465 protein-coding genes, 19 tRNA genes, 4 pseudogenes, 2 riboswitches and 1 other annotated feature (2 of these 491 cut by a window edge) are annotated in these 461,373 nt (G+C 36.7%); of the genes and pseudogenes, 83 read left to right on the top strand and 405 right to left on the bottom strand.

Annotation, left to right across the window (positions count from 1 at the left end; translation table 11 throughout):
* Positions 1–411, bottom strand: the 5' portion of a protein-coding gene (locus U5921_RS13420) for a class I SAM-dependent methyltransferase (RefSeq protein WP_324823967.1). Its footprint begins 339 nt before the window's first position; the window shows 411 of its 750 coding nt (coding positions 1–411); the start codon lies at positions 409–411; its stop codon lies beyond the left edge, outside the window.
* 129 nt (positions 412–540) lie between these two features.
* Positions 541–720, bottom strand: a riboswitch (cobalamin riboswitch).
* A 72-nt stretch (positions 721–792) separates the two neighbouring features.
* Between U5921_RS13420 and U5921_RS13415 the strand changes: the two genes are divergently transcribed.
* Entirely contained in the window at positions 793–1,599 is an 807-nt protein-coding gene (locus U5921_RS13415) for a MerR family transcriptional regulator (protein WP_324823966.1), read from the top strand.
* A 98-nt stretch (positions 1,600–1,697) separates the two neighbouring features.
* On the opposite strand, the gene U5921_RS13410 is transcribed toward U5921_RS13415, so the two are convergent.
* Both U5921_RS13410 and U5921_RS13405 read right to left on the bottom strand, forming a co-directional pair.
* Complete coding sequence (locus U5921_RS13410) at positions 1,698–1,961, bottom strand: hypothetical protein (protein ID WP_324823965.1); 264 nt, start codon at positions 1,959–1,961, stop codon at positions 1,698–1,700.
* Positions 1,962–2,093: 132 nt separating this feature from the next.
* Entirely contained in the window at positions 2,094–2,861 is a 768-nt protein-coding gene (locus tag U5921_RS13405; RefSeq protein ID WP_324823964.1) for a hypothetical protein, read from the bottom strand.
* A 277-nt stretch (positions 2,862–3,138) separates the two neighbouring features.
* Here U5921_RS13405 and U5921_RS13400 point away from each other — a divergent pair, with 277 nt between their 5' ends.
* Positions 3,139–3,321, top strand: coding sequence for a hypothetical protein (locus U5921_RS13400; RefSeq protein WP_324823963.1), 183 nt, complete (start codon positions 3,139–3,141; stop codon positions 3,319–3,321).
* Between the two features lie 220 nt (positions 3,322–3,541).
* Here U5921_RS13400 and U5921_RS13395 read toward each other — a convergent pair whose 3' ends face one another.
* The 11 genes from U5921_RS13395 to U5921_RS13345 form a co-directional block, all read right to left on the bottom strand.
* Positions 3,542–4,009: a hypothetical protein gene (locus U5921_RS13395; RefSeq protein ID WP_324823962.1), complete on the bottom strand. Its 468-nt coding sequence runs from the start codon at positions 4,007–4,009 to the stop codon at positions 3,542–3,544.
* 17 nt (positions 4,010–4,026) lie between these two features.
* Positions 4,027–4,227 (bottom strand): hypothetical protein, encoded by a 201-nt coding sequence (locus tag U5921_RS13390; protein ID WP_324823961.1) that lies wholly within the window; start codon positions 4,225–4,227, stop codon positions 4,027–4,029.
* Positions 4,228–4,630: 403 nt separating this feature from the next.
* Entirely contained in the window at positions 4,631–5,086 is a 456-nt protein-coding gene (locus tag U5921_RS13385; protein ID WP_324823960.1) for a chemotaxis protein CheX, read from the bottom strand.
* Positions 5,076–5,504, bottom strand: coding sequence for a hemerythrin family protein (locus U5921_RS13380; protein ID WP_324823959.1), 429 nt, complete (start codon positions 5,502–5,504; stop codon positions 5,076–5,078). Before U5921_RS13380 ends, U5921_RS13385 begins: the two co-directional genes overlap by 11 nt.
* Positions 5,505–5,599: 95 nt before the next feature.
* Entirely contained in the window at positions 5,600–6,550 is a 951-nt protein-coding gene (msrB, locus tag U5921_RS13375; protein ID WP_324823958.1) for a peptide-methionine (R)-S-oxide reductase MsrB, read from the bottom strand.
* A gap of 167 nt (positions 6,551–6,717) precedes the next feature.
* The gene (locus U5921_RS13370) at positions 6,718–7,686 is read right to left on the bottom strand and encodes a Gfo/Idh/MocA family oxidoreductase (protein ID WP_324823957.1); all 969 of its coding nucleotides are present in this window, start codon (positions 7,684–7,686) and stop codon (positions 6,718–6,720) included.
* Positions 7,687–7,812: 126 nt separating this feature from the next.
* Positions 7,813–8,097, bottom strand: coding sequence for a hypothetical protein (locus U5921_RS13365; RefSeq protein ID WP_324823956.1), 285 nt, complete (start codon positions 8,095–8,097; stop codon positions 7,813–7,815).
* Positions 8,098–8,355: 258 nt separating this feature from the next.
* Positions 8,356–9,648, bottom strand: a complete 1,293-nt coding sequence (locus tag U5921_RS13360) for a nucleotide sugar dehydrogenase (RefSeq protein ID WP_324826003.1) — start codon at positions 9,646–9,648, stop codon at positions 8,356–8,358.
* A gap of 151 nt (positions 9,649–9,799) precedes the next feature.
* The gene (locus U5921_RS13355; RefSeq protein ID WP_324823955.1) at positions 9,800–10,933 is read right to left on the bottom strand and encodes a DegT/DnrJ/EryC1/StrS family aminotransferase; all 1,134 of its coding nucleotides are present in this window, start codon (positions 10,931–10,933) and stop codon (positions 9,800–9,802) included.
* On the bottom strand, positions 10,930–11,622 hold the full coding sequence (locus tag U5921_RS13350; RefSeq protein WP_417765016.1) for an acyltransferase: 693 nt from the start codon (positions 11,620–11,622) through the stop codon (positions 10,930–10,932). The genes U5921_RS13355 and U5921_RS13350 overlap by 4 nt, the downstream gene beginning before the upstream one ends.
* Positions 11,623–11,873: 251 nt before the next feature.
* Positions 11,874–12,155: a hypothetical protein gene (locus tag U5921_RS13345; RefSeq protein ID WP_324823954.1), complete on the bottom strand. Its 282-nt coding sequence runs from the start codon at positions 12,153–12,155 to the stop codon at positions 11,874–11,876.
* A gap of 174 nt (positions 12,156–12,329) precedes the next feature.
* Between U5921_RS13345 and U5921_RS13340 the strand changes: the two genes are divergently transcribed.
* Positions 12,330–16,730 (top strand): glycosyltransferase, encoded by a 4,401-nt coding sequence (locus U5921_RS13340; protein ID WP_324823953.1) that lies wholly within the window; start codon positions 12,330–12,332, stop codon positions 16,728–16,730.
* Positions 16,731–16,826: 96 nt separating this feature from the next.
* Here U5921_RS13340 and U5921_RS13335 read toward each other — a convergent pair whose 3' ends face one another.
* On the bottom strand, positions 16,827–20,066 hold the full coding sequence (locus U5921_RS13335) for a glycosyltransferase (RefSeq protein ID WP_324823952.1): 3,240 nt from the start codon (positions 20,064–20,066) through the stop codon (positions 16,827–16,829).
* A 287-nt stretch (positions 20,067–20,353) separates the two neighbouring features.
* On the opposite strand from U5921_RS13335, the gene U5921_RS13330 reads away from it, so the two are divergent.
* The 5 genes from U5921_RS13330 (at position 20,354) to U5921_RS13310 (ending at position 23,820) form a co-directional block, all read left to right on the top strand.
* The gene (locus tag U5921_RS13330) at positions 20,354–21,472 is read left to right on the top strand and encodes a hypothetical protein (RefSeq protein ID WP_324823951.1); all 1,119 of its coding nucleotides are present in this window, start codon (positions 20,354–20,356) and stop codon (positions 21,470–21,472) included.
* 154 nt (positions 21,473–21,626) lie between these two features.
* Entirely contained in the window at positions 21,627–21,938 is a 312-nt protein-coding gene (locus U5921_RS13325; RefSeq protein WP_417765015.1) for an ArsR/SmtB family transcription factor, read from the top strand.
* 89 nt (positions 21,939–22,027) lie between these two features.
* Complete coding sequence (locus U5921_RS13320) at positions 22,028–23,041, top strand: permease (protein ID WP_324823949.1); 1,014 nt, start codon at positions 22,028–22,030, stop codon at positions 23,039–23,041.
* 18 nt (positions 23,042–23,059) lie between these two features.
* Positions 23,060–23,413 carry a thioredoxin family protein gene (locus U5921_RS13315; RefSeq protein WP_324823948.1) on the top strand — a complete coding sequence of 118 codons (354 nt, stop codon included), beginning with the start codon at positions 23,060–23,062 and terminating at the stop codon, positions 23,411–23,413.
* On the top strand, positions 23,413–23,820 hold the full coding sequence (locus U5921_RS13310) for an arsenate reductase ArsC (protein WP_324823947.1): 408 nt from the start codon (positions 23,413–23,415) through the stop codon (positions 23,818–23,820). Before U5921_RS13315 ends, U5921_RS13310 begins: the two co-directional genes overlap by 1 nt.
* A 353-nt stretch (positions 23,821–24,173) precedes the next feature.
* On the opposite strand, the gene U5921_RS13305 is transcribed toward U5921_RS13310, so the two are convergent.
* From U5921_RS13305 to U5921_RS13220, 18 genes are all read right to left on the bottom strand, one after another.
* Positions 24,174–25,655: an NAD(P)/FAD-dependent oxidoreductase gene (locus tag U5921_RS13305; RefSeq protein ID WP_324823946.1), complete on the bottom strand. Its 1,482-nt coding sequence runs from the start codon at positions 25,653–25,655 to the stop codon at positions 24,174–24,176.
* A gap of 73 nt (positions 25,656–25,728) precedes the next feature.
* Complete coding sequence (locus U5921_RS13300; RefSeq protein WP_324823945.1) at positions 25,729–26,943, bottom strand: MalY/PatB family protein; 1,215 nt, start codon at positions 26,941–26,943, stop codon at positions 25,729–25,731.
* Between the two features lie 115 nt (positions 26,944–27,058).
* A complete protein-coding gene (locus U5921_RS13295; protein WP_324823944.1) occupies positions 27,059–27,511 on the bottom strand; it encodes a hypothetical protein in 453 nt (150 codons plus the stop codon).
* A gap of 90 nt (positions 27,512–27,601) precedes the next feature.
* Positions 27,602–28,855 (bottom strand): mechanosensitive ion channel family protein, encoded by a 1,254-nt coding sequence (locus tag U5921_RS13290; RefSeq protein ID WP_324823943.1) that lies wholly within the window; start codon positions 28,853–28,855, stop codon positions 27,602–27,604.
* A gap of 143 nt (positions 28,856–28,998) precedes the next feature.
* On the bottom strand, positions 28,999–30,147 hold the full coding sequence (locus U5921_RS13285; protein WP_324823942.1) for a GGDEF domain-containing protein: 1,149 nt from the start codon (positions 30,145–30,147) through the stop codon (positions 28,999–29,001).
* A 178-nt stretch (positions 30,148–30,325) separates the two neighbouring features.
* A complete protein-coding gene (locus tag U5921_RS13280) occupies positions 30,326–31,681 on the bottom strand; it encodes an SMI1/KNR4 family protein (RefSeq protein WP_324823941.1) in 1,356 nt (451 codons plus the stop codon).
* A 235-nt stretch (positions 31,682–31,916) separates the two neighbouring features.
* On the bottom strand, positions 31,917–32,366 hold the full coding sequence (locus U5921_RS13275) for a MarR family winged helix-turn-helix transcriptional regulator (RefSeq protein WP_324823940.1): 450 nt from the start codon (positions 32,364–32,366) through the stop codon (positions 31,917–31,919).
* 63 nt (positions 32,367–32,429) lie between these two features.
* A complete protein-coding gene (locus U5921_RS13270) occupies positions 32,430–33,083 on the bottom strand; it encodes a class I SAM-dependent methyltransferase (RefSeq protein ID WP_324823939.1) in 654 nt (217 codons plus the stop codon).
* Between the two features lie 16 nt (positions 33,084–33,099).
* Positions 33,100–33,870: an ABC transporter ATP-binding protein gene (locus U5921_RS13265; protein ID WP_324823938.1), complete on the bottom strand. Its 771-nt coding sequence runs from the start codon at positions 33,868–33,870 to the stop codon at positions 33,100–33,102.
* Between the two features lies 1 nt (position 33,871).
* Positions 33,872–34,879 carry an iron ABC transporter permease gene (locus U5921_RS13260; protein ID WP_324823937.1) on the bottom strand — a complete coding sequence of 336 codons (1,008 nt, stop codon included), beginning with the start codon at positions 34,877–34,879 and terminating at the stop codon, positions 33,872–33,874.
* The gene (locus U5921_RS13255; RefSeq protein WP_324823936.1) at positions 34,876–35,988 is read right to left on the bottom strand and encodes an ABC transporter substrate-binding protein; all 1,113 of its coding nucleotides are present in this window, start codon (positions 35,986–35,988) and stop codon (positions 34,876–34,878) included. Before U5921_RS13255 ends, U5921_RS13260 begins: the two co-directional genes overlap by 4 nt.
* A gap of 60 nt (positions 35,989–36,048) precedes the next feature.
* Positions 36,049–37,230, bottom strand: coding sequence for a nitrogenase component 1 (locus tag U5921_RS13250; RefSeq protein ID WP_324823935.1), 1,182 nt, complete (start codon positions 37,228–37,230; stop codon positions 36,049–36,051).
* Complete coding sequence (locus U5921_RS13245) at positions 37,227–38,504, bottom strand: nitrogenase component 1 (RefSeq protein WP_324823934.1); 1,278 nt, start codon at positions 38,502–38,504, stop codon at positions 37,227–37,229. Before U5921_RS13245 ends, U5921_RS13250 begins: the two co-directional genes overlap by 4 nt.
* A gap of 10 nt (positions 38,505–38,514) precedes the next feature.
* Positions 38,515–39,261 carry a nitrogenase iron protein NifH gene (locus tag U5921_RS13240; RefSeq protein WP_324823933.1) on the bottom strand — a complete coding sequence of 249 codons (747 nt, stop codon included), beginning with the start codon at positions 39,259–39,261 and terminating at the stop codon, positions 38,515–38,517.
* A 165-nt stretch (positions 39,262–39,426) separates the two neighbouring features.
* Positions 39,427–39,614, bottom strand: a riboswitch (cobalamin riboswitch).
* 111 nt (positions 39,615–39,725) lie between these two features.
* Complete coding sequence (locus U5921_RS13235) at positions 39,726–40,148, bottom strand: GNAT family N-acetyltransferase (RefSeq protein ID WP_324823932.1); 423 nt, start codon at positions 40,146–40,148, stop codon at positions 39,726–39,728.
* 29 nt (positions 40,149–40,177) lie between these two features.
* Entirely contained in the window at positions 40,178–40,717 is a 540-nt protein-coding gene (locus U5921_RS13230) for a nitroreductase family protein (protein ID WP_324823931.1), read from the bottom strand.
* Between the two features lie 163 nt (positions 40,718–40,880).
* A complete protein-coding gene (locus U5921_RS13225) occupies positions 40,881–41,492 on the bottom strand; it encodes a hypothetical protein (RefSeq protein ID WP_324823930.1) in 612 nt (203 codons plus the stop codon).
* A gap of 211 nt (positions 41,493–41,703) precedes the next feature.
* Positions 41,704–41,874, bottom strand: coding sequence for a hypothetical protein (locus U5921_RS13220; RefSeq protein ID WP_324823929.1), 171 nt, complete (start codon positions 41,872–41,874; stop codon positions 41,704–41,706).
* A 208-nt stretch (positions 41,875–42,082) separates the two neighbouring features.
* Between U5921_RS13220 and U5921_RS13215 the strand changes: the two genes are divergently transcribed.
* From U5921_RS13215 to U5921_RS13195, 5 genes are read left to right on the top strand one after another with little or no spacing between them, the layout of a single operon-like run.
* Positions 42,083–42,787 (top strand): lantibiotic protection ABC transporter ATP-binding protein, encoded by a 705-nt coding sequence (locus tag U5921_RS13215; protein WP_324823928.1) that lies wholly within the window; start codon positions 42,083–42,085, stop codon positions 42,785–42,787.
* Positions 42,780–43,505, top strand: coding sequence for a lantibiotic immunity ABC transporter MutE/EpiE family permease subunit (locus tag U5921_RS13210; protein ID WP_324823927.1), 726 nt, complete (start codon positions 42,780–42,782; stop codon positions 43,503–43,505). The genes U5921_RS13215 and U5921_RS13210 overlap by 8 nt, the downstream gene beginning before the upstream one ends.
* The gene (locus U5921_RS13205; protein ID WP_324823926.1) at positions 43,505–44,260 is read left to right on the top strand and encodes a lantibiotic immunity ABC transporter MutG family permease subunit; all 756 of its coding nucleotides are present in this window, start codon (positions 43,505–43,507) and stop codon (positions 44,258–44,260) included. The genes U5921_RS13210 and U5921_RS13205 overlap by 1 nt, the downstream gene beginning before the upstream one ends.
* A 15-nt stretch (positions 44,261–44,275) precedes the next feature.
* The gene (locus U5921_RS13200; RefSeq protein WP_324823925.1) at positions 44,276–44,935 is read left to right on the top strand and encodes a response regulator transcription factor; all 660 of its coding nucleotides are present in this window, start codon (positions 44,276–44,278) and stop codon (positions 44,933–44,935) included.
* Positions 44,926–46,284, top strand: coding sequence for a HAMP domain-containing sensor histidine kinase (locus U5921_RS13195; RefSeq protein WP_324823924.1), 1,359 nt, complete (start codon positions 44,926–44,928; stop codon positions 46,282–46,284). The genes U5921_RS13200 and U5921_RS13195 overlap by 10 nt, the downstream gene beginning before the upstream one ends.
* Before the next feature lie 88 nt (positions 46,285–46,372).
* Here U5921_RS13195 and U5921_RS13190 read toward each other — a convergent pair whose 3' ends face one another.
* The 5 genes from U5921_RS13190 to U5921_RS13170 all read right to left on the bottom strand — a co-directional run bounded on the left by U5921_RS13190 (position 46,373) and on the right by U5921_RS13170 (position 50,588).
* Positions 46,373–47,128 carry an ABC transporter permease gene (locus U5921_RS13190; protein WP_324823923.1) on the bottom strand — a complete coding sequence of 252 codons (756 nt, stop codon included), beginning with the start codon at positions 47,126–47,128 and terminating at the stop codon, positions 46,373–46,375.
* Between the two features lie 8 nt (positions 47,129–47,136).
* Positions 47,137–47,898, bottom strand: coding sequence for an ABC transporter permease (locus U5921_RS13185; protein WP_417765014.1), 762 nt, complete (start codon positions 47,896–47,898; stop codon positions 47,137–47,139).
* Positions 47,891–48,814: an ABC transporter ATP-binding protein gene (locus U5921_RS13180; protein ID WP_324823922.1), complete on the bottom strand. Its 924-nt coding sequence runs from the start codon at positions 48,812–48,814 to the stop codon at positions 47,891–47,893. Before U5921_RS13180 ends, U5921_RS13185 begins: the two co-directional genes overlap by 8 nt.
* 117 nt (positions 48,815–48,931) lie before the next feature.
* Entirely contained in the window at positions 48,932–49,888 is a 957-nt protein-coding gene (locus U5921_RS13175; protein ID WP_417765013.1) for a sensor histidine kinase, read from the bottom strand.
* 1 nt (position 49,889) lies between these two features.
* Positions 49,890–50,588, bottom strand: coding sequence for a response regulator transcription factor (locus tag U5921_RS13170; protein ID WP_324823921.1), 699 nt, complete (start codon positions 50,586–50,588; stop codon positions 49,890–49,892).
* Between the two features lie 426 nt (positions 50,589–51,014).
* On the opposite strand from U5921_RS13170, the gene U5921_RS13165 reads away from it, so the two are divergent.
* Positions 51,015–51,497 (top strand): RNA polymerase sigma factor, encoded by a 483-nt coding sequence (locus U5921_RS13165; protein ID WP_324823920.1) that lies wholly within the window; start codon positions 51,015–51,017, stop codon positions 51,495–51,497.
* A complete protein-coding gene (locus tag U5921_RS13160) occupies positions 51,487–52,074 on the top strand; it encodes a hypothetical protein (protein WP_324823919.1) in 588 nt (195 codons plus the stop codon). Before U5921_RS13165 ends, U5921_RS13160 begins: the two co-directional genes overlap by 11 nt.
* A gap of 462 nt (positions 52,075–52,536) precedes the next feature.
* On the opposite strand, the gene bla is transcribed toward U5921_RS13160, so the two are convergent.
* The 4 genes and pseudogenes from bla to U5921_RS13140 form a co-directional block, all read right to left on the bottom strand.
* Positions 52,537–53,430 (bottom strand): subclass B1 metallo-beta-lactamase, encoded by an 894-nt coding sequence (gene bla / locus U5921_RS13155; RefSeq protein WP_324823918.1) that lies wholly within the window; start codon positions 53,428–53,430, stop codon positions 52,537–52,539.
* A 229-nt stretch (positions 53,431–53,659) separates the two neighbouring features.
* Complete coding sequence (locus U5921_RS13150; protein WP_324823917.1) at positions 53,660–55,456, bottom strand: BlaR1 family beta-lactam sensor/signal transducer; 1,797 nt, start codon at positions 55,454–55,456, stop codon at positions 53,660–53,662.
* Positions 55,457–55,462: 6 nt separating this feature from the next.
* Positions 55,463–55,846: a BlaI/MecI/CopY family transcriptional regulator gene (locus U5921_RS13145; protein ID WP_324823916.1), complete on the bottom strand. Its 384-nt coding sequence runs from the start codon at positions 55,844–55,846 to the stop codon at positions 55,463–55,465.
* A gap of 121 nt (positions 55,847–55,967) precedes the next feature.
* A pseudogene (locus U5921_RS13140) lies at positions 55,968–56,159 on the bottom strand (PadR family transcriptional regulator); the annotation flags it as partial.
* A 155-nt stretch (positions 56,160–56,314) separates the two neighbouring features.
* On the opposite strand from U5921_RS13140, the gene U5921_RS13135 reads away from it, so the two are divergent.
* Entirely contained in the window at positions 56,315–57,310 is a 996-nt protein-coding gene (locus U5921_RS13135; protein ID WP_324823915.1) for a DUF4003 family protein, read from the top strand.
* Positions 57,311–57,391: 81 nt separating this feature from the next.
* Here the strand turns inward: U5921_RS13135 and U5921_RS13130 are convergent, their stop codons facing one another.
* From U5921_RS13130 to U5921_RS13095, 8 genes are all read right to left on the bottom strand, one after another.
* On the bottom strand, positions 57,392–58,273 hold the full coding sequence (locus U5921_RS13130) for an AraC family transcriptional regulator (protein ID WP_324823914.1): 882 nt from the start codon (positions 58,271–58,273) through the stop codon (positions 57,392–57,394).
* Positions 58,274–58,486: 213 nt separating this feature from the next.
* Positions 58,487–58,984, bottom strand: coding sequence for a preQ(1) synthase (gene queF / locus U5921_RS13125; protein WP_324823913.1), 498 nt, complete (start codon positions 58,982–58,984; stop codon positions 58,487–58,489).
* A 46-nt stretch (positions 58,985–59,030) separates the two neighbouring features.
* Positions 59,031–59,714 (bottom strand): 7-cyano-7-deazaguanine synthase QueC, encoded by a 684-nt coding sequence (gene queC / locus U5921_RS13120; protein WP_324823912.1) that lies wholly within the window; start codon positions 59,712–59,714, stop codon positions 59,031–59,033.
* Between the two features lie 21 nt (positions 59,715–59,735).
* Positions 59,736–60,311 (bottom strand): GTP cyclohydrolase I FolE, encoded by a 576-nt coding sequence (gene folE, locus U5921_RS13115; protein WP_324823911.1) that lies wholly within the window; start codon positions 60,309–60,311, stop codon positions 59,736–59,738.
* A 33-nt stretch (positions 60,312–60,344) separates the two neighbouring features.
* The gene (gene queE, locus U5921_RS13110) at positions 60,345–61,013 is read right to left on the bottom strand and encodes a putative 7-carboxy-7-deazaguanine synthase QueE (RefSeq protein ID WP_324823910.1); all 669 of its coding nucleotides are present in this window, start codon (positions 61,011–61,013) and stop codon (positions 60,345–60,347) included.
* Complete coding sequence (gene queD / locus U5921_RS13105; RefSeq protein ID WP_324823909.1) at positions 61,000–61,437, bottom strand: 6-carboxytetrahydropterin synthase QueD; 438 nt, start codon at positions 61,435–61,437, stop codon at positions 61,000–61,002. The genes queE and queD overlap by 14 nt, the downstream gene beginning before the upstream one ends.
* A 311-nt stretch (positions 61,438–61,748) precedes the next feature.
* Positions 61,749–62,069 (bottom strand): zf-HC2 domain-containing protein, encoded by a 321-nt coding sequence (locus U5921_RS13100; RefSeq protein ID WP_324823908.1) that lies wholly within the window; start codon positions 62,067–62,069, stop codon positions 61,749–61,751.
* The gene (locus U5921_RS13095; RefSeq protein WP_324823907.1) at positions 62,066–62,548 is read right to left on the bottom strand and encodes an RNA polymerase sigma factor; all 483 of its coding nucleotides are present in this window, start codon (positions 62,546–62,548) and stop codon (positions 62,066–62,068) included. Before U5921_RS13095 ends, U5921_RS13100 begins: the two co-directional genes overlap by 4 nt.
* A 382-nt stretch (positions 62,549–62,930) precedes the next feature.
* On the opposite strand from U5921_RS13095, the gene U5921_RS13090 reads away from it, so the two are divergent.
* The 5 genes from U5921_RS13090 (at position 62,931) to U5921_RS13070 (ending at position 67,577) form a co-directional block, all read left to right on the top strand.
* Positions 62,931–64,229, top strand: coding sequence for an amidohydrolase family protein (locus U5921_RS13090; protein ID WP_324823906.1), 1,299 nt, complete (start codon positions 62,931–62,933; stop codon positions 64,227–64,229).
* Positions 64,230–64,248: 19 nt separating this feature from the next.
* A complete protein-coding gene (locus U5921_RS13085; protein WP_324823905.1) occupies positions 64,249–64,812 on the top strand; it encodes a TetR/AcrR family transcriptional regulator in 564 nt (187 codons plus the stop codon).
* 244 nt (positions 64,813–65,056) lie between these two features.
* Positions 65,057–65,980, top strand: a complete 924-nt coding sequence (locus U5921_RS13080) for an ABC transporter ATP-binding protein (protein ID WP_324823904.1) — start codon at positions 65,057–65,059, stop codon at positions 65,978–65,980.
* The gene (locus U5921_RS13075; RefSeq protein WP_324823903.1) at positions 65,973–66,746 is read left to right on the top strand and encodes an ABC transporter permease; all 774 of its coding nucleotides are present in this window, start codon (positions 65,973–65,975) and stop codon (positions 66,744–66,746) included. The genes U5921_RS13080 and U5921_RS13075 overlap by 8 nt, the downstream gene beginning before the upstream one ends.
* 18 nt (positions 66,747–66,764) lie before the next feature.
* Positions 66,765–67,577 carry an ABC transporter permease gene (locus tag U5921_RS13070; protein ID WP_324823902.1) on the top strand — a complete coding sequence of 271 codons (813 nt, stop codon included), beginning with the start codon at positions 66,765–66,767 and terminating at the stop codon, positions 67,575–67,577.
* A 122-nt stretch (positions 67,578–67,699) separates the two neighbouring features.
* Here U5921_RS13070 and U5921_RS13065 read toward each other — a convergent pair whose 3' ends face one another.
* The 3 genes from U5921_RS13065 to U5921_RS13055 all read right to left on the bottom strand — a co-directional run bounded on the left by U5921_RS13065 (position 67,700) and on the right by U5921_RS13055 (position 71,419).
* The gene (locus tag U5921_RS13065; RefSeq protein ID WP_324823901.1) at positions 67,700–70,267 is read right to left on the bottom strand and encodes a PEP/pyruvate-binding domain-containing protein; all 2,568 of its coding nucleotides are present in this window, start codon (positions 70,265–70,267) and stop codon (positions 67,700–67,702) included.
* Between the two features lie 11 nt (positions 70,268–70,278).
* Positions 70,279–70,890, bottom strand: a complete 612-nt coding sequence (locus U5921_RS13060) for a TetR/AcrR family transcriptional regulator (protein ID WP_324823900.1) — start codon at positions 70,888–70,890, stop codon at positions 70,279–70,281.
* Between the two features lie 328 nt (positions 70,891–71,218).
* Positions 71,219–71,419, bottom strand: a complete 201-nt coding sequence (locus U5921_RS13055) for a hypothetical protein (protein ID WP_324823899.1) — start codon at positions 71,417–71,419, stop codon at positions 71,219–71,221.
* A gap of 194 nt (positions 71,420–71,613) precedes the next feature.
* Between U5921_RS13055 and U5921_RS13050 the strand changes: the two genes are divergently transcribed.
* Positions 71,614–71,853, top strand: a complete 240-nt coding sequence (locus tag U5921_RS13050; RefSeq protein ID WP_324823898.1) for a hypothetical protein — start codon at positions 71,614–71,616, stop codon at positions 71,851–71,853.
* A gap of 295 nt (positions 71,854–72,148) precedes the next feature.
* Here U5921_RS13050 and U5921_RS13045 read toward each other — a convergent pair whose 3' ends face one another.
* The 3 genes from U5921_RS13045 to U5921_RS13035 all read right to left on the bottom strand — a co-directional run bounded on the left by U5921_RS13045 (position 72,149) and on the right by U5921_RS13035 (position 75,755).
* On the bottom strand, positions 72,149–73,486 hold the full coding sequence (locus U5921_RS13045; protein WP_324823897.1) for a sodium-dependent transporter: 1,338 nt from the start codon (positions 73,484–73,486) through the stop codon (positions 72,149–72,151).
* 140 nt (positions 73,487–73,626) lie between these two features.
* The gene (locus tag U5921_RS13040; protein ID WP_324823896.1) at positions 73,627–75,258 is read right to left on the bottom strand and encodes a tryptophanase; all 1,632 of its coding nucleotides are present in this window, start codon (positions 75,256–75,258) and stop codon (positions 73,627–73,629) included.
* Between the two features lie 119 nt (positions 75,259–75,377).
* Positions 75,378–75,755, bottom strand: coding sequence for a RidA family protein (locus U5921_RS13035; protein ID WP_324823895.1), 378 nt, complete (start codon positions 75,753–75,755; stop codon positions 75,378–75,380).
* A 159-nt stretch (positions 75,756–75,914) separates the two neighbouring features.
* Here U5921_RS13035 and U5921_RS13030 point away from each other — a divergent pair, with 159 nt between their 5' ends.
* The 4 genes from U5921_RS13030 (at position 75,915) to U5921_RS13015 (ending at position 79,470) form a co-directional block, all read left to right on the top strand.
* On the top strand, positions 75,915–76,655 hold the full coding sequence (locus tag U5921_RS13030) for a helix-turn-helix transcriptional regulator (protein WP_324823894.1): 741 nt from the start codon (positions 75,915–75,917) through the stop codon (positions 76,653–76,655).
* A 178-nt stretch (positions 76,656–76,833) separates the two neighbouring features.
* On the top strand, positions 76,834–77,403 hold the full coding sequence (locus tag U5921_RS13025) for a TetR/AcrR family transcriptional regulator (RefSeq protein ID WP_324823893.1): 570 nt from the start codon (positions 76,834–76,836) through the stop codon (positions 77,401–77,403).
* 83 nt (positions 77,404–77,486) lie between these two features.
* The gene (locus tag U5921_RS13020; RefSeq protein ID WP_324823892.1) at positions 77,487–78,821 is read left to right on the top strand and encodes an MATE family efflux transporter; all 1,335 of its coding nucleotides are present in this window, start codon (positions 77,487–77,489) and stop codon (positions 78,819–78,821) included.
* A 211-nt stretch (positions 78,822–79,032) separates the two neighbouring features.
* Entirely contained in the window at positions 79,033–79,470 is a 438-nt protein-coding gene (locus U5921_RS13015) for a hypothetical protein (RefSeq protein ID WP_324823891.1), read from the top strand.
* 456 nt (positions 79,471–79,926) lie between these two features.
* Here U5921_RS13015 and U5921_RS13010 read toward each other — a convergent pair whose 3' ends face one another.
* The 3 genes from U5921_RS13010 to U5921_RS13000 form a co-directional block, all read right to left on the bottom strand.
* Complete coding sequence (locus tag U5921_RS13010; RefSeq protein ID WP_324823890.1) at positions 79,927–80,433, bottom strand: hypothetical protein; 507 nt, start codon at positions 80,431–80,433, stop codon at positions 79,927–79,929.
* A gap of 241 nt (positions 80,434–80,674) precedes the next feature.
* The gene (locus U5921_RS13005) at positions 80,675–81,475 is read right to left on the bottom strand and encodes a hypothetical protein (RefSeq protein WP_324823889.1); all 801 of its coding nucleotides are present in this window, start codon (positions 81,473–81,475) and stop codon (positions 80,675–80,677) included.
* Between the two features lie 293 nt (positions 81,476–81,768).
* The gene (locus U5921_RS13000; protein WP_324823888.1) at positions 81,769–82,659 is read right to left on the bottom strand and encodes a LysR family transcriptional regulator; all 891 of its coding nucleotides are present in this window, start codon (positions 82,657–82,659) and stop codon (positions 81,769–81,771) included.
* A gap of 131 nt (positions 82,660–82,790) precedes the next feature.
* On the opposite strand from U5921_RS13000, the gene U5921_RS12995 reads away from it, so the two are divergent.
* On the top strand, positions 82,791–83,570 hold the full coding sequence (locus U5921_RS12995; RefSeq protein ID WP_324823887.1) for a dimethylarginine dimethylaminohydrolase family protein: 780 nt from the start codon (positions 82,791–82,793) through the stop codon (positions 83,568–83,570).
* A gap of 77 nt (positions 83,571–83,647) precedes the next feature.
* Here the strand turns inward: U5921_RS12995 and U5921_RS12990 are convergent, their stop codons facing one another.
* From U5921_RS12990 to U5921_RS12970, 5 genes are all read right to left on the bottom strand, one after another.
* Positions 83,648–84,289, bottom strand: coding sequence for a Vat family streptogramin A O-acetyltransferase (locus tag U5921_RS12990; RefSeq protein ID WP_324823886.1), 642 nt, complete (start codon positions 84,287–84,289; stop codon positions 83,648–83,650).
* Positions 84,290–84,426: 137 nt separating this feature from the next.
* The gene (locus U5921_RS12985; protein WP_324823885.1) at positions 84,427–84,996 is read right to left on the bottom strand and encodes a cyclase family protein; all 570 of its coding nucleotides are present in this window, start codon (positions 84,994–84,996) and stop codon (positions 84,427–84,429) included.
* The gene (locus U5921_RS12980; RefSeq protein WP_324823884.1) at positions 84,993–85,445 is read right to left on the bottom strand and encodes a MarR family transcriptional regulator; all 453 of its coding nucleotides are present in this window, start codon (positions 85,443–85,445) and stop codon (positions 84,993–84,995) included. Before U5921_RS12980 ends, U5921_RS12985 begins: the two co-directional genes overlap by 4 nt.
* Before the next feature lie 302 nt (positions 85,446–85,747).
* A complete protein-coding gene (locus tag U5921_RS12975) occupies positions 85,748–88,795 on the bottom strand; it encodes an efflux RND transporter permease subunit (protein WP_324823883.1) in 3,048 nt (1,015 codons plus the stop codon).
* 19 nt (positions 88,796–88,814) lie between these two features.
* Positions 88,815–89,885 (bottom strand): efflux RND transporter periplasmic adaptor subunit, encoded by a 1,071-nt coding sequence (locus U5921_RS12970; protein ID WP_324823882.1) that lies wholly within the window; start codon positions 89,883–89,885, stop codon positions 88,815–88,817.
* A gap of 493 nt (positions 89,886–90,378) precedes the next feature.
* Here U5921_RS12970 and U5921_RS12965 point away from each other — a divergent pair, with 493 nt between their 5' ends.
* Complete coding sequence (locus U5921_RS12965) at positions 90,379–90,960, top strand: TetR/AcrR family transcriptional regulator (RefSeq protein ID WP_324823881.1); 582 nt, start codon at positions 90,379–90,381, stop codon at positions 90,958–90,960.
* Positions 90,961–91,119: 159 nt separating this feature from the next.
* Here U5921_RS12965 and U5921_RS12960 read toward each other — a convergent pair whose 3' ends face one another.
* The 7 genes from U5921_RS12960 to U5921_RS12930 form a co-directional block, all read right to left on the bottom strand.
* Positions 91,120–96,093 (bottom strand): GLUG motif-containing protein, encoded by a 4,974-nt coding sequence (locus U5921_RS12960; RefSeq protein ID WP_324823880.1) that lies wholly within the window; start codon positions 96,091–96,093, stop codon positions 91,120–91,122.
* A gap of 233 nt (positions 96,094–96,326) precedes the next feature.
* Positions 96,327–97,505, bottom strand: a complete 1,179-nt coding sequence (locus tag U5921_RS12955) for a GHKL domain-containing protein (RefSeq protein ID WP_324823879.1) — start codon at positions 97,503–97,505, stop codon at positions 96,327–96,329.
* Between the two features lie 224 nt (positions 97,506–97,729).
* The gene (locus U5921_RS12950) at positions 97,730–98,491 is read right to left on the bottom strand and encodes a LytTR family DNA-binding domain-containing protein (protein ID WP_324823878.1); all 762 of its coding nucleotides are present in this window, start codon (positions 98,489–98,491) and stop codon (positions 97,730–97,732) included.
* Positions 98,491–98,982: a GyrI-like domain-containing protein gene (locus tag U5921_RS12945; RefSeq protein WP_324823877.1), complete on the bottom strand. Its 492-nt coding sequence runs from the start codon at positions 98,980–98,982 to the stop codon at positions 98,491–98,493. Before U5921_RS12945 ends, U5921_RS12950 begins: the two co-directional genes overlap by 1 nt.
* Before the next feature lie 231 nt (positions 98,983–99,213).
* Positions 99,214–100,047: an arginase family protein gene (locus tag U5921_RS12940; protein WP_324823876.1), complete on the bottom strand. Its 834-nt coding sequence runs from the start codon at positions 100,045–100,047 to the stop codon at positions 99,214–99,216.
* A 597-nt stretch (positions 100,048–100,644) separates the two neighbouring features.
* Positions 100,645–101,640: an ornithine cyclodeaminase family protein gene (locus tag U5921_RS12935; protein ID WP_324823875.1), complete on the bottom strand. Its 996-nt coding sequence runs from the start codon at positions 101,638–101,640 to the stop codon at positions 100,645–100,647.
* Positions 101,640–102,608, bottom strand: coding sequence for a threonine/serine dehydratase (locus U5921_RS12930; protein ID WP_324823874.1), 969 nt, complete (start codon positions 102,606–102,608; stop codon positions 101,640–101,642). The genes U5921_RS12935 and U5921_RS12930 overlap by 1 nt, the downstream gene beginning before the upstream one ends.
* 156 nt (positions 102,609–102,764) lie before the next feature.
* Between U5921_RS12930 and U5921_RS12925 the strand changes: the two genes are divergently transcribed.
* The gene (locus tag U5921_RS12925) at positions 102,765–104,219 is read left to right on the top strand and encodes a PLP-dependent aminotransferase family protein (protein ID WP_324823873.1); all 1,455 of its coding nucleotides are present in this window, start codon (positions 102,765–102,767) and stop codon (positions 104,217–104,219) included.
* A 304-nt stretch (positions 104,220–104,523) separates the two neighbouring features.
* On the opposite strand, the gene rlmD is transcribed toward U5921_RS12925, so the two are convergent.
* The 8 genes from rlmD to ruvC form a co-directional block, all read right to left on the bottom strand.
* The gene (rlmD, locus tag U5921_RS12920; protein ID WP_324823872.1) at positions 104,524–105,729 is read right to left on the bottom strand and encodes a 23S rRNA (uracil(1939)-C(5))-methyltransferase RlmD; all 1,206 of its coding nucleotides are present in this window, start codon (positions 105,727–105,729) and stop codon (positions 104,524–104,526) included.
* 38 nt (positions 105,730–105,767) lie between these two features.
* Entirely contained in the window at positions 105,768–106,691 is a 924-nt protein-coding gene (metA, locus tag U5921_RS12915) for a homoserine O-acetyltransferase MetA (RefSeq protein ID WP_324823871.1), read from the bottom strand.
* A 159-nt stretch (positions 106,692–106,850) separates the two neighbouring features.
* Entirely contained in the window at positions 106,851–107,972 is a 1,122-nt protein-coding gene (gene tgt / locus U5921_RS12910; protein WP_324823870.1) for a tRNA guanosine(34) transglycosylase Tgt, read from the bottom strand.
* Positions 107,973–108,106: 134 nt separating this feature from the next.
* Positions 108,107–109,147: a tRNA preQ1(34) S-adenosylmethionine ribosyltransferase-isomerase QueA gene (queA, locus tag U5921_RS12905; protein ID WP_324823869.1), complete on the bottom strand. Its 1,041-nt coding sequence runs from the start codon at positions 109,145–109,147 to the stop codon at positions 108,107–108,109.
* A 29-nt stretch (positions 109,148–109,176) separates the two neighbouring features.
* Positions 109,177–110,556 carry a SpoIID/LytB domain-containing protein gene (locus tag U5921_RS12900; RefSeq protein ID WP_324823868.1) on the bottom strand — a complete coding sequence of 460 codons (1,380 nt, stop codon included), beginning with the start codon at positions 110,554–110,556 and terminating at the stop codon, positions 109,177–109,179.
* A gap of 7 nt (positions 110,557–110,563) precedes the next feature.
* The gene (gene ruvB / locus U5921_RS12895) at positions 110,564–111,574 is read right to left on the bottom strand and encodes a Holliday junction branch migration DNA helicase RuvB (protein ID WP_324823867.1); all 1,011 of its coding nucleotides are present in this window, start codon (positions 111,572–111,574) and stop codon (positions 110,564–110,566) included.
* Between the two features lie 16 nt (positions 111,575–111,590).
* The gene (gene ruvA, locus U5921_RS12890; protein WP_324823866.1) at positions 111,591–112,175 is read right to left on the bottom strand and encodes a Holliday junction branch migration protein RuvA; all 585 of its coding nucleotides are present in this window, start codon (positions 112,173–112,175) and stop codon (positions 111,591–111,593) included.
* A gap of 95 nt (positions 112,176–112,270) precedes the next feature.
* Complete coding sequence (ruvC, locus tag U5921_RS12885) at positions 112,271–112,768, bottom strand: crossover junction endodeoxyribonuclease RuvC (RefSeq protein ID WP_324823865.1); 498 nt, start codon at positions 112,766–112,768, stop codon at positions 112,271–112,273.
* Positions 112,769–112,964: 196 nt separating this feature from the next.
* Here ruvC and argR point away from each other — a divergent pair, with 196 nt between their 5' ends.
* A complete protein-coding gene (argR, locus tag U5921_RS12880; protein WP_324823864.1) occupies positions 112,965–113,414 on the top strand; it encodes an arginine repressor in 450 nt (149 codons plus the stop codon).
* Between the two features lie 11 nt (positions 113,415–113,425).
* The gene (recN, locus tag U5921_RS12875; protein WP_324823863.1) at positions 113,426–115,108 is read left to right on the top strand and encodes a DNA repair protein RecN; all 1,683 of its coding nucleotides are present in this window, start codon (positions 113,426–113,428) and stop codon (positions 115,106–115,108) included.
* Positions 115,109–115,382: 274 nt separating this feature from the next.
* On the opposite strand, the gene U5921_RS12870 is transcribed toward recN, so the two are convergent.
* From U5921_RS12870 to U5921_RS12850, 5 genes are all read right to left on the bottom strand, one after another.
* Positions 115,383–116,144, bottom strand: a complete 762-nt coding sequence (locus U5921_RS12870) for a sulfite exporter TauE/SafE family protein (RefSeq protein ID WP_324823862.1) — start codon at positions 116,142–116,144, stop codon at positions 115,383–115,385.
* 14 nt (positions 116,145–116,158) lie between these two features.
* On the bottom strand, positions 116,159–116,650 hold the full coding sequence (locus tag U5921_RS12865; protein WP_324823861.1) for a shikimate kinase: 492 nt from the start codon (positions 116,648–116,650) through the stop codon (positions 116,159–116,161).
* 217 nt (positions 116,651–116,867) lie between these two features.
* Positions 116,868–118,859: a bifunctional 4-hydroxy-3-methylbut-2-enyl diphosphate reductase/30S ribosomal protein S1 gene (locus U5921_RS12860; RefSeq protein WP_324823860.1), complete on the bottom strand. Its 1,992-nt coding sequence runs from the start codon at positions 118,857–118,859 to the stop codon at positions 116,868–116,870.
* Positions 118,856–120,133 (bottom strand): replication-associated recombination protein A, encoded by a 1,278-nt coding sequence (locus U5921_RS12855; RefSeq protein ID WP_324823859.1) that lies wholly within the window; start codon positions 120,131–120,133, stop codon positions 118,856–118,858. Before U5921_RS12855 ends, U5921_RS12860 begins: the two co-directional genes overlap by 4 nt.
* 93 nt (positions 120,134–120,226) lie before the next feature.
* Positions 120,227–120,805: an SPOR domain-containing protein gene (locus U5921_RS12850; protein ID WP_324823858.1), complete on the bottom strand. Its 579-nt coding sequence runs from the start codon at positions 120,803–120,805 to the stop codon at positions 120,227–120,229.
* Between the two features lie 160 nt (positions 120,806–120,965).
* Here U5921_RS12850 and U5921_RS12845 point away from each other — a divergent pair, with 160 nt between their 5' ends.
* Genes U5921_RS12845 through U5921_RS12835 form a run of 3 tightly spaced genes read left to right on the top strand, consistent with a single transcriptional unit; the run spans position 120,966 to position 124,531 of the window.
* Positions 120,966–122,513, top strand: coding sequence for a spore germination protein (locus U5921_RS12845; RefSeq protein WP_324823857.1), 1,548 nt, complete (start codon positions 120,966–120,968; stop codon positions 122,511–122,513).
* Complete coding sequence (locus U5921_RS12840) at positions 122,510–123,616, top strand: Ger(x)C family spore germination protein (protein WP_324823856.1); 1,107 nt, start codon at positions 122,510–122,512, stop codon at positions 123,614–123,616. The genes U5921_RS12845 and U5921_RS12840 overlap by 4 nt, the downstream gene beginning before the upstream one ends.
* Positions 123,617–124,531, top strand: coding sequence for a GerAB/ArcD/ProY family transporter (locus U5921_RS12835; RefSeq protein ID WP_324823855.1), 915 nt, complete (start codon positions 123,617–123,619; stop codon positions 124,529–124,531).
* Here U5921_RS12835 and U5921_RS12830 read toward each other — a convergent pair.
* From U5921_RS12830 to U5921_RS12815, 4 genes are read right to left on the bottom strand one after another with little or no spacing between them, the layout of a single operon-like run.
* On the bottom strand, positions 124,473–124,733 hold the full coding sequence (locus U5921_RS12830) for a hypothetical protein (protein ID WP_324823854.1): 261 nt from the start codon (positions 124,731–124,733) through the stop codon (positions 124,473–124,475). The two genes, U5921_RS12835 and U5921_RS12830, sit on opposite strands and share 59 nt — an antisense overlap.
* A 39-nt stretch (positions 124,734–124,772) precedes the next feature.
* Entirely contained in the window at positions 124,773–125,600 is an 828-nt protein-coding gene (locus tag U5921_RS12825; RefSeq protein ID WP_324823853.1) for a MetQ/NlpA family ABC transporter substrate-binding protein, read from the bottom strand.
* Between the two features lie 45 nt (positions 125,601–125,645).
* A complete protein-coding gene (locus tag U5921_RS12820) occupies positions 125,646–126,308 on the bottom strand; it encodes a methionine ABC transporter permease (protein WP_324825999.1) in 663 nt (220 codons plus the stop codon).
* 16 nt (positions 126,309–126,324) lie between these two features.
* Positions 126,325–127,344 (bottom strand): methionine ABC transporter ATP-binding protein, encoded by a 1,020-nt coding sequence (locus U5921_RS12815; RefSeq protein ID WP_324823852.1) that lies wholly within the window; start codon positions 127,342–127,344, stop codon positions 126,325–126,327.
* Positions 127,345–127,649: 305 nt separating this feature from the next.
* Between U5921_RS12815 and U5921_RS12810 the strand changes: the two genes are divergently transcribed.
* Complete coding sequence (locus U5921_RS12810) at positions 127,650–127,817, top strand: zinc-ribbon domain-containing protein (RefSeq protein WP_324823851.1); 168 nt, start codon at positions 127,650–127,652, stop codon at positions 127,815–127,817.
* A gap of 61 nt (positions 127,818–127,878) precedes the next feature.
* Here the strand turns inward: U5921_RS12810 and U5921_RS12805 are convergent, their stop codons facing one another.
* From U5921_RS12805 to U5921_RS12760, 10 genes are all read right to left on the bottom strand, one after another.
* Positions 127,879–128,466, bottom strand: a complete 588-nt coding sequence (locus U5921_RS12805; RefSeq protein ID WP_324823850.1) for a DUF6382 domain-containing protein — start codon at positions 128,464–128,466, stop codon at positions 127,879–127,881.
* Between the two features lie 2 nt (positions 128,467–128,468).
* The gene (locus U5921_RS12800; protein WP_324823849.1) at positions 128,469–129,314 is read right to left on the bottom strand and encodes a hypothetical protein; all 846 of its coding nucleotides are present in this window, start codon (positions 129,312–129,314) and stop codon (positions 128,469–128,471) included.
* A complete protein-coding gene (locus U5921_RS12795) occupies positions 129,304–131,073 on the bottom strand; it encodes a DUF5702 domain-containing protein (protein ID WP_324823848.1) in 1,770 nt (589 codons plus the stop codon). Before U5921_RS12795 ends, U5921_RS12800 begins: the two co-directional genes overlap by 11 nt.
* Positions 131,060–131,578 (bottom strand): hypothetical protein, encoded by a 519-nt coding sequence (locus tag U5921_RS12790; RefSeq protein ID WP_324823847.1) that lies wholly within the window; start codon positions 131,576–131,578, stop codon positions 131,060–131,062. The genes U5921_RS12795 and U5921_RS12790 overlap by 14 nt, the downstream gene beginning before the upstream one ends.
* A complete protein-coding gene (locus U5921_RS12785) occupies positions 131,568–131,756 on the bottom strand; it encodes a Flp1 family type IVb pilin (protein WP_324823846.1) in 189 nt (62 codons plus the stop codon). Before U5921_RS12785 ends, U5921_RS12790 begins: the two co-directional genes overlap by 11 nt.
* Positions 131,757–131,775: 19 nt before the next feature.
* A complete protein-coding gene (locus U5921_RS12780) occupies positions 131,776–133,119 on the bottom strand; it encodes an immunoglobulin-like domain-containing protein (RefSeq protein WP_324823845.1) in 1,344 nt (447 codons plus the stop codon).
* Complete coding sequence (locus U5921_RS12775; RefSeq protein WP_324823844.1) at positions 133,106–133,861, bottom strand: hypothetical protein; 756 nt, start codon at positions 133,859–133,861, stop codon at positions 133,106–133,108. The genes U5921_RS12780 and U5921_RS12775 overlap by 14 nt, the downstream gene beginning before the upstream one ends.
* Positions 133,858–135,084: a CpaF family protein gene (locus U5921_RS12770; RefSeq protein WP_324823843.1), complete on the bottom strand. Its 1,227-nt coding sequence runs from the start codon at positions 135,082–135,084 to the stop codon at positions 133,858–133,860. Before U5921_RS12770 ends, U5921_RS12775 begins: the two co-directional genes overlap by 4 nt.
* Entirely contained in the window at positions 135,005–136,081 is a 1,077-nt protein-coding gene (locus tag U5921_RS12765) for a hypothetical protein (protein ID WP_324823842.1), read from the bottom strand. Before U5921_RS12765 ends, U5921_RS12770 begins: the two co-directional genes overlap by 80 nt.
* 179 nt (positions 136,082–136,260) lie before the next feature.
* Positions 136,261–137,022: a ClpP family protease gene (locus U5921_RS12760; RefSeq protein WP_324823841.1), complete on the bottom strand. Its 762-nt coding sequence runs from the start codon at positions 137,020–137,022 to the stop codon at positions 136,261–136,263.
* Positions 137,023–137,124: 102 nt separating this feature from the next.
* On the opposite strand from U5921_RS12760, the gene U5921_RS12755 reads away from it, so the two are divergent.
* Positions 137,125–137,364, top strand: coding sequence for a YlmC/YmxH family sporulation protein (locus U5921_RS12755; RefSeq protein ID WP_324823840.1), 240 nt, complete (start codon positions 137,125–137,127; stop codon positions 137,362–137,364).
* A 98-nt stretch (positions 137,365–137,462) separates the two neighbouring features.
* Here the strand turns inward: U5921_RS12755 and U5921_RS12750 are convergent, their stop codons facing one another.
* The 18 genes from U5921_RS12750 to mtaB form a co-directional block, all read right to left on the bottom strand.
* Positions 137,463–137,819 carry a hypothetical protein gene (locus U5921_RS12750; protein WP_324823839.1) on the bottom strand — a complete coding sequence of 119 codons (357 nt, stop codon included), beginning with the start codon at positions 137,817–137,819 and terminating at the stop codon, positions 137,463–137,465.
* Entirely contained in the window at positions 137,812–138,171 is a 360-nt protein-coding gene (locus U5921_RS12745; RefSeq protein WP_324823838.1) for a PqqD family protein, read from the bottom strand. The genes U5921_RS12750 and U5921_RS12745 overlap by 8 nt, the downstream gene beginning before the upstream one ends.
* Before the next feature lie 99 nt (positions 138,172–138,270).
* On the bottom strand, positions 138,271–140,184 hold the full coding sequence (locus U5921_RS12740; RefSeq protein WP_324823837.1) for an OPT family oligopeptide transporter: 1,914 nt from the start codon (positions 140,182–140,184) through the stop codon (positions 138,271–138,273).
* A 138-nt stretch (positions 140,185–140,322) separates the two neighbouring features.
* Positions 140,323–141,786: an aminoacyl-histidine dipeptidase gene (locus U5921_RS12735; RefSeq protein ID WP_324823836.1), complete on the bottom strand. Its 1,464-nt coding sequence runs from the start codon at positions 141,784–141,786 to the stop codon at positions 140,323–140,325.
* A 210-nt stretch (positions 141,787–141,996) separates the two neighbouring features.
* Positions 141,997–144,627, bottom strand: a complete 2,631-nt coding sequence (gene ppdK / locus U5921_RS12730; RefSeq protein ID WP_324823835.1) for a pyruvate, phosphate dikinase — start codon at positions 144,625–144,627, stop codon at positions 141,997–141,999.
* Between the two features lie 146 nt (positions 144,628–144,773).
* Positions 144,774–146,177 (bottom strand): glycine--tRNA ligase, encoded by a 1,404-nt coding sequence (locus U5921_RS12725; protein WP_324823834.1) that lies wholly within the window; start codon positions 146,175–146,177, stop codon positions 144,774–144,776.
* A 34-nt stretch (positions 146,178–146,211) separates the two neighbouring features.
* Positions 146,212–146,850, bottom strand: a complete 639-nt coding sequence (locus tag U5921_RS12720; protein WP_324823833.1) for a DUF4342 domain-containing protein — start codon at positions 146,848–146,850, stop codon at positions 146,212–146,214.
* A 37-nt stretch (positions 146,851–146,887) separates the two neighbouring features.
* Complete coding sequence (gene recO, locus U5921_RS12715) at positions 146,888–147,646, bottom strand: DNA repair protein RecO (protein ID WP_324823832.1); 759 nt, start codon at positions 147,644–147,646, stop codon at positions 146,888–146,890.
* Between the two features lie 2 nt (positions 147,647–147,648).
* Complete coding sequence (gene era, locus U5921_RS12710) at positions 147,649–148,542, bottom strand: GTPase Era (RefSeq protein WP_324823831.1); 894 nt, start codon at positions 148,540–148,542, stop codon at positions 147,649–147,651.
* Between the two features lie 55 nt (positions 148,543–148,597).
* Positions 148,598–148,975 carry a cytidine deaminase gene (cdd, locus tag U5921_RS12705; RefSeq protein ID WP_324823830.1) on the bottom strand — a complete coding sequence of 126 codons (378 nt, stop codon included), beginning with the start codon at positions 148,973–148,975 and terminating at the stop codon, positions 148,598–148,600.
* A 40-nt stretch (positions 148,976–149,015) separates the two neighbouring features.
* Positions 149,016–149,468 (bottom strand): rRNA maturation RNase YbeY, encoded by a 453-nt coding sequence (ybeY, locus tag U5921_RS12700; protein WP_324823829.1) that lies wholly within the window; start codon positions 149,466–149,468, stop codon positions 149,016–149,018.
* Positions 149,452–150,465, bottom strand: coding sequence for a PhoH family protein (locus U5921_RS12695; RefSeq protein ID WP_324823828.1), 1,014 nt, complete (start codon positions 150,463–150,465; stop codon positions 149,452–149,454). The genes ybeY and U5921_RS12695 overlap by 17 nt, the downstream gene beginning before the upstream one ends.
* The gene (locus U5921_RS12690; protein WP_324823827.1) at positions 150,449–151,702 is read right to left on the bottom strand and encodes a sporulation protein YqfD; all 1,254 of its coding nucleotides are present in this window, start codon (positions 151,700–151,702) and stop codon (positions 150,449–150,451) included. The genes U5921_RS12695 and U5921_RS12690 overlap by 17 nt, the downstream gene beginning before the upstream one ends.
* Positions 151,699–151,953, bottom strand: coding sequence for a YabP/YqfC family sporulation protein (locus tag U5921_RS12685; RefSeq protein WP_324823826.1), 255 nt, complete (start codon positions 151,951–151,953; stop codon positions 151,699–151,701). Before U5921_RS12685 ends, U5921_RS12690 begins: the two co-directional genes overlap by 4 nt.
* Before the next feature lie 103 nt (positions 151,954–152,056).
* The gene (locus U5921_RS12680; RefSeq protein WP_324823825.1) at positions 152,057–152,503 is read right to left on the bottom strand and encodes a GatB/YqeY domain-containing protein; all 447 of its coding nucleotides are present in this window, start codon (positions 152,501–152,503) and stop codon (positions 152,057–152,059) included.
* 19 nt (positions 152,504–152,522) lie between these two features.
* Positions 152,523–152,702 (bottom strand): 30S ribosomal protein S21, encoded by a 180-nt coding sequence (gene rpsU, locus U5921_RS12675; protein ID WP_027399339.1) that lies wholly within the window; start codon positions 152,700–152,702, stop codon positions 152,523–152,525.
* A 157-nt stretch (positions 152,703–152,859) separates the two neighbouring features.
* On the bottom strand, positions 152,860–153,201 hold the full coding sequence (locus tag U5921_RS12670) for a histidine triad nucleotide-binding protein (protein WP_324825998.1): 342 nt from the start codon (positions 153,199–153,201) through the stop codon (positions 152,860–152,862).
* Positions 153,202–153,284: 83 nt separating this feature from the next.
* Positions 153,285–154,766 carry a tRNA (N(6)-L-threonylcarbamoyladenosine(37)-C(2))-methylthiotransferase MtaB gene (mtaB, locus tag U5921_RS12665; RefSeq protein ID WP_324823824.1) on the bottom strand — a complete coding sequence of 494 codons (1,482 nt, stop codon included), beginning with the start codon at positions 154,764–154,766 and terminating at the stop codon, positions 153,285–153,287.
* A 249-nt stretch (positions 154,767–155,015) separates the two neighbouring features.
* Between mtaB and U5921_RS12660 the strand changes: the two genes are divergently transcribed.
* Entirely contained in the window at positions 155,016–156,407 is a 1,392-nt protein-coding gene (locus U5921_RS12660; RefSeq protein ID WP_324823823.1) for a kelch repeat-containing protein, read from the top strand.
* A 309-nt stretch (positions 156,408–156,716) separates the two neighbouring features.
* Positions 156,717–158,099 (top strand): kelch repeat-containing protein, encoded by a 1,383-nt coding sequence (locus tag U5921_RS12655; protein ID WP_324823822.1) that lies wholly within the window; start codon positions 156,717–156,719, stop codon positions 158,097–158,099.
* Positions 158,100–158,224: 125 nt separating this feature from the next.
* On the opposite strand, the gene U5921_RS12650 is transcribed toward U5921_RS12655, so the two are convergent.
* Entirely contained in the window at positions 158,225–158,491 is a 267-nt protein-coding gene (locus U5921_RS12650; protein WP_324823821.1) for a hypothetical protein, read from the bottom strand.
* 91 nt (positions 158,492–158,582) lie between these two features.
* Between U5921_RS12650 and U5921_RS12645 the strand changes: the two genes are divergently transcribed.
* On the top strand, positions 158,583–160,481 hold the full coding sequence (locus U5921_RS12645; protein WP_324823820.1) for a polysaccharide deacetylase family protein: 1,899 nt from the start codon (positions 158,583–158,585) through the stop codon (positions 160,479–160,481).
* 12 nt (positions 160,482–160,493) lie between these two features.
* Here U5921_RS12645 and U5921_RS12640 read toward each other — a convergent pair whose 3' ends face one another.
* The 6 genes from U5921_RS12640 to hrcA form a co-directional block, all read right to left on the bottom strand.
* Entirely contained in the window at positions 160,494–161,252 is a 759-nt protein-coding gene (locus U5921_RS12640; protein WP_324823819.1) for a 16S rRNA (uracil(1498)-N(3))-methyltransferase, read from the bottom strand.
* A gap of 34 nt (positions 161,253–161,286) precedes the next feature.
* Positions 161,287–162,249: a 50S ribosomal protein L11 methyltransferase gene (gene prmA / locus U5921_RS12635; RefSeq protein ID WP_324823818.1), complete on the bottom strand. Its 963-nt coding sequence runs from the start codon at positions 162,247–162,249 to the stop codon at positions 161,287–161,289.
* Positions 162,250–162,444: 195 nt separating this feature from the next.
* The gene (dnaJ, locus tag U5921_RS12630; protein ID WP_324823817.1) at positions 162,445–163,587 is read right to left on the bottom strand and encodes a molecular chaperone DnaJ; all 1,143 of its coding nucleotides are present in this window, start codon (positions 163,585–163,587) and stop codon (positions 162,445–162,447) included.
* 95 nt (positions 163,588–163,682) lie between these two features.
* On the bottom strand, positions 163,683–165,557 hold the full coding sequence (dnaK, locus tag U5921_RS12625) for a molecular chaperone DnaK (RefSeq protein ID WP_324823816.1): 1,875 nt from the start codon (positions 165,555–165,557) through the stop codon (positions 163,683–163,685).
* Between the two features lie 75 nt (positions 165,558–165,632).
* The gene (gene grpE, locus U5921_RS12620; RefSeq protein WP_324823815.1) at positions 165,633–166,223 is read right to left on the bottom strand and encodes a nucleotide exchange factor GrpE; all 591 of its coding nucleotides are present in this window, start codon (positions 166,221–166,223) and stop codon (positions 165,633–165,635) included.
* On the bottom strand, positions 166,213–167,262 hold the full coding sequence (gene hrcA / locus U5921_RS12615) for a heat-inducible transcriptional repressor HrcA (protein ID WP_324823814.1): 1,050 nt from the start codon (positions 167,260–167,262) through the stop codon (positions 166,213–166,215). The genes grpE and hrcA overlap by 11 nt, the downstream gene beginning before the upstream one ends.
* 408 nt (positions 167,263–167,670) lie before the next feature.
* Between hrcA and U5921_RS12610 the strand changes: the two genes are divergently transcribed.
* Positions 167,671–168,294 carry a cytidylate kinase-like family protein gene (locus U5921_RS12610; protein ID WP_324823813.1) on the top strand — a complete coding sequence of 208 codons (624 nt, stop codon included), beginning with the start codon at positions 167,671–167,673 and terminating at the stop codon, positions 168,292–168,294.
* Positions 168,295–168,449: 155 nt separating this feature from the next.
* On the opposite strand, the gene U5921_RS12605 is transcribed toward U5921_RS12610, so the two are convergent.
* From U5921_RS12605 to gpr, 8 genes are all read right to left on the bottom strand, one after another.
* Positions 168,450–169,364: a cation transporter gene (locus tag U5921_RS12605; protein ID WP_324823812.1), complete on the bottom strand. Its 915-nt coding sequence runs from the start codon at positions 169,362–169,364 to the stop codon at positions 168,450–168,452.
* A 65-nt stretch (positions 169,365–169,429) separates the two neighbouring features.
* Positions 169,430–169,843, bottom strand: a complete 414-nt coding sequence (locus U5921_RS12600; protein WP_324823811.1) for a hypothetical protein — start codon at positions 169,841–169,843, stop codon at positions 169,430–169,432.
* Positions 169,844–169,905: 62 nt separating this feature from the next.
* Complete coding sequence (gene glpK / locus U5921_RS12595) at positions 169,906–171,414, bottom strand: glycerol kinase GlpK (RefSeq protein ID WP_324823810.1); 1,509 nt, start codon at positions 171,412–171,414, stop codon at positions 169,906–169,908.
* Between the two features lie 11 nt (positions 171,415–171,425).
* A complete protein-coding gene (hemW, locus tag U5921_RS12590) occupies positions 171,426–172,559 on the bottom strand; it encodes a radical SAM family heme chaperone HemW (RefSeq protein WP_324823809.1) in 1,134 nt (377 codons plus the stop codon).
* 134 nt (positions 172,560–172,693) lie between these two features.
* A complete protein-coding gene (lepA, locus tag U5921_RS12585) occupies positions 172,694–174,505 on the bottom strand; it encodes a translation elongation factor 4 (protein WP_324823808.1) in 1,812 nt (603 codons plus the stop codon).
* 86 nt (positions 174,506–174,591) lie between these two features.
* On the bottom strand, positions 174,592–174,978 hold the full coding sequence (locus tag U5921_RS12580) for a hypothetical protein (RefSeq protein ID WP_324823807.1): 387 nt from the start codon (positions 174,976–174,978) through the stop codon (positions 174,592–174,594).
* Between the two features lie 20 nt (positions 174,979–174,998).
* Positions 174,999–176,027: a stage II sporulation protein P gene (spoIIP, locus tag U5921_RS12575; RefSeq protein WP_324823806.1), complete on the bottom strand. Its 1,029-nt coding sequence runs from the start codon at positions 176,025–176,027 to the stop codon at positions 174,999–175,001.
* Between the two features lie 56 nt (positions 176,028–176,083).
* Positions 176,084–176,971, bottom strand: coding sequence for a GPR endopeptidase (gene gpr, locus U5921_RS12570; protein WP_324823805.1), 888 nt, complete (start codon positions 176,969–176,971; stop codon positions 176,084–176,086).
* A 103-nt stretch (positions 176,972–177,074) separates the two neighbouring features.
* On the opposite strand from gpr, the gene rpsT reads away from it, so the two are divergent.
* Entirely contained in the window at positions 177,075–177,344 is a 270-nt protein-coding gene (rpsT, locus tag U5921_RS12565; RefSeq protein WP_324823804.1) for a 30S ribosomal protein S20, read from the top strand.
* A 234-nt stretch (positions 177,345–177,578) separates the two neighbouring features.
* On the opposite strand, the gene U5921_RS12560 is transcribed toward rpsT, so the two are convergent.
* From U5921_RS12560 to U5921_RS12550, 3 genes are all read right to left on the bottom strand, one after another.
* Entirely contained in the window at positions 177,579–177,992 is a 414-nt protein-coding gene (locus tag U5921_RS12560; RefSeq protein WP_324823803.1) for a hypothetical protein, read from the bottom strand.
* A 397-nt stretch (positions 177,993–178,389) separates the two neighbouring features.
* Complete coding sequence (locus U5921_RS12555; RefSeq protein ID WP_324823802.1) at positions 178,390–179,604, bottom strand: M20 family metallopeptidase; 1,215 nt, start codon at positions 179,602–179,604, stop codon at positions 178,390–178,392.
* A gap of 220 nt (positions 179,605–179,824) precedes the next feature.
* On the bottom strand, positions 179,825–181,567 hold the full coding sequence (locus U5921_RS12550; protein ID WP_324823801.1) for an AMP-dependent synthetase/ligase: 1,743 nt from the start codon (positions 181,565–181,567) through the stop codon (positions 179,825–179,827).
* A 228-nt stretch (positions 181,568–181,795) separates the two neighbouring features.
* On the opposite strand from U5921_RS12550, the gene deoD reads away from it, so the two are divergent.
* Positions 181,796–182,494, top strand: coding sequence for a purine-nucleoside phosphorylase (gene deoD, locus U5921_RS12545; RefSeq protein ID WP_324823800.1), 699 nt, complete (start codon positions 181,796–181,798; stop codon positions 182,492–182,494).
* Positions 182,495–182,542: 48 nt separating this feature from the next.
* Here the strand turns inward: deoD and U5921_RS12540 are convergent, their stop codons facing one another.
* The 6 genes and pseudogenes from U5921_RS12540 to U5921_RS12515 form a co-directional block, all read right to left on the bottom strand.
* Positions 182,543–182,968, bottom strand: a complete 426-nt coding sequence (locus tag U5921_RS12540) for a C-GCAxxG-C-C family protein (protein ID WP_324823799.1) — start codon at positions 182,966–182,968, stop codon at positions 182,543–182,545.
* Between the two features lie 69 nt (positions 182,969–183,037).
* Positions 183,038–184,861 (bottom strand): methyl-accepting chemotaxis protein, encoded by a 1,824-nt coding sequence (locus U5921_RS12535; protein ID WP_324823798.1) that lies wholly within the window; start codon positions 184,859–184,861, stop codon positions 183,038–183,040.
* 484 nt (positions 184,862–185,345) lie between these two features.
* Positions 185,346–185,498: pseudogene (locus U5921_RS12530) on the bottom strand (ACT domain-containing protein); the annotation flags it as partial.
* A 52-nt stretch (positions 185,499–185,550) separates the two neighbouring features.
* Entirely contained in the window at positions 185,551–185,976 is a 426-nt protein-coding gene (locus U5921_RS12525) for a hypothetical protein (protein WP_324823797.1), read from the bottom strand.
* A 25-nt stretch (positions 185,977–186,001) separates the two neighbouring features.
* Positions 186,002–186,148, bottom strand: coding sequence for a GNAT family N-acetyltransferase (locus tag U5921_RS12520; RefSeq protein WP_324823796.1), 147 nt, complete (start codon positions 186,146–186,148; stop codon positions 186,002–186,004).
* Between the two features lie 148 nt (positions 186,149–186,296).
* Positions 186,297–186,371 (bottom strand) — tRNA-Gly (locus U5921_RS12515).
* A gap of 189 nt (positions 186,372–186,560) precedes the next feature.
* Between U5921_RS12515 and U5921_RS12510 the strand changes: the two genes are divergently transcribed.
* Positions 186,561–187,169, top strand: coding sequence for a hypothetical protein (locus U5921_RS12510; RefSeq protein WP_324823795.1), 609 nt, complete (start codon positions 186,561–186,563; stop codon positions 187,167–187,169).
* A 177-nt stretch (positions 187,170–187,346) separates the two neighbouring features.
* On the opposite strand, the gene tsf is transcribed toward U5921_RS12510, so the two are convergent.
* The 9 genes from tsf to U5921_RS12465 all read right to left on the bottom strand — a co-directional run bounded on the left by tsf (position 187,347) and on the right by U5921_RS12465 (position 193,999).
* Positions 187,347–188,261 carry a translation elongation factor Ts gene (gene tsf / locus U5921_RS12505; RefSeq protein ID WP_324823794.1) on the bottom strand — a complete coding sequence of 305 codons (915 nt, stop codon included), beginning with the start codon at positions 188,259–188,261 and terminating at the stop codon, positions 187,347–187,349.
* A gap of 50 nt (positions 188,262–188,311) precedes the next feature.
* A complete protein-coding gene (gene rpsB, locus U5921_RS12500) occupies positions 188,312–189,058 on the bottom strand; it encodes a 30S ribosomal protein S2 (RefSeq protein ID WP_324823793.1) in 747 nt (248 codons plus the stop codon).
* Between the two features lie 164 nt (positions 189,059–189,222).
* Entirely contained in the window at positions 189,223–189,564 is a 342-nt protein-coding gene (locus U5921_RS12495) for a LytR/AlgR family response regulator transcription factor (RefSeq protein ID WP_324823792.1), read from the bottom strand.
* A gap of 115 nt (positions 189,565–189,679) precedes the next feature.
* Positions 189,680–190,441, bottom strand: a complete 762-nt coding sequence (locus U5921_RS12490; protein WP_324823791.1) for an amino acid ABC transporter ATP-binding protein — start codon at positions 190,439–190,441, stop codon at positions 189,680–189,682.
* A 9-nt stretch (positions 190,442–190,450) separates the two neighbouring features.
* Positions 190,451–191,098 (bottom strand): amino acid ABC transporter permease, encoded by a 648-nt coding sequence (locus tag U5921_RS12485; protein WP_324823790.1) that lies wholly within the window; start codon positions 191,096–191,098, stop codon positions 190,451–190,453.
* 77 nt (positions 191,099–191,175) lie between these two features.
* Positions 191,176–192,027 carry an amino acid ABC transporter substrate-binding protein gene (locus tag U5921_RS12480; RefSeq protein WP_324823789.1) on the bottom strand — a complete coding sequence of 284 codons (852 nt, stop codon included), beginning with the start codon at positions 192,025–192,027 and terminating at the stop codon, positions 191,176–191,178.
* A 193-nt stretch (positions 192,028–192,220) separates the two neighbouring features.
* A complete protein-coding gene (gene rpoZ, locus U5921_RS12475) occupies positions 192,221–192,415 on the bottom strand; it encodes a DNA-directed RNA polymerase subunit omega (RefSeq protein ID WP_324823788.1) in 195 nt (64 codons plus the stop codon).
* Positions 192,416–193,024 carry a guanylate kinase gene (gene gmk, locus U5921_RS12470; protein WP_324823787.1) on the bottom strand — a complete coding sequence of 203 codons (609 nt, stop codon included), beginning with the start codon at positions 193,022–193,024 and terminating at the stop codon, positions 192,416–192,418.
* Positions 193,025–193,114: 90 nt separating this feature from the next.
* A complete protein-coding gene (locus tag U5921_RS12465) occupies positions 193,115–193,999 on the bottom strand; it encodes a YicC/YloC family endoribonuclease (protein ID WP_324823786.1) in 885 nt (294 codons plus the stop codon).
* A 139-nt stretch (positions 194,000–194,138) separates the two neighbouring features.
* Between U5921_RS12465 and U5921_RS12460 the strand changes: the two genes are divergently transcribed.
* Entirely contained in the window at positions 194,139–195,863 is a 1,725-nt protein-coding gene (locus U5921_RS12460) for an Rqc2 family fibronectin-binding protein (RefSeq protein ID WP_324823785.1), read from the top strand.
* A 48-nt stretch (positions 195,864–195,911) separates the two neighbouring features.
* Here the strand turns inward: U5921_RS12460 and U5921_RS12455 are convergent, their stop codons facing one another.
* From U5921_RS12455 to U5921_RS12345, 23 genes are all read right to left on the bottom strand, one after another.
* Positions 195,912–197,729 (bottom strand): LTA synthase family protein, encoded by a 1,818-nt coding sequence (locus tag U5921_RS12455; RefSeq protein WP_324823784.1) that lies wholly within the window; start codon positions 197,727–197,729, stop codon positions 195,912–195,914.
* 617 nt (positions 197,730–198,346) lie between these two features.
* Positions 198,347–199,144, bottom strand: coding sequence for a M55 family metallopeptidase (locus U5921_RS12450; RefSeq protein WP_324823783.1), 798 nt, complete (start codon positions 199,142–199,144; stop codon positions 198,347–198,349).
* Positions 199,145–199,381: 237 nt separating this feature from the next.
* A complete protein-coding gene (locus U5921_RS12445) occupies positions 199,382–201,346 on the bottom strand; it encodes an FtsX-like permease family protein (RefSeq protein ID WP_417765012.1) in 1,965 nt (654 codons plus the stop codon).
* Positions 201,339–202,106 carry an ABC transporter ATP-binding protein gene (locus U5921_RS12440; RefSeq protein ID WP_324823781.1) on the bottom strand — a complete coding sequence of 256 codons (768 nt, stop codon included), beginning with the start codon at positions 202,104–202,106 and terminating at the stop codon, positions 201,339–201,341. Before U5921_RS12440 ends, U5921_RS12445 begins: the two co-directional genes overlap by 8 nt.
* 118 nt (positions 202,107–202,224) lie before the next feature.
* Entirely contained in the window at positions 202,225–203,241 is a 1,017-nt protein-coding gene (locus U5921_RS12435) for a sensor histidine kinase (RefSeq protein WP_324823780.1), read from the bottom strand.
* Positions 203,238–203,909 (bottom strand): response regulator transcription factor, encoded by a 672-nt coding sequence (locus tag U5921_RS12430; protein ID WP_324823779.1) that lies wholly within the window; start codon positions 203,907–203,909, stop codon positions 203,238–203,240. The genes U5921_RS12435 and U5921_RS12430 overlap by 4 nt, the downstream gene beginning before the upstream one ends.
* A gap of 64 nt (positions 203,910–203,973) precedes the next feature.
* Positions 203,974–204,594, bottom strand: a complete 621-nt coding sequence (locus tag U5921_RS12425; RefSeq protein WP_324823778.1) for a flavin reductase family protein — start codon at positions 204,592–204,594, stop codon at positions 203,974–203,976.
* Positions 204,595–204,603: 9 nt separating this feature from the next.
* Entirely contained in the window at positions 204,604–205,539 is a 936-nt protein-coding gene (locus tag U5921_RS12420; protein WP_324823777.1) for an RluA family pseudouridine synthase, read from the bottom strand.
* Complete coding sequence (gene lspA, locus U5921_RS12415; RefSeq protein WP_324823776.1) at positions 205,539–206,018, bottom strand: signal peptidase II; 480 nt, start codon at positions 206,016–206,018, stop codon at positions 205,539–205,541. Before lspA ends, U5921_RS12420 begins: the two co-directional genes overlap by 1 nt.
* A complete protein-coding gene (locus tag U5921_RS12410) occupies positions 206,019–206,585 on the bottom strand; it encodes a DivIVA domain-containing protein (protein ID WP_324823775.1) in 567 nt (188 codons plus the stop codon).
* A gap of 15 nt (positions 206,586–206,600) precedes the next feature.
* On the bottom strand, positions 206,601–206,879 hold the full coding sequence (locus U5921_RS12405; protein WP_324823774.1) for a YggT family protein: 279 nt from the start codon (positions 206,877–206,879) through the stop codon (positions 206,601–206,603).
* A gap of 15 nt (positions 206,880–206,894) precedes the next feature.
* A complete protein-coding gene (locus tag U5921_RS12400) occupies positions 206,895–207,389 on the bottom strand; it encodes a cell division protein SepF (protein WP_324823773.1) in 495 nt (164 codons plus the stop codon).
* Positions 207,390–207,405: 16 nt separating this feature from the next.
* Complete coding sequence (locus U5921_RS12395; protein WP_324823772.1) at positions 207,406–208,110, bottom strand: YggS family pyridoxal phosphate-dependent enzyme; 705 nt, start codon at positions 208,108–208,110, stop codon at positions 207,406–207,408.
* A gap of 24 nt (positions 208,111–208,134) precedes the next feature.
* Positions 208,135–209,127: an HlyD family efflux transporter periplasmic adaptor subunit gene (locus U5921_RS12390; protein ID WP_324823771.1), complete on the bottom strand. Its 993-nt coding sequence runs from the start codon at positions 209,125–209,127 to the stop codon at positions 208,135–208,137.
* A gap of 56 nt (positions 209,128–209,183) precedes the next feature.
* Positions 209,184–209,930, bottom strand: coding sequence for a tRNA (guanosine(37)-N1)-methyltransferase TrmD (trmD, locus tag U5921_RS12385; protein ID WP_324823770.1), 747 nt, complete (start codon positions 209,928–209,930; stop codon positions 209,184–209,186).
* Positions 209,927–210,427 carry a ribosome maturation factor RimM gene (rimM, locus tag U5921_RS12380; RefSeq protein WP_324823769.1) on the bottom strand — a complete coding sequence of 167 codons (501 nt, stop codon included), beginning with the start codon at positions 210,425–210,427 and terminating at the stop codon, positions 209,927–209,929. The genes trmD and rimM overlap by 4 nt, the downstream gene beginning before the upstream one ends.
* 124 nt (positions 210,428–210,551) lie before the next feature.
* Positions 210,552–210,782, bottom strand: coding sequence for a KH domain-containing protein (locus U5921_RS12375; RefSeq protein WP_324823768.1), 231 nt, complete (start codon positions 210,780–210,782; stop codon positions 210,552–210,554).
* Positions 210,783–210,799: 17 nt separating this feature from the next.
* Positions 210,800–211,045 (bottom strand): 30S ribosomal protein S16, encoded by a 246-nt coding sequence (gene rpsP, locus U5921_RS12370; RefSeq protein ID WP_324823767.1) that lies wholly within the window; start codon positions 211,043–211,045, stop codon positions 210,800–210,802.
* 76 nt (positions 211,046–211,121) lie between these two features.
* The gene (gene ffh, locus U5921_RS12365; protein ID WP_324823766.1) at positions 211,122–212,453 is read right to left on the bottom strand and encodes a signal recognition particle protein; all 1,332 of its coding nucleotides are present in this window, start codon (positions 212,451–212,453) and stop codon (positions 211,122–211,124) included.
* 42 nt (positions 212,454–212,495) lie between these two features.
* The gene (ylxM, locus tag U5921_RS12360) at positions 212,496–212,852 is read right to left on the bottom strand and encodes a YlxM family DNA-binding protein (protein WP_324823765.1); all 357 of its coding nucleotides are present in this window, start codon (positions 212,850–212,852) and stop codon (positions 212,496–212,498) included.
* A gap of 139 nt (positions 212,853–212,991) precedes the next feature.
* Positions 212,992–214,470, bottom strand: coding sequence for an aminotransferase class I/II-fold pyridoxal phosphate-dependent enzyme (locus U5921_RS12355; protein ID WP_324823764.1), 1,479 nt, complete (start codon positions 214,468–214,470; stop codon positions 212,992–212,994).
* A 10-nt stretch (positions 214,471–214,480) separates the two neighbouring features.
* Positions 214,481–215,530 (bottom strand): signal peptide peptidase SppA, encoded by a 1,050-nt coding sequence (gene sppA / locus U5921_RS12350; protein WP_324823763.1) that lies wholly within the window; start codon positions 215,528–215,530, stop codon positions 214,481–214,483.
* Between the two features lie 110 nt (positions 215,531–215,640).
* Positions 215,641–216,138 (bottom strand): YaiI/YqxD family protein, encoded by a 498-nt coding sequence (locus tag U5921_RS12345; RefSeq protein WP_324823762.1) that lies wholly within the window; start codon positions 216,136–216,138, stop codon positions 215,641–215,643.
* A gap of 505 nt (positions 216,139–216,643) precedes the next feature.
* Between U5921_RS12345 and U5921_RS12340 the strand changes: the two genes are divergently transcribed.
* Positions 216,644–217,387 carry a LytTR family DNA-binding domain-containing protein gene (locus U5921_RS12340; protein ID WP_324823761.1) on the top strand — a complete coding sequence of 248 codons (744 nt, stop codon included), beginning with the start codon at positions 216,644–216,646 and terminating at the stop codon, positions 217,385–217,387.
* An 80-nt stretch (positions 217,388–217,467) separates the two neighbouring features.
* On the opposite strand, the gene U5921_RS12335 is transcribed toward U5921_RS12340, so the two are convergent.
* The 5 genes from U5921_RS12335 to U5921_RS12315 form a co-directional block, all read right to left on the bottom strand.
* Positions 217,468–218,892: a PLP-dependent aminotransferase family protein gene (locus tag U5921_RS12335; protein ID WP_324823760.1), complete on the bottom strand. Its 1,425-nt coding sequence runs from the start codon at positions 218,890–218,892 to the stop codon at positions 217,468–217,470.
* A gap of 11 nt (positions 218,893–218,903) precedes the next feature.
* Positions 218,904–219,314: a CGGC domain-containing protein gene (locus U5921_RS12330; protein WP_324823759.1), complete on the bottom strand. Its 411-nt coding sequence runs from the start codon at positions 219,312–219,314 to the stop codon at positions 218,904–218,906.
* A gap of 147 nt (positions 219,315–219,461) precedes the next feature.
* Positions 219,462–220,424 carry a D-2-hydroxyacid dehydrogenase gene (locus U5921_RS12325; protein WP_324823758.1) on the bottom strand — a complete coding sequence of 321 codons (963 nt, stop codon included), beginning with the start codon at positions 220,422–220,424 and terminating at the stop codon, positions 219,462–219,464.
* A gap of 211 nt (positions 220,425–220,635) precedes the next feature.
* Positions 220,636–222,363, bottom strand: a complete 1,728-nt coding sequence (locus U5921_RS12320) for an NADH-dependent [FeFe] hydrogenase, group A6 (RefSeq protein WP_324823757.1) — start codon at positions 222,361–222,363, stop codon at positions 220,636–220,638.
* Positions 222,357–224,207: an NAD(P)-binding protein gene (locus tag U5921_RS12315; protein ID WP_324823756.1), complete on the bottom strand. Its 1,851-nt coding sequence runs from the start codon at positions 224,205–224,207 to the stop codon at positions 222,357–222,359. Before U5921_RS12315 ends, U5921_RS12320 begins: the two co-directional genes overlap by 7 nt.
* A 304-nt stretch (positions 224,208–224,511) precedes the next feature.
* On the opposite strand from U5921_RS12315, the gene U5921_RS12310 reads away from it, so the two are divergent.
* The 7 genes from U5921_RS12310 (at position 224,512) to U5921_RS12280 (ending at position 231,205) form a co-directional block, all read left to right on the top strand.
* On the top strand, positions 224,512–224,898 hold the full coding sequence (locus tag U5921_RS12310; RefSeq protein WP_324823755.1) for a GntR family transcriptional regulator: 387 nt from the start codon (positions 224,512–224,514) through the stop codon (positions 224,896–224,898).
* Positions 224,891–225,787: an ABC transporter ATP-binding protein gene (locus tag U5921_RS12305; protein WP_324823754.1), complete on the top strand. Its 897-nt coding sequence runs from the start codon at positions 224,891–224,893 to the stop codon at positions 225,785–225,787. The genes U5921_RS12310 and U5921_RS12305 overlap by 8 nt, the downstream gene beginning before the upstream one ends.
* The gene (locus U5921_RS12300) at positions 225,762–227,861 is read left to right on the top strand and encodes a hypothetical protein (protein WP_324823753.1); all 2,100 of its coding nucleotides are present in this window, start codon (positions 225,762–225,764) and stop codon (positions 227,859–227,861) included. The genes U5921_RS12305 and U5921_RS12300 overlap by 26 nt, the downstream gene beginning before the upstream one ends.
* Positions 227,862–227,994: 133 nt before the next feature.
* Positions 227,995–229,212 carry an NAD(P)/FAD-dependent oxidoreductase gene (locus U5921_RS12295; RefSeq protein WP_324823752.1) on the top strand — a complete coding sequence of 406 codons (1,218 nt, stop codon included), beginning with the start codon at positions 227,995–227,997 and terminating at the stop codon, positions 229,210–229,212.
* A gap of 83 nt (positions 229,213–229,295) precedes the next feature.
* Complete coding sequence (locus U5921_RS12290) at positions 229,296–229,667, top strand: GntR family transcriptional regulator (RefSeq protein ID WP_324823751.1); 372 nt, start codon at positions 229,296–229,298, stop codon at positions 229,665–229,667.
* A gap of 21 nt (positions 229,668–229,688) precedes the next feature.
* Positions 229,689–230,561, top strand: coding sequence for an ABC transporter ATP-binding protein (locus U5921_RS12285; RefSeq protein ID WP_324823750.1), 873 nt, complete (start codon positions 229,689–229,691; stop codon positions 230,559–230,561).
* Entirely contained in the window at positions 230,561–231,205 is a 645-nt protein-coding gene (locus tag U5921_RS12280) for an ABC-2 transporter permease (protein ID WP_324823749.1), read from the top strand. Before U5921_RS12285 ends, U5921_RS12280 begins: the two co-directional genes overlap by 1 nt.
* A gap of 201 nt (positions 231,206–231,406) precedes the next feature.
* Here U5921_RS12280 and U5921_RS12275 read toward each other — a convergent pair whose 3' ends face one another.
* Together U5921_RS12275 and U5921_RS12270 are read right to left on the bottom strand one after the other, a co-directional pair.
* Complete coding sequence (locus U5921_RS12275) at positions 231,407–231,553, bottom strand: hypothetical protein (protein WP_324823748.1); 147 nt, start codon at positions 231,551–231,553, stop codon at positions 231,407–231,409.
* 432 nt (positions 231,554–231,985) lie between these two features.
* Positions 231,986–232,276: a hypothetical protein gene (locus U5921_RS12270; RefSeq protein WP_324823747.1), complete on the bottom strand. Its 291-nt coding sequence runs from the start codon at positions 232,274–232,276 to the stop codon at positions 231,986–231,988.
* Positions 232,277–232,376: 100 nt separating this feature from the next.
* On the opposite strand from U5921_RS12270, the gene U5921_RS12265 reads away from it, so the two are divergent.
* The gene (locus U5921_RS12265; protein ID WP_324823746.1) at positions 232,377–232,694 is read left to right on the top strand and encodes a hypothetical protein; all 318 of its coding nucleotides are present in this window, start codon (positions 232,377–232,379) and stop codon (positions 232,692–232,694) included.
* 163 nt (positions 232,695–232,857) lie between these two features.
* Here the strand turns inward: U5921_RS12265 and thrS are convergent, their stop codons facing one another.
* The 10 genes from thrS to U5921_RS12215 form a co-directional block, all read right to left on the bottom strand.
* Positions 232,858–234,765: a threonine--tRNA ligase gene (thrS, locus tag U5921_RS12260; RefSeq protein ID WP_324823745.1), complete on the bottom strand. Its 1,908-nt coding sequence runs from the start codon at positions 234,763–234,765 to the stop codon at positions 232,858–232,860.
* Positions 234,766–235,205: 440 nt separating this feature from the next.
* The gene (locus tag U5921_RS12255) at positions 235,206–235,610 is read right to left on the bottom strand and encodes a hypothetical protein (protein WP_324823744.1); all 405 of its coding nucleotides are present in this window, start codon (positions 235,608–235,610) and stop codon (positions 235,206–235,208) included.
* Positions 235,611–235,612: 2 nt separating this feature from the next.
* Positions 235,613–236,053: a hypothetical protein gene (locus U5921_RS12250; RefSeq protein WP_324823743.1), complete on the bottom strand. Its 441-nt coding sequence runs from the start codon at positions 236,051–236,053 to the stop codon at positions 235,613–235,615.
* Between the two features lie 83 nt (positions 236,054–236,136).
* A complete protein-coding gene (locus U5921_RS12245) occupies positions 236,137–236,283 on the bottom strand; it encodes a hypothetical protein (RefSeq protein WP_324823742.1) in 147 nt (48 codons plus the stop codon).
* Positions 236,284–236,296: 13 nt separating this feature from the next.
* Positions 236,297–236,440, bottom strand: coding sequence for a hypothetical protein (locus U5921_RS12240; protein ID WP_324823741.1), 144 nt, complete (start codon positions 236,438–236,440; stop codon positions 236,297–236,299).
* A 17-nt stretch (positions 236,441–236,457) separates the two neighbouring features.
* Positions 236,458–236,964, bottom strand: coding sequence for a hypothetical protein (locus tag U5921_RS12235; protein ID WP_324823740.1), 507 nt, complete (start codon positions 236,962–236,964; stop codon positions 236,458–236,460).
* Positions 236,965–237,152: 188 nt separating this feature from the next.
* On the bottom strand, positions 237,153–238,100 hold the full coding sequence (locus tag U5921_RS12230; protein WP_324823738.1) for a hypothetical protein: 948 nt from the start codon (positions 238,098–238,100) through the stop codon (positions 237,153–237,155).
* Positions 238,097–239,461, bottom strand: a complete 1,365-nt coding sequence (locus U5921_RS12225) for an ATPase, T2SS/T4P/T4SS family (RefSeq protein WP_324823736.1) — start codon at positions 239,459–239,461, stop codon at positions 238,097–238,099. Before U5921_RS12225 ends, U5921_RS12230 begins: the two co-directional genes overlap by 4 nt.
* Positions 239,443–240,228, bottom strand: coding sequence for a hypothetical protein (locus tag U5921_RS12220; protein ID WP_324823734.1), 786 nt, complete (start codon positions 240,226–240,228; stop codon positions 239,443–239,445). Before U5921_RS12220 ends, U5921_RS12225 begins: the two co-directional genes overlap by 19 nt.
* Position 240,229: 1 nt before the next feature.
* The gene (locus U5921_RS12215; RefSeq protein WP_324823732.1) at positions 240,230–240,862 is read right to left on the bottom strand and encodes a hypothetical protein; all 633 of its coding nucleotides are present in this window, start codon (positions 240,860–240,862) and stop codon (positions 240,230–240,232) included.
* Between the two features lie 743 nt (positions 240,863–241,605).
* On the opposite strand from U5921_RS12215, the gene U5921_RS12210 reads away from it, so the two are divergent.
* The 3 genes from U5921_RS12210 (at position 241,606) to U5921_RS12200 (ending at position 243,293) form a co-directional block, all read left to right on the top strand.
* On the top strand, positions 241,606–242,334 hold the full coding sequence (locus tag U5921_RS12210; protein WP_324823730.1) for a protein kinase domain-containing protein: 729 nt from the start codon (positions 241,606–241,608) through the stop codon (positions 242,332–242,334).
* 74 nt (positions 242,335–242,408) lie between these two features.
* Positions 242,409–242,975: a hypothetical protein gene (locus U5921_RS12205; RefSeq protein WP_324823728.1), complete on the top strand. Its 567-nt coding sequence runs from the start codon at positions 242,409–242,411 to the stop codon at positions 242,973–242,975.
* 36 nt (positions 242,976–243,011) lie between these two features.
* The gene (locus U5921_RS12200) at positions 243,012–243,293 is read left to right on the top strand and encodes a transposase (protein ID WP_324823726.1); all 282 of its coding nucleotides are present in this window, start codon (positions 243,012–243,014) and stop codon (positions 243,291–243,293) included.
* Positions 243,294–243,458: 165 nt separating this feature from the next.
* Here the strand turns inward: U5921_RS12200 and rpe are convergent, their stop codons facing one another.
* From rpe to U5921_RS12145, 11 genes are read right to left on the bottom strand one after another with little or no spacing between them, the layout of a single operon-like run.
* Positions 243,459–244,112 carry a ribulose-phosphate 3-epimerase gene (gene rpe / locus U5921_RS12195; RefSeq protein ID WP_324823723.1) on the bottom strand — a complete coding sequence of 218 codons (654 nt, stop codon included), beginning with the start codon at positions 244,110–244,112 and terminating at the stop codon, positions 243,459–243,461.
* The gene (gene rsgA, locus U5921_RS12190; protein ID WP_324823720.1) at positions 244,113–244,979 is read right to left on the bottom strand and encodes a ribosome small subunit-dependent GTPase A; all 867 of its coding nucleotides are present in this window, start codon (positions 244,977–244,979) and stop codon (positions 244,113–244,115) included.
* Positions 244,979–246,949, bottom strand: coding sequence for a Stk1 family PASTA domain-containing Ser/Thr kinase (gene pknB / locus U5921_RS12185; RefSeq protein WP_324823718.1), 1,971 nt, complete (start codon positions 246,947–246,949; stop codon positions 244,979–244,981). The genes rsgA and pknB overlap by 1 nt, the downstream gene beginning before the upstream one ends.
* Positions 246,950–246,994: 45 nt before the next feature.
* Positions 246,995–247,723 (bottom strand): Stp1/IreP family PP2C-type Ser/Thr phosphatase, encoded by a 729-nt coding sequence (locus U5921_RS12180; RefSeq protein WP_324823716.1) that lies wholly within the window; start codon positions 247,721–247,723, stop codon positions 246,995–246,997.
* A gap of 45 nt (positions 247,724–247,768) precedes the next feature.
* Positions 247,769–249,049: a 16S rRNA (cytosine(967)-C(5))-methyltransferase RsmB gene (gene rsmB, locus U5921_RS12175; protein WP_324823715.1), complete on the bottom strand. Its 1,281-nt coding sequence runs from the start codon at positions 249,047–249,049 to the stop codon at positions 247,769–247,771.
* Between the two features lies 1 nt (position 249,050).
* Positions 249,051–249,740 (bottom strand): zinc metallopeptidase, encoded by a 690-nt coding sequence (locus U5921_RS12170; RefSeq protein ID WP_324823713.1) that lies wholly within the window; start codon positions 249,738–249,740, stop codon positions 249,051–249,053.
* Positions 249,741–249,798: 58 nt separating this feature from the next.
* Positions 249,799–250,728: a methionyl-tRNA formyltransferase gene (fmt, locus tag U5921_RS12165; protein WP_324823711.1), complete on the bottom strand. Its 930-nt coding sequence runs from the start codon at positions 250,726–250,728 to the stop codon at positions 249,799–249,801.
* A gap of 1 nt (position 250,729) precedes the next feature.
* Entirely contained in the window at positions 250,730–251,200 is a 471-nt protein-coding gene (def, locus tag U5921_RS12160; protein WP_324823709.1) for a peptide deformylase, read from the bottom strand.
* Positions 251,201–251,228: 28 nt separating this feature from the next.
* Positions 251,229–253,241 (bottom strand): replication restart helicase PriA, encoded by a 2,013-nt coding sequence (priA, locus tag U5921_RS12155; protein WP_324823707.1) that lies wholly within the window; start codon positions 253,239–253,241, stop codon positions 251,229–251,231.
* 20 nt (positions 253,242–253,261) lie between these two features.
* Positions 253,262–254,275, bottom strand: a complete 1,014-nt coding sequence (gene asnA / locus U5921_RS12150) for an aspartate--ammonia ligase (RefSeq protein WP_324823705.1) — start codon at positions 254,273–254,275, stop codon at positions 253,262–253,264.
* A gap of 59 nt (positions 254,276–254,334) precedes the next feature.
* A complete protein-coding gene (locus U5921_RS12145) occupies positions 254,335–254,898 on the bottom strand; it encodes an epoxyqueuosine reductase QueH (protein ID WP_324823704.1) in 564 nt (187 codons plus the stop codon).
* Between the two features lie 160 nt (positions 254,899–255,058).
* Between U5921_RS12145 and U5921_RS12140 the strand changes: the two genes are divergently transcribed.
* Positions 255,059–255,961: a TIGR01212 family radical SAM protein gene (locus U5921_RS12140; RefSeq protein WP_324823702.1), complete on the top strand. Its 903-nt coding sequence runs from the start codon at positions 255,059–255,061 to the stop codon at positions 255,959–255,961.
* A gap of 119 nt (positions 255,962–256,080) precedes the next feature.
* Here U5921_RS12140 and U5921_RS12135 read toward each other — a convergent pair whose 3' ends face one another.
* The 81 genes from U5921_RS12135 to U5921_RS11735 all read right to left on the bottom strand — a co-directional run bounded on the left by U5921_RS12135 (position 256,081) and on the right by U5921_RS11735 (position 318,414).
* On the bottom strand, positions 256,081–256,665 hold the full coding sequence (locus U5921_RS12135; protein ID WP_324823699.1) for a thymidine kinase: 585 nt from the start codon (positions 256,663–256,665) through the stop codon (positions 256,081–256,083).
* Between the two features lie 76 nt (positions 256,666–256,741).
* Positions 256,742–256,817 (bottom strand) — tRNA-Phe (locus U5921_RS12130).
* Between the two features lie 18 nt (positions 256,818–256,835).
* Positions 256,836–256,912 (bottom strand) — tRNA-Ile (locus U5921_RS12125).
* Positions 256,913–256,924: 12 nt separating this feature from the next.
* Positions 256,925–257,001: transfer RNA gene (locus U5921_RS12120), tRNA-Pro, on the bottom strand.
* Between the two features lie 20 nt (positions 257,002–257,021).
* Positions 257,022–257,097 (bottom strand) — tRNA-Trp (locus U5921_RS12115).
* Positions 257,098–257,121: 24 nt separating this feature from the next.
* A tRNA-Ser gene (locus U5921_RS12110) sits at positions 257,122–257,213 on the bottom strand.
* Between the two features lie 26 nt (positions 257,214–257,239).
* Positions 257,240–257,328 (bottom strand) — tRNA-Ser (locus U5921_RS12105).
* Between the two features lie 28 nt (positions 257,329–257,356).
* Positions 257,357–257,432: transfer RNA gene (locus U5921_RS12100), tRNA-Lys, on the bottom strand.
* Between the two features lie 3 nt (positions 257,433–257,435).
* Positions 257,436–257,511 (bottom strand) — tRNA-Gln (locus U5921_RS12095).
* A gap of 15 nt (positions 257,512–257,526) precedes the next feature.
* Positions 257,527–257,603: transfer RNA gene (locus tag U5921_RS12090), tRNA-Arg, on the bottom strand.
* A 24-nt stretch (positions 257,604–257,627) separates the two neighbouring features.
* Positions 257,628–257,701, bottom strand: a tRNA-Gly gene (locus U5921_RS12085).
* Positions 257,702–257,706: 5 nt separating this feature from the next.
* Positions 257,707–257,781: transfer RNA gene (locus U5921_RS12080), tRNA-Gly, on the bottom strand.
* 5 nt (positions 257,782–257,786) lie between these two features.
* A tRNA-Tyr gene (locus U5921_RS12075) sits at positions 257,787–257,871 on the bottom strand.
* A 20-nt stretch (positions 257,872–257,891) separates the two neighbouring features.
* Positions 257,892–257,966, bottom strand: a tRNA-Thr gene (locus U5921_RS12070).
* Positions 257,967–257,983: 17 nt separating this feature from the next.
* A tRNA-Asp gene (locus U5921_RS12065) sits at positions 257,984–258,060 on the bottom strand.
* 4 nt (positions 258,061–258,064) lie between these two features.
* Positions 258,065–258,140, bottom strand: a tRNA-Val gene (locus U5921_RS12060).
* Positions 258,141–258,266: 126 nt separating this feature from the next.
* A tRNA-Asn gene (locus U5921_RS12055) sits at positions 258,267–258,341 on the bottom strand.
* Positions 258,342–258,480: 139 nt separating this feature from the next.
* Positions 258,481–259,110, bottom strand: a complete 630-nt coding sequence (locus U5921_RS12050; protein WP_324823697.1) for a YigZ family protein — start codon at positions 259,108–259,110, stop codon at positions 258,481–258,483.
* 5 nt (positions 259,111–259,115) lie between these two features.
* Positions 259,116–260,405 (bottom strand): GTPase HflX, encoded by a 1,290-nt coding sequence (gene hflX, locus U5921_RS12045; protein WP_324823695.1) that lies wholly within the window; start codon positions 260,403–260,405, stop codon positions 259,116–259,118.
* A gap of 57 nt (positions 260,406–260,462) precedes the next feature.
* Positions 260,463–261,134: a sporulation protein YunB gene (yunB, locus tag U5921_RS12040; protein WP_324823693.1), complete on the bottom strand. Its 672-nt coding sequence runs from the start codon at positions 261,132–261,134 to the stop codon at positions 260,463–260,465.
* 65 nt (positions 261,135–261,199) lie between these two features.
* Entirely contained in the window at positions 261,200–261,979 is a 780-nt protein-coding gene (codY, locus tag U5921_RS12035) for a GTP-sensing pleiotropic transcriptional regulator CodY (protein ID WP_324823691.1), read from the bottom strand.
* A 167-nt stretch (positions 261,980–262,146) separates the two neighbouring features.
* A complete protein-coding gene (gene hslU, locus U5921_RS12030) occupies positions 262,147–263,580 on the bottom strand; it encodes an ATP-dependent protease ATPase subunit HslU (protein WP_324823689.1) in 1,434 nt (477 codons plus the stop codon).
* A 19-nt stretch (positions 263,581–263,599) separates the two neighbouring features.
* On the bottom strand, positions 263,600–264,139 hold the full coding sequence (hslV, locus tag U5921_RS12025; RefSeq protein WP_324823687.1) for an ATP-dependent protease subunit HslV: 540 nt from the start codon (positions 264,137–264,139) through the stop codon (positions 263,600–263,602).
* A 15-nt stretch (positions 264,140–264,154) separates the two neighbouring features.
* The gene (topA, locus tag U5921_RS12020; RefSeq protein ID WP_324823685.1) at positions 264,155–266,221 is read right to left on the bottom strand and encodes a type I DNA topoisomerase; all 2,067 of its coding nucleotides are present in this window, start codon (positions 266,219–266,221) and stop codon (positions 264,155–264,157) included.
* Between the two features lie 104 nt (positions 266,222–266,325).
* A complete protein-coding gene (gene dprA, locus U5921_RS12015; RefSeq protein ID WP_324823683.1) occupies positions 266,326–267,378 on the bottom strand; it encodes a DNA-processing protein DprA in 1,053 nt (350 codons plus the stop codon).
* Positions 267,379–267,395: 17 nt separating this feature from the next.
* The gene (locus U5921_RS12010; protein ID WP_324823681.1) at positions 267,396–268,301 is read right to left on the bottom strand and encodes a YifB family Mg chelatase-like AAA ATPase; all 906 of its coding nucleotides are present in this window, start codon (positions 268,299–268,301) and stop codon (positions 267,396–267,398) included.
* A gap of 279 nt (positions 268,302–268,580) precedes the next feature.
* The gene (locus U5921_RS12005) at positions 268,581–269,102 is read right to left on the bottom strand and encodes a hypothetical protein (protein ID WP_324823679.1); all 522 of its coding nucleotides are present in this window, start codon (positions 269,100–269,102) and stop codon (positions 268,581–268,583) included.
* Between the two features lie 61 nt (positions 269,103–269,163).
* Positions 269,164–269,769 carry a hypothetical protein gene (locus U5921_RS12000; protein ID WP_324823677.1) on the bottom strand — a complete coding sequence of 202 codons (606 nt, stop codon included), beginning with the start codon at positions 269,767–269,769 and terminating at the stop codon, positions 269,164–269,166.
* Between the two features lie 91 nt (positions 269,770–269,860).
* Entirely contained in the window at positions 269,861–270,448 is a 588-nt protein-coding gene (locus tag U5921_RS11995) for a TIR domain-containing protein (RefSeq protein WP_324823675.1), read from the bottom strand.
* Positions 270,449–270,469: 21 nt separating this feature from the next.
* A complete protein-coding gene (locus U5921_RS11990; RefSeq protein WP_324823673.1) occupies positions 270,470–271,684 on the bottom strand; it encodes a TRAFs-binding domain-containing protein in 1,215 nt (404 codons plus the stop codon).
* A gap of 19 nt (positions 271,685–271,703) precedes the next feature.
* Positions 271,704–273,227 carry an RNA-binding domain-containing protein gene (locus U5921_RS11985; RefSeq protein ID WP_324825997.1) on the bottom strand — a complete coding sequence of 508 codons (1,524 nt, stop codon included), beginning with the start codon at positions 273,225–273,227 and terminating at the stop codon, positions 271,704–271,706.
* A gap of 82 nt (positions 273,228–273,309) precedes the next feature.
* On the bottom strand, positions 273,310–274,557 hold the full coding sequence (locus U5921_RS11980; RefSeq protein ID WP_323410819.1) for a restriction endonuclease subunit S: 1,248 nt from the start codon (positions 274,555–274,557) through the stop codon (positions 273,310–273,312).
* Positions 274,547–276,130: a class I SAM-dependent DNA methyltransferase gene (locus U5921_RS11975; protein WP_324823664.1), complete on the bottom strand. Its 1,584-nt coding sequence runs from the start codon at positions 276,128–276,130 to the stop codon at positions 274,547–274,549. The genes U5921_RS11980 and U5921_RS11975 overlap by 11 nt, the downstream gene beginning before the upstream one ends.
* Positions 276,131–276,148: 18 nt before the next feature.
* Positions 276,149–279,187, bottom strand: coding sequence for a type I restriction endonuclease (locus U5921_RS11970; RefSeq protein WP_324823662.1), 3,039 nt, complete (start codon positions 279,185–279,187; stop codon positions 276,149–276,151).
* 10 nt (positions 279,188–279,197) lie between these two features.
* Positions 279,198–279,404, bottom strand: a complete 207-nt coding sequence (locus U5921_RS11965) for a helix-turn-helix domain-containing protein (protein ID WP_323411830.1) — start codon at positions 279,402–279,404, stop codon at positions 279,198–279,200.
* Positions 279,405–279,733: 329 nt separating this feature from the next.
* Complete coding sequence (locus U5921_RS11960) at positions 279,734–279,934, bottom strand: DUF3006 domain-containing protein (protein WP_324823657.1); 201 nt, start codon at positions 279,932–279,934, stop codon at positions 279,734–279,736.
* A 14-nt stretch (positions 279,935–279,948) separates the two neighbouring features.
* Positions 279,949–281,145 (bottom strand): ComEC/Rec2 family competence protein, encoded by a 1,197-nt coding sequence (locus U5921_RS11955; protein WP_324823655.1) that lies wholly within the window; start codon positions 281,143–281,145, stop codon positions 279,949–279,951.
* Between the two features lie 28 nt (positions 281,146–281,173).
* Positions 281,174–282,952: a DUF262 domain-containing protein gene (locus tag U5921_RS11950; protein WP_324823653.1), complete on the bottom strand. Its 1,779-nt coding sequence runs from the start codon at positions 282,950–282,952 to the stop codon at positions 281,174–281,176.
* Positions 282,949–283,341, bottom strand: a complete 393-nt coding sequence (locus U5921_RS11945) for a hypothetical protein (protein ID WP_324823652.1) — start codon at positions 283,339–283,341, stop codon at positions 282,949–282,951. The genes U5921_RS11950 and U5921_RS11945 overlap by 4 nt, the downstream gene beginning before the upstream one ends.
* Positions 283,342–283,359: 18 nt before the next feature.
* Complete coding sequence (locus tag U5921_RS11940) at positions 283,360–283,566, bottom strand: helix-turn-helix transcriptional regulator (protein WP_324823650.1); 207 nt, start codon at positions 283,564–283,566, stop codon at positions 283,360–283,362.
* Positions 283,567–283,730: 164 nt separating this feature from the next.
* Positions 283,731–284,324 carry a hypothetical protein gene (locus tag U5921_RS11935; protein ID WP_324823649.1) on the bottom strand — a complete coding sequence of 198 codons (594 nt, stop codon included), beginning with the start codon at positions 284,322–284,324 and terminating at the stop codon, positions 283,731–283,733.
* The gene (locus U5921_RS11930) at positions 284,314–285,045 is read right to left on the bottom strand and encodes a hypothetical protein (RefSeq protein ID WP_324823647.1); all 732 of its coding nucleotides are present in this window, start codon (positions 285,043–285,045) and stop codon (positions 284,314–284,316) included. The genes U5921_RS11935 and U5921_RS11930 overlap by 11 nt, the downstream gene beginning before the upstream one ends.
* Positions 285,036–285,458, bottom strand: coding sequence for a hypothetical protein (locus tag U5921_RS11925; protein WP_324823645.1), 423 nt, complete (start codon positions 285,456–285,458; stop codon positions 285,036–285,038). Before U5921_RS11925 ends, U5921_RS11930 begins: the two co-directional genes overlap by 10 nt.
* Entirely contained in the window at positions 285,455–285,979 is a 525-nt protein-coding gene (locus U5921_RS11920; protein WP_324823643.1) for a hypothetical protein, read from the bottom strand. The genes U5921_RS11925 and U5921_RS11920 overlap by 4 nt, the downstream gene beginning before the upstream one ends.
* Before the next feature lie 19 nt (positions 285,980–285,998).
* Positions 285,999–286,649 (bottom strand): recombinase family protein, encoded by a 651-nt coding sequence (locus tag U5921_RS11915; protein WP_324823642.1) that lies wholly within the window; start codon positions 286,647–286,649, stop codon positions 285,999–286,001.
* A gap of 16 nt (positions 286,650–286,665) precedes the next feature.
* The gene (locus tag U5921_RS11910) at positions 286,666–286,905 is read right to left on the bottom strand and encodes a hypothetical protein (protein ID WP_324823641.1); all 240 of its coding nucleotides are present in this window, start codon (positions 286,903–286,905) and stop codon (positions 286,666–286,668) included.
* A gap of 9 nt (positions 286,906–286,914) precedes the next feature.
* Positions 286,915–287,346, bottom strand: a complete 432-nt coding sequence (locus U5921_RS11905) for a hypothetical protein (protein WP_324823640.1) — start codon at positions 287,344–287,346, stop codon at positions 286,915–286,917.
* Between the two features lies 1 nt (position 287,347).
* Entirely contained in the window at positions 287,348–288,073 is a 726-nt protein-coding gene (locus U5921_RS11900) for a hypothetical protein (RefSeq protein ID WP_324823639.1), read from the bottom strand.
* Between the two features lie 309 nt (positions 288,074–288,382).
* Complete coding sequence (locus tag U5921_RS11895; protein WP_324823638.1) at positions 288,383–289,882, bottom strand: hypothetical protein; 1,500 nt, start codon at positions 289,880–289,882, stop codon at positions 288,383–288,385.
* A gap of 312 nt (positions 289,883–290,194) precedes the next feature.
* Positions 290,195–291,037: a hypothetical protein gene (locus tag U5921_RS11890; protein ID WP_324823637.1), complete on the bottom strand. Its 843-nt coding sequence runs from the start codon at positions 291,035–291,037 to the stop codon at positions 290,195–290,197.
* 336 nt (positions 291,038–291,373) lie between these two features.
* Complete coding sequence (locus U5921_RS11885) at positions 291,374–291,661, bottom strand: hypothetical protein (protein ID WP_324823622.1); 288 nt, start codon at positions 291,659–291,661, stop codon at positions 291,374–291,376.
* A gap of 6 nt (positions 291,662–291,667) precedes the next feature.
* On the bottom strand, positions 291,668–292,705 hold the full coding sequence (locus U5921_RS11880) for a hypothetical protein (RefSeq protein ID WP_324823618.1): 1,038 nt from the start codon (positions 292,703–292,705) through the stop codon (positions 291,668–291,670).
* Positions 292,706–292,770: 65 nt separating this feature from the next.
* The gene (locus U5921_RS11875) at positions 292,771–293,454 is read right to left on the bottom strand and encodes a hypothetical protein (protein ID WP_324823616.1); all 684 of its coding nucleotides are present in this window, start codon (positions 293,452–293,454) and stop codon (positions 292,771–292,773) included.
* A gap of 30 nt (positions 293,455–293,484) precedes the next feature.
* Positions 293,485–294,165, bottom strand: coding sequence for a hypothetical protein (locus U5921_RS11870; RefSeq protein WP_324823615.1), 681 nt, complete (start codon positions 294,163–294,165; stop codon positions 293,485–293,487).
* 21 nt (positions 294,166–294,186) lie between these two features.
* Positions 294,187–294,723 carry a hypothetical protein gene (locus U5921_RS11865; protein ID WP_324823613.1) on the bottom strand — a complete coding sequence of 179 codons (537 nt, stop codon included), beginning with the start codon at positions 294,721–294,723 and terminating at the stop codon, positions 294,187–294,189.
* A 16-nt stretch (positions 294,724–294,739) separates the two neighbouring features.
* Positions 294,740–295,054 carry a hypothetical protein gene (locus tag U5921_RS11860; protein WP_324823611.1) on the bottom strand — a complete coding sequence of 105 codons (315 nt, stop codon included), beginning with the start codon at positions 295,052–295,054 and terminating at the stop codon, positions 294,740–294,742.
* Between the two features lie 27 nt (positions 295,055–295,081).
* Positions 295,082–295,738 carry a hypothetical protein gene (locus U5921_RS11855; protein WP_324823609.1) on the bottom strand — a complete coding sequence of 219 codons (657 nt, stop codon included), beginning with the start codon at positions 295,736–295,738 and terminating at the stop codon, positions 295,082–295,084.
* A gap of 46 nt (positions 295,739–295,784) precedes the next feature.
* Positions 295,785–296,222 carry a hypothetical protein gene (locus tag U5921_RS11850; protein WP_324823607.1) on the bottom strand — a complete coding sequence of 146 codons (438 nt, stop codon included), beginning with the start codon at positions 296,220–296,222 and terminating at the stop codon, positions 295,785–295,787.
* A gap of 30 nt (positions 296,223–296,252) precedes the next feature.
* Positions 296,253–296,477, bottom strand: coding sequence for a hypothetical protein (locus U5921_RS11845; protein ID WP_324823604.1), 225 nt, complete (start codon positions 296,475–296,477; stop codon positions 296,253–296,255).
* Between the two features lie 42 nt (positions 296,478–296,519).
* Positions 296,520–296,708, bottom strand: a complete 189-nt coding sequence (locus U5921_RS11840; protein WP_324823602.1) for a hypothetical protein — start codon at positions 296,706–296,708, stop codon at positions 296,520–296,522.
* A gap of 374 nt (positions 296,709–297,082) precedes the next feature.
* Positions 297,083–297,454: a hypothetical protein gene (locus U5921_RS11835; RefSeq protein WP_324823600.1), complete on the bottom strand. Its 372-nt coding sequence runs from the start codon at positions 297,452–297,454 to the stop codon at positions 297,083–297,085.
* A gap of 90 nt (positions 297,455–297,544) precedes the next feature.
* Positions 297,545–298,891 (bottom strand): hypothetical protein, encoded by a 1,347-nt coding sequence (locus tag U5921_RS11830; RefSeq protein WP_324823598.1) that lies wholly within the window; start codon positions 298,889–298,891, stop codon positions 297,545–297,547.
* 102 nt (positions 298,892–298,993) lie between these two features.
* The gene (locus U5921_RS11825) at positions 298,994–299,428 is read right to left on the bottom strand and encodes a hypothetical protein (RefSeq protein ID WP_324823596.1); all 435 of its coding nucleotides are present in this window, start codon (positions 299,426–299,428) and stop codon (positions 298,994–298,996) included.
* Positions 299,429–299,646: 218 nt separating this feature from the next.
* Entirely contained in the window at positions 299,647–300,792 is a 1,146-nt protein-coding gene (locus tag U5921_RS11820; protein WP_324823594.1) for a hypothetical protein, read from the bottom strand.
* Positions 300,793–302,160: 1,368 nt separating this feature from the next.
* A complete protein-coding gene (locus U5921_RS11815) occupies positions 302,161–302,916 on the bottom strand; it encodes a hypothetical protein (RefSeq protein ID WP_324823592.1) in 756 nt (251 codons plus the stop codon).
* A gap of 29 nt (positions 302,917–302,945) precedes the next feature.
* Positions 302,946–305,189 (bottom strand): leucine-rich repeat protein, encoded by a 2,244-nt coding sequence (locus tag U5921_RS11810; protein WP_324823590.1) that lies wholly within the window; start codon positions 305,187–305,189, stop codon positions 302,946–302,948.
* A 179-nt stretch (positions 305,190–305,368) separates the two neighbouring features.
* Entirely contained in the window at positions 305,369–309,361 is a 3,993-nt protein-coding gene (locus U5921_RS11805) for a hypothetical protein (RefSeq protein ID WP_324823588.1), read from the bottom strand.
* 129 nt (positions 309,362–309,490) lie between these two features.
* Positions 309,491–311,032, bottom strand: a complete 1,542-nt coding sequence (locus U5921_RS11800; RefSeq protein WP_324823586.1) for an S-layer homology domain-containing protein — start codon at positions 311,030–311,032, stop codon at positions 309,491–309,493.
* Positions 311,019–311,540 (bottom strand): signal peptidase I, encoded by a 522-nt coding sequence (locus tag U5921_RS11795; RefSeq protein WP_324823584.1) that lies wholly within the window; start codon positions 311,538–311,540, stop codon positions 311,019–311,021. The genes U5921_RS11800 and U5921_RS11795 overlap by 14 nt, the downstream gene beginning before the upstream one ends.
* Before the next feature lie 29 nt (positions 311,541–311,569).
* Positions 311,570–311,884 (bottom strand): hypothetical protein, encoded by a 315-nt coding sequence (locus U5921_RS11790; protein WP_324823582.1) that lies wholly within the window; start codon positions 311,882–311,884, stop codon positions 311,570–311,572.
* 169 nt (positions 311,885–312,053) lie between these two features.
* Positions 312,054–312,269: a DUF4314 domain-containing protein gene (locus U5921_RS11785; RefSeq protein WP_324823579.1), complete on the bottom strand. Its 216-nt coding sequence runs from the start codon at positions 312,267–312,269 to the stop codon at positions 312,054–312,056.
* A gap of 51 nt (positions 312,270–312,320) precedes the next feature.
* Complete coding sequence (locus tag U5921_RS11780; protein WP_324823577.1) at positions 312,321–312,860, bottom strand: hypothetical protein; 540 nt, start codon at positions 312,858–312,860, stop codon at positions 312,321–312,323.
* Positions 312,861–312,889: 29 nt separating this feature from the next.
* Positions 312,890–314,014 carry a hypothetical protein gene (locus tag U5921_RS11775; protein ID WP_324823575.1) on the bottom strand — a complete coding sequence of 375 codons (1,125 nt, stop codon included), beginning with the start codon at positions 314,012–314,014 and terminating at the stop codon, positions 312,890–312,892.
* Between the two features lie 91 nt (positions 314,015–314,105).
* Entirely contained in the window at positions 314,106–314,387 is a 282-nt protein-coding gene (locus tag U5921_RS11770; protein WP_324823573.1) for a hypothetical protein, read from the bottom strand.
* 164 nt (positions 314,388–314,551) lie between these two features.
* Entirely contained in the window at positions 314,552–315,352 is an 801-nt protein-coding gene (locus U5921_RS11765) for a hypothetical protein (RefSeq protein ID WP_324823571.1), read from the bottom strand.
* Positions 315,353–315,401: 49 nt separating this feature from the next.
* Positions 315,402–315,899 (bottom strand): hypothetical protein, encoded by a 498-nt coding sequence (locus U5921_RS11760; RefSeq protein WP_324823568.1) that lies wholly within the window; start codon positions 315,897–315,899, stop codon positions 315,402–315,404.
* Positions 315,900–315,916: 17 nt separating this feature from the next.
* Positions 315,917–316,687, bottom strand: a complete 771-nt coding sequence (locus U5921_RS11755; RefSeq protein WP_324823566.1) for a hypothetical protein — start codon at positions 316,685–316,687, stop codon at positions 315,917–315,919.
* A gap of 31 nt (positions 316,688–316,718) precedes the next feature.
* A complete protein-coding gene (locus U5921_RS11750) occupies positions 316,719–316,994 on the bottom strand; it encodes a hypothetical protein (RefSeq protein ID WP_324823564.1) in 276 nt (91 codons plus the stop codon).
* A 31-nt stretch (positions 316,995–317,025) separates the two neighbouring features.
* On the bottom strand, positions 317,026–317,217 hold the full coding sequence (locus tag U5921_RS11745) for a hypothetical protein (RefSeq protein ID WP_324823563.1): 192 nt from the start codon (positions 317,215–317,217) through the stop codon (positions 317,026–317,028).
* 1 nt (position 317,218) lies between these two features.
* Positions 317,219–317,431, bottom strand: coding sequence for a hypothetical protein (locus U5921_RS11740; protein WP_324823561.1), 213 nt, complete (start codon positions 317,429–317,431; stop codon positions 317,219–317,221).
* A gap of 179 nt (positions 317,432–317,610) precedes the next feature.
* On the bottom strand, positions 317,611–318,414 hold the full coding sequence (locus U5921_RS11735; protein ID WP_324823558.1) for a hypothetical protein: 804 nt from the start codon (positions 318,412–318,414) through the stop codon (positions 317,611–317,613).
* Positions 318,415–318,698: 284 nt separating this feature from the next.
* Here U5921_RS11735 and U5921_RS11730 point away from each other — a divergent pair, with 284 nt between their 5' ends.
* On the top strand, positions 318,699–318,941 hold the full coding sequence (locus U5921_RS11730; protein ID WP_324823556.1) for a hypothetical protein: 243 nt from the start codon (positions 318,699–318,701) through the stop codon (positions 318,939–318,941).
* Positions 318,942–319,011: 70 nt separating this feature from the next.
* On the opposite strand, the gene U5921_RS11725 is transcribed toward U5921_RS11730, so the two are convergent.
* The 3 genes from U5921_RS11725 to U5921_RS11715 all read right to left on the bottom strand — a co-directional run bounded on the left by U5921_RS11725 (position 319,012) and on the right by U5921_RS11715 (position 321,200).
* On the bottom strand, positions 319,012–319,746 hold the full coding sequence (locus U5921_RS11725; protein ID WP_324823554.1) for a YkvA family protein: 735 nt from the start codon (positions 319,744–319,746) through the stop codon (positions 319,012–319,014).
* A 28-nt stretch (positions 319,747–319,774) separates the two neighbouring features.
* Positions 319,775–320,326 (bottom strand): 5' nucleotidase, NT5C type, encoded by a 552-nt coding sequence (locus tag U5921_RS11720; RefSeq protein WP_324823552.1) that lies wholly within the window; start codon positions 320,324–320,326, stop codon positions 319,775–319,777.
* A 187-nt stretch (positions 320,327–320,513) separates the two neighbouring features.
* Positions 320,514–321,200, bottom strand: a complete 687-nt coding sequence (locus U5921_RS11715; protein ID WP_324823550.1) for a hypothetical protein — start codon at positions 321,198–321,200, stop codon at positions 320,514–320,516.
* Between the two features lie 209 nt (positions 321,201–321,409).
* On the opposite strand from U5921_RS11715, the gene U5921_RS11710 reads away from it, so the two are divergent.
* The 3 genes from U5921_RS11710 to U5921_RS11700 all read left to right on the top strand — a co-directional run bounded on the left by U5921_RS11710 (position 321,410) and on the right by U5921_RS11700 (position 325,446).
* A complete protein-coding gene (locus U5921_RS11710) occupies positions 321,410–321,637 on the top strand; it encodes a helix-turn-helix transcriptional regulator (RefSeq protein WP_324823548.1) in 228 nt (75 codons plus the stop codon).
* A gap of 152 nt (positions 321,638–321,789) precedes the next feature.
* Positions 321,790–323,574, top strand: a complete 1,785-nt coding sequence (locus tag U5921_RS11705; protein ID WP_324823546.1) for an S-layer homology domain-containing protein — start codon at positions 321,790–321,792, stop codon at positions 323,572–323,574.
* A 30-nt stretch (positions 323,575–323,604) separates the two neighbouring features.
* Complete coding sequence (locus U5921_RS11700) at positions 323,605–325,446, top strand: leucine-rich repeat protein (protein WP_324823544.1); 1,842 nt, start codon at positions 323,605–323,607, stop codon at positions 325,444–325,446.
* A 74-nt stretch (positions 325,447–325,520) separates the two neighbouring features.
* Here U5921_RS11700 and U5921_RS11695 read toward each other — a convergent pair whose 3' ends face one another.
* The 40 genes from U5921_RS11695 to U5921_RS11500 all read right to left on the bottom strand — a co-directional run bounded on the left by U5921_RS11695 (position 325,521) and on the right by U5921_RS11500 (position 357,673).
* Complete coding sequence (locus tag U5921_RS11695; RefSeq protein ID WP_324823542.1) at positions 325,521–325,988, bottom strand: hypothetical protein; 468 nt, start codon at positions 325,986–325,988, stop codon at positions 325,521–325,523.
* Positions 325,989–328,086: 2,098 nt separating this feature from the next.
* Positions 328,087–328,749: a YkgJ family cysteine cluster protein gene (locus tag U5921_RS11690; RefSeq protein WP_324823540.1), complete on the bottom strand. Its 663-nt coding sequence runs from the start codon at positions 328,747–328,749 to the stop codon at positions 328,087–328,089.
* Between the two features lie 3 nt (positions 328,750–328,752).
* Complete coding sequence (locus U5921_RS11685; protein WP_324823538.1) at positions 328,753–329,244, bottom strand: hypothetical protein; 492 nt, start codon at positions 329,242–329,244, stop codon at positions 328,753–328,755.
* Positions 329,241–329,564 (bottom strand): hypothetical protein, encoded by a 324-nt coding sequence (locus U5921_RS11680; protein WP_324823536.1) that lies wholly within the window; start codon positions 329,562–329,564, stop codon positions 329,241–329,243. The genes U5921_RS11685 and U5921_RS11680 overlap by 4 nt, the downstream gene beginning before the upstream one ends.
* A 3-nt stretch (positions 329,565–329,567) precedes the next feature.
* Positions 329,568–330,326 (bottom strand): ParA family protein, encoded by a 759-nt coding sequence (locus U5921_RS11675; protein WP_324823534.1) that lies wholly within the window; start codon positions 330,324–330,326, stop codon positions 329,568–329,570.
* 1 nt (position 330,327) lies between these two features.
* Entirely contained in the window at positions 330,328–330,624 is a 297-nt protein-coding gene (locus U5921_RS11670; RefSeq protein WP_324823533.1) for a hypothetical protein, read from the bottom strand.
* Positions 330,625–331,349: 725 nt separating this feature from the next.
* Complete coding sequence (locus U5921_RS11665) at positions 331,350–335,222, bottom strand: hypothetical protein (protein WP_324823532.1); 3,873 nt, start codon at positions 335,220–335,222, stop codon at positions 331,350–331,352.
* A 62-nt stretch (positions 335,223–335,284) separates the two neighbouring features.
* Positions 335,285–335,992, bottom strand: coding sequence for a hypothetical protein (locus U5921_RS11660; protein ID WP_324823531.1), 708 nt, complete (start codon positions 335,990–335,992; stop codon positions 335,285–335,287).
* Between the two features lie 5 nt (positions 335,993–335,997).
* Positions 335,998–336,516, bottom strand: a complete 519-nt coding sequence (locus tag U5921_RS11655; protein ID WP_324823530.1) for a hypothetical protein — start codon at positions 336,514–336,516, stop codon at positions 335,998–336,000.
* Between the two features lie 15 nt (positions 336,517–336,531).
* Positions 336,532–337,161, bottom strand: a complete 630-nt coding sequence (locus tag U5921_RS11650) for a hypothetical protein (RefSeq protein ID WP_324823529.1) — start codon at positions 337,159–337,161, stop codon at positions 336,532–336,534.
* Positions 337,118–337,441: a hypothetical protein gene (locus U5921_RS11645; protein ID WP_324823528.1), complete on the bottom strand. Its 324-nt coding sequence runs from the start codon at positions 337,439–337,441 to the stop codon at positions 337,118–337,120. Before U5921_RS11645 ends, U5921_RS11650 begins: the two co-directional genes overlap by 44 nt.
* A gap of 477 nt (positions 337,442–337,918) precedes the next feature.
* Entirely contained in the window at positions 337,919–338,308 is a 390-nt protein-coding gene (locus U5921_RS11640) for a hypothetical protein (protein ID WP_324823527.1), read from the bottom strand.
* 106 nt (positions 338,309–338,414) lie between these two features.
* Positions 338,415–339,083: a hypothetical protein gene (locus tag U5921_RS11635; RefSeq protein WP_324823526.1), complete on the bottom strand. Its 669-nt coding sequence runs from the start codon at positions 339,081–339,083 to the stop codon at positions 338,415–338,417.
* 179 nt (positions 339,084–339,262) lie between these two features.
* Complete coding sequence (locus tag U5921_RS11630; RefSeq protein ID WP_324823525.1) at positions 339,263–340,024, bottom strand: DNA-methyltransferase; 762 nt, start codon at positions 340,022–340,024, stop codon at positions 339,263–339,265.
* Between the two features lie 105 nt (positions 340,025–340,129).
* Positions 340,130–340,801 (bottom strand): hypothetical protein, encoded by a 672-nt coding sequence (locus U5921_RS11625; protein ID WP_324823524.1) that lies wholly within the window; start codon positions 340,799–340,801, stop codon positions 340,130–340,132.
* A 78-nt stretch (positions 340,802–340,879) separates the two neighbouring features.
* Positions 340,880–341,719, bottom strand: coding sequence for a hypothetical protein (locus tag U5921_RS11620; RefSeq protein WP_324823523.1), 840 nt, complete (start codon positions 341,717–341,719; stop codon positions 340,880–340,882).
* 45 nt (positions 341,720–341,764) lie between these two features.
* Positions 341,765–341,983 carry a hypothetical protein gene (locus U5921_RS11615; RefSeq protein ID WP_324823522.1) on the bottom strand — a complete coding sequence of 73 codons (219 nt, stop codon included), beginning with the start codon at positions 341,981–341,983 and terminating at the stop codon, positions 341,765–341,767.
* Between the two features lie 55 nt (positions 341,984–342,038).
* Complete coding sequence (locus U5921_RS11610) at positions 342,039–342,572, bottom strand: hypothetical protein (RefSeq protein ID WP_324823521.1); 534 nt, start codon at positions 342,570–342,572, stop codon at positions 342,039–342,041.
* A 25-nt stretch (positions 342,573–342,597) separates the two neighbouring features.
* A complete protein-coding gene (locus tag U5921_RS11605; protein WP_324823519.1) occupies positions 342,598–343,470 on the bottom strand; it encodes a hypothetical protein in 873 nt (290 codons plus the stop codon).
* Between the two features lie 173 nt (positions 343,471–343,643).
* On the bottom strand, positions 343,644–344,999 hold the full coding sequence (locus tag U5921_RS11600; RefSeq protein WP_324823517.1) for a hypothetical protein: 1,356 nt from the start codon (positions 344,997–344,999) through the stop codon (positions 343,644–343,646).
* Positions 345,000–345,011: 12 nt separating this feature from the next.
* Entirely contained in the window at positions 345,012–345,599 is a 588-nt protein-coding gene (locus U5921_RS11595; RefSeq protein ID WP_324823515.1) for a hypothetical protein, read from the bottom strand.
* A gap of 52 nt (positions 345,600–345,651) precedes the next feature.
* Positions 345,652–346,113, bottom strand: coding sequence for a hypothetical protein (locus tag U5921_RS11590; RefSeq protein WP_324823513.1), 462 nt, complete (start codon positions 346,111–346,113; stop codon positions 345,652–345,654).
* A gap of 20 nt (positions 346,114–346,133) precedes the next feature.
* Complete coding sequence (locus U5921_RS11585; protein ID WP_324823511.1) at positions 346,134–346,718, bottom strand: hypothetical protein; 585 nt, start codon at positions 346,716–346,718, stop codon at positions 346,134–346,136.
* Positions 346,715–347,167 (bottom strand): hypothetical protein, encoded by a 453-nt coding sequence (locus U5921_RS11580; protein ID WP_324823509.1) that lies wholly within the window; start codon positions 347,165–347,167, stop codon positions 346,715–346,717. The genes U5921_RS11585 and U5921_RS11580 overlap by 4 nt, the downstream gene beginning before the upstream one ends.
* 12 nt (positions 347,168–347,179) lie before the next feature.
* Positions 347,180–347,500: a hypothetical protein gene (locus tag U5921_RS11575; protein ID WP_324823507.1), complete on the bottom strand. Its 321-nt coding sequence runs from the start codon at positions 347,498–347,500 to the stop codon at positions 347,180–347,182.
* A 30-nt stretch (positions 347,501–347,530) separates the two neighbouring features.
* Positions 347,531–347,779, bottom strand: a complete 249-nt coding sequence (locus U5921_RS11570; RefSeq protein ID WP_324823506.1) for a hypothetical protein — start codon at positions 347,777–347,779, stop codon at positions 347,531–347,533.
* Between the two features lie 413 nt (positions 347,780–348,192).
* Entirely contained in the window at positions 348,193–349,551 is a 1,359-nt protein-coding gene (locus tag U5921_RS11565) for a hypothetical protein (protein WP_324823504.1), read from the bottom strand.
* 541 nt (positions 349,552–350,092) lie between these two features.
* Positions 350,093–350,689: a hypothetical protein gene (locus U5921_RS11560; RefSeq protein WP_324823502.1), complete on the bottom strand. Its 597-nt coding sequence runs from the start codon at positions 350,687–350,689 to the stop codon at positions 350,093–350,095.
* An 18-nt stretch (positions 350,690–350,707) separates the two neighbouring features.
* Entirely contained in the window at positions 350,708–351,112 is a 405-nt protein-coding gene (locus tag U5921_RS11555) for a hypothetical protein (RefSeq protein ID WP_324823500.1), read from the bottom strand.
* 388 nt (positions 351,113–351,500) lie between these two features.
* Positions 351,501–351,887 (bottom strand): hypothetical protein, encoded by a 387-nt coding sequence (locus tag U5921_RS11550; RefSeq protein ID WP_324823498.1) that lies wholly within the window; start codon positions 351,885–351,887, stop codon positions 351,501–351,503.
* An 82-nt stretch (positions 351,888–351,969) separates the two neighbouring features.
* Complete coding sequence (locus U5921_RS11545) at positions 351,970–352,611, bottom strand: hypothetical protein (protein ID WP_324823496.1); 642 nt, start codon at positions 352,609–352,611, stop codon at positions 351,970–351,972.
* A 208-nt stretch (positions 352,612–352,819) separates the two neighbouring features.
* Entirely contained in the window at positions 352,820–353,275 is a 456-nt protein-coding gene (locus U5921_RS11540; RefSeq protein WP_324823493.1) for a hypothetical protein, read from the bottom strand.
* Between the two features lie 258 nt (positions 353,276–353,533).
* Complete coding sequence (locus tag U5921_RS11535; RefSeq protein ID WP_324823491.1) at positions 353,534–353,818, bottom strand: hypothetical protein; 285 nt, start codon at positions 353,816–353,818, stop codon at positions 353,534–353,536.
* Positions 353,808–354,155 carry a hypothetical protein gene (locus tag U5921_RS11530; protein ID WP_324823489.1) on the bottom strand — a complete coding sequence of 116 codons (348 nt, stop codon included), beginning with the start codon at positions 354,153–354,155 and terminating at the stop codon, positions 353,808–353,810. The genes U5921_RS11535 and U5921_RS11530 overlap by 11 nt, the downstream gene beginning before the upstream one ends.
* Positions 354,156–354,175: 20 nt before the next feature.
* The gene (locus U5921_RS11525; RefSeq protein WP_324823487.1) at positions 354,176–354,733 is read right to left on the bottom strand and encodes a hypothetical protein; all 558 of its coding nucleotides are present in this window, start codon (positions 354,731–354,733) and stop codon (positions 354,176–354,178) included.
* A gap of 50 nt (positions 354,734–354,783) precedes the next feature.
* Positions 354,784–355,581, bottom strand: coding sequence for a hypothetical protein (locus tag U5921_RS11520; protein ID WP_324823485.1), 798 nt, complete (start codon positions 355,579–355,581; stop codon positions 354,784–354,786).
* On the bottom strand, positions 355,571–356,008 hold the full coding sequence (locus U5921_RS11515) for a hypothetical protein (RefSeq protein ID WP_324823483.1): 438 nt from the start codon (positions 356,006–356,008) through the stop codon (positions 355,571–355,573). The genes U5921_RS11520 and U5921_RS11515 overlap by 11 nt, the downstream gene beginning before the upstream one ends.
* A gap of 188 nt (positions 356,009–356,196) precedes the next feature.
* The gene (locus U5921_RS11510) at positions 356,197–356,568 is read right to left on the bottom strand and encodes a hypothetical protein (RefSeq protein WP_324823481.1); all 372 of its coding nucleotides are present in this window, start codon (positions 356,566–356,568) and stop codon (positions 356,197–356,199) included.
* A gap of 285 nt (positions 356,569–356,853) precedes the next feature.
* A complete protein-coding gene (locus U5921_RS11505) occupies positions 356,854–357,069 on the bottom strand; it encodes a hypothetical protein (RefSeq protein WP_324823479.1) in 216 nt (71 codons plus the stop codon).
* Positions 357,070–357,079: 10 nt separating this feature from the next.
* Positions 357,080–357,673, bottom strand: a complete 594-nt coding sequence (locus U5921_RS11500; RefSeq protein ID WP_324823478.1) for a hypothetical protein — start codon at positions 357,671–357,673, stop codon at positions 357,080–357,082.
* 417 nt (positions 357,674–358,090) lie between these two features.
* Here U5921_RS11500 and U5921_RS11495 point away from each other — a divergent pair, with 417 nt between their 5' ends.
* Both U5921_RS11495 and U5921_RS11490 read left to right on the top strand, forming a co-directional pair.
* Positions 358,091–359,491 (top strand): helix-turn-helix transcriptional regulator, encoded by a 1,401-nt coding sequence (locus U5921_RS11495; RefSeq protein WP_324823476.1) that lies wholly within the window; start codon positions 358,091–358,093, stop codon positions 359,489–359,491.
* Positions 359,492–359,653: 162 nt separating this feature from the next.
* Positions 359,654–361,744: a recombinase family protein gene (locus U5921_RS11490; protein ID WP_324823474.1), complete on the top strand. Its 2,091-nt coding sequence runs from the start codon at positions 359,654–359,656 to the stop codon at positions 361,742–361,744.
* Positions 361,745–361,966: 222 nt separating this feature from the next.
* On the opposite strand, the gene U5921_RS11485 is transcribed toward U5921_RS11490, so the two are convergent.
* The 5 genes from U5921_RS11485 to spoVAC form a co-directional block, all read right to left on the bottom strand.
* Positions 361,967–362,647, bottom strand: coding sequence for a magnesium chelatase domain-containing protein (locus tag U5921_RS11485; RefSeq protein WP_324823472.1), 681 nt, complete (start codon positions 362,645–362,647; stop codon positions 361,967–361,969).
* An 11-nt stretch (positions 362,648–362,658) separates the two neighbouring features.
* Positions 362,659–363,000 carry a YraN family protein gene (locus tag U5921_RS11480; RefSeq protein ID WP_324823470.1) on the bottom strand — a complete coding sequence of 114 codons (342 nt, stop codon included), beginning with the start codon at positions 362,998–363,000 and terminating at the stop codon, positions 362,659–362,661.
* 127 nt (positions 363,001–363,127) lie between these two features.
* Positions 363,128–363,484 carry a stage V sporulation protein AE gene (spoVAE, locus tag U5921_RS11475; RefSeq protein ID WP_324823468.1) on the bottom strand — a complete coding sequence of 119 codons (357 nt, stop codon included), beginning with the start codon at positions 363,482–363,484 and terminating at the stop codon, positions 363,128–363,130.
* Positions 363,485–363,496: 12 nt separating this feature from the next.
* Positions 363,497–364,543, bottom strand: coding sequence for a stage V sporulation protein AD (gene spoVAD / locus U5921_RS11470; protein WP_324823466.1), 1,047 nt, complete (start codon positions 364,541–364,543; stop codon positions 363,497–363,499).
* An 18-nt stretch (positions 364,544–364,561) separates the two neighbouring features.
* Entirely contained in the window at positions 364,562–365,038 is a 477-nt protein-coding gene (gene spoVAC / locus U5921_RS11465) for a stage V sporulation protein AC (RefSeq protein WP_324823464.1), read from the bottom strand.
* 172 nt (positions 365,039–365,210) lie between these two features.
* On the opposite strand from spoVAC, the gene U5921_RS11460 reads away from it, so the two are divergent.
* Positions 365,211–366,110 (top strand): phosphate acyltransferase, encoded by a 900-nt coding sequence (locus tag U5921_RS11460; RefSeq protein WP_324823462.1) that lies wholly within the window; start codon positions 365,211–365,213, stop codon positions 366,108–366,110.
* Between the two features lie 17 nt (positions 366,111–366,127).
* Positions 366,128–367,207, top strand: a complete 1,080-nt coding sequence (buk, locus tag U5921_RS11455) for a butyrate kinase (RefSeq protein ID WP_324823460.1) — start codon at positions 366,128–366,130, stop codon at positions 367,205–367,207.
* Between the two features lie 80 nt (positions 367,208–367,287).
* Here the strand turns inward: buk and U5921_RS11450 are convergent, their stop codons facing one another.
* The 9 genes from U5921_RS11450 to U5921_RS11410 form a co-directional block, all read right to left on the bottom strand.
* Entirely contained in the window at positions 367,288–368,550 is a 1,263-nt protein-coding gene (locus U5921_RS11450; RefSeq protein WP_324823457.1) for an FAD-binding protein, read from the bottom strand.
* Positions 368,551–368,572: 22 nt separating this feature from the next.
* Positions 368,573–369,373 carry an electron transfer flavoprotein subunit beta gene (gene etfB / locus U5921_RS11445; RefSeq protein ID WP_324823455.1) on the bottom strand — a complete coding sequence of 267 codons (801 nt, stop codon included), beginning with the start codon at positions 369,371–369,373 and terminating at the stop codon, positions 368,573–368,575.
* A gap of 25 nt (positions 369,374–369,398) precedes the next feature.
* A complete protein-coding gene (locus tag U5921_RS11440; RefSeq protein WP_324823453.1) occupies positions 369,399–370,541 on the bottom strand; it encodes an acyl-CoA dehydrogenase in 1,143 nt (380 codons plus the stop codon).
* A gap of 197 nt (positions 370,542–370,738) precedes the next feature.
* Positions 370,739–371,473: a sigma-70 family RNA polymerase sigma factor gene (locus U5921_RS11435; protein ID WP_324823451.1), complete on the bottom strand. Its 735-nt coding sequence runs from the start codon at positions 371,471–371,473 to the stop codon at positions 370,739–370,741.
* Positions 371,470–371,907 (bottom strand): anti-sigma F factor, encoded by a 438-nt coding sequence (gene spoIIAB / locus U5921_RS11430; protein WP_324823449.1) that lies wholly within the window; start codon positions 371,905–371,907, stop codon positions 371,470–371,472. The genes U5921_RS11435 and spoIIAB overlap by 4 nt, the downstream gene beginning before the upstream one ends.
* 17 nt (positions 371,908–371,924) lie before the next feature.
* Positions 371,925–372,284 (bottom strand): anti-sigma F factor antagonist, encoded by a 360-nt coding sequence (spoIIAA, locus tag U5921_RS11425; RefSeq protein ID WP_324823446.1) that lies wholly within the window; start codon positions 372,282–372,284, stop codon positions 371,925–371,927.
* 90 nt (positions 372,285–372,374) lie between these two features.
* Complete coding sequence (locus tag U5921_RS11420; RefSeq protein ID WP_324823445.1) at positions 372,375–374,465, bottom strand: DNA topoisomerase 3; 2,091 nt, start codon at positions 374,463–374,465, stop codon at positions 372,375–372,377.
* A 33-nt stretch (positions 374,466–374,498) separates the two neighbouring features.
* On the bottom strand, positions 374,499–375,710 hold the full coding sequence (gene thiI, locus U5921_RS11415; protein WP_324823443.1) for a tRNA uracil 4-sulfurtransferase ThiI: 1,212 nt from the start codon (positions 375,708–375,710) through the stop codon (positions 374,499–374,501).
* Between the two features lie 19 nt (positions 375,711–375,729).
* Complete coding sequence (locus tag U5921_RS11410) at positions 375,730–376,896, bottom strand: cysteine desulfurase family protein (protein WP_324823441.1); 1,167 nt, start codon at positions 376,894–376,896, stop codon at positions 375,730–375,732.
* A 314-nt stretch (positions 376,897–377,210) separates the two neighbouring features.
* Here U5921_RS11410 and U5921_RS11405 point away from each other — a divergent pair, with 314 nt between their 5' ends.
* From U5921_RS11405 to U5921_RS11380, 6 genes are all read left to right on the top strand, one after another.
* Positions 377,211–378,596, top strand: coding sequence for a sigma-54 interaction domain-containing protein (locus U5921_RS11405; RefSeq protein WP_324823439.1), 1,386 nt, complete (start codon positions 377,211–377,213; stop codon positions 378,594–378,596).
* 321 nt (positions 378,597–378,917) lie between these two features.
* The gene (locus U5921_RS11400) at positions 378,918–379,679 is read left to right on the top strand and encodes a 3-hydroxybutyrate dehydrogenase (protein WP_324823437.1); all 762 of its coding nucleotides are present in this window, start codon (positions 378,918–378,920) and stop codon (positions 379,677–379,679) included.
* A 70-nt stretch (positions 379,680–379,749) separates the two neighbouring features.
* Complete coding sequence (locus tag U5921_RS11395; RefSeq protein ID WP_324823435.1) at positions 379,750–381,141, top strand: GntP family permease; 1,392 nt, start codon at positions 379,750–379,752, stop codon at positions 381,139–381,141.
* Positions 381,142–381,159: 18 nt separating this feature from the next.
* Positions 381,160–381,828 (top strand): CoA transferase subunit A, encoded by a 669-nt coding sequence (locus U5921_RS11390; RefSeq protein ID WP_324823433.1) that lies wholly within the window; start codon positions 381,160–381,162, stop codon positions 381,826–381,828.
* Positions 381,816–382,469 carry a 3-oxoacid CoA-transferase subunit B gene (locus U5921_RS11385; RefSeq protein WP_324823431.1) on the top strand — a complete coding sequence of 218 codons (654 nt, stop codon included), beginning with the start codon at positions 381,816–381,818 and terminating at the stop codon, positions 382,467–382,469. Before U5921_RS11390 ends, U5921_RS11385 begins: the two co-directional genes overlap by 13 nt.
* Positions 382,470–382,492: 23 nt before the next feature.
* A complete protein-coding gene (locus U5921_RS11380; protein WP_324823428.1) occupies positions 382,493–383,428 on the top strand; it encodes a 3-hydroxyacyl-CoA dehydrogenase family protein in 936 nt (311 codons plus the stop codon).
* Positions 383,429–383,657: 229 nt separating this feature from the next.
* On the opposite strand, the gene rny is transcribed toward U5921_RS11380, so the two are convergent.
* Positions 383,658–385,214: a ribonuclease Y gene (gene rny, locus U5921_RS11375; protein WP_417765059.1), complete on the bottom strand. Its 1,557-nt coding sequence runs from the start codon at positions 385,212–385,214 to the stop codon at positions 383,658–383,660.
* A gap of 177 nt (positions 385,215–385,391) precedes the next feature.
* Here rny and rodA point away from each other — a divergent pair, with 177 nt between their 5' ends.
* Complete coding sequence (gene rodA, locus U5921_RS11370) at positions 385,392–386,501, top strand: rod shape-determining protein RodA (RefSeq protein WP_324823424.1); 1,110 nt, start codon at positions 385,392–385,394, stop codon at positions 386,499–386,501.
* Positions 386,502–386,592: 91 nt separating this feature from the next.
* On the opposite strand, the gene U5921_RS11365 is transcribed toward rodA, so the two are convergent.
* The 19 genes from U5921_RS11365 to U5921_RS11275 all read right to left on the bottom strand — a co-directional run bounded on the left by U5921_RS11365 (position 386,593) and on the right by U5921_RS11275 (position 404,123).
* Positions 386,593–387,141, bottom strand: coding sequence for a BMC domain-containing protein (locus U5921_RS11365; protein ID WP_324823422.1), 549 nt, complete (start codon positions 387,139–387,141; stop codon positions 386,593–386,595).
* A 24-nt stretch (positions 387,142–387,165) separates the two neighbouring features.
* Positions 387,166–388,038, bottom strand: coding sequence for a hypothetical protein (locus tag U5921_RS11360; RefSeq protein WP_324823420.1), 873 nt, complete (start codon positions 388,036–388,038; stop codon positions 387,166–387,168).
* Between the two features lie 33 nt (positions 388,039–388,071).
* Positions 388,072–389,397, bottom strand: a complete 1,326-nt coding sequence (locus U5921_RS11355; protein ID WP_324823419.1) for an SLBB domain-containing protein — start codon at positions 389,395–389,397, stop codon at positions 388,072–388,074.
* Between the two features lie 13 nt (positions 389,398–389,410).
* A complete protein-coding gene (locus U5921_RS11350; protein WP_324823416.1) occupies positions 389,411–390,817 on the bottom strand; it encodes an aldehyde dehydrogenase family protein in 1,407 nt (468 codons plus the stop codon).
* Entirely contained in the window at positions 390,814–391,833 is a 1,020-nt protein-coding gene (locus tag U5921_RS11345; protein ID WP_324823414.1) for a cob(I)yrinic acid a,c-diamide adenosyltransferase, read from the bottom strand. Before U5921_RS11345 ends, U5921_RS11350 begins: the two co-directional genes overlap by 4 nt.
* 11 nt (positions 391,834–391,844) lie before the next feature.
* Positions 391,845–392,114: a EutN/CcmL family microcompartment protein gene (locus tag U5921_RS11340; RefSeq protein WP_324823412.1), complete on the bottom strand. Its 270-nt coding sequence runs from the start codon at positions 392,112–392,114 to the stop codon at positions 391,845–391,847.
* A 13-nt stretch (positions 392,115–392,127) separates the two neighbouring features.
* The gene (locus tag U5921_RS11335; protein WP_324823410.1) at positions 392,128–392,934 is read right to left on the bottom strand and encodes a flavoprotein; all 807 of its coding nucleotides are present in this window, start codon (positions 392,932–392,934) and stop codon (positions 392,128–392,130) included.
* Between the two features lie 11 nt (positions 392,935–392,945).
* Complete coding sequence (eutJ, locus tag U5921_RS11330; protein ID WP_417765011.1) at positions 392,946–393,773, bottom strand: ethanolamine utilization protein EutJ; 828 nt, start codon at positions 393,771–393,773, stop codon at positions 392,946–392,948.
* 8 nt (positions 393,774–393,781) lie between these two features.
* Entirely contained in the window at positions 393,782–394,432 is a 651-nt protein-coding gene (locus U5921_RS11325) for a phosphate propanoyltransferase (RefSeq protein WP_324823408.1), read from the bottom strand.
* A 16-nt stretch (positions 394,433–394,448) separates the two neighbouring features.
* A complete protein-coding gene (locus tag U5921_RS11320; RefSeq protein WP_324825995.1) occupies positions 394,449–394,727 on the bottom strand; it encodes a BMC domain-containing protein in 279 nt (92 codons plus the stop codon).
* 46 nt (positions 394,728–394,773) lie between these two features.
* Entirely contained in the window at positions 394,774–395,388 is a 615-nt protein-coding gene (locus tag U5921_RS11315; protein WP_324823406.1) for a BMC domain-containing protein, read from the bottom strand.
* Positions 395,389–395,424: 36 nt separating this feature from the next.
* Positions 395,425–395,787 carry a glycerol dehydratase reactivase beta/small subunit family protein gene (locus tag U5921_RS11310; RefSeq protein ID WP_324823404.1) on the bottom strand — a complete coding sequence of 121 codons (363 nt, stop codon included), beginning with the start codon at positions 395,785–395,787 and terminating at the stop codon, positions 395,425–395,427.
* A gap of 2 nt (positions 395,788–395,789) precedes the next feature.
* Positions 395,790–397,607, bottom strand: coding sequence for a diol dehydratase reactivase subunit alpha (locus tag U5921_RS11305; RefSeq protein WP_324823402.1), 1,818 nt, complete (start codon positions 397,605–397,607; stop codon positions 395,790–395,792).
* Between the two features lie 23 nt (positions 397,608–397,630).
* Positions 397,631–398,140, bottom strand: a complete 510-nt coding sequence (locus U5921_RS11300; RefSeq protein ID WP_324823400.1) for a diol dehydratase small subunit — start codon at positions 398,138–398,140, stop codon at positions 397,631–397,633.
* 11 nt (positions 398,141–398,151) lie between these two features.
* Positions 398,152–398,820: a propanediol/glycerol family dehydratase medium subunit gene (locus U5921_RS11295; protein ID WP_324823398.1), complete on the bottom strand. Its 669-nt coding sequence runs from the start codon at positions 398,818–398,820 to the stop codon at positions 398,152–398,154.
* 11 nt (positions 398,821–398,831) lie between these two features.
* Positions 398,832–400,499: a propanediol/glycerol family dehydratase large subunit gene (locus U5921_RS11290; RefSeq protein WP_324823396.1), complete on the bottom strand. Its 1,668-nt coding sequence runs from the start codon at positions 400,497–400,499 to the stop codon at positions 398,832–398,834.
* A 20-nt stretch (positions 400,500–400,519) separates the two neighbouring features.
* Complete coding sequence (gene pduB, locus U5921_RS11285) at positions 400,520–401,323, bottom strand: propanediol utilization microcompartment protein PduB (protein WP_324823394.1); 804 nt, start codon at positions 401,321–401,323, stop codon at positions 400,520–400,522.
* 470 nt (positions 401,324–401,793) lie between these two features.
* Positions 401,794–402,846, bottom strand: a complete 1,053-nt coding sequence (locus U5921_RS11280) for a helix-turn-helix domain-containing protein (protein ID WP_324823392.1) — start codon at positions 402,844–402,846, stop codon at positions 401,794–401,796.
* A gap of 38 nt (positions 402,847–402,884) precedes the next feature.
* The gene (locus U5921_RS11275; protein WP_324823390.1) at positions 402,885–404,123 is read right to left on the bottom strand and encodes a PocR ligand-binding domain-containing protein; all 1,239 of its coding nucleotides are present in this window, start codon (positions 404,121–404,123) and stop codon (positions 402,885–402,887) included.
* A gap of 221 nt (positions 404,124–404,344) precedes the next feature.
* On the opposite strand from U5921_RS11275, the gene U5921_RS11270 reads away from it, so the two are divergent.
* Positions 404,345–404,983 (top strand): FtsW/RodA/SpoVE family cell cycle protein, encoded by a 639-nt coding sequence (locus U5921_RS11270; RefSeq protein WP_324823388.1) that lies wholly within the window; start codon positions 404,345–404,347, stop codon positions 404,981–404,983.
* Between the two features lie 644 nt (positions 404,984–405,627).
* On the opposite strand, the gene U5921_RS11265 is transcribed toward U5921_RS11270, so the two are convergent.
* On the bottom strand, positions 405,628–406,251 hold the full coding sequence (locus tag U5921_RS11265; protein ID WP_324823386.1) for a hypothetical protein: 624 nt from the start codon (positions 406,249–406,251) through the stop codon (positions 405,628–405,630).
* 464 nt (positions 406,252–406,715) lie between these two features.
* Between U5921_RS11265 and U5921_RS11255 the strand changes: the two genes are divergently transcribed.
* Positions 406,716–408,082, top strand: a protein-coding gene (locus U5921_RS11255; RefSeq protein ID WP_417765010.1) for an IS3 family transposase whose coding sequence is annotated in 2 segments (ribosomal slippage) — positions 406,716–407,193 and positions 407,193–408,082 — 1,368 coding nt in all. Because the reading frame shifts where the segments join, the coding sequence is not laid out codon by codon here.
* 113 nt (positions 408,083–408,195) lie between these two features.
* Here U5921_RS11255 and minD read toward each other — a convergent pair.
* The 7 genes from minD to U5921_RS11220 are packed head-to-tail and all read right to left on the bottom strand — an operon-like array spanning position 408,196 to position 415,447.
* On the bottom strand, positions 408,196–408,915 hold the full coding sequence (gene minD / locus U5921_RS11250) for a septum site-determining protein MinD (RefSeq protein ID WP_324823381.1): 720 nt from the start codon (positions 408,913–408,915) through the stop codon (positions 408,196–408,198).
* Positions 408,916–408,929: 14 nt separating this feature from the next.
* Complete coding sequence (locus U5921_RS11245) at positions 408,930–411,686, bottom strand: penicillin-binding transpeptidase domain-containing protein (protein WP_324823379.1); 2,757 nt, start codon at positions 411,684–411,686, stop codon at positions 408,930–408,932.
* A gap of 12 nt (positions 411,687–411,698) precedes the next feature.
* The gene (mreD, locus tag U5921_RS11240) at positions 411,699–412,193 is read right to left on the bottom strand and encodes a rod shape-determining protein MreD (protein ID WP_324823377.1); all 495 of its coding nucleotides are present in this window, start codon (positions 412,191–412,193) and stop codon (positions 411,699–411,701) included.
* A gap of 21 nt (positions 412,194–412,214) precedes the next feature.
* Positions 412,215–413,039, bottom strand: coding sequence for a rod shape-determining protein MreC (gene mreC, locus U5921_RS11235; protein WP_324823375.1), 825 nt, complete (start codon positions 413,037–413,039; stop codon positions 412,215–412,217).
* 14 nt (positions 413,040–413,053) lie between these two features.
* Positions 413,054–414,088: a rod shape-determining protein gene (locus U5921_RS11230; RefSeq protein ID WP_417765009.1), complete on the bottom strand. Its 1,035-nt coding sequence runs from the start codon at positions 414,086–414,088 to the stop codon at positions 413,054–413,056.
* 40 nt (positions 414,089–414,128) lie between these two features.
* Positions 414,129–414,833 carry a RadC family protein gene (radC, locus tag U5921_RS11225; protein ID WP_324823372.1) on the bottom strand — a complete coding sequence of 235 codons (705 nt, stop codon included), beginning with the start codon at positions 414,831–414,833 and terminating at the stop codon, positions 414,129–414,131.
* Positions 414,834–414,871: 38 nt separating this feature from the next.
* Positions 414,872–415,447: a Maf family protein gene (locus U5921_RS11220; protein ID WP_324823371.1), complete on the bottom strand. Its 576-nt coding sequence runs from the start codon at positions 415,445–415,447 to the stop codon at positions 414,872–414,874.
* A 481-nt stretch (positions 415,448–415,928) separates the two neighbouring features.
* On the opposite strand from U5921_RS11220, the gene sigK reads away from it, so the two are divergent.
* Positions 415,929–416,639: an RNA polymerase sporulation sigma factor SigK gene (gene sigK / locus U5921_RS11215; protein WP_324823369.1), complete on the top strand. Its 711-nt coding sequence runs from the start codon at positions 415,929–415,931 to the stop codon at positions 416,637–416,639.
* Positions 416,640–416,676: 37 nt separating this feature from the next.
* On the opposite strand, the gene U5921_RS11210 is transcribed toward sigK, so the two are convergent.
* Positions 416,677–418,362, bottom strand: a complete 1,686-nt coding sequence (locus U5921_RS11210; protein WP_324823367.1) for a penicillin-binding protein 2 — start codon at positions 418,360–418,362, stop codon at positions 416,677–416,679.
* Between the two features lie 163 nt (positions 418,363–418,525).
* Here U5921_RS11210 and U5921_RS11205 point away from each other — a divergent pair, with 163 nt between their 5' ends.
* Positions 418,526–419,764, top strand: a complete 1,239-nt coding sequence (locus U5921_RS11205; protein ID WP_324823365.1) for a DUF1015 domain-containing protein — start codon at positions 418,526–418,528, stop codon at positions 419,762–419,764.
* Between the two features lie 64 nt (positions 419,765–419,828).
* Here the strand turns inward: U5921_RS11205 and cmk are convergent, their stop codons facing one another.
* The 3 genes from cmk to U5921_RS11190 form a co-directional block, all read right to left on the bottom strand.
* Entirely contained in the window at positions 419,829–420,494 is a 666-nt protein-coding gene (gene cmk, locus U5921_RS11200) for a (d)CMP kinase (protein WP_324823363.1), read from the bottom strand.
* A complete protein-coding gene (gene nrdR, locus U5921_RS11195) occupies positions 420,463–420,960 on the bottom strand; it encodes a transcriptional regulator NrdR (RefSeq protein ID WP_324823361.1) in 498 nt (165 codons plus the stop codon). Before nrdR ends, cmk begins: the two co-directional genes overlap by 32 nt.
* A 102-nt stretch (positions 420,961–421,062) precedes the next feature.
* The gene (locus U5921_RS11190) at positions 421,063–421,395 is read right to left on the bottom strand and encodes a YlmC/YmxH family sporulation protein (protein WP_324823359.1); all 333 of its coding nucleotides are present in this window, start codon (positions 421,393–421,395) and stop codon (positions 421,063–421,065) included.
* 188 nt (positions 421,396–421,583) lie between these two features.
* On the opposite strand from U5921_RS11190, the gene U5921_RS11185 reads away from it, so the two are divergent.
* Complete coding sequence (locus U5921_RS11185) at positions 421,584–423,176, top strand: peptide chain release factor 3 (RefSeq protein WP_324823357.1); 1,593 nt, start codon at positions 421,584–421,586, stop codon at positions 423,174–423,176.
* A 17-nt stretch (positions 423,177–423,193) separates the two neighbouring features.
* On the top strand, positions 423,194–424,510 hold the full coding sequence (locus U5921_RS11180) for a Na+/H+ antiporter NhaC family protein (protein ID WP_324823355.1): 1,317 nt from the start codon (positions 423,194–423,196) through the stop codon (positions 424,508–424,510).
* Here U5921_RS11180 and U5921_RS11175 read toward each other — a convergent pair whose 3' ends face one another.
* The 7 genes from U5921_RS11175 to infC all read right to left on the bottom strand — a co-directional run bounded on the left by U5921_RS11175 (position 424,511) and on the right by infC (position 429,805).
* Positions 424,511–425,890 carry an MATE family efflux transporter gene (locus U5921_RS11175; protein ID WP_324823353.1) on the bottom strand — a complete coding sequence of 460 codons (1,380 nt, stop codon included), beginning with the start codon at positions 425,888–425,890 and terminating at the stop codon, positions 424,511–424,513.
* Between the two features lie 210 nt (positions 425,891–426,100).
* Positions 426,101–426,871 carry an RNA polymerase sporulation sigma factor SigG gene (gene sigG / locus U5921_RS11170; protein WP_324823351.1) on the bottom strand — a complete coding sequence of 257 codons (771 nt, stop codon included), beginning with the start codon at positions 426,869–426,871 and terminating at the stop codon, positions 426,101–426,103.
* 89 nt (positions 426,872–426,960) lie between these two features.
* On the bottom strand, positions 426,961–427,641 hold the full coding sequence (sigE, locus tag U5921_RS11165; RefSeq protein WP_324825993.1) for an RNA polymerase sporulation sigma factor SigE: 681 nt from the start codon (positions 427,639–427,641) through the stop codon (positions 426,961–426,963).
* 37 nt (positions 427,642–427,678) lie between these two features.
* Positions 427,679–428,599: a sigma-E processing peptidase SpoIIGA gene (locus U5921_RS11160; protein ID WP_324823349.1), complete on the bottom strand. Its 921-nt coding sequence runs from the start codon at positions 428,597–428,599 to the stop codon at positions 427,679–427,681.
* A 99-nt stretch (positions 428,600–428,698) separates the two neighbouring features.
* The gene (rplT, locus tag U5921_RS11155; protein WP_324823348.1) at positions 428,699–429,055 is read right to left on the bottom strand and encodes a 50S ribosomal protein L20; all 357 of its coding nucleotides are present in this window, start codon (positions 429,053–429,055) and stop codon (positions 428,699–428,701) included.
* A 19-nt stretch (positions 429,056–429,074) separates the two neighbouring features.
* Complete coding sequence (rpmI, locus tag U5921_RS11150) at positions 429,075–429,269, bottom strand: 50S ribosomal protein L35 (RefSeq protein ID WP_324823346.1); 195 nt, start codon at positions 429,267–429,269, stop codon at positions 429,075–429,077.
* Positions 429,270–429,286: 17 nt separating this feature from the next.
* Complete coding sequence (gene infC / locus U5921_RS11145) at positions 429,287–429,805, bottom strand: translation initiation factor IF-3 (RefSeq protein ID WP_324825992.1); 519 nt, start codon at positions 429,803–429,805, stop codon at positions 429,287–429,289.
* Between the two features lie 15 nt (positions 429,806–429,820).
* Positions 429,821–429,954: a sequence feature (ribosomal protein L20 leader region), on the bottom strand.
* 214 nt (positions 429,955–430,168) lie between these two features.
* On the opposite strand from infC, the gene lexA reads away from it, so the two are divergent.
* Positions 430,169–430,855: a transcriptional repressor LexA gene (gene lexA / locus U5921_RS11140; protein ID WP_324823344.1), complete on the top strand. Its 687-nt coding sequence runs from the start codon at positions 430,169–430,171 to the stop codon at positions 430,853–430,855.
* Between the two features lie 154 nt (positions 430,856–431,009).
* On the opposite strand, the gene U5921_RS11135 is transcribed toward lexA, so the two are convergent.
* The 19 genes and pseudogenes from U5921_RS11135 to U5921_RS11045 all read right to left on the bottom strand — a co-directional run bounded on the left by U5921_RS11135 (position 431,010) and on the right by U5921_RS11045 (position 451,104).
* Positions 431,010–431,603: a lysine exporter LysO family protein gene (locus U5921_RS11135; protein WP_324823342.1), complete on the bottom strand. Its 594-nt coding sequence runs from the start codon at positions 431,601–431,603 to the stop codon at positions 431,010–431,012.
* A complete protein-coding gene (locus U5921_RS11130) occupies positions 431,596–431,901 on the bottom strand; it encodes a LysO family transporter (RefSeq protein WP_324823340.1) in 306 nt (101 codons plus the stop codon). Before U5921_RS11130 ends, U5921_RS11135 begins: the two co-directional genes overlap by 8 nt.
* A 186-nt stretch (positions 431,902–432,087) precedes the next feature.
* The gene (locus U5921_RS11125; RefSeq protein ID WP_324823338.1) at positions 432,088–433,389 is read right to left on the bottom strand and encodes an amidohydrolase; all 1,302 of its coding nucleotides are present in this window, start codon (positions 433,387–433,389) and stop codon (positions 432,088–432,090) included.
* Complete coding sequence (locus U5921_RS11120; RefSeq protein WP_324823335.1) at positions 433,386–434,300, bottom strand: methyltransferase domain-containing protein; 915 nt, start codon at positions 434,298–434,300, stop codon at positions 433,386–433,388. The genes U5921_RS11125 and U5921_RS11120 overlap by 4 nt, the downstream gene beginning before the upstream one ends.
* Positions 434,297–434,992: a hypothetical protein gene (locus tag U5921_RS11115; protein WP_324823333.1), complete on the bottom strand. Its 696-nt coding sequence runs from the start codon at positions 434,990–434,992 to the stop codon at positions 434,297–434,299. Before U5921_RS11115 ends, U5921_RS11120 begins: the two co-directional genes overlap by 4 nt.
* Entirely contained in the window at positions 434,989–436,131 is a 1,143-nt protein-coding gene (gene pylC, locus U5921_RS11110) for a 3-methylornithine--L-lysine ligase PylC (RefSeq protein ID WP_324823332.1), read from the bottom strand. The genes U5921_RS11115 and pylC overlap by 4 nt, the downstream gene beginning before the upstream one ends.
* Before the next feature lie 17 nt (positions 436,132–436,148).
* Entirely contained in the window at positions 436,149–437,195 is a 1,047-nt protein-coding gene (pylB, locus tag U5921_RS11105) for a methylornithine synthase PylB (RefSeq protein WP_324823330.1), read from the bottom strand.
* 155 nt (positions 437,196–437,350) lie between these two features.
* The gene (pylD, locus tag U5921_RS11100) at positions 437,351–438,160 is read right to left on the bottom strand and encodes a 3-methylornithyl-N6-L-lysine dehydrogenase PylD (protein ID WP_324823328.1); all 810 of its coding nucleotides are present in this window, start codon (positions 438,158–438,160) and stop codon (positions 437,351–437,353) included.
* Between the two features lie 14 nt (positions 438,161–438,174).
* Positions 438,175–438,519 (bottom strand): pyrrolysine--tRNA(Pyl) ligase small subunit, encoded by a 345-nt coding sequence (gene pylSn / locus U5921_RS11095; RefSeq protein WP_324823325.1) that lies wholly within the window; start codon positions 438,517–438,519, stop codon positions 438,175–438,177.
* Positions 438,516–439,166 (bottom strand): cobalamin B12-binding domain-containing protein, encoded by a 651-nt coding sequence (locus U5921_RS11090; protein WP_324823323.1) that lies wholly within the window; start codon positions 439,164–439,166, stop codon positions 438,516–438,518. The genes pylSn and U5921_RS11090 overlap by 4 nt, the downstream gene beginning before the upstream one ends.
* 17 nt (positions 439,167–439,183) lie before the next feature.
* Positions 439,184–440,023: a pyrrolysine--tRNA(Pyl) ligase large subunit gene (pylSc, locus tag U5921_RS11085; RefSeq protein ID WP_324823321.1), complete on the bottom strand. Its 840-nt coding sequence runs from the start codon at positions 440,021–440,023 to the stop codon at positions 439,184–439,186.
* A gap of 47 nt (positions 440,024–440,070) precedes the next feature.
* Positions 440,071–441,918 carry an ASKHA domain-containing protein gene (locus U5921_RS11080; protein ID WP_324823319.1) on the bottom strand — a complete coding sequence of 616 codons (1,848 nt, stop codon included), beginning with the start codon at positions 441,916–441,918 and terminating at the stop codon, positions 440,071–440,073.
* Between the two features lie 34 nt (positions 441,919–441,952).
* Complete coding sequence (locus U5921_RS11075) at positions 441,953–442,876, bottom strand: CobW family GTP-binding protein (RefSeq protein ID WP_324823317.1); 924 nt, start codon at positions 442,874–442,876, stop codon at positions 441,953–441,955.
* Between the two features lie 101 nt (positions 442,877–442,977).
* Positions 442,978–444,075, bottom strand: coding sequence for an alanine/ornithine racemase family PLP-dependent enzyme (locus U5921_RS11070; protein WP_324823315.1), 1,098 nt, complete (start codon positions 444,073–444,075; stop codon positions 442,978–442,980).
* 131 nt (positions 444,076–444,206) lie between these two features.
* A complete protein-coding gene (gene nhaC / locus U5921_RS11065) occupies positions 444,207–445,643 on the bottom strand; it encodes a Na+/H+ antiporter NhaC (protein ID WP_324823313.1) in 1,437 nt (478 codons plus the stop codon).
* 344 nt (positions 445,644–445,987) lie between these two features.
* A pseudogene (mtbB, locus tag U5921_RS11060) lies at positions 445,988–447,397 on the bottom strand ([dimethylamine--corrinoid protein] Co-methyltransferase).
* 71 nt (positions 447,398–447,468) lie between these two features.
* Positions 447,469–448,953 (bottom strand): annotated as a pseudogene (gene mttB / locus U5921_RS11055) ([trimethylamine--corrinoid protein] Co-methyltransferase).
* Positions 448,954–448,995: 42 nt separating this feature from the next.
* On the bottom strand, positions 448,996–449,643 hold the full coding sequence (locus U5921_RS11050) for a corrinoid protein (protein WP_324823311.1): 648 nt from the start codon (positions 449,641–449,643) through the stop codon (positions 448,996–448,998).
* 102 nt (positions 449,644–449,745) lie between these two features.
* Complete coding sequence (locus U5921_RS11045; protein WP_324823309.1) at positions 449,746–451,104, bottom strand: uroporphyrinogen decarboxylase family protein; 1,359 nt, start codon at positions 451,102–451,104, stop codon at positions 449,746–449,748.
* 234 nt (positions 451,105–451,338) lie between these two features.
* Here U5921_RS11045 and U5921_RS11040 point away from each other — a divergent pair, with 234 nt between their 5' ends.
* Positions 451,339–452,616 (top strand): AraC family transcriptional regulator, encoded by a 1,278-nt coding sequence (locus tag U5921_RS11040; protein ID WP_324823308.1) that lies wholly within the window; start codon positions 451,339–451,341, stop codon positions 452,614–452,616.
* Between the two features lie 69 nt (positions 452,617–452,685).
* Here U5921_RS11040 and U5921_RS11035 read toward each other — a convergent pair whose 3' ends face one another.
* Positions 452,686–453,393: a hypothetical protein gene (locus U5921_RS11035; protein WP_324823306.1), complete on the bottom strand. Its 708-nt coding sequence runs from the start codon at positions 453,391–453,393 to the stop codon at positions 452,686–452,688.
* Positions 453,394–453,643: 250 nt separating this feature from the next.
* Between U5921_RS11035 and U5921_RS11030 the strand changes: the two genes are divergently transcribed.
* The 3 genes from U5921_RS11030 (at position 453,644) to U5921_RS11020 (ending at position 454,907) form a co-directional block, all read left to right on the top strand.
* Positions 453,644–453,720, top strand: a tRNA-Val gene (locus U5921_RS11030).
* 13 nt (positions 453,721–453,733) lie between these two features.
* A tRNA-Arg gene (locus tag U5921_RS11025) sits at positions 453,734–453,809 on the top strand.
* A gap of 519 nt (positions 453,810–454,328) precedes the next feature.
* Complete coding sequence (locus tag U5921_RS11020; RefSeq protein WP_324823304.1) at positions 454,329–454,907, top strand: carboxypeptidase-like regulatory domain-containing protein; 579 nt, start codon at positions 454,329–454,331, stop codon at positions 454,905–454,907.
* A gap of 61 nt (positions 454,908–454,968) precedes the next feature.
* On the opposite strand, the gene U5921_RS11015 is transcribed toward U5921_RS11020, so the two are convergent.
* The 8 genes from U5921_RS11015 to U5921_RS10980 form a co-directional block, all read right to left on the bottom strand.
* The gene (locus U5921_RS11015; RefSeq protein ID WP_324823302.1) at positions 454,969–455,118 is read right to left on the bottom strand and encodes a hypothetical protein; all 150 of its coding nucleotides are present in this window, start codon (positions 455,116–455,118) and stop codon (positions 454,969–454,971) included.
* Between the two features lie 59 nt (positions 455,119–455,177).
* Positions 455,178–456,839 carry an ABC transporter permease gene (locus U5921_RS11010; protein WP_324823300.1) on the bottom strand — a complete coding sequence of 554 codons (1,662 nt, stop codon included), beginning with the start codon at positions 456,837–456,839 and terminating at the stop codon, positions 455,178–455,180.
* Positions 456,784–457,830, bottom strand: coding sequence for a hypothetical protein (locus U5921_RS11005; RefSeq protein WP_324823298.1), 1,047 nt, complete (start codon positions 457,828–457,830; stop codon positions 456,784–456,786). The genes U5921_RS11010 and U5921_RS11005 overlap by 56 nt, the downstream gene beginning before the upstream one ends.
* Before the next feature lie 12 nt (positions 457,831–457,842).
* Positions 457,843–458,508, bottom strand: coding sequence for an ABC transporter ATP-binding protein (locus U5921_RS11000; RefSeq protein ID WP_324823296.1), 666 nt, complete (start codon positions 458,506–458,508; stop codon positions 457,843–457,845).
* A 116-nt stretch (positions 458,509–458,624) separates the two neighbouring features.
* Positions 458,625–459,542, bottom strand: a complete 918-nt coding sequence (locus tag U5921_RS10995; protein WP_324823294.1) for a HAMP domain-containing sensor histidine kinase — start codon at positions 459,540–459,542, stop codon at positions 458,625–458,627.
* Positions 459,535–460,212, bottom strand: coding sequence for a response regulator transcription factor (locus U5921_RS10990; protein WP_324823292.1), 678 nt, complete (start codon positions 460,210–460,212; stop codon positions 459,535–459,537). Before U5921_RS10990 ends, U5921_RS10995 begins: the two co-directional genes overlap by 8 nt.
* Before the next feature lie 147 nt (positions 460,213–460,359).
* Entirely contained in the window at positions 460,360–461,046 is a 687-nt protein-coding gene (locus U5921_RS10985) for a response regulator transcription factor (protein ID WP_324823290.1), read from the bottom strand.
* Positions 461,043–461,373, bottom strand: partial view of a HAMP domain-containing sensor histidine kinase gene (locus U5921_RS10980; protein ID WP_324823288.1) — the 3' portion only. 812 nt of this gene lie beyond the right edge of the window; 331 of the gene's 1,143 nt are visible here — the last part of the coding sequence; its start codon lies beyond the right edge, outside the window; it ends in the stop codon at positions 461,043–461,045. The genes U5921_RS10985 and U5921_RS10980 overlap by 4 nt, the downstream gene beginning before the upstream one ends.

The raw sequence follows: 461,373 nt of genomic DNA, 5'->3' as shown, positions 1-461,373 counted from the left end.
AACCCGATACCATTCCGCATAAGATTTTTCCGGAAACTCCAAGGTCCATAACAAGTTATCACCAATTAAAATATCAAACGAATTGTCTTCAAACAATAAAGATTCTGCATCCATTTGAATAATTCTTGCTGTTCCTCCTGATTTTTGAACGCGATTTTTAGATATGTCCACCATGTTTTTCGAGATATCCACGCCCAGAACATTATGATTTGTTTTTGATAAACCCTGTAATAAAAAGCCGGTTCCGCTTCCCAGCTCTAAAATATCTAATTGGCAGTCAAAGGAATTGTACTCACTTAAAATCACTTGTACCAATTGGCTTATTATTTTTTCATAAGCTTTATCTTCAGGCAGTGTTCCACAATAAAAATAGGCTTCGTTTTCCCAGTAGTTTCTGATCCGCTTTCTCATAATACACCCTCTAATAGCTACAAATAAGGGAATGTCCCATCAAGTAATTTCCGTAAAATAAAAAAAAGACACCTTAATCGAGAGATGTCTAAATTTACGCATTAAAGCAGAAGGCTTTCCATCTCTCGTAAAAAACCTATTATTATAAGCAGGTATTCCGACTTAAACTCCAACGCTCCATGCGGCCTTCCCAAATTTCTTCAGTGGCTAAATCGCATGTCACTCGTTTCCACGGCAGCGAGACTGTTCAGGCTTATCCTGATTCCCTGTGAGAATGCTTTGATTCTCTCTTATAACTCTTATAATTCTTATTTATTTGACAATTTTCATTATAAACTATATAGTTGCTATATAGTCAAGGCTTTTTTGAAAGGATTTCTCATGAGTATTTATTTTTCTACCGGACAAATTTGTGAAATATTCAGCATTCCAAAGCAAACACTGCTCTATTACGATAAAATCGGCTTAATAAAGCCCGATCATATTAATGAAAAAAATTTATACCGCTATTATTCTATTGAACAATTTTCTTATTTATATCTGATTCTCGCTTTAAAAACCAGCGGTATTGAATTGCAGCAAATCAAATCCTATTTAAACAAACATTCGACTGAGCAGACGTTTCAGTTACTAAGTTCACAAATACAGACTTTAGATACGCAGATAAAAAAACTTCAATCTGCACAAAATACATTCGATCAAATTCTGAATCAAATAAAATATGGCTTTTCTTACAATGAAGAAAAACCATATAAATATTGCTATTTTGAAGAAATTTATCTCTATGCTCTAACGATTGATGATTCAGATGTAACAAATGATTTTTCGCTCACTTTTTCAAAATTGATGCATCCGTTTACCGATGATCCAGCTTCGAGAAAATGGCAGTATGGATGGATTGTTTCTTTGAAACCTTCCGGTGAATTTAAAAATAGAGAGCTTTTTTTGGAGCTGGATAAACCAATTGATTCTCCAAACCTCATTATACGCCCCGCCGGAGAATATTTGTCTACCTTCCATAAAGGCTCATACGATACGCTTGCTGATACAAGAGAAAAACTTTTAGAATATGCTTCGGAACATTCTATGACCATCCTTGGCTATCTGTATGAACGACAGCTGATTAATAAATTTATTACAGATGATGAGCATGAGTTTATTACTGAGATTTCCATTGCTGTGGAGTGAATGATTTTCATGTGTTTGGTTCAAGCTCTACTTTCATATTTCCAGACGCATTAAAGGAAATCTCAATCTGATAGTTTTTCATTTTACCATCTAAGAATTCAATTGTATGTAAATGCTAGGCTAATAAAAGTAAACCGTGTGATGAATTTCCTGATTTTTAAATCTTTCATAATCGATAATAACGTACTCGAGGCAATCGTAATAAATAATAAAATTATTGCACTCATTTTCATAATAGTAATGTTTTCTATTATGTAATCCTTTGTAACTAATTTAGGTGATATCAAAACAACATATCCAATAAGTACCCATGATGCTATATATAAAATAGCGCTAAATATTGTGTAAACTGTTTTCTGCATTTATAACCTCCTCCATTCTCCTACACAGGCATATTCTTCTGTTTTATACCTTTATTTATATTATCAAACACAACGTTTCTTATTCTGTCTTCTCGGACTTTTTTTCTAACTTTCCAGCTTGTTTTCACAAATCTATATTGATACCGATGGTACTGAAGTTGGCGAATAAGAACCATCAACATTTAAACGTAAAGTAGGCATTATCATATAATAATATCCAGCCCCATAATAGCCATTTCTATTTATTTCTCTGAAAGTTGCCTTCTTTCCCGTCAATGTTGCATAGCTTTCTTTCACTACCGGATCTTGAGTTGTTGTAGCATAGTGCACCCAATACCAGACGTATGAATAGCTAAAAGAATTAGTATCACAATAAGTGATTTTATTATTATTGCTTTGCCAATCCATCTCAACTTCAAATTCAAGTATTGTCAAATATCCACTCTTAGCTTTTTTTCTGAAAGTAGCTTCATATGAGTTTGCTGCTGATTTTAATTCTGAGAATTTCTTGATTTTGTTTACTTCTTCGTCATTCAAGGGATTTAAAATTTCTTTCATAACTTTTTCACCCTTTAATTCAATTGATGCAACTTCCATTTCTAATTCATCAACAGGTATATCAAGCAACACGCCTATTTTATCTAACAAAAAAGAAGCTTCCTCCGCATTTTGCTCCATAACACAATTATTAAACTCAGTATTACTAAAGCTGCTAAAAGAAATAGGTTCCGATGAAGTAATTTCTGTTTCAATATTAGTCGGTGTAAATAGATATTTTACAATCAAGTCTTTCTTGAGCGGATCATCAATTGACTCTATCGTCTTTGTCACCTCAGGAATAGTATCTAAATTTATTGATACACATAAATCTTCGTCAAAAACAGAATCTATCGGATCCACCTCCTTTTACCAATTATCTCTTTTATTCATATTGTCAGTTCTTCTATAATAACTTTATTACATTCGAATATATTTGTCAATGATAAGTATATATTATTAAAATTCCTCTCAATATTTTAGATGAGAATAAATTTATTACTAAGGCTTCTATTACAATACAGTAACGATTCCAATAAACTCAATGTGTCGATACTGTTTATATATCCTTCTTTATTCTGGAAATATAAGATATACCATTCAATTAAAAGATCATAAAAAGTATTTAAGGGAGTAAACGATGACAAACAGAAAGGTACAAGGATATTTTGCAGGAAGTACACTAAAATGGATAGCTATTATTGCAATGTTTATTAATCACTTTGGAGACATAATACTCAAAGGCATCATTATGAATGCACCATACTCTGCTTTTTCAAATTTATTTAAGCTTTACTTGAATCAACTTTTCAGCTTTCAATAATATTCTTTAATTGTTTTCTCTCCAAATAGATGCTTTTTAACAATACAGTTAGAAAATAACCGAAACAAACACTTCCACATATCTCTAACTTTTTATCTGAAACCAAGCTAAAGTAAGGTAAGCTAGGAAATCTACGACGCAGAATGGTACAAATAGGAATCCTAGATTCCATCATTTTGATTTTTTTACATTTAGTTTATCTCCTGTTCCATACGGATAGTTAGTTTACAAAAATCTCTTTGATAGTTACTGCAATGCCATCCTTCATCTTAACTTCAAACGGAACCTTCATAGGAACCTCTTCTCCTCTATACAGAAATTGATAAAACTCTTCTTTATCTGTTGTGTTATATTCTTTATCCTGCGCATTTTCGTCAACAAACAAATTAGATGTATCAAAGAATATATACTCTGTATTATCATCAATAACAAATGATTTCATTTCATTTAATGCGTTAAAATAATATCCGTCAGGCATATCCGTTTCTTCCAAATCAAGTTCCTGCATCCGGCTCTTATCTTCAAGTGTTATAATCTCAAACGTATCCAAATTTAGCGTATCACCATTTAATGAGATATATCCTGTATAAACTTCACCATCTGCCGGCAGATTATTTTGAGCTTCATCGCAGGCTGCCAGCGATATGCATAAAATTAAAGTGAAAATAACTATTATTATTTTTTTCATTCAAATTAACCATCCTTTCACGGTACAGAATCCACGCAAACGTCTTCCCAAACGGAACGCCCTTCTTCATCATATCCGACCTGCTCGGCCGCAGAAACGATTTCTCCTGTCTCAGGATCAAAAAATGCATTCATCCTTAAGCTATCGTTTTCACGGTTCGGTGAATATGGTGAAATCCCAGTTACCCGCATCATCTGTTGAGGATACTTTCTGTTCATTCAATTTATCCAATTCTTTTTCTGTAAGCCCATTATTTAAAGGGGTCAATTTAGAAAACGGAGAAAACCTTCCATCTTGATCAGCCCCATTTTCAATTTCTTTCTTTAACTGTTCCTTATCTACATTATTTAGTTCCGCAGCTCTTTTAATCTCTGAATCGGAAAATTCATATGTTTTTCCATCTAAGCTTACTGAAACATTAGAATCATTATCATTTTCCCTTCTTTATTTCATTAAACAAGCTTATATCTTATTTATAAACACAACTTATCATTTTCACATATATTTGTCAATGATAAATATATGTGATTGTATATTTCACTTGTATATTTATATCTGTTCATAAAAAAGGCGCATCTTTCTCAAATGCACCTTTTTTATCAAATCTTGTTTCTTGTTTTTCTAAACGGATTCAGCAGGGTTTAGTCTTATGTCTAAGCAAACATCACCTACTGAACTGGAAATGCAGCAATCTGTATGTAAAGAGTATTGCTTGCTGTCATCCGGCTTCGCAAACACCGGAGGTAATATGTCGCATTTCACATCCTGTGCAGCAAGCATTGTCAGAACATTACCACTGATAATATTCGCAATTTCAGAAATTGCAGAAGTTACGAAATCATCTACCGTGTCCAACTCCATGCTTGTCATAATATTTACCATACCCAGTGAAGTCTTATTCGGGAAACGGTAAACGACCTCTCCCTGTAATTCTCCGACTACACCAATCGAAATATCCAGCACATCCTCATAGTTGAAAGATTCCATAGGCTGCTCAGATAGTTCAGAAAGGTCTAGCATCAACTCAAATACATTGCGGGTTGCCTCTAAAAAGGAGTCCTGAAGATTATTCAGCATTGTTTTCTACCCCCTTTTCAATTGCATACGCAGCAATTCTCTGATCCTCCGCTGCCACATGATTAATCAGCCATGCTAGAAGTTTGCCTGCAAATTGCTGCATCAATTGTTCATTAAATCCGCTGTTCTCATACTCAGAAGTAACCTTCATCACATAGTTGACCATATCGGCATGAATCTTCTTATGTGCTTCATAGCCAGGATAACCAATGTGTTTTTGATACGCTTCTTCGTCTCGAAAATGCTCCACAACGTATCCATTCATAAATTCAAGGGTTTCGTTCACACGCTGCACTTTCTCTTCCCAAGATGCGGAAGAACGTAATGTCGTCACGAAATTTTCGACACGTTGAAACAATTCTTTATGCTGCTCATCCACAAGGGAAACTCCTAATTCATATTTATCTTTCCAAAGCATTGTATTTCATCCTTTCTTATCCATTTTTTAACCGAATCTTATATATTATATCAATCTATATTTGCCTCTTTCAAGTAAATCCATTTTTTTGACCATCATAATCGATTTAAATAGTCACCATAACCTTCGATCTCCATTTTTTCCTTTGGAATGAACCGAAGCGACGCACTGTTAATACAATAACGAAGTCCTCCTTTATCGACAGGTCCATCTTTAAATACATGTCCCAAATGTGCATCGCTGTTTTTACTTCTTACCTCAGTACGTACCATCCCATAGCTTTTATCAGTCACATCAATCAACTTCTCTGCATCAATTGGCTTTGAAAAACTAGGCCATCCACATCCGGATTCAAACTTATCACTTGATAGAAAGAGAGGTTCTCCTGTGGTAATATCCACATAAATTCCTTCACGAAATTCATTAAAAAATTCATTTTGAAACGGAGGTTCTGTGTTTCCATTCTGCGTCACCGTAAACTGCAGGTCTGATAAGCTTTTTTTCAATTCATCCTGTTCTCTTTTCGGGTATATGCGACTTACATCAGCAGCATGTTTTGCTTTTTCAAATTGATCGGTATCAATATGACAATACCCGCCTGGATTTTTATCTAAATAATTTTGATGATATTCTTCTGCTCTATAATAATTCAATAGCGGTTTTACTTCGATTGCAATTTTTTCCCTATGTTTTTCTTGGAGCTTTTTAATAGAATCATGAATTACCGGTTCGTCTGCTCCATTAGTAAAATAAATTCCGGTCCTATACTGTTGTCCGATATCTCCACCCTGACGGTTTACGCTCACCGGATTGATTGCATCATAGTACAGCTCTAACAAATATGGCAATCCAATCTTACTCTCTTCATATTCTACTTTTACCGTCTCTGCATGCCCGGTATCGTTATAGCACACTTCTTCATACGTTGGATTTTCTGTTCCGCCATTTGCATATCCGACTTCCGTAGACAAAACTCCCGGAATGCTCTCAAAGTATTTTTCAGTCCCCCAAAAGCAGCCTCCCGCCAGATATATTTCTTTTTTCATTGAACCACCTCTTTCATAAACTCTTCATAGCATAATATCTTACATATTTATTTTCATACCTATAAATTTTGTTAATCAAAAATCTCATATGTATTACATATTTCCCAATCATCCCCTTTACCATTCCATTTCCCAGGAAATTTCCTCTTCTTATCTTATTGCCACATCTAACTTTTTATTATATTGAGATCGTGTGTTATTTTTTCAAGCAGCTTAACTACCTCATGGCCGTTTTGCCCATACTCCCTCTTCTCGGAAGAACGAATCAGTTCAATAAAATAATTCAGTTCATTTTTTAACGGTGGAGAATAAACATAATCGATCTTTTCAATTCCTCCATCCACACTCACAGGACATTCTCCTGTCATATCAATCTTTTTTTTGTGTAAATACAGTTCCTTGTTTCGAGAAGAGTCATCAAAAGTTAACATCGCTTGGTCACCGACTACAGTAATTTTCTGCTCCTTTACAGGGTGCAGCCAAGAAACAGAAATGAATCCCTTGACATGATTTGAATATGTCAACTCGATATTTGCCATATCAAAGATCCCAGCCTGCAAAAATGAAGAAGCAAAGGCGTCCGTTTTAATCGGAACCTGCCCAGTTAGATAATTTATTACAGACAGATCGTGTGGTGCAAATGACCAAATTACATTCTCTGTTTGACGAACCGTTCCTAATTTTACTCTTGATGTGCTTATATACCTAAGCTTCCCAATTACCCCTGTATCAATTATCTGTTTTATCTTCATGACAGCAGGATGAAATAATAATTGGTGTCCAGCCAGCAAGGTTCCTCCGTATTGTTTTGACATCGATACTAATTCTTCTGAATCTTTTGATGATAATGCAAGTGGTTTTTCAACTAAAACATTTTGACCGGCTTTTAATAACTTTTTTGCTAATTTATAATGAGTCTTTGCTGAAGTCGCCACTATAAATCCTTCAAACTTACCACTCAAAGCATCTTCCAAATTATTGAAGGTTTTTACATCTACATATTGCTCAGAAAGTACAGCAAGCCGCTTCGCATCAAGATCAACAATGCCCGCAAGACTTCCCATTTCATATAGGGTTTTGATATGATTTTCTCCCCAGCGCCCGCCTCCTACTACACACAATTGGCATTCTGACATGTATCATTCCCTCATTTCTTATATACTTTAAAACTCTATCAATATATGCTTTTAATATGTTTATTTTCATTATTAATGATATATACAAGCAACATGCACTGCTGCTATTATTTTACTATCTTCTTTTTAAAAAGGAGCCCTATACCGAATCGGATCAGGCTGTTTTTGCTTTCGTATTTCAATACCATCTTCAATCTCGTTAACAATTGACTTTTCAAGAAATTTTATACTGGAAATCATTTGGCAAATTTGTTCATTTGCTTCCATTAAAATTCTCGTTGATTCATTTCTTCTAAGCAATGTATCCAAATAATCAGCCTGTGTACACAAGATGCTTGCGACTGCAGTTTGAAATATCGATGTAGATTCTATTACATTTGCGCCCAAAAATATGTTGTTATATTGATTCACCTTGATATCCCTCCATGCTCTTCTCCGTAACAAACTACTTCCTATATAGTTCAAAGAAATATTCATACTTAACTAAAATCCACATGCTGTGTTTCAGATATACCAGGATATTTCTGTCCATTCTTTATTCAAGCACCTATTTCTTATCCATATCATTTATCTACTGTAATTTACGTAAAGCGAAAAAAATCAAATAATGACCGGTCTCCTCCAATATTTTTTCTTTCATCTATTTCAATTAAACTAGATCATACTTATTCAAATGCATTCTATATTACATCTGTTTTTGATCTGCTTCATTGCATTTTTTGTATCAAAGACTATCTTTGCATTGCTTTGTATGAATGCATAATCATAACAGCTGTGATCCGTTAAAATAATAACCATATCGGCTCGTTCTATTTCGTCTGCGGTAAGCTCTACACTATTTAAAAAAATCTCTTTCCATTGAAAGTTGGCGACATACGGATCGGAATATCTGACAGTCGCTCCATGCCGAATCAATTCTTCAATAATCTTTAAAGCCGGACTTTCTCTAATATCGTGAATATCTGGTTTATATGCAATTCCCAGTATGAGAATTGCAGCTCCGTTTAATGTCTTTTTATACTTATTTAATATCCTCATGGCTCGTTCTGACACATACTGAGGCATGTATGAATTAATTTCTCCTGCTGCCTCTATCAAACGAGAATCATAATCGTATTCCTTCGCCTTCCAAGTTAAATAATAAGGATCAAGAGGAATGCAATGTCCACCGATTCCAGGCCCTGGATAAAACGGCTGAAAGCCATATGGCTTTGTCTTTGCAGCCTCTATTACCTCCCATACATTAATACCCATCTTTTCGCAGATAATGCACATTTCATTTGCTAATGCGATATTCACATTTCGATATGTGTTTTCAAGGAGCTTTTCCATCTCTGCAACTTCAGGGCTGGAAACTTCAAAAATTTCCCCAAAAAGTACATTTCGGTACAATGCTGCTGCTAATTCTGTACTTTTCTTGCCAACACCGCCCACCACTTTAGGTGTATTTTGCGTTTTATAAATTAAATTGCCAGGATCAACTCTTTCCGGTGAAAAAGCTAAAAAGAAATCTTCTTCACATTTCAGTCCCGAATCTTCTAATAACGGCTTTACAAGTTCGTCAGTTGTGCCTGGATACGTTGTGCTTTCAAGTACAATCAGCATCCCTTTGTGAAGCCCTTGCGTAATATTCTTTACCGATTCTTTGATATAACTTAAATCTGGCTGTTTGTGTTTATCCAGAGGTGTCGGTACACAAATTGCCACACAATCTACTTCTTTAATAAAGCTCCAGTCATTTGTAGCACTTAGCTGACCAGATGCAGTCATCTTAATGAGATCTTCACTTTGTATGTCTCCAATGTAACTGACTCCGCTATTAACCATATCGACCTTTTTCTTCTGGATATCAAAGCCTATTGTTTTATAACCGGCTTTAGCCTTTTCCATTGCCAACGGTAGACCTACATAACCCAGTCCTATGATTCCGATGACCGCTGTTTTATTCATAATTTTATTCATTAAACTCGAATAAATTTCTTCCTGTTTTATGCTTGATTGTTCTTTTATTTTTTCTTGATTTTTTACATGCATGGATACCACCTCAGTTTTTATAAATTTATCAATTCCATATTCAGCATCAATTCTTATTAAGTTTTACTTCTTCAACAGCTCACATTGCCTCTATTGTTTTAGAAAACACGTTGACAACAGCATTGATTTCATCTTCTGTCAAATAAGGGTGCATTGGTAAGCTTAAAATCCGTTTGCTTATATCCTCTGCAACAGGGAAGTCACCCTCTTCATATCCCAAAGTTTTAAATACCGGCTGTAAATGCAATGGAGTTTTATAATAAATTGCAGAAGAAATTCCAGCTTCTGTCAGCTTACTCTTAAATAAGTCCCTTTCTTTTTCGTTTTGGCTTAGAACAGAGTACTGAGCCCAACTGGATTCATCTGTTTTATTTACATGAGGTGTTTGAACCATTCCTTGTAATTTATTATGATATAGTGATGCGATACGATTCTTAAGAAAAAGCTCGTGATCAAAAACCTCCAATTTTGCAAGAAGAACAGCAGCCTGCATGGTATCCAATCGGCTATTTAAGCCAATTCTCACATTATGGTACTTATCTTCTCCTTTTCCATGCACACGAATCGATTTAAGGATTTCATACATTTCGTCATCGTCTGTAAATACAGCCCCTCCATCTCCATAGCAGCCTAACGGCTTTGCCGGAAAAAAAGAAGTCGCTCCCACATGAGCCAGACTTCCGGTTTTTTTCCCTTTTAGACTACTTCCAAAGCTCTGTGCTCCATCTTCAAGAATTTTAAGATCGTATTTATCTGCTGTCTTCCAAATTTCTTCATAATCAGCAGGCAGGCCAAATAAATCGACAGGTATGATAACACTTGCCTTAAGTTCACCAATCTCTAGGACTTTTTTTACGCTCTTTTCCAGCTCGGACGGATTCATGTTAAAACTATTTTGGTCAATATCAACAAAAACAGGAGTCGCTCCCAAATTTGCAATTACTTCTGCAGTTGCCACAAATGTAAACGGCGTGGTAAAGACAGCGTCCCCAGGCCCAATTCCCCACGCAAGTAATGCCATTAGCAGCGCATCTGTACCACTGGAACAAGTTACGGCATGCTTTACTCCTACATAATCCTGAAGCTTATTCTCCAGCTCCTCTATCTCAGGCCCCATGATAAACTTTCCATGTCTGACCACTTTGGCTATGCGTCTTTCTACGTCATCCCGAATCCCATCATATTGTTTTACAAGGTCATTCATTTGTATCATTTAAGTACCTCGCTTAATTTCCCATCCTGCTCTGCATATTTTCTGCCGCAGTGACTGCACGTCAGTCCATTCTCCAACTTTGTTCCACATTCGCAGACCCATCCTTTGCGTTTCGCTGGAACGCCTACCATAAACCCATAGTCTGGAACATCTGAAGCAACAACTGCTCCTGCTGCGATAAAAGCATGTTTACCTATCATATTTCCGCACACGACTGTAGAGTTGGCACCTAATGTTGCCCCTTCTTTTACAAGCGTTTTTTTATAGAACTCCGTCCCTTTTTGCGGATATTTACTGCGTGGAAAAGTGATATTGGTAAAAACCGAAGACGGACCGCAAAATACGTAATCCTCCAATTCCACACCCTCGTAAACCGATACATTATTTTGAATTTTGACATGATTGCCTATCGTTACATTTGGTGCAATGTTTACATTTTGACCTATACTGCAGTTTGTTCCTATCACTGCATTCTTTTGAATGTGTGAAAAATGCCAAATTTTGGTTCCATTCCCAATCTTCACATTCTCATCAATATAGGAGCTTCCATGTGCATAATAGGATTCTTCACTCAATCTATTTGTCTCTGATTTGTGTTCTTGTTCTTGGCTCTTTCTCTTTCTATCTGTATTGATCGTTTTTTCACTAATAGGATTATCCTTAATCAGTAATAATTTTTCAGCTTTCATGCATTTCCCCCATAATCACAGTGTATTTTTTATCGTTTACTAAAAATGCCGGCAATGCCGGCATTTTTTTATAACATAGGAAATATTCTGCTGATAGTTCCATATGTTTCAAAGAAAGCACCTTAACCGTCGCTGCCTTTGAGGCAACATGCAAAAATAGGAATCTTTGATTCCATCATTTCTACTTTTTTATAACATAGGAAATATCGTTGCAGAGCTGATAGTTCCGCATGTTTTAAAGATTTCTGTTTTTATAACCCTGAGCTATAAATGCTCGTTCCTGCTGCAATTTTCCTCATGATAGAGGTTTCAAGAGTCGATAACGCACTCATCATAGTTGATATTTGACTATTAACAGTAGTCAGTGCATCTATACTTAAGCTGCCCGCAGAATATGCAGCAATAATTGTCTGAAGCTTATGACCTTCTGCGCCGATGATTTCAGCTGCGCTGGCATCAAAGTACGCTGACGATAAAACTAATTTTGCACCTAACGTAGTCTGAGCCGTGATGTTTAGTGCTGGTATTCCCATATTTATTTTCCTTTCTTCATTTAATACTCTATATTATGTACTCATCTTTCATTTGGTTCATTATAAATAACCTCAAGAATACACCGAACACCAATCTTATTAATATACTATGAAAGGCAGTTTACATCTGCCGAATCAATTACACAAGAATTTTTTATCTGTAGGAGGAAACCTGTGAAAGATTTAAGTATTGTTATCTTATATCAAAAGAGCGATCTACTTCCATGTATAGAGCTTCTTAAACCAATAATAAAAAAATTTGATACTGAACTCATTGTTATCAATAACAATGAGATTGAAGAATCGATTCCCTATAAATATGACTTAGTAAAGTTTGATCAAAACTATAAATATTTTAAAGAATTTTGTATCTCTTCCTGCTTAGGGAAAAGAATTATGCTCATTGACAGTGGTATTCTGCTCAGTGAAGCTTTTATAAATTTTATAACAAAACAGCTTGAAACGAATACTTATTTCAATATATCCTGTACCGTTAAAAGCTTTCTCTCGCCCAATAAAAAAGACGTATTTTTGCACGATGAAGTAATACTGTATAACCGTGGAATCACCGGATTTAATCATCACTATACCGAGGCCTCTATTTTGGATATCGGCTTTATAAATCCAGAACTTCCAATTATCGATCTATATATCAATAAATTCATTGAAAATAAAGCTTTTCAAGAGCTTTTTATCTGGTTCTCAAACTATATTGTAAATTTAACTCAGGAAGAACAAGCATACTGCTATAGTAAACTTGAAAAAATCAAAGCAGAAATTCAGGAAATTGACTGGCATGCCCTTGAATCCCTTTTCACTGATTCCGATTCAACAAACAACTACAGTAGATTCCTCTCATGCAAAAATGCTTATTTGACAAAGAGCATGAGTACTTCCAAGATTTTAAAAAAAATAAAAGAAATCAAGGTATCGCCTGATGAAACATATTTCAGCTGGCTATTAAAAGATTTTATTCTGCAAAAAAGGGATTCATTAAGCCTGCTTCGCAATCTGCCAGAAGCAGTAATGAAAAATTTAATTTTTTATTTACTTGAAAATGACGCGAATGCTTGGAACTATCTAAATACCTTTATTTCCGATATGACGCTTTACCTTACTGAAATTCAGAAGAAATCCGCTTCAACGAAAAGCATAAATAAAGTCTCCAAAAAAGAAATAGCTGCTTATACCAAGCTGATTTTGATATGCCTTGAGTATATGGATCAGCATGCAGATAATCAAAATGAAAAAGATCTGCGAATGAATATTTTTACATTTTATACCGCATTCGGTGAAAACCTTGTTCAACTAAATCAATTTCCAAAGGATTCGGAAATCATCGATTTAAAAATGGAAAAAAAACTAATTACAACGATAACCGAAATCCGTCATACCGACACTGCGCATGTAATTGAGAAACTCTCTGCTCTATGTGAAAAAATAGTGAACAAAAATAATATATTGAGACATTATATCCAAATACTCAGATTCACTCGTCAGCATTATAATAAAATTTTAAGTATCTGCATGATTGTAAAGGACGAAGAGAAAAATCTTTCCAGATGCTTGTCTAGTGTCAGCCCTCTCATTGATTGCGGACTTGCGGAATTGATTATCATCGATACAGGCTCTGTTGATCGTACCATTGAAATTGCACGCGAATACACCGATAAAGTATACCTGCAAAAATGGGAAGGCAACTTTTCTAAAGCAAGAAATCAAAGCTTGATCCATAGTGATGCGGAATATGTTTTTATTATGGATGCTGATGAAGAGTTCCGTCCTTCTGATCTTTCGGCATTGCAAACCATGTTTTCCACGCCGGATTACAAGCAATTCAGCACCTTTACTTTAAACATTATCAGCTATACAGACACAAAATTGCAAAATTATGCAGTAATGGCACAGCCTCGTATATTTAAAAATGATTCCACATTCCATTATTCGAGTGCCGTGCACAATCAGCCGGTTTTTAAAGGCCCCATCAAAAACTCGGATGTCAGTATCCTGCATTATGGCTATATTATGACGCCAGATATCAAAGAAAAAAAATACCAGCGTACATCGACACTTCTAAAAAAAGAATTACAGCGTGATCCACGAAGTATTTATTTTCGCTTTCAATTGTGTAACAGCTACGCGATGTACGGAGATTTGAAGAATGCACTGCATCAAGTTGAAATATATATGCGCTTAATCTCAGAAGAAGCTGAACTGCATGATAATGTTCTTATGTATTACAATAACGCTGCCGCAATTTATATCAACTGCTATCTATATGAAAAATCTGAAGAAGTATGTAATACCGCCCTTTCTATCGAACCCGATTTCATCGACTTTGTTTACTATAAAGGATTTATTCGATTTGAACAGGAAGATTACGAAACTGCATTGACTTATTTTAGTCGCTATCTTACACTGATTACGCATTATAACCAAATGAAAACAAAAGATGATGGAAGATTTGCCTTTTACACAGTTTGCAATTCTGAAGATGTAAAAAAGATGCTGCTTCAAACACATTACCGTCTACATGAATACGATGCATGCATTAAAGATATGGAGCAAATTCTTTCAGAAACGGTAAGAATAAACTGTATCTACGAGTTCATGAATGCTTGTTTGATTACAAATAACACTTCAGCATTAACAGACTTTTATGCAAGCAATGCAAATGGAACAACAAAAGAATTATTTGAAAAGACCTTCCGCTATTTTGAAGATGTACTTCAAAATGAAGCACCGAAAAATAATTTCTATACGCTTTCAGAATATACATGGGATGCTTTAGACTTTGAGAGTTTTTGGCCGTTTTTATATGAAGTGCTTCTAGAACTGTTAAAATTGGATGCAAAGAAAATAGAAGAAGACAGTGCACTTATTTTATATAAGAAGCTGTTGCAGCTTGTACTTCATAGAACAGAAAAGCTATTGTATGACTACCTTTCTGAAGAAGAGCTTGTTGATTTATATAATAAATATATGATTATCTGCTCGAAGCTGGCTTCTGGCGGAAAAGTTCATTTACTTGAAGCGAGAGAACGAATTTTTATTAAAAGAATCGTAGATGCTTATCAAGCAACAGATGCTTCCGAAATGTTATCACTTTTACAGAATTCCTTTTTAGAATATCATAAAATGAAAGGCATCGTAGATTTGTCAATACACATTCTCTTTCCTTCTTCCTCTGCTGAAACAACTGACACATCACCACACACTGAAGAGCAATCCAGCACAAATCGAATTGAAAATAAAGTAAATGAGTTGCTTGTCAAAATTAACAAAGACATTTCTCAGTTAGAAAATAGGTCAGCAGATACTTCTGAAAATATAGCCCAGAATATGTCTGCTGTTAAACTTATGATAAAAGAGCTGGAAAACTACCGTACCTTGATTCCTGTACAAATTTATCTATGCAGATTGTACAGTTTAACAAAACAATACCAGAAGGTCACGGAATCCTATTGCCGCCTTAAACTCAATTATCCATTAGAAGCGTCCATTCAAATCAAAGATTTGATCCCGCAAAGCTTATTGAAATCAAATCAAGAGGATTTGAAAATTCTTCATGGAACAATGGATGATACCAACAATACGATGCAAATCGTCCGTATGCTGAAAAACAATGGAGTCGATGCTAAGGCATTAAACTATATCCCTAAGCATTCTGAATGCACTTCTGATTATGAAATGGATATAAATTCCCTTGAAAATGGGGCTATGATCTTAGAACGTACGATTGATACTGCCGCAAAATTGATTCCTCAATATGACATCTTTCATTTTCATCATTCAAGTTCACTTCATTTCAAACAGCATGATCTTGCAATTATTAAAGACTTAAATAAAAAGCTAGTTGTAGAATATTGCGCTGAAAACGTGCGCACCAGCGAAAAAGCAGCACAACTCAGTCCCTATGTTCAGCTGTCTTCTGAGAAAGATTTAGAAATATTTAGAAAACTAGAGGTTTTCTCTAAATACGCATCATGCTGCATTGCACAGGATTATGAAGTTTATGAATATGTAAAAGATTTCTTTGATGATATTCATATTATTTCACCATTTGTAAGGATGCCGACTCTTTCTGAAATAAGCCGTCCAAGCAAAACGAGTCATAAATTCATCATTTCCCATTGTGCAGAAAACAGCCATACCGCTGGAACATCACATATCCTAAAGGTTATGGAAGAACTAAAATATCAATATCAATTTGATTTTAAACTGATTAAAAAAGCGCCTCTGGAACAAGTTCAAACTGTTTATCAATCCTCTGATCTCATTATCGGTGAGCTTTATGGAGGTACCTATAGCAGATATGTCATAGGTGCGATGGCATCGGGCAAACCCGTTATGGGATATATTAGTGATTTTATGAAGGAAAAATACCCAAAAGAACTTCCTTTGATTCCAACCTCTCCTGAAAGTTTCAAATCCGACCTTGAAAAAATTCTAAAAAACAAGGATATGCTAAATGAAATAGGCAAAGCAGGTCCAGCTTTTGTCCATAAATATCACAATGCAGATATAGAAATCGCAAAATTAATTAAACTTTATCATCACTTATCCGCAAAGTAAAAATTTCGGTATTCCAATGAAAGAAGAAAGTCCCCTGCAGTGAGCAGGGGACTTTCTTCTTTCATTGGAATGATATTCTGTAACCTGTTCTATTGATTAGAAAAGCAGTTTTTTACCTTCCACCAGGTTCATATATTTTTTTGCATGGCCTTTATAACCATACTGCCTTTCTACATCAAGTCTTGCTTGCTTTCCTATCTTATTGTAGCGCACATCATCCATCTTTAAAACAGCAACAATCTGATCTGCCAGTGCTTCAGCGTCTCCTGCCTTGACTAAAAATCCATTTTTACCATTTTCAATGATTTCCTTCATTCCACCAATTTCCGAAGCAATTACAACCTTGCCGCAGGCCATTCCTTCTAATAAAGCAATAGACGTGGCTTCCTCCACATTGTTTGATCTAATAGATGGAATCAATATTACTTTAGCCTTCTTATATATTTTCTGTATCTCATTATGGGGAACATTGCCGAGCAAAGTTACAAAATCATTCAGATTTTTTTTATTTTTACATTCATCCGTTTGCTCCTTTGGGTTTTCTGTGATCACCTCATGACGATCCACGTACTCTTGAATCACGGTACGCTCAATTCCATCTCCGGCAATCACCAACTTGAAGTCCGTAATTCCTCTTTTTATTAGCTCCCCAGCAGCCTTTACTGCATATATTACGCCATTTTTGGGAACCAATCTTCTCGGAATCAAAATGATATTATTCGCGATATCATAAGAATTTATTTTCAAATCATCACCTATGATGTTTTCATCCGATTGACCCTTTTCTGCGTTGAATAATACATCATCTGCTGCATTTTTCAATACAGCAATGTCTATTGAAGGATTTAGCTTTAAATTAGTCACATATTCTTTAATTCTAGTGTCAACTGTAATGATTCTATCTGAAATCTCATAGGATATCTTTTCATATTGAAGAAAGTAATGATAGATAGGCGTTCCCTTTTTCAATCCTCCATAATCCACATTTTCATCCGTAAAATAACCATGCAAAGTAGTAACAATCGGCAGAGTAAAGTGAAGTCTTTTTATGACTCTATGTGCAGCCATAGCAGCAATTACATCCTGACAGCTGATAAAGCTATAGTAATTTCCTACTAAGGCTTTTTCAATCTTATCTTCCAGCTGTTTTTGAATAGAGTAAATCAAATAGATAAAGGAATGATCTGAGGATTTTTCCAGCTTCTCGGGTGAAATTCCCTCCGAAAGATTATCACCAAGCTGCGCTACCAGATAATCAATGGCTTTTGTTTTATCAATCAATGTATTTGTATTATGCTGATAGGTAACCAGCTTACATGGAATATTTTGCTCATGGATGCCTTTTACCAACAGATGAATATGCGTATGCTTACCCCCAACTGCACTTCCCTCTCTTGGATCATCGGTCGATACCAGCAGTACTCTCTGATTTCTGTTATCCTCCAGCAATTCAGTCGCCGAATTGCTGCTTTCTGTCTGCTCTATTCGGTTCTTCCAATATAAAGATGCCTCTTGAAACATTTGAAATGCATCAGCTGCTTTCTCAGAATTCACCGTACTCTGCGCTGCCTCAATTTGTTGGTAATTCTGACTAATCTGAGTGAAATATTCTGAAAAGAGTTTGTAATAGGCTTTTCGATTCTCTAAAAAGTCTTTATTCAGATTCATCTGAATAAAATATCTTCGAAATAAAAGATCTTCAAACTTAATTTTCCCCTCTACAACCTGCATAAAATTATCATGATTTGATGCAAAATTAGATTCATGATGACGATAAAAATACATTGGTTTCTTTATGTGCATAAATTTGCAAGTAAGAATATTATCAATATAAAAAGGAACATTTTGCTCGGCATAATTTAAAATTACATTTGAAATGTAATCTTCTCTAAAAAAAGATACATCTGGTATCACTGACGAAAATCCGGAAACCACATCCATTAAAAGCAAAGTAGAACTTTCATAATCCTTAAATCTTGTTTCTCCACTGATCCTACCTTCGCTATCTATTGTAGCCATATCTGTATATACAAATTTTAGATTTGAGTCTTTAAGCATCACATCAAGGCAAGTTCTTATATATTCCTTATCTATCAGGTCATCGCTGTCTACACGAGTTAAAAATTTACCTTTTGCTTTTTCCAATCCGTATTTTAATGTGCTCAGCTGTCCGGTATTTTCCTTATAAAAATATTGAATTCGATCGTCACTAAAACCTTTTGCAATTTTTTCTGAATCGTCTGTTGATCCATCATTGACGATAATAAGTTCGATATGCTGATAGCTTTGCTTTAAAACACTTTCTATCGCTTCTTTCAGGTATTTTTCACGATTATAGACAGTCATGACAATGCTCACAATCGGTTCCTTTAAATTTTCCTTACAGACTCTGTCCATTTCATTTAAAAGCATGTCGTTAATATAGTCAGAACTATATTTTTCTTGTACATAATTTTTATAACTAATTGAATTATAACTTTGTGAAAGCATATCAACCGCTTCCTTTATCGTATTAAAAATGAGATGCTTGGGATAGATTCCACGAGCACCTACAAAATTGTGAATAATCGGCTTGATCCCTTTGGACATTGCCTGCATAACACTCATATTCTGAGATTCAAGTATACTGGTACATAAAATATAATCCTTATCCTCCAGCCAGCTATCTAAATTATCTTGCCAGCCCTCGTAGATAATATTTTTCTCAAGTCTCCACTCCTGTATCATCTGTTTAAAATATAGTACGTCTCTATCATCTTGAAAACGTCCTGCAATATACAATTTATACCGTGAATCTGTATCATAAATCGCTTTAAATGTTTGAAGTAAAAGCATCGGGCCCTTCTTATAATTTATATATCCTACATAAGCAATATGAAATCCCGGTCTTCTTTCATTAAATGTATATTGACTCATAGTGACACCATTTGGAATCACTGTTGTTTTTTCAATAGCAATACCAAATTTTTCAACTGCCTGATCCCTGATATGCTTGGCAACGAAAATAACTCTATCTACCATACCCCAATTTACTTTCAATGGATAATCGGTAAAAATTTCATAGCTGTGAATCCTACACACAATTTTCTTGTTTATCGCTGCTGGGTGTCTGCTTCCGTAAGCAATGAGCTCATCACACCATTCAAACCAGCATATATCCGCCCATGTAATTTGTTGGTCCATTTCACCAAATGTTTCACCTGAAATAACAACTTTTTTTGTATCGTAGATACCGGAAAGCTTATCTGCGATTTCCTCTATAAAATGATCCATACCTTTTTTAACAAAAATGGCCAATTTCATTTTTTCTTTTTCCAGTAAAATATTTTCTTTCATTTTGCATCTACCTTACCCCTTCATATCTCTCACAGCAAATATATGTAAATGCATGATTTAAAATGCTATCTTACTGTCTCAGCTAATCCGTTTCATTCTCTCTTTTCAAATCTAATTGTATCAGTCATTTCATTCTGTTATAATTAAGCAACAATAAGCCTAAACGCCTATCGTCTGATAGGAAGTATAAGCCCTGCATCCTATCTCTACTTGGTTTATCACTTGCAGTCACAATAATGGCAGCTTAGACGAGTTGAATTGTTTACATACTGTAAAGGAGAAATTGTATGAGACGGATACTGTTTCCAATAATCATTCTCATTATTTTATTTACTTCATCGTGTACCATTCAAACTTCAAACAGCAACGCATCCAATTCGCCAACAGAATCTTCGCAGCTGATCTTTGCTTTTGACAATAATAATTTTAAAGGTCATTCTGATTTGAAAGAAACGGATGAAAAACTCCAAGGTACCATTTGTCTATCCCCCACTTTAGAAGAAAAACAAAAAAAATCACTTATTAATGAATATCTTCAAAGATTGGGAACATATAAAGAAACTCCTGATTCTGTAACCTATGATAACGGAAGGCTCCTTGTGGAACACTATTTGAATGAAACAAAAGAGAAAACGAGTTTTATTTTTCATCTTTATGGTAAAAAATCTGAAAGCGAAAATGCAATTGCTTCACAAGATGCGATAATCTGCACAACAATAAATTTAAGTGATTTTCAGAAAGTAGGATACCTTTCTTACACTTTTGATGAACAGCAGCGTACAAATCATGAAAGTTTATTAGATACAAAGAAAAATCCGATTGCAGCTATCAACTATCAATATTTGAATGGTGTTCCCTTTCCTTTTATTACAAAATATGAAGCTTCGGATACTTCCCGCAATATTGCTGATCATGTACTAAACATAAACCAAAAGTTCTGGATTTATAAAGATAATGCCGAATTTGATAACGCTGGGAAATGGACTGGTTATTCTGCTGATATGTACAAGAATCATAATTCTGGGTACACCTTTACCTGCTCTTATGACACAAAAGGAAATCTTGTAAAAATTATAGGTGAAACGGATAAATCGGATCTTCTAAACGAGATTAACTTAGTCTATCAAAAAGCTGGTTTACTTAGTACAGTAGACTATACACGTCCGGATACGGTATATGGAACTGCTGACTCCTCTGGGCAAATACATTATGATGAGAACGGCCGAATGATATATAAAGAAAATTATATTACTCATGGGACGCAATATGTGTTCTATCTTTACAATGATGAAGATAAAAGACCTTGGATCTGCATTCAACTTGACAGTGCAATTCAGGGTCACATTACAGATGAGGTTGATTACGGTAATCAAGTAACCGCCTATCTATTCCAATCGTTCAATTAAAACTGTTTGAACTTCGTTAATTTTTATAATGCATACGCAAGGGGCACAGTGATTTGCAGATCACTGTGCCCTTTACAGATAGTAATCTTTTTTGCTTGACAAAGCTGTGAAGAATATATATAATATTCACATCAAAATAATTTGATATGAGGTGATGGGATTGGAAAAGAATCATGAAAAAAATGCAAAGGTTTTTAAAGCGTTTTGTGACGCAAAGCGCCTGTCGATTTTGGAATTATTACAAAGCGGTGAAAAATGCGCATGTGTTTTAATTGACTATATGGAAATTGGTCAATCTTCTTTATCTTATCATATGAAGATTTTATGTGAATCTGGTGTTGTAGAAAGCAGGCAGGAAGGAAAATGGACACATTACCGCCTTAGCGAATCCGGCAGTCAATATGCTGCAGACCTTTTAGTCACACTCACAACGCCTCATCCCGTACAATCATCCGGTCAATGCTGAATAAAAGGAACCATCTGTGAGATGGTTTTTCTTTCGACGAATATATCAAATTTTTTTGATGTGATTTTATTAGAATGGTGAGGTTCCTTATGCAAATACTACACACTATATGGCTCTTTTTTCAAGATCAGGTTCTTGGCATGAAATGGCTAAACAGCCTAATTGGCAATTTGCTTTCCAGCTTTGGGCTGGATATTGAAAGCCGAGCAGGAGGAAGCATCCAATTTTTTCTCTATGATGTAATAAAGATTACGCTGCTTCTTTGCTTTTTGATTTTTATTATCTCATACATTCAAAGCTACTTCCCGCCGGAACGGAGTAAAAAAATACTAGGAAAATTTCATGGTATATGGGCAAATATTGTTTCTGCTCTGCTTGGAACAGTTACACCTTTTTGCTCCTGTTCATCGATTCCGCTGTTTATCGGCTTTACAAGCGCCGGGCTGCCACTTGGAGTAACCTTTTCTTTTCTTATTTCTTCGCCTATGGTAGATCTTGGAAGCCTCGTGCTTCTCATGAGTATCTTTGGGGCAAAAGTTGCAGTTGTTTATGTTGTGATTGGATTAGTCATTGCTGTGCTCGGTGGTACAATCATTGAAAAAATGCATATGGAACCATATGTAGAAGAATTTATTCGAACTGCAAGCAGCGTAGATATTGAATCCGCTTCACTTACAAGAGAAGAACGAATCGTTTACGCCAAAGATCAGGTTGTTTCTACCTTTAAAAAGGTATTTCCTTACATTTTAATTGGAGTCGGAATCGGAGCCGTCATTCACAACTGGATTCCTGAATCCTGGATTGAAGCAGCTCTTGGCACCAGCAACCACTTTGGAGTACTATTGGCCACTTTAATTGGCATACCAATGTATGCCGATATTTTCGGAACGATTCCGGTTGCCGAAGCATTGCTTTATAAAGGCGCACAATTGGGAACGATTCTCTCCTTTATGATGGCAGTAACCACACTGAGTCTGCCCTCCATGATTATGCTGCGTAAAGCTGTAAAACCAAAACTGTTAGGCGTATTTATTGCTGTCTGCAGCATCGGTATCATCTTAGTCGGTTATTGCTTTAATGCTTTTCAGTTTTTATTTATTTAGTTTTAGGAGGAACTTATTATGGCTCTATTTGGAAGAAAAAAGAAGGAAACGAAAACCTGCTCTTGCAACGGTAACTGCAACTCAGAAGCTAGTGTACAAAAAAACAATGCCTCAACATCAGCAGATTCACCCATTAAGGTGCTTGGCTCAGGTTGCGCAAAATGCAATCAATTAGAGGCTGCTGTCAAGGAAGCTCTTTCTGATCTGGGTTTGAATGCTCCAATTGAACATGTTACCGATTTTGCAAAGATAGCAGCTTATGGTGTAATGTCTACACCTGCGCTTGTCGTGAATGGTAAAGTCACTTCCTATGGAAAGGTTCTAAAAAAAGATGAGGCAATCGATATCTTAAAAAAGGAGCTTCTTTCGTAATGGATAAACCTAAAGTTGCTTTTGTCTGTGTTCATAATTCCTGTCGAAGTCAGATAGCAGAAGCATTAGGCAAACATCTTGCCGCAGATATTTTTGAGAGCTATTCCGCAGGAACAAACACAAGCATGCACATCAATCAAGATGCTGTCCGATTGGTAAAAGAGATCTACCATATTGACATGGAAAAAACGCAATATAGTAAACTCATTCCTGCGATTCCACCCGTAGATATCTTAATAACAATGGGATGTAACGTCCAGTGCCCTTTGCTTCCTTGTAAGCACAAAGAAGATTGGGGTCTTGATGATCCCAGCGGTAAATCCGATGCATCTTTTAAAACCTGCATCACCACAATAGAAAAGAACATTCTAGATTTACGTAATCGGATTAAAAATAATACCTTATAACCAAGGTAACTGAATCAGCCGGATAAAAAATAGCCTTTTACGGTAACTTGATTTTGATATGCTCCCTGTCAAGTAGACAGGGAGCATATCATTTTACCATAAGAAGGCTATTTGATTTTGTTATTCACAAGCTTTTTACCCTCTCGGTTATTGTCTTTGATAATTTATATGCTATTCATACACGCTATCTTAAAGATTATCTTTTAAATATTGAACTGCACTTACAAACCGCCTACATTAGATTTTATCAAAATAAAGAATAGCACGATAACGAACAGCACCAATAATTTTTTATTCATCTCTAAACCCCTTTTATACACCTTATTGTAAATTAACTTGAAACATTCTAAAATCTAAGCTAATTTTTCGAATACCCAAGCAGTTAATTCATTCAACGAAGGATGAATGACCATAGAATCACGAATCGGTGTATAGGTGCCTAGATGAGGGCACAGCGTCCGAAGCCCTTCAATTCCTTTCTTATCTGCAAACGCTTCCGCCTTTTTTCCGCATTCATAGCCTTCGTTCATTAAATACACAAAAGGCTGTAATAAAACCGCTGCTTGCGGTCCGACAATATGCACTCCCAATATCTTTTTATCCTCACCGACAATTATTTTAATAAACCCATTATCTTCATCTTTCTTGCTGTAACCCATCGCAATTCCGCCAACAACCTCAGAATAGTAATTTTTCGCTGTTTTATACGGAATTTCTTTCTCCTGTGCTTCCTTTTCTGTCAATCCCACATGTGCGATTTGAGGATGTGTAAAAATAGTCCAAGGAACCGCATTGTAACCAGCCTCTTTTTTCTCACTTCCAAATAAATTTTGACTCAAAATCATTGCTTCATAATTTGCTTTATGTCGAAACTGATATTTTCCATTTACATCGCCCAATGCCCAAATATTTTTCTGAGATGTTTCTAAATAAGAATTCGTACGAATCCACCCTCTCTCATCAAGTTGCACATCTGTATGTTCCAAAGATAAGGTATCTGCATTGGATTGAACGCCGGAAGCAACAAAGATTTCTTCGCACTCCACGACTGTCCTCTCTTTTGTAAGCCGATTCTCCACCGTTACGCACTTTCCATCCTGATCCTTTGAAACTGACAGAACCGAAGAATCCGTAAGAATGTCCACTCCATTTGTCGCAAATTGCTTTGCTGTAAATGCAGAAATCTCCTCTTCTTCTTTGCTCAAGATCCGACCTGAACGTACTATAATCGTTACTTTTGTTCCGAAGGAAGAAAAAATATGTGCAAACTCCATACTGATCGCACCACCGCCAATAATAACTAAGCTTTTCCACGGTTTTTTCGGAAATTTTTCTCCAAAAAAGGTTTCTGAAGTGATGTATCCACTTCTTTCTAATCCCTCAAATGGAGGAACAAAACTTCTTGCCCCTACGGCAACAATGAATTTATCTCCGCAAATCACATCATCAGGAGACCCGTCCTCATATCGGACTGCCATACTGTCGTGCCCTGTAAAAGTACCGTTCCCCTTATATACGGTGAGATTGGGCATGCTTAATAAATTGCTTTCTATTTTTTTATGAAAATCAATTTGCCCCCACATTCTTTTAGAAATGGTATTCCATTCAATTTGAGGGGGGTATGAAGTGATTCCAATTCGGCTCGATCGTTCCATTTCCCGAATAAAATCGGCAGGATACACTAGCATTTTAGATGGAATGCAACCCTTGGTCAGGCAAGTTCCGCCAAATTTTGCTTTCTCAATGATTGCACATTCCAATCCCTGATTCAAAGCTTCTTCTAAAACCATCAAACCTGCGCCGCTTCCTACAACAACCATATCATATCGTTTCAAAATTATACCTCCTTAAATCCCGTAAAGACTTTATTAAAAGATAGAAACATTTTCAATATACGTAAGCAAATTGTTATTGATTTTTATAATTTTTAATTGCATCAGCTATTCTTCCGACACCCTCTTTAAGTATAGAGCGTGGCATAGCCAAATTCAATCTCACAAAGCCTTTGGCGTTGTCCACAAACAGCTTATTTCCCCCTTCAAGAAGCACACCGGCTTCCTTCGCAAAAAACAATGGCAGATTCTCTACATCTGGCAGACATTGATTAAAATCCACCCATGCAAGGTAAGTAGATTCCGGAATCTTAAAAACAGCCCCAGGGACATTTTCTCTAAGAAACGCTTTAAGGAATTCAAAATTTCCGTCCAGATAAAATTTTAACTGCTCCAGCCATTCCCCTCCTTTTTCATAAGCTGCTTGATTTGCTGCTAAAGAGAGTGGATTGATATTTCCTGCTGTTCTATCATGCCGGCGAAATGTTTTTCTCAATTCTTCATCTCTTATTATGATATTGGAAAACATCATTCCGGCCATATTAAACGTCTTGCTTGCTGCCATGCAGGTCACTAGCTTTTTGTAGTCTTTCATGACTTTACCAAGAGGGATATGTTTCTTTCCTGTACGGAGTAAATCACAATGAATCTCATCAGAAATCACCCACAAATCATTTTTTTCTATGATCTCAGCAAGTCTCTTTAACTCTTCTTCACTCCATACTCTCCCGGTTGGATTATGTGGATTGCACCATAGTAACAATTTTACATTCGGATCGGAAGCTTTCTTTTCAAAATTATCGAAATCAATAGAAAAATAGCCATCTTCATTTTTTAGTGGCGAGAACACCAATCCTCTATTATTGAATTTAGCCGCATGTTGAAAAAAGCCATATGCAGGAGTTGTAATGAGTACGCTCTCATCCTCTCCAACCAAATCTCCGATTAATTCATATAGTGCTGGTATAATTCCTTGTGAAAAAATCAATTCTTCTTTTGGAAAGCTCCAGTCATATAATTTTTGGCACCATTCACGGAAGGCCTCGTAATAGGCAGAGTCATAGACCATGGTATATCCAAAAATCTTTTTGTCCACTCTATCTTTAATCGCTTGGCAAATTTCTGGAGGCGTAGCGAATTCCATGTCCGCAACCCACATTCGGACAAATTCATCATCTTTAAATGGAAAATCGATTTCCGGATATTCACCGAATATATATCCTCGAAAGCCTTCAACATTTACAGCATTTGTATTTCTTCTTTCTATAATTTCATCAAAATTATATCTCATTTTATTCCTCCTTTAACAAGCTAATCCAATACGCAGATTATATAATACCAACTTAAATAATTCAATCACGATGCGTCGATTACGCCTGTTATTGAAAGGGGAAATTCACACTCAATCACAATTCATCCTCTTTTGTGTTCCATAAAAATAAGCCTTCTGCCGCTGCTAATTTTCCTAATAATGATTTCATTTTTTCGTTGAGGTTATAACAACTCAAATACAAATCATCACCATTTACAACAATCATAGTGCTTTCATCTTCAATAAGAATATTCATGTAATCCTTTTTTCCAAACGTACATTCTTTGATCCAGTCCGCTAATTCTTCAGGAAGTGGATTTTTTGTCCAACTCCCACGGTAACTCACATCAAAATCATAATAACAATTTATCTTTAATAAAATATCAGCAAATTTTTGATATAATTTAGCCATTTCACCATTCTTACGAAAATATTCTTCTATCTTAAAATACTGTCCTTCACTATTCTTTGGCACTCGCTGAGGAAGAAAATCGACGATATAGCAAGTTTCTTCCAGCAGCTCATCTATTTTATCGTACTTGTCCATTTTTCGTTTCTCCTAACTTCCAACTCATCGACGATAAATTGGAAAGAATCATTTATTTTTAAATTTCAACTAAAACAGCTCGATTTCTATCTATTGACTTTCTGTCCGTATATCTGTAATATAAAGTTTCGCTAAATCATGTCCAGTCGGATTCTGGAAAATCCGAAGATCAAATTCAGGAATAACTGCAAGTATGTGATCGAATATATCCGCTTGAATCGCTTCATAGGCATTCCAGTCTGTCGTATTAGTAAAAACATATAATTCAATCGGGATACCATGTTCCGTGGGTTCTAACTGCCTTACCAGCCTCGTCATTTTCTGATGAATGTGAGGATGATTCCTTAGGTACTTTTCCAAATAAATGCGGAAGATTCCCAGATTGGTCAGATGGCGTCCGTTTACTCTGTTGGATGACTTCACATGCTTTTGATTATATTCTTGAAGTTCCTCTGTTTTTTGTGACAAGTATTCAGAAATATATTGAATTTCACGGTATTTTTCTAATTTCTCTTTCGTACAAAATTGAACACTCGTTATGTCTATGTTCACAGCACGTTTAATTCGGCGGCCGCCCATTTCCTGCATACTTCTCCAATTTTTAAATGATTCAGAAACCATAGCATACGTCGGAATGGTCGTCACGCTTTTATCCCAGTTTTCCACTTTTACAGTGTGAAGAGAGATGTCAGTCACCGCACCATCCGCGCCATGCACAGGCATTTCAATCCAGTCATCCAATCTGACCATATCATTTTCTGTCAACTGAATGCTTGCAACGAATCCTAAAAGAGTATCCTTAAAAATCAATAGAAGCACTGCACTTGCAGCTCCAACTCCCCCTAATATAATTGTAGGGGAACGATCCATAATCAAACTTACAATGATTATCAAACCAATTGCATAGGCCGTAATTTTCAGCACCTGTAAAAGTCCTTTCAGCGGACGAGTTTTCGCAGCTTCACTCTTCTTATACATTTCGTTTGCCGCATTAAGAAATTTATCAAACGTTTGAAGCAATGCAAATACTAAAAAACACACGGCAAGCTTATGAAGCCACGCCTGCCCGTAAACTGACATCGGTGCAAAAACATAAATGACAAGAGCAGGAATAATCAGCACCATACGTTCAAAAACATGATGCTCAAGTAAAATATCATCCCATTTTGTTTTGCTCTGCACAACAATTACTTTCAATGCTTTTAAAAGTAAGCGTTCTGCAATAAGATAAGCCAAAAATGCCGTCAAAAATATTAAAATAAATATGACTGCACCAGCAATCGACACACTTGTTTTTTCATTCAGTTTCCAACCAATTAAAATTGCCGTAATCCAAGCTGTCATTTTATCTCTCCCCTTCAACATCAAATTATTCCAGCTATATATTATATTCCGCTTTCTGCAAAGAAATATAAATTCTTTTTAAAATCCTATCACAAGATTCATTTTAGTCGAGCAGCAAAACGCCAAAAGCTTGATGCCATCTTTTATTGAGCATTCTTATGATCTTGTTTGCAGTGGTACATTTTCTGATCCACCGCTGCCAAAAAAGAATCTTCTGTATCTGTCTCATGAAAGACGGAATAGCCCATACTCAACGATAAAGTATATTCCGACTGGTAACTTTTATTATACTCTGCCACATTTGAGTAAAGTGTGTCTATGAACTGCTCAATTTCATCGAAATTGGAGCGTTCTCCTACAATAATAAATTCGTCACCGCCCAGCCTGGCAATAAAATCTTCACTTCTTTTGCAAGAATATCGAAGAATCTCCGCTGTTTTAACCAGAGCACAATCCCCTTCCATATGTCCATAAATATCATTAATTTTCTTGAATTCGTCTAAATCCAAAATGACAGCAAACAGAAGGCAACCTGTACGTTTTGCCCTAATTTTCCGCCGAAGATGCTGATCGAGACGCCTTCGATTATATAAACCAGTCAAGTAATCGGTTGCAATTTCTGCATTCTGTATTCTAATATAGATGTTTGTACATGCCAGCATCGTACAGACCCATATAATAGAAAGCCCAAAAAATTTAATCTGAATGATTACTGCAGCAATGACTCCAATGGGAAAAATCAACAAAGGAAGGTTCACCTCTTTGCTTGCTTCCCACCCATTTTTTACAATATCTTTCAAAGACATTCCACATGCACATAGTAAATATAACAAGGATATAGATGCCATGACCAGAAACCAAGGTCCCCGCATGTAATTATTATTTTCATCAATAACAAAAAACCATCCTGTTAATGGAGTTACAAGAGTAATCACTGTAGATATGGATATTGGAATCGCGTAAATCCATATACGCTTCAACAAATCAGACTTACTTTCATGAATCTTAAAATCCGTATATAGTATCCATAAAAGGCAGATCAACGGGTTGAATAGATAGTACAATGTCGTCACCACATAATTAATCGATTTCAAAATCGGCAAAGACATTCCATCTGTCAGCCACATCCCCGTATCGAGCAGAAAAATAAGTAAATTTAAAAGCATAACACCGTTAAATATCTTTTGGTCAACAGGCAGGTTTCTGAAGCTGTTTTTATTCCAGTTTGTTATCATAAGAAGTAAAACCATACTTCCTACAATATTTACCTCCGCATATAAAAAGTTTAGCAAATCAGCGACCCCCTCACTTGCTTGCGGTATTTCCCACATTTGTATTTTAATATATTCTGGAAATTTAAAAGACAAGATTGATAATATTATACCAAAATAAAAGAAAAAATAATAAGACTTTCTTCTTATTATTTTTTATAATTCATTACATTTTCTTTTAATGTTCTGTTTAAATTCATTATAGGATGAAGTCGATGTTTTGTATTATCTTTTCAAAAATTCGTTTTTTTATATTTAAGGTTTCTTTCTCTTTCTCTTTTTCTAAAAAATAGAGAATTTCTTTTTTTTCCGGCGGATTGCAGATTTTATAGTTGCTCTTAATATATGTGGAGTTCCATGAGTCTACCATATATTCCAATGCATTTATCGCAATTCTCCGATATTTTCCTCCCAGCAGGAACCATTCTTCAATCTCCTTCCAACTAGGGTTAGAACAGGCAAATAAATCATACCATTGCTCTTTCGTTGTAGCGCTTGATATGTATCCTTTTATCCATTCAAGAATTTTATCATTCCGAAACCAGCAAAGGTGCTTTTTCGCTTCATGACTGTTTATTTTTTCAATGAATAAACTTTCCACATAAGCTGTAACCTTACTTAATCCTTCTTCTTCAGGGAAACATCTAGAAGTAAGATAGGATCGATGTTCTGGTTTTATTTCTGTTTCCTCTTTCCAAAGTAATTTGACCCAGTCCGATGCGAACGAACCTACGCTTTCTCCAATCACTCGGATTAAGATTTCTTTTTGAGATTCGTCCACTCTCTGTAATCTTGCCATTACAGTTTGAAACACGTCATTTTTATCATATGCTTTCAGTGCCTTTAACTCTCGCTTTTCTAATGTCCCATGATACTCGATGTATTGAATCAGGCTTTCTAAATCCCTTTCTCCTTCTTCAATCGACAGCGCTGCGAACGTATCAAACCACTTTTTCCATTTAAATGCATTCTCACCATTACTGTTTAGCCCATTTTCATCTATAAAAGGCTCCATCTGCCATATTTCACTGCCAATTCCATATAAGTCGGTAATCTTGCTCAGATAAGATAAAAACGATTCTGCAAGGAAGAATACACCTTCCCCCTCATGGCTCCAATAAACAACATTTGGTTCTGTCTGAGATGATTCCATGTCAAAAGCCAGTAAATCTCCGTTTCTTACATCAAAAAACTTTAATTTGTTCTTCAACTCTGAATCAATTCCATTATAAGCTTCTATTTGTGAGCCAAATGCAGTTAAATCTTCAATCCAGTTTATATTCCATCCTATCTCACCCGAAAAAATCTCTCTGAATACATGCGGCAGATTTGCACTTTCCGGTAAAGACCACCTAAATTCAGCATGTCTTGAAAAATGCATCAATATTTCTTTAAACGAAGAAGGCAAAGCAAATCCCAGACTTTTTTCTTTCTCCTCAATCTCTTCTTTCGTAGCACAAGGTTCAACGATAAGCTCTTTCGCATTCCCGCCAAAGTCCGTTACTTTCTGTAAGATTTCTTTCCATTTCGTGGGAAAGGATTCATACTTGCACATCTTCATTACCTCTCTATTTTATATGGCATAATTTTCTCTTTATTGAATGGCTCTCTGGCAATGCTTGCTTTTACAGCAGACAATCCTTCATGAATCTGTAAGCAAAAACAGAGCGGCGAAAAATGACAGCTGTATTTCTTACCACTCTGTATTTTAATTCAACTTTTCACCTTGCTGATTTCAATCCGTCAAAAACGTACCGGCTCAAGCCTAAGTTGGATTTTCCAGTCATTCGTTAAAAATGATGGTCTATCTGCTCATTTGCTTTTTCCAAAAACGCTTCCACAATTGCGAGCTGATCTTCTTCCAGCTGGTCCAGATAGTCAAACAGCGGACCGTCAAAATCCTGATGGTATTTTTGATGAGCCAGATAAGCTTCCTCACCTTTTTCTGTCAAATACAGTCGAAGTATCTTTTTATCGGCTGCATCCGTCTCTCTTATAAGAATTCTTTTCTTCTCCAGCTTTAAAACAGTCTTCGCTACGGCAGCACGGGTAATATTAAAATTCCTTGCGATTTCTGATATGTGGATTCCAGGGGCGTCTCCTATCATCTTTATCATGTGAATTTCGCCCCTATAAAACACCAATCCCTCACCAAAATTCAGGATGTTTGTTCTCCCATTCGCAATTTTTTCTATCATTTTTATATATTCACCGATTACCTTATTTACATTTTTTTTCATAAGTGTATTATACATCATCAAGAAAACGATTGCAATTGCACGAGTCTTCTTCCGTCTTGTCGATCACTGCTTTACTCCTTTCAGCAGATACCAACCTCCAAAAATATCATCTTTTCCCAGTTCTTTTAACTCAAGAATCTCCACCTCACTATAGCCGCAATCTGTGAGTGTTTTACAAAGCTGTTCCGGAGACGCATTCTTTAAGGGAAGCTGTTCCTCTATCTCTTTTTCATAATGATCCGGTTGTATCTTCCCCTCTAAGCTGCTTGCCGGACAAAAGCATAAAAGCTTTCCTTGCGGTTTCAGGACTCTTTTCCACTCACTCAGTGTTTTCTGCGGAGTAAAAAGCGTCCATACAATACAACGATTTATGACAGCCTCATAGCTGTCGTCTTGGAAGGGCAGATTGCTCCAGTCTGCGGTCTGAAGTTCTGTTTCAAAACCATTCTTCTTTGCAAAATCTTTTGCTATATTAATCATTTTTGGTGCCAGGTCAACTCCTGTGCAGCGATAGCCAATCTCTTCCGCCGCAAATGCCAAGAACCCTGTTCCCGTACCAATATCGAGTACCCTTTGAGCAATATTCTCTCCGATATAGCGTTTCAGGATGTTCTTCCATTCCTCGCGCTCCGCATCCGCGGAAACATTATGCACGGTATTATATTCCCCTGCATGCTCGTCCCAAACTTCTTGAATCTTTTTGTTGCTGACTTTCATACGATTTCCTCCTGTTCTAATCGATCACCGTAAACACTTTTGTGTTTGCCGACAGCTCCGGCACGGAAAAAATTCTGGCATTTACCTCAAAAAATTTCTTTATATTTTTTTCTGATATGATTTCACTGCTTTCTCCATAAATATAGCTTCTGTGCCCTAATAGCAACGTATCATCGGATATCCGAATAGCATGCTCCGGATAGTGCGTATTTATGATGCAGGAAATTTTTTTTTCTATTTTTAATTTTTGAACTAATTTTAATATAAGCATCTGGTTTTTAAAATCCAGGTGAGATTCCGGTTCATCCATGATAAGAAGCTTTGGTTCATTTGCAAGTGCCCTTGCAATGTAAACCAACTGTAACTGTCCGCCGCTCAGCTGGGAACAGAGACGATCTTTCAGGTGAGAGATACCTACTGTTTCCAGTGCATGCATTACCTTTTCACTGTCTGTTTTAGAAGGTGTTCCAAACACAGAGATGTGCCTTGCTCTTCCGATAGCTGTCATCTCCGACACCGTAAAAGGAAAAACTGTTTTATGCGCCTGCGGTACAAATCCGATTCCTTCACATTCCTTCATGGAATAAAAAGGCTTACCGTCAATTAAAGTTTGTCCGCTTTGCCATTTTAAAAGCCCCATCAAACACTTGAGCAGCGTTGTTTTTCCTGTGCCATTCTGTCCAAGTACTGTCATTATTTTCCCTTGACCCAGCTTAAAGGATATCTTCTCCAGTATCGGATTATCCGCCGTATACCCGAAGCATCCATTCTTAATTTCCAGCTCCATTTTAGATTTCCTCCGTCTTTTTATAAACCAGCGCAAAAAAGGGAGCCCCTATGAGCGCGGTCAAAATGCCGATCGGTATTTCCGACGGTGTCAATACACGTGCTGTAAAGTCAACAAGGGCCAGGAAAACAGCTCCAAGAAGACAGGAAGCAGGTAAAAGGTGTTTATAATCTGCACCGACAAGCATCCTCGATAAATTGGGGATAATCAGTCCCACCCAGCCTACAATGCCCGCTACCATAACAGATGAAGCCGTAATCATTGTAACGGCTGCCACAATGATTAACCTTGCCTTGCCAGGATTGATGCCCAATGCTTCGGCTTCTTCATCTCCGAGTGTCAATACATTGATACGCCAGCGAATCAGCACTAAGATTCCGATTCCGAACGCAATGGGAGCAAATACCTTTCCCAAATCCTCAAAGGTGGTATTTGAAAAGCTCCCCATCAGCCAAAAAGTAATAGCGGGTAGCTGGGAATCTGTATCAGCTACAAATTTTACCAATGAAATCAAAGCATTGAATACGGCTGACACGATAATTCCTGACAACACCAGAGACAAAATCGTCGCCTCGCTTTTCAATTTCGCAAGCGTCCAGCTCAAAACTACACTGAAAAGCCCAAAGCCTAAAGCCATTCCGGCAGTCAATCCATTGACTCCCGATGTAAGCAAAATTCCCAGTGCTGCTCCAAACCCTGCGCCTGCACTTACTCCAAGTATGTCCGGACTTACAAGTGGATTGTGAAAGCAGCCTTGAAAGGCAGCTCCTGATGCAGATAATCCGGAGCCTACCAACATAACTAAAAGCACTCTCGGCAGCCGGATATCCCATACTACCGTTTTATACACACTGTTTTCCGAGTTTCCCCACAAGCTTTCCCATAGAATCTTTAAAACTTGCTCTGGTTCCACATAGTACCTTCCTAAAAACAAAGATAGGAACGCAAAGAGAAAAAGAAGCACCGTCAGTAAGAAAAAAAAGGAGGTTCTATTTTTTGATTTTATCATAATGACGCTGATTTCCCCTCATTTGGATTTAAGATGGAATCTGCAAGCTCATCCGTCATATCGATTCCATAACGACTCTTGTAAAATTCCTTCATAACGGAAGTAAAATCTTTTATACTGAGCTTGTCCGGAAAGTTCTTGCTCACCAGCCATTGAATCATAAGCGGCGAATCGGCACACGGCGTTCCCCAATTGATCATCCCTTTCGGTATATCATAGATTCTTCCGTTTTTGAAAGCCGCTGTCTGCGACCAATCCTGACCTTTGATGGTGCCTGACAAATAGTCATCAGCGGGCAAGCCTCTGAATACATAAATGATATCTGGATTCCATCGATAGATCTGCTCCATCGTCACCTCAATGTTATCTCCTGTAAGTTCGGATGCAACATTGGAAAGTCCGCTTTTCAAAAGCCAGTCATCTCCGTAAGAACCTGCACCTCTCACCATAACCTTATCTTCGGTATTACTCATAATCATCAGCCCTTTTTGCGTTTCCTTCTCCTTTGCTTCTGAAAGGATCTGTGCTACATTTTGGTTGGCTATATCCCATTCCTTTTGCAGAGAATTGTCTCCATCTAATGAAAAGATTTCTCGCATAAGCTCATCGATTTGAACAGACCAATCCTCATTGATCTGATTTTTTATAAAAAAGTCGACCACCGGAATCTGGATGTTTTCCAGCCCTTTCTTCTGCGCCTCACCATATACGAGAACGATATCCGGATCCAGTTTCAAAAGCTCTTCCACATTGGATTCGTAGCCTGTGAGAAAGGTTGTATTAATTTTTTTGTTGTTTGGCACCATGAGATCAAGAAGCTCCTGATTTGCGTCGTTAAAAGCGGTAGGGTGTACCCCGACCAGCTTCTTCGGGTCTTGTGCTGTACTGATATAGGTCGATAACAACGGCGGTGCGATGATAACTACGCGATCTATTTTTTCTGGTACCGGTATCTTTACTGTATTTCCTGCTAAATCGGTGATTGTCCTTTCAGCGTTATTACCGTCTTCCCCTAAAACATCTGTCTTCTTCTGTTGTCCCACACAGCCGGTAGCGGGCATTGCAACTAAAATCACTATGGCCAATAAAATAAGGATTCTTTTTTTCATTTTCTTTTAAACCTCCTGTTTTAATCTTCTACTTTTCCTGAAATGAACACATATATATCTTTATAAATCAATCAGCTTTCTTACAATATACGCGGCTCCTTTGATTCCCATCAATCCGGGCTGAGGAACCGTTATTCCTTCTAAGATCGGATGTGCGGTCTGAATTCTCCTCTTCTCATCTGCGAGCCTGCTGTGCAGTCCGTCTACCAGTACAAAGGTTCCGCTCTCTTCCAGCAGGTGCCGGTATTCTTCTTCTGTCACAGCTGCCTCCTCCTTTGGAGCGCTCCATGCACTTTTCAAATAAAGAACCGGTAAGCCTAGTTCCAAAGAAGCAAATGCAGTTAATCCCTTTACCGTTTCCGAATGCCCGCTTATAACGAGTTTTCTTACAGCTCCGTGTTCTATCTTCTGCTTCAGCTGTAAAATAAGTGATCTTAACGCTTCCATTTCTACGTTCACAGCCTTCCAATTCCCTTCTCTCCCGAGCTTTTCTTCCATTTCTTCAAGCCAGCTCTGTGTTCCGTCTAATCCATAAGGCCTTCCGTACACATACGGTGTTCCAAATTTTTTTTCGAGAGTCTGAGCCGCCGGCAAGGCTTCTTTGCGCAATACGACATTCAATGCGGATTTCCCCATCTTTTTACAGTCTTCTATCGATGCAGAAGCAGATAAGATACAATTTACCTTAAGCGCAAACGCTTTTTCCATCATGGCTGTGATTGCATCTGCTTCCGCTTTATGATTCAGTTCATCGGCACAGCATCCCAGAATATTGTAATTTTCTTTTTCACTTATCTTTTCTTCTGCAATCTCTGCGAGCATACTCAAAGCTTCTTCAACGCCTGTCGTCCAGATTCCGGAAAGTCCGCCCCCCTTGACAGAAAGAAGCTTGGCTTTTACCGACTGCTGAAACTCTCTGCATAAGCCCTCTATATCCATTCCGATGACGGCTCCTACGGAGGACTCCACCACAAATATATACTCAGGGGAATACATTTCATCTACCTCGACCAGTGTCTTTCGAAGCCTTTCGGCATTGCCCATGATGACGACATCTTCATCCATCATCGTGGTAAATATTTTGGCGTTTGCCTCTTCTCCGAAATACTTTAAGGATTCCAACAAGTATCTTGTAGTTCCTTCCGGTCCGAATTCAACCAAAACTAGATCTTTGATTCCGCTTAGTGTCCATAGGAGTCCCATTCGGTCGGACGGGACTGGATAGTTCTTATAAAGCTTCAAATGAATTCCCTCCTTCCAACTCCGGTCAAAGCGGATACTGCGTAAACGATGGCTTCGTAACCGAGCTTTCCGGGAGGAAGCAACATCTCAATTTGCTTGATTCCCCTATCAATCAAGCGTTCTGCATCGCCATGCCCTATGTAAATATCCGGTGCAAGTTCTTCCGTCAACGCAGCAGCCCCTTCTGGGTTTGCCACATAATTTACATATGGGTTCCACCCTCTTTGCAGTATTTTTTCTATCCTTTTGCTGCTGTTTTCACACAGTCTGTATGCATGGATAAGAAGCGGTTTCATTCCCATTTCTGCAAGAAACTCTGCTGCTTCAAAGGCATCCGGCGGTCTACCTCCGTTGATGAAAGACTTCCCTTGAAGAAGACGTCTGCCGTTATGGATTGCAGCTTTTGCCTCACGCTTCCGTCCGCAAAGTTCCTGCTCCATGGAAATGCCGAGGCACTTCTGCAATTTGTCATAACCGGCTCTTATATAATCCAAATCGAAAGAAGGCTCAAAGAGGACATATGGAATTCCAAAATGTTTTTCCATATAGTATGCAAGCTCACGCCCCACTTCGTTTGTCACAATATTGAGAGCCACAGATGGGGCTTTTTTAAGTTCTGAGGTACTGCAACGATCCGGAAGAATTCTTTGTATTGCAATCCCATGCGTTTGGAGCAGCTTTACCAATTCCGTATCTCTCAGAGAGCCATCCACAGCGGAGTGAAAGTTTCTTCCAAGAAGATTTACCGTTTTCGGCTGTTTCGGCTGTGCTTCCATTAAGCTTCCCAATGATTCCAAAGTGCGGGAAACGGCGACTCCGAATTCATTGCATTTATGGTCATAATGTGCAATGCGTACAGGAAGGACTGGGATTCCTGATAGTTTTTCGCCAGCTTTTGCAATGGCTTCCAAATCGTCTCCTATGATTTCCGGAACGCAGGTGCTCGCCAAGAAGATGCAATGGATGTCAGACTCCGCTGCAATGTCGCAAATTGCTTTTATGATAGCGCCATTCTCTCCAAAGGTAATATCCTGCTCTTCCATCGCACAGCAGTAAAACCGATCCCAGCCCGGGTCTATTGCATGGTAAATGCTGCTGTTTTTCGCATACCATGTACATTCGGGAGTTCCTACAATCAGAACGGCTCCATCCTGTATCAAGGGAGCACAGACAGAAACGCCGAAGGTGGGGCAAAAAACGCCGCAGGAGATGGCACTGCAATCGCCAAAGATATCCTTGCTGCTCTGAATTTCTGATAATCGTTTCAGTCGCATCGCTTCACCTCTATTCTTCAAGAAGCTTGAATGCCAAGCTTCGATATGCTTCTGCCTGTCTGCTTTCCGGGAATGCTTCGACGACCGTTTTATGTACCGCTTCTGCCTTTTGCACAGTCTGATCCCGTTCCACCGTAAAAAGCACTGTCGTCTCCATTTCGTCTGCTGCTTTTCTCACGATTTCTTCCTCGCCTTCAATGCCTTTTTTGTTCAAGATCAGACCTCCCATTTCGGCATAGCCTCTCGCACCGTATGAGCGAACCGCACTGGCAATATTACCTGCTGCATATAAGGACATCATCTCACCTGAGGTCACAACACAGACACGATCTGCATAGCCGTTCCGAATCGGCATTGCAAACCCGCCGCAAACCACGTCTCCCAGTACGTCATACAAGATGATATCCGGTCTGTAGATTTCATATGCCCTCAATTCTTCCAGCTTTTCAAATGCTGCAATAATTCCCCTTCCTGCACAACCGGTTCCGGGCATCGGTCCTCCTGCTTCGACGCAGATTACTTGAAAGCTTCCCTCAAAGGTAATATCCTCCAGTTTTGTCTTTTCCCCCTTTTCTCTTATGACATCGAGCACTGTGGGAATCCGTTGTCCTCCTGTCAAATTAACGGTTGAATCAGATTTGGGGTCGCATCCAATCTGCATCACTCGAATTCCTTCTCTGGAGAGTGCTGCGGAAACATTTGCTACCGTCGTTGACTTGCCGATTCCCCCTTTTCCGTATATTGCTATTTTTTTCATTGTAAGACCTCCTGCCTTGATTTTTGGGAACAACAAAGGACTGCCGCTGTCACTCCTGACAACTGCAGTCCCGTATTCTTCTGCTGAAGCTGATTGCTATACCGCTTGTCCGCCGTTTAGCAGTCTGCTGTATATAAACTTTGCGCGTCCCGTAAACACGCAGGACTTGCAAAAACCCATTCAGGCAGGTATTCTGGCTCAAGCATCAGCATTTTTCCAACCTTCCCGAATGACCGGTGGTATCTTTGAAAAAACTCCTCTTATACAGCGGCGGTACCGCGCAGGATTTTAACCTGCTTCCCTATTATGCCGGCTGTTTGCTGCGTCCGGCCACCTGAATTATGTCTATTATTTTATTTGTAAACCTAGTATACAACATATAAAAAAGCCTGTCAACTTGTAATCTGTAATTCAATTTTATAAGCTCCATTATCATAAATAAAAGTAAAATAGTGTGGTATTTCTTATTTACTCCATACCATGAAATATTCAAGCTCTCCCGTATTTTCATCCACTTGTTCTTTTTCAATTACAAAGTTTTCTCTCTGATAAAAATGGACGGCTTTTACATTCTTTTTATAAACGTTTAAACTAAGGGAAGCATAAAGCTCTTTTGCTTTTTCAAGCAATTGTTTGCCGAGTCCCTTCGACTGCATTTCCCCCGATACAAATATTCCGGCTATGTACCCATTATCAATTCCCACAAAAGCCTTAATTTCGTTCTCAATTTCGCAAACATAGAGTTCTGCACACGGAAGCATGCCCTTAACCAATTCAAAATTATTTCTCCAATAATCCTCAGCAATAAAATCGTGCGCGTGTATATTTGTATTTAACCATAGCTCCATTATTATTTCTAAATCTTCGTTTTTAAATTTTCTAATCATAGTAACCCCAATCTAATATAAAGTATCCCTTACTGCCATGTCTCATATCTCACAATTTCTTCTATCTTTTTTCTAGGCCGCTGCTTTGGCTTTTCGTCGCCATATCCCAGCGTAATGATTCCACACACATATTTATCCTCCGGAATATTTAAAATCGGTCGAACAGCCTCCTGCTCAAACCAAGCAGTCCAACAAGTAGATAAGCCCAGATTTTCTGCTTCAAGCAAAATATGTTCCATTGCAATGGCTGTATCTCTGATAATTTGCTTTAACTCCGGTTCAGAGCTGTTCTCATTCAGTGTAATATCGGTATCCATAGAAATTCGACTTCGAATATCTGCTACACATACAATAAAAATCGGTGCCGCCACCATCCATTCTTGTTGATGATCTGCCATAGCCAGCTTTTCCTTTGTCTCCTCTGCTTCAATAATAATAAATCTCCAAGGTTGCGTGTTGCTGCCGGAAGGTGCCAGTCTGGCACCTTCCAGTACTTGCATCAGTTTTTCCTTTTCCACCTTTTTATTTAAATAGTTACGAATGCTTCTTCTCTTTTCTATCTCCCTCATTCTTTTAATTTCCTTTACTTATCTTTATAATTTCATTATTATAACTCAAATTTACTCCAAAATACCAATATACTCTCTAACTTACAAAAAAGACTGCCAATCTTCAGCGTTTCTTTGGAAACATAAATGAATTGGCAGCCTTGTATCTTCTTTATGATCTTTGCTATGCTTTCAGGTCAATAGCTGATTCTGAATCAGATTGGCTTTCAGAAAAAGATACAGGGCAACCGCCTGCTTCCTGACTCTTTTTAGCTGCATTTCCCCATGCCTTATTGTATATTGAACACATCTCAATCCGACGTCCGGTTTCTGCTTTCGTATCAAACATAGTCCACCCATTATTGGAATAGGTTGCAACCATTTCTCCATTGCTATCATAAAATTCAATATAAGGACTGTCTATCCCTGAATCTTGGTATTTCACTTTACCATCCAATAATAATGCTAAGATGTCTAAAGGTTTATCTATATTGATCCTATTTTTATTTATCGCTCTTAAGCCTTGTGTGATAATTCCCTTTCTATCCGGAGATACTTCTGAAACATAACGTTTCAGAAGTTGATTAAACCCCTGTGATTCATTTTGAAACTTTCCTCTCGACTGATCTTTAATCGCTTGCTCAATGATTGCTTTCTTATATTCTGATTCTCTCGTATCTGTTTTCTTCTCTGTATATGCGTTAACATCATTCAAATTCGGTAAGCCTATTTCCGCAGCTTTACCAGACCTGGAAACCCCTCTAAATTGAGTCGCTGTAACTCCATTGATCTCCATTTAATCACCCACATTCTATTGTTCTTTATTAGAGCAGTTTCAATAACCCTTTTATTATACTTAATTAATATATCGGCGGCTGATCTTGTTTCAATAGGTAATTTCCTATTTCTCTGTGTTATCTTGTGAATGAGAACTGCTGTCAAATTTTTATTTATTTCCTCTTAATACCAAAAGGGTTCCATCCGTTCGTCATCCCACCAAAACTAATCTACAGGCCGCTCACCTCTTTTTCTAAGCTCCATCCAACTGCCTCCTTTCTGACTTGTAGGAATTCCTTGTATAATCCTTTTCTTTTTATTAAATCTTCATGTTTCCCAGCCTCTGCAATCTTTCCATCTGCTAATACAACGATTTGATCGGCATTATATAATAAACCCATTATGTTTCATTCCCTTCTAAATAAGCAAGTTCATAAAAATATGAACTAAATGTCTCGCTAATATTTATTAATTAGCCATCGCTAACCTTGATGGCATTCTTTTAAAATTGTGTCAAACACCACTGTAAAGCAAATTTTTAAAATCTTTATACTTTCTTTATAAATGTCTTTTATTCTTAAAGCATCATAAAGAAAAGAGGATATTTATATGGAAAACATATTAACTACAAAAGATTTATGCAAAAACTTCAAAAAACAAAAAGCAAATGATAATATTTCAATTACCGTTAGAAAAAATAGCATTTATGGCTTGCTTGGGCCGAATGGTGCAGGTAAATCTACATTGCTTAAAATGATAACAGGTATGATACAGCCATCATCAGGTGAGATTTATTTTAACGGCAAGCATTGGAAAAGAAAAAATTTATCGAATATTGGTGCTTTAATTGAGTCTCCACCTATTTATGAAAATTTAACAGCATTTGAAAACTTGAAAGTTAGAGCGTTGCTATATAATTTGCCAAATAGCAGAATAAAAGAAGTGCTTGAAATTGTAGAACTTACTAACACAGGTAAGAAAAAATCAGGACAATTTTCAATGGGTATGAAGCAAAGACTGGGTATAGCTATGGCACTTTTAAACAATCCAACGCTGTTAATCCTTGATGAACCAACAAACGGACTTGACCCGATTGGCATACAGGATTTAAGAGAACTTATTTTGTCCTTTCCACAAAAAGGCATAAGCGTTATTTTATCAAGTCATATATTGTCTGAGGTAGAACAAATAGCAGATGATATTGGCATTATAGCGAATGGGAAACTTTGGTATGAGGATTCAATCCATAAAAATGAGGATTTGGAAAGTCTCTTTATGGAAGTTGTAAGAAAGTCAGGTGCTTATAATGGTTAATTATTTAAAATCGGAATTTCTAAAACAAAAGCATCGTTTTAATTTAAAGTTGCTTTGGTTAGGCCCATTGGTTGCAATTGCTCTTGTAATTATTCTAATGGGTGGCCAATTCTTTGTGGAAGGTGCATTTAACTGGTGGTATACCATGATTTTACCGGGTGCTCTTTCAATGATCGTATCCTTTACGGTTTCTGCGGAGAAAAAGCACAATCATCATGGTTTATTTTCTGTTTCTATTGACAAAAAAAAGTTATGGATTTCACAGCTTGTTATGAACACTATCTTGTTACTTTTTACAAATATAATATTTTTTATCGTTCTATCAGCTGTTGGAACGGGCATTGGTGTATCAATCCCCTTCTTAAATAGCTTCATAGCAAGTTTGGTTCTATTTTTAACTTTTGCATGGCAAATACCTTTTTTTATGTTTATTAGTGAAAAGATTGCTTCTTTTTTCTCAATTATGCTAAGTTTGCTTTGTAATATGGGATTTGGTATCTTTTTTGCAGCGACAAGATTGTGGTATGTTCCATTTGCAATTCCAGCAAGGTTAATGGCCCCTATTATTAAAGTTCAACCGAATGGTTTACCGCTTGAAGCAGGAAATCATTTAGGCGACACCTCTGTTGTTTTTACAGGTATTGTAATAACAGTTGCGTTGTATTTACTCTTCTCGGCCATAACTACATTGTGGTTTCATCATAGGGAGGTAAAATAATGTCTTTTTATAGTAGCTTAAAATCTGATTTATATAAATTCCGTCATTCTCCCCTATTGCTGATTCATTTCATTGTACCTGTGATCGGAATTGTTCTGTTTGTATGGTATTATTCCTTTTCACCTTGGAGTGAATTGGATAAACTGTTAGCATATATTCAAATACTATCTGTCACCTTTCCTGTTTTAATTGGAATCATCACTTCAATTTTGGCTGAATCGGAACAAAAGGCAGGAGCTTTCCAAATGCTTTTATCCACTGCAACACCAAAATATGTACCTCATATCACGAAACTGATATGGCTTATTATATTTGGCTTTTGTTCATCTCTGCTTGCGTTAGTTGGTTTTGGGATTGGTTTTAGCCTATTGGGGTTCACAGCTTTTAATATCTTTTTTTATATAAAAACTGCATTGCTCTTATCCATTAGCGTGATCCCTTTATATTTCCTGCATTACATCATGAGCTTTTTTATTGGCGGCAAAGGCTACAGCTTGGGGCTAGGGATTATAGGCAGTCTGCTTTCCGCACTCCTTTTAACAGGATTGGGCGATGGTATTTGGACTTTTCTTCCATGGGGAATCTGCGGAAGATTTTCTGAAATGTTACTTTTATCAAGTTCAAGAAATATTGATTTTTTACAATCTGATGGTATGATACAAAGTATGATATTTATTTTAATTTTCATTTTTCTTTTTCTCATAGCTCTTATTTTCTTATCCAATAAATGGGAAGTCAAAAAATCAGAAGATTAAAAGATAGGAGGTCGTATGGCGAATATTCTTGTTATTGATGATGATACTGCAATTTGTAAATTAATTGAAACCGCACTCACAAGAGATGGACATGTGGTTATAACAAAGAATTCTGCGACGGAAGTTGCAGTAAATGACTTTAAAAAGATTGATTTAATTCTCTTGGATATTATGATGCCGGGGCTTGATGGCATAACCTTTTGTAAGGAATACAGAAGTATGATTGATTGTCCCATTTTATTTTTAACAGCAAAAACAATGGAACAAGATGTTATCGATGGGTTATCTGTGGGCGGCGATGATTATATCAAAAAACCTTTTCACATATCAGAACTCAGAGCCAGAGTCGATGCACATATACGCAGAGAACATCGGGACAGACACCAAAGTTTGATTTTGAATGATTGCGTTTTTGATCTATCAGAAAAAACGGTATCCGTTAAAGACAAGTTGATAAGCTTAACTAAAAGTGAATATGAAATTTGCGAACTATTGGCAAGAAATAAAGGCCAGATTTTTTCGCTTGAAAATATATTGGAGAAAATATTTGGCTTTCATTCTGAAAGTGATATTTCCTCCATCCGTGTACACATAAAAAACATTCGGAGTAAATTTAGTGAAGTCATGGATTGCCCCATTGAAACGGTCTGGGGGGTGGGCTATAAATGGAAATAAAAAAAAGCACCATTTCGATATATAGACTGTTTTTAGAACATTTAATCGGACTTTCCGTTGCCATTATCGCTTTAATCATGGTATTCATCCTCATTGTATCCATTTCTTTTCAATCAGGCATTGTTTTACAAGCCAATTATACCGATGTAAAATTAAGTAAATTAGAAGATACGCTCACTGAGAATTTTGATCGTACTTTATTGCCGCCATATTGCAGTTATATTGTCGTAGACGTTAATGGCGAGATTATTGATAGTGATATGAGCAAAAAAGATTTAGAAAAAATGAAGTCGTATTTGTTAAGCGGAAAAAAATCCTACTATGCTTTTTACAAGGAGATCTCTCAACATAATGGTAATATCCTTATTATTAAATATGATATGCTTGCACATTTCAGTAATCCCCTCCTGCATAAAATGATTCCTTATCCCGAGCTTTTCACATTGATTCTTCTTTTTGGATCGATCATTCTGTTTGCAGTGATTACCGCTTCAAAATTCAGTAAAAAACTAAGAAAAAATTTGAACTCAATTGTGACGGCCACCGAAAAAATAGGCGTTCAAGATTTGAATTTTGATATTACCCCTACTCAAATTCTTGAATTTAATACCGTTTTAAATACCATTGAAAAGTTAAAAGTTGCGTTATCTTCCTCACTCAAAGAACAGTGGGACAAGGAACAGCAAAAGAAATCTCAACTCTCTGCCTTAGCACATGACATTAAAACACCCTTGACTGTGATAAAAGGTAATGCTGAATTATTAGCAGAAAGTGACCCTTCCAAAGAGGATGAAGAGCTTATTGCTTACATTCAATCAAGCTCAGATACCATCGAAAAATATATAGAATTACTGATGAGTGTTGTAAATAACAATTCCATACACATCGATAAAAATGAGATTTCTCTAAAAGATTTCCTTCATAATGTTTTTACTGAGGCAACGGCTCTTTGTAAAATTAAGAATATAGCATTTAACCTAAATAATACTGTAAAATGCCCTACCATATATGTAGACAGGGATCTGTTGAAGCGAGCAATCATCAATATTATTGATAATGCAGTCCGCTACTCCGATAAAAATACTCAAATCTGCTTTACCGTTTCAGAAAATGAATCCTACATTTTATTCAATATAGCTGACTTAGGAAAAGGCTTTTCAGAGGAAAGTTTAAAAAAAGCAACACAAGAATTTTTTACAGAAGATATCTCACGAACAAATCAGCATTATGGTTTAGGGCTGAGTTTTGCAAAAGCGGTTGCACAACTTCACCATGGAACGCTTGAAATAAAAAATCAAATGGATACTAATGGTGCAATTGTATCGTTAAAAATAAAAAATAATATCTAATAAAGCTTAACTTCATTAAAAATCCTCAAAACAGCAATCGTTGCTTCTTTGAGGATTTTCTACATATTTCGTCACCGAGGTCTACTTTTTATACCCGTTTCACTTGTTTTTTATAGGTTCTTTCATTTTCAAGACCTTTCGTACAAAGCAACATAAGAATTGATATCACTGCCATAAGCAGCAATACACCAATTTCCACAGAAAGATTGAAGATCAGAGTACCATCTCCCGTAAATTTAATAATTCCAAGACCAGCAGTTATAGGATAGTAATCAGTTAGAGCTCTGCCCGCTATAAAGATTCCACAGAAACCGTAAACAAATGCCAGACCAGTTCCAGCAAGAAAGCCGTTTTGTTTTCTACTAAAAAATATAATGATAGGCAACACAGCCAGATAGCAACACAGTCCCAATCCAACAAGTTGAAAGAGCGATTTCGTTACAAGAGCCGGATCTATAGCTCCATGACAGATCATCGCACCGAATGCAAATGTACATAAAAAGCTAAAAAAGCCGTACAACACAGCAACAAACCCAACTGTAATCACTTTTGCCGCCAAAAATTTGCGAAATGAAATCGGTACAGTCAACATGTTTTTTAGTGTATGATCCACATACTCACGGTTTATGATATAACCTCCAATCAGAACAATCATAAATGGAAAAGCCATGCTGAAGTTATTCCATATGACGCTGTTTGCATAACTTTCATACTGTATTATTTCATTACCGCTATTTTGCTGAAAAGCTGCTAAAAGTGCTGAAAATAAAACAGCTACAATACCGACCCAAAGAATGCTATAACGCTTCAGCTTTTGAAATTCTGTGATAATTATATTAATCATAGTTCCCCCTAATCTTCCTGCTTTTGAAATACGAATAAAATCAGCAGAACCGATATTGCCGCTATTAAAAATAATATGCCTACACAAACCGGAGTGGAAAGCATATATGGTTTTCTCATTGCAAGATATTCCGCAGGCAGTCCGCTCCAATAGGATGTCCACCAGCGCATAGTGACTGGTGCTGGCAGCATGGTAATGAGCGCATTATTTGGAGCAAAGTTTAGCATGTTAAGGGATATGCCGAAATTTAAGATTGAATAAATAAAGGCAACGATAATGGAAAAAACATAGCTTTTGTTAAAATAGACAATAAGAATAATCACCGGAAGGACTGAAACAAACAGCATCATCCCAAGAATGGCACTTAGCCCTAATTTAAATACAATCCCTTCTACAGCACCCACAACCAGTCCTCCGAGAATTGTAGCTCCTAAACCGGCTATGGAATATAATACGGCAACAATCAAAAGCATAAACAACTTAGCTGCTACAAGCTTATTTTTAGGAACCGGTACGGTCATCAGGTTTTTCAGCATATCACTGTCCCTTTCCATAAAGAACAGGATGCTTGCTACTACACTTACTACACATGGCAAAAGAAGAAAATCTCCAAACGTAACGACCAGCTTAAAAAGCTGTTCAAAATGCAGACTATCCTTTGCTACTAATGCAGTCAGTGGAATAGGAAAGAGGCAGGCTGCTAACATGCAAAATAGAATAAACTTCTGCCGTTTGATCTTGGCAAATTCGCAAATGATTAAATCAAGCAATCCCCTCACCTCCGGTGACACGTTTAAAATAATCCTCCAAAGTATCATTTTGAGTATGCGCTTCTGATATATTGAGACCACTTTCAATCCATTTACGGGTAATAGCGGATACTTCTATTTCCGTATCGTAAAGTCGCAAATTACAATCGTCATCAATATGAAAATTGGATGTATGAAATTCAGTCTCCAAAATTCTGGAAGCCTGAGAAGTGTCCGTAACAATAAAATGAACATACTTGCTGTTCTTCTTCTCTAATTCTTCTAAACTTTCTTCTTCCAATAAAACACCTTGATCAATGATGCCAATATCGTCCGCCAACAGTGCCATTTCAGACAGAATATGGCTGGAAATTAAAATAGTTTTGCCTTGTTCCGTACTAAGCCTCTTTATGAAATCACGAACTTCCACGATACCGATGGGATCAAGTCCGTTAATAGGCTCGTCCAAGATTAAAAGCTCCGGATCATGCAAAATAGCATTTGCGATACCAAGTCGCTGCTTCATGCCAAGGGAATACTGTGAAAATAGTTTTTTATCCTTATAGGGCAAGCCTACCACATCCAATGCGTTTTTAATCGCATTGCTGCCCGGTACTCCTCGGAGTCTCGCCATAATCTTAAGGTTTTCCATACCTGTAAGGTTGGGATAAAAACCCGGCGCCTCAATCAGATTTCCAATTCGAGAAAGAATTTTCTTTTCATTTTTATGCAAATTTTTGCCGAAAATATGCACTTCACCAGCTGTAGGATTTGTCAGCCCCAGCAGCATTTTCATAGTAGTTGTTTTTCCTGCACCATTGCGTCCTAACAGACCATAAATTCTACCTTTCTTCACATGGATGCTTAAATTGGCAACACTCTTTTGTTCACCATACTGCTTTGTCAAATTATTGGTTTCAATTACAAAATCATTCAAGATGTAAACTCCTCCTTTATTTTTATAAATCTGATTTTATCTCCTCAACCTTGTATAAACCTTGCACAAACCTTGAATAAACCTTGCATTTTATGAGAGAAGTAAAAAACCTGCCTTTCAGCAGGTCTCTTCATCAGCCAGTGGAAATTGTACGATAAACTCTGTTTGTTGATATGGTTCGCTTTGGACTGAAATCGAACCGCTCATCTTTTCTACAAGCTGCTGTACAATGGACAGCCCTAGACCACTTCCTTTTTCAGAACGTGCCGTGTCGCATTTATAAAGGCGTTCAAAAACATGCGGTAAATCCTGTTTGGAAATTCCCTTTCCATCGTCTGCAACAATAATCATTACATTAGTAGCAAGGAGCGAAAGTTTGATTTTGAGGTGAGTCGCCCGACTATGAGAGATTACATTCTGGATTAAATTGTTTATAATACGGGCATAGGCATCTGTATCTAGATTGACCTTGATACGCTTTTCTGGAATATCTATGTCAAAATCAAGACAATTGTCCTCAAAGAGTGGAATCCAATTTTTCAATAGATTTCTGGTGAGCTCCGTCACCTCTGTTCTCCGAATGGCAAAGGTTTCTTCATTGGAGTTCAGTTTAAACCATTCAAACAGCACATCTACATAGTCTTTCATATCATGTGCCCTCAGCCGGGCGGTTTCTATATATGCTTCCCGTTCTGCGCCGACTACAATACCTTTCTGTGCTGCATCTAAATATCCAATTAACGTTGTCAACGGAGTGCGCACATCATGGGAGAGGCTCGTCATCAATTGACTGTTGGTTTTCTCTGCTTTTCTCAAGTCAATGATCTGTTTCCGAAATTCATGAACAATATCATTCATTTTATAACAGATTGTAGAAGTCATATTTCTGGGTTTTGCTAATATTTTTCGATTATTGTTGCCTTGTACAATGTCATCCAGTGTTTCCGAAACATCATTTAATTTCAACTTAACATGGTGCATTTTGATAAAGAGAAGCAAGGTGGAAATCACAGCGATAAAGGCAATTACAACTACAACAACAAGCAACGGAAGCTTCACATAGATTCCTTCCATTTTACACCTCCCTGCTAAATCGATAGCCTACGCCCTTCACTGTTTGAATATAAATAGGATTATTCGGGTCAGGCTCTATCTGTTTTCGCAATTTACTAATATATCCCATGATATTGTTATCATCATAGGCATAGGGTTCTTGCCATATTTCTTCATAGATTTGCTGCTTGGTTAAAATTCTACCTTGGTTTTTGGCAAGGTAACAAAGAATGTCAAATTCCTTTGCATGTAGCTCAACCTGCCCATCTTCAATATGAATAACCCGAGTGTCCAAGTCGATTGTAAGATTCTGAAAGGAGAGCCTATGCGGTTCTTCGCAGGCATTGTTATTTAAGGTTGTATATCGGCGAATCAAAGACAAAACGCGAGCAATAAATTCTTCGACATCAAATGGCTTCGTAAGATAGTCATCAGCACCGATACGCAGACCGTTAACTTTGTCGGCACTGGTGGTTTTCGCAGTAAGCATCAACACTGGAACAGCACTCGTTCTTCTTATTTCTTGAAGCACTTGAAACCCATCCATTCCCGGCAGCATGACATCCAAAACAATCAGGTGATAATTATTATGTACTAACCGATTTAGACCATCCGCTCCTGTATGTACAAAATCCGCGATTATATTCTCAGTTTCTACACATTTTTTTAATAATTGACATAACCCTATATCATCATCAATAATCAAAATGTTATTTTGCATACGCTTCCCTCCATCATCTATAAAATCCAATTATAAAAGTTTTAAAACTACTTTATCTTTCTTAGTCTCTTTTATTTCACTAAAAGCATAGATCCTTCCACCAAAATATATCATTATACAGCCAAAAAATTTTCTCTTCACAAACAATGTCTTCTAGTAGCAATATGGGGATACGAATCATTTTACCATCTTCTTCAGTTGAAATAAATAGTTACAAATTTTTGTTTGATTAATCCGAACAAGTCAGATAAAAAGTACAACTTGCTATGGTATACTTTCCTATATTGTTACATGAAAGCACGGATCATTGTGTAGAATCCATGCTTCTTAATCATCACAAGAAATTTTGTGATATATTTTGTAACCTTTTCTTATTCTTATTTGTATTATTAGTGAAAGGCTTTTCAAGGATAAAGGAGTAAGCTCATGAGAAAACCAGTAGAGATACTGATCGAAAGGTACAAGAATAATATATATGCAATTGCATTTAATCTTTGCAAAAATGCTCAAGATGCAGAGGATGTTGTTCAAGATACCTTCATTCAGTACATATCACTAAAAAAAGATTTTGAAACAGAGCAACATATACGCGCATGGCTCATACGGGTAGCGATCAATAAGGCAAAAAATAAGAATACAGCCTTTTTCAGACGAAATACGATGCCTCTGGAAGATTACATGGAAACATTAACTTTCGAATCATCCGAATCATCCGAATTATTTGAGACGGTAATGAATCTGCCGGAAAAGTATCGTCTTGTCATTCATCTGTTTTATTATGAAGACTATTCTGTAAAAGAAATAGCAGATATTCTGAAAATATCTGCAAGTAATGTAAAAGTTCGACTATCGCGCGGAAGAAGTTTACTTAAGAACACATTAAAGGAGGTATGGGAAGATGACGAATAAGGAAAAATATAAACAGGCATTTTCTGCAATTCATATCGCTGACGAATTTTCTTTGGAGGTAAGAAAAATGACTCATATAAATAGAAAGAAAAAATTCATTCAAATGGTTGCAGGTATAGCCTGTGTGCTTTTAGTGGGAGGTTCAACGGTTGCGTATGCTACTGATTTGGGCGGAATTCAGCGCACTGTTCAGCTTTGGATACATGGAGACCAAACAGAAGTAACCATTGATTTTACTGGCAACGGAAGATATGACATGGAATATTCTGACAGTGACGGAAATGCGAGTCACCAAAGTGGCGGAGGCGTTGCTTTTAATCCCGATGGAAGCGAAAGGCCCTTAACAGAAGATGAAATCATGGACTACCTTGACGATCCAGATGTAAGATACGAAGATGACGGTTCGGTTTGGATCTACTATTTTGATCAGAAAATTGATATCACAAATAAATTTAATGACAATGTATGCTATGTGCAAATTTCAAATGGAGACGAAACCTTGTATATGACAATAAAGTATAAAAATGGCTGGTCTTCCAGTCCTAATAAATACCCAACTCCTTCTTCGTTTAACTGATCACACACCAAACACAGAATAAAACTGAGTTTATGAAAGGTTCTCTGATTAGAGGAATAATCGTACCTTAGTAAATCTAAATTAACTCTGCAAAAGCTGATGTCGATTACTGTGAAAAAGAGGGCAACCCTTGCTATTAAGCGCGGATTGCCCTCTTTCTTTTTCATGTAATTATTCATGTATCGTCGAGAGCACCCTTGCAAAAGGACGTTGAGTGGATTGGATAGACTACAATGTGCGCTGCAAAGTTTGCTCTTGTTATTGCCTTGTTCGGCTCAAAAGGCTCTACATTATAGATTACAATTTTTTATGCTATATCGTTGAGTGCATCCCTCGCCCAGTGATTCTCGACAAATTTCACTGTGATCGAATTCCAGGCAACTGAGTAGTTTGAATTTATTAAAGAATTCTTCGATTCCGTTAGTTGTCATAGCGATAACTTTATATCATATTTCCGTAATTCTAAATACCTCCACCTAATTCTATCGTATGTACTAATAAGTCACTATTTCCACATTTTCCATGACCAGGAACAATAATATCTGCTTTATCTTTATATCGCTCCAGCACCCTGTTTACTGATTTTGGCCATTCTTCAAGATCTGCATCAGCTGTATTGCCTAAATCAGTAGATTCTAAGCTTTTAACCATACATCCTCCAAAAAGAATACGTTTTTTTGGAAAATACACGACTAAGTTATCTGACGAATGACTAGCGCCAGGGAAGTAAATTTCTATTTCTTTACTATATACCGCTAATTGCTCTATATCTACCTGCATATCATCCTGTTGTAAATTAAACTTTTCCGTTGGACCCACATAAGGAATGTGTTGATAAGCCTCATAAAAACGCTTTGATTCTGGCTTATTTAACCACTCCAACATAAGTTCTCTTGATGCTTCACCCGCTTCAGATATTAATTCAGTAGTTAAAGACGAACCGTATATAGGTATGTTTTTTTCAACCAAAGCCTGATTCCCTCCAAGATTATCAAAATGAAATCCTGTATTGATTGCTATTATTTTTTGATTTTCAAAATGAGTATTCACCCAATTTAACAAATCTCTTGTAGCCTCTGGTGTATATGGTGTATCTACCAAAATGATATCAGAATTGTCCATTTCTACCACCATAGAATTAGCTGCCCATGGGAATACATGGTTTACGACATATGCCCCTTCAGCAATTTTTTCAATGTATAAATCTTCCCCAATACTTTCTATTGCTGTTTCATCCTGGTTTATACTATCCATATTCTTTTTCTCTTGAGATGCATTTGTTGTACTTTCCGAACATCCTAACAAACCGACTGTCATAGATAGTGCTACTATACAAATTAATACTTTTATTTTCATCATTAACCTCCATTCAATTTATCTTTAAAAATATGTACTATTATTTTTACCTCCTTTTCGCAGACCGAATTACATATGTAGTCCACTCTATGAGAGTACACCTGTAATTCGGTTTTGTCAACCATTTTTTGTAATAAAAAAGGCTAACAGCGAGGGTGCTTAAAAATCACCCTTCCTATTAGCTCATCTTTATATTTTTTGTAAATTTTCTCTTTTATTTATGAATTTATTAATCATAAATTTTTTTATCTTGAAGAATTGATAAAGTTATTTCTCTTGCATTCTTCCCATCTGCATTATCTTGGCCTCTAATATTGGTTGCAAAAATATATACTTGCCCATCTTTTTCCAAATATCCAACAAACCACCCATTTATACTTTTATTATCAATAATGCCTGTGCCCGTTTTTCCTGATAATACAATGTTATCTTGCTCTAAAACTTTCATAATTGATTTTACTGTATCTACGTTACTATCCGTAAATGGTAAATCATATATGTACAGCTTTTTTAATAGCTCCACTTGCTCAATAGGAGATATTTTTAAAGTAGATTCATTCCAAAAATCTTTCTTTCCAGAAATATTTTGATTTCCATACTCCAATTGTGATATATACTTTTCTAATTCTTTAGTTTTTAATTTTAATAAAAGTGTTTCAAAATACCAATCTACAGAATAGGTAAAAGCAGAATCTAAGGATTGATCTTGGTTCCATTGTTCATATGGATAGATCGTACCATCCCATGACATTTTTGTATTTTCGTCCTGTAATATGCCTGCTTCAAGACCTATTAATGAACAAACAATTTTAAAAGTTGAGCAAGGGGACACTCTTTCTTTGCTAAGCATTTCATTGTATATATGATATTGCTCTTTGTTTAAATCAAGTAGTACAAAACTTCCTGTATATTCTTGAAAGTAATCACTTAAGTCTTCATATATTGTATTCTCTGGTATATTAAAAGGCTTCATGTCAGAAGAACTTTCGCCCATTACTTCTGAAGTGTTAAGACCTATAAAGCCCATCACTGCAATAAGAATAATGCTTATTAATTTTTTAGGCAATGACTCTCTTTTGAACTTCGAAATCATATTGATTCGTTCTTTTATACCCCGATTTTTATTCACCACATTTGCCATAGTAAAGCTGTACATAGAAGATCTTGCAATTTTTAAAAGCTTAATAAGCGTCGCACCATAATCATAATGTTCCTCATTATCTATTTTGTTAAGTACGTAAAAATCACATGCCAATTCTTGGTCTTCATGCATACGATAGAACCCATACCATATGATTGGATTAAACCAGTGAAGCACTTGTAAAAAGCTAGATACTACGTTAAAAAATATATCTTTTCTTTTATAATGTGCCATTTCATGCAGCATCACATATCTTATTTCTTTTTCACTGAGGATTGACTTTATATTTGTTGGTAATAAAATCATAGGTTTAAACAACCCATATAGCGCAGGACTTTGTATGTTTTCTGATTCAACTATTCGAAAACTTTTTTTAATTTTCATTTCATCTTTACAGGTTTCTAAAATGCTCCAAAGTTCTTTATCTTCAAGAGGTTTGCTTGCTTTAACCATTTTCCCTATTTTTATATTGTAAATAAAAGCCCGGCTCAACACACATAGCACTACAATTAACCAAATACAAAATAAAATTTGTAATAATGTAATCGTATGATTTCCATTTATAGATAAAGCATACTCATCTGGAAAAGACCATGTATTCATTCCATTTTGATTTTCACCAGATAATTCATTAAACTTGGAGTTGACATCTATGCCGTGGTCAATACTCAATTTGGATACTATAAAATCAAATAAATTATAAGGTGTTGTAAAAAGGTTTGGTATGATAAGTTTTATTATAAGCAAAAACCACATGGCATAATACCATCTGGCACTTATTTTATCCTTAAAAATTGCTTTTACTACCAAAATAATACCTATTAACACACTCGCCATTAAGGATGTAAACAGAAATCTTGAAAAAAGCATTATTATCTCAACCACCGCTTATCATCCCTTCTTTTTTTTCTTCTCAAGTATATGTTTGAGTTCTTCAATCTCTTCTTCTGTTAATTCTTGCTCTTTTAAAAAATTAGTCATTAATACATTAAATCTTCCACCGCAAGCACGTTCTAAAAAAGATCGAGTTTCTTCTTTTATGCACTCTTCCTCATTTAATAATGGATAATAAAGATAGGAATTTCCCGATTCAATATAGCCAATAGCTTTTTTCTTGACTAATCTACCAAGTAAAGTTCTAATGGTTTTAGGATTCCATGCGACAACCTCTTTTAACCGATCAATAACATGATTAGAGGTGACTGGCACATCCTCAGCCCATAGAATTTTCATAACTTGCCATTCAGCATCCGATATATTGGGTAGCTTTTTCATAATATACTCCTTTGGATTACTATTGTAATTTCAAAATTATCATATATCTTAAATCGTTATCTGTCAATAATAGTCCAATAAAAAATTAGCCTGATTAATTGTTTGAGTATGTGAAATCTCCATTTAAAAAAATGCTAATTGGTTGAGAAGAAATTCCTAGCATTAATTTTTCAAATTCTATTTCCCCATCACCTGTTAAAGAATAAACAGCCTTCTCGGCCATTTTTCCTTCTTTCACGATGTTGCTTTTAATGTATCCTTTTTCCTCCAGCTGAAGTACTTTTTTATATATTGATGGTGTACTAATTTTCAATCCCTATATAAAAGTGACAATTCCATAATTTAAATTTGGTTTATAGATTAGTTATGTTATAATTTATAAATTACCACACAAATTAACTGAGTCCTAATTTAACTTGAATTTATCATTTTGACATACAATTCCGAACAACAAAAGGGAGTATAACAATGAGAAATACTTTATCTGCATTATGCGATAACTTCATCGAAAACAGAGATATAATCAAGGCGACATTTGGTTGGGAAAGTACATATCTTTACCCTGTCTGTGCTGCTCTTTTTACAGATAACCAACTAAAATCAGATGCGAATAAAATGAAATATTGTAAAGATCTCTTGAAACGTCAGGTAGGATTGTTCTCTAATTTCAAAGGAACCGGAAAACTGGTTATGATTACCATGCTAGCTATAGATCGCGAGCCAGAGCAAAAACTGAAAAATGCATTAGAAGTCTATTCTGCATTGAAGAAATATTTCTTTACCTCGCAATATTTACCTTTAGTTTCCATGATTATTACCAATTTAGCAAAACCCGAGCACTATGTCGCTATTGCAGAGCGCACAAGGCACATCTACGAATTGATGAAAAAAGATCATCCTTTTCTGACTTCCGCTGAAGACAGTGTTTTTGCCGCATTACTTGCAATTTCCGATTTGACGGACGAGCAGATCGTTAAAGAAACTAAGCGTTGTTATGATTTTTTAAAACCCGAATTTTTCTCCGGTAATGCAGTGCAATCCTTAAGTCATGTACTGACACTCTGTGATGGTACCGCTGAAGATAAGTGTCGAAGGGCTTTGACACTATTCAACGATTTAAAGAAAAAGGGATATCGATACGGCACAAACTATGAACTTGCAACACTTGGTGTTCTTGCTATGATTCCTGCAGATCGTGCCGCTGTTATAAATGACATCATAGAGGTGGACAATTTTCTTTCTGCACAAAAAGGATATAGATTATTCGGCATTAATAGAAAACAACGTTTGATGCATGCCGGTATGTTAGTTACAAGTGATTATATCGATCAATCTAACAATTTAACGACTTCTTCTGCCGTAAGTGCTGCTATGTCATTGATCGCAGCCCAGCAAGCAGCCATGTGCGCTGTTATTGCATCATCAAGTGTTGCTGCATCAAGTGCAAGTTCAGGCGGAAATTGAATGATAAAAATTGCATTCATCTGCAATAATTGATCTGATAAGTCAGATAGCAGCCTGCTACGGTTGTGTTTACAGCAGTAATCATTCTTCCTCAAACGATGGATTTAAAATATGATCTGGAAAAACATCCTCAGAAACAAATTCAGTTGTAGGTATACTATGGTCAACTTCCTGAAAATCAGCATTATCAAACCATACCTGCCCTTTCCCGATCAGTAATACACCTATATTAATAATAGCTCCATTTTCTGGTATATCCAATACACAGGAATAATAGTTCCATTCCGTTGTTCCTGTAATTGGTCTGCTTTGCATATTATCAAGTTTCAACATAACACTCAAATCATTATCTATTCTCATCCATAATCCACACCAGCCCTCCACATCCTGAGTTTTTGCAAAGCCCGAAAAGCGCATCCTCTTCCCAACAAAAGTTTTAGCACTAATTTGTTGCATGATAGTACCAAATTCTCCGGTTGAAAATTCGTCTTCGATCGAGCGGATCGTCGCTGACTTTGAACCCATATGATATATACTATGGTCAATACTGACCTCGTACTTCTCCGGAGCAGTTCCTGTAATAATCCAGTCCTTTATTTTATCTTGCTTATTCATGTTTATTCCTCCAATCATTAAATTCTTAATGGCAGATCTGTATCTGCCTGGCGGTAATTGATATACACTTTTAAAAGCTCTCGTAAACGCTTCTTGCGATTCAAAGTGATAAATCAAGGCAATATCTAATATCGACATATTTGTATTTAGCAGAACGGAAGCAGCGCTGGCAAGCCTTCGTTTTCTAATATAATCATATAATGAAATCCCGACTTCCCTTTGAAAAATCCTATGAAAATAGAACTTTGAAAATCCTACTACCTTAGAAACTTCATCTAAAGTGATTTCTTCACATAAATTCATTTCAATGTAATCTAATGCTATTTGAATTTCTTGAATATGTGTCACCAATTTCACCTCCTTGCAATAATTATAACATGCGCTTTGATTTAATTTTTGATGGTTCTTGCCTTCTTCTATCGTATTACATATATTTGTTCCCATTATAAAAGGCCAAAAACCATCTCTTTTCGTCCGGTTTTTGACCCCATAATTCAACCTGATCACATATCCTGTAACTGTATAATTATAATTTCAGCATATTTTTTGTATACCGATTTCTTACCTATTATCCACCTTTTCAGGATAAAGGTCATGATTTGCCAAGCGATTAAATGCAATCTCTTCCCATCTCGTATTCGCTTGACCATAATTACAATAAGGATCAATGGAAATCCCTCCACGAGGAGTGAATTTCCCCCACACTTCAATATATTTGGGATCCATTAATGCAATTAAATCTTTCATAATAATATTAATACAATCCTCATGAAAATCTCCATGATTTCGAAAACTAAATAAATAAAGCTTTAATGATTTACTTTCTACCATTTTTATATTAGGCACATATGAAACCGTAATCGTTGCAAAATCAGGCTGCCCAGTAATAGGACATAGGCTCGTAAACTCAGGGCAGTTAAATTTTACAAAATAGTCATTTCCCTTGTGCTTATTCTCAAAAGTTTCTAATACAGACGGATTATAATCCATTTCATATTTTGTTCCTTGGTTTCCCAAAAGAGAAATTCCATTTGTTTCTTCTGTAGTTCTTCCTATCATACACACGTTCCTCTCATTATTTCTTTCTACTCCTTTATTTTCAATATCAAACATTCATCGCAGGGTCACTTACCCCATTTTTCTCAAACGCAATAGCTCTGTCTATACAAGTACCACATTTGCCGCATGGCTTCTCAGCCCCTTCATAGCAGCTCCAGGTTAACTCATACGGAACATTTAGTTCCAAACCTTTTTCTACAATCTTTGCCTTATTCAATGAAACAAAGGGAGCCTCTATTTTCAACTGTTTTCCACTACCTATATAGATTGCTTGATTCATTGCTTCATTAAAGGCTTTGCTGCAATCTGGATAAGCGTTTCCTGCTGCATCATCGCTATGTGCACCATAAAATATCCTGCTGCAATCTTTTGATAGGGCAATACTTGCAGCGGAAGACAAAAACAGACCATTTCGAAACGGTACGTAAGTTGATACCGGTTTTTCTCCTTGTTCCTCCATTTGATTCACATAGGATTCTTTAGGAATTTCCTGCTCCGAATGTGTTAAAAGAGAGCAATCGCTATACTCAAATATTTTTGCTAAATCTAAATATATAAATTCCACTTGATAATATGCCGCAATTTTTTTTGCAGCTTCCATCTCTTTTACATGTTTTTGTCCATAGGAAATCGATAGCGTAACCACATTTTCTTTTCCAAATCGATGAATGGCCAATCCAAGGCATGTTGCACTGTCAACCCCACCACTTAGTAATACTAATACTTTCATATTTATTCTCCTATATCTAAATTATTTTAAACGCATTTGCAGTGCTGCATCTGTCTGGAACCGACCACGCAACGTGGAAGTGCGGGTTTTAGCTGAAGTTTTTCTAATTCCTCTACAGCTCATGCAGCTATGGCAAGCATCAATCTGCACTGCAACATCTTGGGATTTTGTAACTTCCTGTATAATTTCAGCAATATCCGAACCAATTCGTTCCTGAAGCTGTAATCGTTTTGACACCATATCAGCAATTCTTGCTATTTTACTAAGGCCAATCACTTTATTGTTTGGTACGTAAGCCACTGTAACCTTCATATCATACATCAATGCCAAATGATGTTCACAATAACTAAACACGTCAATGTCTTTGACAATAATTAAATCATCTGTGCTTTGTCCTATTTCCAAATCTGCTGCAAATGTTTTATCAAACATTCTTGCAATTTCGTCATTACTATAATTCATCCCTTCAAAAACTTCTTCGAACATATGCGCAACCCGTGAAGGTGTATCTTTTAGCCCTTCACGTTCCGGATTATCGCCAAGTGCCGCAAGAATACCTTTAATATGCTTCTTGATCGCTTCTGTATCTATCGCCATCTTCTACCTCACCTTACTTTCATTCTTAATCGATTAAACGCCTCGTCTATTAGGGTCCCATATGACTTTGTGCATTTGCAATTGTAATGTAATTCCATTCATCGTGTTTTTTATCATATACTCTACCACTTCATCCAATCCGATTTTCCCAAATACGGTACTGATGTAAACATGGCATTTTGAAATCAGCTGATTTTTTGTGATGATTTCCCTTGCACAATCTAAGTCCTCAATGTCACCTACTACAAATTTCACCGTGTCTTTTTTCGTAAGTAACCAGAAATTTGAATTTAACATTTTAGACTCCATGAAACTTCCAGGTAGCTTATAGTCCATAGTAAATGTAGGCGGATTGCTTATTTTCATAAAAATTGATAAATCTATGCTTCCATTTGTTTCTATTTCCACATGTAACTCACTATCTCCGGCAAGTACTTGAATTAACTGTATCATTTCAGGGTTTAATAAGGGCTCTCCTCCAGTTAAGGTTACATTTTTTATTCCCGTTTCTTTAATATAATGATATATTTGTGCCTCAGTCATAATGCTAAAGGAAGTATTTTCGTTATTTGCCCAAGCAGTATCACAGTAGGAACAGTCTAGATTACATCCATAAAATCGAATAAAAACAGCTAATTGTCCCGCAAAACTCCCTTCACCATTTATGCTGATGAATTTTTCTACTACCTTATATTGTGACATCCAAATCCCCCTCATAGATAGCAGCGTTATTAGGTGTTTCATAGACTGCAACTGATTTCAATCGATATCCTTTTTCTTCCATTTTATCGTAAAAATATTTTGAAAGTCTCTCCGCGGTTGGACGAAAAGCAAACTCGATGATACGAAACCCTTCTTCTCTTAATGCCGTAAAGGTAGCCGGTTTCAATGAATTTTTCTCTATAAGCAACGCATGATCCAGAAAATCCACTTCTTCTTTTATATCTTTTTTCAGTTGTCCAAAGTCTACAACCATTCCATCTAATTGCTTCTCTGTTTGCAAAGTTAAACTCTTTATTTCAACAACAACACGCCATCTATGACCATGTATATTCCTGCACTTCCCTTCATAATTAGCCAAAAAGTGTGCAGAATCAAAGCTGTGTTCAGATTTTAAATAGTACATACTTCAGTTATATCCTTTCATGAATAAATAAAATTTTTTGAAATAAAAAAATAGGCATAAAACTATGCCTATTTTTATATTAGTTTGCAAGATTAATAAAGTGACTCGTCACTTTTAATCATTTTTAATAATATTAAAATGAGCCCTAGTTTTGTTTAGAGACAGGATGGTACAAATGAACTGTCTTTATTACTCTTGAGAGTATAGCACTTTTATGTTTATTCTGTCAAGCAATCCTACTACTCTTACCCGGAACAAAACAAGACAAAATATCCATTCATTTTCTGTTATAGGGCACATTCGCATTCTATTTATACAATTCTTATATCCGCAAAGCAGAAGAGTATAAGAAGAGCAGAAGTAACAATCAAAAGTGTAAGTAGTGCACCTTTTAGCAAAGATTTCAACATTCCCTTTTTCCATTTCCTAGACAGCTTTTTTACTTCTTCTGCTTCTGAGAGATTTTGTCCCATACTTGTAACAGTCAAAACTTCGTCCATTGTATCTAATTCTGCCTTGCAATTATCACATTCTGCCAAATGTTCTTCTATCATTGCTTTGCTTTCATTACTGCAAACCCCGTCGTGATACAACGGCAGTAAATCTTTTATTATTTCACATGATATCTTCATTCTATTTCCTCCTGTAATTGTTTTTTCGCTCTGTAAAAAATCAGTCTTGCCCAACTATCGGTTTTTCCAAATAACTCACCAATCTGTAAATACGGTAGTTCTCCAAACACTCGCAATGTAAAAACTTCTTTATAAGGCTCACTCAAATTATGAAGCAAAATATGCAGTCGTTTTGCTTCCTCCTTATTCAAGTAAGCCGTTTCGAAATCTATCTTTGTATCTTGATATTGCTCATCAATCTCCGGAATAATTTTTTTTTGCTTTTTCAAAAATGTAAAATAAGTATTTTTAGCAATCTGACAAAGCCAAACATACAATGTGCTGCTTCCGTTGAATTTGTTTATATACCGCATAGCTTTAAAGAAAGTTTCCTGTGTCATTTCTTCTGCGACGGCTTCATTTCGGCATAAATATAGTAGATATTTTTTTACATCAGAAAAGTACTTTATATATATCTCCTCAAAATCCGGTACGCCCACTCTATCACCTCCTACTCATAAGACTAAGCTAGTGTCAAATCGTTTCAAAGTTTTTTTACGTTCATTCTCTTGTAACAAGAATTTGCTTCAAAACTAAAACATATCACGGTCAATCCCACTCTTCACATAAGGTTTTTAATACAATATTTGCTTTATTGTGGAATAAGCAGGTTTTTCTCTCTTTACTCATGATTTTATTATAACTTATTCTTAAAAATTTGTGTCAACCTTATGTGTGCTTCCAATAGTCATACAAATTGTAAATATATCTTGACAGAGTGAGTCATTTGGATTAAAATCAAACCAATCAAACTCAATTGATATTATTGGTTTGATTTTATGGTTAAATAAAAATAACTTTAACAGAAAAGGAGTGGTGAAAATGAATGATTACGTAATTAAATGTGGAACACTAATTGATGGGACTGGGCGACCACCAATTAAAAATGTAAAAATTCTAGTTAGAAATCAAAGAATCGTAAGGATAGAACAAAAAAACGGGACAGATTTAGAGAACTGTCCTCATATTGTTGATGCTTCTGAAAAAACAGTATTACCTGGATTAATCGATTCTCATAAGCATGTTTATAATTGTGGTGGTTCAAATGTTGGAGTGGGTTTAGATACTTCCCAAGTAAAAGAGAATATACATCAAATGTATATGGGAGGAGTAACCTCGGTACTTGACTTGGGTTCTCCATATGATATAAAATCAATAACTGAGTTACCTCAAAAAAAACCAAAAATATTTTACGCAATTTCCATTCTTACTTGTCCCAATGGTTATCCTGGTGAATACATGGATCGTAAATTTTACGAACTGGGTTCAGCAGTAGAGTGTGAAACGGAACAGGATATTAAAACAGCGGTTAAAAAGTTGTATGAAATGGGCGTATCTGTTATAAAAACTGCTGTTGTAACAAGAACCTTTGATGGAAAACCTCAGGTTTGTTGGACAGATAAACAATTGCAGACGCTTACAGATGAAGCACATAGCTATGGACTTCAAGTGTGTGCTCATATAACTTATAAAGATGACTATGCACAAGCGGCACGTTGCGGAATTGATAGTATTCACCACGCCGCATTTGATGGTAAAATGTATGACGAAGACCTCGATGAAATGATTCGCAAAGGGATTATTTTCGTTCCAACGCTGAGCTTAGTTGATTTGATGGTGACGGGGCTTAAAGAGAAGTGGATTGATAATCGAGATTATAATCCACCCGTAAATAAAGTGATTAAAGAAAACATGAAAATTTTTACAAATGCATTTCACAATGGCTCTGATGATAAGCCAGTTGGTGACTTATTTATAAAAGTTGCAAAATCGGAACTTTGCAGCATTCCAAAGATTCAACTTGAAAATGTGAAAGAGTATATAAAACGGGGCGGAACAGTTGCAATGGGTACGGATTCTTCTCTTGGATTCTCACTTCATACAACCCCTGTAAGAGAAATCGAATTACTTGCAGCCGCTGGTTTATCCAATATTGAAGCAATAAAAGCATCTACACTAACAGCAGCCTCTGTTTTCGGGAAAGATCATGAAATCGGCTCAATTGAAACAGGTAAATTGGCTGATATTTTAGTTGTTAACGGGGATGTTGCCAATGAATTATCAGCTCTTGCAAATACTGAAATGGTGTTTATTAACGGAGAAAAAGTATATCAAAAGTAATCTTTAAAGGAGAAGTGTTTTGAAAATAAACAATTATGATATTATTGATAAAATATATGAAGAGACATTAAACTTGATTTTTACTTATGGCGCAAAAGGCTGGACCATGGATACGGTATGCCAAAAAAGTGGTATTGCAAAAGACACTCTTTATAGAATTATTAGTAAAAAAGAGGAACTTATTAAGGATACTCTTTTAAAAGCACTTACTAAACATGATCAAGCAATGCAAGACTTATTAATCCAAGACAGAGATTTCTTTTGCATATTAAGAGATAGTGCAACGCTTTTATCGGAATTTATTGCAAAATTTTCTCTAGATAAATTAAGTCAGATTTTTCTTCAATACCCCAGCGTGGAAAGAGCAATCAATAATGGTATGGATGAATATTTTCAAAGTTTCACAAATTTTCTTAATGAAGGGAAAAAATCAGGACTGTTAAAAGAAAGTGTAGATACAAAACTACTGATTCACTTCATACATTCCTGTGTTATGCAAATTCTTAAACACCCAGAAATATATAATGCGACTAAAGACACAGAAACGTTATTAGATTATTTCATTGATGGAATAAAGAGATAATATTAATTCTAGTATTTTTAAACTATATATTAAAGAAAAGTAGTAAATCACTAATCTTCTATGATAGGAATTGGTCTGAGGGCTTAGGATAAGCCTTCAGACCTCATTTTATATAAAGTAAATTTCATCTGTTAAAAATCCTTATATTTCCTTTATAAAATGCAAGGTTAATGCAATGTTCCGGCAAGGTTAATGCAAGATTGAGATGATAAACTGATCTCAATAAGAAAAGGAGGTTTCAAATTTGAGTGATTACGTGATTGAAACAAAAAATCTTACCAAGCAATATGGCGAACAAAAAAGCGTTGCCGCCTTGAATATTCATATAAAAAGAGGCCGTATTTACGGTCTGCTTGGGCGAAACGGAGCCGGAAAAACCACAACAATGAAAATGCTTCTGAACCTGACACGACCTACCTCCGGAGAAGTTCAAATTTTCGGTAAAAGTATTCAGGGGAATGAAAAGAAAATTTTGCCTCGTATCGGCAGCTTAATTGAAGCACCTGGATTTTATCCGAATCTGACAGGTACAGAAAACCTTAAAATCTTTGCCCAGCTTAGAGGTGTTTCTAAGCGTTCCGCTGTAAAGGATGCATTAGAAGTTGTGGGGCTTCCCTATGGAGATAAAAAGCTTTTTTCACAATATTCTCTTGGTATGAAGCAGCGCTTAGCCATCGCTCTTGCTATTATGCACGATCCCGAACTCTTGATTTTAGATGAGCCGATCAACGGACTTGATCCAATCGGGATAGCCGAAGTACGTTCGTTTATCCGAAGACTTTGCGATGTGAAAGGAAAAACTATTTTGATTTCCAGTCACATTCTCTCCGAAATCTCCTTGTTGGTAGATGACATTGGAATCATTGACCATGGTGTACTGCTGGAGGAAGAAAGCCTTGCCGAACTGGAAGAAAAGAATAGTAAATACATTCATTTTGTTGTTTCCGACACAGCACAGGCAGCCAGAATCTTGGAGAGAGACTTCAAGTTTAAAGACTTTACAGTGGAAAATGATCATAGTTTGCGCTTATATGACAGCAATTTATCTGTGGCGGCATTAAACCGTACCTTTATTGAAAAAGGATTGGAGGTATCAGAAGCTCATACCTGTGAAGATACCTTGGAGGATTACTTCAAGCGTATAACCGGAGGTGAGGGCATTGCTTAATCTGCTTCTAAGTGAATTTAAAAAATTTAAAAGAAAGAAAATATTTTTCTTTGGAATACTGGCAGCTTTCATTTTCCCTCTTTTTTATGCACTATTGTTAGCCGATTCCACTTTTACAAGTCTCCAATCCGGAGTAAGAGAGGATAACGCCTTTTTGCTTTTAATACCTTTGCTGATTATCTTAGCTGCTAATCTGTTTTTTGTCGAGCAGGACAATGATACATTGAAAAATCTGCTTTGTATACCGGTATCAAAAAATCAATTGGTTCTTGTAAAGTTATTGGTTCTGCTAATATTTTCAGTCGCATTTCAGTTAATGGGTTTTGCAGTAAGCACAGCAATCGCTGTTTCTCAAAATATCCCGCCGACTGATTTTGCTTTTCAATTTTCGCTCACAGTCTCATCAGGGCTACTCATGTGGGCTGCTGCGCTTCCCTGCATTGTTCTGGTTGTATGGTTTAATAAAAGCTATATTCTCTCAACGATTATCGTGTTCTTTTACACTCTGCTAAATTATGTGATGCATTTTAGCGATGCGATTATGATGCAGCCTTTAGGAATAAATGCCGGAACCCTTATGCCCGTTCCTATGATTTTTCGGTGGTTGTATCAATTTTACACGCCCACTGGTGAAATCCAAACAGAATTCTACAATCGGTTCAGTCAATACTTTGTGCCAGCTCCTGTATGCTTTGGTGTACTTTTATTGGAAGCGGTCGTTTGTATGTATTTGATGATTCGCATCTATCAACGTAGAGAAATTTGAGGAAAGGAGGTATCTTTCATGCTTCGTATTATAAAAGCTGAATTTCTAAAATTAAAGAGATTTCATATTTTGCTCGTTGGCCTCATCGGTATGGCGCTTCCAGCAATTTTGTCTGTATTCACGCAGGCAGTCGCCACTCCAGAGGTCACAACACAGAATTTTGACTTTTCCGCTCTTTTTAACAGTACCCTATGGAATAGCGCAACAGTTTTTATGCCTGTAATTTTTACATTGATCGGGGGGTATTTAATTAACCGGGAATACACAGATAATACTTTGAAAAACATATTACCTGTTCCGGTAAGTTTTCAGCTCCTGTTGTTCGGAAAACTGCTGGCAATGGGAATCTTAAGTGTACTGTTCGGGTTTTACTGTTATGTAATAACACTGATTGTCGGATTGTTGTCCGGTATTTTAGGGCTGAGTATTACTGTTTTGTTCACAGGTCTTTTACAAATGTTAGGAATATCGATTTTCACATATATTGCGGTTCTGCCAATCATTGCTTTTACAAGCAGGAAACCGGGAATTTTTATGGGTGGTGTTATCGTATCTTTTCTGTTCGGATATTCTGCTATGTTTATCAAGAATGTCACAATGCGAAGTCTGTACCCGATCTTGTCGGGATTAACGGTTATGAGATTTGATACAAGAACATTCATGAATACTTCCGAACCTGGAAATCTCACTTTATCCATGTTATCCCTGGCGGTCATGCTTTTACTCACAATTGTGATTGTGATACTGACAAATCCAATGCAATCGGCTTACAAAAGTAAAAAACACAAAATTGCCGATATCTTTCTCAGACAGGGGCAGAAGGGGCGATGATTTTTCAGCAAAAAATCGGTGCATACAATAATTCAAACAGCTCAAAAGAACATCTCTTTTCGTGCATTATTTATACAGAAAGCATTAACCTATCTTTCGATAAGCTAATGCTTTCTCTAAACTTATTTTTCTTGAATAATCTTCACAAATCCATTTGTACCGTCAACTTCAATTAAATCTCCATCCTTTATCATTTCGGTTGCCTTTTCAATTCCCGTAACACATGGTAACCCGTATTCTCTTGCAATGATTGCACCATGTTGCAATGCCCCACCGATCTCCATTACAACGGCACAAGCATTAATAAAAATCGGCGTCCAACTCGGCTCTGTTGTAATTGTTACAAGGATTTCACCTTTTTCCAACTTTTTCTCAAACGGTTCATGAAGAATCTTAGCTCTGCCCCTTACAACACCGGGTGAAACAGGCTCCCCTAAAAGTTCCCCTTCCTTTGCCTCTCTTTTAGCAATAAAAATCTCGCCTCTGGAATTGAAGATGGTAGGCCAATTTTTCACGTTTTCAGTTAGCTTGCGGATTTTCTTCTCCTCATTTATAAATGGAATAAGGTCTAGGCTTTTATCTTTTTGCGCTTTTGTAATTTCCTCTCTCGTAAGATAAAATACATCCTCAACCTTATTTAGCCTTCCCTCTAAAACAAATTGCTCTGCAATTTTGAGTACATTATGCCTTAAAACATCAATAGCATAGACATACATATATTTGGGGTGTTCACGAAGACCCATCCATTCAATCTGCTTTGCAAGCTTTAAGAATTTTTCCCTTTTGCCGATTTTTATGGCCTCTCTTAAAAGTCTGTCATAAGCAGATTTTTTCTTGTCTCTAACCTTAATCAACGCATTATCGTAAATATTAAGTTGTTTTAGCATGGTATAAAATCCCTCAATATTCTCGCGAGTTCTCACGCTTGCAATATCAATTTCACCGATACCTCGGCAACCGTACAGCTTCATATAATGAGCATAAGCCTCCATAAACTCCGTAGAAAATTCTTTGTCTCTCAGCTTTTTAGAAAACTCGTCAAAACTTTTGACTTCGATAAACTCTGGAAATGAAGCAAGTTCAACTTGTTTATATCCCATTTTACTTGTAGGATTTCCTTTCAAATCCATGCTGAGTGAGATAATATCTCCTTCCCAGGTTTTATCCTTAAACATCTTTTTGAGCGATATTGTAGCATTCATCGCAAGCATTATAGGCATCATTTTAAACACTAAATTATCAAAAACTTCAAAGGCAACATCAATCTGCCTAGCGAAATCATCGCTACTATTACGCAATTTATCCAACTTTTCAATGCTGTAATCGGTAGCTTTGTAATATTCTTGTACCGTTTTTTCAAAATTGATGGCTGCCGAAATTATAGAGGGGCTCATTTTCGCACCTAACTTCAAACCTTTTCCCAAAGTACCTTTTAGTTTTTCAGGTTTATACTTTGGAATATAATCCTCAAATGAAAAACAGGAAAATATTCTTGCAGAAGTTGGATCAACCGATGAAATTATTTTTTTAACTCTTGACTCGCCAAAAGTCTTACCTAAATTCCCAAGAAGTATATATATTCTTCCATGACAATCGTAAACAGCTCCATCCTTTCCCACAGGAAACATACCCTGCTTTGCTTTATTTACAAGCTCACAGAAAATATCACCACCTAGCTCACTCATAGACCATTGGAAACCTTGCGTCATTTTTATAATATCAAGATAAAGCTCTTTGCGTTCATTTGGTTTACTCAAAAGTTCTTCATAAAGGGGAAAGTAGGTTGTAATTGGGCGAGATTGCAAAAGATAAAGCTTGCCATTTTCATAGGCCCATTCTGTATCAATAGGAGACCCGTAATAGCCTTCACATTTTTTAATCATCTTCGCAAGCTCAAGAATCTGTTCATCCGTTAGTGCCTGTTCCTTTGCAGCCTCACAAATTGATTCCTTTATTCCGCCATCTTTATTAAGATAAATTGCAACTTTTTTCTCATTGATTTTCTTATAAGGGATTCTATTCTGAGCAGTATTAACAATATAGCTATCAGGAGAGACCTTACCGGAAACAATATATTCACCCAACCCAAAGGACGCATTTATCATTACTTCATCATAGCTGTTGTTATGTGGATTTACTGAAAAACCAATACCGCTAATTGACGAATAAAGTTGCTTTTGAATAATTATAGCAATCCTTGTGTTTGCAACAGGGATACCATGTTGATCCTTATACTCCATTACACGGAAATCAAACATAGAAGCAAATGCTTTCGCAACATATCTTTCAATCGTTGCTGTAGTTACACCCAAAAACGTTTCATACATACCCGCGAAGCTTATTCCCTGCAAATCCTCCTCTGGCGAAGAAGAACGAACAGCAAAAAAATCTGAGTTAATATTCTTCATTTCTGCAGAAAGCAACATTTTTTGTTCCACGCTAAAAGTTAAGTTCTCCGCCAAAGCTTTTAAAGCATCGCATTTTTCCTTTGTAACTTCTGAAATAAGGGATTTCCATTCCTCGGTCTCTTTCATTTTATCTGTCCATGGTGTAAAAAATGATATTGTCAAAGCCAGACCACCAGGAACAGGAAAACCTGCATTCGTCGTTTCAATCAGTGCCTTTGCCTTGCCACCGACCTCGGAAAGCAGTGGTATTGTTTTTGAGTTAAAATTATAAACTTTATTCATGCGCACCTCCATTACATATAAAATACTGTTCTGAAAAATTCCAAATATCTATCTATTTCCGCTGTTTCACGCAAAACAATATCCGTTTTGCTAAGCCCAGTTCCGTCCTTAAGTATTTTGGTTATAAGTTTACTTAAAGCATTTACAATTGTGCTTTTCATCAGTTCAACATCCACTTCCTTACGAAGCTGTGAAAAATCAAGGTTTTCCTTAAATAGACGACTACTTATGTCAGGCATTAACTTTTGCGCCAGTTCCTCAGCATAGTCTCTTGCATATTTATCACAAAATTCGTAGAGGTACGGGTATTCTGCAAGCGTCTCTATTTTAGAAATCAAAGCCTGCCTTACCCGCAATAAAAAATCAGTATTAGACCAGTCAACAGAATCCACCATGTTGCTTATAATTTTCTTTCCCGAAAAATACAAAAGAAATTCAAAAAGCTCCTTTTTGTTTCTGAAATAATGATATAAAAGACCTCTGGAAATCTCGGCATTTTCTACGATTAGGTTTGTCGAAGCTTTTTCGAAACTATTTTTAGCAAACACCTCAAATCCACAATTTACAATACGAAGCACCTTTTCATTTTGCAAGTCGATATGGTCAAAACGTTCTGTATCCATTCTTAGCTCCTCCTTATGTGTTTTATTCTAATCTCTTTGAGAAATATACAGATAATACCAAGATTCCTACTACAATGACAAAAACCGTTATTTATATTTCTAATAAGGAAATCATCCCTCCAAACATACCGACAGCTCCTGTCTATTTCAAGAATAGCACAACCGACAGAAGTTGTCAATTTTCAAATATCAAGCTCTATCTATTCCAGCCCTTTCTCAATTTTATAACAAAAAAAACAACCTTTACGAATAAAGATTGCTTTAGGGATGTTAGATTTAATTTACTTGTTAGTTTTGTGATGACGGTAGGTGCTATTCATAAGAAACACTACATTTCCAAATATTTGACATAATCTACAGTAGACATCAGTTCCATATCAAGATTATCTTTGGTTTCTTCATGAAGCTCACCCTGCGTTGCCATTTCATAACCGGCTTGTTCCACAACTTTCAAATACTCCTTAACAATTACTTGCACATTTTCCGTTCTGCTTTTTAAAAGCTTACCACAATTTCTGTATATTTCCAAAGTAGGGAAGTACACCTTTTCCCTTTGGGCGAAATGCCCCCACACTCCACTCCTGATCAAGTCAAGTCTAATACAAATCTGAATAAAATTATTTCATCGGCAAATAATACCTCTATTACTATTAAGAAGAGTTCAGCAGTTACCATAAACCTACTGACGACAAAATAAACTTTATATGAAAAGGAGTAAATTTTATGAACCGTGATAAGCTCATAGAGCAAATAAAAGACGAGTATGCACGACTAGCCTCTACTGAATCCCAAGAGGATTTTATCCAATCCACAACCGATTTAACACCTGAAGCATATTACGAAAAACTTTTAAGTAAAGCCATCGACGAAATTAATAAAGGTACCTTTGACGATTTCGAATCCGGGAAGGAAGTAGTATCTGCTATTGCAAATAACAAAACTTTGCTATCCGGTTGGAAATAACTTTAGTACTTACAGTTTACTTCTATACTGAAAGGAGGCAGGATTTGTAGATCTTTTAAGTTGACTACAAACTCTGCCTCTTATTTATTCACTGATTCAATATTCAATTTTATCTTCAGCGCTAGTGTAAAACCATCATTTTTTTGCCCTGTTTTTTCACATAATATATTGTGATTTAATTCTATTTTTCTTTAAAAGACATTTTGTCATTTTTTATCTGCTCAAGGGGCTCCGCTACTCAAGCTATATTAAAGATCATCTCAAGCATCCTATTTTTCAATGTAAGGTATGAAAGTTAGCCAATCCCACCGAACATAACACCTGTAACGAGTGCGATAAATGCAAGTGGAACGAAAAGAAACTTACCAAGAGATATAAACCAAGAACCGATCGGTTTATTTGCACCTTCGTTAACTGAATCAAGTACGAACTTGTCACCTGCAACATAGAAGAACATAATACCTGCCAACATAGCGCCAAGAGGACATACATAAATAGAAACTGCATCCATCCAACCCGATACGATACCCTGTATACACAATGCAACCCCACATCCTACAACAGCAATTGCTCCAACTGCCTGAAGTCTCTTCATGCCAAACATCTCTTGGAGCGTAGCAACAGGCGCTTCATATAAGTTAATGAGTGAGCTTATACCTGCGAAGAGTACACAGACGTAGAAAATGATTCCTACTATAGTTCCCCCAGGCATACCGTTAAATACATTAATAAGGTAGATGAACATAAGTCCGGGACCACCTGATGAGAGTTCTGCACCACCTACTGCCATGGCAGGAATAATAACTAAAGCGGCAAGAAGAGCTGCAATAGTATCAAATATCGCTACATTACGTGCTGCCGTTATAACATTTTCGGACTTACTTAGGTAAGAACCATAGATAACCGTCCCGTTACCTGCGATAGAAAGCGAGAAGAACGCCTGACCAAAAGCGAAAATCCAAACCTTTGGATTAGCCAGACCTGCTGGATTAAGCGTAAAGATATATTTATATCCCTCATGTGATCCATGAAGTGTGAAAATATAGATTCCAAGACCTACAAAAAGTGCAAACAATGTAGGCATCATAATTTTGTTTGCTTTTTCTATACCACCGGCAACACCGAGAGCCATGATGGTAAAACTAGCTATTATTGCAATCATAATCCATAAGTTATTGCCCCAGGATATTGCGGTACTTCCAAACATACTACCAATTTGATCCATATCCTGCCCCATGGAGGCAAGCTTACCACTAAAAGCAAGAAAAGTATATTTAAAGATCCAACCAACCACGACCGTGTAACCAATTGCTAGTGCGAGTGAACCTAGAACCGGGATCGCTCCGATTGATTCACCTAATTTTTTATTGCCGTTATGAATCTGAGTGCATTTTCCAAATGCTCCTATTGGACCTGCGCCCGCTGCACGTCCAAGTGCCATCTCTTCGATAACACCGGTAGAAGCAATCAAAATTACAAATAAGAAGTACGGAAGCAAGAATGTCATGCCTCCCCATGCTGAAACCATATATGGAAAACGCCATATATTACCCATACCTACTGCTGAACCAATACACGCTAAGACAAATCCCCATTTACTTTTAAATCCATCACGTTGTGTTGTTTCGCTCATATTTGCCTCCTAAAAATAAAATGATGGTGTCCAACAAAAAAATATATACATATTCTTTGCGGACACCATCATAGTTGCCCGATGATTTTGCGCATTAGCTATACTATATATTAAAAGCTCCCAATAATAAATAACCTTTCTTATTTATTCGCATATGGCTCAAGAAATGCATGGAAGTGACGCATAGGAAGCTTATGACCTAAGGTAATTTTCATATTAGGAATATTCTCTCTGTCCTCATAAAGAGCCTTAACAGCTGCTATAACATAATCCAGATGTTCCTGACTAAACTGACTGCGGTTTATCGCGAAACGAACTACGTTACAAACTTCAGCCTGCTGTTCCGGTGTCTTAAGATCATACTCCATGGAGTAATCACCAAGCTCAGAAACTCTGATTCCGTATCTTCTGATAAGCTCAAGTGAGAAGCCCTCTCCCGCAAATGATTCATGATCACGTTTACCATCGAAGAATTCGTCCATATTGATATATGCGCCATGTCCGCCAGCAGGAAGTACAACCCCCTTAACTCCAGCTTTGTAGAAGCCTTGTGCAAGATATTCGCACTGCTCTACCCTTTCCTTGAGGTAATTCACATTGCAGCACTCATAAAGACCAACTGCAAGTGCCATAATATCTCTTCCGGACATGCCCCCGTAAGAATCATTCCCGTAGCAAGAGATCTGCTTCACTTTCAGAAGTACGCCAACATCTGTTTTAACGGATCCGTTTTCGTTGAAATCCGAGAAATTTTTCCAGAATAGGCCTTTATCACGAAATGCAAGGATGCCGCCCATGTTAGAATGTCCGTCCTTTTTAAGAGATGCACAGAAGCCATCGCAGTAAGAAAACATTTCTTTTGCAATAACAGAGATAGACTTATCTGCATACCCCTCTTCATTCATTTTGATAAAATATGCATTTTCTGCCCAACGAGCTGCATCCAGTATGTAAGGAATACCATACTTATGCGCTATCGCACTAACCGCACGAAGGTTGGCCATAGAGACTGGCTGACCACATACAGGATTGTTTGTAATGCATGTGAAAACAAGGGGAACGTTCTCAGGACCAACTGCTGTAATGAGCTCCTCTAACTTATCAAGATCCATATTACCCTTAAACGGGTTCTTTTCGTATGATCCACCTTCTGGTACTTCAAAGAGTAATTCTTTGTTGTAAAGGTTACGAGGAATGGAACCCATTTGTTTGATGTTACCTTCTGTTGTATCAAAATGTCCGTTTGAAGGAATCGTGAATACTTTTCCAGGATGGCGAGTATTCAGGATTTTCTTAACGATTTCCATAAGAACTGACTCTGCTGCACGTCCCTGCTGAAGGATAAATGTGTTAGGTCTCTCCATCTGAGCTGCACCACCGTTAAAAAGACCGCCCTGATATTCACAGAGATACATCTCATCCATCATCTTATTTATATCTTGGCAGTCTGTGCGAACAAGATCTATAATCTTTTTCTGATCATCTCCACGCTCAAATACATCTCTTAATGTATCGAGAAGTACATAGTAACCTTTATTACGTCCGTAAGACTCATCACCAAGGAACATAGCTGCCCACTGTACATCGGTCATAGCAGTTGTACCTGAATCAGAAAGCATATCAACTGTAAGCATACCAGCTGGGAATGCAAACTCGTTATAATGTGTTGCTGCGAGAGCTTTTTCTCTCTGCTCAACCGTTACTTGTGGAATGTTTTTTTTAACATATGCGAATGAACTAGGTGTTGCTGTTTTTAATGGATACTCTTTCATTTATGTTTCCTCCTAATATAGCGTCTTGCGCCTTCATGATAGAGGATACTCCGGTCATCGCTATAGAGTGACTAGCGGACAGTATCTTTTTTGGTTCGTTATGCTTGTTTGGCAAGCTCTTATTTTTCTGCAATCGCTTCGATTTCAACTAATGCATCCTTAGGTAGTCTTGCTACCTCAATTGCAGATCTTGATGGATAGCTACCATCTTTAAAGAAAGTAGCATATACCTCATTCATAGCTGCAAAGTTGTTCATGTCACTTAGGAATACTGTAGTCTTAATTACAGCTTCCATAGAAGAGCCGGCTTTTTCAAGAATGGCCTTAACGTTCTCAAGTGATTGTTTTGTTTGCTTTGCGATCCCTTCTGGGAATGTTCCGGTTTCCGGATTGAGTGGCAACTGTCCCGATAAAAGGATCAGATTTCCAGTAATAATTCCCTGTGAATAAGGACCGATTGCTGCTGGTGCCTTATCTGTATTTACAATTCCCTGCATTTTTCCTCCTTTCTATAGAAATAATTTATCTTTGTAGAAATAATTTATCTCTTTAATAATATATTATCTCTATAATAATATATTGTCGCTTTGACATATATTCCAGATTTTCGTTTTATTATTGTAGAATGTAGTTTTGGGCAAATTGGAGGTGCTTTTATGACAAATTCTTTATTAGCTCCATATATTAAGCTAACTGAATTTTTAGGGAACACTTTAGGACCTGATTATGAAGTGGCTCTACATGACTTGACTAATAGAAAGCAATCTATAATAGCAATCGCAAACAGTAATATAAGTGGACGCGATATAGGTGCTCCGCTTACAAATATGGCTTTACAAATGATAAAAGATAAAGTTTACGAGAAAAATAACTTTTGCTCTAACTACAAAGGGGTCGCTGCAAATGGTAAGGCACTTCGCTCTTCAAGTATGTTTATCAAACATAAGGGAAAGTTGATTGGCCTTCTATGTATTAATTTTGATGACAGCCGATATCAGATAATCAGCGAGGAACTTATGCGAGTTTGTCATCCGGATACTTTTATTGGAACCAGTTTTCAATATGACGGTCAACAGGTAGCATCTTCCAGCAACATCAAAAAAATATCATCTGAAAGCTTTCCGAATTCTAAAAATGCTGTGATCGCTGAAGCGATTTCAAATGAACTTGCAACACTCAACGTAAGTGCAGCAAGGCTTACAACTGATGAACGCATATCTATCATTTCTTCTCTAGAAAAAAACGGTATTTTTCTTATAAAAGGATCCGTTCAAAAGGTTGCTGACGATTTACACTGCTCTTCCGCCAGTGTATATAGATACCTGTCTAAACTAAAAAATATTGCATTTAAATCTAATTCTGCTGACATTTCAACGGAAAAAGATGAAAAATTCTAATGATAAATTTTGGATTTATTCTGTTATCTTTAATACTTCTTCATTCGTTAATTGTCATTCTCGAGCGATAGTTTCACCTCTGTGTTTATAACAACTATTTTGAGTGAATATCATTCATTGACATAGTATAACCCATATGATAGAATACGGATAGATTTAACGGAGGGAGATAAAAAATATGACTCGCATAACAAAAGAACCTGAAGTTAGAAAGCAGGAAATCTTGGACGCCGCAATGGAGTTGTTTTATCAAAATGGTTATGACAAAACATCTATCACTGATATTGCTGAAAGAATTGGAATTGCACAAGGTCTATGCTATCGTTATTTTAAGTCTAAGGAAGAGTTGTTCGATACCGCTTTGGACTATTATGCACAGCAGCAAGTAAATCAAATGCAGTCGATATTATGTGACACGAGCAAAACATTAAGGCAAAAGCTATATGAAACTCCAACTTTTATGGATATTGAACAGAATAATCGTGTTTATTATAAAGTATGTCATGGCACAAACAGTAAAAAAATTCATGACCAATTATCTATGAAAATATGCCACAAATTAGTACCTATACTCAAAGAACAGATACAGCGGGAAGTCGATTTAGGCGAACTTCATTTTACAGATTCTGAAACAGCTGCCAGCTTCTGCATATATGGTCAGCTTGGCATTCTACTGCGTGATGATCTCTCTGGAGAAGAAAGGCTTAACCGAATACGAACATTTCTTTTACAACTATTTGAACTATAAAAAAATCCCTGTCCTAAAGGGCAGGGATAAAAAATAACACAATATTGAATGAAATTCATTCATAAATTGAAAGGAAAATTTATATGCACTCACAAATTGATTTTATGAACGAAAAAACTAGGAACGGCTTATTTAAAATGACCATTCCACTCATAGTTGCTATGATGCTGAACATGGCTTATAACTTAGTGGATAGCCTATGGATTGGTAATCTTCTTGGTGAAAATGCAATGGCTGCACTCACTAGTTCTACTCCCATTATTTTACTCTTAACCTCTATCGGTATGGGAGCAACAAATGGTTTGGTTATTCTGTTGTCTCAGGCAATCGGAGCAAAAGACAATGCGAAAACAAAGCGTATTTTATCGACCTCATTGACTAGCACAGTTGTTTTATGTATTACACTTACTATCTTCTGCGAATGTTCTCTGGATGGAATACTAAATCTTCTGTATACCCCCGCCGAAATATTCTCAATGGCAAAAGATTATTTGTCTTTATATTTGTTAGGTTTTCTACCGGTTTTCTTATATTTATATTTTACAGCCGTCTTGCGCAGCTACGGAAATACGATATTTCAAGTAATTGCTATTCTTCTTTGTACCATTTTAAATGTAATACTAGATCCTATTTTTATTCATATCATAGGATTCAGTGGAGCAGCAATTGCAACCATTCTTTCACAGTCGATCGCTTTGCTTCTCATGATAGGGTATATCATGAAAAAGAAGCTATTCCATTTTAATATCGCACTCTTTGCTTGGGCTGAAGCAAAAACATTGCTATGTAAATCATTCCCCTCCATCATACAGCAAAGCATCCCTCCGCTTAGCACCAGCGTTTTAACTTCCATTGTCAGTCGTTTTGGTGTAACTGCAATTGCAGCCTATGGAATTACTGGAAAGCTTGAAACCGTTTTATTCTATCCGGCCATGGCTCTTAATATGGCAGTTACCACAATTGTTGGGCAGTGTATTGGTGCAAAAAGATTGGATCTTGCAAAAGAGTATTTAAAAACATCCTTAATTTACGGTACGGGATTACTACTGGTTCTCTCCACTCTTATCGTCCTATTTTCTGGAAATCTTTCTTACCTATTTTTGAACAGTGAAGATACTGCCACAATTGTAAGAACATATTTTTTGATTGTTAGTATCGGTTACATCCTATATACGGTTACTAGTTGCTTTATGGGGTCTATCAATGGACTCGGCAAACCGGGCATAGGAATGTATTTAATGATATTTTACTACCTTATTATCAGAATGCCTCTTGCCTATCTTTTATCCCATACCTATTTAGCACTTAACGGTGTATGGTGGGCGATTCTAATCAGCCATGTGGTAGCCGCAGTTTCTGCTACAATCCTATTTCATTTTTTATCCCTTAAAATGAAACGAAATGAACAAATTATTTAATACATAGGAGCCTCCTGTTCTTTAACTGAGAGTTCATAATTTCTTGCTCAACACCTTTGATACCACAGCTCCTTTTATTTTGGTTTCAATTGATGTATAATAACTAAAAATCGATTGCCACCTGCAATCGGTTAATGAAAATAATCCGCATGCATTAATGCAAAGTTAAGATGGGGTATATCTGTATAACCTTTTTAAGGGGAGGTGCAATATGTGTCGCGAATGCTATTCATATAATAATAGAATCACTCCATTGCTTAAACCAATTAATTGTTTAGAAAATCATACACAATATATTTGTGGCACTTGCGGTCGTTGTATTTGTATTGAAGCTGACCAAAAAAGAGGTTTACAGCGATGGAATTTCCCATTTAAATCATTAGAAATTGCTAAGCTTTATTTAAGAACTGCTGATTATACCACCAAAAAGCCGTGTGGCATTTATGAGATAAAAAATAATAAAGGTAGATTGTCATACAAAATATTTGCCGAAGCAACAGATTTAGAAATATATCTGCAAAAAAATAAAGATAAAACATGTGTTAAAATGTCTCCCATTTTTTCAATAAAAGAATATATAGAGTTTCCACAAACACAGGTGCGTAAATTAACTGCTGGTGAAATAAAAAAATATATGGCGGAAAAGTAGATTAGGAATAATACACAGTCTGTTGAATCTTATTACTAAAATCGTAAGTGAATAAAAATAGTACTCCTTAAGAGAAAATCTCTAGGGAGTACTATTTTTATTCCATCTTCACAGCCATTTTCGTCTAATCCCACAAAAATTGCATTGTGATATTCTTTATCAGTTTTCAAGCGTTTTTCATTTGTCTGATAGTCGCAAGGTTTGGTTGCAAATGTGTTAATTCCCTAAATCAATATTATATTCCATCCTCTTTGCTGTAGCTTTTGCAATTTCTAAGCCTAATAATTTTTTTACGATATAAAAAGACATATCTATTCCCGCAGATATTCCGCCTGATGTAATGATAGGAAATGCGTCAACAAATTTGACGTCACGTATAACAAACACATTTCGTGTATCTGGTACAACCAAATCCGGTCACATTCTTACAATTATTATAAATAAACGTGAAATATGTTATTTAATTGTAAATGTTGCCCATGCAGACTTCTCTGTATAAGGAGGATTTAGTGAAACCATTTCAATATCAAATCTATGATCACCTAATGTTGGTGCTCCACAATCATAAAGATAATACCAACCATCTACTAATGTTCCATATAATATAAAACCCTCTGAACTAAAATAGTTTACCGGAGATGAATCATATTTTGCATAATCTCTGCCATAACCTATAACTTTTACAAGAACACCGATATTCCCTTCATGACCATCAACGTTCAAAATGCCAACTTGTTCAATACTTACACTCGTAACTTGTTTTGCAGGTCCTTCGCCTGGCCATCCTCTTGTGCTTATACCTGTGTCGTTTACAGCCTCAGACATACTTATTTTTAAATCCCTTGGATCATTTTTAAAATAATTTTGTAAACTATTAGTTGTTGTTGATTCCGCTGCAAACGCTGTTATTGATAGTAAAAATAACATAATAACAGTCATAATTATTATACACATTTTTTTCATAGTTTTACCCCTTTTCTTCATTACAGTATTATTTTTTTATAGGAGAGCTGATTATATAATTTAAAATGTTTCTCCTCTCTTTTATAGATTTCCAGTTCTTCTATATACATATTTTACTATAGAAAAAACCATATATTTTGTCGAAAGTCATCAAAATGCTAAAAAAGACTAAGTCTGTAGGTCTTAATTTGACCTACAGCTTAGCCTACTTTTCTTGATTATTAAATTATTTAAATACTATTTATTGTACTTCAAATTCAACTTGTTCTGTTGCAATCGTATTATTCTCTTCATCATTAAGTACAAATGTTCCCTTTACAGTTTTAAAATCTTTGTCGGCATATAATGTTAATTCTGCATTTGCTTTCTTGCCTGATGCAACACGGTCACAACTCATCATTGATTCGATTTCCTTATCATCAACATAGAATTGATCTGTTAAAATCATAAATGTTTTATCGGTTTTATTTTCAACAGATAATTTTAATGTAGGCCCCATGTTACTTTCTTCAGCAAATCCTAAGTATGTTATTTTAGCATAATCATCATCCACTATTACTACACCAGTTTCTTCTTTTTGATCTTCCTTTTCAATCTTTGCTGTATCATCCAAAGATATTTTAAATGGCTCTTCTTTTAATGTATCATAATTATCATCAATAAGTACAAACGTTCCTTCCACAGAATTAAAACCTTTTTCTACTTCTTCTAACTCTAAATTTGCATCGATTTTTTCACCCGGTGCAGGAGATTCGCTGAAATATGTTGTTACCATACTATCATCAGCAGATACCTTTTCTGTTTGAACTGCAAACGTCTGATCTGTTTTGTTTTCTATAGATAATTTTAATGTTGGTATTGTTTCATTGTTTTCATCAAGTCCTGAATATATTATTTTAACATATTCATCATCAACTAAAACCACATCTTTTTCTTCATTTTGAGCTAAGGTATCTGTTTTATCATCCGCTGCGCTTCCGCATGATATTAACCCAATTGATATAACTCCACAAATTAAAGCAACTACTATTTTTTTTAGCATTTTATCCTCCTAAATAAATGTTCTTCATCATAATCTAATACAGTTTACCATAAAATAGAAAAAAAGACCAGGAATTTAAGGATAATTTGCTATAAATAGGCACTTTATAATAACCCCTTTGTACACGTATAATTTCATTTTACACACTCTATAAGAAGGCAATACTCCAATACCAAGCAAAGTCATTCCATTATGAGCTCCAAAATAATTACCGGATTATGTGCTGTTCAGGAATTATTTTCTTGAAATTTTGTCGATTCTATTTTGTGGATGCATAGCCCCTTAGAAATATGTCATAGTTCGATAGGCTTGTACTCCTCAGCTATCCAGCGACGAGCACACTCGTAAAACCTTGATGCTGCGCTAGACAGAAGGTTATGGTTGCGGCAAGCGATTCCAATGTCACGGTAGCCCTGAGGCTCCAGAGGAATCGCCACAATTCGTCGGTCAAAACCCTGTATCATCATTACAGACATAAGACTAATGCCCAGCCCTTTCTCTACCATAGCGATTACGGCGTGATCATCGCTTTCTACGAAACGTGCATCTAAGGTAATGCTGTTTTTGTCCAAAATAGCTGTAATCTCATCCTCCACTCCCTCGTTGAGCGCAATGTACGGCAAATTTGGCAGCTCGGAAATGTTGAGTTTTTCCATTCTGGAATAGGGATCATCTTCAGAAAAAATGCCTACAATGGGATCACGATACAGGAATTCGGACTCAAGTTCCGATAAAGTTGGGTATGCAACAAAACCCACGTCCACTCGTCCATCAGCGATCCAACTGACAATCTGAGTATCTGTTCCATGCAGCAGCTCGAATCTGATTCCAGGGTAATCATGTTGAAATCTCTTTATCATCCCAGGGAGCCACTGTGCAGAGACACTGTTAAATGTTCCAATTCTAATAAGACCTTCACGAAGGCCATTGATCTCTCCGATTCGCTCGGAAAGTCTACGTTGGTCATGAAGGAGCGTTCTTATATATGGCAACAGCAGTTGCCCTTCTGTAGTAAGTTGTACACCGTTTCGTCCTCTAGTTAATAGTTTTACATTCCATTGCTCCTCTAATGTATTTAATGCTTTAGTAAGCCCTGATTGTGTATAGCCAAGCTCCTCCGCTGCCTGAGTCATTGTTCCAGTCTCGACAGCTTTGATAAATGCCTCGTATTGTGAGAGACTCATGTTTCACCTCCTTGTTCATTATATGATTAATACTCATGGAAGCCATGATATACTTGCTGTTTACGAATCTTTATTTGTATTATATACTCAAAACATAAAAAACATCAATTTAATCTTACGGAGGTATAAATATGTTTACAAAAGCCATTACCAAGAAACCTTGCAAAGCATTAATCGACGGAATATCCACGGCTCAGTTCGTAGAAGCAGGCGAGAAGCCGGAGTACGAATTATCCGCCAGACAGCATGATAAATACGTTGAGACTCTTGAATCTCTTGGATTAGAAGTTCTAGATTTAGAAGCCGATGAGCGTTACCCTGACTCATGTTTTACAGAAGACCCAGCCGTTGTTATGGAGCGTTGTGCAGTGATCACAAACCCTGCAAAGGACTCTCGCAATGGCGAAAAGGAAGAAATCCTTCCAGCTATTCGTAAGTTCTACTCAGATGATCAGATTTTTCACATCGAAGCTCCAGGAACAATGGAAGGCGGTGATGTAATGCGTATAGGCGACCACTTCTACGTCGGTCTGAGCGACAGAACAAACGCAGAAGGCGCCCGCCAGTTCAACGAAATAGTTACAAAGTTTGGCTACACTTCATCCACAGTACCTGTAACAGAAGGCCTTCATCTAAAGGATTTCGCAATCTACCTTGAAAACAACAATATGCTTGTTACAGAAACCGTTGACAAGCTAGAAGCTTTCAAAGACTTTAATCGCTTCGTTGTAGCCCCTGACGAACTTTACGCAATCAACAGTCTGTACATTAACGGTACAGTTCTTGTTCCTGAAGGATATCCTAAAACTCTTAAAATCATCGAGGACCTAGGCTACCCGGTAAGGCTGGTTGATACAAGTGAGTTTAAGAAAATCGACGGCAGCCTCACTTGCTTGTCACTAAGATTCTGATGCTAATTCATATTTCTAACGCAGCTTCGGCTGCGTTATTTTTACGTTCAGGGAAAACTTCAACAAAAATGATATAGTTATTTTAGTCGTTTCATTAATTCTTTTAAGCCTGCTGCAGATGTTATCTGTTCAAGATTGTTAAAGATCATCTCTTCATCCCAATTCCACCATTGGATCTTTAATAAAAAGTCAGTTTCTTCATCAGTAAAACGTTTTTTAATAAATTTAGCTGGATTTCCGCCATAAATAGTATAAGGCTCAACATTTCCTATTACCGTTGAATTAGCTGAAATAATGGATCCGTCACCCAATTTAACTCCTGGCATTATAGTCACATTTTGCCCGATCCACACATCATTACCAATTATAGTATCTCCTTTATAAGGTAACTGTTTTACTGTAGGCGTATCTTTTTCCCAACCACCCCCAAAGATATAAAATGGATATGTGGAAATCCCCTCCATTCTATGGTTTGCACCATTCATGATAAACTTAACACCTTGTGCTATCGCACAGAATTTACCTATTATTAATTTATCTCCTAAAAATTCATAATGATGTTCTATGTTATCATAAAATTTTTCAGGAGAATTTACATTATCACTGTAATAAGTGTATTCCCCAATTTCTACATTGTCTCTTTTGGGCAAATTACTTATATAACAAACCGTCTTTATTTTTTCGTTTGGATAAAGTTTCTTCTTATCTAGTCCAGTCATGAAAAATTCGCTCCCTTCTAATATTCTTAGAAACTAAAAAATAATATTTTCTTTTACTCTAGTCATATCGATGTACCTTTCTTACCTTTGTTCTTTTAGCCAAGCCACCTTTTATCGTTTACCTGATGGTGATTTTTTTATATAATATCCGCCACCACTTTACATCGCAATCCTGTGGCGACAGGATCATCAAACCAAAGAGTATAAACCTGAAAGGCATCAGTGTTTCGTAATTGATTAAGATTACTAAGATTCTCAATAACAAAGATACCATTCTTCTCTAGCATTCTGTCGGCAGGCTCATGCTCTTTTCCGCGCCGTATTCCAGCACAGTCAATTCCCAAAAAACAAAGTGGTTGATTAGAAAGCCACTGTATCAACTCGTTAGATAACTGCGGGTGCTCTCGAAAATAATCAGCTGTACCGTACTTCTCTTTTTCACTTCGACCAGTATGTATTAGAAGAAATGCATTTTCTGGTATGTATAAATTTTCAATATCTGAGAGAGAAATCTCACGGTTTTCTGCAATATTTGAAACATCCCAAAGTATCCCTTGGCATATAATGTAATCTAATGGGATATCACTTTTCTCATAGGTATCTAAATGTGTACCTACATGTCCAGTCGCTAGATGGCGATTCTCTTTGGTGGAGAGCCATTGCTCCATTAAGGCCACATCCACTTGTGTTGTCAAGTCATATTTCATAGAGATTCCTCCTGTATTTTTGCTTGTAGATAGTTATTAAATTTTTGTAGAAATTCGAGTACTACTTGTTGTTCCTTTATTGGAACAGAAGATAAAAAAGCAATATCTCGTTCTTCCCATTTTGTATGAGCAACCTCATGTTCCTTAAACAGAGCCTCGCCTATAGCGGTCAATCGATAGTAGATTTCTTTTTTATTATCAGAAAGAGCATAACGTTCTATAAGACCATCCTGTAGTAAGCGCTTAGCTAGCTTTGTAACTGCACCTCTAGTCATCGATAGAAGCGTAGCGAGTTGCACTCCATTTGGGCGTTCAAGCTTTCCGATAGCTTCAATGCAGTGCAATTCTGAATTACTATATCGTGAATTTAAACCACTATTTATAAGATTGCTAAGTACATCTTGATTGTTATAAAGCTGCATAAACTGCCGAAGCATTTCTCGTTCCATTTTGCACCCCCTTATCGTTTCCTAGTAAACAATAAGATAGTAGCATGTTTAAATATTGTTGTCAAGTAAACAAAAAGGGCGCAAGAAGAAAATTGTTTAAGGTAAATTCCAAGTCAAGTGCGCCACTTCGTGTAGACAATTATATATTTGTTTCATTCATGTTCCTGTATAATCAACAAATGCTTCAATATCTTTTTTCTGATTCCGATCAAAGAACGATTTCTACCACAGCTAAAAATGCTGACTCTTTATTCCGCCTCTATCAATGCCACTAAAGAAATTCTATCTTCCTCCAATCCACTCTAAGTTTGCTTTTCAAACATATCATAAATAATTGGTACCAGTATTAGATTTATAATCATAGCAACAAGTAAACCTATTATCATCAATCTTGCCATAGGAACAAATAGTTCATTTCCGCCAAAACCAAGTGGAATCAATCCAAGTACAGTTGTCATAGTACTCATAAGAATTGGACGGAATCTTTTTCGTCCTGCCTCAAGACAAGCTTCATCCACAGTTGCCCCTAATGCTCTTTCTTCATTAATAAATTCAATTAATACAACAGCATTAGCCAGTACACAGCCAAGGAGGCTTACCGCACCTAGTAATGCAAAAAAGGTCAAACGCTCACCTGTAATAAATAACCCTGCTACCCCAGATAATATTCCAAAAGGAACCGATGTAAAAATAAAAAATGGAATCTTTATAGAATTAAATTTAAACAATAAAATCATAAAGATAACTGCTATGGAAAGAACTGCAACTTCTGCAATTGAAGTCAATACGTCCATAAAATCATGCTTCATTCCTGATCTTTCCAAGGTTACTCCATCTGGAAACTCTGTGTTTTCTAGCATCTTTTCCAATTTTGTCTGAAGTGTAATGTCACTGTACTTTGACCTGTAGTAACACCCTACAGCCCTTCCCCTTCGTCCATCAATTCTTGTTACAGTACTCATTTCTGGATTTAACTGTACATCTGTGAATTGCTGGAGGGCATACTTATTTTGGTTAACAGAAGATTTTATTCGAAAATTCTTTAATGCATTCTGGCTTTCTATATCACTATCCAATACAAGCTCATATTCTTTCCCTTCATTGCGATAGATAGAAACATTTCTTCCCATCAACGCAATACTCAATTCATTTTGAACCTCTGCTTTTGTAAGACTAAAACTATTAAGTTTTTTCGTATCCATATTAACATAATAATTATAAGTAGCAAACTCTTGTCCTGCATCTATGTATTTGGTTCCATCTAACTGTCTCATAAGGCTGGCTACCTTTTCCGCAGACTGATTCAAATCATCCAAATCATCACTATAAATCTTCATTTCAAGTGGTTTTGATGTAAAAGCAATGATACCTAGTTCATCAACTAAAACATTTCCTCCACTAATATTAGAATCTATCTCATTTTGCAAGAAGTCAACCATCTCATTCGTTTCATGAAATCTTCCACCCTTGGATAAATCAACTCTAATAAAAATATCCCCTACATTATTTCCTGTCGCCTTTGGCATTATCGAATAATCATATCTTGGAATTCCTATTCCAATTCCAGACATATAATATTTTGTCTCCGGTTGTTTGTCTAAAATCTTTTCAATTTCATGTATCAGAGCCGCTGTTTTTTCAATATCATTTTCATCATTTCCTTTTACATTAATGGTTACTACATCTTTATATGCTTTTGGGATTACCTGCATATCAATAATTGATAAGGTTAGCCCACATACAACCATGAATACCAATGCTATCAGAATGGTGCGTTTTCTATTCCTAAAAGCCTTTTGAAATATGTAGTCATACATAGAAACTAATTTTCCAGAATTATCTTTTTTTATTTTAGATGGCTTTAAAAATAAATATGAAAAAAGTGGAGTAACCGCAATTGATACAAAAAAAGAAGCAACTAAGCAAGTAATAATTACCACTGGTAAAGTAAATGCCAATTGGCGGTACGCGCCAGACAATGCCAGCAGGGAGGCAAATGCACTCACTGTTGTAAGCATGGATATAAACACTGGCATAATCATTTTTTTCGTTCCTTCAATTACTGCATTTTTTCTTTCCATCCCATTATCTAGATTTGTTTGGATGGCATCACTAATCACAATTGCATTGTCAACCAACATTCCCAACACAATAATCAATGCTGCCAGCGAAACAAACTGGATTTCAGTCCCCATGAGTTTCATCACAATAAAATTAATTAGAATAGACAGTGGAATTGCGACTGAAACAACTAAACCATTTCTAAAGTTCATTCCTAACATAACAACAATAAGAACCAAGATAATAGATTCTAATAAATTCCAAATAAAACTATTTACAGCATCCGATACCACATCCGGTTGAAAATACACCTCATGCACCTGAATATTTGAAGGAATATAATTACGATACTGCCCAATGCACTGACGTATAGAGTCTCCGAAATTAACTACATTTATCCCTGAATCAAAATACAAAGCTATTAAATTAGAATCCTTTTTATTGTATGTATAATGAGCGCTGTCTTCAGGGTTTTGTATCTGAATATCTGCTATATCAGAAAGTCGAGTAATTGTCCCCACCTCTGATTGACCAATAACAATATTTTTGATTTCATCCAAACTTTCAAATTTTCCATTTGAATTTACAGTCATAATACTATCATCAATATTAATATCCCCTATTGGTATAATACTATTTTGTGCTCCAATAATATTTGCTATTTCCGAGAGTGATATATCAAGATTATTTAATTGTGCCGCATGTACATGGACTTTTACTTGTGAATTCCGCTGGCCGTAGACCTCTACCTTACGAACGCCATCTAAAAGTTCCAGTTGATTTTTCAAATCATCCGTTCTCTGTGCTAGTTCGTCACCACTCACATCACTGCCTGTGACAGCCACAATCATACCTGCTGTATCCATGACGTTTGTATCAATTGACACGGATGTCACTCCTGAAGGTAAAGTTTCTTTTAATTCTTCTAAACGATTTCTTAAATCATCAAAACTTTCGTCTACTTCTTTTTGGCTAATATCCATACTTAAAGAAACCATAACTGCACTTACACTATTCATAGTAGTAGATGTACAAGAGTCAAAACCTTCTGTTTGCCGAACTGTCTCTTCCAATTTTTTGGTCACCAGCTCTTCCATGTCTTCTGCCGATGCTCCAGGGTATACAACACTAATAGCGGCTACAGGTAATACAACTTCTGGAAAATGTTGCTTTGGTATCGATATATAGCTAAAAATACCACTTACAATTATAGCAATCACAACGATTAGAACGATATTCTTTTTATTAATAATACTATTTACAAAACTATTTATAAAATTTTCCTTCATATTTATTCCCCTATCTTCCCTAGTTGCTTGCATTCTTACTTTGGTTTATGCTATTTAAGGAGTTAGATAAAATAACAACATCATTTTCTTTTATATTTTTAACTCCGTCACTAATTATAACTGTTCCTTTCTCAATTCCATCAACTTGCACCGTATCGTTACATAACTCTCCTCTAATAATTTGTTTACGGCTTACTATCCCTTCCTTGTTTACAACATAAACATAATCAATACCATCAATATTAAAAATACTCTGCACAGGAACAAAACACCCACTATTTTTTCCAGTAATAATCTGCACCTCTACCATATCACCAATTTCATATTTATCTGATTCAAAAACCACATCTACAGTATAAGCTCTAGTCTTTTCATCAGGATATTGTCCAATGCTATCAATATTGGCAGTAATCGTTCCATCAACTTTAACTACACTTGTCGTTGTAACCTTAGCAATATCATCAGTGGATACTCCTACAGAAATTACTTTCTGACTACCTTTCATAATGACTACAGGATATCCCGCAGCAATTATTTCTCCCGCTTTATATGGAACCTCCATTACATAGCCATCCTCATCTGCATAAATAGTTGAATCTATCAATTGCTTTTCTACCTGTTCTAAATTATTTTGAGCAATCTCATAATTTCCTTCAAGCGTAACATATTGATTTTCTTGAGCTTCCCAATCTTTATCAGCAATAACACCATTATCATGTAAAACTTTCGTTGCATCTAATGCTGATTTTGCAGTCTCCAATGAATTTTTCAAACTATTGACATTTATTCTAGCAGTATTAGCACCAATTTCTAATGAAGAAGTATCCAGTTTTGCAAGAAGATCTCCTGCTTTAATTTTTTCACCTGCCTCAACATATATAGCCTCTAATTTTCCTCCTGATAAAAAAGCATAATTCTTCGTATCTTTCGCTCTTACAATTCCTAAATAATCCAAACCAGTGTCATACTCCTTTGTACTAACTGTTGATGTATTTGCGTTTTTACTTTGTGTTTGTACTGTATTATCATTAGAGCATCCAACTAAAAGAATTATAAAAACAAGTATTGCTATTAAGTTTGTTTTCTTCATTTATGTTTCTCCTTTTTAATGACATATTTTCATATGCTCTCATAATTATTTCTTGTAATTTTATTTTTTGTAAAGGAAGTTGACTCCATTTATAAATAAAAAAATTACTTACTCCAAATAAAAAAGCCCCCACAAACAAATTCTCCTGTGTATTTGAAAGGGCATTTGAGAGTAATCCCATCATTTTACATGAAATAAATTTTCCATAGCATATCCGGTTAGTTACTCAGCTACACTACACAAAATACTATGTACAACTAATCTTTTTTCTCCACATTAGTTAATCTCATCTTTTTCTTTTCGAAAGTCACCCCCAAGAATTAGAAATAGTTCAAATTTGTTATTTTTTACTCATATGTGTATTATACTACAAGTGATACCTATCAACAATGGACACAATATCACTTATGTGATACTAATTGCACATTTATTACAAAAAATGTGCAATATACCACATAAACACATAAAAATGTATAAAATTGGGAGATATTATATGAATACAACTAGACGAACCGACCGCCGAATAATAAGAACAAAAAAAGCAATTCGTAACGCTTTTGCAGAACTTCTTTCAGAAAAAAATATTAATCAAATTGCCATTAAGGATATAGCAGATAAAGCTGATATTAATAGAAAAACATTTTATAATTACTACAGTGGAATCCACCAGATTGTTGATGAAATAGAGAATGAAATTGTTTGCACTTTTGAAGCAACTTTAAAAGATATTAACGTAAACGAAGACATGAGGAACCCGTATATAATATTTTCAAAACTAACAACCATTATAAACAGTGATTTGGATTTTTATGGTTATCTAGTAAAAACAGACAGCAATTCTAATTTGATTTCCAAGATTATAGTTTCACTGAAGGAAAAAATAAAAGAATCTATATTAAACCAAATCGAAACAGATGAGGTTAAAATAAATTTAATTGCAGACTTCATTATTTCAGGGATGTTGGCTGTTTATCAAAACTGGTTTAATTCTAATCGTAGCATAGCAATTGAAAAAATATCTGATGATGTCAGTGTGCTAGTGTTCCATGGGATTAATGGACTTTTGAAACTTTAATAATTTTTATTTGAAGATAATTAGTTTTACCTTCACCAGTAGGCAACTCAATCTCCTGTTCCTAGATTATTGCAACATAAATTAATAAGGACAGTCGCCTTCATTTAAAAAGTTACGACTGTCCTTATAATATCTAAATAAATTGATGTTCGTTTTTCTCTATTCCACAATGGTTTTAATAAACCGTTCAATTACCGCTGCTACTTCGGCTCTTGTAGCGTTTCCCTGCGGAATAAAGCTCCCCCCTTCTCTGCCTGTGATTACTTTTGTTTCCTGGCAGTATTTAGCACCGTCAATCGCCCAACTTGAAATGCTAGTGCTATCCGCATATGTAAGTGAACTGTCCACAACCTTTGTCTTTTTTAGATAGGTTGCAAAATTCAGCATCACGACTGCCATTTGCTCACGGGTTACCTTCTCGTTAGGTGCAAACAGGTTTTCTCCAACGCCTTTAATCAGTCCGTTTTCATTGCCCCAAGCCACATATTTGGCATAGTAGCCGTTTGCATTGACATCATAGAAACTGGTCGTTGCTGAAACACTTCCATTTTCGGAAATGCTTCCGTAAGATCGTTCATATAGCCTCCCAATTGCGGTTACAAACATGGCTCTTGTCATGCTTTCATTTGGGTCAAACTGATCTTGCGCAGTCCCAAGAAATATTTCACGCTCCGTCACAAAGTCAATACTTGGTTTTGCCCACGCTATGGTATTGTCTGTAAAATTTTTTGGATTCTCTTTGAATTCTACGGTGACACCAGTAGGGGCAACATATTTATAGAGATTGCCTGCAATCGCAGAAAATCCAATGTAAATCTTTTGGTTCTCTTGATTGTAATACGGAAGTGCACTTTTCTTTACAAAAACTGCGGTAATTTTGTGCGTGTTGCTATCTGTAAAGGTATATTTTTCTGTCGCTCCTATACTCTTTCCATTCACTATCACATCCGCTATCACATATCCATCATTAGGCGTGATAGTAGCAGTCTTTTTATCATTACTAATTGTAATTTTGCCGTCATTGCTTGTTTCTGCAGTGATAGTTGGTGTTACTACGCTACTACTCGTACCGCTTCCACTTGAATGATGATTTGATGGATTACTTGGCGTGGTATATGCAATGGCATAGGTGGAGAATTTTTTTACAGTAAGCTTGATGGCTGTACCGTTATCGATAAGTTCAACTTTTTCACCGTCCTTTGCAGTAGTAGTAATGGTGTCAACACTTGCACCGTGATAACGGTAAACAACATAACTACTCTTGCCTTGAAGGGAAGAATCAAGAGGAATCAGCACTTCAATTAAATTTGGAAGTTCGGTAAGAATAGCAGATTGTGAAGAAATTTCATCACCATTACTGTCCTTCACCGTCTTTAATACCAATAAGTCAACAAAGATGCCGACTGTTTTTCCGTCTGATGTTGCAGTAACTGAAATATCACTTGCATTTGTTGCCGTGTTATCCTTTTTCTCGGCAATAAACTTAATTTCAACTAATCCACCGTTTGTTACTACATCATGATCGATTGAAGTTACCCCTTTATCGGTTTCAGAAGCCGTTGTCTGAAATTGTTTATCAAGTCCACCTACAACGATTGGTGGTGTGGAAGGTTTCACTTCAACAACACTATTGGTCTTTCCACTAGGAAGTGTGATTGCATTTTCAAGGCTGTTATTCGCATTGTTTACTACAACAAGAGTAGTAACGGTAATACCATTTTTACTCACCACCAGATTATAAATACCATTTACTACGTTCTCAATAGTGAATTTGCCATCTGCATCGGTTTGAACCGATAGCCCCACCTGATTATTGCCACGCATAAGTTTAACTGCCACATCCTGAACATTGCTGCTGCTTCCATCCTGCACAATCCCTATAATTTTATAAGTTGGTATTTCCACATAAGGGGTTGCTACAATAACGATGGTCTTTGTCGAGGTAAATCGTATTTGTGTTCCCTTTGAAACCGTTATTTTGAACACATAACTCCCATTTGTTCCGGCAGGATCTGCGCTCGTCCCGGCAGTTGGCGCCGTGTAGCTTTCTTTGGTTACTGTTACGTTAATTGTATTGTTATTCACTGCACTTTCTGCTATAGCTTTGAGGGCATCTTGAATAACAACTTCATCTGTAGCGACCGCTTGGATCATGTCTACATAACTTGCATTCTCAGCCGCATTTTTAGCATTGTTGACCGTTGCAATGTCCGGGTCGGCATCTTCTGTGATTGTCATTGTAATGATGGTTGAATCCTCAACGCTTCCTTTTTCAATGGAAACATCATAGTTACCAGTTTCGCTATTAAACGTAACAGTAGCCGTTACTCCGGCAGCAGCATCTGTCAGCAATCCATTCACATAACTTTGCACAGCTTCCGTTTTCGCTGTTTGACCTGCATCAAATGCTACAGTTATCGTGCCGTCTTTAATCGCGGTTTTTGCTGCGGCAACCGCATCCATATCACTTACACCGGTAAAAGCTGTTGCTGTAATTGTAGTTGTCCTTTTTTCTGTTATTTGTGTTTGGCTACCCTTGTTTACGGCTATGGTGAACTCATAGCTACCATTTGTGCCGGCAGGATTTGCACTCGTTCCGGCAACTGGTTCCGTGTAGCTTACTTTGTTAATTGTAACGGTTACACCATTATCGTTTATCGCAGTAGTTGCGGTTGATTTAAGTGCGTCTTTGATGGCATCTTCACTTATTGCCGCTGCTTGGTTCATATCTACATAGGTTGCACTTTCTGCCGCATTTTTAGCATTGTTGACCGTTGCAATGTCCGGGTCGGCATCTTCTGTGATTGTCATTGTAATGATGGCTGAATCCTCAACGCTTCCTTTTGAAATCACAACATCATATTCACCGGTTCCGCTATTAAACGTAACAGTAGCCGTTACTCCGGCAGCATCCCCTGTCAGCAATCCGTCCACATAACTTTGCACAGCTGCTGTTTTCGCAATTTGGTCTGCACCAAATGCTACAGTTATCGTGTCGTCTTTTATAGCGGTTTTAGCTGCGGCAACCGCATCCACATCACTTACACCTGTAAAAGCTGTTGCAGTAATTGTAATGGTCTTTTTTTCTGTTATTTGTGTTTGACTACCCTTGCTTACGGTTATGGTGAACTCATAGCTACCATTTGTGCCGACAGGATCTGCGCTCGTTCCGGCAACTGCTTCCGTGTAGTTTACTTTGTTGATTGTAACGGTTACACCATTATCGTTTATCGCTGTAGTTGCGGTTGATTTAAGTGCGTCTTTGATAGCCTCTTCACTTATTGCGTCCGTTTGGTTCATCTCTGCATAACTTGCATTCTCCGCCGCATTTTTAGCATCGTTGACCGTTGCAATATCAGGGTCGGCCGCTATGGTTACTGTTACTGTATACTCTTTTTTTGTTCCGTCTTCGGCTGTTACTGTATATATAACAGGATCTGTAAAGTCTCTTCCTGTACCGCTTATCGGTGAAATCGTTGATTTTTGTGAAATAAAAATGGTCGGAACAAGGTTTGTAATAATGGTACCATATGGAACGATAACAGCAATATTTGTTCCTGTTATTATCCCTGTTACAGTAGGGCTTGCAAAGCTAAACCCCGTAATATCACAAGCATTACTTGCTGTTTCCGGCCAAGTTACTGTTATTGTAAGTGTTTTATTAGCATTAGAAAGCACGACTGCTACTGCGCCCCCATTAGTGACTGTTATATCACTTGCCGCAATTGTGCTATCAAACTCATACCCTGTGCTGGCAGTATACACATATTTTGTTTTGTATTCCGTGCTTGCTGCAAAGCTGCCGCTTGCAGTAGCATAGGATGTACCGTCGTCAGACCAAGTAATTACTGGAGCTATTGCACCTGTTGGAACTGTATTTGTACCGTCTGCAACGGCTACCCCCGTAACAGGGGCAGTTGTACCAATTGAAATTGGCTTTGTGATTATGATCGGAGGAACATAAAATGTTGGATAACCTTCAGAAATCGGTACCCAAGTGCTGGCTCCTGAAATACTGGAACCATTATTGTTTAGCGTTGTAACAAAGGCTGTGTCCTTCATGTCGGCAGATGTCATTTTTGTTGTACTGTCAGTATTAATTCCAATGCCTAGTTTGGCTGCATCCGTTCTAGCAATTCCATTTACGGACTGGTTTGCATTACTATTCCAGTATGCGTTTGTAATCGTGCTACTTCCAACCACCCAACCAAGGAAGCCACCAACAGCGGAACTATATCCGCCAATGACATCACCTGTAGCATAGCAGTTTTTGATTGGGTTGCTTTCCCCATACCCAAGCAAGCCACCGACAGTGGCAGTATGTCCACCGACTACATTTCCTGTGGCATAGCAGTTTGCGATTGAGGTGGTTTTTAGCCACCCAACCAAGCCACCGACATAGGCATCTTTTTTGCCAGTAATCCCGCCTGTGGCATAGCAGTTTTTAATTGTAGCACCACTACTTCCTCCAACCAAGCCGCCAACAAAAGCACTGCCTCCACCGTTAATACTACCTGTAGCATAGCAGTTTGTGATGATGTCACTTTGATTATATCCAAGCAAGCCACCCACATTAGCAGCGCCACCTCCCGTGACAGAACCTGTAGCATAGCAGTTTGTGATTGTTGTACTTATACTGTATCCAATCAAGCCGCCAACATAAGCACTACCATAATCCGAATTAATTGCTATATCAACCCCAAGATTTTTAATTGCCCCACCGTCAACATTGCCAAACAAGCCTATATACTGTAGGGTGCTTTCAGGAGTAGTCGATGAGCCTATTTTAACTTGTGTAATTTTTTTGTTGTTGCCGTCAAACGTGCCCTTAAATGCATAACTTGTTCCTCCAATCGGTGTCCACGCAGCATTGAGAGAGATATCATTCTGAAGCACAAAGGTTGTGTATTGATAGGTAGTTCCACTATTTACCTTCGTTGCTAAAGTAGCGAGCTGCGCCTCGTCACTGATGGTATAAGCCACAGGTGCCGAACTTGTGCCTGCTGAAACTCCTGACGAGTATGCTGTTTCACTTGCAGCGAACACAGGCATCGCCATTTGTGGCAATAACCCGATTGTCATGGCAACGACTAAAATTAAAGATAAAATTTTCTTTGCTTTTGTTTTTTTCATATCTTTCGCTCCTTATACATATGCCGTTTTTAGTGGATGATAAATCCTGCAAGCAAGCTAGAATTACCAACATATAAATGAAACATAACATAAAAAGGGGCGCAAAAGCCGTTTCTGGGGTCATTGCTATCATTTTAGGGATAATTGCCTGATTATGTCAAAATAACTGCTATCAGTGTGGCTGACAGCAGCTATTGGGAAAGTTCCTCATTCTCTTTTCTTATTTGAACGTTTTAAAGTTCATTGAGGACGATTTGAGCAATGAACTTACCATTATTTACCGAAAATCCTGATGTGCCTTCATACCGCTCAGCGGTGTAGATCAAGCTTTTTATCCCTGTTCCGCCGCTTCGCTTTTGCGTTTTTGGCAGCTCCCCTTCAAAGGCAATATCCTCACGGCAAGTATTCTCAACTCGTATACGCAATCTTCCATCTACATATCTTGCGGCCACAGTAATTTCCCGTATCTTTTCATCAGGCAACCGCAAACAGCCCTCAATGGCATTTTCGAGTATATTACCAAAGATACAAGTCAAGTCAACGTTATCAATCCCTATTTGTTCAGGGACAACTATTTGAAAAGTAATCTTAACTTGTGCCTGCTTCGCTTTTTTTGCATAGGCATTGCAAATGCTGTTGATAATTGGATTCTTGCAATAGACTGTGCTTTGGGTCATGTCCAGAGCCGCATCAAAGCTTTGCATATATCCTTCAAGTTCGCTCAGTTTGCCGACCTTAAGCATTTCCATGATAACTGCATTGTGGTGATGCATATCATGTAGCTGCTGGGATGCTAAAACTACTGCCGCCTTTTGTCGTGCAAGCTCCGATTCCCACAGCTTGTCTTGTTGTACCATGAGTAAGTTTCGGTTCTCTAAAGCATATTTTTCTACAATATCACTTGCCTGAATATACAGGAGATAGTATACCGCTAAGAACAACAGATAGACGATAACGATAACAATTTGGTTCCAGTTTTCGCTCTCCCAAAAAAAGTATGGAACCGGATAGTACAGAAGAACGATTTGAAGAATTAAAAACATCAGGGGCACCAGCGTGGCGGTACGCCATTCTTTGTCCAAAGAGTCCACCAATCTACGAAAGTGCGGGCGAACAAATTTAAACAACCACGGGATAATCGCCCCATAGATGAACGTACGAGCGATGTTGTATTCGGTCACATACGCAACACCGCCGCCGTGTATGCTCACGATAGAGCTGATGTAACTGATGGAGATATAGATGTTAATACATGTCAGAAAGTTAAAAACCGAGACGAAAAAGGCATCCGCAGAGCAAATTAGAAACCATGCGAGTATCAGGACCAAAACGATAACAATAGCAACATGATCAGCTGCATGAATACCCTGAGTAAAAAGCACTCCGCAAAGAATGATTATCCCTAAAGTCATCACGAGCAATCCTGCCGTGATGCGTTTTTTGACCGGTTCCCGAAAATGCATGGTAGAAGCCGATGTAAGAGTTGCCCCGATAACTGATTCAACAAATGAAAAAAACAGTAAAATTTCGTACATTGCCCTTGCCTCCTCCTTTCTTTATTTCATCTTATCTCAAAATAAGCATAAAAACTGTTCTTGGGGTAATTGCTATTATTTTAGGGAGAATTGGCATGTTTTCAGCCCTCTATGAACATTTGAAACCGCAAAAACTCCTTCTTTAACTTCTGGTAGGTACGGTAAGGGTAAGGGGTACGTTCACCAGTATCAAAAAAGATGGCATCCTTTGAAATCTGTCGTATGTATTTAAGATTCAGACTCAGAGAAGCACCGCATCGGACAAAATATTTGTCCTGTGCAAGCAACTCAAAAAGTTCTGAGGCTGTCATGCGAACCTCCAGCTTCTTTCCCTGGATCGTATGAATGATCTGATAGTTCTTCCGCCCCGTTTCTGTAAACACCACATCTCGCGGTGTAAGACGAGTGATACCATCTGGCGTCTTCAGGGTGATAATGTTTTGCTGATCCGCATTCATTCGTGATATGATCTTATCCAAAGCAGCAAAGAGCCCATCTTCTGTATAGGGCTTAACCAGATATTGTGCAGCATCCACTTCAAAGGCGTCAAGGGCATGGTCCCGTGATGTGGTGAGGAATATGATTTCAACTCCATCCTCAAGATGACGCAGTTCTCTTGCCGCATCCGTGCCCAGCATCCCGGCCATGTAGACATCTAGCAATAACACGTCAAAGCCTCCCTGCTCAGCCACATACGATAATAGTTCTAACGGTGCAATGAATGAGCAGGTTTTAATATCATATTGTGGGTGCTCATGAGCATACTTTATGAGTAATTCTTGCGCGTTTGTAAGCTCTTGAGGCTCGTCGTCACAGATTGCAATATTGATCATTGGCCTATGCTCCTTTCTGTCATGCCACATCAATTCTTTTTCTTTAGAGTAATCGGAATCCAGATTTCTTCGGTTGCATTCTCATCAAGAGGATTATAGCCTTCTTCTAATATCTCAAAATACTCGCGATTATCAAGCTCGTATCCGGATTCAGGAAGCCAAATTTGATAGATATATTTCATAGATTGTACAAATCTACTGGCTGGACCTACATGGGTGAATACTCCATATGTGCCTCCTTCGATAATATATCCCTCCATTTGATTTGGAATATGATCATGATTAGAGACCTCAACCGCTGCCCATTTTGTAAAGTTAATAGCAGGATTAAAGGAAGCGTAATCAAATAGGCTAGGATAAATCTGCATGGAATAATAGAACGAATCAACTCTGTCTTGTATTTGTTTCCTAGCAGGCATAAAAGATTGCCATAGTTCCATTGTGCTATCATTGATGTAAGACATTTCTGTACGTTTGCCTACCAAGAGCTTTTTCCCGATAATTTCTATACGATTTTTCATATATTTAACCTCTATCTCTTTTTCTATAAACTTAACTCAAGTTAAAAATTGTATCAAGAATTGTTTAACTTGAATTAAGCTTAGATGTATTTGCATTGACTTACTTTTGTATTATTTTTGAAATTAGGTTTTAGCATTTTCCCAGCTTCACGATTGCTTCCGTATGCCGTGATGCTGCAATAACGATGTCATACGAATCTAGTTGTGCCTTATGGAATAGTTTTAACTATTTTATAGGTTCAAGCCTAGTTGTATGATATCCGATAATATTTTTATATTCTTCTCATCTGATGGAATATATTCCAATAAACTCAAGCCCACAATATTGAAATTTTCTTTTAGCTGCGTTAATAACTCAAAGAGCAATTGTGATTCTAACCCATTTGGCTCCGGCACCATAACATATGGGAATTCATTCATATCTAAAACATCCAAATCAATGTGTATGTAGATGTTGTTTGAATTTTTTGTTTTAATTATACTGATAACATGTTCAATATTGTTAACTATCTCTTCTATGCTCATTTGATTAATTTTACGCTCTTCTATATATTTACGTTCAGGTTCATCCAAACTTCTTTGCCCAATTAGGACAATTTGTGAAGGCAATAATTGTGAAAATAATATCTCCGCTATCTTCGAGTCTCCATCCCCCAATAGTGTCCTTAAAGGCATGCCATGAAAATTTTTACTAGGAGATGATTCAGGGGTATTTAAATCACCATGAGCATCAATCCATAAAACAGTCATATCCCCTTTAAATTTTTTATTCAAATATGACACCGGAACTATTTCTACATCACAACCTCCACCAATGGTAAAGATACTTTCCGGCTCTTCCGCTGAAACCATTAAGCTGGCATTTTTTAGTTGCGTAAGAATTTTTGAATAGCCTAAAATGTCATTAACTATCTCATCAATCTCTTCATCATCCACCTCAATCTCAGATAAATGGTAGTTCTCAAGATACTTTTCTTTTATTTCTTGCGCTCCCGTTAAAAGGATTTTGTTTCTTCCTGCTCCCTGCCATTGTGGGAAAAATAAATTCATATGATTTTTTACCATATCCTTTTCCTCTCAATCTTTTAATTCTTTAGAGCTTTCGTTCCATAACAATTTATATAGCATATATCATTCCAACAAATGTTTTGATTGAAAACGTTATTTTTATTTGCATTAGCCCCTTCTACAGAGCAACAATTGATTAATCTCCTCTAAAAATATTAATAGACTAAAATTTCCCGATATTTTCAAAATATAACTTTCAATTACTCGTTCCTTTATGCAGTATACCACAAAGAATAAGACCATTTAAGTTAATTTAACTTTCCGTAGGAATGTGTAATTCACATATTCACTCTATTTAAAAAGGGCAGCAACCGTCCTTTTTCTGTCCAGTTTTTGCCCTAAATTCACTTTCAAATCACATAGTCTTTGATTTCATCTATTTAATTATCTCTTCTCCAACAAACAAACACATTCCGTATGCCTTGAATAGACAATAATGATGACGTCAGAATCCACTGATTTCTTGGCGGAAGGATTTTTCTCGACAATTTACTTTTTATATACTTCTTAAAACTGATTCGTATCTACGCAGGCTGACACAAAAAACGAAGATGGGGATGTAAAGTAAAAACACAGATGTATGTCAAAATGATATTAGATATTTACATCAAAAACCTCAATATTCTTTCCAACGTTATTTTTGATAGCTTTTCGGTATACAAATAGTGACGTATTAATATCCTGCACTGATAAGCCGGTAGCATCAAAAATGGTAATCTCGTTCTCATTTTCTCTACCACACTTTTGGCCAAGCAGTATTTCACCTATCTCAGCATGTATGTTATCGTCAGTAATATGACCTGCCTTGAATGGATGCTGAGTATCACCTCTTTTTTTGCATTCCATTCTACTATCGTTGACAATTTTTGCCCTCATGAAAATACTAGGATCAAGTTCTTGCTTACCCTCCATATCGCATCCTATCGCATTGATATGTGTCCCCGGCTTTACCCATTGATCGTATACAAGTGCATTGTGACTGGCTGTCGCAGTAATAACAATTTCAGCATTCTCAACGGCCTCCTGAGCAGATGTGGCACTGAAATGGATGTCAGGATGTTGACTTTGCATCTCCTCGACATATTTTTCTTGACCCTCAATCCCGTATACTCTAACATTTTTAATGTTGAAATATTTTGATAGAGCCATAACCTGTAATCGCGCTTGCATCCCCGTGCCGATCATAGCAATATTTTCAGCATCCTTTCTTGCCAGACAAAGAGCGCCGATTGTTCCTGCAGCGGCTGTCCTATATCCAGTTATCAATGTCCCATCCAGTATACATATCGGGACACCGTTTGCAGCATCAAACAAACATATCATTGCTAAACCCGATGGGAGATTGTATTTTTTTGGATTGTCCCAATATCCCCCCGCCATCTTTATTCCAATTATATCTTCTTGCTCTGAATACCCCATCTTGAAGTCCATTTCTCCATTAAACTTATGAGCCATTAACGATACAACAGGTGGCATTTGCACTACTCCCCTATTAAACGCCATGTATCCAGCTTTAACTGCTTCAACAGTATCTTCAATTGTAAGTAGTGATTGCACCTCATTCAGATTCAATAGAAGTGTGTTCATCATTAGTCCTCCTTCACATATTTATCAACAATGGTCTTGACACGTTTTGTGTCAAGATTACTTCCGGTTACAACTATTCCGACTTTCTTATCCTTAACTTCGATCTTCTCAGATATTAAAGCTGCTATGCCAGCAACTCCAGAACCTTCTACGATAAGGTGATGCTTGTCAATCATATAAAATATTGCCTGCTGTATCGACTCTTCGTCAATAAGCACCATGTCATCAACAACAGCATTAAAATCATTAATCATGCTAGCACTGATATCACCTGTAAGCCCATCCGCCCAAGAATCACCAAACACTTCTTTAATATATTTTTTTTGATAAAAAGCTTCAAACCACGGCTTCGATACTTGAGGTTGAACACCAATTACTTTAACATTTGGATTTATGCCCTTAACTGCTGTTGCAACACCCGTCATAAGTCCCCCACCGCCGACAGGAACTATTACCATATCAAGATCACTTTCCTCTTGGAGCATTTCTAATCCAACAGTGCCTTGACCGGCCATTATCATCGGATCATCATAAGCAGGGATGTAAGTTCTGCCAGTTTGCTTCTCCATTTCATGAGCTATTCGTTCACTATCATCATAATCCTTTCCCTTGACTACCACAGTAACTCCATATCGTTTTGTGTTTTCAATTTTAGTCTCTGGTGCACTCTCTGGAATGACAATTACAGTATCGACATTGAGTGCTCTTGCGATATATGCCACGCCTTGAGCATGGTTACCCGCCGAAGCAGTGATAATCCCTGCTGATTTTTCTTCTTGTGTCAATTGTAATATTTTGTTCGCAGCGCCACGCAGTTTGAATGATCCTGTGGTTTGACACGACTCAAGTTTTAAATAGATCTCCGCATTAAGTGATTCTGATAATTTAGGTGAATATTCAAATGGCGTTTTCCTGATAAACGAATCAATTCTCTTTTTTGCACCAAGTATGTCTGTAAATTGTATAAACATTTTTTTCCTCCTTAAACTACAGGTATAATTACCAACAATAAATTGCATAATTATGACCAACTGTTATAATTATAGCTATATACTAATTAAAATAAACACGTTCGTCCACATCACTATTTTTTTTAACTACCCAACCGTAAATATAAGGAGTATACCATGTTTGAAGAATGGAGTCTTAATTTTGAAAGTAGCACTCCCTGCTATTTACAAATTTATAGTTATATAAAGAGCTGTATCTTTTCTGGGACCTTACCCATTGGAACAAAGTTACCGACTCAAAAAGAGCTCGCTATCCAATTTGGCGTTAATAGAAGTACAGTAGTTACGGCTACCGAATTACTTGCTGCGGACGATCTTATAAAAAGTAATGGCAAAGGAGGCACAATTGTCAAGAATAATGCTTCTTCTCTTAACGCGCCACCACCACCGAACTGGACTTCCTATATCCATGCAGGAAGTCACTATCCAAATAAAAGTACCGTTCAACTGATTAATAATAACGAACATCGTACCGATATCTACGCCTTGACTCGTCCAGAGCTATCAAAAGAATTGTTCATACCAGAAATGCTGAAGGAAATGCGAATGTATAATGCGCTAGATCCCGATTCTCTCGGATACGATCACCCAAATGGCAATTTTTTGTTACGAGAGAACTTGTGCAGCTATTATGCCGATCTTGGCGTAAAGGTAAACCCTGATCAAATTCTAATAGTATCAGGTGCATTGCAAGCATTATACCTTATCTCGGCTGGCATCTTATTTAGAGGCTCGGCGATTTTGACCGAGGCCCAATCTTATATTTATAGTGTTAATGTTTTTCAATCTGCTGGTATGAGGTTGTTTGGAATTCCAGCCGATGAGAATGGTATTAGTATAGCTAATCTTGAAAAAACTCACTCACAGACGAATGCCTCTATTTTATACAGCATTCCAAATTTCAACAACCCAACTGGAATATTGATGAGTGAGGAAAGAAAGAAAAGGCTCTATCAATTTTGCCAAAACAGAAAACTTCCAGTGATAGAGGATGATACCTATCGTGAATTGTATTTTACAGAGCGCAAACCAATTCCACTTAAGTTTTATGATACGAATGAGCTTATTCTACTTGTTGGAAGCTGCTCAAAGGTTTTGTTTCCAGGATTCAGACTTGGCTGGATAGTAGGAACGAAACCCGTTATCGATAGGCTTGCAGACATCAAAACTCAGATTGATTTGGGAACAAATACACTTTCACAAAGACTAATGAACTTTCTAGTGGAGAGTACTTATTATTCACAGCATCTAGAACACATTAGAGGATGCCTCAGAGAGCGGCGCGACTTTGTACTTGATATCCTCAATCGCAATTTCCATGGACTCTGCAGTTGGAGTATCCCAAAAGGTGGTGTGTACATTTGGCTTAGTATCAACCCCAATATATCCGTTTCTAAACTTTTTCAGAGATGTCTGAAAAACAAAGTTCTGTTTTGTCCAGGAGATATATATTCAAGTCATGCGAATAATTCAATTAGGATTTCCTATTCATATCTCCCGCTAAGAGACCTAGAATGCAGTTTACTGTTGCTTAAGCAGTGTATGCTAGAGGAATTAAATTTGATGTCCTAATTTAGAAATTGAAAGTACTAGACATCATTAATTATTCAAGCTCCCATATCTTGAGCCAAACAATAAAATCTTTATATTCCTCCCTTACTGATTTTTTGAAATAACAAATAGGCAGAATATTTTTGCCTATTTTAAAGGGGCAAAACCGCTATTTTCTACTCGATTTTTGCCCCGCATTTTCTTAAAACCCACAACATATTGCAGTTATATTTCGTTATTTATTATCAGAACCATATTTTGTCATCTTTTTTATCACCTCAAGGGTTTCCCAAATTCCGAATATGTCAAAATCGCCACAAACCCCTTATTTTTCAATGATTTTGCTACGCTCCAACAAACAAACTACCTCTGTATGTTTCGTGTGTGGAAAATTATCAAATACTTTGCCTATCTTTGCCTCATAGCCGCCAAGCCTAGCCATATCCAGATTTTCAGCTAAAGTTTTTGGATTACAAGAGATATAGACAATTTGTTTTACCCCATAGCTCAAAATCTTTTGCATGGCTTTGGGATGAATGCCAACACGTGGAGGATCTACAACGATAACATCTGGCTTTTGCTCTAACTGCTCCAATACCTTAAAAACATCTCCGGCAATAAAACTGCAATTCTCAAGACCGTTTTCCTGTGCATTTTCTCTCGCCGCTTCAACTGCTTCTTCCACAAGTTCTACACCAATCGCTTCTTTCGCACGTAATGCCAACGCTTGTGTGATTGTTCCAGTTCCGCAGTAGAGATCAAAGACTGTTTTTCCTTCGATCGAATCAATCATTGCTATCGCTTCAGAATAAAGTTTTTCAACTGCCAATACATTCGTCTGGAAAAAAGAAAAAGCACTGACTTTAAACTTTAATCCCATAATTTTTTCATTATAATAATTTCGCCCATATAAAACTTCCAGGCGATCACATTTTACTGCATCAGCAATCCCATCGTTATAGGTATGTAATACCCCTACCAGTTGATTCTGCAAAGGTAATGCTTGTAAACAGGCAACAAATGCCTCATCATCAAACGCAAACTGTGAAGTCGTCACAATATTAACTAAAAGCTCATTCGTGTGCTGACCTTTTCTTACAATCAGATTGCGCATCAAACCTTTATGTGATTTTTTATGATAGAACGAATATTCCTTTTCTTTGCAAAAATCCAGACTTGCCTTTAAGACTATATTGAAATCCGGATCGACCAGCTGGCATTCATCTACTGTAATGATAGACATAAAGCGTCCACGCTTATGCATCCCTAAAGTCATCGGTCCATCCTTGACCTCATCTCCAAAGGTATACTCCATTTTATTTCGATAAGCATACTGCAAGGGACTTCCCTCAATACCTAAGAACTTCTGTGGCATTACTTTTTTGTTTTCCAAAAGCCGTATGACCTCTTTACCTTTTAAGTTCAATTGATCTTGATAATCTAATTCTTGATAAATACAACCACCGCAATCGGCATTGTGTCTACATATCTCCACTCTCTTACTCCTTCTATCCGACTCGCTTCTCTTCATGAAAGAACGGAATTCCACCTCAAAAGAAACTAATTTCTTTATTTCATAGAATCCAATTCATTCAAATCATAAGGAGTCTCTTGATATACATAATTCAACCAATTTGCGAAAAACAAATTGGCATGCCCGCTCCATTTCACAACTACTTTCTTTTTCGGATTATCGTCCTTAAAGTAATTCAGCGGTACCTTGACATTCGCTCCTTTTGCAACGTCACGTTCATATTCCAACTTTAAAGTGTCCCAATCATATTCCGCATGCCCCTGCACAAAAATCATTCGCTTATTTTTCGTTGCAGTAATATGCGGTCCGGCAATTTTTGATTCCGCTAGAATCTTTAATTCCGGTATAGTAAGAATATCCTCTTTCTTAACTTGTGTACGTCTAGAATGTGGCGCATAAAATATCTCATCAAACCCTCGAACCAATTCGGATTTTTTGTCTTTCACTACATGCTCAAATACACCGAAAAGCTTTTCAGGCAGCTCATACTTCGGAATGCCGTAATGATGGTAAAGCGCAGCCTGTGCTCCCCAACAGATATGTAATGTGCTAAATACATTATCCTTTGTATAATCCATAATTTCAGAAAGCTCTTTCCAATAATCCACCTTTTCAAATGGCAAAGTTTCAACCGGTGCTCCCGTGATAATCATTCCATCAAAACGCCGATTTTTTATGCCTTCATAAGTTTTATAGAAATTTTCCAGATGTTTAGAATCCGTATTTTTTGATTCGTGACTTCCCATTGTCAGTAAATTCAGATCCACTTGAAGCGGTGTATTCGCAAGCAAACGAATCATTTGAGTCTCCGTAATTTCCTTTGTTGGCATCAAATTCACAATTGCAATGCTCAGAGGACGAATGTCCTGCTTTTGTGCCCGATGCTCATACATGACAAATACATTCTCTTCTCTTAATGTTCTATAAGCAGGCAATCCTTTTGGTACTAATATTGGCATGACAATCCTCCCTTTCCTTTTTCAAATATGTTACAATGTATTCTGACAGATTCCTTACCTTATCATAAATTGTGTTATTTTGAATAGCGTCCTTGTTGTTTCAGATTTTCACTAATTCAATCTACTTTATTGTAATAAATCTTTTCTAAATCCTTTTCTTTAAAATTTGCCATAGGCATCAAAAAATTCTTTCTTGTATGCAAGAAAACGATCTTCTTCAATGGAGGCCCGTATCTTTTCCATTGTATGCACTAAAAAATGAAGATTATGATTCGTTAAGAGCATTCCTGATAAAATTTCATTCGCTTTAAACAGATGGCGTAAATATGCTTTTGAATAATTGCGACAGGTATAGCAGTCACAATTCGGATCAAGTGGTGAAAAATCCCTTTCATAAGCGGCATTCTTAATCACAACACGTCCCATTGACGTCATCGCTGTTCCGTTTCTTGCAATTCTGGTCGGCAGTACACAGTCAAACATATCAATTCCACGTTCAACCCCTTCAAAAAGGCAATCCGGGCTTCCTACGCCCATTAAGTAACGAGGCTTTTCCTTTGGAAGGTAATCCACACAATCATCAAGAACCTCATACATCAATTCTTTCGGCTCTCCAACACTGAGTCCCCCAATGGAATAGCCCGGCAAGTCCATCTCCACAATCTGCATTGCACTCTCATAGCGCAAATCCTTGTACATACCCCCTTGCATGATTCCAAACAAAGATTGCTGCTCGATATTTTCGTGTGCTTTTTTACAGCGTGAAAGCCAGCGTGTCGTTCGCTCCAATGAGTTTTTTACATAGCTCCGATCTGCCGGATAAGGTGCACATTCATCAAAGGCCATTATAATATCCGACCCCAAAGCATTCTGCACCTCCATTGATTTTTCCGGTGTAAAGAAATGTTTGGAACCGTCAATATGTGAACGGAATTCTACGCCTTCTTCCTTAATCTTACGCAAATCACCCAGACTAAATACCTGAAATCCACCGCTGTCTGTTAAAATAGCACGATCCCAGTTCATAAATTTGTGCAAGCCTCCGGCTTCTTTCACAATGCTGTGTCCAGGGCGCAGATAGAGGTGGTATGTGTTCGATAAAATGATCTGTGCACCCAATTCCTTTACCTGCTCGGGCCGCATTGCTTTCACAGTTGCAGCCGTTCCAACCGGCATAAATACCGGTGTTTCTATATCACCGTGTGGCGTATGCACTCTCCCTCTTCTTGCCTTGCTTTTCTCATCTGTTTTCAGCAATTCATAGGTAACCGCATGTTTCATATGTTATTTTCCCTTTCTATTTAACAGTCAGCTTTTTATTAGAATTTGTTTCTTCAGAACGCCCTGCTTACAATCTATTTTTCACAATCTTTTCAATTGCATTCCATCTTTTTAGAAATGAGTTTAAGTCACTGTTATTCAATAAACATCGCATCACCATAGCTAAAAAAACGATATTCTTTCTTTACAGCATCCTCATAAATCTTCATCATCTTATCTTTATCATAAAGTGCGGAAATCAGCATTAAGAGCGTAGATTTCGGCAAGTGAAAATTCGTAATCAAGCAATCAATGACTTGAAATTGATAACCCGGATATATAAAGATATCGGTATTCCCATGCCCTGCTTTTACAAGCCCATTCTCCTGTGCCGCACTCTCCAAAGTTCTGGTTGAAGTTGTCCCAACAGAAACAATCCTGCCTCCATTTTTCTTCGTATCATTTATTAATCGTGCATTTTCTTCATCAATGTGATATTCTTCAAAATGCATTCGATGTTCCTCTACCACATCACATTTTACAGGACGAAATGTGCCAATTCCAACATGAAGTGTAACATAAGCAATCTGTACCCCTTTTTTTCTTGCCTTCTCTAAAAGCTCCTTCGTAAAGTGCAGTCCTGCTGTTGGTGCAGCAACAGAACCTTCTTCCTGACAATAAACCGTCTGATAGCGCTCTTTATCTTCCGCTTCACTTTTTCGATCAATGTAAGGTGGAAGCGGAATGGTTCCGATTTCATCTAACAGAGCTAGAAAATCTCCGGAATAGTGGAACTGTACCATGCGAGTTCCATCCTCTCCATAACTTAAAACCTCTGCTTCCAGTTCTTCTCCGTGTTCGCCTTGAAATAAAACCGAATCACCTGGATGCAGCTTTTTACCTGGTTTCACCAGAGTTTCCCATATATCTCCCGCTTTTCTTTTTATCAATAAAAATTCGATCTTTGCCCCTGTATTTTTCTTCACGCCAAATAATCTGGCCGGAATCACCTTCGAGTTGTTCATAACCAGACAATCTCCGGCATTTAGGTAATCAACCACGTCATAAAAATGTTTATCTTCAACTGTATCATTCTTGCGATGAAGCACCAAAAGCCGCGAAGCATCCCGTTTGTCTGTGGGATGCTGTGCAATTAGTTTCTCCGGCAAATAATATTCAAAATCGCTTACTTGCATACTTTCTAACCTTCCTATTTTACTTGATTTTAATAGATTTCTGCATCCGTATAAAAATATTTTAATATTTCATCATAACGCATGCCTTGATTTGCCATAGCGATTGCACTGTCTTGTGCCATACCGATTCCATGGCCGTACCCTTTTCCCTCAAACGTGACACTTCCATTAGTAACTGTCTCTGTCACCGAAGAACTTTTGCCTGAAATCGTTTGCTTAGAGCCACCGTTTGATACGACTAAGCCATCCACATTATGTACCTGCTTGTTGCCGGAAGAAGAAATAATCACAAGTGACTGATTGACATTTGCCGACTGTGATCCATTGCTTACCGATAATGCATTGCCATTTGATGTATTTTTTGACGAATCGCTCGAAATAGAAAATTGCGTTGACTTTAATGAACTTCCGCCTAAAACAGTACGTACCGATTCCTTCTTCAAAGTAATTGTGTTTTTATTTCCCACAATCGTCAATTCAGAAACTGCGCCGGATTCATTACGGGCACTTATACTTACGGATTGAACCGTTCCGGGATCGTATCCGCAGACTTCCAAGCGAGATTGAATTTGATCAAAGCTCATTGTCGCCGTCCACGAATAATCAGGACAGTACTCATCCTTTACCGCCGCTAAATATGGTAGTTGCGTACTCCACACATCCTTGCTGTTTTGAGTATACCCCCCACTATTTTTATGATAGTAAGCCGCCGCTGGCTTTCCGTCCGAATAAAGAATTTTTCCGCTAGTTTCATCCACTGCCTGGTTCGTTTTTTCTTTTTCCCAAGAATAACCATTATATACCTGACAATGCGTTGTAGCACAAACATGGAATCCATAGCTCTTATGTACATATAAATTTGTCATCGCATAGCTTCTTGCGGCAACTGCCTGTGCTTTTAAAGCTTCCAACGGTGCGGCCTGTCCCATTTCTCCTTGTAAAACACCATAGAGATAATGATCCATTGTGATATAATTAAGCACCATTATTTTATTATTTCCATCTGGGATCAACTGTATTCCATCACGATATGGCTTACCTTCATAATAAATCAAACCATCTTTTTCATAGTCCATCGTCATGATGCAGTCATCTTTTCCTAGACTTGTTGAAATCACAGACCCATCTTCACTGCGAAGTACCACCATCCCATTTTCCACTGAGGCGGTTAAATCTGTATATGCGGAAATAGGAAGCGTCTCTTCAAACGCATCATCCTCAACATTAATAATTTGAAAGCCCGTTTCACTCGTCAGCCGGCAGGATGAAACAGCCGTACTCCCATACTTTAACCCAACTTTTATGTAATCCGGTACCTGCGATGCAAATACAAGCATTGGTGATGAGAAAAAAGCAAAGATAAGCAACAGACATAACGTGCAGTGAAAAACTTTTTTCGTTCGATCCATAATCTACCTACCCTTCCGACGGTTGTACAATGCCAAGATGTTTATAAGCATCTTCCGAAACCATTCTTCCTTTTTGTGTGCGGTGCAGCAATCCTGATTGAATTAGATACGGTTCATAGACATCCTCTATCGTAATCCGTTCTTCACCAATCGACGCTGCAATCGTATCTATTCCTACCGGACCACCTTTAAAGCGTTCGATGATAATCCTTAAAATTTCACGGTCAAGCCCTTCCAGCCCCAATGCGTCAATTCCTAGAGAATGCAGTGTTTTTTCCGTGATTTCACGATCAATTACACCAGTGCCCTTCACCTGACTAAAATCACGAACACGCTTTAATAAACGGTTTGCTACACGAGGAGTTCCTCTTGAGCAGCGTGCCAGTTCAACAAGACAATCTGCTTTGATGGACACATTTAAAATCTCAGCGGAACGCTTTATAATCTCAGCCAGCTCATCATTTTGATACATTTCAAATTTGCAGATTACACCAAAACGGTCTCGAAGCGGTGCAGATAAACTGCCCGCTCTCGTTGTCGCACCAATCAAAGTGAATCTTGATAAATCCAGACGAATCGAACGTGCTGACGGACCTTTCCCGATAATAATATCTAGGGCATAGTCTTCCATAGCAGAATACAAGACCTCTTCAACCGAACGATTCAGACGATGAATTTCATCAATAAACAACACATCCCCATCCTTTAGATTTGTTAAGATTGCAGCCAGATCGCCGGCCCGCTCAATCGCAGGTCCAGAAGTAATCCGTAAATCTACACCAAGTTCATTGGCAATAATTCCTGCCAATGTTGTCTTCCCTAGTCCCGGAGGTCCATAAAACAGAACATGGTCTAACGGCTCTTTTCTTATCTGCGCCGCTTCAATAAAGATTTTAAGATTCTCCGTAACACTTTTTTGTCCGATGTATTCTGAAAGACGTTTTGGACGAAGACTCAATTCCATCTCTTCTTCCTCAAGATTTAAATCGGCGGCCGTAATTCTATCTTCAAATTCCATTTACATCCCTCTTTCATTAAAATAGTTTTTTCAGCGCCATCTTTATATATTCCTCAACGGTCAAATCATTTTCCTCAATAGATGCTACCGCACTGACTGCCTCTCCTTTACTGTAGCCAAGAGCAATTAAACCATTGGTCGCCTCAGCTCTTCCATTGTCCGCATGAATCACTTCCACCGCATCATTCAATTCACCGGCACCGCCTATTTTGTCTTTTAGTTCCAAAACAATTCGCTGCGCTGTCTTTTTTCCGATACCGTTAGCTTTTGTCAAAGTTTTTGCATCTTCAAATGCAATTGCCTTTTTCAACTCCCCTACCGACATCGCTGAAAGCAATGCCATCGCTGCTTTTGCGCCAACCCCGCTCACAGTCATAAATTTACGAAACAAATCGATTGCTTCTTCATCTGAAAAACCATAAAGACTGATGTCGTCCTCACGAACGATCATCGCCGTATAGACAGAGACGGCTTCTCCTGCAGAAGCCAAATAGAGTGCAGAATTATCCGGTACGAAAACTTCATATCCAATTCCGTTATTTTCAATAACAATTCCGCCGGGAAATTTCATAGCAACGGTTCCTTTTATGTAATGCAGCATAGTATGCCTCCACTTCTGTTATTTATAATTGAATTCAATATAGACTGCCTCCTGCGACAAATCCAACCTGTTTTGTAAAGGAGAGCATGCAAATATCATTTCAGCTTTGAAAATCGACTATGAAAATCAGCACAATGGCCATGACAAATTGCAGCAGCCAACGCATCTGCTGTATCATCTAATTTCGGTATCTGCTTTAAGTTTAAGATCGTTTTCACCATATGCTGTATCTGTTTTTTTTCCGCTCTTCCATAGCCAATTAGCCCTTGCTTAATTTGAAGTGGCGTATATTCAAATATTTCAAGACCGGAATTGGCACAAGCTAATATTGCCACACCTCTCGCTTGTCCAACTAAAATCGCCGTAGTTGTATTCGTATTAAAAAACAATTGCTCAATCGAAACCACTTCTGGATTATACTCTGCGATGACTTCCATAAGGCCTGCATATAAATGCTTCAATCGATCCGGCATTGCCATATCTTTATCTGTTGTAACTGCACCGTAAGCAATTGGTTTAAAATGATTTCCTTTCATTTCAACAATCCCATAACCCATGATGGCATAACCGGGATCAATTCCTAAAATTTTCATTTTTTATCCATCCTGTTATATTTCTTTTCTTCTCTTTTGTTCTCATATATTGTAGCATATTTTTATAGACTTGTCTTTGAAAACTTGGCTTCTTTTCCTTGCTACAAGGTAAATATATGGTATAATAAATTAATTAGCTAAATAAATAAAAGGCAGGCTATTTCTTGATTTTAAGCAATGCTTTAAGGAGAATTTTATGCGCTATTCAAGACAAAACAAAATTCTTGATATTATCAATCAGCACGAAGTTGAAACCCAAGACAAACTCGTTGAGTTGTTAAAAGAAGCAGGATATCAAGTTACGCAAGCTACCATTTCCAGAGATATTAAAGAACTGCAATTAGTGAAAACACTATCTTCTAAAGGACACTACAAATATGCGGTCAGTGTGAATCTAGACCCCCCTATTTCAGATCGATTTGTCAAGATTTTTAAAGAAACCATTCAAAACATTTCCGCTTCCGGAAACATAATCTTGGTAAAAACCTTAAGTGGGTGTGCACCAGCCGCAGCAGAAGCAGTCGATACACTAAACCTTCCAAATATAATTGGCTCCATCGCAGGAGATAATACTTTTATGCTTGTTGCTGACGATCCGGAGAATGTTCCGCTTATTATACAAAAATTTAATGACATGATGAAATAAGAGGTCTTTTTATGATTTCTCATATCCATATTCGAGATTTTGCAATTATTAATGAATTAGATGTAGATTTCCACCCTGGCTTTAATGTAATCACAGGTGAAACCGGAGCAGGAAAATCCATTATAATAGAAGCAGTCAGTCTTGCACTTGGAAGCCGTGCGGATACTGCTTTTATTCGTTCTGGAAAAGAACGAGCCACGATCGAACTGGTTCTTGAAGGAAATAATGAAATGGTATCCACACTTCTGAAAGAAAACGGCTTGCAAGAGGATGAACAACTAATCATCCGAAGAGAGATTACTTCAAATGGTAAGAGTACTTGTCGCATCAACGGCTCCTTGGTTTCGGTCTCTTTTCTCAACAAATTATGTAAACACGAAGCAGACATTCACGGACAATATGACCATCAATCCCTATTAAATCCAGATCTTCATATTACCTTGCTTGATCTCTATGATGAAGGAAGTATTTCGCCGATGAAAGAAACCGTTGCTTCACTTTTTAATGAATACCAGAAGGTAAAGCAGACTCTGTCTGCTCTTTCGCGTTCAGAAAAGGATGCAAAAAGAAAACGTGATTTTATGCAATTTGAACTGCAAGAAATTACATCTGCGCAGCTCTCTGTCGGTGAAGACAAAGAATTACAAGAACGAATTGTACTTCTTCAAAATAGCGAACGCATTTACCAAAACTTATCTGCCTCCTATTCACTCTTATATGACAGTACCCCTTCTTCTTTAGATGGGATTGGAAAAAGCATGCAGAATTTAGATGAAGTTTCTTCATTTTCAAAAGATATTTCAGAATATACGGAATTGCTTTCTGATTGCTATTATAAGCTGGAAGATCTTTCTTCACAGATTCGCCGTTATTTGGATTCTATGTCCTTTTCCGAACAGGAATTGGATGAAGCAGTCGTTCGAATCGATCAAATCGACGCATTAAAACGCAAGTATGGAAACTCCATTGAAGAAATCCTAGAATACCAGGAACAACTGAAAGCTGATTTAGAATTCATTGAAGATGTTGATACGAAAAAAGAAGATCTGATGCAGCAGCTTTCTATCTTAGAAGATGAATTGCTGCATGCCAGTCAGAGACTTTCCTCTCTGCGCAAGGCGGCTGCAAAAAAAATGGAAGCTCAAATCAACCAAGAATTAAAAGAGCTCAATTTTAATGATGCAAAGCTGTCCATTGCCTTTAAAAGTGAAGAGCCGCAAACGGAACTCACATTTACTCCTGAAGGGATCGATCAAGTGGAATTTTTAATTTCTGCAAATAAAGGGGAAGAAGAAAAACCGCTGGCAAAGATTGCTTCCGGCGGTGAAATTTCTCGTATTATGCTGGCATTTAAAAGAATTATAGGAAAACTCGATCATATCCCATCCATGATTTTTGATGAAATTGATAGTGGGATCAGCGGAATTACAGCAAGCATTGTCGGTAAAAAGTTGAGTCAAATTGCTCAGGATCATCAAATTATCTGTATCACTCATTTACCTCAAATTGCTGCATTTGGGCAATATCATTATCAAATTCAAAAAACTACAAAAGATAATATTACACAAACCAGAGTTCTGCCCCTGTCTCACAAAGAACGGGTAAAGGAAATTGCCAGACTCTTAGGTGGTATCAATATCACAGACACCACCATAAAAAGTGCAGAAGAGCTTCTTTCTCTATCACAAAAATGATAGTTTGCTTCATTTAGATGATAGATCTACTAAACAGACCTTTCCATTTTGGTCTACATAAAAAAGCCGCTCTTGATCTACAACAATTTGTTGTGCGATGTCCGCAGAGCAATATACTATAAAGCTGCTTGCTCTCCACTCTTTTCCAGCAAAGCAATTTCACTGACAAAAAGACTGTCAAGTGCCAGCTTACCAATACGAACAATATAATCAAAATTAAAAAAAATTGCAATCCAGTTACATTATGGTTGCAATTTCCGTCAAATCGTAAAAATTATAAATACATATCCCAAATTAGTTTTAATACAATTCCAATTAATACAAGAACTAAAACAAGCTTAATAAATGGCGCACCATTCCGAATCGCCATTCCGCTGCCGATCCAGCCTCCAAGTATACTGCATAAAGTAGCAGGAACCGCTAAGGCAAAATAGACTTTTCCTGCAAAAAGGTAAACCATCAGACTGGATACATTAGATGCCAGATTCGCTACCTTCGCATTCCCGCTGGCAGTCACGTAATCAAAACCGATCAAGGAAGTATATGCAAGAATAAAAAACGTCCCGGTGCCCGGACCAATTAATCCATCATACATGCCCACAAAAAAACCAATCAGGCCGCAGGTGACATAAAGCATCGGTCCCTCCAAGAGCTGCTCTCGCAGGTGTAGCTTGTTCCCCCCAAAAAGCACGATAACAGCAACCGCCGGTATAAGGAAAATGCAAATCTGTTTTAAAAGCATTGTTGAAATCAGCAAATTTATCTTTGATCCGATGGCCGCTCCTGCCAAAGAAAGAATCGCCGAAACTGCCGCACTTTTTACATTTATTTTTCCATTTTTATAATAACGCAGCGTCGAAATAAACGTACCAATGCTGGCTGAAAATTTATTGCATCCAAAAGCGGAATGTACCGGGATGCCTGTAATCATATAGGCAGGTAAACTGATTAGACCACCGCCTCCGGCAATGCTGTCTACAAAACTAGATAAAAAAATCAGCGGGCAAACAACTACTATCATTTCAAAATAACTCAATTCCGTTTCTCCTGCTACAACTGCCTAAGAATTTCTTCGACCGTTTCTTCGACCGTCATCCCTTCTGACTCCAAAACCACATCTGCCTCTTTTTCATAGAGAGCAGCCCGTCTTTGGTATAAGCTTTCTAGTGTGTCACCTTTTGCCATGGTAATACCTCTTGTGCCGATATTATCTAATCGACTTTCAATAACGGATAATGGGAGTTTAAGGTAAATAATCTTGCCGCTCTTTCTCAAATGCTCCATCGCTTCTTCATAATACACCGCACTTCCTCCGGTAGAAATCACTGCATTTTGTGCTTGGAGATTTGAAAGAATTGCTTCTTCTAGATTTTTGAAATAATCATTTCCCTTTTCGTTGATGATTTCCTGCAATAATGCACCTTCTTTTTCCTGAATCAACAAATCGGTATCTATAAAGTTTTTTCCTACGGTCTTTGCTAATATGACGCCTACCGTGCTCTTTCCACAAGCCGGCATTCCGACTAAAATAATATTACTCATAACCAAATCCTCTATTAATTCTCATCTTTCCTATGTTAAAAAAAGGGATCTTTCAAAACCAAAATTCTTATTTCCAGCGATTGCCCAAGATGACAACGGTCAAGACCTTTTCCTTGAAACATAAAAAAATTGATTTTACAATAATATTTCCTATTAGATAAAAAAACAGAGCCAAAAAGGCTCTGCTCATCTTACATTTGAAAAATCTAAATGTGAATTATTCTTCTTCAGAAAAGCTTTCCGCTTCTTCTTCTGCTTCTTCTGTATTCTCTTCAAAAATAGGTGGTTCTAATGTCTCTTTGATGCTTAAGCTGATTCTTTTTCTTTCCTTATCAATCTCAAGAATCTTTGCATCCACTTCCTCACCTACAGAAATCTCATCAGCGATGTTTGTCACACGCTTGTAAGCAACTTCGGAAATATGAACCAGTCCATCTAATCCTGGTTCTAACTCTACAAATGCACCGTAATCCTTAATCTGAACTACTTTGCCTTTGATTACCTGTCCAACTTGATATTTTTCATCAATCACAGACCATGGCTCAGGCTGATTTTGCTTTAATCCAAGAGAAATCTTGCCTTTTTCCGTGTTCATAGATAAAATCTTTACATTTACTTTTTGTCCAATTTCCAATGCTTCTTGCGGATGCTTTAACTTGCCCCAAGAAATCTCGGAAATGTGTAGAAGTCCATCCAATCCGCCGATATCTACAAATGCGCCGTAATCAGTGAAACGCATTACAGTACCTTCTACGATATCTCCTACATTCAAACCTTCCCAAATCTCAGCAACTTTCTTAGCCTTCTCCTCTGCCAAATAAGCCTTATGAGAAAAAACAGCCTTATTTCTTCTTTGGTCCACACGACTTACCTTTACCGGTAATACTTTCCCTATAAATTCATCTGCTTTTTCAACAAAATGGTCGGAAAGCTGAGACATCGGAATAAATCCGGATACTTCTTTATAAACAGCAATTACGCCGCCTTTTACTTCCTTTACAATCTTAGCATTTACAACTGATTTATTTTCAAGAGCTTCATTAATCTCATCCCAGTGCTCATTTACCTCAAGCTTTTTCTTGGACAATAAAATATTTCCATCTCCGTCATCAGTTTTGATAACTTTTGCCTGGATTTCGTCACCTTCCTGGAATAAGTCCGTCAGCTCCGCATCTCCATCTAAAGTCAATTCTTCTTTTGGAATAATGCCGTCTTTCTTACAACCTAAATTAACGACAATATACCGATTTGTTACGTGAACGATTTCTCCTGTTACGACCTCTCCTCTTGATGGTAATCGTAAAGATTTTTCGATTTCATCCATCAAAGCGTCCATTCCGTTCATTTCTTCTTCGCGCAGTTCTTTGTTAGCAATAGCATCACTCATAGCAGCAATAACCTCCTTAATTATACGTTCAGGAGACGAGGCTCCTGCCGCAATACCTATTTTATTACATTTTGCGACTTCTTTCAATGGTAAATCTTCTTTATTTTGAACAAAATAGGTTTTTTCACAATTTTTTTTGGCTATCTCATATAATTTCTTTGAATTAGAGCTGTCTTTTCCTCCAATTACAATCATCATATCCGACTTTTGCGCCAATTCCATACAACTCTTTTGTCGATCCTGCGTTGCATTACATATTGTATTCTTAACCAAAATCTCTTTTTTATTTCCTAATTCTTTAATAATCTCTTCAAAGTAGGATTCACGAATCGTCGTCTGTGCCACAATAAAAAGAAATTCACCCTTTACCATACTTGCTTCTTCTACCGTAGAAACCACGATTGCACGATCCTTTGTCCATCCTTTGATCCCTCGCACCTCAGCGTGATCCGGATCACCTACGATAATCACTTGGTATCCTTGTTCTACTGCATCCTTTACAAGTAAATGAATTTTCTTTACAAAAGGACATGTCGCATCTACAACTTTCACCTGACGTTTTTCCGCTTCCTCGTAAAAAGCTTCTCCTTCGCCGTGAGACCGAATAATAACCGTGTCTCCGGGTTTCGTCTCCGAAAAATCGTAAATGACAGCAATTCCTTTTTGCGCCAACTCCTCAATTACATTGTCATTATGAATCAATGGACCGAATGTGAATATCTTCCCTATATTTTCTCGTTTTTCAATCGTTTCTTCTGCTTTACGCATAGCCTCTTTGACTCCAAAGCAGAAACCAGAATGCTCAGCAATTGTAATCGTCATCGTTCTTTCTTTTCTAATGTCTCTAAAAATTTTTTAAAGGCATTTTCCTTTCCATTTTGTGTTGGATGATAATAAGTAACCTGATCCTTATATAAATCATCCGGTAAATACTGCTGTTTGACATATCCTCCAAAGTTATGAGGATATTGATACCCTTGTCCAAGTCCACGTTCCTTCGCACCTTTATAATGGCTGTCTTTTAGATGGCTCGGAACATCTTTGATCTTACGCCGTTTCAAATCTTCCGTTGCCTGCGAGACTGCAAGGATTGAAGAATTAGATTTCGGACAGGATGCAAGCAGAAGTACCGCTTGTGACAATATAATTTGTGCTTCCGGATAACCAACCATCTGACTTGCCTGAATACAAGATGTTACAATTGAGATTGCGCTCGGATAGGCCAGTCCGACATCTTCACTTGCAATCACCATGAGTCTTCTTCCAATCATCAGTATATCCGCATCTGCCTGCATCAGCCTTGCCAAATAATGGATTGCAGCATCTGGATCACTGCCACGTATCGATTTTTGCAATGCGGATAGTAAATTATACTTGTCCTCGCTTTTATCATAAAAGCTTGTTTGCCTCTGCATTGCTTCTCCTACAATTTTCAAGTCGATTTTCGCAGATGCATTTATATTTTCCGCAATAAATCCCAGCGTATCCAATGCGACTCTGGCATCGCCCCCGCTTCGGTCTGCCAACATATAGAGAGCTTCCTCATCCCACTTTAAATTTAGATTTCCCAAGCCTTTCTCTCTTTCCGTCATCGTACGTTTTAAGATTTGAAAAAGGCTTTCTTGATCCAAAGCCTTAAATTCATAAATCAAACGCACGCGGCTCAAGATCGCATTATTTACTGCAAAATATGGATTCTCTGTCGTGCTTCCAATAAATCGGATTACGCCTTCTTCCAAAGCCTGCAGCAAAGAATCTTGCTGCAGCTTGTTCCAGCGGTGAAACTCATCCACATAGACATAGGTTGTCTGTTTTTGCAGTCCAAAGAATTTCAACTTAGATTTCTCTATAATCTCTTTTAATTCCTTTATCCCCGTAGATGAGGCATTTAATTCATAAAATTCAGCATCCATTTCTCTTGCCACAATACGTGCTAACGTTGTTTTCCCCGTACCGGACGGCCCAAAAAATATGGCAGAATCAAATGTTTTATTTTTTATTGCATTATACAACAAGGAGTCCTTATATAAAAAATGCTGCTGTCCAAAAAATTCATCCAAATGTTTTGGGCGCATTCTGGTTGATAACGGAATCATATCCTTATACCCTTTCTACTTTTTATCTTTTGTTCTTGTGATTTCTCTATTTTTCATTTATTTTTGCAACGATATTCTCCATCAATAAACAGATTACATTGAAACAACATAAGTGTCCTCTACAATTGATTGCAGCTGTTCTGCTGCCGCTTTCGCCTTTTCTTTCGTTTCATAAGGAATGCTCAATACCTTAAAGCTTCCATCCTTCTCCATCACAAAAGTTGAAATATTCTTTTGCGTCAATTCCTGTACACAGGTTTCTGCTGCATTCTTGTTTGAAAAGCTTCCAAACTGTAAGCAAAATAGCCCGCTTGTGTTTCCCTGCGCAGAAACGCTCTTTTCGGGTTCCTCAGATGATTTCGAGTCTTTCGGCAGGTCCTTTACCTCCTGCTTCCCAGATACCACATCTTCCCTCTTTTTATTCTCATTACTATCTGCATTTACCCCGTCACCTTTATCCGCCCCATTTTCTGGCGAATCCGCTCCCTGTGTATCAAGCTTTTCCTTATCCTTTTCCTGATCCGTTGCCTGCTGTTCTTCCTGTTCTGAGTAAAGAATCGGCGCAATTACATACTTTGTTCCCATGTACCCAGAAAACACTGATAAAAAAATAATAACAAGTAAAAACAACAATCCATTAATACTCTTTCCATAACGACCGCGTCTTCTCAAAGCAATCCCCCTCTTTTCAAATTCATATTAATAATTTTTATGAGACGAGCTTGAGAAGTATGCCTATATTTTACCATAATCTAAGAATAATAAACAGTGAAAAGTACCATACTAAACCAACAAAGAGGATTATTATATATAAAAAAAGGAAGATTATTATATGAACTTTTTATTCAAAAAAAATTATAATACAAAAGAAAAATCCCGTACAGCTGCTGCTGGACAATCCAGCGCGGCTTTTGATGAAAATGTCAGCCTGTCTCTAGATGACAACATTACAAAATTTCATAAAATATTTGGTGAAGATACGACAATTAAATTTCGTAAATTTCAAAATCAAAAAAATCCAAAAATAAGATGCTGTATTTTATTTGTAGACGGCATGATCGATAATATTTTAATAAACGAACACATCATAGAACCGATAATGTTAAATCAACATCTGCACGATAAAGATAACTTACTGAAAACCTTTGAAGAAAAGGTTCTTTTTAGCAATGAGGTTATCAAAAGTAATCAGATGACTAAACTCATTTCTGAGTTACTCTCAGGGAATACCATTTTGTTAATCGATGGATGCAGCTACGGCTTGTCCCTCTCTACAAAAGGCTGGCCGGTGCGTTCCATCGCTGAGCCGACCGCAGAAAAAGTATTATCCGGTCCACGAGAAGGCTTCACCGAAACAATCATTGTCAATCTATCTATGATACGAAGAAAAATTTGCAGCCCTGATTTAAAGTTTGAATTTATGAGCATAGGGAAACAAACGCAGACAAAGGTGGCTCTTTGCTACATTGACGGTATTGCAAATGAAAATGTTTTAAAAAATATAAGAAAAAGGCTAAAATCTATTTCCATCGACGGTATTTTAGATACGAACTACGTTGAAGAATTAATTAAGGATGCGCCACGCTCTCCTTTTAAAACAACCGGTTCAACCGAACGCCCGGACATTGTCGCAGCTAAGCTTCTAGAAGGACGTGTTGCTCTTGTTGTAGACGGAACGCCTGTCGTCCTCACAGCTCCATTTTTCTTCATTGAATATTTTCAGTCAAATGACGATTATTATACTAATTTTTATGTCGGAACCTTCGGCCGCTGGCTTCGCATGCTCGGTTTTTTTACCACCCTGAGTCTTCCCGCCATTTATTTAGCATTGGTGACGTTTCATCCAGATCTTCTCCCAACCCGATTTTTGCTGAATCTTTCAGAATCCAGGCTAGAGCTTCCATTTCCAACACTGTTTGAAATGATTCTGCTTATTTTCTCATTTGAATTGATCTTAGAAGGCGGTTCAAAAGTTCCTGATAATTTTGGGCAGACACTGTCTATCTTAGGAGGATTGGTTCTCGGTCAGGCAGCAGTAGATGCAAAATTAGTAAGCATACCGGTTGTAATCATTATTGCATTTACCGGAGTTACCGGAATTATGATTCCACACTTAAAAAGCCCTGCTATCCTATTTCGAATTTTATGGCTGATCCTAGCTTCTATATTGGGGTTCCCTGGATATATTTTAGGTATGATCGGTGTTATGATTCACTTATGTTCCATTGAAAGCTTTGGTTTTCCATACATGTCGTCGCTTTCGACCAGCTTTCCTCAAAAATGCCAGGATACCTTTATCCGTTCCCCTTGGTATAAGATGAAATTACGCCCTTCGTATATTTCACCTTATAATCGAAAACGGCAAAGGAGTCAAATATGAAAAGACGTAATTTAGCAGCTGTGCTGCTTTCAGTTTTTCTTTTATTCTCTTGCATGACACTGACCGGCTGCAAAAGCATGAAAGAAATCAATGATATGTCAATTTTATCCGGTGCTGCAATTGATTACGATACAGTGAGTAAGCGCTACCGTGTTACCGGAGAAATCATTAATAAAAGTATTAGCACTGCCTCAGAAGATAATGTTGTGGAAACCATTTATGCCAATGGAAAATCTATGGCAGAAGCCATTGAAAATTGCAATGAAGTGGATAGTCGTGAAACATACTGGAGTCACGCAAAAACATTCGTTATCAGCAATTCCATCGCGAAAGAACAAGGGATTGCCCCTTTTCTGGATTACGTTCTCAGAAATTATAAGATGCGGCTTTCCATCAATCTTCTCATTTCAGATTTGCCAAACGCTTCGCAAGTATTGGATTTAAAAACTTCTTCTACCAATATCAAATTTTTAGATTTGGATAAGATGCTCCTAACCACTGAAGGCGTTGCTACTGCAGCTTCAACAAAAGTATATCAGGCGGTTGATATTTTGAAAAGTGACGGTGTGCAATTGTCGGTACCTATTGTAAGTGCAAGGGAAGATATGGCTATCGTTAACGGTACTGCAATCTTTTCCGATGATAAATTAGTTGGAACCTTAGGGCAAGAAGAGACGATTTATTTTCTCTTTTTACAAAACCGTGTCGATCGTGGAAACCTTTCCACACCAGATGGAAAAATTACGTTTCGAATCGAAGGCAATAAAACAAAATTAAGTGCAAAAACAGAGAATGGGAAAACGACAATTCAAATTAAAATCAAAACAAAAGCTTCCGTTTCACAGCTTTCATCCTCTGAAAAATATACTTCAAAAGAGTTGGAATCAATTCTGGATAAAACAATTTTTGATGGGTGTCAAAAAGTAATTTTAAAATTGCAGCAGGAAATAAAATCGGATGCCTTAGGCTTTGGAAAATGCATTAAAGAAGAAAATTCCGACTTGTGGGAATTGCTGCGAAAGGACTGGGATACGCAACAATTTACGACGCTTCCTTTTGAACTTCAAACACAGGTAAAATTACAGATAGGAGAAACACATTAGATGAATGGATTACGTGAAAAAAAACAAACACGATATATGGGATACCTCGCTTTTCTTTATTATCTGAGTACTTTTTTCTTTATCGGACGGTTGATTCCGTTGCATAGAATGGTGTGGTTTTCTTTCTTACTTGCAGCCATCGCCGCAAGTATACTTCTATATACTTTTTACCAATATTTAAATATCTGTAAAATCGGTAATTGGACACTGATAATTTCCACTCTTATCTCTGTAGTTGCAGGCATTAGTACATTTTATTGCTTTTCTGATTTCTTTCATACCTGTGTACTCAATGATTCACCTACATGGCTCTTTCCATCTGCTTTTATTCTTCTCTGCCTATGGATGGCTAAAAAAGAGATTCATGTTTTGGAGTTATTCTCTAGATTACTCGGCCCCTTTATTTTATTTTTCCTACTCTTAGCCAATTTCTCCAGCATCTCAAAGATTGAACTGCCTTATACTTATGACTTTCTAATGTTTGATGGTCTGCTTCATCCTACTTCCAATAATTTTTGGACCTCAACACTCTTATTTTTTGTTATTTATTTTACAGAGGGTTTCGTCCTTATAACCTTGCTTTCTTTGCATAAAAAAAGCCCTTTTGTATATAAGGATACAACAAAAGGACTTTTTATAAGTGTAGCTTTATTGGCAATCACCTATCTCGTGACGGTTTTAGCTCTTGGACCGGAAGTATTTGAACAATTGACCTATCCGGTATATTACCCTCCTGGCCTTACTCAAACAGCAGAATACTTAGAACGAATTGAAGTCATCCTACTTGCTGTATTTCTATTCTCTGCATTCATAAAATTCAGCTTACTTCTTATGATGTGCAAAGAAGCAATCACCTCTATTTATACTGCTTTTTCCAATAGCTCAGTAGAAAAAACGAAAGCGTCATGTCAATAGAATAAAAAAATGTCAAAATCCCATTAAAGATATGCTGTTTATTCGTCATCTGCTTACAAACAGTAATCGGGCTCATTGATTTTTCGTCAGAAGGAACCTTTTTTCCAAAAAAAGCATTCCCTAAAACTGCCAATCCCAGATAAAAGCCACTGACTGCTGTTGCATGTTTTCTATAATTCCAATTCATAAGAAAATTTCTCATACTAAACCTCCCAAGCTTCGTGTTTCATGTCGTTCAATATTAAAATACAGGAACGACTGCTCCCTCATAGGTATCTTCAATAAACTTTCTTGCGGTATCAGACTGTAAAGCTTTTACCAAAGCCTGAATTTCCGGAGAATTTTCACTTCCGCTTCGAACCGCCAGAACATTTGCAAACGTATCCGCCGCTAAAGAATCTTTTGCCTCCATTGCAATCGCATCTTTTGAGGCATTTAATCCTGCAAGTAATGCATTGTTTCCGTTAATCACGCCAAAAGCAACATCCGGAAGCGCCTTCGCAACCTGCGCTGCATCCAACTCTTCAATTTTCAAATTTTTCGGATTTTCAACAATATCATATGGTGTTGCAAGCATGCCTGCATCTTTTTTTAGTTTTAATAATCCTAAATCCTGCAAAAGGAGAAGTGCTCTTGCTTCATTCGTTGCATCATTTGGTATCGCAATGGAGTCGCCTTCTTCTAATTTATCTAAAGAATCTTTCCTTCCGGAGTATATCCCCAATGGCTCATAATGAATTTTTGCAGCAGCTACAAGGTCCATATCTCTTTCTTTATTGAAATCATCTAAGTAAGGCTGATGCTGAAAGTAGTTTGCATCCAATGATCCGTCATTTAAGGACAAGTTTGGTAATACGTAATCAGTAAATTCCTTCACTTGCAAATCATAGCCCTCTGCCTTCAAATCATCTTTTATTGCGCCTAAGATTTCTGCATGAGGCGTTGTAGAAGCCCCTACCTTAATCACAGTTAATTTTTCATCGGAAGCTTCTTTTTTTTCTCCGCAGCCTGCAAGCAACCCAACAACCAGCAACAGTACCGCAAGAGTAATTCCTACTATTTTTTTCATCTAAATTCCTCCATTTCTATTTTAATATATATGAAGAGACCATGGTCATCCAATGGTTCTCCTATCGACTTTTTGGGCCATATACATTCCGATTCCCTGCAACACCTGGACAATAATTACCAGAAGTGCTACGGTTACCAGCATGATATCCTTTTGGTAGCGAATAAATCCAAACCTCGTCGCAATATCACCTAGGCCTCCCCCTCCAGCTACACCAGCCATTGCAGAATAGCCTAAAATGGTAGTTACAGCGATTGCAGAACCCACTAACAAAGAAGGTCTTGCTTCCATAAGAAGCACTTTGCAGATAATGGTCATCGGAGAAGCTCCCATGCTTTGGGCAGCTTCAATCACACCTGCATCCACTTCCTTAATAGACTGCTCTACCACTCTTGCAATAAAAGGTGCTGCTGACACAACCAGGGGCACCAGCGTTGCCGTTGGTCCGATTGACGTACCCACAACCGCTCTCGTAAATGGGATCAATGCGAAGAGTAATATAAGAAACGGTATTGAGCGCAGAATGTTCACAATTGCATTTAATACTGTATTTAACCATCTGATTGGATAAAATCCATCTTTGTCAGTAATAACCAGAACAACACCAACAGGTAGTCCGATTATATATGCAATGAGGGTGGAACCCAGTGTCATATATAGTGTTTCCAAAATGCCTATTTGTATCATATGGATTGTTGTTTCGTTCATATTTATGAAAAAATCGCTAAACAAAGTCCTGTACCTCCTCTACCGAAACATTCTGTGTAGATAAAAATTGGATCATTTTATCTGCGGCAGCTTCATCATCCGGCAATTGAATGACCATCTGTCCGAACGCTTTGCCATCAATGTTTTTCGTATCTGCAAACATAATATTAACAGGGCATTTACAGCTCATCACCATTGTTCCAATTACCGGTTCAAACGAAGAATTTCCATTAAATACGATTCGCAGATGCTTTCCTCCTTTTTCCGATCCAAAGTCAACACATTGATTTGTTGGATGAACAAGTCTTTGCGCAGATACCGTTTTGGGATGTGAAAAGATATCCTGCACGGTTCCAGTCTCTGCAATCTTACTTTCGTCAATAATTGCAACATGACTGCATATTTCTTCTATCACACTCATTTCATGCGTAATTATTATAATCGTAATACCTAATCTATGATTGATATCTCTGAGTAAAGATAAAATAGCTCGTGTCGTTTTCGGGTCCAATGCACTCGTAGCCTCATCACACAACAGGACTTCTGGATTTGTTGCCAGTGCCCTTGCAATCGCAACTCTTTGTTTTTGTCCCCCTGAAAGCTGGGCAGGGTAAGTATTTTTTTTATCCGTTAAATCAACGATCTCTAACAGCTCATCTACACGTTTTTTCGCAGTTTCCCGATCCATTCCTGCGATTTCCATAGGAAATAAAATATTTTTCTCTACGGTTCTCTGCATCAGTAAATTAAATTGCTGAAATATCATCCCTATTTTCTGTCTCACCATACGAAGCTTTCGATCATTTAAAGCCGCCAAATTCATCTCATTAAAGAGTACCTCACCAGAAGTAGGCCGTTCTAATAAATTCATACAGCGGACCAAAGTACTCTTTCCTGCTCCGCTCATTCCTATAATTCCAAAAATATCGCCACGGTGAATCGTCAGGTCAATTCCATCCAATGCTTTTATTTCGGAAGTTCCATTTTTATATATCTTTGTTAAATTATTTATTTGAATGATTGCGTTGTTTTCCATAAAATTACAATCCTCCTTCCTTATTTTAAGAATCATGAGTATATAATCTTATATATTATATAGCTTGTATGTCTTTCAGTCAAAGAATTACATGCAAAAAAATAGGAATAATAAAAAATTTTATATTACAAATTGTAATTTAAAGATTTTTCAAAAAATTTATAGACAGCTTATATTAAATAGGTTATACTACCAATAAGATATTTAAATGCCAATGGTTCGATCATCTTTTTGGAAAATCGCCCCCATGAGTTTATTTAAATATTGTAGGTATATTCTTTTTTTATTATTCTGGAGGGAAATCAATGGAAGACAAAACAATCGTATGTCAAGACTGTGGCAAAGAATTTATTTTTACTGCGGGTGAACAGGAATTTTACAAAGAAAAGGGTTTTGACAACGAACCAAAAAGATGTAAAGAATGCAGAGACGCAAAGAAAAACGAACGTAGACAATTCAGAAACGACAGATAGTATTATTGTTTACAGCAAAAACTAGCCGGGCTTAAAGCCCGGCTTTTTATGTTCACAGTATCTAGCTTGAATAAAAAATTTCTCCTTTCAGCTCTCTAATATAAGAAAGAATTGCTTCTGTTCCCCAATTTTGATCCTTTGAAAGTTGAATCAGTTTTTGACTGTAGACGCTCCATTGTTTGTCATTCACTTCTGCATCAATTGCATTTAAGAGATCTTCCCATTCTTCTAAGAAATCAACTTTATCTTCTTTGGGCAAAAACAACAATTCCACTCTCTTTTCGCTTTCATAAACAAAAAGTAAATCAAAAGACAGTGTATAGTCTTCTAGAAACAATAAATGGTCTTCTCCCTGTTGGATCTGTTCAATCAAGTGTTCAAGCAGGTGAATCCCTTCTTCAACAAAGGAATGTATTCCAACCTCTTTTTTTTGTTGCAAATACTCTTTCAAAGATGTTCTCTGAGAGCATTCATAATAAATCTCACACATTATTTCTGAAAATACAAATCGCATCGGAAGAAAGAAACCTGTGGAGGACAAACTCAGTATTTGTTTTTGATACCAAGGAATCTGCTCTTTCGGTAGTTCTCTCTTTATTGCCTGTTTTCCATTTATCGTTTCATTTAGTATCTTTACGTTTTCAATCAATTTTATTTACCTCCGCAAATGTGGCAAGGAGTATATCCCTTGTCCTCTGCTTCCTCCTTTTCCATGCTCACAAAAAAACGTTCTATAGAAGCACAGCTTTTTTTATGATAGGCTTCTCCGCTGCCCTCAAAAATATAGACGAAACTTCCAGTAGATAGCAATTCAGGATGACACAGTTTACAAGGTCCATATTTTTTCTTTATCTTCGAATTCAGAATTACTTTTTTAGCTCCGTCACGTAGAACTCTGCAATTTTTATTATGGTAACGCTCCCCTGCTCTCGGAAACACATATACGGTCTGCAAACTCTCCTTTTCTTCCATACTGGAAAAACTTCTTGTCTTCCCATAAGAATTCTTCCCTATAAAAGAGCGTAAAACTAAGGTCTCCTGTAAGTTCAACTCTGAAGCAAAAACAGGCAGTACAGGAATCGGCAAATGATATTCAAATGAAACTTTTGTCAATGCATCTCTATCACCCTGCGTGTAATCTTCTTGATACTCCACTAAATCTAAATCATGAATCTTACTTCCCACTTCTTCCTCTAATTGATGTTGCACACGCCAATAAAATGTTTCTTGAGAGACCCACTCAGCTGCTGCCTTTTTCAAATTTTCTGACTGAGAAGATTCACCTTCTTGTAAGAAAGTATCGTAGCTTTTATCTTTTATATATCCTTCTATAGACAGTTTGCGCCCTTGATTAGAAAGACAGTGCATAACCGTTTCAGTCATCCCAATTCCGCGCAGCACGTATCCAATCGTGATTAGTGCTATGATAAAAATCGGCAGAAAAATAGCTGCCTCTACAATAACATGCCCCTTTTTATTCTGTATTTTAATAGGCATGACGAACAACCACCTTACCTTTACGAACCATTTTCAGTTTCCCCTGTTTGCCTAAAACACGCTTCTTCCAAACTTCCCCATGTAAAAGGAAACCACCTTTGCAACTGCAGAGAAGAAATCCTTTGTTGCAGCGTCCCTGTAAATTAATCTGAATCAAATCCATCATTCGAACTAATATAACCTGTTTCGATGAACAAAAAAGAAACAAACTCAGATACTGACTATAATTTAACCCATTTGAAACCTCTTTCTTTTTTGTACTTCCATATTTACCGGATAAAATGGAATCCAAGCTGAGCATCCATGAATCATCGTCTTTAAAAAACGGAACGCTACCCGAGTCAAGCAAAATTTTCAAATCATTTTTGGCCTCTGCACTGCTCCATAAAGCGGCCAGCACAAATTGTGTAATCACGGCTTCCGGTCCTGGGGTCAAACTTGCCGCAGCCGCTGCTAACTCTTTTTGTTTTTTAGGATTGCTGTATAGATAAATTAAATTTGAAGATGCACGTACTGTAAAGATACGTGACTCAGCTTTTTTACGGTTAGTCGCATCTTTAAAGTTACCGAATAGAAGATATTCCACCTCATTTTCAAAAAAAGTATCTCTTCCTTGTTCTGTTAATTGCGTCTTAAAGACATCGAAAATATATTGATTTATTAAAAATTTATTTTTCGCTTCCGTTAAAAAATTCTCTTTGTTATCCGATTGAAATCCATTAAATTCCCAAATACTTTGTTCCATTTGTTGTGATGGCAGGTAAGCAATGACGCTTTTATTTTGAAGTATTCTGTTACCTTGCTCTTTGTCATCACTTTCAAATGCAGAATGTTTCTTTATTTGTTTCCAAAACGAAGAACGTTTTGATTTTCCCTCTTTTTCTTTAAGAAGCATAAAAACATCTTCTAAATCATCGACCGCGACTGATAAAAAATAAAAGATTTTTTCTTCGATCGCATAGACCTGCTTCATCATATTTTCTCCGTTTTCTCCAAATGATTCCCCCTTCCCATAATACTGTTTGATCTCATCAACCTGCTTTTTTATTGAATAAAATGTCTTTTGTATACTTGACCACTCTCTGAATAGACGCTGCTTTAATTTATCAGCCTCCTCTGCTGCATTTTCGGAATCAGAATCTTTCAACTCCATCCAACTTTGATAAACTTTCTCTAATTTCTTTGTTTTATCCAAAGCATCTTCATACAAGAGGAGAACCGGCTTTATCTTTTCCATAAGTTGTCCTGCTTTTTCTAATTCTTCTGCGCCCTGTGCCATATCAGAAATCTGCTTTTGACCTTGTGTAATAATATCATCCGCTTGTTTTTCACTCCAATCTATTAAAATATCACCTAACACTCGATATTTCATATAGTCCACAATCTGATTTTCAAAAACATCACAATTGGTTAACGCATATTCATCCGATTCCACTTCAAAATTTTTCAGCTGCAAATTAATGAGTTTCATTACACTTTCTGACTCTTGGGTTGGATGTATTGTCTGTTCGCAATAATATAAAAGTTCCTCTTTAATTTTCTCATCCTCCATCGATATACCAAATAGCCCATAGTCTTCTTTTAAACTCTGATTATAATTGGATAATGTCGACCTGCCAGCCAATTCTATGACTGCCATCGCATAACTACGCGCTGCGGAAGATGATATGGCTTCTGTTAACAGTACAATTACAAGTAATATGCTTACAAAAGCCATCATTAAAAAAACAGATGCTCCTCCTTTCTTATTTATTCTCATTCCTTTTTACCTCTTCTGCGATCTCTATTATGTAATCTAAGTTACGAACTAATTGCGCTTCGTCAATACTTTGATAGGAACAATTCATTTCTCTTTGAATTTTCTGCTCCAATAAACCATATCCCCCATAGCTCTTTTCTATCCGCAATAACAGGTTCGGGTACAAGCAATGAAATGTAAAGCTTCCCTCTACCGCTTCTCTCGGTATCGGAATTCCGCTTTTACTCATTCGACTTTTTTCTTCCAGCTGTAATCGTTCGGATATATTTTTTGAAGCAAGCTTGCTCTCAAACGGTGTTCCATCTATATCAAAAGATACCGTTTTCGACCATTGTCCCGCAATCTCTCTTAGGCTCATATGTGCACAGGATAAAATAACCCCTTCTGAAAATAAACTCATGAGCATCGTAAGAACAGCCAGGACAGCTAGAATTAAAAATGGCCAAACAAGCGCAGCTTCTACAAAGGTACTTCCCTTTTTGTTTTTCCCTGCATTAAAATCCACTGTTCATCAGTCCATCGAATGTATTCGTTACAAATTCACCGATTCGTTCTTTAAAAATAAGCCCCAAGCCGACTGCAATCGCTACGAGAATTGCTACTTGTACCATTTCCATCCCCTTTTTATTGGGACACATCATTCTGCTTTGCACCCTGCACCATTTTTTAATCAATTGACTCATATTTTTTTCCTCCTATTTCTTAAATCTCTATCAATACTGGTGAAATCGTAATCAGAACCAATATCAAAAGCAATATCATTAATGGTAAAATCAGCTTTGTCTCTACCTTTCTTCCTTCTTCTTCTACTTGTTTCTTTCTTGTCATCCAAAGCAGATCTCCTTCCGCCTCCAGTTTTTCTGCTAAAGAACTTCCTTTCTCCAGATTCTCACATACAATCGCAGCAAACCGCATCAACTCTCTTATACCACTTCTCCTTGCAAATAATTTTAGCTCCTTCGAAAAGGAAGCATTCGATTCTCTCACATTATCAGAAATCTCTCCAATTGCCTCCATTAATGGATGGTCCTTTTTTTCCTTGGCATCTAAAGCAATGCGTTCCAATGCACTTGTAATAACAAGTCCTGCATTAAGCAGCAAAACTACCTTATTAATAAAGTCCGGATATTCTTTTTTCATGGATTCTCTATAATTTTGAATTTCTCTTTCCATCCGGTAATATCTTTTTTTATAAATTAGAAACAACAATAAACAGGCCATTATCACCAATGGAAAAAACGGAATGGTATTTTGCACATACCATTTTAATGTAATATTTTGAGTGAGATTTTTAGGCAGCACTAATTTATCCCCATATGTATTACTGCTTAACTGCCCTCTCAGATCTTCAATCACGGCACTGAATTCCCCTTCCAGTTTTTCCTCCGCTTTGGGAAGAAGCGTCACTTGATACGTGTGTGCTTCTTCATAATCATATAAAGTAAATTTTGCAGTTAAATCAACTTCTAAAGAAGATTCCAGTTCTAGCCTGTGAACAGTACCATCCTCTTCTATAAATTGCGGCTCACTGGAAATCCAATCGATCTGGATCGGATTGACGCTGTCCTGTCGCTGTAAATTTAATTTATATAAAATATGTTTGGCGTCTTTATTTTTACCGAGCATTTCTTCCTCAATCTTATCCTCGCACTCTTTTATAAGAGATTTCTTTTCAGGAATTGTAAGACTTTGAGGCTGAATCTTTATTGTTATTTTTTTCTGATGTGTTACTTCTCCATGTCTGATTTCTGCTTTAAGCGGAATAAGATTGGCATTTTCTCCGTAATTCGGTCGTTCCAAGCTGCTTAATGCATTATTTTGAAGCAAGAGAGTTTTAACGGCAAATCCAGTTAATAATAGAACTAAAAATAATAGCGTCACCAGATAGCATTTAAGCAGATAGATTTTTTCTTCTTGAATTTTAGGTGAGCAATCTCTGTTTCCGTATTTCGGTCGAAAGCCGTTATCAAATACTTCTCTTTTCCCAGTACACCAATCTGGTAATTTGTCTAATAATAATAAAATTTTTTTATTAATGTAATTCAATTCTAGTAAGCTTCATGCCCCATGCATAGGCGCCTCCAATGCCAAACAACGCTACCGTCATTAGCAGCCTTCCTTCAATCGTTGTATAAAGTACTTTTAAGTATCCCGGAGATACTACATTTAAGAAAGCAATCACAGTTAATGGAATTGCAGTTAAAATATTAGCCTCCAAACGTTTTTGAACCGTAAGGACACGTATTTCACGGTTAATGTTCATTTTATCAAGCATGATGCTCACTGTTTTTTCTATGACACGCTGAAAATTACCTCCGGTAGTTTTACAGATGCAATAGACTTCGACAAATTGACAAATATCCGGAAGCTCCGTACGCTCTGCAAAATCCTTAAGCAGCGTTTCAGCCGATTCTTTACTTTCAAAAATACCCCTTACAATGTAATCCAATTCTCTGCATAGGATCGCATCGTTTGAATAAATCAATAGAAGGTTTTCTTTTGCTTCCTGCAAAGCTTCCGGCATCTGTCGTCCAGCTGATACGGATGCAGAAATTGAATATAGAAAATCGCGAAACTGTTCCGTAAGTTCAATGCGCCTTTTCTCTGCCAGGTAATGACTGAAAACACTTTCACCTTTAATGGCCAATGCACAAAAAATTAATCCCATGATAAGGCTTTCATAAAACAAATATCCTAGAAAAAAGCAGGCGAAACCGCTGCATATGTAATAAGTTTTCCTTTCTTTTGGGTTTAATTTGTATTCACGGTATGTCTTAGGAATATTCATAACTCACCTCCTCGCATCTCTAACTTTATTTGATTGTTTAAAGGATTTCCTGTTGCAATGAGTCCGCGACTAATTTGATACTGAAACAGAGGGTTTATGATATATTTTTCATTTTTATATCCTGCAATCTCTACAATTTGCAGAATTTTTCTGGACTTGTTCGGCAGCCTCCCCAAGTGTACAATAATATCAATTGCTTCTAGAATTTGACTCCGTATTGCCTCCATAGGAAAATCTGCTGCCGATAAAAACATCGCTTCCAAACGGCGAAGCATCCCTTCCGGTGAATTCCCGTGTCCGGTCGATAAAGAACCATCATGCCCCGTGTTCATAGCTTGTATCATATCTACAACTTCACCTCCCCTTACTTCTCCTACAATAATTCGATCCGGTCTCATACGTAATGATGCTTTAATCAGATCCCGTACGGTTACTTCCCCCTTCCCTTGCACATTGGCATTTTTCGTTTCCATACGAACCACATTATCAATTTTTGTGATTTGAAGTTCCGCCGAATCTTCAATCACAATTACACGCTCCTCTCTTGGGATGCAATCGGACAATACATTCAAAAAGGTGGTCTTTCCCGAACTTGTTCCCCCGGAAATAAAAATATTATAACCACTCCTTACAAGCTTCTTTAAAAACGCAGAAGCTTCCTCTGATATAGAGTCTTTAAGAATTAATTCTTCCATCGTAATTTTTTTCTTGGGAAATTTTCTTATTGTGAGAATGGGTCCATTTAACGCTACATTACGGTAAACAGCGTTAATTCTCGATCCATCTTCTAATCGTGCATCTACAATTGGGGTTAACTCATTGATCTCTCTATGTACCTTCGCTGCCAGACGCCGAATGATTTCCTCCAAATCTTCTCTGTCTTCAAATAAGATCGGCAGCTTCTCAATCTTCCCGTTTCGCTCTACAAATATCTTTTTTGCACCATTTACCATTATCTCACTTACTTCATTGTCATCGGCATAAGGCTGCAAAATATCCAGTTCTCGACGTGTTATGTTAAATACCGTCTCAGTCAATTTTATTTTTTTTGCATACGGATACCACTTCGTCCTGCTATCATGCAGAACAAAATCCTCAATTATGGATAGAACCTCCTCATCTGTAATTTCTTCCGTTCTAGTATTAATCACAGCTCGTACAGCATTCGTGATTTCTTTTATGGTCACTTTCCTTTGGGTTTGCACTTCTGATTCTATTAGCAAGGCTTTTTACCTCCGATCCTAATGTGTAATTACTACGAATCTCTATTTTTCTATCTTTTTCAATAAAGCTTTCCTCATCTTTTGAGATGCAATAATCAAAAAGCAACGAACCATCAAAATAATGCTGCTTATATAAGCACTCCAATCTCTTTTTATTTTTTTCCGCTGATAAAAGAGTATGGTTTCTTAAAAGAACACATTGGCTACAATGCTCTAACCATAGAACCATTTTATCTGAAAAATGATTTCCACAGTCTAAGACAATATAATCATAATGCCCTATTTTAGAGATGCTCTCAATAAAGACCTGTGTTTCTTTTATTGATAACTCACATAACTCATTTCTGCCAAGAGAGGGATAAAAAAGTTCCACGCCATAAGAATCTTGATATTGAAAACTGCTGTAAAACGTGGCTGTTTTTCTCTTTGCATCATCAGAAAAAAGGTAAAATAAATAATCCCCCATAAAAGGATGTCCTTGTGGAAAACGAAAGTAAAAGGAAGTGGATTCCATTTCCTCTAAAGAAAGAAACAAAACTTTCTTCTTCTTTTTCTGTGTTAATTCCCGCGCAAGTAAAATTGCTGTCGAAGTGCATCCAATGCCTCCGCTCCCGCTGAATATTCCCACCACAAATGGCTGGCTTCCAAAGGATGAAAATGGGTTGATGCATTGATAAATCTTTGAATAATAATATTGCAAAGCAGAAGTCATAATCGAAACTCGTTCATATTTATATATCTGCAATGGCTCGCTGGAATCTCCGCTCCACGATACACTGCACTTTTGCTCTGTCAAAATAACAGTCTGTTTCTTTAACTCTTCTGGCAGACAACTAATATTTTCTTCATTCATTAAAAGTAAGTCATACTGCTTCCAGTCTGATGAGGGTGGTGAAACATATACTTCAAACTGTCCCTTCGTCAACGCAATGGCCTTCGACAAAGCCCTCCCATAAGCAGCGTCTTCTTCTATAATTGCTATGGTTATTCTCTTCATACCATTATATCCTTTTATTGTATAATTTTTACTTTTTTATAATATAATACTACCTTATCTTACAATTTTTTACAACACAAAAGTGTCGACTTTTTTCGACAAAAATAAATTCTATCTATAAGCCTGTATCCGCATAAAAAACAGCATGTTTCATTCAGACATGCTGTTTTCTTATTTCATTATTTTTCCTGCTTCTCTTCCTTTTCTTCCTTTTCTTTTTCTTCAATCATTGATTTTAACTTAGACAAGGCCATATTTAGACCTCCGATTTCATCCATTAAACCAATTTCTACTGCATCTTTCCCATAAAGTATGGTTCCCACATCGTTAGCCATATCGTCTGTTGCATTCATAAGCCTCGTTACCGTTTCTCTTTCAGAATGAGAGGTACGTACTATAAAATCAACGATACGGTCCTGCATTTTTCGAAAATATTCATAGGTTTGTTCTGCGCCGATGATTAAACCTGCCATCCGAATTGGGTGTAGTGTCATCGTTGCACTCTCTGCAACAAAAGAATAATCACTGGCAGTGGCAAGTGGAATTCCAATGCTATGTCCCCCTCCTAGCACCAAGGATACGGTCGGTTTCGATAAGGTTGAAATCAATTCTGCAATAGCCAGGCCTGCTTCTACATCACCACCTACGGTATTAAGTATTGTCAAAAGCCCTTTGATATTTTTATTTTCTTCAACAGCCACCAATTGCGGAATTATATTTTCGTATTTCGTCGTTTTATTTTGTGGAGGAAGAACCGTATGTCCTTCTACACTCCCAATAATGGTTAGATACTGAATGTTGCTCGGAAAATTAAATGCATTATTGATGACTCCAAAGTCATCAATGGAATTTTTAACTTCAGATTTTTCATCCATCTTTTCTCTTTCCTTATTATCCTCACGATCTTTATCTGTTTCTACATCATTTTTTGTTTCATTCATTCTTTTTTATCTCCTTTCGGTCATTGGTCATAAAAATAGTTTAACCAAAATATACTTTTTTATATAACCAGTATCACTATTTTCATAAAGGAGTTGTTTTGATTGCGTTTAAGTGAATTAGGCGATAAGGAAATTATTAATCTTTATAATGGAAGTCGTCACGGTCAGCTTGCTGATGCAGAATTGCTTTTTGATCCAAAGCAGGGAAAAATAAAGGGACTCATGGTTCCTGAAATTACAGAACGCCTAAATTTTATGGGAAGCCGGGACTATATACAGCTTCCGTGGAGCTCCATAAAAAAAATCGGAGAAGATATCATTATTTTCGAAGCAGAATTATAACATGTAGATAGATATTATAAAAGGCAAGGATATCAAATGATTCCTTGCCTGATCTGTCCATTTTTAAATTTTCTAATTTTTTCCACTGCTAGATACACCTACTTTGTTTTCTCAGCCAAGCTGTAAGTACGCTTGCCTTTCTCATAGTTTTCTGTAAGCATTCCGTTTTCTTTCATATGAGAAAGCATTGATTTTGCAAATGTTTTCTCATCAGTAACACCTAATCTCTGTTTGCTGTAAAAAAAACTCACTTGCGTACCTTTTATTAATCCTTCAATTTCCTTGAGAGTCATTTTCCCCTTTTTCTGCAGCTGTTTTCTAACCTTTCGCTCACACTTTGAATAAAGCATTGACAGCAAATCCCGGGTTTGGCGCTGCATTTTTATCAGACCCCATCCGTAAATAAACATGGTAGCCAGAGCAGTGAGTAAAACATAAGGTAAATATTTAAGCATGCAAATGATTCTCCTTTAATGTAACAAATTTATGTTCCTTCAGAATCTCAAAAAATTGAATCATTCTCTCAATCAATGGATATATTTTTTCTCCAAATTTTTCTTCTGCAATCTGAGAAATATCAAATATTGTTTTTTTTCCATCAATTTGAAGCCAAATAAAACTACCGAATTCATCTAATTCTATATGGCTGGATTCCGGTTTCTTAAAAACTTTCTGTGCAAATCGATGATAAAATCCTGTCCATGTTACACTTACTACTACCTTGTCATTTTCATTGATTTTCCATACATAATCATCGTTTCGCTTCGGAATGTAATCCAAATAATTTATTTCTGATCGTCTTCCCATATATCATCTCCAACATCATAAAAAAAATTTCATGGAGCAGATGCTTCATATCTAACGCTCCACTCCATGAAATTATAGCATAAAAATCACCTTACTTTGTTAGCTATTTCTCTTCTTACCTACAATAACATAGACTAAAGAAAGCGTTAATAACGCAAAGATTATGATTCCGCCGATCTGCCCGATATTAAATGAATTACCTACCACTCCAATTTTATCTGCCAAAGTCTCTTTGTCTGCAAACTTTATAACAGCGAAAATTGCAAGCAATACACCGACTAAACCTTCTCCCGCAATCAATCCGGAAGTATATAAGATTCCGCGTTCGGTACTATCCTTACGTTCCTCTTCAGAAATGTTCTTTTTCTTATCGATATATAATCTCACAAGACCACCTACCATAATGCCAGTCGATAATCCCAATGGAAGGTAAAGGCCGACTGCGAAAGGCAGAACCGGAACCCCAAGAACCTCGATTAAAATTGCAATCCCTACTCCAGCAAAAATTAAAGTCCAAGGAAGCTCTGCATTCATAACGCCCTCGACGATCATCTTCATCATACTAGCCTGCGGTGCAAGTATCTCTTTTGATCCAAAGCCCCACGCCTCATTTAATAAATAAAGTACGCCTCCGATTGTTACTGCTGATACAAAAACACCTATAATTTCACCAATTTGCTGCTTTTTCGGAGTTGCCCCTAACAGGAAACCTGTTTTCAAGTCTTGGGAAGTGTCCCCTGCAATTGCAGCAACAATACAAATGATTGAACCAATTGCGATTGCACCAACCATGCCATCTGCTCCATTTATTCCAGTTACCTTCAGCAAAGTGGTAGCAATCAGCAAAGTCGCAATTGCCATGCCGGAAACCGGGTTATTACTGCTTCCGACAAGACCAACCATTCTCGAAGAAACGGTTGCAAAGAAGAATCCAAAGAGTACGATAATAATAGCGCCGAGCAATGTAACAGGGAATACCGGCAGCAGCCAAATAGCGACCGCAATAATAGCAATGCACCCTAAAATCGTAGGCATATGTAAATCTTGCTCTGTTCTAATATCAGAATTTCCACCAGCCTTAGAAAAACTTTTCATCGCATGTGAAAATGTCTTTATAATAAGAGGCAGTGACTTAATCAAGCTTAAAATACCACCTGCGGCTACTGCACCTGCACCGATGTATCTTACATAGGAGCCCCATAGTCCCCATGGATCTAATATACTGATCGGATCTTCTGCCGGGAATATAACCACATCTCCGCCAAATAAGCTGATCAACGGCATTAATACAAACCATCCTAAAATACCACCGCTTAACATATAGCCTGAAATTTTAGGACCGCAAATATAACCTACCCCAAGCAGTGCCGGTAAGATATCCATTCCAATCATAGAGCCCTTATATCCAGAAATTTCAGACTCTACAGAGCTTGGAAAAACATTCAGACCGTCCGAAACAAATTTGTAGCCAGCAGCGACACCAAGTCCTGCAAATACGGTAGAAGCCTTTGCACCGCCTTCTTCTCCTGCTAAAAGCACTTCTGCACACGCAGTTCCTTCCGGATAAGGCAGTACACCGTGCTCCTCAACAATCAAAGCTTTACGCAACGGAATCATGAAAAGAACTCCCAGTAAACCGCCGACTAAAGAAATTAGGAAAATTTCTATCAATGTAGGCGTCTCTACAAGCCCCTCCCCAGCCCATAAGAAGATAGCCGGCAATGTAAAAATAGCTCCTGCCGCTACCGACTCACCGGCAGAACCGATTGTCTGTACTAGATTATTCTCCAATATGGATTCTTTTTTTAGAATCAAACGAATGATTCCCATGGAAATAACAGCAGCCGGAATAGACGCAGATACAGTCATTCCAACTCTTAAGCCTAAATATGCATTTGCTGCACCAAATACGATGGCTAAAATAATACCTAGAAAAATTGATGTGAAAGTGAATTCAGGTACTATCTTGTCCGCTGCAATGAAAGGCTTAAAATCTTTTTTGTTCGTTGCCATACTTTTTTCTTCCTTTCGTTAAATAATAGTAAAATAACAAAGCTATTGTACCATAAAATTTTAAAATATTCCAGTATTATCTATATTTTGATAATATATGATAAACTAGAAAATATTATGGTGACCACCTATTCTATTTTATGCAGCATATAGCTTTTCTAGCACAGCAGTCAGCAGCAACCATGTCCGTTCGCAGGAAGCCAAGTCCATAATTTCGTCCGGTGTATGGCAATTATTTATCGTAGGGCCTACTGCGATAGCATCTAAGTCAGGTAGCTTTCCAGCAAAAATGCCGCATTCCAATCCAGCATGAATCGCTTCAATGCGTAACTCTTTCTGAAACAAGCGATGAAAACAAGTTATAAATTCATCCCGAATTTTAGATTTTTCTGCAAAACTCCACCCCGGATAAGCTCCGGCTATTTCGTAAGTGAACCCGAATTCGCCTGCAAGCAGCATCAGTCGTTCTACAATTTCATCTTGTAAAGATGCAACCGAGCTTCTAGGCGCAAATACAATTGCAATTTCTTTTTGACTGCTTTCAATTACACCCATATTTAAAGATGCAACAATAAATCCGCCCTGCCGCACATTTCGTTTTTGTGCGCCGTCCGGTGCAAGAAAGATCAGTTTTACAATATTTTCTGTCTCCTTTTGAGTCCATACCTGCATACGCTCTTTCTCAAATGTTTTCAGACCGATTGTGAAAGAAGGTTCATCTGTATGAATTTCCTTTAAAATCTCTTCTTTTATTCTATTTAAGATATTTACACCATGCGCTCTTTCTCTCTCATTAGAAAAACAAAGCTCAAAATTACCTTCTCTTGGTATCGCATTATCTTTATTGCCACCTTTAATAAAAACTAACTGTGCTTTCACTTCTTTTAAAACCGCTTGAAGCAGACGCCCCATGATCTTATTTGCATTTCCTCGCTCTAGCTGAATGTCAGACCCGGAATGCCCGCCTAGCAGTCCTTTGACTTCAACTGAAAGAAGATATGGCTTTTCTATCGTTTCAAAATCGGAAGTCTTTTTCATTGTGAATCGCATTCCACCAGCACAGCTCACCGTTGCAATTCCCTCTTCTTCCGAATCTAGATTAATCATAATTCTAGCATCGAGCACTGATGGATCCAATGCAGCCGCACCGTTTAAACCAATCTCCTCTTCAACCGTAAAAACACATTCCAATGGTGGGTGCTTCAAATTTTCTGCATCAAGGACCGCTAACATCATTGCTACTGCAATGCCATTATCTGCACCCAAAGTCGTCCCATTTGCTGTTACAAAGCCATCCTTCACAATAAGGTCAATGCCGTCTTTCTCAAAATCATGAATCACATCGTTGTTTTTTTCGCATACCATGTCCATGTGTCCCTGCAACATAACAGCAGGGCTTTTTTCATAGCCTTCTGACGCAGGTTTTTTTATAACTACATTATGTATTTCATCATGATAACATTGTAAATTCCGTTTTTTTGCAAAGCTAATCAAGTATTCGCTAATCCCCTTTTCGTTTCCAGAGCCTCTTGGGATTGCACTAACTTCTTCAAAGTACTGAAACAATGCCTTTGGTTCATAACCTGTAATTTTATATTCCATATTTTCCACTTCTCCAATCCTTTCATCTGTTAAAAATAAGATTCATATTTATTCTATTCCTATTATTCTAAATTTTCAATGCTTTCATTTAAAAGAATAAAGTCTAAGAAATATATCTTTCCTCATTCAACAGTAAATTTATAAAAACCATCATAAATTAAGAAAAAAGCCGTTTGTTGTACAACAAACGGCTAAAGTCTGATTTATCAATTAAGAAAATTTAATTGCTGCCTGGGCGGCTGCCAGTCGTGCAATCGGCACACGGAACGGAGAACAAGATACATAATTTAATCCAATCTTATGACAGAATTCAACGGAGGAAGGATCACCACCATGCTCACCGCAAATTCCAAGCTTTAAATCTGATCTTGTTTTTCGGCCTAATTCTACTGCCATTTCTACCAATTTACCGACTCCGACCTGATCCAATTTTGCAAACGGGTCGTTTTCATAAATTTTCTTTTCATAATAGGAACCTAAAAATGCACCCGCATCATCTCTGCTGAATCCAAATGTCATCTGTGTCAAATCATTTGTACCAAAAGAGAAAAATTCTGCTTCTTTTGCAATTTCATCCGCAGTCAAAGCTGCACGCGGAATTTCAATCATCGTTCCAACCATATATTTCATATCAACATCAGATTTTGCAATGATTGCATCTGCTGTTTCCGTTACTATATTTTTAACATACTGTAATTCTTTGATCTCTCCAACCAATGGAATCATAATTTCCGGAACCATCTTCCAATCCGGATGCTTTTTCTGTACCGCAAGCGCTGCTTCAATTACGGCAGTTGTCTGCATTTCTGCAATCTCCGGATAAGAAACCGCCAAACGACAGCCTCTATGCCCCATCATCGGATTCGTTTCATGCAAAGAAGTAATCACCGCATGCAATTCGCTGACTTCCATCTTCATGTCTTTTGCAAGTTCCTCAATATCATCCTGATCGGTTGGCAGAAATTCATGAAGCGGAGGATCTAAGAAACGAATCGTAACCGGGAATCCTTCCATCGCCTCATATATGCCTTCAAAGTCACTTCGCTGCATTGGCAAAAGCTTTGCTAATGCTTCTCTTCTCTGCTCTTCGTTATTGGACACAATCATCTCCCGCATAGCAGAAATTCTTGCGGAATCGAAGAACATGTGCTCTGTACGGCACAAACCAATACCTTCTGCACCAAAGCTCTTTGCTTGTTTTGCATCTTTTGGTGTATCCGCATTAGTACGAACCTTCAAGACACGATATTTATCTGCCCATTTCATTAAGCGGTCAAAGTTACCGGATATAGAAGCATCTACTGTCTTAACTGCTTCTCCGTAAATCTTACCGGTAGAACCATCTAAGGATATAAAATCTCCTTCATGAAATTCTTTTCCGCCAAGTGTGAAAACTTTTTTCTCTTCATTGATCTTAATTTCTCCACAACCGGATACACAGCAAGTGCCCATACCTCTTGCAACTACAGCAGCGTGTGAAGTCATACCTCCGCGAACAGTTAAAATGCCCTGTGAATAATGCATTCCTTCAATATCTTCCGGAGATGTTTCCAAACGAACCAAAATAACCTTTGCACCTTTCTTGGTCGCCCATTCCGTTGCATCTTCTGCCGTAAATACAACCTGACCGCATGCAGCGCCCGGAGAAGCTGGTAATGCTTCGCCAACCGGCACGGCCTTCTTTAATGCATCTGCATCAAATTGCGGATGAAGCAAAGCGTCGAGCTGCTTTGGATCAATCATGCTCACTGCTTCTTTTTCATTAATCATTCCCTCATCTACCAGATCACATGCGATTTGAAGTGCCGCTGCTGCAGTACGTTTTCCATTTCTCGTTTGAAGCATATAAAGTTTTCCCTCTTCAATGGTAAACTCCATATCCTGCATATCTCTATAGTGTTTCTCTAAAGTATATACGATTTTATAAAACTCTTCATAAACAGCCGGATTCTGCTCTTTCAGCTGATCGATCGTCTGCGGAGTTCTTACTCCTGCAACTACATCTTCACCCTGCGCATTCATCAAGAATTCTCCATACAGTTTCTTTTCCCCAGTCGCTGGGTTTCTTGAAAAAGCAACACCTGTTCCGGAGGTATCTCCCATGTTACCAAATACCATCGTCTGAACATTAACTGCGGTTCCCCAAGAAGAAGGGATGTCATTCATTCTGCGATAATAGATCGCTCTAGGATTATCCCAAGAACGGAAAACAGCCTTGACAGCTCCCATCAACTGTTCTATCGGATCAGAAGGGAATTCTTCTCCAACTTTGTTCTTATACTCTGACTTAAATTGTTTCGCAAGCTCTTTTAAATCTCCTGCTTCCAACTCTGTATCTAGAGTCACACCCTTCTTTTCTTTCATTTCATCAATCAATTTTTCAAAATAGGATTTTCCAACTTCCATTACTACATCAGAGTACATTTGGATAAATCGGCGATAAGAATCATATGCAAATCGGGGATTTCCTGTCTTTTCCGCAAAGCTTTCCACAACTTCATCATTCAATCCCAGGTTCAAAATTGTATCCATCATACCAGGCATAGAAGCTCTGGCACCAGAGCGAACAGAAACCAGTAGCGGATTTGCTAAATCACCAAATTTTTTACCTGAATTTTTTTCAAGCTCTGTTATGTAATTTAAAATTTCTTTTTGAATATCTTCATTAATCTTTTTCCCATCCGCATAGTATTGCGTACAAGCTTCAGTCGTAATTGTAAATCCTTGCGGAACTGGCATACCCAAATTTGTCATTTCCGCTAAATTTGCACCTTTACCTCCTAATAATTCGCGCATGTTTCCATTACCCTCTTTAAAAAGGTAAACGTACTTCTTTCCCATCTTTCATCTCTCCTTTTCATTTTTTAATATTGTAGTTTTTTGTTCAATTAAATGATTATTTAAATCATAAAATGATAGATTTGATCACGAAATAAAAAAATAACCTAGTAACAAGGACAAGCTCTTATAAGCTTGCCCTATAAAATTTAAAAAATCAATTGTTCTTCAATATAGCTTTTCAATTCACTGATCGGCAGACGAATCTGCTGCATCGTATCACGGTTTCGTATAGTAACCGATTGGTCACTCTCTGTGTCAAAGTCAACAGTAATGCAAAAAGGAGTTCCTATTTCATCCTGTCTGCGGTATCGTTTCCCGATACTTCCCGGTAAGTCATAATCAATCATAAAATACTTGGAAAGTTCAGCATGGAGTTCTTCAGCAGCAGCAGCCTGTTTCTTCGTTAAAGGAAGAACTGCAGCTTTAAACGGTGCTAACGCTGGATGGAATTTCATAACTACTCGAGTATCTTCTTGTCCTTTTCCATCAACGATCGTCTCTTCATGGTAAGCATCTACTAAGAATGCTAAAGTCACACGATCTGCACCTAACGACGGCTCAATACAATACGGAACATATTTTTCATTGGTAACTGCATCCATATAACTCATGTCTTGACCGGAGTGTTCCTGATGCTGTTTCAAGTCAAAATCAGTCCGATCTGCAATTCCCCATAGTTCTCCCCATCCAAATGGGAATAAAAATTCAATGTCCGTGGTTGCATTGCTGTAATGAGAAAGTTCTTCTTTTTCATGATCTCGAAGACGAATGTGCTCCATATTCATCTGCAAAGACTTCAACCACTCTACACATGTATTTTTCCAATAATCAAACCATTCCAGATCAGTTCCCGGTGTACAGAAGAATTCCAACTCCATCTGTTCAAATTCCCGTGTGCGGAAAGTGAAATTACCCGGTGTAATCTCGTTTCGGAAAGATTTACCAATCTGTGCAATGCCAAATGGCATTTTTTTGCGAGTTGTTCTTGCTACATTTTTAAAGTTTACAAAGATGCCCTGTGCCGTTTCAGGACGCAAGAAAATTTCTGACTTTGAATCTTCCGTGACGCCTTGAAAGGTTTTAAACATCAAGTTAAATTTACGAATTCCTGTAAAATCGTTTTTACCACATTCCGGGCAAGCAATTTCTTTTTCTTTTATATACGCTTCTAACTTTTCGTTGGACCAACCGTCAACTGCAAGTGCTTCCCCATCCTTCTTAACCATATAAGCTTCAATCAGCTTATCTGCACGAAATCTTGCTTTACAGCTTTTACAATCAATCAGAGGATCCGCAAAGCCACCAACATGACCGGAAGCAACCCAAGTTTTCGGATTCATTAATATAGCGGCATCCAAGCCTACATTATACTTAGATTCCTGCACAAATTTTTTCCACCATGCTTTTTTTACATTGTTTTTTAATTCGACTCCTACCGGACCATAATCCCAAGTATTCGCAAGTCCTCCATAGATATCTGATCCTGGATACACAAAGCCGCGCGATTTTGCTAATGCTACAATTTTGTCCATTGAAAATTCTTTCTTCATCTCACCCTACCATTTCTGTTTCTTCTATTCTGTATTACTCTTCTTCGTCATTACAGCTGCTCTCACAACCGCAGGTTTCAACTGGCTCACCGCATCCGCAGGTACAATTGGAATCGTCTTCCTCTCCTGTCTTTTCAAAGTCTTCTGTCTCAGTATTTTTTCGTAAAGCTTCGTTTGCTTTTTCCTTGACATTATTGAAGACATCTGTGCCTTTTACTTTCATTTCATCTGCAATGACAGAGCTTTTTTCCTTCATATTTTCAAAAGTATCCGTTGCCATTCCGCTTACATTCACAACTTCCCCGTTGTCCTTTACAAGCTCAATACGGCACTTTGTTCCAAATGCTGCAATGGTTGCAAACACAGCAGTCCAAGGGAATATAATCGTGCCGATGATCCCTACATTCAAAGGAAGATTTAACAATACATCATCTTCTTTTTTGATAATAATCTTTGCAATATTTCCTTTGCGAACCATATCCTTAATTAAGTCGATAATCTCGGCACCCTGTTCGCCAAGTTTGCTCTTACTGCTGAGATCAATGGATTCTTCGATATTAATAATCGCATCTACCACACTGCCTTCAGCTGCTTCCAATGCCTCTTTCGCCTCTTTGTAGCTAACCCCAGTTCTGTCTTTTACCAATTCAATCTTTTCTAATGTAATTTCCATAAAAAACACCACCTTTTCTTTTCCTAAATAAATTCTACTATTTTTGTGAAAGATCCATAACAAACCCCTCACTTTTTAATGTTTTAATATCCAAATGATAGGCAAAGTAATCCTTTAAAATCTTCTGTAGCTGCCCCTGAACAGCTTCTTCTAAAGCTAAGTTTTTTAATGCTTTTAAAGAATGCTGCAAAAAATATCTCAATATATCTACTATAGCAAAATTCAATTCATAAATCAATCCATCATTCGCATTCTCTTGCAAAAGACATGCCTTACAAACAACGCCTCCGTCTTTAATACTGAAATTTGTTAAATTTTCTTTGCTGCCGCAACGAACACAAGCGTCGACTCTGGGCATGCTTCCAAATAATTGTAATAATTTTACTTGATAGGCAAGCACCAATGTCTCGAATTTTTTCTTTCTCTCTTCCATAAGAGAAAGAAAATCCAAAAGCAAATAAAATATTTCCGTCGCTTTTGCATCTTCGGCCAAAACTCGTTCCGTTAATTCCAAAATATAAGAACAACACATATATTTTTCGATATCTTCACCAATACGGTAATAGCTTTTTATAACTTCAGCACCATTGATATGGTAAGTATCGCGATTTTTATAAAGTTCATACTTCCCATAGGTAAAGGGGCGCATCGCCAAAGCAGACTTTCCCTTTCCCTTCTCATTAATACTGGTGCCCGCACTGATTTTTCCAAATTTTTTTGAAAATAAAATCACCATTCTGCGTCCAGACACTGTTTTAATTTGCTTGAATATGATTCCTTCCGTATCTGTGTACATATCTATTCCTTATACCCAAAATTACCGATGATAAAGTCGTTATCTCTCCAATTTTCTTTTACTTTTACCCAAAGTTCTAAAAATACCTTCGTTCCGAGAAGTCCTTCTATTTCCAAACGAGCGCTCTTTCCAATTCCTTTAAGCTTCTTCCCTTCTTTCCCGATAATAATTCCCTTATGAGATTTTTTCTCACAATAAATAACTGCCCCAATTTTCGTAATTTTATCCGTTTCCTTATAAGTTTCAATTTCAACTGCTACTCCGTGCGGAACTTCGTCATTTAAATATAAAAGAACTTTTTCGCGAATCAGCTCGCTGACCAAGAAACGTTCTGGATGATCCGTCACCATATCCTCCGGGAAATACATCGGCCCTTCTGATACTAAGGTCTCAATTTTTTGTAAAAGTACCTCTACATTTTTCCCTTCCAATGCACAAACCCCGTAAATGCCATCGAACATACCGGTTTTATCATATTCTTCATAAATGCTTCGAAATACGTCTGGTGAGAGCTTATCTATTTTATTAATCATTAGCAGTTTCGGTGTCTCTGTTTCCTTCAGCATGTCCAGGATATAGGTATCCCCCGGTCCAGAAGACAACGCATCATCTACAATAAAGACAATCACATCCACTTCTTTCAACGTATTTGCTGCCATTTCCGTCATATAGCCGCCAAGCTTATTCCTTGGCTTATGAATGCCCGGCGTGTCAATAAAGATCAACTGGCAGTCATCTGCCTCACCCCTGTTTCGAGTAAAAATACCTCGTATGCTATTTCTCGTCGTCTGTGGTTTATCTGTAGCAATCGCAATTTTTTCTCCTAAAATTGCATTCAAAAGCGTAGACTTTCCAACATTCGGCCTTCCAATAATTCCAACAAATCCTGATTTCATTCCAACTCCTAATCTTCAACTATGCTTTGCCTATAAAAAAATCGCTTTCAAAAAATTATAATCGAAATCCCTTTGGCAATAGCTCCGTAATCTTGGTAACAACCAAATGCTCTTCATCTGCTCCCATTATAATTTTTAAATCATCACCGAATTCATACATAAACTGGCGGCAAATACCGCAAGGGGAAACTTCACCCTCAGAAGAAGTCACTGCTAGAGCGGTAAAATCCCGAAAGCCTTCGGAAATTGCCTTAACAAATGCCGTCCGCTCTGCACAAATCGTCCCTCCAAAGCTTGAATTCTCAACATTAACTCCCGTAAAAACTTCTCCTGAACTCGTAAGCAAGGCGGCACCCACATGAAACTTTGAATACGGAGCATACGAATGCTCTAAGGCTTCTTTCGCCTTTCGATATAAGTCTTTTTCGTTCATTTTATTACTCCAATCAGCCACTATGTCCTATTCTTCAATTTTATCGGCCAAGCCCGATTTGATTCATAATTTTTTCTTCTTGTTTTCTCATTTCTGTTTTTTCTTCTTCGTTCATATGGTCATACCCCAACAGGTGGAACATGCTGTGAACAAAAAGATACACGAGTTCCCGTTCACCGGAATGACCGTATTCATCCGCTTGAAGCAAAGCCTGTTCCGGACAGATGACAACATCGCCTAAACATACTTCCTCTGCCTCTTTCACTTCATTTAAATCCTCAAACTGTGGAAACGATAGAACATCCGTTACAGCATCCTTATTGCGATAAACGCGATTGAGCTCTTTGATTTCTTCAGTACTTACAAAGGTTACGCTCACAGTTATCGTTTGCGGGTCCAAACCTTCTTCTTGAACACAAAGAGCACCCGCTTGATTCATATGGTTTACAACCACTTCACCAGGCATACGTTCTTCACTAAAAATGATATTCATTCGAATCCTCATACTCTTTCTCCGGATTTTTTTCCGGATTCTTTGTGGAATAAACATCGTAGGCATTGATAATACGTCGAACCAATGGATGCCGAACAACGTCAGCATCCTTCAGAAAACAAAATTCAATACCTTCTACCTCTTTCAACACCTCAATAGCATCCAGTAATCCAGACCGCTTCCCTCGAGGCAAATCAATCTGCGTTGCATCTCCGGTAATGACGGCTCTGGAACCAAAGCCAAGACGTGTTAGGAACATTTTCATTTGTTCTTTTGTAGTATTTTGCGCTTCATCCAAAATAATAAAAGAATTATCCAGTGTACGCCCTCTCATATATGCAAGCGGTACCACTTCAATCGTCTCTCTTTCTTTTAAACGAAGCGTACTATCTCTTCCCAGTATATCATATAAAGCGTCATAAAGCGGACGTAAATATGGATCTACTTTTTCTTGTAAGTCTCCCGGAAGAAACCCAAGTCTCTCCCCTGCTTCCACCGCAGGTCTTGCTAAAATAATTTTTTCAACTTCTTTGTTTTTAAATGCATTGATTGCCATAGCAACTGCCATGTATGTTTTTCCGGTTCCTGCCGGTCCGACTCCAAATACAACATCATTTGCTTTCATGCTTTTTGCATAAGCAGTTTGTCCTAAAGTTTTTGGTTTAATCGGCTTTCCTCTATGTGTAAAACAAATCGTGTCCTTATTTACCTTGCTGTCTTGATACGAAATTCCTCTTTCAAGCAAGCTGATAACATAATTCACCTTCTGTTCATCCAGTTTCTCGCCGGATTCTAAAATTGAGATTAAATTTAAAAGAACCTGCTGTGCCTTTGACGCTTCTTTTCCTTTTAATATCAGCTCATCCTGCCTCTGTACGATATCCACCTCATAATTTTCCTGGATAATCTTCAAATTAATATCCAGATTTCCAAACAATTCATTCGTATCTTGTTCATGACCAATCTTTATCTTAAGTTCTTCAATTAGGTTCTCCAATCGGATTCATTCCTCCCTCCGCTTCCTGCTCATCTGTCTGCGGTTCCTTCTTTACAATCGGCGCCTCGCATCCAATCTCTTCCAAGGCATGAAGCATTACAGTTACTTCTATTATATTTTCTTTCTCCTCAAACTTCAAACTATTATTTATAATTTGCGCTTTTTCCGGTATTTTTTCTTTTTGGAATCTACGAACTTGCAAATTTGCATATTCTTTGATCTCTTCATCGGTTCGTTTTTTACGGTACAGCTCAACCTCTGACAATTTAATGACTGAAAGCTTTACAGGAAGTGGGCGAATTGAGTTTATGACATTCTTTTCTTCATAATTTGAGGAATCGTAAGGCCAAAACCATTTTGCAGTATTGAATTCAAAGGTTCCTATCTGAATGCCGAATCCATAAAAATGCTTTCCTGTGTCTTTTCTTATAAGGGAATACTTTTCTTGGTAGCGCTGGAAACGATACAATATGCGAGCTTTTACTTCTCCATTTGCATGAACATACCGAACTAATTCATCTTCTGAACGGTTCGCATATGCCTTATCTTCTATCAACTGTTCCCCGCTGATGATAACATCTCCTTTTTTTACGGATGCTCCCTTCTGAACTTGTACGGTTCCCTCTCTGGCAATCACCTTCTCAATATATCCATCTTTCGAAGCGACGATATTAACCGGTGTACTTGCGTCCACAGGCTCAGTTTCCTTTGTACCCTCCACAATTGTAACCTCTGCCATGCTTCCATTATATTTTATCCCAATCCAAGAGATATTATCTAATTTTTGAAACATTTGTGTTTTAATTTCATTAATATCTACATTTTTTTTGCATCCTTCATAAAATCCGACTTCTTTCAACGCTTGCCTGATTGTCGCTTCTTCAATCCGTTCATAGCCCTGCACACGAATTTCTGAAATAAAGCTTGCCTGATATATTAAAATCAATAGAAATAAAAGAACCCCTACCAGCGTGCTCTTTCTTTTTAAAGCTCTGAAAATAAGGGGTCTATATCCATTTTCCCGCAAAATAGTCACACGATAGCGACGCTTCACAATCCCCAGAAATGCATCCCAGTCCTGATTACGAATTTCCATCGTCATAGATAAATTGTTTTCAAAGCGAATCCTTCGCAATATTATCTTTTTTCTCAAACACTGCGACAGCAATTTCTGCTGCTCAAAACCTTCAACTCGAATTACCTTTGTATATGCAAAAAAGCTCCCCCTGCTTCTCATTCTTTCTTCTCCCCATAAAATTCAACGGACGTGAGATTTCCGTTTACCAGCATTCGTTCTTCCTCCAACTGCTCTACGACTAATTCAGTTCCGTACAACGCCAAATAGCGACTGCCGCAGTCAACAATAATTTCATCATTGCCGACCATCACGATTTTTTTTACATTGTCCACCACCGCCGTCTTTCCGCTAACCAGAATGCGTGGCATATGCAAGCTGAAATCAAATAAAAATTCTTCCTGAAAACTCATAACTGCGGCCTCCTTCCTTCCTAGTATCCTATGAAAAAAAAGAAAAAAAAATAACCTGATGTATCATCAGGTTATTTCTATTTCTTCTATGTCATAACGATTTCTATTTCAGAAAATCTTCAATTTGTTTTTTAACATCGCCGCCATCGGCTCTACCTTTGACTCTACCCATAACTGCTCCGATTAATTTACCAAAGTTTTTTCGGTCAGCTTCGATTTTTAAATCTTCTGCCGTTTGTTTGATAATCTCAAAAATCTCAGCTTGTGTAAGCTGTGCCGGTAAGTATTCCATTAAAATCTTGATTTCTTCGTTATAAGACTCTGACAGATCCGTTCTTCCCGCTTTTTCAAAATCAGAGAGGGCATCTTTTCTCATTTTTACTTGTTTGGTCAAGATTTCAATAATACCTTGATCGTCAAGTTCTTTTCGGTTATCAACCTCATACTGCTTAATGGCAGCACGAGCTAAATTTATGGTATTTTTCCTCACTCCATTATGAGCCTTCATAGACTCTTTGAAGTCGAGCAATAATTGATCTTTTATAGACATAGTCTACACCTCTTTTGTGTTAGAACTTTTTAGCCTTTTTCCTTGCGGCTTCTGACTTTTTCTTTCTTTTTACACTTGGCTTTTCGTAATGCTCTCTCTTACGCAATTCGGACATTACTCCATCTCTTGCGCAAGACCGCTTAAATCTTTTTAATGCGCTTTCCAAGCTTTCGTTTTCTCTTACAACTACTTGTGCCATATATTCATTCCCCTCCCTCCATATCCTGAAATCACATAGATGCTTATCCAAACGGGTCAGTCTATAACATAAATATTATACATTTTTTCACAGAAAGAATCAAGTTCTTTTTATAGAAAGATTTTTTCCCATAAACACTTGAACTCTGCATCATTTATCAACCTGGAGGCCAGGTCATCTTGCGTTTACCTAAAAGGTGAAAATGTAAATGCGGTACCGTCTGCAATCCGTCCTCTCCGCAATTGCAAACCAAACGATATCCATTTTCAAGATTCAAAAGCTTGGCCACATCTTTTACCTTATGCAGCAACCACCCCATCGCTTCCATATCCTCAAACTCTGCGGCATCAAGCGATGCAATATGTTTCTTTGGTACCAGTAAAACATGAACCGGTGCTTGAGGCTCTAAATCGTGAAATACGGCAATCACATCATCCTCATATACCATATTCGACGGAATTTCTTTATTTGCAATCTTGCAAAAAATACAATCCGACATGTCGTTTTCCATCTCCTATTCCTTGCTTATTCGATCAAATTCCTTAAAAAGGATTTGACTATGGTTCCTATCATAACACAGTATTAAAAAAAGTCAACCGGGTTTAAAACAGAATCCTGCTCTAAAATCCCAAGCATGCCAGAACGATAAGGGCGTTCTAGGCTCACCCATGCAAAGGAATCGGAAATGTCCTGTTCACTCTTGCAGAATACTTCTATAAAATTATCGCTATGTCCCCTGTAATACCCTGTTTCCGGATTATATTCCTCAAATAAAACCATCCGTCGGCTGCCGGATAGAGAAGTATAAAATTCCCGTGCTGTAGATTCAGCAATCCGTATCAGCTCTTCACTTCGTTTACTTTTTACTTCCGGCGGTAGATGTCCTTTCATCTGTGCAGCCTTCGTCATCGGACGCTTTGAATATTTAAAAACATGTACCTTACAAAAATGTACTTTCTCAACCATGTCTGCACTATCTCGAAAATCACGCTCCGTCTCTCCCGGAAATCCCACAATGATATCCGTAGAAAATCCAAAGCCCGGATCTGTTTTCCGCAGTTCTTCTACCATTTTATAATAGTCTTCTCTGCTGTAATTGCGATTCATCTTATTAAGCACCTCGTTGCTCCCGCTCTGAATGGACAGATGGAAGTGATGGCAAAGCTTCTTGTAATTCAATAAATGCTTTACGTATTCTGCATTGACCACCGTTGGTTCCAGTGAGCTGAGGCGAATTCGAAAATGACCCGGCAATTCATTTAATGCCTTTATCACAATCTCTACACCGTAAAGCTTTCTTTTGCAGCCCTCATGATCCGTAACAAACTCTTCCTCTGAAACGAATCCCGGCTCGCTTCCGTACAATGCGGTATTGATTCCAGTTAGTACGAGCTCTTTAAATCCCTGGTTCAGTAAGCTTTGTGCCTCTGCAAGGATTTCTTCCTTTGTACGGCTTCGCACCGCACCTCTTGCATAAGGTATGACACAATAAGAACAAAAACGGTTGCACCCTTCCTGAATTTTTATGAATGCCCTTGTGCGTGACTCCATGGAAGTGATGCTTCCGGTTTCATCGTACTCGCAAAGATCATGATAATCCTTGACATGATAAATGGGAGCAGTGCTTTTCTGTTCCATCGCTTCTTCCACATAAAGCGGAAGCTTATTTTTCTCATTAGTACCCGCTACAATATCAACGCCGGAAATGGCTCCGACTTCCTCCGGATTGACTTGCGCATAACAGCCGATCACCGCAGTAATGCAGTGCGGATTGATGCGTTTTACCCGACGAATGTACTGCCGTGACTTTCGGTCTGCAAGGCCCGTTACTGTGCAGGTATTGATTACATACACATCCGCAAATTCGGTATCTTCGACAATCTCATATCCTAGGTCTGTAAATTTTTCTTTTAAAGCCTGCGTTTCATATTGATTCACCTTGCATCCCAAGGTTTTGATACCAATCAGGATCCTTCTGCCATGCTTGCTCGCAAAGTCTTTCGCCATATCCGACCAAGCATCATTTATCTCAATTTCATTTGTTCTCTCTTTATTTTCACTCAAGTAAATTTCCTCCATTGTATGCTTTATTTATCATATCGTATCTCAACTGAATTTTCAACTTCTTCTATGAATCAAGTTGCAAGCGGCGCAGTAATGAAATCCGTTTTAGGCACTTATCAGCAGCAAATACTTTCACTAAATTCCAAACTTTAATTATATAATGGAAAAATATGAAAAAACAGAATTGTAATTCGATTCGTAACATGAAACAATTTAACTAAACTATATAGCAAAGAAAGAAGGAATAACATGAAACGATTGATAGCAATTTTTATGACAGTATGCTTGGTATTTGGACTGGCAAGCATGAGTGCCTGGGCGACAGAAGAACCCACATGGCAGGAAGAAACACCTATGCCTGCAGGGTTACAATTGGGAACTTCCTGCACCATAGGAGATAAAATCTATGTGATTGGTGGAAGAGAAATAGACGAGATAAAAAGAACTGTAAATATCTATGATACCAAAACCGACACGTGGAGCACATGCCAATCAATGCCTACTGCAAGATATGGTTTCACCTCCACTGTAATAGGAAATAAGATTTATGTAATTGGTGGATATAATGGTAAATACCTTAATACTATAGAAATTTATGATATAACTACTGACACGTGGTCTACCGGTCAACCCATGCCTACTGCAAGATTTGGTTTAACTTCTTCTGTAGTAGGAGATAAAATTTGTGTAATCGGTGGATATGACAGTCAACAAGGGACAGTTGATGTCGTAGAAATTTATGATTCCAAGACCGACACGTGGTCCATCGGTCAATCAATGCCTACTGCAAAACAGAATTTAACATCCTCCGTAATAGGAAATAAAATTTATGCAATTGGCGGGTATGATTTAACAACTATATATGATACCGTAGAAATCTATGATCTTCAAAGCGACACGTGGTCTACCAGCGCACCCATGCCTACTGCAAGATTTCACTTAACGTCTTCTGTCTCAGAAAATAAAATTTATGCAATCGGTGGATTAAATGTATCAAATCAAGCGATTGATACTGTAGAAATTTATGATGTACAAACAGACACTTGGTCTACAGGCACACCCCTGACTACTGCAAGAGGTTATTTAATGTCTTCCGTCGTCGGAAATAAAATCTATACAATTGGCGGCAGCAATAAAAGTAATTCTTTAGCAACCGTAGAATCTTTAGAGGTTGGCAGTACCAAAGTCGATTCTCCTTTACTGTCGGTATTGCTCAATATCGGCGAGACAGTACAGCTCAGCACGTCCTACGATTTAGGCAACAACAAAAACTTCACTTGGAGTTCCACAAATGAATCAGTCGCTGTGGTTGACGAAAACGGCAAAGTCACCGCAATAGCGGAAGGTACTGCAAATATCTATGCGCAAAATGCAGATGGAAGCTTTAAGGAATACATTCCGATCAAGGTAGTCGACGGTATCGCGGATGAATTACGGCTGGCGGTTCATTTAAAAACCACAGAGTCCGCTAACTTATATTTAGCAGATGATCCCAACACAGTAACTTGGAGCTCGATGGATGACAGCATTGCTTTTGTCTCCGCAGATGGTAAAGTTACTGCTGTAAAGAAAGGCTTAGCTATTATCAAAGGAGAACTTGACGGAACGTCATATCAGATATATGTCAGAGTGAATAATTGATACAAAATAATATAAATGGAGTGGGACTTTCCTGCTCTATTTTTTTGTCTAATAGTAAATATTATAAAAAATCAGGAAATGATGAAGTTACTTTTCCTCTATCTCCTCTACTATTTTTATTCTTAAAATTATCAAGTCAAGGCTGAAAAAGAAATCATGCCCTCTAACCCTTTATTGGTAATGCGTTATTTCTTTCACTAAATTCCAAACTTTAATTATATAATGGAAAAATATGAAAAAACAGAATTGTAATTCGATTCGCAGCATGTAACAATTTAACTAAACTATAGCAAAGAAAGAAGGAATAACATGAAACGAATTTTAGCAATTTTTATGACAGTATGCCTGGTATTTGGACTAACGAGCATGAGTGCCTGGGCGACAGAAGAACCCACCTGGCAAGAAGAAACACCTATGCCTACTGGAAGAGCTTGGGGAGGAGCTTGTACTGTAGAAAATAAAATTTATGTGTTCGGCGGAAATAATGGTAAATATCTTAATAGTGTGGAAATTTATGATACCAACACCGGCACTTGGTCTACAGGACAATCTATGCCCACTGCGAGACATCGCTTAACTTGTTCTGCAGTAGGAGATAAAATTTATGCAATTGGCGGATTTAATGGTACGTATCTTAATAGTGTGGAAATTTATGATACCAAAACTGACACTTGGTCTACAGGGCAATCCATTCCCACGCCTAGGGCTGTTTTAACCTCCTCCGTAGTGGGAGATAAAATCTATGTAATCGGTGGGCATAACAGCCAACAAGGAATAGTTGATACCGTTGAAATTTATGATACCAAAACTGACACTTGGTCTACAGGACAATCTATGCCCACCACCAGGTATGGTTTAACATCTTCAGCGTTAGGAGATAAAATCTATGCGATTGGTGGACAAAATTCAACAAGTTACATGGATACAGTAGAAATTTACGATACCAAGACTGACACTTGGTCTGTGGCCCAATCCATGATGACTGCAAGATATGAATTAACTTCTTCCCTAATAGGAAATAAAATTTATGCTATTGGCGGATATAATGGTACATATCTTAATAGTGTGGAAATTTATGATACCGAAACTGATACTTGTTCCACTGGTGAATCTATGCTTACTGCAAGAAGTAAATTAACTTCTTCCGTAGTTGGAAATAAAATTTATGCTATTGGCGGAAGAGATAACGATAATAATTTGTTAGCAACCGTGGAATCTTTAGAGGTTGGCAGTACAGAAAATTCTTCCTTGTTGTCGGTTTTACTTAACATTGGAGAGACGGTGCAGCTCAGCACTTCTTATGATTTAGACAACAACAAAAACTTCACTTGGAGTTCCACAAATGAAGCAGTCGCTGTAGTTGACGAAAACGGCAAAGTCACGGGGGTTTCAGAAGGTACTGCAAATATCTATGTACAAAATGCAGATGGCAGTTTCAAAGAGTACATTCCGATCAAAGTAGTTGACGGCATTGCGGATGAATTACGATTGGCGGTTCATTTAAAAAGCACAGAATCCGCTAACTTATATTTAGCAGATGATCCCGGCACAGTAACCTGGAGCTCGATGGATGACAGCATTGCTTCTGTGTCAGCAGATGGCAAAGTTACTGCTGTAAAGAAAGGGTTAGCCATTATCAAAGGAGAACTTGACGGAACATCATATCGGATATACGTCAGAGTCAATGAATAATACAAAATAATACAAATACAACAGCCTTCCAGGATCAGTGAATCATCCCAGAAGGCTGTTATTATTTTAAAGAAAAAATTTCCAAGTAAACAAGTGAAATAAAATCGTTCTATTTTAGTTTTATATTAAACCTTAGATTCAAGAGATTCCTGCAAAGCTTTTATCTCCTCTTCTTCTGCTTTGATTTTCTCACAAAGCAAAGCAAGCTCTCCTTCCAATTCCACTCCATTTTTATATGATGTATAAACCTTTTCCCCTATCTCAATCTGATACTCCTTTATAACGGACTTTTTCTGACTGATTTTTAAATTGATTTTAGCTGTTTCCATTACTTCTTCGGATTTTTTCATTGCGCTTCGGCTGAAATCCGTCATTTTATCTAAAAGTGCCATATAAGTTCCTCCTTCGTCTTGTCTATTATACATGAAACCAAGTTATTTTGCATATGTTTTTACATAAAGTATCAACTATGGAGGTAGCGTCTTGCGACACAATAAAAAACAGATTGTTATAAAAAAGAAATTTTTATTGCCGCTTCTTTTTTTCATACTCTTATTTTTATGCAGTGTATCCATTCTTCCTTTTGGTATCCACGTGTTTTCCCCTGCAAAAAAGGAACCGATTAAGTGGGTGGAATTTAACGTCCCTTATACCGTGATGGAAAAAGCAATGAAGATTGATATTCAGACGTATGAATCAGAAACACATATCGATTGGATTGAAGTTTTATCTTATCTCGCTGCAAAATATGGCGGTAATTTCAAACAATATAAAGCTTCTGATATGGACCAGCTTGTTGAAGAACTTAACAAAGGAGAATACACGGAGCATCTTGCCAAAAAAATGAACGCTGCTCTTTATCAATATTATCACAAAGCGTATTCCGCAATTTTAGGAGAATTTCTCGGTGAATATAAAGTCAAACTTCCAAAAAATAAAGAAAAAGACAGCGATTCCGGGGAATCCGAAATGATTTGGCAAAAAAAATATGGATTGAAAGCATTCTCACCGGTCGCTGCCGGATATTATTACAGTGATTTTGACGACTTTGGAAATGGCAGAACTTACGGATACGCAAGACGTCACTTAGGTCACGACTTAATGATAGGAAGCGGTACACCGATCATCTGCGTCGAGAGCGGCATTGTAGAAGCGCTGGGATGGAATCAATACGGTGGATGGCGCATTGGCATTCGAAGCTTTGACGGCGTTCGGTATTATTACTATGCACACCTGCAAAAAAATCACCCCTACGCATCTAATTTATATATCGGAAAAGCAGTTACCGCAGGAGATGTCATCGGTTATTCCGGTCAAACCGGATACAGCCGCAAAGAAAACACGAATAATATTGATACCCCTCACCTGCACTATGGTATGCAGCTGGTTTTCGATGAAGATAAAAAAGACAGTCCAACTCAAATATGGATCAATCTTTATGATATTACACGTCTTTTATCCAACCATCGAGCTGACGTAGTAAAAGTAGAAGATTCAAAAGAATTTACAAGAAAATATGCGTTCTATGAAATAGATAAAGATGAAAAAAATAAAACAACATCTGATCCAAAGTTAGAAGACGAAACGGCTTTGACAATGAATCAATCCAGCACACCGGAAGATAAAATTGCCGTTCCGATCATCATGTACCATGGGCTTGTCAAAGATAAATCCGTCCAAAATAAATTTATGATTGATCCATCCCTTTTTGAGTCTGATTTGACTTATCTAAAAGAAAAAGGATATACAACTATGTTTGTCTCTGATTTGATTAAATGTGTAAAAAAGGGAAAGGCATTTCCGAAAAAGCCGATCATACTCACCTTTGACGACGGTTATTACAACAATTACTTATATGCTTTTCCTGCTTTGAAAAAAAATAATATGAAAGCCGTAATTTCCATCATTGGACGATATACCGACGAATACAGCGAAAACGGCGTGGAGCAACCAAATTATTCTCATGTGACTTGGGATCAAATCAACGAGATGATCGAATCAGGCTGTGTCGAAATTCAAAATCATACTTACGATATGCACACTTATGATGCCGGTCGAAAGGGTTCACTTCAAAAAGGCGGAGAATCCGTCGAAGCTTACGGTGCTGTATTAGATTCAGATATTGGTTATCTGCAAAAGCATATTGAAGAAAAGACAGGCACAAAGCCAAACACCTTTACTTACCCGTTTGGCTTTTACAATAAAAATTCAGAAGAATTTATGAAAACCTTTGGATTTGACGCTACATTAATCTGCGAAGGAAGAATTAATTACATTTCAAAAAAAGAAAGAAATCCAGATGAATTATACCGTTTGGGACGCTTTTTACGTGAACCAAACTGTTCCAGTGCGGATTTCTTCCAAAAAAACGGCATTCAATAAGAGGCAGAGTTCTCACAGCTCCAACTCGTACATGACCATAGCCAGTGCTGCTATCCCAGCTGTCTCCGTACGTAAAATTGTCTTTCCAAGTGTTGCACAGCTTGCACCGATTTCCTGAAAGGTGCAAGCTTCTTCCTCTGAAAATCCACCTTCCGGCCCAATGAGCAGAGCGATTTTTTTTAAAGGAGCTCTGCTTTCTTTTTTTGCTGCCGCAGAACGAAGAACTTGTTTGATTGTTATCTTTTCTTCATTTTCATAAAGGAAAAGAACCAAATCATGTTCCTTCATTACACGCGCAAAGACATCTTTCGTATAAAGCGGGCTTTCAATTTGAGGAATTCTTCCTCTTTTACACTGTTTCACTGCTTCATCCGCTATTTTCTGCCAGCGCACCAATTTATTTTTGAAGTTTCCCTTTTCCGTAACCACAGTCCGCTGCATAAAGACCGGAATGATACGCCAAATACCGAGTTCTACCGCTTTTTGGATGATCGTCTCCATTTTCCCTTGTTTTGGAATGCCTTGATATAAGCTTACCTGAATTTCCGGTTCCCTGCTGAAGTTTTGTTTATCATGAATCTTTCCTAAAATCTGTTCACTGCTGATTTCATTTAATTCAACTTGATACTCATATTGTTCAGAGTCAGATACCTCAATAAAATCACCTGCTTTCAGCCGAAGTACTTTCATAATATGCCTGATATCGCTTTGATCCGTAATCTCAATGAAATTCTCTTTTACGGCACTCTTCTCTACAAAAAATCGACTCATCCCGTTCTCCTTTTTCCCAGATAAAACTTTCTATCTAACGTTTTTGTGCTACAATGGCACACCATTCTCCCTCTTCTGCGATCTCTAAGATTTCAAATCCGCAATTTTGAATGGAATGAGAAACCTGATTTTTTTTCTCAACTAAAATTCCCGAAGAAATATATATCCCTCTCCCCTTCAAATGCTTGGATACATCCTTTGATAAAAGCATAACTAAATCAGCCATGAGATTTGCCACCACAATATCCGCCTGAACTGCAAGACCCTTCGTCAAATCTCCTTGAAACACTTCAATCTGAGACTCTAAACAGTTCATCTGTACGTTTTCTTTTGCCACATCCACAGCAATCGGGTCAATTTCAACACCTTTTACCGTCTTGACTCCCAGAAGAGCCGCAGCAATCGATAAAATGCCGGAACCACAGCCGACGTCCAAAACAATTTCATCGGAAGAAGCAATATATTTCTCCAGCATACGAATGCAGAGCGTAGTTGTCGGATGCGTTCCCGTTCCAAAAGCCATGCCCGGATCAATCTCAATTACAAGCTCCGAATTTTCTTTTTTTTCGTAATCTTCCCAAGACGGTTTTACAACAAAACGATCTGTAATGTGCGTCGGTTTAAAATATTCTTTCCATTTATCACGCCAGTCTTCATCACAAACCTCCGTTACAGAAAGCTCCAGCCTTCCATAGTCCGTTCCGGCTTCTTCTGCATCTCTTTTTACAGTCTCTAATGCGTGTCGAAAGCATTGCATCGTCTTCTGTCCTTCTTCGGAACACTCTAAATAAAAAGTAAGATTGGGTTCCACATTTGACAAATTCAATACACTTTCATCGACATAGTCCCATTCATAGGAGTTTTTCTTGTCTAAAAAATCCCTTAAATCGTCTGGGTTTTCCGTAACAAAATCGGTAATCCCCATAGATAACAACATGCCGCTTGCCATTTCCAGTCCGATTTGATTTGTATACAGCCTTATTTCAAAATACCTCACTTCAGACTCCTTTCCGGTTGCTTTCCGTTTTATGTATGATTGCAATTGTAACGTTTCCCTATTACAGAAAAGCGATTTCTTTGAAAGCTACAAAAATATCAATTCTTCTGCGATATTTCCTATCAGATAAAAAAGCAGCATTTCTCCGGCTCTGTAGCTCTACAGACGGACAAGAAATGCTGCTTTTTAAGCCTTTTATTTGAATAACTCTTTCATTGTCTCTGAAAAACTTTTTCTTTTTGCATATCCATCATGATTTAAGGATTCTCCGAATTCTTCAATCATCTTTTTCTGCTTTCCACTTAGTTTCGTTGGAACCTCAAGAATGACCTTCACATATAAATCACCGTATTTCCCGGAACGAAGGCTCTTGACACCTTTTCCTTTTAAACGAAATACCGTATCAGGCTGTGTTCCTGCAGGTATCTTATAAGCTACCTTATCCGAAAGAGTCGGAACTGTAATCTCCGCACCCAAAGCTGCCTGTGTAAAGGTGATTGGCATATCCAGCCACAAATCATTGCCCTTTCGTTTAAAGAGCTTATGAGGAGAAACCGCAATGACTAAATACAAATCGCCATTTGGCCCTCCATTTGTACCAGGTTCTCCCTGTCCTCGAATCGGAATGACGCTGTCATTATCCACTCCAGCAGGAATATCAACTGAGATGGTAACCGTCTTTCGAATCTTCCCGCTTCCATTACAAGAATGGCAAGGCTTTTCAGTAATTTGTCCACTGCCGCCACAGCGATCACAGGTATGCGAACTTGCAAATTGTCCAAACGGAGTATTCTGTACGGTACGAACTTGACCGGAACCATTGCAATTCGGGCACGTTACTTTAGATGTACCCTTTTCCGCTCCGCTTCCGCCGCATTCTTCACAAGCTACATACTTATTCAGCTGTACCTGTTTTTTTGTACCAAACGCAGCTTCTTCAAAAGTAATATTCATTTGCTTTTGAAGATCCTGTCCCTTTCTCGGTCCATTTCTTCTTGACTGAGAGAATCCGCCGCCAAAAGCACCGCCGAACAAATCGCCGAATATATCTTCAAAACCGCCAAATCCAGAGAAGCCGCCAGAACCACCGCCGCCAAATCCGGCATTCGGATCCACTCCGGCAAACCCAAACCGATCGTATTTATCCTTCTTTTGAGGGTCGGAAAGTATCCCGTATGCTTCGTTTACTTCTTTAAATTTTTCTTCTGCTATTTTATCTCCTGGATTTCGATCTGGGTGAAATTCCATAGCTTTTTTACGAAAAGCAGATTTAATTTCTGCTTCCGTAGCCCCTTTTTTTATTCCAAGGACTTCGTAGTAGTCTCTTTTGTCTGCCATTATATCATATCCCCCATCTATTAGTTATAACTTACTTAGTTTAAAGGGTAAAGCACTTCTCGTCAAGAGAAGTGCCTCTAATTTCCCTATAAAACTTATTTATTGTCATCTACGACTTCATAATCTGCATCGACAACATTATCTCCGCTCGGGCCTTCCTGCTGACCGCCAGCAGCCGCATTTGGATCAAAACCGCCTGCTGCACCTGCTGCATTCGGATCAGCTCCTGCTGCCTGTGCCTGCTGATATAGTTTAGTTGAAACAGCATGGAATTCATTTGTCAGTGTCTCTGTTTTCGCCTTGATTTCCTCAATGTTGTTTCCCTCTAAAGCCTTACTTAAGGCTTCTTTTGCCTCGTCTATCTTTGCTTTTTCATCAGCAGATAACTTATCTCCTAATTCGTTTACGCTCTTCTCTGTCTCATAAATCAATGTCTCTGCACGATTTCTTGATTCAATTTCTTCTTTCTTCTTTTTGTCTTCTTCCGCATACTGCTCAGCTTCCTTAACCTTCTGCTTGATTTCATCGTCGGAAAGCTTGCTGGAAGAAGAGATGGTGATTCTCTGTTCCTTACCGGTTCCCATATCCTTTGCACTTACATTTACAATACCATTGGCATCAATGTCAAAAGTAACTTCAATCTGAGGCACACCACGAGGTGCAGATGGAATTCCGGAAAGCTGGAAACGTCCTAAAGTGATATTATCACTTGCCATTTCTCTTTCACCCTGTAATACGTGAATATCAACTGCCGTCTGATTATCCGCAGCCGTTGAAAATACCTGGCTCTTCTTCGTCGGAATCGTAGTATTTCTTTCAATGAGCTTAGTAGCCACACCGCCTAATGTTTCAATTGACAAAGAAAGCGGGGTAACATCCAGAAGCAATACGTCTTTCACTTCTCCGGTCAAAACGCCTGCCTGTACGGAAGCACCGATTGCTACACATTCATCCGGATTAATACCCTTAAATGGATCTTTTCCAGTAACCTTTTTAACGGCATCCTGTACTGCCGGAATTCTTGTAGACCCACCTACCAAAATGACTCTCTCTAAGTCAGACATCGTTACGCCGGCATCCTTCATTGCCTTCTGCATTGGCTCAATGGTTCTATTTACAAGATCCGCTGTAAGCTGATCGAATTTTGCTCTGGTAATATCCATGTTCAAATGTAACGGGCCGTCGGCATTGACTGTAATAAATGGCAGATTGACGTTTGTCGTCTGTGAAGAGGATAATTCTTTCTTCGCTTTTTCTGCTGCTTCCTTCAATCTTTGCAGTGCCATCTTATCTTTTCTAAGATCAATACCATTTTCCTTTGCAAAGCTGTCTGCAATGAAATTCATAACTGCATTATCAAAATCATCACCGCCCAGCTTCGTATCTCCATTGGTTGCCAGTACTTCAAATACACCATCACCAAGTTCCAAAATGGAAACGTCGAAGGTACCGCCTCCTAAGTCATATACTAACACCTTATGATGTTCCGTATCCTTATCCAATCCATAAGCAAGAGCTGCTGCAGTTGGTTCGTTAATAATTCTTTTTACATCTAGCCCTGCAATTTTTCCGGCATCCTTTGTTGCCTGCTTCTGGCCGTCTGTAAAATACGCCGGAACTGTGATAACTGCTTCTGTGATCTTTTCGCCTAAATAGCTTTCAGCATCCGCTTTTAATTTAGATAAAATCATAGCGGAAATATCCTGCGGCGTATAGGATTTTCCATCAATATCTACCTTATGTTCCGTACCCATGTGTCGTTTTATGGATGCGATGGTTCGATCCGGATTTGTGATTGCTTGTCTTTTCGCTGTCTCACCAACCAAACGTTCTCCACTTTTTGCAAAGCCAACTACAGATGGTGTTGTTCTATTTCCTTCTGCATTTGTAATGACGGTAGGTTCGCCACCTTCCAATACTGATACACATGAATTTGTTGTACCTAAGTCTATACCGATTACTTTACCCATAATATACATCTCCTTTTTCACATTTTCATTGTTATACTTATTTGTCTTACTATTTTTTGCATTTTTTACTGATTTTTATTCTGCTACTTTAACCATGGAAGGCCTAATCACCTTTCCATTCAGCAGATACCCCTTTTGTAAAACGGCTGTTACTTTGCCGCTTTCGTATTCAACGGAATTCTCAGTCATCACCGCATGGTGATAATTGGGATCAAACGCTTCCCCTTCTGCCTTAATCTCTTCAACATTACTTTTTTCAAGTACCCCCTTAAATTGTTTGAAAATCATTGCCATGCCCTCTAACATCTTTGGATCTTTGCAATCCTCACCGTGTGCAATGGCTCTTTCAAAATTATCTATTACATCAAGCAATTCTGTCACGATTTTCTCGTTGGCATATGCATAAATGTCACTTTTCTCTTTTTCAACTCTTCGTTTATAATTCTGAAAATCTGCTGCTAAACGAAGATAACGAGTCTGAATATCCTCTTCTTCTTTCGTTACCTCTTTCTCTTTTTGGGCAGCTTCTTCTCCATTCTTCACTTTTTCCGTGTCTGTTTCATCTACAGCAGCTTCTTCTGTAGCTTCATGCTTAGCTTCCGCATTCTTAACCCCTTCTTCTACTGTGGAATCCTTCACCTGCGCTTCTTCCTGATTATTTTTCATCCTCATCTTTTCCTCCCTCTAATTGAAATGCTTGGCTTATATTGTCTGTCATGTATTTTATAACAGATGTAACTTCATCATACTTCATTCTCGTAGGTCCAATCACGCCTAACTTACCAATCAGCTTTCCATTTATTCGATAGTCTGCTGTGATTAAACTGCAATCATTTAAAATCTCATCGCTGTTTTCATCGCCGATCGTAATGACGATCCCATTGTCGCGATTTACAAGTACATCGGTAAAGTGCTGTCTTTGATGGAGCATTTGTAAAAACACCTTTGCTTTTTCTATATTGTTATACTCCGGTATTGAAAAAATATTGGTAAGCCCTTCCAAATACAAATCTACATTTAACATATTTTCTAACGTTGCTAAAAAATCCGGCATAATACTTTCTGCTAATTTTGAAAGTGCCTTCAAATCTTTTTCAAACGATTTTATAATATCCAGTGTAAGAATATCACTCAAAGCTCTTCCTTTATAATTATGCGTCATGACCTTCGACAGTAAGACGAGATTTTCTTCCGTATAAGGCACTTTTATTTTTAAAGCTGTATTGGAGACTTTACCATTTTCCGCTACAATCATAAGAACGACTGTCGACTCATCCACCGGTAAAAGATTAATATATTTTAACCGATTTTCATCCTGTTTCGGACTGATCGCAAAGGATGTCAAATTTGTCAATTCTGACAATAGAGCTGCTGCATGTTCAATTGTCCGATCCAGCTCAGTGATATTCGATGTCAATTTTTGTGAGATTGCTCTCTTTTCGTCTTCCGGAAGCTCATAATCCTTCATGAGCTGATTTACATATAATCGATATGCTTTTGCCGACGGAACACGTCCAGCGGAAGTATGCGGATGCGTTAAATAACCCATTTCCTCTAAATCAGACATCTCATTGCGTATCGTTGCAGGACTGATTCCCATGTTATATTTTTTGGAAAGGGTGCGGGAGCCTATCGGTTCTGCGGAACAAATAAAATCTCCAACGATAGCCTGCAATATTTTTAATTTTCTTTCATTTAAATCCATTCGACTCACCGCATTTCAAATATATTTTTAATTTGTTAGCACTCTATTTGGGTGAGTGCTAACTATAATCTAAATTTACCATTGACATATTATATTGTCAATAGATTTCCAAAATATTTTTTAATTTTTTTATTCTTTTCTTTGAGCAAATAAAGTTTATGATATAATAAATAGGTCATTTGGAACAAAATCAATCGATTTTATTTCGGATGTATCGATTATATCCAATTGAAGTAAACAGAAAGCGATTTGCACTTATCATAGAATAAATACGTCTCAAGTAACAAGATCAACGCATTTTATCTGAAATGTATTTATTGATTCGTTATGAAGCAAACCATATAGTAATAGTATTCATTTATTCTTTGGATTTTATAACTTTATTAGACAGATAGGAGATGCGTAAACATGGATCATAAAATTATCATCACCATTGCCCGCGAATATGGCAGCGGCGGCCGAGAAATCGGTAAGCAATTAGCGGAACAGTTAAAGATTCCCTTCTACGATAAAGAATTGATTACCCGAACAGCGGAAGAAAGCGGTATTGATCCGGATCTTTTTGAAAATGCGGATGAAAAACCCTCAAATCCGTTTTGGACCTCTTTAGCGTTTAATATCGGTACCTTTGGAAGTCACATTCCTACCATAAATGACTTGCCTATGAATGACCGCTTGTTCTTACTGCAATCAAAGACGATACGAAAAATCGCCGAGGAAGGCTCCTGTGTGATTGTCGGCAGATGCGCTGACTATATACTGGAAAAAGAAGAAAATATCATTCGTTTCTTCATTCATGCAGATCGGGAGGATAAACTAAACCGCGTCATCCATTCCTACGGAATCCCTGAAGAAGGTGCGCAAGAATTTATGAAAAAAACAGATCGGCGGAGGGCTACTTATTATGACTATTATGTGGGTGAAAAGTGGGGTCAAATAAACCGTTATGACCTATCCATCAATAGCAGCACCCTTGGTATCCAATCTACGGTCGACCTACTCTTAAAATTTGTAAAACAGATAAACGCTTAAAATACAAAGAGGTAAAGTTTTAAAGCTCTACCTCTTTTAGTTTCCATTTTCTCTCCTGCTTCTTTAGCCTTGCTACCAGCTCAAGGCCTCTTCGTCAATCACCATAATCAAATTGGGATGCATTATGCTTTCAGTTCCCATCTTGATCCATTCCCCTATTCAATCTCGGGTAATAACTCTACATATACATCGTGAAATTCTTCCATCAATGCCAGCTCTATTTCTCTCTGTACGGAAGCCCACTCAGAAATACTTATGGTATCTTTGTTCGAAGTTACATAAATCGAGACCCAAAATCTCCGCCCCATCCGCATAATATCATACGTTACCATAGATATTTTTTCTCCAAATGTGTGTTTTTGCAGCACTTCATCAGAAATTTGTTTGATTTGACTTACTACTTCTTGTTCCGGAGCCATTAAAAACAAATCGTTCATCCCATTTAAAACCAGGCGAATCGGTGTTGGCAAAATGAAAAAAGTTAAAACGATTGCAGCAGCGGAGTCCAAGTACGGTGTGAGCGTTTTTACTGCCTCCGTATGGAAAATTGCAGGAATAAAAAACGCACATGCCATTCCCATACTCGCAATGGTGTCAATCCACCATCCGCTGATTTCCACATCCACCATCGGCGACTGTAACCCACAATTCATCCGCTTCAGCCAAATTACAATTAAAATTCCTAAAATCGCAGCAAACAATTCAAAATATGCGACCAGTGTAAAATTGACGTGACTGCCCCCCTGTAAAATAATCTGTATATTATTTACAACCAGTCCGACAGTAACCGCAAGAAGCATGAAACCTTTAATCACAAGAAGCCACGTCTCAACTTGTGCATAACCAAATGGTCTTTTTTCAGTCATTGGCTTATATAATAACGGTACCAGTCTTAAAGAAATTACAATGGTCACCAGTTCTGCTGCATCATATGCTGAATCCATTAATACGGCCTGCGAGTGTGTCCTCAAAGCCATATAAAACTCCAAAAGAACAAAGAGAATCGCTCCCCACATCGAAACTCTTAAGGCTTTTTGCTCGAACCTGATTCTATCCTCGTTCGAATCCATAAAAATACCCCTTTCCCTTTTTTATGATTGCACCTAAGAAGTCCTCCTCTATTTTATATTTCTTCTTATTGATTCGAACATTTCGTTAATTTTTCTAAATTATCAATGACCTTTTTATGAAATTCACACTCAAAGTTGCATACCTTTTTCAGCCGAATCCATCGCATCCATAAGACACTGCAATCTGTTTTTGCAATGATTTTTGCTTCTGATTGAATGGATTTTCCCTCATCAAAGCAAAAATCAAATAATTCTCCTGCGTCAGTGAGTATACTCTTATCTTTATAAATGCTCTGTGCGATTCCGGAAACAACCATTCCCGTAAAATACAGTGCTTCACCTTCCTCTGCGATGGTCTCCCCTGCTCGATATGTCTTCACATTTCCGTCAACGCACTTAAATAGCCATTCCAAATCTTTTGATTCCTTGATTCCATAGAATAAAGGTGTTGTTTTCAATAATTCTAAATACTGCTTCATTTTCATTCTCCTTTGCCCCCCTTTAATAAGGGACGGTACGTAGTCGTAGTTTTATCAAAAATTTATTCTGCTTCTGCCCAAGCCAAGGCTGCGGAGACAGCACGCCTCCAGCCTTTTAAGAGCTGCTTTCGTGTCTCTTCTTTCATAGAGGCTTCAAAACGTCTTTCCATCCTCCAATTTTCTCTGATTTCATTTTTATCTTTCCAATATCCAACAGCCAGACCAGCCAAGTAAGCGGCTCCCAGTGCTGTCGTTTCAGTGCAAATCGGTCTTTCCACGGGGCAATGTATGATGTCCGCCTGAAACTGCATCAACAAATTGTTTGCACAGGCACCTCCATCAACCTTTAAAGTTGTTAAGCTCACACCGGAATCTTGCTCCATCAGTTGCAGTACCTCTTGCGTCTGATACGCTATCGATTCTAAGGTAGCCCGTATAATATGTTCCCGGTTTGCACCTCTGGTCAAGCCAACTAGCATTCCTCTTGCATACGGATTCCAGTAAGGTGCACCAAGCCCGACAAATGCAGGAACCAAGTATACTCCATTCGAATCTTCCACTTTACCTGCCAGCTCCTCTGACTCTGCGGAGGATGCTAACAGTTTGCATTCATCACGCAGCCATTGAATTGCCGCTCCGCCGATAAAAATAGAGCCTTCCAAAGCGTACTCTACTTTTCCGTCTATTCCCCAGGCAATCGTTGTCAAAAGACCATTTTCAGAATACACGGGCTGGCTTCCTGTGTGCATCAGCAGAAAACAACCTGTTCCATAAGTATTTTTTGCCATTCCTTCCGTAAAGCAGGTTTGCCCAAACAAGGCAGCCTGCTGGTCTCCTGCAGCACCGGAAATTGGAATTTCACTCCCAAATACAGAAGGATCCGTGTTCCCGTAAATACCGCTGGAAGGCTTCACCTCAGGAAGCATTTTTTTAGGGATCGAAAAGAAAGATAAAATCTCTTCATCCCATTTCAGTGTCTGAATATTAAAAAGCATCGTTCTTGCTGCATTGGAATAATCAGTTGCGTGAATCTTTCCTTTTGATAAATTCCATATAAGCCAGGTATCTATCGTTCCAAAAAGCAGCTCTCCTTTTTCTGCCCGCTCCCGTGCTCCCTCTACATGGTCTAATATCCATTTTAATTTTGTCGCAGAAAAATATGCATCAATCAGCAACCCTGTTTTCTTGTGAAAAAAATCAGTTAGACCTTGTTCTTTTAAAGTATCACAATACGGTGCTGTTCTTCTGCACTGCCAAACCAAAGCCGGATGAATCGGCAATCCCGATATTTTGTCCCACACCACCGTTGTTTCTCTTTGATTTGTAATGCCGATTGCTGCGATATCTTTGTACGTTGCCTGCACTTTATACATCGCTTCTTGTGCCACTCCAATTTGTGTCGACCAGATTTCCATCGCATCATGCTCAACCCATCCCTGTTTTGGATAATGCTGACGAAATTCCTTCTGCGCCAAAGTAACCATTTCACCCTGCCGATTAAATAGAATGCAGCGTGAGCTTGTAGTTCCCTGATCGAAAGCCATAATGTATTTTCCTGTCTTATGATTCATAGTCTCCCCTCCTAAACCAGTTCTCTCAGTACAGTATTACTTAAGTCCAATCCTTTTTTTGTAAACCGAAGATATGATTTCCCCTGTTCAAGAAGACCTCGTTCCTGAAAGGAGCGAAGTACTTCTCCGAAAAGATTTTCAATCGGTTCACCAAAACTCTTTTCAAATTCCGTCAAATCGATTCCTTCTATTTTACGAAGCCCTGTAAATAGATAATCCGATATAGAATCTTTTCTCGTATTTTTATGAGTAGTCTCCACATAATTTCCTTCCAGATAATCCCTCATACTTCTGGTATTACTGAATCGAACACCTTTTATATAAGAGTGTGCCCCCAAACCCATGCCTAAATAGTCCGCCATAGACCAGTATTTTAAATTATGACGGCATTCATAACCCCGTTTTGCAGCATTTGATATTTCATAATGGATGTATCCATTTTTATCTAGTTCCTCAATTGTCTGATGGTACATCTTTCGGTCATCATTATCCGAAACTTGATTGAACTTTCCTGCCTTATATTGTTCATAAAACGGTGTTCCCTCTTCAATCTGCAAGCTGTAAAAAGATACATGCTTTGGCTGCAAGTTTAATACCTCTTTTACATCCTGTTGAAACATTTGAACCGATTGACCCGGTACGCCAAAGATTAAATCAGCATTAATATTTTCAAACCCACAGCAGCAGGCTGTATCGTACGTTTTAAAAAAATCATCTCGAGTATGTATTCTCCCCATGAATTCCAAAACAGCATCATTTAATGACTGGCATCCAATGCTCAGCCGATTGATTCCCATACGCCAATAGGATTCCAATTTTTGTTTTGTTAAAGTTCCCGGGTTGCATTCGATCGTAACCTCCACATTCTTATCGATACAAAAACAATCATATATCTTTTTCAGAATGGTCTCTGTTAACGATTCTGTAAGCAGAGAAGGTGTTCCTCCGCCGATAAAAATAGTATCTACTGTATAATCACTCTCTTTGAGATTATATGCTTCCATTTCTTTTTGTAGTGCCTGAATATATTGCTCCTGCTCTTTCAAATCATATCCGCTGAACGAAAGGAAGTCACAGTAATTGCACTTTTTTAAACAAAATGGTATGTGAACATACAATCCTAATTTCTGTTTTCCTCTGCGCATTTTTATCCCCTTTAAATAAAAAATATATTTTCTTTGAAATATGCGGAAGTATCGGTCTTTAATGATATTTCCCATCTATAAAAAAGGATGCTTTTTCAATAAAACATCCTTTTTTCTTGCTCAAAATCATTTAACTACTTGTTATCATCGTATTTCAACACAGCAGTAAACGCCTCCTGCGGAACCTCCACTGTTCCAAACTGCCGCATCCTTTTCTTCCCCTCTTTTTGCTTTTCAAGGAGCTTTCTCTTTCTTGAAATGTCTCCACCGTAGCATTTTGCCAATACGTCTTTACGCAAAGCACGCACCGTTTCCCGGGCAATAACCTTCTGCCCGATCGAAGCCTGAATCGGTACTTCAAATTGATGCATCGGAATAATTTCCTTTAACTTCTCACAGACAAATCGCCCTCTTGCATATGCTTTAGATTCATGTACAATCATGGAAAATGCATCCACAAGGTCTTTATTTAACAAGATGTCCATCTTTACAACGTTGGATTTTTCATAGCGCACAAATTCATAATCCAAAGATCCATAACCACGTGTCTTTGACTTCAATGCATCAAAGAAATCATAAATTACTTCATTCAAAGGCATTTCATAGTGAAGCACTACCCGCATTTCCGTGATATACTCCATATGAATCATCTTTCCTCTTCGTTCTTGGCAGATTTCCATAATTGCACCGACATAATCCTTCGGAATCATAATATCTGCTTTAACGATGGGTTCTTCTATGTGGTCAATTTCAATCGAGTTTGGTAAATTCGAAGGGTTTTGAATCATCTCTACATCACCATTTTCCATAATGACTTTATAGATAACACTCGGAGAAGTGGTAATGATTCCCAGATTGAATTCGCGTTCTAATCGTTCTACGATAATTTCCATATGCAGTAAACCTAAAAATCCGCAACGAAATCCAAAACCTAAAGCCGTCGAAGTTTCCGGCTCAAATAAAAATGCTGCATCATTTACTTGGAGCTTTTCCAAAGCGTCTCTGACGTTTTCATATTTTTCACCTTCTGCAGGATAGATTCCGCAATATACCATCGGCTGCACTTTTTTATAGCCGGGCAGAGGTGACTCTGTCGGATTCTCATCCAAGGTAATCGTATCACCTACACGTGCATCTGCAACCTGCTTAATGCTTGCACACACATAGCCAACCGATCCAGCATTCAATTCTTTTACCGCAACCGGTCCCGGCGCATAAACACCAACTTCTGTCACCTCATATTTTTTCTTCGTATTCATCAAGCGGATCATGTCGCCTTTTTTTATCCGTCCGTCAAAAACGCGCGTATAGATGACCACACCCTTATAATTGTCATAATAGGAATCAAAGATCAAAGCTTTCAGCTTTTCATCCGGATTTCCCTTGGGTGCTGGAATCTTTGCAACAACCGCCTCCAAAACATCCCCAATGTTTAAGCCTTCCTTCGCTGAGATCAAAGGGGCATCTTGTGCTTCAATGCCAATCACATCTTCGATCTCTTCCTTGACCGCGTCAGGGCTTGCACTCGGCAAATCTATTTTATTGATGACAGGCAGTATTTCCAAGTTTTCATTCAATGCCAAGTACACATTCGCAAGCGTCTGCGCTTCCACCCCCTGCGTCGCATCCACAACAAGAACCGCACCTTCGCATGCGGCCAAGCTTCGAGATACTTCATAAGTAAAATCGACGTGTCCGGGTGTGTCTATTAAATTGAAAATATATTCATGTCCGTCCTTTGCTTGATAGACCAAACGGGTTGTCTGCAATTTAATGGTAATTCCTCTTTCCCGTTCCAGATCCATATTATCTAAAAATTGCTCCTTCATCTCACGATGGGACACAACGCCGGTCTGTTCCAGCATACGATCTGCCAGTGTTGATTTACCATGGTCTATGTGAGCAATAATGCTAAAATTTCGAATGTACTGCTGATAAGCGTCCATATTTCCTCCAAAAAATAAAGTTAGAGCGATGAAAAAATCAATTATGACTCTTCTGCTCTAAAATTATACCATAATGGGCATTAAAATTACAAGATTTGTGTAGGAAAATCCACCGGAATCTCTCCCTCTCCATCCTCGCTTTCTTCCCCTTTTTTTAAAGAGTTCATTCCACTGTTTGCCAAAAATTCCTGTGTCTTTTCAGCAAATGCTTGTAAAACCTTTTTCCCTTCTTCTTGAAATGTTTCTACTTTCATAAAGAATTCTTTTGAGTTCACAGTCCATTCATTGCCTAAGAAACCGAACATTAAATGCTCTTCATCCACTCGCCTTATCTGCAAACTGAGTTTTCCTTCTTTCATCATCATATCTTCATATGCCGTATCTACCTGTATCAGAGCACAAACAGCCAAAATGATGAGCATAGCAAGAACAAAAGAGCGTCCTCTTTGGTCTTTTTTTTCTTTCGTATACATTATTCTACTCCTTACTCCATTTACTCCATTTCTTGTATGTAAGAAGCCAGCACATCTGCAAAATATTTTCCTGTCAGCTTTGCTTGATCGATTGTATTTTCATTATTTCCTACTTCAAGCAGTAAATAATGATCGCTCACATATTCGTTAAAACGATACTCTTTTTCTATAATTCTACCGGAAAATCCGGGATATAATTGATCTGCTTTTGCATTTATTTGATTCGCAAACCCTTTCAGCTGGTCATAATTGGCATTTCCTTTACCGATTACTAAGCTGTATTTTGCAATTGTACTGCCTTGAACCTGCATTGTCTTTCCGACATTTCCGGCATATGCGGCTGCATCTCGATGCAAATCGATCACGATTTTAATCGATGGATTTTTTGCCAAATACGATTGCAGTGTTTGAAGAGAACGCGCGTAGGACTGGTTATATGAAGGTGAGTCGTGTAATGTCTTATCATGAATGACCGGAATCCCTTTTTGTTCCAGTTCTTTCGTTAAAATATTTCCAACTTCACGAACCGTCCCCGCTTCCTCAAGGCGGTGAAAATTACCCTCACTCATCGGCTGGTAGGATTCTGTTGCATGCGTATGAACAATCAAGACAACTGGATTCTTACTTTCTTCCGTATCTAATACTGCGACTGCCTCCGGTTCTTCTTTGGCTGGTTCCGTTATTTCTTCCTGATTTACTGCTTGATCCTCAGAATCATCCGTATCCTCTTTAATATTTTCATTTTGTGCCACTAGCTTATCGTCCTTGTTATCTCCATCCTCTTTGGAAAGAGACGGAAAGGACAACTGTAAGACACCCTTTAAAGAACGATTGACATTGTCTCCAGAAGTCCGTCTTCCTTTACTTCCCCGATTGACAGAAGAAAACAGATCTTGAACATGAAACGTTTCACTTACCTGTTCAGATCTTCCAGCGTCTTTGTCCATGAAATATAGTTCTGTGGCAGCTGCTAAGAAAAAGCAAAGAAAAGCAACTACCACAATTCCGCCCTTGCTCACAGCTCTGCTTGCATACCGTCTTCTCCTCATATATCTCTTCTCCCCCGATGTTTCCCTCTCTAAAACTTCTTAGAGTTTCTTTTCTCTTAAGAGTATATGCCGGGATGAAGCGCAATATTTATAGCATCTGCAATTATCTCAGAAAAATCATGAATGGATTGATCGATATCGGATGTCGTAACAATCATTTCCAGCCCGGTATCATCTAAATATTTTTCCGCTTCTGCCGCATCGCTTAAATATCCGGATAAGGAATCCAAAACCATAGTTCCTGCATCAATGACCGTAGGAACACCGATTGCAATTACTTTTCTCCCAATACTTTCTTCGGTTAAATTCTTACGCATATTACCGGTACCTGCACCCGGTGAGATTCCGGTATCTGTAATTTGTATCGTTGTTCCGATGCGTTCTACATTCCGTGCTGCCAGTGCATCGATCGCAAGCACCACTTCAGGCTGTGCAATTTGTGCCGCGCCCTGAATCAATTCTGCCGATTCCATCCCGGTCGAAGCCATAACTCCAGGGCATAATGCACTGACGCACCCCTGTTCTTCGTCCCCATCTACGTTATACAAAAGGAACAAATGTCTCGTCACTCGAATTTTAGATACCGTATGCGGTCCCAAAGCGTCTGGCGTAACCTTTTCATTCCCAAGTCCAATTACAAGAACCTTTAGATGATAATGAAACGGAACCAATTTTTTCAATTCATTCCCTACTGCCTTTGCGGCTACTTTTTTTAAATCTTCTGCGCCATTTGCAGCTTTTGGCAATTCAATTGTGATATAACTTCCCATCGGTTTCTGCATGACTGCGCTGCCGTTTTCATCTGCGATTTTAATTCTGGTAACATTGATTCCTTCCTCGTAGCTATCCGTATCCACTTCGACTCCCGGAATTTCAATTTTTTGTCCATTATTTTTTGCATCATACATTTCTTTATTTTCAATTGCTAAGTCTGTTCGAATCATTTTTTGTGCACCTCACTTTCTTTTATTATTTTGACCTTGCAATTTCCTTTCTATTCGTATATACTACAAGTTGCGATATTTTACGAAAGTGGGGTGAAATAATATGGCAAACATTAAATCTGCGAAAAAAAGAATCAGCGTAATCAGCAAGAAGACAGCAGCAAACAGAAGAGTAAAATCTCATCTGAAAACCATTATCAAAAATTTTGATAAGGCAATTGTTGAAAAGAGCTTCGATGTTGCAGCTGAAAAATTAGCTTTAGCTGAAAAAAGATTGATGCAGGCGGCTTCAAAAGGAACCATTCATAAAAAAGCTGCTTTCAGAAAAGTATCTAGATTGACTAAAGCTTTGAACAAAGCAAAGGCAGAATAATCTCACCCGTCCCCACCTGTGCATAAGTTAAATGCGCATACACAAAAACCAGGAGTGTCTCCCTGGTTTTTTTTATTTCTTATTTTTCTATTTTCAGTTCCTAATCTTCTTTCCCCTGTGTTCCCTCCAAAAATATTAATACGCTTTCGGATGATCTACAGCGTCGTCAGTCCACGCAAAATCCTCGTACAAAATGCTGAACTGCACTCCTGCATTAGAAACGTCCTCACTCACCTACAGTTCCAATATTTCATTTAAAATTTTTCTTAAATGAGCAAGGGCTTGTGTATCCTCCTCGTTATTAAACTGGTTTGAAACCACCTTATAATAGTCCAAAAATCCATTTAAAATCATAAGCAGCTCTTCTTTTGGCAGTTCCCTTTCTGCGCACTTGTTTAATTGATTCCGTAACTCCTTCGTAGAAGTCGCAGCCAATCTGGCGGCTTCATATCTAAATTCCAGCTCTTCTTTCATTTCTTCATGATCGTCAAATTCTTGCATAAAATCAACAATCGCTTCTTCTACTTCATTGCTCCATATCGTTGTCTTATTAATTGTTGACTTTATCCGCTGAAATTGTAATTCACTAAAGTGCAGTGACTCTCCAATAGCATGCAATCTTTCCTTTTCTAGTTCAAGTTCATCCATTCGTAAATCTCCTTATTAAAATATTTATTAACAATAAATGTAGTTTGATGAAAACACCTTGGTTTACTATGATTATAGTGCATAATATTGGTAAATACAATGAAAAGGACTTGGGAAATGTTTCTGCGTTGACAGTCACATCATGAAAGAATATGCTGAAAAAGCTTCATGCTCCATTACAAACAGTGAAAGCTTGTGGTGGTTTACCCAAGGTGAAGACAGCGAAGTACTTTGTGAGTTTGAAGATAAAGAACAGCTTGTACGGAACCTTGAAAACTAACAAAAAAGTAGTAAGAGAAAAGCCATAGGGTCTAAAACCCCACGGCTTTTTTAGCTAACCAACCTTTCGCGATAATTTACGGAAATGGAGATGAAATAATATAATTTATATTTTTGTTTACGATTCTCTCCCCTTTCTGATTTCATTTATCTTTTTAGGCTGTAAAAGCTGAAGGACCATACTGGTTTCAATTTCAATCCCCGTATAAATGCAAGCTTCATTCACAAGGAAGGCTTCCGAATGAATCCCACAATTTTCTTTTCCGGGAAAACCACATCCTAAAAAGAAAAAAGCACCTGGTGTATCTTTTAAAAATGCGGAAAAATCATCCACTCCTAAGGTTGCCTCCCGTAGAACAGATACCTTTTCTTCTCCTAATTCATTTTTTGCGATTTTTTCAAGTTTACTTGTTATTCCATCCTCATTAACTAACGCAGCGTAACCCGGCTGATAGATCACTCTCGCCGAGGCTCCATAGCATTTAGCCGTTTGTACAGCAAAACGAGAAAGAGAAGTAAAAATCTTTTGCCTTGTCTCTTTTGAAAAGGTACGTATTGTACCCTTCATCTTGACCTCGTCTGCAATTACATTTTCAGCTGTTCCCCCTTCAATCGTTCCAACTGTAATGATCGCATTCTCCATTGGGCTGATAATGCGGCTTACGATACCCTGTAAATTGCTTATTATGTTAGCAGAAACCAAAATCGCATCAATCCCTCTATTTGGCTCTGCGCCGTGACTTTTCTTTCCGTTCACAATCATTTGAAAAGAATCTGAAGATGCATGAACTGTACCATACGGAATTTCTATTTTCCCTGCTTCCAGTTCTGGTTTTACGTGAAGCCCCAGTATGCAATCGACCTTTGGATTTTCAAGGCATCCCTCTTCCATCATACGTTCTGCACCGCCCACATTTTCTTCCGCAGGCTGGAAAAGGAATTTGACACATCCATTAATTTTCTCTTTCATCTCTGCTAATATTTTTGCGGTTCCAAGGAGTATAGCTATATGAACATCATGTCCGCATGCGTGCATAAGTCCCGGTTTTTTTGAAGCGTAAACACTTCCCGTATTCTCAGTAATTGGTAATGCATCCATGTCTGCTCGAATTGCTACGGTACCCTTATGCGCTTTTTCTTCGTTTAATATTCCTACAACACCCGTATCCAGCATCGTTTGATATGGTATTCCTATTCTTTCCAGCTCTTCTTTAATTTTCTTTGCAGTTTCATATTCTTCATTTCCCAGTTCTGGCCATTGGTGCAGCTCTTTATAAAGTTCCACCGCCAATAAGGATGCTTCTTTAATTTGTTTTTCTATCTTTTTTTCCATACTCCACCTCCCGTTTTTTCATTCTATGATTCATCGGAATCGCTTTAGAACGAAAGTACTTTTTTCCTTTGTGTTTGTTCGCATGATACGCTCCTTTATTGCGTGGAATACTTTCTTGCATTTCTCTTTTGTCGGATCAAATACGAGACGTCTCATTAAATAAAAAAAGAGAAAAAGGGGTTCATTCCTTTTTCTCAGTAAAATTCTAATGTAAATTGATCTAAACGTTCTTGTAACGTTTTATTTTCTTTGTCGTCGTCTTAACAAATTCATCTGTACGAATGGAAAAATCACGTATGCGTTTATAAATCGGAAGACCTTCATTCACTTTTTTAATTTCTTTTTTAATCAAGCTCTGAATATCATCTTCTCTGTAATCTTTTCCAAATTCTTCATAAATCACATCATAAGCCGGACGGATCTGAGCACTTACCAATGTATCTTCCTCATATTCCACTCCATGTACCAAAGATTCTTGGATGTATTTATTACGGTTAATGTATAGCTCCACTTCTTCCGGGTAAATATTTTTTCCGGTCTTTGTAACTATGACATTTTTCTTTCTTCCTGTAATATAAAGCCAGCCGTCTTTATCTAAAAATCCCAAATCCCCTGTATAAAACCAGCCATCTTTTATCACTTCTTCGGTCTTTTTTGGATCATTGTAGTAACCCAGCATAACATTGGGACCTTTAAATATGATTTCTCCAATTCCGTTCTCATCCTTATCAACTATGCGAATCTCTCCGCTTGCCACAGACGGTCCAACCGATCCAGCTTTTTTATAAGTGTTCATATAATCGGGCGGCCCTGAAACCAACGGCGCACACTCCGTCAAACCGTAGCCCTGCAATACTCGGAATCCAAAATCTTCAAAACCTCGACAAACTTTCGGATCCATTCCGGCTGCTCCTGTAATGATAAGGCGAAGCTCTCCGCCAAATCCGTCATGCACACTTTTAAATATTTTTTTCGAGAGATCAATTCCCATCGCTTTCATTGTACGATTGAATTTAATCCCTTTTCGAAGGATTCCGGCTTTGCCGGACTTTTCTGCTTTCTTCCAAATTTTCTCATAGATTGATTCAAAAATTAAAGGCACTCCAATTAGAACCGTAGTTTTTGCTTCTGCTAAATTTTTTATAATATGTTTTAGTCCTTCATAATAGGCTGTAGAAGCTCCACGGTATAAGACCAAAAGCTGTCCCATCGTACACTCAAATGTATGATGAATCGGCAAAATAGAAAGTGTACGGTCCTCAGGGAACACATGCGCAATCCGGCAGGTATCCATGATATTGCTGGCAATATTTTTTTGACTCAGCATCACACCTTTTGCTGTTTCCGTCGTTCCCGAAGTAAAGAGAAGGATACGCATCTCATCCGGGTCTACCTTTGCATCTATAAAGCTTCGGTTCTCTTGCAAAAGCAAGTTTTCTCCTTCTTTTACCAAGCTTTCCCATTCATAAATCCCATGTTTTGGTTCAATTGTTGAGAGCTCTTCTTTGATATCAGTACGATCCCCAAAAAGTTTCATCCTTATTTTAACCGGAATATCATATTTCTTAAAATATTCTTCATATGCTGCTGTAAAGAAAATTCCCTTGCAGCCTGAAATGTCCAAAAGCTGATATATTTCTTCCTGGCTTAATTCTTTATCTAATGGTACTACAATGCCGGTACCATTTGTAACTGCCAAATAGGATACGATCCATTCATAGCAATTTTCTCCAATTACAGCGATTTTTTCACCTTCTAATCCCAAATCGATTAACCTTGTTCCCAAAGAATCTACATCATGCTTTAGCAATGTATAATTGATTTCCTCGTAGGCACCGCCTTTTTTCTTTTTTATAAGAAACGCAGGGTTTTTTGCATACATCTCTGCGCTCGTGTCCAGCATTTCTTTCAATGTAGAAATGGGACGAAGATCTTGACTAGGTCCATTAAATTGCATCGTCATATTGTTTGTCTCCTTTGTCTGCATCTGCATCACATATATTAATCATACTCTAAATTGCCGCACAAGTAAAGATATCACCCGTTATTATTCCACTCCTTGGATTTTATACAACATAAAATTATCTATTTTCTTTGATTTATGATATAATATTTTTGATTCTTTATGAATCAATTATTAAAATTATTTCCAATCATTTTATGCAATCTTGAAGAAAAAAGGAGAGGTTTCATGGGTACATTACATATTAACGGTTCGAAAGGAGATATCGCAGAGACCATTTTGCTTCCAGGCGACCCGCTTCGGGCAAAATTCATTGCGGATACGTATTTAAAGGATGTTACCTGCTATAATGAAATACGCGGTATGCTGGGATTCACAGGTATATATAAGGGAAAACGAATTTCTGTACAAGGCTCCGGTATGGGAATGCCTTCCATGGGCATTTATTCTTATGAGTTGATTACACATTTTGAGGTGAAAAATCTAATACGAATTGGTACAGCAGGTTCATTTCAGGAACAGATTAAAACAAAAGACATCGTTCTTGGACTAAGTGCTTCCACAGACTCTAATTGGGCGCACACTTATGAATTACCAGGGTCTTTCGCACCTTGCGCTGACTTTGATTTATTATTAAAAGCAAAAGCTGCTGCTGATGCACTAAACATTCCTGTCCATGCGGGAAACATTGTTTCTTGTGATGTATTTTATGAAGCTAATCCGCAATGGTGGAAAAAATGGGCAGCTCTCGGTACACTTGCAGTTGAAATGGAAGCGGCTGCTCTCTATATGAACGCAGCTAAGCTTGGCGCAAAAGCCTTAGCTATGGTAACCATCAGTGACAACTTTATTACGGGTGAGAAGGCCTCTGTCGAAGACCGCCAAAAGAATTTTAATCAAATGATGGAAATCGCTTTGGATCTTTAAAAAAACTTGCTGTTTAAAATACCTTGCAGTCTATCTGCAAGGTATTTTTTAATCCTCTAAAAGATTTTCTAAAACAATTTTTTCAGCGATCTCGCAGGCATCTTCAATGCATCCATCACAAGAACGAAGCTTCGGCTGCCCCTTTGCTCCAAGCAAATCCGCACAGATTGTGGAGGTATTTTTTTCTTTAAATGCCGCTGAAATTTCTCTTACCATGCGATACGTGTCTTTTTTAGTGACTGCTTTTTGTACATCTCCGCTGCTTTTTTTCAATCCAGCCAACATATAGGCTCCCGTTACTGCACCACAGGTACCATCGTGCATTCCGCCCATACCTCCTCCAAAACCTTCTGAGATACGAAAAGCCTCTGCTTCATCCATGCCAAATAAATCACAATAAGAACAAACGACCGCCTGCGTACAATTATAACCTTTATGGTGCAACTCCACCGCTTTTTTCTTTCGATCTTCCACTCTATTTTCCTCATTTCCTTAAATCGTTATATTAATTATATCATAAATGAAGCAAAATCATATACCCTTTTAATACTTGCCCCCGTCATCAGATACATACGAATCCGTTCTCTCCGCGCTTCTTAACTCGTCACTTTGGCCTGCAAAATAAGACATCTCTCCGATGAAAGAGTCAGAATCCTTTTCATTCTTCCTCTTGAATTTTTGAATCAATCCTTTTAAGACATTGGACTGTCCCGATAGCTCTTCACTAGCAGCCGCACTTTCCTCAGCCGTTGCTGCATTTGTCTGAACTACGGCAGAAATCTGCTCAACCCCAAGATTGACCTGATCGACCGATACGGCTTGCTGATTGGATGCCTCCGCAATTTTTTCAATCAATTGCACAGTCTCTTTTGTTATTTCTGAACCTGCAGCTAAAGATTTTGCGGTCTTCTCCGCAATCACCGACCCACTACGTACTGCATCTACGGTTTCTTCGATTAGCAAAGTGGTACCTTTCGCTGCTTCCGCAGATTTTCCTGCGAGGTTACGGACTTCATCTGCAACGACAGCAAATCCTTTACCCGCCGCTCCGGCGCGTGCCGCCTCTACCGCTGCATTTAAAGCAAGAATATTTGTCTGAAAAGCAATCTCTTCAATCATTTGGATAATCTTAGAAATTTCAGAAGACTTTAACGTAATATTGTCCATCGCTTCTAACAAATCTGTCATTTCTCTATTGCTTTCGAAGAGCTCCCTTCCTGCGGTTTCCGCTTTTCCACTTGCAAGCATTGCATTTTCTGCATTTTGCTTGATCTGATCCGCAATTTCCGAGATGGATGCAGATAATTCTTCAATGGAGCTTGCCTGCTCGGTCGCTCCCTGCGAAAGAGCCTGTGCACCGTTTGCAACCTGATCGGAGCCGCTTGCCACTTGATCGGCTGATTGATTCATCTGCAAGAAAGTTGTATTTAATTTTAGCAGAAGGACTTCCATATTATCCTTTATTTTTTTAAATTGCCCTGCATAATCTCTCTGCAGCTTTACTTCCAAATTACCGTCTGAAATGTTTTGAAGTGTATCAGAAATTTCATCTATGTATCCTTGGTAGTTCAGAAGCTGCTGTATGGTAAGATGAAATGCATCCGCAAGCTGCCCAACCTCATCTTGCGACTTCACATCCAGTTCTACATCAAAATTCCCGCTCGCAATTTGTTTTGCAGCAACTGTAACCTTGTGAATCGGCTTCGCAATGGAAGATGCAACAAAATAGCTGATAAAACAGACAAAAATCAAAAATACTAAAATCAATAAAATTACGGATTTTAACGTACTCTTCATTCCTTCATCTACGATTAAATGTACCTTTGTCATTGGAACTCCTACAAAGTAGACTCCTATAACCTCTTGATTTTCGTCAAACATTGGTTCATATTTTGCTATGTATTTTTCTCCAAGGATATCTGTCTCACCAGAAAAAACAGCTCCCTTAGAAACTGCTTCATATGCATCTCCTAACGGGTCTAAAACCGTACCAACAACTCTTTGCCCTTTTTCATCTTTAATTGTAGTCAAAATTCTTGTGAAATCATCTCCTGTTTTGGAGAAAACAGTGGCAACCAAACTCATTTTATCGGATACTGCATCTATATTCTCATACCTACCTTCGATCGCTTTACCGGATGCATCTACTAACTTCTCTGTATTAGAAAGATGCAAAACACCGAATTGATCCTCCAAATACATTTTCAAAACATTATTCCCGCCGGTTAACTTGTCTTCAAATTGTGTCCCAATTACATTTTCAGTCAGCTGATAGCTTTTTACTAATCCGATGCTCACAGTTGCTAAAGAGGATACGACCGCTATTAACAAAATTACTGTAATTATTTTTACTTTTAAGCTTCTCATGTTTCTCCTTTCTAACCTTCCCTGCTATTATTGATTTCCTATAAGATCAAGAATCTTATTTTGATTTCTTTTACTGTCTATACCCGTAATCCCATATTTTTTTAACAGAAAGACCATGATCTTCATACTTTTATTACTTTTAAAGTATACCATGCTGCCAAACCAAAAGGAACTGAGAATATCCCACAATCATTTTGCTTGGAAGATATATTCATTCTAATCTTTTTCTGCAAAGAAAGAGATTGGACATTATTTATCATTACCTGACAAGACGTTCATTTCAAACTGTCCCCGGATCATAGATACTTTTTGGAAGCTTCAAATAGATACTTGATTCTTCTTCACATATGAAAAACGAGGATTCTGAATTTTCCCATTCAAAACCCCCACAAAAAGAAGATGCATGGCGTTTATATCGTATCCCATTCATCAAAATCATTTATGCATATCTATAATGCTGATATTTAAAATCCTATCCTACTCTTTAATCAATTTGATAATCGGCTTGTTTTAAGACCTCTAATGCCTTCGTGTAATTTTCAGATTTTGTAAGTATATAGTCCGTATTATAGGTTGATATGGCAAAAATTCCAATTCCGTTGTCCGCTAATAAGGTTGAAAGCTTAGCCAATATTCCGAAGCATCTTCGGTTCTAAGATAGAGCTTGCGAACGCTTTTTTAGCATTTGCTTATCCATTTTCGCTTAATACCCCTTCCTCATAATAAATTGTTAGCCCACGGAAGAAAACATTCATTTCAATGGTTTTCCACTCTGAACCTTGAATCAAAATCCCCTCAAAATGAGCAACGGATTCATTATACATTTCATGAATCATGTCAATATATCCGCTTTCCAAATCTTTTTGCAATGTTTCCATGTTGATGCATTCCCTATGATTATCTCGAAGGTATTGAATTTCGCATTCTGGATTGGAAAACTTGGTAAAAACCAATTTTGCAGGCCCTGTTTGGATATAATCTTTATTCTTTAAAATATACATTCCGTGCTCTAATTCAAAAATCAAAGATTGTTCGGATAATAACACATTGGTTACATAACAATCGTGCATATGGAACTCTGGTTTTTGAATTGAAAAAATGTGCGTCTGGCTCATTCTTACTTCTCCCTCACATGTGCTTTTAAAAACCTCGCTTCTTTGTTAAAAAACAATATAATTTTTTTCCCGTGTTCGCTATATCAATAGCCTTGTCCATAAGAACACTGCCTAATCCTTCGCCTTGAAATTCCTTTGCTACATACATTCTTTCTATTTCTAGCGATTGCATATCGTTTATGTCAGTTTATGATGGGGGTTCGTTCAACTTTAGGTAACCTGCCGGGGTCAACATCAAGTTTGTTTTATTATCCATCATACTATATTTAACCACATAAAAAAAGACACAGTTTCCCTTGGCGGAAAACCATATCTTTTTCTGGAGCGGAAGACGAGATTCGAACTCGCGACCCTCGCCTTGGCAAGGCGATGCTCTACCCCTGAGCCACTTCCGCAAATCACTCTTACTATTATAACGGAAAACGAAAAAATTGCAATACTTAATGTGAAAATTTGTCATTTTACTATGTCATCAATCGCATGATACATCGGTGATATTTTAATAAGATTTTCTTAATCTTTGTTTCATTCTTTACACGAAAAACATATACTGAAATACTAAGATATAACAGGAGGAATCGAAAATGATCAATCAGATAGGCTGGATCAATCAAACAGAGGACATGAATCAAACAACACAAAATGAAAATTACCTTACCTATGATCAAGTGAATATTATCATTGCTTTTCAGAAATTGTGGCTGGACCTGGCAAGCTGGATGCGTTCCTATATCAAAGCAGAAATCTACGATACTAAAAATTTGCAGTCTGTTAAAAATTATTTACTAACCTTGCCATCCGAGTTTTACGATACTTTCAGTATTTTTTATGGTACAATTCCGGCACAAAGGATAATGGATCTTATGTCAGAATTTATTAAATCTGGAATGAAAGTGGTCGAATCATTAAAGTACGGAGATTCATTGTTAGCCGATTCAAGAACAATAGAATGGTATAAAATTGCCGATGATTTATCTTCTTTCTTAGCTAGAACCAACATCTATTGGGATGAAAACCAGTGGAAGTACTTATTGTATCAATACATAAAATTAAAAATCGAAGAAATCAATGCGATCATAAATGACAATTATGAGGAAGAAATTAAGCTTTATAATTCTATTGAAGATATCGTTTTCTTAATGGCAAGCTATATGGCAAGAGGGATTATTTCTTCTAATTTAAAGAACATTTAGATAAAGATTGATTTAAAAAGTGATTTAAGATAATATTTTTATTGAATTTGGATCATATCCAATCCTTAGATACGCTCTATTAATCAAATCTATATATAAAAAACGCAAGCAATATAACCATGCATCCAGTTATAGAACTTGCGTTTCATTTATTGTATTTATAAAATTAAAATTTAATTAGTTACCCATCTGCTTTGCAACTTCTTCCGCAAAGTTTTCTTCTTTCTTTTCCAAACCATCACCAACTTCAAAACGAACCATTTCAGCGACACGAATAGATTTCCCGATTTCCTTTGCTACAGAATCAACATATTGTTTTACGCTCATTTCGCCATTTTTTACGAATTTCTGCTCTACGAGACAAGTTTCCTTTAGTTCCTTCTTTAGACGGCCAACTACCATTTTTTCTACGATGTCTGCCGGTTTTCCTTCATTAATTGCTTGCTGAATCAAGATTTTCTTTTCATGCTCGATAAAATTCGGATCAACGCCGCTTTCATCAACAAATTGAGGATTCATGGATGCAACCTGCATTGCTACATCTCTACCGACTGTAGAAACTTCTTCTGCAGTAGCCTCTGTTTCCAATCCAACAATAACGCCAATCTTTCCAGCTCCATGAATGTATCCAACATAGACAGTACCAGGTGTATTGCATATTGCAATACGGCGTACATTCATGTTCTCTCCGATCTTAGCAATCTTTGTCTTTAAAACGTCAGAAACAGCCCCTTCTCCGTGATAATCTGCATCCATAAGACTATCCACATTATCAAACTCATTTTCCAAAGCAATCTCAGAAAGTGCCTCAACAAATTCAACAAATTCATCGTTTTTAGCTACAAAATCAGTTTCGGAGTTTACCTCAACAGCAGCAGCCTTTTTCCCATCCGCAGAAAAAGCCAGCTTTACCAAGCCTTCTGAAGCGATTCTTCCAGCTTTTTTTGCAGCAGAAGCCAATCCTTTTTCTCTTAACAGTTCCACTGCTTTTTCCATATCACCGTCAGCTTCAACCAAAACTTTTTTACAGTCCATCATGCCTGCGCCAGTCATTTCGCGCAGCTCTTTCACCATACTTGCACTAATTGCCATATCGTTTCTCTCCTTTGTACTATTTCAATCTATTCCAAAGCATAATAGAATTATGCTTCTACAGGAGCTTCTTCTACAGTCGGCTCTGCTACTGCTTCGCCATCGTCCATGGATTCTCCCTGCATTCCTTCAATAACAGCATCAGCCATCTTAGAAGAAATCAATTTTACTGCTCGAATCGCATCATCATTTGCCGGAATAATGTAATCAACATCATCTGGATCACAGTTTGTATCGCAAATACCTACGATCGGAATACCCAAAATTCTCGCTTCCTTAATCGCAATTTTTTCTTTCTTAGGGTCAACAACAAACATTGCTCCCGGCATATTTTTCATTTCTTTAATGCCGCCTAAATATTTTTCAAGCTTTTCTAATTCGCCTCTCAGCTTCGTTACTTCTTTCTTTGTTAAAGCAGCGAAGGTACCATCTGTTTCCATCGCTTTGATTTCATTCAATCTCTTAATTCTCATAGAGATGGTTTTATAGTTTGTGAGCATACCGCCCAGCCATCTTTCATTTACATAAAACATACCGCATTTTGTTGCTTCATCTGCAATCGCAGCTTGTGCCTGTTTCTTTGTTCCTACAAACAATACAGACTTTCCGGATTCAGCCACTTCTTTTACAAATGCATATGCTTCATCAATCTTCTTTACTGTCTTCTGTAAGTCAATGATATAAATACCATTTCTCTCTGTAAAGATGTAAGGAGCCATTTTAGGGTTCCATCTTCTTGTCTGGTGTCCAAAATGTACACCTGCCTCTAATAACTGTTTCATTGAAATAACTGCCATAATTTTACCTCCTGGTTTTTCCTCCACCCAGCTAATCCTTGAAAAAACAACCTTTTCAGGCACCAGTATTCAAGTAACTGCATGTGTGTGTTTTAATTATTTTTTGATGTTTTTTAGACATCCTTAAACACTATACACTAATTCTGTTTAAAAATCAATAAAAATCACAAGTTTCCCCGCAAATAATTCTGATAATATTCTCGGCTTTTCTTCCTGCGTTTTTGACTAATCGGGAGATTTTCTCCATTTTCTAACCAAAACCAAGCTGCCTGTAATGCAATTACCCTGTCCAAGTTTACAATATAGCTTTTATGGCATTGTAAAAAACTTTCATTTAAAAACGGCTGAATTTCTTCGAACTTCGCATAAAAGGTATGCTGTTCCCCTGATATCGTAATTATACAGGATAATCTTAAATTTTTACTAATATAGAGTACATCATGCAAATCGACTTTATAAATAATATTGCGTTTCTTTACCATAATTCCTCTCGTCTGTCCCTCCATACGTTTTCGCCCCCTTCATATGTATAGACGCAAAAAAAATTACAAAAATTGCACGATAAAAAATCTCTCTGCCGCATGCTATCAGCATAAACGGGAGAGAGACCATTAAAAATTCTTATTTTATTAAATTTAAAAAAGCTTTAATTCTCGCATGTTCCGGATTCACTAAAACCTGCTCTGGTGTGCCTTCTGCAACAACCTTACCGCAATCCATAAAAATAACACGATCTGAGATTTCACGAGCAAAATTCATTTCATGTGTCACAATAACCATTGTCATACGCTCACGTGCAAGCTGTTTAATGACTTGCAGAACCTCCCCGATCAGCTCAGGGTCCAGAGCTGAAGTTGGTTCGTCGAACAACATAATTTCAGGTTCCATCGCCAGTGCCCTCGCAATCGCAACACGCTGTTTCTGTCCGCCGGAGAGTTCAAATGGATAAGACTCTCTTTTTTGTAAAAGACCTACCTTTTTCAGTAAATTATCTGCAATTGCCTCTGCTTCTGCCCTGCTTTTGTTGTTTACAATCATTGGTGCTTCTATCAGATTTTCAATCACCGATTTGTGAGGGAAGAGATTAAAATTCTGAAACACCATTCCTAATTTATTGCACACAGATAAAATTTCCTTATTGCTGATATAAGTTGCTTTTTTTGTATTCGGATTTTCCTTTGCGATGTACGTACCATGAAAGCTTATGCTGCCACGGTCAGCCGTTTCCAAATGATTTAGGCATCTCAACAATGTGCTTTTTCCAGAGCCGGACGGTCCGATGATGGATACAATTTCTCCTTCTTTAACCGAAAAATTAATCCCCTGTAATACCTCAAGGTTTTTAAATTTTTTATATAAATTTTGTACAGAAATGACTTCCATGACTACCTCCTAACGATAATAAGAAAACTTTTTTTCAAGATACTTGAACAGTTGTATGATTCCCAATGTAATGAACAGATAAATAACTGCTGCAAAGAAGTACCATCGTATCTCAAAATAAGTAGTAACCATAGAATTTGTATTTTTTAAAATTTCAGGAAGGGTAATTGCTGAACAAAGAGCTGTATCCTTGATTAAGGTAACTGCTTCATTCCCCATTGGAGGCACGACCCGCTTTAATGCCTGAGGCAAAATAATCCTGCGCATTGTTTGATTATAATTCATTCCCAATGCTTTTGCCGCTTCATATTGACCATAATCAATCGATTGAATGCCTGCACGAAATATTTCTGTAAAATATGCTGCATAGTTTATTATGAAAGTTACACAAGCGGCTACGAAAGGCGAAAAAACAATTCCATAATACGGCAGACCAAAATATACAAAAAATAATTGTAAAAGAAGAGGTGTTCCACGAAACAACCATGTATATCCTTCTAAAATCCAAAGTAGCGGCTTACAGTTCGATAACTTGCCCATCGCACAAAGCACCCCTAATGGAATAGAAAAAAGAATCGTAGCTATGTAAACTTTAATTGCCACTACTGCTCCGCTTAAAATAAATCCTCCGACCTGATACAATACTTCTGTACTCAAACTAGACCCTCCTACAATCAAACGCAACTCAGGCTTCTCTTCTAAAAAAGCCCGAGTTGGCATTCTTCTCCAAAATATTATTCTACTAAATCTTCATCTGTTAACTTCTCAACGTCACGAATTACAATGTTTGATCCAAACCATTTAGTGGAAAGGGCTTCAATGCTTCCGTCATTCATCAATTCATCCAGTGCATCATCAATTGCTACACGTAAAGCAACACCGCTCTTACGGCATCCAATTCCATAGTATTCATCACCCATTGTTTCATCTAAAATACGGTAAGTATCTGGTTCCTGCGTCATGACATAACCGATTAAAATCTTATCAATTACAACGGCGTCCGTTCTTCCTGTTAAGTCCAAAAGTGCCTGCGGATAAGTATCATACTCTTTTAATTCTGCTAAAGTACTTTCGAATTCTTTATCTTTTTTAATCGCCTTTAATCCAGAACTGTTTGCTTGAACGCCCACGATTTTATCAGCTAAATCTGCTTTTGTATTGATTTTAGAATCTGCTTTTACAACAATCACCTGCTGATTATTTAAGTACGGCTTAGTATACTCTACTTTACCATTCCGCTCCTTGTCAATAGTATACCCATTCCAAATCACATCAATTTTATTTGATTCCAATGACATTTCCTTTGTCTTCCAGTCGATCGGTTGTACAACTGCTTCTACATCCAATTTTTCGGCTACAAGTTTGGCTAATTCAATATCAAATCCAGTTACTTCGCCACTTTCATTACGAAAGCCCATCGGTGGAAATTCATCATCACATCCAATTACCAAAGTTCCTTTTGCTTGAACATCTGTCAAAGATGTATCATCAACCGTTACTTCATTGGAATTTCCTTTCTTACCACATCCAGTTGCAAACACACCAATAAGCAACACTAATACCAATATCCAACTCCATCTTTTCATTTTATCTTTTCCTCCTAAATCATTATAAATTTCATTTTCTTGAATTCATATATTCATTATACTTTATCACGCTAAAATTGTAAAGCGATGAATTGATTTATTTTTTATAGATTTTAAGTAAACAGAAAAGAAAGGTTTTTTAATACTAAAAAAGACACTTTAACCTAAAATTAAAATGCCTTCTAAATCTTGCCTATTTATCTCTGTTATAGGTAATCAAATCCTCTGCTATTTCATTTGCAGCAATTGATACCGGCTTTTCTACTTCGATCTGGGTCAACTTTGGTTTTCCGTCAATCAGATCACGCGCACGCTTTGCGGCCATGACTACCAAAGTATAACGGCTATCCGCCTTTTTCTTAATTTCATTAATTGATGGATAAAGCATTTAAATTTCCTCCTTATATCGTTCAATTATCTGATAAATGTCTTGAGAAACACGAGAATGCTCTGCTTTCATAATACATGCAACACGTTCTACTGCTTCCGCAACTTCATTATTAATTACGCAATAATCATACTTGTCAATGTAAGACACTTCCTTTAAAGCCTCTCCTAATCGCATATTAATGGAAGCTTCCGTTTCAGAGCCTCTTCCCGTTATCCTTTTTCGGAGCTCTTTCATAGATGGCGGTAAAATAAATACAAAAATACCTTTTGGATACGTGTCTCGGATTTTGAGGGCTCCCTGAATATCAATTTCTAAAATAACATCCCTTCCCTGTTCTAATTTATCCATCACCATCTTTTTCGGTGTTCCATAATAATTGCCATAAACATATGCATATTCCAGCAAGCCATCTTCTTTTTTTATGTTATCAAATTCCTTTTGAGAAACAAAATAATAATTGACGCCCTCAATCTCACCGGGACGTGGATTTCTTGTGGTCATTGATACGGATAAATCTATATCAATTTCATCTAATAAACTTTTGCAAATCGTCCCTTTTCCCGCACCGGAAGGACCGGAAACAACAAACAACAAACCTTTACCCATGGATTTTCCTCTCTATTCAATTCACTACTATTTCATATGAATCTATAGAATACTCCATTTTTTTTCTTTTTGCAAGTAAAACATCTAAAATCATTCAATATTTTGCACTTGTTCACGAATTTTTTCGATTTCACTCTTTATATCCAGTACCACATTAGTTATCTGAATATCATTTGCCTTAGAACCGATTGTATTCGCTTCTCTATTCATCTCTTGCACTAAGAAATCTAACTTTTTTCCATCTGGCTGATTACTTTTTGATAAAATACTTTTTAGCTGCTGTATATGGCTGTCTAGACGAACCACTTCTTCCGTCACACTGCATTTATCGGCAAAGATCGCTGCTTCCAGCAAAATACGGTCCTCTGGAATCGTCACATTATTTCCTACCAATTCCTTAATTCTGTCTCTTAATTTTTCCGTGTAGGCTACGGTTACCTCCGGTGAACGCACTTCTATACCTTTTACCATTTCTCGGATGGAATCACCTCTTTTTTCAATATCTTCCGAAAGCTTCTTCCCTTCGATAACCCGCATTTCATTCAATCGCTTTGCTGCTTCTTCCACGGGAATGGATAAGCTTTTTAAAAGCTCCTCTTCATCTTCTAAATGAGGAACTGTCTTCATAACATCCGGCAAGGTTGCCAAAAATTGCAGTGTGATCTCACCTGCCACTTTAAAATCATTTTTTAATTCATTCAAATTATCATAATACTGCTTTGCCATCAAAGCATTCAACTTTACAGTTGTATCATTTTCAGTTATATTTTCCACCATAATGGAAACATCAATCTTACCACGTCTTGCTATGTTTTTTACAATTGCCTTCAATCGTTCTTCTACAAAAGAATAACGACGCGGCATTTTTATTGTCACATCACAATAACGATGATTTACTGACTTTATCTCTACAATTATGTTCCTTTTTCCGTCCGTGTATTCACTTCTTCCAAAGCCTGTCATACTTTTTATCATAAAAGCCTACCCTTCTTACATAATCTTCTGTATTCTGCTTTAAAACTCCACGTAATTCAACTACCGTTTTCTTAAAATTCATGTTATCATTGTATATTATACTACTTACTATAAAAATAATCTATAAGGAGTTTATTATATGAGCTTTGATGGTTTCGTTACGGGCGCAGTCGCTCGCCAATTGGATCAGACCTTAAATGGTGCAAAAATCGAAAAAATTTATCAACCGGAAGCGGATGAGTTATTATTTCATATTCATTCTAGAAAGAACAAATATAAATTATATCTGTCCTCAAACAGCAGTCACCCCCGAATCCACTTTATAGATGACTCCTCCAATAACCCGACGACTCCTTCTGGTTTTTGCATGCTTCTGCGCAAGCACCTGCAAGGAGGACGCATTGCATCGATAAAACAAAAAGATTCTGAACGTATTATTGAAATATCCGTGGATACCTTAGATGAGCTAGGTTTTTCTGTAAATAAAAAACTGATTATCGAAATTATGGGGAAGCATAGTAATATCATTCTCCTAAATCTAAATTCCAATCGGATTATCGACAGTATCAAACGTGTATCCATTGATGTGAGCCGTTATCGTCAAATTCTCCCGGGACAATTATATGTATATCCACCTTCCCAAGATAAAATATGTGCCTACACGCTTACAGAGTCAGAATTATCTGCTATTTTGCAGCACCGCAGTACGAAAATGCCAAAACATTTAATGAATCATATTCAAGGTATCAGTCCAGCACTTTCTGAAGAAATCTGTTATCGTGCCGGCGCCTCAGATGATATAACAGCTGAAAACCTTACAGTAAAAGATCTGGCTCCTGTATTTCAATCCTTAAGCAAAATGCAAGAGAGCGGAAAGATTACGCCAGTTGTATATTTCAATCAGGACGGAGTACAAGACTTTCACATTTTTCCGATCTCAGCATTACAAGAAACAATGGAAAGTAAGTCTTTTGAAGATGTTAGTCAGGCAATATCTTATTACTATTCACATAAAGCTTCTTCTAATCGTGTTCGTCAAAAATCTTCTGATCTTGAACGAACCGTTAACACTCAGCTCGACAAGCTTTATCTAAAAAAACAGCGGCTTTGCGATGATATCTTAAAAGCAGAGAATGCCGATATTTATCGTTTGTATGGTGAATTATTGACTGCAAATCTACACGCCATTGAAAATGGCGCTGAAAAAGCCACAGTTCTTAATTACTATGATAATCAATCGCTAAGCATTCCACTTGATCCTCGTTTTACCATTTCAAAGAATGCACAGCGCTATTATAAAAAATACGGTAAAGCCAAGACAGCCATTCGTGAAAAAAACATACAGCTTGAAGAAACAGATACAGATATTCAGTATTTGGAATCCGTTCTGACCTATATACGGAATGCAATTTCTTTTGAAGAAATTGAAGAAATTTTACAAGAATTAATAGAAGGAAATTATTTAAAAAAGAGGAAAAAGAACGAAAGAGAAAAAAAGAAAAAACCAATGCCATATTCCTATATTTCAAGCGATGGATTTCGCATATCAGTCGGCAGAAATAATAAAGAAAATGATTATCTGACCTTAAAATTAGCGGATCGCAAAGATTATTGGTTTCATACCAAAGACATTCCAGGCTCGCACGTTATTGTGTTTACAGAAGGAAAAGAAATTACAGAAACAGCTATACTAGAAGCCTCCGCTCTCGCTGCCTATTACAGTAAAGCTAGACAATCAGAAAATGTGCCGGTTGACTATACGAAAATAAAATTTGTAAAGAAACCATCCGGCGCAAAGCCCGGTATGGTAATTTTTACAGATAATCATACAATTTATGTAACCCCTAAAGATCTAAATTCTTAAAATGTAAATAAAAAACAATGGACCCTCGATCGAGAATCCATTGTTTTTTTATTCAGTTTCTATTGGGTCGCTCACATCTTCGTGTAATGAATCATCTGTCTGCTCATTGGAAGAACTCGGAACAATTGGCTCAGCTCCGTTGTCTTGAGAGTTTTTATCCTGAAACTCCAACGATGGATCTAACCCTTCCGGCAAACCATTCGGCCCAATAATAATTTCCTCAGAATCGTCCCCTTCTTCATCAATCATCCCCTCCTGATCAGAAGGCTCTTCTATTTCATTTTCTTCTTCCTCTTCCTCTTCCGTCTGGTCAGGCATAATCGGTTCTACTTGCTCAGGCATAGTCGTTGCTTTTTCCGGTGGATCTGTGACATTCACTCCTTCTGTCGGCTTATTGATCGAGCTTGGGTCATTCACAGAAGAAGGTTTTTTCAGTTTTCCTAGCATTTGGCCTATCGTATCATTTTTCAAATAGGATTGAGAACGCACAATCAATTGTTCCGCTCTAAGAGAATCAATTCGGAAATCCTCTATATCCACTTTATTTCCCGTTTTTATATTCCATGCACGTCCATTCTCAAAAACACCGTCCTTAGACATAACATAAAAAACATCATCCTTTACAAAGGAACCTTTCGGAAAATAAATACCCTCTGTAACAAATCCGCTTTTCGCAGTCATAAGATTCTGCCCTAAGTATAAGGTATCTAAGGACTCAAATCCCATTAAATAAGCAATCGTTGGAAGAAAATCTAGCTGCCCTCCTGAAATGCTGATTGTCTGCGTCACATCTTCACCCGGAATATGGATGATAAGCGGAATCCTTGCCATTTCATCCACATCATATTTTTTACCCAGCAATTTTTTCATAGATTTTTGAATATCCGGATCACTTGCCGTTAATCCAAAATGATCTCCGTAAATCGCAATGACCGAGTCATCGTAAAGACCACTCTCTTTCAGTCCTTCAATAAATTCTCCAATACATTTGTCCGTAAAACGCGCACTGTTTAAATAATTATATACAAGTGTCCCCTCATCCCCCTTTTTAGCAGGAATCGGCTCTTCTCCATCCGGGAGCGGAAATGGATGATGGTTGCTCAAAGTAATCAAAAAAGAATAAAATGGCTGCCTCATTTTTTGCATGTAAGCAATCGACTGGCGGAAAAAGTCGTCGTCACGAATTCCAAAGCCAACCACATCATCATAATCATAGTCTTTTTCACTATAAAACTTCTTAAACCCCAAAGCAGAATAAGCTCCGCAACGGTTCCAAAATTCTTTTTTATATCCATGAAAAGCTGCTACGTCATACCCTTTCTCATCCAATAGAATCGGCAGACCGCGATAGTGATTGTTATCATAAAGGGCGTATGTGCAATATTCTATCGCTCCATACAAGGAATTATTCGTTGCAAATTCTGCATCCGAAGTATTCCCCATAGCGACCTGCATATAATAATTGTCAAAATAAATGCTGTCGTTTTCAATCAGCTTATTCAGATTAGGTGTGACCTCAACTCCGTTGTATTCTCTTCCAATTAAAAAATTTTGAAAAGATTCCACCTGAATCACAATCAAATTCCTGCCTTTTGCCACACCATAGAGCGGCCCATCGTCAATTGATTTCTCATAAGCAAAATTTTGACTATTTGCTAAAACAACATCCGTGCCTCCAAAAAAATAATTGATGATATCTTTCACATGATAAGAAAAGAACTCTTGGTTTGTAATCGATTTACTTACTGTGCTGAAAGATGAAGAGCTTATTAAAATTGTAATCAGGATAATCGATAAAATAACTTTTACATATCTTGATTTACGAAATTTCTCCCATGTTATGTTTTGATTTTCGTTATCTTTCACTTATTTTCCTCCGATTTTACGGTTTTATATCATATTGATACATATATATCTTATTGATTTTTTCTGTCAGTGTCAATATCTTGTTACTTCATAACACTAAAATGATTAATTATTACATAAATGTAAAAAATTGTTGATTTTTGATTTTTATGAACTTATTATAAAGATAGCTTCCAAAAAATAAAAAATACTAATTGGAGTCACAGAAAGGTTTATAGAAATGCAAAATGAAAAAAGTTTAACACATCGTGTCAAGCATGTATCAAAACAAAAAACTTGCACCTTATGCGGCAGTGAAACTACCGATGCTCAATTTAAAGGGCACAAAATTTGCTTCCGTTGTCTAGAATTCGTTAAAGCTAATTTTTGACCGAAACTTCTCGTATTTGGTTCCCCAACCGATTTATTTTTTGGAAGCGGTCATAGTAGAGTGCAGCTAACTGATTATATAGGGACACTGCACTCTCCCATTTTCTTCACACTGTCATTATTGGCAGTACTTCGTTTTTTAACATTTTTGACACGATATGAAACCAATAAAGTTATAGAGTTTACCAAAATTATTCGGCTGAACTTCTTCTATTATAGGATTATCATATTTTTATAAATTTCATTATCTAAATTCCTGTCATGAAGATGCGTGCAATCATTAATTCTTCTGGGGTTTTCGCTGTATATATCACGGTATTGCAATCCATTTGAAAGGCTCCCGGATACCAAGATGCACTCCTTGCATGTTGATGATCCTTAAAATGAATTTCCATCTTATATTCATCTTTTATCGGGATCAACGCGACCCCCGCTTTTAATCCGGCCTGCACACCCTCTTCAATTCTTTCAACCGCTTCTTCTGGATGAATATTCCAAGTAGCATTTCCAATCCCTGTTTTGGTTGCTACTGTAACAATACCAGGGTAATTTTTTTTCGCAATCTCACACATTCCGTTATCTCCTGAAAGAAATACAGACGGTACTTTATTCGCGGCTGCCCAAAGGGCATTTAACGAAAACTCTGAAGTCAACTCTCCGTTAATTTTAATCCAGTGAAATAAATCGTGCCGGATCGTGTGAGCCAAAGGACTCGTATCGCTTCCCTGCGGAGAATGATAGCCTATATAAGCAACTGCATCAAAACTATCATCTAGTCCCGCCATCATGGATGCAGGTGATGACATCCAGCCTCTAATCAACTGTACTCCCTTTGGCAGCATCGTCTGCTTAATATTTAAAGCATTTTCATGTCCGTCTTTGATAACCACTTCATACCCAAGCTCTATCGCAGCTCTGCATGCAGCTGCAACTTCTGAAGTCATTTGATGGCATGCTTCTTCATATCCCTGCCCTCCATATTGAGTCTCACACCAATTAGTTACTCCAGCTACGCCTTCCATATCTGCACTAATAAATAATTTCATCTTTATTCTTTCCTCCGCATCCCATAAGGATTTTTTAACATTTTTCTACAATTTTCACCTTATTTCTTTTTTCTTCGTTTTTGACTAAATTCCTCTTTCCTTATACCATTATTTATTATTAATTATGTTTAGAACAACCACGATCTTCTTCTAAACTGCATTTTGAAGTGTTGTATAAAAGAAAAGTGAAGCTTCCTGCTTTTGTAGCAGTTCTGCTTCACTTTTCTTTGTTTTTTATTAATTTACTATTTTATAATACTCTTTTGCCGTAATACTGTACACAATTCCATAAATAACTGAAAAAATCAATATTGTAATGATTGTACAAATGACAAATAAGGATACATTGGTTAAGTGAAATAATGCGAGTAATTTCGAAATCATAGGAAATGCAAACATGACATGGATTACTGCTGTGGCGAGCGGGAGAAAAAATACAATCATGATCTGGCTCTTAATTGAAGCACGTACCTCTTTCTTACTCATTCCCACCTGCTGCATAATTCGAAACCGGTTTTGGTCTTCATATCCTTCTGAAATCTGTTTATAGTAAATAATCAAAACCGTAGCCATTAAAAAGAGTACAGATAAGAAGCATCCTATGAACAAAAGCCCTCCATAGATAAAGAGATAATCCGTATCAGCATCCCATCGAGTAAAGACAGAAGCTTCACTTTCATTATCTTTTAAAGCCTGATTGATTTTTTCTATAAATTGACCCCGTTCCTCTTTATCGCCTGTAAAATCAAAAGAAACATAACTGTTTATTACTCTCTTACTAGAAACTTCATTCGATATTTCCTCTAAAATAGAATGAAAATCTGATTCTACCAGTGCAATAATATAATCATCTCTCGATATGCCTGCCATAGATAACCCGAGATGCGGCAATTTAGAACCTGTCTGCATCACCTGATACGTATTACCAAATATAGTACATTCCTTTGATTCATAAGAAGTACTATTTGCGTTGATTAAAACTTCATTTTCTTTTAAAATGATATTCTCACCAGAGAGACGGTTATAATCCTCTAAGGAGATAAAGTACAAGCTTCGGTTTGAACTCTGATAATCACTTCCAACAAATTCCGTTCCTTTTTGCTGTGCAGAATATATAAGGTAATCTAAGCCGATTAGATTTTTTATATTTAAATCAAATGTCTGATCGTTTTTTTCTAACATTTCAACAATTTTTTCTGCATTTCCATTTTCCTTACTGCTTTCTCTCAGTTGTATTTCTTGTGGGTACTGGTCCAATAAAGTATCTTGCTTCCCAGCATAAAGACATACGGTCGTTGAGAGCATAATCAAAACCATCGTCGATAAAATGCAAATATTTGAAAGTCCCACTGCATTTTGCTTCATACGATAAATCATTGAGGAAACGCCTATAAAATGTTTTGTCTGATAGTAATATTTTTTATTTTTTCTCGCTGCTTTTAAAAGTGCTATGCTGCCTGCAATGAATAGAGCATACGTTCCAATGATGACGAGCAAAACCGCTATAAAAAACCAGTTTAAAGCTTCAAGTGGTGACTGAATAGAAAGAGCCATACCGTATCCGGTTCCTAGTGTAAGAAATCCAATCAGAGCAATAATCCACCTGGTCTTTGGTTCGCGTTCTCCTACTTGAGCGCTCCGCAATAGAGAAATCGGCTTGGATCGATAAATTTGTCCTAAATTAAAAAGGAGCACCAACACAAAAACTCCGCCAAATAAGCTTACAGTTGTATAAATTGCTTTTACTTCTACCGTAAATTGAACGGCATTCGAAAAATTTAATAGTTTAAGTAGAATTAAAAACATCAGCTTGCTTATTATCATTCCACTAAGGAGTCCGCATACCAAGCAGAATAAATACAATCCTATTGTCTCATAAAATAATATTTTCCCAATGTGTTTTTTCCCCATACCTAAAATATTATACAGACCAAGCTCTCTCTTTCTTTGTTTCATGAGAAATTGATTGGTATAAAACAAAAAAATTATCGAGAAAAAGCCAATGATATAAATCCCTAGTCTTAAAATGACTTTTAGCTGTGCACCAGCGTAAATGGTATCGACTCCTTGATTCTGATAAATAGAGCATAAAATATAAAACATCATAATCGTTCCAATCACGGCCATCATAAAAGGAACATACAGCTTGGAGTTTTTCTTCATATTTGACAGAGCCAGCTTTGGGTAAAATACTTTATTCAACCTCATTCCCCCCTGTCGCAATTAAGATTAGTGTATTTGATATTTTTTCATACATTTGCTCATTTGACATGGATGCTTTGTAAATTTGGTGAAATACTTCTCCGTCTTTAATAAAAATCACACGTTTTGCGTGGCTTGCCGCCTTTGTACTGTGCGTTACCATCAAAATAGTCTGCCCTTCTTCATTAATCTGTGAAAAGAGCTTGAGCAAATGATCGCTTGCTTTGGAATCCAATGCCCCGGTCGGCTCATCTGCAAGTACCATCTGAGGCTTTGTAATCAAAGCTCTCGCTATAGCTGCCCTCTGTTTTTGTCCGCCAGATACTTCGTATGGAAACTTTTTTAAAAGTGGCAGTATATCAAGCTTTTTTGCGATTGGAAGAAGTGCTTCTTTCATCACTCCATAACTTTTCCCGGCCAGTACTAAAGGAAGAAAAATATTATCCTCTAGAGAAAAAGTATCCAGTAAATTAAAATCTTGAAATACAAAGCCAAGATTTTTTCTACGGTAAGCAGAAATTTCACTTTCCTTTATTAAAACTGTATTTTTTCCATTTAATACTACATCTCCTGAAGTTGGCTTATCTAAAGATGCCACAATATTCAACAAAGTCGTTTTTCCTGACCCTGATTCCCCCATGATTGCGACATATTCTCCTTCTTCAACAGAAAAGTTCACATTGCTGAGTGCCTGAACCTGATTTGCACCAAAGCGTGTTGTATAAACCTTTTTTAAATTCTTTACTTCTAACAACGACATATTTCCCTCCATCTTCTATCTAAAATACCTTTTGATAGATATAGTATAAAAAAAAGATAAAATCTCTGCCATGCATTTGGCTTACATTTTATCTTTCAAGCTTTCAATTTTGTAAGGTTTATTCAATTTCAACTTCTTTGGAAGATAAATCTAAAATTACTTTTGTTCCGCAATTTGGTTCTGATTCAATAAAAATTTTATGCGAAAGCTTTTTCAAAATCTGAAGGCATAAATACAATCCGAGCCCGCTTGCTTTTTTATGCATCCTCCCATTATATCCTGTAAATCCCTGTTCAAAGACACGTGGCAGATCTTCTTGGCTGATGCCAATTCCAGTATCTTCTATAACAAGCTGCTTTTCAGCATCAGGCTTCATATAAATACAAATATCTCCTTCATTTGTATATTTTAAAGCATTCGATAACAGCTGCTCAATGACAAAACAAAGCCATTTTTCATCCGTCAGCACGTTCGCATTTAACGGCTTTAATGTAAAACGAATGTGTTTATAAATAAAAACAGACGCATATTTTTTTACGGCTTGTCTCACAATTTTTTCAATATCGTATTTTTCCAACATTAAATCCGAAGACATGTTCTCAATCCGAAGGTACTGTAATACCATTTCAGCATACTGCTCAATTCGAAACAACTCTTGCCGTAAAGACATACTTTTTTTTGAATCATCGGATTGCAAAAGTAGACTCATAGCTGTAATCGGTGTCTTAATCTGATGCACCCACAACGTATAATAGTCCATCATATCCTTTCTCGATATAGAATAAGTGGATTCCATAATCTGTTTTTTTAAAAAAAGTTCTTTTAAAAGAATTTGATAATCCTTTTCTATATTCGTTTTAGCTTCAGGAAGTTGTTTTAAATCAACCGCTATTCCATTTTTTATTTCTAGCAGGGACTTATGTTTTTTATATTGAATTAGAATATCGTAAGCTATAAAAAAACATCCCAAAATTGCACAGAGAAATGCTGCATAACCAACGGCTTCAATGGGAAGATCATATAAGAAAAATACAGATGTGAAAATAAGACAAAACATTCCATACAAAAATATATGCTTTATATGTTCCTTAAAATAGGAAATGATAAAATATAAACTCTGCTCTTCTTTTTTCATTCGATAAAGTACCCAATGCCTTTCTTCGTCTTTATGAAGTCAGTAAGCCCAATATCTTCAAGTTTTTTTCGAATCCTTGCAATATTTACAGTCAATGTATTATCATCAACAAAATTATCATCTTCCCAAAGCCTCGTCATGATACTATCTCTTGAAACGACCGTTCCTGCTTTTTCGAATAAAATCTGCATCAATTTAAAATCATTTTTGGTCAATTCAATTTTTTCATTTTCGTAGGCTAAGGTTGCACTTGATATATTTAAGATCACACCTTTATGCTCCATGACATTCACTTGTCCAGACAAAGAATAGCTTCTTCGCATCAGAGCTTGTATTTTCGCAGTCAATACACTTAAATCAAACGGTTTTGCAATAAAGTCATCCGCTCCCATGTTTATCGCCATTACAACATTTAAATTGTCCGCAGCGGAAGATAAAAAAACAATCGGCACACTGGAAATTTTTCGAATTTCCGTACACCAATGGTATCCATTCAAAAAAGGTAAAGAGATATCCATCAATACCATCTGTGGATTAAAGCGAATAAATTGTGCCATTATTTCTTTAAAATCCGTAATATACGTCACATCATATCCCCACTTTGACAAGTGTTCTTTCAATGCCTCCGCAATCACAAGTTCGTCTTCAACAATTAAAATACGGTACATATTTTCTCCATTTTATCTGATAGAAGTACGCCCCTATTTGGTAAATCAGACCTACGTTCTATCCTTATCTCTTCTGATATTTAGAAGCAGTCCTTTCAAGTATTCTTCGTTTTTTTGTTTTCTTTTTCATGATCGAATAGCCAAAACTGCCTAATGGTTTTCTCCCAAGTCCAAAGTATTCTCCATGGCTGTAACAAATCAGCCCTGCTTTTTCTAACTGAAACCGTCCTTTTTCATTAATCAGAGTATCATCTGCATGAACCGCAACAATCTCTGCTAAAAACATATCGTGTGACGGAAAACTTAATATCTCTTTAACTTTACATTCTAAATTGACAGGCGACTCCTGTATCATAGGACACTTCACAATCTCACCTTGAAAGGGAGTCAATTCCATTTCTTTAAATTTATCTACATCCCGACCAGATTTCACCCCGCAATAATCTGTCTGCTTCACGAGCTTCTCCGTTGTCAAATTGATTACAAATTCTCTCTCCCTATAAATAATTGCATGAGAATACCTTGATTTCCTCACTGAAATATACGCCATAGGAGGTTCTGAATTTACAATCCCAGTCCATGCTACAGTAATTAAATTTCTTTTTTCAAGAGAAGCCCCACACGATACCAAAACCACCGGTACAGGGTTTAGCATCGTTCCGGGCTTAAATAACACCTTGCCCATATATTATACCTATTTCCGCTTTCTTAACTTTTCTAAAACAGCTTCAAATTCCTCTGGTAAATCACTTTCAAATTCCATATAGTCTCCACTTACAGGATGAATAAATCCTAAAACCTTCGCATGCAGCATCTGCGATTTGACTCCAAATATTCCCTTTTTAGGTCCATACACCTCATCTCCCAAAAGTGGATGTTTTTTGTACGCCATATGCACTCGAATTTGATGGGTGCGACCCGTTTCTAACTTTGCTTCAATATAAGTAAAATCGCCAAACCGTTCCAATACAGTGTAATGTGTTACAGCATGCTTGCCATTCTGTGTTGTAACTGCCATCCTCAATCGATTTTTCGGATCTCTTCCAATTGGTGCATCAATTCTCCCTGTGTCTTCCGAGAAGTTATGATAGACGATTGCACGGTAAGCACGCGTTATTGTATGTTCGGAAAGTTGCTTTGTCAAAGAGCGGTGTGCCGTATCATTTTTTGCTATCATAAGAAGACCACTGGTATCCTTATCAATCCGATGCACGATCCCCGGCCGGATCACGCCGTTAATCCCGGACAAATTCGTACAGTGATACAACAGCGCATTTACTAAAGTACCTTCTGTATTCCCCGCAGCAGGATGCACAACCATACCCTTCGGCTTATTTACCACCAAAAGGTCTTTATCCTCATAAACAATTTTCAAATCGATGTCTTGTGCTTCTACTTTTAGTTTCTGCGGCTTCGGCAAAGTAACTGAAATAAAATCTCCTTGACCCACTTTATATTTTTTGGAAGACTGTACCTTACCATTTACCTTTACTTGTCCTTCTTCAATTAATTTTTGAATATGATTTCTTGAAACGTCAGATATCAGACCAGGTAAAGCTGCATCTATACGCTTGCCAGCATTTGATTCATCTATTTCAAAACTATGAATTGTATTTTGTTCCTCTGTCATCACTCTTCCTCACCACACTGAATTTGTGCCTTCTTATGCAAACGTGGCTCCCAATACAAAATGAAAAAGCTAAACAAAATGCAACCGCAGACAACTGCAATATCTGCAATATTAAAAATCGGCCAGATTCGAAAATCAAAAAAATCAACAACATAGCCTTGAAGTGCACGGTCGATAAAATTCCCGATTCCGCCCCCGATAATGAGTGCTACACTGATTAAAAACAGGATATGTCCTGTTTTCCTTTTCCATAGCAGATACAAAAACATTCCAATGATAACCAAACCGGTTACTGATAATAAAAAAATCTGATGATTTTCTAGAATTCGAAAAGCTGCCCCGTAATTATGAATGTACGTAAAGTGAAAAATACCATCAAGAATCGGGATGGTATGATTTAAATCCATATTCACCTGTACCAAATACTTTGTAACCTGATCCAATGCAACTACAGCTGCAATTATAACAACATAATACAACTAGCGTTTATCTCCTATTCTTAGATTCGTAATCGTTTTGAAATTCCCTGCACCATCTTCATCTTGAAAAATCTCACCTTTTGTAATTTCCTGAAGTTCCTCCATATTCTCGTCTGCAAAAATTTCAGTGCTTAAAATATCAAATTTTTGCAACTCTGATTCCAAAAGAGTTTTATATCGTGTGCGGAAAATACCAAGCCGGCTTTTCAAGGACTGAGATTCTTCTGTCAATCTTTCAACCGACTCTTTTGCTTCTCTCAAAATCAACTCTGCATCCAATTCTGCATTTTTCACAAGAATCTGTGCTCTTTTTTCTGCACTGGCAGAAATATCTCTCATTAGAGATTTCGCAGCCTCTAATGTCTCTAATACAGCACTCTCCGATTTTTTATATGTCTCTAAATCTGCTGTTAAATTTTTTATTTGATCTTTTAATTTTTCATTTTGATCTATTAAATTTTCAAAATCTAAAGTAAGTAGATCTAAAAATCCATCCACTTCCTCTTCTTTATAACCACGTACACCCTTGCTAAATACTTTGTTTTGAATATCAAGCGGAGTAATCATAATAAACCTCCTCGGTTAAAATAATAGCAGCAATTTAGCCAAAACGCTTCCAAGTAATTGTAGCGCAAAAATTGCAACCAATGGTGCAAAATCAATTCCTGTCCGATAGGCAATACTGGAAGTCAACTGCCGAAAAGGATTAACGATCGGTTCCGTTAAAGCATGTAACATGCAATAATATCGGTAGAAACTACTCCCCGGTCTTACAAACCAGCTCATCAAAGCTTCTATAAAAATAAGAGTAACTACAATTTCAATAAAATAGCTGATCGCTCTAGCTAATATATATGTCATCCATTCCCCCTCCTATTATCTCCATGGGTTCTTTATATTATCGGAATAATTTAAATTTTTCTGATCTATAGAAGATGCAACATCAACATTTTCTGGAGCGAAGACAAAAATATTATTTGCAATTTTTTCAACATTTCCGTTCAATGCATAGGTAGCGCCGCTCAAAAAATCAAATATTTTTCGTGCCGTGTCTGATTCCAATTTTTCCAAATTGATAATAACTGGTTTTTTCGCTTTTAAATTATCTACAAGTTTCGGGCTCTCATCAAAGGATTTTGGTTCGATAACCACCATTTTAAATTGATTTGTCGTTCTGGGATTCGTAACGTTTTGCATAGCCACCACCCTGTTTTCCTTTAGTTCTTTATTCTCATTTTTTTGTTGATTATAAGAAGAGCGAACCTCCCTTGGCTTCCAGTCCATGGTCTCTTCTTCTTCATCTTCATCTTCCTCATCAACTTCTTCAATTCCCACCAGCATCTTCAGCTTGTTGAAAATTCCGTCTCCCATTGTCTTATCCTCCGCATTATTTTTTTTTGCTGTAATCTCTCTCCCCGAAAATTGAGGTGCCGACACGAATTAGATTCGCCCCTTCTTCAATCGCCACTCCAAAATCGTGAGACATACCCATAGATAAATATTGAAAATCCAAACGTTCATGCTCTTGTCTGCCATATCGGTCATAAAGCTCTTTTACCTGACGGAAATAGATGCGAACATTATCCGAATTCTCATCAAACGGTGCAATGCACATTAAACCGCATATTCGGATATTTGAGCACTTCTCTAAAATTGTCTGAATCATTTTTCCAGTTTCATCGGTAGTAATACCAAATTTGCTTTCTTCCTGCGCAGAGTTGACCTGAATTAAAATGTTCATAGTCAAATTATGCTGAACAGCACGCTTATTAATTTCTTCTGCTAATTTTAAAGAATCCACTGAATGAATCATATTGACTTTATCAATAATATATTTTACCTTATTTGTCTGTAAATGGCCAATTAAATGCCAACGCACCGGTTTCACGAGATCAAACTTGTCCATAATCTCCTGAACCTTATTTTCGCCAATATCTGTAATACCAGCATCGATGGCTTCATTAATTTCTTCTGCTGTTCTGGTCTTTGTTACAGCAACCAGCAGCACCTCATTCTCTTTTTTGCCAACTGATTTTGCAATTTCATTTTTCTGCGCATTGATGCGGTCAATATTTTCTTTAATATAACTCATTTGTAAGACCTCCCCCAATGGTTTTTACGGTTTTCCGCTTGTTAATATTTCGTCATACACATCAATTGTCTTAACTCGAACAGATCCCTCTTCCGTTTCCTCGTAAAAATAAGAATTTTCTACAAGGGAATACTCTCCGTCACTGCTTATTGCCTTGATTGGTCGGAAAATACTGTCTCCTCCTACACCCTTAATATATACTCCCGGCTTGCCATCTTCTGATGTAATACAGCGGTTTGGAATAATCAATCCTTTATAATCCTCGGTAATCACATTCGCCTCTATTTTACGGATTCGCGGTAAATCTTCGTAATACCGATTAAATTTTAAAATAACCATATAACTGCCATCATCATCAATAATATCTAACGTCTGCCCATTTACATCATCCAAAGGCAACTGCAATGTAACCGTTCTTCCTTCTTTATATTTGACAATATTTTTTTCATCCACCCAGCAAATTGCATACCAGACATTATTATTGACAATTTTAAATAAGGGTTCATTCGCTAATGTCGTAGTTCTTGTCACATTTTCAAGACCCATTTCCAATCCTTTGAGTTGCTTTTTTCTTAAATCTTTCATGGTATCCGGTTGAAACAAAGCTTCATATCCATCTAAATAATAGCTTACCAAGCCATTATTGCTGCTCACATATTGTTCCGGTGTGACGCCTTGTCCTTGAATACGATCCAAAATCTTCGTATATTTTGTCTCTTCATATTCTGCGCTTCCTGCTGAAATATCTAGTACCTTCGTATTTTTTCTAACTTTAGTTCCTTCGCCTAAATAATATTGAATGGTGCCGGAACGATTTGCAAAATATACGGTCTCTTCTCTTACAATATAGCAAGTCACTTTGTCGCTTACCTGTATGCCACCATATTCTGCAACATAAGTCCTTCTAAAGACATCCGACACGGAGGGGAGTATATATATGATGACAAATAAAACAAAGACTGCAATGAAAAATAACAAAATCAAACGGCTTTTCCTGTTGTTTTTTTTCTTTGCCATAGTCTTCTTCCTCAATACTTATGTTTTTTATTTATTATATAATAAAACATTTGCTTCTACAAGTCTTCCGACTCTAAAAGCTGCTGTAAAATCACCTTTTCTTCTTTTGTCAGTGCACCACTTTTTTCCATAAAAGAATCCCATAAATCCGGTCTTCTCTCTTTTGTTATTTCCAGGGATTTTTGAAGCTTCCACAAATGAATTTTCTTATGGTTTCCAGATACCAAAACACTCGGGACTTCCAGTCCCATATAGTTTCTCGGTTTTGTATATTGCGGATATTCCAATAAACCGCTGTAAATGGATTCTTCCACATTTGCATCACTGCTGCCAAGAACTTCTGGAATAAATCGGGCCACCGCATCAATTAAAATCATTGCCGGCAATTCCCCTCCGGTTAAAATATAGTCTCCTACGGAAACTTCCTCCATATTCCAATAATCTAAAATCCTCTGATCAATTCCTTCATAATGTCCGCATAACAAGATGAGCTCCGGCTCCTGTGAGAGTTCTTGAATCAATGTATGATCAAGAATCCGCCCACGTGGAGACATGTATATCATCCGCTTTCCTTTTGCTTGAATGGCTTCTAATGATCGAAAAACAGGATCGGCCGACATAACCATGCCAGCACCTCCTCCAAAAGGGTAGTCGTCAGTTTTTTTATGCTTGTCCAAGCTATAATCTCGGATATTTGTCAATCGAATATCCAGAATCTGATTTTCCTTTGCTCTACCTAAAATACTATGCTCGGTAACCGGTAAGAACATTTCTGGAAATAATGTCAGCACATCAATTTTCATAGTTCCACCAAGCCTTCGATTAATCGCACCATCATTGTTTTTTCTTCTATGCATACAGACAGAATAAATTCTTTGACAGCGGGGATTAAAAATCTATATCCACTCTGCATCTCAACTTGATACAGACCCTGCGCACTATTTTGTATCACATCAACCAACATTCCAATCGTTTCGCCCTTTTCATTGAAAACAGTCATCCCCAAAAGATCAGAAACAAAATAGGTATCCTCTGGTATTTCCCACATATCTTCCTTATTTAAATATAATTTTTTCCCTTTTTGCTGCTCTGCAAGATTGCGGTCTGTAATTCCCTCCAATTTCAAAACAACCATGTTTTTTCGATAGCTGACCCGCTCAATTGTATATTCTTGTTCTTCAATCTGTAATGTTTTAATTTGTGAAAAACGTTCCATCGAATCCGTATAAGGAAATACCCGCACTTCCCCTTTAATGCCAACTGCACTTGTGATTTGACCCAAGGTAATTCTGTCCTTCATGCTTAAGTCCTCTCATTTTTTTACTTGTATACAATAAGGAGCCGCCTTAAAACCAATCGACATGTTTGTCATTTCGTTTTTCAGACAGCCCCGTTTCTGCAGTACTCTAGAATCAATATACTTTTTATTGCATAATTTCTACAATTACTTTTTTATTTGATTTGGTTGCTGCGGCTTTTACAACAGTACGAAGCGCCTTTGCGATCCTTCCCTGCTTACCGATAACCTTACCCATGTCATCCGGAGCAACCTTCAGTTCGATTACGATTGCCTGACGTCCTTGAACTTCCTTGACTTCTACTGCTTCCGGATCATCAACGAGTGCTTTTGCAATCGCTTCTACTAGTTCCACCATAACAATTCACCGCTTTCTTATTCAATAATACCAGACTTCTTGAAAAGACTTCTTACGGTTTCTGTAGGCTGTGCTCCAGTTCCAATCCATTTCTTAGCTTTCTCTGCATCAATCTTAATATCAGCAGGATCTACAAGCGGATTGTAGTAACCAATTTCTTCAATGAATTTTCCATCTCTTGGTGAACGAGAGTCTGCAACCACTACTCTGTAGAAAGGCTTCTTGTTTGCACCCATTCTCTTTAATCTAATTTTAACTGCCATTTATTCCACCTCCTTGTGTTAAATTGTATCTACCATCTTGCAAAAATTGCAAGCATTATGGCCTTCATATTTTTCATTAAAACCCTTTAAACATACGGTTTCTCTTAAATTTAGGTCCTGCAAACTGTTTCATCAGTTTCTTGGTGTCCTGATATTTCTTAATCAAGTTATTAATACGATTTACCGTAACACCGGCTCCAGCAGCAATGCGTTTTCTTCGGCTGGCATTCAGAATAGAAGGATTTTTTCTCTCTTCCTTTGTCATGGATTGAATGATCGCCTCCATATACATTAATTCCTTCTCGCCTTGATCAATATCCGAATCGTTTACTTTACCGCCCATGCCGGGCATCATATCCATAATTTTAGCCAAACCGCCCATTTTACGAACTTGCCCAAACTGCTCTAAAAAATCCTCCAGGGTAAATTCGTTTTTCTTCATTTTCTTTTCTAATTCTTCAGCCTTTTTCTCGTCAAAGCTTTCTTGTGCTTTTTCAATCAGGCTCATCATATCGCCCATGCCAAGAATTCGTGATGCCATACGCTCCGGGTGGAAAGGTTCTAAAGCATCTAGTTTTTCACCCATACCCATGAATTTGATCGGTTTTCCAGTAACGGACTTTGCAGAAAGTGCCGCACCACCTCGTGTGTCACCATCCAGCTTTGTCATGACAATTCCGTCAATTCCCAATGCTTCATTAAAGGCTTTTGCCGCATTTACCGCATCTTGTCCGGTCATAGCATCCACAACCAGCAAAATTTCATGCGGTCTTGTTTTTTTCTTAATAGAAACCAATTCATCCATCAAGGTTTCATCAATGTGCAAACGCCCCGCTGTGTCCAAAATAAGAACGTCGTGCCCTTTGTATTCCGCTTCTTTCACGGCTTTTTCTGCAATGAGCACCGCATCGCTGCACTCTCTCATTGTAAAAACCGGCACATCTACTGTTTTTCCGACTATTTCTAATTGATCAATCGCCGCAGGACGGTAAATATCACAGGCTGCAAGCATCGGTTTTTTTCCGTTTTTCTTTAAATAACTGGCAAGCTTACCGCAGGTCGTCGTTTTACCAGTACCCTGCAAACCTGCCATTAAAATAACGGTAAATCCACGTGGGGAAAATGTCAGCTTGCTATTGGTACCGCCAAGCAATTCAATCAATTCATCGTTAACAATTTTAATCACTTGCTGTGCAGGTGTCAAACTCTCCAAGACATCCTGTCCCAATGCTTTTTCCTTAACTTTGGAAACAAAATCTTTTACGACCTTAAAGTTTACATCAGCTTCAAGCAAAGCCAGTTTTACTTCCCGCATTGCTTCATTAATGTCCGATTCCGACAAAACGCCTTTTCCCTTAAGCTTTTTAAATACGCCTTGTAATTTTTCCGAAAGACCTTCAAATGCCATTGTATTACTCCTGTATCTTGTATTGAATGCTCCTGTTTTATTTTAATCGTTTAATTTACCTATCGTGCTGCGAATCTGTGTCAGATTGCACACTAACTTTGTATTTTTACTATTTTCAAAAATTAATGCCTCAATTACTTGGTCAATTTGATGTAAGGCATTTTGTGTATCAAGAAATTTTTGAACCAGTCCTAACTTCTTTTCAAAATTATAAAGTGCCTTTTCTGCTTTTTTAACAACATCATATACGCCTTGTCGGCTTATATTATATTCTTGCCCGATCTCTGATAAAGAATAATTGTCTTCGTGATAAAGCTCAAAATAGGTTCTCTGTTTTTCAGAAAGCAATTGCCCGTAAAAATCATATAGCATGCTGACTTCTATGATCTTATCAAACATATTCTGTCCTCCTTTGATACAACATGGTAAAGCATAGCATAAAACAAAAAGGATGTCAAGTAATAAACTTAACACCCTTTCTCTATTGATTTACAGGCATTCGTTACATTACATTTTTAGACTAATCCTTTAAATCAATTTAATCATCTGATTCATCCTTAATCACCTTAAAGTATCTTAATTTACTATCCGCCGGTCCATGAAAATGTCTTTTATGAATTCGATATTCTTCAATAAAATCCCAGATTTCTTGACTCATGCGTTCACCAGGATAAATAACCGGAATCCCCGGTGGATACGGCGCAATTAATTCTCCTGCAATTCTTCCAACTGCATCTTTCCATTCAACATCCTCTTTTCGAGAAAAATATGCCTTTCTGGGTGAAAGCACCTGTTCGGGACTTGCCGGAAATATCTCATGGCGTATAACAGGTTCTCCATCTTGATGCATAGCGGCGATGCAGGATAAAGCATTTAAAAGCTGATCCATATCCTCTTTTGTATTTGCAAAAGTGATAATTGCCAAAATGTTTTTGTCATCTGCAAGTTCGACATCACAATTATATTCTTCAAATAAGATATCTTTTAAGCAATACCCGCTCAGCCCCAGCTCAAATGCGCTGATTGTTAAACGGGTAATATCCAGATCGTTAATACCGGCTGTGCCAACAATTTCTCGGCCAATACACCGAATCCCTCTAATGGGTTTTAACGCAGCTCTTACGTATTCTGCAAGCTCTACTGCTTTAGAAATCAAAGCTTTCCCCTTATTTTCCAGATCGTATCTAGCCGCGTCCAATGAAGCCATGAGTAAATACGAAGGACTTGTGCTCTGCACTAAGTGCAGATTTGCATCTACACGCTGCTGATCAATTAATTTGGATTTTACATGAAGCATCGAGCTCTGTGTCAACGCCCCTGCCACTTTATGAATACTTTGTGCACACATATCTGCCCCCTGCTCTAATGCTCCTTTTGGAAGCAAATCAGAAAAGTAACAATGTGCTCCGTGTGCTTCATCTACTAAAAGCACAGCATCCCTTTTATGGCAGATTGCAGCAATGCTGCTTAAATCACTGCATATACCATAATAAGTTGGGCTGACGACCAATACACCTTTACAATCCGGATTTTCTGCAAACATTTCTTCTACACTTTCGGTTGTAATCCCTCCCAAAAGTCCTGTGTCCTGAGAAATTTCAGGCATCAGGTAGATTGGTTCTGCCCCGCTTAAAATTAATCCCATCAGGACTGATTTATGGGCATTTCTCGGTATTGCGATCTTCTCACCCTCAAATGCAGCCGACAAAATCATTGCCTGGTTGCCGCAAGTTGTACCGTTGATGAGAAAATGTGTATCATCGGCTCCAAAACTTTTTCTCGCTAATTCCTCTGCCTCCCAAATTGCTCCCATCGCATTATGAAGGTCATCCGTATAAGGAGTTTCTGTCAAATCAAAAGAAAAGACTGCATCTCCCACAAGCTTTCGAAAACGCAGATTAACTCCTTTTTCATAGCGATGTCCCGGAGTGCAAAAATAGGCTGGTTTTTTCTTATTATATTTCTCAATTGCATCCAGCAAGGGCATCTTTTTTTGCGTTATTATTTTTTCATTCATGCACAAACCTCTATTTTAAGTAATCGCATAAATAGCTGACCGGAAGCTCCTTATGGTCATTCACCAAGCTTAATACCTCGGTCACGTCGCTCTGTCCTTTTAACTTTATCATTGATGACAATAGATTAGACACACCGCTTTCAGCCAGCAGACTTCCAAATAAAGAGTTATTTTTATAAACCACATCAACCTGCTTGCAATTCATCAAATCATAAGTAGTGCGCATATCCGTTAATGCCTGATCATATGTGCCAATCGCATCTACAAGATTTAGTTTTAATGCCTGCTTTGCTGTGTAAATTCTTCCATCTGCAAGCTTTTTAGTATCCGCCATCGGGATATCACGTTCCTCTGAAACGATACCTGTAAACTGCTCATATGCTTCATCTATTAACGACTGAAAAATAGCGCGCTGCTCTTCTGTCATTGGTTCTACAGGGCTTCCCATTGCTTTATTTGCGCCTGAAGTAAGTGTATTTACTTTTATTCCATATTTCTCTAAAAGCTCAGAAACATCGAAAAGTGACCCCATTGTTACACCGATAGAACCCGTCCAAGTATTGCGATTCGCATAAATTTTATCAGCAGGTGCCGAAATATAATATCCGCCTGATGCTGCCATATTCCCCATCATCGCATAAACTGGATTTTTTGTATTTTGTTGGTATTCTTTTATTTTTAAATATAATTCATCACTTTCATAAACGCCGCCTCCCGGTGAATCGACAAATACTACCAAGCCCTTATTGTTTTCATCCGCCATCAGGTAATCTAATTGATCCAACGTCCAACTATGCTGATAACCGGTCGCGAGACCTAAAGAATCTACATTCGAGGAAGCAATCGTTCCTTCAACATAAACGGTAGCAATGTAGGGTTCATTAATAGCATACGAATAATCCGAATCATCTCTGAAAAAAAATGCAATCAGTACAATCAAGAAAAATAACGCCAAAATGCCAAGAAAAATCCACAATCCTATTCTTCTCTTTCGTGGCTTTTCTGGCAATACCATCGTTCTTTGTACACTATTCTCACTACTTCCCATATTTGTTTCCATAATAATCTCCTTTTTCGATATTGTATCTTTATTCTCCACTCTTTTCACAGTATTGTCAAATTAATAAATCATAAACAAATAGTATTTCTCAAGGTATTTATTCGTCAGTCTTACCTTGTAGTTTTTCTATAAAATTCTTTCCCTGTGAAACGATCATTGTTTTCTTCCTTCTTTCGTTTGCCTTCCAGTACACTTTTCAAAACCGCCTCAAACTCTTGATTCTGCTCTTTTGATCTTTTCGTCATTCCTTTATGTCGGCCTCCGGCCATGCGTATTTTTCTTAAATTATGCCTCTGCATTAATAATGCGTCCATATTATCTTTACTGTAAATCATTCCATTTTGACTGATTGGAAGTGCCCCTTTCGCCAGGCACATTGCAGCCAGACCGTAATCCTGCGTGATCACTACGTCACCCTTATTCACTAAGTTCACCAGTGCAAAATCAACACTGTCAGGCCCTTTTGCAACAATAATCGCCTCAGCTCCGTCTCTCTCAAAAAAATGGGATGTATCGCATAAAAGGATACATTCTATTTGATATTTCTTCGCCATCTGCACGGTTATATCAACAACCGGACATCCATCCGCATCAATTAATATCTTCATAGCTTCGCCTTCCTATTTCCTATGTTTTGGTCCACTCAATCCAGATTATTGCCCGATTCTTCACAGACGCAGCAGTATCATGATCGTATTTCCAATTTTCTCAAAAAAATTATATATCATTTTAGATATAATAAAAATAACTTTGTTATATAAATAAATTCTATCCCCTTTATTATTCCCGTTCACGCGCACACAGACCCATTTGCGTAAATATATTTAAAAAAGAAAAAATAGCCTGTAGAATTAGAAAATAACTTGACTGCGCAAGTACCAATCGGATAAATGATTTAATTTGCAATATTATATTTCCAAACATAGAAAATATATTTAGAAACAACATGATACATTCGCTTCCAACCTGCTTTGAAAGGTTTCATAATAAAAAGAGAAGCCTAAAATAAGCATACTTCTCACATAAGAAGTCGCAGTCTATTCACTGAATGGAGTAAACTGTGGCTTCTTTTGGATTTTTTATTAAACTGTGATATCATGTTGAAAAAATTATATGCAAGAAGGGGGGAGACCCACTATTTTTAACATTGCACTATGTGACGACGATACTGCTTTCAACAAGCAATTTCGAAATAAAATAAATAAAATTCTAGAAAAAAAACATATAGACTTTAACTTTCAAAGCTTCACAGATTTACAGAGCTTAGCAGAAGCTTTAGAGACAGGCATTACATATCACCTGCTTTTTTTAGATGTTCTGCTCGGTCAGGATAATGGAATTGATTTTGCACGTCATTTACGTGAAAATGGAAATCAGATTGATTTGATATTTATAACTTCCAGTCGGGATTATGCCGTAGACAGCTACGATGTTCATCCGATTCACTATCTTATAAAACCGATTGAACAATCAAAATTGGAATCTGCCTTACTGCTTGCTCTTGAAAAAAATATTCCAAAACAATTTTTATTGCAAACAGCAAATGGTTTCATTCATATCCCTCTTTCTGATATCCTATATTTTGAAATTTATAATCGAACGATCCTTTTACATAAAACAAACAATGAAACAATAACCTTTACCGGCACGCTGAACAATCTGGAAAATAAATTGCCTATGCTGCATTTTGTACGTGTTCATAAGAGCTACCTTGCCAATATAAAGCACATCATTAAGATTACACGTTATGAACTTACCTTAACCAATCATATGAAAATTCCAATCGGCAAAAAACGTTATACGGCCGTTCAAAAAAATCTTCTTGAATACGCACAGCAAAAAAATCATGGAGTCTGAAACATTCAAAAAATCTTACTTCCATTGAAACCGTATATTCTTAGGAAGTAAGTTTTTTAATATAACCCCTATTCATATTTTTACTCAACCTTAAAGTCAAACCAAGCGGATCGCAATAAGTGTATTCCTTCTTTAATTTCTTCCTCACTCAGACTACTGTACCCAATTAAGACCATATTATCATTATAATTCTGTGGGTTGGCCCAATGCACCGATACCGGATATACTTGTACGCCAACCGCTTCTGCACTTCTTATCAATTCTTTTTCTTTCATTCCATTCTTAATTTCAAGCAAAATATGCAATCCGGCATGACTCCCATGAATCACTATTTTGTCTTTCATACATTGATGAATGACATTTAGCAACATATCGTGCTTTTTTTTATTTGCTGTACAGATTTTCCTTAAGTGTCTGCTCCAATCTCCATTCTGCATGAAAGCCTGCATAGCCTTTTGCTCAATCCATGATACGGTGCAGTTATATTTAGAAAATTTTTTATGATATCTTTTTAATAAAGATTGGGGTAATACCATAAAACTCATCCTAAGGCTCGGAACAAATGCTTTTGAAAATGTATTGATATAGATGACTCTCCCTTTGTAGTCCAAAGACTGCATGGATGGTATCGGTTTGCTATTATATCTCAATTCGCTGTCATAATCATCTTCAATGAGGTAAGCATCTTTTTCTTCTGCCCATTGAATCAAATGGAGCCGCTTATTGACACCCATCACTTTTCCAGTTGGGAATTGATGCGACGGTGTCGTATATAACAGTTTCGCCTTAGATTCTTTTAAGAGGGAAACACAGATACCATCCTCCTCAATCGGAATTGGCTTGATCTGCATTTTATGATTTTTAAATGCAGCTCTCGCACTATTATAGCAAGGCTCTTCCACTGCAACAGAATCGTATTCACTCATGAACAACTGGCAGAGCAAACTCAATGAAGATATCGTACCAGAAGTAAGTACGATCTGCTCTGGTTTACAGCGAACTCCTCTGGAAAAATATAAATACTTCATAATTTCCACTCGAAATTCTCTCTCACCGTTTCGATCATTATACGAGCTAAAACAATCCACATTACTGGAATTAAGAATTTCATTCAATGCCTTTTTCCATGCACGCATAGGAAAATCATCCAAATTCATATTCTCATACATAAAGTCAAACTGGATTCGTTTATCATCATCCGTATTGCTGTTTTCCTCTTCAAAAACCATTTCTTCTTTTTCTAATGCAGAATCATTATAAAGAGATACATCAAATGGAAGTACTACGTATCCACTTCCTGCCTTGCTCGTAAGGTATCCTTCTGTACAAAGCTGTTGATAAGCTGCTTCTACCGTATTTCTACTCACTCCCATAGAATCAGCTAAACTTCTGGTAGAAGGAAGTCTGCTCGCTGCTACCAGCTTGCCTGTTGTAATTTGATGTTTAAAATATTGATAAATCTGGATGTATTTCGGCTCATACTCTTTTTCTTTGATTATGATCACCTCGTCACTCCTTAGTAGCGTTTGTATTCTCCTTTTTCACGCTTTTTCTCAGCAGTTTTACTGATATAAGTTCCTTCAAGAATTCTATGATATCCCTTTTTTTGGATCAGTGCTTTTATATAATCCACATTTGGACATCGGTCATGATGGTAATTATCTGTCACCATACAAGAAGACAAATGTACTGCAACCTCTTTCTTCTTTACATCTGTATTTTTCGCAATCTTCTTTGAAAAATGCTCCAGCTTTGCGGCAAGACTTGTCCCGCAGCAACCTCCGCATGTCATCGCGATGTAACGAACATTATCCTCATAATCTTTAAATCCATCTTCCCGGTTGTAAAATCCATTTGTACATGCAAAACCACTACAGCGTTGCCTTGCAAACTCACATTGAATAATCATAACATATTTAGTATCCATATAGCTCTTCCCTCCTGTATTTTCCTATTTCTACAATAAAAGATATTCCTATTATAGAAAGTAATTGTCATGTTGAAAAGAGCCAATTTATCACTTTTTAACAGTACCAATTTCAAAAGCATTCATTATTTTTTCTTATTTTCCTCATTAGAAATTAACGCAGTTTAAGAGTTGTCCATCTAAAAATACTCGTAAATTTTCAGAAGCAATTTGGCAGATGCGAATACGGGCTTCTTCTGATGTCCATGCTACGTGCGGCGTAATAAAACAATTGTCTAAGGTAAAAAGTGGATTATTACAACTCGGTGGTTCTTCTGCCAATACATCAAGACATGCAAAAGCTATTTTTTTCGATTGAAGCGCTTCAAACAAATCGAATTCATGAATCAATTTGCCGCGTGCAGTATTTACCAATATTACCCCATCTTTCATCTTAGCTATACTTTCTTTGTTAATCAGGCCTTCGTTCTCTTCTGTTAACGGGCAATGCAGGAAAAGTACATCCGCATTTGCGAGCAGCTCATCCTTAGAAACAAATTTTAAATTCTCGGTTTCCAGCCCTTTATCTGGATAGTTCGAAAAAACAAGAACCTTCATTCCAAAAGCTAATGCTGTTTTCGCGCTCTGCTTTCCGATTCTGCCGAATCCAATCATTCCCATAACCTTACCTTCCAGCTCGTACGATGGATGGTTCCAATAAGGAACGGTCTGCTGTGTACACCAAAGTCTATTTTTGGCATACTCTAAGTGTTCCTTTAAATGTCCGCACGCATAGAGTAAAAGGGCAAATGCACATTGAGAAACAGCATTTGTCCCATAGGCAGGTACATTACAAACAGGGATTCCTTTTGATTTTGCATATTCTAAGTCAACAGAATTAGTACCCGTGGCTAAGATGCCGATCCATTCTAGGTTCGGGCAACAATCGAATACTTCTTTTCCAATATAGGTGCTATCGGTGAAAACAATTTCTGCATCTCCAATCCGTGCGGCCGCTGATTCATCTGGTGTAGACTCATAGATTGTGACAGCACCTAGTTCTTTAAACCATTGAAGTTCTTCCGTCATCGGATGAATGGTATAACCATCTAAAATTACAATCTTCTTCATTTGTTGCTCCTTTTCTTTTGTCCTTATTTCATTATATTAATTTTCAGAAGGTTTTGTAAACACCTAAAATACCGTTTTTCAGTCTATTATAATTTTCATATAAGCTGCCCCTTTTAATTGTTTCTGCATCCATGTAAAAAGACATTTCATCAGAAGGGATAAAATGTCTTTTTATTTTTATATTTTGAATTTATCTCTCTTTACATGACAGTCATTTATTGGGCTCCCATTGTGTCACATCCGTATGCAGCAAGTGATGTGATTTTTCAGACAGCGGAGTTCCCAAGAACTCTTCATAAGTCTTTTGGATCGATGGATTTTCATGAGAAAAACGCAAATTAGCATTCCGATCTAATCCATAAAGAATTTTTCCTCTTTCCTCTGCCATTTCCATGTTGTCATGAATTGGCTGTCCCCCGCCTCCTGCACAGCCTCCCGGACATGCCATGATTTCTACAAAATCATAATTCACTTCATTTTTTCGAATGGCTTCAATCAATTTTCTAGTATTTCCAAGTCCGCTTGCCACCGCAACACGAATCGCATTTCCTTCTATTTCAAAAACGGCTTCCTTCCAACCATCCAATCCTCGTACACGTCGAAAGCTTTCCGGATTAGGGTTCTTTTTCGTCAATAGAAAATATGCACTGCGGAGTGCTGCTTCCATAACACCTCCGGTCGCTCCGAAAATTACGCCGGCCCCTGTAGAAACGCCAAACATGTCATCAAATGCTTCTTCCTTTAAATCATCCGCTTTGATATGATCTGCACGAATCATGCGGTCAAGTTCTCTTGTAGTCAATACCAAATCGACATCCTGACCAAATCCAGCGTCCGACAAACTTTCTACATCACACTCATATTTTTTTGCAACGCAGGGCATAAGCGATACTGCAAATATTTTTTCTGATGAAATTCCAAGTTTATCTGCAATATAAGTTTTTGTAATCGCTCCGAACATCTGCTGCGGTGATTTAGCAGAGGAAAGATTTTCAGCCATATCCGGGTACTGTGATTTTACAAAACGAACCCAGCCCGGACAACAGGAAGTAAACATCGGCCATTTATATTCTTTACGGTTTTGAAATCTCTCTAAAAATTCACTGCCCTCTTCCATAATCGTCAAATCTGCTGCATAGGTCGTATCATAAATATAGTCAAATCCCATGCTGCGTAATGCACTGACCAGCCTTCCCATCGTCGCTTCTTCTTTGTACAGTCCAATTCCTTCTCCCCAAGCAGTACGAACAGCCGGTGCTACCTGAACGATTGTAATCTTATCAGGGTCTGCAAGTGCCTCAAACATCCGGCTCACATCGTCTCTTTCTCTCAGTGCACCGACTGGACAATGGGTGATGCACTGCCCGCAAAGGGAGCAATTTGCATCTTGAATTTTTAAATTCTGCATCACACCGACAGTTGTGCGGTATCCGCTGCCAGATACATTCCAAACTTGCAAATCCTGCACCTTATCGCAGATTTGAATGCATCTCATACATTTAATACATTTAGAAGCATCTCGAATTAAAGGAAAATTTTTATCCCATCTATGTTTTTCCGCAATCCTCTTATACGGAATTTCTACAATGCCTAAATCATTTGCTATTTTTTGAAGGCTGCAATTGCCGCTTCTTACACAGGTTGCACACATGCAATCATGATCCGACAGAATCAATTCTACATTTACTTTTCTTGTTGAACGAACCTTTGGACTATTTGTATAAATTTCCATTCCCTCTTCTACTTCGTTGCTGCAGGCAGTGATGAGTTTCTCCATTCCTTTTTTTTCAACAATACAGACACGGCAAGCACCTATTTCATTAATGTCTTTTAAGTAACATAGATGAGGAATATGGATTCCCGCTTTTTCGGCTGCATCCAAAATGGTAGTCCCTTCAGAAACCGCTACATTTTTTCCGTCTATCACCAATTTTACCATTTTTTCACTCTTCCTCCTTTAAAGACACCCAGCCCGTAATGATCGCACCTTAGGCAGCGTAACGCTTCATACTTTGCTTCTTCCTCCGTCATTCCTTTTTCAATTTCGCTGAAGTCACCACCTCGTTCACCCGGCAGCCGTTCTTTCATTTCAACACGTGCACATGGCGGGTGGTCACCGTGGCGAGGAGCCGGTATCTCTATATCACATTCGATCATGTGGTGATAACCCAAATAGCTGTCAATGTTTGCTGCCGCAACCTTCCCGGCGGCTACGGCATTTATCACTGTTGAAGGGCCGCTTACACAATCTCCGCCTGCAAAAATACCAGGAATACTTTCAATTCCGCTTGATCTCGCTGCCACAATATTCCCTCGATTAATCGGAATACCGTACTGTTCGAAATGCTCAGAATCTGTAGCCTGCCCAATAGCAGAGATAATGATTTCACAAGGAATGCATTCCTCCTTCGCTTGTGCATCCATCGGCTTCGGGCGGCCTGCCTTATCCGCTTTTCCTGCAATCTGCGGTTTTACATAAAGACTTTCTACATCCCCTTCTTTAGTGGACTCAATTCGAGATGGTGCTTTTAGATCCAGCAGTTCACAGCCCTCTGCAATCGCACCTTCTATTTCCTCAGAAAGCGCAGTCATATCCTGTCTTCTTCTACGATACACAATGCTAACTTTTTTCGCTCCAAGACGCTTTGCTGTTCTCGCCACATCCATGGCGACATTTCCACCGCCGATTACGACAACCTGCTTGTCTTTAAAATCAGGCATGGTATCATCGCCCATGCTTCGTAAGATTTCAACAGCTGAAATGACACCCCTTGAATATTCACCTTCAATGCCGATTGTTTTGTGTGTATGTGCTCCGATTGAAATGTAAACAGCATCATATTCATCTCTTAATTTTTGAATAGAGTCTTCGCTTCCAATATCAGAATCGATCTTTATTTCTACCCCAGTGGATAAAATTGCATCAATATCCTCTTGTAATCTTTCTCGAGGTAAACGATAACTTGGTATCCCATAACGAAGCATACCACCCAAATGAGTTCTTTTTTCGAACACAGTTACTTGGTGACCCATTAGCGATAGAAAATAAGCTGCACTTAATCCGCTCGGTCCGCCGCCGATGATTGCTACTTTTTTTTCTGTATCTTCCATTCGCTTTGGAACTTCAACTTTCCCACAATGGTCAACCGCATACCGTTTCATTCCTCGAATATTGATTGGGGCATCGATTAAATTACGACGGCATCTCGCTTCGCACGGGTGTTCACAAATCAAGGCACAAACGGTTGGAAACGGGTTATCTTTTCGAATCAGGCGTATCGCATCCTCACATCGATCCTCTAAAACCAATGAAATATATCCTGGGATATCTACTTCTGCCGGACATAGTGCGACGCAAGGAACCGGTTGTTTTAAATTCTGAATCGTAGAAACACATCTGTTATTTGTTACATGCTCCATATAGTCTTCACGAAATCCGTACAACCCCCGAAGCACCATATTAGCAGCCTCAGTTCCTATGGCACAATCAGCCGAATCCCGTATTGTTTTAGCTGTCCGTTCAATCAATGAAATGATTTCCAAATCCGTATCTTCGCTCAAATCCAAAACATCATCCAGTAAATGCTCCAATTGGCCCAGACCTACTCGACACGGCACACATTTGCCACAGGTCTGTGCGTGGCAAAGTTTTAAAAACGAAGAAGCCATATCAACGGGACATAACCCCGGTGGACTTGCTATGATTCTTCGCTCTAGATCTTTGTATAGGCCTTCCACTACTGTTTGGGCACGATCTCGAGTTTTGATATCCAATCTGCTCATTCTGTTCAAACCTCCCTAACTAATTAAAATGAATTCTCTGTTTCTTTTCTTACTTTAATACTCCTTCTACTGTGATTTTTTTGAATTTTTTACCTTTGTTATTTCTTTGGCAATCATTTTATCACGCATTCGAATTATTTTCAAACTAAATTGAATTTTCAAAATATGGTATATTTAGCATACTATTTACAGATTAATAGGATAATTACCAATTTTATTCAATCCGGTATTTAAATATGTAATAAATGATTGACTCTGTACTATTTCATATAGTACAGTTAGAAGTACGAAAAGAGGGGATATTATGTTTCAATTGGACTTGAAATCCAGAAAATCAATCTATGAACAAATAGTCGATAAAATAAAGGAATTAATTCTCACAGAAGTGCTGACACCCAACGAAAAGCTTCCATCTGTGCGTGAATTATCCAAGACTTTAACAGTAAATCCAAATACAATTCTAAAGTCATACCGGGAATTAGAAAAAGACGGATACGTTTACACAATAGGCGGTTCCGGCTGCTTTGTTGCTGAAAAGAAAGACAGGAACACAGATAAATGGAAATTAGAAGAACTAAAACATCGCATTCAAAATGACATTATGGAATTACAGTATCTAGGGCTTCAACCAGATGAGATTACTGGCCTTATAAAACAATTCATTGAAAAAGGAGTATTTTATCATGATTAAAATCACTCAACTTGATAAATCTTTTGACGGTGTTCCTGCATTAACTGACTTAAATCTTCATGTAAAAACCGGTTCGATTTACGGGCTGATCGGTGAAAACGGTTCAGGAAAAACCACACTCATAAAACTCTTAGTCGGTATTTTTAAACCAGATAACGGAAGCATCGCTATAAATGGTGAATCCATTGAAAATAATATGAAATTAAGAGAACGCATCGGGTACATTCCAGATGATCTCTATTTTTTTTCCTCTTACAATTTAAAAGATTCCGCTAAATTTTATGCTTCTGTTTATCCAAATTGGAGTCAAAAACGTTATGAGCAAATGCTTTCTCAATTCAAACTAAATGATAAAAAAAGATTGAGCAAATTTTCAAAAGGCATGCAAAAACAAGCGGCTTTTGTTTTGACAATGTCTGCAATGCCAAATTACCTCATATTGGATGAACCGATCGACGGGCTTGATCCAATTGTACGAAAATTGGTTTGGAAACACATTGTAGAAGATGTCAGCGAACGCAAAATGACAGTTTTGGTTTCTTCTCATAATCTTCGTGAGATGGAAGGGATATGCGATAGTATCGGAATTCTAAGTAAAGGCAAAATGAAATTAGAGCGTGATTTGGATGAGTTGAAAACCGATATTCATAAAATCCAAGTTGCCTTTAAAGTGAAACCGGAAAACCCTTATCAAGGTCTCAATGTTCTATACAAGGAGAACCGCGGCAGTGTCGATTTATTAATCATACAAAACCGCAGGGATGTTGTGGAAAATATTATAAATGAACACAATCCAATTTTGCTTGACCTTCTTCCACTATCGTTAGAAGAAATCTTTATTTATGAATTAGGAGGTAAAGATCATGACATACAAAGCATTTTGTTCTAACATATCTAGACCATTAATACAAGAAGACTTCCGACGATACTGGCCAATTTCCATAATCGGATTTTTAATTTATTTTTTTTCCGGTGTCTTCCCAATTCTTTTAGGCTACCAAGATTTAACGAGTATCTCTTACTATATCGTTAATATTTTACACAATATAAATCCTCTTTTTTTGCTGACCCATTTGACGCTCCCAGTCACTACCGCTGTAGTGCTTTTTCGCTACCTTCAAAACGTGAGTTCTGTTGCTGTAATACACGCAATGCCCTTTCAGAGAATCACGCTTTATATCAGCCACTTTTTATCCGGCATTGTCTTAATTGCTAGCCCGATTATTGCGAATGGTTTGATTCTTCTTGCCATCAGTAAACCAGTTATGCAAGAAGACACTTTAACCGCTGCAGAAAATATCTTTTCAAGAACTATCATTCTTGCTTGGATACTACAATCGCTTTTGATCGTAATATTTTTGTATACCATTTCGGTTTTTTCCGGAATTATTACTGGGAATACGCTGATGCATTTTTGCTCAGCCATTGCTTTCAACTTTCTTCTTCCTGTACTCTACTCCATATTAATTGTATATTTTGAAAAATATCTTTTCGGTTTTTATACAAAAAGCGGCGAAGCGTTTGCTTACAATCTCTCTCCACTCCTTGCTGCCATGTATTCAACAGAAAATTTCACCCCCCTCCAATATGGTTTCTATATCGCCGCAATCCTCATATTTTTTGTTCTTTCGGCATTTTTATATGAAAAAAGAAACCTTGAAAAAGTATCTGATATGCTGGTTTATCCCTTTTGCGAACCGATTATCTGTTACTTAATCACATTTTTATCAATGAGTATAATGGGAACATACTTTAATTCTTTGGGCAGCTATGATACTTATGTTGGCTATTTTTGCGGTGCGCTTATAGGATTCTTAATCGGTAGAATCATCGTAAAAAAAAATGTTCGAATTTTTAATTTTACTTCCTTAAAAAGCTTTAGTATTTACCTTGTAATCGCTGCCATTTTCTTTATTTCTTTAGAATTTGATGTCATTTCCTATGAAAAACGACTCCCAGCAGAAAACAATATGCAGACAGTTTCTATGGACTATGCTTTATCTGGCTTTTCGTATAATTACAACGATTACAGAGGTTACGATGAGCTAATCACAAAATACAGTAATCCGGAAAACATACAAAGCATTCTGCGCTTTCACCGTCAAATCATTGATAACAAGGATAAAATACTAGAGGGCAAAACAGATTCTGTAAATTTATTTTCCCCTATCTTATTGACATACAAGACAAAATCCGGACGAGTTTTAAATCGATATTATGAAGTCCCCCAATGGCTGATTGAGAAAAACGAAAATTTAAAAGCTCTTTATGAATCCAGTGAATTTCGTTCAGATTTACCTCTGATGAAAATACCAAAAGAAGATTTACAGCAAGCAACACTTACCAGCAGTATCACTTCCGCGATTGATCCCAGCATCACCAACACGGATTTAAAGGGATTGGTATCTGCCATTAATAAAGACATTAAAAATTTAACGTATGAACAACTACAAACATTTAATCTGCCTCTGTGCCGCATTGAACTTAAGTATACCGATCGAAACCTTAAGTTAAATGGTCCCGCACCGAATACAACAGATGCCACTAGATTAATGGAATATGCCATCCGCCCCAATTACAGCAATACCATCGCCTGGCTGAATGAGAACAACTATACTGTTTATACGGATTATATGAGAAAAGCCCCTTTATACGCCATTGGCATTTACCTCAATGACGAGGAATATAAAAAAACATACAAAATAACTAAATATGATCCTTATCTTGATGCTTACTACACACCAAAATTAGAAGTTCCCCAGCAGCAAGAAAATTTGATTGTAATTGAAGATTTGAATAAAATACGAGAACTCTACGAACTGAGTAGCAACATGCAAATAACTGGCAAACAGTACTATAGCTTTCAAATTGTCTATGAAGCAAAAAATGGCGGCGCCGTATCCACTGAGTGCTATCTGGATACCACAATTGCACCGGATTATATTTCCGATTATTTTCACTAGGCAAAAAGGGGTTTTATATATAAGGGCTTTGCATTCAGTTGTGAAGTCCCTTTTTATTTGCTATGATAAAGAAAATCTATCAGATAAAGTATAGAAATACGATTCTATTAAAAACAACAGAATGGAGATTCCCATGATTTATGATTTAATTATTATCGGAGGAGGTGCAGCTGGTTTATTTGCAGGTGCCTCCCTTCCTCAAAAAATAAACGGCCTGATCATCGAAAAGTCTGCCTCACCAGGAAAGAAGTTGCTCATGTCAGGTAGTGGACAATGCAATCTAACCCACTGCGGCAGTATCAAAGACTTTTTATCCCACTATGGAAACCAGGGAAAATCAATTCGCTCGGTTCTGTACCAATTTAATAACGATGCACTGATTTCATTTTTTAATCAAAGAGGTCTTCCCACGATTGCAAGAGAAGACGGGAAAATATTTCCAAAATCTATGAAAGCACAAAAAGTATTAGACTGCTTAACCTCTCTTTGCAAAGAGAATGGTCTTTCTCTTATCACATCTTCTAATGTGATCGCATTGGAACAAGATGAGAAAAGTAATCGTTATTCCGTAATCTGCAAGGATCAAACATATCGTTCAAAAAAAATAATCGTAGCTACCGGGGGTTGTTCCTATCCGACAACTGGTTCTGACGGCAGCTTCTTCTCTGTCTTAACAAAGCTAGGAATCTGTATAAATCCACTGCGCCCTGCACTCGCTCCCATCTATGTCGAAGGATACCCCTACGCTGAATTGTCCGGTACTTCTTTTGATACCGTAAAACTGCAGATTCGGTCAAAAGAGGGAAAGAAAATCGCAGAGCGAAGCGACTCACTTTTGTTCACACATAAAAATTTATCCGGGCCGGTTATTTTAAACAGCTCACGCTTTGCAGTCTCCGGCTCCTATTTGCAAATTCAATACGTTCCCTCTTTATCAAAAGAAGAGCTTTTCGGGCTCTTACGGGAAAAGCATGATGGAAATCAGAAGCAGCTTCTGTCAGTTCTTCAAGAGCTCCTTCCTCTTCCAAAGAGATTTTTAGAAGTCATTTGTAAACGTCTCAGTCTATCTGCAAATCAGAAGTTTTCTCAAACCGCTGGCTCAGATATCAAACGCCTTGCTGATCTTTTGACAAATGATACTTATCGAATCAGCCGCTTAGAAGAATTTAATAAATCAATGGCAACTTCCGGGGGTATATCTCTTTCTGAAGTGCATTTGAAAACAATGGAAAGCAAACGTTTTCCGCATCTCTATTTCGCCGGCGAAATATTGGATGTAGACGGTGATACCGGAGGGTATAATTTACAATTTGCATTTTCTTCCGCTTACGTGGCAGCACAACAAATCTAAAAATTTCTATTGACATTTCTTTTAAGATGCGTTAAATTGTGTATATACAATATATACACTTTAGCGTATTGAGGTACAAATCTATGAATATTATTCTGAGTAATACCAATGGCAAACCCCTATACGAACAAATCATTTCTCAAATAAAAGGTCTTATATTAAACGGTACCTTAAAAGACGGCGATCCGCTTCCTTCCATGCGTTTTTTAGCAAAAGAGCTTCGAATTAGTGTCATAACGACAAAACGAGCATACGAAGAATTAGAACGGGTCGGTCTGATTGAGACAGTTACGGGGAAAGGCAGCTTTGTTGCTGCAAAAAACAAAGAGACGATCCGTGACGAGCATCGGCGCAGAAGCGAAGAGCTTCTTTTGCAAGCAATACATGCCGCCAAAGAAAGCGGGATATCTCTAAAAGAATTGAGTGAAATGCTCAGTACTCTCTATAGTAAATAAAAGTAACAGGAGGAAAAATTTATGAAAGCAAAGAATGCTCTTGAAATCAAAGAGCTGACAAAACACTATCCTACTTTTCAGTTAAAAAATGTGAATTTAACGCTTCCAACGGGTACAATTGTTGGTTTTATTGGAGAAAATGGTGCCGGAAAGACAACCACCATTAAACTTATATTAAATGAATTAAAGAAAGAAAGCGGTACAATAGAAATATTGGGTTTGGATTATGAAAAAAACGAACGTGAAATCAAACAGCAATTGGGAGTTGTTTTAGACGAAGGGTTCTTTTACGATTCCGTGACTCCTCTGCAAATTTCAAAAGTAATGGCTTGTCTATATGCAAACTGGGATCAAACACTTTATTTAGATTTTCTTAGTAAATTTAAGCTTCCCGGAAAACAAAGCATTAAGGAATTTTCCAAAGGAATGCGCATGAAACTTTCCATCGCAGCTGCACTCTCTCATCATCCAAAACTTCTAATCCTAGATGAACCTACAAATGGTTTGGATCCTATTGTAAGGAACGAACTATTAGATTTGTTTTTAGAGTTCATTCAAGATGAAGAACACTCTATTTTATTCTCTTCTCACATTACAAGTGACTTAGAAAAAATAGCAGACTACATTTGCTTTATTCACGAAGGAGAAATTATTTTACAAGATTCCAAAGATACTATTTTAGAAAATTTTGCATTAATAAAATGCTCTCATGAAGAATTTAAAAAGATTGATCCTCAAGATTATATCAGTTATCGAAAAAATACATTCGGATGCGAGGCGCTAATCAATGACCGCTCTTACATCAATCTTAAATATCCGAACTTAATCTTGGATTCTGTGAATCTGGAAACGATCATGATGTTTCAAATACTTAAGCAGGAGGTAAACAAATAATGAAAGCTCTCATATTAAAAGATTTTTACAATCTCAAAAAACAAGGAAGATTTATATTAGGTGTCGCCATTTTATACGGAATCATCGGTATGTTTATTTCCGCAGAATTCTTTGCACCTTTTTTAGGTATTCTATGTTTGGTTTTGCCAATTAACATCTTTTCTTTTGACAAAAACTCTAACTGGGATAATTATGCTCTGACACTGCCTCTCACACGTGCGCAGCTGGCTGTAAGTAAATATGTAAGTGGCTTCCTTTTAGTGCTTTGCGCAATCGCATTAAATACCATCTTTTATGGCATTAGCTATCTTCTTCCAAATACACTACCACTGTCCGCAGCAACGCACCTGCTAATCTGTTATTCCATATTCTGTACGGCTTCACTAGCCTTTTCTGTTTTATTCCCCTTTATCTTTAAATTTGGTGTTGAAAAAAGCCGAATTATACTGATAATTATCTTCCTGCTTCCCAGCATAGCGATTGCAGTCTTTCCAAAATTAGCAGTTGAAATGCAAGGCAATTTACGATTTCTTTCACAAACTTCGCCTGTCATTCTGGCAATTCTATCCCTTGTGATTCTCTTAAGCATCCTTGCAATTTCTATTTCTATTTCTATAGGAATAATAAATAAAAAAGATTTTTAACTCGATACAATAAAAATGTTTCTCCTGTTTCTGGTAGGAAAAGTAACATTCGATAAAAAAACTGACCTTCTATTCATTAGATTTTTTTAAATCTAACGGCAGAAAGGTCAGTTTATATTTTTCTCTTTAAGCTTATTTTAAAAAAAGTTTATTTTAAAATAGGCTGTTTGCTCGCTTTCATCGAAACTTACTCAGCTCACATTATTTTTGGGATTGCTTTAAAGATTCTAAAATCGAGTTTACTGTATACGATTCAGCAGGTCTCATCCATTTATTTAATAGTAATTCCCTTTTTTCTTCGCAAACATCATCATAAAATCCAATTACCTTTTTTATTACATTTTCCATTTAATTACCTCCGAATTATTTATTTTCATCATTCACATTTTTCACATTACTTTTCCATTTATTCAGCATAACTAATTAAAACCTTCCCCTTCGGGATTACCTTCTTCAATCGCCATCGGGGAAACATAAACAGCTTGATTTAAAAACCAGTACATGTTTATCAAACCTCCATTTCTGTTGTCATTTATTTATAAAGAAATACCTAAGTTTTTCTTTATTCTTCCAAAATTCTATCCTTTATTTCAAAAAGAAAATACCACAGCAACTGCCATAGCATTTTTTATATAATTCGTTATTGGTTTTTACCTGTATAATAATATGTTTCTTCTATTTAGCTTATGATATCACCTTAAGCATAAGCTGTCAATATATATTTCATAATTGATCGCAATATTATAACATTTTTAATATAGTTATCATTTATCCATTTACCTATTTATCTTCATTCCATTCTTTTTCAAATTCTTCATCCGTTAACATGATTGGAATGATAATATTTTTTGCATCTTCCAAACATTCTTTTGGTACATATAAATCGATTGGAAAAGAAATACTGTTTCCCATAATTATTTCTAATGCATTAGAAGCCCCTTTATATTTTTTTCCTGTAGGAATTCCTTCCCCCCTAAGCTTAGATTCTAAAATATCCGCTTCCAAGGAATTTTTTGCTGTCGTTAGATATACGCCATCACGCCATTCCTTTTTCTTTTTATTCTTAAACATAATTTGCCTCACTTTCTCGCTTTTATTGTATCATTAATTCTTTGAATCTCAATACAAAAATGGTAAAATGTAATACATTAAAAAGAATGAGGTGCAATCTATGATAAAATCTGATATTCACATTCGTTTTGACATTTTAAAAACCATTTATGAGCTAACTAAAAACAATAAAAAAAGATATCAAAGCATTTTTCCGGCGCAGATAGATAACTGTACTTATCAGGATATGACCTATCACTTGCGTACCATGAAAAGTAAAAAATTATTAGACTACCAACCCAGAATGCTTATGCGTACCTTTCAAATTGAACTTCTGCCTGAAGGAACTGCAATTGTAGAAGAATTTATTTCTGCCTACCATTCAAAAGAAAAAGACCGAGACGATAAAATGAACACTGCACTTGAAAGACTGAAATAGTATTTTCAAAAAATGCACACAAAATAATAGTATGCTTCTACTCTATTTTATGTGCATTTTTTATAAATTTTTTATCTCTTTTTCATTTCTGTGCCGATTTCATATATTCGCTCTCTCATATCCAAGCCGAACGTGATACAAAATTCCATGTTTCAGTGCCTTTTTATACCGCTTTTGTCTCGATCTCTTTTTGAAGCTTAGCTATGAACGCATCGATTGGCATTGGTTCCAATTCTCCCTCTTTATTTGAACGAATCGATAAAATACCGCTATTGACTTCCTTCTCTCCAATGACTGCGATATAAGAATCTCTTGCATTTCTTGCCTCACGAATTTTATAACCGATCTTTTCATTTCGAATATCCGCTTCCGCTCTCAATCCGGCATCCCTGAATTTTTTCTGCAATTCCAAAGCATAATCTGCAAATTTTTCTGTTACAGTTAAGATCTTGACCTGCGTCGGTGCCAGCCATAATGGGAATTTTCCAGCAAAATGTTCTGTCAAAATGCCTATAAATCGTTCAATGCTTCCGAAGATCACTCGATGAATCATGACTGGCCGATGCTTTTCGCCATCTGCTCCAACGTAGGTTAAATCAAAACGCTGAGGCATCTGGAAATCAAGCTGAATCGTTCCGCATTGCCATGTCCTTCCAATACAATCTTCCAAGTGAAAGTCTAACTTCGGTCCATAAAACGCTCCATCCCCTTCATTCACTACATAATCCATTCCTTTTTCTTCTATTGCTTCTCTCAATGCATTGGTCGCTAACTCCCATTCTTCCTCAGTTCCCATGGAATCCTCCGGCCTTGTAGAAAGTTCAACATGATATTTAAAGCCAAATATTCGATATACGCTGTCGATAAAATCAATTACACCCACAATTTCATCTTTGATTTGTTCCGGAAGCATGAAAATATGAGCATCATCCTGCGTAAAAGTACGCACACGCATTAAACCATGTAACGCACCGGAAAGTTCATGCCTGTGCACCTGACCAAGCTCTCCCATACGAATTGGAAAATCACGGTAGCTGTACATTTTTCTTTTATAGACAAGCATGGAACCGGGACAGTTCATTGGTTTAATCGCGAAGTCCGCGTCATCAATCTTCGTAAAGTACATGTTGTTTTGATAGTGATCCCAATGTCCTGAGGTATGCCATAGCGCTTCATTTAAAATCAATGGTGTTTTAATTTCTTGATATCCGCGTTCCTCGTGCGCCTTTCTCCAAAAAGCTTCTAACTCATTTCGAATGATCATGCCCTTTGGCAAAAAGAATGGAAATCCCGGTCCTTCTTCATAAAGAGCAAATAGATCCATCTCTTTCCCGATTTTTCTATGATCCCTTTTCTTCGCTTCCTCCAGGCGTTCAATATATTCATCTAGCATTTTTTGTTTCGGAAATGTAATTCCGTAAATACGTTGTAGCATTTTATTTTTTTCATTACCACGCCAATATGCACCGGCTACACTTGTAAGTTTTACTGCTTTTACAAGACCAGTTGAAGACAGATGCGGTCCGGCGCAAAGATCCGTAAAATCCCCCTGCTCATAAAAGGAAATAACTGCATCTTCGGGTAAATCATGAATCAACTCAACCTTATAAGGCTCCTGCCTTTTTTCCATATATTCCACAGCCTCTTTTCGAGAAAGCTCAAAACGAGTGAGTGGCTGATTGGCTTCAACAATTTTTTTCATCTCTTTCTCTAATGCGATTAAATCTTCATCTGTAAAACGATGCTCTAAATCAATATCATAGTAAAATCCATTATCAATGGATGGGCCAATTCCAAATTTTGCTTCTGGGAATAATCTCGTAATCGCATTAGCTAGTATATGAGAGCTGGTATGCCAGAAAGTGTGCTTCCCCTCTTCATCTTCAAATTTTAACAATTCTAGCTCACAATCTTCATTTATAGAATATTCCAGACCTTTGATCTCTCCATTCACCTTACCACAGACTACTTCCTTTGCAAGTCCCTGAGAGATTGATTTTGCTACTTCCTTAATCGTAGCACCCGATTTAACTTCACGAATGCTTCCATCTTTTAATGTTATTTTTATCATATTCTTCCTCCTTATTAGAATTTAATCATTTTATCCTTTTCTAATCCCTCCCATTTCTTTAACTAAGGGAATCTTTCTATGAGAATAAAATATATTTCTTAAAATAAAAAACCGGGTATTGCAACGCAATACCCGGGGCAATTCTGCGGTTCCACCCAAGTTTGTACTTCATTCAATATAACGACAGTACTCAAACTGCCGGCATCCTTCATCAGGAGCTGCTCCAAGCCGGTCATAGCTACATACAAATTTGGATGCTTACAGCCACACCTTTAAATAAAAGGATGCGACACCCATTCTCTGGAACCTGTATCTTTGCACTATGTTTCTTTTCCTCGCATTTTTATATTTAATTATATCTTAACTATTATATACTGCATCTCTTTGTTGGTCAATACAAGGTTGCTTTTTATTCCTTTAATTTTATTCCTATTATATTTTTACCAATCCTTCCATTCATACTTTGCGGTTCGAGATACTTCGCTTACAGATAAAAAAGGAAGCCGAAATAAATCTTTTCCCGACTGATAGCACAGCTTCACCTGAACCTCTTTTTCATCATACGATACTTGATATTCTATCCTGCCGCTATATGACTTATTCAACTTTTCTTCTGCATATTTTACTTGTGTAACTATATATTTATCTGCTTCATCTTCCCTGATACACCATTCCCCTTTGCTATACTTTTCCTCATCGTAATAAAGCGCTGCTCCTGCTGCACAATCCTCTGCTGTCGCCTTTAAAAATAGTTGCATTTTTTCAAACTGTGCCATATCACCATTATAAACAAGAAAACTTAAATTAATAAGAAGTATACCTATAAATACCAAAAATACTTTCATAATTATTCCGTTACTGAGGGCAGCCTTTCACTTGCTGTATAGCTTTCAATTATATATTTTCCCTCATTTTCCTTATCTTCTATACCAAAAAATTTATTTCCTGCTATTACTTTTTCAATCGGTACCGCAATCCGATAATAAATCATGCCTCTTGAAGGAACATTCTGATCTTCTTCAAACCGATTGACACGATACTGCACTTCTTTTGTTACCTTTACATGTATCTCTTCATCATTAATTTGAAAATCCCGAGCGATTTTTTTACGCATCTGCGCTTCGATCTCATCGTTGAAACAACCCGCTTGCTTTGCCTCTTCTTTTGCTGTGTATACATAACTCTGAAGGCGTCCAATATTTTCAGAATTCCTTTGATCCAATGTAAACTGCATCATGAATAGCAGTAAAAATGGCAGCACCGCGGCAAGAACAATTAAATTTTTCATACAGTCCTACGAGGTGAATTGAGCATACAATGCACCCATTTCCTCCTTTCTTTTTTGCGTTGATTCAATTTACAAAAAAATTCTTACGGAGATTTCGTTCGAACGTCTATTTCTTGTTTCCAAACACCTTGCACCGTAGAATAAACACTGTTGTCTTGCGGCCCCATAATCATATAAAAAATAGCGATGCCAAGCAAAATCGTCGCTACCATTACAATTATCTGCTTCATTTTCTTCCTCCATTTATGTTGTTGAACCCAATGTTTTGGTGATGCTCGTTACCGCATGCTCTGTGATCGTCTCTGCTGGTTGTTTAAATGCTAAAACCATCACTGCTAATGCAATCCCCAATACAATCATAGCTACCATTACAATTACTTGCTTCATTTTTTTACTCCATCCTTTCATTGAAACACCCACAATAATAACTTTTGCTGCTCAATAAAATAAGCTACATAGATAAAGTTAATTAATACCAACATAACGTTGATTACGACAGGGAGGTAGATAAGATCACTCAATAACTCATCCTTTTTCCTCTGTTTCGTCCGTTTGATTTCTTTTATACTAGTTTGATAGCTCTTTAACGTTTCCCACCAATGATGCGGTTCCATTTCTTCCCACTGTAATAGAAGCCTGCCGTAATCTGCTCCAATTGTAGTGTCCATACTCTCTGAAAAAATGCGCATCCCTTCTTCTTTATCATTAATTCTTACATAATGAAGCAATTTAAGATAATGGGACTGCATAGCTCCCTGCAAATCCGCCAGTTCTTCTAAAATCCAAGGCGTGCTCATTTTTTTCCCGCGTTCTATTACAATCAAATTACGTAAATAAGAGATTCCTTCATATATTTCACTTTCGTACTTTTCTTTTTTCGCTTCCTTCCTAAGCCGTGTAAAAGTACTCAAGACTATACATCCTCCATTTAAGCGCATTATTTTTTTATATATTTTCAACGATATATCCTTTAATAAATTAGCTTTTCCCATATTAGGAAACCTTTGAAATCTTCCTTTGCGAATCAATAGAATGCCGCAGTAAAAAGAGATTAAAAAAGTTATAGGAATCCAAGTGCTCAGATTCATTCTTCCTCCCTCTAACAATCAAATCTATGATGATTGAAAAAATCCAAAACTAATAAGTTAAATAAAAATGAAAACCAAATAAATAGAAAAAACAATAACCCTTGAGACGTATTAAACTGATTTACACAGAAATTTGAAAATGGTAAATCCATATATCTGCAAGATAAAAATATGGTTGATACATAAAGTATCGGTACCATAAAAACGGTCATTCTCGTTGCTTCGCTATTCATACGCCGGCGTTCTTCGGAAGCACTTCTTGCATCCCTTAGCTGAATTAAAATATCTTCTACCGCCAAAGAAATATTTACCCCTTTTTCAGATGCCATTCGTAAATTTGTTGCAAGCATGCGACTCCAATTTGTATGTATGCCAAAGTAATAAAGATCACAAGCTTCCCGAATTAATTCGGGATTCCCCGTATTTCTTAACCGAATTAAAATTTGAAAAAATAATCTTTGACTAATTTTGGAATGCTCCAAATGTCCAATTATCTGTTCGAGTGTTTCATGAACATTATAGTTGCAAATACGATATTGGCGTAAAAATTCTGAGATCACCTTCTCCCCTTCAAAACTCCCCTTATGTCGCATACCCTCCAAGCGGATTCGAAGTAATCCATATGGCAGTACACCTCCAAAGATACTCAGTAGCAAGACTACCATTCCAGAAAAATTTTGTATTCCCAAGTAAAGAAGTACTATAGAAAGCAGTATACTAAAAATAAGAAAGCTGTATGGATTAAAAGCTTTAAGTCTCGTAGTAACTAAAAGTTGATCCAAATGCTTATAAACAGCAGATTTGTTTTGCTTCTGTTCACTCATCCTAAGCCGTTTCTTTACAATAAAAATTCCTTTTAATCTTTGAATAGCCGGATATAGGAGTATAAGGTAACCTCCTATTAAAAAAGCATAGAGCAATGAAACGATACCGATAGAAACGAAAATACTTTTATTCATTTCAATGTCCCTCCCTGACTTAAGCATTCCAGCTGCTCTTTAAATTGATTGTATTGCTTTACATCTTCTTCCAAACCGTGTGCTTCCACTTTCTTTCCAACGTCTGAAAAAAAATGCCATCCATCTCTCTGATAGTCATATAGACAAATTGGCTTCATTCGAATTTGATGATTTTCTTCTTCTAAATTTAATTCATAAATCCCTTTTAATCTTTTTTTGTTCTTATCCTTCAGCTGAACAAAATGAAAAATAAAATCAAAACTTTGAGCCACCTTGAGCATTGTCGAGTTCAATTCTCCTCCTCTTTCCTTTATTATTTCAATTGCCACATCCATTGGGAACTCCATAGGGTCTCTGGTATGAAACGTGAGCTTCATTCGTTTCGTTCCTTTGGCCGCAATCCGCAAAGCTGTGTCTAACGCATTTCCGTCCCTTGCCTCTGCAAAAATAAAATAATCGGCATCACTTCGCAATAAATTTTTTGTAATTCTTGATAAACGATCATCATCAGCTAATAATTGGACAATTGGAGCTTGCGGCATTAGTTGATGAAGGGGAATTTCAGGGTCCGTTTCTACCATAACACCTTCTAACTTTGAATCCTCATAGCTTTGCCACGTAGACAAAAACGTTGTTTTCGCAGTACGTACAGCCCCTGTGAAAACAACATTATACCCTAACCTCACCATGGATTGAAACAGAGGAATTGCCTGAAAAGGGATTGTTCCTCTCTTCGCCTGTTCTTCAAAGGTATATTGAGGAATGATGTAACGCCGAAAAATAATTACATCTTGTTCTTGTTTTGTCATATTCTTTCCAAATATGGTAACCCTTGTCCCGTCCAATAAATAAATTTCATGATATTCCTTATCCATACGCTCATCTGGCGTCAATAATAAAAAGGCACGTATCATTTGCTCCCGTCGATTTTTGCTAATCGTTTGTGGTTTTTGAACCATATGTCCATCTTCCAGATAATAAATCCGCTCTCCGATTATCTTTGCTGAACTGCTCTGACAAAATGCTTCAGAATACCATTGGGCAATCCCAGCCAGTCCCCAATTTTCATGATAAATGCCGTCAGTCAGGTTCTCATACCAGCTTGGAGCTCTCACATTTTCTGCATTCTCAGCTTTAACAAACGTTCTGATTTTTTCCTTAAAATAAGTAACTTCATTTTCATATCCGATAATCGCCTTTTTTTGTATATCCATATAAGAATAGAGATTATCCTTTTGTTTTTCCAGTTCATAAAAAAACAATTCTTTTACACGCTCACAAAGAGGCAGAAAATTTTCCTCACATTTTACAATACTCTTTTTTTCCTTTTCAAGATATTGATCTAAATAAAATTGATCCATCTTTTTTTCCTCTTTCCTGTCTCCATATCCAGGCACCCTAATTCGCAATGTCTAAGTATAGAATCTGCGATTCTAAAAATGTCTTTCTTGTAATTCGTATCATCATAAAAAAGCAAGTTTTTTTTATCACGTTCTGCCTGTCTTCCAACTCCCGACTCCTGCACTTTAAAAATATCTTCATAAGGGATTCCAAGGCGTTTTGCCGTGTAATGCAGCGTGATCGGGTCTTCGTCATAAAAATGACTGAGTATCATACTGGTCTGATTTAATTTTAAGCGGCTATAAAAATCTGATTTTATTTCATATTGATGCAATCCGGATTCTTTTTGCGGTATCATCATATACAATAAAGCTGCATTTTCTAAAGCTCCAATTGCCAGCCCATTGTCTATATCATTTCCGCAGTCTGCAATTATAAGATCAAACTCATCCATTATACACTCTAAGAAATATTTTGCATGCTCTGGGAAATAAAGTCGCTGTTCCGAAAAATTCTTAATGCCTCCCAGCATAAAAAGATTTTTCGACAGCTTAGCTGCAGCCGTTACTTCTTCACTGCTTAAGATATGGCTGTAAATCTGTAAACGAAAATCCTCTAAAGATCGAGAGACTGCATTTTTATACTCTCTTCCATCCCCAAGTCCCAATACAATCCAGAGCACTTTAATCTCTTTGCGGTTTTTCGCAATCAATTCGGCTACTGATTGCGAGATCATCGTAGTCCCAGCCTTGTGGTCCGATCCATGAAAAGCAATTAAATTTTTCACTTTATTCCTCTCCTCCCATTGCTTGAACAATCAGGAATCCTTTTTCAGATGTTTCTGCTTTATTTCGAAGTTCTTCATATTCAGCAAGCTCTGCAATAATTTCAATATGACTGATTTGAGAAGTTGCATCTGTCCTTTCTAAAAGATAATCTTGCGAAATACTCTCTTCATTTTTTACTTCTTTTTCTTTTTCATCTTTTACAAATGCAACTGGATACCTTCCAACAAAGATTCCATTTTCAGCTAAATAAAAATCTACAATATCTCCTCTGCGTAAAGAACTGCTTCTTGCATCAATCCACTCCGGCTTAATGAAGAATATAGATTTTCCTTCTTCAATCGGTACAAACCCCTGACTAAAAGCTTTTGTAGTTACTTGTTGATTTTTTTCGATAATTTGTGCTGTTATTTTTCCCTGCAAGTTATTTTTTTCCCCCTTAGAAAAAGCACCCGGCACTTTGTTTTCACGGAGAACGTGAATGAGTTTAAACTGATCAACGGATACCACTTTTCCCATTGGTATTCGTTCCACTGCGACATATACTTCATCCATAAGAAAACACTCTCTGCCTTTTGTTTCCCAAAAAAACAGTCCTAAAAGAGAAACTGCTACAAGTATGACCCCGATCCACATTCTAAATGCTCTCAACCTAATCAACCTTTCTATTATGAAATTCCAATTTATGTAATTAATTATAGCAATATCCATAAAAATGTCAACCAAATTTTTACATTTAATTAAAAATAAGTAATTTTGTAGAATTTTAATTATAAATTAATCGAGTCATGAAGAACAAAAACAGAAAAGGCACTTCTGTCTACAGAAGTGCCTTTTAATATGTATGTGAGTCATTCTTATCTTTTCAACGGTTATATTAATCTGTTCTCCAGATCATCATCATGCGATTTAATGGTTCTAAGTTCTTTTCGCAGTTTATAATCCTCCTTCATTAATTCATATTCAGATTTGATGGGATTGTTTTCTTTGCATTCTAAGCGATAAGCACACCTACAGTTTGATGCTTGACAAACGCTGCATCAAAGCATGAGATTTTGCATTTCTATGTTATCAAAATTAAAACACTCTGTGTAACATAATATTACCTTAACTCATAATATAAATTAAGTTTAATACAACTTAATTAAAAATATAACTTTACGATTAAAAGAAAGAGGTGAATTACATGAATTTTTATAGAAATAATTCATGTAACGGTCATAACTATTATAAGGTGAATTATAGATCGAGTAGTCGCTCAAACGATTCATACAGTAGATCATATAGTCAATCAAGACCGTATAATCAACCATATTATAGATCATATAGTCAGTCATACTGTAGACCATACAGTCAGTCATACTGCAGATAGCAACAATATGAATAATCTGAATAGATATTACAAAATTAACGAAACAGTAAATGGATATTCTATTCTTAAAACAATAGGTGAAGGGCGATATGGAATCGTATATTTAGCTATTAATGACAAAGATGAAAAATGTATCATAAAACAATTAAAAAAAGAGATGCTTGAAGAAACAAGAAAAAAATTATTTTACGAGAAACAGATATTACAAGAATTAGATAATCCTAAGTTTCCCAAATTTATATCAGAATTCAAAGATGAATACAGCGAAGGTTATATTTTAGAATATATACAAGGAAAAGTATTTGAAGATTTATTAGCTGAAGATATGTATGAATTTAGCAAATCTGAAATTTATACCATTTGCAGTCAACTTTTAGAATTGGTAGAGATATTGCAAGATAATAATATAGTACACCGTGATATTAGGCTGCCTAATGTCATAATAAAAGAGAATAAGGAATTAGCCCTAATTGATTTTGGCTTAGCTAGAATTATAGATAATAAAAGATATGTAAAAGAGATGGATTATTGGTTTCTAGGAGATTTTTTAATCCACCTATATTATTCATCTTATAAAGAAACCAATTCGGTAGAAAGACCGTGGTATGAAGAACTAGATTTAACTACAGAAGAAAAAATATTTTTAAAAAAACTTATGGGTATTAAAGGTAAATACTCAAATATAGAAGAGATAAAAACCCAACTTGAGAATATTAAAAATATGAATAGGGCTTAAAAACAACTCATGAGAAGTTATTATTAAACTTCTCATGAGTCAGTAAATTAGATTAAATAAGAAAGGCTTATATTATGACAACTCCTATTAAAATATTTAAAATATATCCAAGCAGCTTCAAAGTAAACTTATATACTACTGAACCTTTTAGAATGATTGGCCTCATAGATGTAAAGATTGAATATACCTATGGAACTGAACGAGTAACATTAGCTTTTTATAGATCATCAGGAACAAATAGTGGAAAAATTAAAGGATTATGGTATCCTATAGTTGGAATTAAGACTTGCACTGGAAGATTTACAGAATTTAGCGAATATCTGAATTTCGTTTTAACTTATTCTACTAGAAACGGAGAATCACAAGAAGGTTGGCTTGCTAAATCTTTATTTTTTTCTAAACAATCTCGAAATACTTCTAAAATTAGAGGATTTTCAAGTGGTAAACATTATGGGACTCTTTTAGGAATCGGTAAAACTCTAAGAAATCTATATGAAAAAGATAAATTTTATAAAATGGATTCATTAAATGCCAAAAACATAAATAGTATATTAACATCAAAAAATATATATCAAGGTAATAAACATTCTCAAAGGGAAAATTTCGAGAAATTTATTGAAGATATATTTAATGAAGGTTAGAAACAACACAATCTTTATATAAAGGAGATGTTAACAATGCCAAAAAAAAATGGTAGACGATATTCCAATGAATTCAAACAGCAAATTGTTGATCTGCATCATACTGGTACTTCAGTTAAGGAATTAAGCAGAGAATATGGGATATCAACAGTAGCAATCTATAATTGGATTCAAAATCTTACGCCTACCTTTGATAATAAAACTGTAACTAAAGAAGAGCATCATATTTTAAAAAAAAGAATTATTGAGCTTGAAATGGAAAATGAGATATTAAAAAAAGCCACAGTCATATTGGCAAAAAACAATAATCATAATTAATTTACACTCTATTTAACATACTCTTTTGTACAGAAATTATTGATTCCTTTAAAATAACTTACTCTTTACTAAAATAATAGTATAAATTACAAAAAAGCTGAACAAGTTCTTACCAGCTTCAAAAACGCTGGTAGAATAAACAATTTTATATTTATTTCTTTATATTTATTTCATTATATTTAAAAATTGCTGCACTCTGCACAGTCTGTCTTCAACTCCAAAAACGGAGGAACCAGCCACTACAAGTTCGGCACCCGCATCCGTCACCATTTTAATATTATCTAAAGTAATACCTCCGTCAATCTCAATAATAAGCTCTTGGTTGCGGAGCTCTTTTTGGTTTTGAAGTGCTTTTACTTTGTGCAGTGCCGAAGGGATAAATTTCTGACCTCCAAAACCCGGATTGACTGACATTACCAGTGCCAGATCGATTTCTTCTAAGACATAATCCAGAACGTCAGGCAGTGTCGCTGGATTTAAGGCAACACCCGCCTTGACCCCAAAAGAATGAATCAACTGGATCGTACGGTGTAAGTGAACGCAGGCTTCTGCATGCACTGTAATAATCTCTGTATTCTCAGTCACAAAGTCCTCGATGTATTTTTCAGGATTTTCAATCATCAAATGTACATCAAACGGCATTTTTGTCTTTCCAATCAAACTTTTCATAACAGTCGCGCCATAAGAAATATTCGGTACAAAATGCCCGTCCATAACGTCTACATGAATAACATGTGCTCCTGCTTTTTCAATTTCTGCTACTTCTTCTCCTAATTTTGAAAAATCTGCTGAAAGAATGGATGGTGCTAATCGGTTCATTTAAAATCTCCTTTTTTCTTGTATGGCTTTCATCATAGCCATATACGACTGATATCTTGATTCTTTAATTCTTCCTTCTGCCACCGCTTGAGTTACTGCACAATTCGGTTCCTTTAAATGGCGGCAATTATCATATTTGCACATCCCCTGATAGGGAATCATTTCTGGAAACAAAAACGCCAACTCTTCTTCATCCGAATCCAAAACATCAAATGAAGTAAAGCCAGGTGTATCAAAAACACTGCCTCCAAATTCCATCTCAAAAAGCTCTGCATGGCGTGTTGTATGTTTTCCACGATGAGTCTTATCACTGATTGCACCTGTTTCCATCGTATAATCCTGTCTTAAACAGTTCAGCAAAGTCGATTTTCCCACTCCGGAAGGTCCCGCCAGCGCACACGTTTTTCCATTCATTTTACTTTTTAAATCTGTAATCCCAACTCCGTTTTTACCACTGACACAGCATACGGGATAAATATCCTTATAAATCTCACACAAAGTAAAAAGCTCTTCATCGGTAACCAAATCCGCTTTGTTAATGCACAATAATACATCTGTACGCTTTTCTTCTGCCATAACTAAAAATTGATCTATAATCATTAAATTCGGCTTCGGTTTTGCTGCCGCACAAACAATGATAAAGCAGTCTACATTTGCAATCGGCGGACGAACAAATTTATTTTTTCTTGGACAGATTTCAGTAATGATTCCCTTGTCTTTTTCCAAAACTTCTATAGATACATGATCTCCAACATGCGGAACCATTCTATCTTTTCGAAAAATTCCACGTGCTTTGCATTCGTATAAACTCGTTTCACATCTTACATAGTAAAAACCTGCGATTCCCTTTACAATGATACCCTCCATCAGCTCAGATCTCCAGTTGCAAAGTCTACGTTAAGCCTCTGTTCAACCTCGTTGTCAAACATAACAGTAATCGTTCCCTTTCCTTCACCGGAAACAGAAACAATGCTGGAACCGTCACTTCTATTTCGCTGTTCTCTGCTGATCGGTGTACTCACTCCATTTTCGTCAGATACAATAACCGTTAACCATAAAAGCTCATTTTTTGCATTGCTGTACGAAATCGTTAAGTCTACCGTTCCCTGCTTGCCGCTGGCTTCTTCTTCTCCTGAGCTGATGACTAGATCAACAGAAGTCCCCTCTTCTACCATTTTTCCAGCGTCTATACTCTGGGAAATAACTTGATTTTTTGCAAAGGAAGAACTTGAGTCATAAGAAGGATTTCCTAATGATAACTTATATTTTGTTAACTGGTCTTTTGCACGATCAAAATCCAGACCCTTTAAGTTAGGCATCTCTACTTCCTCAGTTTTGCTGCCTAAGCTGACTTTAAAACTAACCTTTGTACCCGAATCCGCTTCTGAACCCGACTCCGGAGATTGCTCAAACACAACACCTTTCGCATAATCACTGTAATCTTCTTTTACTGATCCCTTTTCATAGCCATACGTTTCTAAAACAAATTCTGCTTCAGAAAGTGTTTTTCCAACTAAATTCGGAACGGTACCGGACTGCATCCCCTTGCTGATATTTACCTGCACTTTCGCTCCTTCTTTTATCTTCATATCTTCTTCTGGGCTCTGAGAAACGATACAACCTTCATCATAATCAGAACTATAGACTTCATTTCCTTTTTCCAAAACCAGCTTTAATTCTTCCAATTTTTTTTCTGCTTCTTCAAATGTATAGCCCTTTAAATCCGGAACAACCACCTCATCTGGCTCCAGCATCGACCGTATCCCATTCACTAGAAATCCACTGATGGGAATCGCGCAAAACAATGCAATCACGATTGCTGCAAACTTTACTTTATTTAATTTAAACTTTTTTTTCTTTCCTTTTTCTTTCGCCATTTTCTCTTCATCCTTTTCTCCCATTGCATCATTATTCAATTGATTTTCCTTTAATAAGCCCGCATTTTTTATAGGAGGCATTACAATCGTTGATTCTTTAGCCTTTCCCTTTGAATGTGCTGCCGACTTTCCAATTGAATTATAGTTAATTAAATTTAAAGCGGTCAGCATATCTTCTGCCGACTTATACCGATTTACCTGATACTTATTCGTAGCCTTTAAAATAATTTCTTCCAAATCTGCCGGAATATCCGAAACCAGTTCTGACGGAGGAACCATTTCATCATTAATATGCATCACCGCAACTGCGACCGGATTTTCTCCGTCAAACGGTACTTTCCCTGTAACCATTTCATAAAGAACAATGCCTAAAGAATAGATGTCTGACTTTTCGTCAATGTAACCACCTCTTGCCTGCTCGGGAGAAAAATAGTGAACCGACCCCATGATCGTCTCCGTCTGCTTTCCAACAATCGTACCGCTGCTTACAGCCTTAGCAATTCCAAAATCGGTGATTTTAGCAACACCGTCCTGATTGATTAGAATATTATGCGGTTTTACATCCCTATGTATCAAGTTACTTTTATGCGCCAAGCTAAGAGCTGATGCAATCTGTTTTGTAATTGATACTGCTTTTCTAATTTCTATCGGACCCTCAGTTTTAATCAAATCGCTTAATACTCTGCCTTCAATCAGTTCCATAACAATATAATGAATATTTCCCTCTTTACCTACATCGTAAACATTAACGATATTTGGATGAACTAAACTTGCTGCTGCTTGTGACTCTCTGCGGAAGCTCTCAATAAATTTTACATCTTTCGTAAATTCGGGTTTTAAAATTTTAATGGCTACAAAACGATTTAATAACCGGCATCTTGCCTTATAGACAACGGCCATTCCGCCTTCACCGATTTTTTCTATCAATTCATATCTCCCGGCAAGTATTCTGCTACTCATGTACCGCCCCTCCATCTTTCAATAGTAATTTTCTTTCTATCACAATTATATCATAATGCAAACGACGGTTATGTTATCTTTCCCCCCCCGTTCATTCGCCTCTTTTACATAATCATTCGCTAAGCGATGCATCGACCTTTTTCCTTGTGCCATCGCATTGATTTTTTCTTCAGACAGCTCTCCGTAAAGACCATCCGTACACATTAGAATCAAATCGCCTTCATAAACCTTAAACTGATAAAAATCAGGTGAGAGATCATATTCCGCACCAATCGCACGTGTAATCATATTACGCTTTGGATGGCAGTCTGCTTCTTCTTTTGTGATCGCACCACTTTTTAACAATTGATTCACATACGTATGATCCTCGGTTATCTGACGAATTAATTTATCTCGAATCAGGTAAACCCTGCTATCACCCACATTTACAATATAGGCTTTCATATCATTCATATATACCAAGGCCAAAGTAGTTGCCATCCCGACGTTTTTTTGACTTTCCTTAGCCATTTCATAAAGCTGCCGATTTACCTGACGCAGGCATTTCAGCAAATATTGCTTTAACTCTTCTTCTCCATTTGTTGCAGGAATGTGATTTTTTGCTACATATTCCGCAATCTGCTGCACGACAAAGCGGCTTGCAATTTCCCCTGAATTATGCCCTCCAACCCCGTCGGCAACGATATAAACTCTTTGCGCAGGCATTATGAAAAAGGCATCTTCATTGTTGCTCCTTTGCCGACCTCGATCCGTTTTAAATCCAACTCTCAGCATAAATTGATCCTCTACCTTCTACCCTTTTGAATGTATGTAACTCGATTAGAAACGACGACACATCTTACAAATATAAAATCCGTCTGTTCCCGATTTATGCGGAAAAAGCTGCTCTTCTTTTACTAACTCATAATTTGGATGTTCTAAAAGAAAAGTCTTACTTACCTTTTGATTTTCATCGACGGATATTGTACAGGTACTATATACTAATACACCCCCTGCTTTTAAATAATTGGAGGCATTTGATAAAATTTGAAGTTGCTTTTCCGGTAGTAATTTCAATTCAGAATCTAATTTTTTATACTTAATTTCCGGCTTTCGACGCACCACTCCCAACCCAGAACAAGGGGCATCCACCAGTACACGATCCGCCACATCATACAATTGCAGATTTTGTTTTGTCGCATCCCACAGTTGTGTCTCCACAATAGAGACTCCCAAACGCTCTGCTTCTTTTTGAATTAATTCAAGCTTTTTTAAATAAACATCACAAGCAAAAATATGTCCCTGGTTTTCCATTTTTTCTGCTATATATGAAGTTTTTCCGCCTGGAGCTGCACATACATCCACCACAATCTGTCCTGGTTTTGGATCTAAGGTTTCCACTGCACGCATGGAACTTTCGTCCTGAACGGAAAAAAGTCCTTTTTGATACAATGGAGATTCTAAGATTCCGCTTCCTTTTACATAAACTGCCTGTGAGCTTTGCATTCCCTTAGAAGCTTTAAAACCCGCACTCTGTATCGAATTGAGAGCTTCCTCTACCGTATTTTTTAAAGAATTAACACGAAGAGTAAGCGGCGGAGTCTGATTGCCTGCTACAAGCAAAGCTTCTGTAAATTCAAATCCATACTCTTTTATCCATTGCTCAATCATCCATGGTTCATAAGAATATTTTACAGACAAATACCCTACAGAATTCCCCTGTAGGTTTTCTAACGAAATTTTATCTTTTTCACGCTGATATCTTCGAAGAACTGCATTGATAAAGCCATCTCTTCCTCTACAATACTTTTTTGCCAATAAAACAGATTCATTGACTGCTGCATATGGAGGTATTGCATTCATGAAACAAAGCTGATACACACCCATGCGAAGAAGAAGTAAGTCGCTTTTTTTAACTTTTCCCATTTTTGTTATAAAATGAGAAAGAATATAATCCAAATAATATTTATTTTCAATTACACCATACACGATCTCCCGTACCAATGAAGGAGAATCCGGTTTAAATTGCTTAATGTAACGGTTCAGTACTAAATTAGAATAGGCACTTTTTTCCTCTACCTCAAGCAAAGCCAAAAAGGCGGTTTTTCGATTATCATCCACTCTAGTCGCGCCCCCTAATGGCAAGGATTCGAAGCAAATTGGCAACAGAAACCGCCAATGCCGCAACATACGTCAAAGCCGCCGCAGAAAGCACTTTCTTTGCCCCTCCGGTTTCCTCCGGATAAACAATATTTTTTTCCTGCATCTGCACAATGGCACGATGGCTCGCATTGAATTCAACCGGCAATGTAATCGCCTGAAACACGACTGCTCCGCAGAAAAATATAATTCCTAAATTAAATAGCAAGCTCCCCTGCGGTGAATTTCCCATAAAAAGGCCAATCAACAAAAGCGGCCATGCTAAATTCGATACAAGTGAAACAGCTGGCGCAATTGTATTTCGTATACTCAGAGGTACATAACCATGTCCATGTTGAATTGCATGTCCCGTTTCGTGGGCAGCGATGCTGACTGAAGCAATGGATGCTTCATTATAAACCGCAGGTGAAAGCCGCATAACTCTCTTTCTTGGATCATAATGGTCGGATAGTCGGCCTTGAACCATTTCGATTTGAACATCTGACAGCCCATTCTGATCTAATAGAATCCGAGCAGCCTGTGCCCCGGTAATCCCCTTTCTGTTTCGAACCTTTGCATATTGTGAATAAGCAGAACTCACTTTAGCCTGCGCATACATCGCAAATAACATTGCTGGAATCAAATAAATGATTGAACTATCTAACCAATACATCTTTATCCCTCATTTCTCCTATCTTCTCTTTTTGTCAATCTTTTTTGTAACACATATTCTACCCTAATATCTGATGAACTTCAATTTTATTCCCCTTAATATAATCTTCAATTTTCATTGCCCGTTTCCCGGGAAATTGAAGCTTCGTAATACGAAGTGTTTTTCCGCCGGCAGCGACATCCATTCCATTTTTATCCACGTTTATAATTGTCCCGTGAGGAAGCACCGAAGACTGCTCAAGAGCCTCAGCTTCCCATATCTTTACTGAATTTCCTTTATAAATCGTATGTGCACCCGGCCATGAATTAAAGCCACGTATCAATCGTTCCAAAACAATGGGTTCCTTTTTAAAATCTAAAAAACCTTCTGACTTAAAGACCATCGGTGCATAGGTAGCTTGCTTTTCATCCTGTTTTATTCTTTGATTTTTCCCTTTAAAAATGGCAGGAAGTTCCTGAATTAAAAGATCTGCACCTAACTGTGCCAGCTCTTCATGCAGCTGTGCTACATTTTTCTTTAAAATATCAGTTTCCGTTTTTGCAATCATATCTCCGGTATCCATTCCTTCGGCCATATACATCAAAGTAACACCGGTTTTCTCTTCGCCATCTATAATCGCACGATGAATCGGAGCTGCTCCACGATATTTTGGAAGAAGAGAAGCATGAATGTTGATGCACCCGAATCTCGGAATTTCTAAAATCGCCTTTGGTAAGATTTTGCCATATGCTGCTACTACAATCAAGTCTGGATTCTCTTCTTTCATACGATTTAAAAAATCATCATTTTTCTTCACCTTATCCGGCTGTAGCACAGTGATTTCTCTTTTTTGTGCTTCTTCTTTTACTGGTGTTATGTGTATTTTTTTTCCTCGATCTTTTGCTTTATCTGGCTGTGTGACAACAAGTGGTACATGATATCCATGTTCACATAGTGCTTTTAACGCCGGCACTGCAAAATCTGGAGTTCCCATATATATGATCTTCATGTTACTCTTCCACATCCAATTCTATCTCTCGAACATCAAAAGCCTTATCTACAAATAAAATCCCCTGTAAATGATCGTATTCATGACAAAGTGCCCTTGCAACCAAATCGGTTTCATCATAAACCACGGTTTTTCCTTCACGGTTTAAACCGGTAATTTTTACGTGTTTCGGACGTTCGACCTTCCCGATTACGCCAGGCACACTCAAACAACCTTCCTCATCGATCTGTTTTCCATCCATCTCTAAAATCTGCGGATTAATCAATTCGATAAAAGTTCCGTCAACTTCTACAATAAACATCTGCTTTAAAATGCCTACCTGCGGTGCGGCAATGCCAATACCATTGCTTTCACGCATGGTTTCAAGCATATCATCCAGCGTCTCTAAAATACGCTCATTGATTTCTTTTACTTCTCTCGCCTTTTTCCCCAGAATTTCATCGCCTCGACAGACTACATTTCTTAAAGCCATTTTCTGATTCTCCTTTTTTCTTACTTGTCTATAAAAAACTATATGGATTAATGTCTACGGATAACAAACATTTTGTTTTTTTCTTTACAAAAAAAGTTTGCTTTAATTCTGCAATTTCTCTCGCATATTGTTTTCGGGTTCCTAATCCTGCTTTTATCAATATTTGATACCGATACCGATCACTCATTCGATGAATCGGTGCCGGTTGAGGTCCGAAAATAGAAATCGCTTCCATCCTATCTTTTTCTTTTAAATAAGTCCCAATCGATTCCGCCATTTTCTTCGCTTCTTGATCATTTTCAGAAGAGATCAGCAACTGAAAAAAATCACAAAAGGGAGGATATCCAATTTGCTTTCTCAAAATCAATTCTTGCTGATAGAATCCTTCATAATCATGATGTGAAGCGGCTTCAATCGCATAATGCTGCGGGGTATAAGATTGAATGATTACTTTTCCCGGGAAATCTCCTCTGCCTGTTCTTCCCGCTGCCTGCGTAATTAACTGAAAGGTTCGCTCCGAAGACCGATAATCCGGTATATTCAGTGACACGTCTGCGGAAATAATTCCTACAAGGCCGACATTTGCAAAATCCAAACCTTTTGCAACTAGCTGTGTTCCAATTAAAATATCAATTTTTCCTTTATGAAAGCTCTTTAATACACGCTCGATGCTGCCTTTTTTCTTGACTGTATCTAAATCCAAACGGGCAATATTAGCTCCTTCAAATATTTCCCCTGCCTTCTCTTCCACTTTTTCTGTACCCATGCCAAAATATTTAATATAGCTGCTCGAACAGCTCGGACAAATCGTTGGCACCGGACTTTTTGTACCGCAAAAATGACAACAGGCTTCATCACTTTCTTTATGGTAGGTCATAGAAATGCCACAGTCCGGACATTCCAATACAAAACCACAGTTGCGGCAGGAGATAAAGGTAGAATAGCCACGTCGATTTAAAAATAAAATAACCTGTTTTTTTTGTTCTAAGCATTTCCTGATTTCTTGATAAAGCGTGATGCTAAAGATACTCTTATTCCCATTTTTCAGTTCTTCTCTCATATCTACAATCTCAACATGGGGCAGTGGCATCTTATTATACCGCTCCGTCAAACGTATTAATTGTATCTTTTCTTCCTGTGCACGATAAAAAGACTGTATGGACGGTGTCGCACTCCCAAGTAAAACAACACTTTGGTTTAACATTGCCCGCTTTACTGCCACTTCAAAGGTATCATATTTGGGCGACATATCTGATTTATAAGTGCTCTCATGTTCTTCATCCAAAATGATGATTCCAATGTGATCTAGCGGAGCAAAAATACCGGATCTCGCACCAATCACAATCTTCACATCTCCGTTTTTCACACGCATCCATTCATCATAGCGTTCCCCTAAAGATAATTTGCTATGTAATACTGCTACCTGTTCATTTCCAAATCGATTTATAAACCGTTCAATGGTTTGTATCGTAAGCGATATTTCCGGTACTAACATAATAGCCGTTTTCCCACTTTTTAAACAAGCTTCGATGGCCTGCATGTAAAGCTCCGTCTTTCCGCTGCTGGTAACACCGTGTATCAAGAATACCTCATGCTGATCCTGATTCATTGACACCTGTATTCTGTCCATCGCTTTCTTTTGCTCAAAAGTCAGCTGTTTTGCTTCATTTGGTTCTCTTTTATAATCCGAAAAAGGATTTCTCTTTTTCCCTCTTTTGGAAGAACTTCCTGCTGGAGTAAAGCATTTAACCGCATCAATATAACGGCATAAGTACCGCTTCCTCATCCAAATGCAGGTACTGATCGCTTCCTTACTTAGAGAAATTTCTTCATCTCTTGAAACCACCATTTTTAATCCCTTTATTTTTTCGGATAGGTCATCCATTATTTCAAATACATAGCCATCTTTCACACGGTTTCCTCTTGCAAAAGGGACCTTTACCTTATCACCTATTTGAATCTCTTCTAATTCGGTTCCATACGTATATAAGACATCCGTGTGATCTGTATTATTGTCTATGGCTACATTTACATATTTCATGAAAATTCTTTCTTCCTCTCCTACAGCAAGAAAATGTGATTGTTTTTACATGCCTCAATCATTTCCTCAGGCCATACGGATACTTGCACCTCTCCAATGTGCGCTCTTCTTAGAAAATACATGCACAGACGTGACTGTCCGATTCCTCCGCCAATAGTATACGGTAATTCTTTATTTAGAATTGCTTTATGGAATTCTAATGTTTTTCTGTCTGTAGCATTTGCTAATTCCAGCTGCTTCTCCATTGCCATTTCATCAACACGTATACCCATAGAAGAAATTTCAAATGCAACACCTAAAATATCGTTCCAAAGGATAATATCTCCGTTCAACTCCCAGTCATCATAATCCGGTGCCCTTCCGTCATGTCTCTGCCCTGATCTTAAGGCCCCGCCGATTTTCATAATAAAAACTGCACGCTTTTCCTCGGCAATTGCATTTTCTCTCTCTTTCGGTGTCTTATCTGGATAACGATCTTCCAATTCCTGCGTTGTAATAAAGAAAATCTCATTTGGAAGCTGTGTGCGAATCATAGGATACTCGCGATTTACATAATCACCGAGATTTTTTATTGCATTGTAAAGCGTCGTCACTGTCTTTTTTAGGTACTCTTCGGTACGGTCTTCCTTTCGGATTACTTTTTCCCAGTCCCATTGATCTACATAGACGGAATGTAGGTTATCAAATTCCTCATCTCGACGAATAGCATTCATATCGGTATATAGACCTTTTCCTGGTTCGACACCATATTTTCCTAATGCCATGCGCTTCCATTTCGCCAAAGATTGTACAATCTCAACATTTTTTTCGTCCATATCCTTTAAAGTGAAGGATACGGTACGTTCAACTCCATTTAAATTATCGTTTAAACCACTCTCCGGAGCAACAAAAAGCGGTGCGGTTACACGCTGCAGATTCAAGCCGCAGGCTAATTCCTGCTGAAAAAAATCTTTGATTTTCTTTATTGCAATCTGACTCTCCATCAATCCAATGATTGGTTTGTACTGCTTTGGTATGATCAATTCTCCACTCATCTTTATACTCCTTCTCTTAGTTCTTATTCATTTTTATAGCTTCTCCTGATTAAACAGCGCTATTCCCATTTAGAAAATTCACAGCCGCAGTAATTCTGCCGGTACAATCCATATTCCTTTGAAAGTTTAACCGACTTCTGAAATCCTGCTTTTTTCTTAAAATCCCTTGCCAAAAATCTGCACCCGCACTTCTCCTCCAGCTCTTCTGCGAGACTACAAATTAATGCATAATTTTTATGCGGGCTTACAGAGAGTGTTGTTGTAAATTGGTTTATCCCCAATATTTTTGCCATATTCGCACTCTTTTCCAATCTGAGGCGAAAACACTGCGTACAGCGTTCTCCTCCCTCCGGCTCTCTCTCAAATCCTTTTACCATCTGATAAAAAACATCTGGTTCATAAGAGCCTTCCAAAAAGTGCACCTGCCCTTCTTTGTCTTGCTGTTCATTATACTGATGCAAAAAATGCAATTGTGCTTCTTTTCGTTTTTCATATTCCTCAGCATCCGTTATATTGGGGTTATAAAAGAATAACGTAACGTCATATTCTTCCATTAATTGTTCTATCACAGCAGTACTGCAAGGACCACAGCAGCTGTGTAGCAATAATTTTTCTTTTTTCATGTGAATTCTCTCTTTTTTTCCTCTCACTCTTTCAAATTAAAGAGAATTGGGATACACTAATAAATAGCACTATTGTAACAAGTTATTATATCATGAAGTCATACTAGGCGCAAATTTTGTAGTAAAAATCTGCACAGTCCTTTGAACTGAGGTGTTTTATTTGAAAAATATTTTTGGGAGTAATCATTTTAATACAATAGCAACCCATTTAAAAAAAGAATTTGGCTGCCGAATTATGAAATTAAGCTTAGATGCCGGTTTTACCTGCCCGAACAGAGACGGATCAAAAAGCGTTGGAGGCTGTATTTTTTGCTCGGACGACGGTTCCGGCCACTATGCAAGTACAATTCCCGATCAAATTCAGCTATTGTCTTCAAAATGGCCGACAGGAAAGTATATTGCTTATTTTCAAAGTCATACCAATACTTATGCTCCTGTAGAACAGCTCCGAACCTTCTATGAAGAAGCACTTTCTTATCCCAATGTAATCGGGCTCTCAATTGCAACAAGACCCGACTGTCTATCTGAAGAAGTTTTGGACCTATTAGAAGAATTTAATCGAAAAACTTATCTTTGGATTGAACTAGGTTTGCAGACAATTCACGATGCCACAAGGGAACGCCTGAATTGTGCATACTCGCTTTCTGATTTTAATGAGGCAATGAATCAGTTAAAAAAGAGACAGATCAAAGCAATTGTACATTTGATCTTCGGATTGCCTTGGGAAACAAAAAAAGACATGCTTGCATCCGTAGACTATATCGCCAAGCTGCACCCATTTGGGGTAAAACTTCATCTTCTACATGTTATAAAAAATACAGAACTTGCAACACTATATCCAAACGAATTTAAAACCTTTGAAAAAGAGGAATATATCCATTTCGTTGTAGATGCTTTAGAGAAGCTCCCTCAGGATATTACCGTCCATCGTATCACAGGAGACGCTCCCCAAAACGAGTTGCTCGCACCTCTTTGGAGTATAGATAAACGTTCTATTTTAAACGGTGTTCAAAAAGAATTCAAACGAAGAAATTCCTTTCAAGGAAAATATTACACAAAATAGACCTTCCTTTTATTTTATTCAAAATCTGCTTAAAATATATCATCCAAACACTTAGAAAAAAAATACTGAGACTTCAAACATAAAAAAATGCTTTTTTGATATAAAAAGCATTTTTTTATCTATTTATCTTCATTTAAACGACCGTCATTATAATGCTTCCTGCATAGAGAGACGTACATGTCATTGCCTCCTATTACAATTTGGTCCCCTGTCTTTACAAATTTCCCATCGACAATTCGTGCCACCATCGTTGCTTTTCTGCCGCACCAGCAAATGGTCTTGATCTCTTCAATTTTATCGGCATAAACAAGCATATAATAGGAACCTTCAAAAAGTTCATTCTTAAAGTCATTTTTCAAACCATATGCCAGTACCGGTGTATCAAAGCTATCTACAATTTCAACCAGCTCCTGCACATGATGCTTTTTTAAAAACTGACATTCATCAATTAAAACACAGTCAATTTTGTTCTGTCCGTCGGCTTCCATAAATAATTTTAAAATATTAGTGTCATCATTCACGATAACAGCATCCCGTGTAATCCCAATACGAGAAGCTACTGTTCCAACCTCGTAGCGATCATCTACACCGGAAGTCAAAACAAGAACACGTTTGCCTCGTTCTTCGTAATTGTACGCAACCTTAATCAACTCGATAGATTTTCCTGCATTCATCGTACTATAGCGATAATAAAGCTGTGCCATCTGTATTCCTCTTTTCTAAGAAAAAAAATAGCCCCTCGGACGCAATGTCGGCAAGTGACTACTTTTAAAAGATTAATGGTGCCCAGACTCGGAATCGAACCAAGGACACGGGGATTTTCAGTCCCCTGCTCTACCTACTGAGCTATCTGGGCATATGCTGCAAAACTAAATGGTGGGCCATCAGGGACTTGAACCCCGGACCTGCCGGTTATGAGCCGGATGCTCTGACCAACTGAGCTAATGGCCCTTACATTTTTGATGGTCGGGGTGGCAGGATTTGAACCCGCGGCCCACTGGTCCCAAACCAGTTGCGCTACCAAGCTGCGCTACACCCCGATATGTAATATCAAATTATTTGGCAGGGGCAGTAGGACTTGAACCCACGGCACGTGGTTTTGGAGACCACTGCTCTACCAACTGAGCTATGCCCCTATAATCCTACACACACATAAAATGTGGCGGAGAAGATGGGATTCGAACCCATGCACCAGTTGCCCGGTCTAACGGTTTAGCAAACCGTCCTCTTCAGCCTACTTGAGTACTTCTCCATCATTCATTAGAAATCAGAGTTATCTGGCGGAGAGGGTGGGATTCGAACCCACGGCCCCTTTCGGAGTCACTGGTTTTCAAGACCAGCTCCTTAAACCGCTCGGACACCTCTCCATTTGAGTTCTGCGTCCTTTTTTTAAATTGGTGACCCATCCGCGATTCGAACGCGGGACACCTTGATTAAAAGTCAAGTGCTCTGCCAACTGAGCTAATGGGTCATATGGCTGGGGTAGCAGGACTCGAACCTACGAATGACGGAGTCAAAGTCCGTTGCCTTACCGGCTTGGCTATACCCCATTCTCTAGAAAAAATTGGTGAGCCCATAGGGATTCGAACCCCAGACACACGGCTTAGAAGGCCGTTGCTCTATCCAACTGAGCTATGAGCCCACGTAAGAATTTCTTACGCGAATTTGGAGCGGATGATGAGAATCGAACTCACACTATCAGCTTGGAAGGCTGAAGTTCTACCATTGAACTACATCCGCATACTTGGAGCGGAAGACGAGATTCGAACTCGCGACCCTCGCCTTGGCAAGGCGATGCTCTACCCCTGAGCCACTTCCGCATACTTGGTGGAGGGAGATGGATTCGAACCATCGAAAGCTCAGCTAACGGATTTACAGTCCGCCCCCTTTGGCCTCTCGGGAATCCCTCCAAAATATATTATGTTTTTAATGGAGCTGGCGAAGAGAATCGAACTCCCAACCTGCTGATTACAAATCAGCTGCTCTACCGTTGAGCCACGCCAGCATATGTAGAGTTAAAAATGGCGACCTGGATCGGGCTCGAACCGACGACCTCCAGCGTGACAGGCTGGCATTCTAACCAACTGAACTACCAGGCCAATGTGGTGGGCGCTATAGGGCTCGAACCTATGACCCTCTGCTTGTAAGGCAGATGCTCTCCCAGCTGAGCTAAGCGCCCCCGGCAATTCTCATTTTTAACTATCTGACACATTTACTTATTATACACAGCTTGTTCATCGAAGTCAAGTACTTTTTTTCTTTTTTTTAAAAGTCATTTTTCAGTGAAAATCGTTTCTTTTAAAACTGGCTCCAAGGGTGGGGCTCGAACCCACAGCCTATCGGTTAACAGCCGAGTGCTCCACCATTGAGCTACCTTGGAAAATTTACTGCTTCTTTGTGAGCCGATATTTATCTTAGCATAAGCTCACATCCTTGTCAACGTATAATTTCTATTTTTTAGTATTTTTTACGCACATTTAGTCCTTTTACCTGTTTTCAACACTATAGCTGGTGTTTTTTCACGAATGAACTTTGACTAATTGCAACGCTTCTTCCAATATTTCAGCGGTTCCTCCTGTTAAATTCGACAATTGTTTTTTTATTTCCTCTGCATGCAAAGGATCCGTTGTCAAACTGACCGTAACCGCATCTGTATAATCCGCATCTTTTAAAAAGAAACCTTCTGCGACTGATAAATTTTGCAATCTGTCATAATGCGTATAAGCAATTTTGACACGTAGAAGCATCTGCTCCTTTACGTCACATAAAATCGCTGCTTCTAAGCCAAGTTTTGCACTGCTTGTATAGGCACGTACCAACCCTCCAGTCCCAAGCTTTACTCCTCCAAAATATCGGGTTACAATGACAGCTACATTGCTTATACCTTCTTTTACAAGCATCTGTACCATAGGCGCTCCCGATGTACCCTGCGGCTCTCCATCATCGCTGGCCCATTGCAACTCTAATTTTTCACCGATGACAAAAGCCGGCACGTTGTGGGTTGCATTTCGATGTTTTGCTCGAACCTGCGAAAAATAATCCTCTGCTTCTGCTTTTGATTCTACTGGTTTAACGTGTGCTATGAATCTTGATTTTTCAATTACTTGCTCTATAATTGCTTCTTTCATTACTGTTTTATACCGAATCATCTCACTTACTCCGCCTCTATCTGATAATCACGAAAACGGTTCTGATCTTCTAAAGATAATTCTGCTTCAAAGTAAGTTCCATCTTCCTTATATTCCATTTTTTGCGGCTTAACCTTTTCACATAAATAAGAGGAAAGATCCCCTCTGTCATATGGAATTTGAAGTTTGACAAGACGTCGATCCGAAAAGATACGGCCTTTAATCTGTTGAATCAGCTCGTCCATTCCCTCTCCGGTCTTTGCAGAAATATAAACTGCTTGTTCACCGACGAGAGGCAGCTGCAAACGATTTTCAACCAAATCAATCTTATTATAAACAAGAAGTTTTTCTTTATTCCCCGCTCCAATTTCTTTTAAAACGTGGTTGGTAACATCTACATGAAAATCATTGTCTTCATAACTGCTATCTACTATATGCAGCAATAAGTCCGCATAATTTACTTCCTCCAATGTAGCTTTAAATGCATTTACCAATGTATGAGGAAGTTTGCTTACAAATCCTACTGTATCAACCAAAATAAATTGTTGATTGGATTCCAGCTGTATACTGCGTTGTGAAGTATCCAAAGTTGCAAAGAGCATATTTTTTTCAAAAACAGTCTTGTCCTCTTTTTTACTCTGTGAAAGCAAACGATTCATCAATGCAGATTTTCCGGAATTGGTATAGCCTACTAAGGCAACAACTGGTATTTCCGTCCGTTCCCGTTTCGCACGCTGCGTATTTCTCGTATTCTTTACTTCTTGAATTTCACGTTTAATATCATCCATACGTTTGTTGATATGTCGTCGGTCTGTCTCCAGCTTTTTTTCACCGGGCCCTCTCGTTCCAATTCCGCCTCCCAACCTTGATAAGGATTTACCAAACCCGGTTAAACGGGGAAGCCGATATTGAAGTTGTGCAAGTTCCACTTGCAGCTTTCCTTCTCTGGAAGTTGCTCTGGACGCAAAGATATCCAAAATTAAAACCGTACGGTCAATTACACGTACCCCTAACTGCTCTTCTAAATTTCGAAATTGAATTCCTGAAAGTTCATCATTAAAGACAACAACGTCTGCCTGCATATTCTCACACATTTCAAGCAGCTCATCTACTTTCCCTTTTCCAATATAGCTTACCGTATTTGGTTTTTCTAAATTCTGAACCATCTCTCCAATCACTTCAATGCCAGCAGCCTCAGAAAGACCCCAAAGTTCTTTCATATAGTAAGAAATATCTTTGTTTAATTGAACACCCACAAGGATGCCCCGATATGCTTCTTCCTGAATAATTTCATTTTTATCATTAAATCGAATCATATACCCTCCCAAATTACAAATGTAGTATACCATAGAAGGCTTGAAATGAAAATAAAACTATTTCACGACATCTAATATTCCCTTTTCCGGCACAAATATGTAACTTTGCGGTACATCTCCTACGATGATGGTTTCTGCAACTAAAACCGTATTTTTCAATTGCATTTTATTACTGGAAAACGGAACCAGAACTTTTGCACTGCTATTTACTTCTAAATACACTCGATGACGCGTTTGATTAATTCCTGTGCTCTCAAATTCCGTTTTAAAGCTTACTTCAGTCGTAGCCATAGGGAGAATTCTTAAATTCAATTTTGGCCCCACCTGTGAAAGAATTTGGCTTCCCATTAAACTTCCAAGCGGCAGTTTTACTTTTGTATCTTTTAAATCCATTAGTTTTTCCTGAATACGGACAGTCATATCTGCAGCTAATCGGTTCATAGCTACTGTATCTGCTTGCACCAATGCGATCTTACCTTCTTTATCAAGTTCTGTCTCAATTAAATTTCCTGCATTAATATCTTCAATAAATTTTTCACGAATCGCTTCATTGATTGTCTGGGTTACGATTGCTTTTACTCTCATTTCAGATACAGATGTAATCGAAGGTTTTACTACTTTGATTAAGAAAAAAAGGCTGTAGATTAGAAAAAGGAAGCATAAAATCAAACATAGAAACCCTTTTGTATTTCCACGCCCATTTTGTTTTTTCCTTTTATGACTGCTCATAAAAAAACCCCCAATCACATATCAGAATATGCAGATTGAGGGTTTTCTGTCACTCATTTTCTATTTTAATTGTCCAAAACAGCGAGCTCTTCTTTAAATTTACTATTGATAATCTTAATATGTGTTCCCTTCATTCCCAATGATCTGGATTCTATCACACCAGCACTCTCTAATTTGCGCAAAGCATTCACGATAACAGAACGTGTAATGCCAGAGCGATCCGCAATTTTACTTGCCACCAGTAATCCTTCATTGCCTTGCAATTCTTTAAAAATCTGGCGAACTGCTTCTGCTTCGGAATAAGATAAAGTTCCTATCGCCATGCGAACCACACTTCTCTTTCGCTCTTCTTCCTCTGCTTCAATTGCTTTTCTTCTTTGGATTTCCAAGCCAACAACTGTTGCTCCATACTCACCCAGAATAATATCTTCATCGGTAAATTCCGGTTCATATCTTGCTACAATGAGAGTACCCTGTCTTTTCTTTCCTCCAAAGATAGGAATGATTGTGTGCAGCTTTTCTGCTGTATCATAATCATACTTAAAAATTTCCAAAACCTTTTCATCTTTTAAATTACATCGTGTCTCATTGATGGAAAGCAGTGCATCATTATATTCGTTTGGAAATGTTTCACTCCCTGTAGCAGCGTCCATAATCATAGCACTGTCAACATGATCTTTATAATGTACACCAATCACCTTTCCTTTTCGGCTGGCTACATATACATTTCCATCCAAAAGGTCGCTTAGTATTTCACACAGCTCATTAAATGAAAAGGCACCTTCTACACTTTCTTGCAGCATCCAATTCAATTTTCTTATTTTTTCCAATAAAGTTCTTCCCATATTCATCCTCCATTCTAGTTCATTTTTTCTTGGGTCTTATCCTTATCTTTATCCTTATTAAAATTATAGGATTGAAAACATTATAACGGGAAATTTTTATAAAGTAAAATGTTATTTTATATTATTCGAAAAATTCTATCTTTATATCCATGAAATTTAACTATATTTTATAAAATATAGCGATCAATATCATCTTCATGAATTTTATCGGCAAATTTCTCCTTTACATATGCGGCATCAATAATCACTTCTTCCTCTTCCATATCTGGAATATTAAAGGATATATCTTCCAACAATTTTTCCATTATTGTGTGAAGTCTTCTTGCACCGATATTTTCCGTCTGCTCATTTGTTAAGTATGCGATGGTTGCAATTTCCTCTACCGCATCCTCCTTAAAGCTTACTTTTATACCTTCTGTCTCCAAAAGCATTTTATGCTGTTTTAAGAGTGCATTCTCCGGCACTGTCAATATTTGCACGAAGGCTTCTTTGGTCAAGTTTTCCAATTCTACACGAATTGGGAACCTCCCTTGCAGTTCCGGAATTAAATCGGTCGGTTTTGCAATGTGAAATGCACCTGCACCGATAAACAAGATATGATCTGTTTTCAATGGACCGTACTTTGTATTAACGACACTGCCTTCAACAATTGGAAGGATATCTCTCTGGACTCCTTCTCTTGAAACGTCTGCTCCTGACTTATATCCGGAACTAGAGGCAATCTTATCAATTTCATCAATAAAAATAATCCCGTTTTGCTCCGCATTTTCTAAAGCTTCTGACGTTACTTGATCCATGTCAATTAAATTTTGTGCTTCTTGTTCTCTCAAAATTTTTCTCGCATCTTTCACGCGAACATTTTTCTTTTTCTTCTTTTTAGGCATCATATCTCCAAAGATATTCCCTATAGTAATACTAGCACCTTCATTACCCAAATCCAGCTGATTCATACCTTTTTGAGATTCTGCAACTTCGATTTCAATGAATTGTTCTTCCAAAAGTCCCTGCTTGAGCTGCTGACGCACTTGTTCTCTTGCAAGTTCTACATCGCTCACTTCTTGTTCTTTACTGTCTTGAAGCGGAAGAGTGTTTTGGCTGCTCTGGGGCTGCTGAAATCCTCCCATAATAAAATCAAACGGGCCACGAACCCCTCCAGATGCAGAAGGGGATTTTTTCTTGCCTGGTATAATGGCTTCAATGATTTTTTCCTCTGCCATTTCATCTGCAATCGAATATTTTTCTTGAAGACGCTTCTGCTTCGTGATTCGAATGGATGCTTCCATTAAGTCTCTCACCATAGAATCGACATCACGCCCAACATATCCTACTTCTGTGAACTTTGTTGCTTCTACCTTTACAAAAGGAGCATCCATCAGTTTAGATAGTCTCCTCGCGATTTCCGTCTTACCTACACCTGTAGGACCCATCATCAAAATATTTTTCGGCGTAATCTCCTCACGCATTTCATCAGGAAGCAAGCTTCTGCGATAACGGTTACGCAAAGCTAAGGCAACTGATTTCTTTGCCTCATCCTGACCAATAATATATTTATCCAATTCTTGTACAATCTGTTTTGGGGTCATGCTGTATAATTGACTCATATTCACTCTCTCCTTTACCTTATAACTTTTCTATGGAAATGTGATCATTTGTATAAACACAAATAGAAGAAGCAATGCGTAAGGATTCCCTCACAACTTCTTCTGCTGTCATGTCAGTATGATTATATAAAGCATTCGCCGCAGCGTATGCAAAATTTCCGCCTGAACCAATTGCCACAAAGTTTTCATCTGGTTCAATTACTTCTCCGTTTCCAGAAATCAAAAGCAAACTCTCTTCATCTGCAGCAAGCATGAGTGCCTCTAAATTTCTCATTGCACGATCGGATCTCCACATCTGTGCAAGAGCAACAGCAGCTCTTTTTAAGTTTCCGGAATGTTCCTCTAATTTTTTTTCAAATTTTTCTGTCAAGGTAAACGCATCTGATACCGAACCGGCAAATCCGGTTACTACTGTATTTTTATAAATCTTACGTACTTTTTTAGCATTATTCTTCATAATCGCAGTTTGGCCCATAGTGACCTGACCATCGCCACCAATACAAATATCTTTCCCGTTTCTTCGTACGGCTACAATGGTTGTTGCATGAAATTCTCCCATAATTGACCTCCTCTTTTATTCTTTATACCCGCATTCTGGATTCGAACACATAAGTTTCGTTGTTTTTGTTTTCTTCTCTGTCATAAGAGCACCACATTTTGGACATTTTTGGTTAATCGGCTTGTTCCAAAATAATTGATTACATTCTGGATAACCACTGCACCCATAAAACAGTTTTCCATTCTTACTTTTTCTTGCTACGATGTCCTTGCCACACTTTGGACAAGCAACATCAATTTTTTTCACACGCGGCTTCGTGTTTTTACACTCCGGATACCCGCTGCAAGCTAAAAATTCTCCAAAGCGTCCATGTTTAATCGCCATTGGCTTTCCACAAAGTTCACAAACTTCATCCGTTAGCTCATCTTCCATCTGAACTTTTTCAATCGCAGCATCTGCAACTTCAAGTTCCTCTGCCAAAGTTGTATAAAAGCCTTCAACAACGGATTTCCAATGTATATCTTTCACTTCAATGTCATCCAGCTGATCCTCCATGCCTGCTGTAAAACCAGCATCTACAATTTCTTTAAAATATGTTTTCATCAAATCAGTAACTACAAACCCCAATTCTGTTGGCTTGAGTACCTTCTTTTCACGATTGACATACTTTCTTTCTATCAATGTCGCAATAATCGGAGCATACGTACTTGGACGCCCTATGTCTTTTTCTTCTAAATCTTTTACCAGTCCGGCTTCTGTAAAACGAGAAGGAGGCTGTGTGAAGTTCTGGTCACTCAACAAATCAACAAGGTTTAAAACCTCTCCTTCCTGCATATCCGGCAGCATCTTATCTTCATCTTCCTCATTTCTATTGTTATAAATCTTTAAATACCCATCAAATTTTAACTTTGATCCATTTGCTTTAAAGGTATAAGAATGATTCTTTATCTCTACAGCGATTCCATCATATACAGATGCCTTCATACGGCTGGCTACAAAGCGAGACCAAATTAATTTATAAAGGTTATATTGATCCTTTGATAAAGAATCTTTAATACTGTCCGGTGTTAACTCTACATTGCTTGGACGAATGGCTTCGTGCGCATCTTGAACATCTTTCTTTTTATTTGAATAAACATGATTGCCCAAGTATTCCTTAGAATACGTTTCAGTAATAAATGCAGTGACTGCCTCTTGTGCTTCATTTGAAATACGCACAGAATCAGTTCTGATGTAAGTAACCAGACCAACCGTTCCCTGCCCCTTTAATTCCACACCTTCATAGAGCTGTTGCGCTATCAGCATTGTTTTTTTTGTGTAAAACCCTAATTTCGTAGATGCTTCCTGCTGCAAGCTACTTGTTGTAAAAGGAGGCATAGGACGTTTCATACGTTCTTTACGCTCTATTTTATCTACTATAAACTGACTCTTATCAATTTCTGATAGAATCTGCTTTGCTTGCTGCTCATTTTCTACTGTAATCTTTTTTCCATCTTGTTCAATTAATTTTGCAACAAATTGTTTTTTACTCGTGCTTTTTTTTGATTTTCCCAGCAATGCACTGATAATCCAATATTCTTTCGGGATAAAATCTAATATTGATTTTTCCCGATCGCAAATTATCTTCAATGCTGCCGATTGAACACGACCTGCACTTAATCCTCTACGCACCTTACGCCACAATAGAGGGCTGATCTTGTAACCAACCAGGCGATCAAGTACACGTCTGGCCTGTTGTGCATCTACAAGTCTCTTATCTATCGGCCTTGGATTTTTTACTGCGTTCCGTATTGCACCTTTTGTAATTTCATTAAATACAATTCGGCATGGTTTCTCAATATCAATACCCAGTAAATATGCAATATGCCAGGAAATTGCTTCACCTTCGCGGTCAGGGTCAGTTGCTAAATATACTTTATCAACTCCTTTAGCTTCCTTTTTTAATGCCTTAATGACATCACCTTTTCCCCGAATCGAAATATATTCCGGCTCAAACCCATTTTCTATATTTATTCCCAATTTACTTTTTGGTAAATCTCGAACATGCCCTACAGATGCGATAACCTTATATTTGCTTCCTAGAAATTTACCGATCGTCTTCGCCTTTGACGGTGACTCTACAATGACTAAGGATTTGCTCATTCGTTTCCTCCCAATCTAGTCTTCCTCATGCAGAATATTTTTCCTACATTATAATAATATAAAATGATTGTTCGTTACAAAAACTGATTATATTTCGAATTTCATTACTTTGCAATAAAAATTTTTCCAAAACTGCTTTCAATTACACCTTTTATCTCTAAAATAGTCACCATTCCATTGATATATGATGGTGTTTTTTTTAATTTCTTACATAAGAAATCAATCGTGGTCTCTCCTTCTAACAAAATGATATCATAAAGCTGTTTCTCTTCAATTCCAATGGATTTAGCACATACTTTCTCTTCATGCTTTTCTGTAAATCCTAAATTTTTTTCAATATCCATAACTGTGACAACAGGAATTGCCCCGTCTTGAATTAATTTATTTGTTCCAATACTATTAATTTGTGTAATATTTCCCGGCACTGAAAAAATTTCCCTTCCCTGTTCTGCTGCAAAATCTGCTGTAATCAAAGAACCGCTTGACAAGCCAGCCTCTGTCACAACGACTGCCTGAGATAATCCGCTGATAATGCGGTTGCGCATAGGAAAACGATACGGTCTTGGCGGCGTTCCCGGAAGAAATTCAGAAACAATCAAACCTTTTTCTTCAATTTCTTTCATCAGAGCACGGTTAGATGTAGGGTAACAGATATCAACTCCACATCCAAATACTGCAATAGTATTTCCTCCATTTTTTAATGCTCCCTGATGCGCTGCTGAATCAACGCCATATGCTAATCCACTTACAACCGTTACATTACACTTTGCCATTCTTTCTGCTAGCTGAAAGGATACGATTTTTCCATACTGAGATGCATTTCTTGCTCCTACAATCGCAATGCATGGTGTATGCCACAGACTCGCTTTACCTTTATAATATAGCATCCACGGCGGATTATTCATCTCCCGAAGAAAAAGAGGGTAATTTTTATCTGAATAACAAACACACCCGATTTTATTTTTCTTCATATAATCGATCTGTGCCTCTGCCTCTTGTAAATTTGTATTAAGCTTAATTTTGTCCGCACATGCATAAAGAGACGTACAGTCTTTATATTTCTCTATTAATTTTAACTTATCGAGAGGTCGAATACCTTTTAGGCGATCCAACCATATTTCATAAACTGTAGCCATAAATAAATTAGATTGTTCCAATATTGAACACCTCATTTTCATTCTTTACCATAATACTTTTCTATACAATGATAACGAATTGCCTCTGCGATATGTATTCCTTCAATTTCCTGCGATTCATCAAAATCGCTAATTGTTTGAGCCACCTTAATTATTTTATAATAACTTCTTCCACTCAGATTCCATCTCGCTAATGCACGATTCAAAATTTTTCTTGAATCTGAATTTAGATGGCAATATTTTCGTATTAAATCGGAAGATAATTGAGAATTATAATAAATTGATTCATCTTGATACCGCTCCGCCTGAATTTTTCGTACTCTTAAAACTTCTTTTTTCATATTATCAGAGCTTTCTGATACAGGCGTTTCAGATAAATAAATTTCCTTTTTTACAGGAAGCAATTCAATTTGCATGTCCATACGGTCCAAAAGCGGTCCCGAAACTCGTGACAAATACGATTGAATTTGTTGTGGCGTGCAACGGCATTTATGTGTTTCACTCCCAAAATACCCACACGGACATGGGTTCATAGCAGCTATCAGCATAAATTGTGAGGGAAATGTAAAATTGCCATCAACTCTTGAAATACGCACTTCTTCATCTTCCAACGGTTGTCTAAGCAAGTCCAAAACATTTCTATGGAATTCAGGAAACTCATCTAAAAAAAGAACCCCCCGGTGTGCAAGGGATATTTCTCCTGGCTTCGGTCTTTTTCCGCCTCCAATTAAAGCAGCCGGTGTTATCGTATGGTGCGGTGCACGAAAAGGCCTCTCCTTTAAAATGCAGTCCTCTGGCAAAATACCCGCTACGCTATGAATTTTCATCACTTCCAACCGTTCCTCCTTATTCAGGGGAGGTAAAATGCTCGGAATTCTCTTTGCAAGCATTGTTTTACCTACTCCAGGCGGTCCAATCATGAGTATGTTAGGTAGCAACCTCATGGTTCTGTTTTGCTTTGTATTTATACGGTTTTTAGTGTTTGCTTATACGTAAGAAGAGTGCCATTATAGACACCCCCTTATAGTAAAAATCTGAAATTAGAAAATTTTTTCGCCAACCATACTATAGCACAAACATATAGAAATTTGAAGCAATAAAATATCCTATGAGTTTAAAGGTTAAAGTCTTTTGACAAGTCCTCAAACATTTTAGACCTTTGAAACTCTTCCATTCTCGATTTTATTCACCCATTGCAACATACTCCAATTAATCGCCCCTATTTATATCTTTTGTAATGCTATAATTTCAACATCACTATACTTTTTTCTGATGTTCTCAATGTGAATTGGCTTTGGATTTGAAGAGTAAAAAATCACATACTTATTATCGGCATCGGTATTCTCAAATACTTTCCTCGTATCCTTTTCAAGTTTACCATTACTGTCCGGTGCTGTTACTGCAAAACATTCGCAGATAATACTGCTATCCTCCGATACCACATCATACCCGGATTCTGTTCCAAAACTCACCGTAAACTTATGTGATGGATACTTTGACAAAAGAATATCTACGGCTACAAGACAGACAAGATAAGTAAAAGTCTGATTGGTTTGCTCTATAAAGTTTGTGTCATGCTCAAATAATGGGTCATACCCACATGGCTCAAATTTAACGTTCCTTAGAAAATCTATACCCTCACCGCTCTGCCATAACATTTTTAACTTGGCATTTGTTGTGCTCACTATTTTTTCTCTCAGGGTATCAACCTGTTTCTTATTTTCAAATACAATCTTTTTACTCAATTAGTATCTCACCTGCCCGTATTGTAGAAAAACATTAAACAATATAATATTTATTTTCTTATCACTTTTCTTTGCCTTGCATTGCTTTTTGCCTCATTAAATTCATAAATTCTGAGTTTTTCCATTCTGATATTTGCCTATCAACTGAATTTTTAAAGCATTCACTTTCCTTTAAGCAATTTTTTAAAATACATATTTTTTTTACTTTGCCCTTTTCATTGACATATTGAAAATTCAAATGGAAATTATTGAACCATTCATCTAATCGTATTAATTTATCTGGTGGGTTTTTAATAGGTATGGTTGCTGTAATTTCTGACAGCTCAATAAACTGAACTATTTTAGGCTGAAAGCTTAAATACTCTTTGAATTTTGAATCACTCAGCTCATTTGATTTAAGCTTAACAGGCATTTCCATTAATGTCTCTTTGCCTTTTTTAAATTCTATTTTGGGATTAATTATGTTCTTTACTTCTGCAGAAGAATTGAACACATTCAAAATAAAGTAACCTTTTACAGTACAATTGGTAATGTTATATGATTGACACTGGAAATCAACATGATTAAATATTATTTTCAGTTTACCTCTCTTTGACCACTCATTTAATAGATAACCTAATATTGTTCCCAATAAAGTTCCTACTACTCCAATTATAGCTTCATTCATTTCGTACTCACCACCTGTGTAAGAAAACACTTGTTATTTAGGGTGAAACCCACTTGCTACTTTACTTTCCACCATTGCTTTCTATTGAAAATCAAGGTCTTACCTTTGTTTTTGAGGCAATAGGACTACTTCTTTTATCAAATGCCTTGTCAATATATGTATTAGGGTCATCTTTAAAATCATCCCATTTTACCAACACACAATATCTGTCATCTTCAGTCCAACAACATCCACTGTTTTTAGGAATGTAATAATTATAACTAAATTCCTTAATGACAGTATCATTGTTTATATTCACATAATTATGAGTTCCACCACAGGTGCTACATGAATATTCACCCTTATATATTTTTTCATACATAGACGGTAAAACAACACCTAAAATACCATTTTTAGTGTTGTTTTTTCCATTGTAAAGAGAGGCTTGCAGCTCTCGTTTTATATAGGTTTGGTCTTCCAACCAACTATTTTCAGCGCTATAACTTCCAATTAAATGAATAGTTACAGTCGAATCCGAAAGATAGTCTTCTCTTATTTTTCTCATAATATAATCTTCGTCATCTGAATCAATTGCCTCATTTAATGATTTATCAATCATATCAACATCTAAATCATCTTGTATCTCTTTCTTATAAGAAAAATCCTCTGTTTTAAAAGAAATAAAACACTTATGCGCCATAACTAAAACCTCCCCTTATTTTTAAATTAAGTCTTTAAGCTCGTTTATTGTATCTATATATGTTTGTTTCTCCCACTCGGCGTTACAACTCTTATAGAATTCGTCTTGATATTTCTTGTGGTTTTCATCTTCTCCTAAGCAAAAATAACATACCGAAAGAGTTGCATACATCCAAAAGTTAATTTCTCCAGCTTTTAAATCACTTTCAATGATTCTAATAATTTCTTTTCGCACATTTTTGTTCGCGAATTTTAGATAGATTACTTCTTCATCTGTCAACCCGTCTCTTTTTGTTTTCAGCAATAAACAATTGGCATAGTTTTCACCATTATAGTAATCATTTTGAATAATGTAGCCTTTGTTATAATAATAAATAGCTTCATCTAAATAATCAAAATTCTTATTCAGTCTGAATAATCGTTTATAAATTGCTCCTGTAATACCTAATGTCTCTATATCAAGAGAATTTTTAGGGTTTAACATCTTAATAATATCAAGTGCTTTATCCAAAGCAAGAGTTTCGTTAGGAGCTTTGGATTTATATGTACATAAAGCCAACTGTTGCACTACGTAATCATTATTTGGGAGTAAATCTACGAGCCTCTCCCATATGGATACCGCAGAGTCAAACTGGTCTTGCTTTTTAAAGCTTTCAGCCTGTTCTACTAAACTTGAAATATTTTCACTTTTGCCTTTAGCCTCATCTACTATCTTTGTATATTCCTCGTCAGTAAGCGAAGGTGGAGAAATGTGCGGCAAAAATGTATATAGCGGACTATCAGGCTCTTTCTTTTCACTGGCCACAACAAATTCCTTAAGTTGCTCCCTTATCTCATGAGCTTCTTTATCATCTAAATTCTCTCCTATTTCTTTATATACAAGAAATCGAGAATGATTTAAGTCAAAAGGAATTTTGCATTTTTCTTCTGCCATAATAATGGTAGAGTAAGGTTTTAGGGCATGCCTCACTCCCAACTCATATATTGCGTTTGGATTTAGTGTCGTTATATTAGCAATAACCAAATCTGCTTTCATTAGTAATGTATACATACTAACATCAATTATTGAAGACCCTGCTATTTCATCTGCTCTTATCAATTCATAGTCGGTCAAATCTTTTGTAAATAATTCTTTAATAACCTTTTTATAAATTGTATCAAGGTCTACCTCTTTTGAATTCTCATAATCCATTTTCTTTCCAAAACCCATGACTACAAAACAAATCTTTTGAATCATATTAATCCTCCTGACTATTTTAAAATATAATAGGCTTTATATCGTACTTAGTTAAAACCTGTATTCTTCTTTCTACCTCTTCTCCTTCTGGAGAGGGAGCAAAGGTTCCCTTTACCTTCTTGATAGTACCATCTGAATATTTCATAATAAATTCCCAATTATACTCACTACAAACTTTTACTGTATAATCGGTTTTCCACTCTGTTGTAATAGGCTCAAGGAAATTCAAAAACTCCCTCATCCAATACTTATCAACTTTATACTTGAATACTTGCTCTGGCTTTTTATCACTATTGTTGAATAGCGAATGCCTTACTGCTCCATTTTCATTTATATCTATCTGTTCTTTAGCTACATTTTCTCTGCCTAAAATCGTCGCGGAGCTACTAATGACCTTAACAGACTTAATCCTTTTTACCTCAACTCCTTGCTGCCTTCTACGATAATCAAATAGAAATCTATTAAAAGCAAAACCCGTAATGAGTTTATTGGTAACGTCCTTTATTTCTAACTTGTTATTTGAACTGATAGGGTAGCTCCTCAATTTCGCATCTTCTATATATTGGTTAACTATTTCAGGGTTACACTCTATAGTCTGATGGAAATTCTCTTGGTCTGTTTTATTATCAAAATAAAGCACTACTTCATCAAATCTATATCTTGCCATCCATTCTTCCTGATTTTCTTCATCATACAAAAACTGTTGTAAGGCAAAATCTATGCTACCTTTTAACATGTACCTGTAAGAAAATAAAGATTGTGTCTTATGAATGGGGTCATGTATAAAACCCCATTCTGGGGCAGGTGTACTATACCTACCACTGTCCAATGTCACTATTTCAAATTGTTTTAAGACTGTTTCTCTGCACATTATTTTCAACGTAGTAAAACTGGTACTCTCATTACATTGATTATAAGAATAGAAGGGCCTATTGTCGTGTCGTCTATCTTCATCGTCCCATTCCTCAACTAACTTGAAATCAGGATTATAGATATTGTAATATGTATCCTCAATTTTCTCCCACTCAGTCTTGTTTTTTAGCCTGCTGACAATTTGCTGCAAAGGGGGATTCAAAAGGCCAAGCCTTTTCTTCCAAAGCAATTCAATTTGACCCATAGGGCTGTTCTCAGTGATTGGAGTGTTTCTGTCACCATTTCGAGAATAGATATATCCAAATTGAAGACCATTACTTCTCTTAGACACAAATTTCAAGTAATAAGGAACATCAAATGAATTATGTATTGTTAAAACATCGACCTCTTTATCATTTATTTTAATTGTTTCCAAAGAAATACTTGGAGTCAAATCTCCTGCAAAGACTGTACTATGAAGTAATGTCAGGATATTTTCTTGATTTTTTCGATTAGGACTATCCTCAGAGAGTCCTATAATCTCACCATTATCTGTAACCCCTATAATGATATAGCAGTCTTCGTTATGAACTGTGTTTGCAAAACAGAGAATATCATGCAGCAATTTACCATTATCACTATGCCACTCCTGCTTATAGTCCCAATAGTCTCCTTCAGATTTTTTCTCGATAAGTCTGCAAATCTTATAATAAGTATCTCTGTTTATTTAAAACATCCCCTTCATCGCTCCTTGATATTACCCCCATAACCAACTAATTAAAAGTAACTTGACCATTCATTAACATTGGGAGCAACAAATCCCGCCAATTGTATAAACTTCTGCTGTTAATTTCATTTTCCAACACCAATTTGTCATACTTATTAGCTACTTCTTCAAATTGTTGAATCACATTAGCTAATGGTTTTAAAATCTTTAGTTCATATAAAAAATCTTTGTCTACAGAACCAAAAGTTGTACCTGCATCATTAAAGGAAGCAAAATTAGAATACAACTTTTGCATTAAGTAATATAAATAACTATTTACATTCTGTTTGCTCCTAAGGGATGCCAAACCTCTACCAATACAGCAATTTTCATTAGCTATATTCAAATCACCAACAGGGGCTCGTACACTTAGTAAAATATCTCCTTTTTCTGCTATCCTTGAAGGTTGAGTTGTATAAACTCTACTGGTAGGAAATCTATACCCAAAATCGGTACGTCCTTGGTAGAACACCATGCCTTCCTGCACTGTATTATAGGACGAGCCTAAGGGAGATTGCCCCATAATAATATCAGCAATATCACTTAATTTGCCAGCCTCCCAGCCCTGTGGAATTTCTCTATTTAGTTCCTTATTCCATACCATTTTCCCACCAGAGGATTTATATGGTTTACCCTCTTTATTAGGAAATTCAAATTGCACAAACCAAAAGTCAAAAATAGTTTTTGCCAATGCCTCGAGGTCCTCATTTGTTTTATTATTTAACTCAATCTTCTTATCAATAGACGATAAGATATGAACTATTTTGTCTTGATATGGTTTAGGCGGAATCTTAAAATCTAAACTCTCAAGGTACTCTTTATTGATATTATCCTGAATACTACCACCGGTTGAATTCTGAATTGCCTTTCTTATGTATGTAAACACATAATGCATAAACAATTCAGACGATTCTTGTGGGAAGGCATTAAATCCTATAACACTATCAGGAAAACACATAGGATAACCCAATAATGCTGTTTCTGCTATATTAGCAGCAATTGTTATACATAGTGTTCCATCAGGCCATATTTTGCTCTGTGTCAACCCAAATTCACTATACTCGGCATTATGAGAGGTTATATATAAATTAGCTGCTTTAACTTCACCTGTCTGAATTAATGGATACTTGCCATCTTCAAATAGTCGCTTATCATCACGTGGTCTATGCCTTGATTTACCTCTATCAAATGTACCTAATTGACTTAATTTCTTAGTCTCCCAGTGGGTGTTGTATTTGCTTTCGTTATATATCAAGTTTCAACCCCCCCAGACTTGTTAATATTTCATTTGTTAATCTTTGAGATTCGTCGAAATGAGCACACAATAACTGCTTCATTTCCTTAATCTTATTATTAAACTCTTCAGGTGATAGTTCGATATATTCTATCTTTGCTTCAAAATATTGTCCTGCAAAGAAAGAATGTTTTGCCTTCTCAATATCCTCATAGGAAACTTCGATACCTAAATCTTCAATACATATTCTGCCTTTAAATGTGTTAATAATTAAAGCAATATCATCTGTTGAAAGTACCGTCTTTTGATTCTTACCATCTGTTTTAATCTTTTCTCCTAAATGTGAGGCATCCATAAGAAATGCGTCCTCATATGGTTTGCTCTTATCTAAAAACAGGATAGATACGTTTGTGCCTGTATTTGCAAAAATATTTGGTGGCATTGAGATAACTCCACGAAGCATTTTTTCTGAAATAATGTGTTCTCTAATCTTCTTAGGAATACCCGTTTTAGCTGTGAGGAATCCCGTCGGAACTACAACAGCTGCCTTACCCTTGTCTGCTAAGGTAGCAAGAATATGTTGCAAGAAACATAGATATATAGCCATTTTTTCTACGTCTTTGTTTGGAATATTAGGAACACCAGCAAAAAACCTATTATAAGGGTCCACCTTTAGACTCTCTATAATACTAGAAAAATCTGTTTTGAAAGGTGGATTACTTACAATGAAATCAAACTTTTGTAATTTATCATCTTCCTTATGAGCAGGCATCAGAAGGGTGTTACCCTCTTTTACATTATGTAACGAGTGTGCTAATTTATTGAGTATCAAATTAATTCGCAAAAAGGAGGTGGACTTTTGAGATATATCTTGGCTATAAATCGTACAGTTATTTGTACCTATCTTACTTGCTAAGGATAAAAGCAATGTCCCAGAACCAGCAGCAGGGTCATAAACAGACACGTTAGTAACCGGAGTGTCGTCAAACACAATATCTGCCATAATTTGTCCAGCAAATAGAGGCGTGAAATACTCCGCATACTGTCCTGAGTCCTTATTATAATCTGAAATCAAATGCTCAAAAACCGTAGAAAAGTAATCAAAACCACCCTCATATATATTCCCGAAGTCAAACTCAAACAGAATATTGATTGCTCTTTTAGCAAGTTCTAACTCCTTATCTTCATCACGAAGATAAGCACTCAAGGGCTCAAACAAAGGTTTCTTGCTACCTGTTGTAGTTTCAATGGAGTAAATATCCTTGTTTAACTCGCTGACTTCCTGTAATGCTAAATCAAAAATTACATGAAAATTATCTTCACTCTGCTGATTAAATAACTCACTAATTAAATGTTCTTTGTTCATCTTAGCAGTATTTCTTCCCACATAATGTACAAATTCATCAAATTCTTCTTCTTTATCTTCTCTCTTATTAAACTCATATAACAACTTATCATTTAGAAACTTATAAGTAAAAAGTTCTGAGATGATTTTATACTCGTCTCCTGTATTTCCTAACCCCAAATCAGATGTTAGGGTTTTTAATCTATCAATCATTGTTTTCATCTGTGCCACGTGCTCTTGAAAACCCATAAACTTATTATCCTCCTGCTAGTCCTCCTTAGAGAACATATTATCTATAAATATTACCACGATATTATCTACCTGTGTAGGGGCCAACGAATACCCGTTCTTTTTGAAAGCATCTCTTATTGGTCTTGCTAAAGTTCGCTTAATTACCGCCTCTGATGGGTTTGACAAATGACACACCTCACTATTTGCAATATCAATAATTTTCATCAAAATAGGTGGTAACTCACCTGCAGAAATATTTTCACCAAAGGCCCCTAAAACTCTCTTGTGTATTTTCATAGCTGCATCATTACCACGATACACTTTAATAATGCTGTTATTCGTATTGTTTAAAATTAAAAATTTCTTTTCTAAGTTGCTTAAATCATCCACAAAACTGTTAGCATCAGTTACTCTACTCATTTCCTTGATAGACCTAATAATATCCTTATATTGTCTATACAATTCTAAGTAATCAGGGTCTTTCTTATCTCCATTGCTTGACATTGCATTTTGAACCTTATTTATTTTTTCAAGAATATCATTGCCCATATCAAATTCCAGGTCAATTTCACCTGTCTTAAAGAACTCAATAATAAGCTGAGTAAAATCTATATCGTCAACATCCTCGTCATCAGAGTCTAAATAACCTTCCAATACTTTTATACTTATTCTATTACTTACTTCATAAAAGGCTTTATTAATGCGGTCAATAGGAATATCAGATACATTTTCATGACTCATTCTTAGCTCATTATAGGACTCTTTATATAGAGTAAGATATTTTTTTATCTCTCGAAGTTCGTCTAACTCCAAAGGTTCTATTTGACGGCTAAAGTCCTCCAAATTCGTTTCAATATTGGGCATATATATAAATAAATGTTTTGTTGTGATATCTTTTATAGTTTTCTTGGCTTTATCTACGTCTACAAAAAAATCATCAATGTCTGCAACTACATCTTCATCTTCACCTTGCAAGTCGCCTTTTAGCTCCTCAAGATAACGTCTATTTGTTTCTTCGTATTGCTCAGTAATATCAACAAAATCTACAACATACCCATATTGCATGTTTTTGTATGGTCTGTTAACCCGAGCTAAGGTTTGTAATAGATTATGTTCTCTAATTTCTCTGAGTAGATATAATCGTTTCAGTCTTGGAGCATCAAAACCTGTAAGTAACATATTAAAGACAATAACACCATCATATTTACTTTCAATCTTACCTGTTTCCTTATTCTTTTTTCCTCTAAAACCTTCCTGTTTTTCCTTATTATCTTTGCTGTACTCATCATCAGATAACACTAATGCTGTATTTAAACCCCCATTGGTATTAAACCACTCATGTATTGACTTGGCTTGTCCAGTTGTAGAGGCAACTACCATAAATCCAACACTTTTGTCTACATTATCATTCTCTCTGAACATACTAAAGTCTTTTTGAATATACTCACAAAACTTTTGCACAAATCCAGGTCTTTCCGTTATGTAGTTCCACTTTGCTGAAGCTATCTTTTCGTCCTCTCCAATTTGTAAGATACCACGAATATCCTCTTTGAACTCAGTAGCAATATTTTCTTTCTTAATTTTCAAGGTGTATCCATCTGCAATACTCTTATTATAGTAATACTTGTGAATATACCCTTCAAATATATCAGTAGTTTTAAAGTCTTCTTTCAAAATAGGAGTACCAGTTAAACCAATGTAGATACCATTAGGGTCTGCACCAAGAAGATTGGCTAGAAACTGCCCTTTTACCTTATAACCCCTATGTACTTCGTCAATGAAGTAGATTCTTTGAACTCTCCCTGCTCCTTTTAACTCTACACTTGAATCCTCTGAGAACTTTTGAATATTAACAACATTCATTGTTTCTTTATAGGTTCCTTGCTGGGTATCTGCACCAATTACAGCACTTGACTTGATATTATTAGCAAAATCATGTTTAGAATTAATGCTTGCTATTGTCATGCCTCTACTAGAAAACTCTCCTGTCGCTTGTATTAATAAATCCAATCTATCAACTACAAAATAGAATTTTGTTACGATTCTGTTTTTACGATAGTGATTTCTTAAAACATTTGTTAAATAGTATGCTAAGGCAGTTTTGCCTGAGCCCTGAGTATGCCATACTACTCCACGTTTCATATTCTCTTTTTCAAGCTTTTCAACGGTCTTTTGGATTGCAAAATACTGGGGGTATCTTAAAATATGCTTATTTAAGCCATCAACAGGAGAATTTACATATACTATCCCATACTTTATAAAGAACATGAGTCTATGTATAGAAAAAACAGACGTGATGAACTTATTGCAAGGAGTTTCTACCCTTAGATTTGTCTTAAACTCTTCTAAAGTAGAAAGGCTCAATGAATTAGTATCTGTAAGGACTTCAGCTAAATCTTCGTCAGATATGTATTCTTTTACATAGATTTCTTCTTCCTCACGGAACAAGTTATATTTTGTGTCTTTCCAATTGGGTGTGGTATAAAAACTACCTACTCTCCTAACTCTTTCTTCGTCATCATAATCCTGATTATTAGAAAACCCTAACAACTGTAATTGATTAAAAAAATGAGTACAATCATTAAAACCAAATCGCTCCCTCATTCTTCTAAATTCTTTCTGGATTCCTTCTTGATTATTAGGTTTCTTGACCTCTAAAAACCCGACAGGAATACCGTTAATTAAAATTGTTATATCAGGCCTAAATGTATTCCTCTCCCCACTGAAAGGTAATTCGGTGACAACCCTGAAGTCATTTCTATAGATTTTCTCAAAATCTATGAACTTAACTCCTGTGCTTTTTACTAAACGATTGAAAAATGCTTCACCTTTATCTACATTATTATCAGTTAATTTCGCTATTTCTTTAATAAAGCTTTGAATATCTATATCTGAGTAAGCTTTTCCATTTATCTTGCGAATGCTTTCAGCAAATATGTCTACAAATATATTATTTCTTGTGTCTATGACAGAACTTGTCTTTCTTTGATATGTATATCCCAGACGTGTAAAGTGTAGTAATGCAGGTATTTTAACTCTCGAATCCTCATTGTGTTTTATTTTATTTATCCCCATTATTAACACCTCACTTAATCTCTAAAATTTGTTCAACTCTTACTTCAAGATGTTTGCAAAGCTTTTCTATTGTTTTTAAAGAAACTGCCTCATTCTCATCTTTTTTTGCATTTAGCTTCGACATAGTATTGGGGGATATGCCCAATTTCCTTGCCAACTGTGTTACTTCTATGTTTCTGTCTGCTACCAGAACTCTAAATGGCCTATATGAAATCATTCGAGTACCCCCTTTATTTCTTACAATTCAATCTTGACATCAATATCAATAATTATATACCATTCCCCCAATAAATACAATTAATAATATCTTAGATATAGAATATAGTAGTTCAAATATAATTTTATAAATATTGACTCATATAAAAAGCAAAGAAGGAAGGTATCCTTACAGAATAACCTTCCTTCTTTTCGATTTATAGTAAAGGTTCTATTACCTTAGCTAAGTATAGTTCCATTGGATTCATAACATCCTTATCCATTAATTCAAGAGTGCTAAACAAAATATAGTAAAACCCATAGCATTATTTAATATGCATTATGATTTTCTTATTTCTTAAAAATCGAATTCATTTTCTTTTTCATATTCTCTTGTCTATTCTCTGTTTCATTCTCATTACACGAGATAGTTATTATACTACCCTCTTTTGCATTTTCAGGTATAAGGGTCTTAAGCATATTTACTATTGTACCATCTTCTAACTCAACAACAGCATATTCACCCTCAAACCTATCAATTATCACCTTCATACCCATAATCTCCTTTATTTTGGTGGATTACACCTTGAACAAGGTGTTAACCCTATACTTTGTGCTTCGGATACAGTTGTTTCTATACTACTCTTTAAATAAGGACAACCGGCATTGTGATACTTTGTCCCTGTTTTTGTCCTATAAACAACAGCAGTATTATCGGTTGTAGAAGTTTCTGTTTTTACATTGTTTTCTTCAACAACAGTAGGTGTAGGAGGGGCATTTGCTTGTATAGTAGATTTTAACTGCTCAATCGTGTAATTAACCCCATCACACTCAAATATTACTGTGCCAACCTCATCTGTCCTATATATCTCTATCTTATATTCACTCAGTAAAGTCAAAACTTCTTGAGTAGGGTGACCATAACTATTATCTTTACCCACAGATATAACAGCAATTTTAGGGTTTACAGCTTTCAAAAACACTTCAGAAGTAGAAGATGAACTACCATGATGACCTACTTTTAAAACGTCAGCAGTTAGGTTATACCCTGCTGCTATCATATCTTTTTCTGCGGTGTAGTCTGCATCTCCTGTAAACAGAAGGGAATTACCCTTATAAACAAGCTTTACCACAGCAGATGAAGCATTATTATCTGAATACTGCTTTGTAGGACCCACAAAACTTATTTTTAAATCTGTTGTATCTATTATAGATTTACCTGAGAGAGCATAGATTGCTTCACACCCATTGGAGGCAATAGAATCTAACATTTTCTCAAAAATTTGTGTTGTGTGTTCCTTTTCAGGCATATAGAATTTCTCAACAGAAAAATCATCTAAAACTGTAGGTAAACCTGAAATATGGTCTGAATCCGGATGTGTTGCTATCACATAAGTTATACTGTTATACCCTAAATTCTTTACATAGTCTGCAACTACTTCTTTAGACGGACCCCCATCTATAAGCATTGTTTCTTTATTTGGTAATTCAACGAAAGTTGCATCCCCTTGCCCTACGTCTATGAAATGTACCCTCATAACCCCATTTATTGAGGTTGTAGGACTTTCAGACGAGGTATTTGATATAGTGGGGGATGTATCCTCTAAACCTACTGTATCAACAATATCAGGGTTTTCAGTCGTTGTCGAATTATCACCAACCCCTTGTGTTGAGGTTTCTGAAACACCTTGAGAACAACCAACAAACACAAAAGATAGTATTAAAATAGTCATTAGTAAAATAACTGACTTCTTTAATTTCACCGTACCCTCAACCCCAATCAAAACTATTTCAGTACAATATAGTCTCCACGTCTAAATCAAATATCTCTCCAATTTGCTCACATAACCAGTTAAATCTATCTTGCACTGCTTCTTCATTCCACTGTTTTTTATAAGTGTTTGCCACGTAGTCATTCACAATCTTTTGAGAAATTTGGTATACAGTTACTTGACCCTGCTTGGTTATTGTCTTTTTACCATTCTTATCTAGCCCTTGATAGATGAAGATTTTCTCATTGAAAGGGAAGTTCTGTGCTGCCTTATTCTTTGTACCACTCAACAAAGTGAGATTTCCTAAAGTATTTAAATATTGACCACCCTCAGGGAACATCTTCAACCATTTACTACCTTCTGCAGGAGTTTGTGGGTACACATGCTCAACATTCAAAGACTTATAATCAAGAGAGATAAACGAAACCTCATCTTCATCAGTTTGATAATATTCAATCACAGCAAGAACAGCTTTCAACCAACCTTCATAGTAAACTTCACCCTTCAGCTTACTTAGAACCTGTTGTTTTGTGTTCATAGCATTTAACTTATCTTCCATTATAGCTTTTAAACTATCAACAGAATCCTTATTTTTAATACCAATAAGGATATTGAAAAGGGTTTGTTTCAAACTATTCAACGTAACCCCTGCTATGTAATTTAAGAAGAAGAAATTTCTTAAAGATAACTGTAATTCTTCTTTTTCAGGGTATTTTATGTGTTCTGCTGCTATCAACATAGTTGCCCAATAAGAACCCCAAGGTAAATACCAAAAACTGTTTATCAACTTATCTGTTGAATTGTAGATAAGCCTATAACAAGAAACAAACTCCTTAAAATCCCTTAATACTACATTTGAGTCTTTCCCTTTGAAAAGAACCTTTAATTCATCAACCAATGATTTTTTAGGGTTACTACCCAGCAAGTAGTATTCATAATAGGTAAAAAGGTCTGTTAAATCGTCACCATCAAGTTCTTTTACCCATTCTTCACATAATCTCCAGTCATACATAAAAGTATCATGCTTATGCTTATCTGGTCCAACAGTGGAAAGGAGATAACTCTTTATAATATCTGCTGCCGAAAGGTCCATACCTCTGTCATTAAGTACTTGAAACAATTTAATAGCAAAACTTTCGTCAAAGCAAGTAATCTTAATCATCTTTACCTTATTCATTAGATAATTTACAAACTCACCTGATTTTTCTTCACCTAACTCTATTAAATGGTTACGACAAATCACAGCAGTATTAATATATCTATACTTTGCATCTGTCTCTACTTGCTTCTTGCTTGGTTTTTCATATGTTGTAAAGTCAATTTCATCATCAAATATTAACTCCTGAACATTTGAAGATTGGGAAACATCTGGTTGTAATCTTAACCTCGTCAAATCATTCGTGTCAGCAATACAACTTTTTATTTTTCCTATTTTAACCACAGACGGGAACTCATTAACATCTACGGTCTTATTCAATTTAGGAAAGGTTTGTCTTATAACACATAAAAGAATCATAAGAGTAGTCAATCTTTGCTGACCATCTACAACATCCTCAATCTTACCCTTTTGAACCACAATAAGAGAACCTAAAAAGTAGTTACTGTCTAAGTTCTCATCTTCTTTATTATTTTCATAGGCTTCTAATAAATCTTCCCATAACTGCTCTACCTGCTCATCTACCCAAGAATAAGGTCTTTGATAATCAGGAATTTGATAAATTACGTCCCCACTTGTATACACATCAGCCAGAGAAAGGCTTGCAGGTACAAATAAATCTGCCTTAGGATTGACTGTCATTCTATAACCTCCCAATACTTTCTCTCTACTCCAAAGGAACCTTTATCTCTTGCTGTAAATCCTAATGACTTACAATATTCTTGATACTGTTTATCTATCAAAGGGTTTTGTTCAGGTTTATTACCTAATATCTCTGATATAACAGGGTTTGTTTCTTTTCCATCTTTCTCAGTGTTGTTAAGGTGCTTGTCCATATCATTATCATAATACCCAATAAAACGGCTTGGGTAAAACTCATAACCTTTTTCAGTTTTAACAACAACAAAACAAGTACCCTTTTTGATAAGATTAATAGCAAAATCATACGTAGGTTCTGTTTTATCATTTATATACTTATGGAGAGTATCAATATTGTCTTTTAACTCTTTTACGTCTTTTACAGTTCTCACTATTAAAAACCCACCTCTCTACTTTATCTCTATAATTTTCTCTACAGGGACCCCTAAGTGATTACATAGTTTTTCTATAATTTTCAGCGAAACAGGCTCATTTTCCTCTTTTTTCGCATTTAACTTAGCCGCAGTATTTGGTGAAATACCCAAATCTTTTGCTAATTGAGTTATTTCAATATTTCTTTCTGCTATCAATACCCTAAAGGGTCTATATGAAATCACGTACATCCCTCCTCATGTTCAACTCATATATTGATGTCAATAGCAACAAGTATAACATCAATCGCCCGAAAAATCAATAAATTATAGTTAAGATATAACTTTGTATAGTTAAAATATATTCAAGCAAAGAAAAAACACCCTAAACTTCAAGGGTGCTTTCCTTTCTATATTAAAGGTTCTATGAAAAAGGTTAAATTCAACTCTGTGGGGTTCTCTACATCCTCTCGCATAGCTTCATAAGTTTGAAACAACATGTCAACTAAATACAAAATATTTTCTATCTTATTATGTATAAATTTGATACCTTTAGTTGCCTTTCTCTTATTCCACTCAATTATTTCAACATTCCCATTGCCTTTGCTTTTATCCAAAGGTATGAAATCCATAGCATTTACCAAACATAAATCCGCTGTGAAAATCTTATACCCTCTTAAATATATCTCACCAACTTGAACATAAATACGATTTTCCCTAACCCTTGTGTATCCTATTTTTACATTACCCTTTGAGGTTTCAACCATTTTCTGAATACCCTCAATGGTTCTGTCTTCAGATTCAGTTTCCTCAACTTTTACTACACTTTCAACCTGCCTTACAAATCTTGAAAAAACAGGGTCATATTCTTTATCGTGTTCCAAATCAAATACATCATTACAAAACCGTTTGAAATCCTCGTTTGTGCAGATATAGTTATCAAACCCTATATTTAAACCCATTTGAGGGTGTCTTGCTTTTATAAAATAATACTTATTGCTCATGAGACTTACCAACCCCTAACTTCTTCAGCTTTTTTACAATTTTCTTCTGCTGACTACTGTAAAATCGCCTATCTTCTAATAATTCAAAGTTTTCACCGTGTTTGTAAGCAAGGTCGTAAACCTCATAAATACTGTTGCTGCTTGTTTCTCTACCTTTAATACTAAAAGGGTAATTAAAGACAAGTTCTGTACCATCAAATAATTTTAAGGTTTCAACAGCAACAACAGCTATTTTTCCATAGGTTCTATATTTTCTATACATACCACAACCGACGGACACACCATGACCAGCCCCAGGTTCAACAATAGGGTTCTCATATAAGGTTGTGGAAGTATAGCCTTTCAACCCCGAAATATAGTAGATACCTCTATTTACCCTATAAGCCTTATTAAATAACCCTTTTAACTTCTCATGTGTGTATGCTCTCACATCTTCCTCAGTAATTGTGGTTCTCTTGGATTGAAAAGGTTTGTAATAAGCACCCATCTTTTTCTGATACCTTTGAATTGCTTTAATATTACGGATTTCATTGGCTGAGTAGTGCTGATTTGTTTCAATCTCAAGAGAAAAACAATCATAAGAAAAAACAGCTTTAAAATAAACATCTTCTATACTGTCTACAACCCCCAAAACCCCACTTTCCTTATAAGGGAAGGTTTCTGTTATACCCAAACTCTGCAACCATATGTAAACTCTTTGCTCATATTCTGTTAAATACATACACCCTCCTCCTTTGTTAATTTCTGAAACAAATATTGAAATCGCTTAACTGCTTCTGGTTTTAAAACACTTTGTAATGATGCTATTGACCACAAAATAAGTTCTTCTTCCTCTACGTGGTAAGAACCCTTTGGAACAAAAGCAGCATAATTATAAAAAGGTAGGGAAGGCTTAATGATTTCATCCATTTCTTGTTTTGTAGTTGCTGTCATTATGAAATCAATTTTCTTTTCAAATACGGTTTTTACCAAACCCCACAGAAAACCTTGTCTGTTATACTCAAAAATAAAAGGAAGGAGTCTTGAGACAGATTCCTTCCTTAATTTTTTCAATTTTTCTGAACTTAAATTATCAAACTCTATGTCAGTAAATGCTTGAGCAGCTATATTGAAAATTTCTAAAATATTTTTCAACTCTCTATATCTCCTTCCAATATCTTTTTCTTTACCCTTCTTGTAAATTCACAGAAATAGTCGTTTTCAAAAACCTCAACAATCTTTCTAACTGTACTTATACGGCTTTTTGTTGCTAAACCTAAATCAAAATGAGCTGAACCATTCAACCCAACAGAACATAACTCAATAGAATAGAGAACTCTATCATCCTCAACCTTCAGTTCGGATTCAAAATCACCCGAAAACCCTGATATGAAATGGTCTTTTTCAGGACTTTTCTGATAGGGTTGGTCTTTTTCAGCAGAATACTTTAAGAGAGTCAACAACCCACCAGTTTGATTAGCTACCAACAACCCAAGACTTTTCTTCAATTCAGTTATGTTTTTACGAGTAGGTTTACCATATAGAAAAATCATCTTGACATGACTTTTACCTTTTACTTTTCCTTCAACAGACAGATACAAGGTTGAACCATCTGTGTATATCTTTCTTGTAAAACCCTCGTTATCTTGAAATAAAACCTGTTTATCTTTACTCAACTCAAGTACCCATCTTTCTTCATACTGCTTTACCTAAAACCTCGACTTCATATCTCTGCCTGTATCTATAGTAGGTTGCAGTTGAAATTTTCAATATCCTCATAGCTTCACAAACCTTTAAATCCTTATTGAGTACCCTTTTATAGGTTTCAATAAAGGTAGACCAATCACAAGCTACCGGTCTACCATACTTGTCCCACTCACCACGAGCCTTCATTTCTGCTATACCCTCAAGCTGCCTTTTATTTTTCTTCTCCAACTCAGCTTCTGCCAAACAAGCATAAAGTTCAATCACCATATTTTGAATGGTTTCAAGAATTAGCTTATTGAGTGTGTTTGTAGTGTCAATCTCCATGAGGGTAGTAGGTAATTCAAGAATCATAACCCTAACACCCATTGCTTTGAAATCGTTGAGTTCTTTGACAATCTGCTGTTTATCCCTCCCCAGCCTATCCACTTCACTAATAATCAAAAAATCCCCCTCTTGGAGGACATCCTCTTTAAGCACGATATAACGGGGTCTATCAAAGTTCTTACCACTCTGTTTATCTGTGAACACTGGATTTTTTAACATAATTCCACGTTCTTTACAAAATCTATCTATCTCAGACAAACCCCTATCCAACTTTTGCCCCTTACTGGACACTCTATGGTAAGCAAAATAACTCATTCAAATCACAACCTTTCTATTGTTTTGGGTCTTTAGGCAGGTGAGTCCACCAAACTTTATGACCCTTAATCGGTTTATGAGTGTTATGATATAGATAATAGGAAGGTTTGATAGTTTTCTCCCAATATCTTTTGTCCACAATCTTACCCACAACCTGACCTTCACCCTCTATGTAGAGCAGTAATGGTGTATCTGAAGGGGGAAGGGTCTTAGGTTTTCTTAAATCAATTCTTGTCCAGTGCCCCCATTCAAACATAATTTACCCTCAATTTTCTTTCTTGTCTCCCTCAGTTTTAACCTCAATGTAATGAACTACGTCTTTTTCAGCAAACAGAAGGTGTTTTTCACCACACCAATTATCATGTGCCAAACTCAAATAATACTTCAAAGCATCATTCAAATTAGAAAACCAACTAAAATCATAAACGTCCACGGAAAAGTAAGAAGCATAAACCCAATGACCTTCTTTGATTGTTGTATTCAATTGTGCAAGGGATTTCTTTTCACCTACTTTTGTTATAATTTGAATTAGGTTTTCCTCTACCACGAGAACACCAGAGGTCAACATCCCTCTGATTAAGTATTTTCCTAAAAACTTATCCGACCTTACAAACTCTTTCTTTTCTTCTATTGCTTCTTCAGCAAGTTCTTGTTGTTGCCTCTCACAAACTGCTCTTACTAACCCAATTACATTCATCTCACACACCAAGTTCTAATATTAATTTTTCAATTGCCAAACTGTCTGAGTCGTCATCAGCAAGAAGTATAGAATTATAATGCTGTTCAGCTTTTTCTTTGGTGCTGAACCTTTCAAAATGAAGTTCATCTACACAGGTTAGATACGTATAAACCCAATATCCATATTTGATGGGTATTTTGAATTGCTCTCTGTTTTGTGGTGTATCTTTTCCTAACTCTAAAATAATGAAGTCTTCAGAACCCTTGATGACAGATAACCAATGGGAAAAATAAAACTCACAATCTTTACCTGTCTTTGCAGATAAGACCTTTAGCAAATCAACTAAAAGCATAATACCCTGTAGTTGATTGCTATAAGTACTACACCTATAACCATATTCCCACGGCCACTTGCCCCAAGGGTCAGCAAAGACTATTCTCAAAGTGTTTTTTCTACTGCTCTCCTTTAAGATAGCCTTTTTCAAAGATACAGTATGAATTTCCTCAAGCTGACTTGGTTTTTCTTTCCCTACCTTATTGAAAAAATTAGGAATAATAAGATTTGGTTGTACTATCTGTGCATCAAGTCTACTTAATAAAGTGTCAAATAAATCTCGTGCTGCACTCATACCCACTCTTTTTACTGTGAGGTCATCCAACACAATTTCAAACTCATACCCATATTTCTTTTTCAACCCTTTTGTGTAGTACAACTGCTTTTCCTGTTCTATTTCAAAATCAACCATAAAACCAGCTCCTTTCTTTACCTCTCAAAAAGTATACTTTTTGATAATAGGTGAAACCCCTATTAAACATTTATCAAAATTACCTATAAGAGTATTTTTGATATACTCAAAAGAAAATTAGGTAATTTTGATAATTTACGTGACTAATATACCGTAACTTTATAACTATAGTCGAGGCTTTGTACAAAAGAAAAAGAAGATGTTATTGAGACACCTTCTTTTATAGTTTGCATATTCAGTTATAAAGTTTTTTCAATTATATCTTGCTTTTTCTCTTGTGCATTTATCACTAATACTTTTCTACTCATATTAAATCTTCTTCATCTCAAAAGACCCTACACCATCTCTACAAGCAATAAAATACTTATAGATAATAGTATTAAAGACATTTCTATTATTCACAACTACATAACCATACTTTATCAAACCTTCTATTAGGTCTGCTTGGTCATTTAGATTACGACAATAAATAAGACTTTCAACTTCATGCTTTGAATTACACAAACCCACATTATAATTAAAAGGTGTTTCTTTTTCTAAAGTTTCATCGTCTATGATTACAGCATCTGACTCATAAAAGTTTTCAGCTTCCTCTAATGTACCCTCTCGCTCGTAAAACTCGCATAGATACGGTATATTAAGTTTACGTGGTTGGTTTAATTCCATTGCTCTTTCAAAATCATCCACAGAAACCCCCATAGAATCATTAGACCACTTCAAAAGCAGACTGTGTGTGGTTTCTTTATATGAATTTTCATCTTTTACAAACACAAGAAAACCTTCAGAATAACCTAAATGTTCTCTAATAAACTCATTCAAATTAAAGTAGGTATTAAATCCATATATCTTTATATCCAAATCATTTGTGAGTCCTGTTATATTATTAGAAACCACTATATACCTCAATAAAAAGAAATTAAAACCCTCAATATTTTCGTTTTGTACACTCTTACCTGAATTCTCAAAACTCAAAATACCATTCTCATGCTTTACTCTCTTTTTCAAATGATTAAGAAATTCAACTTGTTCTGATAAAGATGGTCCAGGTGTAGTGTATCTTTCTTCCTTAATATATTTGCTTCTTAACCTCATTAAACTTGGTGTAAATACCTCTAATAATTTCCCTATTTTAATTTGTTCAGTCTTATTACTTACTCTTTTTATATTTAAGGATGGTTCCTTTGTGTCTGTATCTCTACCTATTACATCTCTGATAGGGCAATACTCACACATTTCATTATCATTGATTTCTTCACCACCCATCACACTCTCAAAATAGGTACAATCCATCCAACAGTTTCTATTGACATCAATATAGTTGTTTTCATAAGCACTTTTAGGAGGGTCTATCCAAACCCTCTCACCATCTATATCTATCCAAAACTTGCTATTTTTAGGTAGTGGTAACACTAACCCACCCTGAAATTCATTTACAGTACCATTTACTTTCTCATACCCATACTTGTAAGGTAATTCTATAAAATTACCATCGGATTGTTTTTTAAAGATTACATAGGCCGAATCCACAAAGAGAAAAAGGTGGTTGAAAATAGGTTTAAAGTCTTTCATCACTTTTATATCTCTAATACACTCTCTATTAATATGTAGTCTTGTTATACTACCCTTCATGAAATACACAGGAGCAAAACACATCACAGCAATGTAATTATCTTCTATATCACTTAGGTCTGATACTAAATCACTACCCTTATGTCTATTAACCCAATCCTCCTGCACTACTACATTATCACTAATCAAAGTAGCAGCTACATTTAACACAGACTCTTTAGTCCAACTTTTCATTTTCATATTAATTCCATCCTCTCATATTTAAAAAGTATATCGTGACATGTTGTTCGGTGCCAATATGTCATATTTTCTTTTAACAACCTGTGACCACTTTTCTACCTCTTATATTTCTTCAGAACAAGGTTTCAAGGGTGAAAACCAGTAAAATATATTCTATTGTTAGAAAAAGCTGTTTTTAACAACCTGTAAAAATCACCTCTGGAGTTGATTTCAGTGTTGTTGTTTACATTAAAGACAAACCATATATTATGTAAAATATCTTAGGGTTTGTCTTTTTATGTTCTCTATAAATTGTCTTTATCCTTGTAAAACCTATTCATTAAATTTTAATGTAACCTCCACTATAATTCGTCTGTCTAAGGCATTAGGCCAAGAGATATTATTAAAACCGTCTTTAGGTTCTTCTCTATCTTCTGTATCAATATAAAGGTAATAACTATACCAACGATTAGATAAAATCACTCTGTCATAAGTTGAATAATGTAAGATTTCTTTAACTGCATGGTCTAAGGCTCTATCAAAAGATTTGAAAAAGTAATATTGTTTTGTAGCTACACCACTATCAATACCTTGCTCATCATCCTCAATATAACCTAATTCAAATTCATATAGGTTTGGTATCTCTAAGAAAAAACTTTTAATGGTCTGTCTATCCTTACAATAATCATCAATACTACCCTCATAGTATGTTGCTTCGGGTTTAGGTACAAGCATACTTTTCTCTAAATCATGATACCAATTACCTTCAAATATTTTATACTCCCCTAAACTATAAGGTATTTCTATATACCCATCATCTTTGTCATAGTAAAAAAGACGATATTGTTTATATGTAAAATCCTCAACATCATAAATTTCTAAAAAATAATTTTCAATTGCTTTTACATCTTCAAAAAATTCTACCTTAGCAATTTCTTTCTCTTTTGTTTCTATGCTTTCAAACACCCTAACTAACATAAATAGTCCTGCTTTGCTTAAATGAGTCTCATACTGGTCTAAATATGTGAGACCCTCTATATTACGATTAAACTGTTTAGAAAAGGGATTGGTTAATATAGATTTCACCCATTCTGCTTGCTTAATAGGATTATTACTTATTAGTTTAGACAATATATAATACAATTCCGTTTTATCTACTAGTGCTGTTGTTTTCATAAAATCAACTTCCTTCCTACTTTCTTTACATTACTACTTGAACATAAAAACAATAGAAGAAGTTTTATTAAACATGTAAAAGTTTTATAAAACCTGTAGAACAATTTATAAAAGATGTCAAAGTTTTATTAAACATGAACACTATTTCATAAAAGATGTTTGAGATTTATAAAATGTGCTAGACTTTTATAAAGACAGCCTTAATTTTATAAATATGTCTCAAGTCTAAACCCCTTTCTGTATCCTTTTAACTTATACTTCTCTTTTTATGTCTTAAATCAATATAAAAATAGAAGGAATGGATTTAGCCCTTCCTTCTATCTTCTTTAATCCTTATTAGTTAGCATCATTGATATCGTCAATACCGCCTTCAACACCATCTTCTACTGTACCTGTTTTCCACTCAGGAAGTACATTGTTACTTGTACCAGTTATAGCTTGCCAAGTTTCATTTACTTGTCCTGCAATACCATTCCAAGCATTCTCCAATACACCATTTCCGCCTAAAAACAATGCCCATAAAATAAGGCAAATAAGTAATACTGCTATTACTAAAAATACTTTTGTTATCATTTTCATTTCTATTTCAACCTCTCTATATAATATTCTTTTATCCTTAACCAAAACCTGCTATCTCGTAAGTACCCATAAGACTGTAAAGAAATTTGCATTTAAACTATCCAAAGCACGAGGGAGAGTAGGATTATATAGCATAAATAATAGATTCATAGCTTCATGGGTAGAATTGGCTGCACATACTAAATTATATTTACCCCCTAAGGTCAGAAAGATTTTCCAAAGGTCTACTACCTCTAGGACCAGGTCTTGTCCAACCCATAATGTCTGTAGCTCCTGCAATATGGGAGTTATCTTAAACCCAATGTACGGATGATTAGGTTGCAATATTTTACTTAACTGTCTTACACCCTTACGAGTAAAAGGGTAGGGGAGGATGTCCTCTGTAATAACCCCTTTACTATGATGTCTAAAAACAACCTGATTCTCTTGCTGCTCTATGTAAGTACAATCACCCACAAGGATTTGTTTCTCTTGCTCTGTTAGAGAGTAATGTTGATTTAATCTCAGGCCTATTCTGTAACTCTGTAAAACTTCTTTACTGAAGGGTAAAAGCTTATCAAACCGATTAAATCCTGTTTTTGCGCGGGATGTACCTGATTTCGCTTTTATTTCTTTATCCTCTATTAAATCCAAATCGGAATATTGCTCTAATATTTCTTTCGTAGCAATACCACATATATAAACAATATGTCTAACGGTGTCATAAACACAAATGATTTCAGAACCCTTAATATCTTCCTTTACCTTTAGCACCCTACCCACACTTGCTGTCTTACAACCCAAATTAAAACCCTGTTCTAAAAAATCCGGTACATTAAAATCATACGACATACCTACTTTTATATCTAATGCAAAGCTAGTTATTAAACCCCACTCTTTAAGTATCTTAGTAACTGCATACTCACCAGCCAATCCGGTGAACCACCTTGCACCAATGCCTTTTGAATCAACAGAATAGGAATAATCAATTTCATCCTTGCCCTCTAATTTTGTGGCATTTAAAGATATTAATGTCATGTCCTCACGAGATAACGGGACTTCTATGTATCTCTCTTTATTGCTGTTAAAATAATCAAACCAACTACTCAAAAGTATCAACCCCTCAAAAACTTACATAATAATCACTTCCTCTCAAACTATTTTTTATCCTTTAACTACTTAAGCTCTTCCTGAATTTCTTCACCAATTTCTATTAAATCATCAACTTTGATTTTACCCTCTAACAACTGTATCAAATACGGTCTATATAAATCGGATTTTTTAGATTTACCTTCTAACAGAAACAATATATAAGCCATCTTTTTAGTATCCATAGCCTTTAAATAATTCTTCAAAATACTTAAACTAAAGTTTCTAAGTATTGTCAACTCTGTCTTACACTCTTCTAAATAATACGTGGTGTACTTAGCTTCTGGTAAATGTTCTAATAAATCTGAAATCACAAACTTTTCAATACCCAACCTGCCTGTGCCTTGATAAAAGGCTGCACGAGCTTCTTCTATATACCCGTCTTTAATTAAAGATACGGTATTTTCACCTATCTTATCTCTCAGTTGTTTCGATGCCCAACGAATGGTGTTGTAAGCAGTATCCTTAGAAATATCATACTGCTTACAAAGTAAATCATAGTCTTCACCACTTTCTAAGAAGAATTGTACCTTTTCCTTCGATTTATCTTTCTTTAACCAATCAAAAGAATCAACATACTCTATCACTTCTTCTAATAAATCTTTTGCTATTTGCAGTTCTTTACCTCGGTCGGAATCTTCAGCTACTTTGTCCTGCTCATATGTAATAGTCTTATATAATTTAGCAATTTGCTTGAAGATAGTTAACATAGCTTGCACCTCCTTTCTATTACTTTCAGTTTATTCAGTAGCTGTATTAGCAACTTCCACAGTTATACGAACACCGGCTGTACCTATATGCTCATTCGTTTTCGTATCCAAAGCTAAAAAGTGTGCGACACAAGAATATGTACCAGCAGGTAAATTTGCGGAAAGTTTTGCATATGGTAAAACTTGTCCTATTTCAATTATCCCAGACTTATATATCAAATCTTGTGGATTACCCTCTGCATCAATTGTATAGATTTCCACCAGTTGATTATAAACATTTGTCTCGTTGTTGATTATGTTAAAATACCCTTCTGCTAACCCATTTTCTAATTTTACGGTCTTTGCCATACTTGTTCTTAGATGACTATACATAAAATCTCGTTGTTCTTCAGGAGTCTTTTCCAATTCATCAATACTAACGGTGTCCTCTTTGTCGGCCTCTATAATGTTCTTTACTCTTTCAGGTAATTCAAGTTTACCCATATTAGAGCATTGAACCAATACTAGAGCCAAAATAAGCACTATACCTATGATACCTAACCATCTACGAATTTTTTTATTCCTCTCTTCTTTTTTCTTCTCTCTTTCTTTGTCTTCACTTAATTTTCTATCCCTATCTCTTAACTCTGCTGATTTTGATGCTGCTAAAGCCTCAATTTCTTTTTGAGTTGAATTATTGTTTATATTAGGCTCTATATTTACCTTACTCATAATTCGATAACCCCCTTCTTCTTAATTATTTGTGAAATAAGATACTACATAATCTTTTGCCGATTCCCAAATACCCTGAGCATGTATTGCTATTTCTTCTGGTATAGGTATTCTATAACCTGCTAACCAAGCTAAACCTATTACTACAACAGGAATTACTATTAGGCTTGTTTTAATCCATCTCTTTATTTTCTTGACTCTCTTTTCTTTTTTCCACTCCAATTCTCGTTCCAACTGCATTTGTCTTTCTTTCTCCAAAATGTCTAAAGCCTTGGTATCTCTTTCACTTTCAACAGTATCTGAAATATTAATTTCTAAACTACCCTCAGGAACTGTATCAGGAATCTCATTTAACTTTTGCTTTTGAAGTGTTGTTTCTTCCAATAACTTTTTTAATTGTTTAGCTGTCGAGACAGCTTCTTCCTTTGCAGATTCAACTTCTTCTTTAGCAACATCTATCTCCTTTAACTTTTTTTTAGCTTCTTCCGTTCTATCGTTTTCATCCTCTATATCCACTTCCATTAAAAAATCCCCTAAACCTAAATCATATCCTTTCATACCCTTCTAACCCCCTCTAATCCACACCTTCAAGGAATGGAATATTTATATCTCCCTTAAACAATGGGTCTATTTCTATTTCTTCTGTTGATGTTTTGATTTCAACTTTCTCAGGCCTTCTGTATACGGTGCATACCTTTGGAAGATAGTCCTTAGTGGCTGGGAAGTAATTGTCTAAAATCATTACTGCTATGTACCAACCTACAAATACTTCAAGGAAGAAGTATCCTGCTATGTCATTAAAGGCTGCTAAGAATAACCCCATTAACAAAGTGAATCTCATCAACCACAATGCATATTTATCTGTTAAAAATTCTTTTACTAATTTCATTGTTGTTCAACTCCTTCTACTCTGTGTTTACTCGACTTTTTCAGTTGTTACTTTTAAACCATTTGTTCTATCCAATTTACCGCTGAAACTGAGAACAATATCTCCAACCTTTTCTGAAACTGCATTTTGCTTAGAAATCAATTTAATATTGTTAGGTTTTACAGCACCATTAACTGTACTAAAACCATAAGACAAAGATAGTTCGTCTCTTACACTTGCGCCACGAGTATCAGCAGAAAAATCTTCCAAAATTTTAAGGTCTTTTATTATATTACCCTCTTTATCATACTCTGGTGTATACTTCAATTGAGTTAAACTTATCTCAGCTAAAGTACTAAAACCTCTTAATGTATCTTTATCTACTTTAAATTCAAGGTCAAAAGATTCTGAAATAGGTATTTCTATTGTTTTTGTACTCAACGGTGCTATAAGATAACCAACAAGAGAATCTTCTTTTTTTACCACAAGTTCCTGAAACTCTGTGTTTGTATTATCTACTGTAACAAATACGGTATCACCCTCTAATGTACATCCATATCTAAATGCATGTGTATATTCCACATCACCCGTAGATACTTCCACTTTTATATCTTCACTATCTTCTTTCGGTAATTCAGTAGAACAACCACTTAAAATCACTAAACCCACTATCAATAACCCTACTATTGGTATAAACTTTTTCATTATGAACATCTCCTTTTCTTTCTCCATCTATTTAAATCTGATTATTTTATTTGTCTTTCGTAACTCTTAGTAATCCCACACCTGATAACAACATTGCTACACAAACTGGTAGAACAAAATAACCACCATACGATACTGTCCCAGATATCACGAAATTACCAAACACTAACACTATTGCACCTGTACCTAATATAGTAACCAACACAATCATAAGGTTTTTAACCATTTTTAAAACATTACCTTTATTAAATATATCCTTCTTATACTTAAACCCTGCTATTAAAGTGCTTATTACCGTTATACTCAATATAACTACTGCTAATATACATAATTTGAATGTGGTAGGACCCATACCCTCAACAAATATATTGAAAAATAACCCACTCGAAGCTAATACACCTATACTTGCTGCTATTGCAAAAACACTTAATAATACAATCAAACTTCCTATAACTACTTGTATTACCGTTAAAATCTTTTTCATTATGAACAGCTCCCTTTCATTTCTATTTATTTAACGTAAATTAGCTTTTTCTCTTGCTTCACTAACCCAAGAAACTACAGTCCCTACTATAAATGCAATAGTAAAACTGGCAAAAATAACACCTATTTCCATACCCTTTATGCTTTGTAAAACAAAATCCATAAACCTTAACTCTACTGATAAACCTACTACAACTAACATAACTATCACACATACACCTATAAAACCTAACATTGTCATTATTGTATTTTTCATTTTGAACACTCCATTTCTTTTTCCATTATTGAATTACATATTTTATTTGTTTTTCTTTTCAGCTTCTTCAAACCACTCGTTAAGTATTAAATTCAATATTCCTGAACGGGTTATACCCATTCGTTTAGAATAATCATTTAACTTTTGTTTTTTTACTTTACTAACCTTAAACCCTATAAATTCTGTATTCTGCATATCTTCCATATTCTCAATGTCTTTTATATTTTTCATAACTTTTACCTCACTTTCTCTTTGGCTTATACTTAATATAAACCGAACTGCCCAAAATTTTTAACACATGTTATTGATTTTACTTTTATGTATAAAAGTAAAATTATTAGTATTAAAAGTAAAACTTTTATGTCCATTTTGTTTATAAAACTGTGTACCTTTTCAAGGATGAAAAACAAAAGAACTCCTATATTTCAAGGAGTTCTTTAAGTAAGAAAATATTTTTAAAAAAGTTTTTCTTTTTATCTTTTTTCATCTTTTTTTCTAAAATTATCATGACATCAAAAGTAGGGGGTGGGTTCTTAAGAACCCACCCCCTACGAGAGAAGTAATAATGAATTGTTGAGTAGGGAAGAAGTATAATACCATTAAAGTTATAAGTCAGCTCGTTCTATCCATGCTGCCATGTCTTTATCATCTACTACATAATAGACCCCACCATCTTGCTTTGGATACTCTTCGACTTCTACTGTGTCCGGCATGGCTGCCTCTATTTTATTTACCCTTTTCTGTGTTAGTTTTCCTACGTTGTCTTTGATATACCCATCTATCCATGAATATCCTCTGTTACCAGTCACGTCAAGAATCAAGGTAAGACGTGAGGGTTTATAGTTATTACCCCAACCACAATTTCTAGGGGAATGGGTATACCCATTCTTATAGGTGGTTTTGGTGCCTTGCTTAACTCCCTGAGTTAAGTAGAAATCACCCGTTTCATGCTTTAAGCCTAAACACTTTGCTTTCATAGTAAAAACTCCTTTCATCTATTGATACCTCATATACTCAGTATAGATGAAAGGAGAAATTATCTCGTGGAATCAGTTTTTGAAATTTTCTTAACCCTTTATATCATTAGAAAGACTACGAAGGAACTCACGATTAACCTCATAGATAAACTCAAGGATGGTGGAGAAGTCATAAAATAAATACAGCTTCACAAGCAGATTATACAATGCTTTTTCTATATCTGCTTTTAAGAAGTACATATCTAAATTATTTTTCTCCCTGAAATACCCTCTACTTATTTTCTCTCTTACAAACATATACTGACTGTCTTTATCAAAAGGCTCTATTGCACCACTGGTTTCTATCTTGCCAAGATACTCCTGCACTATAGTTGAGGATTGTTTACCTTTATACTTGACTTTACTCATAAATATCTCACGATAATATGTTTTCAAATCCTGAGGGCAATTTGAAAAACATTGTCTACCGCCATATTGCCCCATTACATCAATAAATCTACGAGTTATACCCAACTTAATATTATAATCATACGAGTGTTGACCTTCTGTTATTGTCTCTTGAAGATTACCCAACTCTTCCTCGGATATAAGCTCTTTTCTGACCCTATATTTATCTTCTACTAAGCTAAACAAGGTTGGGTTCTCGTCTACCTCTTTCCTTAAAACGTCATAGATACCCAAAACCTCTCTATAATACACGTCATTAGTTCTGTAAAAAGAAAAATATCTGGTTGCTTTCTCAGCATCCAATCTATGAAAACCCTCTTTACGTTTTCTCTCTAACTGAAAATCAATTTTATCAGATAGGGAATTAAGAGTGTTTAATAGATTACTCATTATTTTGGGTCTGTCTATATCCTCATTCCATATGACATGATGAATTAAAAACTGTAATACCCAATCTGCTGTATAGTCTATATAATCAGTTATATAAGACATACACTCAAAATCTATACCTAATATCTTAAACTTCTGGATTTCATCAAAGAGCAAGTAAATTATACGTTCATTTAAACTGTTCAGGTTTTCTAAAACTTCAGCAGAAGATAACCCTGAATATCTGATTAGATTTCTATTCTCCCACTTACATTCAATAAGATTATAAGGTTCAAAACCCTCAATAGATTTCATAAACTCTTGAGTAACCCAATTCTTATCCTCGTCCTTTAGAATGAAATCATAATAATCTCTATCTACGTCTGTTTTACCCATGTTAGCTACAATTTGTCTTTCAGTAGACTTTTCTAAGATATAATGAAGAAGATTTATTTGCTCTTCCATACCCAAATAATCAAATGGTAGGTCTTTATAAATACTTTTCTTATCTGTTAACTTTCCTATTAAAGGTTTTACACGATTTTCTTGATGCTTTCTTTCATCACCCTTTAGAGTAGGATAATGCTTATCTAAATACCCTTTTATCAATTCCTTGTACAATGGGGTCACCTCACTCTACGATATTATACTATATGTTGACTTCAAACCCAATGAAAAAGTAAAAGTGAAATAAAAAATGTCGCCCAAAAGACGACATTTAAACTATATTTTCACAACCTTACAAAAGAACAACATTTCCTCATTTTTATAAAGCCATTTCTTTTTCTCAATTGCCTCTGATTTGGTTTCAAACCATCTGACTTCCATGCATTCTTCAAAGTCAATTACGGTTAATAAATAATACCCTTTGGGAAAGGCACAGGACTTTAATCTCTGAATTTTACTTTCTTCTGTTTCTATACCCTTATTCGTTAGACCACATGTTATTAAAGGTATTGGGTCTGTGGATATTATGAGGTTTGTGACAAGTCTTAAAACTATATCCCAATATCGTTTGAAACTTTCTCCTGATTTTACCCTTTCCATTGTTTCAGGATAAGCAAAAGGCAGTTCAAAGGCTACCCACCAACCACTATACTTCTTCATTACTTTATATAAAACGTCATATGCTGTTAAGTTTGGTTCTGTAATACCCATTAGATTCACCACCTTCAGTGACATATCTTAACGTAACTTATATAAGATAGTCAACATCAAACCCTTATACACAAGATAATCAATACCCTTCTAATCACTATACATCACTCTCATCTATCTTATACAACTTATCAATCTACTCATTCAAATACAGAGTAAGGGGAGGACGCCTGGGCGTCCTCCCCTTACGAGAAATATAATAAAATGAAAGGGTTGAATCAGGTTTTAGATTGAAAAGGTAAGTATTTACCAAATTTCTTCTCTATCAATTCCTTTGTAATATCCTCATAATGCCAAAAATACACTAAATCTATTTTGTGCTGCTTACACAAGGCTGCCTTTCTCTTATCATTCTCTTGTCTTTGCAAAAAACCTTCCTCACCACCCCAAAGGTCTACGGGTTTTTCATGTTGAATACCTTGATACTCTATACCCAAATTGAACTCAGGCAAGAATATATCCAACTCAAGACCACCTAATATTTGAGGTCTGTAATTTCTATATACGGTTATACCCTTAAACATCTCTGTAATCAGATTACCCAATAAAGACTCATTTACCCATCTTCTTAATTTAAAAGATTGTTTAACCTCATCCACAACGATTTTCTTTACAGTTAAATATCTTTTCCACAAGACATTTTGAATGAGTTCTACACTATCTCCTATTGGGTAGGTTTTAATCAAATCATAAGAAGTGGTTATACCCTTTTCTCTCAAATATTTACTCTGTTCTCTACGATATAGTATTATATCTCTTACTTCCTCAGGTAGATTAAAGATAAAATCAAGGTCTTCTGAAATAGCTTTTGTTTCATTAGGTGTGGGGGCATTGAATAAAACAATATCTCTTAGGATTTCTTCTTTTGTAGGTCTTAAGATATTTAATAAATCCTCAGATACTCTATCTTCTAAGAAATACACACCATAGAAATCAGGAAGATGATTACCTATACCCTTTGTGTAGAAACTTGTATTTATATAATGCCCATACTTCTGCTCCAGCTTAGTTGTGTAAATGTAATCCGTATGATTTGTAGTAGGGGTCACTCGATTACACAAATGACAAAGATTGTCCTTGAAACTCAATAGGTTTACCCAATCTAAACCATACGAAATATTAGAACCCTTAATAACCCTATCTAAACAGGAGGGGAGCTGCAGATGCTTTTCTAAAAGCAACCAATCCCTATCATTTAAACACAAGTCATATTGATAATATCTCATAAATAATTCTATACGGTTTATTAAAGATTGTTTCTGACAACTACACAAGTAAGGTTGGGAACCTTTATCCTCTGAAAAGGCAAAATAATTTATGCCTGGATGAACATATTTATATGGTAAATTCTCATCTATAATCATAACTACACCTCATTTGACCCTTATTATATCATATAAGAGAAGGACAAACCTTTAATAATTTAACCTTTGATACCTTGTATTACCCTTATTAAAGCACTTAACCCTGTGTAATCTGATTGACCTACTCTACGATTCCAACCTTTCAATTTATACACGTGAGGTGTGGCTGCTGGCAGTCACACCTCACGTAAAACGAATAAGAAATATAAAGGATGGAAAAGTCGATTTTAACTAAATACCCTTATTATGTTGTAATATCAATGAGAATTACAATTAGAAAAAGAAGATTATGAGTTTACCCTTATAACAAGGGTATAAGGAAGTATAGGTGAAATATTTTAAGAATATTTCTATCTTGTTTGTATTTGATTATTGAACCATCATTTCTAAAACCTTATATATAAAAAATGTTAAAATATTTGAGCAGGTCTTACCCTTACAATATCTCTCTTTTCAGAATAGCCCTAAATACTTAACTTTTCCATATACTTAAACAATCTTACTCTTTTAAAACTCAATTAATCAATCCTTCTTTTAAACCATCTCATTCTTTTCATACTATTTTACGAGTAGGGTGGTGAATACGGAGTATTCACCACCCTACGAAACAAAAGGATTTAATTAGATTAGGTGTGTGAAGTACCAAAAAATTTACACTATTTGATATAGGATGAATCAAGTAATCTTACCTTGTGTGTGATTTTGGTTTAGAAAAACCTTACCTTATATATTGCTCTAGATTTCAACAATATTTTTCATGCCTGTTCAGACCAATACGGATTTGACATCATGATTTTATAATTGTGTTGTAAATACAAGACTTCTCTTAATTTCTGTCTTAAAATCAATCTATTTTATCTGAATTATCTTTGATTTACCCATTTACTCTACTCAACCTGATTGACTTACTCTACGGTTGAAGGGAGGGTGCAGGATGCACCCTCCCTTCACTATTGGAAGTATATATGAAAAGAGAAGTAAGTTTGTATGTTCCTTAGAACAAAATGGAAAGGAGACTGTTGAATACAACCAACAATATAATATATTAGCTGAATTGCTCTTTTACCCAATAACTACAATTTGACTTCTTTTTTAATAACATCATTAAACAACTAAATAGTAAGGCTAAGATTAATCTAAATCATTTGTTTGTTTTTATCTTATTGTTGTAATCTTGTTATTGCAATTTTGCTGTTGTATTCTTTGTAAATGAATTATTTATATTTACCTCTCTATTAATATACTGTACCTATGCATCAATTTCTGTAGGTTTTTTATAACACTGTCTATTTATTAAGTTCAACTGCAGAAAAATACTGAATTTAGAAGTAAAAAAAATAATGGGTGTAGAAACACCCATTATTTTTCTTATTTATAAAAATCTACTGTTATTACAATACTACCAGGAACAACATTAATCAAGTCAGCATCTAAGCCAGGAATCTTTGCTGAGTATTCTATTGGTAAAACAGAACCATTAGCAATGATAGGGAAAGGAGAACTACCACTTCTTGTGAAACTATAATCCTCAAATTCTTCAACCCCTGCTGTGTTTGCATCAATATCAAATATAGAAGAAATTGTGTCTGTTGCTGTATTATTTGCTAAAATAGTTCCGTCTGTAGCCATTTCTAAACCATTAATTTTAAAACCTATATTTTTGCTATTTACTTTCATGTTAGCATAATCAGCATCAAAGGCAGTGGCAGTCCAACCATTTAAATTGATTTTAGCACTTACAACTTCTACTTGTCCTAAAACACAATTATTTATAATTTTTGCTAAACCTTTTGAAGTTGAACTCATACTGTCAGGTGTGGTTATCGAACCATCTGCATAGGCATTAACACGTAAAGCAATAGGTATTGTTACATCAAAGTTAGTTGCTTCAGCATTTAATACTATAACTGAAGAAGCACTACCAGCTGCTATACTACCCGAAGAGCCATCCACAGAATATTCATTATAAGCTTCTCCATTGTATGTCCCTGCTGTTGTATCTAAATTTTCTGTATCTGCTAGATTTTCTTGAGTCAATTCCATTGCTGATACACTCGTCATACCTAAACTAAACATCATCATCAATGCTAAAACACTACTTATTATTTTCTTGTTAATTTTCATTCTTAACACTCTCCTTAAAAATTTTATTTTTACACTTTATCAAAATCAACTGTGAATACTACCGCTGCAATACTACCTCTAAAGGCTTTATCCTGTGCAGGTAGTTTTATATCAATAACTATCTCTTTTGATTCTTTATTTCTTATTACTTCTTTTAAACTATCATTCAAAGGTACAACACCGCTTGTAGGCACTGGCTGGGAATTAATACTTATACCAAAAGTGTTTGCATTTGCTTTACTATTCTTGAAATCAGTATTGTAGTCAGCAATTGCAAATCCATAAGCAGGAGTTATTTGAATTCCTACGATTATAGAACCACCCATAGCACAATTGTTAATCATAAAGTAATCCGAACCCATAAGTATTTCACCTGTGCTTAACATATTAACATCAAACAGAATAGGTACTACAACTTCAAAATTGCTTGCTTCTGCATTTAAAATAATTGGAGTGGTATATTCTGAGGTTGTATCTCCATTTATCACTTCTTCCTCATTTTCAGGTGTAATTACAACACCGTCTTCCTGCCATTCGTCTATTACAGGAATATCTTGTAATTTATCGTCCCCACCCTCAACAGCTTCTGAAGTCTTATAATAAAAATCTTCGTAAACTGTTGCTGAAGGTCTGGAAGCTTTAAATTGAACGGTTTCCCATGCCTTAATGATTGCTCGACCAGGTAAGAGCAATCGTCCATTTTCTATTAGAACTGTTGCATCTAACCCTATCTCTTCATTGGTGTACTCATTACCATTGACCCACATAGAAGTGGAATTAGGTTTTATAACAATTTCAACCTTTTTACCGTTTTCTTCTTTTCTTATAACTGCATAATGATTATCTTGATTCCAAATAACTGTTGCTCCCAAATCTTGAAATATGAACCTTAATGGGGATAGAATTTCTCCATTTTGAATACGAGGTTTCACGTCAGGAAATATTACTTCTTGCTCATCCACAAAGTTCCAAATACCCGTTTTATCTTCTGTCTCACTCTCACCTGTAGGGGTTGTACCTTGATAAGACACAGGAAGTCCTGTTTGCCCACTTAAGACACTGCCTAATGACTCATGTTGACCCCAAAATAAAGGGGAAGCTGCACCAAATGACAAGCCTGAGAAAGCACCACTACCTATACCCGATACAGAACCAAAACTAATACCACCTATACCATAAGCATAAGAAGCACTATACCAAGGCTGAGAACCGGCTGTGTAAGAAGGTATCTCTCCTTCACCTTCAAAAGTAAGGATTTTTGTATTAGGGTCATAGGTCCATGTTATACCATTATCTAAAGTTCCTGATAAGACTGGTTCGTCTAAGTAAATTGTTTGAGTATCGGTTGCACCTTTCTGAACTATGGAAAGAAAGTTACTATTGGCGCTATACAAATAAAATGTTGGACTTGCTTGTATATAGTCATAAGTTCCAGTACCCACTGACTGATTAACCTTAGATAAATTAGTAACTACTTTTAGCTTTTTACAATTCGCAAAAATATTATTACTACTAGTACCATTGCTAATCGTAGTTATCGTTGCAGGTAAAACTATACTTTCAAACCCACTTCCTTTAAATGCACCGCCGTCTATTTCTAGCAAACCCTCATTTAACTCTATATTTGCATTACTGCTCTCAAAAGCATTTGCACCTATACTACGAACTGATGAAGGTAATTTAATTGTACTTACAGCAGATAAACCGCAAAAAGCATAATTACCTATGGATGTTAATTTACTACCCGTCTCAAATTCTAAAATTGCAACCGCTTTCTGATACTGAAAAGCATTTTTGCCTATCGTCTGGACAGCAGCAGGTACTGTAATAGAAGTTAATTTAGGGTTTCTTGTGTTACCCATAGAAAAACAAGAATCACCTATACGTGTCAATGTTGAAGGTAACACTATTTCTTCAACATTTTCAAAGTATAACAATGACCCCATAGAGTAGGTTTGAGCAAATAAATTATTACCTAACTCTGTTATTCCTTCCTCAACAACTATTTTTGTGACTTGATAAGATATGTTTCCCCAGGGTGTTTGAGCGGCATTTCCTGTACCACTTATATATGTTTGTGTATAATCCTTAGTTGCTCCTGAACCACTTATTTTTCTTATCGTTAATGTTTTAGTTACATCATCAAAAATACCTATTGAAGAACCATCCCCATTTGGAGATATGTCGTATTCTGTTGTAGCTGCAAAAACATTAACAGATAAACAAAACATTAAAATCAATGAACCAAATAATATTTGCATCGTTTTTCTCATACCATACATTCATCTCCTTTCTCCATATTTTTATAAGTTTTTTTCACTTACGATTTAATATATTTCTTTCTGCAGTTCTTTTTCTTCTTTTAGTTGTTCATATTTTTATACATGTTATTTTTTTGTTGATATGTGTCCACAAAATAAAGTCAGCATTTTAAAAATGCTGACTTTACAACTTAATTTATTCGTGTGGTATCTGTAACAGAAACATTACCCACTAGGTAATCTGTGTTTATTTTCCCAAATAGAGTTCCGGTTCGACTGCTGTGCTCAAAGAAAACTTTTTGACTTCCTTTCAAACCTGAATTAATTGAACTTAAATCCAAACTGTTGAAAGTATAGTTTATATAGGTATGTCCTTTACCCAACACACTAAAGAAATCATTCTTATTTATTGGAGATTCCAAACCTTTTACGGATAAAGAAATTTTGTCTGAGTAAGCAATACTTGGAACCTCATAGTTCGTAATATACTCCTTTACCACTAGTACAGTAGTATCCTCACTATACCAACCTTTACCTATACCAAGATTATTTGATGCCAAACCATCAACATTTTGTTTTGCCTGATTTGCTAAGGTTATAAACTTATCCTCGGTTAATTGTGCGCCGGTTTGATGCTCAAACCCCTTTAAAACTGTGTCTTGTTTAGAACCTACTAGCTTCATACCCACTAAAGCTTCGTAAAGGTTAGCATCCTTTGTTTTTAAAGCTTCAACACTTACAACTGAATAGGAGTTGTTTTCTTTGTCCTGTACTCTCACACCTATAACTACTCCACCACGAACTATTAATTCATGAGTAAAGGTTGTTACAGATTGACCACCATATGTCTTAGTGTTTAAAGATACGGACTGAGTTTTGTTTGCTCCTGTATAAAGGCTTGCAGACTGTATTTCTAATCTTTCTGTGGAAGTACCCTTGAAACCACTCCATGCTGATACAAATTTATTGTGTATAGCTAAAGGATTATAAGAATCAGCTCCCCAAGCAGTTTTTACATTTACACCATTCTTATTTGTGTTTAAATCTAGGGCATAAGTCTTTACAGTTAAAATACCTTTGTCTGTACTATCTTCACTTCTTTTTACACTAAAGGTGGTATTTACAGGAGAACCTTTATAAGCAACTTGCTTATTAGCTTCACCTAATTTTCTTGCTGCTGTTGTTGCTCTGCTATCTGTTGCATAGTTAGAAATAATGCTATTTTCATCTACAAAAAGTTTAAACTGCATAGTGTGGTAAATTACAGGGTTAATTTCTCTTGCTTGTTCTCCAATTACCCATTTAATTGAGGAATCACCTTTATCATTATCAAATAACATTGCTATTTCTGGATATACCTTTAAAGTGTCGTTTATTTGATATGCAATCGTGGTTTTACCATTCTCAGTTGTTACATTAGGTGCAGCAACTAATTTGTCAGAAGATTTTGCTATATATCTATCAAATGTAGAATCTATCTTGTAATCTGCTGTCAAATAAGTAATTCTTGAATCCTTAGGACTTCTGGATTCTGGTAAGGTATAGCATGCACAAACGTCATGACTGTAATCTTTGTGATGGCAAGTATAATGATAATACACACCATAATTGTGATTAAAGGTCTGAATATTTTCTATACCATAACTCAACAAATCTGACTTTTGAACTGTTGCTTGCCCATCATAAGTAGAAGGTAAATTTGCTGTCTCAATATTATGTAAGTTTAAACCCATTTTAGTTCCACTGTCAGTTATCCAACTTGCTGCCTTTAGACCAAAAGTGTTTGTACCTTTAATAAGATTCAAAGAACCTGTCACATCCACAGTAGCAGAAGGATTATTATGTGTAACATTATATGAACCCTGTGTTAAAGCCTTACTATGAAGATAATTATTATAGTTGTCATTAGCAGGATTATAATTCTTATCTGTATATTGATTATTTGGATTTATAGTTTTGTAACTATAAGAACCTGCAGGACTTAAAGTAGAAGTAGCATGACCAGCATCAGTTTTTAGGTTTAGCCCCATATATGCCTGACTTAACCAACCTAAGTTTGCTGTGTACTTACTTAATCTCCATTGTTCCACTCTTAATTTTTCATCTGTTACTGGTGTCGATACAGTAAGGTCTTTTCTCCAATTAACGTACAAGTTTTCATCATCATCTAAACTTATAGGTTCTAAAGTAGTACCTTGCTTTAAAGGATTTGTAGGCATTTGCTCTAATAAAGGCAATTCTTTTGAAGAACCCCATTTAATCAATTCAGCACCCTCAACAATAGGGATTTCTACTTTACTGTCATTGGATTCAGCAACAGGTAAACTCTCTATTGTAACCTCTGTAGTTGCATAAACACCATTTTTATATACGTCCACAAATGTTTTTATTTTTCTCTCAGGAATCACAATATAACGAAGGTATAATGTTGTTTTATCTGCTGTACCTTCTATTGTTACATTATCTCCAACAGAAGCTTTATGATTTTGAACCTCAAAACTATCTATTAAATCTGCACTTTTTCTATTTTCTATTTCAAAAGCATCTTCCCCTATAAACTCTGTTGGTCTTTCATCTAAAGGATATAGGTAAATAGCATCTAAGTCATCCAAATATATTGCTTTTTTTATAATCTCTTCGGATGAAGCTACGTTTGTAATCCCTGCTGTTTTGGTAGTTTTCAGAGTTGAAGCATTAGTTTTATTTAAAGGATTTTCGTAACCTGATAGTTGTATTAGTTGTGCAAAAATACTATTTATCTTAAACATCAAAGTGGATTTTTCCTGCATATCTGTTGTAGCATTATACTCTGATAAAAGCCTTGTAAACTCATCCTTCAAATCCTTAAGTTGAGTATACTCATTGGAATTTTTCATTTCTGTTAAATCTTCAATATGCTTCAACAAACCTGTGCGAATGCTTAAATTATAACTCCAAATATCTTCTGCATTTGCATTTATTTGTTCCTGTGTTGTTTTGGGTAAATCTTTCGTCCAATCTAAACTTTGTACCTGTTCAGAAAGGTTTTTAGGACTTGTCAAAACATCGTTTAAATAGGCGGTACCCTCAGGTATTTCTTTTACATTCTCAACCTTTACAGCACCTTTCTCATCCAGTTCTGCATCTGTTGTTTCTGTTTTAATTTGTTGCAGAATAGGGGAACCGTCTGCATTAAAGCCTACTCTCTTTAAGTAAGAAGCTACGACCTGAGCCCCACCACCCTCAACATAAATATCAAGAGAAACAGGGAAGATAAATCTCATACCCACGGCACCAGCATTTCTAAATGTATAATCTCCAATTCTTACTTTTCCAGAATCAACACTTTTACCAGCTACCGTCAAAGTATGCCCTGCTTTCATATGACCATCGGGGCTTGTTATAAAAGAAGGATGTATACGACCGGCTGGCATACCCTCTAAACTATAAGGGTCTTTTTGATTTACCCAACCTACAGCATAACCAGCATTAAAACCCCCACCAAATATAGAATAAACCTGATATCCAAAACCATTAGCTACAAAAGGAACCCATTTGTTTAAAGCTATTCTATAATTTTGCTTATAACTTAATTCGTCTTCTGTGTAGTAGTTTAATTTAGGTTTCATAGAAACCTTTATAACATACTGTCCATTCTCTTTTACAACTTTTGCTGTAGCATCTGTTGTTAATAAAGAACCATCTTGGTTTGTTATCATTTCCTCAGTTTCAGTTATAGTATTATACCTTGTTTCTATTTCGTACAAAGACGAGAGCTTGATTGAACTATCACCAGAACCTATATTTACATAGACATTTTTTCCTTCTGCAATAGCTTTTTCTAAATCACTACCTTTAGCAACATTATACGTAAAATCTTGTTTTTCTAAGGTCAAGGCTGTATGTAAATCAGCCACTCCACCTGATGTTTTTTTCCAGTCACTGTCCTTTATTCTAACAGAATTATTGCCCCAATATCCACCCGAATAGTGCCATAATTCTATAGCCCAGTCACTTTGAACTCCATTGGATACTCTTGTAAGACCAGTTGATTTAATTTGGGATTGTGTCTTTTCAGCATATATCTTAACATTACTCAAGTTATTATCTGCTGCATATACAGGAGGAACAACCCCAAGAAACATTGAAAAAAGCATTGCTGTTGTCAAAACCCCTGATATGATTTTATCTTTAAAATTACCCATTTGATTACCTCCTTTATAAAATAAAAAGTTCAGGAAAATAGATAGACTCTAATAAGGTACGATTGTTAACCTTATTAATTTGTCTTTTCTTTTCCTGAACTTTGGTTTTCGTTTCTTTAACTTTTTATATTACCATTTAAAAATATTGCCTGTATCAAACTTCTCCCAAGATGCATCAGAAGTTGAAACACTTGATTGTCTTAAAACTTGACCCTTTGCATCTGTTGAAAGTTTATGAGAAACCATAGACTGTCTTTCATTATTTATTACTGATACAGATAAAGTGGTTACGTTTATATCATTAATAGTCTTATCTTCATACTCACTGAAAACATTAACAACCTGTTTTCCTACCTTACCCTCTGTATCTTGAGTATAGGTTGAAAACACATACTCACCATCTTTAGTGTAAGCCCCTACTCCCCAATTCCATTTAAAACCCTCAGGTAAGGTGGGAAGGTCTATACTAACATACAACTTACCACCCTCTCTGTAAAACCTAGCTGATTGTAATGCTTGTAAATCATACTCTGTTGAAGGGTTTGTTCTCATACGACCTGCATAAGCACCCTCTGTGATAACCAACTCATTATCTACTACAATTGCTCCTGGTATCTCTACCTTAGACATATCCCTACGACCCTCAGGCTTCACAGTTCTTAATATGATTGTAGATGCTTCAGCTCTTGTTAACTTAGAATTAGGATTAAATTTACCCTCAGTATTACCTACTACAATACCTTTTGCATATTGCTGAAGTATATAATACTCATTCGATGTACCTTGAATTACAGAATAATCCTTTATTAGATTTTCAATATTTGTGGTATCTAAAGAACTTTCACCCAAAATCTGTTGTACTGCTCTTTCTGTAAATTTTGCAGCATCACCACGAGTGATAGGTTGTGTAAAATCTGTAATTTCACCATTCTTTAAGATATTTGATTCATAGGCTGCCTTTACTGTACCTGTATACCACGTATCACCCGGAGAGGCTGTATAATCACCATCAGGCTCTGTAGTTTTAATTAAAATCGTTAAGTATTCTGCATAGCTTATATTCTTCTTTGGTCCAAATGTTCCATCAGTATAACCATTAATTGCACCCATACCAACTAGCTCTGTTACTGTTTTATAAAACCAATCTGTTGTTAATACATCAGGGAATGATTTTGTAGCCTGTGCATTTTGAACCTCAATGGACGTTCCAAACAAACCATCTCTTGCTAAATCTATTGCTATCTGAACTTTTGCTGTTTCAGACGATTTAACATCTTTTATTACAGTCTCTGCTCTAGTTAAAAGGCTCTCAATTTCTGTTGTACCCTCATTTGCAACCTTTTGTAGGCTATCCACACAGACAGCTAAACTCTGTAAGGACTCATCTGTTACCATTCCTTCGGACTTTAGAAATTCTATTGCTTCTATGGTATTTCTTAAAGCTGTAACAGCTTCACTAACCGACATATAATTTTCACTGTATATAACCCCTGTGTTTACATTTGTGTTAGTAATCTCGGCTGCATAAGCATTTACCGATAAACTACCCACAGCTACAGACATTACCAAAGCACTCAATAGGACCTTGCTCACCACACCCTTAAACTCTGTTTTACATTTAGATTTTCTACCATGTGTAAATTCCACACATATTTCATTACTTGCTCTCATATTTAAACCCTCCATTTCTCTTTTTAAAACTTATAATTCCAACAGTACACAACCCGACTAAAATAGCTGACATAGCAAATACTTTTATACGTAACTCTGTGGTATTTAATTCTAAAACATTTCCATATAAACAATCTAACAATGGTTTTACAATATTAATACCACCTACAATTTTACCCTTATAATCTGATTCTTTTACGGTCCAAGGGTCAGGTGCTCCTAAATTATCACCTTTTGTCATTATTATTTTTTCCCCATCTATATACGAAACCTGATAAACACGATGCATGATATTTCTTTCAATATTTACGTTATTATAGCAAATAATGTCACCTTTTTCTATATCATCAAAACTTATATCTGTATTTGTGAAAACTAGCGAATTTGTCATTAAAACAGGCTCCATAGAACCAGATACAATTACATTTGTTTTAAGTGGGGAAAGATTATATATAACCCCTACTAATATTACAAAAATTATTATCAGACTGAACACTGTCTTTTTCATATTGAACGACCCCTTTTTCCATATTTATTTTACTTGCCCATACTATCTTTTATAGCTTGTTTAACTACATCCGATATACTACAGTCATTATCACTTGCTATCTCTTTAACTAAACTGTGTATATAGTCGGATACCCTAACCATTATCTTCCTGCATTTCAAACGTCGTTTGTTTAGTTCACTTTTAACAATTTTTTTATCTTTATCTTTGATTAGAGCACCCAAAGCCATTACACAAAATTCAGAAATTGTTTGATTTCTTTCTTCTAGGTAAATTATAAGCTCTATATATTCATCTACATTCAGATTGGCTGATACGGTTTTCTTTTTACCTTTTTTCTTCATTATAACCCCCTCCTTTACTTAATATATTTTAAACTGAAGGGGTTATAAGGCTACATGTATTTCTTACTGATATGTGTCCACAAATTTTTTTGTTTATATGTGTATTCAGATTTTTATAAAAAAGGTTTGATAATCTTTTACAACCACCAAACCTTTTAACCGTTATCCTTTATTTACCTAGCCTTTTACAAGTATCTATTCCTGGTAGGAAAGATAAGGTGCTGCCATTATCCCACTGCATTAAGACATTACCTGCATCGTCCACACCTGTAACTGTTCCATGTGTACCTGCAGGCACAGCATAGGAATCTTCCATATGTATCAACTCCAACCTGTCTCCAGGCTTGTATATCTTTTTTATAGACTCTAATCTTGTAAAACCCACTGTATCAGCTCCTTTTGTTTTCTGAGATGATACCGTAACATCAAAGAACCCTCAAGACCCCAATATTTCTTCTACTGCCTTTTTATAGCTTAAACTACTACAGAAGTTCCAGAAAAAGTCTTTTAGATTCAAGTTATCTATCAGAATTCTTAGTTTGCTTTGAGCTGCTTTATCCCCTTTACAGGACAATACAAACAATCTCCAAAGGTCAAAACCATGCTCAAAAAAGACATGTTCTCTTATATCTAAGAATGTTTCTACAAAATAAGATAAGTCTACCTTTAACATAATTTCTTTTTCAAAGTCATAAGAATCTACAAGGTTTGTATCTGTGATATAGTCTGATTCACCATTATCCTCCAATGTTATTTCTTTGCTCTTTGCTTTGTCAGCTTCTTGATTCCTTACTTTTGCATTGTGAAACCCTTCTAAGGTTATATCTGAATCAGAATCTTTTCTATCTCCCACCATTATGTTTAAGTAAGCATCTGTTAAGGATTCAGAATTATATTGGTTTAAGTCCTGAATTAACTTTACTACTTGTTTTACCTTATCTGCTGAGTTGATTGTATTTAATGAAAATGTAAACATTTTGAACCCTCTTCTCCCAATATATTTTATTACGATACCTTTAATATTTCTTCTACGGTTTGCTCTTTCAAAACCTGACCCCAATAATCTAACATGTTTTCTCTCTTTATCTTGACATCAATTTTATTTAAATTAAATGACTGCTCTATATGTTGCCAAAAGTCTGCAAGATTATAGGAACTGACTATTTGCTTTGTAATTGGGTCTTTAGAGCAAGCACGAAGTTTATTGTCTTTTCTTGTTGTAATTTCAAGATTACTCAAAGTGTTTCTATTACCCGTCATATCAACATGGTCACAAGTGGTAAGACCATCTTTTGATAACATGTGCTTTACTGTATTTATACCAAATTGAGCCAACAGTAAAATCATATGAGCAGGGAATTGAACCATCGGTTCTTCGTCACTTACCCTTGGTTTCAAGCAAATCTGATAATACTCTTTTTTACTGTCTTTAAGGGTGTGGCATTGAGACCATATAGAAGTAGATAATTTTTGGTCCTTCATTAAGCTAATAACTTGACCGTCTTCCAATACTACGGAATAAACCACTTTACCTTGTTCTGTTGTCCTTTTAAAACCTTTAATACCCGAATCACCTATCTTATCTCTTACTGCTCTGTTAGATGCTGTTGAAATACGACCCTTATTTAAATCTATAAATAAGATTGTTCTGTCATAGTAAGCAAACGTCCAACCCTCAATCTCCTTTACTGTATAGAAACTCTTATACAAGGTTGCAGTTTCTTCAAAACGTCTTGCTGCACCTTGCTCCACTAATAAGGAAGCATCAAACACTGCTTCAAGTAGGTGATAAATAAACAACTCATGAGCTGTTAGGTACCACTCTGGATAGAACATTTTGACTTTATCTGTAGTATCTAAGGTAAAAGCCTTTTGCAATGCTTTTCTTTCCTCAGAAGAATCTGTTACCTTACCTGTCTGTGCTGGTGTATACCCTTGTTGTGTTAACCTTTCAGCATACTTTATATAATCTACTGCTGCTTTAACAAACTCTGGATTTGCTTGCTTTGCTTCCTCAACAGTTGTAAAATCCGAATTTTCTAATATATTTTGAAGCACAGTACCTTTTTTAAAATCTTTCCTAATATTCTTTAAATAACCCTCGGTACTCATTCTTTCTGTCAATCTCATAGCTTGAACACTCCTTAAAATTTTCTCTTTTTCCAACTTTTAGTGTCCATTAACTACTTCTCGTCCAAAACTATATTAATAAGATTGCATTTTAATCAATATTTTGCTTTGCTATACTAATTACTTTCTCTAAATTATCTAAAACTTTATTTATTAGGACTATCTGCTTTCTTGTGTTGTTTGCTAATTGTTTTTTAGTTTCTAACTCTACTTCATTGTCATTCAATAGGTCTGTTATGCTTTCGACAACAAAAGTAATATTAGCATTTATTTTTTCTCTTTCCTCTACACTCATTCTTCTCTTACCCTCGGTTTTTACTTTCATATAAGTCACTTTCATACCCAAATTATTTAACTTATCTTTGTTATACATATAAAAAACCTTCTTTCTATTTTAAAATTTCTTTGTTCTTATACTTAATATAGAATCACATGTCCCAATTTTGCCGAATGTCTCCGAACTTAACCGAATGTGTCCAAACTTTTTTATTACATGTGTAAATGAAAATAAGTCATCCTTTTAGGATGACTTATTTTCTATATCTTTATCTGATAAACACACGAGTTTTGTCTTTCCAACAACTTTTCCAAAGTAATACCCAAATAATCAGCAATCTCGTGATACTCGGAATGTGATAGACCCTCTTTGAAATAAGCTGTTTTCGCAATCACAACCCCTGCTGGCTTTTTACCCTTCTGGCTGTACTTACCCTTTGGATTGTATCTACCTTCAATTATGTCATATAATTTATACTTTAAGAAATTATTAAAAACTTTGCCCAATATGACACCATCAAAATAAGTTCCTGGGGTTGCATCTTTTACAGTAAATTTTTTACGACTCATTTTACCCTCTATATCTGTCAGAGTAATAAGACCCTCTGTTTTAGACGGTTTTCTTATCAACTCCACGATTATACGAGAGTACTCAACCCTTTCATTTCTGACAGTCTTTATAGGGAAACTACCACCTATACAAGAGATATACGACTTACTAGTGTTTGTCACCACTTTTGCATTTGCTAAACCACACTGCAAACCTAAGTTTATAGTTTCTTGAACTGACAAATCTTTCACTTTACCCTCTATAAAAACTTTGTACCCACGACTGTTTTTAAGGTCATCCTCAAGTTTATATAAAACTACGGGAATACCATTATATCTTTTTAAATCACCACGAGTACCTTTTATGGTGTTGTTTGCAATTTTTACATTTTCTATATTTGTACCTTTATTTAAAAGGTCAAAAAGACTTTTTTCAGATACCATTTTTGTTTCCATATTCACTGTATTTAACAATAAGTACATACGATTTTCTATATCTACTACATATAACACTTTTCTCACCTCCAAATTTATTCAGGGGAAAAGGATAGGTCCCTTCTCTTTATTTTGTTATCTCATAACGATTAGCATTTATAATTTCACCGGCACCACAGGCTTTAGCTTCTTGATTCACTTTATTAAGTACATAATAAATCATATCCATACCCACACCACTTACTGTTAAGGTCATGCTTTCATTTAGTTTCACACCATCTACTCTGGATAAGAATCTCCCTATGTACCCTGTTATATCATCACCTTTTACAGTATAAAACTTTATATATCTTTTTGTTTTGTCTGAAGATACTTTTAAAACATCAACAAAAACAGTAGAGTTATCATTTAAATATGCAATTAAGTATTTGCAATACTCTACGGTATCAGGAACTTCTACAATCTTATCACCCTTTAAAACAGCATTAGATACTTGATTTTTCTCAATGATTGTTTTTAAATCTTGGGTATTTATGAATTTGTTATTTACTGTACCTATTTCATTAACACAGTAGATATTCTTTCTCCCCATCTTTTCCATACCTGTTATTCTAAATTTATACATATTAAAACCCTCTTTCTTTATCTATATACGTTGAAGATTTCCTTCTTTTTATAATCGTTTTCATCTAAACAAAGAATAGATGCTAAATCCTCTTTTGTTTCAATTGGTTCTGGTATACTCATAGCATCCATAAAATTATATCTCCATAAATCAACAGAGTTGCCTTTTAGTGCTTCTGATACGTGAGTATATGGTGTACCTTTGTTCATTGAACTTCTTGCAAATAAATAAACTGTTTCTGTTTTTTTAACATCATCAACTTGTGCTAAACCCATATCATACAAAGTATTGTAAAACTCCATTAGACTAATTCTTTTTTCATTTATTGCTTCTCTTATAGTTAATAACACATTCCCTTGCTTATCAACTTTTGACTTTTCGTTGTTTGAATGTTTTGCTTGACTTGAATCTATTAAATAAATCAAAATACCCAGTAATGGTTGTGACCTACTGGGTGCTAAGTATCTCATAACAGAGTTATAAGCAGACTTTTCCCCAGCAACACTTAATACTTTATCTTCAAATGTTTTAAAAGAATCACCAATGACTAAAAACCCATAGTTTTTATTACCCTCCATAATTTTAATCTTTTTTGAATTTTCGGATTTTATTGACGTCACTTTATACTTACTTGCTGAGGATAAAACCCAACTCTCTCCTTGTTTAACCATAGAGTTAGCAATATTCAACACTTGTTTACCTACTTCTGTTTCATTCTCGTTTAACACGTCAGTTATACCTATTACTTTTTTACCTTCTGAGTTTTCCAGACCTATTATATATTTCATAATATATATACCTCCATATTTATATAATTTCTTATCTCATATTTCTTAAAATTGTTAACATACCCTCTATGTAGCAGTACATTTCACCTATGTTTTTAAACTGCAATACTGTTAGAAAGGACCCTTGCAAACCACTATTGGTTTGTGGGTTTAGAGTAAGGTGGGTAGGTGCTTTGAAACCATCTACAACCCTTCCTGATAAAATAAACCCTTCTGCTGTATTACAACTCATAATGCTATAATACAAATTATGATTTTCCAATTCACTTAAAAGTTTTTCTATGTTGCCACGAGTTATACGAACCATAAATCTCTACCCCCTTACCCTAATAATCTTCTTATTTCATTTTTCTTAAAACAGTTACCATACCATCTAAGAAACTGCAAATCTCAGCACTACTTCTAAAACCTCTACTAACTGCTCCATTTAAAGCATAAACACCTGAACCGTACTGTAATTGTAAATTGACACCATAACCCTTGATTTCATTAACCAATGCTTCTGCATCTTTATAACTTAAACGACCCATATTAAACTACCTCCTCATATTTTGCCAAAGCTGAAAATGCTTTGAACACTACTAATTTATCTTCATCTGTAATACCATTCATCTCTAACTCAGTGTACATTTCCTTTGTTGTGTACCCTCTATTCCAAGCCACTTCTGCAAGTAGCTTTAGCTTTTCTTCTCTAACTTTCATATAATCTTCAATAACTTCACGTAATCTTAATTCTTTTTCCATTTGAGACACATCCTTTCTTTGTCTTATAATTTAATATAGAAGTAAGTCCCTCAAATTTTTAAACACTGTTTCAAAAACTTTCTTACATGTCTGTTTTCAAAACAGAAAAAAGGTAGTTAGTGTTGTTATTTCAACACTAACTACCTTTTGAAAACTTTTTATTGAATTGTTTTGTTTGATTAATTCTTTAGTGGTTTGAAATATTTGGCCAAATCAATAGGCCAAACAATTTTCTCATCAACAAACTTGATTTCCATGATTGTTTCACAAGCAATGACAGCCAGTTTTAAATCAGGATTTATCTTATACTGTTCTAAGATAAACTCACCGGCTTCAGATATAGTTAAGAAGAAAGTAGGTTTACCCTCTATATCTGTGTGGTTATTTACATTTTCCTCAAATTGTACCACTTGTAAGACCCTATTGATACAAAAATTTACTACTTTGAAATCTGTAGGTTGGATATTTAAATCTTTTATCCTACCTCGTTTAACTCTTTCCGCAAAGTCTTGTAAAATATAATCACCAAACCGTAAGTTGTTTTCTTGGTCAATTACTTTTCTATCTTTTACTACACCTTTGTGAATATACCCTGATTCAGATATACTAACCTCACCATTATGTTTAGTACTATGTAGGTCTATTAGATAGGTGATTCTGTACCCTTTAAAATACACAGAAAATTCCTCTAAATCATCCTCTTGGGTGTATAAATTTATAAGGTAACTCAATACACCTGTTTGATTAAGTTCTTCACAAAACACAAAATTATGATTTTTACTACCCTTATATAAAGTGTGTATCACAAAAGGATAATCCTCTAAACTAAATTTACTAATATCTTCTTCAACATCTTTAAAAGGTTCAAGATTACCTGTGTAAATAACTAAATCATAACCTGATGCCCCCATACGAAGATTACTCTCAAGACTTCTAAATCCTATTTCATTCTCCAACTTCTCTACAACATCCTTTAAGTACATAAATAAACCTCCCTATTGTATGTGTCGATTATACACGACCCTATTTAGTATGACAATTCAAATCTTAGGCTTTTGAAAAAATAATATCCTCCTTTTCTTTATTTGATAGAACATGCATAGAACAAAACTTCTAAATATTATATTTTCCCTTCTACTTACGTTTTTTCTATTTAAAACGTCTTTACTTCTTAAAACTTGAATGCTATTATAAGAACAGCAAAAAACCTGCAACCCAACAACCTACAAGGTTCCATACGTTTAAGTAGTGAAAAGGAGATACTATTATGGCTAAAGGTGTTCGCAGAAGCACAGAAGAAATCGTTGCTGACCTCGATGCTAAAATTGCAAAGCACGAAGAGAATATTGCTTCTCTAAAGGCTAAAAAGGAAGCTGCTCTTAATCCTAAAGCAAGAGTCAGCAAAAATGCTGCAATTAAGGCTGCACTGGACGAGGTGAAGGGTAGCCTAACACCGGAAGAAATTGCCGAAGCTCTCAAGGCTGCCGCTGAAAAGAAAGCAAAAGAATAAGGTCATATAATATAAAATAGGTGAAGGAAAATTCCTTCACCTATTTTATATTATATACTTTTAAACTCTTTTATGCACTGGTCTTTTGATTGTTCTTCCATTCTGCATATGCTTCTAAATCTTTACGAGCATGCTTTATTGCCCATGTAATAACAGCTACATCATCTGCCTGTCCTATAACTGGAATAAAATCTGGTATTACGTCTACTGGGGAAACAAAATAAATTACAGCAGCAGTAATGCCAATAATTGTGCCAAGAGGAACCTCTTTGTACTTACCTTGCATATAATCTACCACCATGCTAAACATTAGAGAAACTTCCCTTAAAATAGGAACCCCTTGTATAGATTCAGATTTTTCCATAGCCTTACTAAAAACTGCTACAGTTTGTCCTTTGCTTTTTAAAACATCTTTGGCTTTTAAAGTACTCTTTTCACCACGTTGCTTTCGCATCTTTTTATTTTGTACACCATCCATTAAAACTACAACTTTGTAATTTACTTTTTGCTTATTTATTAGATTATTATAAGCCGTTTTTATACCATGCCCTTTAATAGACCCTGTATATACTTGCCCCATCATGTCTACTACGTAATAATCAAACAGTCTGTTACTTGCTGTGTTATTGTCATTTTTTGTATCCCACTTCTGAACAGAACAATCTTCCGGTATTACTGCATACTCTCTACCTATATTTTTAACATAATTACAAGCTTTTTTTACTGCATTATTAGGTACAGTTTCATTCACAATAGCATGCACATTAAACCCATTTCTCAATCGACACTCTACTATATACTTCATATTAGAACACTTCCTTTCTCCATATTTTTTATAAACAATTTAAATTATGTAAAACACTAAAAATATCCACCAAACTTGAAACCTGTGGGATTGGTCTTTCTTTTCCTGAGAATGTCTTTTTAACTCCTATACCCCCATGCTTATAGATATCTGTAATATTCGCATGGTAGTCATCTACCAAAATAGACCGCTCTGGGTTTGGGATTAAATTTGATTTAGATTGTCCCACAGGCAGCAACAAGATATTTTTATCTTCTACAAAAGGTAGGTGATAATTTATCCAAGATAGTTTTTCAGGTCTACAGTATGGACTGTCTATACAAGAAGATAAGATTTTTACATTAAACCCTATACCTTGTAAGTTATACAGAACTGAAGGAGCCTCAGGGAAACATAACAATTCTCTATAAAAACCCTTTTGATACATTACCCTACAGCTTGACTCTACATCTCCAAAAGGAGAAAATAAACAAAGTGTATTGTCCATATCAAAATAAATATCAACATCATTAGGTTTTAAGCTTAAATTCTTAAAGTTTTCTATATTGTTATTTATTAGTTCATTATCATACTCTCTCAAATACATCACCTTCTTTTACTTAATATAGATTTAAGTGTCCAATTTTTAAATTATCATGTTGATTATTTTCACACATGTTTGTCCAAGTCTTACTATGAATAGCCTTATTATCAAATATAGGGGGAGGCATTAATGCCTCCCCCTATATTTGTGATATAAAGATTTAAAAGAGTAATAAGATTCCTTTTTATGACCAAGTAACTTCAAACCCTTCTTTTGTTCTGCTTAGTTCAAAATGTTGTCTTTTCTCAGACAGCATGACTACCATATTATCTGTCAAATAGACTTCACGAGATTCAGATGACTTCTCTATATTGACCCCTTGATTGAAACTACGGAGATTAATTATTTGTATCTCCAAAAGGTCTCTGCTGCAGAAATAAAATACCTTGTCCAACCCTTGTACGGTGAGCTGATACAGATTTGTTAAAATAGTAAAGCCCTCATCCAAATCGTTGTATTCCTTCAGCTTTATCCGCTTACCATCAGGACCCCTCATATCAAACATTACAGGTTGAGTCTCAAAGAAAACTCTGAAATCCATTATAATGTCATAATGGATTTCATACGAATCCTTTAGCAGCTCAAGAAACGTTTTATCTTGAAAGGAAGTAAAAGTAAACAACTCAAACTCTTTTACGATTTCAAGGGAATCATTGTTTTCGTACTCTCTAAACAAGATGAAAGGTTGACACTCAAATTTTGCATCCCTTACCCCAAACCACATTCGCTTATTGGACTTTAGATGTATGTAGTTGTAGTAGTTAGAGGATATTTCCGCATGGTTCAATCTATCTTCTATCCACTTTTTAGAATTAGATATGCCTTTGCTTTTTGCTACTACCCTTAAAATTTGCTCTAGTGATAAAAGCACATTTACACCTCCTTATAATAAAAAATTGGCTTACAGGTCACTAAAGCATAACGTAACTTCTTTTAAAACACAATACTTGGTTATATATATAATTGTACCGCTTATAGTTATAACTACTGTAGTTGGATATATCTTCTTTTTACAAGATACCACTCTAAATGCATTTATTTTAAAATTAAAGGTAATAACTAAGAGCATGAGGTGTGAGTATGGAAAAAGAATTTGAATTAGAATATAAACAAATAGGGTTGAAAATAGCCTATTATAGGAAGTTTAAAGGTTTGACACAAGAAAATTTGGCCGAGAAGCTTGGTGTGGCGACCAGTTATGTGGGGCAAATAGAAGCACCAAATATGTACAAACCAATATCACTGACTACTCTGCTAAGAATAGCACAGTGCTTAGATATAGAACCTTACAAGCTACTAGAATTTTAAAGAGCCTATCATTTTGATAGGCTCTTTTTTATACGTGTATTTTCCACAAGATTGAGATGACATCAATCTTGTGTTTTTTTCTCTTCTGCTATATACTATTATAACCATGGTAGTTATAAATTACCAATATTTTATAAATGGAGAAGTGAAGAATGAATAGAAAAAATGAAAAAAATATTTCAAGAATTTTAGTAGTCAGTTTGGCTCTATCTTTGTCTATACCCTCTTATGCTGCTGCAAGCAATGTAACAATCTCTATAGACCAAGAAGGAACCTCCATACAAGAAAAACAAGATAACCTTCAAGAAAATCCTCTCATACCCAAACTCAATATAAAGTTGTTTGATGCTATGACTTCATATTACGAACTTATAGAAAAATACAATTTAGCAAATACAGAATCAGATAAAAAAGCTGTTTTGGATGAGTTAACTGTAATAGTCACTGCAGTACATGAAGTTATACCCAACTTAACCTTTAATGAATATGAAAATATTCTAAACGGTAAAAACCCTGAGGGCGCAACACTAGCAGACCTTTTAGATTTCTTTGGTGAGGAAAGTACACAATTATTTTATACTAAAGGTAATAGTCGCTTTGTGAATGGTGAGCTAGACGAACCTGAATTGAAATTAGATGCTGATAAGGTATACGAATACAATACTAAACTACTATATATAAAAACCATCTATACTAATGCATCTAAAGAAGAAAAAGAAGACATTCAAGACACCCTAACTTTATTTAAATCTACTCTTACTGGTTATGAAAACACTGAAACTGTTCTTGCTACTCTCGATAGTATTCTCTCTGGTGTTGAAACAGAAACACCAAAAGAAGAACAAACTTCGGTAACATCCTTTAATGACGTCCCTTCCTCCCATTGGGCATACAAAGACATTATGACAATGGTAAGCAAGGGAGCAATAGCAGGTACAACAGCACCGGTTAATGGTGTAGGAACGTATAACCCTAATGGAAGTGTAACGTTGGGTCAGTTCCTTGCAATCTCTACACGTTTAGTAGCGTCAGATAAGATACAAGCGGGTAATTATGCTCATTGGGCTACACCAAATTATAATGCAGCCATTGAGAGTAATTTAATTAGAAGTTCAGATTTTGAAAGTACACCAGCATCTTTAAATGCTAATATCAGCCGTGAGGATATGGCTTATATTTTGGTGAATATAGCAAAGGCAAATGGTGAAACCTTAAATATCACTTCTGGTATTCAGAATAAGATAAAGGATTTCAATTCCATTTCTCCTGAAAGACAGAATGTGGTTTTACAAGCCTATTCCAATGGCTTGCTTGCAGGTGACAATTATGGCAAGTTTAATCCTCATGACACAGCAACCAGAGCTCAAATCGCAGCAGTGTTTTGTAGGGTAATGAACTATGTATCACGTCCTTCTGTTTCCGTAGATACCCCTTCAACAGACCCATCCACTCCTGTAGTTACAGGTTATGTAATAACAGAAGCAGGTGAAACTCAGGGTATGTTAAGGTCAGCTTATTCCCGTCAGTATGACCTACAAGCCTTACAGGGTATAAGAGTAGGTTCAGACAGCAAGGGTGTTTATGTAACCTTCACAGCTCCTCAGTTACCAACAGAGATTTCAAAAGACTTTACTTTCCAATTTGTATCTGATGTTTACAAGTCCAATGGTGATTATTTTGCAAATAATATTGAAGTAAACCTAAAATCAGGTGAAACTAAGACAGTTTACTTTGTTGCAGATGGTGAGGCCGTATCAAAATCTCAAATAGCAAATATGTATGTGTCAGTAAAAATAATGAATAGTGACAATAAGTTTATGATGAGCCATCGTGCAGACACAGATTCAAAATCAAAGGTATTAGAATCTTGGTATGACGGTTCAAAAGAATCCGTAAACTTTGATAGTTCAGCAATATTTAGTGGTATAGGTAAGTAAAATAAGCTTAGAATAAAAATAAAAGTCCAGATGGCTTGCCTATTTGGACTTTACATAAAAAAAAATACCCACACAAGAAACATACAAATAAAGGAGAGAAACAATATGAAAAAACTATTTTCCAGCCTGCTTGCAGTAGTAATGGTACTTTCGCTAACAACCATTCCTGCATTTGCAGCAAGTGTATCCGATTTTACAGATAGTGATTATCTGACAATGAGTGCTGAAGATTATGGTGCAATGCGTAGCATGTCTCAAAACAAGAATGGAACTTATTATAAGTCTGGTGATACAACTATCAATGCTCAAGGTGTAAAGTGGCAGGATACAGCAAAGGTTATTTATGGTGAGTCAAATGCGTTTGGTGGTATCAGGGGTCTAAAAGGTGATGGCATTTGGAACTTTAGTGCAAATCCTGATACCAGTGTAACCTCTATTAAGTTCCCTACAAGTGTAGTTATTTTGGGTGTTCAGACTTTGGATGGTAGAGATGCAGTAACTTCTATCAATTTCAGTGAACTGACTAACCTTAAATATATTGGTATCAGTGCATTTAACAGAACGAAGATTACGACAGCAGACCTTTCTTCTACAAAGGTCGTTAACATTGATGACGGTGCATTTATGGCAGGTACTCAGGCAACTCTGACTACTTTCACAGCACCTTCCACCCTAAAGCGTATTGGTGAGGATGTATTTGCAAATCAGACCAGAGTAACCCTAAATCTGAATGAGGGTCTTGAAATCATTGGTGCTGGTGCTTTAAAGGATGCTCCAGGAACCACAATTCCTTCCACAGTAAAGGAAATGGGTAAGAATGCCCTTAATGCTTCTAAGACTTATAAGGTTACAAAGGGTAGTTATGCAGAGCAGTATTGTAAGGATAATAGTATCAAGTATGTCTACACAGATAATACTTCCCCTACTACTCCTACTACGCCTACTACTCCAACAACCCCAACCAATTTCCCTGCAATGAATTATACCAAACAGATTGGTCCAGTAACATTCTCTAACTATGTTTCTCATAAGGACATTACCCCTCTGGATGAAAATGGTAAGACAATCAATGTAACTTGGGTAAAAATCAGCAAAGACGGTTGTATGAGAGCAGATAAAGATGGTACAGAGTTCATGTATCATTATTCTGAACTTTGGAATACAACAAATGAATTGGATACAGGTAGAACAGATAACACATATGCTTCAGGTCATTGGACTTTGACAAGAGATAATATCACTCCTTATGCAACCACAAAAACGAATGGTACTTGGAGTAAGGGTCTAACTTGGCAGTTTGGGTATGATGCAGAATACAATAATAATAGTTTTGATATTACAGTAGAGCAAGGTGGTCAGAAGTATTATTATGCAGTAACTGTAGTAACAGATAAGCCAACTGGCACATCTACTACTCCAACAACTCCTACAACCCCTGCAACAACAGCAACAGCCAATCCAACCAATTCAAAGGTAACAGTAAATGGCAAACAAGTGTCTTTTGACGCTTATAATATCAACAATAACAATTATTTCAAGTTGAGAGATATTGCCCAGATTATCAGGGGTACAGATAAGCAGTTCAATGTAACTTGGGATGGTTCAAAGAATGCGATTAACCTTTTGAGTGGTACAGCATACGAGACCACAGGTGGAGAGCTTACCCCTGGGGACGGTTTATCTAAGAACTCCACCCTTAGCACCTCTACAGTTTATAAAGACGGTGTAGAAGTATCCCTTACTGCTTACAATATCAATGGAAACAATTACTTCAAACTAAGGGATTTAGGACAGACCTTTAATTTTAGTGTTACATGGAATGCTAAAAACAGCACGGTTGTTATAGACACCACTCAGCCTTATACAGACTAATACGTACCTATAATGAAAGAACCTGCTAATTTAGCAGGTTCTTTCATTATGTTTGGGAGTAGTACCCCTTAATCTTATATCTCTGTGAACGAATTGACTAACATCCCTGCTTGATAACGTGGGAATACCAACTGACAATTAAAAGCTAACTGATTTAAAACATTTACAAACTGACTTACAGTATCAATACCCTTTATATAAATAGCCTCTTTTATACTAATACCTTCTAATCTACAAATAAATTTGTAAATCTCATGGGTCATATCTCTGTTATTAAAATCATAAACCTTAAAATTATTACCCTTGTTCTCTATCTTACAATTATCTGCTCTTAAATAAATAGAATCTAAAGCTTTCAATACATCTACGACTTCCTCTATCTTATTACCCTTTACTACTGCATTTGTTACAGAACCATTTGATATCAGAATAGCCAATCCACTCGTTGTTGTTGTAAATTGTTCTTTAGTTATGATATTCTCCATGCTATAAATATTTCTTTTACCCTTTTTCTCTATACCCTTTACTTTATACTGATACATACTATGACCTCTTTCCTATATTTTTTTGATTTACTTAATATAAAACGAGGTCCCTTAAAAAAGACTGTCATGTCCCATACCCTTTTAAAATATGTGATTTATAATTGTGAGTCATGTGTAAGTAAAAGATGGACTAAAATATTTTTCTTTTAAGACCATCTTAATTGTTTCTGATTATTGAACTATGATTTGAGAGAAATTAGATTAAAAAAATCTCAAAATATTTACGAGGTATACCCTGTATTCCTTGTAGATAAAGAATAAGTAATTTGAGAAAGATAAAAGAAGGGATAATGTTGAAACTGTAAGGTTTAAATACACTTTGATAGTTTGGACCTAATTTGAAGGACTTTTCTGTAATCCTAAATTTATTAATTTCAACATTAACTCTACGATTTTCAACAAACTTTAAGTAAGGGGTTAGGCGTCATGACGCCTAACCCCTTACGGATGAAGATAGGATAAGAATAATATAAAATGTGAGGTTGAATGGTTGCTCATTAAAGTGCTTTGAATTACCCTTGTACTAAGGCCCATATACCCTTGATATTGATTGATGTAATGTCCTCTCTCTAAAATACCCTTATATACTTATTCAGATAAATTTACCTAGCTTAGAGTAAAGGGATGACACCCGGGTGTCATCCCTTTACGGGTAGAATAAAAAGGTTGAGTAGGGAAGTGCTGCTATACCCTTTGATTGTTTTACTGGTAAATTTACAAACCACAGACAAACCATATTACTCAATCTATTATACCCTTGAAGGTTAATCTACTCTACGACTTTACCCTTGATTATCTGCTTGACTTGATTGGTATGCTCTACGAGCTCCACTGACTTAAACCACTCTACCCTTAACAACCCTACTGACCTTTACCAATTTATCAACCTTACCAACCTATATTGAGTATGAGGGTGTGCTGCCGGCAGCACACCCTCATACGGAATTAATTGAAATATAAATGCTGAGTTGGTTTATACAGATTTACCCTTACTATTATCTAATACCCTTTTCTTTCAATACCCTTGATATGAGGACTTTATTTATCTGATTCTCTTTCAAACTTTTATAACTGCTTTCTATTCTCTATACCCTTTTGTATTGAATAGTGGAAACACAAATTACGATAAATTATACTGCTCCTTAATTATATACTATAAGTTGCTAAAATTTATGTTGAAGACACCTTGTTTAAAGTCAAACGATGAATTACAACTGTGTGTTCAACTGTTTTAGATAACGTAATGACAATGTTTTGAATTGCTATAATATTTTAAAAAATATTAATTATCAAGCACCTTACCTTTATGATTTTTGAGGTTCAGAAAAACCTTACCTCAAAAATCTAGTAATCTTACTTTTGAAGGGTTTGGTTGCTCAGAAAAACCTTACCTTGAAAAAATGATAATTCAAGTTAGTGGGTTTGGACAAATGGTAAAGTATTTCAACAGACTTAGGATAGACTTAGATTTGATTGAAAACTCTACGAATTATAGTATCGTTCTCTATCTCAGATTTATTGACCTTTGATACATATAATGTATCAAATCAACCTAACTAACCATTTTAACATTAGATAGGGGGATGCTCCGCGGAGCATCCCCCTATCTTGAACTTGATTTATTAATTGTTGGGATTATTACAAAGTGTCCTAGCTCTACAAATTGTTTGTGCAATTTGGGTTTCTATACAACTACTCAAACAACCTAAATATAATTCTTAATAACAACAAATATAACTCTCGAACAATCAAAACACTAATTTCAAGCCTAATATATATTAAACCCAAAACTTCATTACAGCAATCAAACATACTGATAAACAAACTGCAAAGAACATCACAACAAGGATTATTTCTTCTTTTATCTTTATTCTTATTGTATTATTACTACCAATGTTACTTTGTACAACTTTTTTATTATTTACCCTTCTAATTATATACTGTAAGGGTGTCTATTTTTATGCCCATTATTTTATATAACTGCAGGGTGATACGTTTTTGCTTTGATATTACAATAGAAAAAAGTTTTTAGAAATTATCTTATTACATGACAAAGGAGGGGATGACCCCTCCTGTTGTAGTATATGTATTAGAATTACTCTATTTTGAACCCTTCATATTTTTCTTGTAAATAGCTTATACTTCTTTTCAAATTTTCCTCGATTGAAAGGTCTAAATCATGTGAGCAGTAAAAAGCATAAAGACAAGATTTTTGAAAAGCTTCTACCTTTTCAGAGTTTTCTTTGAGAAGTTTTTGCATATACAAGGCTGCACCATAAACCAGCTTGCCCCATAGAATGCTTGCTTCATCATAATCAAGAATATTAAATTCATTCAACCAATCCTTCAGCTTAATTTTCTGACCCTCACCCTTACAAGCATCTTGTGTGAAGTAAGAGTACTGCTTACCATCAAACAACCTTCCCAAAGGATAGAGTCTACAAACTAAAGGCTTATCTTGCTGAATCATACATTTTCCTTTTCTAAGAAGTTTACAACTACCATCAAGTCTTTCTGTTAAAATTACAACTGGCAGCCTTGAATCTGCACCTGAAATACATTCAGTGTATTTTACCATTGCTTCAATCAGAGTTAAGTTAGTTGCTTTTGCAATGTTGAACAGGTCATAACCCGTAAGCATAATTGGGTCTGCTCTGGTTCTACAACAATTTCCACATTGTTTACACCCAAATTCAAAGGTGTCGTCTGGTCCTATAATATTGTTATAGATACTATCTATATAATCTTGTTTGTCCATATTTTAAACCTCCTCATACCAATCTTCTATCCAACTCATTTCATAAATTGTTGTCTGTTTAACCTTTACCCTCAAAATATCGGGTTGGTCTTCTTTCAATCTTTTCTGAAACTCTGACTCATACTTGGAAACCCAAATATTGTAAAGTTCCTCTGTGATAAAAAAGATATGATAGATAGAGTCAGGTTTCAAAGACTTGATAGGACTTGAAACCTCCAACTTGACCAAATACTTACCCTCATCAGTTTTGAACCAACAAAATATACGACCTACATATGTCGAGATACCCTGAGAATCAGGAATCTCATTCAACATTTGTTGAACTAATGCAACCCTCTCCTTAGTGTTGCCCCACTCATTGCTGTAACCAACCTTAGACTCTGTCATTAGTAGATTTTTGGAATAGCATAGGAGATTGTGGTCTTCTTGCTGTATCTGTTCCTGCAGATATTTTTTTCTTGTATTACCATAATTGCTGAAATCTAAAAATTTCATGCTGTTGCATCCTCCTTCTTACTCTCTTTTAATTCATCCTTTAGAACCTTTCTGAGGGCTTCCACGACAATTTCTGATTTTGTCTTATCCTCTTTGGCTGCCTTTATATTCAACAGTTTAATAAGGTCGTCAGGAATATAATAAGACATAGGTTTTGTACCACCCTTACCTCTATGTCTTTCATAACCCTTTGGATTTGCCTTTTTGGGGTCTTTCTTAGGTTTAGTTTCTTTTTCTACTTTTTCCTTCTTAGGTTCATCCTCTACAGACCCCAACATAGCAAGAAGGGCAGGATTTTGTTTAACCTCTTTATTTAACATGGTTTAACCCTCAACTTTCTCAATAATCTTGTTTGTAATAGTACGAAATTCCTGAGCCACAACAGTTCGCCTATTTACTAAAACACAGGGAAGTCCTTTTTTCACAGCAGAAGATACAGCAGTTGTTCTTTTAATGACCCCTAAAAGAACATTATTGGTCTGAATACTTGCTAAAACTTCCTTATCCTCGTTAGCCTGACAGTTATACATTGTTGCTACCACACCCAACGATTGTAAATTGGGGTTTCTGACTGCTTTCATTGTTTCAATCGTTGAAACAAATGCATCTAAACTAAAATGAGAAGCAATTTTTGTTTCAGCAGGAGTTAGGATATAATCTGCTACTACAAGAGCATTAATTGTTATAGTAGAAAGTGCTGGCGAACAATCAATCAAAATGTAGTCAAATAGAGGTTTAACCTTGTCTAAAGCTTTTTTCAATCTTTCATACCTGTCTCTTTTACTTATAAGATTAGAATCTACTGTTATAAGCATAGTGGATGCAGGAAGAATACTTAGATTTTCAACATCTGTTTCAAAAATTGCTTGCCCCACCTTAGAAGGGTTATCAAGCACAGTTACAATAGAATTATCAAAATTATTTGGGTCATACCCAAAGGACATTGTTAAAGAACACTGAGCATCCAAATCCACTAAGAGTACTGTCTTACCCTCTAATGTTAAAGCAGCTCCAATGTTTGCAGTTAGGGTGGTTTTTCCAACCCCACCCTTCTGGTTTGCAATACAAATTATTTTACCCAACCTAATCAACTCCTTCGTTTTCTTGATTTTGTGACATCATCCTAACGTAACTTTTTTGAATCGGGAAGGCCTTTTTTCTTGATGTTAAAAAATTAATTCTTGACGTTAAAACATCAACTGCTTGATGTTTTGAAATCAAAGCTTGACTCTTTAACATCAAATCCTTTGATGTTTTAGAATCAAAGTCTTTATTTTTAATGATGTTAAGATGTCGAATCCTTGATTTCTCTTGATTTTTTAACATCAAGAGATTTTTAATAGTGGTCAAATTCGCCCTGTAACGGCTTTCTACACCCAAAGGGTAGAATTACCCTACTCACACTATAAAGACCCCTTATAACTCGTCCAGGGTGGTTTAAAACTCGTTTAAACCTTGCGAGTTGGAATGCATCTGCACAAATAACCCCATTAACCATAAATTAGAGCAAAATTGAGGTTTATTTTCTAAAATATCCACACGAAAATCAGTGTAAAAAGAAAAAAAAACCTATTCAATTTAAGATGAAAAATATGACTACATAAAATTTAGATAAAAAAATATGAGAGTAGGGTTGTTAGGAACCCTACTCTCAAGTAAATAAAATATTGGAAAAAGAAAGATACGGTGTTCAGACGTATCTCAAGTGATTTAAGGAGTTGCACCTTAATTATTCTACTATCACTATAATCTCCTTTTATCGTCGCCTGCCGACTATCAACATTTTTCGATTGCTGACCCCATTACAGTAAATTTATCGTTTTTACAAAACACACCAAATCATACGTCCAGTTAATCTACAGGTTCTTGTGGGAGATACACAGACTAAGGAAGTACCTTAGTCGCCCTTTACTACTAAGTAGAAGGTTGTAAGCACCTTATAATAGTGGAGGAAGGCTATCCCCACTTCTTATACTTAATATATTTCTTACTGTCCAATATTTTAGGACACATGCTCTTATTCTATAAAACATGCGAATTTTTTATTAACACTGTGTCTTATGTAAAAAGAGAAGGAGTTTACTTGAACTCCTTCTCTCTTATTCTCATTCTCCCCATTTATCATTTCTTTTTGCTTTTGTACTTTGTCCTTGTTTTTCTTCTTTTTTCTTACCTAATTCAGAATTTGAATTAACAACTATGTTCTCTTTAACATGTTTATAGGTCTTAGCTGCAACAATAGCTCCAAAAGCTAAGCCCCAAGGACCAAATATAGTTGCAGCTAATACTGCTGTTTTAAGCGCCATTGTCCAACCAAAAGCACCCGCCATAAGCCTTACTGGACTCGAATCCCAAACAGCATCCATACGGCTATACCCATTACCTTGTTGTGCTATTGTTCTGTGTGGTTTCTTTTTATAGCTATCAAGTAATTTATCCTCATCTGTAACTGCATCAGGATTATCCCTATAATATTCAATTTTAGAACCTATCCTTATGTACTGCAATACAGGAAATTTTTTAAATAAGTGACTATACTTTTTACCCCCACCAATTGTAAAACCAAAACCACCAATTACACCAGACCTTGGTAATAACCCTAATTCTTTTGCTATACGACCATGAGCAAGTATCTCATTTTCAATTATAAAAGTATGTAGGTTATTAAATCTAAATAAATCTTTAAAGAAAAACAACTCTGCTAATCTACCACTTTGCACTTTCTCTTCTAAATCAATAGGTAAAGAATTAATGAATGATTCATTAAAAGTAGGTTGATAATAAACATCATTTATAATCAATTTTTCATTCATATCAACAACAAAAGACGTAATTCTATCAACACCGTCAAAAGCTCTAATAATATCTTTTATAATGATGTTAGAAATTTTATGTAGAGTTACTGTTTTAGCTATATTTGTGTTCTCTATACCTGCTTGCTTATAGGAAGTATACGGACTTTTATCAATGTTCAAAGGCTCTGCATGTATTTTAACTTCTTTGTTTTTCTCAACTGGTTTTTGAGAAGTACTATAAGGTTGTGGTTGAGTAGCTACTTTGCTTTTTACCGTATTTTCAAGTGGTTTAGAAGTTGAAGTCTCAAACCTGTTTTTTGGTTCTTTATCTTCATCTGGTTCTAATTCCTCATCATCTTCAAACAAATCTATAACCTCATCTTCATCATACTTTGTGTCTTGTTTCTTCATTGGTCTAATACCGTTAAACATATTCACTAATTCATCTTGAGTAAATAAACTCTCGGGACTACAATCACACAAATACTCTTCAACACAGGAGTAAGACCCAATACCCATTTTTCTAAATACAGTATCTATAAGGTTATAACCTTTATTCATATTAGAAATTAAAATTGTATCATCTATACCGGATTTCTCTTGCATTACTTTTAATAACCCTGTGAAAGAAATTTCATCACGATTACAACCATTCTCAAAATCATATATTTCATTCAATACAGCATTAAATGTACTTTCACTCTTTCCTGCATAATTACCTAAAAACTGGCTAGTAAATCTCTTGCCATGATTAGCTAAGTATACTTCCTTACCCTCAGCTTGGAACTCTTCATAATTAAAATCATTCTTTATTAAAGAGAAGTAACTTCTGAATTGTGTAAATCTCTCTGCTGGGTCTTTTGGCAACCCTAAGGATTTTGAACCCATAGTATCTGAAGGGGAGGGTATCTTATCAGCCAATACAAAAACACCACTCTCATTAGCCAAACGACTTTGAGCCTCGTCAAAAGTATATGTGTCAGTATTTGCTTGCAAACGACCGGCAAATGTGGTGTGTGAATTAGCAATCACTCGACCTGCAAAGGATTTTGTAAATTCCGCACCTTGAACTTTCCAGCTTGAGTTCAGTTGTTGCCCTATGGCTATCATCTTTAACCCCGACATACCCCAATCCTTGTTAAACCCTTTTGCCATACTACTATTTATATCTTGAAGAATAGTATTTAACTTTGTATAGTACTCTGACAAATACTTTTCCTCATCTGTTGCTGCCTTTTTTAATGCTCTACCAGAATATTCTTTTGCCTGTTTATTTGCATACATAAGTAGGTTAGTATAATCAATATTCATAGAAGTCAATTCATCTATAATAAAAAACAGATTTTTCGCATCTACACCTGTCTTACTTTCTACCAAAGTATTATATGTACCTATAAAACTAAAAAATTGAAAAAGTTTAGCTAATCTCAAAGTCCTAAACAAACTTTCCTCTCTCTTATCTTCGTCAATCAAATTCATAGGACCAGAACGAACTGGTGTAGCACCTGTAAACTCATGAACCTCTTTACCCACATCTAAGGCTAATAACTTTAACCCTTGACTTGAGTATTCTCTTTCTAAGTCCCACAGCATTGCTGCTATATCTGGTTTATTGTCTAAATATACCACACTACCACCTGAACCAAAAATTGTAGATAATAACCCCATTGTCATAGTTCCTTTACCAGAACGAGAACCTGCAATAATTGTGGTTAACATCTTCCTTGGGTCTATAAGATTTACAGTTAGTGGTGTACCGTCTAACTTTAACCCCATCAGAGTTTTGGACAGGGAAGGTATATCACCCGTTTTGTACTGTTTATATGCAAACAAGACTTCATTCTTAAAAGACTCATAATCTATAATATAGGTTAGATTTAATATACCTTTCTCAATCGTTGCACTTGCTATTATTCCTTTAGAACTACCAGCTAAATAGGTTTTACCCACTAAAGTGTCAAAAGTCGTTTTAAATAATTCAAGGTTGTTTTCATCTATACCCGTCATCCTAAGTATAACTTGATTCTTACCATTGCTCTTAACAATACAACAATTGGTTACACCCTTTTCAACTTCATTTATCTTTTCAGGGTTTGTTGAAAAATGTTGATTATACTTTTTCAACAACTCATCTGTTAATTTGCGCTTAAAACTTTTGTCCCACATAGGTTTATCTTTCAATACATTAAAATGAAATCCTGGAATATACCCAACACCATACTTAATTTGAAATTTATCAATGCTTTCAGAATCTGCACCATTTAAAGCTATTGTTGCCCAAGCTTTATACATTGCATTAAATAATGTGGTTCTGTTGGTTTTTCCATCAGAACGTGAAAACTGTATACCATCTTTATGTAATAACCCAAAGAAATGATTTCCCCATAAAGGAGCATAAAACTCTTCAAGTTTTTCAATAGTTGAATCAACAGCATTTATTAACTGATAATCATATTCAACTTGTTCTTCTTCTACCTTCTTGGGTTCTATTTTCTTCTTTTCATCTGTTATCTTATCTTTTTGAGCCTGTTCAGCTCTTTTCTGCTCTTCATCAAAAAAATTGGCTAACTTAGTATCCTGCGGATACTGTACAGTATCCAAACCCTGATTAAGTAATAAGCCCAAACTATTTCTTTCTGGTTTAAACTCTACAAGAACCTCTAAAGATACGTTTGCTTTTGCCAACTGGTCTACAATCGATTTATTTGGGTTTAGTTTTAAATAGTCATCAGTCAAAATATCTTTTACAACAACAATTCCTTTTAATCTTTTCATTGTTTTTGCTGTTTCTCCGTTTGTGGCAAACCTTTGTAATCTGGATACTTCCTTTTGCAATTCTTCTTCTGTAAAATCACTTGCAAACAACAATATTTCTTCCACATAATTAGACTTTAACCCGTCAACCAAAGCATCTATCATACCCTTATCTTCTTTTAGTGTTTTAAGGTATTCTGGGTCATTGGTATATAAATCCTTAAATCTAATAATATCAATCTTTCGTGGAGTACTATTATTTGTAGTAAAATAGGTACAAAGAGCACCATTAGCTCCGAACCCAATTGTTTTTAAATTGTGTGGTGTAAAATTACCTTTATTAATCTTGGAATTATCCATCTGCCCATCTTCTTTAAAAGCTTGGGAATGTGTTAATTTATTATATAATTCTCTATATCGTGTAAGCATTTAAAGCACCTCTCCTTCCATTTATATAATCTTTTTAATTTCATCACATACACTTCTTCCAATTAATTACTGAAAAAGATTTTATACTTTTCACATTCTTCTTTTAACTGTTTTATTGTTGTCATGCTTATATGTAACTCCATAGACACTTCTTCATCCGTCAACCCTTTATTTTTCAGACTCATAAATTTTCCTTTTGTTTGAGTATCTATATCTTTATCTATACTTTCAAATGTTTTAGGAGTAGACACTTCTGATTCTTCTTTTAAATCAGATAAATTAAAACCATCCGAATACTTTATGTGGCCCCTTTTAACTACTACTCCATATTGCATCAAATAATTTAAGCACTTTTGCACAGTCCCTTTTTTCTTCCCCATTTCCAAACCTATCTCAATATTGGTATAACCTTCTTCTGCTAATGCAATTAGTTTGAAAATATCTTCTCTAGCAAAACCCAGTCTATCAAACTCATCATTTGGGTACCTTAGTTTAATCAAATAGAAGTAAAAATTTAAGTGTTTCAAAGAAATTTCCAGCTTCTTCATTATTTCTTTTTTCAATAGCCCTTTAGTATTTAACTCTTTAATTTTATATAGTAAAGACAGATTGAATAAATTTTTTCGATATTCAACAAATTTGTATTGATTCAAAACTTGTAATACATTAGGCTGTTCTGTTTTAAAATGTTTACAAATTTCAATAACGGAATATCCATGATTAAACATTGTTTTTATTTCTTTCTTTTCAGTAGAAGTCAACTTTTTCAAAGACATCAACCCCTTCTACTACTTTCATATTTCTTCTTAACTTGATTGACATACTGAGGGGAGACCCCTACCTGTAAAGCCACCTCTGTCTCCTTCAGCCCCATATTTAGCAAAGATAGTATTCTCTGCTGTGTCTTTACGGCCTTTTCGTTAGGCTTTATACCCTTTTCTTTTCTGTAAACAGAAAGGATTTTATACACGTAGCTTAAGGAAGTTCCTGTGGTCGTAGCAATAGTGTTTTCTGGCATACCTACATTGAAATACTCTATAATTGCTTCCTTTTTACTTATAGCTTGTAGCCTATCAGAATATTTAGCCTTTAATTCATGATTGCAGTAAGCCTGTATATCTTTTTCAACTTTTTTTAACCTTATTTTTTCTCTCTCCAACTGTTCTTCTAACTCTGTAATAGTCTTGATGGTTTGATTCTTCATTAGTTTCAACCTCTGAACCTCGTTCATTTGTTTTGATTGGGTTGGTCTTAAATTTTCAACATACCCTTCATCACCATAATTTATTAACATCTTTATCACTTCCTTTTACTCGTATCGAAGGTCTATTAAAGTTTTAAACAATACTGTGTAGCACTCGGATATTATCAACTCTTCTGTTGTTGTCACATAATCTAAATCCTTAAAATCTTCAAGGGTCTGGAACTTTTTCATAACATGGTACACCAAATCATCTACACAACCCAACTCCTGAACAACATGGGCTGCTACTGTAAGAATTTCCTCTTGAATAGCTACTTTTTCTTTGTTGTGATACATTAAATAGAAACCCTTCTGTTTAGCTAAATCAAGTTGCAGTTTTAATAAATCCAATTTTTCAATACCTTTATTAGATTTACAACAATCATTACCTAACTCTTGATTTTTCTTAGTCTCTTCTATTAAAAAAGAGGTTTCAATGTCTTCAACACTGTTTTTTAGGACTTTAAAAATTTGGATAGCTCTGTTTCTTTTTCTGCTTTGCAAAAAATTTTTGTTACGTACATACTGCTCTAAAGCAGAATTAGGTTTTAAGGCATCTATCTTACAAGCCACCAAAGTTGCAGTTAATATAAAACTTTCAAAATTTTGAGATGTTATTCTGGATTGAAGACACACATCTAATTCCGCTATTTTATTCTTTAAATAGGTTATATCCCTTAAACCCGATGTCTTCATATATCACACCACCTTTCTTCTCCTTTTCTTTTAACAGATTCTTTTCTGTTAAAAAAAAGTACAAATCCCAGGAGGGGATACCTAAAACTTCTGCTGTATCTTCTAAGTCCATATTTTTATCATAGATTCCTTGTATTACCTGCTCTGCGGAATCTTTATCAAATTGCATAAGGAATCTTATCTCTTTTCTCAATTCATTAAGTTTTTTAATTACAGCATAGTTTTCATTTCTAAAATACTTATATCTTTCTAAACATACATCAAAATCATACTCTCTCATAAATAATCCCTCCAAAACTTTCTATATAGTAATATACTTTTTTATGTCCTCTTTACTGTCCATTAAAGGTATATTTATGTCCCTGTTAAGCAAAAAACTGTGTTGTATAAAAAACAAAAAGATATTCATCTTGTAGAGAATACCTTTAATTTCAGCATATTTAATTACAGTAAGATTGCTTGATTTTATAGTAAAAATACTTTATAAAAAATATAAGGTTTATGTTCAAAAAACATAAACCTTATATCAGTAATCATCATAACAATATGACTTTTCATCTTCACTTTGAATTTGTAATACTTTTTCAAGTAGTTCCTTCCAAAGCAGCAATCTATCTTCTAAGCTTAAACCATGTTCTTTGTATCTGACTTCTTCTATCAACAAATCCAAATCAACCGTAGGACCCCTAAGATTATTTCTTATTACTTTAACCTCAATAGGTAGACTTTTCAAATCATTCTCTATGCACATGAAATTTTACCCACGAAGTCTGCTTTTTGTAGTTCTCTTTTTAGTTCTGCCTTTGGAAGTCTTAGAAGTCTTGGAAGTTTTAGTATTTTTATGATTCTTAGGTTGTTTTGGCATTTCCTCAGCAAGTCCAAAAGTTAGAAGGTCAACATCCATCCGATAATCTGGGTAGTAAAGATTCATGTAGGCAACGGCTTTTAGAAAAAAGCCCTCACAGACAGATAATCTTTTGCTTAAACTTAAACCATCTTTGTTTGTTGCTTCTAAAAACTCATAGTATAAGGCATTGAAATCTTCGTGTTTTGCATCATAAAAATACTGGTCTCTTAGAATATCCATTTCCTTTTCTATTGCCTGTATTTCAACCGTTTGCAGTATACTTTTTGCATTTAGTTTCATCTTGACTTAACCTCCCTTACTTTAAAAGTCTTTTAGGTTAAATCATCTTATCGTAACTTTTTGCTTAAGTAAAGAAAGGATGTTTGTTTAACATCCTTTCTTTTTTTTATTTTGTCATTTGAGTAAATATAACTCCAATTGTAGTACCCGAAGTATCTCTTATCAAGTTTGCTTCAAACTTAGCAGAAGCAGCTAAATACTCACAGTTACCAGAACGGCTAAAACCACCTATACTATTATCAAATTCTACTTTACCCGTGGACTGATTGATTGCAAAAGGATTTGCAACAATAAGTAATCCATCCTTAATATTAGCTGTAATACCATTTTCATTTATGAGTTTAGTCGAACCCTCACCTTTTATAGGGTTTGTAGCACTTATAGGGTCCCCTTTTTCTTCTCCTACAGTATCAGATGCCAATAGTGCATTATAATTTATGTAGTCACGGTCACCAATTTTAAATACATAGGATATTTCATGTGCTTTATTAGTTACAACACCTTTATGCATAGCATTAGTACTGATTAATATAGCCACCGGCTTACCCGTAAAGTTTTGAACGGCTGATTTAACCATTGTTCCTGTTACAATCTTATCATTATAATCGTCAAAAGCTGATTCAGATACAGTACCCAAATTATCTTGAACTCCCACGGTTCCTTCATTGGCTACACCTTTAGCTATTGAGAAGACACCAAAACCTAAACCTATAACTGCGGCTAATGCAATTAAAACGATACCAAGCATGGTACCACTCGAAATTTCTTTCTCCATTGGAAATTCCCCCTTATTGTTAGTCACTTCTTCCTCTACCTTTAAATAAAGATACGTATTTATGACCATGTAATAAGGTTGTTTGCTCAGTATTTAAGACACATGTTGTTTTTGTGCTTCTGGTGCCCAGCTTTAAAAATTATTATTTTTTAAAAGTGTAAAAAAACCTTAAATATCATTCAATCATACTGAATTGTGGTATCTCTCCATACTGCTACACTCTCAAATGACTCTTTGAGGGTGTTGAAATACTCTGTGTTCTTCTCAAACCCTATGAAACCCCTCTGCTCGTTCAATGCTGTCAGTCCGGTAGAACCACCACCCATAAAAGGGTCAAAAACAACATCCCCGGGGTTAGAGGATAGGTTTACAAGCAACCTTAACAATTCAGGATTTTTAGCACAAGGATGACCATTATCTTGTTTGCTCCTGGTTCTTTTAACATTGGCAAAACAACTACCTATAAATGCTGGATATGTATAGGTATATAGGTTAGGATTTTTATTACGACTATCGTTTAACCAGCTCTCCGAAGTCTTGAAAAAATCATACAGATGCAAGTCATTAGGTATACCCTTACTGCAATACACAATGAGTTGATTATTATATTGAAAATTGTTTTTACTATGTTGAGAAGTCGTATAATTTCTTACAGTTAAAATATTATTAAAAGTGAAAACCTCTTGAATTTGTGACAACCATAACCCTGCTTGTTTGGTTGGAATGAAAATATAGCAATGCCTTCCTTCTTTCAATACCCTATACATTTGCTTTAACCAAAACTCAATATTGCTTTTGACATATTCTAAACTATCATCAAAACCCACTGAATATCCCACACCATACGGAGGGTCTGTAACTATTAAATCTATGCTACTATCCTCTAGCTTTTCAAACAAAGCATTACAATCACCTTGCAATAAACGAACTATATTTTTCATAAAAATCTACTCCCTTTCTTTTTCCTTTAAAAGAAAGTAGATTTTATAGCCATAAAAAAGAGATACATGTGAGTTGTTTGACTTACATGTATCTCTTAATTTATATTAGTTTTGTATATTCAAGACAATTTCCACACCCGTTTTACCTATGACCGTATCATCTTGCATACTCATAAAATAAGCTATACAAGGATATGTACCTTTACCTAAACCCTTTGATAATTTTATTTCTTCTATACTGTCTCCAATATTTAAAACTGAGGAAGTATATACTACCTCTTTAGTGTCTTTTAACTGTATCTCAACCTTTTGGGGATGTTTATTACCCTCAACATTCTTTATCTTTATAACCCCCGCTGATTCACCGTTGATAAATACAGGTTGTGTTATTATAGACGTGGTTATCATACTCTCTCTAACCTGCTGATTTAATCTCTCAACTATGGAGGCTTTAGATTCAGGCTCTGTTATCCTTACAATATTTGAATCTACAGTTAAATCCAATTTATTTATCGTCTTAGTCTCATCAGCTATGGAAACCAAAGTATCAGGATTATCCGCTACAACTGTTATAGGTGTCGTTCCTGATACCTTAAGAGGAACTGTTACAGAGAAGATTGATGCTTGTTTTGTATCTATAACCTCTAACGTCATATTTGAATTGAAAACTCCACCTTTTTGATGTATTGCTTTATAACCCTCATACCCAAACACATTGAACGATGTACCCACCATTATTAAACTTACTAATATAAATGACATTGTTTTCATTTTCATTTAAACATACTCCTTACGTTTTTTCATATTTTTCTCTCAATCAATACATCTACACAAACCCCTTTATTTAACCTATTTCTAAGCACTTGTAAAACCACTCACCAAACTTAGAATGAAACTTAGAATATCACTAAACCCACCTGCTATTAAGTATGTAATACAAACTGCTAATACGATGTAAGACCACGACCGTTTAAGAAGATAGTTCAGATAAACATTTGTATAGTTATCAAAATACTTTTCCTTTTCTTTAACCACAAAAACTGCATCATATGAAATCAGTACATTAGGTTTACCCCCGTTTGTAATATCAAACTCTCTCCAAATAGGTAAACCTATATATGCAAGGTCAAGCACTGTTGATGTCAATAAAATAACAATTAGAATAATAGCACCTACCCCAAAAACAATATTTACTATGCCAAAGGCAGGTTTGGTTATATTATATGTTGTAGTCATATCTGCTTTAAACTCACTGTAAATAGCCAAAAAGACAATTCTACCCACATCCTCATCTACGGTTTGCATATCCTTCATAAAAGTAATAATAGCCTCTTTGTTTGTTGTGTTTTCTTGAGCCTCTAAACCACTCATAAAGAAATGCATGGATTTAGCCAACTGATTTTTAGAAATGTTGTTCCATATATTTTTATCTATATAAAGAACACCACCTTTTTCTATTGCCACTACATTATCATTATTTTTGTATGGAACTATCAAACCATCACTTCTATCAATACCAAAAGCTAAATTAGCTGTCTTAAAAGCATATTCAAACTCTTTACTTGTTATCTGCCCACCTGATATTGTAATAACATCAGATGAAGTTTCATCAAACTCAGCAGCAAACACAAAGGTTGTATTAAGTACAGTCAAAACAAACACTATTAAAAAACCTAATAACCACCTTCTCTTCATTTTGACACCCCCATACATATGTGCTTTTAGAAATAAAGTGGAGGGTTAACTCCACTTTACTCCTTTACCTATCTTTAAACTCTTTGCATTGTCACTAAACATGAATGCTGCTATAAAGCTTAAAGCACATAGGCCCACAAAAACCCAATAAACTGTGTTACACGAAACAAATAACATACAATTTAAACCAAAAAACAATAATCCAAATACCCCAAACAAAATTGCACCTAATAAATTCAACATTCTATTCTCAAACATTTTCATATTAAAAACCTCCTTATGATTTTTACTCTATAATTTCTAACAAACTTTAATCTTATTAGACCTTTAATACTTTGTCTTTGTAAATTACACCTACAGCCATACCCAAAGCATCATACACGTCTTGTTTCACTTCTAAATTAAAACCCAACTCATTTAAACAGCTAGTCACTATTTCTTTATCATTTTTCTCTGCACCTAACTTATAGTTTGCCGCTTGCTTTAAATACTTTTTCCACTTTTTATTGTCTATTCTCTTTATAGCCTCTACAAGTATTAGTTTATCAGCTTTTAAATCATCAACAATAGTATTTAATTGTATTAACCCTTTCACTGTTTTAAAATTCACACCACCATAAACATCTTCAACGAAAATAACTGGAATATGTTTATTACCTATAAGGTCTAGTAAAAAAGTTCTAAATTCTAATCTTCTACCTAATTCATCCTCCACCTTTAAGCTATTTATACCAAAAGATATATTTTTATCAGTACTTAAAACCCAACCTGTGCTTCTAACGGATATATCCAAACTTAGAAAGGTAGGCTCTAATTCTAAGAAATTTTTATAATTCAATTCTGTTATTCGCATTTCAGAAACCTACCTTTATCTTTAATTAACCTGTTATTCCACCAACTAAACTTAAGACAAACCCAATAATACCACTTAATCCACCACCGATTAAGTACATAATACAAATGGCTAAAACTATGTATGTGATTACCCTACGTTGGAAGTATAATAGGTAAGCATTTTTGTATCCGCCATCTCCACCGGCAAGGCCCTTTTCTATTTCATTTACTGTTGTCATAGCTTCATAAGAAACACCAAATGGGTTTTTACCTTTACCCTCTGCTTTATCCGCTTGAACATTTCTCCATATAGGTAAACCTATATAGGCTAAATCCATTACAGTAGAGAATATTAGGAATAGGATAAGGCAAACTGCTCCTATACCTATAACTATACTTAATACATTCAGGAAAGGACTTGTTATTTTATATGCTTGATACATGTCCCCCTTTGTACTCTCAAATATTAAAGGTAACATTACAGAACTTACATTAGAGTCTGCTTCTTGAAGGTCACCCATAATTTGCTGAACGGTATCACCATTAGCACCTACATTGGATATAGCATCTGTAAATAATCTCATTGCTTTTGTTACATCTTTTTGTTTAGCTTCTTGAAAAGCTACAGGGTCAATCTGAATTTTACCATCCGTAACTTTTAAAATATTATAGGGTTCACCTTTTGTTGTTACTGTTAGTACACCACCCTTATAACTTACATTTCCACTTTTATAAACCCCATCTTTTGCACCCATCTGTTCTGCTAGACTATCTGCTGTAATTTTACTATCTGTAAAAGTTACTGTTTTAAAATTTTCTTCGTCTGCAAATATAGATATAGGTGCTATTACACTAATTATTAAGAATAAGGCAAACATAAAGCCAAAAATTCTTAAACCTTTTTGATTTTTTACCATATCAAAAACCCCCTTAATTTCTTTGTTTACATATTTTCTAAAAATCAAATAACAAATTTATAATCTCTAAACTAATATAATTTTTCCTTCTGTCAAAAACTCCTATCATGCTGCCTGAACTCTAAAAAAGTCTCTTGAAGTACTACTCTTATGTCCACTTAAAAATTTGATTATTATTCAGGTGTGGGGTCTGAAAAATCGACCCCATCCTGTGAATTATCTACTGCACTTTCTGCCCCTTCTGTTGGTGTTTCTTCTACGACCTCAGAATGGTTGTCCTCTGGTTGAGGGTCAATTTGACTGGTTTCCTCTGTGCCTGTTGAATCTGCTGTATCCGTTGTGTCTGCTGTGCCGGTTGTATCTGCTGTGTCTGCTGTGTCAGGTGATTCCATAGGACTATCCTCTATTTGCTCCTTTTCCTCAGGCAAAATCTCATCCTCTGGTAAAACATTCTCACTATCATTATCATTTATAACTTCTTGTTCATCTGCAAGGGAATCACTCACTTCATCATTTGTAGGTTCTTCGAATATACCCCCCTCTGGTTCTTCATTTATAATTTCCTCAAAAACCAATACGAGAGATAATAGTTCGTCATTGAAGCTTTCCTTGAAAGGACCCATTTCTATTTCTACTGGAATATCAACAGAAGCCCCATTTAATAACTCAACCTGGTCCTCAATTAAAGCAACACCATTTTCAAGTGTATTAACAATAACCTGACCATTAACTGTAAGCCTGAACTCTTTTAACCCCTCTCTACCATTAATGAAATCAACTTCTGAGCCAACCAATACCCAATCATTTAAGGGAACCACCTGTATGGCCACTAACTTAACGTCTACACCTGTGCCGTTCTCGCAAGGATACTTACCTTGTAAGGTTAAAGTATCTGCTGCTCTTGTTAAAGAAAGACCCTCTGTAACAAAAAATATCTGTGGTTCTGCAGTAGCTGTATCTGTATCTGTAACTTGCTCTTCACTAGGCTGCTCATCTGTGATTTCCACAACAGGTTCTTCCACTGCACCCTCTACTATTGGTTCTTCCTCAACTGACCCTTCCTCTATGGGATTACCCTCATTATTTGAAGACTCTGTTGAATCCTCTGAAGGTGTTGCCTCTGATTCTTCTACCATAGGTAAATCCTCAACAATAGGTTCATCCTCAACAATAGGCTCATCCTCAATAGGTTCAGATTCTATCGGTTCAGATTCTATGGGGTTTTCATCTGTTAATTCACCCTCATTCAATGTAACCTCTGGTTCTGCTATCATAGGTTCTTCCTCTACTGTTGCTGTACTATCTTCCTCAGGTGGGGAAGTAGGTTCAAATATTTCTTCTTTATTCCCATCTAAATCTGCTTCACTGATTGAACTATCATCTGAATCATTTATGTTTGAAATATTCTCAATATTTGTATCTGATGTAGTGTCTAAACCCTTATCTGCTATATCTTCAGCAAATACAGAAAGGGGAGTAGCTGTTATCATTGTAATTACTAATAAAAACGACAATATTTTAGTTTTCACTTATTTCACCTCCTATTTTCCTTTCTTTAAATAACTTAACTTCTCCTTTTCTTTTAAAGTCAAATCTGTTATATCCTCACGATTCTCTAAATTTTTGATATAAAACATATAATCAATAACTAATTTTTCAAATTTATGAGTTTTGTAATGTTGACCCCAAGTTTCCCATTCTTCACAATTAGGCTTATAGATATAAACAAACTCAACACCCTCACTCGCATAAATTGTGAAAGGATTTGGATAAATACGGGGTTTAATAGGCTTGTTTTTCTTGATTAAATCCCCATCTACCTGCCTTATATCTCTATGCTTGGATATTGTAACCCCTTCTTGTAATCTCACTTCTTTTACTTTACTACCATCTTTTAAAACATAATGTCCTATGCTTGACTCGGGTTTTAAACGTTCACATAACTCTACTAAATCACCTAACTTAAATATTTTTTCTACCCTCTCTTGAGTTTGATATTTTCCATACAACAAAGCGCCTAAAAAAGCAGGATTACCATTGTTATCTACTGTTATAACTTTTATTACATTTCCCTCATATATTCCAATAGCTGCACTCATACCCTCACGTATGGGGGCATATGCCCCCATACTCGCCTCCCTTCAAATAATTCTTATCCTCCTTTCAACCAAAACAAAGTGTTTAATTAAACTCTGCTAAAACCTGCTCGTCTGTATATGTACTTAAATCTGTTATCTTAGGGATATACTCACCATCTATAATTGGGTCATAATCACGAACACCTGCATGGGTGTAGATATGCTTCCCTGAAACCCCTAAATCCTTTGTATCTACTAACTCTAAATTCACATTATAGTAGGTGTAAGACAGGCCTTTGAAAGCAGAATCAATAAAAATGTACCCATAGGTTGATTCTATAGCAATTACAAAATCTACTAAATTACCCTGATTGTCTTCAATAATCAAGTAACCACCTGGTTTATCTGTTGCTGTAACCCTGTAGGTTCCTGTTTCTACTATGCTCATATCTACTAACTCAAATCTGTTTGTCTCCTTTGGTGTTACTTCCTGTGCTAAAACAGGTGTAATACCCAAGCTTGCTATCATTGCTAAACTTAAAACTAAACTAAATATCTTTTTCATTTTAATTACCTCCTAATAATTTAAACTACTTTTGAAACTACAAACGAATTTATAACTTCATTCACATTCTTATCTATTTCTCCTGTTAACCAACATAAATTATTAATTATTTCTTTTATTGTTTTACGTACTACCCTCAACACTTCTCGATTTTGTTCTTTTGTATCTTTCAAAATTGTATCTTCCAAAAGAACTCTTAAAATATCCAATTTATTTGCTACACTTAATAAATCTTCTTCGTACTCTTTAAACTTTTCGGAATTGGTAGCTGATACATTATTTGAAGAACTTATTAAAGGTATGGTTAACCTTGCTACATATAACTTCAAATCTTTTTTTAGTGTATACAAAGATTTAATTGCTGAATCCGTACAAGAATACGTATATTTAAAAGTCTCATGGGTTTCTTTTCTTATCCCATAAGGCACAAAACCTCTTAATGGGTCCCGTATACCTTTTAAATTATCTATCAGCTCTACTAGTTCACCTTCATATGGTTTAAATAGATTTAAACAAGCCGCTAAGACTTCTTCCTGAGAGTTACTAAGAGTTGATACTTGCTCTAATAAAATATTACACTCATCTACCCAACCATATTTGCTCATAACCCCATCTCCTTTACTGTTTGATAGTCTACGTACCAATCCTTTTTAGTCTTTGCTGTAATACCATATACACTTTCTACCTCTATGTTTGTAAAACCCTCTCCTTCAATAAAACTATTCATATTAAACGTTGGGGAAGCTAACTCTAAAATTTCCTCGTAGTTGTAATACAAACTTCTTAAAATCACAAAATCTTTTCTACTTAAACCCTTTTCCAGAATATTAGCTATTACAGTTGCTGTAGTATAAACTTCTTCTATACAATCAACAGTCAAACGACCCCTAATCACCTCATTTACCAATAAATCAAAGTCTGGTGTGTTAAATCTACCCAAACGTCTCAATTGACAACCGGCTGTGGCTGACCTAATACCCATTTGACCCCTTAACTGCTCTGGGGTAGCAATTTCATCTGTTTCAAATTCCAACCCAAATATCTCTACCTTCATATCCACACCCCCTTATGCTGGTACTTCTTGATTCTTTAAGGCTTCTTCTGCTTCCTTTACCCTAAGGTGCTCTGTTGCTAATCTTAAAAGGGCATCCAAATATTCCGTACAATACTCCAAAGTCTTGATTGATTTGAATTGTTTTGCCTTTTCTAACTTATATAGTGTTGTCCCATACTTGTGCTCTGCAACTAAATCAATCAACATGGCTATTTTATAGATTTCTCTGTGTATAAGGTCAAACTCATACATCTTTGCTTCTTCAATATGTTTTTTCACATTTTCAATCCTCTGACCACAAATCTCTAAATCTCTATATTCTTTTTCAAACATTATGATTACTCCCTTTCTAAGACCCTTTATTTACGATGTAATACTTGTAAAAGCTAATAACAGTTTGATAGCTCTTTTGACTTGTCTTCTCACATAACGGGTTTCTTTTTTATAACACTCACTGACAGCACCAACCAAAAAACCTGTATCATAATTTTTATCTATGTTTGATGCTATTGATAAAGTGATTTCTTTTATCTCCAAAACCCTTTCTTTACTCAATTGCACTCTTTCCAACTCCAAAGCCAACTGACTTAACTGATTTTTTATCTTCTCCATTTCTGTAACCCCCTTATAAAACTATCTTTCCTTTGACCTTTACTTAAATTATTTCTTATTGTCCATAAAAATTTGATACATGTTATTAAATCTTCATACATGTATTAAAATCTAAAAATATCTAAACAAATCTTTTTTATAACTGTCCAATCTCTTATTTTTAGGTTGCAATTTCAACATATGTGAGTTTAGATGGTTTTGTATAATAAAAATGTCTTTCTGAAAGTTTTCAGAAAGACATCAAAATTTTATATTTTTTCAAGATATATCCTTGAGTGAAATGTGATTCTCCTTAATACCCTAAACACTTATTATCAATATACAACCTATTTACCTCAATCTAAAAGAGAAGGGTGTGCTGCCGGCAGCACACCCTTCTCTACGTGAAATATGATTTATATTGATTGTGTGGGTTAGATTTTAAGTTGTTCCAAACAGATACGAGCAATTAAAGGTAAAGACTTAGATTCTGGTAATCTTAGTTGATTCACGTCAAGGTCCTGCAGACCAAACCTTACCCTGTCTAAGGCATCTGCATCCTTGAAAAGATTAAACAAGAACTGGGTTTTAGTCCTATTCTTACTCAATACCCTGTTCCTCTTGATTTCCTCATAACCCTCATCATCTGGTCTACAATGATACTCTATTAAGAAAGACACTGTGGGGTCTGGTTTGGTTACGTTGGATTGATAATAAAGGCTGCTGTAATACCCATGCTCTAAATCAATATTATCATTTACCCGTTTAGTGTCATGATAGATAGCAGCAGTAGACAGTATTTTTCTATCTGACTGAGGTAGATTCAACAATTCAGATAGTATTAGGGATAAGAGCAACACCCTCGCTGTATGTTCCTTTCCATGCACAGAAGAGTCCTGGGCAAAGTTCAATGTAAGCATGGTCTCTCTAAAATCTTTATAAGTATCTATAACAGCAGGGAAGATGTCATCCAAATCTTCAATACCCTTTATTGTCTGCATATCTACTATTTCAATATCGGAAGGTCTTACTATCACTTCTTTTTCATTACTGTCCTTGATAAAACAATCTACAACTTTATCCTTATTCACCCTTGCTGTTATTATTTGAGCTTCATCCATACTCAAACGACAAGCAAAGAAATTAGCCATATTTATATCTAAAGTCCAAGAGTAAGCCTTATTTGTAGGAGTACTTTGACTACCCTCACCACGATAGATTGTGAGGGTTTCGGGTAGGTCTTTTAACTGGTTTTCAGTTTTCTTCATATCTGACTTTGTTTTGGTAGATACGATTAATTCAAAATTCTCCGGAGAAATGCCCTTGAAACCAAAATCAGCAGAAGTATAGACAGAGAAGAATAGGGTATAAAGACCTTCTACTGTACCCTTTTCTATCAACATATTAAAATATTCTATTTTCATAGAATCAGTCAAAGACAAGATTGACCCCAAATAATCATTATTGAGAACTTCTTGCTCTCTACTCTCAATAACCTGTGGCAACTGCTCCTTATAATCTCCCATACCCAACTGCAATAACTCTAGGTGTAGTGGTAAGGCTGCTAAGGTATTACGATTAAAGTAGAAAGAACTGTTTGAGATTGAAGGACTATAGGCTACACAGGAAGGGTCAATAGGAAACTGGTTTTTAAACTGTTCTTCTGTAAGAGAAACATTATACCCTTTTCCCTGATAATCCTTTATATCTTCTTCTGTTTTTATATCTGATTGATAAATCACGGAATCAAAACCTAAGGCTTTGACATTTAAAATCAGGTCACTTATAGTCATACTTTATTACCCTCTTTATCTTTTGTGAAAGATACTCTTGTACAGTATAACGGGTATAAAGGTTTTCGACAAGAAAAAAGCATAGATGTTATTATGTAAGTTATCTTTGAGTATGTTAAAGTAGGTTCTTAAATATACCCTTAAATAAGAAAACAGAAGGACTTTATCAAGTAATCTTACCCTTGAAGAAAATATTGGTCAGAAAAATCTTACCTTGAAAAACAAGTAATCTTACCTTTAGGATGTGATTATGTTTAGAAAAACCTTACCTCTGATTTACCCTCGATAATATTGAATAAACCCTACAGGTATTGAAGGCTCTACGAGCTCACTGAATACCCTTTTAATACTTATCTACGGAATTTTACCCTATGAAGTCCTTATAGCCTGCCTACGACCATTATAACCCTTTCTGTGCTGCTATGCTATACCCTCTATTAACACACCCTAATTAACCTAAATCACTAAATCAATCTAATTACAGAGTAAGGGGGAGGTGTCGTAGACACCTCCCCCTTACGGTACAAAAAATATATGTAATTTAAAGAAGATACCTCTCAAGGTCTTCCTGAGTAGTTTTAGTAAATTGTTTTGAGGATGTTTGAAGGATAAGGATTTTATCTTCTTTTATCATATCCCAATAATCCTCTTGCATGTATAAATCATCCTGATAAAGGTCTTTTAGGGTTTTGCTTACTGGATACCCTGCTTCTCTTAATACCCTTTTCACACCTAACGGTGTGTTTGTATCTACTATCTCTAACAAAGTGTTATTGGAGACAATGATTGGTTTGGGGTCTTCTGGTGATTGAGTATCCACGAAAGATAACACGTCTTCCTCTGTTTTAAACCTATCTATTGTGATACCAGATTTACCCAATATATCTACATAAGTAATAACTAAGAACTCAGATGGTATTACTTTCTTATAAAAATCAATTATAAACGAAATACCCTTATCTTCTATATCTTCACTCTCTATCTTAAACCAAGATAATTTACGATTTTGATTCATATCTCTTGCTAGATTACGAAATATGATTTCATAAGCCTTCTTTTCATTCTTAGTACCCAATCTTCTTATCATTTCAAAAACTACGATACCAAATATATCTGATAAACTACTATACTGTTCCATAATAACACCTTCCTCATATTATACTACTCTGACAATTAACGTCTGTTTTCTTGTTTCTATATTAACTTTGAAATTGGGGTTTGATACACTATCAAACCCTACTAAGGCTATACGGATTGAATCCTCATATTCCTTAAAATCAACCATCCTATTCCACATCTCTACGTGGTTTGCTTCCTCAGCAAACCAACGATTAGATTTGTAAGTAAAAAAGATATATGGCGCAAGTAGGTAAGGGGTCTCTAGTAATTCCTTAGTTATAGGTTCAGATTGTTTTAACTTGGTGAATATCAGTCTATTATCTAAAGTGTAAACACTAATATCTGACGCCAGTTTGGCTATAATTTCGTTATCTCCACTCTGTAGGGAGGGGGATTTATTTATTATGCTTGCTACTATATCTAAAATTGTTATTAAATTCATGCTGACACCTCTTTCTTAGAATGATGAAACTTACTAAATTAATTAAAAAACCTTTATATCTTTAATAACCATGACAATAAACACAACGACTATACCAATTAACATAAAGAACAAACAAACATTATTAGCCAAATAACCTATAATAATCAAAGGACTAAGAAGACTATAACAAATCTCTCTTCTTTTATTTTCTCTTTATTATCAATCTTATTGAATGTTTTATCTTTATTTAATTCTTTATTAATTTTCTCTCTATCTATATACTGTGAGAGTGTATAGATTTATGTCCACCGCCTTCTTATATGCATCCTCAAGAAGTGTAACTGTGATAAAAACATTGAAAAGTCAGCACAAAAAAAATTGATGTTATTTTATTATAACATCAATTTCATCCTACAATAAGAATTCCGGTGTCTGTAATAGATAAGTATACCGGATTCTCCAAAGTTTCATGCTCTACCAAATCATATAGTATATCTTTATGTTTTTGTGTAAATTTACCTGTATTTGTTTTAGGTAATATGAATCGCTTGTCCTTTATACTTAAAACTTCTACTGTTTTTATATAAGTAAGTGAAAATAGTCTAACACACTCATGTATTAATTCCTGTTGCTCTTCTACAGAACTTTGTTTTATAATATCAACAAGTTTTATCAACTCTCCTTCATTTTGTGTTGCTATAAGAAAAGAACAGACCGTTTCTATATCAGCAGCACTATATTTATCTTTACATACTTCTTGCAGTTTGCTATAAAGAAAATCTTCACTTTTCATTATTTGAAACCTCCTGTTCTTTCTAATCTTTTAGAATAAAGTGGGTAGATTATCTACCCACTTTATTGATTTCTGCTTTAACTTACTCTCGGTTTGCTTCTGCTTCTTTTATCATAGATACACAGGACTTGTGGCAAGGGTACTTAGCACTAAAATCCTTTGTCTTTATAATACAATACCCAAAGGATGGGTTTTCACAACCTTTACAAACAGAGTACTTCTTACCCTCACAGTCTGTACAAAGGTTATCTACTCCACCTAAATCAGTGTTTGCTGAGTGATAGATACCAAAACCATAAGAATCACTATCATAACCCTTTGAACCTGTTTTATATGTATCAAAGACCTTCTTACAATCATCACACTGTACAAACCCTTTATCCTTATATTCCTCTAAACAACCCTTACAAATCATACGATTAGTTTTTTCTGCTTGACCGTTTTTTCCTGTAATATAAATGGGTAACATAGTAGAAATCTTATGTTTCCCACCACAAACATCACATACTGCTCTATTCTCCACCTTAATAGGATACAATTTCTCATCTGCAGAAACCCCTAAATTTAGAATATCAGTTCTATGTTTTAGAATCCAATCTTTACCTACAACACCTGTTTGTCCTTCTTCGGATTTTGCTAAATAAACATAGCTTTTACCCTCTTTTTTCTTATCAAAAACCATTGCACCATTTTCATTTGTTACTGTTTTTAATATGTACTTCATAATTAATACCTCCTAAATATTTAAATATTTTATTTTTACCCTAAATTTCACCCCCATCTGGGTGTGGGGGAAATATGTTCAATACAAATAGATTGTTTGAAACATCCCCTTAAAAAGGGGAATAGACTTTAGTCACAATGAAAACAGTACACTTATCATCTTTGTTTTCTTACTTCAATAATTTCTGTACTTCCTTCATAATTAGCTTTTACCCTTTATCTGCTAAACCTTCTGCTAATTCTACCGCTACTTCTTCAAATGTCTTAAAATCTAAAGGATATCCTTTAAAACATTCTTGAAGTGCTTTTTGTGATATTTGACCTGTTCTTCTATAATAAGGGTCCTCGTACAAGTAATCAGAAGCATTTGCTGCTGTATAATCCATAGCATCATCTAATAAATTTATTTTTAGAGCATAATACCACACTTCAGTTTCACCACTCCAACCAGAAAAATGCCAATCTGCTCTACCCATTAAACCTTCATTTGAATTAAAACCAACTTGTGCATATAATTTTCCAATCCCTCTACCTGAATCTTCTTGAATACAATCTTCTTTCCATAATTGCTTTGCTTGTTTTACTACTCGACTATAAACCTCTTTCAATTCTGTTAGTGTTATATCATAATTCTTAAAAATCTTTTGAACCTCTTGTTTTCTCATTTTTATCTACCTCTTTCTTTTTTGTTTTAAAATCTATGTAAACTACAAAACACAAGATTTCTCAAATGCTGTAAGTGTTTTTCAAGTTTAATTGTTTTTGCTTATACTTAATTTAGTTTTTTATGACCAATATTTTTTTTGATTGTCCAGAAATTTTAAATACATGATGTCTAACTCATTCTTACATGTCTGTTTTCAAAACAGAAAAATAACAATTCATCTTACAAATTTAATGAATAATCCAAATCACACAAAATTTTATGCTACACGATAAGATGAAAAACTCCACTGATTTCCTGATACTTCAAAACTGATTGTGTGCTTATCTTCTATTGTTACCAAAGGTTCTATTGGTGTTACAGAAAATTGTATTAAAGCATTGTTTAACTCTGCTTCATATATGACCCCATCTGGACAATATGTATTCATGTATAACCTCAGGTCTAAGAATAAATCTATGGGTTTAACCTTTAAAGAATAATAGTTACAAATAAACTCTATTACTGCTAATAATTCTGACATCTTACTAATTTTAAACTTCATTGTTTGACTTCCTTTCTATTTCAATATTTAAATAATTAATGGTTAATACAAAGAAACAGTGGTTTTCTACTATAAATGTTCTTACAGTGTAAACCTCAACCCCCAACTCTCCTATAAGGTCCTCAACTACTTTTTTAAAAGTTGCTTCAGCTAATCGATGAGCACATAAATCTATCAAAGCATCATCAAAATAATCCTTGAAATCGTCACCATACTTTTTAAGTATATCTTCAGAATCTTCCAACAAACAATTTGAATCTGTATGCCACAACGACAAGAGTTTAACTTTACCCTCAGCTTCAATCTTTTTACAACTAAAAACTTTATCTAATTCCATAATTCTTCTCCTTTCTATAACTAATCTCTAAGTGATTTGATAATTTCAGGTAAGCTATCACTGTTTCTAACAAGATAATTCAAGTAATTACAACCAAAAGGGGCTTGAAAGTACTTTTTAAGAAGTTCTGTTTCAAAACCACAAGTATCAAACTCTTCTTCTTCAATAGTTGCAATAATAGAATCTGTCAAATTATCTACAAGGAATTCTATTAAACTGGTACTATAACAACCTTCTACCTGTAGAGCAATATAATCAGACATGGTACTATCAAGGTATAACCCCTCAAGTTCAATACTTTCTTCTACAACAAGGTCTAAAATATTGTCTATAACTGAACCCATATCTTTAGCAACCAAGCTGTCATAAATCTCCCAAAAGTATTCCTTTTCGCAAAAGTTAAACCCATCAAAAAGCAGTTCTCGCAACTTAGCATTTGTATCAGAATACTCAGAAGTATTACAATTAAAAGCATACTTGGCAAAACTTTCAATATCTTCTTTATTAAACCTTGCAACACGTTTCTCTCTTTTGTGCTTTACTGCAATTCTTTCCTCTACGGTTTTAATCTTTCTCATGTTGTTAATCTCCTTTATATTTTTCATTTAATTAACCTTCTTTCTTATAATTAATAGTTATTCCTTAGAATGTTCTCTGCTGCTTCATAGATAAAATCCTCATGCTCTCTGTAGATATAATCCACCAAACTAAGAGAGTCTTTCACCTTGTACCATACTAAATCTTCAAAGTCTTCTGGTTCAAAACCCAAATCAGAAATATCAAAATCTGCCACTAAATTTGAAATGTGTTCCAAAACGTCCACTTTAATGTTAGCTGAAAAGATAGTTCCACCATCTATATCATCTGCCAAAGCATCCAAGAAATCTTCGATTAGTGAATCCCTATCCTCCATATAATCAAGGGTTTCTTCTAAATCTTCAATAGCAGCACTCACTATTGTTTCAATGAAGTCATAAGAGTAAAGAATCCATGTATGTACTAACCACACTTCCTCTGTACGTGCATCTTGCTGCCTACCATAAATATCAAGGGCAGTGTAAATATCTTCTTTTTTCACCCTTACAGGGGGAACAGGTTTAAATTTGTCAAACAGATTAAGCAACTCAAAGGCATCATCAACCTGCAGTAACCCATCAAGGAACTCCGTAGACCCTCTCTTACAAAGAGATTTCAATGCAGAATCCAATATAATAGCTTCTTGCTCGGTAAAATCCTTATCTTCTTTTGTTTCTACATACTCTTTCAAGTAGGCTTCACCTTTTGTTTTATACAACTCCAAATACATACCCATTTCCTTCTTTACCTTTTCAAAATCAACCTTTTTCATGTTTTCAATCTCCTTATTATTTAAATTTCTGTTATTAGTAGTGTTTTTCATTTCTTTAAGCTCCTTTTTAATCTTCATAAACATTCATGGACCAATTTTCAACAACTTCGTCATAATCAATGGTCTCATCAACCCCTGCTTCTACAACAACTTCAATGTGTTTACTTAAGGTGTTTAAGGTCTTATACTGATTTGGTTCATTTACCTTCAAATAAGCTGTTATATCATCACTGCCTTTTTCATCAAGCCAAGGTTCCCAAGTCTCTTGCTCTTCATTGTATCTTTCTACTGCATAAGCCAAAGTACAATCACTATCACCTGCATGACTTTCCTTTAAAGTATTACTGAATATTGTTGTTTCCCCCACCAATACTGCTTCATATAGACTCGATACAGGTATTGAATAGATATAAGGCTCATCCAACATATAAAACAGAATTACACGATATTTTTTCTCAACCTTACCCATTTCTTTAATCTCCTTTTCATTACTTGTATTTTTCATTTTGTTTACCTCTTTCATTTTTATTTCAAGGTTTTTTCTTGTTATGTTTTCAGTTTAACACCATCTAATTTTCAGGTTCTTTATTCTCGGTGTTCACCGAAATGTTATAACTCAATTTTTATAACACTAGATGAATTTAGATTTGTAACTTCGGTGTTCACCGAAAAATCGTCCTACATTTACCTCTATCACACATTCCTTAGGAAACAATCAGAAACTTCATAGATAAAATCATAATGGTTTTCTAAAAGGTACTCATGTAGCTCAGGTCTTAACTTCTGAATTTCACTCCAGTCTGACATGTCTTTTTTACTAAATTCACCATCTAACATCTCAACGTCAAAATTTAGAATAGAGTCTGAAAAGTATCGAGCTACATCATCTATAAAATGAGAACCAAAAGGTACATCTTCACCCGACAAAGCATCTGCAAACACATACAGAAAATTATTTACAACATTTTCTCTATCATCTATGTAGGTTTGACTTTGTTCTAACTCTTGGACAATAACATCAATCACCTCTTTACTGCTTTTATTTGGAATAAATACTTTACTCATTTTGAAATCTTCCTTTCAATTTTGATATATTTTATTGTTTATCATGCTTAAATCTTAGCATAGGTGTTTTCCCACTCGCTTAACTCTCGGTGAATACCGAAGTTGTTAAATTTAATTCTTAAAAAAGCAAATACCTTCAATTTGAAATTTCGGTGAACACCGAAATTTCACTTTATAATCACTACTTTCTGAATATATTTCTCATACAACCTCCAAACCTTGCTTTCATAAGTTTCCTCATATAAAATATCAAACATCTTCTTGTACATTGTTAAATCCTTATAGCTAATCTCTCTCCACTAAAGACATAGTAGTACTCTCCCAAACACAATATTTAAGAACTTCACATGCAGACTCATTAGGATTTAAGGAAAGCCAAAGCCAAACCTGCCTCCAAAAATCACCATTCTGTTCTTTTTCAACCCTTGATAACAATAAATCCAATACTTCTGTAATAATGTTCATATCAATAACCCCTTTAATTTGAATAATCTTGTTCATGTAAATCCTCCTATGCACTCTTTTTTATCGGTAGGTAAGTATAAACTGTTGCTACGGACAACCCTGTTATCTCTGAAATATCTTTTACCTTAAAACCTCTATTGCTTAGGTTCATCACAGTAGTCAGCAATGCTTTCTGCTCAAACCCCATATCATCATTTTGTCTAACAATTCTCTTGATTTTATCTGTATAAACCCCCAACATTCTTTCTATCTCTTTATAAGTACAATTTGCTTTATATAGGTTAATGACAGACTGTTCTAAATCATCCTCTATAATTAAATCTTCTCTAACTCTAACCACGTCCTTTACATCCATAAAGCCATAATCTCTAAAACCACCCTTTTTGGAATAATCAGTTACATAAGCTTCAAACTTGATTTTATCCCCAATATTAGAATCTTTACGGATTTTCAAAAGGTTCTTATTCACCTTTAACCAAGCATGATTAGTGATAGGTGTACCCTCTGAATCTCTTACGTCTTCAATTACAACAGTTGCTATTGTCTTGCCCGAATTTGGTTCAAAGTAATGACTCCATCTTTGTATTACACCCTCAAACTTATTTTCAGTTCCTACATAATTTACTAATGCACTTCTCATTGATTAACCCCTCGCTTTCTTTTTTCATATTTGTAATCGTTTAAACCATAACTCTTTCTGTCATTATTACTTTTTATCGTTTTTCTTTGCCTTTCTTTTTGAATTTTATTTTCTCTTTGTTTATGTATTCAGTATAAATTAAAAACATCAATTTGAAAAAATGCTGAATACCGTAAAAATCAACGGTATTCAGCATCTTAATTTGCCTTATTTTATTTTAGACCAATAATAACAAGGTTTGTTTACGTGTATATTCGTAAATATTTATATTTTACTGTTTTTTGTGTATTATAAGTTTTTTTATCTTATTTTTTACGGTTGAAAGCATATGGTATAGACCATTTACGTTTTTTATTGTATTGATGCTACTTTTATGTTAAACTGGTAAAAAAATAATTGCTAAAGTAAGGTGTCGATATGAAACAATTAAAAGAACCAATCAGTATCAGTAAGATGTCTGAAATTATTCGATTTTTAAAAAAATACAATGACTTACAATCAAATTTAGTAAATAAAAAGAAAAGATTGCCCGTAACCCCTGCAGAAGTTATAGACTCCTTTATAAACCATGCACACCTTTTTGCCAATTTAGGTAATCAATTAAAAGAATTAGAATTGTTTTTTCAAGAAAAAAGCGAACTACTTTCCACTTATCGAAAACTAAAGTTTGCTCATAAAGAAAAATCAACTTCAACAGAAAACTCTAATGATAACTATTCATACAAAGAAATCAGTCAAACATTTGACTTCAAAAAAGATATAGAGTATATATCATTATTTCAAACATTAAGTATGTATGTAGATAATACAGTTTCTTTTTTATCTTCTTATATAATAGATATAGTAAACCCTACTAAAAATGAGAAACGTATAATGAAATGGTTTGAAAAACTTTCCCCTTTACACACTGAAGATGCAGAAAAAGAAAAATCCTACATTATAACATTGAATATATTTGCACAAACATATAAAACAGACATACTAAAATTGACTTTTGCAATACGTGCAAATTATCTTTTAGAAAAGAAAAGAAAAGAAATTACCTACTCAAATTCTAAGAAAGGTACAAATATACCTCAAATCACTCAAACTTCTTTGCGAAACAAACTTGGTTTGAATAAATCAACAGTTAGTGATTTTTTTATAGGTAAAAAACTACCATCAACTGAGTATTTATTGATTATAGCAGACGAACTTGGAGTTACAGCTGATTCTTTAGTAAACCCTAAGGTTGAACTTAAATCATTCACAACATCAAACCCATTCAAATCCATCGGTTTAGATGAAAGAAGTTTATACTTATTAACATTATTAAAGAGCAAAGATTTTTGGGGTTCTAAACCTGATTTTAAAAAAGCTGATTTAATTCTTACAACACTAAATTTATTAATTAAAGACACCCTCACCTTCCGTAATACAGAAGAAGAATTAGAGGCATTTTTAAACCCCAACTCCATTCTGTATTTAATTGGGAGATTTCTGTATGAACATCTATCAACATCAAGGGAACAAGGCACTGTAACCATTGTCGATAATGAATACTTAAATAACTTACAAGATTTGTTACAGGTAGAGAACAAAGAAGATATACCTTTATCTTCATTTGAAACAATTATAAGTGATTTACTTCAAAGCATTTACACAACACAAAATACAGAAGAAGAAAGAGAGGATGTTTCCTCCATTCTTTTAGATTCTATATTTCAACAGTTGAAGAATACACTAAAAGAAAGACAAAAGGAATTAAATCAAAGTTTTAATGTTGACTACCTTGTCCAACAGCTTACATATGACGATGATATCAACACCTCAAATTAGTTTTAACATAGTGGTTATATTAAACAGTTCACTTGTAGAAATAAAAAGAAGGGGAGATAAAACGTTATCCCCTTCTTTTTATTGACTGATAGGTTTAATTTTTATATAATTATATATGCTTATTGTGTATATCAAGCACAATAAACTGAGGAGGACTTATCAATGAGTGTGAAGCCAATTAAAGTTACACTATATTATCGTGTTTCTACAACAGCAGAAGCACAAGAAGAATCTTTCAAAAACCAACCAAAGTTCTTCAAACTTTTACTTGGTACACCTGAGTATAAAAAAACCCACAAAGCAGTTGAAAAATTATATTGTGACTACGGTTTATCTGGTACAAAACTAAATCGTGATGGTTTTAATAAAATGCTTGAAGATGCAGGTTTAGTTGTTAAAATAGACGAGGGAGCTATAATACCTCACCCTTTATACCCTGATAGAAAGATTAAACAAAATACTTACACAACCTATGTTGACCCCAATAAAAAACCAAAATTTGAGGAAATTTGGTGTAAAACCACAAGTCGATGGGCTAGAAATATTAATGCTTATGATATTATATGTACACTAAGACTTGCTCAAGTGTATGTCTTTTTTTCAGACCAAAAATTAACCAGTAGGAACATTAGTCATCTACCTTTAATTCGTAATAGACTAAATGAGGATATGGCCTATTCAGAACAAGTCTCACGTACACAGGAAATTGCACTACTTCAATATATAGATGAAAACAGAGTACGAGGGAAAACTTACGGTTATATTTATCACAAAAAAGAAGAAGATAGATTACCTTACTACACTATCGACCCTATAGAAGGACCTGCTGTACAAAAAATATTTCAATGGTGTGTTGATGGTTTAGGTTATCAAAGCATAAGTAATGAATTAGCTAAGAGGAAGATATTTGCACCTAAAACAGGCGAACCTTTTAACACTTCTTCTATAAGTAAAATTCTACATAATGAAAAATATAAAGGATTTAATATCTCTGGTAAATATACTACTGGACCTCTTTTTGAAAAGCTAAATTCTGCAACTATCAGAAAAGATTATAAAGAGAGGTTAAAAGAAACTGCTGACCTACCTGCTATTGTCACACCCGAATTATGGGATAAAGCACAAAAAGCAATGGAAAAAAGACGTACTACACCTGAATCTAAAATAGGTTTAAATCTCCCATCTCATCCTTTTAAAGATTTACTTAGGTGTGGCACCTGTGGTAATCATTTTGTTTATGATAACAATAATGGTCGTGGGTTTTTTAAGTGCTCAACAAAAGCAACCAAAGGGGCATCTGTTTGTAATTGCAATAATCTGTTTCAATATCAACTGGATGCTTTCCTTGAAAGACTTATGAACGAAGATTTACACGGACTTATAATCACAGACTATGAAAATACCATTATCTCTTTAATAACCCTGTGTGAGGGTTATTTAAACCGTCTAAAGAACCCTTCTGCTTTAGATAATGCAGAACTACAAGAACTCAATTTAAAACTTCAAAGCAAGCTGGCAGGTCGAAATAAATTATTAGATTTATTAAGTTCAGGTGAATACGACCCTGAACAAGAGAAAGATTTTGATATTCGGATAAAAAGTGTTGACTCTGAAATAAAAGCTTTGAAGTTTGGTATCTCTCAATTAGAAACCCCTACATCAGATATGATTGAAAAACTAAACGAGTTGTTTAATTGTATTTTCTCCGAATTTAAAATTGTTGAAAATAAAAAAGAAAAGTACACTAAGGAAGAAGTTTTAAACCTTTTATCACAAATTCAAGTGTTTGGTAAAACTGAAAACATGCTCGGAGGTAAAACCCCTGATGTTATCTTAATACCTATCATACAAACAACAGAGATGGCACAAGGACTTATCTTAGCAGGGTATAGTGAGTTTGCTTATAAGTTTAGAAACAAACTACCTGATTACTTTGCACCTGAAACTTACACTGAAAAAATCAGACATGGTAAAGTCATAAAACAAGAATCATCACCTATACATCCTTTTGATGACCCTAATTTATCAGAAGCTGAACGATATGACTTGCTTGATAAAACTACTAAGAGTCAATGGCCAACAGGTCAATCAAAATATATTTTGAACAGTAATGCTTTTTATACTCAAACAGGGGAGTTAGGTTATGTTTCTGAATTAGGTTTTGAGAACATATCAATTATGCAACAAATCAAGGACTATGCTCAGAAATTGTATGACGAGTTCTTACAAGTAAAGGAACAAAACAATTATTGAGAAAAGAGATTAAGGATAAATCCTTAATCTCTTTTCTCTCAGTCAACTAACATTTTATAAGTTTAAGTATCCTCAGATACAACATCCTATTTTTACATATTTATGCGCTATAAAAAACATTGTAAATTTTTCAAATCTTAGATTTTTTGTGTTATACTATCTTTTGACAGGTCAATTTAAAGTTTTCACAACAGGCAAAAACCCCTTGAAATCAAAGGATTCCTAAACCATGAGCAAGCTAAACAACATAAGAAAGTCATGTGCTGCTGCGGCTGCTATTTGAAAAATGCGTTTTGCTGCCTCCTGTCCTGAAACATCTGAAAAATCAGCAGAATTACTGTGTTTATCCCTTCTCTTTATATCTTTGTTGCTGCAATACGGCTGAACCAATTTAAAATCAGATAAAAGCTCCAGCACCTCTTTTAAATGTTTTACCGGATAAATGGTTAAATGATCTACCAAAGAGATTTCATCAGCATTCTTTATCGGAAGAATAATTTTTTTAACGCCTTGTTCTCGTAAGCCAATTGCTAGCGGCAGGGCTCCCTGTATCGCATGAATGCTTCCATCCAAAGAGAGCTCTCCCAGAAAGGCAAACTTTTGTGCATTTTCTTTTTTTATTACATCTAACGCACTTAATACACCAACAGCAATGGGCAGATCAAAATGTGTTCCTTCTTTTCTAATACCAGCGGGAGATAAATTAACTATGATACGTTTGGCCGGAAAAGTGCATCCAATATTTGAAATGGCAGCACGTATTCGATCTTTTGCTTCTCTTACCGAAAGATCAGGCAAGCCAACTATATTCCATACAGGCAGTCCCAATGAAATATCCGTTTCTACATAAATTAAATCCGGCTGTAACCCGTAAAGAGATGCTGTTTTTATCTTAGAATACATTAATTTCCTCCTTAAAAAGCATTCTTAATGTGACGTAAATAAATTTTTTTATCTAGAAGTAATAACTCGATAACATCAATTCGAAGTTCATAGTTATTTAATTTTCGATTCATCAAATAAACTTGAATAGATTTATGTATGTGTTTTTGCTTTTTCTTTGTAATCGATTCACAGGGTTCTCCAAATTGAAGACTTCTCCTCGTCTTTACCTCAACAAAACAGATCTGTTTTTCTTTTTGAACGATCAAATCCAATTCTCCAAATCTGCATGTATAATTTTTATCTAATATCCTATACCCATTTTTTAATAAGTAAGAAGCTGCTGTCTCTTCTCCCCATTTCCCAAGCTTCATGAACCGACCTCCAATTTTACATTATTTACCATTTTATCACAATTTACATAAATTTCAAGTTGTAATTATAGATATAAACAAAGAAAATACCTGCAGGCTTGTCTGAATAACCACCTGCAGGCTTCTATTAACGTATCGATTTCGGAGAAAAAATAACAGCAATCAAATAGCCAAAGCAGATAGCCGCCGCAACACCTGCAGCAGTAGCTATGACTCCTCCTGTCAAGGCTCCCATTAATCCACCTGTTTCTACCGCCTCAATTGCTCCTTTTGCTAATGCATATCCAAATCCCGGCAACGGAACCGTAGCTCCACTTTTCCCAAAATCAACGATAGGCTGGTACCAACCCAATCCGGTTAATATCGCACCGCCTACCACAAAAATAACTAAAATTCTCGGTGCCGTTAATTTTGTAGTATCCATCAATATCTGTCCAATAACACATATAATTCCCCCGGTAATAAAAACATTCAAATACTCCATTTTTCCCTCCTGCTATCTTCCTTCTACCGCAACAGCATGTGCAATTCCAGGAATAGACTCTCCCTGTTGTGAGCTAATTGTAGAAAGCAAAGCACCAGTGGAAATCAGCAACGCTTTTTTAATTTTACCCTGTCGCATTTCTTTGAAAATATGACCTGAAAAAATCGAAGCGGAGCATCCGCACCCGCTGCCTCCACTGTGTACATCCTGATCTTTATTAAATATCATTACGCCACAGTCATCATAAACTGCATCTAAATTAATATTTTCTTTCTTTAGCAAATCAATTACAATTTGTTTTCCGACAATTCCTAAATCACCGCTCAATATTACATCATAATAAGAAGCTTCTCTCCCTGTATCCTTTAAATGCTGAAAGATGGTATCCACGGTTGCCGGCGCCATCGCTGCTCCCATTTGATTCGCATCTTTTATCCCCGCATCCACGATTTTTCCAACAGTTGCATGAGTAACAACCAAATTCTTCGCAGGTTCTCCGCCTATCATCTGCTCGCCATCTCTTATTTGATTAGAAAGAATCATGCTTCCTGCTCCAGTTACGGTCCACTGTGCAGAAGGAGGCCTTTGATTCCCATGCTCTAAAGGCATTCGGAACTGGCGCTCCGCAGTACAATAATGACTGGAGGCTGCTGCAACGATATTCTTTGCATAGCCTCCATCTATTAAAACAGCCCCTAAAATAAGGGATTCTGTCATGGTGGAACAGGCTCCGTAAAGCCCTAAAAAAGGAATTTGTAAATCTCTAGCCATAAATGAGGAAGACATCAGTTGATTAATTAAATCTCCGCTTAATATTGTATCTAATTCCTCTTTTGTTTTTCCTGAATTTTGTAACGCTAATAGTATCGCTTTTTTTAATATCTTACTTTCTGATTTTTCCCATGTTTTTTCTCCGTAAGTATCTTCTTTTAAAATCACATCAAACCATTTGCTCATTGGACCTTGTCCTTCTTTTTTTCCCACTACAGCTGCTGCTCCAATAATATTTGGTTCATTGTGAAAAACAAAGGTTTGCTTACCAATTTTATTTTCCTGCATCTCACTTCTTCCTTTCTATCATAGATTGATCATATAATAAATCAATCCGATCACGACGGATGTAGAAATTCCGCAAACCAAAACTGGACCTGCAAGACTGAATAATTTTGCCCCTACACCCAGTACAATGCCCTCTTTTTTATATTCAATAGCAGGTGCTACCATAGAATTTGCAAAACCTGTGATCGGCACAATAGAGCCTGCTCCTGCAAACTTTCCGATCGTATCATATACACCCAATCCTGTCAAAAGCTGTGCACTGCAAATTAAAAATACAGTTACAAATGTCCCAGAGTCTTTTTCGGAATATCCACGCTTCATCAGCAAGGACTGCACATAAAATGCTGCGATACATATCATTCCTCCGACAATAAACGCTTTTAATGAATTCATAAAGTATTTTGGTTTTGGAGTAAACTGCTTTACATATTTTTCGTATTCCTTTGCCTGTCTTTTTTTTGCTTCCTTTTTTTGATTTTCATTTTTATTCCCCAATTTAAAAAACACTCCTTCCTTTCTGTTTATTCTTTCCTTTAAAGAAAAAATAAACATACATTTTTGAAAAATAATATTTCCAATTTTATGTACAATTGATCCATGCTTTTTATTGAAAACAAGTTCATTCTATGAAATAATAAGAATATATTTCTTTGAAAGGAGTTTTTTTATGTATTATCGATATTCTGAAATTCGCGATGCTTTAAAAGCGGGTGCCTGCGCAAAGATTGCTGTTGCCGCCGCGGAGGACAAGGAAGTCTTAGAAACAATAAAACAAGCTTATGAGCTGCAGATTGCAGAAGCCATTTTAATCGGCGACAAAACAAAAATTAAAGCAATCAAGAATGAAATTGGATTTTCCCAAGAGGTAGAAATTATCGATGTAAAAGATGAAAAAGAAGCTGCCCTTTCTGCAACAAAATGTGTACATGACGGAAAAGCTGACATTCTTATGAAAGGTCTCGTTAACAGCAGTATTTTTCTGAAAGCCGTTTTAAATGAGGAAGTCGGACTCAGAACCGGTAAACTCTTATCGCATTTAGCTGTTTTTGAAATTCCTGGATTTAAAAAATTAGCTTATTATACAGATGGCGGCATGAATACATTTCCAGATCTGAATGCCAAAATACAAATCCTCAGTAATGGAATTGAAGCACTCCACGCATTAGGGACTCCGTGCCCAAATGTCGCCCTTTTAACAGCAAATGAAATGGTAAATCCCAAAATGCCTGCAACGGTAGATGCTGCAAAACTAGTGGCACTTTCTAAGGAAGGAAATCTCCCAAAGTCAGTCATTGAAGGCCCAATTGCGCTAGATGTTGCCCTTTCGAAAGAAGCGGCACTGCATAAAAAAATTAAAAGTGCCGTTTCCGGAGAAGTAGACCTATTTCTTGTTCCCAATATTGAGGCTGGAAATATGGTGGGAAAGGCACTTATGTATTGTGCTGGGGCAAAGATGGCAGGTGTCGTACTTGGCGCCGCTAATCCAATTGTAATGACTTCTCGTGCTGAAAATGCAGAGGGAAAACTAAATTCGCTGGCACTTGCATGCATCATGCAAAAAAAATAAGAAGGAGACAAAATACAATGGGATATAAAATTCTGGTTATTAATCCTGGCTCAACTTCAACAAAAGTAGCATTCTTTGAAGAAAAAACCTGCTTGTTCGTGGAATCTCTAAATCATTCAGCAAATGATTTAGCTGATTTTGATGAGATTCCCGATCAACTCGGCTTTCGTACTCAAATCGTTTTAGACATGATAAAAAAACATAATCTGAATTTAAAAGAATTAAATGCAATTGTTGGCAGAGGCGGCCTTCTTCCCTTTGTACACGCTGGAGGCTATCTGGTCAATGAAACAATGAAAAAGCGAATCATAGACGGCCCGATCTCCGAACACGCATCCAATTTAGGTGCAATCATTGCTGAAGCAATCGCTTCTCCATTAAATATTCCCGCTTACATCTATGATTGTGTCGGGTCAGATGAATTTAAGGACATAGCCCGTGTAACCGGTGTTCCCGATATTAAAAGAGAAAGTCTTTGCCACGTATTAAACCAAAAAGCAATCGGGCGGAAGGTTGCAGAAAAACATGGGAAAAAGTACAGTGATTTGAATGTAATCGTCGCACATCTCGGCGGCGGCTTTTCTGTCGGTGCACATGAAAAAGGACGAATTGTCGATTGTGTTCGTGATGATGCCGGTGCTTTCTCACCAGAACGTTCCGGCAGCGTTCCGCTTTTATACGTAATTGATATGTGTTACTCCGGTAAATACACAAAGCGAGAAATGACTCGAAAAATTCGGGGAATGGGAGGCCTGCAAGCTCTTTTAAATACAAAGGACTGTCGTGAAGTTGAAAAGATGATTGCGGATGGAGATCAATATGCTGAATTAGTCTATCATGCAATGGCTTATCAAGCTGCTAAGAGTATCGGAGAAATGTCTACTGTATTAGAAGGCAACATCGATTTTATTATTCTCACTGGCGGAGCCGCCTATTCAAAACTTCTAACCGGATTGATTGCAAAACGTGTTAAATTTATGGCTCCGGTGGAAATTGTTCCCGGCGAAGATGAAATGGAATCGCTCGCCCTTGGAACGCTTCGCATTCTGAAGGGTGAAGAGACAGCCGCAGAATATATAGAACCGCAAAATAAATAATAGAATAGATAACACAAAAACAGAGCGCTATGCGCTCTGTTTTTTATCAGATTTTAAATCTAATCTTATTTTGGGAAGCATTATAATGCTTCTATATTATCCCACTCTTCCATAATCTGAGGAATTACCTTATAAAGGTCACCCACAATACCATAATCAGCTACGCTGAAAATAGGAGCATCTGGATCTTTGTTAATTGCAATAATAATATCAGAAGACTGCATACCAGCTAAATGCTGAATGGCTCCGGAAATACCACAAGCAAAGTAGACTACAGGTTTTACAGTCGTACCAGTCTGTCCTACCTGATGAGAGTGATCAATCCAGCCATTGTCTACGCAAGCACGGGAAGAACCAACAACTCCGCCAACCTTATCAGCAAACTTCTTAATTAAATCAAAACCTTCTGGACCGCAAAGACCACGCCCGCCGGAACAAATGAATTCAGCATCAACTAAAGATACTTTTTCTTTTGCTTCCTTAACAATGTTAATCACCTTTGTTCTGATATCGGAATCTGCAATCTTTACATCAACCTTAACCAGTTCTCCGTTAGCCTTTGGATCTCTTTCTCTCTTAGACATTACTCCAGGTCTTACAGTTGACATCTGAGGTCTTGTCTTAGGGCAGATGATGGTAGCCATCAAGTTACCGCCGAATGCAGGACGAGTCTGCTTTAAGCCTGTATCCGTATCGTTAGGGTCTAAAGAAGAAGTATCTAAAGTTGTATTTTTATTGCAATAGTCAATATAGCTAGAAACCTTTACATCAAGCTTTGTACAGTCAGCAGTTAAACCAGTGTTTAATCTAGCTGCTACACGTGGAGCTAAGTCTCTACCAATATGAGTTGCACCGTAAAGAACGATTTCCGGCTTGTACTCATTGATTGCATCAACGATAACCTTCGTATAAGCATCGGTTGTAAAGTTCTCTAATTTAGCATCTTCTAATAAATAAACTTTGTCAGCACCATATTCGTAGCACTCTTTTGCTAAATGCTCAACTTTGTTACCCACTAAAACTGCACAAACCTGTGTATCATCGCTGATCTCTCTGGAAAGTCTATGACCTTCACCAAGTAATTCACGAGCAACGCCCATCAATTCGCCTTGTCTTTGTTCAGCGTATACCCAAATATGCTTATATGCAGATAAGTCTACTACTTCTTCATCTACAGTCTTTTCAATTGCCTTGAATGGGCATGCACTGACACAAGCGCCGCAAGCTGTACATTTTTCATTGATGACAGCAATTTTTCCATCCATATCAATTGCTTGGAACGGACATGCTTTGATACACATTTTGCATCCTCTGCAAAGGTCCTTTATAACTTTAATTGCCATTTTATATTTCCTCCTTCTTTAATTAGATAAGATGCTTCGCCTTTAAATGAGTTAAAAGCACTTTTGCCTGTTCTTTTACACTGTCGCCTTCAATCATAATACCTTTTCCCTTTGGCGCCGGTGTAAAGGAACGGTATACATTTGTTGGAGATGCTTCAAGACCTACAGTTTTTAAGTCTACCTCAATGTCTTTTGCATTCCAAACTTTGATGTCTGCATCTGCGCTGCAAGCATCTACAATACCGCCAATTGACATGTATCTAGGAGAGTTTAATTCTTTAATTGCCGTCAACATGCAAGGAGTCTGGATTTCAATTTCTTCATATCCATCTTCTAACTGTCTCTTAACTTTAATGTCCTTTAAATTTTTTGCAATTTCGAACTCAGTTACATAAGTAACCTGAGGTAAATCTAGTTTTTCAGCAATCTGCGGTCCTACCTGAGCGGTATCTCCGTCAATTGCCTGACGTCCAGCAAAAATCATATCGAAAGGACCCATCTTTGCAATTGTAGCAGATAATGCGTTGGAAGTTGCCCAAGTATCAGAACCACCTACTGCTCTGTCACTGATCAATACCCCTTCATCTGCACCCATTGCTAAGCATTCAATCAGCATGTCTTTAGCCTGTGGTGGTCCCATTGTTACTACAGATACTGTAACATCCGGGTTGTTGTCCTTAATTCTTAAAGCCTCTTCCAATGCATTTGCATCATCTGGATTCAAAATGCTTGGAACGCCATCTCTTATGATAGTTTTCTTAACCGGGTCGATTCTTACTTCACTCGTATCCGGAACTTGCTTTGCACAAACAATAATTCTCATTGTATATTTCCTCCCTCTGATTTATTTACTTAAAGACTTCGCCAGCGATTACCATCTTCTGTACTTCAGAAGTACCTTCATAGATCTCAGTAATCTTAGCATCTCTCATCATACGTTCTACCGGATAATCCTTTGTATATCCATAACCACCATGGAACTGTACGCACTTAGTTGTTACATACATAGCAGTTTCTGCTGCAAATAATTTAGCCATAGCAGCATTTACACTATACTTCATATGCTTATCTTTCTTGTTTGCTGCTTCATAAATCAGAAGTCTTGAAGCTTCGATTCTTGTCTTCATATCAGCCATTTCAAACTGAAGTGCCTGCATTTTGGAAAGGCTCTTTCCAAACTGCTTTCTAGCTTTCATATATTCAACGGTTACATCAAATGCTCCCTGCGCAATGCCAAGAGCCTGAGAGGCAATACCGATACGACCACCATCTAATGTTGACATCGCAATTTTAAATCCGTCACCAATTTCACCAAGCAAATTTTCCTTCGGAACAACGCAATCTTCAAAAATTAACTCTGTTGTAGAAGAAGCACAGATACCTAGTTTATCTTCTGTTTTTCCGATAGAGAATCCTTTAAATCCTTTTTCTACGATGAATGCAGAGATACCGCCTCTGGTTCCTTTTGACTTATCTGTCATAGCCATTACGATAAAAGTATCAGCAAATCCACCATTTGTAATAAATACTTTACTTCCATTTAGTAACCAGTGGTCGCCCATGTCAACAGCTTTTGTCTGCTGTCCAGCAGCATCTGTACCAGCGTTTGGTTCTGTTAAACCAAATGCACCAAGAGCTTCACCCTTAGCAAGAGGTACTAAATATTTTTGTTTCTGCTCTTCTGTACCGTAGTTCCAGATCGGCCATCCACAAAGGGAAGTATGAGCAGAACAGATAACGCCTGTTGAACCGCATACTCTGGAAAGTTCTTCAACTGTGATCGCATAAGCAATATGATCGCTTCCTGCACCACCGTATTCTCTTGGGAATGGTACTCCCAGCAAACCGTAGTCAGCCATTTTTTTTACTGTTTCAACAGGAAATCTATGCTCTGCATCAATTTCAGCAGCAAGCGGTTCCACTTCATTAACAGCAAACTCTCTTACCATTTTTCTTACAAACTCTTGTTCTTTCGTTAATTGAAAGTTCATGTCTATGCCTCCTTATTATTATTTAACAGGTCCACCTTTTTGCAGGTTCATATGCTGTTTCGTCTATTGTTACATAATTAACAGCGTACAATACTAGTAAACTACATTTCTCACCAATTTGCAACTCTTTGTTTTATTTTTGTCAATATTTTTATCAAATTTTTTGCCACTTTTCCTAAAATGCCGTCGATATTTTCCTAAAACTGCATTTCTTTCCGTAGAAATGCAAGCACCCGCTTCTCAATACGTGAAACTTGAACCTGTGAAATTCCAAGCTTTGTTGCAATTTGCTGTTGCGTCATATCCTTAAAATAGCGCAATACAACAACTTGCCTTTCTTGCTCGGCTAAATGACAAATAATACCCTTTAACTGTATCATGTTTACTTGTTTTTCTTCTACATCTCGAAAATCGTCCGAGTATTCCTGCTGGCAACGTTCCGGATCATCCAAGCTTTCTAAACTTGTCATCGCATCTCTTGCTTCCATAAGAGAGAGAATTTGTTCCGTATCCATTTCCATTTCTTCTGCCAGCTCACTTACCTTGGGGTATCGGCTTGTTTTTTGGCAGAATTCTTCTTGAATTTTTTTCATGCGCTTAATATCCAGCTTTATTTGACGTCCCACCTTAATACGGCCGTCATCACGCAAATATCTCTTAATTTCTCCCAATATCATCGGCACTGCATAGGTGGAAAACATGACACCATAACTGGTATCAAAACGCTCCACTGCCTTTAACAGACCAATATATCCCAGCTGGAGCAAATCATCCAGCTCATAGCCTGACCCAATAAATTTTAATGCAATGCTTTTTACCAGTCCCGTATTCTGATAAATGAGATCTTCTTTTGCGTCTTCCTCACCACGTTGAGCCCGCGCGATCAATTCATATGTATCTTCTTTGCAGGAATAGGCGTTATTGCCAATCATAGTAATGAATCCAATTGTTTCATCATCGTTACCTTTGTCCCCTCTCCCGGCTTCGATGTTATTTCCAAACGGTCTGTAAAGCTTTCCATTACGGTAAAGCCCATACCGGAGCGTTCTTCTCCCCCCTTCGACGTGTAGAGTGGTTCCTTCGCTTTCTCGATGTCTCCAATTCCAACACCGTCATCTGAAACAATCATGATTAATCTACGATCTTCTGTATATTTCACCTCAACGGTAACTAAACCGTCTTCGGCTTCATCATATGCATGAATAATTGCATTGCTTACCGCTTCTGAAATAGCTGTTTTTATCTCCGTTAATTCCTCAACCGTAGGATCCAGCTGCACTGCAAAAGCAGCTACTGCAGCTCGAGAAAAAGCCTCATTCTCCGAATGGCTTGGAAATTGCAATTTCACTTCATTTTTATATTTCATCCGTTCATCACTCCTTTCTACTCCATATGAGATTGCATTTCACCGCAAGTTTTTATAGCTTGTTCCACCGTTCCGCAGTAAGGTGCAATGGTAAAAAGCCCCGACATTTCTAATATACGCTTTGCATAGTCATTACATTCCGAAACCATAACTTTTCCGCCTATTTCTTTCATTTTGTTATACCGACCCATAACTACTCCAATGCCTGCGCTATCCATAAAGGTGACACCCTGAAAAGAAAAAATGAGGTTCTTTCTTTCTGAGGTGTCAATCATTTGGTCAATTTTTGCTCTGACTTCAGCGGCAGAATGATGATCGAGTTCGCCTTCTAGTCGAACAATCAAACTGCTTTCCGTTATCTCTGATGTTAATTTCATAATAAAAAACCCCCTCCCTTCTAGAGTATACCTCTGATTTTTCAGCTTGTCCTTAAGAGAAAATAGGGGTTGCCTTGTATTTTTGTCGAATCAGGACGGAAAGTATAAACGAAAATTCACATACTCCCCTGTATCAACCATAATGATGTATGCTGTGTAATAGCAATCTTTCTTTTTCGAGTAAAGATTCGCTGCCTTAATGCGGCCTTTCTTTAAGAAAGCTTCGACCATTGGCTTCGTTAACGGCTTTCTTCTTTCTTCGAAGAAGCGATCTTTTTTCCAAATTACAAAATTGCACTCTCTTCCGGTCTCACAATAATAATTGACTTTCCCTTCGTAGATATTTTTTCCGCATCGAGGACAGCACCCAATGATTTCACGCCCTCTCTCATCTACCTTTGCTTGGTAGGTATGTATGATTTCCTCGACAAAGGATTCGATCTCTGAAAGAAATACTTCTGCCTGCAATTCACCTTTGTAAATCCATTCTAATTTCTGCTCCCATTCTGCAGTGAGCTGTGCGCTTTTTACTTTTTCGGGTACAGTCTCGACCAGACGGTAAGCTTTTTCAGTCGGAATCAATTTTTTCCCTTTTCGTTCAATAAATTGTGTCTTTATAATCTTTTCAATAATCCCTGCTCTGGTAGCCGGAGTTCCAAGTCCTGCACCGGAAACTTCTTTTTTCAATTTTTCATCTTCTAATGTTTTCATTGCATTTTCCATTGCAGAAAGAAGTGTATCCTCTGTATAAGGTTTTGGAGGACTTGTCTTGTTTTCTTTAGAGGTAATCTTTACTTTAGGAATGCAATCTCCTTCCGACAATTGAGGTAAAATTTGATCTTCCTTTTCACTTTTCTTCTTTTTCTTTTTTGTTCTTTCTTGCAATGTTTCCGCTAATTGTCTGTGAATCTGCTTAAATCCATCCTCTGTAATCTGTCGGCCAGATGCTTTAAATGCTTCTCCTTCGATAGATAATGCGATCTCTGTTTTAATATATTCATGAGGAAGATAGGCCGCTTCCAGCAAACGGTATACAATTAAAAGGAAAACACTTCCTTCCTCCGGTGTCATTTTCACTTTGACTTTGGAGGCTTCTATTGTTGGTAAAATTGCATGATGATCCGTTACTTTTTTATCATTAATCAAGCGATCTAGCTCCAAAACCTGATCCTTATACAGCGCTCTCGTTTCTTCCTTCAAATAAGAAGCACTTAGAATGCCTCGTAGAATTTGCATCGTTGTATCCCCCATATCCGAGGTAAGATATCGGCTATCGGTTCTCGGATAGGTTACTAACTTTTTTTCATAAAGATTTTGGGTATAATCTAAGGTTTTTTGCGCTGAAAATCCCAATAACTTATTCGCATCTCTCTGCAAAGTTGTCAAGTCATACAAAGCCGGAGGATTCTCTTTCACCGGCGACTTTGTCAATGAGGACACGAACGCATCTCTTCCATTGCACTTTTCTAAAATCCGCTTGCTTTCCTGCTCGGTTTCCACACGATTTGTCGCAGTAAACTCTTTGCAATCTGCAGTTAATATATAATACGGTTTTGCATCAAATTGATCAATCGCTCTTTGACGTTCTACCATAAGATTAATGGTAGGCGTCTGTACCCTGCCTACATTCAGATTCGTATAAGAAAGGCAACCAAACAGTCTCGAAAAGTTGATGCCCACCAGCCAATCTGCCTGCATTCTTGCCAAGGCTGCTTGATATAGACGGTCATACTTTGTTCCCTCTTTTAATTTCTCAAACCCTTCTTTGATCGCTTTTGTCTCCATTGAACTAATCCACAGCCTTTGAAATGGCTTTCTGCAAGCAGCCTGATAATAAACAAGACGAAAAATCAACTCCCCTTCACGTCCTGCATCTGTTGCACAGATAATCTCTGTTACCTTTTCTAAATCCATTAAATTTTTCAGGATTTGGAACTGACTTTGTGTCGCTTCCGTTACCTTATACTTCCATTCATTTGGAATGATCGGTAAATCAAAAATATTCCATTTCCGGTACTCTGCATTATAAGCTTCTGGCATAACCGTCTCAACCAAATGACCCACACACCATGAAACCAAATATTCTCCGCCTGAAAAAAAACCGTTTTCCTTCTTAGAGGCTCCAATGACTCTTGCGATCTCTTTTGCCACACTAGGCTTTTCTGCAATTACAAGCTTCAATGATCCTTCTTCCTTTCTATTTGATTTAATGTCTTACTCTTTCCCATAAATCATAACCGATTCTCTGCTTTCAAACGCAGCCCGAATCAACTCTTCTACATTTAAATGGCTTTCTGATTCCAAAATTTGATTTAATTTAGGTTTTGTTGATGGGTGCTTTGGTAAAAATACCGTACAGCAATCCTCATATGGTAAAATAGAGGTATCATACGTGCCAATTTGTTTTGCCAAATCCATAATATCGACTTTATCCATCGCAATCAAAGGTCGCATAACCGGCATTTGAACCGATGCATCCGTTACAACCAAAGCCTCAGCAGTCTGACTTGCAACTTGTCCAATATTTTCTCCGGTTATCAGCATCAGACTTCCTGTATCTTTTGCCACCAATTCAGCCAAACGCATCATAAATCGCCGTACCAAAATTGTAATTTCTTCTTCAGGGCAATTTTGCACAATTTCCTCTTGAATCGGCAATAAATTTATGCTGTGAATCCGAATTCTTCCACAGTATCCGGCTACTATACGTGCTAAATCCTGTACCTTATCCCATGCCCGCTCACTGGTATATGGATAGGAATGAAAGTGGACTGCTTCAATCATCATACCTCGCTTTGCCATCATAAACGCAGCTACCGGACTGTCAATCCCGCCAGAGAGCAGAACCATTCCTTTTCCATTTGTTCCAAGGGGCAGTCCTCCGAAACCGGATACCTTTTGTTCAAACACATATGCTTTTTCTCTTCTAACCGAAATAAATAGTTTACAATCAGGTTTATGAACGTCTACCTTCAATACTTTACACCCAATCAAAATCTTTGCTCCAATAATTCGTCCAATCTGCGGCGACTCTATCGGGAACGCTTTATTGGCTCTTTTGGCATCCACTTTAAACGTCTGAATTCCCTTTTCTTTAATTAAGCCAAGCATATAGGAAACTGCTTCTTGTCCTATCTTATCCAGTATCTCTTCTGCATCTCCTTCAGAAATATCAATTTCTACGGCAGGGCTGATAGAAGCTACACCAAAAACCCTGGAGATTTCTCCGGTAACAATATCTTTATTCAAACTATCTGGTGTTTTTACAAAGATAAGGCCTTCTTCTCTTCGTACCTCTATATCCTGAAATTTTTTCATTATTTTACGGATACGGTCTACCAGCATCCGTTCAAAATATGGTTTGTTCATTCCTTTTAATGCGACTTCACCGCAGCGTACGATGTAAGTATTTCTTTTATCTGACATAATTCCTCCTATTACCTTCTTATCTTCGTTTTTTTCCAATTGAACCGCGAAGCTTACGCATTGTCTCCACGGCTTTTTTTATTTCTATCAATACATAGTCCATTTCTTCTGTTGTATTCTCTTCACTAAAACTAAATCGAACAGCACCTTCCATCGCTTCATCTGACAATCCCGCAGCTTTTAAGACATGGCTTCCTTTCTTTTTTGAAGAACAAGCAGAGCCGGTTGACACATAAATCCCCTTTTGCTCTAATGAATGCAACAGCACTTCCGCTCGACATCCTAAAAAACTCACATTTAAAATATAAGGACTGCAGCTCTCATCCTCTGGGCTGTTGACTTGAATATCTGAAATGGACGCTTTGATTCCTTCAAGTAAATGCTTTCGAACTTGTGTCACATGTGTTTGTTTCTCTTCAAAATCGTTAAACAGTATTTGTGCCGCACTTCCAAGTCCAACAATTGCAGGAACATTTTCTGTGCCTGAACGAAAACCTCTTTCCTGACCTCCTCCGTAAAAAAAAGCCGGAATGTGTATTCCTCGCTTTATATACAGTGCTCCAATTCCTTTCGGTCCATGAATTTTGTGCCCGCTAATGGAGAGCAAGTCCACCGAACTGCTGTCTAAATTAATTTTTTCTTTCCCAAACGACTGCACAGCATCTGTATGAAATAAAGTTGATTCCTTCTTCATTCTTCCAACTTCTGAAATTGGCTGAATGGTACCAAGCTCATTGTTTACATGCATGATAGTAATCAAAATAGTCTGCTCGTCTATTTCTTCTTCCAATTGTTCTAAATTAATTTTTCCCTTCTTGTCTACATCAATATAGACGACTTGGAAACCTTCTTTTTGCTCTAAATAGCGACACATCTCTAAAACAGCCGGATGCTCAATCTTCGATGTAATTATTTTTTTCCCTTTTCGCTTTCCTGCCTGCGCTGCACCAAAGATTGCTGTATTATCACTTTCCGTTCCTCCTGAGGTAAAATAAATTTCTTCTTCTTTTGCGTGCAATATATTTGAAACAGCCTTTCTTACAGCCTTAACTTCTCTTTCTGCCTCAATACCTAACCGATGCAGTGAAGAGGGATTTCCAAAATTCTCTTTCATACATCGGGTCATGTCTTCTGTCACTTTATCATATTGTTTCGTTGTTGCACTGTTATCTAAATATACAATCATCCTTATAGCCTTTCATGTTGGATCAATCCGTATTTATTTCTTTTATCATAATTTTTATTATGTCATATGACAACCCATAAATCAGGTTCATTCACACTGCTACAATAAATACATCCAAGTCAAAATTTTAGAATTTTATTGCTTATGTGTACTTATTATACCCTGATTTTTATTGCAACTGCAAGGCAAGATGAAAAATTGACATTGCATTTTATTTCAATTAAAATGAAAGAACCATTAAAAGACGTCAATAAACCGACGAGCGATAAGCAAACTTTAAAATTTATATCAATGTTGACGGTGAGAGGGCTATCATGATTGAAAAAAGCAGTTTTAGAGAAATGAATGAAAGTATTTTGCTGGATTTAATGCTAAATGCCACCAATGAAGCCATTGTAGTCATAAATAAGAACGGTATCATAGAAATTCTCAGTGATGCCTACGCTGATTATTTAAAAATAAGAAAAGAAGATGCCATCGGAAAACATGTATGTGATGTCATTGAAAATACGAGACTTCACATTGTTTTAAAAACGCGTAAGCCAGAAATCGCACAAATGCAGCATATTAACGGCCAAAACATGATTGCTACTCGTATGCCTATTATGAAGGGCGGCAAAATTATTGGCGTTTTCGGAAGAGTATTATTTAAAAATTTAAAAGAACTTCATGGATTATACACGCGGATTAACGAAATAGAACAAGAGCTTTCTTTATATAAAAACAAATTTGGTAAAATCAATGCCGCTAAATATGTGATAGACGATTTAATTGGGGATGGTGAAACAATGACTGCCTTAAAAGAAACCATCCGCCGAATTGCTAAGAACAATTCCAACGTCTTGATTTTCGGAGAAAGCGGAACGGGAAAAGAACTCTTTGCACATGCAATTCACAATGCAAGCAAACGAAGCCAACACCCACTAATTTGTCTGAACTGTGCATCAATACCGGAAAATCTTCTAGAATCTGAACTTTTTGGATATGAAGAAGGATCTTTTACGGGAGCTCAAAAAGGAGGTCGCTCCGGTCTGTTTCACGCTGCCAATAAAGGAACTTTGTTTTTAGATGAAATCGGCGACCTTCCTATGCAAATGCAGGTGAAACTTCTTCGTGTTCTTCAAGATAAAGAAATTCAAAAAATCGGATCACATGTAAAAGAGAAGATCGACGTTCGTATTCTTGCTGCAACCAATAAAAATCTTTATGAGCTGATCGATCAGGAGCAATTTCGCTCTGACTTATTTTACCGTTTAAATGTTATCAGCATTACGATTCCTCCGTTACGAGAGCGAAGAGAAGATATCCCACTTTTGGTCAATTCTTTAATTGAGAAGCTTTCTCAAAAGGAAGGTGTCCCCGTTCAGGGCATCTCAAGCCGTGCAATGGAATATCTAAAGCGTTACGACTGGCCAGGTAATGTCCGTGAACTGGAAAACATTTTAGAACGAGCAATTAACTTTATCGATGATGATTTAATTATAAAAACAAAGCACCTGCATAATAAATTAACCGGTATCCCGTGCGACGAAATCAGCAAAACACTTAAAAACATCTTGGAAGAAACGGAACGTTTAACAATCGTGAATGCCATGATGCAGAATAATAGTAAAAAATCTGTTGTTGCCAAGAAGCTGGGAATCAGCCGCACCAGTCTTTATGAAAAGTTGGAAAAATATAATATTAACTTTGAATCATAAAAAATTTTTTTAAAGAGTTTTATGGAAATAATATAAAGATAATCCGGAAATATGTACATCATTTTTAAGTTTTGTACGTATTTCCGAACATATTTCAATCGCTATTATTTGATTCGTACGGAAATGTTTACAAAATACAATTGTTTCCTACAGTTAGATCGTTTTTAGACAACTTGTTTTAAACATAAAAAATCCAAACCCATTGCAACCACTGGGTTTGGATTTTTTATGTTTAAAATGGCATGCACTTTGCAATACTTAATCTTATAAGGCCTTATATAATTTTCTTATTTTTCATAAAGGAAAAGGAGTGTATGAGATATGTTAAACAAAAAAGTTGCTATCGTTACAGGCGCTGCCAGTGGAATCGGATTTTCTGTATCAGAAATGCTGGCGCAATCCGGTGCTAAGGTTATTATGGCAGACGTCAATGAGGAAAAATTAAAAGAATCAGCAGATCAATTCGGTCAAAGCTACTATTGTGCAGATTTAAGTAAGCGAGAATCCTGCAAATCTTTAGTGGATTTTGCCCTTGAAAAACATGGAAAGGTTGATATTTTGATCAATGTAGCTGGAATCCAGACCGTTTCTCCAATTGAAGAATTTCCAGAAGATAAATGGGACTTTATGATTTCCCTTATGCTGACAGCTCCTTTCTTACTTACAAAGTATGTATGGCCTTCCATGAAGGAACAGAATTGGGGGCGCATCATTAATCTAAATTCAATCCACGGCTTAGTCGCTTCTGAATTTAAATCGGCCTATGTTTCAGCGAAACATGGATTGACCGGTTTAACAAAAACAGCAGCTTTAGAAGGCGGTGCTTATGGAATCACAGTTAATTCTATTTGTCCGGCTTATGTCCGCACCCCTTTAGTTGATAATCAAATTGCCGCGCAAGCAGAAAATCACGGCATTTCTAAAGATGAAGTTGTAAGCAAAATTATGCTTCAAAAAGCAGCAGTCAAAACACTTCTTGAACCTTCAACCGTCGCAGAAGTTGTAAAATTCCTCTGCTCAGATGCAGGAAATAATATTACTGGCTCCGCATTGACAATTGATGGTGGCTGGACAGCTGGTTGATCCCCCCTACAATGAAACAAATTTGCTATAGTTAACAAATTTCATTGAGTTTTTTAAGGAGGCGTATTGTATGATAGGTGTTATTGGTATTATTATTTCTCTCTTCTTATTGATGTACCTCGCTTATAGAGGTTGGTCTGTAATCTTAATCGCCCCTGTATTGGCTTGCTTAGCTGCGTCATTTGCAATTTTTGATGGCGGCAGCTTCCACATGCTTGCAACGTATACAGAAAAATTTATGCCGGCTTTGGCAGGCTATATTAAGGCGTACTTCCCTATGTTTTTACTCGGTGCAGTTTTCGGAAAAGTAATGGACGTTTCCGGCTCTGCAAATGCGATTGCTGAATTCATTACCACAAAAATCGGAAAAGGTAAAGAAATCTGGGCAGTCGTACTATCCTGTGCTGTTATTACCTACGGTGGCGTTTCTTTGTTCGTTGCTGCATTCGCAATTTATCCAATCGGTGCTGCATTATTTAGAGAAGCTGATATTCCAAAGAGAATATTACCACCGGCGATTGCACTTGGCGCATTTACCTTTACGATGACAGCCATCCCAGGTACTCCGCAAATTCAAAATGCAATTCCTATGACTTTCTTTGGTACGGATGCATTTGCTGCTCCTATCCTCGGTATCGTGGCAGCACTCATCATGCTTTTCGGAGGCATGTTCTGGTTAACACATGTTGAGAAAAAAGCAAAAGCAGCCGGAGAAGGATATGGCGATCATAAAAATGAAAATCTGCAAATAATGGATCCACAATATTTACCTTCGTTTGTTACTTCTATTACTCCTATTATCGTTGTCATTGTAGCAAACTTCGCTTTTTCAAAATGGATTCTACCAAGCTTTGACTCTTCTTATTTGGAAACAGATTACGATACAAGCTTTAAGGCCGTTTCCGGTACATGGAGTCTGATTCTTGCTCTTATTTTAGGCGTAGCACTTGTTATCCTCTTTAACTATAAGAGGTTTGATAAAGGTGTTGTTGAATGTCTGAAAGATGGTGTGCAAGGCTCTTTCCTAGCAGTTATGAATACCGCTTCTGAGGTGGGTTACGGTAATGTAATTAAAACATTAGCAGGGTTCAGCTTAGTTGCCGCTGGTATGTTGAGTATTTCAGACAACCCGTTAATTGGTGAAGCAATTTCTTCCTCCGTGCTTGCCGGCATTACAGGATCTGCTTCCGGTGGTTTAAGTATCGCTTTGGCAACATTCTCTGAACAATTTATAGCACGGGCAAGCGAACTGGGTATTAGCCCTGAAGTTCTTCACCGTGTAGCTTCCGTTGCATGCGGAGGACTTGATACACTGCCTCACAATGGTGCAGTAATTACTTTATTAAACGTAACTGGTATGACTCACAAGGAATGCTATGGAAACATTGGTATGTGTACCGTAGTTATCCCGGCAATCTCCTGCGTTGCTATTATTATTCTTGGTTCTATGGGCATTGTTTAAAAGAAAAGAGGTATTTTCATGAAACAAAAAATCACAACTGCTACCCAAGCCGTTGATGCCATTCAAGATGGTGCTGTCATCATGATAGGCGGATTTCTCGGAACGGGAACTCCAGAAAATTTAATTGACGCCTTGGTAGCAAAAGGAGTAAAAGATTTAACCATAATCGGAAATGACGGCGGTCTGCCCGGACGTGGAATCTGTAAATTGCTCGAAGCAAATATGGTAAAAAAGTTAATTGCATCTCATGTCGGAATGACCAAAATCGTTGCGGAACAAAAAAATTCAGGTGCGCTTGAATTAGAATTGGTCCCACAAGGTTCTTTAGCAGAAAAAGTACGTGCAGGCGGATTCGGTCTTGGTGGAATCTTAACACCAACCGGTGTTGGTACTATGGTTGCTGAGGGTAAAGAAACTTTGACCGTTAATGGTGTTGAATATCTTCTTGAAGTTCCTCTAAAAGCAGACTTTGCACTTATTCGTGCTTTTAAATGCGATGAATTTGGAAATAGTATATATACAAAAACAACAAGGAACTTTAATCCTCTGATGGCTTCTGCTGCAGAGCATGTCATTGTAGGAACGGAAGAAATTGTAAAGATTGGTGACATCGATCCTGATGACGTGGTGACACCTGGTATCTTTGTAGATTACATTGTAGGAGGTGAAAAACCATGGGAGATATAAAAGAGCGCATTGCAAAAAGAGTTGCAAAAGAAATTAAAGATGGCTATGTCCTTAACTTAGGAATCGGCCTTCCAACACTGGTTGCAAACTATCTTCCAGAAGGAGTTGATGTGACCGTACATTCCGAAAATGGGTTCCTCGGTCTCGGCCCAGCGCCAGACGCAGGAAAAGAAGATACCTATTTGGTCAATGCCGGCGGACAATATGTCTCAATTTTACCTGGCGGCATGTTCTTTGATAGCGCAACATCTTTCGGTATCATTCGTGGAAAACATGTAGATGCTTCTATTCTTGGCGCTTTAGAGGTTGATGAAAAAGGAAATCTCGCAAACTGGATTGTTCCTGGAAAGATGGTACCTGGTATGGGTGGTGCGATGGATCTTGTGGTCGGTGCAAAAAGAGTTATCATTGCAATGACACATACTGCAAAGGGAGCTCCTAAAATACTGAAAAAATGCACACTTCCATTGACCGCTGTTGGCGTCGTCAATGAAATTGTAACTGAAATGGGTGTAATCGAAGTTACACCGGAAGGACTTCTATTAACCGAGCTTCATCCTGATTATACCATCGAGCAGATTCAAGCAGTAACAGAGGCAGAATTAGCTATTAGTCCAAACCTTAAAAAAATGGAAGATTAATATAAATTGGCAAGGAGGAAAACATGCGAGAAATTAAAAATATAATGATTGCAGGTGCCGGAACCATGGGCTCTTCTATGGGAGAAACCTTTGCAAAATATGGATATGATGTTGTTCTTTACGATATCTTTCCGCAAGCATTAGAAAAAGCAAAAAATCTTATCGCTTTAAATCAACAAACGGAAGTCTCTGAAGGGATCGTGACACAAGAAGAATCTGAAAAGCTTTTATCCAGAATTCAATATTCATCGGATGTCAACTGTTTTAGTAATGCCGATTTTGTTGTCGAAGCGATCCTTGAAAAGCTGGATATTAAGCATAAATTTTGGGGAGAAGCTTCTTCAATTGTACCAGAAGATGCTGTTCTTTGCAGTAATACTTCAGGTTTAAGTATTACAAAAATTGCTGAAGTCGTAAAAAATCCTGAAAGATTTGCCGGTATGCACTGGATCAATCCTCCACACATTATTCCGTTAATTGAAGTCATTAAAGGTGAAAAAACAACAGAAGATAACGCAAAAGTGGTATATGATCTAGCAATCAAGGTTAAAAAGAAACCCGTAATCGTAAAAGATGCTCCTGGGTTTGTATTAAATCGAATTCAATTTGCGATCATGAGAGAATGTCTGCACATTGCGGAGCAAGGAATTGCATCTACTGAAGGGATTGATGATGTTATGAAATATGGCCTGGGACTTCGCTATGCTTGCCTGGGACCATTCCAAGTAGCCGATTTGGGAGGCCTTGATATCTTCCATAACATTTCATCTTATTTGTTTGCAGACCTGTGCAATGCAGATGACAGCTTCGGTCTGTTAAAGGGATGCTTTGAAAACAATCAGTTCGGAGTAAAGAACGGAGCAGGTTTTTATGACTACTCCGATGGCAAAGATGAAGAAGCGATTAAATACCGAGATATGATGTTCACGAAGTTATCGAAATGCCTATATGAAAAATAAGTTTATCAATTAAAATAAGAAGACCGCGGGCATTGTCTGCGGTCTTCTTATTTTAATACATATTAAATATAGTAAACTTTATATCTTTCATTGTATTGATATAGAAATATTGTTTTATTTCCTACTTATAGCTAAAGCTTTTTGAACTCACCTGCATAGCAGGCGGATTTCATTAACATTAAAAAAGTCCACTGTCTAGCAGTGGACTTAATTTTCATTATTAAATTAATTATTTCGCGTAATCAATTGCTCTAGTCTCCCGAATTACATTTACTTTAATCTGTCCAGGATATTCCAGTTCACTTTCAATCTTTTTACTGATTTCTCTAGCTAGGAACACAATCGAATCATCTGACATCTCATCTGGCTTTGCGATAATACGAATTTCACGTCCAGCTTGAATTGCAAAGGATTTATCTACACCTGGAGTGGTATTTGCAATCTCTTCTAGCTTTTGCAAACGCTTGATATATGTATCGAGCGTTTCTCTTCTCGCACCCGGTCTTGCTGCGGAGAGTGCATCTGCTGCTGCAATCAGTACAGCTTCCATGCTCTTCGGTTCGTAATCTCCATGATGTGCTGCCATACCATTGATAACAGCTTCGGATTCTTTGTATTTCTTCAGTAAATCAATACCGATGTCAACGTGTGTTCCTTCTACTTCATGGTCGACTGCTTTACCAATATCATGAAGTAATCCAGCACGCTTTGCCAGTTTTACATCCATCCCCAGTTCACCTGCCATAAGTCCAGCTAAGTGTGCTACTTCAATCGAATGCTTTAATACATTTTGTCCATAACTTGTGCGATATTTCAATCGTCCTAAAAGCTTAATCAGTTCTGGATGAAGATTGTGAATCCCTACTTCAAAGGTAGCGGCTTCGCCCTCTTCCTTTATAATATTGTTGACTTCACGTTCCGCTTTTTCAACCATCTCTTCAATTCTTGCAGGATGAATACGTCCATCTACAATTAATTTTTCTAATGATAAGCGGGCTATTTCACGTCTGACCGGATCAAACCCAGAAAGGATAACCGCCTCCGGCGTATCATCAATAATTAAATCAATTCCAGTCAGCGTTTCAATTGCACGAATGTTTCGCCCTTCTCTTCCTATAATTCTTCCTTTCATTTCATCATTCGGAAGCGGTACGACAGAAACCGTTGTCTCTGCCACATGATCAGCAGCACATCGTTGAATTGCTCCGGTAATAATTTCCTTTGCTCGTTTTTCACCTTCTTCTTTTGCTTTCGATTCAATATCTTTAATCAAAAGTGACGCTTCATAACGAACTTCTTTTTCAACATTAGATAATAATAATTGCTTTGCTTCTTCCACCGTATAACCTGAAATCCGCTCCAACTCTTCAATCTGCTTTGAAATAAAGCCATCCAGTTCATGCTCTTTGTCTATTAATATTTGCTCTTTGCGTGTAATGCTTTCTTCTTTTCTTTCAATATTTTCGACTTTACGATCTATAGATTCTTCTTTTTGGATCAATCTTTTTTCGGATCTTTGGATTTCTGCTCTTCTCTCTCGAACCTCACGCTCTACCTCGCTTCTCATGCGATGAGCTTCTTCTTTTGCTTCCAACGTAATTTCTTTTTTAATCGTTTCCGATTTGTTTTCCGCATCGAGGATCATATTCCTTGCTTTTTGTTCGGCACTGCCAATGGCTCGCTCACCAACATTTTTTCTGAATATATATCCGGCTAAAAGTCCGAAAGCTAAGGCAAAGATTCCAATTATCACTGCAATAATTGGGTTAATAATCATGCACCTCATCTTTCTGCGCATTACTTTTCATTCAAAAATACATCGCGCTTATGCATTTTTTTCCATTGTTATTTTACTAAATATTCCGCATTACATAATTAAATATTGATATAATCACACTATATATATTATAATGTTTTGTATACGAATGTCAAGAAAATGTCAAGAAAACGAGGGCTTTAATCCATGAACTATTTTGTAAATTTGCTTAAAAATATTGATAAAACACTGCTGATTCTTACAGTTTTTTTTGCAGCAATCAGCGTTACTATGATAGGAAGTACTGCCTATGCAGAACACTTTGTCTTTAACCGGGATATGCAGATACAGTTGATTGCTTATGTAATCGGCATTTTTGCCATTGCAGTCATCCTACTTTTTGATTATAACATATTCAAAAAGTTGGAGAAAGTGTTCTACGTTACATCAATCCTATTACTTCTTTGTGTCTATATTCCAGGTCTTGGCAGCTCTCAGAAAGGAGCACGCGGCTGGCTGAACTTTGGACCGATTAACGTACAGCCTGCTGAACTTGTTAAAATTACTTTTATACTGATGTTTGCTCATTTTCTATGTCGTCATAAAGAGGACTTATGCACTTTTAAAGGAATTGTCCGATGTGGAATCTATGCTGCTCCGTTCTTATTCTTGATCTTAATTCAGCCAGACCTCGGAAACGTTCTAGTCTTTTGCGTCATCGCAGCAATTATGATATTCGCTGCAGGTGTTGATGGCAAACTATATGCCAAGGTCTTGGGTGGCATTGCGGCTTGTATGCCAATTGCTTACTTTTTAATGGATTATCATCAAAAAATAAGAATTGATGCATTCTTAAATCCTTCTGACACTTCCCTGCCTGGAAATTATCAAGTCTTACAATCTAAAATTGCGGTTGGCTCGGGAGGCTTTTTTGGAAAAGGCTTGTTTCAAGGCACGCAGAAAGAATTGAAATTCTTACCGGTTCAAAAATCAGACTTTATTTTCTCAGTAATTGTTGAAGAATTAGGCATGCTGGGTGGAGGAATTGTAATTGGACTCTACACTATGTTTCTCTATCGCATTATGCGGATTATTGATAATGCAAAAGATTTGTATGGTGCGCTTGTCGTAACCGGAATGTTCGCGATGTTTACCTTTCAGATTTTTGAAAACATCGGTATGACAATGGGGCTCATGCCGGTAACAGGCATCACGCTTCCGTTTATCAGCTATGGTGGCAGTTCTATCGTCACGAACATGGTCGCACTTGGACTTATTTTAAATATTGGAATGCGAAGCAAGCTGATTAATTTTTAAGTATTCTCTTTATTTAAAATACAATATATAAAAAACGCCGTTCTTTAATTTAAAAGAAACGGCGTTTTTTGCTCTTTTCTATTTCTTTCTATCACAAAACACTTTTTATTAAGTCTTTATGAGGTGAAGAGATTACACTATAGCTGGTGATCTCTCCGGTCTCTTTCAGTTCATTCAAACAAGAATTTACCGCAGAATTTACGGAAGACACTTCGCCTGTAAAAATAAGAAAACCCTTTCCTCCCAAACCTCTTGCAATTCTGACTTCGATCAATTGAATATTGGAAGCCTTCACTGCAATATCTCCCGCTTTTACCGCAGTCAATGCGGAAATCGTTTCAATAATGCCAAGCGCTGAAACCGATGTTACTTCGGACGTTCCTAAAATTGCAGCTGGCAGTGATTCGTTTATATTATTTATAATATGACTCCCTACCAAAAAAATATCTGCTTTATGAATACCTGCATTCATCGAGCTTTTTACAGCACCTACATTACCGGATATAATAATGACGTACTTCCCGGGGCAGATCGGTGTAGCAAGCAGTAAATCAACATTTGCAGCTTTCAGCATTTCATCAGCCGTCTCGATCCCTACGGGAATGCTCTTTAATTCCAATAATCCTAATGATTGCCCCATGAGCCACCTCTACTTTCATAACGTTTAAACAAATAATATTGTAATGACAAATAATAGAATCATGATTGTCGTTGCAGGAGGGTCTATGTGCGTATCACAATGGCAATTAAAGGTCTTTGCAATAAAATCACCAAGAATGGATCCTAGCACTCCAAAAATAATTCCCATAAGTGGATTTCCTGACCATACAGCAGCACAGGCTGCCGGGTAAGCAATGTGGTGCGTTGCCGGGCAGGCAAATCCTGTTTGTGTAAAGATCAAAGAGGTTGCGGCAATTCCGAAACAAATAACCGGAAAGGCATTCATAAGCGCAGGGTCTACACCGGCTTGAAGCATTTGCTGCGCTATAAAAGAAATCGTTACTCCAATGCCCAGGCCTAGTACTGCATTGCAGAAAAACCCTTTTCCGCCCGTATAAAATTGCCGTTTGTCTCCCTCTTCACATTTCCCTATGATTCCGCTTTTTCCAAACAGCAATCTCGTTGCAACTGCAAGAATAACAACGGTCGTTCCCGGTAAATCTGACGGAAAATTGACTGCGGCCAGCAGCTGAAAAATAATCATGCCGGCCAGCCCGAAGAAGCCACCTACCAGCAAAGTAACCGGATCTCCCGTTCCATATAAAGAAGACAAAATATCCGTTCCATTCTCTAATTGCTTTGTCTTATATGCGTATCCTGCTGCTGCAACACCGCCTGCAAATGCAACATGAGGTCCCAGATAGGCTCCAAATGCGATGTATCCAACTGCTAAATCGACTGTTCCTGCCAATGCTGCAGTTCCTCCCGCAATTGCAATGATACCTGTTAAAATAAATGCCGGAAGTGCTCCGATATATGCACCGATTATTCCACCTCCAAAAGCCGCTATCACCAGTAACCATTGTAAATTATCCATAAGCTGTTCCTTCTTTCTCTCAAATTTCTTTCACTACATTTGAATTCTAATATTTTCGTTTGTTACTGCTGTAACAACACCGGAAATACTAGCATGGATATTACTTCCCAATTTCCCCTCAGAAATCTTTGCAACTAAATCTCCTTTTTGCACGGTGACACCTACCTTGACAACCGGCTCCGACGGAGCGCCAACGTGCTGTCTGAAAGGAATTGTTACCGTTTGAAAAGCCTTTTCTGATACAATGATAGGAGCAGGCTTATCATACTTCGCCAACCCCAGTTTAGAAATCAGTTTATTCACAGGATACTTTTTATACTCTCGAAACATGGCTGCTTTATCCGGTTGTAAGTTCAAATTGTTTCGTATTCCTTGATTCAATAATTCACTTTTGAGAATGGCATTCATTTTCCAAGGCTGCAGATCTTGGACGCATGCATATTCGCACAATCGGCATCCACAACACAAAAAAGCATGTACTGCAGTTGTATTGGAATCACACATTTTCCCGTAACTTGGAATTCGAATTAATTTATGTGGTTCGAGCCGATGTCCTAGCAGACCTCTCGGACACACTTCTGTACATAGACTACAATGCATACATGCAGTTCTCGCCTCTCGCATCATACTGGAAACCTCTTTTGTTAAACTCGTTATTAAAGAATGATTCGCAGGTAATACAATCAGCCCTTTTACCGTCTTTGTGATCACTTCATCAACGGAAATTAATTTTCCCATCATCGGACCGCCATTTATAACTTTAAAATCTTTTACAGTGACACCTCCGGCTAAGTCAATTGCTTCTTTTACCGTTATTCCTAGCGGCACTTTTACGGTGATTTGACTCGCCACTTCACCGGTCACCGTTAAATACTTCTCCGTTACCGGTTTCTGATTTGTGTATGCTTCATACACATTCAGCGCAGTTTCAACATTTGTCACAATGACTCCGACATTTAACGGCAGCCCGCCTTCCGGAACAATTCTCTTTGTCACTTCATAAACAATGACTTGTTCATCACCGGCGGGGTAAAAATTATCTAAAAAGTGAATTTTACAGCTTGGATAACTGCTTATACGCTCGCTCAAAGCCTCTTCAGCACGGTGGTATTTCCTTTTTAAAGCGATATATCCTGCCTTCGCACCTACATGTTCGACAATCAGCTGCAGCGCTTGTAAAATTTTATCAGCTTCACTAGCCATCAATTGCTGATCCACTCTTAAAAGAGGCTCGCATTCCGCACCATTTATAATGACATATTCGGCCTTTGCATTATATTTTACATGGCTGGGAAATCCAGCACCCCCTGCGCCTACAATTCCTGCTTCTTCTACTAAAGTTGTTAAACTTTTTTCCATACTGCCACCTCATTTACCTTACATCCAATCCGCCGACAAGGACACACTTTCGCTTTCTTGCGAAAGATTTCGCAGAGGTAAGGCCTTCTCCGGTAGGGCCTGCAATGGTAAATGTGGTATGCCCCTCTCCGCCTACACCAATGCCGGCATACGAAGGTCCATTTTTCACAAAAATAGTAGTTTGTATCAATTTTGCCATCTTTGTCAGCTTATCTACATTCTTTGAATGCATCATTGCAGTATGCCTGTTTCCGTGTTCCACTTCAATCGCAAGATCAATCGCCTCATCTACGTCTTTTACACGCACAAGCGGTAAAATCGGCATCATCAGTTCGGTTTGTACAAAAGGGTGCGCAACAGAAGTTTCCATCAGTATCACTTTTATTTCAGAACCAACTTCGATTCCAAGCTTAGAAAGAATATACGGTGCACTCTTTCCTACAAAGCTAGTTTTCGGTCCTCCCTTTTCATTGATAACCAGTTCTTCCAACTGCTTGATAAGCGTCTGGTCTTTCACTTCATACGCACCAAACTTTTTCATATTGAAAATCAGATAATCAGCAATCGAATCAACCGCAAGTATTTCTTTTTCTGCAATGCAAGGAAGGTTGTTATCAAAGCTGCAGCCTTTTACAATATCGTCTGCCGCTTTTTCAATGTCAGCTGTCTCATCTACTACAACCGGCGGATTGCCTGCACCAGCACCAATTGCTTTTTTACCGCTTGACAATACTGTTTTTACAATCGCCGGTCCGCCAGTAGCTACAAGCATTCTGACTTTAGGGTTTTCCATCATTAAAGTTGTGTTTTCAATCGATGGCTCTCTTACCGTAACGATCAAATTTTTCGGTGCGCCGGCTTCTTCCAGCCCTTTATTGATTAACTTAATCAAAGCCAAAGATACGTTTTTTGCTCTGGGATGTGGGCTGAATACTACCGCATTCCCTGCTGCTAGCATGCCAATTGAATTGCAGATAATCGTTTCGGTTGGATTCGTGGTCGGGGCAATTGCACCGATGACTCCAAACGGAGAATATTCTACAATTGTCAATCCATCATCACCCGACATGGCTTCCGTCGTTAAATCTTCAATTCCCGGTGATTTCTTTGCTGCCAATGTATTCTTAATCAGTTTGTGCTCATACATTCCCATTCCGGTTTCTTCTACCGTCATCTGTGAAATAAATTCTAAATTCTCTTTTTTCAGCACAACATTGCGAATGACTTCCACATATTCTGCTCGGTTTGACATGCTGCAATTTAAATATTTTTTTTGAGCAGTCGCTGCGGCTTCTACCGCATCACCCATATGATCAAAGATCCCGTAGTTATAATCTTCATTTTGCATAGAAGCCTCTTCGCCTACGCTCTCAATTACTTTTTTTACTAATTCCTCTATCATTTTTACATCTATATTCATTTTTGCTGACCTCCTAAGACTTGGTTTAAAGCAAAATGTGCAATTTGTGTATCATCTTGCGCACTTCCGCCGCTGACACCGATGGCACCCACTAATCTGTCACCGATAATGCAGGGAAGTCCTCCACCAAATGTAATAATTTTTCCATGATCGAGATTTTGAAGCCCGTAAAATTCTGCGCCTGGTATCGTTAATTCTGCCAATTCATTGGTTGGCATCTTTAATGCATTTGCCGTGTATGCTTTATTGATCGAAACCTGAATACTAATTAGTAAAGACTCCTCCATCCTGTGAAGTAAAATTAAATTGCCTCCAGAATCAACTGCAGAAAATACAATGGAAAGACCCATTTCTTTTGCCTTTTCCTCTGCATGCTGTGCCATATTTTTTACAGCTTGCAGATTAAAAACCTTATGCGCTTCGCTCTCCTTAAAAATCCCTGCTTTCTTCATTGCCTCCTTTACGGTCTGCTCCACCTTTGACCTCATCTCGATCTCTTCTTCATATGTTTCTTCGAGCCTAGCCAACGCATAGACTGCATCGGATAATCGATTTACATACTGCATCAATACTTCGCTTATTTTTTCTTCACGTGCTGCTGTGACGACCGTTCTCTCACTTCTTCGAATCATTGTCCTTGCAACGTGCATTGCTGCCGATGCACTGTTGACACCAGGTACCACAAACTGCGTCTGTTTTCCAGTCTTCTCCGTACACGAATCGACGATCTTTTCTAAATCACTTACATCATCTGCAGTAATTTTAGTTTTCAAAAGGGTCAGCCCTTTTTCATCACTGGCAAGCTCTGCACCGAGTATAAAAAGTTTTTTCTGTATACAACGGATGCTTTCTTTTATGTAAGGATGCTTCGTTAATGAGTAAGCAAATCCCAGCATAGAATTTACTTCATCAATGCTTCCGTAACAGTTTACCTTCAGACTATCCTTTGAAACTCTTGAGCCCCCAACCAAACCAGTTTGACCTTTGTCACCTGTTTTCGTATATAAATTTGCCAATACATCACATCCTATATATTTAATTCTACAGAATCTACAATACCTACAATCGTTGCATCTACCGGTGACTTGGTATTTCCTAGAGCATACTTTGCGGAACTTCCCATCGAAATAATAACAATTTCACCAGTGCCTGCTCCAACGGTATCGACTGCAATCTCGGTTCTTCCAACTACTTCCATATCGTCGGTTAATTTTTTTACAAGCAGCATCTTGTTTCCGATTAAATTATCGTCCTTCCGTGTTGAAACGACTGTTCCAACTACTTTTGCCAAATACATATGAACCACCTATTCACTCTCTAATTAACTGTATCTTATTTTTTTTAGCGGTATCCTCTGCTAATCTGGTTACAAGTGAATTTCTGCCTATAATAATCTTTTGATAGCCTGAATTGATTACAATATCTACGTTTCCAACCACCTTATTGGAAAGCACTTTACACTCTGCCCTTTTATCGTCTACAGTCTTTTCGTACTCTTTTTCATCAATTGCCTGTCTTTGAACTATTTTTAAAACAGCACTCTCATACAAACACTCTGCGGTTGTCAAATAAGCTCCAAAAGAGGCCAATTTCTTCATATTGTCTCTTAACTGTACCTTGAATGCTTCTTTCATTTGATACCCATTTTCCGCATTTTTTTTATGATCCGGGCAGCAGCCGTCTATCGCAATCACTACTTTTTTTCCCTTCAGCAATGCATTTGACAGGAATCGAGACGCTGGATTGTCTGCAATTCCGCAGGCTATTTTGGCCGCTGTGTTTCTAGTCATGGTTGGAACGATTACTGCATCAAACTCTCTTAGGAAAAGTTCTGGTATTTTACAATCCTTTTCATCAACAAAAATCGGATGCAGTCTCTGTTCTATCTTTGCGTAATCTAAGAGAAGCTTGGCACTTTCTGATAGGAATACATGAAAGGTGAATCCTTTTTCTCCTAGCTTAGATAATTGAGTCAAAGCTTCGTCTAAGTTCACAGGTGAACCTGTAAAAATAAGCAGTATTTTTTTATCTCGATTCGCTATTTTTTCCATTACTCTTTCGGCTATATATGTAATAAGAACCTCTTCAATCATTTTTTCCAAATTTTCTTTCAACATATTGTCACCATCTAAATGATACTGTTCATCGCAATTCCAAGCGGTGTTACCAATAGTGGTTCTACTGGCTTTACCGTTGGAATGCCAATGAAATTCTCAAATACCTTTTCAAAATCGCTGAAACAGCTGGCACCACCGACTACGTAAATGCGGTTTACATGAAATCCACTTAAGTAGTTCTTTATTATAGATGCCATTTTCTCGACGACAGGCTTTACAACCGGAAAAATATCTCCCTCTTGAACTAAATCCTTTTTTAAAGCTTCCGCTTCTTCAATCGTACTTTTATTAAATCCGGCAAGCACTAGAGTCATATGCGTTCCTCCGGTTGCTTCATCATTTGTATAAATGACTTTACCTTTTTTCAAAATACTGATACCGGTCGTTCCGCCTCCCACATCGACTACTGCACCATCCTGTAGTCCAATGACAGTAGCTGCTGCGGTGGGCTCATCGACAACATTTGTCACCTGAAAACCCGCAGCCTCTACCACATTAGCAATTGCTTTTCTATTGCCATCAATAATTCCGGGCGGGATTGCTGTAGCTGCTTTTTGTAACGTAACACCAAGCATTTGTTCAATCTGGTGTTTTAAAATTTCTACAGCTTTACATGCCCCGATATAGTCGACGACGATCCCATCTCTTACAACTGTGGAATGATACGTTGCTCCTGCAACGGGCCTATTGTGTTCATCCACTACTGACAACACAATATTTGCTGTACCTAAATCAACACCACATTTCAACTTTCCTTCGTAAGCATTGAACGTTTTATTGCGGACAAGCCTCGCAAATTCACTTAACAATTCGTTGCATTTTAACAAATCATATTCCACAGTATCACCTATTTTATAATCCTGACGCTTTCATTATTTTTTACATTGACAGCATTGGCCTCGTCCATATCAATATGCATCTCTAAGGCATCTTTATCAGAAATTCTAAGGAGAACATTTTTCAAAACAGCTCCCCTTTCCTTTCCCAGCTCAACATCGACCAGCTCTCCATCCTTTAATCCAAGCTTCAATGCTATATTGGGAGGCATATGAATATGTCTTGATGCTACAATTGTCCCTTGAGATTTAATGATTCCGCCTTTCGGGCCAATCATCTCAATGCCAGGCGTACCCTCTAACTTCCCAGATTCTCTGATTGGTGCCTTCACACCAAGAACATAGGTATCACTTAATGATATTTCTATCTGCGTTTGTTCTCTTAAAGGTCCTAAAACTCTAACTTTTTCAATTTGACCTTTCGGACCCATTAAGGTGACTACCTCTTCAGCTGCAAACTGGCCAGGCTGCTTCAAAGCTTTCATTTTAGTAAGCTGTGAATCGGTTCCAAATAAAAGATCCATATCACTTCTGCAAAGATGTACATGCCGATTGGATACTCCTATTGGTATGACCAGATTCTTGTTAGAGAGTGCCTCAATGACCAATTTTGTAATGATTTTTATTAATTCTTCTTCATTGGTTATATTCAAGGTACTCATAACGAACTCCAATTACTTAAAGTGCCTTAGGAAGAAGGTTTTCAACATCTGTATGAGGTCTTGGAATAACGTGCTGAGATACGATCTCTCCAACTTTATCCGCAGCACATGCGCCTGCATCAACCGCAGCCTTTACAGCACCTACATCGCCTCGAACCATGACAGTAACCAATCCGGATCCAATCTTTTCATATCCGATCAATTTAACGTTAGCAGACTTTGTCATAGCATCTGCTGCTTCAATTGCACCAACCAATCCTTTTGTTTCAATCATTCCTAATGCTTCGTTCATGATAATGTCCTCCTATTAATCATTTTTAATACAAGTGTTCGTTTTTAATTTATTTTTTCGTTTTTTCTCCACTTTTTTTAGCGGACTTTCTTTGTGAATTTTTTGGTTTTACTTCTGATTTTTCTTTTTTTATTTCAGAAACATTTTTTTTTGATTTTTTTTCTTCGTCCCTTATCTCTTGATTTTCTCTTAAATGTGCATCAGAATCCAATCTTTTTCTTTCCTCTGAATCTTTACTGAGCGGATCAGATTCTTCTATGAAATCCGCTTTCAAATCTGATTTCATATCCGGCTGCATCTCTGCTTCCATCTGCTCTTCGTTTTTGAGCGTATCATTTAAGACAATCTGTTCGTCTAGAGAAACTTCAGAGATCGGGCAGCCAACTGTCTGGTAATTTCTTATCATAGACTCAAGATCATCAGACGGTCTGGCGATCACTTTCGTCCCCGCTACTCTTCCTACCTTTAACGCAGCTGCACTGGCAGCTTCTATAGCTGCTTTTACAGCACCGACATCGCCTTCTACCTTAATTACAGTTCTTCCAGAGCCTTTTACCAACTCATATCCTACCAATGTAACGTTGGCAGATTTTACTGCTGCATCAGCTGCTGTAATCGCTGCTGCTAAACCAATCGTTTCAATTAGACCAAGGCTTTTCAGCATTACAAACTCACCTCCTCATGCAAACCTGTCGCTTACTTATTCACGGAATGTATTAAATGGCATTCTTTTTACCAGGCGGGCACTGTTTTGTCCAATCGCTCTGACTTTTTCCATCCCATCATTTACTGAAATATTAAATAGTGGTGAATCCTTTCTTAATTTTTCATAATGCAAAGCCACAGATCCATCCGATACGCCGATCCCAACTCCAAGCCTTGATTGCTGACAGGCGTCGTATGCCATCTGAATATAATCGCTGCATTTTTCCACTAATATTACTTCATAAGGGATTCCTTCCTCTTCAATGCCATAGCATATTTGATTCAGAATGTTCTTACCGCTTAAAGCCTTATTTGCATGAATAATGATTGTCGGTCTTGACTCTTCATTTAACAACATAATTAACCATCTTTCTCTGCTGCAGACAAAACCAAGCCTGTAGCAACTGCATTTCTTGGTCCCTCAACACCTCTGATATTTGCACGTCCTGAAACAACCCTATACTGTGCAAGCGCATTGGTTACAAGCTGAGGTATTTCAAAATCCAAAGCAGAACCTCCAACAAGAACTACAAATTGTATATCTCTTACATTACTTGTAGGACTGACTTTTCTGAGTGCTCTGATTGCATTTGTTACAAAAACCTTTTCTTTTGCAGTTTTTCTTATTCGTTTAATTTTCTCAATGGAGTAATCTCCTTCAAGCGGTATCATTTCACCTTCTTTTAAAATAACCACCTTTGCAAATGCACTTGCATCCAAAGGCTTTTCAAAAAATTCCACGGTTCCATTTTCATGTCTGATATGAAATAGACTCTCAACTTTTGCAAGAGGGTATTTTTTGATGTCCTCAGCTAAATTAAAATCCTTTAGTCCTAGCTCAGACTGAATTAACATGGTTACCATATTTCCGGCTCCCGCTAAATGAATGGATTTTATTACACCGCTTGAGGTGATAATAGAAGCATCGGTTGAACCGGCTCCCATATCTAGTATCGCAAGTGGCTTATTGGTACCTGGAGTTGTAAGCGCACCCAAAATTGCCATATCCGCCTCAACACCGCCTACGATTACAGGTACATCAATCTTTTCTGTCAATTCAGCTGCTATGAGCTCCATCTGTAATTTGTTGGCTTTTACCATTGCTGCAATCCCTACCGCACTTTCCTGAGAAAATTCATTTGCTAAGCCGCCCTGCACTTTTTGAGGTATATACGTATCAACAGCAAGCAAATCACGAATCTTTATTTCTTTTGGATGCTGTCCGGTTAATTTAGACATGACCTGACGAACTCTTTCAAGCATCCCGCCTGCATTTGTACCAGCCTCGCCTTTCACATCCTCAATATCCAGTGCTGCATTTACCATCTCCATAATTCTCTCAGAACCTTCATCTACATTTACTTTAAATGATTTGGAAGCGCTCATGATCTCTATCGCGCCTGCCGGGATTTTCTTTTCCTTTATGTCTCCTTCGGGTGTCTTAATCACTACAGCAGATCGATTTCCAATCAATGCTCTTGCAATCGGTACGACTTGTTTTGTTTCCTCAGAGCTTAAGCCAAACATCGTTGCTATTCCATATGGGTTTGACAGAACTTCCACAACGCCGCCTACGCTGGCGACTTCAACTGCACATAGCATTTCAAGTGGAACTTTATCAATGAGTTCGACCTCATCGACAATCGGTATTTTTTTCTTTAATCGATTGTTAATTAAAACTCCGTCGTCTTTTTTAACAATCGCCGCTGTAATATTTTTCTTTTCGGACAATTTGTTTATTGTTTCCGCCGCAATCTCAAAATCTACAGAAGTCGGAATCACAACTATATAGTTTTTCTCTTCTTTTTCATTGTTTAAATCGGTCAGCAATATCGTCTCGCCAACTCCTATGCCAATGCCTCCCGGTGTTTTAGGATTGTGACCAATCATAGTCGATTCTGTAATGATCGTTTCCGTAATGGTTTCCATTGCGACATCTCCGATGACCGGAGCTGCTTCATTCACTCTTATTTCATCCAGATCATCCAAACGCAGCCCTGATTGCTCCAAAGCATTTGTAAGTGATTTAAACAATCCACCAATATTAGCTGAGGTTCCTTTTATTCCGGTTGTAGAAACAATACTACTGCCAAGAAATTCAACTTTATTCTCTGTGATTTTTCCGATTGCTGTTTCTGTAGTAGCATTACCGATATCTATGCCCGCAATAAATTTCATAAGGTCCTCCATCCATCGACTACTTAATCTCTTCTTAATCTTCCTCGTTTGCTGTATACTTCTGCTGCTTCCTTTACTAATGTCGCATTAATGAAGCAGCCATACGTTTTTTCTAATTCCTCTGCAATCTCGTAAAGCTCTTCTTTCGTCGAACGATACGGTCTAAGTGCATTGTAAATTTCAAGGAGTCTATCATCCGGTACCGTAATCAATTCCGACGCTCTTCTGAGATTCGCAGCAAATGCGTCCCTGCCCACAGATTCTGCAACCTGCGCCTGCAGCTCTAATGTTTCAGGCGCAATTCTCATATCTTCTGAGGTTAATTTGCCATTTAGTACTTGCTCAATCGTCATATCTGAAAGCTTTTTCCCCGTCGGTGAAAAAATTTTATCTGACATTTTATCGCCGAGCGGGTAATGATCAGCAGTAATCTTTTCTGATACGCAGTCATCCCCTTTCACGGCTGCTGCATTGCCTGACATCGCTTTCATAACTTCCTCTACTATTTGTTTCATCAATAGTTCCTGATTCATCGTTCACCCTCCTATTTGAAGTCTACTTTTAGCAGCTGCGGCTTTTTATTCATGTCAACATACTCTGTTTCTTTAATATGAAGCAGTGCAGCAATTGCTTGATATTTCGGTCTTGCCATTTGGTCATTTCTAACAGGAACTGGCGCAGGTGACTCTCCTTTTGCATATTTAGCTGCATTTTTTCCTATTTTTCTATAGGTATCAAGATCGATCAGCGGCGCCTGAGAAAAGAGCTCAAGATTGGCAAGCGGGAATAAATATTTTTGATGAATCACCGTTGTACCCTTCGACTGAATGCCAATACCGATTCCGGAGCCGCTGATTTTTGCAGAGTCATGAGCTACGAACGACACATCAGACGTCCGATATACTTTTACAACTCGATACTTTACGCCTTCCTCTTCAATACCTGCAATGACTTCTTTCAGCACTTTATCGTGTGGAATGCCTATAATTGTTTTCGTCTGGTGTTTTCCAAAAGCTGCTGCAACACCAATTACGACTTCATTTGGAACACTTCCTTTTTCAGCATCTCCCACTTCAGTAATAACCAGTTTACTGTCAGGATTTACAGCCTCTGACACCACTGGTTTGTCTTCCTGCGGTGACATTGAGTCTAAATTCATTTCTTTTAAGACATCTTCGATGATATCTTTTAAAATTTTTTCATCAAGTGCCATAATTCCACCTCCTATTTCACATCTTCCGGGCTAACAGCATTACGTATGTTTTTAATCTGTTCCCATCTATCTTCACTCATTTGATATCCGGTTTGTGGACCGTGATAATTATTAGGATAGTTCACAGCACTAATTACATGGAAATTCTCATCAAGAATTGCAGAAGTATGTAAATAATCTCCGGCAATTCTTTGTTTAAGCATTTTAAAGATGCTGTCGGCAACATCCGGGAATCCTGCACTGTTCAACGCTTTAACAAAATCCACGCCGGTTATTTTCTTTGCCATCATTTCTTCAATTGCTTTGATATCTGCCGCTTGATCTCTATCTGGCATATCCTTGCTTCCATGAGCATAAGTAGCGCATTCCACTTCTTCATCCGTGACTTCAGGCAGCCCCAGCTCCTTAAACAGACCCTGCATCACTCTCGCTGCCTTATTTCTTGCTGAAATTACAGCTTCTTCATCAACCGGCTGCAATCCGCCATCAATTTTTAAATCCCTTTGAATGATATTCCAATCATCATAGTCCTCAGCATCCCAATTGGATCCGGCAAACATATTATCGTAGTTTGGCGTAGAGCTATAGCCAGAACAAATAAAATCAGTACCGGGAACCATCTGCATTAGCGAACGTGCACATCTTCGTAAATCAGAATGTGTAAAAGTTTGGTCGTTGGATGAAGCGCATTCCAAATCCAGCGCCATAGCAATTAAATTTTCTGCCAATATTGCACGTATGCCTCCGGGAACTCCACCAGGTACTCCAACACAGCTTACAGAACCATTCTGTATCCCTTGTACGCCTGCCCCTTTTGTCACATATAAACAGCGCGCTTCCAAATACAGCATTGATTTTCCTTCTGCATATCCCATCTGCACTTCGGAACCGGTACCTGAAGTGAAACGCATTTTCAGCCCTCTTGAAGCATAACAGGAAGCTAAAAATGTCTTAGAATACGGTGTATCGTCTCCGTCCATAAACACGGATTCTGTTCCATAAACAGACACCGTTTCTGCATAAGTGGTAAATCCTCTCATACCCATAATTAATTCAGTTGCTTCTTCAACCGCACATTGGGTAAGAATTCCCGGTCTTCCGACTTGCGCCCCGATGAATATCCCCATTGCATTAAATGGAGCAAGTCTTGCTACTCCAACGGTCGTTTCCTGTTCATCAAATCCTCTTAGAGCAGCCTCCGCCGCATCAGCGGCAATTTGAACAAAAGAGTCTTTTACATTTGTTACATGGCACTGGTTGCTTGGAATCAGTCTGGCTCTCATTTTTGTCACAGCCATCATCATTTCCAAAACATTCATCTTACCGACAACTTCAGCAATCTTTGCAGGAGTCATGGATAAAGTTAAGTCTAAAATCTCTTTTCTCGGAACATTGATATCACACATTTTGTGTGCGATTTCCAGCGAATCCATTGCCATCACTTTTTCAGCATTATCAAGCCTGATTGCATAATCTGCAATGTAGGTATCCAACATGTCGAACTCATCTCTTGCTTTGCCATCTAATTCTATAATTTTTCCATCTTTTAGTTTAATGCTTGGTTTCGGATCGAAGGGACTATTCATTGCAATCAAACCTACCTCCGGCCATTCCGTTACAAAGCCATCTTGATTTACTGGTCTGTTTGCTAATACTTCAAAACGTTTTGATCTTTTCATCCTCTTGCTCCTTTCAAAATCTATAGTATATAAGGCGTAGTTGTTGATTCAAGCGGACCACCGCCTAATGCGCCAAGTAACTGCTTACCAACATCTCTCGCTGCTACAATCGCTTGTTTAACGGCTCCGGAATCACCGGAGAATGCTAAAATAACTTCGTTTGAATAACTCGTTCCGCCATTTGCCGGGCTGGAATACGCAAGCACATCTACAGTCGCAGCTTTCACTGCTGTATCTGCAAGTACAACCCCGATTGCTGCCGGTGCGCCTACTGTGATACCAAATGACTTTCCGATTGGTGCACCAAATGCTTTATTCAAGGCAAAGCTTGCTCTTGCTGTATATTGAAATTCAAGGTGCCCTGCCGAAGTCCCGTATACATCCCCGAAAGTTCTGTCCAAATCTTTCAAGCACACTTCAACGGCTCTTCGTACATCGGATACATCCTCTGCACCGAAGATAATCAAGGAACCATGTCCTGCTCCACCTTCCGTATCTCTTGGCAGTTCAATGGATAAAATATCGCTATTCGTAGCTTTTACCGCCTCATCTGCCGCAAAAATCTGAGGCCCCGCCCCTGTTCTTCCGCCTATAATACCGATTGACCGATATTTTTTGTCAATGCCCATCTTTTCATGGATTTGGTGGTCTACATTTGCAATGACTAACCCAATCGTATTTCCAACAGCAGTCCCGACAAATTCAGTTAATCCGCAACAGCCAACCGCACAAGCTTGTGATGCAGGCTGTTCTTTTACTTGCTCATTGCGGTCAACCTTCTTCATCACTTCTTCTACAATTTTGCTCATCAATTCATCTTTCATCTAAAATACCTCCATACTCGATTCTTTATTTGACTCATTGAATACCGTTTAAGTTTTCTGGTAATGGAACCTCCTTTTTCTGAATTTTTGCTAAATCGTTTTATGTAGGGTATTATATAGAAGCGAAATAAAGATCACGATGAATTTTCTTGGTGATATCATGCATTAAATTGCCTAAAAAATCTTCATTTTAATAAGGAATTTTTTTGTCATGCAATGATTTGTAATGTGAATTTTTGCTTTTTAATGTATGAAAGTTTCATTAAAAGGATTTCAAATCAATTTTTTATAGGAAGAAGACAAAAATAGAAACTAAAAAAATGGAATAAATTTATTTGAACGATCCATCTCCTATAAATGGAGCTCTTTTAAAAGCCAAATAATTACTTATCCTATAAAATCCTAAAAATAAAAACTCTGCTTAAAGTGTAATTTTTTTCACTTCAAGCAGAGTTTTATATCTTTCATTTTTAATTTGCTTTTAAACATTTATCCCTATACTCCGAAGGGGTTATACCCACATTCTTTTTAAAGGCCTTGCTAAAATAATTGGTTTCGTTATAGGATAGTTCATACGCGATATTAAGAATCGGCATTTCTGTATAACGCAGCATCTCTTTTGCCAGCTCGATTTTACTGTTTGTAATATATGTAATAAAGTTATTCTTCGTCACTTTTTTAAATCGTTTACTAAAATAGCAAGCGCTCATATTTATATAATTCGCAGCTTCTTCTAATGTAATCCCAAATTTAATATTTTTGTCAATGTAATTTAAGACTTTAGTAATTTCATCGGAATAATGATAATCTTTATCTAATTCATCAAACATTTGTGTAAGCATATCTGTAACTAATAAATAAGAATGATACCTCATGCCATATTTATCGAATCTAAGTTTGACTTCTTTTGTTACCGTTTTAAAAATATCGATATTATCTAAGCTGTATTCTTCCGCGATTTTTGTAATGCCCTGCAGGTATCCTACGACCATATCACATCTTTGATTCGTATCCATCTCTTCATTATATATGTCATTCAAATACGATTTTGCATAAACGATGCACTTTTTATAAAGATGCTCTCTGATGCCCGCTCTTAATTGTTTTAAAGCCTCTTCAATCTTAGTAAACGGAACGTCCCTATCTACTATTTTTTCTTTTTCAATATAGGGCTTTGCAGTAGATAATAATAAATCCGGACTAAACGGTTTTAACAAATAACTATTGGCTTTTAATTTCATCGCAGCGTGAGCTACTTCCTTCTCACTCCTTGTTGTCGTCAAAATAACAGATACATCCGGATTTTTTATTTTTGTAAATTTGACAAGACTCATTAGGTTTAAACCTGTATTTGAAAAATTAGAAATCAGCAGATCAATGACGCTCGCATCTAATAATTTATAAGCCTCTTCATTGTTTTCTGCTTCAAAGACATCTTTTACATTATTAAAATGATGTTTCAAAATATCTTTGGTGACATATCTTTCAATTTTATCATTGTCTACAATAAGCACATTACACATTCTGCTCCCTCCAAAAGTTTATTCCGTAAATCATTTTACTATATACTATTGATAGGTAATTTTAAATTCACCACAGTGCCTACTTCGTCAGTCAATTTTTTAATCACTAGTTTATATTTCTTACCAAATAACCCGATTAAGCACTTATTGATTTTATGTAGCTCAAAGCGATCCGTTTCTAAATTCATGATTGAATCTTCATTCATAATACTCTCAATCGTATCTGCAGGCATCCCAATCCCATTGTCTTCAATTGAAATAATTATGTCATTTTCTTTTTGGATGCAATGTATCTTTATTTCCCCTCCTTGTTTTTTTGGCTCTATCGCAAACTCGATTACGTATGCAACAATCGGCTGAATCATCATAAGGGGACAATTTACATTATAATACTGCTCATCCACACTTATTTCAAATTTTAGTTTGCTTTCTAACCGTATGCTCTGCAACTTTAAGTAATTTTCAACAAAGGTAATCTCTTCTCCTAATGTACTTATTTGATTGTTCATATTTTCGGCAGTATAGCGAAGCATATTAGCCAATATGTAAATTGAACTTTCTGTTTTCTTTGCACTTTCCAGGTAAGCCAGCCTTGAGATTACGCTTAGTATAGAAAATAAGGAAGAATATTTCATACCTGTTAAAGATAAAAATTTGCTTTCCTCTATTCTTTTCTCCAAATCAAGTCTGATTTTTTTCTCTTCTAGAATTTCTAATTGCTTTATCTCCAATTCATCCCTTGTAAATTGGATATCCCCTTTTTCCATTAGATTCTGCATATAGTCAAACATTAAATGAACTACTGCATTGATTCGATCTATAGAAATTTTATTTACGCTATGGGATGCTTCAATCATTTCAGGTGTATTCTCCCAATTCGATTTTCTCTCAATTACCTTTTCCAGCTGAATGGAATCCTTAAGATTTTCATAATTAGTACCAATTTGCCCTCCCATAATCGCTCCGTAATAATTTCCTTCATAAATTAGCGGCACTGCAAAATCAATCAAGCCTGCGTGGCAAATATAGACATGTGGTTTTCCTGTAATTGCCGCATGTAATCCACCATGGGCATCGCATTGGTAGCATAGGTCTTTAAAATTTGAATTCTTTCGACCTTTTGCACAAAATGCCGTAAATCCGCTCTGTTTTGTTACTGGATTTCCTTTATAATCCACTGTTATAAATGCCATCCCCACTGATTCAGCAAAATTATCTTGAATTCGTTGCAGCTCTTCTATATCAATCATGTCGTGAATAGATTTAATTGCCTCCATATCTTACCTCTCTTCACTTTTACCTTTTATGAAATAGTTGGATTTTTCGCTTAATTAATTATAACAAAAAAATATCATACTACAATGTATAAAAACTCTCGTAAAGAGTAAATTTTTGTCTATTATAAAAATTTATTAAAAATGCTCAGTGCATTATTATAAATTTATAATAATGCACTGAGCATTCATACTATATCTTATCGCAGAATACGGTCTACAATATGATTAAAATTATCGGAAACGTTCTAGTCTTTTGCGTCATCGCAGCAATTATGATATTCGCTGCAGGTGTTGATGGCAAACTATATGCCAAGGTCTTGGGTGGCATTGCGGCTTGTATGCCAATTGCTTACTTTTTAATGGATTATCATCAAAAAATAAGAATTGATGCATTCTTAAATCCTTCTGACACTTCCCTGCCTGGAAATTATCAAGTCTTACAATCTAAAATTGCGGTTGGCTCGGGAGGCTTTTTTGGAAAAGGCTTGTTTCAAGGCACGCAGAAAGAATTGAAATTCTTACCGGTTCAAAAATCAAACTTTATTTTCTCAGTAATTGTTGAAGAATTAGGCATGCTGGGTGGAGGAATTGTAATTGGACTCTACACTATGTTTCTCTATCGCATTATGCGGATTATTGATAATGCAAAAAATTTGTATGGTGCGCTTGTCGTAACCGGAATGTTCGCGATGTTTACCTTTCAGATTTTTGAAAACATCGGTATGACAATGGGGCTCATGCCGGTAACAGGCATCACGCTTCCGTTTATCAGCTATGGTGGCAGTTCTATCGTCACGAACATGGTTGCACTTGGACTTATTTTAAATATTGGAATGAGAAGTAAATTAATTAATTTCTAAATTATTTCTTTTGCAAATTTAAATCATAATCGCCGGCTCAGTGAAATTATCAATCCAATGTAAACAGTTTTAAAAACCACCTTAAGGAAAGCCCTGTTCGGCTTTATATTGAACAGCGCTTAAATATCCTAAGGCATATGCAGGAGGCTCATTGTTGAATTTTTTATTCATAACTCCAATTTCTTCTTTTGGTTCCTTTGGGAAGTTCTATAATATCACACCCCTTTAAATTAAAAAACAAAAAGTAGGCAAGGTGTTTATATTCCTTGTCTACTTTCATTTTACAACTTCAACATAGCGGGTAGTTTATTGTTTCGCACACTTTGCGAGCTCAACAGGACTTAAAGCCGATTGATTTACCACGCTGTATCTAAGTGCTTTTTATTTGCTTTTAAGCTTTAATAGAGAATTAGCTATTCTGTAGCACTACCTATTTCAAATCTTCCAGTGTGGTATTTAGTTTGACTTATCGTTTCGTCAGGCAGTGCTTTAATTAATCCCTCATCAACTTCTGAGACATCTAATACATAACTCCCGACATCTTTAGAATCATCATAAGGATGAGGTATTTTTGAAACTTTGGCAAGTTTATTTACAACTAGTGAATCAATTACAACTGCTCTTAAGATGAAACTTACTAAATACTATCGGCTGAAAGACAACACGTAATCACCGTTAAAACCGTAGTTTCCGTTGTAACTTTGGAAATAAAAATTGTGATCCCAATTATGTACATTTACATCATTATTATTGCCTGTATATATTGCAAATGTTTTATTTATCGCTACATCTGGAGTTTCAGGAGTTATGTCTAGTGTTACAGTATTTGCAATTTTAGAGCCAGAGGGTTTTCTAACATTCATATCCCAATATACATTACTGAGTTTATATGGATTAGATGAAAAAGAATAGTTGACATAAAGCCACTGTCCACTCCAACTCACTTTCGATTGGCGGTCACTAATAAACACATATGATAACGGACTTATATTTAGGCTATCATTCTGCTGTATTTTTATTCTTTTTATTTCACTTTTATCAATAGGTATACTACTTTCATCTGTAATTTCAACAACAGTTCCTCCTACATCTGCTGGAGTATCATTAGGATTTGGGGCCGTTCCTTTTACTACTCTTGTATATTGGCTGTAATCTTGAACACTCGCAGAAATATCAGTTGTCATTCCAAATGCAACTGTACTCATTGAAAATACAAATACTAGACCAATTGCAAGACTCTTCAATAAAGATAATTTTGATTTTAACATTTTTTTCTCCTTTTTAACAGTTCTCCTGTCATTTTAAATTTTAGAAATTGATGCAGTCCTAAAATTGATGATAAAAAACTCTCTTTTATGCGCGCGCATATAAAGTATATCAAAATTTTCTATTTTTATATGTCGAAACAAGGCGATAAATTCAAAATTTTTATATTATAAATAATATTAGATTATATTTCATAATAAAAAAAATAAGTAGTTTATTACATTATAAATAAAATCATAGATAAAATTTATTTTATTGAATTATAACAATCAATTCATTACAATTAGAAGGGTTTTATATCAGTAAAAATAAAAGGGTTCCTAATACTCTTTTATACTTTAGCTCCATTCCCATGTCCTTTCAATTTGGTTATTAACTTACTTAATTTCAAAAACCACCCACGCGTCTAATGAAGTGCACCCCAAATGTTAGACATTAAAATCTAATTTTTGGAGGTGCATTATTTATGTCTAGAAGAAGGAAGTTCTCTGATGAGGATCGCATGAAAGCAGTAACCATGGTTATTGAGCAACATCTGTCAAAGAAAGAAGTAGCACTACTATATAATACAGATGTATCTGTCATTAAAAGGTGGGTTAGCTATTATGAAGCCTTAGGAATTGAAGGAATTGTTTCAAAAGCCCAATATTATGATGGAAATTTTAAGGTTAAGGTTATAGAATATATGCATGAAAACGGTCTTTCAATAAGACAAACAGCTAGAAAGTTCAACATCCCGCAACATCCTACTGTTAGCAAATGGGAACGTATATATTACGAGGAGGGACCTGCTGCTCTTAGCCAAGAGCGTAGAGGTCGTTGTAAAAACATGGATACTAAAAAACAAGCAAAACCAAAACAGATGAATGAGCAGACAAAAGAAGATCTTATTGCAGAAGTTCAGCGTTTACGTATGGAGAATGATTACCTAAAAAAATTAAATGCCTTAGTTCAGGAAAGAATTGCCCGAGAGAATGGGAAATAGCTACCGTCATTGATGAATTAAGGCGGATACACAAATTGACGGATTTGTTGACATTCGCAAAAATGCCAAGGAGTACATTTTACTATTATCTAAAGCGTATGAAACAACAGAACAAATATGCTGAGGTAGAAGAATGTATTAAGCGAATTTTTCATGATAATAAAGGAAGATACGGTTACCGACGAATTACACTTGAGATGAAAAATCAAGGGTATAACATTAATCATAAAACAGTTTTAAAACTAATGAATAGAAATGGTATTAAATGTAAAATAAGAAAAGTAAAATATCGCTCCTACAAAGGTGAAGTTGGAGAAGTAGCACCAAACCTTCTACAGCGAAACTTTAAAGCTAATAAGCCAAATCAAAAGTGGGTAACAGATGTAACAGAATTTTCGTTACATGGAGAGAAAGTATATTTATCACCAATTCTAGATTTATACAATGGTGAAATCATTAGTTACAACATATCTAGAAGCCCTAATTTTAGTCAAACAATGGATATGCTAGATAAAGCGTTTAAAAAAATACCTAATAATATAGACCTTCTTCTGCATTCTGACCAAGGTTGGCAATATCAGATGAAAAAATATCAATTTAGATTAAAAGAAAAAGGCATTAAGCAAAGTATGTCCAGAAAAGGAAATTGTCTGGATAATTCAGTCATGGAGAATTTCTTTGGCATATTAAAGACAGAAATGTTTTACAAACATAAATTTGAAAGCACAGAACATTTTATTTTAGAGCTTGAAAGTTACATATACTATTACAATAACAGACGGATTAAAAGTAAATTAAAAGGACTAAGTCCTGTACAGTACAGGATTCAGTCCCTAAAGATTGCATAATAAACTGTCTAACATTTGGGGTTCAGTCCATAACGCATGGTTTTCTTTATACAAAAAATGCTCAGTGCATTATTATAAATTTATAATAATGCACTGAGCATTCATACTATATCTTATCGCAGAATACGGTCTACAATATGATTAAAATTATCGGAAACGTATGTACCCTTCTTATATACAATCGGAACGCCATTATTTGCGGCAATATGTATGTTTTCATCATATTGAATGACTCCAGCCATCTCCATGCGCAGAACCTCTGACATTTCTTCCAGACTGGGAAAACTCCCCTGTCCAAACAAATCCGCTTTTACTTTATTGACCACATATTTTCTCTTTGTAATCCCGTAATCTGTTAAGATACGGTCGACCATATCGGCATCCCGCAAGGATGCATATTCCGGAATCGCCACAATTACAGCTCGATCTGCTGCTGCTGCTGCGAGCTGTAATCCTCTCCCGATCCCCGTCGGTGCATCCACAATGATATAGTCAAACATCTCTTTTAGTTTTTCATAAAGAGCTGTTACCTTCTCTATTTCCACTCCGGTAGTCTCTTTGCCTTGTGCGGCTGACATGAGATAAAGCTCTGAAAAACGCCGATCTCTTATCAACGCTTGCTTCAAACGACATACTCCAGATAATACATCTGCAACATCATATACAACACGACTCTCCATTCCTAAGCAGAGATCAAGATTTCGTAAACCCATATTCATATCTAAAAGCAACACTTTTGCATCACGCTGAGCCAATACAGCTCCCATATTTGCTGCAAAAACTGTTTTGCCTACGCCTCCTTTTCCTGAGGCGATTACTATGACTTCGTTCATACTCTCTTTACTCCTTACTGTGTTATCTTGGTGCTCAAATCATAATCTGTATAAGTTTGGTTTAACCCCATATACTGTGCAATGATTTCCCTTGCTATCGGTGCAGCATATCCTCCGGACCCACCTTGGAAAAGTAAAACGGAAATCGCTATCTGCGGATCTTCAACCGGCGCAAGACATACAAACCATGCAAAGTTATCATAATCCGCCTTGTATGCGTCAATTCTTTCTTCAGTCACTTTTCCATCACTTAAAAGCATAACTGCTTGACGAACAGCATAATTTTTTGTTTGATATAAGTCGGGATATTCATCCATCAGACGGTACATTTCTTTTTCTACATCACTCCACTGTAACCGACTGGATATTCTTGGAAGATACTTCTTTATATATTCAACTTCATCCGGTGGATTAATCTTTCCGCCCCTTTCCGCAGTACCAGTCTTAGCTGCAACACTTACCGGAAAGTTAGAAAAAACAGCTCTTGCACTTCCCTGTGAACCCACTGCAACACGCCGCATTCCTTCAATCATATCATCAAAAATGGAATCATCTGTAACATTCATCTTTGTCCCAGATGCTTTTTCAACTGTTCCAGTACCTTCCACTCCTTTTACGACACTCACCTGATTTAAGACACCTTTATTCCCAAGAGTTGCAATATAATTTGCCATTTGAAGAGGAGTATATGAATTTTCCCCCTGCCCAATGGAAATAATTAATTCATCGCCGGTTGTAAACGTCGCCATATTATAATAATCAAACTTACACAACTGAGCAACAGTATCTTGCATTTCTTCTTTTAAGCCCATCTTTTTCATTCTTTTTAGAGTTTCAGAATAAGTCGGATTTTCCTCTGTCCAACTTACAATTTCATCTATATAAGTATTCAACAGTTCTTTATTCGAAATCGTTTCTTTTGTAAAATACAGTTCGGCTCGGCTAAACAATATATTGTGTAATGATCTTTTGGTGTTTTTCATTTTCCCTTCTGCCGTGGGCACCGAAGCAACCGTCTCTGATATTTCAATGCCGGTCGGCAGTCCCAGTCCGTACTGCTGTGCATATTCCATAATTTTTTCAATACCCATAGAACGATCTAAGCCCAGTGAAGTTCCCTTTGTATAGTCCTTATTGGATACCAAGTCATAAAAATAATAATTGCAAGATACCTCAATCGCCTCATACAAGTTTACAAGCCCGTGAGTTCTTTTATAGCGGTTCCATAAAAGGCACCCGTAAGTACTCTTTCCTAATGCAATATATCCGCCATCACGAAGTTTTCTTTGCGGGTCTAAACCACTTTCCAATGCAGCAGTTGCTGTGACCAGCTTAAAAGTTGAACCAGGCTGAACTGCAGTTCTTGCCGCTACATTAAATAAGGGTACCGGAGAAAGCGGATCACGTAAATTCTTTCCCTGCAAAGATTGCCAGTCTTCCTTTGAAATTCCTGTCGCAAATAAATTTGGATTAAAGTCAGGATAACTTGCCATCGCCAATACATTACCGGTTTTTAAATCCAATGCAACCACGGCACCTACATTTGCATTCGGATATGCGGTTCCGTATTTATAGTTACCCCATTTGCTTTGAAATGAACCGCCCCTTTGAATCGCAAGTAAAGCTTGCTCCAAAGCATTCTCTGCTGTTTTCTGAATATCTAAATCAATTGTGAGATAAACATCTTTTCCTTTTTCCGTTTTTGTATCGTTAATTACACGGGTTTGTTCACCATGCACATTTACTTCTACACTCTTAACTCCGTCTACACCTTTTAGATCCTCTTCATATTTTTTCTCTATACCGTCTTTTCCAACCATATCACTGAGACTGTATCCTTTTTCCATGTAGCTTTCTTTTTCACTTTCAGATATTTGCCCCAAATATCCGATTAAATGCGACGCTGTATTTTCATTCGGATAATAGCGGACTGATTCGGCAACGACATCAACTCCCAGCAGATCTGAGCTTCGCTCTTCAATGGTAATAATGGTCCGATCTGCTACATCCTTTGCGATGGTAGCCGGAATATAACGCCGATACCCTTGTGCTGCCAGCTCATTTCGAATCATCAAAATTTTTCTTGCCTGTGAATCTGAAATGGATGGGTCAATTTTGCATTTTTCGCGTAATGCATAGAAGGTCTCTTCTGCAGATAAATCATGTTTCAAATAATAGCGGTCCAAAAAACTATTTAATTCGAGCGTTTCTAAGAACTCCATATTTTTTACAGATATTGGCGGATAAACATTGTATACAGTCTGTAGCTGGGCTTGTGCCTCATATTCGTTCATGCCCTCGTCTATACTATTTCTTCTGCGAATTTCATTAAATGCCTGTTCTGCCGTAAAAGTAGTCGGCATTCCCTGTGCGATCAGCCATTCTTCAATGGTTCGATCGAAAGTGTAATAAAAACCGCCGTTTCCGTTCATCATGATCGGAAAGTTGTCTCGATATACCTCGCCGTTTTCTTCTAAAATTCCAATTAACTGCAAAGCTTCTTGATTAATCTCCTCATCACTCAATTCTCCGGCACTGAAATGCACTGTAAAACTTGGTTTGTTTCCAGCCAGCACTCTTCCATAGCGATCATAAATTTGACCGCGAGGTGCAACGGTGTAGAGCTTCTTAACACTTAAGCTTTTAGCTGCTTCAGCCCAAGTTCCTCCTTGAATAACCGTGAGAAAAAATAGCCGCATTAAAAGCATACTCATTAAGACGCATGTAACTAGTAATATTTGATTATTTCTTGATTTAATCCAATGATTCATAGAAAATCTCCATTAAACATACCGATCTTTTGGATTTTTTTCCAATGTTTTTCCAATAATTAAATAATAGAAAATCGTAAAGATATTATTATAAATAATAGAAATCGGCAATATTTTAGCCATATATAAAAAATGATAGTGCCCGTTAAATAAAAAGAAAACTCCCCAATATATTAAATAATAGCCCAATGTACTGCTTATCGTTATGAATAATATGGATAGCACATTATCCTGATACAATAATTTTTTTACATATAAAATGCTTAAGCCTATGGCGAAATAAGCCAAAGAAGCAATCCCTATTATTTCCCCAAAGCACAAGTCTTGTATTAGTCCAAACAATAAACCCCCCACAATACCAGGGTATTCATCATATAAGAAAGTCAAAACTATTACAAGACATAAAACTAAATTGGGTGTTACACCGAAAAAACTTAAATGATTTAATACAGTTGACTGCAATAAAAATGCAGCTAAAAAGAGTATAAATGAATGACCGTATTTCACGCCTCCGCCTCTCTATATTGATTAATTTGGAATAATAACGGTAACCTTTTGAATATTTTTAAAGTAGACGACTGGTTCTATTGTCAACGTTTTTAAGAGAGAATCTGTATCTAAAGTAACGCTGCTTATCTTTCCAATCGGAATCCCTTTCGGGTAGATACCGATGCCTGAAGTGAGAAGCATATCTCCCTCTCCGACCGTCGCCTCCGGATCTAACATATATCCTTTCAAACTTCCTTTTCCATCACCGGATAAGATTCCAAGAAGCTGCAAATTTCGTGATACCTGAAAACTAACATTGCTGTTTTCATCAATCAGCGATATAACCTTTGACCAGTGGCTTCCGACCTCCAGTACACGACCAATCAAGCCATCACCACCGACAACAATCGAATTCTTTATGACTCCTTCTTCTTTTCCTGCATTAATGGTAAATAGATTAAACCAGCTTGAACCATCTAAGGCAATTACATCCGCAGTGACATAGCCATACTCCCTCTCACCACCTACATAATTTAAACTGTTTGATAGCTCACGCAACTCCGCAAGCTCCAGCTCACTCAGTCGATTTTGTATAATCTGTTGATTCAATGTTGAGACTTCCTCTTTCAATTTTTCATTTTCCTTTGCAATTGACCGAAAACGAAAAATCCCAAAAATCCCATTGCTGACTCCATTCCCGGCACTGGAAATAGGTTCTTGTACCTTTGTAAGGCCTCCTTCAACTTTTTTCCCAAACCAAGAACTGTTTCCTTTATTTAAAAAGGACACCGCAATAATAACAATTAAAATTAAAAAGGCACCTATTATAATTGCAAGTCTCGTGTGCTCCCTAAACCACTTCACTGCTCTTCACTCCATTAATACTTTCTATTTCTGTATGCGTGTCGTTTTACCCCTTCGATGCTTCCCAAGCTTTTTCCCGTTCCTTCGGCAACCGCCTCTAAAGCATTTTCTGCAACTGTTACATGCATACCAGTACTATAATTAATGAGCCTGTCTAAACCACGAAGCAAGGAACCACCTCCAGTTAGTACCAAACCATTATTAACAATGTCTGCGGCCAATTCAGGTGGTGCTTTCTCCAGTGTAGTCTTAATTCCTTCAATCAACGTGCCGATTGGCTCTTCCAATGCATTCATAATATCCGAAGACGTTACGTTGATAGTTTTTGGCAAACCACTGATAATATCTCGCCCTCTTGCTTCCATAGATATATTCTCTGTTTCCTCATCAGGAAATACACAGCCGACTGTCTTCTTTATTTCTTCGGCAGTTTTTTCTCCAATCAGAAGGTTAAAATTCTTTCTCATATAAGCTACGATTGCTTCATCCATTTTATCACCGGCAAATCGTAAAGATGTGCTCTCAACGATACCACCTAAAGCAATAATGGCAATATCTGAAGTTCCTCCTCCAACATCAGCAACCATACAGCCATTTGCTGCATCTACATCAAGACCCGAGCCAATAGCTGCTGCCATTGGTTCATCCAAGATATATACATCCTTTGCTCCCATCTGGCGTATGACCTCTTCCACCGCTCGCTTTTCCACCTCTGTCACACCGGAAGGCACCCCTACAACTACACGAATTTGTGTAAATGCCGAGCGCTGCGCTACAGCCTTATTTAAATATTCCTTAAGCATGGTCTGTGTCATTACAAAGTCAGAAATCACGCCATCCTGCAAAGGGCGGACAACGCGTATATGCTTCGGTGCCCTTCCAAGCATTTCTTTTGCTTCATGCCCAGTTGCCAAAACTTGATGTGTACTTTCATCCATTGCAATTACAGATGGCTCATCTAATATAATTCCCTTATTTTTTGAATAAATCAACGTATTTGCCGTTCCTAGATCAATTCCTAAATCCTGTGAAAAAAATCTAAAATTCATTGTCATTTTCCCCCTATATATTTTGCATTTTTTTGCAAATTTAAAGCAAGCCTTTTTCTTTTAAACTAATGTAGACGCCATCGCCGATGATTAAATGATCCACTACAGAAATTCCCAATAATTTCCCTGCCTCCACTAAACGTACTGTCACATTCAAATCATTTTGGCTTGGTTTCGGGTTTCCACTGGGATGATTGTGAACGACAATCATGGAAGAAGCACTTTTTTTAATCGCAGAACAAAAAATCTCACGTGGATGAACGATTGAGCTGTTTAAATTTCCTATAGATGCATCTTCCATCCCTATGATTTCATTTTTAGTATTTAATAGTAAAACTCGAAAAAATTCTTTTTTTAAGTAACGCAATTCTTCCATAAAAAGCGCTGCAACCTCGTCAGGCGAACCAATACGAAGTCGTTTACCTCTTGGTTGGGTTGCAATTCGCTTCCCAAGTGCAATCCCAGCAACAATCTGACACGATTTTGCCATACCAATCCCTTTAATTGCACACAAATCCTGCGGTAAACAATGCCCTAAAAAAGAAATTCCATCTTTTTCAAGAGATATAATCCTTGCTGCTAATGATAATGCCGTTGTATTTCTTGTCCCACTGCCAATTAAAATAGACAGCAACTCAACATTAGATAGAGAAAAAACACCATACTTCATCATTTTTTCACGCGGACGTTCCTCTTGCGGCATTTCTTTTATTGTGATTGAACCTTTTAATTTCTCTTGTTTCACACTGAATCTCCTTCCTTAATCAGGAAAGAAACCTCTCATTACAGTTCCCCAAAACCGAGAATATCTAATTCCTTCAGAATACGCTTCCACGGAAATCCAACTACATTATCATAATCTCCTATAAACGCATCAATATACCTAGAAAAGCTGCCTTGTATAGCATAAGCTCCCGCTTTATCCCATGCCTCGCCACTTTCTATATAATTTATAATATCCTGATCGGAATATTTTTTAAAAATGACCTCCGTTGATTCATAGAAAACTCTTCTATTTGTTGTGTTTACTTCTACGATCGCGACTCCGGTTAGAACAGAATGCTTTTGATCTCGTAAGGATTTTAATATTCGAACAGCATCTTCATAGTCCTTTGGCTTCCCAATAGTTTCGTCCTTATATACCAAAGTATCCGCTGCTAAAATGATCCCTTCTCGACATTTTTCTTCCACATGAAGTGCCTTTTTTAAGGCAAGATACATGACTGACTGACAGGCATTGATATCTTTCGGAAGTGTTTCATCTACTTCCGGTTTCATTATCTGTGGAAAAATACCATGTTTTTGCATCATCTCTATTCTTCTAGGTGAACCAGAAGCTAGAATCATCTTGGATTTCATTCTTATTCCTCATTGTGTATCATTTTTTTGTACATTTTGTCAAACTATGCGTACATATCATTGTAGCATTTTGAGTTGCTTAATACAAGGTATAAACGTGTGAAAAAACATGAATTAATATAAGAACATTCTTATAAAAAACGTTAAGCCGATATGCTGACAAAGAGCCTAAAAAAGATGGTTGTATATAATGAATTAAGCAAACTATTGCATTGAATGTGAGGTAAAAACTGCACATATTATTGCAAAAACAAAGGTGATTACTCACGGAACGCAGGACAAATTGGAATGCCTGCGTCAAAAGCTGCAAATAGATCAACCGATTGATTGCCGGATGTGTTAATCAAAGGATTAATATCATACCAGGTAAATCATAAAAATACTTTTACCTGACATTTCTTTTTCCTGACAGGCACTATTTTCCATTTCCTTTCATATACTTCTAACATTGACCGACAATTTAGGAAAGGGGAATCACAGAATGAGCCTATCGTTAATCCTCACCTCTCTGCTGCTATCTAATCCCCTGGTATTGCTTTCCTCCTATGTTTCTATGGGCAATTCCTTTCCTCAACCTTTAACTGATAAAGAAGAAGCTTACTATTTAAAGCTTTATGAATCAGGAGACAAGGAAGCGAAAAACATTTTAGTGGAACGCAATCTCAGATTAGTAGCTCACATTGCAAAAAAATACGGCAACACAGGAAAAAACCCAGATGACTTAATTTCAATCGGTACAATCGGATTGATCAAAGCTGTAAATACATATAAAATAGGCAAATCAGTACGCCTAGCTACATATGCAGCTAAATGCATTGAAAATGAAATCCTAATGTCCATCCGAAGTAACAAAAAAGCAAGAGTCGAAATTTCCTTGAATGATCCAATTGGAACTGACAAGGATGGCAATGAAATTAGCTTTAATGATATTTTAGGTACTGATGCCGATGCCATTTTAGATGATATTGATAATAAAATACAGGTCAAGAAATTATATACTGCAATTACCGATCTTTTAAAGGACCGGGAACGCAGCGTCATCATTAAGCGCTTTGGTTTGTCCGGTCAGGGCTGTAAAACCCAGCGTGAAGTGGCAAAAGAGCTTGGTATTTCCCGCTCCTATGTATCCCGCATTGAAAAAAAAGCTATTTCAAAATTAAAAGAAGCGTTTTCTGACGAATTGGAACTTTAAACGGAAGTATGAGATAAGCCTTGCAAATTTTTAAGACTTATCTCGTTTCTTCCGAACCATCTTTACTCGTTGAAAGCAACAAATTCTCTGCTATCTCTTTGAATATCGGAACAGCAGATGCTCTGCCAGAGCCTCCCTGCTCTACAAATACCGTAATTGTATATAGAGGGTGTTGTGCCGGAATAAATCCAGTGAACCAGCCATGCACTACTCTTTCTCCATTATCTGCTGCTTCCGCTGATCCTGTCTTTCCACCAGCTGATAAATCTCCCAAATTATTTGCAGTTCCATATTTTGCAGTATCAATCATAAATCGTTGCAAAATCTCCGCCGTTTCCCGGGAAATACATTGCTGAATTTCTGTCTTGGGAAATAGTTCTTGTTTTCCATTTGTTACGATTCCCCGAACCAATTGAAGCCCTGTACACGCTCCGTCATTAGCAATAATCTGTGTCATCTTCGCAACCTGCATCGGTGTAACCAGTAAAGTTCCCTGTCCGATGGACAAGTTCCCAATACCAGCTCCCTGTGCATCTTGCAGTGAAGGAAGATTTCCCGCCTTTTCTGAAGAATAGCCTGTCAATGTTTTTTCATTAAAGCCAAACAAACGAGCCATATCTAAAATAGTCTGCCCACCTAGTTGCTTTCCGATTTGAATAAAGGTTGCATTGCAGGATTTAGCAAATGCATCTTCAAATGAAATCTCACCATGCCCTGTTTCACCTCCGCTTGCACATTTGATAGATATTCCACCCAAATCTTCATGTCCAATACAAGTGAAAACCGTATCCGGACTTATCCCATTTTCCAAAGCAGCAGCGGCAACAACCATTTTAAATACAGACCCCGGTGGGTATTGCCCTTGTGTTGCATGATTCATTAATTCCTTTCCTTTGCTTCTAAGATATTCTTCTACTTTATTGGGATCGAAGGTGGGACTGCTTGCAGCAGCTAAAACAGCTCCATTTCTTACATCTGTAATAATAATTGTGCCATCTAAGCCACTTTTCCTTAATACCGATTCCGCCTTTTTCTGCACTGGCAAATCGATTGTTGTCAAAAGTCCGACTTCTTTTCCGGTTGTTCCATGAATCCCTTGCCCCGGGATGATATAACCACTTCCATCCCCCACAGAATAAATACTCTTTTCTTGCTGAGAAAGATAATCATCATAGTCCTTTTCTAATCCGCAAACTCCATTCCCATCTGCACCATTCAAATAACCTATTAAATGGACCGCAGGCTGTTCATCGCTATAGCGCTGCTTCGTCTTCATTATAAATGCGCCATATTCTTTTTCCAATTTTTTTGATTCCTCTTTATAAAAAGTATCGCAGCGATAAACATAATATCGGAAATTATCACTGCGAATAGCTTTTGCATTCATTCTATTTAACAACTTCTTGCTTTCAGCCGTCACACTTTCCTTTCGAATAATATATACATACTCTTCCACTGCATCTGTAATCGGATTTTGATTGCGATCATAGATGACACCACGTTTGTCAACACCTTCGATCATAATTCTATGCTGACGGTTAATGACAGATACATATTGTCCTTGATCGATTAATTGTATCCAAGTCAGTTTAACGGCCAGTCCAAATAAACATAGAAAAAAAAACACGATGCAAATCATCAGACGCTGCTTCTGCTTGTCTTCCCTTTTATTCTCTTTCTTCTTCTTTATGCTTGTATTCTTTTGATTAGAACCTTTTTTCATATTATTTCTCACAATACTTCTTTACATTTCACTACTTTTTCTTCTATATAAAATTTTTTCCAAAGAGTAGAGATTTTATGCCTGTGAAAACAATAACATTGAAATAAGAAAAAAAAAGCTCTATAATTATGAATATTAGAACAGCGTTTGATTGGAGGATATCATGGCAATAATAAGACCGTTTGAAGCAATACGACCCGCAGCAGCGTTTGCAAATCAAGTAATATCGCTTCCCTACGATGTAATGAATCGTTCGGAAGCCGCAGAGATGGCATCTGGAAATCCTTATAGCTTTTTACATGTCTGCCGTTCAGAAATTGACTTGCCTGAATGCAACGATCCTTATAGTGAGGAAGTATATAAAAAAGCGAAACAGAATATCTCAGAACTATTAACAAAAAAGATTCTTCTACGAGAAGAAAAACCGATGTTTTATATTTACCGCCAAACGATGGACGGCCGTATGCAAACGGGACTCGTTGCTTGTGTATCAGTTGATGACTATCAAAATAATATCATCAAAAAGCATGAATTTACCCGCATAGAGAAGGAATTGGATCGTATTCGTCACTTTGATATTTGCAATGCAAATACGGAACCAGTTTTTCTTACCTATCGAAGAAAAACGGCAATTGATGAAGTAATCCAGGAATGGACACAAATCCATAACCCTGAATACGACTTTTTAACAAAAGACGGAATTGGTCACATTCTTTGGAAGATCGATGAAGAAGCAACTCTCCGCTTCCTCATGGAACAATTTAATCAAATTCCTTCGCTCTATATTGCAGATGGCCACCACCGCTCCGCCTCAGCCGTCAAGGTTGGTTTGAAACGAAGAGAAGAATCTCCCAACTTTACAGGAGAAGAAGAATTTAATTTTTATATGGCAGTCATCTTTCCGGATGAAGACCTAAAGATTTATGACTATAACCGTGTCATTAAGGATTTAAATGGATATTCAAAGGAACAATTTCTCAAAAAACTATCATTCCATTTTGAAGTAACTCCCGCACAGGAAACTCCGTATGTTCCGGATGAAAAGCATACTTTCTCCATGTTTCTTGATAATGTCTGGTATAAGCTAGCCGCTAAAAACTCGATTCTGTCAGAAGATATTATTGAAGGCTTAGATGTATCCATACTGCAAAACAATGTATTGGACCCACTCTTAGGGATTAAAGACCCTCGTACTGACAAACGAATTGATTTTGTTGGTGGGATTCGCGGACTAAAAGAACTGGAACGGCGTTGCCAGACGGATATGCAGATTGCTTTTGCCTTATATCCGGTTTCTATTTCGGATCTCTTAAGCGTTTCAGATGAGGGAAAGGTCATGCCTCCTAAATCAACTTGGTTTGAGCCAAAGCTTGGGAGTGGATTATTTATGCATGAGTTATAAAGAAATATCTCTAATAGAAAAACCTTGATAAAAAAGGTGAAACCATTTACGGGTTTCACCTTTTTTATTTAATTGATTGAATAATCGTTTCAACCACTTCTTCAATTGTCATTTCCGTCGTGTCAATTTCTAAAGCGCCCTTTGCTTTACGTAAAGGATTGATTGTTCTAGTCGCATCATTAAAATCTCTCTGAATCATTTCATCTTCCACTTGTTTCAATGAGATTTCTTCACCCTTGTCCTTCATTTCTTTCCAACGGCGCAATGCTCGTTCTCTTATAGAGGCGGTAAGGAATACTTTATATTCTGCATCGGATAAAACATTTGTACCAATATCTCGTCCATCCATAATGATGCTTTTTTCTCCTGCCATCTTTCGCTGCAGTTCTACAAGCTTTTCTCTCACCTCCGGTAAAGCCGAGAAGGAAGACGCCATTTTTGCGACCTCCGGAGTACGGATTTTATTACTGATGCAAATCCCATCCAAAAAAATATCCGTTCCTCGAAAATCAATTTCGGTACGGCTCAGTATTTCCCTTATCCGATTTGTTTCTCCTCTCGATATGCCCTCACAGATCATTTTATATCCCACAGCACGGTACATCGCACCTGTATCAATATATTCAATTTCAAGCTTTTTTGCAACCTTTTTTGCAATGGTGCTCTTTCCGGAACCGGAAGGACCATCCACTGCAATTTTAAACGCCTTCTTCATATTTTTTAATCGCATCCTTTCCATCCTTACCATGGCTAAGCAACTTTTCAATTTCCGCAACAAAAGTGTTGACATCCTTAAACTGACGATATACCGAAGCAAATCGAACATATGCAACTTCATCTAAATCTTTTAAGTGTTCCATTATCACTTCTCCGATGATTTTGCTCTCAATTTCTTTTTCCATCATATTATTCAAGCCCCGCTCGATCTCATTGACAATGTTTTCAATGGATGCAATCGAAACGGGCCTTTTCTCACAAGCCTTTATAATTCCATTCATTACTTTATTACGATCAAACGCCTCACGGCTGCCATCTTTTTTTACAACCATGAAAAAAACAGCTTCCACTTTTTCATAAGTAGTAAATCGTTTTCCGCAATTGTCGCATTCCCTTCTGCGCCGAATAGCATGTCCTTCCTCTGTCGGCCTAGAATCGATTACACGTGTATCTGCATTTTCACAAAATGGGCATCTCATAGGTCTTTCCCCCTCTACCGGCAGTCTGACTGCCTTCCTTGCGATTCATGTATTACCTAGATTTTACCGATTTATACTGGTTTATGCAAGGCTTTTCTTTTATCAGTCTTCTAAATCCCCGTTTTCTGTAAAATCTTCCATATTTATATTAATTCCTTTATTTTTCTTAGAAGAGGTATAAATAAATTCTTCTTCAAATCCAGCACTGACATCAACTAATATCACATCATCACCGATTCTTTTAATATCTTTCCATTTAATTACCTGCTCGTCATTGCGTCCAAAAAATGAAAAAAAGCTACGCTGCATAGGTACGATAATGCCTTCTATGGTCCCCTTTTCTAAATTTACTTCCAAATCCTCCACAAAACCCAGGCTCTTTCCATCATAGATATTAATCACTTCTTTTTGTTTAATGTCTTGTGTACTTATCATATTAGCATCCTCCCTATTCGGTCAACATATTTAAACTTTCTTCTTACTCATTTTCTTTTTTTATACTAATTTCATAATATTTATTTCATAATAAAGATATGTTACATTGGTTTAAAATATGATATTATGTTTGTGGTCTATTTCAAATTCAGAAAAGACTCTCTAATCAGAAAGGATTTTTTATAAATATGACAGAACAGCAATTACAAGAAGAAACACAAAAACGACGCATCTTTGGTATCATCTCACATCCGGATGCCGGTAAAACGACATTGACTGAAAAGCTTCTCCTTCATGGCGGTGCCATTCGCGAAGCCGGAAGTGTGAAAGCAAAAAGAAATGCAAAATTCGCAACATCGGACTGGATGGAAATTGAGAAGCAACGTGGTATTTCAGTTACCTCTTCCGTTATGCAGTTTCATTACAGAGAAAAAGTAATTTCCATTATGGATACACCCGGTCACAATGACTTCGGCGAGGATACTTACCGAATTTTAACTTCGGTAGACAGTGCCGTTATGGTTATCGACGGTGCCAAAGGTATTGAATCACAGACAAAGAAGCTTTTCCAAGTCTGCAGTATGCGCGGTATCCCCATCTTTACTTTTATCAATAAATTTGACCGTGAAGCAAAAGATCCGCTCGATGCAATGGAAGAATTAGAAGAAGTTCTCGGCATGCCATCTGTTGCTGTCACCTGGCCGATCGGCTGTGGATTAAATTTTCAAGGTATATACGACCGCTTGGAAAATGTGGTTCACCTATATAAGCAAAAGAAAACCATTCCATTAGGAGAAGACGGGGTCTTCGGTCCTGAATTAGAGGATATCCTCACCTCTTTTAACCTAAAAAGCCTTCGAGCAGAAATCGAATTGATTACAGGTGCCGGAAACATTTATGATGAAGAAGAGATTCGTGCAGGCAAACTCTCACCAGTTTTTTTCGGATCAGCTCTTGCCGACTTCGGTGTCACAACATTTTTGAATCATTTTCTTGATTTGTCTCCTGCTCCGGGTCCCAGAAAAACAACAAGCGGACAAGTAGAACCTACTGATAAAAACTTCACCGGATTTATTTTTAAAATTCAAGCAAATATGAATCCCGCACATCGTGACCGTTTGGCTTTCCTCCGCATCTGTTCCGGGGTATTTGAGAGAGGCATGACTGTAACACTTTCCAGAACCGGCAAACCGATTAAATTGAGTCAATCTACTCAGCTTATGGCAAATGCACGTGAAACCATCGATAAAGCTTATGCAGGTGACGTAATCGGAATTTATGACACTGGCAATTACCAAATAGGAGATACTCTGTCAACAAACAAGGAGCCTCTTTTCTTTGAACCTCTGCCAACCTTTCCGCCGGAGCTGTTTTCCTTGGTGACTCCTGTAAATTCTTTAAAGGCAAAGCACTTTCAGAAGGGTGTTTCGCAGCTCGCACAAGAAGGAGCCATACAAGTATACCGTAACTTATATAATGAGGTTGTAATCGGTGCAGTCGGGATTCTACAATTTGAAGTTTTTGAATATCGTTTAAAAAATGAATATAATGCAGATATTCGGATGCAAAGTTTGGATTTCAATGTAGCAAGATGGATTAAACCGGAGCAATTGGAGCTCGCTAAGGAATGTTTGGATTCTAGATGCATGCTGGTTTTCGATCACTATGAACGCCCTCTTATTCTCTTTGCGAATCAGTTTACTTTAAATTACTTTATTGAGCGCTATAAAGAAATCACATTGATTGAAGCATTGGACGTGAATCATATTCTTACAATCTAATAGAAAGGCATTTTCTCATGGACATATTAATTGGTTTGTTTCTCTGTTTTCTTTTATTAATGATTGCTGTGCAAAAAGGGTTCTTCTTAGGATATGCTCTCTTTCTCTGCTGGATTATTTTTACATGTATCGCAAAGAAAAAAGGCAAAACAAACAAAGAAATACTTTTGATGTCCTATGAAGGTGGAAAGCGTTCCTTTCTTATTTTGCAGATTTTTCTGCTAATCGGCTGTATCATGAGCGTATGGATTACAGCTGGAACGCTTCCTACTTTAATGTACTATTGTTTAAACTATATTGCACCGAATTGGTTTGTCTTGTTCTCGTTCCTAATCTGCGCTCTAATCTCCTTTTTAATCGGAAGCTCTTTCGGAGCAGTCAGTACCATGGGTATCGCACTCATCACACTTGCTAGAGGCGGGAATATACCACTTTCCCTTATGACCGGAGCCATTATGTCCGGGGTCTATTTCGGCGACCGCGGGTCTCCCGTTTCTTCTGCCGCAGCACTTACTGCAACGGTTACAAACGTAGAGCATATGACCAATGTAAAAAATATGAGCCTTTCCTGTATACTTCCTTTTCTTTTATCTATCGTGTTTTACGGCGGATTTTCTCTCTTTCATCCTCTGAAGCTGGCAAACAGCCCGCTTCCATCCGCTTTGACAACTTCATTTGTTATATCACCGCTCATGTTAATACCAGCATTGATCTTATTCCTGCTTCCTGTGCTAAAGGTAGGCGTAAAATCTTCTATGTTCTTAAGTATACTTTCTGCTCTGCTGCTCAGTCTCACTATACAGAAGGCAACTTTCTTATCGGTTCTAAAAGCAATGCTTCTCGGCGTTACATTTGAAAGCGGACCACTGTCCGGTGTTTTATCAAGCGGAGGTATCCGCTCCATGCTGATTACTTACGTCATGTTGTTTATTTCCTGCTCGCTTGCAGGTATATTTGAGTGCATCCATGCCTTTGAAAGCTTGGAGATCTTAATCCAAAAATACAATCGTTCTCCAAGGCGTCGCTTCGGTCTCACAGCCATTGTGGGTATGCTCTCCTGTGCGTTCGGCTGTAATCAGACCATAGCCACCATCATTACGCATGATATTATGAAGCCCTGTTATAAAGATACCGAGCAGAATCAATTCGCTTTAGATATTTCCAACAGCACAATTATTATAGCAGGACTGATTCCCTGGTGTGTTGCTTCTTTTGTTCCAATTTCAATGCTGGGAGTACATAATGCGGCTTATCTGCCTTTCGCTTTTTATATGTACAGTATTCCGATTTCATCTTTTCTCTTATTTCCAATCAGTGGAAAAGCAAAATTTTAATTATGATTCAATTAAAATACGAATCCATTTTTTACTTTTATATCTTCGCCAAAAAATTATTGCTTTTACAATCTCACTCATAGAAGAAAGTCCCACTGCAAGGGGAAGTGAAAGATGAAAGACAAGAACTCCTAAAAAAGCAAGCGGGATTCCAAGCAACCAATTTCCTGCCAAGTCAAACACCATTGTGAACTGTGTATCTCCTCCGGAGCGCAAAATACCGCAAACGAGTATATAAACAATCATTTTCGGTCCTAAGAATAATGACCATACAAAAAGCGTGTTCATCAGCAATTCTTCTGTCATCGCATCAAATTGATACAAATCTGCAATCCCTCCTCGTATTAAAATTAAGAAAGCTGTAATCACAACACTCATTACAAACAAAACTCTTAAAAATGTCTGGCTGTAGCTTTCGGCTTTTTCTGTCTCGCCACGTCCCAATTTTTCTCCCAGCATAACGGCAGCAGCATTGCCAATTCCAAAAAATAGTGACTGAAAGAATTCATTGACAACCGATGCTACTTGAACCACTGCAAGAGCGGATGCACCCAAAATCCCATAAGCAATAAAAGTAATTGCCGTCGCTATGCTCCACCCGCTTTCCGAGAGTACAACCGGTACCGCCGTTTTCATCACTTTTTTAAACATTGTACGGCTAAACGAGAACAGCTCGCTCATTTGCCCTGCTAAAGGGTGTTCCGGATGATGATAAATATAGGTAAGCAAAACAATCGTTTCTAAAATTCTCGCAATAACTGTTGCAATTGCCGCTCCTCTTACCCCCATCTCGGGTAAACCTAAATTGCCATAAATAAGCCCGTAATTTAATATCGTATTTATAAGAAGTGCAGTAGCATTAATAATAGTAGGAACCTTTAGCTGCTGAATAGACCTACAATTATAATTAATGGCAAAGGATACCGCAGTAAACAGATAAGAAAAACATGCCACCCTAAGGTACTTACTTCCCAACTCAATAACAGAAGTATTTCTCGCAAAGAGCCATAATATATCCGGTGCAAATATCCATACACAAAAAGAAACAACAAGCGCCATAAAAATTGCTACTACATAATCAATTCCCAGCACTTTTCGAATGTTTTTAATATCTTTTATCCCCCAATACTGTGCAGTGTAAACCGCAGCTCCGCTGAAAATCCCATAACATATAGTTGTAAAAATAAAATATATTTGATTACCTGCACCAACGGCTGCCAGTTCCAGGACACCAACCCGCCCTACCATCAGAGTATCAATGATATTCAAACCGATGCTGATCATATTTTGCAAAACAATCGGAATTGCAATATATAATACCTTGCGATAAAACCCCTTTTCTTGCCGAAAATACGTGTTTCTTTGTAGAAATGTTAACATAAGCTGCTCCATTGTTTCCTGTATTTGTTTCTTTTTATCATACCAAAAGTAATCGGCTTATTCTATCAGATTCCTATCAAAATTGAAAATATTTTTGCTGCCATTTGATAGAAAATTATATTGTTATTTTATATCAAACAGATCATTTTCCTATATAAAAATAACGCCCTTTCAAAAAGAGCGCTATCAAATCATGAACTTTCTTATTCTTTATAATTGTCTTCGCATTTTTTCCAATGCTCCTTTTTCTAATCTGGAAACCTGAGCCTGGCTGATTCCGATCTCATCCGCAACTTCCATTTGTGTTTTGCCATCAAAAAAACGCATGGTTAATATATGGCGTTCCCTAAGTGTCAGCTTTTTCATCGCTTCGGATAAAGAAAGATTTTCTACCCAATGTGCATCCGTATTTTTAGTATCTCGAACCTGGTCCATTACATAAATGGCATCACCGTCATCATGAAAAACCGGTTCAAACAGTGAAATTGGTTCCTGTATCGAGTCAAGTGCTAAAACCACGTCTTCTCTGGGTATATCTAATTCCGCCGCAATTTCCATAACCGTAGCTTCTCTTTGGTTTTGACGCATCAGATGTTCCTTTGCCTGCAGCGCTTTGTATGCGGTATCCCGCAAAGAACGGCTGACTCGAATGGCGTTATTATCTCTTAAATAGCGCCGAATTTCTCCAATAATCATCGGCACTGCATAAGTCGAAAATTTAACCTCATGTGCCGTATCAAAATTATCCAAGGCCTTAATCAATCCAATACATCCGACCTGAAAAAGATCATCTGAATTTTCACCCCGGTTATTAAATCTCTGAATCACACTTAATACCAATCGCAGATTTCCTCTAATAAATTCGTCTCTTGTCTGTTTATCCCCCCCTTTTATTTTCTCGATCATCCTCTTCATTTCCGCATCCTTATAGACCGGAAGCTTTGATGTATTCACACCGCAAATTTCTACTTTGCCTGCCATGAAAAAAGGTCCTCCGCATTCTTTTTTTGTCCCCCAAAGCATTAATGCACCGTCCTTATTATTTATGTACAATGACTGGCAATTTTATTCTATCCTAGCTTCTTAATTTCCTTTTGCAGGCGAGAAATTATTTTTTTCTCTAGTCTAGAAATATAAGACTGAGAGATCCCCATAAAATCCGCTACCTCCTTTTGAGTCATTTCTCTTCCATTAATCAAACCAAAACGCATTTCCATTATTTTTCGTTCCCGAGGAGTCAATTGTTTCAGTGCATAAATCAATAGATTGCGATTGACTTCTTCTTCAATATGGTTATATACGATATCTGTTTCCGTTCCTAAAATATCAGAAAGCAGCAGTTCATTTCCATCCCAGTCTACATTCAGCGGTTCATCAAAAGAAACTTCTGTGCGATTCTTACTGGTGCGTCTTAAATGCATCAGAATTTCATTCTCTATGCATCTTGAGGCATAGGTAGCCAATTTGATATTCTTATCTTTCTTAAATGTATTTACTGCCTTAATTAACCCAATCGTTCCAATTGAAATTAAATCTTCAATGTTGATCCCTGCATTCTCGAATTTCTTTGCAATATATACAACAAGTCTTAGGTTACGTTCTATTAAAATAGTACGTACAGCTTCTGTGTTGCTTTCCATCTGTTCCATCAACTCCGCTTCTTCTTCTGCAGTCAGCGGTGGCGGTAATACGTCAGTTCCCCCAATATAAAAGATTTTTCTCCTCTTTCGGTGAAAGAAAAACCATATCATCTGATTTAAAGTCCAATTTATGCACTTTACCATTTTACTAAACATGACAAGCGATACCCCTTTCTATTGCCATCGGATGCATTAGCACCGAATAGCGTTCCTCACTCCAGCTTCTTCCAAACGTTCCATAATAAATTCCTAAAATTACATCTTCCGATTCTGGATTCAGGCCTTCTCTAAAAATCGTAATTTTATCCGGTTTTACCCCCAAAAGCAATCCATTTCCATTGCCGACGCATTCATAAGGAATTAATCGTAACCTCTGCACAAATTCTTTACCTTTTAATTGATTATAAACAGCTACAGAATCCTTCTCAGCACGAAACATATCTGCAATTTCTTCCGAAACCAGTGGTAAAAATGCATCAAGTTCAATTAAAAACACCGGCTTTCCCGTACATGGATCTGCTAAAAAATTACCAGTGTCCACCATTCCGCGTACAAGAACTTTTTTTCCATTTAGGGTAATCTCAACTTGCGCGATAACTCCTGACTGATCAAGATGTCTTCCTTTTATAAAATCTGCGAATATATGGATGATTAAATATGCAACTGTACATCCCAGTAAAATATTAAAATAGCTCACTTGCTCTATGTAAAGGCTGCTGTTATTTGTAACACCGGATACACCGATAAAATACATCATTCCAATTGTAATTCCACCCATTGCAAAGCTGACCAAATAAAAAACTAAAACCGCTTTTCGAAACTGCACACTTTCTTTTTTTCCAAATACACAACGTATCAGCAAAATAGAAAAAAATATTTTTAATGCAATCGAGAAAGGGATAGGCATTCCATTTATAAAGAGGACAAAAGAATAAATGCCACAAAGACTGCTTCCGAAGAGTAAACGCCTTGTTAAGGCCTGCAAGCCGCAGATTTTACCAGTCAGCTTTAGAATAAGAAATCCAGTAATGAAATTTTCAAGAAAGAGATACTCCCCGTAAATGACCATATAAAAACCCCCCTTCCCGGCTTATCTCTTTTACGATTATAGCTCGTTCAGGGGGGTATTTTTGTCAAAAGGTATTGTCGAACCTTTCTTTCTTTATGCTTATTTTACTGCTTTTTTTGCAGTTTCAACTAATTGCGCGAAACCACTTGGATCATAAATTGCCATTTCAGAAAGCATCTTACGATTGATTTCAAGACCGGAAACCTTTAAACCGTTCATCAACTTGCTGTAAGAAATATCGTTCATTCTTGCAGCAGCATTGATTCTTGCAATCCATAGTCTTCTATATTCTCTTTTCTTATTCTTTCTTCCTACATAAGCAGAACGAAGGGATCTCATAACTGCTGGATTTGCAGCTCTAAAGATCTTGCTCTTTGCTCCGTAAAAACCTTTTGCTAACTTTAATATTTTCTTATGTCTCTTCTTGGAATTCATTCCTCTTTTTACTCTTGCCATCGTTTCTTACCTCCTAATATTACACATTCAATACAGACTTAATTCTCTTGTGATCTGCACTTCCAAGTACAGTAGACTTTCTTAAGCCTCTTTTTCTCTTCGTGCTCTTCTTTGTAAGAATATGGCTCTTGTATGCCTTATGTCTCGTCACTTTACCGCTGCCGGTTACCTTGAATCGTTTCATTGCTCCTCTATGGGATTTCATCTTTGCCATTTCAAAATTCCTCCTATTTATCTATTATCAGCTTTCGGTGCTAAAATCATATACAAGCTTCTGCCTTCAAATTGTGGTTTTTTCTCTTGAACACTAATTTCAGAAACAATCTCATAAAACTTTTCCATTACGTTCTGCCCAACGTTGGAATAACCCTTTTCTCTTCCTTTAAAACGCAAGCTTACCTTTACTTTGTCTCCGTCTTTCAAAAACTTCGCAGCATTATTTGCTTTCACTGCAAGATCATGCTCCTCAATAAAAGTACTCAAACGAATTTCCTTTACCTGAATTACTTTCTGTTTTTTCCTTGCTTCTTTTTCTTTCTTTTGAATTTCGTATCTGTATTTACCATAATCCAAAATCTTACAAACCGGCGGCTTTGCATTTGGTGCAATATTAACTAAGTCCAACTTAGCATCGTTGGCCCTATCCATCGCCTCTTGTATACTCACAACTCCCAATTGGGTTCCATCCGTATCGATTAGTCTTACTTCCTTTTCACGAATTTCTTCGTTGATTTGATTTTCCTTGCTAATTGCCTCGCACCTCCTACTTAAATCAAAAAGCGGATAACTAAGTACCCGCTAAAATATACAAATCACCTATTATATAAAAATGATTTTGTCATATTAACCTTAACAGCACATACCGTAAGGTGAGAAGCGGAATACTTCTGCTTTATTACCTGCATCAATAACGATACCATTTATATTCTTTTATGTCAACTATTTTATAGTATTTTATTTTAAATTTCAACTTCTTAATAATATATTAGTATAACATAATTTCTTTGAATCATCATCAAATTTCAGATAAAGTTCGAACACATGTTTACTTTTTGTCCATATTATGCTATCCTATTTTTATAAATTTTAAAAAGATATTCAAAGGAGGACAAAATGGAACAGCTAAAAGAACGGGAAAAGCAGATATTATCCTACATGCAAAATGAAATTAAGACAAAGGGATATCCGCCTACAGTTCGTGAAATGTGCCAGTTTCTAGGAATTAAATCCACCTCCACTGCACATAAAGACCTTGCTAATTTAGAAAAAAAAGGATATATCCGCAAAGATCCATCAAAGCCACGTGCCATTGAAATACTTTATCAAAATCAAGCTGTGGATTATGCTTCTGCCCCTATACCTGTGCAAAAAAAATCCCCTCTTTTGAATCTAGAACAGCCTGTGGAACGTATGGATGTCTCAGAAATTCCGGTAATCGGACGAATTGCTGCCGGTACTCCGATTTTAGCAGATGAAAATATTGAAGATACATTTCCAATTCCAAACCGTTTTTTATCTTCCGGAAATAATTTTATGCTTACTGTTCGTGGAGAGAGCATGATTGAAGCCGGTATCTTCGACGGAGACTATATTCTCGTAAAACAACAGAACATAGCCAGCAATGGTGATATCATAGTGGCGATGGTAGATGGATTTGAAAGTGAAGCAACAGTAAAAACCTTTTACAGAGAAAACGACCACATCCGTTTACAGCCGGAAAATCAAACAATGAGTCCAATCTTAGTAAAAGACGTTAAGATACTTGGATTAGTTAAGGGTGTTTTTCGCTATTTACGATAATGCATAGATGTATGCAGATAAAAAGGAATATGAATATTCTTTACATAATCAATACACATATTGAAAGCAAAACGGGACAGCTGATGCTGTCCCGTTCTTTTATGGTATAGAAAATATCATTTCTAAGCTATTGGCAATATCTTAGAATTTTTATTTAAAATCCCATTACGATTTGTATTAAAAATGGAATAGAAATGGATATCACAACACCACTTACAATAGAGTAAATTGCAACCCGATCATTCGTCGCGCTGACAATCACAGGTAGACAGGTATCCATGGAAGAAGAGCCCGGAACCGCAATGCTTTCAATGAAACCCACTTTATCTGCGACGAATGCCACAAAAATAATTCCTCCGATTTCACGAAACACATTTGCTAAAAAAGCAGTTGCGCTCAACGTTGCAGAGTATTCTGCAAGCATCATAGGAGCTAACGAATACCATCCCAGTCCTGCTGCAACGCCGACTGCTTCCTGTATGGTCATTGGCAAAAATAAACCAGATAATGCGCCAAAGGCTAACGTCCCTACAATAATCGCAAGCGGAAAAAGAAATATCCAAAACCCTACCTCTCGAATTTCCTTCCAGACGTTCTCCTGTCGTCCGATATCGAGCCCAACCAAAAACAAAATGGCACAGAGGCCTCCTTTAATTAGATATTCACAAATAAAGACCCAGGAATCCGGAACAAAAAAATATCCTGCCAGCATCCCCGCAGTTACTGACAATATAATTGTCTTACTCATTGTCACGCACCCCTTCTTTATTTAGTCCAATCCACTTTCGTACAAAATACACACATAATACAGAACCAGCCATAGAAAAAACAGAGATTACAAATGCTGATACCCCAATCTCTTTTAAGGAGGCAACTACGTTGTCGTCCGATCCGATTTGAACCCCCAGAGCTGCGATTAGCACAATGACTGCTATGTACTGAATTTTCGGTATCCACTTATATTCTCGTTCCTTAGACATCTTCTTTGAACCAATAAAAATACCCAGTCCCATGAGGCCTAGGTACAGTAACAATGTATATGACATTTTTCAACCTACTTTCTAACATTAATTGAATAAAAAAAATTGTTTGCTACGATTACCTAATTACTATTTTATACAAAAGAGAAAAATAAGCAAGATAATTGTAACTACTTATATTTTTTTGCCATATTACAATAATTAAAAAGTACAAAAAATAATATATTCTGCCGTAAATGATACATAGATTTCTTATATTTGGCCTAATACCTTTTTAGAAAGCGTTTGTATTTTATCAATTACATCTTTTTCAGAAATGGTTAATAATTTGCGGTCTTCCATAAGCAGCTTACCGTTACAAATCACATCCCGAACATCGTTCCCCTGCATGGAATAGGCTACCGCCGCAATGAGATCCGTCTGCGGATACCAATGTGCACCGCTCATATCAATAATTGCGATGTCTGCTTTTTTACCAATTTCAAGACTCCCGGTCTGCTCCTCAATACCTAGAGCTTTTGCTCCATTTATTGTCGCCATCTTAATGATTTCATATGCCGGAAGTGCCTTTGCATCTTGCGCCACTGCCTTTGCTAAAATGCCGGCTATGTGCAACTCTTCTATCATATTTACATTGTTATTTGACGACGATCCATCGGTTCCGAGTGCAACATTGATTCCTTCACTCATTAATTTTGCTACCGGAGCAAAACCACTTGCAAGCTTTAAGTTACTGCTCGGATTATGAACAATATTTACATCATATTTTTTTATAATTGCAATATCTCTATCAGTCAAATGTACACCATGCGCAGCAACTACTCGTTTTTTTTCAAAAAGTCCAAGCTTCTCCATCCGTTCAATCGGCGTCATACCATATTGTTCGATTGAACCTTTCACCTCTGTCTGTGTTTCACAAAGATGAATATGAATACCGGAATCTGGTAGTGACTCAGCCGCTTCTATTACTTTTTTTAAAATTCCATCCTGACAAGTATATGGAGCATGCGGGCCAAAGTCAACATGGATGCGCCCTTCCCCTTTTTTATGCCATTTATGATAAAGGTCTATATTTTCTTGAAGACGCTGTAAACTTCCCTCATCTTCGCCATCACCAACAAGACCTCTTGCAATATTCGCCCTCATTCCACTTTCAAAAACGGCTTTTGCGATACTGTCAACAAACATATACTGCTCTTCAAACGCAGTGCAGCCGCTTCGGATCAGTTCAATCATACTTAAAAGTGCACCGTAATAACCACACTCCTCATCCATGCGGTCTTCAGCAGGGAAAATAGCTGTAGTCAGCCAATCCATCAACTCCAAATCATTTGCAAAATTACGCAAGATAGACATCGGTGTATGCGTATGCGCGTTAATTAACCCCGGGATTACCAAAGTATTAGAACCGTCTATCGTCTTATCTGCCACAAAATCATCCGGCACTTTTCCTATAAATGCAATATCCTCTCCACTAATCGCAAGATCTCCGGTAATCACACCTTCATCTTGAACCATTCTCAATATATTTGCATTTATAATTTTAATCTTCATCTTTTCCTCCCTTTTAAACGTCCGACTATCAAATTTAAATCTATCGTAATTTCCTTCTCAGGAAATTCAATTTGTCTGACTCGTTCTTCTTGTTTATGCGCAGTCAATGGGGTCATATATAAAAAATCTTTCCAGTCTGTCTCTGTCAAAGTCTTTTTATAATAAATTCTGTTTTCCTCCAAGATCTCCATATTTTCTTTTGAATAATCCATCACACGAGTCTCATTATAATTTTTATATGAAAAACGGTTCCGTATTTCTTTTAAATAATCTTTTCCGGGTGATATTTTTATCACAATGCCCTGCTTTTTTTGAATCCGGCTGAATTCTTCATAATTAGCTGGAGTAAGTATATTGAGCAGAACATGAAATGTTTTACTGCGAAATGGTAATTTTGTCAAATCCGCAATCGCCCAAATCGTATCTGCCTCATGGTGTGTCGCCGCTTTGACCGCTTCTTTGGAAAGATCAATTCCAAAGCAGTGTGCGGATGGAAAATGCGTTGCAATCCAATCCAGATAATACCCTTCTCCACAGCCAATATCCAAAACATTAAAAGCGCCTTTTTCCCATAACGTTGCATAGGAAGCAATTACTTTTTCAACTGCCTCTGCCACCGGTTGATAAAAGCCCCTTTGAAAAATTTGACTCCGTGAATAAAAAAGCTCTTTATCATAAAAGCTTTCATGTGCTGCATTCATAAAATTGATATACCCTTTTCGTGCAATGTTAAAGCAATGCTTGTTTTCGCAGGTCAAATCTCCTTGTATCGTTTGTACAATTGCCCCTCTGCAAATTGGACAGGAAAAAATGGATTTGTTCTCTTCACATAATACTTTTATTCGTTCTATCTTCGTTTGTTTTAAAGGGGTCTTCTTCGTTTCTTTTTTATGTATCGTTTGTTTCATCATATACTTTCACTCTGGTACGCTGAAGGACAGTCTTGTCTCAAATCACAGTAATCGCAAGGTATTATCCTCCGATTATCTTTTTCCTCTCCAATACCAAAAACACCTGAGACGGATTTATGTGGGTGCATCATAAGCGTATCACTTAATGTCAGTCCGATTTTTTCCGGTTCTAATACTTGGAATAGCGGTTTCTGATTTTCTAAAGAAAAGTTATGCTGGCCTGGACTCCACGCAGAGGTTGCATACCATCCAAATTCAGCAAGTTCCTCGGAAATATGCTTCTTCAGCCAAGATGCTCCTGTCTCTGCAAAAGCGGTAGCCCATGCATCTAAAAAAAATTGCTCCATAAAGCTTTTTTCTTTTTTCTCTTCTTCCAAATAACCTAATACAGTAACGGCATAAAATACAACCTCCGTCGATTTTTCAAATAGAATCGGCATCATCTTACTTAAAATTTGAATTCCACCTTCAAGTACAACTTCACTTTCTCTATATTCCACCAACTTTTTTGACGCATAAACACCCTTGATTTCAAAATGAATAAAAGCAGTCTCTCTTGTTTTATGAACAAGTGCAGCGTATTTCTCCGGTAAATTTTCTAAATCTACTTTTGACTGTTTCTCAAACATGTGATAAATTCCAGAAACATCCTCCTTAGGGATATCTATGACTGTCCATTTTAATTTACTCACATTCCATCCTCCTTTGTCAAGAAGTGATTTAATTTTTTTCTCATACAATTTCGTTTTTGTTCCAGTTCCTCCTGTGTCGCAGCAGAATTAATAAACGTCCCAACTAATACTTCTTCCCCGTCTTCGTAATCAGTAAGCACTTCATCGGCTTCAAAACAGTTCTCATAATAGTGCAGTGGACCACAGCTGCTCACAGCATGTTCTCCTACTCCCTCAACTTTCTTATTTTTTATTATAAAATGTTCAAACGAGACATGTTTTTTCTCTCCCCAATCTCTTTGAGGCATGATTCCTTCACAAAACAATGCAGCAAGCTCTTCCATAAAATTCACCCCAGTGGACTGATAGACTACTGTTGGTGTCTGACTTGGGATACGTGCATCGATTTCAAGCACCTTGAGCTGTCCCTTGTCCAAGATTACTTCTACATCCATAATCCCTTTTAAATGAACCAATTCCGCAAGTTGAATGCCAATCGCTGAAAAATTGCTCTTTAAAGCATCTGAAATGGGACATGGAGCCGTTACTCGCTTGCAATCATAACGATCATCCATATGAATTTCAGTCACCTCATAGGTACGATAATCTCCCGGTTTTCCAATGACTTCAATGGAATAGGACTTTCCATCGAGATACTCTTGAATAACCCACGAATCTCCCTTTGGCACATTTTTTAAGAAAGTTTCTGCCTCTTTCACACTCTCAATATAACGAACACCTTCACTGCCGCTTGCAGAATTAGGCTTTGCAATATAAGGAGGCTGGCAATTCGGATAATAGACCGGTGCCGGTATCTGGTTTTCACGAATCAGGCGGTCCGAAGCTGTCTTAGAAGAAGAAATTGCATAAGCAGAAAAATCAAAAGCAAGGTTTAAAGCTTCTGCATCTTTTAATTCATATAATGCTTGAAGTACTTCATCATTTTCCATTGCAGGCAAAATAAAATCACCTTTTTTAAGAAGAGCTAAAAGCTCCTTTGATTTTTCACACACATTCAGGCAATAAAATTCATCTGCCATTCCGATTGCAGGTGCGCAGGGATTGATGTCGATTAAGATTGTCTTAATATTCGCCTTTTGGGCTAGATAGCAAGCCTCAACTCCTTGCAGCTTGCCTCCAATAATTACTGCTGTTTTCATATTGGAATCCTCCGATACTATTTTCCGTTCTCTGCAAATAATTGTTCTATATAGGCACGATAATCTAAAGCAGTAGCCGGTTCCATACCCATTTCTCTTAAGATGGAGCTTACCTCTTGTACGGTTCTCCCTCCTTCATCTACATCCATGCTGTTTTGTGCTACACCTGCCAGCCCGGCGAGAGGTGGAATGATAGAAGTAACAACATTTGATCCGGCATTAATCCTGCACTGTAGTCCTTCAATTCCATCCACATCCAGAGACGCTGGTATCAATGCCTTTGGATGCACAAGCCGAAGCAGAGCAATGATTTTTAATTCCAATTCTCTCCCCGGCGTATGAACGGATTCCATCGGGCTTCCTGCTTGCGGAACGAAGCTCATTACACGAACCTGACTCGCACCAATCTCTTTCATTTTTAAAATGGAATCTGCAATGTCTTCGTAACTTTCACCAATACCTGCTAGTAAGCCTTCCTCTATTAACATTCCTTTTTCTTTTGCATAGAGTTTAGCATGCATTCTCTCGTCATAATCCTGATCAACTCGTAAATTCTTAAAAATCTCACGGTTATGAGTTTCCTGATACAATGCAAACCACTCTACGCCTAATTCTGCAAAAGAGTCTATCAATTCATCACGAATCACACCAGGTGAAAGCATAACCGGAAGCCCTGTTTCTCTTTTTATATCTTCTGCAATCTCAAGCACCGATGCAAAGCTTTCTTTGTGATAGATCGGATCCTCTCCCATTGTTAAATCTAGAAGGTGCACGCCGGATTCTGCCAAACGAACTGCCAACTCGACCACTTCTTTCGGTTCCTTGCGATAACGTGCGATCGTATTTGATTTTCTATAATAACAAAAATTACAATTATTCCGGCACCAAGTTGAAAAATACACAAATCCGTACATGAAAATCTTTTTTCCAAAGGTTTTCTCTCTAACCTGTCTTGCAGCTGCAAAAAGCTCATCCATTTCATTTTTATCCGTAATAGATAAAAGCGTTACAATCTCTTCTTTGGCTAATCCCTGGCCTCTAATTGCTTTTTCAATTTCTTTCATAGTAACCCTCATTTCCCTTGCTTTTGCTCAAAAATTATAATTTTTAAGCCTCTAAAATTAGGGGCTTATATCTTGGCGAGGAGCCCGAGAGTCTCACTCGGCTACATAGATTTAGAGTCTATGTGATCCATACGATCCGCCCCCCATGTCCATATTTATTTACAAAGCTCACCCAACATCGCTAAAGTACCAATTTGCAACCAGTCATGTATGGTATGTGCTTTATATTTTAATTTCATTGCTTCGTCCAAAGATAGCGGAACTCCCGGTGTGGATATCCATGCCTCTTCATGTAACATTCCTTCATGAATCCACTCTCCTTCACAGGTGGCATCCATTACCAAAGGAAAATCCTTCATTCTGCTGCAATCAGAAAGAAAATCTGCTCCTAGTTCAAAAGAAATCTTTTGAACTAATAAGTCATTCTTGTCATAAAGAACTGGCCTAGCCGCTCTTTTTTGTAAGTATTTACCAATTTCTTCTCCAACAATACCACAGCCAAGAACCAAGACTTCTCTTCCTTTTAACGAGCCGCATGCCTGCTCCAAAGCCTTTACATAGCCTCTTGCTGTGCCAGCATTGTTATCACTCATTCGATTTTTGCGTAAATGGATCCCAATAAAGCGATTATCATCTGCCATAAAAAGCATGCTCGCATTACGCAGATGTGCTTCATATATACCATCCACATCACAAGCTTTTGTAACAAATACAGAAAATCCTGCCTGACGAATAATCGCAGCAACAGAATCTGCAAACGTACTGATGATGCCCATACCTGTAGTAATAGGCACAACAGCAACGGTCTCTCTCTCAGCAGTTTCTGTTATTTCATTTCTTGAGATATCATTTGCTGCTGCTGCCAGCCCTGCAAAATCTAAGGAAATTTTTGTTTTCAGCTCTTTTTCATAAGAGGCAATTGTCTCTTCCATATCGCAAATCCATTCTTCTCTTAAACGCGTCATTCTTCATCCCACCCTTATTTATCCTGCGTTTTTACATCATCGTTTTTGAGTTCTTTTCCATAATGCTGCGAAAAAAATGTTTTAGAATATTTGTCTAATTTCCACTGTGGTACTTTGCAATCCTTACAAGGTTCTACTGCCCATTTGTTCCGAATCCATCGTGCGGCTCTGGAAGTCTTTGAATTATAAACCCGAAAAAACTTACCGCAATGAGTCGTAATCTCAATAAAATCACCGTTTAATTCTACCTGTCTGACACCATGCAGCCTGCCGCTTCTGGAAGGCCAAAGTTTCATTTTATTTATTAATGGAAACAGCTCTACATGCTTTCGATAATACCGTTTTTTCTGATCACTCATTTTTTTAGCAGCTCCTTTGCTTTTTTCACAGCTTCCATCGCGTCTTCACTGTAAGCATCAGCACCGATCTTTTTGGCCCATCTTGCAGTGCAAGGTGCTCCGCCGACCATTGTCTTATATTTATGGCGAAGTCCCAAATCGCGTAAGAGCATCTCTAATTTTTTTTGCTCTGACAGAGTGGAGGTCAACAATGCACTTGTTCCGATAATATCGACCCCGCAGCGTTCCGCTGCTTCAACAATTGTGTCAACCGAAACTTCACGGCCTAGATCAATCACTTCAAAACCAGCTAATTTCAAAGCAGACGCAACAATGCCTTTTCCGATATCATGAACATCACCTTCAACTGTTGCAATCAGTATTTTACCAGTGGTTTCTACAGGAATTGAATCAACTCTTTTTATAATACGATCCATGACGTTTTTCATCACTTCACTGCAGTATATCAACTCCGGAAGAGAGAGTTTTCCTTTTTCAAAGCTTTCTCCTACTAGGCGATTTCCATCACTGAATCCATCACATAAAATCGTGACCCACTCTTTATCTTCTAACTTGAGGATTTCATCGATCAAACCGAAAGCCTTTGCTTCATCGGCATCAATAATAGATTCAGCTGCAGTCTTTTTTACCTCTTCACGATTCAACAAAACCACCTTCCTCAATACTATACGTTCAATCTAGCTCCATCTAAGTACGCCAAGCCTCTGCCGACTCGCTTGATATTCTGATAGCCTCCCATGACCATGGCAATGCGTTCGATTCCAAATCCAATGCCAACCCATGTATCAAAAATACCCCATTTGCTGTCTAAAAAGTGTGGTCCATATGCTCCGGAAGCCAGTTCAACATCTCCTACCACAACATCAAGAGTCTCTCCGTACACTTCCGATTTTTCAATGACTAGCTCATATTCTTCAAGTCCCAATGTTTTCATTGCTCCAATTGCCAAACTCTTTAGGCGTTCCATTTGTTCCCCTTCTTTTACTCCTGCAAGTTCGACAAAATTCAACATAGTAAATTCATTTAAATGCTGCGCTCCCTGACTTTCTTTCCGAAAGCAGGAACCCACTTCAAAAATCCGAACAGGCTCTTTCGCCACTTTTTGGATGTCCCGCATCATCTCATAAAGGTTTGGTGCTAGCATCGGGCGCAGGCATCGTTTTTGATCCAGCCAAAATACCTGATTTGTTAGAGGGTGCTCTTTTGTAATCGTCATTTTTGATAGCATGTTTCCTGTAATCATCAAGGGCGTTACAACCTGTGTAAATCCTTCTCCACAAAGCCATTCGGATAATTTGTTCTGCACTTCTACCAGAAGTGGCTTGTGTTTTCGATGAATACAGTCTAAGATTTTTTCTCGATTTACCTTTATGTAAATCTTTTCTTTTTCCTTATAAAAGGCATCTCTTTGATCCGTATTTTCAAAAGTCATATTTAAATCTTTTACTTTTGCATTTAACTCTGTCAAACGATGCTTTTGAGTCACGGTCAATGTTACTGTCATTTATATTGTACCTTTATAACCCTTTCATCTATGCTCTTAAAAATAATTTATTTCATAAAATACATTGCTTTTAAAAACTCCATTTGAAAGTCTGGATGTGAAGCAAGCTCAATATGTTCAGTTTCCTCAGCAAATAAGGCGGCCTGCCTGCGTTCTTTATCTGAAAGCAATGCCATGCAAGCACCGGCGCCAGCTGCATTCCCAATTGAAATAACATTTTCTGGTGCCACCTTTGGAAACAAACCAATTCTTAATGCGCTTTCCTTTTTAATATAATTACCAAAAGCTCCAGCTAAAATCACAGAATCCAGTTCTTCAGGCTTGACTCCTAATTCACACATCATAATTTTTATTCCTGCAAAAATAGCTCCCTTTGCAAGCTGCACTTCACGGATGTCTTTTTGAGTCAAAACAATATTTTCTCCATCTTCTCTTTTATATAAAATAAAGCCTCCGCCTTCATTATCATTGTATAACCGTTCTATCAGATTTTCGGAAATATCTGCTTTTCTAGCCGCTTCAGCACTGATGATTCTTCCTTTTTTATCTAATATTCCATTGTCCAGCATCTGTGCAATTGCATCAATGAGGCCGGATCCACAAATACCTACAGGCTCTTCATTATCAATCACAGACAGCTGCACGCATCCCTCTGCAATGGTAACTCTTTCTATTGCACCAGCCGCTGCACGCATCCCTTGATAAATTGCAGCTCCTTCAAATGCAGGACCAGCAGCTGTAGAACAGGCAACAATCCGCCCATCTTTCGCAAAAAGGATTTCCCCATTGGTTCCAATGTCAATGGCTAAATTACAGCCTGCTTTTTCTTTTAATCGAGAAGCCATTAATACCGCTACAATATCGGAGCCGACATGTCCTGCTATATTGGGCAAAAGGTGTACATTAGCATTTGGATTCACATCGATTTCCAGCTCTTCTGCTAAAACATTTACCGCTTTACAAAATACTGGCGCAAACGGTGCTCTTGCTAAAGAGGCAGGATTAATTCCTAAGAACAGATGACTCATCGTAGTATTTCCCACTACGGTAACCTCGTATACTTGATTGCGTTTAATATTCGCTTTTTCTTCAAACTCGGTAAGAATATCGTTAAAACAACTGCTAATTTTTTCCTGCATATCTTTCACATGATCCGCTGAAGCATTGCTATAGTGAATTCTTGAGATAACATCCGATCCAAAAACACTCTGCGGATTCGTCCTGGCAGCAACTTCTGCAATTTTTCCTTTGTCTAAATCCCAAAGCATTCCAACCACTGTTGTTGTTCCGATATCAAAAGCGATTCCGTAGCAAGCCTCCTGTGTATCACCAGGCTCTGCATCTAGTGCCACTCCATTCCGAATGACCAAAGTGATATTCTCGTCCTTCTCCTTTAATATTTCAGGGATTTTTTGCAATAAACTCTTATGAAATTCCACTTTAAGTGCTGCAAAGCTTTTATCTTTCTCTCTTAACGCTTCCAAAATTCGGTCTGCATCGCTCTTTTGATATTCCAATGACGCTTTCTTAATCTGCAATGCTGTTTTTACAACTGTTTTTTCTATTACGAAATCATCCGGCAAAATGGTCATATCTTTTTTTCTTGTGGAGCCTCCATGAATACCGGGAACCAATATAACTAAATCTGATTCTGGCTTGATACAACATGCTAATCGGTAGCCTTCTTCTTTTTCCCAGTCAGTCAATGCCGTTTCTTCTGCGTCTGTCAATTGTCCCATTTTTCCCTGCAAAATGCGCACCTTGCATTTCCCGCATGTACCTTTTCCGGCACAGCTTCCATCAATCAACACACCTGCACGCTCAGCAGTTTCAAGTAAAGTTAATGCTTCATTCAATTCATATTCTATGCCTGATGGCTTAAAGGTAATTTTCATAATTTCATCCCCTATTATATGACAATCTTTATATCTATAGTATAATTTTTCCTTTTATGGAGCCGTCGATTGCCTCTGTGATCAAGCTCATCATACGAATTCCTATCGATGAAATGACTACAATTTCAAGTTCCATATTAATCGTTTCATTATCCCAAGGAACCATGTGAATATGTTCTCTTACCGCACTCACCTCGACGATGCCATGATCGGTCAGCACAAATCCTTTGATTCGATATGCTGACGGTGCAAGTTTTTGCAGCATTTCTTGTAATTGTCCCTGTGTTATAGGTTCTATCGATTTTAACACAAAAGATTTTGGACGATTTTCCCTCGTATTTGTGCTTTCTTTTGCTTCTATTAAAACAGGCCTTAAATGGTCGACCATCTCCTTGATATCAACTCTGCAAAATGAAGTGATACATTGCTGTGCTTCCGCATTAATGGCAGTAATTTGACTACTTACTTGTGTGATTTGATTTTCATCCACCAAATCTGCTTTATTGATAATCACAGTGTTGCTGTATTCGATTTGATGATGCAGCGCAGGTAGCAATTCATAAAGATCCAAAAAAGTCTCTGCGTCAACTACACATATAGAACCCAAATAATCATAAATATGTTTTGTCTTATCTGAAATTGTGTTTAATATTTGCTGCATATTTGCCGGATCAGCCAATCCGGAAGCTTCTATAAATAAGTAGGAAATATTTTGCTTCGCCATTTCTACCAAGCTATCTAAAAAATAATCTTTAATACAGGCACAAAAAATAGAACCATTCGATAATTCTGCCATTTGAATTCCATCTTGCTTTACTAAAACGGCATCAATATTTACTTCTCCGAACTCGTTGACAACTACGCCAATTTTCTCTTGGCTAAAGGCTTTTAACAACGATTTCATCAAAGTCGTCTTGCCTGTTCCAAGAAACCCTGTTAATAGAATTAATTTTATCATAATTCTCCTTCTTATAGTTTCAATCTGCACATATTAGTATAACGAATATTGTACCTGCTGTCCAGCAAATCTAACGAGCCAGGCTCTTTCTGCTTCTTGTTTTATACACATGCAATTCGAACGTATTTTGAAGCGGTAAGATACATCATTGTAGCATAACGAACATCAAATTCTAAGATATCTCCCACTGCTAATTGATCTGTGCATTCTTCTATATCAACGATTAGATGATCACTGCTTCCTCCCAGCACTTCAATTCCTTTTTTTCTAGGTATCAGCATATCACTCATCGCAAAATCCAATTTTCCTAACCCTAAGAGAGCTCTTTTCCTTATTCCTCGATCAATATATTCTCCCTTATTTCCAAAGCAATCAACAAAAATTTCTCCGATAGGATAACTCGGTTTATTCTTCAGCTCAATAATTTCAGCCTTTACTGTAAAAACATCTGGATAAAGATAGCTCATATCCACACCCCAAAGATCCTGTAAATCCTTTCCCAAAGAAATTCCCTCTCCGATTCGAAGATGATTAATTCTTTCCGGCATTGTCCCATCTAAAACCAACGGAAGTGATGTCGTTCCGCCACCTGAAATAATTGACAGCTGTCTTCCGATTTTCGCTTCAATCAACTCCGCAATTTCAATCAGCTGATTCATATTCTCTACCGTTGGATTGATCGAGCCATAACATCCCAAATTTGTACCGATACCAGCTAAGGTTACATTATCGAGGTTACTCTCAATAAAAACAGCTGTTTCAACGAGCGTTTCTTTGTCCCAAAATCCTTCTCTAAGATCACCTAAATCAGCCATTAATAAAATGCTATGCTCTTTTTCCTGCTGAACACATTCTTTATTGATTTCTTTTATGACTTCAAGTTCACTGTTGAGACTGATATCTGCAAATTTTACTAAATCCGGTATTTCACTAAGCATCGGAACACGTAGAACCATGAACGGACCTTGCATTCCAGCATTTTTTGCTTCTTCTAAATGTTCTAACCTAGAGCTTGCAATAAAACTGCAATTTGACTCTTGAAATTGTCTTGTTGCTTCAACGATTCCATTAAACCCCTTTACGACTCCTGCAACCATAATGTCCTTTTCGTTGCACCGTTTCACCACTTCATCAATATTATGCCGTAGTTTTTCTAAATCTACTTCAACCACAGGAAATTTTTTTTGTAATGCTGTCATTATTGTAACCCCCTATCGCACATGCTTCCAAGTTAGATGTGAAGAGCGAGAACTATGCTCTCGCTCTTTATAAAAGTATTGAAAAGTATAATTAAAAGTATAGTGTCAGTTATTTTTGTTGTCACGTTATATTACTCAACCGCAGCTAATGCCGCGTCCAGCTCTCTCTGCTTTAAAATCGCCTGATATTCTTCTTCTGTCATTTTTTCCATTGTAATTCCGGTGAAACCATAGAACATCGAAATGAATGGATTTAATAAATTTAGAAAACTGTAAGGCAGATAAGCGATTGTAGCAACACCCAATGTAGAAGACATATATGCTCCACAGGTTGTCCAAGGAACCAATGCAGATGTTACGGTACCTGCATCTTCCAAGCAACGAGATAAGTTTTTATTCTTTAACCGGCGATCTTCAAATTCTTGCTTAAACATTCTGCCGGGAAGCACAATCGCAACATATTGGTCCGCAGCAATAATGTTACAAGAAATACAAGTCGCTAACACAATCAGTACCAGAGAGCCTGTGCTTTTTGAAAAACGCAATAATTTTTCACAGATAGTTTTCAACATATCGCTGGCATCTAATACGCCTCCAATGACCATCGCACATAATACCAATACCGAAGAATAGAACATAGATGATAACCCACCTCTGGTTAAAAGCTCATCTAAAAATTCAATTCCTGTTTTGGATACATAACCGTCATACATGACAATACCAATCAATTCTCCTAAATTACCGCCTTGGAAAACGACTGCAAATAATACACCAAGCAATGCACCCGCAAATAATCCCGGCATTGCAGGAATTTTAAATACGACCATTAATATTACAAATAGCGGTGGAAGTAAAAGAATTGGTGAAATGTAGAAATTATCTTTCAGTCCGTTCATTAATATTGTTACGTCACTCATATCAACGTTTGATGAACTGTGCCCCATGCTTAAAATGCCAAAGATGATTAGAGAAATTGTAAGCGACGGTACAACGGTATATACCATATGTTTCACATGATCAAACAAGTTTGCACCTGCCATAGCTGCAGCTAAATTCGTTGAATCAGATAATGGTGACATTTTATCTCCGAAGTATGCACCGGAAATAATTGCCCCCGCTGTCATCGGTAAGGATATGTCAAGCGCTGTCCCAATTCCGATTAGTGCAATTCCTACAGTTCCGGCTGTTGTCCAAGCGCTCCCTGTTGATAATGATACAACGCAACAAATGAGTACCGTTGCTACCAAGAAAATATTTGGATTTAGTATCATGAGTCCGTAATAAATCATTGTCTGAATGATACCTCCGGCAATCCAGGTACCAATCAACATACCTACTGTGAGCAATATCAATAGTGCTTGCATTGAATTTGTAATGTTATTGATAATTCCTTTTTCTAAATATGACCATTTATACCCATTCGCAATTGCCACAATTGCTGCAAATGCACCGGATATCACTAACGCGATGTGGATATATCCGTCTACAACCACAATCGTGTACATCAACAATGCTACCATAAATGCTAAAACCATAAAAATTTGCCATAAAGGAATTCTTCTACCCATATTTTCCTCCTATTCCTATGTGTGCTACACGTATATGCTATACCCAAAACTTTGTTTGGAAATTGAATTGGAATTTTGAAATAGGGCCTTACTCTCCAGTTTGTAATCTTCGTTTTTATTTTTTTCTACTCGCATATTGAAAAAACAAAAATTTACTGATAAGATTATAAGGCGGTTTACAAAACCGTTTCTTTTATGCAACCAAACAGCACTGATATTTTAGAAGAATCGTGCTGCTTGGTTGTATTTTATCTTATTTCTTGTTGTGTTCTTGCTGTATTCTTATATTTTTTGTTTCCAGACCTTTGGAACGCTTCATTCAAACAATTCTACTCCTTGCAAAATTATTTTAAACCAGCTCTTTCCTTGAATCTTTCAACTGAATTAATCTTGATTCCGAGAACCTCTGCAATTCTAAACTTTGCAGCCATTCCGTTATTTTCTTCAGCGCACGGCTCCACATGGGTTAATCCAATCCGTAAAGCCTCTCTCTTATCTGTCATTGTTACTACATCATGAAGCTCCTCAAGAGTTACGCCTAATTTTTCAGCCACATACGCTTTCGCTTCGTCGATCTTCATCTTTTCGGCAATCTGCATACGTAAAACCAGATCTCCAGCAGTACGTACACCGCCCATCCCAGCGGAAATGTTATGTGTAGCTTCAGCTCCTACAGGGTCACCTACGCCTACCTAGAAGCCGTCTATTTTTCCGATTTCTACCAATGCTTTGTCAGCTCTGGAAATCATGTCGCTTGGCATCATCTCACACATCGGCACACCACATACACCCATTCCAACGTTTGCATGCACTGGAATTTCAGCAACAGCTGTACAAGCTTTGATAAAAGTACACACTCTGGCAATATTCCAAGGGAATGTCATATTACAATTTGTATTTACAACTGCGCCAAAGATACTTGCACCAGCTTTTTCAACCAGCTTAACCTGCTTATGCGGATAAAGGCCGGCCAAACGCGTATCATCATACTTTAGCTTACCATGCATACCGAGTACAAATTCGCCAGCCATACCAAGCTCCACACCCATTCCAGGGAATTTCTCGGATATAATTTCGCTAGCTTTTAATGCTGCCAAGAAGTCAGCATCGCCTGCAGCACCGGAAGTATCCAGCTGAAATCCGTCAGCACCGGCGTCATACATCTGCTCTGCGCAATAAACGATGTCTCTTACTGCATGCTCTACGGCTTCCTCCTGTGCTGTTAATGCTTCCTTGATTTTTCCTTCCGGTAACAACACTGCCCAGTTTTCAACCGGACCATCCGGCTTTGTATAGAATCCTAGATTTGTCATTGCTCCGTAGAATAAAGGCATTGTGCTTACGTTTAAAGCTTGTTTTAATGCACTTGCTTCACGCTTTGCAACACCTTTTACTGTTTTATAGTTGTAATCGGAGTTACCAACGTCAACCGAATCACATCCTAATACTCGTTCATAAATTAGAACTTCTGTTTCTTTGACAACCGGGATCTGACTTTTAATGTTGATCTTATATGCACCGGAATCATTTGTCATTACAATTTGCTTTCCAGGTTCAACACCAACAATACTTCCCGGCATGGTAACGATGGTATATAGATGTTCCTTTTCTTCTTCTGTCAGAGGATCAATTTTACCTCTAACAACAGCATCCTGTACACCGGCTTCTATGTCAGCACGAATTTCTTCTTCTGTCATATAAACAATGGAACCATCGCCCATACGAGTCAAAAACTTTTTCTTTTCGTCTTTCATGCCATCCCTTCCTTTCTTCATTTATTTATGCTATGAATGCCAATCTGCGTCTAAGCAGACGGCCATAACAGCTATTTGTGCTTCGCTTCAAATGCAGCTAATTCTCTTACTTCTGCTTCACCCTCCTCAACGATGTCACGAATCCTCTTCTTAACATCCTCTGAAAGCGGGATTGGCTTATAATTTTCAAGAATTTCAATTGCCTGCTCTCTTGCAGCTTGTGCCATATCTTTTGCTCCGGCATTTTCCCAATTTTCTCTCATCTTTCGATTGATTAAATTAGTCGTAGACAGCTCTTTTCTCATGTATTTCAGTGTATGTCTCTGAGATAGATAATTACCGGCAGGTCCTACTGCCTTAATTGTGTCTAAACCGATAGTCTCTTTATTGACAGGAATTCCTTGCAAAACTCTGCGAATCATATGCACGATTTCCTGATCAATCAGAAGCTGCTCGTAGCTCATTGTCATACCCATTTCCAACATACCCATTCCGTAAATTACATTACTTCCTGTCAGTGCCGGCAGCATGGACGTCATGGTTTTTTCATGACCTAACTGTTCATCAAGGCATTTGCTGTCGCCCTATGTCCCGCCTACATTTGTAGGTATACCGTAATAATGGCCGATTTGACCAACGGCTGCACCGCACATTGCATGTTCCGGTGCTCCAACAGGAGAGGTTGCAGATTTCATATCCATGATGGTAGTAGAGCTTCCGTAAAGAATCGGATTTCCTTTATTAATAATCTGCGAAAGAACAATTCCTCCGAGAATTTCTGCATTTGTTGTTACCAAGGTTCCTGCCAATGTCGCAGGAGTGGTTCCGCCACATAGACCCATTGATAAAATATCAATCGGCAGCCCATGTCTTGCAGACAACATAATGATATCCGTTTCATTTTCATTAATTTCTAGCGGACTATTCGGGCAGGCTCCCATGGTGATAATTGGTCTTTCTCTTAGTTTGTCATAGCCTCCCTGAATAGCTGCCGCCATATCAACAAATCGCTGTGTGTTTTTCTTTCCTTCTAAATCGTGTGCAAAGTTTTTTGTTAGGTTGTTAAATACGATTTCTGCCTCATGTAAAGATTTTACTCTTTGATCTACGTCACCTGCAGCAACTGCTATCGAAAACACATTAACAGCGTCCATTGCGTCACAAAATCTTGCTACATTGCCCAAGTCTTCTTTTGTAGTATCACGAATTTCTCCGGTATACGGGTCTTTAATCAGCACACCGGTACCAAAGTTTTTGTAAGCTACATTTTTACCGCCTACTAAGGTGTCATTCTTGGGGTCACGTCCGCAAAGTGTAAACTCTGCAGGGCAAGATTCTATACTATCATTTACTAAATTTCTAGGGAACTTAACACGGTCATTTGTCATATCGACATCGCAGCCCGCAGCACTGTAAATTTCCAAAGCTTCTTTTCCATGAATCTGTAATCCATAGTCTTCCATAAGCTCCAATGTGGATTCATGCAGTGCATCTAAGTCCTCGTTACGGAGTATACAATACCCGTATATATCTTCTTCATGAGTAAATTTACCCATTGACTCGCCTCCCTTTCATTTTGAAACATTCGAATAAATGAATTACATCTGCTCGATCCAGTTTAAAATGAAGTTTACCGTATCTGATGCATCTTCACAGTAAGCGTCTGCTCCAATCTTTTCTGCCCAACGCTTTGTAACAGGCGCACCGCCAACCATTGTTTTTACTTTATCTCTCAGACCTTCTTTTACAAGAAGCTCTTCTATTTTCTTTTGCTCGGTCATTGTTGTTGTAAGCAGTGCACTACTCCCTACAAAATCCGCATTTACTTCTTTTACTTTTTCGATAAACACTTCAGCAGGTACTTCTCTTCCCAAATCATATACTTCAATTCCATTTGTCTTGACAAGTGAAGCTACGATACCTTTTCCGATGTCATGAACATCTCCTGCTACGGTTCCAATTACCATAACTCCCTTTGCCTGTGTGTCTTTCACATCCATCTTGGACTCGATCTCTGCTGTTACCGCTTTCATAACTTCTGTTGCAAAGATCAATTCAGGTAAAAAGATCTCTCCTCTTCCAAACAAATCTCCCAATTCTTTCATGCCGGCACTGTATCCATTGCTCAGAAGATCAACTGCGTCAAGTTTCTCTGCTTCAGCATCTTTTAATACTTGCATCGCTAAGTCTTCATCTGCTTCCATAATGGATTCTTTTGCCGCTTCTAAAATCGCTTCTCTACTCATTAAAAATTCCTCCTCAATCCTTTTCCTTCCCTGTCGGCTCCAAATCGCAGAGCCGACAAGTGTCCTTTTTAATATATAAAAAATTAAAAACAGGTACCTAATTTATTTTTTAACGTATTTTTTTACTTCTGCAATTAATTCTTCCTTGCTTGGAATGATGGATACCCATTTTGGCTCTCCATTGATACACATAGTCGGAAGGTTCTTTAAGCCCATCTTCATGGTTCTTGCAATATCTTCTTTTACGCAATATTTATAAACAACGTAATCAGCAATGTCTTTAATTTCCTCATAGTTATCCTCAACAAGATTTACCATATACGTACAAGCTGCACATTGCTCTGGATCTAATGTGAATAGTTCAATCAAAACCTTATCCAGTTTTTCATAATCAGGAATTTCAATATTGATATCATCAAAGCCGCCGCCCTCATAATTTTTAACCATTTCGCGCACCGCTTCCGGTGTCTTTACCGCTTGTGTTACCGCAATCGTATTTTCAATTGGTGTGTCATACGGCATGTCGCATCCCGGACTGATAATTAAATTATGATGATCCAAACTATCTAACAAATCGATTACGCATTTCATATTATCCTGCTGTGTACCATAAAGCATCGTCGTCGTAAGCGGAATATTTCCTCCGATTGCAATGTTATATTGATCCGTAACCTTCTTTGCAGTTACCATATCCACATTTTCATCAACGGAAACACCGTCTGGATTCATTTTGCACATAGATTCAATCTGCTTTGTTGCATTACCACATACGAAAAAGCAAGAGTATACGCCTTTGCTTCGAATAAAGTCAAATACAGCTGTAAACGTCGGCGCTAACAATTTGTCGATATGTTTTGGAGAAATTTGACTTACCAACGGATCTACAACAGCAATGACATCCATTCCGGCATCAATATACATCTCTGACATTTTGCAGGCTACTTCACCGCAGAATTCAAGAAGCTCCATAACATAAGCAGGATCGGAAATCATATCCATAAAAATATCACTTCCTCTTAAGTGGGAAGCCAAAGTAAATGGTCCGCAAATCAATCCATAAAGTGCAACCTCATCTCCAATTTCAGCTTTCACGCGACGCATAACATCTAAAATCATCGGTATTCTGCCTGATTCTTCATTAGGAATTTTGCATTTACACGGAATTGCTTTTTCTCCGCTTAAAGGATGTGACTTAACAGAAGGTGGGTTATTCTCGGCCCAAAGTAAATCGCAGCCCAAAATTTCCGCTTCTACCTGAAGGTCAAATAATGTCGTCATTCCATCTGGCACATAAAGTTTATAAACTTCTATTAGAGCTTCAAAGAGTTTGTCTCCATCTCTTAAAATTTCTTCTGCAGTATAGTTTTTTAACTTACCAGCATGCACTCCAGCAAAAGGAACCCACGGAACCGAATCCGTTTTTTCATGCCTTAGAGTCTTAAAAATTAATTCCTTACCCATTTATAGCCTCCTCTAATTTATACGTGCTTTTTCGATTCAGATTTTTGATTCTATATTTCCTTACAATTTAATTCTAGATATTTTTAAATGAAAGATATATCAGTATTATAAGTAATTTTGGTATTTAGATTTGATTTCATCAAATTTTTCTTGAAATACCCTTGGGTTTCATCTAAAATAAACCTAAGATTTATTTTAATTTTTAGCACATTTTACAGTTCGGAGGTGTTTATTTTGAAGCATTATGTTGCTCCATCCCTTACAAAACCAACGCTCCCTGATCTTTCAGACTATTTAAAAGATTCCGTTACATCTTTTTGTCATATTTCAAAAATGCCAGTCACTTTTTATAACAATGAAGGTAACATCTTATGGGAATGCTGTCCAGAATGGAAACTATGCAATTACTCTGATTTGTATAACATATCTAATACTGTCTGCCGTAAAAATCTCATATCCTGTGCTAATTTTGCAGCAAAACTAGGTGAGCCTTATATCAGCATCTGCCGCATTGGCCTGATTCAAATTGCTGTCTCGTTGATTGTAGAAGGGAAATCTCTTGGCTGTTTCATCGCAGGTCCTATTATTATGGGAACGCTTCGTGAAAGTACACTATCTACGCTGCTTCAAATTAATGGTGCAGGAGAACAACAATCATTAAAACTCATGTTGTTTTTGAAAGAAATGAAATCTTATGCGCCAAAGGAAATTAATCATCTCGCTTTATTATTGAATAATTGTGTCCTCGCTTCCATCGGAACACATACCGATTATGCGAAGATGAATCGGCAATATAAAGAACAGCTTCGTATCGCTCAAGAATTACAAAACTATAAAAAACAAAACACACCGATGGAATACCCATTTGATATGGAAAACGAATTGATTCAAAAAACAAAAAACGGTGATAGTGAAGGTGCTGCTGAGATTCTCAATCATTTAATGGACCGTATTTCCATTTTAGAATCCAGCGATTTGAATGCAATTCGAACTAAATTTCTTGGGATTTATGCAATTCTTTCACGTACTTTATCAGATCAAGATCCTAATTTTCATGAAACAGTAGAACTGGACTACGAAGATATGCACGAATTAAATCATGTAAATAATTATCAAGAATTGGTAGAAGTGGCCGCCAGCTTTATACGCTTTTGCTGCCGCAAAGCTCAAAATTCAATTTATGATGGGAATTCACCTCTGATTTTAAAGTCTTTACAATATATAAATCAAAATTTTACAAAAAAAATTACTCTTCAAAACATTGCTGAAGAGCTTCATGTAAATCCATCCTACCTTTCTATGCTTTTTAAACAAGAACTGCATATGAACTTTTCAGAATATCTAAGTAAGATAAGAGTGAATAAAGCAAAACATCTTTTATTAAAGACGAATCTCAGTGTGGTTGACGTATCCTTCCAATCTGGATTTGAAGACCAAAGCTATTTCACAAAAGTATTTCGTAAATTTGAAACTTGTACACCGAAGGAATATCGGAAGCTGCATCAACATTAATAACTGAAAAACCACGCATTTACACAAATGCGTGGTTTTTTATATATGATTTTATTATAAAAAATCTTTTTATAAAGATAATTTCTGCGGATTATTCTTACAAAAACTACAGCCGCCTGCATTTCCAAGGCAATTTTGACAATCTGCAGGTGGAAGAACCCATTTATTTTCTACGGCAACATAAAATCCCGCACAGGATTTAAGAGGAAGCAAAAGACTATTTCCTTTTAATTCTACCCCTACTTTACTTCCATCCAAAACTTGAAAAAACTTTTTCATCATCGTTACATCCATCCCATAAAACCCTGGTCCAAAGGAGGAGGAAACTACAATATCCGTACGATTGTATTTTTCTTTCAGATGTTCCTCAATCTCATCTTGTAATAAATCTCTAGCAGCATCCACAAAAGAAGTGCCCCAAATATCTGCAAATAGCTGGTCTGAAATGCTGTCACTCTTCGTCGTTATTTCACCAATCGTAAGGATGTAAGGATAAATTGCCAGCACTTTGTCCTGATCCAACTGTGAAAATGCATTGCATCTAAAGGTAACCCCATTCAAAACCATTGCATTATCTTTTAATACCTCTTTTCCGAACTCGGAAATTAAAGCATACATATGCAATCCTTTTATTCCCTCATTTAAAATATCTTCTGCAATGCGCATCATCCTTACATGTTTATCTTTTTCAAAGCTTAGTCCACATGTCTGAATATAATAATTTCTAGCTTTTTCAATTGCATCACTTACTGCAAAAGAAATGATATGTTGATTCATCGCACTCACCTCTCAACCATGTTAACAGACATTAGTACCTATTTTCAATCAATTTATAATTTTCTAAATAATAATTAGGACAAATCGAATTATTATTTTTGTTTTAAGAGCATCTATGCGCCTCATTTTTCCCCATTTCTTTCTACGTATATTCCGTATTTTATTTCGTCTAAAATAGAATAAAAATTATACTCTAATCAATATTTAATGTTGATTTTTTTCATAAATCTGCTATAATAGTAAAAGTTGTGGGCGGTTAGCTCAGCTGGTTAGAGCGCTTGCTCGACAAGCAAGAGGCCGTTGGTTCGAGTCCAATACTGCCCACCAAATGAAACAACTTGGGGCATTAGCTCAATGGATAGAGTCTCAGACTTCGAATCTGCAGGTTGGGGGTTCGAGTCCCTCATGCCTCACCATCAAGAGAGCCGTTGAAAACAGCGGTTCTCTTTTATTTTCAACGGTTGCGTTGATTTTATATTTCGAAATATTTAATAAAAAATTGTAATATGTTGCATAAATTATTGATATTTACAAACAAATGCAACACGAAATACAACTCAATATTTACAATTACCAAATAGAAAAAATCAAATTCGAATTTCTATCTATCATTACGGAGGAAATGCTATGACATTTTTTATTTTTATAATGGCTTATTTATTAATCTCAATATTGAATTATTTTATGATTGCTTTTCTGCCATCTGATTTATTTTTCATTTCACACTGTACTAGTTTAATCTGTGCCATTATTTTAGCATATATTTATCACGAAAAGAATAAGAGCTCATAGTTTGAGCCAAAGCGCATTCCGAAATTATCCAAACAATTACCTATGAATTTTTCATCTATATTTTCGCAGAAAAACACCATTTTCAGTTTCAATCATATACATATTAATAATTGATTCAATGCTTGATATAAGGAGTACTGTAAATGTTTTATGATGAATCAGAATTAAATTTTGCTGTGAAAGCACAAGACCCCATGCCAAGTATCCCGTTACCATCTGAAAGCTCTCCTTTAATCCTTCCAGGTGAACCAAACCCTGAAAATAAGCCAGGTTTAATACCCATATTCCAATACATTAGTAATATCTATCGTCAATACATAGAGAACGAAGTTAATGTAGGATATCTAAAAATTGACGTGGCTTCTGAATTGGATGGAGCGCCCATTCCAAACACAAAGCTTACCATCAGCAAACCTCTTGGTAATAATTTTTTTATGTCTCAAGTTGCTTTTACAGATGAAAATGGTAGAGTTCCCCTCATCCCTCTGCCAACTCGAAGTGAAGAGCTCTCGCAAACACCTTCTTATCCAGTGCCCTACACAATATGGAATTTAAGTGCACAAGCTCCCGGATACTATGAAGTTATTGTCTATGATATTCCTATTTTCCCTGGTATAACAACAACACAGTCTTTCCGCTTAAGGCCAAGTGAAACCGACAGCCTCCTTCCAGCTGAAGAAATTTTTGCGAGTGCTACTGTAAATAATATTAAAAAAAGATAAGAAAAAGGCCATCCGTAGCGCAACTTCACGGATGGCCCTTTAAAGGCTCTGATGAATATTTCTATTCCATATTCGTATTCACATTTGAGTCAATAATTTTTTGCTTTTCTTCATCGGAAATAGAGCTGAGGTCACCTTCTTGTACCGCTCTCAAAAGTCCTTTTGACATGATTTGTCCAATTTCCTTTGAAGTTAAATTTCCTAAATCCATATCAATCCCTCCCATCAGAGGTAGTATGTGTATAAACTGGAAAAGTATACGGTTTTCTCTTACGATTCCGTTTCTCTCAAGCGCTCAACAATGGAGTTCTTGGAAACGGCACGATAAATGATAAGAGGAAGTACAACTCCAAGTATAACAAAAATTGGAGCAATGCAGAGTATTGGCAGAAGCGTAAATCGATAAGTAAAGAACCAGAACATAGTGCTCAGTACATTGGACAATAGTGGTCCGGATGCAATACCAAGCACCAACGATACCAGCACTGCACCGAATGCGTAATAAAGGCCTTCCCATATCAACATTTTCTTCAGTTGTCTTCCTGTCATTCCAATCGACTGAAGCACTGCAAATTCTCTCCTTCTAGTCAAAATGCCTGTTAAAATCGCATTAAGGAAATTAAGAATTCCAACAAGTCCGACAATAAAACTTAGTACACTGCCAAGTATCAAGAACATATTGCGGAAGGAATCAAATTCTTCAGCGTAGCTTGCCTTGCTCTCATAGTCAAGCTGAGTGTGTTCTTTTTCTGTAAAATCGGATAGAAAAGTTTCCATGTCCGCCGTGCTCTCCTCCTTTGTATCGCAAGCATAATACATCACCGAATTGGTAGCGGTATCCTTTATGAACGTTTGGTCATTCATCACAAACTCATCCGTTCCATAATAACGGTAGCTGAGAGAGTGAGGTATACAAACCAGAGCCACTACTTCAAATTCAATATCCTGATAAGTTTTTGCCCGGCGCTGCCTTACTTGATCGTCTGGTATGTTATCGAGGTCAAGAATTGCTCCCGTATCTGGGTCATAATATTCGTATTCCGTCACAAAGCGTAGCTTAACCGTGTCGCCAAGTTTCGCCCAATGAGAGTCTAAGTCCGGATTTCCATAATCATCTTCGCTGCATATAGCGGCAACGTACCGGCCGCCCGGCTCGCTGAGCTTGGACAAGTCTCCCTCTAATAGCCGGAGTTTATTGATAGCATAATTCTCCATACCATAAAGCTGTGCCTGTTCGGTGAGCAATCCGCCTTCATCCTTCTCCGTGTAAGCAATCACTTGATCTAAAGTTTCCTTGTCATTCCATGCGCCATACATTGCACGGTAATATTCCTCGGTGATAAATTCCTCCACGTAGCTACATTTCCCGTAAACTCGTCCGCCGACTTCTATTCCGGGTTGTGATTCCAGTGTGGATAGTACATCTTCGGATAATGCGTAATCTTTATTCCAACTATTTCCCACTTCAAAGTAGTTTGCATCTGCTACAATAAAATCGGAGGCCATCTTCGCTAGATATTTATCCATATCAAATCCATTGGTAAAAGTCACCGTCATATTAAGTAATACGACTGCCAGAGACAAAGAAATCACCGTTACGATTGTTTTGCTGTGGCTGCGCCCTAAATTAGCCCATGCCATTTTAGGCAGGGATGCACCAGATTGTGCCCTACGTGTTGTCTTTTTTTTATCTGAGCCCTCGGTATAGCGTGTCGCTTCCACGGGAGAGACCCTTGCCGCCATTCGCCCGGGTCTGTGGCAAGACAGCAATACCGTCAACAAAGAAAAGAGTGCTGCGCCTACAAAAACTAGCGGATTTGTCGATACTGTATCTTGCACTACGCCGTTAAGCTGCAACAGTATCACCGGAGTCAATTTAACGCCAATACCATAACCAAGCAGTAATCCTAGGGGAATACCGGCTAATGACAACAATAATGCCTGGTGCCGAATAATACGCCGCAGCTGCCGTCCCTATTGTCTTAAGCAATCCATAGAAACGAATATCATTTGAGACGGATATCTGAAATACATTATAAATAATAAGATAACCGGTAAAGACGATAACCAAAAGCAGTCCTATAATGGCAGCCGTCGTTATCGGATCGATATGATCTGAAAGCTGCGAACCCGTATAGGCCCAATTGACACCGATTGCTACGTAGTCACTCCCTGCAGACTGGTTTTTTCTTTGATACCCGTGGTTTTCTAAAATTTTATCCATATCTCGTTCAATATGCAAAGAGTTGCCCACCATCACATCCATGTTCCAGGCGCCGGTCATTTCATCCTTTCCAATGCCGCTTCCAATGCCGACCTCATTGTAAATGCCCTGTGCGCGGCTGCTGGGAACCAGCACATGGCTGGCAACAATTGCCGAATCATATTCCCACCATCCGCAAAGAGTAAACGTTTTAGTAACATTCGTTCCATCCACATCAAAGCTCAAAGAAAATTCATTACCCAACACAGGCTCCACGCCCAACAATTCAAGTACACGGGTATCCGTAGCGGCTTCATTTGTGCCTTCAGCGGGCAAGCGGCCTTCGACAGGATCGCAATACATCCAATGCGCCTGCTTTGCATCACTGTATCCCACCTCAACGTGTGATTTATTAAACGGCGCATTATCGGGCATACCCAGGAAGCGCCGTAAGCCATACTCTTTAATAAGAGGATCCGTTTTTAATTCATTATACTGCCCTTCCGTCAGATATTTGAACGAACCATGGCTCCAGCCGCCACATTGACGGAAATTGGCTTCCTCAATCGAACGATTGATGGAGAACGCCACCGTGAATAAAGAGGTAAATAGTACAGTCGTAAGCGCGATAGCAACAATTGCTATTATATTTCTTGTTCTCGCTGCTTTTATACTTTTTAGACTTAATCGATAAATGCATTTTTGATTTGCTATATTCATGATTACACCTCCTTATCGAGTAACGATCAATCCGTCTTCGATACGGACAATGCGGTCGGCTAATTGAGCAATTTCCTCGTTGTGCGTAATCATCACAATGGTTTGAATAAATTTTTGACTTGTTACCTTTAAAAGTCCCAACACATCTTGGCTGGTTTTGGAATCTAAATTTCCAGTTGGTTCATCTGCTAAAATAATAGCTGGCTTTGCAGCCAGCGCACGTGCAATAGCAACCCGTTGTTGTTGTCCTCCAGAAAGATTATTGGGCAGGTTTTGCAGTTTAGAATGCAGCCCCAGCGTTTCAATGATACTGTCTACATAATCGGAATCCGGTGCATTGCCATCCAATTGAATGGGCAAGACGATATTTTCGTAAACGTTGAGAACCGGAACCAGATTATAATTTTGGAATACAAAACCAATTTTACGTCGGCGGAAGATCGTCAATTCCTCGTCTTTCAGTGAAAAAATATCTTTACCATCTACCTCTACCGTGCCGCAAGTCGGACGATCCAGCCCGCCCAGCATATGCAAAAGAGTGCTTTTACCGCTGCCAGATGTACCAACAATTGCCGAAAATTCTCCTTTTTCTACCTGCAGATTAACGCCTGCAAGAGCGTGAACGGCATTTTCCCCAGTACCGTAAACCTTTTTTAAATCATGTGTCTGCAAAATCATTAAAAATACCTCCAAAAACATAAAGTCTGTATGTGTCATTATCATAGAAACTTTACCATATGTTTCTTTCCAGATTCTTTCCTATGAGTAAGCAATTCTAACAGTTTTGTAAGAATTTAAGACTCCCGAGGCAAAAACATTGAAAATACGGACCCATTTTCCAAAGAGGACGCCACTTTAATATATCCTCCCTGCCCCATTAGAATTTGGCGTGTCAAGTACAAACCAATTCCTACTCCTTCCTGCTCGCTGACAGACTGAGAACGGTAAAAGCGTAAAAAGATTCTTGCCTGCTCCTCTTCTGAAATTCCGATTCCGTTATCCGCCACATCGATACGACAAAACAAATCATATTCCTTGACTGAAATAACTATCTGCCCTCCCGCAGGCGTATATTTAATGGCATTATCCACCAGATTACATAACGCTTCTGTCGTCCATTTGAAATCAAATACTGCACAAGCATCTGCAAAGTCCACACTCAGCCGTATCTCTTTTTCGATTGCTCTTTGCATAAATTGTTCGCTTACTTCCTCCAGCATAGATGTAACTCCATTTAAAACAGGATGCAGTGTAAAAACTCCTGTTTCTAGTCGTGATAATTTCACCAATGAACTGACTAAAAAGCTCATCTTTTCTGCTTGTCCCCTCAATGCCGCAACGCAGTCTCTGCTTTCTTCCGGCAGTTCTTGTTCCTCTAATAGTTGAGCATATAGCAGGATATTGGAAATCGGAGTTTTCGTCTGATGAGAAATATCAGCCAATAATTCCTTAATTTTTTCTTTTTCTGCAGTTAAATTGCGTGCTGATATTACTGAAAGGCTGAGATACCGGTTTAATCTGCTCTCTACCGCGGAGAGCAAACTTTCATCGAAAGTATTTTCCGTAAAACTTCCATTTAATGTACGATCCAACATTTGGTTGAGTGTTCTCATTATTTTTTTCATTTTATAATGTTGAAAGAACACCATGATACAACATAGCGAAATAACCGCAAACACAACGCTAAATAAGGTAAAATTCCATTCAATCATCTGCTTTTTCCACCCATACATAACCCAAACCATATACTGTTTTGATATATTGTGATGCATCCAGCTTATCCCTTAGACGTTTAATGGTTACCGAAAGTGCATTTTCATCCACAAATTCTGCTCCATCCGTCCAAATTCGATCCAGCAAAACAGAACGGCTTATTGTTGCACCTCGATTTTCTACCAGCAAACGAAGGAGCCTTTGCTCCGTTTTACTCAATTCCACTACAGAGCCTTTACTAAAAAATTTCATATTCTCAAAATCAAACCGATAAGGTGAACTCGCAAATATCTTTGATGTATGATCTGCGCCGTGGCGCAGCTGGGCTTTTAATCTCGCCCGAAGAATTGCAAGACTGAAGGGCTTTGTAATATAATCATCTGCACCATGCTCCAATCCCATTACTACATCCATCTCGGTATCATTCGCAGTTAATAAGATTACTGGAATGGGATTATCTCTAGTTTTTATCTCGTGGAGAAGATCCAATCCACTGCCATCTGGAAGGTTGATATCCAATAAAACTAGCTCTGTTTCATCACAAGCTAACTGCTCACGAGCAGATTTCAAATCAAAACATGGCACAGTTTGAATTTTTTGATCTTTTAAGGCGAGGCATAGACCTCGGCTAAGATCACGATCATCTTCGACAATTAACAATCGCTTCATAACGAACCTCCTTCTCCTATAGCAATTCCATTTTAACAGTAAAAAAGGGAAGACAATTAGCCCGTCCTCCCCTAACACATATGATTGATTTTTATCGTAAAAGAATTCACATAAGCCTCGAGCATTCATCCCATATACAGCCTGTAATCATCCTTTAAAACGATATCCGACTCCCCATACTGTTTCAATATACTGCACATGGTCCATATCTAATTCAATTTTTTCACGGATACGTCTTATATGAACCGTAACCGTTGAAACATCACCCAATGCATCCATTCCCCAAATACGGTCAAAAATATGTTCTTTTGAAAAAACGCGATTCGGATTTTCCGCTAAAAATAACAGCAGGTCGTATTCCTTTGCAGGCATTGTCTTCTCTTCACCATTTATAAATACGCGTCTGCCATCCTTATCAATTTCAAGGCCTCGAATCTTTAGAACCCTATTTTGCTCCGCATCGTTTCCAGTCAATCTTTCATATCTTGAAATATGGCTTTTGACACGAGCCATGAGTTCATTCGGACTGAACGGCTTTGTGATATAATCGTCTGCACCTAAACCTAATCCTCGAATCTTATCAATGTCATCTTTCTTTGCAGATAAAAATATAATTGGGGTATTCTTTTTTTCTCGCAGCTTTACGCACAATTCAAATCCATCCATACCCGGAAGCATCACATCAAGGATGATCAATGCATAGTCATTACTCATTGCCATCTCAAAACCGCTTGTTCCATCATATGCGACATCACATTCATAACCGTTAATTTCCAGATAATCACGTTCCAATTCCGCTATGCTTTTATCATCCTCAATTACTAATATTTTCATAAGTTCTCCCTTCTTCTCAATGGTAAATAGATATACACATCTGTGCCCACATTCTTTTCACTTTTCATCCATATTTTACCTCTGTGACTATTAATGATCTGTTTTGCGATTGTAAGTCCAAGCCCATTGCCTTTTATATTGCTTCGAGAAGCGTCCCCTCTATAAAATCCGTCAAAAAACTTATTCAAGTCATCACTTTTAATGCCACATCCCGAATCTGATATCTTGATCAAAGCACCTTTTTGATCAGTCTCTGTCGTCAAAGAAACCGTTCCATTTTTTCTATTATATTTTACTGCATTGGATATCAAATTGTCTAATACTCGT

This window comes from Sinanaerobacter sp. ZZT-01 (assembly GCF_035621135.1).
GTDB lineage: Bacteria > Bacillota > Clostridia > Peptostreptococcales > Anaerovoracaceae > IOR16.
The sequence above is the reverse complement of the archived record's forward strand: the minus strand, read 5'-3'. Positions and strand labels throughout refer to the sequence as shown.

Excerpts from the sequence above, each read along its gene's own strand:
- U5921_RS11965 (WP_323411830.1), bottom strand. The coding sequence starts at position 279,404 with ATGATTTCATATAGGCCATTTAGAGTTCTGGTAGCAGACAGAAACATA.
- U5921_RS11970 (WP_324823662.1), bottom strand. The coding sequence starts at position 279,187 with ATGGGGATAAATAAAATAAAACACAATGAGGATTCGAGAGTTAAAATA.
- U5921_RS11730 (WP_324823556.1), top strand. The coding sequence starts at position 318,699 with ATGGCTAAAGGTGTTCGCAGAAGCACAGAAGAAATCGTTGCTGACCTC.
- U5921_RS13320 (WP_324823949.1), top strand. The coding sequence starts at position 22,028 with ATGCAAATACTACACACTATATGGCTCTTTTTTCAAGATCAGGTTCTT.
- U5921_RS13135 (WP_324823915.1), top strand. The coding sequence starts at position 56,315 with ATGAGAAATACTTTATCTGCATTATGCGATAACTTCATCGAAAACAGA.
- U5921_RS13315 (WP_324823948.1), top strand. The coding sequence starts at position 23,060 with ATGGCTCTATTTGGAAGAAAAAAGAAGGAAACGAAAACCTGCTCTTGC.
- sigK (WP_324823369.1), top strand. The coding sequence starts at position 415,929 with ATGAGCCTATCGTTAATCCTCACCTCTCTGCTGCTATCTAATCCCCTG.
- U5921_RS11050 (WP_324823311.1), bottom strand. The coding sequence starts at position 449,643 with ATGAGTAGAGAAGCGATTTTAGAAGCGGCAAAAGAATCCATTATGGAA.
- U5921_RS11890 (WP_324823637.1), bottom strand. The coding sequence starts at position 291,037 with ATGAAAACAACAGCACTAGTAGATAAAACGGAATTGTATTATATATTG.
- U5921_RS11700 (WP_324823544.1), top strand. The coding sequence starts at position 323,605 with ATGGCTTGCCTATTTGGACTTTACATAAAAAAAAATACCCACACAAGA.
- U5921_RS12960 (WP_324823880.1), bottom strand. The coding sequence starts at position 96,093 with ATGAAAAAAACAAAAGCAAAGAAAATTTTATCTTTAATTTTAGTCGTT.
- U5921_RS13255 (WP_324823936.1), bottom strand. The coding sequence starts at position 35,988 with ATGAAAAAAAGAATCCTTATTTTATTGGCCATAGTGATTTTAGTTGCA.
- U5921_RS11825 (WP_324823596.1), bottom strand. The coding sequence starts at position 299,428 with ATGGGTATTACAGAACCAAACTTAACAGCATATGACGTTTTATATAAA.
- U5921_RS11760 (WP_324823568.1), bottom strand. The coding sequence starts at position 315,899 with ATGTATAAATTTAGAATAACAGGTATGGAAAAGATGGGGAGAAAGAAT.
- U5921_RS12200 (WP_324823726.1), top strand. The coding sequence starts at position 243,012 with ATGCCAAAAAAAAATGGTAGACGATATTCCAATGAATTCAAACAGCAA.
- U5921_RS13235 (WP_324823932.1), bottom strand. The coding sequence starts at position 40,148 with ATGATTAGAAAATTTAAAAACGAAGATTTAGAAATAATAATGGAGCTA.
- codY (WP_324823691.1), bottom strand. The coding sequence starts at position 261,979 with ATGGGAAGAACTTTATTGGAAAAAATAAGAAAATTGAATTGGATGCTG.
- U5921_RS13040 (WP_324823896.1), bottom strand. The coding sequence starts at position 75,258 with ATGAAAGAGTATCCATTAAAAACAGCAACACCTAGTTCATTCGCATAT.
- U5921_RS13280 (WP_324823941.1), bottom strand. The coding sequence starts at position 31,681 with ATGTGCAAGTATGAATCCTTTCCCACGAAATGGAAAGAAATCTTACAG.
- pylSn (WP_324823325.1), bottom strand. The coding sequence starts at position 438,519 with ATGAGTGATCAGAAAAAACGGTATTATCGAAAGCATGTAGAGCTGTTT.
- U5921_RS12050 (WP_324823697.1), bottom strand. The coding sequence starts at position 259,110 with ATGATTCGGTATAAAACAGTAATGAAAGAAGCAATTATAGAGCAAGTA.
- U5921_RS11485 (WP_324823472.1), bottom strand. The coding sequence starts at position 362,647 with ATGTATTCTAAGATAAAAACAGCATCTCTTTACGGGTTACAGCCGGAT.
- U5921_RS12840 (WP_324823856.1), top strand. The coding sequence starts at position 122,510 with ATGAAAAGACGTAATTTAGCAGCTGTGCTGCTTTCAGTTTTTCTTTTA.
- U5921_RS13090 (WP_324823906.1), top strand. The coding sequence starts at position 62,931 with ATGAATGATTACGTAATTAAATGTGGAACACTAATTGATGGGACTGGG.
- nhaC (WP_324823313.1), bottom strand. The coding sequence starts at position 445,643 with ATGGGTAGAAGAATTCCTTTATGGCAAATTTTTATGGTTTTAGCATTT.
- U5921_RS13410 (WP_324823965.1), bottom strand. The coding sequence starts at position 1,961 with ATGCAGAAAACAGTTTACACAATATTTAGCGCTATTTTATATATAGCA.
- recO (WP_324823832.1), bottom strand. The coding sequence starts at position 147,646 with ATGTACACAGATACGGAAGGAATCATATTCAAGCAAATTAAAACAGTG.
- thrS (WP_324823745.1), bottom strand. The coding sequence starts at position 234,765 with ATGATAAAAATAACATTAAAAGATGGAAGCATTCGTGAAGTTAAATCG.
- U5921_RS11365 (WP_324823422.1), bottom strand. The coding sequence starts at position 387,141 with ATGGGGCAATCATTAGGATTATTGGAATTAAAGAGCATTCCCGTAGGG.
- U5921_RS11080 (WP_324823319.1), bottom strand. The coding sequence starts at position 441,918 with ATGAAAATTACCTTTAAGCCATCAGGCATAGAATATGAATTGAATGAA.
- U5921_RS12820 (WP_324825999.1), bottom strand. The coding sequence starts at position 126,308 with ATGAACGAAACAACAATCCATATGATACAAATAGGCATTTTGGAAACA.
- U5921_RS10985 (WP_324823290.1), bottom strand. The coding sequence starts at position 461,046 with ATGAAAATATTAGTAATTGAGGATGATAAAAGCATAGCGGAATTGGAA.
- U5921_RS13295 (WP_324823944.1), bottom strand. The coding sequence starts at position 27,511 with ATGGACAAGTACGATAAAATAGATGAGCTGCTGGAAGAAACTTGCTAT.
- U5921_RS11695 (WP_324823542.1), bottom strand. The coding sequence starts at position 325,988 with ATGTATCAGTATAAAGTAAAGGGTATAGAGAAAAAGGGTAAAAGAAAT.
- U5921_RS11275 (WP_324823390.1), bottom strand. The coding sequence starts at position 404,123 with ATGGAGGCAATTAAATCTATTCACGACATGATTGATATAGAAGAGCTG.
- U5921_RS12290 (WP_324823751.1), top strand. The coding sequence starts at position 229,296 with ATGAATATTATTCTGAGTAATACCAATGGCAAACCCCTATACGAACAA.
- rpoZ (WP_324823788.1), bottom strand. The coding sequence starts at position 192,415 with ATGCTTTATCCATCAATTAATGAAATTAAGAAAAAGGCGGATAGCCGT.
- U5921_RS12405 (WP_324823774.1), bottom strand. The coding sequence starts at position 206,879 with ATGACATATATATTAGCTAGAGCGATCAGCTATTTTATTGAAATTGTA.
- rpsT (WP_324823804.1), top strand. The coding sequence starts at position 177,075 with ATGGCAAACATTAAATCTGCGAAAAAAAGAATCAGCGTAATCAGCAAG.
- U5921_RS11650 (WP_324823529.1), bottom strand. The coding sequence starts at position 337,161 with ATGAAGACATCGGGTTTAAGGGATATAACCTATTTAAAGAATAAAATA.
- U5921_RS12255 (WP_324823744.1), bottom strand. The coding sequence starts at position 235,610 with ATGAAAGTATTTTTGGTATTTATAGGTATACTTCTTATTAATTTAAGT.
- U5921_RS11380 (WP_324823428.1), top strand. The coding sequence starts at position 382,493 with ATGCGAGAAATTAAAAATATAATGATTGCAGGTGCCGGAACCATGGGC.
- U5921_RS11755 (WP_324823566.1), bottom strand. The coding sequence starts at position 316,687 with ATGAAATATATAATAGGTCTGGAAAACTCAGAAGGTAAAAAAGTAATA.
- U5921_RS11625 (WP_324823524.1), bottom strand. The coding sequence starts at position 340,801 with ATGAAAATGAAAACAATGTCATTTATATTAGTAAGTTTAATAATGGTG.
- etfB (WP_324823455.1), bottom strand. The coding sequence starts at position 369,373 with ATGAGAATTATTGTTTGTGCAAAGCAAGTTCCGGATACGAGTGAAGTA.
- hflX (WP_324823695.1), bottom strand. The coding sequence starts at position 260,405 with ATGATTCGATTTAATGATAAAAATGAAATTATTCAGGAAGAAGCATAT.
- U5921_RS12650 (WP_324823821.1), bottom strand. The coding sequence starts at position 158,491 with ATGGCACTTTTAGATAAAATGACGGATTTCAGCCGAAGCGCAATGAAA.
- U5921_RS11500 (WP_324823478.1), bottom strand. The coding sequence starts at position 357,673 with ATGAGAAGTGCATTAGTAAATTATGTAGGAACTGAAAATAAGTTTGAG.
- U5921_RS12550 (WP_324823801.1), bottom strand. The coding sequence starts at position 181,567 with ATGACGATGCAATTTAATGGACCTAGTCAAGATCTTCGTCCCATTTCT.
- folE (WP_324823911.1), bottom strand. The coding sequence starts at position 60,311 with ATGGCGATAGATACAGAAGCGATCAAGAAGCATATTAAAGGTATTCTT.
- U5921_RS12830 (WP_324823854.1), bottom strand. The coding sequence starts at position 124,733 with ATGAGAAATTTTCTTATGAATTGGAATTATAGAAAACATGCAACAGCA.
- U5921_RS11575 (WP_324823507.1), bottom strand. The coding sequence starts at position 347,500 with ATGTTTGAAAAAGAATATAGAGATTTAGAGATTTGTGGTCAGAGGATT.
- U5921_RS11655 (WP_324823530.1), bottom strand. The coding sequence starts at position 336,516 with ATGTTAATAAATTATGGTGATGAAGGGTATGTTGAAAATTTAAGACCA.
- hslV (WP_324823687.1), bottom strand. The coding sequence starts at position 264,139 with ATGGGAGAATTTCATGCAACAACCATTGTAGCCGTACGAAGAAACGGG.
- spoVAD (WP_324823466.1), bottom strand. The coding sequence starts at position 364,543 with ATGCAGGAAAATAAAATTGGTAAGCAAACCTTTGTTTTTCACAATGAA.
- U5921_RS13310 (WP_324823947.1), top strand. The coding sequence starts at position 23,413 with ATGGATAAACCTAAAGTTGCTTTTGTCTGTGTTCATAATTCCTGTCGA.
- U5921_RS11775 (WP_324823575.1), bottom strand. The coding sequence starts at position 314,014 with ATGAGATTGACAGAAAGAATGAGTACCGAGGGTTATTTAAAGAATATT.
- U5921_RS12725 (WP_324823834.1), bottom strand. The coding sequence starts at position 146,177 with ATGAAGAAAGAATTTTCAATGGACAAAATTGTAGCATTAGCAAAATCG.
- queD (WP_324823909.1), bottom strand. The coding sequence starts at position 61,437 with ATGTACTATTTAAAATCTGAACACAGCTTTGATTCTGCACACTTTTTG.
- U5921_RS12795 (WP_324823848.1), bottom strand. The coding sequence starts at position 131,073 with ATGAGAATAAATAAGAAAGGAGGAGCATCTGTTTTTTTAATGATGGCT.
- U5921_RS12410 (WP_324823775.1), bottom strand. The coding sequence starts at position 206,585 with ATGATTACTCCGCTTGATATTCAAAACAAAGTATTTAGCAAGGGTGTA.
- U5921_RS11045 (WP_324823309.1), bottom strand. The coding sequence starts at position 451,104 with ATGGGTAAGGAATTAATTTTTAAGACTCTAAGGCATGAAAAAACGGAT.
- U5921_RS11620 (WP_324823523.1), bottom strand. The coding sequence starts at position 341,719 with ATGAAGAGAAGGTGGTTATTAGGTTTTTTAATAGTGTTTGTTTTGACT.
- U5921_RS11745 (WP_324823563.1), bottom strand. The coding sequence starts at position 317,217 with ATGGGTCGTTTAAGTTATAAAGATGCAGAAGCATTGGTTAATGAAATC.
- U5921_RS11690 (WP_324823540.1), bottom strand. The coding sequence starts at position 328,749 with ATGGACAAACAAGATTATATAGATAGTATCTATAACAATATTATAGGA.
- hslU (WP_324823689.1), bottom strand. The coding sequence starts at position 263,580 with ATGAGTCAATTATACAGCATGACCCCAAAACAGATTGTACAAGAATTG.
- U5921_RS12980 (WP_324823884.1), bottom strand. The coding sequence starts at position 85,445 with ATGGAACGAGAAATGCTTCGGCAGTTTATGCAGCTTTATAACAATCAA.
- U5921_RS13035 (WP_324823895.1), bottom strand. The coding sequence starts at position 75,755 with ATGCAGGGAATTGTAAATACAGATAAGGCACCAGCAGCAATCGGTCCT.
- U5921_RS11855 (WP_324823609.1), bottom strand. The coding sequence starts at position 295,738 with ATGAAAAAGTTTATACCAATAGTAGGGTTATTGATAGTGGGTTTAGTG.
- U5921_RS12440 (WP_324823781.1), bottom strand. The coding sequence starts at position 202,106 with ATGTCGTTGTTAGAAGTAAAGAATTTAAAAAAGGTTTATACAACACGC.
- U5921_RS12900 (WP_324823868.1), bottom strand. The coding sequence starts at position 110,556 with ATGGATCGAACGAAAAAAGTTTTTCACTGCACGTTATGTCTGTTGCTT.
- glpK (WP_324823810.1), bottom strand. The coding sequence starts at position 171,414 with ATGAATCATAAGACAGGAAAATACATTATGGCTTTCGATCAGGGAACT.
- topA (WP_324823685.1), bottom strand. The coding sequence starts at position 266,221 with ATGAGCAAATCCTTAGTCATTGTAGAGTCACCGTCAAAGGCGAAGACG.
- U5921_RS11865 (WP_324823613.1), bottom strand. The coding sequence starts at position 294,723 with ATGAAAGGATATGATTTAGGTTTAGGGGATTTTTTAATGGAAGTGGAT.
- U5921_RS11820 (WP_324823594.1), bottom strand. The coding sequence starts at position 300,792 with ATGATTATAGATGAGAATTTACCATATAAATATGTTCATCCAGGCATA.
- U5921_RS13005 (WP_324823889.1), bottom strand. The coding sequence starts at position 81,475 with ATGCTAAAAAAAATAGTAGTTGCTTTAATTTGTGGAGTTATATCAATT.
- U5921_RS11795 (WP_324823584.1), bottom strand. The coding sequence starts at position 311,540 with ATGAAAAAGACAGTGTTCAGTCTGATAATAATTTTTGTAATATTAGTA.
- U5921_RS13275 (WP_324823940.1), bottom strand. The coding sequence starts at position 32,366 with ATGAAAAAAAATGTAAATAAGGTAATCGGTGAATATATAAAAATGATA.
- U5921_RS12785 (WP_324823846.1), bottom strand. The coding sequence starts at position 131,756 with ATGAGTCAATTGATTAAAAAATGGTGCAGGGTGCAAAGCAGAATGATG.
- U5921_RS12010 (WP_324823681.1), bottom strand. The coding sequence starts at position 268,301 with ATGAGGTTGCTACCTAACATACTCATGATTGGACCGCCTGGAGTAGGT.
- U5921_RS12425 (WP_324823778.1), bottom strand. The coding sequence starts at position 204,594 with ATGGGCAAGGTGTTATTTAAGCCCGGAACGATGCTAAACCCTGTACCG.
- U5921_RS11350 (WP_324823416.1), bottom strand. The coding sequence starts at position 390,817 with ATGAATATAGATGTAAAAATGATAGAGGAATTAGTAAAAAAAGTAATT.
- U5921_RS12240 (WP_324823741.1), bottom strand. The coding sequence starts at position 236,440 with ATGAAGCAAGTAATTGTAATGGTAGCTATGATTGTATTGGGGATTGCA.
- U5921_RS13395 (WP_324823962.1), bottom strand. The coding sequence starts at position 4,009 with ATGAAAAAAATAATAATAGTTATTTTCACTTTAATTTTATGCATATCG.
- U5921_RS12145 (WP_324823704.1), bottom strand. The coding sequence starts at position 254,898 with ATGAAAAAAGAAAAATTATTGCTACACAGCTGCTGTGGTCCTTGCAGT.
- U5921_RS13260 (WP_324823937.1), bottom strand. The coding sequence starts at position 34,879 with ATGATAAAATCAAAAAATAGAACCTCCTTTTTTTTCTTACTGACGGTG.
- U5921_RS11705 (WP_324823546.1), top strand. The coding sequence starts at position 321,790 with ATGAATAGAAAAAATGAAAAAAATATTTCAAGAATTTTAGTAGTCAGT.
- U5921_RS12660 (WP_324823823.1), top strand. The coding sequence starts at position 155,016 with ATGAAACGATTGATAGCAATTTTTATGACAGTATGCTTGGTATTTGGA.
- U5921_RS12940 (WP_324823876.1), bottom strand. The coding sequence starts at position 100,047 with ATGGTAAAAAATCATATGAATTTATTTTTCCCACAATGGCAGGGAGCA.
- U5921_RS12310 (WP_324823755.1), top strand. The coding sequence starts at position 224,512 with ATGTTTCAATTGGACTTGAAATCCAGAAAATCAATCTATGAACAAATA.
- U5921_RS11355 (WP_324823419.1), bottom strand. The coding sequence starts at position 389,397 with ATGGAAAAAAGTTTAACAACTTTAGTAGAAGAAGCAGGAATTGTAGGC.
- U5921_RS12640 (WP_324823819.1), bottom strand. The coding sequence starts at position 161,252 with ATGAGTCGATTTTTTGTAGAGAAGAGTGCCGTAAAAGAGAATTTCATT.
- U5921_RS13355 (WP_324823955.1), bottom strand. The coding sequence starts at position 10,933 with ATGATACAAATGAATGACCTTGTAAAACAATATGATGGGATTCGGGAT.
- U5921_RS11185 (WP_324823357.1), top strand. The coding sequence starts at position 421,584 with ATGACAGAACAGCAATTACAAGAAGAAACACAAAAACGACGCATCTTT.
- rpe (WP_324823723.1), bottom strand. The coding sequence starts at position 244,112 with ATGAACCGATTAGCACCATCCATTCTTTCAGCAGATTTTTCAAAATTA.
- U5921_RS12420 (WP_324823777.1), bottom strand. The coding sequence starts at position 205,539 with ATGACAGAGGAACAAAATACAATTCATAGTTTTGAAATAGATGAATCA.
- U5921_RS11510 (WP_324823481.1), bottom strand. The coding sequence starts at position 356,568 with ATGAGTAAAGTATTTATTCCAAATAAAAGCAGTAAAGAGGTGATTGAT.
- U5921_RS12605 (WP_324823812.1), bottom strand. The coding sequence starts at position 169,364 with ATGGATTCGAACGAGGATAGAATCAGGTTCGAGCAAAAAGCCTTAAGA.
- bla (WP_324823918.1), bottom strand. The coding sequence starts at position 53,430 with ATGAAAATAAAAGTATTAATTTGTATAGTAGCACTATCTATGACAGTC.
- U5921_RS11435 (WP_324823451.1), bottom strand. The coding sequence starts at position 371,473 with ATGATTGGCAATAACGCCTATTCCTGCAAAGAAGATACATATGAATTG.
- U5921_RS13385 (WP_324823960.1), bottom strand. The coding sequence starts at position 5,086 with ATGCTGAATAATCTTCAGGACTCCTTTTTAGAGGCAACCCGCAATGTA.
- U5921_RS11905 (WP_324823640.1), bottom strand. The coding sequence starts at position 287,346 with ATGAATGTAATTGGGTTAGTAAGAGCAGTTTGTGAGAGGCAACAACAA.
- U5921_RS12525 (WP_324823797.1), bottom strand. The coding sequence starts at position 185,976 with ATGAGCCAGACGCACATTTTTTCAATTCAAAAACCAGAGTTCCATATG.
- fmt (WP_324823711.1), bottom strand. The coding sequence starts at position 250,728 with ATGAAGATCATATATATGGGAACTCCAGATTTTGCAGTGCCGGCGTTA.
- U5921_RS12750 (WP_324823839.1), bottom strand. The coding sequence starts at position 137,819 with ATGCTTAAATATTTACCTTATGTTTTACTCACTGCTCTGGCTACCATG.
- def (WP_324823709.1), bottom strand. The coding sequence starts at position 251,200 with ATGGCTTTAAGAAATGTAGTCTGTCGAGGCGATGAAATTCTGGGGAAA.
- U5921_RS12270 (WP_324823747.1), bottom strand. The coding sequence starts at position 232,276 with ATGTTTAAGAATAAAAAGAAAAAGGAATGGCGTGATGGCGTATATCTA.
- U5921_RS11075 (WP_324823317.1), bottom strand. The coding sequence starts at position 442,876 with ATGATAAAATTAATTCTATTAACAGGGTTTCTTGGAACAGGCAAGACG.
- rny (WP_417765059.1), bottom strand. The coding sequence starts at position 385,214 with ATGAGGTGCATGATTATTAACCCAATTATTGCAGTGATAATTGGAATC.
- U5921_RS11385 (WP_324823431.1), top strand. The coding sequence starts at position 381,816 with ATGGGAGATATAAAAGAGCGCATTGCAAAAAGAGTTGCAAAAGAAATT.
- U5921_RS12825 (WP_324823853.1), bottom strand. The coding sequence starts at position 125,600 with ATGAAAAAAATAGTAGGAATTACTCTTGCGGTACTGTTGCTGGTTGTT.
- U5921_RS13175 (WP_417765013.1), bottom strand. The coding sequence starts at position 49,888 with ATGGAAGGAATCTATGTGAAGCTTCCGTTGCTTGTTGTTGTAGTTGTA.
- rsgA (WP_324823720.1), bottom strand. The coding sequence starts at position 244,979 with ATGGAGGGTATCATTGTAAAGGGAATCGCAGGTTTTTACTATGTAAGA.
- U5921_RS11565 (WP_324823504.1), bottom strand. The coding sequence starts at position 349,551 with ATGACTATAAGTGACCTGATTTTAAATGTCAAAGCCTTAGGTTTTGAT.
- U5921_RS12460 (WP_324823785.1), top strand. The coding sequence starts at position 194,139 with ATGAGCTTTGATGGTTTCGTTACGGGCGCAGTCGCTCGCCAATTGGAT.
- pylB (WP_324823330.1), bottom strand. The coding sequence starts at position 437,195 with ATGAAAGAAATTGAAAAAGCAATTAGAGGCCAGGGATTAGCCAAAGAA.
- minD (WP_324823381.1), bottom strand. The coding sequence starts at position 408,915 with ATGAACGAAGTCATAGTAATCGCCTCAGGAAAAGGAGGCGTAGGCAAA.
- U5921_RS12275 (WP_324823748.1), bottom strand. The coding sequence starts at position 231,553 with ATGGAAAATGTAATAAAAAAGGTAATTGGATTTTATGATGATGTTTGC.
- U5921_RS12325 (WP_324823758.1), bottom strand. The coding sequence starts at position 220,424 with ATGAAGAAGATTGTAATTTTAGATGGTTATACCATTCATCCGATGACG.
- U5921_RS11230 (WP_417765009.1), bottom strand. The coding sequence starts at position 414,088 with ATGAATTTTAGATTTTTTTCACAGGATTTAGGAATTGATCTAGGAACG.
- U5921_RS13325 (WP_417765015.1), top strand. The coding sequence starts at position 21,627 with ATGGGATTGGAAAAGAATCATGAAAAAAATGCAAAGGTTTTTAAAGCG.
- tgt (WP_324823870.1), bottom strand. The coding sequence starts at position 107,972 with ATGAAACATGCGGTTACCTATGAATTGCTGAAAACAGATGAGAAAAGC.
- U5921_RS11735 (WP_324823558.1), bottom strand. The coding sequence starts at position 318,414 with ATGTACTTAAAGGATGTTGTAGAGAAGTTGGAGAATGAAATAGGATTT.
- trmD (WP_324823770.1), bottom strand. The coding sequence starts at position 209,930 with ATGAAAATTGATGTGCTGACATTATTTCCAGAAATGTTCTTACCGGTT.
- rimM (WP_324823769.1), bottom strand. The coding sequence starts at position 210,427 with ATGAAGGACAGAATTACCTTGGGTCAAATCACAAGTGCAGTTGGCATT.
- queF (WP_324823913.1), bottom strand. The coding sequence starts at position 58,984 with ATGATAGGAAGAACTACAGAAGAAACAAATGGAATTTCTCTTTTGGGA.
- U5921_RS11960 (WP_324823657.1), bottom strand. The coding sequence starts at position 279,934 with ATGAAGGTGATAATTGATAGGTTTGAGGGTGAATATGCTGTTGTTGAG.
- U5921_RS11915 (WP_324823642.1), bottom strand. The coding sequence starts at position 286,649 with ATGAGTTATTTTGCTTACCATAGAGTGTCCAGTAAGGGGCAAAAGTTG.
- U5921_RS12250 (WP_324823743.1), bottom strand. The coding sequence starts at position 236,053 with ATGAAAAATTTAATTGTTCTTGCCGCGGTGCTGCCATTTTTACTGCTA.
- dnaK (WP_324823816.1), bottom strand. The coding sequence starts at position 165,557 with ATGGGTAAAGTAATCGGTATAGACTTAGGTACAACAAATTCATGTGTA.
- U5921_RS12450 (WP_324823783.1), bottom strand. The coding sequence starts at position 199,144 with ATGAAATTATTTATTAGTGCAGATATGGAAGGCGTAGCTGGAGTAACT.
- U5921_RS11590 (WP_324823513.1), bottom strand. The coding sequence starts at position 346,113 with ATGAAAAAGATATTTAGTTTAGTTTTAAGTTTAGCAATGATAGCAAGC.
- U5921_RS13050 (WP_324823898.1), top strand. The coding sequence starts at position 71,614 with ATGAACCGTGATAAGCTCATAGAGCAAATAAAAGACGAGTATGCACGA.
- U5921_RS12000 (WP_324823677.1), bottom strand. The coding sequence starts at position 269,769 with ATGAATGAAGCTATAATTGGAGTAGTAGGAACTTTATTGGGAACAATA.
- dnaJ (WP_324823817.1), bottom strand. The coding sequence starts at position 163,587 with ATGGCAGACAAAAGAGACTACTACGAAGTCCTTGGAATAAAAAAAGGG.
- spoIIAB (WP_324823449.1), bottom strand. The coding sequence starts at position 371,907 with ATGAAATATAAAAATGAAGTGAAATTGCAATTTCCAAGCCATTCGGAG.
- U5921_RS12180 (WP_324823716.1), bottom strand. The coding sequence starts at position 247,723 with ATGCTGAGAGTTGGATTTAAAACGGATCGAGGTCGGCAAAGGAGCAAC.
- U5921_RS13215 (WP_324823928.1), top strand. The coding sequence starts at position 42,083 with ATGGAAAACATATTAACTACAAAAGATTTATGCAAAAACTTCAAAAAA.
- U5921_RS13230 (WP_324823931.1), bottom strand. The coding sequence starts at position 40,717 with ATGAGGGAGATAGAAAAGAGAAGAAGCATTCGTAACTATTTAAATAAA.
- U5921_RS11615 (WP_324823522.1), bottom strand. The coding sequence starts at position 341,983 with ATGAAAATGTTTGAGAATAGAATGTTGAATTTATTAGGTGCAATTTTG.
- asnA (WP_324823705.1), bottom strand. The coding sequence starts at position 254,275 with ATGAGTGGAGAATTGATCATACCAAAGCAGTACAAACCAATCATTGGA.
- U5921_RS11515 (WP_324823483.1), bottom strand. The coding sequence starts at position 356,008 with ATGAAAAATACAAGTAATGAAAAGGAGATTAAAGAAATGGGTAAGGTT.
- U5921_RS12495 (WP_324823792.1), bottom strand. The coding sequence starts at position 189,564 with ATGGAGGGACAGACGAGAGGAATTATGGTAAAGAAACGCAATATTATT.
- U5921_RS12535 (WP_324823798.1), bottom strand. The coding sequence starts at position 184,861 with ATGAGAAGCTTAAAAGTAAAAATAATTACAGTAATTTTGTTAATAGCG.
- gmk (WP_324823787.1), bottom strand. The coding sequence starts at position 193,024 with ATGGGTAAAGGTTTGTTGTTTGTTGTTTCCGGTCCTTCCGGTGCGGGA.
- U5921_RS11995 (WP_324823675.1), bottom strand. The coding sequence starts at position 270,448 with ATGGCGCATAAGTGTTTTATTTCTTTTAAAACAGAGGATTTTTCTTAT.
- U5921_RS13065 (WP_324823901.1), bottom strand. The coding sequence starts at position 70,267 with ATGAATAAAGTTTATAATTTTAACTCAAAAACAATACCACTGCTTTCC.
- U5921_RS11790 (WP_324823582.1), bottom strand. The coding sequence starts at position 311,884 with ATGAAGAAAAAAGGTAAAAAGAAAACCGTATCAGCCAATCTGAATGTA.
- U5921_RS12320 (WP_324823757.1), bottom strand. The coding sequence starts at position 222,363 with ATGGTAAAATTGGTGATAGACGGAAAAAATGTAGCGGTTTCTGAAGGG.
- U5921_RS11125 (WP_324823338.1), bottom strand. The coding sequence starts at position 433,389 with ATGAAGATTAAAATTATAAATGCAAATATATTGAGAATGGTTCAAGAT.
- U5921_RS12930 (WP_324823874.1), bottom strand. The coding sequence starts at position 102,608 with ATGTTTATACAATTTACAGACATACTTGGTGCAAAAAAGAGAATTGAT.
- U5921_RS13370 (WP_324823957.1), bottom strand. The coding sequence starts at position 7,686 with ATGTCAGAATGCCAATTGTGTGTAGTAGGAGGCGGGCGCTGGGGAGAA.
- U5921_RS13170 (WP_324823921.1), bottom strand. The coding sequence starts at position 50,588 with ATGCAAAATAACATTTTGATTATTGATGATGATATAGGGTTATGTCAA.
- rpmI (WP_324823346.1), bottom strand. The coding sequence starts at position 429,269 with ATGGCAAAGATGAAATCCCATAGAGGAGCAATGAAACGATTCAAGGTA.
- U5921_RS12845 (WP_324823857.1), top strand. The coding sequence starts at position 120,966 with ATGAACTTTTTATTCAAAAAAAATTATAATACAAAAGAAAAATCCCGT.
- U5921_RS12965 (WP_324823881.1), top strand. The coding sequence starts at position 90,379 with ATGAATACAACTAGACGAACCGACCGCCGAATAATAAGAACAAAAAAA.
- rpsB (WP_324823793.1), bottom strand. The coding sequence starts at position 189,058 with ATGGCAGTTATTTCAATGAAACAGTTATTAGAGGCAGGTGTACATTTT.
- U5921_RS11845 (WP_324823604.1), bottom strand. The coding sequence starts at position 296,477 with ATGAAAAATACAATAATGACAATGTTAGGTTTTATAGGTGTATGTGTG.
- U5921_RS11815 (WP_324823592.1), bottom strand. The coding sequence starts at position 302,916 with ATGAAAATTAACAAGAAAATAATAAGTAGTGTTTTAGCATTGATGATG.
- U5921_RS13390 (WP_324823961.1), bottom strand. The coding sequence starts at position 4,227 with ATGAACAGAAAGTATCCTCAACAGATGATGCGGGTAACTGGGATTTCA.
- U5921_RS11210 (WP_324823367.1), bottom strand. The coding sequence starts at position 418,362 with ATGAAAAAAGGTTCTAATCAAAAGAATACAAGCATAAAGAAGAAGAAA.
- U5921_RS12400 (WP_324823773.1), bottom strand. The coding sequence starts at position 207,389 with ATGGGAGACGGAATTTTCAACAAGCTGAAGATGCTGGTGGGAATTGAA.
- sigE (WP_324825993.1), bottom strand. The coding sequence starts at position 427,641 with ATGATATGGTTTTTCTTTCACCGAAAGAGGAGAAAAATCTTTTATATT.
- U5921_RS11480 (WP_324823470.1), bottom strand. The coding sequence starts at position 363,000 with ATGAAGCTTGGGAAATGGGGAGAAGAGACAGCAGCTTCTTACTTATTA.
- U5921_RS11725 (WP_324823554.1), bottom strand. The coding sequence starts at position 319,746 with ATGAAGTATATAGTAGAGTGTCGATTGAGAAATGGGTTTAATGTGCAT.
- era (WP_324823831.1), bottom strand. The coding sequence starts at position 148,542 with ATGAAATCAGGATTTGTTGGAATTATTGGAAGGCCGAATGTTGGAAAG.
- U5921_RS11280 (WP_324823392.1), bottom strand. The coding sequence starts at position 402,846 with ATGTGTAATGTGCTTATTGTAGACAATGATAAAATTGAAAGATATGTC.
- U5921_RS12600 (WP_324823811.1), bottom strand. The coding sequence starts at position 169,843 with ATGAAGCAGTATTTAGAATTATTGAAAACAACACCTTTATTCTATGGA.
- U5921_RS12720 (WP_324823833.1), bottom strand. The coding sequence starts at position 146,850 with ATGGAAATTACATTAGAAAAGATTGAATTGGTAAAAGACAGAACTGGG.
- U5921_RS12265 (WP_324823746.1), top strand. The coding sequence starts at position 232,377 with ATGATAAAATCTGATATTCACATTCGTTTTGACATTTTAAAAACCATT.
- U5921_RS11295 (WP_324823398.1), bottom strand. The coding sequence starts at position 398,820 with ATGGCACTTGATGAAAAAATTTTAAAAGATATCATCGAAGATGTCTTA.
- U5921_RS12685 (WP_324823826.1), bottom strand. The coding sequence starts at position 151,953 with ATGAGTTTTCAGGAAGAATTTTTATTTGATTTCAGCTTGCATATGCCA.
- gpr (WP_324823805.1), bottom strand. The coding sequence starts at position 176,971 with ATGATTCGAACAGACTTAGCAATTGAAAATAAAGAAATGTATGATGCA.
- U5921_RS11035 (WP_324823306.1), bottom strand. The coding sequence starts at position 453,393 with ATGAATCAACATATCATTTCTTTTGCAGTAAGTGATGCAATTGAAAAA.
- U5921_RS13100 (WP_324823908.1), bottom strand. The coding sequence starts at position 62,069 with ATGAAGATATCATGTGAAATAATAAAAGATTTACTGCCGTTGTATCAC.
- U5921_RS11640 (WP_324823527.1), bottom strand. The coding sequence starts at position 338,308 with ATGAAACTAAATGCAAAAAGTATACTGCAAACGGTTGAAATACAGGCA.
- U5921_RS11490 (WP_324823474.1), top strand. The coding sequence starts at position 359,654 with ATGAGTGTGAAGCCAATTAAAGTTACACTATATTATCGTGTTTCTACA.
- U5921_RS12345 (WP_324823762.1), bottom strand. The coding sequence starts at position 216,138 with ATGAAGATATTAATTGATGCGGATGGATGTCCGGTTGTTGATATAACC.
- U5921_RS12330 (WP_324823759.1), bottom strand. The coding sequence starts at position 219,314 with ATGGATACTAAATATGTTATGATTATTCAATGTGAGTTTGCAAGGCAA.
- U5921_RS13000 (WP_324823888.1), bottom strand. The coding sequence starts at position 82,659 with ATGAGTCTCTCACAATACGAGGCATTTATCAAAGCTGTCGAGACTGGA.
- U5921_RS11020 (WP_324823304.1), top strand. The coding sequence starts at position 454,329 with ATGTTTTATGATGAATCAGAATTAAATTTTGCTGTGAAAGCACAAGAC.
- U5921_RS11570 (WP_324823506.1), bottom strand. The coding sequence starts at position 347,779 with ATGGAGAAGATAAAAAATCAGTTAAGTCAGTTGGCTTTGGAGTTGGAA.
- metA (WP_324823871.1), bottom strand. The coding sequence starts at position 106,691 with ATGCCAATATTAGTACCAAAAGGATTGCCTGCTTATAGAACATTAAGA.
- U5921_RS13060 (WP_324823900.1), bottom strand. The coding sequence starts at position 70,890 with ATGGATACAGAACGTTTTGACCATATCGACTTGCAAAATGAAAAGGTG.
- U5921_RS12765 (WP_324823842.1), bottom strand. The coding sequence starts at position 136,081 with ATGAAGAGAATAACCATAGCAATTATAGAAGAAGACGCTGCTTATGGG.
- U5921_RS12950 (WP_324823878.1), bottom strand. The coding sequence starts at position 98,491 with ATGTGGCATGACAGAAAGGAGCATAGGCCAATGATCAATATTGCAATC.
- U5921_RS11495 (WP_324823476.1), top strand. The coding sequence starts at position 358,091 with ATGAAACAATTAAAAGAACCAATCAGTATCAGTAAGATGTCTGAAATT.
- ppdK (WP_324823835.1), bottom strand. The coding sequence starts at position 144,627 with ATGGGAAAGAAGTACGTTTACCTTTTTAAAGAGGGTAATGGAAACATG.
- pylD (WP_324823328.1), bottom strand. The coding sequence starts at position 438,160 with ATGACGCGTTTAAGAGAAGAATGGATTTGCGATATGGAAGAGACAATT.
- U5921_RS12835 (WP_324823855.1), top strand. The coding sequence starts at position 123,617 with ATGAATGGATTACGTGAAAAAAAACAAACACGATATATGGGATACCTC.
- U5921_RS11870 (WP_324823615.1), bottom strand. The coding sequence starts at position 294,165 with ATGAGTAAGGTAAATATAGAGCCTAATATAAACAATAATTCAACTCAA.
- U5921_RS12340 (WP_324823761.1), top strand. The coding sequence starts at position 216,644 with ATGCAAGAAGGGGGGAGACCCACTATTTTTAACATTGCACTATGTGAC.
- U5921_RS12860 (WP_324823860.1), bottom strand. The coding sequence starts at position 118,859 with ATGACGATTACAATTGCTGAGCATTCTGGTTTCTGCTTTGGAGTCAAA.
- U5921_RS11585 (WP_324823511.1), bottom strand. The coding sequence starts at position 346,718 with ATGAGCAAATATGGTTGGGTAGATGAGTGTAATATTTTATTAGAGCAA.
- U5921_RS10995 (WP_324823294.1), bottom strand. The coding sequence starts at position 459,542 with ATGATTGAATGGAATTTTACCTTATTTAGCGTTGTGTTTGCGGTTATT.
- U5921_RS12610 (WP_324823813.1), top strand. The coding sequence starts at position 167,671 with ATGGATCATAAAATTATCATCACCATTGCCCGCGAATATGGCAGCGGC.
- ruvA (WP_324823866.1), bottom strand. The coding sequence starts at position 112,175 with ATGCTGCATTACATAAAAGGAACCGTTGCTATGAAATTTCCCGGCGGA.
- U5921_RS11875 (WP_324823616.1), bottom strand. The coding sequence starts at position 293,454 with ATGTTAACTATCTTCAAGCAAATTGCTAAATTATATAAGACTATTACA.
- U5921_RS11130 (WP_324823340.1), bottom strand. The coding sequence starts at position 431,901 with ATGTCATATACATTGTTACTGTACCTAGGCCTCATGGGACTGGGTATT.
- lexA (WP_324823344.1), top strand. The coding sequence starts at position 430,169 with ATGGAACAGCTAAAAGAACGGGAAAAGCAGATATTATCCTACATGCAA.
- hemW (WP_324823809.1), bottom strand. The coding sequence starts at position 172,559 with ATGCGCAGAGGAAAACAGAAATTAGGATTGTATGTTCACATACCATTT.
- U5921_RS12205 (WP_324823728.1), top strand. The coding sequence starts at position 242,409 with ATGACAACTCCTATTAAAATATTTAAAATATATCCAAGCAGCTTCAAA.
- U5921_RS11525 (WP_324823487.1), bottom strand. The coding sequence starts at position 354,733 with ATGAGAAAGATTAAAACCGTAGAGGAAAGAATTGCAGTAAAGCACAAA.
- U5921_RS11265 (WP_324823386.1), bottom strand. The coding sequence starts at position 406,251 with ATGTTAAAATCAAAATTATCTTTATTGAAGAGTCTTGCAATTGGTCTA.
- U5921_RS12395 (WP_324823772.1), bottom strand. The coding sequence starts at position 208,110 with ATGAGTTATATTAAAGAAAATATTGACCGCATCAATGCGCAGAAAAAT.
- U5921_RS11610 (WP_324823521.1), bottom strand. The coding sequence starts at position 342,572 with ATGCGAATAACAGAATTGAATTATAAAAATTTCTTAGAATTAGAGCCT.
- cdd (WP_324823830.1), bottom strand. The coding sequence starts at position 148,975 with ATGAACGAAAAAGACTTATATCGAAAGGCGAAAGAAGCCTTAGAGCAT.
- U5921_RS11270 (WP_324823388.1), top strand. The coding sequence starts at position 404,345 with ATGATTAAAATTATCGGAAACGTTCTAGTCTTTTGCGTCATCGCAGCA.
- U5921_RS13300 (WP_324823945.1), bottom strand. The coding sequence starts at position 26,943 with ATGAGATATAATTTTGATGAAATTATAGAAAGAAGAAATACAAATGCT.
- U5921_RS11535 (WP_324823491.1), bottom strand. The coding sequence starts at position 353,818 with ATGAAGTTTAAAATTAGTAAGATGTCAGAATTATTAGCAGTAATAGAG.
- U5921_RS11555 (WP_324823500.1), bottom strand. The coding sequence starts at position 351,112 with ATGAATTTAATAACAATTTTAGATATAGTAGCAAGCATAATAAATAAA.
- queC (WP_324823912.1), bottom strand. The coding sequence starts at position 59,714 with ATGAAAGTATTAGTATTACTAAGTGGTGGGGTTGACAGTGCAACATGC.
- U5921_RS12285 (WP_324823750.1), top strand. The coding sequence starts at position 229,689 with ATGAAAGCAAAGAATGCTCTTGAAATCAAAGAGCTGACAAAACACTAT.
- U5921_RS12985 (WP_324823885.1), bottom strand. The coding sequence starts at position 84,996 with ATGAAATATGACTTGACAACACAAGTGGATGTGGCCTTAATGGAGCAA.
- U5921_RS11860 (WP_324823611.1), bottom strand. The coding sequence starts at position 295,054 with ATGAAATTAGTAAAAGAATTTTTAACAGATAAATATGCATTGTGGTTG.
- U5921_RS11710 (WP_324823548.1), top strand. The coding sequence starts at position 321,410 with ATGGAAAAAGAATTTGAATTAGAATATAAACAAATAGGGTTGAAAATA.
- U5921_RS13380 (WP_324823959.1), bottom strand. The coding sequence starts at position 5,504 with ATGCTTTGGAAAGATAAATATGAATTAGGAGTTTCCCTTGTGGATGAG.
- U5921_RS11220 (WP_324823371.1), bottom strand. The coding sequence starts at position 415,447 with ATGAAATCCAAGATGATTCTAGCTTCTGGTTCACCTAGAAGAATAGAG.
- U5921_RS11910 (WP_324823641.1), bottom strand. The coding sequence starts at position 286,905 with ATGTTTGAATGGGGGCACTGGACAAGAATTGATTTAAGAAAACCTAAG.
- U5921_RS13265 (WP_324823938.1), bottom strand. The coding sequence starts at position 33,870 with ATGGAGCTGGAAATTAAGAATGGATGCTTCGGGTATACGGCGGATAAT.
- U5921_RS13335 (WP_324823952.1), bottom strand. The coding sequence starts at position 20,066 with ATGAAAGAAAATATTTTACTGGAAAAAGAAAAAATGAAATTGGCCATT.
- U5921_RS12775 (WP_324823844.1), bottom strand. The coding sequence starts at position 133,861 with ATGAATATTCCTAAGACATACCGTGAATACAAATTAAACCCAAAAGAA.
- U5921_RS13225 (WP_324823930.1), bottom strand. The coding sequence starts at position 41,492 with ATGGAGATCAATGGAGTTACAGCGACTCAATTTAGAGGGGTTTCCAGG.
- rodA (WP_324823424.1), top strand. The coding sequence starts at position 385,392 with ATGAACTATTTTGTAAATTTGCTTAAAAATATTGATAAAACACTGCTG.
- U5921_RS11005 (WP_324823298.1), bottom strand. The coding sequence starts at position 457,830 with ATGAATATAGCAAATCAAAAATGCATTTATCGATTAAGTCTAAAAAGT.
- U5921_RS11245 (WP_324823379.1), bottom strand. The coding sequence starts at position 411,686 with ATGAATCATTGGATTAAATCAAGAAATAATCAAATATTACTAGTTACA.
- U5921_RS12170 (WP_324823713.1), bottom strand. The coding sequence starts at position 249,740 with ATGTATTGGTTAGATAGTTCAATCATTTATTTGATTCCAGCAATGTTA.
- U5921_RS11680 (WP_324823536.1), bottom strand. The coding sequence starts at position 329,564 with ATGTTAAATAAAGAGGTTAAACAAAATCCTGCCCTTCTTGCTATGTTG.
- U5921_RS13350 (WP_417765016.1), bottom strand. The coding sequence starts at position 11,622 with ATGAAAGCTGAAAAATTATTACTGATTAAGGATAATCCTATTAGTGAA.
- U5921_RS11450 (WP_324823457.1), bottom strand. The coding sequence starts at position 368,550 with ATGGCAATTAAAGTTATAAAGGACCTTTGCAGAGGATGCAAAATGTGT.
- U5921_RS12560 (WP_324823803.1), bottom strand. The coding sequence starts at position 177,992 with ATGGATGAACTTGAACTAGAAAAGGAAAGATTGCATGCTATTGGAGAG.
- U5921_RS12800 (WP_324823849.1), bottom strand. The coding sequence starts at position 129,314 with ATGCCTATTAAAATACAGAATAAAAAGGGGCATGTTATTGTAGAGGCA.
- U5921_RS13045 (WP_324823897.1), bottom strand. The coding sequence starts at position 73,486 with ATGAGCGAAACAACACAACGTGATGGATTTAAAAGTAAATGGGGATTT.
- msrB (WP_324823958.1), bottom strand. The coding sequence starts at position 6,550 with ATGAAAAAAGAAATATATCTGGCGGGAGGCTGCTTTTGGGGGACTGAA.
- U5921_RS11305 (WP_324823402.1), bottom strand. The coding sequence starts at position 397,607 with ATGAAATTTATTGCGGGCATAGATATCGGTAATGCTACTACAGAAACA.
- U5921_RS12655 (WP_324823822.1), top strand. The coding sequence starts at position 156,717 with ATGAAACGAATTTTAGCAATTTTTATGACAGTATGCCTGGTATTTGGA.
- U5921_RS13015 (WP_324823891.1), top strand. The coding sequence starts at position 79,033 with ATGTGTCGCGAATGCTATTCATATAATAATAGAATCACTCCATTGCTT.
- U5921_RS11810 (WP_324823590.1), bottom strand. The coding sequence starts at position 305,189 with ATGAGAAAAACGATGCAAATATTATTTGGTTCATTGATTTTAATGTTT.
- U5921_RS13160 (WP_324823919.1), top strand. The coding sequence starts at position 51,487 with ATGACGAATAAGGAAAAATATAAACAGGCATTTTCTGCAATTCATATC.
- U5921_RS12210 (WP_324823730.1), top strand. The coding sequence starts at position 241,606 with ATGAATAATCTGAATAGATATTACAAAATTAACGAAACAGTAAATGGA.
- U5921_RS12580 (WP_324823807.1), bottom strand. The coding sequence starts at position 174,978 with ATGTATACGAAAGAAAAAAAAGACCAAAGAGGACGCTCTTTTGTTCTT.
- spoIIP (WP_324823806.1), bottom strand. The coding sequence starts at position 176,027 with ATGAGGAGAAGACGGTATGCAAGCAGAGCTGTGAGCAAGGGCGGAATT.
- U5921_RS13360 (WP_324826003.1), bottom strand. The coding sequence starts at position 9,648 with ATGAATAAAATTATGAATAAAACAGCGGTCATCGGAATCATAGGACTG.
- U5921_RS12865 (WP_324823861.1), bottom strand. The coding sequence starts at position 116,650 with ATGAGTAATATTATTTTAGTCGGAATGCCGGCTTGTGGAAAGAGCACG.
- U5921_RS12355 (WP_324823764.1), bottom strand. The coding sequence starts at position 214,470 with ATGAATGAAAAAATAATAACGCAAAAAAAGATGCCCTTGCTGGATGCA.
- U5921_RS12975 (WP_324823883.1), bottom strand. The coding sequence starts at position 88,795 with ATGAAGGAAAATTTTATAAATAGTTTTGTAAATAGTATTATTAATAAA.
- U5921_RS12740 (WP_324823837.1), bottom strand. The coding sequence starts at position 140,184 with ATGGCAACGAACAAAAAAGATTTTAAGCCTTTCATTGCAGCGGACAAG.
- rplT (WP_324823348.1), bottom strand. The coding sequence starts at position 429,055 with ATGGCAAGAGTAAAAAGAGGAATGAATTCCAAGAAGAGACATAAGAAA.
- sigG (WP_324823351.1), bottom strand. The coding sequence starts at position 426,871 with ATGGCAGGCAAAGTAGAAATTTGCGGTGTGAATACATCAAAGCTTCCG.
- U5921_RS11740 (WP_324823561.1), bottom strand. The coding sequence starts at position 317,431 with ATGGAAAAAGAATTAAGATTACGTGAAGTTATTGAAGATTATATGAAA.
- U5921_RS11770 (WP_324823573.1), bottom strand. The coding sequence starts at position 314,387 with ATGTATAACAAAGATAAGTTAAATAATTTGGGTATGAAAGTGACTTAT.
- pknB (WP_324823718.1), bottom strand. The coding sequence starts at position 246,949 with ATGAGTAGCAGAATACTTGCCGGGAGATATGAATTGATAGAAAAAATC.
- U5921_RS12990 (WP_324823886.1), bottom strand. The coding sequence starts at position 84,289 with ATGACTGGACTAGATAAGAAGAAACTTTATCCAAACGAAAAAATAAAG.
- U5921_RS13240 (WP_324823933.1), bottom strand. The coding sequence starts at position 39,261 with ATGAAAAAAATAGCAATATACGGAAAAGGGGGAATCGGCAAGTCAACG.
- U5921_RS11000 (WP_324823296.1), bottom strand. The coding sequence starts at position 458,508 with ATGATTTTGCAGACACATGATTTAAAAAAGGTTTACGGTACTGGGGAA.
- U5921_RS11540 (WP_324823493.1), bottom strand. The coding sequence starts at position 353,275 with ATGAGAAAACAAGAGGTTCAAAAGATTTTTAAGAATTATGATATAACA.
- U5921_RS11840 (WP_324823602.1), bottom strand. The coding sequence starts at position 296,708 with ATGAAAAATATAAAAGACATTGAGAATATGGAAGATATGCAGAATACA.
- U5921_RS12970 (WP_324823882.1), bottom strand. The coding sequence starts at position 89,885 with ATGAAGAAAACAAACTTAATAGCAATACTTGTTTTTATAATTCTTTTA.
- ylxM (WP_324823765.1), bottom strand. The coding sequence starts at position 212,852 with ATGTTTGATAAGATCATAGAAGTCAGCATGCTATATGATTTTTACGGG.
- U5921_RS11975 (WP_324823664.1), bottom strand. The coding sequence starts at position 276,130 with ATGGGTTTTCAAGAGCACGTGGCACAGATGAAAACAATGATTGATAGA.
- U5921_RS11400 (WP_324823437.1), top strand. The coding sequence starts at position 378,918 with ATGTTAAACAAAAAAGTTGCTATCGTTACAGGCGCTGCCAGTGGAATC.
- deoD (WP_324823800.1), top strand. The coding sequence starts at position 181,796 with ATGGGTACATTACATATTAACGGTTCGAAAGGAGATATCGCAGAGACC.
- U5921_RS11780 (WP_324823577.1), bottom strand. The coding sequence starts at position 312,860 with ATGTTTACATTTTCATTAAATACAATCAACTCAGCAGATAAGGTAAAA.
- ffh (WP_324823766.1), bottom strand. The coding sequence starts at position 212,453 with ATGGCATTTGAAGGTCTTTCGGAAAAATTACAAGGCGTATTTAAAAAG.
- U5921_RS12315 (WP_324823756.1), bottom strand. The coding sequence starts at position 224,207 with ATGAGCAGATTGGATATCAAAACTCGAGATCGTGCCCAAACAGTAGTG.
- U5921_RS12935 (WP_324823875.1), bottom strand. The coding sequence starts at position 101,640 with ATGATGAACACACTTCTATTGAATCTGAATGAGGTGCAATCACTACTT.
- U5921_RS11595 (WP_324823515.1), bottom strand. The coding sequence starts at position 345,599 with ATGGGGGCATATGCCCCCATACGTGAGGGTATGAGTGCAGCTATTGGA.
- U5921_RS11990 (WP_324823673.1), bottom strand. The coding sequence starts at position 271,684 with ATGATTCAAAAGATTTGTTTTGTAGTCATGGGTTTTGGAAAGAAAATG.
- rlmD (WP_324823872.1), bottom strand. The coding sequence starts at position 105,729 with ATGAAGAGAAGCGAGTCGGATAGAAGGAGTAAGAGAGTGGAGATATGT.
- pylC (WP_324823332.1), bottom strand. The coding sequence starts at position 436,131 with ATGAAAACAGCAGTAATTATTGGAGGCAAGCTGCAAGGAGTTGAGGCT.
- U5921_RS12925 (WP_324823873.1), top strand. The coding sequence starts at position 102,765 with ATGTTTGAAGAATGGAGTCTTAATTTTGAAAGTAGCACTCCCTGCTAT.
- tsf (WP_324823794.1), bottom strand. The coding sequence starts at position 188,261 with ATGGCAATTAGTGCAAGTATGGTGAAAGAGCTGCGCGAAATGACTGGC.
- U5921_RS13145 (WP_324823916.1), bottom strand. The coding sequence starts at position 55,846 with ATGAAAAAGCTACCCAATATATCGGATGCTGAATGGCAAGTTATGAAA.
- U5921_RS12245 (WP_324823742.1), bottom strand. The coding sequence starts at position 236,283 with ATGAAGCAGATAATTGTAATGGTAGCGACGATTTTGCTTGGCATCGCT.
- U5921_RS11440 (WP_324823453.1), bottom strand. The coding sequence starts at position 370,541 with ATGAACTTTCAATTAACGAAAGAACAAGAGTTTGTAAGAAAAATGGTA.
- U5921_RS11315 (WP_324823406.1), bottom strand. The coding sequence starts at position 395,388 with ATGCTGAAAAGCCTTGGTCTAATTGAAACGATTGGTTTAGCAGCAGCG.
- U5921_RS11645 (WP_324823528.1), bottom strand. The coding sequence starts at position 337,441 with ATGAGAGAGTATGATTTTGATGTATGTTTAGAAAGATATAAGTATTTT.
- U5921_RS12230 (WP_324823738.1), bottom strand. The coding sequence starts at position 238,100 with ATGAATAAAAGTATTTTCGTTTCTATCGGTATCGTTTCATTGCTCTAT.
- U5921_RS13030 (WP_324823894.1), top strand. The coding sequence starts at position 75,915 with ATGACAAATTCTTTATTAGCTCCATATATTAAGCTAACTGAATTTTTA.
- U5921_RS11160 (WP_324823349.1), bottom strand. The coding sequence starts at position 428,599 with ATGGTCATTTACGGGGAGTATCTCTTTCTTGAAAATTTCATTACTGGA.
- U5921_RS12680 (WP_324823825.1), bottom strand. The coding sequence starts at position 152,503 with ATGTCTATAAAAGATCAATTATTGCTCGACTTCAAAGAGTCTATGAAG.
- U5921_RS11135 (WP_324823342.1), bottom strand. The coding sequence starts at position 431,603 with ATGAGTAAGACAATTATATTGTCAGTAACTGCGGGGATGCTGGCAGGA.
- U5921_RS12135 (WP_324823699.1), bottom strand. The coding sequence starts at position 256,665 with ATGGCACAGCTTTATTATCGCTATAGTACGATGAATGCAGGAAAATCT.
- U5921_RS11340 (WP_324823412.1), bottom strand. The coding sequence starts at position 392,114 with ATGTATTTGGCAAAAGTAGTTGGAACAGTCGTTTCAACACGGAAGGAC.
- U5921_RS10990 (WP_324823292.1), bottom strand. The coding sequence starts at position 460,212 with ATGAAGCGATTGTTAATTGTCGAAGATGATCGTGATCTTAGCCGAGGT.
- U5921_RS12735 (WP_324823836.1), bottom strand. The coding sequence starts at position 141,786 with ATGGAATATAAAATTACAGGTTATGAACCAAAGGCATTGTTTCAGTAC.
- recN (WP_324823863.1), top strand. The coding sequence starts at position 113,426 with ATGATTTCTCATATCCATATTCGAGATTTTGCAATTATTAATGAATTA.
- U5921_RS12465 (WP_324823786.1), bottom strand. The coding sequence starts at position 193,999 with ATGATAAAAAGTATGACAGGCTTTGGAAGAAGTGAATACACGGACGGA.
- rpsU (WP_027399339.1), bottom strand. The coding sequence starts at position 152,702 with ATGGCACAAGTAGTTGTAAGAGAAAACGAAAGCTTGGAAAGCGCATTA.
- U5921_RS11545 (WP_324823496.1), bottom strand. The coding sequence starts at position 352,611 with ATGAAGTACATATTAAAAACAGTAACAAATGAAAATGGTGCAATGGTT.
- U5921_RS13200 (WP_324823925.1), top strand. The coding sequence starts at position 44,276 with ATGGCGAATATTCTTGTTATTGATGATGATACTGCAATTTGTAAATTA.
- U5921_RS12810 (WP_324823851.1), top strand. The coding sequence starts at position 127,650 with ATGGAAGACAAAACAATCGTATGTCAAGACTGTGGCAAAGAATTTATT.
- U5921_RS11300 (WP_324823400.1), bottom strand. The coding sequence starts at position 398,140 with ATGAATCAGGAACTATTGATGAAACAAATAGTAGAGGAAGTTATGAAA.
- U5921_RS13270 (WP_324823939.1), bottom strand. The coding sequence starts at position 33,083 with ATGAAAGTCAGCAACAAAAAGATTCAAGAAGTTTGGGACGAGCATGCA.
- U5921_RS11950 (WP_324823653.1), bottom strand. The coding sequence starts at position 282,952 with ATGACAGTCAATCCTAAGGCAGATTTATTTGTACCTGCAAGCCTTTCT.
- U5921_RS12670 (WP_324825998.1), bottom strand. The coding sequence starts at position 153,201 with ATGTCGGATTGTATTTTTTGCAAGATTGCAAATAAAGAAATTCCGTCG.
- U5921_RS11180 (WP_324823355.1), top strand. The coding sequence starts at position 423,194 with ATGGACATATTAATTGGTTTGTTTCTCTGTTTTCTTTTATTAATGATT.
- U5921_RS13165 (WP_324823920.1), top strand. The coding sequence starts at position 51,015 with ATGAGAAAACCAGTAGAGATACTGATCGAAAGGTACAAGAATAATATA.
- U5921_RS12690 (WP_324823827.1), bottom strand. The coding sequence starts at position 151,702 with ATGAGAAGCAGGGGGAGCTTTTTTGCATATACAAAGGTAATTCGAGTT.
- U5921_RS13070 (WP_324823902.1), top strand. The coding sequence starts at position 66,765 with ATGCTTCGTATTATAAAAGCTGAATTTCTAAAATTAAAGAGATTTCAT.
- U5921_RS12305 (WP_324823754.1), top strand. The coding sequence starts at position 224,891 with ATGATTAAAATCACTCAACTTGATAAATCTTTTGACGGTGTTCCTGCA.
- U5921_RS13205 (WP_324823926.1), top strand. The coding sequence starts at position 43,505 with ATGTCTTTTTATAGTAGCTTAAAATCTGATTTATATAAATTCCGTCAT.
- U5921_RS13290 (WP_324823943.1), bottom strand. The coding sequence starts at position 28,855 with ATGACAGCTTGGATTACGGCAATTTTAATTGGTTGGAAACTGAATGAA.
- U5921_RS11900 (WP_324823639.1), bottom strand. The coding sequence starts at position 288,073 with ATGGTTGATTTTGAAATAGAACAGGAAAAGCAGTTGTACTACACAAAA.
- ruvC (WP_324823865.1), bottom strand. The coding sequence starts at position 112,768 with ATGAAAATTTTAGGAATTGATCCCGGTTATGCCATCATGGGTTATGGG.
- U5921_RS13010 (WP_324823890.1), bottom strand. The coding sequence starts at position 80,433 with ATGAAAAAAATGTGTATAATAATTATGACTGTTATTATGTTATTTTTA.
- U5921_RS12215 (WP_324823732.1), bottom strand. The coding sequence starts at position 240,862 with ATGTGGATCGGGGTCATACTTGTAGCAGTTTCTCTTTTAGGACTGTTT.
- U5921_RS13330 (WP_324823951.1), top strand. The coding sequence starts at position 20,354 with ATGAGACGGATACTGTTTCCAATAATCATTCTCATTATTTTATTTACT.
- U5921_RS11520 (WP_324823485.1), bottom strand. The coding sequence starts at position 355,581 with ATGAAGATTAAAAAGGAGCTTAAAGAAATGAAAAACACTACTAATAAC.
- U5921_RS13025 (WP_324823893.1), top strand. The coding sequence starts at position 76,834 with ATGACTCGCATAACAAAAGAACCTGAAGTTAGAAAGCAGGAAATCTTG.
- U5921_RS11930 (WP_324823647.1), bottom strand. The coding sequence starts at position 285,045 with ATGTATTTAACAGAATATGAGCAAAGAGTTTACATATGGTTGCAGAGT.
- U5921_RS11410 (WP_324823441.1), bottom strand. The coding sequence starts at position 376,896 with ATGATTGTATATTTAGATAACAGTGCAACAACGAAACAATATGATAAA.
- U5921_RS12390 (WP_324823771.1), bottom strand. The coding sequence starts at position 209,127 with ATGGCAAAGAAAAAAAACAACAGGAAAAGCCGTTTGATTTTGTTATTT.
- U5921_RS12375 (WP_324823768.1), bottom strand. The coding sequence starts at position 210,782 with ATGGTGGAACTAGTAGAAGCGATTGCAAAAGCACTCGTTGATGATCCG.
- U5921_RS11805 (WP_324823588.1), bottom strand. The coding sequence starts at position 309,361 with ATGGGTAATTTTAAAGATAAAATCATATCAGGGGTTTTGACAACAGCA.
- yunB (WP_324823693.1), bottom strand. The coding sequence starts at position 261,134 with ATGAGCAGTCATAAAAGGAAAAAACAAAATGGGCGTGGAAATACAAAA.
- cmk (WP_324823363.1), bottom strand. The coding sequence starts at position 420,494 with ATGCGATTAAAAAATATGAAGAAGGCGTTTAAAATTGCAGTGGATGGT.
- U5921_RS11560 (WP_324823502.1), bottom strand. The coding sequence starts at position 350,689 with ATGGAACAGTATAGTAGTTTATCAGATATATTTGGTATCGTAGTTTTT.
- U5921_RS11505 (WP_324823479.1), bottom strand. The coding sequence starts at position 357,069 with ATGAACAAGATTATTCAAATTAAAGGGGTTATTGATATGAACATTATT.
- grpE (WP_324823815.1), bottom strand. The coding sequence starts at position 166,223 with ATGAAAAATAATCAGGAAGAAGCGCAGGTGAAGGATTCCACAGTAGAA.
- thiI (WP_324823443.1), bottom strand. The coding sequence starts at position 375,710 with ATGTCAGATAAAAGAAATACTTACATCGTACGCTGCGGTGAAGTCGCA.
- U5921_RS13190 (WP_324823923.1), bottom strand. The coding sequence starts at position 47,128 with ATGATTAATATAATTATCACAGAATTTCAAAAGCTGAAGCGTTATAGC.
- U5921_RS12745 (WP_324823838.1), bottom strand. The coding sequence starts at position 138,171 with ATGGGAAGACGATCAGAAATAAATTATTTGGATTACATTCCGAAGCGA.
- U5921_RS11850 (WP_324823607.1), bottom strand. The coding sequence starts at position 296,222 with ATGAAAAAGATTTTAACGGTAATACAAGTAGTTATAGGAAGTTTGATT.
- U5921_RS13210 (WP_324823927.1), top strand. The coding sequence starts at position 42,780 with ATGGTTAATTATTTAAAATCGGAATTTCTAAAACAAAAGCATCGTTTT.
- buk (WP_324823460.1), top strand. The coding sequence starts at position 366,128 with ATGGGATATAAAATTCTGGTTATTAATCCTGGCTCAACTTCAACAAAA.
- queE (WP_324823910.1), bottom strand. The coding sequence starts at position 61,013 with ATGTCACAATATAAGGTAGTAGAAAAATTCATCAGCATAAATGGTGAA.
- U5921_RS12480 (WP_324823789.1), bottom strand. The coding sequence starts at position 192,027 with ATGAAAAGATGGAGTTGGATATTGGTATTAGTGTTGCTTATTGGTGTG.
- U5921_RS11750 (WP_324823564.1), bottom strand. The coding sequence starts at position 316,994 with ATGGTTCGTATAACTCGTGGCAACATAGAAAAACTTTTAAGTGAATTG.
- U5921_RS11800 (WP_324823586.1), bottom strand. The coding sequence starts at position 311,032 with ATGAGAGCAAGTAATGAAATATGTGTGGAATTTACACATGGTAGAAAA.
- U5921_RS13220 (WP_324823929.1), bottom strand. The coding sequence starts at position 41,874 with ATGGGTTTATTATATAATGCCGATCAAATCGTTGTATTAGCAGATGGA.
- U5921_RS13195 (WP_324823924.1), top strand. The coding sequence starts at position 44,926 with ATGGAAATAAAAAAAAGCACCATTTCGATATATAGACTGTTTTTAGAA.
- U5921_RS11405 (WP_324823439.1), top strand. The coding sequence starts at position 377,211 with ATGATTGAAAAAAGCAGTTTTAGAGAAATGAATGAAAGTATTTTGCTG.
- U5921_RS11335 (WP_324823410.1), bottom strand. The coding sequence starts at position 392,934 with ATGTTGAAAGAAAATTTGGAAAAAATGATTGAAGAGGTTCTTATTACA.
- U5921_RS12855 (WP_324823859.1), bottom strand. The coding sequence starts at position 120,133 with ATGATTCCGTTATCAACCAGAATGCGCCCAAAACATTTGGATGAATTT.
- U5921_RS11935 (WP_324823649.1), bottom strand. The coding sequence starts at position 284,324 with ATGAGCAATAAGTATTATTTTATAAAAGCAAGACACCCTCAAATGGGT.
- U5921_RS11395 (WP_324823435.1), top strand. The coding sequence starts at position 379,750 with ATGATAGGTGTTATTGGTATTATTATTTCTCTCTTCTTATTGATGTAC.
- U5921_RS11835 (WP_324823600.1), bottom strand. The coding sequence starts at position 297,454 with ATGAAAGCAAAGTGTTTAGGCTTAAAGCATGAAACGGGTGATTTCTAC.
- U5921_RS11550 (WP_324823498.1), bottom strand. The coding sequence starts at position 351,887 with ATGAAAAGTGAAGATTTTCTTTATAGCAAACTGCAAGAAGTATGTAAA.
- U5921_RS11685 (WP_324823538.1), bottom strand. The coding sequence starts at position 329,244 with ATGAAATTTTTAGATTTCAGCAATTATGGTAATACAAGAAAAAAATAT.
- U5921_RS11460 (WP_324823462.1), top strand. The coding sequence starts at position 365,211 with ATGTATTATCGATATTCTGAAATTCGCGATGCTTTAAAAGCGGGTGCC.
- ybeY (WP_324823829.1), bottom strand. The coding sequence starts at position 149,468 with ATGAATATCATTTTTAGTGAAGAACGTATGCCTGGTGAAGTGGTTGTA.
- U5921_RS13400 (WP_324823963.1), top strand. The coding sequence starts at position 3,139 with ATGACAAACAGAAAGGTACAAGGATATTTTGCAGGAAGTACACTAAAA.
- U5921_RS11665 (WP_324823532.1), bottom strand. The coding sequence starts at position 335,222 with ATGCTTACACGATATAGAGAATTATATAATAAATTAACACATTCCCAA.
- U5921_RS12430 (WP_324823779.1), bottom strand. The coding sequence starts at position 203,909 with ATGTACCGTATTTTAATTGTTGAAGACGAACTTGTGATTGCGGAGGCA.
- U5921_RS11290 (WP_324823396.1), bottom strand. The coding sequence starts at position 400,499 with ATGAAAAGATCAAAACGTTTTGAAGTATTAGCAAACAGACCAGTAAAT.
- U5921_RS12995 (WP_324823887.1), top strand. The coding sequence starts at position 82,791 with ATGTTTACAAAAGCCATTACCAAGAAACCTTGCAAAGCATTAATCGAC.
- U5921_RS13345 (WP_324823954.1), bottom strand. The coding sequence starts at position 12,155 with ATGGGAATACCAGCACTAAACATCACGGCTCAGACTACGTTAGGTGCA.
- ruvB (WP_324823867.1), bottom strand. The coding sequence starts at position 111,574 with ATGGAATTTGAAGATAGAATTACGGCCGCCGATTTAAATCTTGAGGAA.
- hrcA (WP_324823814.1), bottom strand. The coding sequence starts at position 167,262 with ATGGATTTAAATGAAAGAAAATTAAAAATATTGCAGGCTATCGTTGGA.
- U5921_RS11895 (WP_324823638.1), bottom strand. The coding sequence starts at position 289,882 with ATGAAAATGAAAAGTTGGACTAAAGAGTCTGTGTTAAATGTAGCTGCT.
- U5921_RS12760 (WP_324823841.1), bottom strand. The coding sequence starts at position 137,022 with ATGAATGAAACAAAAAATGATGTAGAAACAGATAAAGATCGTGAGGAT.
- U5921_RS11325 (WP_324823408.1), bottom strand. The coding sequence starts at position 394,432 with ATGAGTACCTTGAATATAACCAATGAAGAAGAATTAATAAAAATCATT.
- U5921_RS12815 (WP_324823852.1), bottom strand. The coding sequence starts at position 127,344 with ATGGAAAACAACGCAATCATTCAAATAAATAATTTAACAAAGATATAT.
- U5921_RS12945 (WP_324823877.1), bottom strand. The coding sequence starts at position 98,982 with ATGAAAAATCGTATAGAAATTATCGGGAAAAAGCTCTTGGTAGGCAAA.
- priA (WP_324823707.1), bottom strand. The coding sequence starts at position 253,241 with ATGAAATATGTAAATGTAGCCATAGACAATAATACAGATCACACGGAT.
- U5921_RS11190 (WP_324823359.1), bottom strand. The coding sequence starts at position 421,395 with ATGATAAGTACACAAGACATTAAACAAAAAGAAGTGATTAATATCTAT.
- lepA (WP_324823808.1), bottom strand. The coding sequence starts at position 174,505 with ATGGACGCTTATCAGCAGTACATTCGAAATTTTAGCATTATTGCTCAC.
- U5921_RS11630 (WP_324823525.1), bottom strand. The coding sequence starts at position 340,024 with ATGAAAAATATAGTTCGTTTATTGCAAGGTGATTGTAATGCTTTGTTT.
- U5921_RS13020 (WP_324823892.1), top strand. The coding sequence starts at position 77,487 with ATGCACTCACAAATTGATTTTATGAACGAAAAAACTAGGAACGGCTTA.
- argR (WP_324823864.1), top strand. The coding sequence starts at position 112,965 with ATGCGCTATTCAAGACAAAACAAAATTCTTGATATTATCAATCAGCAC.
- U5921_RS12300 (WP_324823753.1), top strand. The coding sequence starts at position 225,762 with ATGACATACAAAGCATTTTGTTCTAACATATCTAGACCATTAATACAA.
- spoVAE (WP_324823468.1), bottom strand. The coding sequence starts at position 363,484 with ATGGAGTATTTGAATGTTTTTATTACCGGGGGAATTATATGTGTTATT.
- U5921_RS11605 (WP_324823519.1), bottom strand. The coding sequence starts at position 343,470 with ATGGTAAAAAATCAAAAAGGTTTAAGAATTTTTGGCTTTATGTTTGCC.
- U5921_RS13245 (WP_324823934.1), bottom strand. The coding sequence starts at position 38,504 with ATGCGACTGAAACGATTATCAGAAATTCAGAGCAGCAAGGATATCTTT.
- U5921_RS11310 (WP_324823404.1), bottom strand. The coding sequence starts at position 395,787 with ATGTTGTTAAATGAAGAGTCAAGACCGACAATCATTATTCATGCAAAT.
- nrdR (WP_324823361.1), bottom strand. The coding sequence starts at position 420,960 with ATGAGATGCCCATTTTGTGAAAATGCAGATACACGTGTAATCGATTCT.
- U5921_RS13415 (WP_324823966.1), top strand. The coding sequence starts at position 793 with ATGAGTATTTATTTTTCTACCGGACAAATTTGTGAAATATTCAGCATT.
- U5921_RS11360 (WP_324823420.1), bottom strand. The coding sequence starts at position 388,038 with ATGGATAATTTACAATGGTTACTGGTGATAGCGGCTTTTGGAGGTGGA.
- U5921_RS11205 (WP_324823365.1), top strand. The coding sequence starts at position 418,526 with ATGGCAATAATAAGACCGTTTGAAGCAATACGACCCGCAGCAGCGTTT.
- U5921_RS11175 (WP_324823353.1), bottom strand. The coding sequence starts at position 425,890 with ATGTTAACATTTCTACAAAGAAACACGTATTTTCGGCAAGAAAAGGGG.
- U5921_RS12520 (WP_324823796.1), bottom strand. The coding sequence starts at position 186,148 with ATGCAATCGCTAGAAATAGAAAGAATGTATGTAGCAAAGGAATTTCAA.
- spoIIAA (WP_324823446.1), bottom strand. The coding sequence starts at position 372,284 with ATGAAATTAACATCAGAGATAACGGAAAGCAGTTTGATTGTTCGACTA.
- U5921_RS12510 (WP_324823795.1), top strand. The coding sequence starts at position 186,561 with ATGATCAATCAGATAGGCTGGATCAATCAAACAGAGGACATGAATCAA.
- U5921_RS11580 (WP_324823509.1), bottom strand. The coding sequence starts at position 347,167 with ATGAAGGTAGAGATATTTGGGTTGGAATTTGAAACAGATGAAATTGCT.
- U5921_RS12490 (WP_324823791.1), bottom strand. The coding sequence starts at position 190,441 with ATGGAAGTCATTTCTGTACAAAATTTATATAAAAAATTTAAAAACCTT.
- pylSc (WP_324823321.1), bottom strand. The coding sequence starts at position 440,023 with ATGACAGTAACATTGACCGTGACTCAAAAGCATCGTTTGACAGAGTTA.
- U5921_RS11530 (WP_324823489.1), bottom strand. The coding sequence starts at position 354,155 with ATGGAATTAGATAAAGTTTTTAGTTGTAAAAAGATTGAAGCTGAGGGT.
- U5921_RS12555 (WP_324823802.1), bottom strand. The coding sequence starts at position 179,604 with ATGGAAAAAAAGATAGAAAAACAAATTAAAGAAGCATCCTTATTGGCG.
- U5921_RS12280 (WP_324823749.1), top strand. The coding sequence starts at position 230,561 with ATGAAAGCTCTCATATTAAAAGATTTTTACAATCTCAAAAAACAAGGA.
- U5921_RS12955 (WP_324823879.1), bottom strand. The coding sequence starts at position 97,505 with ATGACTTTAGGGATAATCATTCTTTGCGGAGTGCTTTTTACTCAGGGT.
- queA (WP_324823869.1), bottom strand. The coding sequence starts at position 109,147 with ATGCAAGTAAGCGATTTTGAATATTATTTGCCGGAGAAACTAATTGCA.
- pduB (WP_324823394.1), bottom strand. The coding sequence starts at position 401,323 with ATGAAAGATGAATTGATGAGCAAAATTGTAGAAGAAGTGATGAAGAAG.
- U5921_RS11390 (WP_324823433.1), top strand. The coding sequence starts at position 381,160 with ATGAAACAAAAAATCACAACTGCTACCCAAGCCGTTGATGCCATTCAA.
- U5921_RS12435 (WP_324823780.1), bottom strand. The coding sequence starts at position 203,241 with ATGAAAAAAGAAGAGCAGAGTTTATATTTTATCATTTCCTATTTTAAG.
- rpsP (WP_324823767.1), bottom strand. The coding sequence starts at position 211,045 with ATGGCAGTTAAAATTAGATTAAAGAGAATGGGTGCAAACAAGAAGCCT.
- U5921_RS11635 (WP_324823526.1), bottom strand. The coding sequence starts at position 339,083 with ATGGAGAAAGAAATTTCGAGTGGTACCATGCTTGGTATCGTTTTAATT.
- U5921_RS11070 (WP_324823315.1), bottom strand. The coding sequence starts at position 444,075 with ATGACAGCATTACAAAAAAAATTTCCTGTGGTTGAAGTAGATTTAGAA.
- U5921_RS11015 (WP_324823302.1), bottom strand. The coding sequence starts at position 455,118 with ATGGATTTAGGAAATTTAACTTCAAAGGAAATTGGACAAATCATGTCA.
- sppA (WP_324823763.1), bottom strand. The coding sequence starts at position 215,530 with ATGGAAACAAATATGGGAAGTAGTGAGAATAGTGTACAAAGAACGATG.
- U5921_RS11120 (WP_324823335.1), bottom strand. The coding sequence starts at position 434,300 with ATGATGAAACAAACGATACATAAAAAAGAAACGAAGAAGACCCCTTTA.
- U5921_RS12295 (WP_324823752.1), top strand. The coding sequence starts at position 227,995 with ATGATTTATGATTTAATTATTATCGGAGGAGGTGCAGCTGGTTTATTT.
- U5921_RS12225 (WP_324823736.1), bottom strand. The coding sequence starts at position 239,461 with ATGGATCAATTTTATTTAGATCAATATCTTGAAAAGGAAAAAAAGAGT.